This window comes from Maribacter litoralis (assembly GCF_902506355.1).
In the GTDB taxonomy this organism is placed as follows: Bacteria; Bacteroidota; Bacteroidia; order Flavobacteriales; family Flavobacteriaceae; genus Maribacter; species Maribacter litoralis.
In genome coordinates this window covers 1-461373 of the sequence record NZ_LR733271.1, presented here as the reverse complement: position 1 = coordinate 461373, position 461373 = coordinate 1, and the positions used below count along the sequence as shown (strand labels likewise).

The following is a 461373-nucleotide window of genomic DNA, read 5'->3' as shown; positions in this document are numbered from 1 at the left end:
GAAAGAATTGTGGCATTTTTTATTGATGCATTTATATTGTATCTCTATTTTATCTTGGTGAATTTCGTAGGCGATGCCATAGGATATATTTATACAGATGGTTGGACACAGAGAGGTCTAGTAGCCTTAATTTCTTTACCGGCAATGTTTTATACGCTTTTAATGCATATCATTTTTAATGGTAGAACCGTTGGTAAAATGCTTATGAAAATGCGAGTGGTAAAGGTTGATGGCTCACCAGTACATTGGAGCAATTATTTAATAAGATGGATGTTGAGATTGGTGGATATTTGGATTTTTTTAGGGTCGATAGGTATACTGACCATTTTGTTTTCCGAGAAAAAACAAAGACTGGGTGATGCAGCGGCAGGCACAGTAGTTATTAGTACCAAAAATAAAACAAAGGTTACCCATACTATTTTAGAAGATGTAGAAGATGCCTACGTGCCTCAATTTATGAATGTTACTTTGCTGACCGATAAAGATGTAAGACTCATTAAAGAAACTTTTGGTATTGCTAAAAAGAGTAATGACTTTAAAACTTTAAAGGCGCTTAGGGATAAAGTGGAAAGTATCTTGCAGACCAACTCAGAATTGTACGATATTGCGTACTTAGATACGGTTTTAAAAGACTATAATTACTTTACGCAAAAGATATAGCCAATGTTTTATTACATTATTGATATTTTAGGTACCATTGCCTTTGCCATTTCTGGGGTATTGGTAGCCATGGATAAAAGGTTGGATGTATTCGGTGTTCTGATCATTGCATTTGTAACCGCAGTAGGTGGGGGAACTTTGCGTGATTTGTTGATAGGGATTAAACCTGTAGGTTGGCTTAATGCACCCGTACATTTACTCGTTATTGTAGCTACGGTTTTGCTTGCGATAATTTTTGTGAAGCAGCTTAAATACGTTAGAAAATCACTTTTTTTATTCGATACCATAGGTATAGGCTTATACACCATGGTAGGTGTCGAAAAAGGTTTGGCAGCAGAATTATTACCTGTAATGTGTATTGCCCTAGGTACTATTACTGCCTGTTTTGGTGGTGTAATTAGAGATATACTCTGTAATGAGATACCGGTAATTTTTAGAAAGGAAATCTATGCCACCGTATGTATACTAGGTGGTTTGGTGTATTTTGTGTTGATCCAATTTCCTATTAATGATACCATAGCATACTCTATGGCCATTATCACCATAATAATTATGCGTGTTCTGGCGGTACGTTTTAAAATTTCACTCCCCAATATTTATAAAGGCAGAACTTAGAATTTAGACCGATAATAATTATTTTATTATTTCAGCTTTTTCAATGTAAACATTTCTCATTGGCCAATCTCCTTTTTCAACGGGTACATTATTGATTTTGTCAACCACATCCATACCTTCAATAACTCTACCAAAAGGAGTGTAATTATCGTCTAAATGGTAAGATCCAGGGTCTGTAACGACAATGAAAAATTCATATGGCGATGCCAGTTTATGGGGGTTGTCCATTTCACTACTGGGCATTGAAATGGTGCCTCTATGATGTTTATGGCCTTTTCTAGTATCTGGTGGTAATAAATATCGACCAATTTTTGATCTTTTTCTTGCGGTTTTCGCATCATCCGAATTTCCTCCTTGAATAATAAAGTTTTTAACTACTCTATGAAATTGGGTTTTATCAAAATAGCCCTGCTCGGTAAGGTATATGAAATTTGCTCTATGATAAGGTACATTTTCATAAAGCTCCACAGTAAAACTTCCTAAACCAGTTGTAATTTTAACCTTATTGGCGGTCAATGTTTTCTCGTAATTGAAAAAGAAATCGATAGCATTGTCTTCGCTAAGCTCAAAATTTTCCTCCTCTTCATTTTCAACAACTTTTTTTTCCTTAATTTTTGTGGAGTCTGGCTTCGACTCTTTTTCTGTAGTTGTACTATCAACTTTCTTAGAAGTATCTTTGCAACTTGCCAATGCAGAAATTGCTAAGAATAAAAAAGTATAGAATTTTAGTAAACGCATGAATTTTAAATTTTTTGAACAACGAATATCAAAAATAAAGGATCTACCGCTACCGGGAGAAGCTTCGCAGTATAAAATGGCACCAGAAAGCCGTTTAGACGAGTTACAGCGTATTAATGTGGCAAAGAAAAATCCTAGAAAGGCAGGGGTAATGGCATTGTTCTATCCAACACAGGGCATGGGTACAAACTTGCTGTTGATTTTGCGTAAGACATATAAAGGCGTACATTCAAATCAAGTTGCTTTTCCTGGCGGAAAAGCGGAACTGACCGATGACGGACTTTTAACAACGGCATTGCGTGAAACGTATGAAGAGGTTGGGGTAGCACCAAAAGACATTACTGTAGTCAAGGAAATATCAGAAATATTTATACCACCCAGTAATTTTATAGTGCAACCATTTATAGGGCTTTATAGAAACCCGAAGCCATTTGTAAAACAAGATTCTGAAGTTGAATTGATTCTAGAAGTGCCGGTGTCGGATTTCTTGGATGATGCATTGGTCGTTTCCAAAAAAATGACAACATCTTACGCTGTTGATATAGAAGTACCTGCCTTTGAATTAAACGGTTACATTGTATGGGGAGCTACGGCGATGATGTTGAATGAGATTAAAGAGTTATTAAAGCAGGTGTTGTAAGGCATATTTATTTATTTTAGCATTCTATGGGATTATTTGATAAAAACCCTTTTGGGCATAACTTATTCATTAAAAAATGGCTGATTCGTATTTTGGCCGTGCTATCGCATCAACGATATAAGCGCTTCAATACGTTAGAAATTGAGGGGTCTGATGTAATTAGAAGTTTACCCGATAAAAACGTATTGTTCGTTAGTAACCATCAAACATACTTTGCAGATGTAGTAGCAATGTTTCATGTTTTTAATGCAAGTTTAAGTGGTCGTGAAGATTCTATTAAAAACTTGGGGTATATATGGCAGCCAAAGTTGAATATGTATTATGTAGCCGCTGCCGAGACCATGAGAAAAAGTCTTTTGACCAAGATTATGGCCTATGCAGGATCGGTGAGCGTGGAGCGTACTTGGCGATCGGAAGGTAAAGATGTCAAGAGACAAGTTAAAATGAGCGATATCTCTAGTATTGGTAAAGCTCTCAACGACGGATGGGTTATTACTTTTCCCCAGGGAACTACCACGCCTTGGAAACCACTACGTAAAGGTACCGCCCATATCATTAAGAAATATAAACCGGTGGTAGTACCTGTTGTTATTGACGGATTTAGACGTTCTTTTGATAAAAAGGGACTTCGCGTTAAAAAGAAAGGCATATTACAATCAATGGTTATCAAAGAACCATTGGATATAGATTATGAAAATGAATCTACAGAATCTATTATAGAAAAGCTGGAATATGCTATTGAACAGCACCCATCGTTCTTAAAAGTTATCTCTAAGAAAGATTTGTTAGATATTGAAGAAGAGAACAAACAACGTAAATGGAAGCCTTCTTAAATAGTTAGATTACGTAGTTCACTGTAATTCTGTTTTAGTTTTCTAAGTAAGAGTCCGTAAAGCAGAAAATATATTCCGCCCATTATCAAGGTTAAAATAACTCCAAAAATACCTATGGACATCATAATGGTAATTTTCAACTTTTCAGGGGAAATGTTGGCAAGGCTATCTTTTAACTCTGGGAAAGCGTTAACAATGTTATCATTTAGATAGACACCTATTACCATTATAATTATGGTGACCATTATCATGGATAATGAAAAAATAACGTAATACTTAACCGTTTTTCTGGTCTTAATTATTTTCTTCATCAAGTTTTTAGAATTATCCAAAACGGAAATTTCCTTAAATCTTTTATAAAACTGAAAAATAAAATAGAAGGCTATTAAATAGGTGAAGCCAGAAAGTATCACCAAATATTTAGAGACCCCTATATTGTCATAAATTTCCATTCCCTCACGCATTGATGGTAAAAGATATAGTAGGTGCGGAACGGTAAATTCCAATATGCTGATAATAAGAATCCACCTAACAATAGAGGAAGATTTCTTCCAAATCATTTTATGTATCTCGTCATAGCTTAGTTTAGGAACATCAAATTCCTTCTTCTGCCAGTCTTTCTTTAATAATTCCAGTTCATCCGTCATACGTCTATGGATTCAAAATGGTTCTTAATTTTGTTTTGATACGGTTCATTTTAACCCGTGCATTTACTTCTGAAATACCCAATGTTTCAGAAATTTCGGTATAATTTTTATCTTCTAGGTATAAAAATACCAAAGCCTTGTCAACATCATTTAATTGCTTTACTGCTTTGTACATCAGTTTTAATTGCAATTCTTCGGTTTCGTCATATTCGTCGGCCTTAATTTTAAAAATTACAGACTCATAGTCGGCCGTATCAATTCTTCTTTTTTGTTTTCTGTATAACGTAATAGCAGTGTTCAATGCTACACGATACATCCAAGTACTAAATTTTGCATCGCCTCTAAACTTAGGGTATGCTTTCCATAATTGAATAGTAATTTCTTGAAACAAGTCGTTGTGAGAATCGCGGTCATTTGTATACAGGGTACACACTTTATGGACAATGTTTTGATTGTCCTGTAGCTCGGTCACAAATTTGTGTTCAAGTTCTTTATTCACTCTTGGTTGGCTGTTCTTACGATGTTAGTCTACAAAAAGTTCTATTTGTTACAATATATCTTATAAAGACATAAAAAAAAGTGCCATGTTATACCATGGCACTTTTAAATCTATGAAATAAAAAATTATTTTCTATAATCAAGAGCAGGAGCTCTATCGCCTAAAAGCGGAATATATTCAAAATTAGCACCTCTCTTTTCAATGAACTCTTCTTTTGCTGTTTCAACAAGTTTTTTATCCTTGAATAGGTCTATTGCGGTTTTCGTTAGGGTTTTTGCAGCGACCATCATCCCTTTTCTGCCAATGGAAGTTCCACCTGCGGCAACCGCTTGCCAGCTATGGGCGGGTGTGCCAGGAACCCACGTTGCTGTACCAAAACCTACTGTAGGTACCGTAAAGCTAACATCGCCAACATCCGTAGAACCGTAAGCTCTAGCTTCAGTTTTATAAGGCTGAATATCTTTTGCAGTTGCCAAGTCGGCTTTTTCTTGACCTAAAGTAACCGCAATTTTGTCTGCAAATGCTTTTTCTTCATCGGTATATTCAATACCGCCAACTTCAGAAAGGTTATCGTGCATTAATTTTTGTAATGTTAGGTTGGGTAACAATTCATGGGTGCCACCGATCATCTCATAATCCATGGTAGTGCCTGTACCCAAAGCTGCACCTTCTGCCGCTTTTACCATTCTGTCAAAAATATCGATAACAACATCACGTCGGTTATGACGTGCATAGTAGTATACCTCTGCAAAATCGGGAACTACGTTGGGTGCTTTTCCACCGGCAGTAATTACGTAGTGAATTCTTGCCTCTTGCGGTATGTGCTCGCGCATCATATTGATCATTAGATTCATAGCTTCTACTCCGTCTAAAGCTGAACGTCCTTTCTCGGGAGAACCTGCTGCATGGGCAGAAATGCCGTGGAATCTAAATTTTGCCGATTTGTTGGCCAAGGCAGCACCCGCGCTGGCCGCATTTTGAGACCCAGGGTGCCAGTGGATCGCTATATCAACATCATTGAACAGACCCTCGCGAACCATATACACTTTGCCTGATCCACCTTCTTCCGCCGGTGTGCCATAAAATCGAATGGTACCTTTTGACTTGTTGGCCTCTAACCATTCTTTTGTTGAAATTGCTGCCGCTGTAGAGGCAGTACCAAATAAGTGATGCCCACATGCATGACCAGCAGCTGCTCCGGCCGATTCTTTCTCGGCGACCGCTTTTTGAGATAACCCCGGTAAAGCATCATACTCGCCCAAAATGGCAATTACGGGGCTGCCGCTGCCGTATTCCGCTACAAAAGCAGTTGGTATACCTGCAACTCCGGTTTTAATTGTAAACCCGGCATCTTTTAAAGTTTGTTGTAACAGTGATGAGCTCTTTTCTTCTTGGTATCCCATTTCTGCGAATTCCCAAATATTTTGAGCTATATTTCCATATTCGTCACTTTTTTGCTCTAATTTTTTAAGAATATCTTTTTCGCTCTTTTGAGCATTCATCGTTAAAACTGAAGTACCTAGTACTGCCAGTAAAATAAGGGTTTTACGCATATTGGTGTTTGTTTGAGTTAGAGTTTAAAGATACTAAAAACACATTATTATTTTAAAGTAGAAATCCATTTGTTTAATTTTGTGATTAAGTAAAACACTATGAACATACCACTCTCGAGCTATCCTAGAATTGTAATTATAGGTGGTGGTTTTGGCGGAGTTTCTCTAGCTAAAAAACTAAGTAAACAAGAAGTGCAAGTTGTACTTATAGATAAGAACAATTACCATACCTTTCAACCTCTTTTATATCAGGTGTCTACAGGCGGTTTAGAGCCTGATTCTATTGCCTACCCATTGCGTAAAGTGTTAATCGGGTATGATAATTTTTATTTTCGCCTGGCGGAAGTAGAGCATATAGATGCTGCAAGTAAAAAGTTGAATACATCTATTGGTGATATTACTTACGATTATCTTGTGGTAGCAACGGGATCAGAAACTAACTTCTTTGGTAATGCAGAGATCGAGAAGCATGCCGTAGCAATGAAATCGATACCGCAATCATTGAATCTTCGTAGTCTAATCTTAGAAAATTTTGAACAAGCGTTGCTTACCGATGTTTATCATGAGCGAGATGCTTTAATGAATTTTGTAATTGTAGGTGGCGGACCAACAGGTGTGGAGCTTGCAGGTGCCTTGGCTGAAATTAAGAAAGGTATTTTACCAAAAGACTACCCAGATTTAGATACGAGGAGAGCCCAAATTAATTTGGTACAGGGTGGCGATTGTTTATTGCCTGGTTTTAGTCCGCAGGCATCAAAAAAAGCAGAAGACTTTTTAGAGAAGCTGGGAGTTCAGGTTTGGAAAGGCGTTCGTGTAACCGGGTATAATGGAAAAACGGTAAGTACTCTGACCGATTTAAAATTCGATTCTGCCGCAGTAGTTTGGGCTGCAGGTGTAAAAGGTGCAGGTATTAAAGGATTGGATGGTGAAGGTGTTATTGCTGGTGGTAACAGGGTTAATGTCAACGAGTTCAATCAAGTTATTGGGCATCCAGAGATATTTGCTATTGGCGATATAGCTTGCATGGCAACCGAAGATAATCCTCGTGGGCATCCTATGGTAGCGCAACCAGCTATTCAACAGGGGAAATTATTGGGCGAAAATTTAGTTAGGCTAATTGATAATAAGCCATTGAAACCTTTTGTGTATAATGATAAAGGCAGCATGGCCACTATAGGTCGTAATAAAGCAGTTTGCGATATAAAGAAATTTAGGTTTCAAGGTGTGTTTGCCTGGTTTGTTTGGATGTTCGTACACTTGTTTTTCCTTATAGGTTTTAGAAATAGAATGGTCGTTTTTATTAATTGGGTTTATAATTATATCAGGTTTGATCGTGAGGCACGATTGATTATTCGCCCGTATAATAGAGATTACAGTCAGTTTAAAGATTAGGGATACTTCAGTTTATGTATTTATAATTAATTAATGCGTTCTAAATACTTGGCAGTTAAATTTTTGCTAAGTATTTCGGTGATTCTTATTATTAGAATATCTTTTGTAGGAATTTATTGCAATTATTGATATTTGACCTATGAAAGTTCTGATAAGTTGTTTTTTATTCTTTTTCGTTATTACTTCTAGAGGGCAGACAATAGAAGAGCCGCCGGTTTCGGTTTTGCCTTCGTCTCAGAAAGGACTTTTGATTACAGATCACGCCTATCCAATTGGTGCTACGGGTGATATTCATAAATCTTTTATGATGCAGTATGGTGTTACAAACTCGTTAAAGCTAGAGTTACAGGGTTTTTATGATACGTATATATTAAGTGAAAGATTCAGGTCTAGTGTATTGGCAAAAGTGTACATAAATGAAAAATTGTATCTTCTTAGTGGTTTAGAGACGGAGGTTGCCACAGAAAAGACGGGAGTTGGACAAACACCTTATCGTCTTGGTTTTATAGCTGGTGTTGGTTATGATGTAAGTGAAAATTTAATGATAGAGTTGAAGAGTAATGTTCAGCTAAACAAGTCAAATGTTGGTGCTTTTGGCGAAACTCAGGTAACTATGCCTTCGGTATATACTATTGGTAGTAAGTGGAAATTTTAATGATTTGTTCTAGGGTGATACGTATTCATAACCTCTGATAAGTGCGAACGGTCTACATGCATATAAATTTCTGTAGTAGTGATACTCTCGTGACCCAGCATTTGCTGTATAGCTCTAAGATCGGCACCGTTTTCAAGTAAATGTGTAGCAAAGGAATGTCTAAAGGTATGCGGACTAATATTTTTTTGTAAACCGATGGCGACCGCTAAATTCTTTACAATAGTAAATATCATTGCTCTGGTAAGTTGTTTGCCACGTCGGTTAAGAAAAAGGATGTCTTGAAAACCTTCTTGAATATTTAAATGAACCCTAATTTCGTTTCTATAGATATCAATGTATTTTTTGTTTACCTCGCTTATGGGTACAAATCTTTGTTTATCTCCCTTACCGGTAACTTTAATAAAATCTTCCTCAAAAAATAGGTCAGATATTTTTAAGCCTATAAGTTCAGAAACTCTTAGGCCGCAGCCATATAATGTCTCTAGCATCGCTCTGTTTCTTTCTCCTTCAGGTGTGCTTAGGTCAATGGCATTAATTAAATTGTCTATTTCGGTTTCAGAAAGGGTATCGGGTAGTTTACGTCCTATTTTTGGCGATTCGATTAAATCTAACGGATTGTCTTTTCGGTAGTCCTCAAAAATTAAATAGCCAAAAAAACTTTTTAAACCAGATATGATTCGTGCCTGTGATCTGGGGTTGACCACTTTGGCAACCTCATAAATAAATTGTTGAACGGTAAGTTTATCTATTTTAATAGGGGAAGTGTTGATGTCGTTCGACTCTAGAAACGACATAAGTTTTTCAATATCCCTAGTATAACTTAAAATCGAATTTTTAGATAATCCACGTTCCAGTTTAAGGTAAGTCGTGTAATCTTTCAGGGCATGTTTCCAATTCATTGCTTAAAGATAAAGAATACATTAATTCTGTCGTGAATATTGTATAAATGGTAGAAATACTGGTTTTTTGGTAGATGAATTTATTTGTTAAATTTCTACTTTTACAGTGTTAAACTTAAACATGGGCGAATAGTCAAATGACCAATTAAAACAATCAATCTTTTATTAAATCAAGTACATTAAAAACAACAAAATGAAAAAACTATTATTTTTAGTAGCAGCGGTATTTTTAGGTTCAAACATTTCTAATGCGCAATCAGATTACACATTTGCAGCTGGTTTGGGCCTAGATTTATTTTCGGGGGCAACCTTGGTTGGTCCAAGTGCTAAGTACTTCTTTGCGGAAGAGCATGCAGGTCAGGCAGAAGTTATGTTTGAAACGGGGTTGACAACAATAACTGCGCTTTATGAGTATCATGGTGCTTTTTCTGGCGCAGATGGTTTGCAGTGGTTTGCCGGTGGGGGCCCGTCAATTTTATTCATTAGGGATTTTAGTACTGAAATAGCCTTAAGACCCGTAGTTGGTTTAGATTACAAAATTAATGATGTACCATTGGCGTTTTCTTTTGATTGGAGACCGTTCATAGGTCTTGGTGATATTCTTGGAAATGAAGTAGGTGCTTTTGGTATCGGTGTTAGGTATGTAATTGAGTAAAAACTTTAATGTTTGAATATTAAAAGGGAAGCTGTGCTTCCCTTTTTTTTGCGTTAGTAGATGGTTTCTGTTTATTTGAGATTTATGAAACCTTTCTAAAAGTACCATGTACAACTATTTTACGGGTATTCACAACAAAGATGCCTTTTAGCTTGGTCTTACCTTTATTTTTGGGATGAATAAACCAACCAACCTATGAACAAATTAGTTACATTTTTAATAGTGTCATTTTTTTCAATCGGAATTTTTGCTCAAGAAGGGTTCAAATTCGGTATACAGGCAGGCTTGCCAATAGATGATTATAATGAAGCGGTAAGTGTTGTGCTCGGTGCAGATTTCTCATATATGTATCCGTTAGGTGAAGTTGTAGATATAGGTCCTGCGGTAGGTTATATTCACGGTTTTGCCGAAACATTTCAAACTACGATTGTAAGGGAAGAACAACAAGCTGTACAATTTATGCCCTTATCGGCAGGTGTTCGTTTTTGGACATCAAATTATTTTTCTTTTGGCGGTAATGTTGGTTATGCCGTTGGTATTAATGATGGTAACGAAGGTGGATTATATTATAGACCTACACTTGCCTATTTAATGAGTTCTAGTGTTGAGGTAAATGTGTCTTACACAGGTATAGATATCGATGAAACTACTTGGTCTACTTTTACCTTGGGCATCGTTTTTAATTTTGAACCTAAATATAGAACGCGTCGTTAATCGCGCTATTGAATTAAGCATTTATACACTTATGTAATTTCTTATTAATTGTTAAGTAACATTCGTTATTTTTGATATATGAAGATTATCATAATTAACGGTCCTAACTTAAATCTTTTGGGTAAGAGAGAACCAGAGGTATACGGTTCTCAAACCTTTGAAGACTACTTTTCAAAACTACAGTTCAAGTTTAAAGATGTTGAATTGGAGTATTTTCAATCTAACATAGAAGGTGAGCTTATTTCTAAAATTCAGGAAACCGGTTTTAGTTATGATGGTATTGTGCTCAATGCTGCAGCATACACCCACACTTCGGTAGGTATTGGCGATGCGGTAAAAGCAGTAGAAACTCCCGTAATAGAGGTTCATATTTCTAATACCCATAAAAGGGAGGAGTTTAGGCATGTTTCTTATATATCTCCTGCAGCTAGTGGTGTAATTTTAGGCTTCGGTTTAAAAAGTTATGACTTGGCCATTGAAAGTTTTTTATTTTAACTCAATAAAATTTTTAACATCTAGTTTTTACCCATTTTCGTAAATAACAACAAAACACGTTGTTATGAAAAGAATTGCATTTTTAGTATTGGGTATTGCTTCGTTACTATATATTTCTTGTAGCGATGAAGATGATTTAGCACTGACTCCAAACCCAAATGCACCTATCGATTCTGTGGGTGTAGTGACGGTTACCAATGCTTTTCCGAATTTAGGTTTTTCCAACCCTTTAGATCTACAGTCTCCAAGTGATACTAGCAACAGACTTTTTGTAGTTGAAAAAGATGGTGTTATTAAAGTATTCAATAATGATGCTGATGTCGAAGAGGTAACAATTTTTTTGGATATTTCAAATAAAACTGCAACAGCAAGTGAATTAGGGTTGTTGGGTTTGGCCTTTCATCCTGATTATAACACCAACGGTTTTTTATATGTCACCTATACGCCAAGTGAACAATTGGCAGTGGTGTCTCGCTTTAAAGTTTCTGAAACCGATGTTAATATGGTCGATACATCTAGTGAAACTGTTTTATTGGAAATTCCGCAGCCTGCAACCAATCATAATGGTGGACAGTTGGCTTTTGGTCCGGATGGTTATTTATACATAGCATCTGGTGATGGAGGTGGCTCTGGTGACCCCGACGGTAATGCACAGAATTTAGAAAATCTTTTGGGTAAAATACTACGAATAGATGTAAATACGACCGATGCCGGATTGAACTATGCTATTCCTACAGATAATCCGTTTGTAGACGTTGATAATGCCAGAGGAGAAATTTATGCCTACGGATTAAGAAACCCATGGAGATTTAGTTTTGATACATCTACCAATACTATTTGGGCTGGAGACGTAGGTCAAGGAGAGAAAGAAGAAATTAATCTTATCGAAAAAGGAGGGAACTACGGTTGGAATATTCTTGAAGGTACATCATGCTACCTTGAAGAAGATTGTGATATCACGAATACAATTGCACCACTTTATGAATATGGGCATGAAGAAAATGATAGGTCTGTTACCGGCGGTTATGTGTATAGGGGAAACAACTTACCGTCGTTACAAGGCTTGTATGTGTATGGAGATTTTGTTTCAGGCAGAATCTGGGCTTTAGATGAAAGCGGAAACAATACATTGATTATAGATACCGATTTAGCCATTTCATCATTTGGTATCGATGCTGATAATGAGTTGTATATATGTTCTTTTGATGGTAATATTTATCAGCTAACAACTGAAATAGAAGAATAAACTTAAGCGTTATCTTCGGATCTTAAATATTTTTCTTCAACGTAGAATGTTGCAAAGGGTAGAAGTGAGGCTATACCGAAAATAAAAACTTTTTTAAACGACCATTTGTGGGTAAAGCCAACTATAAGCGTAAGTGCTATAAATGCGATAAAAAGTACTCCGTGTGCGTAGCCAACGTATTTATTGGGTTCCGGTATTTCTGCCCAATATTTTAATGGCATGGTTACCCCGAACAACGCCAAATAGGAGATTCCTTCTAAAATTGCCGTTGCTCGAAATAATTTTAACATGCTATATATTATTTAGTCTAAATTATAAATGAATAACCTCATCATAAGCTGCTGCTACTGCTTCCATAACAGCTTCACTCATGGTTGGGTGTGGGTGTATTGCTTTTAATACTTCATGACCTGTAGTTTCCAATTTACGACCAAGAACGGCTTCAGCGATCATATCTGTTACACCTGCACCGATCATATGGCAACCTAACCACTCACCGTACTTGGCATCAAATATTACCTTTACGAATCCGTCAGATGCACCCGATGCTTTTGCCTTACCACTTGCTGAGAAAGGAAATTTACCGACTTTAATGTCAAAACCTTGTTCTTTCGCTTGCTTTTCGGTCAAACCAACAGAGGCAACCTCAGGAGAGCAATATGTACAACCAGGTATATTTCCATAATCCAATGGCTCAACATGCATATCCGCTAATTTTTCAACACACAAAATACCTTCTGCAGATGCAACGTGTGCAAGTGCAGGTCCTGGTGTAACATCACCAATGGCATAGTATCCAGGTATATTGGTTTGGTAATAATCATTTACCAAAATTTTATCACGGTCAGTTGCGATACCAACATCTTCCAATCCTATATTTTCTATATTAGTTTTAATACCTACGGCAGAAAGAACGATATCGGCTTCAAGAACTTTTTCTCCTTTAGCCGTTTTAACGGTAGCCTTAACGCCATCTCCAGAAGTATCAACCGAAGTAACCTCTGCAGAGGTCATTACTTTAACACCTGCTTTTTTGAAACTTCTCTCCAATTGTTTAGAAACGTCTTCATCTTCAACAGGTACAATATTTGGTAGGTATTCAACAACGGTAACCTCGGTTCCCATTGAGTTGTAGAAATAAGCAAACTCAATACCGATAGCACCACTACCAACCACAATCATTTTCTTTGGTTGTTTGTCCAAGGTCATGGCCTCTCTATACCCGATAATTTTCTTGCCATCTTGTGGTAAACTAGGTAACTCACGACTTCTAGCACCTGTTGCAATGATAATATTGCTGGCGCTGTATTCAGTTGTAGAGCCATCTTCAGCTTTTACGGAAACTTTCTTTCCGGCCTTTAGAGTACCGTAACCTTTTATAACTTCAATTTTGTTCTTCTTCATTAAGAATTGAACACCTTTGCTCATTCCGTCGGCAACACCACGGCTTCTTTTTACCACAGCATCAAAATCCTTATCAGCACCTTTCACTTTTAAACCGTAATCTTCTGCATGTTGCAAGTATTGGAATACCTGTGCAGATTTCAATAAGGCTTTAGTAGGTATACAACCCCAATTTAAGCAAACGCCCCCTAGACTTTCTTTTTCTATAATGGCAGTCTTAAAACCTAATTGTGCAGCCCTAATAGCGGTAACATATCCACCAGGACCACTACCTAAAACGATAATATCGAAAGTGCTCATATTTTGATTTTTTGTAGTTTTAATTGAGGTGCAAAAATACAAAACCTTTATCAAATTATTTGTAGGTTTTTAAAATATGACCTTTAATCCGAAATTGTGATATTTTACTAAAGTTGCTTTAGTATTTAGTATAAGGGTTTTAGAAACAAAAAAGAGGTCTAAAAGACCTCTTGTATTTGTGAAACGTTACTTGGTAATAGTTATCCGGCAGGTACAAAATCTAAAGCAACACCATTTATACAATGACGTAAACCTGTAGGATCTGGTCCGTCCTCAAAAACATGACCTAAATGGCCGCCACAAGTAGCACAATGTTCTTCTGTTCTTTTGTATCCAATTTTGTAATCTACATCATAAGCAACATTGCCTTTGATCTCTTCGTAAAAACTTGGCCATCCCGTACCTGAATCAAACTTTGTATAACTTTTAAATAACGGGGTTGCGCAAGCGGCACAAACATACGTTCCTTCTTCTTTATTCTTTAAAAGGTCGCTGGTAAAAGGGTTTTCTGTGGCCGCTTCACGAAGCACGTAATATTCGGCATCGGTCAATTCTTTTTTCCATTCGCTGTTACTTTTTTGAACGGGAAATTCTTTTTTTTCTTTACTTATCTCGGTAGTGCTCATCTCTTTCTTTTGAGAATTACCCTTGCAGCTTACAAATAGTATAAAAAGTGCTAATGCAAAATTTAGTTTCATATTATTTTTTTTAGTTCTGTCGATGATTTTAAGTATTCCTTTCAAAGTATGCTATTTACGAGACTTTTTGGGTTAAGGTTTTAATAAAGTACAAAAAAAGCCTCTGATTTTAAAATCAAAGGCTTTTGCTTAAATAGGTCAATTCTTAAGGGTGTTATTCTATTGTGACTTTCTCAATATTTTCTTCGCTTACGCCTAAATGTGCCATTACGGAATTAATGTTAGAAGTATCTAATTTGCCAGTGGTAGATTCAGCTGGTAATACGGCAATTCTAAATACTTGGTCATCTGTATCTCCAGGCTGTAAGGTAGATAGGTCAAAATCTGACTCTAAAAATATACTTACGTCAAAAAATGTATAATCATAATTATATTGAAGTAGCCCTTGGTCTAAAATTCTGGTTTGAGGCATCAATCTCCAAATATCCACAGGTTCACCATTGCTATCTTCGGTTTCTTCCCAGAGCATATATACTAGTACCACATCGGTCTCAAAAACTTCTATAGTCTGAGGAAATTCATAAAAGATAGAGTAATCGTTATCTAAGTTGAAAGTTCCTTGTATATCAACTACTTGTCCTAATATATTAATTCCATCTTCTCCGTCTGCACCATCCGCCCCATCGAAACCGTCAAATCCTTGAGGTCCTTGTGGTCCTTCACAAGAGATAAAAAAAAGAGTTGCAAGTGCTCCTAGAAATAAATTTAATTTTTTCATAATGTTATAATTTTTGGTGTGAGTTTTTATTTTGAATTGTTATTTCAAAAAGCGTTCCATTTTTGGTATTTAAATATTTAAATCGGATATTAACTGCTATATTTTCAACAAAAAAGAAATGAAGTCGACCGTCTTTAAAAGATGATTAGCTTTACCCAAATAAACACGCTATATGCCAAACGTACAAGTTCACTCATTATTTACAGATTTTGATATCAATCTTTTTAAGGGAGGGAAGCATTATCGATTGTATGATAAGCTTGGTTCACATATTGTAGAAGTTGACGGTGTAAAAGGAACTTATTTTGCTGTTTGGGCACCTTCGGCAAAAGCAGTGTCGGTCGTTGGTAATTTTAATATGTGGAATGCAGAAGAGCATCGATTAAACGTGCGTTGGGATTCTAGCGGAATTTGGGAAGGTTTTATTCCCAATATTGGAAAAGGCGAAATTTACAAATACAAAATACAGTCTAGCAACAATGATATTTGGACAGAAAAAGCAGACCCTTTTGCTAGATTTTGTGAGCACCCACCAAATACGGCTTCTATTATTTGGACAGCTGAACATGTTTGGAAAGATGATGCTTGGATGGGCTACAGAAAGGATAAAAACGGTTTGGATAAACCCTATTCCGTATATGAAGTTCATTTAGGATCTTGGAAAAAAAGTGCCGATAATAAATTTTTGACCTATAAGGAATTTGCAAAAGACCTGGTGGAATATGTAAAGGAAATGGGGTTTACCCATGTGGAGTTCATGCCGGTTATGGAATACCCTTATGACCCATCTTGGGGCTATCAGCTAACAGGTTATTTTGCGCCAACATCTAGATTTGGCTCACCAGAAGAATTTAAAATGTTGATAGATACCTTTCATCAAAATGATATTGGTGTAATTTTAGATTGGGTGCCATCACATTTTCCCGAAGATGCACATGGTCTAGGTTTTTTTGATGGTTCTCACTTATATGAACATCCAGACAGAAGAAAAGGATATCATACCGATTGGAAAAGCTTGATCTTTAACTATGGTAGAAATGAGGTTAGGGCTTTTTTGATAAGTAATGCCTTGTTTTGGTTGGATCAATTTCATGTGGATGGTCTACGCGTAGATGCTGTTGCTTCTATGTTATATTTAGATTATTCGAGAGAAGAAGGCGAATGGGAGCCAAACATTTATGGCAACAACGAGAATTTAGAGGCGATGTCTTTTATTCGTGAGTTAAATGAAGCTGTTTATAACACTTTTGAAGGTGTGCAGACTATAGCTGAAGAATCTACGGCATTTACGGGAGTGTCAAAACCCGTTGCACATGGTGGTTTAGGTTTTGGTATGAAATGGATGATGGGCTGGATGCATGATACCTTGCAGTTTTTTAAAAAGGAGCCTATTTATAGAAAGCACCATCAAAATGATCTTACTTTTAGTATGACCTATGCTTTTACCGAAAATTTTATGCTTCCTTTTTCTCATGATGAGGTAGTTTATGGTAAGCAGTCTTTGGTCTATAGAATGCCGGGAGATGAGTGGCAGAAATTCGCTAATTTAAGATTGTTATTTGGTTATATGTTTACCCACCCAGGTACAAACTTAATGTTTATGGGAGGTGAATTTGGCCAGACCTCAGAATGGAATTTTCAGCAAAGTTTAGATTGGCATTTATTGCAGTACGATGTTCATAAAGGTGTACAAGATTTTGTGAAGGATTTAAATCATTTATATAAGAACTCACCAGGGTTGTACGAAAAGCAATTTAGTCCAGAAGGTTTTCAATGGATAGATTACGGTGATCATGAAAACTCTGTGTTAACCTATGTGCGTAAGGGGCATGATGAAGAGAACGATTTGGTAATTGCATGTAATTTTACCCCTGTGCCACGTGAAAATTATAGAATAGGAAATCCTAAAAAGGGGAAATTAAAAGAAATTTTAAACAGTGATCATACCAAGTATGGTGGCGGTGGTAATTTAAATGAGAAGATAGCTTCTTCTACCAAACCAGCGCACGGTCATAAAAAGTCTATCGTAATAACGATACCACCTTTAGGAATCGTCATTTTGAAATAAACATAGTAAGTTGTCGTTTATTTAAATCCAATTGTAAGAATTTCTGATTTACCGACTGTTTAGCTAATAATTTAGAATTCATGATAACAAATACAGAGCTTGAATATAAAGGCAATTTATATCCAAACCACATCGTTGAATTTGCACAGGATACTGATAAGTTCTACTTCACAACAGATAACGGCGTAGTATTACAAATAACAATTCTAAGAGGTAGTATCATACGTTTTAGGTATGCTACCAATTATAATTTTGAACCAGACTTTTCTTATGCCATAGACCCAGAAGCAACTATGGGCTACAGTAAATTAGAAGTTGTAGAGAATGATACGGAATATATTATTTCAACGGCACGGTTAAATGTATTGGTCGATAAGAAAACGCTTCGTACCCAAATTTCAGATTTAGACGGTACTATTATCAATGAAGATGAATTAGGGTTTCACTGGGAGGAAAACTATGAGTATGGTGGTAATACGGTAAAGATGAGTAAGATCACTCAATCCGGCGAAAGTTTTTACGGTATGGGCGATAAGGCCATGCATAGCAATTTAAAAGGCAAGAGAGTAGAAAATTGGGTAACAGATCAATTTGCCTATGCAAAAGAGCAGGATCCCTTGTATAAGGCCATTCCCTTTTATGTTGGGTTAAATAAAGGTATAGCCTACGGTATATATTTTGACAATAGTTTTAAAACAGGTTTCGATTTCTCTCAAGAACGTAGAAATATTACCAGTTTTTGGGCAGAGGGCGGCGAAATGAATTATTATTTCATTTTTGGTCCAGATATGCCCAAGGTTGTAAGTTCATATTCTAGCCTTACCGGTACGCCAGAATTGCCACCTATGTGGGCATTAGGCTTTCATCAATCTAAATGGAGTTATTATCCAGAAAGTAACGTAAAGGAAATTGCCAGCGAATTTAGAAAATTGCAAATTCCTTGTGATGCTATTTATTTGGATATAGATTACATGGATGGGTTTAGATGTTTTACCTGGGATAAAAATCATTTTCCCGATCCAAAACGAATGATTCAAGAGCTTGAGGAAGACGGTTTCAAGACCGTGGTAATGATCGATCCGGGTATTAAGGTTGATCGAGACTATTGGATATACAATGAAGCGCTTGAGAACGGTTATTTCTGTAAAAGAGGAGATGGTCCATTAATGCACGGTAAGGTATGGCCGGGAGAATGTAATTTTCCGGATTTTACAAATCCCAAAGTACGCGAATGGTGGGCGGAATTATATAAAGAATTCATGTCAGACTTAGGAGTGCACGCAGTTTGGAACGATATGAACGAACCTGCCGTTATGGAGGTACCATCAAAAACAGCTCCTTTAGATACTAGACATAATTATGATGGTCACCCATGTACCCACAGAAAGGCCCACAATGTGTATGGAATGCAAATGGTAAGGGCAACTTATGAAGGAGTTAAAAAGTATGTTTACCCCAAAAGACCATTTGTAATTACAAGAGCTGCGTTTTCAGGTACGCAGAGATATTCTTCAACATGGACGGGAGATAACGTTGCCACATGGGAGCATTTATGGATCGCCAATGTACAAGTGCAGCGTATGTGCTTAAGCGGTTATTCTTTTGTAGGCTCAGATATAGGTGGATTTGCCGAACAGCCCGATGGCGAATTATTTGCGAGATGGGTACAGTTGGGTATTTTTCATCCCTTTTGTAGAGTACATTCTAGTGGTGATCATGGAGATCAAGAACCTTGGTCGTTCGGTTCTGAAATTACGGATATCGTTCGAAAATTTGTAGAACTGCGTTATCAATTATTACCTTATCTATATACAATGTTCTACAAGTATACCAAAGAGAACATACCAATGGTACAGTCTTTGGTCTTTTTTGATCAAGAGGATAATCAAACCCATTTTAGAACCGACGAGTTTATTTTTGGCGATAAAATATTAGTCTGCCCAATACAAGAGCCTAATGCACAAGGACGTAGAATGTATGTGCCTAGAGGTGAATGGTACGATTTTTGGACTAATGAGTATGTGGAGGGTGGTAAAGAAAAATGGGTTGCGGCAGCATTGGATATGATTCCAATTTTTGTAAAGGCAGGCTCCATTATACCAAAATATCCTGTACAGCAATATGTAGGCGAGAAGAAAATTGAAGAACTTGTGTTAGAGGTTTATTATAAGGAAGGAACTGAAACTTCAGAGGTTTATGAAGATGCCAATAATGGTTATGATTATAAAAAGGGAAGATATTCGTTAAGTAATTATAAGCTGATCGGTAAAGATAATTCCTTGGTCATTCAGTTGTTCAAAGACGGTACTTTTAATACTGAGTATGAAAAAATGAGGCTAAATTTTCACGGTCTTCCGTTTGAGATTGATAGTGTTAAGATAGATAATGAAGAAATACCGCTACACACTGTTAGCAGTAATGAAAGTAATGATTTGCTAATAGACAAAAACTTTACCTTATTGCATTTATCAGGAAAAGAATAACTTTGTAATATTCAACCATTAACTAAAATGAATAAAAATGAAAAAACTAGTATTAATAATATTCGTCTTTTTAGGCGTATCTGCATGCAAGGTTAACCCCTTTACGGGGCAAAAAACTTTGAACTTTTATCCTAATAGTCAGGTGTTTCCATCTGCCTTTGCCCAGTACGATCAATTTTTAACGGAGAATAACGTAGTTACCGGTACGGAAGATGCCCAAATGATAACAAGGGTAGGACAAAGAATATCTTCTGCAGCTGAGCGTTGGTTGACCGCAAATGGTCACCCTGGGTACTTGCAAGATTATGCTTGGGAGTATAATTTGGTAAAAGATGAAACTGTAAATGCTTGGTGTATGCCAGGTGGTAAAATTGTTTTTTATACCGGTATATTGCCAATTACCCAAACAGAAACGGGTGTTGCCGTAGTAATGGGTCATGAGGTGGCACACGCTTTAGCTGATCACGGAGCTCAGCGTATGAGTGCTGGTACACTACAACAATTGGGTGCTGTAGCCGGTAATGTTGCTATTAAAAACGAACAGACTTTAGGTATTTTCAACCAAGCTTACGGTGTTGGTACGCAATATTTGGGTATGCTTCCATTTAGTAGAAGTCATGAGACAGAAGCAGATAGAATAGGTTTGCAGATTATGGCTATAGCGGGTTATGATCCTTATGAAGCTGCAGAATTATGGAAAAGAATGAAGGCAAATAGTGGTGGTGAGTCGCCACCGGAGTTTATGAGTACGCACCCATCTAATGACACGAGAATTAATAATCTTACGGCATGGGCGCCAGATGCAGCAGCCGAAGCCGCAAAATTTGGGGTAACCAGTTTTAAATAAAGATTTAAGAATATTGTATATTGAAGCCGTTCAGAAATGAACGGCTTTTATTTTTATATATGGGAAAGACACTAGTTTTAAAAGGGAGTAGAAAATTGTTGAATGCTTGGGCCTTTTACGACTGGGCAAATTCCGTTTATAGCTTGGTTATCTCATCTGCCATTTTTCCTATATTTTACGGAGCCCTCTTTAGAATTGCAGGTATTGAAAAAGTGACCATCTTTGGAGGGGAAATTGCAAGGGCTCCATTAATTAGTTACACTACTTCATTGGCTTTTGTATTTATCGCCATAATAACACCTTTAATTTCAGGAGTTGCAGATTACCTAGGTAATAAAAAGGTGTTCATGAAATTCTTCTGCTATTTAGGTGGTTTTTCTTGTATAGGGCTGTACTGGTTTTCTCTAGAGAATATATACATAGGCTTGGTGTGTTACTTTTTTGGCCTCGTGGGTTTTTGGGTAAGTTTTGCCATTAATAACTCATACTTGCCAGATGTTGCATTTCCAAAACAGCAAGATGCTATTAGCGCAAAAGGATTTACTCTTGGGTATATAGGTAGTGTTGTTCTTTTGGTGTTTAATTTGGCGATGGTAATGAAGCCCGATTTTTTTGGGATAACCACAGATGAAGCTGGTGCGGCAGAAATAAAAGCGATGAAATATTCATTTGTAACCGTAGGTATTTGGTGGATCGTTTTTGCACAATACAGTTTCTATTATTTGCCTCAGGGTTATAAAAAAGAAGGGGAGCGTACCAATATTGTTTTAAATGGTTTTAGGGAATTAAAACTGGTATGGCATCAGTTGGGCGAGCAAGTAAAACTGAAAAGATATTTAGGTGCATTTTTTGTATATAGCATGGCGGTACAGACCGTAATGTTGATAGCCACATATTTTGGAGAGGAAGAAATAGCTTGGGGTACCGATTCAGAAAGAACAACAGGGTTGATCATTAGTATTTTGGTTATTCAATTGGTAGCAATATTAGGTGCTACGGTTACGGCGAGTGCATCAGAAAAATTTGGGAACATTAAAACTTTGATCGTTGTAAACGCTCTTTGGGTAGCAATCTGTATTTATGCATATTTTGTAATTACACCAATCGATTTTTATATTGCGGCAGGCTGTGTAGGCTTGGTTATGGGCGGTATACAAGCATTGTCTAGGTCTACGTATTCTAAGTTTTTGCCGAATACTACAGATACCACATCGTTCTTTAGTTTTTATGATGTAGCTGAAAAAATAGGAATTATTATCGGAACCTTTTTATACGGGGCAATTGCTCAAAAAACAGGAAGTATGAGGAGTTCGATAATCTTTTTGGGTGTTTTTTTTCTAATAGGGATGATTTTACTTGTGCGCGTACGAGAATCAAAAAAGCCCCTTTAAAAGAGGCTTGTTTGAATTGATTGTTCGCTATTTTGATCTTATGTTTTTATCCTTTTGAAATGTCGCCGGAACCAGAGGTTTTTGTATTTACTTTTTCAGGATTACCTCTATAGGAAATATCGCCGGAACCAGAAACCCTTGCCTTTAAAGATTTATTGGCAGTAACCTGTATATCTGCAGATCCAGAAATAGTAGCATTTACATTATCTGCTTCTAGATCATAGGCTTCAATATCTCCACTGCCCGAAATGGTGGCTTCAAAATCTGTAGTGCTTCCGCTTAGTGAAATATCACCAGAACCGGACATTGTTGCTGAAATGGATCTGGTATCAATATCTAAAGTAATATCTCCTGATCCAGACATGGCAGTGCTGAATTTATCTGATTTAATTTTTGTTTTGCCTACGATATCTCCTGATCCGGACATTGCAACAGAACTAATAGATTCTACTGGTACGGTAATATGAATTCCAGATTTCCAGTTGCTTGATTTTAGGTTTACGCCTTTTTCTGTCTTAATTACTAGTTTTCCATCTTTTACCTCGGTGATGATATATTCTAGAAGATTTTCTTCGCCTTTTAAGGTGATCTCTCCTTCGCTGCCAGCAACCAGGTCAACATCAAACCAGCCCGAAACAGCTACTCCGTCATAATCACCTGTATTTCTTTCAATAGTAACATTGTTACCATTTCCTTTAATGGTCTTTCCCCACTGCGCTGAACAAGATAGGGAGATGAACCCTGCGAATAATAGTACACTTAATTTTTTCATGATTTTCATTTTTAATTGATTGATTATTTTTTACTAAAGCTTATGCCGCCATAGTCACTTGACAGCGTTATTTTATTGCCACTTCCTTTAGAGCCATAAAACCCTTCATAGTGCTTGTCGGAAGATTTTTCTGTGCTGATGTTAATGGTAAAATCGTCTTTTCCGCTTACGCCAGCGTAACTCGTAGAGATATCGAAATCGAAGTGATAGGCGCTATTGTATCCAATTTTAACTCCTGTATAGTCGGTTCTAATATCAACGTCTCCCGCATCTTCGGCAAGTTCGTCAATTCTAATGGATCCATAATCTGCAGTAATGGAAACGTCACCATGCACTTCACCTAGCTTAACCGTTATGTAATCGCCGGTGCCATCTATGCTCTGTAGTTCTTCAACATCCATATTACCATAATCACTCGTGTAATTCAAGTTGCCCATTTTATGAATACTGGCATTGGTATAATCTGCATTGATGTGGAGGTCGCCTGCTTTTTCAATGGTAAAGCCAGAGTAATCTGCTCTAATTTCTCCACTATTGATAAAACCAATGGTAGATTTTGAGGTATAATCAAAGTTTAAGCGGTTATTGCGCCCCCTAAGTTCTCCAAGTTCTAACCTACCATAATCGCAATTTATTTTTGCATGCCCATCTATTCTGTCCAATATAATATTTCCGTAATCATTACTTAGGTCCACATTATTCTTAACAGGAACTTTAATGGTATAATTGATCTGCATGTTCACATTATTGTTGTTTCCCCAGCTCCATCCCCAGCCATTATTGCTTTTGTTGAAAATAGTTTTTGCATAGACTTTTTCGTTGTTAGCTTCAAAATCAACAGAAATTTCATCTAATTTTTTTTGAACCTTGTCCTCGTTGTTGCCGTTGGTCTTTATGTGTACCTCAATGACCACTCTATTTTCGTTCCAAGAAGTAATATTCAGATTGCCGTAAGAGTTGTCTATTTTTAGTAGAGCGTTGGCACTTACGTTAAATTCTTTTTTAATGGTCTTTTCTCGGGTATGCTTGCCGTCAAAAGAGGTTTCGTTCGCGCTTGCTACAGTTGTAAAAGCTAAAAGTAGCAACCAAGTATATTTATATAGTAAAGTTTTCATCATTTGATTTTTTTATTGATTTAATATTCTCAATCTGTATCATTACCTCGTTTAAAAGGTCAATTCTTGTTTGGAAATTTGTGATCATAGCACTTAATATTAATTTGCTATTGCCACCATTTAATAGGTCTTGTTCCATTTTGGTATAGTTCAATTGAAGCTTTTTCAATTGCGCCATGGTATCGTTGATAATTTTTTCTGTTTCCGGTGATTTTTCTGAATTTAGTTCCTTTACCTGCTCTTCGATTAAGTTTGCGAAATAGAACTGTGTTTTAGAAGCTTCGGGAGAAATCTCGGCAACCTTTTCTTCAATACTTGTTGCTGTATTAAATTGCGATAGCCCTACCGATAATAAAATGGCAATCGATGCTGCGACCGAAAGAAAAAGCAACCAATTATTCTTTTTCTTCGGTGCAAGTGTTGCCACACCTTTAGACGCGTTCAATTTATCTAAAAACCGTTGTTCGTGCCCGCTAGTGGGTTCAGCATAATCCATTTTGTCCTGTAGCTTATTAAAAAGCTCGTCAATAGTATCTTTCTTCATTAGACTGCGAGTGTTAATTTCTTTCTTAAACTTTCTTTTGCTCGTGAAACGGTAGTTCTGCAATTGGCATAACTAATGTTCATTATTTCACTAATTTCATCATAATCGAACCCTTCAATTAGATGTAAGGTCAAAGAAATTCTGTAGTTGTCTTTTAAATCTTTCATGGTTTCCATCACTTTTTGAGCCTTTAGTTCTGTAAACACATGGTCAGATGCAATTCCGTCATTATCTTCGACCTTGTACAATACTTCATCTAAAGCAACTTCGTTTTTTTTCTGTTGCTTTCTATATTGATGTATACTGTTATTGATAACAATACGCTTTAACCAGGATCCAAAAGTTACTTCCCCTTTAAAAGTATGCAGTTTCGTAAATGCGCTTAGAAACGATTCTTGCATAATGTCTTCTGCTTGGGCAGTGTCTTTTACAATTCTGAGAGATGTATTGTACATGGCCTTGTAATACCTGTTGTACACTTCTAGCTGTGCACTCTGTACACCGGCTAAGCACAATTGCACTAGCTCATCAATATGTTCTCTTTGTTGGCTCAAAAAGTGATTGGTTTATTGAAAGATGAACCAAATTACAGTTTGTTACAGTTTGATGGAAATAATTTTTAATGAATCAATATGTTATAAAGGGAGTATTATTTAAAATGATTTTTTTCAGTTGGCACAAGAATTGAATTAGATAATAGCAAATGAAAGTGCAAAAAGCTGTATTTAACTGATTTTCATGGTTTTTATGGCAATTATGTATAATTTATAAAAACAAAATTCTGTTGTTTTAATGACAGAATGACCGATATATGAGTATGGGAGATTCTAAATTTTCAAATTTTGACAATATGTCCTTACAAGGAATAGACCAAGATTCTGAGCTAATACCATTGTTGACTCCTGAAGACGAGGAGCAAATGAACAGTGAGACCTTACCGGAAACCTTGCCGATATTGCCTTTAAGGAATACAGTACTTTTTCCTGGTGTAGTAATTCCTATTACAGCGGGTAGAGATAAAAGTATCCATTTAATTAAAGATGCGAACAATGGTTCTAAGGTCATAGGTGTTGTTTCCCAAAAAGATGAGGAAACGGAAAACCCCGATGTAAAGGATATCAATACCTTGGGTACCGTAGCCAAAATTTTACGAGTGCTTCAAATGCCAGATGGTAATACTACGGTAATCATACAGGGTAAAAAGCGTTTTGAAATTGCTGAGGTCTTAACTAAGAAACCTTACATAACGGCAACGGTAAGAGAAACGGAAGAGGTAAGACCAGAAAAGAACGATAAAGAGTTTTTGGCAATTATTGAGTCTATTAAAGAACTGGCCTTAAAAATAATTAGGGATAACCCTAATATACCAAGCGAAGCATCTTTTGCTATTAAGAATATTCAAAGCAATTCTTTTTTAATCAATTTTGTTTCATCTAATTTGAATCTAGATGTAAAGGCGAAGCAAGATTTATTAGAAATAGGAAGTCTTCAAGAAAGGGCATTGGCAACATTGAAATATATGAATGTTGAAATGCAAAAACTTGAGCTAAAGAACGATATACAATCTAAGGTTAGAAATGATCTTGATCAGCAACAGAGAGAGTATTTCTTGCATCAGCAGATGAAAACCATTCAAGAAGAATTGGGCGGGGTTTCTTATGATGAGGAACTTGAGGAGATGAAGGAAAAGTCCAAGAAAAAGAAATGGGGCAAGAAGGAAAAAGAGCACTTTGAAAAAGAGCTTTCCAAAATGAAAAGAATGAACCCGCAAGTAGCGGAATATTCCATTCAAAGGAATTACTTGGATTTATTGTTGGATTTACCTTGGAAAGAATATTCCAAAGATAAATTCGATTTAAAAAGGGCTGAAAGAATTTTAGACCGTGACCATTATGGTTTAGAAGATGTTAAAAAAAGGATCATAGAGTATTTGGCGGTGTTGAAACTTCGTAATGATATGAAGTCTCCAATACTTTGTCTGTACGGACCGCCAGGGGTAGGTAAAACTTCATTAGGTAAATCTATTGCTGAGGCTTTAGGTAGAGAGTACGTTAGAATGTCTTTAGGTGGTCTTAGGGATGAAGCAGAAATAAGAGGTCACCGTAAGACATATATTGGTGCCATGCCAGGTAGAATTATTCAAAGTCTTAAAAAAGCTGGTAAATCAAATCCTGTTTTTATTTTAGATGAGATAGATAAGTTATCTAACAGTAATCAAGGAGATCCTTCTTCTGCAATGCTTGAGGTGTTAGATCCAGAGCAGAATAGTGACTTCCATGATAACTTTTTGGAATTAGGATATGATTTATCTAAGGTTATGTTCGTGGCTACCGCGAACAACTTGGGTAGCATTCAGCCGGCACTTAGAGACCGTATGGAAATTATCCATGTAAGCGGTTACACTATTGAGGAAAAGGTAGAAATCGCTAAAAAGCACCTATTGCCAAAACAATTGACCGAACATGGTTTGGATGCTAGTCATCTAAAAATTGGCAAGCCACAATTAGAAAAGATTGTGGAAGGTTATACGAGGGAATCTGGAGTACGTTCCTTGGAAAAACAAATAGCCAAAATGGTACGTTATGCAGCTAAATCTATAGCTACTGAAGAAGAGTATGATGTTAAAGTAAGTAATGAAGATATCATAGAGGTATTGGGCTCGCCGAAACTACAGCGAGACAAATATGAAAATAATGAAGTAGCGGGTGTGGTTACAGGGTTGGCCTGGACGAGTGTTGGTGGAGATATATTATTTATTGAATCTATCCTGTCCAAAGGTAAAGGTACAATGAGCATTACCGGTAACCTTGGTAAGGTGATGAAAGAGTCTGCGACCATTGCAATGGAGTATATAAAATCTAATGCCGATCGTTTTGGAATAGATGCCTCTGTTTTTGAAAAATACAATGTGCATATTCACGTACCGGAAGGAGCTACACCTAAAGATGGTCCAAGTGCGGGTATTACCATGTTGACCTCTTTAGTGTCTTTGTTTACGCAAAAACGTATTAAAAAGAGCTTGGCAATGACCGGTGAGATTACATTGCGAGGTAAGGTGTTGCCAGTGGGTGGAATTAAAGAGAAAATTCTTGCTGCTAAAAGAGCGAAAATTAAAGAGATCATTCTTTGTGCCGATAATGAGCGTGATATTAAGGAGATTAAAGAGTCTTACTTAAAAGGATTGACTTTCCATTACGTAAAAGAAATGTCTGAGGTAATTGATATTGCCATAACTGATGTTAAAGTAAAGAACGCTAAGGAGCTATAACTTAGCTTTTCTTTATATTTTTGGGAAGATGAAAAAAATCACCATTGCAATCGACGGGTTTTCCTCAACAGGAAAGAGCACATTGGCAAAGCAATTAGCCAAAAAATTACATTATATATATGTAGATACAGGGGCAATGTATCGTGCGGTAACGTTGTTTGCCATGAGGTCTGGTTTTGTGGAGTCCGGTAAGGTAGATGAAGAGGCACTAGAGCAAAAACTAGATGCCATTGAATTGAAATTTGAGTTTAATTCAAGTCTTGGCTATGCCGAAATGTTTTTAAACGGTGAAAATGTTGAGAAGGAAATACGCACCATGCCAGTTTCAAAGAATGTAAGTCAAGTTGCGGTCTTGGAAGCTGTACGTAAAAAATTAGTGGCCATGCAGCAAGCTATGGGTATTGATAAAGGTATAGTTATGGACGGTAGGGATATTGGCACTGTAGTATTTCCAGATGCAGAACTTAAAATCTTTATGACCGCATCACCAGAGAAAAGAGCTGTTAGAAGATATAAGGAATTGTTAGATAGGGGAGAGAACGTTGTTTATGAAGATATCTTAGAAAATGTTCAGAAGCGAGATTATATAGATAGCAATCGTGCAATTTCGCCTTTGAAGAAAGCAGAAGATGCCATTGAATTTGACAATAGCGATTTAGGGTTAGAGGATCAGTTTCAAAGAATCTATGAACATTCGCTTCGGGTTATAGAAAAGCAAGGATAAAAGTAAAAGAGGTTAGCAATGCTAACCTCTTTTACTTTTATAGTATTTGGACTATTTGTTAGGAATAACCAATACTTGATCAGGATGAATGACATCAGGATTTTTTAAGATATTAGTGTTCGCCTCAAAAATAGCATTGTATTTCATTGGGTCACCGTAGTAGTGCTTAGCAATTTTACTTAAAGATTCACCACTTTTTACCACGTGTCTGTGATAAACAGAATCATCTCCTACAGTAATGTTCGCTTTTATATCAGAAGGGCTTTCACCGCCAATTGCCTTAATTTTGTCCCAAATTAGGTCTTTTTCATAAGGAGTCGCAGCTTGTCCTTTTACTTTAAGAACATCGCCTTCAACAGTAACGTTACCGTCTTTTATCCCTAATTGCTCACCAAGATCTAAAACGCCTTGGTATTTTGCTTTAACACTCATAATTATACTTTTTTAATGGTTATTATAATGCTTCTAAGATAAGCATATTTAAGGTATTCCATTCTAAAATCGTGCCATATTCTTTAGTTGGATGATATATAATTAGTTGTGTTGTCTAATTTAAATAAAATGCTTATTTTTGCACACCTTTTTGGCAAGGCAATCAAGAGAAAAAGGGATTAGATAAACAAAACGATATAACTACTTTCATAGTCGTTGCTTAAATCTTGATAAGATTATGGAATACAAATTATTGATCAGCAAATGGCTGAAGAAAAAACAAACGCAGAGGTAGAAACTACTACCGAAGCAACACAACAAGCTGTAGAGACTCCACAGCAAGATCCGCAAGAATTTTTAGAGAACTTTAACTGGGAAAAATACGAGCAAGGTATTGAGCGTGTAGACGATTCTAAGTTAAAGGAATTTGAAGATTTAGTAGCTGAAAATTTCGTTGATACTGCAGATGAGGAAGTAGTAGAGGGGAAAGTAGTTTATATTACTGATAGAGAAGCTATCATTGATATCAACGCAAAATCTGAAGGTGTTATTTCGTTGAACGAATTTCGTTACAACCCAGGTTTAAAAGTAGGTGACAAAGTAGAGGTATTGATCGATATCCGTGAAGATAAAAGTGGTCAATTAGTATTATCTCACAGAAAGGCGAGAACTATTATGGCTTGGGACCGTGTAAATGCGGCTCATGACAAAGAAGAAATCGTTAGCGGTTTTGTTAAATGCAGAACTAAAGGTGGTATGATCGTTGACGTATTTGGTATTGAAGCTTTCTTACCAGGTTCTCAAATTGACGTTAAGCCAATTCGTGACTACGATCAGTATGTTAACAAAACAATGGAATTCAAGGTTGTAAAAATCAATCACGAATTTAAAAACGTTGTTGTTTCTCATAAAGCGCTTATTGAAGCTGATATTGAAGAACAGAAGAAAGAAATCATTAGCCAGTTAGAAAAAGGACAAGTATTAGAAGGTGTTGTTAAAAACATTACTTCTTACGGTGTGTTTATTGATCTTGGTGGTGTTGATGGTTTAGTTCACATTACTGACCTTTCTTGGAGCAGAATCAACCACCCGAACGAGGTTGTTGAGCTTGACCAGAAATTAAATGTTGTAATTCTTGATTTTGATGAAAACAAATCTAGAATTCAATTAGGTCTTAAGCAATTAGAGAAGCACCCTTGGGAAGCTTTATCTGATGAAATTAAGATTGGTGATAAAGTAAAAGGTAAAGTAGTTGTTATAGCTGATTACGGCGCGTTCATCGAAGTTGTTGAAGGTGTTGAAGGTCTTATCCACGTATCTGAAATGTCTTGGTCTACGCACTTGCGTTCAGCACAAGATTTCGTAAATGTTGGTGATGAGGTTGAAGCAGTTGTATTGACATTAGATCGTGAAGATCGTAAAATGTCTCTTGGTATCAAGCAATTGACTCCAGACCCTTGGACTGATATTACTACCAAATACCCTGTAGGTTCTAAGCATAAAGGTATCGTAAGAAACTTTACGAACTTTGGTGTTTTTGTTGAGCTAGAAGAAGGTATCGACGGTTTAATTTACATCTCTGATCTTTCTTGGACTAAGAAAATCAAGCATCCATCTGAATTTACTAACGTAGGTGATACTTTAGAAGTTGAAGTATTGGAATTGGATGTTGAAGGTCGTAAGTTGAGCTTAGGTCATAAGCAGACTACTGAAAACCCATGGGATAAATATGAAACTGAATTTGCTTTAGGTACAGTTCATGCAGCAACCATTTCTGATGTAGTTGATAAAGGTGCAACAATTGAATTTAATGATGATATTACTGCATTTATTCCTCAACGTCATTTAGAAAAAGAAGATGGTAAGAAACTAGGTAAAGGCGATGAAGCTGAATTCAAGATTATTGAGTTCAATAAAGACTTCAAACGTGTAGTAGCTAGTCATACTGCAATCTTCCGTGAAGAAGAGCAACGTAATGTTAAAGCAGCTGTCAAAAGACAAGCAGCTAGCGCAGATGAAGCTAAGCCAACTTTAGGTGATGCTAACGATGCGTTACAAGCGTTGAAAGACAAAATGGAAGCTGATTCTAAGAAGAAGTAATTTCATTAACATACATCCTTGTAAAAGGATTATTGGTAAAAGCCCGGATTTTATATCCGGGCTTTTTGTTTGTTATTGGTTTACATTAAACATAACAAGCAAATTCACGTCAATATGGTATTATTAATCTTGGTTACAAACTTCTTTGATGATGGGTTTTAAAGGAAAATATTCGTCATAGAATCATTTGTTTTACTTTTATATATCTGAGGTCGAAACTTCTGAAAAGGCGAAGTAATCAAGGTATTAGAAAGTGATGAATTCATTAGTTTTCACCTTCTATCAAAAGAGATTAAAAGTAAAAGCCCAGATTATTCATCTGGGCTTTTTTAGTTTTTCATTCAGTCGGTTCCTATTAGGGTTCTAACATAAATGAATTACTAGTGGAGATTGTAATAGTAAAAGAGTAATAAATATGCTGTTTTACTTTATACTAACTTTAATACACCTTTTTCTTCACGAACCAAATATCTTCTAAGCTTAGATTTAAAGTGAGCAAGTGGTAGTTTTCTTTGACCAAAACGTTTTGCAAAAGCCCTTTAGAACCATAGCTATATGAAAGGTTGATCATAGAATGTGTTCCTCTACTTGTAGGTATACCAATACCGGCAGTAAAATTGTAACCTTCAACTTTCTCGTCACTTATGGCTAAATAACCGTTGTCATAGTTGTACCCTAATCTATAGGCTATTCTTTGACCGTATTTGTAACTAGTAGGGTCTTGAATATATTCTAGACCAAAAGCGTATATATCTTGGTCTTCATAACTTCCTATATTTTCAGACTGATCGGTGTCCGTCCAAAAGTTCTTTTTATAATCTGCACTAAAAGTTAATTCTTCAATAGGTTTAATGCTCATACCAAAACCGAACTCTAGAGGTAATTTAAAGTCTGAAACAGTGTCAGAAGTGTCGTCTTCTACAGAAATTTCAATTCCGGATAATGACTTATCTACCGATCGTTTTAAGTTACCACCTAAACTAGTGGGTAATTGCACCGTACTACCAAGGGTGATTTTGTCATTAACATCATATTGCAAACCAAAACCTAGTCTGGCACCACTATAATTCGTTTTTTCTACAGATTCGAAAGCAGAAGCGCTATAAATGAACGATTCTGTCTCTTCAATATTACCGAATAAGAACGAAGCACTTAATCCTAATCTAAGTTTTGGGGTAAGTGCATAACCTACATTAAGTCTAATATCATTTAGTCCGCCCAAGCCGGTTACATTACTTTCAAAAGTATCTGTTGATCCCTCTATGTTGCTACTTACTCCAAGTAGCGAATATCCAACATCACTATAAGGTACCATAGTGATACCTGCTCCCAAATTTTCTGCAATTCTAAATCCGAATGCGATATTGGAAAAATTGACGTTAGACTTTCCTTCTGTGTCCGATGTATTGCTATAGCTGTTGAATTCTCCTGTTACCCCAATATCATATAGAAAAGAGTTTTGTGGAATTAATGCGTAATTGGCTGGGTTTAAGTTGTTGAGTTCGTAAGGTGATTTTATACCAATGCCACTATAGCCCAAACTATTGAATTTTCCGATACTGGTTTGGTTGATCACCCCTAATCCGTATAGTGAATATGGAGAACTGGTAAGGGCTTCAGACTGTGCTGAAGTTTGCTGTATGGCAAATAATGTTCCTATGGTAAGATATATAATTTGGTTAATCTTCATCGTAAATACCGTATGTTAATTCTAAAATTGTTTCGTTTTCCCCATTTCCGTTTCCGCTCATAATAAATCGATCTACAGTAGAATTGTAATCTACGGGAAGTAAGATTAAAGCATCATCAAGATCTCTGTCTTTTAGATAAAGTTCTTCTAAATAATAAGACAAGGATATTTCGTAATAGATGTCATTGAATTCTTGATTGTCTCTGTTAAGTATTGCATATGAAGTAGAAGTCAATGTTTCGGTCAAATCATTGTTTTGGTCCACTACATATACTGCGAGTGTGTCTCTCAATTTAAGGTTGTCGTTATAAGATTGTGCAACCGGTTTAATTTTTAAAGTGCCGTCTAAAATGGTGCCGCTACCAGGTATGTCATATAGACTGGTTATGCTTGGAAATTGTACCCGCATGGCTATACCGACACCAGAATGAATATAACTTTGATTATTAGATTCAGAGCTTGCCAAGTTTACCTTACTATCGGTTAATGTTTGTAACGGTGTTATTGGGTTTTCTGCGGTAATGCTGTTAAAAAATGGAATTGGAGTGGTAGTTGCGTCTATTTGTATGTCTATATACTCTTGTTCTAATTCAAATTCAGTATCTGTACTATAATAAAGTCGCATGTACGTGTTTTCAGAAGATTTTGAAAAACCGATGATAGAACCGTTATCGGTTTCATCAGGTAAAAGTCCGATCCCTTTAAAATAGTCTCGGTATTCATCAGAGTTTACTATATCTTTTTCCTGTAGTTTAGAGAAAACATCTGAACCAAAATCATCGATCAATTTAATGGTTATAGAATCTCCTGCCAATGGTCTTGGGTTATACTCGTAAAAACCTAAGTCCTCTTCATCATAAGTTATACTACTGGTGTTGTAGAAGTAGTCATCACTATCCGGTCTTAAGTTCTCAGTGATTTTTTTAATGTGTATGGTGTTTTTCTGCAAGGTGTCATTGTAATAATATTGGTCATAACCCAACACCATAACAAGACTGTCGAACACCGCTTCAGAATCAATGGTATACGAATCTGGTAAAAATTGCATGTAGCTAGATGTTGTCACTGTGCCAAAAACATCATCAATATATCTTCCTGTAAGAATTCTAGTAGATTCGGATGTGACTAAACTATCAAATTTCATTGTAGAGGTACTGACTGTTAGTGTGTCAATCAGTATAAGTCTAATATTACTGTCTGTAAAAGTTTCACCTGCTACAAAATCAGAATCATTGTAAACTTCATCGCTGCAAGAAATAGCAACTATCGTCAATAAACCACCAATCATTATGATGTGTAGCGCACGTAGTTTGTTTAAGAACACCTTCATTTAAAATTTAATTTTCATCAAAACTAAATAGCAAGTACGGTTGTAAAAACCTGAATAGACGAATCGGTAATGTTAAGGGATGAATGCTGTTATTTGAACTATTAATGAAATGTTCGTGTTCGTAGATAAAAACTGGGTTTTGGTATGTTAAAAACCAATCTTAATCTATTGTGTTTTTTAGAACGTTAGGGTCTCTAGTAGATTTGATCTTTTAAAGAAAGAACCTTAAAACAAAAACGTAATGAATAAAAGAAAATCGTATATGTACAAAATTACTGGTATGGCACTGTTGGCTATGGTAATTACAAGTTGTTCAAGTGATGATGACGATGACGATTTAGGTAACTGGGTAGATAAATCTGTTTTTGATGGCAGCCCTAGAAGTAGTGTATCTGGTTTTACAATAGATAATGTTGGTTACATGGGTGTTGGTTATGATGGTGATGATTACCTAGCTTCGTTTTGGGCATATGATATAGAAGGAGATTATTGGTCTCAAAAAGCCGATTTTCCTGGGGCGGCAAGAAATGCGGCTGTAGGTTTTGAAATAGATGGTACGGGGTATATTGGTTCTGGTTATGATGGTGTTGATGAACTGACCGATTTTTATAGTTATGATGTAGCTTCAAATACATGGACGGAGATTGCTGCGTTGCCCACTGCAAGAAGAAGTGCTGTTGGGTTTGGTGTAAACGGATTTGGATATGTAGGTACTGGTTACGATGGTGAAAACGATAGAAAAGATTTCTATAAATATGATCCTACAACCGATACTTGGACAGAATTAGTTGGTTTTGGTGGAAACAAAAGAAGATCGGCAACTACATTTACCATTGATGGTTTGGTGTATTTAGGTACCGGAGTGTCAAATGGTGTCTACTTAGATGATTTTTGGGTATTTGACCCTACTACAGAAAGTTGGACTTCTAAATTGGATCTTGATGAAGAGGATGATTATTCAATTGCAAGAAGTAACGCTGTTGGATTTACGTTAAACGGTTACGGTTATATAGCGACCGGAGAGTTAGGTGGTGCTACCAATACAGTTTGGGAGTATGATCCAGCTTCAGATGAATGGGAACAAAAAACTTCTTTTGAAGGAGCAACAAGACAAGACGCCATTGCTTTTTCAAATGGTAGCCGAGTATTTATCGGTATGGGAAGAACAGGTACTTTATACTTAGATGATTTAGATGAATTCTTTCCTTTGGATGAGTATGATGATGAAGATTAATTTTCAATGTGAGTGTAATTGTTAATTTTTTTGGGTCAATCTGTAAAGGTTGACCCATTTTTAAACATATATTTATGAGTGCTACCGTAAAATATTCGCTTGTAATTGTGCTATTTTTGGTACTTGGGTTAGGCTATTCAATTTACAATCAACCTGTAGCCAATGAAAATAAATTATTTCATAGCCAGGTGGTAGATTTATATGATGGATATGGCTATCAAATAATAAAAGGAGAACGGATAATAATTTTACAAGAGTACATTCCCGGATTGCCAGGTAAACAAAAGTTTACGACTGAAAAGCAAGCTCAAAAAACAGCAAACTTGGTACTGTCGAAATTGGAAAATGGAAAATCACCAATTTTATTACCATCAGATTTGGCAGAATTGAATATTTCTGCCGTGGAAGGTCAATAGTTTCTTTATGCAATTGATTATTAAAAACAGGGTTCAAATTGTTGTTCATATTAGTATATGGATATTGTTGTACGGACTCACATTTTACCCTGTTTTAAACGATGCAAGACCAATACCGTCTGATGTATTCCCTAAGGTCATTGTAATCATTATTCTTTTTTATATCAATTACTTTTATTTGGTACCTGAGTATTTACTGAAAAAAAGTGTTCTTTTTTACATATTGGTCTCCTTGGGTTTATTGGCAATTTCAGTGTTGTTGATCAACCACTTTTATGAGCCAAAATTTCCTGATAATTTTTTCTTTAACCGAATACGACCAAGGGGCTTTATGATTATGCCTTATTATAAGTTGTTTTTAAATTTAGGAATACCATATGTAATAAGTGCTATTTTAAGAATGTATGTAGAGTGGAAACGTAATGAGAACTTGCGTTTATCGGTTGAAAAAGAGAATATTAAGTCTGAGTTGCAGTTCTTAAAAGCTCAATTGAATCCACATTTTTTATTCAATTCCCTAAATACTATTTATGCCTTATCTGTAAAAAAATCTCCAGATACTTCTGAAGCTATAGTCGACTTGTCTGAGCTAATGAGATATATGATTTATGAGGCAGATAAAGATTTGGTTCCCTTAAATAAAGAAATCGATTATATAAAAAGTTATATTCAATTACAGCGGTTACGATTATCTGATAGTGAAAACGTATCTTTAAAAATAACAGGGGAAGATAGAGGTAGGGCGGTACCTCCTTTAATGTTTATTTCGTTTATAGAAAATGCCTTTAAATATGGTACGGACTATAAAGGTAAAACCTATGTTAAAATAACTTTGACCATTACCGATACCTCTATTTATTTAAACGTAAAGAATAAGATTGGAATTTTTAGGGAGCCTACCAAAAACTCAGGTATAGGTCTTGAAAATATTAGAAATCAATTAAAATTGATATACCCTGGTCTTCATAAACTTGAAGTCGAAAATGACGGTAAAGATTACGAAGTATCATTAACCATTTACCAAAAACATTCTAGCCTATGAAATGTATAATTATAGATGACGAGCCATTAGCCATTGAAATTCTTTCTGGTTACTGTGAAAAGCTAGATTTTTTAGACTTGGTTAATACGTATACCAATCCGCTTGATGCGATTACAGAAATAAAAAAGAAGAAAATCGATTTAATTTTTTGTGATATCGAAATGCCCCAAATTAACGGAATTGATTTTATGGGAACTTTGGATAATAGACCATTGTTCATATTCACTACCGCTTATTCGCAATATGCAGTAGATGGTTTTGAGTTGAATGCGGTAGATTATTTGGTAAAGCCAATACCATATCACCGTTTTATAAAATCTGTGTCAAGAGTACAAGATCTAATATCTAAAAAGCAAAAACCTATTATGGAAGCAAATGTTTTCTCCTCTACCGGTGATAGTACAGTTGAAAAAAAGTTCATTTTTGTTAAGGCCGAGTACGAAAGTATTAAGATAGATTTAGACCAAATTGAATATGTACAAGGCTTAAAAGATTATTTGAAAATCCATATAGCCAATACAAATAAGACTATTTTGACCCTTATGAGCTTTAAGGAAATCATGAGTAAATTACCTTCTAACCAATTTCTTAGGGTTCATAAATCTTACGTGGTCAATGTAAATTATATTAAAACGGTACAACGTAATAGAATTGTTATCAACGATATGCGTATACCAATAGGTGAAAGCCATAAAGAAGCTTTCTTTTCTATTTTGGGCTTATAGATAATACATACAAAGAAGTAATTTTATTTTTTTGAACTTCCAACCTAATTTAAGCTATCAAAGTTTAGATAGAATTCTCTATTTTTGTTAAGCTAAAAGCACGGGTGCCCATTATGAGTCAAAAAGTTTTACTCTCTTCCAAAGAAATACATATCATCCTGCATAGATTGGCTTGTCAATTGCTTGAAAATCATTTAAGTTTTGAAAACACCGTTTTAATAGGTATACAGCCTAGGGGTAAATTCCTTGCCGAACGATTAAACAAAATATTAAAAGAGGAGTATAAAGTAAAGCAGATAGACCTCGGTTTTTTGGACATTACTTTTTATCGTGATGATTTTAGAAGGGGAGAAAAGACCTTGGAGGCTACCAAAACGAAAATTGATTTTTTAGTAGAAGATAAGAACGTCGTCTTAATAGATGATGTTTTGTATACAGGTAGAAGTATAAATGCCGCATTAACCGCCTTGCAATCTTTTGGAAGGCCTAAAGATGTAGAGCTTTTATGTTTAATAGACCGTAGGTTTAGTAGACATTTGCCAATACAGCCAAACTACAGAGGCCGTCAGGTCGATGCCATAAACGATGAGAAAGTAAAGGTGATGTGGGAAGAAAATGATGGGGAAGATATTATATATTTAGTAAATAGATAAGAAAATGAGCGAACTGAGTGTTAAACACTTACTGGGAATAAAATACCTAAAGGAAACCGATATTCAGCTTATTTTTGAAACTGCCGATCATTTTAAGGAAGTGATCAACCGATCAATTAAAAAGGTTCCTTCACTTAGAGATATTACGATTGCCAATATATTTTTCGAAAACAGTACAAGAACAAAATTGTCTTTTGAATTGGCAGAAAAACGTTTATCTGCAGATGTATTAAACTTTTCAGCCAGCCAATCATCGGTAAAGAAAGGGGAAACTTTAATTGATACCGTTAATAATATCTTATCTATGAAAGTGGATATGGTGGTTATGAGGCATCCTAACCCTGGAGCGGGTATATTTTTATCGAAGCATGTAAATGCATCTATTGTCAATGCTGGTGACGGTGCACATGAGCATCCTACACAGGCATTACTGGATTCTTATTCTATACGAGAAAAACTTGGTGATGTTGCTGGTAAAAATGTAGTTATTGTAGGTGATATTCTTCACTCAAGGGTGGCGCTCTCAAATATTTTTGCTCTCATATTACAAGGAGCAAATGTTAAGGTATGTGGGCCTAAAACTTTGTTACCTAAATATATAGAATCTTTAGGTGTAGGTGTAGAAACAGATTTGAGGAAAGCGCTGGAATGGTGCGATGTAGCAAACATGTTGCGTATACAAAACGAAAGGTTGGATATATCATATTTTCCGACCACCAGAGAATACACCCAACAATTTGGAGTGAATAAAAAACTACTTGATAGTTTGGATAAAGAAATTGTAATTATGCACCCCGGACCAATAAATAGGGGAGTTGAAATTACAAGTGATGTTGCCGATTCAAAACAATCAATTATTTTGAATCAGGTAGAAAATGGAGTTGCCATTCGTATGGCGGTAATTTATTTGTTAGCATCTAAAATTAAATGATATGATTTTTACAAAAGAAGAATCGTTGATTATTGTTTCTCAAGAAGAAATTTCTATTGAGCGTTTTTTGGAGAATTTGCAAAAGGAATATGCAAAATTAAAGAACGATAATTTGGTGTTAGACTTATTGAGTTTCACTAAGTTGACGCCTTATAACGTTATTTCGTTTTTAGAAATAGCTAGAATGCATAAAAAGAATGAACAGTCGTTCGTTTTAGTATCAGATAAGGTGTCTTATGATGATGTACCAGAAGAAATCAATTTAGTGCCCACGCTTCAAGAAGCTAGGGACATTGTTGAAATGGAAGAAATAGAACGTGATTTGGGTATTTAAATATATCCATTGAACGAATATGAATAATTAAGTATTTTTTATGCACCTCACTGTATTGGGTTGTTATGCGGCAACACCAAGAACCCTTACCAACCCAACTTCACAAGTTCTCGAGATAAATAATCATGTTGTTTTAATAGATTGTGGAGAAGGTACGCAAGTGGAACTTAGGCGGCATAAAATTAAATTTTCTAGAATTAATCATATTTTTATTTCCCATCTTCATGGAGACCATTTTTTTGGTCTACCGGGCTTTATTTCTACAATGCGTTTATTAGGTAGGGATAAAGAATTGCATGTATACGGACCAAAAGGTATTAAGGAGGCTATTACCTTACTTTTAAAGCTTGGAGATTCATGGACCAATTATCCTTTGCTGTTTCATGAGCTTACCAGCAAAGAAACAGAGCTTATTTTTGAGGATGATAAAATAAGCGTAAGCACAATTCCCTTAGATCATAGAGTATATACCAACGGTTATTTGTTTAAGGAAAAGCTTGGTAAACGAAAGCTGAATGTTGCTGCTGTTGAAAAGTATGGTATTGATAAGGCTTATTATAACAATTTAAAAAATGGAAGGGATATAACGTTAGACAATGGTAGTATAGTGCCTAATAAAGAACTTACGTATGACCCACCTAAACCAAAATCATATGCCTTTTGCAGTGATACCATTTACGATGAAAGCTTGGCAGATAAGGTTAAAGAAGTAGATGTTTTATATCATGAGTCTACTTTTTTAGATTCAGAAGCGCATTTAGCGGCAAAAACGAAGCATGCTACAGCAAAACAAGCGGCACAAGTAGCGAAGGATGCCAACGTAAAAACCTTAGTGTTAGGCCATTATTCTACCCGTTATAAATCTATAGTACTTTTTAAAGAAGAAGCGTCAACAGTTTTTCCAAATGTACTTCTTGCCGATGATGGCAAGACTTTCGATTTTTAAACCTTTTAATCCGTTTTTATACCATTTATTTTCCTTTCTTTTTAGAACTTTGTTTATCTTGTTTTTAACACGAAAATGATGCAAAAAGATTTAGGCGATTATAGAAAATCTTACGAGAAAAGTGCGTTGATGGAAGACAGTATATCTGACAATCCTATTCAGCTCTTTCAAACGTGGTTTTATGAGGTGGAAAACTCTGACGGAGTAGACGAGCCTAATGCTATGACAGTATCTACGGTAGGTTTAGATGGTTTTCCTAAGAGCAGGGTAGTACTGCTTAAGAAATATACGCATGAAGGTTTTATTTTTTACACTAACTATAATAGTGAAAAGGGTAAAGCTATCAGTGAAAACCCAAATCTATGTCTATCCTTTTTTTGGGCAAATTTAGAACGCCAGGTAATCATAAAAGGTGTAGCCGAAAAATTGCCCGAGAACCTTTCAGATGGTTATTTTGAGTCTAGACCAGAAGGTAGTAAATTAGGTGCTTTGGTGTCTGAACAAAGTACTGTAATTGATTCTAGAGCAGTTTTAGAAGATAACTTGGCAAGGTTGGAAAAGGAATATTCCGATAAAGAAATAGAAAGACCAAAGCATTGGGGAGGCTATTTGGTAAGACCGGTTTCTATGGAGTTTTGGCAAGGCAGACCTAATAGATTACATGATCGCATTAGGTATACCCTTACAGATGAATATGAATGGAAAATGGAACGATTGGCCCCTTAATACTATAAAATGAAAAATCTATTTTTAATGCGTCACGGAAAATCCTCTTGGGAGTTAAATGTTAGCGATCAAGATAGGGCATTGTTACAACGGGGTATTTCTGATGCACATTTGGTGGCTATGGAAATTGCCCGTCAAAACATTAAAATAGATAAGGTCTATACGAGTCCTGCTAACAGGGCCTTTCATACCTGTATGATTTGTGTAAGAACTATAGAATATCCTCTAGAAAATTGTAGTATAGATTCTAAGCTATATGATTTTTCAGGTGATCAGGTATTTGAGTTTATAAAGAATTTGGACGACACCTTTGAAAATGTGCTCATTTTTGGGCACAATCACACCTTTACCTATTTATCGAACTCCTTGGGTGATAAGCATATAGATAACGTGCCTACAAGCGGTTTTGTTCACTTACAGTTTAAAGAAAATACATGGGCTAACATTTCCCAAGGCTCAACAATACAAACCATATTTCCGAAGCAATTAAAAGCATGATAAAAAATAACAACCAGTACGTAAATAGAGAAATAAGTTGGTTATGGTTCAACGAACGTGTGCTTCAGGAAAGCGCCGATAAGAATGTGCCGTTAATTGAAAGACTTCGTTTTTTAGGTATTTTCTCCAATAATTTAGATGAATTTTTTAAAGTGCGTTATGCAACCGTTAAACGCATTGTAGAAGCTGGTAAAACAGGCAAAAGTGTACTGGGAGGTGAAAAAGCAAAGGATCTTTTAGAAGAGATTACCAACATTGTAATTGAACAGCAAACCAAAAGTTTAACTATTCTTAGAAGAATAGAACACGAGCTAGAAGGTGAAAATATATTCATAATTAAGGAAACGGAATTAAACGAAAACCAAAAGAATTTTGTAAAAGCCTACTTTTTAAAAGAGGTGAGTCCGCAATTAATGACCATTATTCTTAATGATCTTACTCGTTTTCCTACTCTAAAAGATACTGCAGCATATTTGGCAGTAAAAATGGTCATTAAGAGTGACGATAGTAGAAAAGAGAAAAGGTACGCCTTAATTGAAATTCCTAAAGGAATAGATAGGTTTATAGAACTACCAAAAGAAGGTGAAAAAAGTTACATCATTATACTCGATGATTTAATTAGATACTGCCTAGGGAATATCTTTACCATGTTCGAGTATGAATCTATTTCTGCTCACATGATAAAAATTACCAGAGATGCAGAGCTAGATATTGATAATGATCTAAGTAAAAGTTTTATCGAGAAAATATCTTCGAGTGTAGAACATAGAAAAATTAGTGATCCAGTTCGTTTCGTTTATGATAAAAGTATAGGTAGAGACACTTTGACCTTTCTAAAAGAGAAGATGAATATTGAAGATACCGATAGTGTAATACCTGGTGGTAGGTATCATAACCGAAGAGATTATATGGGCTTCCCTAGTTTAGGTAGAAATGATCTTTTATATGATAAGATTACCCCGTTGCCGGTGAAGGGACTTAGTGTAGAAGGCAGTATTTTAGAGAGTATAGCTAAGAAAGATTATTTGCAATATACACCATATCATACTTTTACCTATGTATTGAAGTTTTTGCGCGAAGCGGCGTTAGATCCTAAAGTTCGTACAATTAAGATTACCGTCTATAGGTTGGCAAGTAATTCTCAGATTGCAGCATCTTTAATCAATGCAGTAAAAAATGGAAAGCAAGTAACTGTTCAAATAGAGCTTCAGGCTCGTTTTGATGAGCAAGCGAATATTGAATATGCAGAGCAGTTGCAATCAGAAGGGGTTAAATTAATATTTGGTGTTCCTGGCTTAAAAGTACATAGTAAAATATGTTTGATAGAGCGCGAGGAAAACGGAGCACTAAAGCGCTATGGTTTTGTAAGTACGGGTAACTTTAATGAATCTACCGCAAGAATTTATACAGATTTTACCTTGTTTACGGCAGATGATTCAATACTGAAAGAATTGAACAAGGTTTTTGATTTCTTCGAGACAACATATAAGATAAATAAATATAAGCACCTTATAGTCTCTCCGCATTATACCAAAAATGCATTCATGAAATTAATTGATAATGAGATTGCAAATGCCAAATTGGGCAAAGAGGCATTTATTAAAATAAAGATGAACAGTTTTACCTCATATAAAATGGTAGATAAACTGTACGAGGCAAGTAGAGCAGGGGTAAAGATCCAGTTGATCATAAGAGGTATATGTTGCTTAATACCAGGAGTTGAGGGTATGAGTGAAAACATAGAAGCTATAAGTGTTATAGATAAGTTTTTAGAACATACACGTTTCTTCGCCTTTGCAAATGGAGGTGATACAAAAATGTATATTTCATCGGCAGATTGGATGACAAGGAACCTAGATTATAGGGTAGAAGTAGGTTGCCCCATTTATGATGAGGATATAAAAAAGGAATTAATGGATACTTTTGATATCTGTTGGAAAGACAATATGAAAGCTCGTGTTTTTAATGAAAGGCAAGATAATGCATACCGTAAATCATCTTTACCTAAGATAAGATCCCAGTTTGCTACTTATGACTACTATGCAAAAAAACAAGAATCATAAAAAGTATATTTTTTGAAAGTAAGAAAATTTGCGGCAATTGATATTGGCTCCAATGCCATTAGATTGCTTACACATAATGTTATTGAAGATAAGGGTAAAAAGACCCAATTTAGAAAAAGTGCTTTAGTAAGGGTTCCTGTTAGATTAGGCGAAGATGCATTTACGGTTGGTGAAATATCTGAAGTAAATGAAGCAAGGTTGATAAAAACAATGAAAGCCTTTAAGCTTTTAATCGATGTAGCGGGAGTTGAAAAGTACAGAGCCTGTGCCACTTCTGCCATGAGGGAAGCTAATAACGGAAATGAGATTATAGAAAAGATAGTTACGGAGTCTGGGGTTAAAATAGACTTAATAGATGGTAAACAAGAAGCTGCCATAATTGCCTCAACAGATTTAAAAAACTTGATTAAAGATGACCAATGCTATTTATATATAGATGTTGGTGGTGGTAGTACTGAGTTTACGTTATTTTCTAATGGTAAAATACAGGTATCCAAATCGTTTAAGCTAGGTACTGTAAGATTATTGAACGATATGGTAAAACCAGAAACTTGGAAAAAATTAGAAGAATGGATAAAGTTCAATTTAAAGGACAAGCCTAAATTGTCTATAATTGGATCTGGGGGTAATATCAATAAGCTACATAAACTTTCCGGAAGAAAAGAAGGTGAACCTTTATCTTATATTTGGCTGAACGCGCAGTATCATTTTTTAGATAGCTTAAGTTATGACGACAGAATATCTGAGCTAGGGCTAAATCCAGATAGGGCAGATGTTATTATTCCTGCAACTAAAATATTCTTATCCGCCGCAAAATGGAGCGGGGCTAAAAAAATTCATGTTCCTAAGATCGGGCTGTCAGATGGAATTATAAAAGATTTGTATTATTCAGAAGTCAAATAAACTCGGGCATTAACCGTGTATGCTTTCTTTTTTGCCTAAATCTTTCATGATTTGGGCTTCATATTCTAAAAGACTGTTCCATTTTTTGTTCACTTCGTCAACTTCACCGTACTTACGGGCAAACTTTAAGAACATAGTGTAGTGCCCAGCTTCACTGATCATTAATTTATGGTAAAAGTCGGCTAGTTTTTTGTCTTCCAATTCTTCAGATAATAATCTAAAACGCTCACAACTACGTGCTTCAATAAGTGCTGCATATAGTAATCTATGTACTAACTGGGTAGTTCTACTTCCTCCTTTTGGAAAAAATTTAATCAGTTCAATAACATAATCGTCTTTACGGTCTCTTCCTAAAGAATTCCCTCTTTTTTTAATAAGGTCATGAACCATTTTAAAATGCCCCATTTCTTCTCTAGATAAAGCTATCATTTCTTCTACGAGTTCAGTATACTCAGGGAAAGAAACAATGAGTGAAATAGCCGTGCTTGCCGCTTTTTGCTCACAATATGCATGATCGGTTAATATTTCGTCAATATTCTTTTCTACAATATTGACCCATCGTGGATCGGTAGGTAGTTTTAAGCCTAACATAGATAACTTTTTTTCAAAATTAGAAAGAATTTGTAGACCTAGCGAATTTTAATCAAAAACCTAGACCGCTTCCTGATGAATAATAATTATTTTTGATATAGAGACTATCCAAACAACAACAATGCACAATCAAAAAGATATTCAAGATATATTGATCAAGCATGGGGCACCTGAAAATGTCGCTTGGTTAAAAGGTAAAATTGAAAGCTTGAAGGAAAATAAATCTTCTAAAGATTTATTTATGACCTATAGCTTGTTAAATGCGAAGTTTGATGCGAGTAACGCGATATCATTTGATACGTTAGATACTGATAGTTCGCGCTATTTCAATGAGCATGGAGCAAATATGCTGCAAGTATCGCGTATTTACCTGCTAGCTGAGGTTCTTCGGCAAGATGTCGAATTTTATACGCCTAAGGTCGCCAATATCATACAAGTGGCAGATACTGGTGAATTAGAGACGTTTTTAAAATACTTGGTTTTACTTCCTAATCCTGAAGCTTACAAGCAAACAGCGGTAGAAGCGTTGAGAACCAACATAGCTACTATATTCGATGCTATAGCGATGAACAATCCATATCCTGCAAAATATTTCAATGACCAACAATGGAACCAGATGTTTTTGAAAGCTGCTTTTATGGAGCGAGATCTTTCGCAAATAGAAGCTATTGATGAAAGGGCAAATGAAGATTTGACCAGAATCATTTCAGACTACGCACATGAAAGGTGGGCTGCTGGAAGAAAAATAGACCCGTTGTTTTGGAGACCTGTTTCTAAGTTTTTAAACGAACAGCTTTTAGATGATATGAAGACTTTGCTTAACAGCGATGATGATGTGGAGAATAAAGCTGGGGCACTTTGCTGTTATAATTCAGAAAATGAAAAGGCATTAGCGCTTTTAAATGGAAAGCCAGAGCTAAAACATAAAATAGCCGACGAACAAATAACCTGGAATACGATTAAACAACAATAGAATGGAAGATAAAATGATGATTATTGACCCGCATGTTCACATGACGTCAAGAACAACAGATGATTATGAAGCAATGGCGGCAGCGGGAGTTGTGGCAATAATAGAGCCTTCATTTTGGTTGGGTCAACCAAGAACCCAAGTAGGTTCTTTTCAAGATTACTTTAGTAGCCTAGTAGGGTGGGAGCCTTTTAGGGCCAGTCAATTCGGTATTAAACATTATTGTACTATAGGCTTAAATTCTAAGGAAGCCAACAACGAAGCTTTAGCCGAACAGGTTATTGAGTTATTGCCTTTATACCTGCATAAAGAAAATGTGGTTGCCATTGGTGAAATAGGCTATGACGATCAAACTCCTGCAGAAGACAAGTTCTTTAGAATGCAGTTAGATATGGCTAAGGAATTAGATATGACCGTTCAGGTTCATACACCGCACAGGGATAAAAAGGCGGGTACCATAAAGAGTATGGAGGTATGCTTGGAGCACGGTTTGGACCCTGCCAATGTTATCATAGATCACAATAATGAGGAAACGGTAAAAGAGGTACTTGACCGTGGGTTCATTGCAGCTTTCACCATTTATCCAAAAACAAAAATGGGCAATGATCGTATGGTTGAGGTGGTAAGAAAATATGGTAGTGACAATATCATAGTAGATAGCTCAGCCGACTGGGGTGTTAGTGATCCATTAGCTGTGCCAAAGACAGCTAATTTAATGTTGAAGAAGGGTATTTCTATGGAAGATGTTAGAAAAACCTGTTACCAAAATGCCTTAGATGCTTTTAGCAAAAATGGTAAAATGAAAGAAGCGCATTGGTTACAACCCGATAGTATCAATCAAACACAACTATTTAACGATAATAGTGTTCTTAGAGGTCAAAAGCCGAGAATAGACGAGGACCAAATCATATAAAATGAAAGAGAAGTTATTGGGTTTTGCTCGTTTAGCAAGACCTGCAAATTTGCCAACTGCTGCTGCAGATATATTGGCGGGTATTGCTATTATGTTATACCTGCAAAATATTGATGTTCTTACATTTTTAGGTGAGCAAGTTGGTGATGTGCTTTCATTAGTGTTTTCATCGGTTGCGTTATATGCTGGTGGAGTGGTTTTTAACGATGTTTTCGATGCTGAATTAGATGCTGTTGAAAGACCTGAAAGAGCAATACCAAGCGGACTCATACCTAAACGAGAAGCTATTTATTTTGGAACCATTTTAATGTTGATCGGTATTACTTTGGCATTTAAATGCACATTGTTGTCCGGGCTAATATCAGTGGTATTGACCATTGCTATTTTAACATACGATGGGTATTTTAAGCAGTTCGGTTTTGCCGGTCCTTTAAATATGGGTATATGCCGTGGTTTGAATCTTTTATTGGGCATGTCTATTTTAGGAAGCCTCACTAATTGGTACATTTCATTGGTTCCGGTCGTATATATATTTGCCATCACTTTGATCAGTAGAGGTGAGGTACATGGCGATAATAAAAAACACATTGTTTGGGCAGGTATTCTCTATGCAATAGTTGTACTGTCTATTGCGTTAATTGTAATGCAACAGAAAGACAATCTCTTGGTGTTATTGCCGTTTTTACTTTTGTTCGGGTTTTTAATTTATTCGCCCTTAATTAAGGCATATAAAGAAAATTCACCAAAGAATATTAAAAAAGCGGTAATGGGGGGTGTGTTGTCCTTAGTTGTTATGAACGCTTGCTGGGTGGCCGGTTTTTCTAACTGGTATTTGGCTTTGGCAGTTCTGCTGTTATTACCATTATCCATGCTTTTGTCTAAATTATTTGCAGTAACATAAAATACGTATGCAATTACAACCTATAAAACAGTCTTTTCAAGTGCAATATGATTATCAGTTGTACTTCACATCAGGACTATTTGCTTTAGAGAACCCGTTGTTCGCAAATCTAATTGCGGATTATAAAGATTTTGAGCCCGTTAAACTTTTCTTTGTATTGGATGACGGAGTTAAAAATCATCATCCGGCATTAATCCATCAAATTGAAGAATATTGTGAAAAGAATCGGACGGTTATAAAATATACCGATACTTTGGTTCTACCAGGTGGCGAGCAGGTAAAGAACAGTGATGATGCTATTGAATCCGTGTTAAAAGGAGTCAACGAGAATAAAATTTGTCGCCATTCATTCGTTGTCGTTATCGGTGGTGGTGCGGTGATAGATATGGTCGGTTATGCTGCAGCTATTGCACATAGAGGAGTAAAGTTGATTAGAATACCAACTACGGTTTTATCTCAGAACGATTCAGCCGTTGGTGTAAAGAACAGTGTAAATGCCTTTAAGAAGAAAAATTTCTTAGGAACATTTGCTCCGCCATTTGCAATAATCAACGATAGTGATTTTCTTGAAACCTTAGAGCAACGCGATTGGATTTCCGGAATTTCAGAAGCCATTAAGGTGGCTTTGATTAAGGACAAGACGTTTTTTAAATATATAGCGGACAACGCTACAGGTTTAAAGAATAGGGAAATGGAACCTATGCAATATGTAATTTATAAGTGCGCAGAAATGCATATGCACCATATTGCACAAGGTGGTGACCCATTTGAATCGGGATCATCTAGACCGTTGGATTTTGGACATTGGGCTGCCCACAAGATGGAGTTCATTACCAATTATGAATTAAGACATGGTGAAGCAGTAGCAAAAGGCATCGCATTAGACGTCACCTACGCACAACTAATTGGCTTAATTTCCGAAGAAGATTTACAGCACATTTTAGATGTAATGATAGCAATAGGTTTTGATTTGTCATTACCGGTAGAAAGTAAGAAAGAAATAGAGGCGCTGTTAAATGGAATAGAGGAGTTTAGAGAGCATTTAGGGGGGCAATTGACAATTACCCTAATTTCTGATTTAGGAGTTAAACATGACGTGCATACCATTGATATGGGTCTAATGTCGCAGGCAATTAACAAGTTGAATCATCAATTCGCATTAAATTAAGTTCAATGCAACTACAGGATAAATTTCATCTAACTTATTGCACAAATATACACCCGGGACAAGATTGGAAAAGTACTTTTGAAAGTATTAAACAACATGTGCCAGGTATAAAAAGTAAGGTTTCAAAAGAACAACCTTTTGGTCTTGGGCTTCGATTATCCAATAAAGCAAGTGAAGAGCTTGAAATGGGTAATAACTTGTCCGATTTTAAACAATGGTTAGATACTAATCATCTATATGTGTTTACCATGAACGGATTTCCATATGGTAATTTTCATGATGAACGTGTAAAAGATATGGTGCATGCTCCTGACTGGACTACAAATGATCGTTTAACGTATACAAAAAGATTGTTTCGCCAATTATCTGAACTGCTTCCTGAAGGAATGAATGGTGGAATTTCAACATCGCCTATTACCTATAAATATTGGCACAAGTCGGATAGAGCAATTAAAAATGCATTTGAAACTGGAGCAAAGAATATGCTTGGAGTTGCTTTTCAATTGCATAATATAGAGAATACTACAGGAAAATATCTGCATTTGGATATTGAGCCTGAGCCAGACGGATTGTTGGAAAATAGTGAAGAGGTATTGGCATTTTATGCTGATTTTTTAGTGCCTATAGGAGTAACTTATTTTAAGCAAGAATTAGGTGTAGATGCAAACGAGGCCGAGGCTATAATTAAGAAATACATTACCGTTTGTTATGACGTTTGTCATTTTTCATTGGCTTATGAAGAGCCAATTGATACGTTTACAAAGTTTAAGGCCAATGATATAAAAGTTGGTAAAATTCAAGTAAGTGCAGCATTGAAAATTCTTTTTAACGGTAAAAATGACGAGAAAATTTGGGAACAGTTGTCTCAATTCAATGAGCCTACCTATTTACATCAAGTTACCGAAATAATTGATGGTAAGGTAAAGACCTACAGCGATCTTCCTTTGGTTTTAGAAGGGGAGAGAAATCACAAAGAACTTCGGGCTCATTACCATGTGCCGATTTTTCTAGAGAAATATGGAGAGCTGTTCTCTACCCAAGACCATATTTTGAAAACTATGCAGTACTTGAAATTAGATCCAATTTCAGAACACTTAGAAATTGAGACCTATACTTGGGATGTGCTTCCAGTAGCTCTAAAACAAGATTTATCAGTATCAATAATACGAGAAATAGAGTGGTTTAAATTACACATGTAATATGAAAAAAACGGTAGTCATAAATGTAGTTGGGTTAACGAAACGATTGATAGGTGAACATACGCCGTTTATAAAATCATTTTTAGAAAGAGGGCAGGCATCCTTTATAGAGCCTGTACTTCCTGCTGTAACGTGCTCTGTGCAATCTACCTATGTAACAGGTAAATGGCCAACAGATCATGGTATAGTTGGTAATGGATGGTATTTTAAAGATGAATGCGAGGTTAAGTTTTGGAGGCAGTCAAACAAACTTGTGCAGCAGCCAAAAATTTGGGATGACATAAAGAAGAAATATCCCGATTTTACCTGTGCTAACCATTTTTGGTGGTACAACATGTACAGTAATGTTGATTTTAGTCTTACTCCAAGACCTAATTATTTGGCAGACGGCAGAAAAATTCCAGATGTATATTCTTATCCGGCACAATTGCGAGATGAGATGCAAAGTACGTTAGGTACATTTCCATTATTTGAATTTTGGGGACCTAAAACAACCATAAATTCTTCTAAGTGGATTGCCGATGCAGCAGTATTAACGGATAAAAAGCATAATCCCGATTTAACCTTAATTTATTTACCTCATTTAGATTATAATCTGCAGCGATATGGACTCGATTTTGAGATAATTTCTAAAGATTTGAATGAAATAGATGCTGTAGTCAAAAATTTAGTAAATCACTATGAAGCATTAGAAACCAGGGTGATACTTCTTTCAGAATATGGAATTACAAATGTAAACAGACCAATTCATCTTAATCGTGTTTTAAGAGAAGAAGGGATGTTAGCTATACGCGAAGAACGGGGATTAGAGCTTTTAGATGCAGGTCAAAGTGATGCTTTTGCGGTAGCCGATCATCAAATTGCACATGTTTATGTTAAACGTGACAAGGATATAGAACGTATTGCTGGTTTGTTGAATTCTATAGAGGGCGTAGAGAAAGTACTGTATGGAGACGATTTAAAGACCTATAAGATAAATCATGAGCGTTGTGGTGATATTGTGGTAGTTGCAGATAAAGACTCTTGGTTTACCTACTATTTTTGGTTAGATGATGCCAAAGCACCAGACTATGCAAGAATGGTAGATATTCATAAAAAACCGGGCTATGATCCCGTTGAAATGATGACCGATCCAAAAGATAAATTGGTGATGGCAAAAGTGGTAGGGAAACTACTCAAGAAAAAAATAGGTTTTAGAACGGTAATGAATATTATACCTATTGATGCTACGTTGATTAAAGGTTCGCATGGTCGTTTAACCGAAGATGTAGATGACTTTCCTATCTTTATAAGTAATCATGTAACGGGTGATAATGATCAGACTATTAGTGCAATACAAGTACGTGATCTTATTGAAGATCACCTTTTAAACTAAAATTAAATGAATCTATTTTTTAAGATAATTGGATACGTATTTACTGTTTTGTTTGCTGTAGGTGCGGTGTTGCAATATAATGATCCTGATTCTCTACATTGGATTATAGTTTATGGAGTAGCTGCATTAATATCTTTATTGTTTACGTTGAATAAAATAAGATACATTATCCCCTTGGTACTAGGGATTTTGGCTTTTATTGGCTTTGTATATTTATACCCTGAAGATTTTCAGGGATTTGATTTAAATGATGGTGATATTAAAACGGTAGAGTTGGGTAGAGAGGCTTTCGGATTATTGATAATTTCAATAGTACTTTTAATATTCGCTTTCCGAATAAAAAGAAAATTATAGGTAAAGGTCGAATTCTGATCTTAGCAAATCAATAACCGGATTCTTTTCTCTTAGTTTTTCGTATTTCTCTTCAGGGGTAAATGCAAATTTAGTGGTAGTGGTTTCATTGACCGTAATATCTAATTGAACGAAGTGATTGTTCAATTTAGCACGCAAATATTCCATTAGTTCAAATTGCTCACGCTCAATTTCCTTTTTCATGGTGCCGTTAGGCAACTCAATATGAATCTTAAAATCATCCTTGAGTTTAGGTATATCCGTATGTAAGTTTGAGGCTAATATCTTTTGTCCTTTCTTATCTATTATCTCAATAAAATCTGCCCAATGTTTTCGAAGCTCTTCTTCGGTAAATTTCTCTCTTGGTAAGTTGTTTTCATCTATTACAACCTCAATTCTATTGAGTTCGTGCTGTTTTTTGGCGTTTAAACTAGAAATTGAAAGTCCTGATACCCTTTTTGTAGGGCGATTTATAATCGGTTTTTTAACATCGGTAGGAGACTCGGATACTGTGGTATCTACCGTTTTTTGTTTTACTTCTTTTTGCGCTACTGGGGCCTGCTCTTCCTGTTTTTCTTCAATATCAACAGGTTTTGGAGCGGGAGAATTTGTTGTTGCTTGTTCAGCTTTCGCACTGTTAGTTTCTTCAGTGGTTTTAACCTCAGTTGACGTAGTTGATTTAAGTTCCTCTTCTTTTGCTGATACGGGTGTCTTTGGTAATTGTTTGTAAAAAGCAGAAGGGGCAATGAAATCAATAGTCTTGTTATGAAGGGCTACTGATTCAGGATTTTTTTTTTCTCCATCAAAATTGATAGAGGCAAGTTTCATAAGGGTTAGTTCAACCAGTAAGCGCTGATTTTTACTTGTTTTGTACTTTAAATCACAGTCATTGGCAATATTTAATCCTTGCAACAAAAAGGACGAGGATGTCTTTTTGCTTTGGTCTCTATATAACTGTTGTGCAGCTTCACCAACTTCTAATAATGTAATTGTATCTGGGTGCTGACATACCATTAAATCTCTAAAATGAGATGCTAAACCAGATATAAAATGATGACCATCAAAACCTAGGGATAACGTTTTATTGAAAAGTAATAGCAGATTCGGAATTTTATGTTCTAAAATTAAATCTGTAGCTTCAAAATAAGTATCGTAATCTAAAACGTTAAGGTTTTCTGTAACCGCTTTGCGTGTTAGGTCAGATCCAGAAAAGCTAACAACTCTATCAAAGATCGATAAAGCATCGCGCATGGCACCATCGGCTTTTTGGGCTATGATATGTAATGCATCGTCCTCAGCAGTAATGCCTTGGTTTTCTGCAATGTATTTTAAATATTCAGCAGCATCTTTAACCGTAATTCTTTTAAAGTCAAAAATTTGACATCTAGAAAGAATAGTAGGTATAATTTTGTGTTTCTCTGTTGTAGCCAATATAAAAATGGCATGCTTTGGCGGTTCTTCTAGTGTTTTAAGAAAAGCGTTAAAAGCCGATTGAGATAGCATATGTACCTCATCAATAATATATACCTTGTACTTGCCGACTTGTGGTGGTATACGTACTTGGTCAATTAAATTTCTAATATCGTCCACAGAGTTGTTAGAAGCGGCATCCAACTCAAAAATATTGAATGCAAAATCTTCATTATCCTGTTCTGTACCATCAGAATTTATCTGTTTTGCCAAAATACGTGCGCAAGTAGTTTTACCTACACCTCTTGGTCCGCAGAATAAAAGAGCTTGAGCCAAATGATTTTGGTCTATAGCATTCTGTAAAGTATTGGTTATAGACTGTTGACCCACAACATCTTTAAATGTTTGAGGTCTATACTTGCGTGCCGATACGATAAAAGGTTCCAAAATGCTACTTTCGTTTATTCAAATACAAATATAATTATAGCTTGGAATACTAACGAGAATTAAGATTAGAGATCATCTTTAGTTATCAACAATTGCAGTACATTTGTGCCAAGCAGACCACCTTATCGCTGCCAAGTAATTGGGAGAGGAAAGTCCGGACACCATAGTGCAGTATAGCGGGTAACGCCCGTCCGCTGAAAAGTGAGGACAAGTGCAACAGAAAGCAAGTACAGTTCGGCTGTAGTGAAACCAGGTAAACTCTATACGGTGAAACGTCATGTAAATCGATGCTTAAGGGCTGCACGCCCAAGTCGAAGGGTAGGCGGTTAGAGTACTGGGGTAACCCTTTACCTAGATAAATGATAAGGAATTCTAAAGTTTTTAGAATACAGAATCCGGCTTATGGTCTGCTTTTTTTAACCATTCAGAGTTTTTTTTTGGCTACATTTCAAAGAAACTAAAAACACTACCACCATATTTTCTAGAGTTCTTATAATGTGGTAATTCTGCTAGGCTGGTATGGTTAGAATGTTCAATAATTAAGACCCCGTCTTCTAATAACAATTCATTCTCAAATACCATTTGTGGCAGTTTTTCGAAATCTGACAGGTCCATGTCGTAAAAAGGGTCGGCAAAAATAATATCGAACTTTTCCGTATTTCGCTGCAAAAAACTAAAAACATCGCTTTTTAATGTTCTAATGTTCATGTCCAAAAGAGTTACCGTTTTGTCTATGAAATCTATGCAACCTGCATGGGCATCAACTGCAAGAATATCTTCAACTCCTCTAGACGAAAATTCATAACTAATGTTTCCGGTACCGGTAAAAAGGTCTAGAACCTTTAAATCAGGAAAGTAATAGGAATTGTTCAAGATATTAAACAAGCTTTCCTTGGCCATATCCTTAGTAGGTCTTACAGGTAGTTTTTTAGGTGCGATTAAATTTCGACCTTTATGCTTTCCAGAAATAATTCGCATTATATAGTATTAATAAGGGTGAAGTCTATTGAACTTGTTGTTGACTCTCCAAGTTTTATAAGCTGTTGGGTAGATGGTGCAAATATGCTTATATGCTGTATATAATTGTAGCAGAGCTTATAAGTTTCATCATCTTCTTCGATATCTCCAAAGAGTTTTACAACTACTGTCTTTGGGTCTAATTCTAGTTGCTCTATTACAAAGAGAAGATAATAGGTAAAATCTTCTTTTGTTTCGTATGTAAAGCTATTGTATAATAGTAATTTACGCTGATTTAAAACCGTAATATCCAATTGGTCTTTACTAACGTGAACAAAACAAGTAGTTTCTTGATTTTGTGTTTGGTTGTTCATTAAAGATTGTAGCAAAACTGTGCCATTATGCATAAAATGGAACTCACCGAAAAGGTCGTAAAGGTAATTGTTGATATTTGTGTAAGGTACGTATACAACTACCAGATCATGATTTTCTACTTCATCGTAAGCCAAAATATCGTTTGCCAATATTTTAGTGTTGAATTTTAAGTATTCGTTGAGTTTATTGGCATTGAACAATGATTTTGGAACTAAACCGAACAGCGTGTTTTTATGAACGGTTACAACCTCATCGAACTGCATATTTTCTATATCATGTTTCAGAAATAGTTTTTGCAGTTCATCTTTTGCTTCCATCGGATTTTTTTCAAAAGCAAAATCCACTCGATCAGACAGCAATAGTTTTTGCGAAACAGTATCTGCTACACAAAAAGAAAGTCCATTCAAGCTAACCTGAATGGACAATTTCTTAAAATTTTTATCCGCTATATTTAAGCTATTATTTTTTCTCTTTTTTGTCATAAATAGCAGGCCAGTTACCAGTTGTGCTAACATCGTCAAGAGAACCTACTTTAATTGTTGGTCCATTTACCTCCTCTACGCTCATTGCAGCTTTTTCACGAGCCAATAAATCTTTCGGCTGGTCGTATAACACTACTTCTTTATCAACTTTTGCTTCAAAAACAGGAGCTTTATAGCCACTCTTTTCAACGAATGCAGATTTCATAGTGAATTTTTCTCCGTTTGGAGCTGTTGGTACGTCCATTAAACTTTTGTAACGGGTATCTGCTTTAAAAAGAGAATCTTTTACAGAAACAAAACCTAAAGTATCAATAATTTTAACTTCTCTCAACATGTCAATACCGTAAGCTTTATCGAACTCCATGAAAGAAGAATCTCTTTGTTGAGTAATTACATATTTACCAGTATCGATAAAACGAATAAGACTATTGAAGTCATTTGCGTATTTTCCATTAACTATTTTATAAGCTTCTTGAGAGTTTCTAATATCCTTAAGCTTAGAAATAACTTGGGCAAAACGCTCTTCTTTTACCTCTTTAAACTTGATTGGTCCAGTAATGGAGTTGTAAATAAAGTATCCCAAAGCGATACATCCAATCCAAAGTACAATTTGTATTACGGTCTTCATTTCGTATGTGTTATTTTTATTTAGTGGTCTTCACAAATCTACAATTTTTTTTTAATGGTAAAAGTTTTTAGCCTAAAAATCATCTTTATCTTTGGGGGCTCATGAAACCAACAACACCCGCTTCTTTCTATAGTATACTAGAATCTAAATTTCCTCATACACCAACTGCCACACAATCAGTGGCTTTGCAAAAATTGGCAGAATTTACCTTGTCAACTGTTAAAGATGAAGTTTTTTTGCTAAAAGGCTATGCCGGTACCGGAAAAACTACTTTAATAGGTACTTTGGTCAATAGTTTATGGAAAGTTCAGAAGAAAGCAGTACTAATGGCACCAACAGGTAGAGCCGCAAAAGTAATGTCAAATTACTCTAGTACGCAGGCATTTACTATCCATAGAAAAATTTACTTTCCCAAAAAGCAAAGTGGAGGCGGGGTACAGTTTGTATTGGCACCAAATAAACATAGGGATACTTTATTTATAGTAGATGAGGCTTCTATGATACCTGATACTGCTGCAGACTCCAAATTGTTCGAAAACGGTTCTTTGTTAGATGATTTAATGATGTTCGTGTATTCGGGCCATAAATGTAAGTTGTTATTAATTGGTGATACGGCACAGTTGCCGCCGGTACATTTAGTATTGAGTCCGGCTTTAGATGGCAATAAACTTTCTTTAAATTATAATAAGGAAGTTGTTAGGTTAGAGTTGAACGAAGTCGTAAGGCAAGCAGGCGATTCTGGTATATTGGCTAATGCTACCTTATTAAGAGAACAGTTACAAGGTGATTTTTTTGAAGACTTTAAATTCAATGTAGATCCTTTTACGGACATTGTTAGGCTTATTGACGGAAATGAAATACAGGAAGTCATCGATAGTTCGTATGCTGAAAATGGAAAAGAAGAAACAGCTTTCATAGTACGTTCCAATAAACGCGCTAACCTATACAATCAAAATATACGCGAGCGTATTTTATTTTTGGAAAATGATATTGCCGTTGGCGATTTTATGATGGTCGTAAAAAATAACTACTTCTGGTTAAAACCAAGTTCTGAAGCTGGTTTCATTGCGAACGGTGATATCATAGAAATTTTGGAAATTTTTGACATCAAAGAAATTTACACCTTTAAATTTGCAGAAGTAAAGGTGAAGATGGTAGATTACCCTAACATGGCACCATTTGAGACCGTTTTGTTATTGGATACGATAACGGCGGAATCACCGTCATTATCTTATGAAGACGGCAATAGGTTATATCAAGAAGTAATGAAAGATTTTGCCCACGAAAGTTCTAAGTACAAGAAGTTTTTAGGGGTTAAGAATAATAAATATTTCAACGGTTTACAGGTGAAATTTTCATATGCCATAACCTGTCATAAATCACAAGGTGGACAATGGAATACTGTCTTTGTGGAACAGCCATACTTGCCCAATGGTATAGATAAAGAATATTTAAGATGGTTATATACCGCAGTAACCAGAGCTAAGAATAAATTGTACCTTATCGGTTTTAAGGATGATTTTTTTCTTGATTGAGAAAAGATTATTTTAGTAAATATTGATGTGGAAAATATTGCTATTTCCAATAGATGAATTATCATGACAACAGATACGATTTTAAGTATTTTTTTAGGAGTAGGATTAGCCGCCTCAGTAGGATTTAGGGTGTTTTTGCCTTTATTCGCTCTAAGTTTAGCATCCTATTTTGGGTTGTGGGAACTAAATGACAATTGGGAATGGATAGGTAGTTTGGTTGCGGTACTAACCCTGGGTGTTGCCACCTTATTGGAAATTTTCGCATACTTTATACCTTGGTTCGATAATTTATTGGATAGTATAGCCGTGCCCTTGGCGGCTATTGCCGGTACAGCTGTAATGGTTTCGACCGTAGCAGACTTAGATCCCGTAATAACTTGGTCATTGGCTATAATAGCTGGTGGCGGTACAGCTACGGCAATTAAAGGAGCTGGTGCAACGGGCAGGTTGGCTTCTACCGCCACTACTGGTGGGCTGGCAAACCCGGTAATTACAACGGTAGAAACAGGAACAGCTGCAGTGGTATCCGTTGCTTCAATATTTGCACCTATCTTAGCAGCCGTTTTGGTCATTATTATTTTAGTGATCATCTTTAGAATTTACAGAAAATTACGACCAAAGAGGAATACTTAAAAGAGACTTAGTTGAAGAAAATAGCGATGATTCCTGCCCGATATGCGGCATCAAGATTTCCTGCAAAATTAATGCAGGATCTGGCTGGCAAACCGGTCATATTAAGAACATACCAAGCTGCTGTACATACCAAGCTTTTTGATGAAGTTTATGTGGTGACCGATAGCAATGTTATCTATGATACCATAGTAAAAGAAGGTGGTTTAGCTATAATGAGTCAGAAAGAACATGACTGTGGTAGCGATCGTATTGCCGAGGCGGTAATGCAAATGGATGTTGATATAATCGTCAATGTACAAGGTGATGAACCATTCACGGATCGCGAAAGCTTAGAAGGGGTGATGCAAGTATTTGAAGATGATACACATAAAGAAATTGACCTAGCTTCCTTAATGGTTAAAATTACCGATGAAGAAGAAATAAATAATCCTAATACAGTAAAGGTCATTGTTGATAATAGAGATTTTGCATTGTATTTTTCGAGGTCTCCAATACCATATCCAAGAGCAAAAAACGACGATACCGTATATTTTAAGCATAAGGGTATTTATGCCTTTAGAAAAAGTGCTTTAATGGATTTTCAACGCTTGCCTATGTTACAATTAGAGGCTACGGAGAAGATTGAAGCTATTCGTTACTTGGAATATGGAAAGAAGATTAAAATGGTAGAAACTACCGTTCAGGGCATAGAGATCGATACACCTGAGGATTTAAAGAAAGCACAGAAGGCATGGAAATAAATTTTGATGGCATTCAAGTAATTGGGTTTGATGCAGATGATACCCTTTGGGTAAATGAAACTTACTTTAGGGATACTGAAGATAAGTTTGCCGATCTTTTAGAAAAGTATGAAACAAAGAATAAAATTGATCAAGAGCTTTTTAGAACGGAGATTAAAAATTTAGACCTTTATGGCTATGGTATAAAAGGGTTTGTACTTTCTATGATAGAATGTGCCTTAGAACTTTCCAATAATCAGGTTTCAGCGAAAACGGTAAGTGCCCTTTTAGATTTAGGTAAAGATATGATTACACAGCCCGTTGAGTTGTTAGATGGGGTTGAAGAAGTACTTGAACAGTTAAAAAGTAAATATCGTTTAATTGTTTTGACAAAAGGAGATCTTTTGGATCAAGAACGTAAATTGGAGCGTTCAGGTTTGTCAGAATATTTTCACCACGTGGAAGTTTTAAGTGATAAAAAAGAAAAGAACTATAGTGATTTATTAGAGCATTTAGAAATTGATCCAAGTGAGTTTTTAATGATCGGTAATTCCTTAAAATCAGATGTTTTGCCACTGGTAAACATTGGGGCGAGAGCTGTGCACATACCTTTTCATACCACATGGCAGCATGAAGAAGTTACCGATGTGGTTGAGAATAATGGGTATATGACAATGTCTACCTTAACCGATGTACTGAAATATGTGTAATGAATATGCAGGCGAATAAAGAAATGGCAAAAAAGAATATACCGACCAAAGCTTCAGAGGAGTTCCGTAATTTTCCAATGGTACCTCGTGTAGTTTATGGTATTGGGAGTTTTAGTACCCTTGGGGATATTTTGATGCCAAAGCGAAAACATTCAGAAGCACCAATGATTTATTTGGTAGATGATGTTTTTGAGAATACAGAGATCATCAATAGAATTCCGAGTATTTTTTGTGATCAGATTATTTTAATATCTGCAGACGAAGAACCAAAAACGGAACAAGTAGATGCGCTTGTTAACATGATTCGGGAAACTTATACAGAGCTTCCTTCAGGCATTATTGGTATTGGCGGTGGTACGCTGTTAGATTTAGCAAAGGCAGTAGCAATTATGCTTACTAATAATGGAAGTGCTTCGGAATACCAAGGGTGGGATTTGGTGAATAAGAAATCAATTTATCATGTAGGTATTCCTACCATAAGTGGTACCGGTGCAGAGGTTTCAAGAACTACAGTGTTAATGGGTCCAGAAAAGAAACTAGGAATCAATTCGGACTACACTACTTTTGATCAGGTAATTTTAGATCCAGATTTAACCATTGGCGTTCCAAAAGAGCAATGGTTTTATACAGGTATGGACTGTTTTATTCATTGTGTGGAATCCTTAAATGGAACTTTTTTAAATGCATTCAGCAAAAGCTATGGAGAAAAGTCCTTAGAACTTTGCAAGGAAGTATTTTTAGAAGATATCGAAGAATCCGATAGCAGGGAAAAATTAATGATGGCATCATGGCATGGAGGTATGAGTATAGCCTATTCGCAAGTAGGTGTGGCACATGCAATGAGTTACGGTTTAGGATATGTTTTAGGAGTAAAGCATGGAATAGGCAATTGCTTGGTATTTCAATTTTTAGAAGAGTTTTATCCAGAAGGAGTGCAATTGTTCAATTTAATGCTAGAGAAGCATAATATCATTTTGCCAAAAGGTGTATGCTCAAATTTATCCGATAATGAAATGAATACAATGATTACTGTTGCCATGGGCATGGAACCGCTTTGGGAAAATGCATTGGGCGAGCAATGGAAATCTATTATTTCCCCAAAAAAGCTAAAGGCTATTTATCAAAAAATATAGTCGAACATAATTTTACCTTTTATTCATAAAAAGAAGGTTTGCCGGTAAGGCAAATCAATACCCTTATCGTATGCAGCAAATAGCAAAGTTTATTTATTTTAATTTATTGGGATGGAAGCTAAACGGAGCATTCCCATCGCATTTAGATAAGTTTGTAGCTATAGTGGTACCGCATACCAGTTGGTGGGATTTTCTTTTAGGGTTGTTAATACGAGCCGTTTGGCAAGAAGAAATAAACTATGTTGGAAAGAAAAGCTTGTTTAAAGCTCCTTTTGGTTGGTTTTTTAGGTGGACAGGTGGTGCTCCCATAGATAGAACAAAAAATAGCGATACGGTTAAAGCAACAGCAGCCATATTCAATGAACGAAAAAAATTCAGATTAGCATTGTCACCAGAAGGTACACGCAAAAAAGTGGCAAAGTGGAAAACCGGTTTCTACTATATTGCCAAAACTGCCAACGTGCCGATCATTTTAGTCGCTTTTGATTATGGAAAAAAAGAAATAAAGCTTTCAGGTCCAATGACTCCTACAGATGATAAAGAAGCTGATTTTAAACAATATCATGCCTGGTTTGATGGGGTGGAGGGGAAGTATGCTTAATACTTGTATTTATAGGTTGGTTCATAGTTGAATTGTATATTATATAAGTATTTACAAAATATATCAAGCCTAAGACAAATCTTAAGAACTTAGTTATCACTAAATATTTAAGCAATTTCAATTTACCTAATTAAGTCATTTAACGATCAAACGGTCCTTTAATCGTAAAATTATTTAATTTCATCTACTTTTTGAAATTAAATATATATCCTTGTTTCAAATATATTTTTTGAAATATTAAACGTTTTAGTTAATATTTCCCCCTTCAAAAAAGGTATTTATTACGTACCCCACTTACGCTAATAAATTGACCTAATAGTGCTTTGGTTGTTATTAACCAAACCTATATAAATGACCAAAAATTACTCCTTAGGATTCTCAATACTGTATTATAGTATTCTTGAAATTCTTACTCCTTTATTTATTAAGAACTTTTATATCAAGAGACTTTATTTGTCTGTTGTGTCTTCTTCATTTTATGATTTTTTTGGTTTTGGAAAATCTATAATTATCAATCAACCTATCAATAATCAATTTTAATACTCATAGTTATGCGTAGAATTTTACACAACCAACATGATGTACTTTCTGTGAAAAAGTTATTACAGATTTTTAATATCAGTAAGAAAATGTCGCTCTTAATCATGTCACTCTTTTGTTTTAGTTCATCACTTTTTGCACAAGTAAACATAACTACTAGTCCTGAATCGGTTTCGGTTTCTCAGGATGAAATTTTTGTAATTACAGTGGAGTTGAATACCGATCAAAATGTAGATGCTGCTGAAGTTCACATGAGTTTTGATCCTAATATACTTGAGGTTACAAATTTAAGCTTACCTGATCCAAATCCATTTCCTGTTCCGATAATTGGTGCAGGATTTGATAATTTACTTGGAGTTATTGATTATGCTGCGGGTACATTTAGTTCTTTTCCGAATACTAACATTGACCTAATTAATATTGAATTCGTTGCCTTGACGAATGGAGTCACAGAATTGGAGTTTTCTGGTCTTCCTTCAAAGGCAACATTTAGTGGTATTAATATTTTGTCGGAAGCTACTGGGTCAACAATAACGGTAGAAGTTATCGATAATACCGCTCCTGTAATTACTTTAATTGGTGAGGAAATAATTAATCTACTTGTCGGTGATATTTATATAGAACAAGGTGCCATTGCTAATGATAATTCAGACGGTGACATTAGTGAAAATATTGTTATCGATGGAGATATAGTTAATGTCAATGTTGAAGGTGAGTATGTTATAACATATAATGTTATTGATACATCTAATAACGCAGCGGAAGAAGTAAAGCGAACTGTTATAGTATCTCAAGAAATCATAAATACATATGCCATAACAACTAATTCAGGTGAAAACGGTACGATTTCTCCTTCAAGTACAAATATAAATCAAGGGGATAATATTGTATTTACAATATCTCCTAACCCGGGCTATGAAATAGAAGATGTAGTGGTTAATGGAATCTCTGTAGGTCCGGTAACTACATATGAATTTGTGGATGTTCAATCAAATTCTACAATCAATGCGACTTTTATTGAAACTACAGACTTTCAATTATGTATTGCTTGTGGTAATGAAAATTTAACCGCCTTTGGGCGTAATTTTATAGGTGATCCAACCGTTCAGGCTCCTTCTGGTAGTGGTTTTTTACGGTCTGGTGGAGCGCCATATAGTAGCAATGTTAATGAAATAATCGGTACAACTTCACCTGAAGAGATATTGTTGTTTAAAAATGAAATGTATGGAGGGAAAACAGGTACTAATAATCCAGTTGCTTACGAAATACCGGTGCCTGATGGATTCTATCAAGTAGATTTATATTTTGCTGAAGTATACCAAACAGCACCAGGTACAAGAGTCTTTGATGTAATACTTGAAGATAAGGTCATTTTAGATGAATATGATCTGTTAGATCCTATAAAAGATGGTATTTCAAATAATCATACAGCAATTGTAAGAACATATTTTGTTTTTGTAGAAGATGGAAGTTTGAATGTTCAGGTAGGTCCAGCTACAGTTGACAATGGTAAAATATCTGGTTTATGTGTCACAAAAACTTCAAATACAAATGTGCATCCGGTTGCTAATTTAACTAATCTTCAATTTGAAGTTGGTGAGAGTATTTCTGAGGAAGTTGATATTCAAGATGATGATGATTTGATGATTACTTTTAATAATTTACCGTCATCAATTAGTTTTGATGCTTCCAATAATCAATTAGTAGGAACGCCCTTGGTTGATGAATTGGGTGAGTATAAGGTAAACGTGATTATTTCAGATGAAAATAGTTCTCCTGTAACGGCAGAATTCATAATTACAATTTATCCGTCTGGTTCTGATTTACCTCCCGCTATTGCTTCGATAGATGATGTTGAAATAATGGAGGGTGCTTCAATTGAGACTAATATTGTAGTTAGCGATGATAATGATATTTTTAATACTAGTATTATAATATATGATAAGAGTAATGGTGGTACTAATAATCCTTTCTTACCTAATACCACTGTGCCAGAAAGTGCATATACGTTTACTGATAATGGTAATGGTAATTATTCTTTTGTTTGGAATACCTTGCCAGGAGATGGCAGGTCATATTTGGCAGAGGTGACTACTGATGACGGGGTTAATATACCGGTAATTCAAACATTTTCTATTGATATTGCCCAACCAATTCCTGCAGATATATTAGCAAGGACGTTTACCAATCCACTACCATGGTATAAGAGTACTTCAGATTCCGCACCGGTTGCACCGTTTACAGTTGCTATTGAAGATAATGTAGCACAAAATGTAGGTTATTTAGACGCTGGTGATTACGTAGAATATTTAATAAATGTGCCATCTGCCGGTGAATATGATATTGAATTCTTAGCGGCCAAAGGTAATAATGGAACTACTACAATTAGTATATCTGAAGAAAACAATGGTAGCTATTCTGTGTTAGGAAATGTGACTGTAGCAAAGTCGGCATGGCAAACCTATTTGTCATACTTTACATCTGTCAACTTTGAAAATAGCGGTTTACAGACTATACGTTTAGATTTTAGTGCAGGTGTAAATATTAAGAATTTTATTTTTTCTCAATCACCTATTGCTTCATGTAATGTTGCATATCGTATTAATGCTGGTGGTCCATTGAATGGAGTAGTTGGAGGTGATTTTGAAGCTGACCAGTCTTTAAACGAAGCAGGTGGCGCGGCGGAAACAGGAGTACCTTCTATATATTACAAAGGAGCTATAGATAAAACTTATGGTTCTAATGTAGCGCTGGTTTCTAATACTACAGGGTATCCCGATGCTATTTTTCAAACAGAAAGGCATATAGATGGTGGATCTTTAATGAATTGGGAATTTCCGGCAAATGGAGTTTATGAAGTTAACTTGCTATTTAATGAAAATTGGACAGGTGAAAGCGCTGATCCTAGGGTTTTTGATGTAGAGATTGAAGACGAAGTGGTATTGGATAATTATAGACCATCAGTTGCTGCAGGTGGATTTAATATAGCTAAAGTTGAAACCTTTACCGTAGAGGTTACAGATGGAACCTTGAATATTGATTTTAAAAAAGGTACACAGAATCCGTCTATTAAAGGATTTAGTATCTGTTTAATATCCGAACTTGAAAATACCCCTCCTTTAGTAAACATAGATTCGCCCGTAGAGAATATTACTGTTGTTCGTGGTATGGATGTTAATTTAATAGGAACGGCCGTTGATGCTCAAGACGGGGAGATTTCTGATTTAATTAACTGGAGTTCAGGTGATGCGAGATTTACAACTTCGCCTTTGAATGGAATAGGTTCAAATATTACAGGTCAATTCATTACACCAGGTACTCAAACCTTAACTGCTACTGTTGAGGATAGTGATTTTGAAACCGCTAATTCTGAAATAGAAATTGAAGTTTCTGGACCGGAAGTTTTGATTGATTTACCATTGGAGAACGCTGAATTAAACTCAACTAATGTTAGATTGGAATGGACCGGAAATGATGTCTTGTTCGAACTAACCGAGCATTATCATATTTTCGTAAATCCAGCTGATATTAATAATATAGATTCTTCTACCAGGATTTCAACTGCTTCACAAATTGGACAAGAATTTTGGGATTTAACTGCGTCTGATGGAATTATTGATGGGGAAAATATAATTGTTATTGTGGTAGCCGACCCAACTCATGCAGAATTTACAAACATAGAAGCTAAAGATATTGTCAATTTTACGGTCACTTTACCAGATGATGTGCCACCAGAAATTACCTTATTAGATGAAGACCCTTTAATTGTAGAACTTGGATCACCATATAGTAATTTAGGGGCGAGTGCTTTTGATGAAATTGATGGTGATTTAACTAATGAAATTGTAATTAGTGGAGATATTGTTGATGTTAACACCGTAGGAGATTATAGTATCATTTATAATGTCTCCGATGCGTCAGGAAATGCAGCAACGGAAGTAATCCAAACAGTATCGATAATTGATAGTGTTGCTCCGGTAATTACATGTCCTGCTGATATAATTACCTCTACAGATGTAGATATTTGTGGGGTTAATTTAGTTTTAACAAATGCTTCGGTCATTGATTTAAGTGATGATATCACATATGATGCTTTTCGAAGTGATGGTTTGTTAATGTCGGAACCATATGGCTTGGGTGAGACTATGGTTACTTGGACCGCAATTGATGGGTCGGGTAATATATCTGAACAATGTATTCAAAAAATAACAGTAATAGATGAAATTGCTCCTGACTTCGCTTGTCCTTCGAATATTAACATAAACAGTCTAAATGGAAACCCAATGATTGTTGAAATTATACAGCCTTTAGCAATCGATGCTTGTTCAGATCAAAATTTAACTGTTATTGGAACTCGAAATGACGGGCAAGATATTAACGATGCTTATCCTGTTGGAGTTACCCAAATTGAATGGAAAGTACTGGATGAAGCAAACAATTTTGCGTCGTGTATACAGACTGTAACTATTAATTTTACAGGTTCGTCAGAAAATAATATTGAGTTTTTTACTTTTCAAGAACAATCAGAGCCTGAAATTATTGATTATGTAGAAGGAACAGTAGACATTAAGGTAGCTCCCGGCACAGATATAACCGCTTTAGAAGCGAACTTTGGTATTTCCACAAACGCTAGCGTATCTCCAAATTTAGGGGAAGTTCTAGATTTTACGGATCTCGTTAATTATACGGTAACCGCTGAAGATGGAACGCAAAAAATATGGACGGTAAGGGTAACGGTCGAAGAGGATCCGGTAGAAACTCTAGTGGTTAATACTTTTACATTGGTAAATGCCGATACAGATCAAGATATAATGATATTGACTGAAGGGATATTGGTCAATTCGGAAATTTATGAAAATACAAATTTAGCAATACGTGCAGATACTTCTTCTGATGTGGCTAGTGTGCAGTTAATATTAAGTGGTGTAAAAAATAAAACTCAATCAGAAAGTGTCTCTCCTTTCTCTCTTTATGGAGATAATGCTCAAACTGGAAATTACGAAGGGGAACTATTTACGATTGGTAACTACACTATAACTGCTACCGCTTATTCGAATACAGGATTAACCGGTGTTCAAGGTGATGTAAAATCAATAAACTTCCAGTTTATTGATCAAGACCCATTATGTATTGATTTTGACGTTAGTGTTGGTAATAAGTTAAACCCAAGTGGTTGTAATATAAATGATGGCTCTATTACTTTAAATGCCACTGGCTTTAGTGGTTCTCTTTCATATGATTGGAGTCATGACAATAATTTAACCGGTTCTTCGGCTAATGGACTGGGAGCTGGTACGTATACTGTAATGGTTACTGATATTAACGGATGTTTTGAAAACTTGTCTATCACATTAAGTAACCCAGATCTTCCAGTTGTAACATTAGAGTCGTTTGATGATGTTCTTACTACAGATAGTCCAATTAGTTTAATTGGAGGAAGTCCCCTAGGTGGAGAATATTCTGGTATAGGAGTGAACAATAATACGTTTGACCCTTCCATAGGAGTTGGTGAGTATACTATTGTATATACTTTTACAGATAGTAATGGTTGTTCAGATAGTACTACACAATCTATCACGGTAAACGCACCTGTCGATAACACTACGCTTTTCATTTTGAACGCAGAGGACGACAGTGTACTTTATTCGTTGACCGATGGACTTGAGATAATGAAGTCGGATATCGGGGATACCCCTTTGGGCATAATCTACAATGCTGATCTGGAACCTGGCAGTGTTACCTTCAAGTTGAGCGGTCCATTGAGCCAGACCAAGACCGAGGGCCCTTCGGCACCTTATTCCCTTTTCGGAGATATCGGTGTCGACATCCAGGGCAAGTCTTTCCCGATAGGGGATTATACCTTGTCCACCACGACTTCCTCGGGGATGAGCCAAACGGTCGAGTTCTCGATAGTGAACGGACCTCCGGCGAACGTTGCACCTGTCGTTGTGCTTTCTGGCGACCCCGATGGTAGTGTACCCTTCAAGATGAACTTTACCGGTTCGGGATCATTTGACGGAGACGGTACGATAACGAACTATTCGTGGGACTTTGGCGACGGTAACACCTCGTCGGTTACGGATCCTTCGCATACATATGCCTTAGGTGGCGATTACACTGTAACGCTGACGTTGACGGATGACGATGGAGAAACGTCTAGCAACAGTATTGCTGTAACGGCAGTGGATCCAACGGTCAATAAGGTCCCTAATGCCGTTGCCAGCGCTCTGCCCCACAGTAGTGGTACGGTACCGTTGACCGTGAATTTCTCGAGCTCAGGTTCTGGCGATTCCGATGGAGACATAATTCTGTACGAATGGGATTTCGGAGATGGATCGACGTCTACCGAGGCTAATCCTACCCATACCTATACGGTCCAGGGAAATTTTGTTAGTGTACTTACGGTAACCGATGACGAAGGAGCAAAAGATACGGCAAGTGTCGGTATCACGGTAAATGCACCTGTCGATAACACTACGCTTTTCATTTTGAACGCAGAGGACGACAGTGTACTTTATTCGTTGACCGATGGACTTGAGATAATGAAGTCGGATATCGGGGATACCCCTTTGGGCATAATCTACAATGCTGATCTGGAACCTGGCAGTGTTACCTTCAAGTTGAGCGGTCCATTGAGCCAGACCAAGACCGAGGGTCCTTCGGCACCTTATTCCCTTTTCGGTGATATCGGTGTCGACATCCAGGGCAAGTCTTTCCCGATAGGGGATTATACCTTGTCCACCACGACTTCCTCGGGGATGAGCCAAACGGTAGAGTTCTCGATAGTGAACGGACCTCCGGCGAACGTTGCACCTGTCGTTGTGCTTTCTGGCGACCCCGATGGTAATGTACCCTTCAAGATGAACTTTACCGGTTCGGGATCATTTGACGGAGACGGTACGATAACGAATTATTCGTGGGACTTTGGCGACGGTAACACCTCGTCGGTTACGGATCCTTCGCATACATATGCCTTAGGTGGCGATTACACTGTAACGCTGACGTTGACGGATGACGATGGAGAAACGTCTAGCAACAGTATTGCTGTAACGGCAGTGGACCCTCATGATGTTGAAACAGTGATAAGCTTTACACTTATGGATGCTGTAAATCAACTTGAGTTATTCGATATACAAAACAATATGAGTATCAGCTCTGTGGAAATGGAAAATGTCAATATTAAGGCAAATACCAATCCTGGTATCGTAGGCAGTGTAAAATTCGTATTAACGGGTTCGGTAAATAGAACATGGATAGAGACAAATGCTCCATATGCATTATACGGAGATTTTGATGGTGTTTTCATACCCACAACAATTCCAATAGGATCGTATACATTAGAGGCAACACCATATTCAATGGGTGGTGCTGGCGGCGAAATAGGTCAATCACTAACTGTTAAGTTTAGTGTTGTACAACCCGCATCGACCTCTAAATCTGCTGAAGTTTCGATGAATATTTTTCCAAATCCTGCCTCTGAGAGCATTACTGTTTCCTTTGATGAGCCAACAACTTTAGTTAAGATATTTATATATGATATTACAGGAAGATTAGTACAATCTTTAAACATGGATGCTAGTCAAGATGTTGGTAGTTATCTTCTTGGAGTACAAGATTTACCTACAGGATCTTACTTTGTAAGAACTATAGATTCAGAAGGAAAACAGTCTCAACAGCAAATGGCTATTAAGCGATAATCAAGTCCCAAAAAAGAATTAAAAGATGGAAAATTTCAATTTTAAACAAAATGTTCTTCGAGAGAATACCAGATTAATAAAAGCATTTGGTGTTAATAATATGTCATTGACAGGTTTTATAGGTTTAGTGGTTACTCTTGCATTTTTACTATTTATAGGAATAAATGAACTAAGTGCCCAAAGTTTTGATCAGAGTAATCTTGATTTTAACGGTAATGGAGGGGTAAGCCAAGGAACATCGCTTATGTACGGTCCTGATGGTAGATTATACGTATTAAATTTAAATGGAACTATAGATATATTCACGATTCAAAAGAATGGGAGCAACGATTATGTGGTCACGGCATCTGAGCAACTTTTGGATGTAAAAAATATACCTAACCATAATGATGATGGGAGTTCAAATAGTGGTGATGATAGGGAGGCAACCGGATTAACGGTAGCTGGGACTGCAGCTAACCCTGTTATTTATGTGACCTCAAGTGATTCTAGGGTTGGTGGTCCAAGTGGTGACTTGGATTTAGATACTAATTCAGGGGTAATTACCCGATTTACATGGTCCGGGAGTTCGTGGAATGTAGTTGATATAGTTAGAGGATTGCCAAGGTCAGAAGAAAATCATGCTACAAACGGTTTAGAATTTGTGACAATTGGAGGAGTTGATTTTCTTATAGTTGCACAAGGTGGGCATACAAATGCCGGGTCTCCGTCCGATAATTTTGCATGGACGACTGAATATGCATTGTCTGCAGCAATACTATCTATCAACTTAGACCTAATAGAAGAAATGCCTATTAATAATGATGGTAGAGATTTTATTTATGATATTCCTACTTTAGATGATCCTACTCGAAGCAATGTAAATGGAATTGAAGATCCTGATGTTCCCGGATATAACGGTGTTGATGTTAATGACCCTTGGGGAGGAAATGACGGATTAAATCAAGCTAAAATAGTATTAGGCGGACCAGTTCAAATTTTTTCACCTGGTTATAGAAATGCCTATGATTTGGTAGTAACTCAATCTGGAGCTGTTTATGTTACCGATAATGGAGCTAACGGTGGCTGGGGTGGTTTTCCCGCTAATGAAGGTGGAGGAAGTGTAACTAACGAGTATAACTCAAGTGAACCAGGAAGTAGTTCAACAATTGGAGGTGAGAAAGTTGATAACAAGGATCACTTAACTTTGGTGACCACAGATATTCAAACGTATTCAAATGGGACATTTTATGGGGGACATCCAGCACCTATTAGGGCTAATCCTGCTTCTGCCGGTCTATATACTAATCCTTCAATTAATAATACGAACAATGCGGTTTATAGAACTTTAATTTACGACCCCACTGGCTTAAAAGGTTCAGGGTATACTACTGACCAAAGTATAGCTTTACCTGTAGATTGGCCTCCTGTACCAATAAGTTTGGCAGATACAGATCAAGGGGATTGGCGAGGTCCTACGGTTTCTAACCCTGACGGTCCGAATGATGCTATTGTAACTGTATGGGATAATAATACCAATGGAATAGATGAGTATACCTCAACAATATTCAGTGGTTCTGAAAGTATGGTAGGAGATTTAATCGCAGGAGAAAATAATGGCGGTATACTAAAAAGAGTTAAACTTAATTCAGATGGTAGTTTAAGTAATTTAACAGACCCCTTTGCATCAGGTCTTGGGGGTAATGCACTTGGTATTACTTGTAATTCAGACGAAGATCCTTTTCCAGGTACCATTTGGGTCGCTACTTTTAATGGTACTATAAAAATTTTAGAACCACAACCTTTAGTAGTTTGTTTGGATCCATCTGACCCTTCTTATTCTGGTTTGGCAGATACAGATCAAGATGGTTATACCAATCAAGATGAAGTTCAAAATAATGTCGATCATTGTAATGGAGGATCTCAGCCCGATGATTTTGATAAAGCAGCTGGTGGTGTATTGGTATCAGATATAAATGATAATGATGATGACAATGATGGTATATTGGATGCGAATGATCCATTTCAATTAGGAAATCCGTTAGATGACGGTACTGATGGGTTTGACCTTCCTGTAGAGAATGAGTTATTTTCCGATAACTTAGTATTAGGAGGTTATAGAGGTCTTGGTTTTACAGGATTAATGAATAATGGAGCGGCAAATCCCAATTGGTCCAATTGGTTAGACGTGGTAGATGAAGGTCCTAATCCTAATGATATTTTAGGAGGTGCAGTTGGAGCTATGACTATGCAGATGACTTCGGGAACTGCGTTAGGAACTGAAAATTCTCAAGAAAAAGGTTTTCAATATGGGGTTAATGTTGATCAGTCGGTAGGTTCATTTATCGTTTCTGGTAAAATATTTGGTTTTACAGATCCAACGCAACTTTATGGAGAACAATCTCCTGCAAATAGCGAATTGGGAATTTTTATTGGTGATGGAACACAAAGTAATTATTTAAAAGTAGTTCTTACGAAAAATGGAATAGTGGCTTTACAAGAAATTAATGATATAGCCCAGACTCCTTTAACAGTTACATTTACAATACCAAATAGACCATCTAATAATGTGATTTTTTCATTTAATATAAATGCAATCAATGCAGATGTAGAAATTTTATATAGCATAGATGGAAATTCTCCTATTTCTTTGGGAACGATTCAAGCATTAGGTTCAATAAAAACAGCCGTACAAGAATCTTCTGAAATATTAGCTGTAGGTTTAATAGGAACATCCAATGAGGCAGGTAAAGAGGTTCAGGGTACTTGGGATTTTCTAAATGTATCTGGAAGTAAACCAATTATATCTCAATCCTTAGTCGATATGGATATTTTGATAGATTCGCCCGATAAAGAATTTGATTTAACCGAATATTTTGACGATGATTTAGGTGTTGGAAATTTAAATTTTACTGTAGCAACCAATACTAATGATGCTGTAGAAGCTGTAATTACAGGTAACATATTAACTTTGAGCTTCCCAGATTCGGAAGCTAGTTCAACAATTACCATAAAAGCAACAGATTCCGATTTTTTATATATCGATCAAACTTTTACGGTAAATGTTATTGAGCAACCAGGGGTTTTATTTAGGGTTAATGCTGGTGGTTCTAGTATAGCCTCAACCGATTTTCCTAATCCAGATTGGACAGGTAATGATGTTGCAGGAGTTTCAAATGGAACCAATTTTAGTGTAAATACAGGTAATATTTCAAATTATACCGGCACTAGTTTGCATTCTTCGGTACCTGATTATGTTCCAGCAGAAATTTTTAATCAAGAAAGGTGGGATCCTGCCCCGTTACCAGAAATGGAATGGTCATTTGATACAGGAAATGGTACATTCACGGTAAATCTATTTATGGCAAATGGTTATGCAGGTACAGCTTCTTCGGGAGAACGTGTATTCGATATAAATATGGAGGGAGCTTTGGTCGTAAACGATAAAGATTTGTCTTCACAATATGGACATAAAATTGGTGTAATGGAAAGTTACCAAGTAACTGTTACTGATGGTGTATTAAACATAGAATTTATTCATGAAACAGAAAACCCCTTAATAAATGCAATTGAAATTTTGGGTGCTGGAGATATTGTCAATTCACCTATAATGATTGACCCTATTGGTAATCAAATAAGTAATTTAAGTGAAACTCCTGAACTAAACGTAACCGCTAGTGGAGGAGATCCTAACGAGAATTTCTCTTTTTCTGCTACTGGTTTACCACCTGGGCTAAGCATTGAGCCAACCCAAGGAGCGATTTTAGGAACTATATCATCGTACGCTACTGATGCAGGACAATATGATGTTACTATTACAGTTAGTAAACCATTATCGACATCTGCAATTTTGAACTTTGCCTGGACGGTAAATGATCCTAATACGACCAATGCGGTATTATATCGAATCAATGCAGGTGGCGGTGTTGTTGCGTCTACTGATGAAGGTATCAATTGGACAGAAGACCAGGCTTTAACTGGTGCCAATGGCAGTGCTCAAAACGGAACACCTTCTTCATTTGTTAATTCTTCAGATGATGATAAAACCTATGGAGCTACTTTACCAAGTACATTCGTTAATGGTACCTCATATCCTAATAGCTTATTTGCCACAGAAAGGTATAACACCTTAAGCGAACCTGAAAATATGCAATGGGACATACCTTTACCACATGGTAATTACACTGTTAATTTAATTTTTGCAGAAATATGGACAGGAGCTAATACGGTTGGGAAACGTGTATTTGATGTTGTATTAGAAGGGGAGATTGTTTTAACTGATTTCGATCAAACTGCAACTTATGGGTTTGCTACGGCCGGTGTTGAGAGTTTTAATGTGGAGGTAAATGATGGAAATTTAGATGTAGATTTTATCAAAGGAATAGAGAACCCTAACATAAAAGGTATAGAGATTATTTCGGGTAGCACTCCTATAAATAGTGATTGGACGAATATTGTTAATCTTACCGAACATACACCAAGGCATGAAAATTCATTTGTTCAATTAGGCGATAAGTTTTACTTGTTTGGTGGTAGGGAAAGTGCTGATAAAATGGATATTTATGACTACACAACAAATACATGGTCACAAGCAGCATCAACAGCTCCTTTTGAATTTAATCATTTTCAAGCTGTTGCTTATGAAGGGTTAATATGGGTTATAGGATCTTTTAAGGATAATAGCTATCCAAACGAAACACCAGCGGATAATATTTACATGTACGACCCCATTGAGGATTCTTGGATACAAGGTCCACCCATACCTAATAGCAGAAAAAGAGGTTCTTCTGGGTTGGTTATGTATAATAATAAATTCTATATAGTAGCCGGTAATACAATTGGTCATAATGGTGGTTATATACCTTGGTTTGATGAATTTGATCCAGCTACCGGAGAGTGGACTGTACTTGATGATGCACCTCATTCAAGAGATCATTTTCATGCTACTGTCGTAGATAATAAACTATTTGTAGTTGGCGGAAGGTTAACTGGGGGAGAAGGAGGAACATTTGCACCGGTAATATCTGAAGTAGATGTATACAATTTTACAACTGGTAATTGGTCAACTTTACCAGCTTCTGCAAATCTGCCTACTCCTCGTGCAGCATCTGCTACCGTTAATTTTAACGGGAAAGTAGTAGTAATTGGAGGTGAAGGAAATGGACAGGCGTATGTTAATACCGATGAATTGGATGTTAAAACCAATACATGGTCATCACTAAGTGACCTTAATAATCCTCGTCATGGTACTCAAGGTATAGTTTCTGGTGATGGTATTTGGATTTCTTCTGGATCTCCTAATCAGGGAGGTGGAAATCAGAATAATATGGAATTATACGGGACGGATAACCCGATAGGTACCTCCATTTTGCCCAGTGTTTTAACTGCACCTCCTACATTATCTTTGGAAGAAGGGGAATCGAAAGATTTATTAATTGAAGTATCTGGTGGAAATCAAGGTGTGTATATTCATTCAATGACTTTGACAGGATCAAATACAACAAATTTTAATATAGTTGGTCCAACAAGCTTTTTAATAGAGGCTGGGTCAACAGAAACAATTGAAATTGAACATGTTGGTACTGAATCGGGCGATGCTGCAACATTAATTTTAGGCTATGGAAATAATAATTCAATAACAATTAGTATTTCAAGTGGCGAAGGTAATCCAACTTCAGGATTACCTCCTGTAGTAACTAATCCCGGAGCTCAAATGAGTGTAGATGGAGAAAATGTTAGCTTGCAGGTTGTGGCTAATGATGAAAATACAGATTCATGTGGACCATTAAGCTATTCGGCCACTAATTTGCCGCCTAATTTAACTATTGATTCTGCTACTGGCTTAATTTCAGGAAGCATAATTGGTGGATCTGGTAGTGGCGTAGCTGGTGCTTTTAAAGAGAATAATGGTATAGTTATTTTTGAGGCTGAAACTGATTTTATAGATACTACAGGAGGATGGAATCTTGAAACGGAATCGGGAAACACTTATATGGCGGCAAGTACGGATCATTTTGGTAATCTAAACGGGCAAAGCGTAAATTACAATGTGGAAATAACTACTCCAGGAGTATATCGATTCCACATGAAATCCAAAATTTCGGGCTCATCATCTACAGACCAAAATGATACTTGGTTTAAAATAGAGAATACTTCTGATGTCCATTTCTTTACGGTTCAAGGAGGGTCTCTTACTGGAACTCAACAATTTTTAAATGAATTGAATGATTCGCAAAGTACCTCCAAAACGTTGTATTGGCCTAAAGGTAATGCTCAAGGAAGGTCAGATCACGGCAATGAAAACCCTGGAATCAATGGTTTTTTTAAAGTTTACACCAATACCATTTCTAATTCTTGGACTACAAATACCATAGATAACAATGGTTGGCCGATTTATGCCTATTTTGAAAACCCTGGCACATATGAGATAACCATGAGTGAGCGTTCAGAGGGGCATATGATTGACCGTCTAGCATTAACTTTAATAGATGGAATCGCGGGTACTGGTGTGAATAATTCAATATTGAATGGCTCACCATCTGAACAAAATGTAGGAGCTACTCTTGGGGCCTCGGAGAATAGTCCATATAACGTCGCCATAACTGTGACCGATGCTTGTGAGCCATCTTCCAGTACTATGGTAGAATTCAATTGGAATGTAACGGCACAACCGGTTGGAAATCCCGAAGCTATAGTACAAGTAACACCTGGCGATGAGTTAGAGGCGTCAACTTATGGAAATAACTCATTTGTTATTAGTAATACTGGTGATGATGATATAGTAAATATCACTATTAATACAGCTACGGGGTATATGATGGATGTTGTCTTTGATCCGGTAGGTACTGCAGGAGATAGTGTTGCAAAATGCTTGTCGGCGGGTGATGCCGGTAATACTTCTAGTACTGTTGGGTTGAGCGTGCCTGGCAATGGAGGGTCAGATACTGCTGATTGTATAAGTGTATTTGACCAACCTCATAATGGTATTAATAATGCAGAGGGATTTGATGTTTTAACTTTGAATTTTACAGATTTTAATCCAGGGGAATCATTTGCTTTTGGTGTTGATATTGATCCTACAACTATTAAAGGCGATTTGTCTTCTGGTGATGCTGGGTCTATATCAGGATTTGAATTAATTGGAGCTACGGTAAATGTAGAATTTGCTAGCGGGGTAATTTATTCAACTAGTTTGTATGACGAAGGTTCATTGGGTGGATCAGATGCAGTAGTAAACAGTACAAGTAATTCATTGGTTGCACCAAGTATTTTGGTTGATGGGTCAGCTGCTTCACGTATTGCAACGCAAGCAAACCAAGTAGTACAAGTTATGGGAGAACCAAACGCTATGGTTAGTTTATTACGTGTTGATGGAAGATTACATATTGATGCGGGCAATCCTACAATTGGCTATGATATTGATCCATTTGAAGCTAATGAAGCCTTGGTCAAAGAATTGTATACTGCACAGCTTGACGCTTCGGGATTAGCAAATATTCCGGTTGTATTAACTGAAACAATGGGAACTGCCGGAACACCTAATGGAGGTATTAACCATTTTATAGCCGTGGTTACTGGTGATAATGGCATAAACAGTGTAGCTTCTAATACCATAGTTTTAGATTATGACCCGTCTGCTGCGCAATCTGATTTAACCATTTCTTACAGTTTGCAAGGTCGTACAGATTATTCAATTGATTTATCTGTAGCTGTTTATGAAGTAGGTTCTTCAATTCCATTAATAGAATTTACACCAACAGGTAATACTGGTGGAGAAGCACAAATAATAGGTATTCCATTAGGTACTTATGAAGTAGCTGTTAAATCTGGGATGCATCTGCAAAAAGTTTCAACTCTAACTTTAGAAGCAGGGGATAACAGTTTGGATATTGGGGAACTTAGAGTAGGAGATGCTAATAATGATAATACAATAGGTTTAGAGGACTATTCGTTTCTAGTTACCACATTCAACTTGAATTCAAGTGATGATAATTATGATTCTCAAGCCGATTTTAATGGAGACGGTGCTGTAGGTTTAGAGGATTTTTCACTTTTGGTATCTAATTTTAATGTCGAGGGTGAATTGCCTAGTGGGTTCTAAATCTTAAAATATACATGTAAATAACAGAAAAGGAGACCAAAATGGTCTCCTTTTTTATATCAAATTGAAAAATTTTATTCTTCCATAGAATGGTATACATTCTGTACATCATCATCTTCTTCTAGTTTTTCTAGAAGTTTTTCAACATCTGCGGCTTCTTCTTCGTTTAGTTTTTTTGTGACTTGAGGTATGCGTTCAAATCCTGATGATAAAATTTCTATATCACGGTTTTCCAATTCTTTTTGTAAAGCTCCAAAACTTTCAAATGGCCCGTAGATTAATATTCCATCATCGTCTACAAAAACTTCTTCGGCACCAAAATCAATCAATTCTAATTCTAGCTCTTCTGGGTCAATACCATCTGCAGGTATTCTAAAATTACAGGTATGGTCAAACATAAACTCCACAGAGCCTGAAGTACCTAGGTTACCATTACATTTATTAAAATAACTTCTAACATTGGCAACCGTACGTGTGTTATTATCCGTAGCAGTTTCTACTAAAACAGCAATTCCGTGAGGTGCATATCCTTCAAATAATACTTCTTTGTAATCACCGAGACTTTTATCGCTTGCCCTTTTTATAGCACGTTCAACATTGTCTTTTGGCATGTTGACCGACTTGGCATTTTGTATAACGGCTCTTAATCTTGAATTAGAATCTGGATCCGGACCGCCTTCTTTTACAGCCATCACAATATCTTTGCCGATACGAGTAAAGGCTTTGGACATTGCAGACCATCTTTTCATTTTACGTGCTTTTCTAAATTCAAAAGCTCTTCCCATGGTAAATTATTTTAAACAAATGTACAAAAACGGTCAAAGTTCAGAAATCATTACATAAATTTCGTGACTACCATTTTTAACTATTAGTATTGGTTCTTAAAATTCACTTTCTATAATATCTTCTATTGTTCTAGCCAAAACAAAATCTTTTTCGGTAACACCATTGGCATCATGAGTGTTTAATCGAATATTCAAAGTATTGTAAACATTGCTCCAATCTGGGTGGTGACCTTGAGCTTCGCATTCAAAAGCAATACGTGTCATTACCGAGAAAGCCTCTTTAAAATTTTTAAATTCAAATGTGGTTTCTATTGCTCCGTCTACATACTCCCATCCGTCCAGTTGACCTAAATAGTCAGCAATTTGTTGATCCGTAAATTTTTCCATTTCTTTCATAATTGTTTTAATTTAAAACATGATGGTCAATAATATCTTGAAAAGTAAATTGTAAATTTTTGGGTAATTTATTGGTTTTGGGCAACACAGCTAAATACCTGTCTTCATTGGTGGTATACACTCTTTTTATTATAGGGTTAAAATTACCTACTCGTTCTAATATTTCTTTAATAAAATCTTCATGGTGTGTTAAGTCGTTACTTCCTAAATGATAAATACCCGATTTGTTTCTATTAATAAGATAATGAATTTGCTGGGTAAGCTTATCATCATTCGTAACATTTAATATCAAATTAGGAAAAACTTCTACAGGCTCATTTTCAATGATGGATTTTTTCATGGCCTTAATTCTTGGTGACCCGTTACCAAATACCATGGGTACGCGTAATATTGCCATTTTTTCTTTGGGTAAACGTAACAGCATATTTTCAATCTTTATTTTTAATCTACCATAAACACTCTCAGATAAGGTTTTGTCCATTTCGTAAGAGGGGTATTTGCTATACGCATCAAAAACATTGGCAGATGAAATAAAATAAAACTTGCATTTTTCTTGTGCTACATATTTGGTTAAATGGTCATGGGCTATAACCAAGGCAGCAAAGTTTCCTCGTAAGGCCGAAATTATAATTTGAGGTTTTATCTCTTCTAAAATTTCTACAATATCGTCTTCTTCAATATTATAGTGAACAAATTGTTTGTTGGATGAGAATGAATTGGCAGCATGGCAGTAGGTGCCATAGGTATCAAAATAATTACAAAGCTCTTTGTAAATCGCGTTACCTATAAAGCCGCTTGCTCCAAGAATCAGTATTTTTTTTGTGTCTATTTTCAAAAAATGGAAAGTTCTGTTTCGGTAGTCAATTTTTCCAAGGCAAGCATACCTATTTTTGAGTTTCCTTTTGGGTTAAGTCCAGGAGACCATGTGGCTACACAAAATTTATTTGGCAATAATGCTACAATTCCACCACCAACGCCACTTTTGCCGGGTAGTCCGACTTCAAATGCAAATTCACCTGCTTCGTCATAAAAACCGCATGTAAGCATTATAGCATTAATACGCTTAACTTGTGATAAGGTTAAATATGCTTTGTTCCTTCTACATTTACCATGATTCATGAACATGTAGAAAACATGCGTTAATTGTTCGCAGCTCATGGAAAGTGAACACTGATGGAAATAAAAATCTAGAACAACTTCTACATCATTATTTAAATTATCATATGATTTTAATAGATTGGCAGCCGCAAAATTTCTGAATCCTGTTTCTTTTTCAGAAATGGCTACAGATTCATCATAAGTGATGCTGTCATCATTTGCTATATTACGAACAAATGTCAAAAAATCATCTTTAGGGTGCTCTAGTTGGGATACCAAAATATCAGCAATAACAATAGCTCCAGGGTTTATTAAAGGGTTTCTTGGAATGCCATTTTCTAGCTCTAATAAAGAAAGGTGATTAAATGGATCACCAGAGGGCTCGACATCTACTCGTTTCCATACATCTTCACCAATAAGGTTCAAAGCCAATGATAACGTTAATACTTTAGAAATACTCTGAATTGAAAAAAGTTCATGAGAATCCCCAGCTGAAAAGTTTTTCTGTTGGCTGTCAATGAGATGGATGCCAAAATGTTTTACATCTATCTTTGCCAATTGCGGAATATAATCTGCAATTTCACCTCTTTCCTTTACGTTGGAAGCATCATCATTTATAGCATTTAAAACGCTTTGAAAGTCTATCATTTACTTTTGTAAAAAGGTAATTTAACTATAGTTGCAGGAATAGCTTTTTTTCTGATCTGAATATTGATTTTGCTACCTATATCTGTAAAAATAGTAGGTACGTATCCAAGACCAATTCCCGTTCCCATTGATGGTGACATTGTACCAGAGGTTACTTCACCAATAGTTTTACCGTTACCATCTACAATATCATAACCTTGTCTAGGTATGCCACGTTCATCTAATTCAAAAGCTACTAATTTACGTTCAGGTCCATGCTGCTTTTCTTTTTGTAAAGCTTCTGAGTTAACAAAATCCTTTGTGAATTTTGTAATCCAACCAAGTCCGGCTTCGATAGGAGAGGTCGAATCATTAATATCGTTTCCATATAGACAATAGCCCATTTCTAGTCTTAAAGTGTCTCTTGCCGCCAAACCTATTGGCTTGATGCCAAAATCAGCACCTGCTTCGAAGACCTTGTCCCAAATTTGCTTTACCTCTTCATTTTTGCAATAAATTTCAAATCCCCCAGAACCGGTATATCCGGTTGCGGAAATAATAACGTTTTCTATACCGGCAAAATCTGCAACTTCAAAATGATAGAACTTAATTTCGGCAAGATTCACAGAAGTTAGTGTCTGCATAGCTTCTACAGCTTTTGGCCCTTGTATGGCTAAAAGAGAATATCCTTCAGATATATTTCGCATATCTGCATTAAAATCTGTGTTGTATGATGAGATATGATTCCAATCTTTCTCAATGTTAGAGGCGTTTACTACCAATAAGTATTGCTCTTCTTTTATCTTATATACAATAAGGTCATCAACTATACCTCCATTTTCGTTGGGTAAACAGCTGTATTGAGCTCTGCCAATAGTTAATTTTGAGGCGTCGTTCGATGTAACTTTTTGTATTAAGTCTAAAGCATTCGCACCTGAGATTAAAAACTCGCCCATGTGCGATACGTCAAAAACCCCAACGCCATTACGTACGGTTTCATGCTCGGCATTGACACCTTCGTAAGAAACAGGCATGTTATAACCGGCAAAAGGAACCATTTTGGCACCTAGAGATTCATGTGTTGTAGTAAGCGCAGTATTTTTCATTTTATTTATTTTATTGGCGATACAAATTTATCGAAAATAAATAGAAGCAAATGTGGCTTAACCTTGAATTGAGAAAATATTATAAACTAAAAATAACTAGGAGTTTAAAAGATATTTTTTTAGATCATCATATGTTGAGATTTTAATAGATGACTTTGTTTTACCCATTACCTTTTCTATCTGAGCGGGAATTTCTAATTTTTCATCAAGGGTTTCTTCAACGATATCCAAGAACTTCACAGGGTGTGCAGTTTCTAAAAATATACCGTAAGTATCAGGATGTTGTTCTTGATATTTTTTGAGCCCTAAATAGCCCACTGCCCCATGTGGGTCTGCGATATATCCGTTGATATTATGAATTTCCTTTAAGGCTTTTTTGGTTTCGTCATCTGTAAATGGATAAGATGATAAATTTTCTTTTAAAGCATCAAAATTGTCTTGAAACAAATGTCTGATTCTAATAAAATTACTAGGGTCGCCAACATCCATAGCATTAGATATTGTTGCTGTTGATGGTTTGGGGTTGTACTCTTTTGTTTGCATGAATTGTGGCACGGTGTCATTTACATTTGTAGATGCTACAAAATGTTTTACGGGCATACCCAAACGCTGCGCCATTAAACCTGCACAAATATTACCGAAATTACCAGATGGCACAGAAAAAACTATCTCTTTTCCTTTTGATTTCGCCTGTTTGTATGCAAAAAGGAAATAAAACAACTGTGGTAACCAGCGAGCCACGTTAATGGAGTTGGCAGAGGTTAATTTCATATTGTCAAGTAGTTCCTTATCCAAGAATGCATTTTTAACCATAGCTTGGCAATCGTCGAACATGCCGTCAACTTCTAGAGCTGTAATATTTTTGCCTAAAGTAGTTAATTGCTTTTCTTGAATATCACTTACTTTACCGCTAGGATAGAGTATAACGACATTTACGCCTTCTACTCCTAAAAAACCATTGGCTACAGCACCACCAGTATCACCGGAGGTTGCCACAAGAACTGTGACCTCATTTTTTGTAGCTCTAGAAAAATAACCTAGGCACTGCGCCATAAAGCGAGCACCAACATCTTTAAAAGCCATCGTAGGACCGTGAAATAGCTCTAAAGTACCAATGTTCTCAGTAATATCGACTACCGGAAAATCAAAGTCTAGAACTTCCTTTAAAATGTCTTTCAATATATCATCGGGTACAACCTCAGTTACGAATTGATGAATTGCGGTAAATGCAATTTCTTCATTAGAAAGGTTTTCGATTTCTTCGAAAAAAGAACTAGGTAATGGAGAAATTTTTTCTGGAAAATATAAGCCTTTGTCTGGGGCAATACCATTGACGACGGCAGTGTCAAAGGAAACTTGCGGAGCTGTATTGTTTAAACTATAGAATTTCAAGATGTAATTTTTTAACTGTTAATATCAAGGTGTTTTAACTTATAATAGCTTAACGCCTTCCATATTTATTTTAGAGACATGAATTTCATAATCAATGCCGATTTTGTCGTACACCGTTTTCATGGCTTCACCTACCTTTACGGCAGTTTCTTCTCCTTTGCTAAATGCAAAAATAGAAGGTCCTGATCCAGATATGCCAGAACCTAAAGCACCGGCTTCTAAAGAAACTTTTTTAACTTCATCAAAACCGGGAATTAAGATAGAACGTATAGGTTCTACAATATGATCCTCTAATGAACGACCAATTAAGTCATAGTCTTTTTTGAATAATCCCGCTATTAATCCGCCAACATTTCCCCATTGCTTAATACCTGTTTCCATCGATATGGTGGTCTTTAAAACCTTTCTGGAATCCGAAGTTTTAATTTCTATCTGTGGGTGAATTATCGTAACGTATAATTCGCTTGGAGCAGGAATATCTATAACGTCTAACGGACTATAGCTTCTAACCAAGGTAAAACCACCAAATAGGGCAGGGGCAACATTATCTGCATGTGCAACATCGCTAGCCAAGCGTTCACCTTCCATAGCAAATTTAACTAATTCGGTTTTGCTGAACGGGTTGCCCAATAAATGGTTCATTGCCCATACGGCACCCGCAGAACTTGCGGCACTGCTACCAATACCGCTGCCAGGCTTAATTTTTTTATCGATTTCTATCTCAAATCCGCCATCATAATCAGAAGCCAATAAAAAAGCATTACCGGCAACACCGGCAACATTGTTTAATGTCTCTTTTGGTAAATCTTGTCCGGTAAGTTTTGTTATTTTAATGCCTTTTTGCGATACTTTTCTAACTACCATTTCATCACCCACCGAGTCTAGGGCAACGCCAAGAACATCAAATCCGCACGATACATTGGCAACCGTAGCAGGACAAAAGACTTTAATTTCATTTTTATTCATAATTGACACCGTTGTTATGAAATTTAGAAATTACCAATACGGATAATATCTGCAAAAATTCCAGAGGCTGTAACCGCAGCACCTGCACCAGCACCTTTAATAATCATTGGTTGGTTAGGATATCTTTCCGTATAGAAAAGTACAATATTATCGCTACCTTCCAGATTGTAGAAATCATGACCTTTTGGTATTTCCTGTATCCCTACACTAGCTTTTCCGTTGTCAAATTGAGCAACATACTTTAGTTTGCTATCTGCATTTTTAGCACTTGCGTATAAGGATTGAAAATGAGGTTCATGTTTAACTAAAGAAGCAAAGAAATCATCATTGTTATCAGTGTTCAAACTTTCTTCAGGTAAGAACGGGTTGTTGGTAATGTCACTGATTTCCAACTGATTTCCGCTCTCGCGTGCTAAGATTAAAATTTTACGCATTACATCAACACCACTTAAATCAATTTTTGGATCAGGTTCTGTATAACCCTCTTCCTGAGCCTGTTTCACCACATCATGAAAAGTAGTTTGATCATTGAAGTTATTAAAAACAAAGTTTAAACTACCGGATAAAACAGCTTGAATTTTCAAGATTTTATCACCCGATGCAATTAAGTGTTTTAATGTGTCAATAATAGGTAACCCTGCACCAACATTAGTTTCAAATAAGAAGGGTGCGTTATAAGTTCTCGCTAATGATTTTAAATGCGAATAGTTTTCAAATTCTGACGAACAAGCAATTTTATTACAGGTTACTACAGATATGCTATTGCCTAAATATTCACTGTACGTTTTAGAAACTTCTTCACTTGCTGTATTGTCTACAAAAATGCTGTTTCTGTAGTTTAGGCTATTCACTAACTCCAAAAATTTGACTTTATCAGCTTTTTCGCCATTGGCAAGTTTAGTAGACCAATCGTTTAAGTCTATTCCTTTTTCATTAAAGAGCATTGTTCTAGAGTTAGACATTCCTATTACTCTAATGTTCAATTTTAGATTTTCTTTTAAGAATTTACGTTGCTCTCTAATTTGCTCTAAAAACTTAGCACCAACATTACCGACACCCATTACAAAAAGGTTCAGTTGCTTAATATTCTCTTCGAAAAACTCTTCGTGCAAGGCGTTCAAAGCTTTTTTTACATCTTTTTCGTCAATTATGCATGAAATGTTACGTTCTGAAGCACCTTGAGCAATAACCCTAATATTTACATTGTTTTTGCCAAGAGTACTGAACATTTTACCACTTAGACCTTGGTGGCTTTTCATATTATCGCCAACCAAGGCAACGATGGCTAAATCTTTTTCAGGAATAACTGTTTTAATACGACCTCTTTCAATTTCGTATTCAAAAGCTTCATTAACGATACTTATAGCTTTTTCTACATCATCGGCAGAAATACCAACGCATATAGAATGCTCAGAAGAAGCTTGGGTAATTAAAACAACACTAATATCTGCTTGAGAAAGTACTTCAAAAAAGCGTTTAGAAATTCCTGGAATACCAACCATACCCGGACCTTCTAACGATAAAAGTGCAATATTGCCTATATGGCTGATACCACGTACCGTTTTACCTTTTTCATTTTTAGACTTGGTAATTAGAGTACCGTCTTTTTCAGGGCTAAAAGTGTTTTTAATTACTATGGATATTCCTTTGGCGAGAACAGGTTGAATAGTCGGTGGATAAAGTACTTTAGCTCCGAAATGCGATAATTCCATTGCCTCCTCATAGGAAATATGTGGAATGGCCTTCGCTTGTTTTACCATTTTTGGGTTGGCAGTATACATACCGCTCACATCTGTCCAGATTTCTAAAATATCTGCATCAACAGCTGCAGCATAAATTGCAGCGGTAAAATCTGATCCACCTCTACCTAAAGTCGTTGAAACCCCATCTTCTGATGTTGCAATAAAACCAGGACAAACAGTAATTTGTTTTGTTGAAGAATTAAAATAATCGGCACAATTGGCATTGGTTACTTTAAAGTTTACCACATTCTTGCCGTTTAGTTTATGCGTAATTATAAGTTCTCTACTGTCTTTAAAAGAGGCATTTAGCTGTTCGTTGATTAAATACTCGCTTATAATATATGAAGATAGCAACTCACCGTAGCTAACAATTTTGTCTGATAATTTTGGTGTTATTTCACCAATAAAAAAAGCACCTTCTAGTAAGGTTTCAAGTACGTTGAATTCACTTTTTACTTTGCTAAGTACTTTACTTTGAGTGGTTACGGGAATTAATTCTTTTACGGCAGATAAGTGCCTTTCTTCTAAAGTATTAAGTATTTCTTTATACTTTTTATCTTGTGCAGATGCCAAAGCACCGGCTTGTAACAATAAATCCGTTACTCCTCCAAAAGCAGAAACAACCAATATAATAGGGTCGTTGTACTTTGAGATTATATTTTTAATTTTAACTATATTTTCTGGTTTGGCTACAGATGAACCACCAAATTTTAGAACTTTCATGTTATTGAAATATTGACTTTGTAATTAAGATATGGTGTAATTAAACACGGGTACGGAGAAATATAGATTTTACCCCCAAGGGGTGAACCATGTAGTTGTAGAACCATAAATAATGGTAGCTGAAGTGAAATTGAATTTTATGTCTGTCTTATTGCAGTCCATAATACTAATGGTTGAGGGTCAAAAGTAGTACATTTGATAACTTAAACAAATCATTCCACAATTTTTTACGGAATAGTTATTTTTTAGATATAAATACAAGAAAGAATGAAATTATATAGTGCAAAACAGATTTATAAAGCAGATCAGATTTCTATTAAAAAAGAAGAAATTGAAAGTAACGAACTCATGGAACGTGCTGCTTTACAACTCTTCAATTGGATGCATTTACGCATGCAAGGAGCCCAAGTGAAAATTCATTTATTCTGTGGTATTGGTAATAATGGAGGCGACGGTATTGCCCTTGCAAGGCATCTTGTAGATCATGGCTATAATATAGAAGTGTATGTTGTAAATTATAGTGAAAAGAGGTCTAAAGACTTTTTGATCAATCTAGACCGATTAAAAGACCGTAAGGTTTGGCCAAGTTTTATGAATTCTGATGATCAGCTTCCAGAAATTGGAAGGGATGATATAATTGTTGACGGAATTTTTGGAATAGGATTAAATAGAACTCCAGATGCATGGGTAGCTAAAGTGATTCAGCATTTAAACAATTCCCAGGCATTCATTTTGTCTATTGATATTCCGTCAGGATTGTTTACAGATCAAGGTCCTGATGATTTTGATACCATTATACAATCTAACTACGTCTTAAGTTTTCAAACTCCTAAACTTGTTTTCTTTTTACCGGAAACAGGTGGTTTTATTGAGCAATGGGAGGTTTTGGATATAGGTTTAGACCCAGAGTATTTGATGCAAACCGAAACGGAATATGAATTGATAGGTAAAAATGAAGTGCTTACCTTATATAAACCGCGTGAAAAATACGGGCATAAAGGTACATATGGACATTCATTGATTGCTGGTGGAAGTTATGGTAAAATGGGGTCGGTTTGTCTTTCTTCTAAAGCCGCTCTTTATGCAGGTAGTGGTCTTGTAACCTCTTTTGTTCCTAAAATAGGGTATTCCATTTTACAGACGGCATTACCCGAAATAATGGTAATGACCGATGCAGGCGATAATGAACTTACCGATATAAAATTTGATATTGAACCAAGTGTGGTAGGTATCGGTATGGGGATGGGAACAAGTGATGCCACGGTAAAAACTTTTAGTGAATTTTTAAAGCATAATAAATTGCCATTGGTAATTGATGCGGATGGACTTAATATACTCTCTAAGAATAAAGAATTATTAAAGTACTTGCCTGATAATACGATTTTAACACCTCACCCAAAAGAATTGGAAAGATTGATTGGTAGTTGGAAAGATGACTTTGAAAAGCTTAAAATGGTTAAGGCGTTTTCAAAAAAGTATAATTGTTTGGTAGTAGTTAAGGGAGCGCACACTATTGTGGTTAACAAGGAAAAAGGCTACTTGAATACAACCGGAAACCCAGGTATGGCCACGGCAGGAACAGGAGATGTGTTAACGGGAATATTAACAGGGTTATTGGCGCAGGGTTACTCAGCATTAGATGCTGCAATTTTTGGTGTCTATTTGCATGGTAGATCAGGTGATATTGCAGTAGAGTCTACTGGTTTTCAGTCTTTAACAGCTTCTCATGTTATTGAGAATTTGGCAAACGCATATTTAGATTTGTTTAAAATGCCAGAGCAGCCGGTTACTGAAGAAGAAAATCAGTCAAATTAACTGTTCTTAAGAATTTACCCTTCTTTTTACCCATTTTAAAGCGTTATCAAATTCGATGAAGAATTTCATTGGCTTTTTGTAAAATAGTTTTTCAATCTTGAAGTTGTGCATATCAATTTCTTTGACAGATACAATGGCAAAAGCTTTAAGATTGTCTAATTGTTTTAAGTAGTTGTAGATGGTAGGATCTATGGCAAATGAGTGTTTACGAAGACTTATAAATCCAAAATTCTTTTCTCTAAAATGAATTTCTGCAATACCGATAATTTGATAAGCTCTTTCTAGCGTTAAAGTAGCTCCCTCGTCAAAAATCGATACCATATAATTGTCATAAACTTGAATTTTTCCTGTTTCTAATTCGTACTCCCGCACAATTACCTTTTTCTTGGTAGATCCTAACTTCATTCTTTTCGTATTTATATAGTGTGTCTAAGGCGAAAGTAGAATGAAGTTCATTCTTTGGGTAAATTTTTAGTTTAAACGCGAAAATATCGTTTATACTGCGTGTACCTATAATTGAGTGTATTTATATTCTCACAATCAATATTTTCTTGTACGAAAAAAGAGCCCTCAATAGGGCTCTTTTTTGTATACTGGAAAAGTAAGAAAATCTATGTTTTTGGAGATTCCTCTTCTGCTTTTTCAATTTTAATGGTCAATTCTTCACTCTTCTTGTCAAGGTCAATATAAATACTGTCACCTTCCTTAAGTTTAGAATTCACTATTTCTTCCGCTAATGCGTCCTCAATATATTTTTGAATTGCTCTTTTTAGCGGTCTTGCCCCGTATTGCTTATCAAAGCCTTTCTCTGCAATATAATCTTTAGCGGCATCCGTTAAGTTCAAATGATATCCAATGTCCTTAATTCTCTTGAATAATTTGGCTAATTCAATATCAATGATTTTGTGAATGTCTTCTCTTTCCAATGCATTGAAGACAATAACATCATCAATTCTATTTAAGAACTCTGGAGCAAACGCTTTTTTTAAGGCATTTTCTATTACTCCTTTTTGGTGGGCATCTTCTTGAGATTTTTTCGCAGCTGTACCAAAACCTACACCTTGTCCAAAATCTTTTAATTGTCTAGCACCAATATTAGAAGTCATTATTATAATGGTGTTTCTAAAATCGATTTTACGACCCAAACTATCGGTTAAGAAACCGTCATCCAATACTTGTAAAAGCATATTGAAAACATCTGGGTGTGCTTTTTCAACTTCATCCAATAGAATTACCGAGTAAGGCTTTCTTCTAACTTTTTCGGTCAATTGACCACCTTCTTCATATCCTACGTATCCTGGAGGTGCACCTACTAATCTAGAGATGGCGAACTTCTCCATGTACTCGCTCATATCTATACGTATAAGCGCATCTTCAGAGTCAAAAAGCTCTTTTGCCAACACTTTTGCAAGTTGGGTTTTGCCAACACCTGTTTGACCTAAGAATATAAACGAACCAATAGGCTTGTTGGGATCTTTAAGTCCCGCTCTATTACGTTGTATAGCTTTGGAAACCTTGGCAACAGCATCGTTCTGACCAATTACGTTAGATTTAATCAACTCAGGAAGTCCTGCTAATTTATTGCTTTCCGTTTGCGCTATTCTATTTACGGGTATACCGCTCATCATAGAAACAACATCGGCAACATTTTCTTCGCTAACTGTTTCCTTGTTCAGTTTACTGTCATCTTCCCATCGCTCTTGGGCTATGGCAAGTTCCTTTTCTAAACTCTTTTCGTCATCGCGCAATTTGGCAGCTTCTTCGTATTTCTGCTTTTTGACAACACTATTTTTTAGTTCACGAACATCTTCAAGTTTCTTCTCTAATTCAAGAATTTGCTTTGGTACATCCATATTCACAATATGTACTCTAGAACCAGCTTCGTCTAAAGCATCAATAGCCTTATCAGGTAAAAAACGATCGGTCATATACCTGTTTGTCAACTTTACACAAGCTTCGATAGCTTCGTCTGTATAAGTTACATTGTGGTGATCTTCGTATTTACCTTTAATATTATGTAAAATCTCAACTGTTTCTTCAACAGAAGTTGGCTCTACAATTACCTTTTGAAAACGTCTCTCTAAAGCACCGTCTTTTTCGATATATTGTCTGTACTCATCTAAAGTGGTAGCACCTATACATTGAATTTCACCTCTAGCCAATGCAGGTTTGAACATGTTTGAAGCATCTAAACTTCCTGTAGCTCCACCAGCACCAACAATAGTGTGTATTTCGTCAATAAACAAAATGACATCATCGTTCTTTTCAAGCTCGTTCATAACCGCTTTCATGCGTTCTTCAAACTGGCCACGATATTTTGTACCGGCAACTAAAGATGCAAGGTCAAGGGTTACAACTCTTTTATTGTAAAGAATTCTAGAAACCTTTTTATTGATTATACGTAGGGCAAGACCTTCTGCAATGGCACTTTTACCAACACCAGGTTCACCTATTAAAAGTGGGTTGTTCTTTTTTCTACGGCTAAGAATTTGCGAAACCCTCTCAATCTCTTTTTCTCTACCGACAACAGGGTCTAGTTTATTTTCCTCTGCCATTTGTGTAAGGTCTCTACCAAAATTATCCAGAACCGGAGTTTTTGATTTTTTGGCGCCTTTTTGATTAGAAGCAGATCCAAAGGTGCTCTCTTTTCCTTCATTGGCCTCTTCAGAGTCGCTAGGGAAAGATTCGGCCGTTGGGCCATCTACCATATCGTCGTCACTTGTAATCATAAATTTAAACTGTTCCTTAACACCGTCGTAGTCAACCTTAAGCTTATGTAAAAGTTTTGTAGTAGGGTCATTTTCATTTCTAAGGATACAAAGTAGAAGGTGCGCAGTATTTATAGAAGAACTTTGAAAAAGTTTAGCCTCTAAAAAAGTTGTTTTTAAAGCACGTTCGGCTTGTCTTGTTAAATGCAAGTTCTTTTTGTCTTTTTGCACGCCGCTAGCGTTAGGGTTAGAAGGACTTAGAATTTCTACTTTTCTACGTAGGTGTTCTAAATCAACTTCTAAAGCGTCTAAAATGCTAATGGCCTTCCCGTTTCCATCTCTAAGAAGCCCTAGCATGAGGTGCTCGGTACCGATAAAATCGTGACCAAGTCGCAATGCTTCCTCTTTGCTATAAGCAATAACATCCTTTACTCTTGGGGAAAAATTATCATCCATATACTATATTATCTTCTATAAAATTACTAAATCTCATCCAATCATTGGCAAATACCGTACCTATAATCGTTAAAGTTATTGTAAAAGCCATTAAAAGCAGCTTTTATAGGTACGAAATTAGCCTTTAAAGTAAAAATTAACATTACTGTGCCAAGTGTTAATAAAATTTCATATAATTAAATCCACTTATTCTTGAAACGCCTAGGATTTAAGTATATTGGCATGCTTTTTTACTAATTAAAAAACAGAAGATTTTAAAATGGCTGACGGTGAAAAATTGATTCCCATTAATATTGAAGAGGAAATGAAATCTGCCTACATTGATTACTCAATGTCGGTCATTGTGTCACGTGCCCTGCCAGATGTCAGGGACGGATTAAAACCCGTACACAGAAGAGTTCTTTTCGGAATGCATGAATTAGGAGTTAGAAGTAATAGCTCACATAAGAAATCTGCACGTATTGTTGGGGAGGTATTAGGTAAGTATCACCCACACGGTGATACTTCGGTATATGATGCTATGGTGCGTATGGCTCAAGAATGGAGTTTGCGTTATATGCTTGTAGATGGTCAAGGTAACTTTGGTTCTGTTGATGGTGATAGCCCTGCGGCAATGCGTTATACGGAGGCTCGTATGCGTAAGATTGCAGACGATATGCTTATTGACATAGAAAAGGAAACCGTAGATTATCAATTAAATTTTGATGACTCTTTAAAAGAACCGACTGTTCTACCGACTAGAGTTCCAAGTTTGTTGGTGAACGGTGCATCTGGTATTGCTGTAGGTATGGCGACCAATATGCCGCCACATAACTTATCTGAGGTTATAGATGGTACGGTTGCTTATATCGATAATAACGACATTGAGATAGATGAGCTTATAACACATATTAAAGCACCAGATTTTCCAACTGGTGGTACTATTTACGGTTATGATGGTGTAAAAGAAGCTTTTCATACAGGAAGAGGACGTATAAAAATGCGTGCAAAAGCAACATTTGAAGAAGTTCAAGGTCGCGAATGCATTGTGGTTACCGAAATTCCTTATCAGGTCAATAAGGCAGACATGATTAAGAAAACTGCCGATCTTGTCAATGATAAAAAATTGGAAGGTATAGCCAATATTAGAGATGAATCCGATCGAAACGGTATGCGTATCGTTTATATCTTAAAGAGGGATGCTATTCCTAATATTGTTTTGAATATGCTGTTTAAATATACGGCATTACAAACATCTTTTAGTGTCAATAATATTGCCTTGGTTAACGGTAGACCGCAATTGTTGAACGTGAAGGAAATGATTCATTACTTCGTTGAGCATAGACATGAAGTGGTCGTAAGGCGTACACAGTTCGAATTAAAGAAAGCTGAAGATCGTGCTCATATCTTAGAAGGGTTGATTATTGCATCTGATAATATCGATGAGGTAATTGCAATAATAAGAGCCTCTAAAAATGCTGATGAAGCAAGAACAAACTTAATTGAACGTTTCAAATTAAGTGAAATTCAAGCGAAGGCAATCGTAGAGATGAGACTTCGTCAACTTACCGGTCTTGAGCAAGATAAGCTTAGAAGCGAGTATGATGAAATCATGCTTCTAATTGCAGATTTAAAAGATATTCTTGATAAGAAGGAGCGTAGAATGGATATCATTAAAGATGAGCTTCTTGAGATTAAAGATAAATACGGAGATGAAAGAAGATCTGTAATCAACATGGCAGGTGGTGATCTTAGTATGGAAGATATGATACCAGATGAGCAGGTGGTAATTACCATTTCTCATGCAGGTTACATTAAGAGAACTCCGTTAAGTGAATATAAAACACAAAATAGAGGTGGTGTAGGTCAAAAGGCATCTTCTACAAGAAATGAAGATTTCTTAGAGCATTTGTTCGTTGGTACCAATCACCAATACATGTTGTTCTTTACGCAAAAAGGTAAATGTTTTTGGATGCGTGTTTTTGAAATACCTGAAGGTAGTAGAACATCAAAAGGTAGGGCAATACAGAACCTTATTAATATAGAACAAGATGATAGTGTAAAAGCGTTTATTTGTACTCAAGATTTAAAAGACGAAGAGTATATCAATGCGCACTACGTTATAATGGCCACTAAAAAAGGTGTAGTTAAGAAAACATCCTTAGAGCAATATTCAAGACCAAGACAAAACGGAATTAATGCAATTACCGTACGCGATGGCGATGAGTTGTTAGAAGCTAAATTAACTACAGGGTCAAGTGAAATTTTCCTAGGTCTTAAATCTGGTAAAGCAATTAGATTTGAGGAAAGTAAAACTAGACCAATGGGTAGAAATGCTTCAGGGGTTAGAGGTATTACTTTAGCGAATGAGGAAGATGAGGTGATCGGTATGGTATCGGTTCATAATTTTGAGGAAGAAATATTGGTAGTTTCAGAAAAAGGTTATGGTAAGCGATCAAGCATAGATGATTATAGAGTTACCAATAGAGGAGGTAAAGGGGTTAAGACCATAAGTGTTACCGATAAAACTGGTGGGCTTGTAGCTATAAAAAATGTTACCGATTCTGACGATTTAATGATTATCAACAAATCTGGAATTGCAATACGTATGAGCGTAGAGGATTTGCGTGTAATGGGTAGGGCAACACAAGGTGTTAGGTTGATCAATATAAAAGGTAATGATTCTATTGCCGCTGTTGCAAAGGTCATGAAAGATGAAGATGATCTTGAAGAAGCTGAACTGCTTGATATTGAGGTAAATACAGAAGGTTCAACTGAAGTTGATAATACGGAGGAAAAAGATGGCACAGAGATTGATAATTCTGATACCGAAGATTAAACTTAAATAATTTAAACACTAATAATTAATATATCAAAAATGAAAAATAGGTTATTACTTGTAGCGGCACTGACATTTACAATGGTCGGTTTTGCTCAAAAGAATGAAATAAAATCTGCGGAAAAGGCATTGAAATCTGGTGATGCAACAGCAGCTAAAACTGCTATTGAAGCTGCTTCAGGTACTATTGCCGCTGCTGACGAAAAGACTCAAGCGCAATATTATTTTACTAGAGGTAAAATCTATAGCGATTTAGCTAAAAAAGGAGATAATGATGCTTTTGAGAAATCAGCGAATTCTTTCAAGAAAGTTATTGAAATAGAAGAAGCTTCCGGTAAAAAGAAATTTACTGCGGAAACTAACCAATATATGACGGCATTGACTGCTGATCTTGTGAACTCTGCGGTTAGCGATAATAGCAACAGTAAGTTTAAAGAAGCTGCTGAGAAGTTGTATATGAGTTATACGTTAAGTCCTAAAGATACGTCTTACTTGTATTATGCTGCCGGTAGTGCGGTAAATGGTGGTCATTATGAAATGGCATTGGACTATTATAATAAATTACAAGAAGTTGGTTATGATGGTAGTGGTGTTGTGTATAAGGCGACCAATGCAGCATCAGGCGAAGTTGAGGAAATGGATAAAGTGCAGAGAGACCTTATGGTAAAGTCTGGTACGTATACTAATCCTGTAGATGAGAAAACTCCTTCTAAGAAAGCTGAAATTGTTAAGAATACAGCGCTGATTTATACGCAATTAGGTCAAGATGAAAAAGCTTTAGAGGCTTATCAAGCAGCAAGAAAGAATGATCCAGAAGATGTTAATCTTATTTTGAACGAAGCAAATCTATATTTTAACCAAGGAAATAAAGATAAGTTCAAAGAATTAATGGCTCAGGCTATAGCTCTAGCACCAGATAATCCAGACTTGCATTATAATGTTGGTGTTATTAACATGGAGCAAGATAATTATGAGGAAGCACGTGTATCATACAAAAAGGCAATAGAACTTGATCCTAATTATACAAATGCATATTTAAATCTTTCTACAACTTACGTTAACGAAGGTAACAACCTAATTGACGAAATGAATTCATTAGGAAACAGTAGAGCAGATATTGCTAAATATGATGAGTTAAAGGAGAAAAAAGATAGCTTGTTCAAGCAAGGTGCAGATGTATTGGAAGATGCATTGAAAAATAACCCTGAGAATGAGAATATCATGACCCAGCTTAAGAATATCTACGGAGCAATGGGTGATACAGAAAACTTCACGAAAATGAAGAAGATGTTAGGAGAGTAATTTTATGCTCACCTTTAAATAAATTGAAAGGCCCTATTATGGGCCTTTTTTTATACTATTTTTTTAATGACCCTTAATTGATGTGTATATGTTCTAAGGTCATTATTGAAAATACCGGTATGATCTATGCGGTCAATTCTTACTTTGCCGTTTACGTGTATTACATAATTATTGTCCATAATAATGCCTACGTGGTTGATTTCACCATTGGTGTTATCAAAAAATGCTAGGTCTCCGGCTTCGCTCTCTTCTACAAAACTTAATGCCGTACCTTGTTTAGATTGACTTTCTGCGGTTCGTAAAAGGTGGTATCCGTTAATTTTGTAAACCATTTGTGCGAATCCTGCACTGTCAATACCAAAAGGAGATTTCCCACCTTTAAGTTCGGGCGAATTAAGATATAAAAGCGCCGTTTTTACTAACTTTTCCTTTAATTGTTCTCCTTGAACCGTTTTACCGTCAAAAGTAACAGGTAAAGAGGAAGTGTCCGGTATGCTTGAGCCAATTAAAATAGGGGTTACCATTATATTTGAATCTTCAACGAACGATATTAATTCAGTAACATATTTAGGACTTGAACTGGACTCTAAAGCAAGGTATTCATCTTCCGGGATAAAGGTAAGCTGGTTGTTCATGATCCAACCTTCGCACTTGTCAAATACAGTTTTTACCCTAGACCAGTTTTTTCTAGATTCCAAAACTTTGTAATGTTCTCCAAATAGAAGCTGGGTCACCAGCTCAGCTGCCTGATCGGGCATACTGCGCATGGGCATAACACTTAAATGGCAAATTCCGTATTGCATGAATATTTTTTAAGCGCTTAAGCTTTTTCAACAATAATAGCAGAGGCTCCACCACCACCATTACAAATAGCTGCGGCTCCTAGTTTTGCGTTGTTTTGTTCTAGAACATTTAGCAATGTAATAAGAATACGGGCACCAGAGCATCCTAACGGGTGTCCTAAAGAAACGGCACCGCCATTTACATTGACATTGGTATCGTTTAGACCCAATATTTTCATATTTGCTAAGCCCACCACAGAAAATGCTTCGTTAAACTCAAAAAAATCTATTTCTTCTAATTTTAAATTCGATTTTGCAAGAGCCTTGGGTAGTGCTTTTGCAGGAGCTGTGGTAAACCATTCAGGTTCATGGGCAGCATCTGCATAGCTTTTTATAGTTGCCAAAGGAGTTAGGTTTAATTCAATGGCCTTTTCTTTGCTCATTAAAACTAAGGCGGCAGCACCATCATTAATTGTAGAGGCATTTGCAGCAGTCACTGTTCCGTCCTTAGAAAATGCAGGTCTAAGGTTTGGTATTTTTTCTATAAATACATTGCTGAATTCCTCATCTTTGGTTACCATTTTAGGTTCGCCACGTCTCTGTGGTACAGCTACTGGTACAACCTCATTGTCGAATTTACCATTTTCCCATGCCTCAGAAGACCTTTTGTACGATTGAATGGCATATGCATCTTGCTCTTCTCTGCTGAATTCATATTTTGTAGCGCAAGCATCTGCGCAAACACCCATCGCATTTTGGTCATAAGCATCTACTAAACCGTCTTTCTGCATACCGTCAACTAACGTAGCAGGACCGAACTTTGTTCCGGTTCTCATATGGACATAATGAGGTATAAGGCTCATATTTTCCATTCCTCCGGCAACCACAATATCGGCATCGCCCAGAGAAATTGCTTGTGCGCCCTGCATAACGGCTTTCATGCCTGAAGCACACACTTTATTTATAGTTGTACAAGGTACTGTATTGGGTATCCCAGCGTATATTGCAGCCTGTCTGGCAGGCGCCTGTCCGGTTCCGGCCTGTACTACGTTGCCCATTAAAACCTCGTCAACCGATGTAGGGTCAAGGTTGATTTTTTTTAATGCACCTTCAATAGCTATAGCTCCTAACTTTGGAGCTGGTACTGTAGATAATCCGCCCATAAAACTACCAATTGGAGTTCTTACGGCCGATACTATAACTACCTCTTTCATGTTTTTATAATTTAAGTTAGACGAAATTACTAAATTCTATAGCAACCCAAGTGATATCATATCAATTACTAGTTATCAGTTTATTATTTTCTATTTTTGAAGAACCTAATACTATTTTCCTTGGATAATCTTTACAAACAACAGTCGCTCATTTTTAAATATATTCTATATGTAGTGGCCGTTGCATTCATAGTATTCTTCTTGCCCAAAGGAGGTAAATTCAAGTATGAGTTTCAAAAAGGAAAACCTTGGCAGTTTGAAAATTTGTATGCACCTTTTGATTTCTCCATACAAAAGACAGATGCCGAAATTGCGAAGGAAAAGCAAATAATTGAAAATAATCAACTACCATACTATAGCTATGATGAAGATGTGGTTGAAAAAGTTAGGGCATTATTTGATGAGAAATTTGAGTCACAGTGGAGTGATGCCGACCTAAGCGGTAATCAAAAAAATAGGTTGCGATATTTCGCCAAGGTCATATTAGATTCTGTTTATGCAAAGGGCATATTACAAAATAATGGTAAACAGGTACAGCGAAATTTCATTTTTTTGGTGAAAGGAAATGAAGCTAGTAAAGTTAGGGTTTCCGATTTTTTAAAGGTAAACGAGATTAATGAGTTGGTAAGTGATGTGCTAACAAAGAATAATTTGACCGTTTTTGAAGAGGAGATTCAAACATTGTTCTTTGATATTATAGAACCCAATGTAAGTTTCGATAATAATCTAACCCAAAAAGCACGGGCAGAAGCTTTGTCAAAACTGTCGTATACACGTGGTACCGTAGATCAAGGACGGTTGATCATAGCTAAAGGTGAGGTGGTAGAGGCTGAGAATTTAAAAATATTGGAGTCCCTAAAATCAGAATATGAGTCTGAATTATGGACCGCCACTAATTATTACTTTATTTTAATAGGATATACCGTTCTGGTGGCGTTGGTGTTGATTATGCTTTTCTTATTTCTTAAAAAGTATAGAAGAACCGTCTATGATAACAATGTAAAGGTCACCTTTATCTTTTTTAATATTCTATTAATGGTCTTTATAACCACAATGGTTATAAAATACAATGATCAATTGGTTTTTGTTGTGCCGTTATGTATTCTACCGTTGATTTTAAAAACGTTCTTTGACGCTAGGCTTGGATTGTTTGTACATGTGCTTACCATACTTATTCTAGGTTTTGTGGTTCCAAATAGTTTTGAATATATATTTCTACAAATCATTACAGGTATAGTAACCATTTTAACAGTGTCGGAATTATATAAAAGGGCAAACCTTTTTGTTAGTGTAGGTCAGATTACGCTGATTTATATTATAGGGTATTTGGCTTTTCATACTATTCATGAAGGAGATCTGAGTGATATTGAGTGGTATACTTTAGGACTGTTCTTTTTAAATGGAATGATTACCCTGTTTGTACAGCCATTGATATATATCTATGAAAAACTCTTCGGATTGGTTTCTGATGTTTCTTTATTGGAGCTTTCAGATACCAATTCTAAGCTTTTAAAAGAATTAAGTAATAAGGCGCCAGGTACTTTTCATCATTCGTTGCAAGTAGCCAATTTGGCTGAGGCTGCGGCTAATGAAATTGGTGCGAATGCTATGTTGGTTAGGGTAGGGGCATTGTACCACGATATTGGTAAAATGAACGATCCAACGTATTTTACCGAGAACCAGATTACCAATGTGAACCCTCATGATGAGTTAACCCCAAAGGATAGTGCTAGAATTATAATAGATCATGTTATAAAGGGAATTGAAATAGCCAGAAAAAACAATGTACCCGATCGCGTAATAGATTTTATTCGTTCTCACCATGGTACAACACTTGTGTTCTATTTCTACAAAAAACAGAAAGAATTAGATGGGCATGTAAATGAAGAAGATTTTAGGTATCCAGGTCCGTTACCATTTTCTAGGGAAACAGCAATTTTAATGATGGCCGATTCGGTCGAGGCGGCATCTAAAAGTTTAAAAAATCCAACATTTTTGATCATTGATGAATTTGTAGACAAGATAATTTCTGGTCAAATGAAGGCAAATCAGTTTTTAAACGCAGATATTACCTTTAAGGAAATAGAAACAATCAAGAAAATTTTCAAACAAAAGCTCATAAATATATATCATTTGCGAGTGGAATATCCTGAGTAACAGCGAGGTAATTTTATATTGAAAAAAAACTTAAAAAATAGTTGCGTAAGACCAGTTATACTTATACATTTGCATCCGCTATTTAGAGCAACAGTTCATTGAAGAATTACTGGAGAGGTGCCTGAGTGGCCGAAAGGAGCGGTTTGCTAAATCGTCGTAGGTGGAAACACTTACCCAGGGTTCGAATCCCTGTCTCTCCGCAACAGTATGTTGAGAGACATATTTTTTGATAACCATTTTCGGGGTGTAGCGTAGCCCGGTTATCGCGCCGCGTTTGGGACGCGGAGGTCGCAGGTTCGAATCCTGCCACCCCGACAAGAAGCCACTGAGAAATCAGTGGCTTTTTTTGTTTTTAGTCTTTTTGTCAAACACCATTGGCAGCTCATTTTTGATTTTATAAAGTGTATCGATTTAAAGTATTCATACGTCCAATTCGTGTGTCTAAATAGAGTTTTGACTATATAATCGGTATTATGAAAAATACTATTTCCTCTCTAATTTGTTAAATGCTAATAAACCCTTATTTTAATTCATAATTCGGCAATATTTAGCTAAAATTTTGCTATTTTGATTGTTAAATCTTTTTTGGGTAAAAGGGCGGTTTTTAACGTTTTTGGTCCAAGATAATAATCGAATGAAAATGAATTTAAGGATATTCTTTCTCGCCCTGTGTTGCTCAATGAGTTTATTGTGCCAAGCACAGTTTAATAATTTTAAGTTCGAGAATTTAGATACAGTTGACGGTTTATCTAGTAGCACCTGTTTAACCATTTTTCAAGACTCGGAAGGTTTTATGTGGTTTGGTACCATTGATGGTCTCAATAAGTATAATGGTTATGAGTTTGAAGTCTATAAATCCATACTAAATGATCAGAGTTCTATTAGTAATAATAGAATTAATGCTATTGTAGAAGGGGCAGATGGTAATTTATGGATAGGTACTAACAATGGTTTAAATTACTTCAACAAAAAAACGAACAGTTTTCTTAGAGTAGACCTGTACAAACAACTTTCTTTATCTAACAATCCACGAAAATTTATTAACGCCCTACTTTTTGATGAAGAAAGTAATGCCTTATGGGTAGCCACCAATAATGGAGTCATAAAAATTATGCTAGAAGATTTTAATTCAGACACGTCCGAATTAAAATTTTACTATTATTTAAATGATGATTCCAATATAAATTCATTGGATAATAATATTGTGAATGTAATTATCAAAGATCAGAACAATGAGATTTGGTTAGGTACCAATGGTGAATACCTAAATAAATATAATTCTGAACAAGATAATTTTGATCGCGTTTTAATCGAGAACACTTCTAATTACGAGTTAAACCATATACATAAGAACATATTTGTTGATGCGGATAATGATTTTTGGATAGGAAACAACCTTTCTAATCTAATTTATTGGGATAGGTCTGAAAATACCTTTTCCCACAAATCATTTACTGAAGAAACAGATATTGCTATTCGTGATATGCATTTAGATGAAGATGGCAATATTTGGGCGTCAACAGACGGCTATGGTTTGTTTATTTTAAATAAGACGGAAGAAAAAGTAATTCAGAATTTAGTCAATAATTTTTCAGATTCATTTTCATTGCCCAATAACAAGCCTTCTAAAATTTATGAAGATGTCAATGGCATTTATTGGATCGGTAGTTATGACAAGGGTATTAGTAAATTAGATCCTTCGCAGTATGCATTTGGTCATTACTATTATCAACCGGGAAACCCAAACGGACTTAACGAAAAAATTGTTCAATCGGTTCTACAAGATTCTAAAGAGCGCTTGTGGATTAGCGCTTACAATGGTGGGTTAAATCTTTTTGATCAAGAGAACAATTCATTTGAGCATTTTTCGCACGAACCTAACAATGCCAACAGTATAAGCTCCAACAGAATACTGTATACATTTGAATCTAATAATGGGCAAATTTGGGTGTGTACCTTAGATGGCGGTTTGAATAGATTTGATCCTGAAAATTACAACGTAAAAAGATTTTTACATAAAGAATCAAATGTTCATACCATCGGGCAGAACTCGGTATGGTCTGGTGTTGAAGATAATGACAATAGAATTTGGTTAGGTCTCCGAACGGAAGGATTAAGCTTGTTCGACCCTAAGGCAGAGAAGTTTTACAACTTTAAAAATGTAGCCGGGAAAGAAAATGGCTTGGCAAGTAATTTTATATTTTACTTGTTTGTTGATTCTAGAAATAGATTGTTAGTCGGTACCTCTTTGGGGTTAAATTATATAGACCTCAATCAGCTTGAAAACAGAATACCGGAAACATTAACTTTTAAGGAAATTAAAAAACCTGGTATTGAAGACAATCTTATTAACCATATATCAGAAGATCATTTGGGTAATATTTGGCTGGGTGCGGATACGGGAATATATAAGCTAGATCCCGATTTTAATGTATTGAAATCTTATTCCTCAAAAGAAGGTTTGCCTAATAACCTGGTTGTAGGTATTCAAGAAGATGATAATCATAACTTTTGGGTAACCACCAAGAGCGGTCTTTCATTTTTAAATACAAAAACCGATCAAATTAAAAATTTCAATATTCATGATGGGTTACAGGGTCCTGAGTATCAAAGTAAATCGATTGAGAAAACTAGTGATGGTAGAATAATTATAGGAGGTATTAATGGTTTCAATATTTTCCATCCAGATGACATTACACTTAAGCCTTCTTCACCGCTTAGACCAAAAATTACCCAGTTTACCTTGAATAACTCCCCCGTTGTGGTTGGTGATACAATTAATGACAGGGTTTTATTACAGGATAAGGTAGAAGATTTAGAAAGCTTAGAATTAAATTACGACGAAAACTATGTTGCGTTCGATTTTTTAGCCTTGCATTTTGAAAATCCTGAAAGGGTACAATATGCGTATAAATTACAGGGGCTAGACAATAATTTTGAAACCATTGGTTCTAAGAGAGAGGTTAGTTATGCCAACCTAAGCCCTGGTAAATATGGTTTTGAGGTAAAGGCATCTTTAGATGGTAATTGGGAGCAGGCAGAGGCGGCAGTTGTCAATTTTGAAGTGCTTTCACCACCCTGGAAAACCTGGTGGGCTTATCTTCTATATTCCTTGTTCGGGGTATTGTTATTTTATATGATCATGAGGTATTACACCCAAAAGGTTCAAGAAGCACAAGAGCATGAATTAGATCAAATGAAACTGCAGTTCTTTGTGAATGTTTCTCACGAATTTAGAACACCGCTTACATTGATCATGAATCCCGTTGATAAGATATTGTCTAGTTATACCCATAATCCAGAAGAGGTGAAGTCGTCTGCTATTTCTATTCAGCGAAGTGCCCGTAGGCTGTTGCATCTGGTAAATCAATTGTTGGATTATAGAAAAATGGACGTTGGTATGGCGCCGCTTCAGCTAGAAAAAGGAAACATCGTTAAATTTAGCGAAGATATTTTCTCTTTATTTGTAGGTCTTGCCAACAAGAAAGAAATAGAATATAGATTTATATCTGAAACTGATCAAATAGATTTATTATTTGATTTGGATAAGGTTGAAAAAATTATCACCAACCTTATTTCAAATGCCATAAAATTTACCAATGCCGGTGGCGAAATTACCTTTTCAATAAAAAAGGTGTCACAGAAAAAAAGCTCATCAAAATTGCTCTTTCTAAAAAAGGAAATGACTGGAGACTTCGTAGAGATAACTGTTACAGATTCTGGTATTGGGTTGGATAAAGAGCAAATTAAAAACATTTTTTCAAGATTTTATCATATAGATGTAACAAAGTCTGGTACTGGAATAGGACTAAACTTTACACAGGCTCTTGTGGAAAAACATGGAGGTGAAATATTTGTTGAAAGTGAATACGGTGTAGGGAGTAAGTTTGTAGTAAAACTGCCTTTGGATAATAAATCTACACCTGTTGAGGTGGAGAATGTAAAGAACGAATTCTTGATCAATTCTATGAAATCTGTAGAATATGAGATGTATATAGCAGATGATGAAAATTTAGTGCTACCTAATCCAAATTCGGAAAGTGAAATTGAAAAACCCACTATTTTATTGGTAGAGGATAATAAAGAACTTCGTCAACATTTAAAGAACGACTTGCAAGATAAATACAAAGTTTTGCAAGCTAAAAATGGAGAAGAAGGTCTAGAAATGGTAAAGAAACGTTACCCCGATTTGGTTATAAGTGATGTTATGATGCCAAAGATGGATGGTTTTGAGATGTGTAGACTAATGAAGACCGAGTTTGAAACTTGCCATATACCTGTAATACTACTTACCGCTAGAAGTTTAGAAGTAGATCGGGTAAGTGGTTATGATAATGGTGCAGATGCATATTTGTCCAAACCTTTTGTTACCAGTGTACTAAAGTCAAGAATTAGAAATCTAATTGAAGCTAAAAAAAGATTGAGAAAGCGTTTCTCTGAAATTGGTGGAATTTTTCCATCAAGTGAGGTTACCACGAATAATATGGATGAGGTATTTTTAGATAAAGCTACAAAAGTAGTTTTGGATAATGTTGATGATGAAGATTTCAAGCAAGATGATATTTTAAAGGAGCTTGGTATTGGTAGGTCTCAATTCTACCGTAAGATAAACACCTTAACAGGGAACAACCCCAGTCATTTTATAAGAACGATTAGATTAAGGTATGCTGCCGAATTATTAGAGAAAAACTGCTATTCCATCAAAGAAGTTACCCATATGTGCGGTTTTAATTCCACAGCTTATTTTAGTAAAACGTTTAGGGAGTTGTTCAATGTTACACCTACCGAGTATATGGAGGGTAATAAAAGTGAAACAATAAAAGAGAATGATTAAGTAGCATTTTTTATGTGTATTTATAATAAAAAAGAAGGCGGTTATACGAAACATATAACCGCCTTCTTTTTGAGCCCATTTACGACCAGCAGGTATTTTAATATGTATGTTTTTCATACAACCTGTTTAAGCTGTAAGGAAAGTCAGCATTGATATTGATATCTTGGCAGAAAATAGATATCACAAGGGTTTTCATGCAACTACTATCCTCCATTATCAATTGAAAGAGAAAATAAGCTATAAAAAAAGGCAGCTATACAAAATATATAACTGCCTTTAAACTAACTCAACACAATTATCTTAATAACCAGGATTCTGGTTTAGGTTTTCATTTAAACTTGTTTGCGATGTTGGTATTGGAAATAGGTAATTATCTCTTGTGAAATTACGTGTAGCTGATGGTTGAACAATCAATGCTCTTCTTTCACCAACTCCTGTTTCCGTAACACCTTCTCCAAAACCATATCCTTCTGGTGAGTACAATTCTGGGTTGTTTTCGTAAACAGTACCTTCTATAACCGCACCATAAATGGTTTCTCCTAATTCATCTTCTGCAATACCCCATCTTTTAAGGTCGTTGAATCTTGTAGCACCTTCGGCATAAAGCTCAATGGTACGTTCTCTTCTAATTTCGGTCTCGATATCCATATTGTTGGTAGCTAAGAAAGAATTCGATAGAGGAGGTAAACCGGCTCTGGCTTTAACTAGGTTAATAGATTCATCCATTTGAGCATCGGTTAAACTACCATTTAACTCGTATAAAGCTTCGGCATACATTAAATATACTTCTGCCAAGCGAATAAATGGCATATCATATGCTTCTGTCTTTGTAGCTCTATAAGCTTCATCGGTACCCCATTTCCAACTCATGAACTTAGAATTGAAGTAACCAAAGTTGTTGGTACCGTTTAATGTTACATCGCCATTTTGAGGAATTTCACCAAGCGTTTTATGGTAAGTGAAATAAGCTCTCATTCTGTAATCTCTGTTTTGAAATTCATCGGGCGTGTTTTCATAACCTTGAAATAATGGAGACTGATCAATAGGTAAACCATCGCTACTCAAGAACAAATCCATCATTTTTCTACTTGGTTTTACTCTGCCTTCGTAAACGTGACTTAAAAGATCGCCAGCTTGTCTAAAAGTGAAATCATATTTATTATAGAAAATGAATTCTTTGTTGGTAGCTTTATCCAATCCTGCAGGGTTAGAACCGCCATCTTCTAGGTTAAATAAGAAGTTAGAACTTAAATTGTCCAATTCATCATTATAGTCCCAAAGCTCAAAACCACCTTGGTCCATAATCGTTTTGGTAAGTGTTACCACTTCCTGTAAATAAATATCTATGTTAGAGGCATTAAAACCTTCACTACCGGCACCTGTGCTAGTACCATCACCATCGGTAGTGGTACCTACATATTTCATCCACGTAGCTTCATGTAATAAAACATCTGCTTTAAATGCCATTGCTGCCCATTTGCTGATCTTACCTTTATCTTCTGAGGCAATTTCTTGCTCTGTAGGTAAACCTGCAATGGCATCATCCAAGTCTGCCAAAATTTGAGCAACAACTTGATATCTACTACTACGAGGCGCACTTAGCTCTTCATCACCAACATCTAATGGTCTTGTAACTAAAGGAACACCGCCAAAACGCTGCACCAAATTAAAATATTGGTATGCTCTATGAAATTTTGTAGCGGCAACGTAAGGCACAATACTTTCTTCACCTTCGTAGGCTTCAGCTCTTTGCAGTAAAAGATTCATATCTCTAATTGCAGAATAGGGAGCTGAATAATATCCGTCTGATTCTGGTGCTCTGGTATCACCTCTGCTGTAAATTTGCATATCGCTATCTTCAGTGTAACCAACCAAGTCAGATCCATGATCGGCATAAATACCTTGGTCGTATCTCCAAGTCATTAAATCGGTATAAAACTGATTTGAACCCGTCAGAAAATGTTCTGCTTCGGTATAGTATACCTGATCTGTAATAGATGCAGGTGGGTCTAAGTCTATAAATTCGTCTTCACATGATGTAAAGAAGACCATTAAGCATGGTACTATTATATAAATTATTTTTTTCATCTGTATATGATTTTATGATGTATTATCTTCTTGTTAATTGTCTTAGAGCGATACTTTTAAACCTAATGCCCAAGTACGCATAAAAGGGTATGCACTGTTATTGGAGCTCGCTTGAAATTCAGGATCGTAACCATCTTTTACACTGGTGAATTCAAATAAATCATTTCCTGAAAAATAAATACGTAAGTTGTTTATGGGTGTATTACCGATACTTAAATCCCTGAAATTATACCCTATAATTAATGACTTCAACCTCATATATCTATTGTTCTGCAAAATATGATCTTTACTACGGTAGTTCCAGGCAGATAAACCACGTTGTGTAGTTAACCTTGGGAATTCAGCATCTCTATTATCTTCTGTCCATGTTCTGCCTAACCATGTGTTAGACTGATTTTGCCATTCAGCTTGAAAAGGCTGAGCAAAATATCCTGTTCTATAGATATTATGATCTAGAGCACCTTGAAAAAATGCGCTAAGGTCAAAATTCTTATACTTTAGGTCAAAATTAAACCCGTAAACATAGTGGGGTGCAGCATCACCATGATAAGTTAAATCTTCATTGTCCAATGTGCCATCTCCGTTAGAATCAACAACGCGCATATCACCAGGTCTTAAAGCATCGTTTGATGTCTGTAGCGGTAATATTCCACCTTCGTTTAAACTAGCGTAATAAGCATCAACTTCAGCTTGAGAATCAAAGTAGCCATCGGTTTCCCATAAAAAGAAAGAGTTTATAGGTCTGTTTAATATATTCTGTCCATCTTCGGCAGAGTTCAAGTTTTCGAAAATAGTTTGAGCACCATCATACTGGGTGATTTCATTTCTGGTATCACTCATGTTTGCGCTTACGGTGAATTCTAAATCACCTATATTTCCTTGGTATCCTAGCATAGCTTCCCAACCATCGGTTTCCAAAGTTCCAATATTTGTAAATGGGGTAGCGGTACCTAAAACAGCTGTTTCAATACCTCTAACCAACATACCTACATTTTCTTTTTGATAAAGATCAAAAGAACCGAAAACCTTGCTGTTGAACAGTCTAAAGTCAACACCTATTTCTTTGGTTACAATTCTTTCCCAAGTGGTGCTACTACTAAATAAGCTACTAGCTACAGAGGTTGCTTGTTGGCCTGCATTTGTTTCTCCAAATACGGTATTACCAAAACCTACGGAAGACAAATAACTAAAATTGCCAATACCCGAAGTACTACCAAGCTCACCATAACCACCTCTTAACTTTAAGAATGAAATTAAGTTACTATCTTGTAAGAACTCTTCTGAGCTAATTACCCAACCACCGGAAACACTACCGTAATTAGACCATTTTGCACCATCGGCAAATCTTGATGAACCATCTCGTCTACCTTGCACTTCCAATAAGTACTTGCTTTTGTAATCATAGTTAATACGGCCTATATAACCAAAGAATCCCCATGAAGTACCACCACCTGAAGTGGTTACCAATTGATCTGTAGCTCCTAAGTTAATATCGTAAACCCCATAATCGACAAACCCGTTTCTTTTGATATAATATTCGTTAACATCGTTCTTTTCTGCCTCTATAGCCACAAGTCCCGATAGGTTGTGATCACCGAACTGATTTGAATAATTTAAAGTTGCTTTGTAGTTTTTATAGGTGATATTACCATCATTGTTGTCGGGACCCGTACCTTCTTGAATAGAGGTAGTGTTATTTATATTGTTAGAAAATTTTCCTCCCCAACTGTAAAGAGGTACCGATACGAAGTACGATTGATATTCACTGTTTTGTCTGCTAATTGCATACGATCCTGTAATATCTAAATGATCTGTCAATTTATATTTGGCCAAGGCCGAAATTTTAAATTGTTCTACCGTTTTGTTCTCACGGCCACCATCAATAACTTGTGCAACACCATTTCTATCACCTGTAATTAAGTCACCACCAAAGTTTGCGTAGTACTGACCATCTGCATTATAGGTTGGGAAAAGTGGAGCATCCCAAGTAGCGGCCTCTCTACCCAAGCCACCTGATGGTCCAGAAAATTTGTTGTTGAAATAGGTAATATTCGTATTTACATTTAGCCTATCACTTATATCAACACCATAGTTCATTGAGAAGTTATATCTGTCAGAACTATCATCTGCTACTTTTAAACCACCAACGTTATTGTCATAACCGGCAGAAATACGAAAGTTACTTGTTTCGGTACCACCAGATATACTGATGTTGTGTTGGCTAGAATACGAGTTACCGAACATTTCATCAAATCTAGGAGCGTTACCCAACCAGATATTACCGTTTATTGGTAAATCATAATATCCTTCATAACCAGAAGCAATTCTATCAACTGTTTCAAGATCGTTCCAAAAGAAATATCTTGGCGGCTTACCAGAAGCAATATCTTCACGGGCAGCTGCTGCATATAATTGACCATATTGAGACATTGTTGGTGTTGGTGGGCGTATACCTATAGTACCAACTCTAGAAACGGTGCTAATATCAACAGATACTTTACCCTTACCTTTCTTTGTAGTTACCAATATAACACCACCAGCAGCACGAGAACCGTATACAGAAGCAGATCCACCTTTTAATACACTAATACTCTCAATATCATTTGGGTTCATATCATTAAACGATGAAGAGTTAATTGAAGGTATACCATCAATTACGATCAACGGTTCGATACCATTAATAGAAGAAGCACCTCTAATTAAAAAGTTTACACCTTCATCACCAGGTCTAGATGATGTACGTGTTACCACCAGACCAGGAGTTCTACCTTGTAGTGCAAGTGCTGGGCTACCAACTGCTAAATCTTCGAAAGCCTCTGCCTTAACCTGCTCAACAGAACCAGTTAAGGTTTCCTTTTTTGCAGTACCATAACCTACAACAACTACTTCATCTAAAGCAGTTGTATCTGGTTCTAGAGATACATTGATTACATTTTTAGAACCTACGGCAATTTCTTGCTTTACGAATCCTAAATAGGAAACAACAAGAACTGCATCTGAAGATGGAACGGTAATCGAGTAGTTTCCGTCAAAATCAGTAACTGTACCTGTTGTTGTTCCTTTAACGACTACGGCAACACCAGGAAGCCCCATTCCGTCATCACTACTTATTACCGTACCTGTAATAGTAAGTTGTTGTTCTGAGTTCAATAAGAGTACACCGCCATTAAGTGAATTACTTGCTGTAATCGCGAACGCATGGTTTGTACACAAAACTACAAACCCAACCAATAATGGTATCATGGTCTGTAATTTCCATTTAGAAAGTTTGATTAGTTTAATCATAAGATTGTTAATTTAATTAGTTAATTAATGTCGTTTCATCAGTTTCCCGATACAGTAATTATCATATTGATATTTGTTAAGCCAATGTTAATTATAATTGGAGTAAAGGATTATAAATTATTACTCAATGGTTATAAATTATATTCCTTTTTACTGAAACAGAGGGTAAATCCGTTTTTTGGGCAGGTACAAATTGTATGAAACGCATTTTTTTAACAGTTTTTTTGTCGGTTGTTGATTATGGGGCACAAGCTAAAATTTTTGAAGAATAATCTATACCTATTATATGGTTACATATATTAAATTATCAACAAGTTTGTTTAAGTAATTGATAATTAGTAGTTTATGTTGAAATGTTATGCTTTTAATTAATTTTATTTCGGTTTACTTTCATATATACATTTCTACACATTACCATCTGTGAATTCAATTTTAAGAGGAATAAGTTGATTTATAAGATTTACAGTAGGTTTTAAACGGGTAATACTTCGGATATCCATAAAATGCCAATTTTTCTATGATTTATGTATCATTTTGAACGCTATTTTATAGTGTTTGAATGATAGTTTATCTACTTCAAAAGACATTCTTAATAAACTTGTTTAACAGTAATTCATCAGCATTTTTATCGGTGGAATTTTCGATTTCCGAAGTATTTCTACTGAATTAAACATTTACAAACTAAGGCAACTTTTTGCCTCATTATTAAGAAAAATATGAATCGATTATTCCTATTACTTTTTGTATTAACCTTGACCAATTGTTCCAAACAAGAGAAGAATAGCGTTGTTGATACAGAAAAGATATTATCGCAGAATGTAGAAAAAACAAAAGAAACGCTTAAGGTGCTGACGCCAGACCAAGGGTTCGCCAGAAACATACCCAAAAACCAAAAGAACTGGGAGTTGGTAGGTGTTAAAGATTGGTGCAGCGGGTTTTGGCCAGGAGTATTATGGTATTCGTATGAAGCTTCGGGTGATGAAGAATTACGTGAACAAGCAGAAAAATTTACGGCACCACTTAAAAGTATAGCCTATAGTCCTGCAGAAAACCATGATATTGGTTTTATGTTGTATACCAGTTATGGTAATGGGTATAGGTTAACTAATAATGAAGAGTACAAAAATGTGTTGTTGGCTGCGGCAGATACTTTGGCTACACTTTACAATCCTAATGTAGGCTCTATTTTATCGTGGCCGTCTCAGACCCAGTTTAGACATAATACCATTATAGATAATATGATGAATCTTGAACTTTTGTTTTGGGCGGCAAAGAATGGTGGTACAAAAGAATTGTATAATGTAGCCGAAAGTCACGCTTTGGTGACCATGAAAAATTTGGTTAGAAAAGATAGCGCTATCTACCATGTAGGTTCTTTTGATGAAACAACCGGCGAATTTTTAAAAGGACAAACCCATCAAGGATATGCAGACGAGTCTATGTGGGCTAGAGGTCAAGCTTGGGGTATTTATGGTTTTAGTGTTGCCTATAGAGAGACACATAGAAAGGAATTTTTGGAAACAGCTATTAAAGTTTCAGAACACTTTTTAAACAGATTGCCAGAAGACGGTATACCGTATTGGGATTTTGATGATGTAAATATACCCGATGCACCTAAAGATGCTTCGGCAGCTGCTATTGCGGCATGCGGATTATTGGAGTTATCCAAATTTGTTCCTAGTAAAGCACAATCGGAGAAATATGTAAACGCTGCTAGAAAAATGATCAACTTGTTGTCTGAAGCGCCATATTATAGTGGTGATACCAATCAAGCGCTTTTATTACATTCAACGGGGCATTTACCACATGATTCTGAGATAGATGTGCCTATTATTTATGCAGATTACTATTATATGGAAGCATTGCTGAGAATCCAAAAAATGGATAGTGAGGTTACATCTGAATTGGCAAAATCATAAAAGCTTAATATTACTTAAACTTTATGAACTAAATATGGTTGTACTGCAATTTTTCGATTGCTGATATCTTAAATGTGCCAATAGTTCAAGCAATTCATTCTTTAATAAGAATTATATAATCATGAATAAAAAAATACTTTTATGGTCTATAACCGCTGCCTTAGCCGGATTTCTATTTGGCTTTGATGTGGTAGTTATTTCTGGCGCAGATAAAAAATTACAAGGTTTATGGCAATCGTCAGACTCATTTCATGGTTGGGTGGTAATGGGTATGGCTTTATGGGGAACTGTAATAGGTGCCATTTTTGGTGACAAACCAACCAATAGTTATGGTAGAAAAAATACCCTAATAGTTATTGGTGTATTATTTGCATTCTCTGCCATTGGTTCTGCTTTGGCAAACGACCCCTATATTTTTGCATTTTTTAGATTTATTGGTGGTATTGGGGTAGGTGCTTCTACCATAGCTGCACCTGCGTATATATCTGAAATTGCTCCGGCAAATGAACGGGGTAAATTAGTTGCAATGTACCAGTTCAATATTGTATTTGGAATACTGATTGCCTTTTTATCCAACTACCTGTTAAGTGGTAGTGGCGAAAATGACTGGCGATGGATGTTGGGTGTTGAAGCTATACCGGCTATTTTGTACATATTGTTCGCCATGAAATTGCCAAAGAGTCCAAGATGGTTATTGTCAAAATCTAGGTTAGAGGAAGCAAAAGAGGTGTTGGCAATAATTAATCCTACTATTGACGTCGATGAGCAGTTAAAAGCTATCGAAGGAGCCGATGAAAAGCCAGATGCTTCAGAAACCATTTTTATCAAAAAATACCGTTTTCCGCTCACTTTAGCATTTTTAATAGCCTTTTTCAATCAATTTTCGGGCATAAATGCCTTTTTATACTATGCACCAAGAATTTTTGAAGAAGCAGGTTTAGGTGAAAGTACTGCATTGTTGAGTAGCGTAGGTATCGGTATTACAAATTTGGTCTTTACGCTCTTGGGTGTATTTTTAATAGACAAATTAGGTAGAAAAACGCTAATGTATTTTGGTTCCGTAGGTTATATCGTTTCGTTGAGTTTGGTTGCCATGGCGTTTTTTCTCAACTGGACAGGTATGGCTGTACCTATATTTTTATTCCTTTTTATAGCGGCACATGCTGTTGGGCAAGGAGCCGTAATTTGGGTGTTTATTTCAGAGATTTTTCCCAATCATTTAAGGGCTTCGGGTCAGTCTTTCGGTAGTGCAACGCATTGGGTATTGGCGGCATTGATTCCTTCATTAATTCCGTATTTGTTCAGTCACCCTGCAATTGGTGCGGGAGTAGTGTTTTTATTCTTCGCTGCTATGATGGTTTTACAATTATTATTTGTTGCTTTCATGATGCCTGAAACTAAGGGTAAAGCGTTAGAGGAACTACAGAAAATACTATTAAAACAAAAACAATAATGGACATGGGAAAAAAAACTTGCTATTTGCTAGTGTTGATTTTTCATTTAAGCTTTGTGTTGTTAGCGTCAAATGTAGATACATTGATCGTTCATAGTAAGGCAATGAACAAGGACATTAAAAATGTAGTCATCACACCAGATGGTTACGAGAAAAATACTGAATCATTTAGTACGGTTTACTTATTACATGGTGCCGGTGGTGATCATAAGGCTTGGCTAAAAGTTGCTCCAAAATTAAAAGCATATGCAGACCAGTACAATATAATTATTGTTTGCCCAAATGGTCATGTTAAAAGTTGGTATTTAGATAGTCCTATAGACCCATCATTTAAATACGAGACTTATGTTTCAAAAGAATTGGTGTCGGCTGTTGATGATAAATATAGAACAATAAAAAATGCGAAAGCCAGGGCTATCACCGGATATAGTATGGGTGGACATGGTGCCCTTTATCTTGCTTTTAAAAACTTTGATGTTTGGGGTGTAGCAGCAAGTATGAGTGGTGGTGTTGATATTAGACCTTATGCCTTAAAATGGGGAATTCCAGATCGTTTGGGCAGTTTTGCCGAGTATCCGGAGCATTGGGAAAAGAATAGTGTGGTTAACCTCGTTCATTTAATAAGTAATAAAGAATTAACTTTTCAAGTTGATTGTGGTACAGGAGATTTCTTTTATGCAGATAATAAAAGATTACACGAAAAATTATTAGAGCGAAAGATTCCTCATGAGTATGTAGAACGTCCGGGAAAACATAATCCGGAGTATTGGCGAAATTCAATTAAATATCAATTATTGTTTTTTACTGATTTTTTCAAGAGCAATGAAACAAATAACTAATGCCGAGACACTCAACTTATAAAATATCTTTATGCACGCTTTTGCTATTTGTACTGACCCTGTCTTGCTCCAACGTGTCTGAATATTCCATTGCATCCCCAAATGGAAAAAATGTATTCACCGTGTTTCCAGATTATTCTAAAGATCATTCCAAAGGGTTAAGTTTTGATTTGAGGTATGAAGGTGAACCCGTTTTACTTCCTTCAACATTGGAATTAATTACCGATGAACTTGACTTCAAAGGAGATTGGTCGATATTACGGGTTGATGAGCAAAATGTTCAAAGTAGTTGGACCACAAAATTTGGCGAATTAAGCGAAGTACCGGATAACTATCAAGAAATAAAAATCCATTTACAAAAAGGGAATTCTCTTATAAATATCATCGCTAGGGCTTATGATGAAGGTGTCGCGTTTTCTTATGAAATTCCTGAACAGGCTAATATTGATATGTTAGAACTCGATGAGAAAATTCATTATAATTTTGATAAAGACCATATGCTATGGTCTACACCAAAGCGAGAGAAAGGAGTGCTAACGGCACAGGGCGAGTATAAAAAAATACCAATGTCACAATTAGAAACGGGAATAGAAAGACCCTTGCTAATTGAAATTAAAGAAAATTTGAAAATTGCCCTTGCAGAGGCAAATTTGGTAGATTATGCACGTTTAAGTTATTCTAAAAATACCAGTTCAGATAACAGTATTATGTCTTCTTTAGATGGTAAAATGGAAGAGGGAGTTCAAGATACCATTACAGGCGCATTAATTTCTGAACGTAAGAACGATGTTTTTAAGGTGAAACGAAAACTACCATTTCAATCGCCTTGGCGCGTAATAATGATGGCGGAAAATGAGGGTGAATTATTAGAGCATAATTACATCATTCAAAATTTAAATGAACCAAGCAAATTAAAGGATGATTCTTGGGTAACACCCGGTAAGGCACTACGCGAAGCAACCTTAACGACAGAAGGTGGCATGGTAGCCATTGATTTTGTTGTGGATCATAATATGCAATATGTACTGTTCGATGCTGGTTGGTACGGTAATGAAATGTATGAAGCTTCTGACGCCACTACCATTACTTTAGACCCTAAGCGATCAAAAGGTCCGTTTGATATTGAGGCGATTACGAGCTATGCAAAAGAAAAAGGGATCGGTATTATTTTATACGTCAATAGAAGGGCATTGGAGAAACAATTAGACGAAATTTTGCCACTTTATAAGAAGTGGGGAATTGCGGGTATAAAGTTTGGCTTTGTACGGGTCGGTGATCAAGAAGCTACTGCCTGGTTGCATAGTGCCATAAAAAAGGCCTCTGATTACGGATTTATTGTTGATGTTCATGATGAGTATAGACCTACCGGTTTTTCAAGAACATATCCTAATTTATTGACACAAGAAGGCATAGAAGGTGATGAGGAAAGTCCAACCAATGAACAGACACTGAACACCATGTTTACAAGAATGTTGGCAGGAGCAGCGGACAATACGGTTTGCTATTATAATAGCAGAGTTAATAAAATGGGCTCGCATGCATCTCAGTTGGCAAAAACAGTTTGTCTATTTAGTCCGCTGCAACTGCTTTATTGGTATGACAAGCCTGCTTCTTCTTTAGAGAAAAATGACGGACTTTGGGGAGATACCAAACACATTGGCAATGAACCCGAACTTGAGTTTTTTGATGCCGTACCTACTACTTGGGATGATACCAAGGTATTACATGCTAAAATAGGGGAAATAGGTGTTATCGCGCGAAGAAAAGGTTCGGAATGGTTTGTAGGTGGTATCAATGGCAATTCCGCGCAGCAATTACAATTAGATTTTAGTTTTCTAAATGAGGAAGAAACGTATACGGCAAAATTGTATACGGATGATGAAACGGTTGAAAGTCGTACCAAAGTGAAAATTGAGGCAATACAGATAACGAATAGTAATACTAGAGAAATTGCATTGAAACCCAATAACGGTTTTACCATGCATATAGTTCCGACAAGCGAAATTAAGAAATGAGATTCTGTGAAACGAACATTTTTAAATGCCTGATTATAACAATAACGTACATTGTTATCGCTGGTAATGCTATGGTTTTTGGTCAAGAAAACTTACACCCTAGAATATATGTAACAGATCAGGACAGAGCCGTTTTCTTAAAAACGATTGAGAATATTTCTTGGAAAAAGGAATTGATTACGAAGAAGAAAGAACGTTTACAAAAGTACATCGAGTTTTGGAAAAATGATAAGGAATGGCTGGTATCAAGGCTACAAATGAACTGGAAAACAAAGCATGACAAGGTCTATTTAAGTGGTGGTGAATTTTCTCATTCAGAAGGTAAAGCTCCTGTACCAACAGTCCGGTTTTCAGGTACAAGAGATTGGGCTACAGACTACAAAACGCCATCGTTAGAAAGTGTATCGCCCTATGCAGATGACAGTAGAGGACTATTTTTAGAACATAAAAAAACAGGTAAAAAGGAATGGGTGGCACCTAAAGAATCTGGTCATATTATAGAAGGTATTAACCGTAAGATCATGTCTTTAGTACAAGATGCAGCCTTTTTATATTGGGTAACAGGCGATAAGGTCTATGCAGATTTTGCTACTCCCGTTTTTACAACTTATATAGAAGGCATGTATTATAGAGATGCGCCTGTAGATTTGTTGAATTCTAATCAGCAGTTTCTTTCTGGTCTTGCCACTTTTGAGGTTATTCATGAAAAAGTATTGATCAATCTCATTACTACGTATGACTTTTTGTTTGATCATTTAAAGACTCAAAAAGTAAATTTATCTCATGTTGAGGCGGTTTTTCAAAAATGGGGAGATCAGATTATAAAAAATGGTGTGCCCAATAATAATTGGAATCTTTTTCAAGCAAGATTTTTAACTTATGTAGCCTTGATATTAGAGCCAAATAGAAATTATAAAAACGGGAAGGGTAGGGAGTACTATTTAGATCATACTTTCAATACATCTACCGATAGGCAAATTTCCATAAAAGAATCTTTGTTGGTCTATGATCAACAGAACGGTGTGTGGCCTGAGTCCGCCTCATACTCGGTTCACGTAATAACAACACTTCTAAATATTATCACACTACTTGATAATTTCACCGACGCAAATGAATTATCGAATTTTCCGATTGTGGAAAAAGCCGCTTTGGCATCCTTTCAATACTTGTTTCCTTCTGGGCATACCATTGGTTTTGGCGATTCGGCGCACAAAAAATTACCTGCTGAAAATTTTGAGCTATTGATTACAAATTATCAGAAGTACGGTCAAGCAGAGAAACTGAAAATGATATCTGGTTTACTTAATGATATGATTGTTGAGGGTGATTACAATAGAGAAGCAAAAGATTTGTTCCAATTGTTTTTTTATGTGGATGAAGTAGCGTTCAATACGGTAGACGACAATTCTGAAAATGAACTGGTCTCTCCGACATTTTATGCACCTAATGTTAGTTGGTTCAACCAAAGGTTGGGCAGTGATGCAAATGCCATGATGGTAGCGACAACGGGATCTTACGGCAATCATGCCCATACCAATGGCATAGCTATAGAATTGTTTGCCAAAGGTTATGTGCTTGCACCAGATATGGGTAAGGGGTCAAGTTATTGGCATAACGATCACACGGAATATTATTCTAGAATGCCAGCTCATAACACGGTGGTTGTAAATGGTATTTCAGATTACGAACCCATGCGTAGCCATCACCCGTTTAACTTGGTAAATAGCTTCCCGAAGTCTGGTGAAAATTCAATTTTTAATAAGGTTACTTTTTCTAATGTTTCTTTTGTGGAGCCAAAGACTAATGCTCAACAATTACGGTTTACATCCTTAATAAAAGGACCTACAGGAGCAGGTTATATGGTAGATATTTTTAGATCTAGAAAACAGGGCAATAGTACCCAAAGGCATGATTATTTTTATCATAACCTAGGATTTGAATTAAAGCTAAGCACTGCGGACGGACTCTTAAAATTGCAAGAGACCAATGATTTAGGAAGCCATCAAGGTGATTTAAAGGCTTATGACTATCTCACTAAAAAAAAGAAGGGAACTATAGCAGATGAGGTAAAAGCAAATTTCAGTTATCAATCGGAAGGAGTTTCATCAGATTTAATGGAAGTTTGGATTAAGGGTAGTGCCAATCAATCTCTTTATTCGGTATTGTCGCCAAAATCTAAAGCAACTACAAAAGGTACTTCACCAAAGGAATTATTGAATAAGCCTGTGCCCACTTTAATCGTACAGCGAAATGCTGAAGCATGGGAGAATCCGTTTGCCTTGGTTTTTAATCCGTTAGGTACAGATGAAAACAATCTTATATCAAATGTAGATTTTTCTCAGTTCGGCGATAAGAAGGCTACTCAGCTGATTGAAGTGAAATTTAAAGATGATGCTACACAAGATAATATTGTACTAAATGAGCATGAAAGTGCTATTGTAGATCAAGACGGCTTGTATCAAAAAGGTCTATTGTCAATAACAAGAAGCGAAAAGAACAACCCTAAGCCATCTTTTGTTTTTCTATCAGGAATGTACAAGTTTGAGCAAGACAACTGGGGCGTACAAGCTTCGGGTGAACCCGTAACTATATCTTTTGAGATAAATGAAGATGTAATTACTGTACAAAACGATCAACCAGTAGTATTAAATATTCCCAAACCGGAGGAAGGTAAAGAGGCTATATTACATATCTATGAGAATAATAAATTAATAGCTTCAAGAAAAGGACTTAGAAGTTGGACGAACGATCAGCAGTTGGAATTCAGATTGTCAAAAGGGTATTCGAAAGTGCTGATTAAAATTCAAATTAGTACAGATGAAGAATAGGCAACAATATTTAGGCATAAGAAAGGTGATGCTCATGTTCTGCGCATTATCTACTGTAATAGGTTTTGCTCAAAACAACTGGAGTACTTCAATACCTGGTAAAGAGCTCAAAGAATTGGTATATAAAGTGGTGGATGGAGATACCTTAAAGATGCAAATGTATTCTCCAGATAATTGGACGTCAGCCAAAAACTATCCAACAATCATTTTCTTTTTCGGCGGCGGATGGAACGGTGGAAGTTTAGATCAATTTAGAGACCAGGCAGGGTATTTTGCTTCGAGAGGAATGGTAACGGTATTGGCAGATTATAGAGTTAAAAGCAGACACGGTACCACACCGTACGAATCTGTTAAAGATGCAAAATCTGCCGTTCGGTTTTTAAAGGAAAATGCGAGTAAATTACAAATAGACTTCACTAAAATGGTAGTATCAGGGGGATCTGCAGGTGGTCATTTAGCCGCCGCAGTTGCTGTATTGCCAGGGGTTAATGAAACTACTGATAATTTAGATATAGATACTAAGGTAGGCGCAGTAATTTTATATAATGCCGTAGTGGATAATGGTCCCGGTACCGGTGGTTTTCAGCACGAAAGAATGGGAGATAACTGGTTAACTATTTCTCCCATACATCATATTGAAAAAGGCGCACCGCCAACATTGCTGTTTTTGGGTGATCAAGACAAGATAATTCCGGTTTCTGTGGCACATGAGTACAAATCGAAAATGGAAGCGGTAGGCAGTACATGTAATGTTTTTATATATGAAGGTCAAGGTCATGGTTTTTTTAATCGAAAAAAGAACACTGATGAATATTACAGAAAAACTACAATCGAAGCAGATAAGTTTTTGAATGCTTTAGGTTATATCACAGGATATCCAACAATTGAATAATATAGAATTTATGAGAAAATATGGTCTATTGGTTATGATTTTAAGTCTGATGTTTTCATGCACATCAGAACATAAAACGATGGATTTATATGTAGATGCAAACGCACAAATTGATGGTGACGGTGGCAAGGGAAGTCCCTTCACTACGATTTTAAATGCCATAGCAAAAGCAAAAGAATTAAGAAAAGAATCCGAAAATGCTCAAATAACGATCAACTTATTAGAAGGGGACTACTATTTAAAACAACCAATAGTTATAGATACCTCTTTGAACGGATTATCAATTGTTGGTTCAGACGCCTCAAAAGTAGTCGTTAAGGGGTCAAGACAGCTACAGCCAAATTGGCAAAAATTCGATGAGCATATTTACGTGACCACGGTACCCGATAATTTAAATTTTGATCAGTTGGTAATTAATGACACTCCCCAAATATTAGCCAGATATCCAAATTACGATGAGAAAGGAGGCTATTGGCAGGGGCACGCTTCAGATGCTATTAGTAAAGAAAGAGTAGCATCTTGGAAAAATCCCGTTGGAGCCTATTTTCATGTATTGCATGGTGGTCGCTGGGGCGGCTTCCATTATAAAATTACAGGGCTCAACGACGATGGTACTCCAAAATTAGAAGGTGGTCATCAAAATAATAGACCATCAAGACCACATGAAGAATATCGTATGGTTGAAAATGTTTTTGAAGAGTTAGATGCACCGGGCGAATGGTTTTTAGATCAAAAGACATCTAAGCTGTATTTTTATCCTACGGCAGATATGCAGTTAGAAAATGCAAAGGTTGAGGTTGCTGCCCTAAAGAGTCTGTTTCAAGTTGTTGGTACGTTAGAAAATCCTGTAAAAGATGTTATAATTTCGAACATCAGCTTAAAACATACCAAACGTACGTTCATGGAAGAATACGAGCCATTACTGCGAAGCGACTGGACCATCTATAGAGGCGGAGTAGTTTTCTTTGAAGGCACAGAAAACTGTAGCATACAAGAAAGCATAATTAAAGATTTGGGAGGCAACGCTATATTGGCAAGTAAGTACAATTACAATTTAAAAATAGCAGAAAACCATATTTATAATTGTGGTGCCAGTGCCGTTAGTTTCATAGGTGATCCATCTTCAGTACGGTCTCCTGCATTTCAATATGGAGAAATCGTTCCGTATTCAGAGATGGATACCTTACCTGGTCCAAAAAATGAACTATACCCAAGAAATAGCCTTGTAGCCAATAATTTAATTCACCATATTGGTAGAACGGAAAAGCAAACAGCGGGTGTGCAAATTGCCATGGCAATGGATATCACCATACGTTCCAACAGTATTTATGATGTTCCTAGAGCAGGTATTAACATTGGCGATGGTACTTGGGGCGGGCATTTAATAGAAAAAAACGATGTATTCAATACCGTATTGGAAACCAGTGATCATGGATCTTTCAATTCTTGGGGTCGTGATCGTTTTTGGCACCCCAATCGAAAAGTTATGGATAGTATGACCTTAGAGCACCCAAAAATGTATACTTGGGATGCTGTTAAAACCACTACCATACGCCAAAATAGATTTAGATGTGACCATGGTTGGGATATTGATTTGGACGATGGCTCTTCTAATTATCATATCTACGATAATCTTTGTTTAAATAACGGCATTAAATTACGAGAAGGCTTTGAGCGCGTTGTAGAGAATAATATTCTAGTAAATAACTCATTGCACCCACATGTATGGTTTGCCAATAGTTTAGATGTTTTCAAACATAATATCGTTGCCAAGGCCTACCAAGATGTGGGATTAAAAGGTTGGGGAGAAGATTTAGATTATAATCTTTTTTCAAATGAAGAAAGTATGATGAAATCTCAAATTTATAGTAGGGATATACATAGTGTTTATGGAGACCCCAAATTTAAAGATCCATCAAAATTGGATTTTACGGTCATGAACGATTCTTTAATTTCGGCAATAGATTTCAAAAACTTTCCTATGGATGAATTTGGTGTTCAGGTACCGGCATTAAAGCGAATAGCAGAAACTCCGGAAGTACCTGTTCTTAATGCCGAGAATGCATCAGAAGAAAAGAAGAGCCCTACTGTAGAATGGCTTCGCAATAGCTTAAAAAGTGTAGATTCTGAACAAGAGCAATCTGCCTACGGACTAAATTCCGCCGCAGGGGTAATTGTATTAGGGGTATGGAATAAGAGTCCCGCAGTACAGAATAACGGACTTAAAAAAGGGGATGTGATCATAGCCGTAGAGGGGCAACCGATCACAACGGTAAAAGACTTTTTTACCATGAACCAAAACCTTCAAAACAAAGGAAAATTAAATGTTGTGGTCATGCGCAATCAATCGGAGAAAAAACTAACAATTCAAACTAAATAATAATCAATACAGTAAACAATAACAACATGAAAAAATTCACAAAAATACTAACGGCATTTGTACTTGTAGCAAGTATGAATACAGGTTGTGCCCAAACTAAAAAAGTGGTGCAATTATCTGATGATGAGCGAATGGAGTGGTGGCGAGATGCCAAGTTCGGTATGTTTATTCACTGGGGAGCCTACTCTATAATTGGTGGAGAAAGAGGAGAAAAAATTGCAGGCGGTGGTGCTGAATGGGCAATGGATAAGTTGGATTATACTATTGAAGAGTATGAAAAGTTTCCGGCAATGTTCAATCCTGAGTTGTTCAATGCAGATGATTGGGTAAAAATGGCTAAAGATGCCGGTATGAAATATATCGTTATCACCTCTAAACACCATGACGGATTCGGTCTATGGGACTCCAAGGTATCGGATTATGATATTATGGATGCTTCCCCCTTTAAACGCGATATTATTAAGGAATTGGCAGAAGCCTCAAGAAAGCAGGGAATTAAGTTTGGAGTGTATCACTCCATCGTAGATTGGCACCATCCACAGGCGCAGGGAAATCTTTACCCTAATTACAATGCAGGTCAAAAAGACCAGACCGTTGTGAATCCTGAGTTTCCACAATACTATAAAAACTATCTCAAACCACAAGTGAAAGAATTGCTGACCAATTACGGAGATATTGATGTTGTTTGGTTCGATGGGGATTGGATTGCCGATTATACCACAGAAATGGGTAAGGAAATGTACGGTTTTATACGAGATATGCAGCCGAATACCATTATAAACAACAGGGTTGATAAAGGTAGAAAAGGCATGGAAGGCATGGATATGGAAGGAAATTTCGCAGGAGATTTTGGAACCCCAGAGCAAGAAATACCAGCAACGGGTATAGACGAAGATTGGGAAGCTTGTATGACCATGAACGGTACTTGGGGCTATAAGCCAGACGATACCAAATGGAAAAGTAGTGAAGATTTAATTCAAAAATTGGTCGATATCGTATCAAAAGGAGGAAATTTCTTGTTGAATATTGGTCCTGATGGTTATGGTAGATTTCCATCTCAAAGTATTAGACGATTAAAGGCTTTGGGCGATTGGACAGATGCAAACGGAGAAGCTGTATATGGAGCAAAAGCTAGTCCGTTCGATATGCCTGAGTGGGGAAGATATACCTCAAAAGAAGGTGTAATTTATGCCCATATCTTTAACTGGCCAGAAGATGGCAAGTTGAAATTGAACAAAGCTATTAAGCTGAAGAAAGCTTCCATGTTGACGAATGCAGCGACATTAAAGACTCAATCTACCGCAGATGGTATAGTTGTAGAATTACCAACAGAAAAACCTGATTCAGAGGTAATTGTTTTAAAACTAGAAATTTAGGTAATTTATTTAAGCGGATCATTGATCTAAATGGTGTTTCAAAAACTAGGATTGGGTGATATAAGGGTATTGTTAAAATGAAATCAAGAATTGTATTTGGGGTTAGTCTAATTTTCCTGTTTTTAGGTTGTACTAACCCTACAACCCCAGAATTTGACATAAAAGATGGGCTAATGTCCGTAGAAGCTTTTGTTTCAAATTTCCAAGGGTCTTCTTATGCCAAGATTTATAGGTTAAATGAGTTTAACGTTGGAGTAAATAGCTATGTGAATGTCTTTGAGAGTAATGCAGAGGTAACTTTTATAAATATTGACACCAATGAAACTATATCCCTCGAAGAAGATGAAGTAAATGAAAGGTATCTACCACCTTTTGATTTTGTAGCTGCAGAAGGAGATACTTGGCAATTAAATGTAAAATTGGAAGATGGTACGGAATATATATCCACACCTGAAACAATGGCTGAGTTGGTAGGTATTTCAGATGCCAAAGCTGTATATGAAAGTGAACTTGAGTATGTTGCCAGTAAAGACAAATTTGCGCCAGGTCATACAATTTTTGTAGATATAAATGACCCTCCAGAAAAAGGTAATTTTTATTATTGGAGTTATCGAACTTTTGAGAAAAAAGAGATCTGTGAAATGTGTTTTGAGGCCATGAATTTTAGAGATGGTAAATGTACCCTTTATACTGACCCTCAACGTGTAGACATACCACCCTATTTTACCTATTATTGTGAATCTGACTGTTGGCAAATACGTTATGATACTCGGGTTAACATTTTTGCGGATGACTTTGTAAACGGAAATTCCCTTCAATTGCCTGTTGCTACTTTATTATTATATAAAAAGAATAAAATTTTAGTGGAACTTCAGCAATACTCAATTTCACCAGCAGCATATAAGTACTTTGCTGTTTTAAAAGATATTGTTGACGACAACAATGGTCTAAATGCTCCTCCTCCAGCACCATTATTTGGAAATATCATTAATCCCAATGACGATCAGGAGGTAGTACTAGGTAGATTTACTGCTGCCGCCGGATCGGAAAAAAGGTTACTTATTGAACGTTCTGCCATAAAAGAAGACGCACTTGAGATAAGCCCTGTTCCTAGGAAAGAATCAAGCCCTATACCAGAAGATCAGAGGGTTTACGTGGCTCCATGTGGTTCGGAATCACGCTATCTAACCTATATCGAGCCAGAGGGATGGAACTAAGTCTGTTTATTAATCCAAAGACAAGGCGCAAATGAAAACATCATTTTTATATCTATTGTACACAGGTTTTTTATTGATGGGGTCTAGCGTTCTAGGGCAAGATTATAATTTAACAATTAAACTAAGAAATAGTTTAACCGATGAGCCTTTAGAGAATGCCAATATTTTAATTGTGCCTTGTTCATGTGGTGGAGTCTCGAACACGAATGGTGAATTCTCAATACAATTACAGCAAGATGATTATTCTATACGTGTTTCACATATAGGGTTTGATGAGAATAGACAAAACATAACTTTAGAAGAAGATACGGTACTAGAGTTATTTCTTACTGAAAATAATGAGCAGTTGTCCGAGGTTGTCGTTAGGGCAAAGAAAAGGAATGAATTGTTGGAATCACCTCAAATGGGTGTGCTGCAACTACAATCCCAAGAATTGAAAAAAATGCCTGCCGCCCTTGGTGAATTTGATGTCCTGAGAAGTGTTACGCTAATGCCTGGCGTAAATAATTCAGGGGAAATAAGTAATGGAATTTCGGTGAGAGGAGGTTCTTTAGATCAGAATTTATTGTTGTATGATTATGCACCGGTATTTAATCCTACTCATTTATTTGGATTGTTTTCGGTTTTTACCCCGGATGCCCTGGCTTCGATAGATATTTACAGAGCTAATATTCCTGCAAGATATGGCGGTAGGTCAACGTCCGTATTGGATATAAAAGTGAGAAATCCGTATGTAGATAAGTTTAAATTATCTGGAGGGGTAGGTTTGGTATCTAGCAGACTAACCGTTGAAACACCTCTAATTAAAGATAAATTAATGGTCATGGCAGGCATACGTGCCGGATTATCGGATTTTTTACTGCCCATATTTTCACAACGCTTAAAGAATACAAAAGCTAGGTTTTATGATAGTACCATAAAGCTTTTGTACCTACCTACAGAAAAAGATCAAATTTCATTCACGGGTTTCTATAGTAAAGATTTTTATCAACTTGATTTAATTACGAAGGTGGAAAACATCAATGCTGAAAATAATCAGTATGATTTTAAAACGTTGAACGGTACACTAAATTGGTCACATACCTTCAATGAAAAGGTAAGTTTAAAAACCATTTTTGTTGCAAGTAATTATTCACCAAAAAACACTTTTCCCGAATTGGAGAACGCCAATGAAATAGAATATAAATCTGGAATACATTATACAAGCCTAATTTCTGAAGTATCAAATAAGGTCTCCGAAAAACTAGATTATTATACGGGTGTACAACTAAATAATTATAAGATCAATCCAGGAGAATTGGATCCTGGTTTATCAAACGGCGTATTACCAGTAAATCTTCTTGAAGAAAACAGTTATGAACTATCGGGCTATGCTAATGTGAATTGGAAACCTAAACGTAATTTGACATTATCTGCAGGATTACGCTACAATTATTTTCAGTTTAATGGACCGTATGTTCTTAATAGTTACGATGAAGCAGGGGAAGTGGTCATAGAAAGTAATTTTATTGAGAAAGGTAAAAAAGTACAGTCATACAATAATCTAGAACCTAGGTTGGGTGTTAATTTTAAGGTTGGTGAAAGTACTTCTGTCAAAGCAAGCTTCGCAAATGCAAATCAATATTTACAGAATGTGTATAACAGTACAACGCCCTTACCAACTTCTAGATGGAAAACTTCAGATAGTTTTATAAAACCACAAAGTAGTTATGCCTATGGACTCGGCTTATATAAAAACCTAAAAAATAATGAAATTGAGGTGGGTGTAGAAGGTTATTTTCGTAGTTCTAAAAACAATTTGACCTATAGACCAGGAGCAGATTTCTTTTTGGCAGAATCTATAGAGCAAAGTGTAGCCCAAGTAGAAGGAAAAGCATATGGTGTAGAACTGAGTTTTAAAAAAAAGGTGGGCAATGTAAACGGATGGTTAAATTATGCTTGGTCTAGAAGTTTGCTGCGTTCAGATGAAGCCGTTTTAGCGAATAGGATCAACAATAATAATTGGTTTAGTTCAGATTTTGATAGACCTCATATAATTAATGCTTCGGTCAATATCATTGCCGACAAGTATAATACAGTTAGTTTTAATTTTACAGGACAAACCGGTAGACCGTATACCATTGCCAATGGTGTTTTTGAATTTGAAGATAAAAACGTTCCTATTTTTTTAGAACGAAATAATGATAGATTGCCAACATATCATCGGTTGGATTTTTCATGGAAGGTAGCTTACAGTAAAAAGAAAAATGCGCGTTGGTTGGGAGATTGGACGTTTACCGTTTATAATGTCTACGGACGAAAAAACGCGTATAGCAGATTCTACTCACAGCGAGATGGTAATATAGATAAGGATTTTTTCGGAGGATTTCCTTTAGGCTCTTACCAGTTAGAAGTATCCAACAGTCCAATTTTGGCACTTACCTATAACTTTACTTTTCAGTAGAAAAATAGCATGTAATTTGACGGTACTTTCATAAGGTACCCTATCAATTTGTTTAGAATTAAATATATCTCCGGTTTGCAATATTCCTTGAATTGCAATGAAATAAAGGTTGCGCATCATAATTTATATACATTGAACTATGATTTAAGCCATTTTTAAGTAAAAAAAGTAACATTGCTATAGCTATAAGAGATAGGCTTGTAGTTGATCATAAACAACAAGGTTATAAGAATTTTTTAATGCGAATATGGAAGAACGTAAACGACACATAGTATATGCACTTATTTTAGTTTTATCACTCATCATTTTAAATTCCTGTACGGGTCAAGAAAAGACAGAAGTTAAAAAGTTGGATATTAAAGCTTATTTGGATCTTGCCGATAAGGATACTATTTACCCTACTGACAAGCAATTGGCAATGCTTAAAGAAGTTATGCCAAAAGAAGCATTTCAGCCAGCCCCAAAAATATCGAACAGGGCGTATTGGAAAGGTATTGCGGAAACTACCTCGGGTAAAGAATACTTGACGAAGGCATTAGAGCTTTTAGATAGAAAACCCGAAGTGCCCATTACCGACAGTATTTATCGTCTTGCCAATAAAGATGGTAACCGAGGAATTTACAAACCAAGATACTACCGAACCATGGACCGTTTAGAACGTTTTATTCTTGCGGAGTGTATCGAGAATAAAGGGCGTTTTTTACCACAGATAGAAACGTATAGTAAAGCGATAATGAGCATGAAATCATGGTTGCACCCCAATCATGATGATGAGTATAATGGTGTTTTGGAAGGAAGAAGAATTTCCATTGATTTAGGCGCTCGAAAATTTGGCGGAGTTCTTGCATTGGCAGAAAACCTGTTGGAAGATAAATTACCAAAGTCGTTACGAGACGACATTCATGTACAGCTACAAAAGCGTATTACCGATTCATATTTAAAAAGTACAAAGTATTTGGACGAAAATAATAAGTGGATCAAGAGTACCAGTAATTGGAATTCGGTTTGTACAAGTGGCACGGTATTGACTACAATTACCAGTTCAGAAAGTTATGAAAAGCGTTTGGCGACAGTAGGTTCGGCGCTGAATAGCATGACGTATTATTTAAGCGGATTTGGTGATGACGGGTATTGTTCGGAAGGTTTGGGATATTGGGGCTACGGCTTTGGTCATTATTTGTATTTAGCTCAAATACTACATGATTATACAGATGGTAGAATCGATTTGTTTACATTCAATAATACCGAAAAAATGAAAAACGTAGGCAACTTTCCTGAAGGTTTTGAAATTCAGAAAATGGTCTGTTCTCCCTTTTCAGATGGGGTTTCCTCCATCTCCAGAAAGGGTAGCAATTTTGCCGATGTATTATCGGCTGAATATTACGGAGCTATTATGCCAACGGAAATAAGAATGGAAGAAGCAGCGGAACAATTAATTGCTTGGCAAAACCCAGAAATGTTTCAAGTTGCGGATACATCAAATACCTCGCAGTTACCTGATCACACTTATTTTAATGATTTCGGAATGGTCATTTCAAGGGGAAAGCAAGAAGTGCCCTTTTCAATAGCGGTAAAAGCGGGTCACAACGCAGAAAATCATAATCACAGTGATGTTGGTACCTATTCTTTGGTTTTAAACGATGAAATTATTGCTGGAGATATAGGAGCTCCATCGTATCGAGCAGGATCATTTTCGCCAGATAATAAAGCCAGAAGTTCTTGGGGACATCCTGTGCCAAGGATCAATAACACTTTACAGTCTAACGGAATAGAATTTAAAGGAATCATAACTGGCACCAACTTCAAGGATAAAATGGATGAAGTGGTTATAGATATTTTGCCTGCTTATGAGTTGTCCATGTTGCAAAGCCTAGAAAGGACCGTAACAAATGATAAGTTCGGAAAAGGAACCATAACCATAGAAGACCATTTTATAGCCACAGAACCGGTAAGTTTTGGTTCAGCAATAATGACTTTAAATGTGTATGAAATTATGGATGAAAATACGGTCATTCTAAAAACGGAATATCAGAAAGTAAAAGCTGAAATTAGGAGCGAAGGTTTTGAATTTAGAATTAAAGATGAACTAGTTCCTGTAAAGCATTTGAGAGAAGGCGGTCCTGCGTACAAAATAGGAATTGAAGCTAAAAATCTTACTGAAGAAGGGATTTTAAGAATTATATATACACCTTTTGAGAAATAGATGATTATAGAATAAAGAGCAAAGAATTTGAAAAAACTAATATTACTTTCTATTGCACTTATAATAATAGGTTGCTCTGATGATAAAATCATTGAATTGCCAATTACTATGCAAGATGGGTATGGTCCATTTTTGATCGGGTTGGGAGCAATTCATCCTTATTCAGAATTGGATGGTGGTATAGGAAAAGAAACTCAATTGAAAGTAGTAGGAATGCCTAAAGATTGGACTAATGTTCAAGTAGGGGATATTCTAACACATCAATCAGATAAATCTATAAAAAATAGAGTGGCATTAACTTACGGAAATGGAGTTAATGGTGAATTTAACATGATTGTTGATACAAATAATAACTACGATTTTAGTGATGATCCCGTTTTTAGACCCGTTGAAATAGCGGGTTCTTTATTTCATTTGAACAAAGATTCGCTAATGCAAAGTAGTGCTATTGATGTTAGTACCGAGCGTATAATTAATGGTGAAATCACTACCGAAAGTGTTCCACTTTTAATTATATACATGCCTGAATACAAGCAATTGTTATACAGTTTTGCACAATATGGTCAAGTAAATTTAGAAGGTAAGGAAATAGCTATAAAATCTAATAATTTTATGGATTTGTCATTTGAAAACATCCATCTTGCTATGAAGAATGTAGATATAAGTCAAAATCCTGCAACTTATATGGAAAATATTATTGCAAACAATGAGTACCTTCAAATTGGCAATAAAATCTATAAAAATTTAGGAGTTCGTAAAAATGAGAACAGCTTAGTATTGGAAATTATTGATAAGCCTAAAGGTCAAATATATTCTTCTCAGATAGGGTATAAAGCTTTAGAATTTAAAGGCAGGATACATCAAACTGAAAATAGGATATCACTAAGTAGTTTACATGGAAAATACGTGTTGTTAGATTTTTGGGCAACCTCATGTGCTCCATGTATTAAGGAATTTCCTCATCTTAAAGAATTGTACTCTGAAATAGATACCACCAAATTTGAGATTCTTGGTATTGCTGGTAATAGTTCTATTGATCAAATAAATTATATAATAAACAAGCATCAAATTTCTTGGCCTCAAATAGTATCTGACAATATTAATAAAATCAATGAAAAATATGGAATTATTAGCTATCCTAAAACTTTACTATTAAATCCTGAAGGTGTAATTATTGCTAAAGATTTAAGAGGGCAACAATTAGAGAATGAAATTAAAAGAATAATAAAATAATAACCAATTTTAGAATATTAAACATACCTATGGCCATAAAATTAAACATCAAACCATATCTGTTAACGAGTATTTTTTTCTCAATTACTTTTATCTTATCAGCACAAGACAATAGCAAAATCCCATTACCCACTAATTTAGAACAAGGCTACCCAAGACTGTACATTACCAATTCAGAAAAGAAAGACCTTCAAAAAACCATCAAAAAAGAAGCATGGGCAAAAGATGTTTTGTTAGGGTTACATGAAAAGGTAGATGAGCACGTAGAACGTCATGTTTCTGATCCGGAATGGATGGTGTCTCGTTTACAGATGTATTGGAAAACAAAGTCTACCAACGTATATGTCAACGGAGTAGATTATTCACATGCAGACGGTGAAGCTCCTGTGCCAACCGTTAGATTTACAGGGTCTAGAAATTCTGCCACTGCATATGGCAAGCCAAAACTAGAAGATATACAACCGTATATGGATGATCCCAGAGGTCTGTATTTACCGAATAAAACCAAAGAAGGACATCCTTTTGAATGGGCTGAACAGTCAGAAACCGGTAATATTATTGTTTCTATAAACGAGGATATTATTGGTTTGGCAAGAGATGCCGCTTTTTTGTATTGGTTAGAAAATGATGAGCGTTTTGCCAAGTTTTCCTATGATATTTTCCATACGTATATGGAGGGCATGTCTTACCGTAGCGAGCCTATAGATCTGTTGAATGGTCACATACAAACCCTTGTTGGTTTTACGCATTTTCAAGTAATACACGAACGGGCTTTGCGCGAAGTGTCCATTTTATATGATTTTTTACACGGATATATTGAAGCCAACCATCCAGAACATATAGCAATGTATGATAAGACCATTAAAAGATGGACAGACCAGGTCATTAAAAACGGCGTGCCACAGAACAATTGGAATCTTCACCAAGCAAATATCATTTTAAAAGCTGCAATGGTACTGCAAGACAACGAAAATTATGAGGATAAAAAAGGACGTGAATATTACATTGATTATATATTGAATGTTACTTCGGCAAGGCAATGGTCGTTATCAAAATTTATAGATTATGGCTACGACGAAAGCAATGGAGTGTGGAACGAATGTCCGAGTTATTCTTTAGGAGTAACCAGCAGTCTTACCCATTTCATAAGGGATTTTGACAATACTTTTGACCATAATATTCTGCCGTACACTCCGGTGATGGGCAAAGCGGTAAAAATGATGCCGCAATATTTATTCCCCAACAATCAGATCGTGGCATTTGGAGATTCGTACTACGGACCCATAAGTACCGAGGCAATTGGGGATATGATCAGAATTGCCCAGAAAAATGGCGATGATGCTTTAGAAGAAGATTTTACAGGAATGTATCGTTTGTTCGTAAAAGATACGGAAGCATCAGGTAAAAACAGAGGCAGAAGAAATAAGGGTATATCTTCTTTTTTTGCCACAAAACCTTTGGTGTTGAATCCGAAGTACAAGCAGCACGATATAAAAGATTACCTCACCCAGACATTTAATGCACCAAATGTAAGTTGGCATGTGCAGCGAATGGGAAGCGGAAAAAACGGAATGATGGTTTCTTTGAACGGCTCTTTAGGTAACCATATGCACGCTAATGGTATTAATATGGAATTGTATGGTAAAGGCTTTGTACAAGGTGCCGATCCAGGCAAAGGAGCAGGCTACTTAGAGCCAATTTATTTGGAGTATTACTCCCAATTTCCGGCACATAATACGGTTATGGTAGATGGGGCTTCCTCATATACCGAAATGTTGAGCTACCACGCTTTTGACCTTTTGGGCGAATACCCAAAATCAGAAGAAAAAGAAGGCTTCTATCAAAATATTACCTATTCAGATGTATACTTTTTAGAACCGGAAACCCAGAGTGATCAAAGCAGATTGGTTAGTATTGTTAAAACAGGCGAAACTACCGGATACTATATTGACATTTTTCGCTCAAGAAAACAACGCAAAGGCGATAAATTTCATGATTACTACTACCACAATTTAGGTCAGACCATGAGTGTGATGGATGCCGATGGAAATCCACTATCATTAACACCCAGTGAAGAAATGGCGTTCGCCGGCGGACACCTTTATGCATTGGATTATATGTGGGATAAAAAATCGGTAAAATTAGATAAAGATTACCAAGCCGAATGGAAAATAGACATGCCCGAAGGTGAAGAAGATGTTTTCATGAACCTATGGATGAAAGGCACAGAGGGTCGTGAAGTATTTTCCATAAAATCACCTCCAAATAAAGCATTTAGAGGCAATCATGGTATTCCCTACAAAGTTGATAAAGAACCGTATTTAACCTTTGCGGCACGTCAACATGGCGAGGCATGGGAGCATCCGTTTGTATCGGTATATGAACCCTTTACTTCATCCGAAGGAAAAAGCATTGGCAGTATATCCGGTTTTGAAGATGAAAATAATAGTAAAGGATTTGTAGGCTTGAGCATCACACATAAATCGGGTAGGGAAGATTTGGTTTTCTCTACAGTCGATAACCAAACAGCAACCTATGGAGAAACGAGTACGAATGCCACATATGCTTTAATTGGCAAAGAGAATAATAGAAATTTAGTCCTGTTTATGGGCAATGGCACACAATTGACAACAAAAGATGTAACGATTTCCGCTGCGGAAAAAGGCAATGTAGTGTTAGAGCGCAAAGATGGAAAATGGTATGTGCACAATGAAGTTCCAGTAAAGATAACCATCGATGGTGTTTCCAATGACTACCCAGCAGGTGAGTATCGATTTATAAAATAATAGATATGTGACTAGCATAAATAGTACAGATGCTTATGAAAAGTACACGATACATTATTTTTTGCCTAGGATTACTGGTGCTATCTAGTAGTTACGGTCAAAAAGAAGTAAAACCGCCCAATATAATTTTCTTGATGACGGATGATCAAAAATGGGATAATATGGGGTGTTATGGCAAGCCCGAATTTAATACTCCCAATATTGATAAGTTGGCAAGTTCTGCTGTAGTTTTTGATAGAGCGTACCAAGCAGTTGCAATTTGTATGCCCAGTAGGGTGACCATGATAACAGGTCGTTTTAACTCCAACCACAAAGTAGGTTTTGTTGCTCCCACCGACTATACTTTATCTCAAAGCGATTTTAATAACGGGTATCCTGCCATTCTAAAAAAAGCAGGATATCGTAACGGATTTATAGGGAAAGTTGGTTTTACGGTGACTAAAGAAGCACAGAGACCAAGTATGCCTAAAGAACATTTTTATCAACAGAATATGGCTGCAGTATTCGATTTTTTTGCCGGTAGTCAAGAACATGATAGAAATGGGGTGGTCATGTGGCCAGAAGATGATAAGGGTTTACAGGGAATATATAGAAAAGGAAGAGTCAATTCTGGGAGAACACTAAGAACAGGTGAGGCAATGTTACGCTTTTTAGATACCCAGCCCAAAAATCAGCCCTTTTGTTTATCAGTCAGTTTTTATGCGGTAAAACATGATAGGGATAAGGATATGTACATGCCTCATCATGATTTATTTAAGGATAAAGAATTGTCGGTACCAGAAAATTGGGTTGAGGGTGAGAATGATAAATTGCCAACGGTTGTGAAGGAAAATGCACGCGGAGTTCGTTTGCACAAACAAAGGTCGTCCACTCCAGAATTACAGCAAAAGTTGGTTCGTCGTTTTGCAACGCAAGGGTATAGTGTAGATGATCAAGTTGGTCTATTGGTGGCAAAATTAAAGGAAAAGGGACTGTTAGATAATACAATTATCATTTATACCAGTGATAATGGTCGTTTTCAAGGCACTCATGGTCTTTTTGATAAATGTTTGCTTTATGAAGAATCGGTGAAAGCACCATTAATTGTGTATGATGGTAGAGTACCGGAATCTGAACGTGGATTTAGGGAAAATGCCCTTATTTCATCCGTAGATATTGCACCCACTATTTTATCTCTGGCAGATATAACCGCTCCGAAAAGTATGCAGGGCAAAGACTTTAGTAAACTGTTGAATAAGACTCAAGATATGTCTCAATGGCGAAACGCCGTATTTATGGAAGACCTCTTTATTGAAGAAATGTTTCACCAACGTTACAAAGAAAATGTTGATGAAATTAACCAAGAATTGATAAACACCAACAGGTCTTACCGCAGTCGTGGAATAAGAACAGATCGTTATAAATATTTTGTTTACTACGAACACAACCCTAAAATAGAGGAATTGTACGATGTAGAGAATGACCCTCTTGAGCAAAATAATCTGGTGAATAATAAGGAGTATTTTGATGTATTAAAGCGCTTAAGAAAACAAACGGAAGAAATGTATTTAGAGGCACTGCGCTAGCTACAACTATGGAAGCGACATTTTCTATGACAATTAATCTATAAGAAATGATAAAGAAATATTCGGGAATTCTATTCTTACTGCTTTTAGTGGCTATGGGTTGTGGTCATGCACAACAGGATAATGCTTTAAAGTTATGGTATACCGAACCAGCGGCAGATTGGAACGAAGCTTTGCCTATTGGCAACGGTCGTTTGGGAGCGATGGTTTTCGGTAATCCAACAAGTGAAAATATACAGTTGAACGAAAGTACACTTTGGGCAGGTGGTCCGCACAGAAACGAAAATCCAAAAGCAAAAGAATCATTATCCGATATACGAGAATTGATTTTTGAAGAAAAATATGATGAAGCCCATAACTTAGCTAATCGAGATTTTATTTCAAAAACCTCTCATGGAATGCCCTATGAAACGGTTGGAAATTTGAGATTGAATTTTAAAGATCAAGAAAATTACACCAATTACTATAGAGAACTGGATATTGAAAATGCAGTGAATACCATCATGTACACGGTAGAAGGAGTGGAATATAAACGGGAGGTTTTCTCCTCCTTTACCGATGACGTTATTGTAATGAGACTTACCGCAAATAAAGAAGCTCAAATTAGTTTTACGGCAACAATGGATCGCCCCGCACCTGCCAAAGTTAGCTTGTTTAATGAAGGTGATGCTATTTTGGTCATGACAGGTTTTGGTAGTGATAATAAGAACAAACGCTTACCGGAAAATGCAGACTCAATTAAAGGGGAAGTAGAATTTGATGCCAGAATAAAAATAGTTCCGGCGGGGGGAGCGATAACGTCAACAGCAAAAGAATTAAAAGTAACGAAGGCAAATAGCGTGATGCTGTACATCTCAATAGCTACAAATTTTGTCGACTACAATAATGTAAGTGCAGATGCCCATAAAAGGGCGGCAGATTTTATGGTTAAGGCAACATCTAAAACCTTTGATGAATTGGTAAGCCGTCATTCAGATTTTTACCAAAAGTATTTTAACCGGGTCTCATTGAATTTAGGCAGTACAGATGCGGTAAAAAATCCCACCGATGTTAGAATAAAAGAATTTAGTACAGGTTTTGACCCATCGCTTGTTGCGTTGTATTTTCAATTTGGAAGGTATTTATTGATCTCCTCATCGCAACCTGGTGGTCAGCCAGCAAACTTACAGGGCTTATGGAATAATCTATTAGTCCCACCTTGGAAAAGTGCATATACCGTAAATATCAATACTGAAATGAATTACTGGCCTTCTGAGGTCACCAATTTATCGGAAATGCATAATCCATTAATTGAAATGGTAAAAGACCTTTCAATAACGGGTAAAGAAACCGCCAAGGTTATGTATGGTGCAGATGGGTGGGTAACCCATCATAATACCGATCTATGGAGAATTACAGGTCCCGTAGATGGTGCAACATGGGGAATGTGGCCAACTGGTGGTACATGGTTAAGCCAGCACTTATTCGATAAATTTGAATTTAATGGAGATTTAGATTATTTAAGTACGGTCTATCCCGCCATGAAAGGTGCTGCGCAATTCTGTTTAAGCATCTTGACCCCCGAACCTGAAAATGGTTTTCTGGTAGTTTCGCCATCTATCTCTCCAGAACATGGCCCCATGAACCGTTCTAAAAATGTGTTCATTTCGGCAGGGACTACCATGGATAATCAGTTGGTGTTCGATATATTGACAAAAACAATAAGAGCAGCAAAATTACTACGGGTAGATGATAAATTGGTAATTGAAATGCAGTCCGCTTTGGCGAAGCTACCACCAATGAAAATTGGTCAACATCAGCAGCTTCAAGAATGGATGCAAGATTTAGATGACCCAATAGATGATCACCGTCATGTATCTCATTTGTACGGTTTGTATCCTTCCAATCAAATTTCACCATATAGAAATCCGGAATTATTTCAAGGTGCTAAGAATACGCTTGTACAGCGGGGAGACCCTTCTACTGGGTGGTCAATGAACTGGAAAATTAATTTGTGGGCTAGAATGTTAGATGGTAACCACGCTTATAAATTAATGGGCGACCAGATTAAGTTGGTCGGTAGACCAGATTCGCCAAAAGGCGGTGGTACCTATGCCAATATGCTCGATGCTCACCCACCTTTTCAAATTGATGGAAATTTTGGGTTTACTTCGGGTGTTGCGGAAATGTTGGTGCAAAGTCACGACGGGGCAATTCATTTGTTACCTGCATTACCAGACGTATGGGGAAATGGTGAAGTATCGGGTTTACGAGCTAGGGGAGGATTCGAAATAACTTCCTTAGCATGGAAAGAAGGAAAAGTTGTAAAAGCAAAAATAAAGTCGAATTTAGGAGGGAATCTTAGAGTGCGTTCATACAGTAAATTAAAAAATCAGAATGCAAAGGAATTGGATGCTGCTTCCGGAGAAAATCAAAATCAATTTTATCAAGTGCCAAAAATAAAAACGCCGGTCGTTTCAGATCCGACAAAATCAGTTGGGCTAGATTTAAAACCAACATTCTTATATGATATACCTACAAAAGTTGGGCAAGAGATCATCTTGTTTGCTAACTAGTAGTATAAAAGTCAAACTTACTTTTTTGCTTTAGTGCTCCTAAAACCCCTTGTATTGGTATAATAGGTGATAATTTATAGAAGTTGAACAATAAGAGATACACGTTTTGTTCAATAAAGAATAAACTTGTATAAATCAATAATCAACAACTTATAACTCGTTCTTACCTATGTGGAATTTTTTATCGAACACCTCAATTTTCAAGTCCATAGTTTGTGCATTTTTGCTGATGCAAATAGCATGCGCTCCAAATAATGAAAAAAATATAGATGCAGAAGTGGTCATTTATGGTGGCACATCTGCCGCCATTGCTACAGCGGTGCAATTGGCAAGAATGGATAAATCGGTCATAATTGTTTGTCCGGAAACCCATATAGGCGGACTCTCATCTAGCGGATTGGGATTCACCGATTTGGGAAATAAAGAGGTCATTGGTGGTATTTCAAAAGAGTTTTATCAAGAAGTATACAAGCACTACCAAAATGAAGAAGCTTGGAACTGGCAACCAAGGGAGGAGTATGGTAACGAGGGGCAAGGTACTACTGCTATAGATGATGAACTCAAGACCATGTGGACATTTGAGCCCCATGTTGCTGAACAAATCTTTGAGCAATTTGTAAAAGAGCATAACATTACCATACATCGCGATAAATGGCTCGATAGGGAAAAAGGGGTAGAAGTAGAGAACGGCATTATCAAATCTATCAGCATGTTAGATGGGGAGAATTATAAAGCCAATATATTCGTTGATGCCACCTACGAAGGAGATTTAATGGCAGCCGCAGGTGTCAATTATCATGTGGGTAGGGAAGCTAATAGTGTATATGGTGAAGAATGGAACGGCGTACAAAAAGGCATTTATCACCATAGCCACAACTTTCAACAGTTGAATATTAGTCCGTATGTAATACCTGGCGATTCCACCAGCGGTGTGCTTCCAAGAATATCAACAGCGCCACCTGGTGAAAATGGTTCGGGTGATAAAGGTGTGCAGGCATATAACTATAGATTATGTACCACCAATGCAGAAGGTAACGTGGTACCTTTTGAGAAACCAGAAAATTATGACCCAGCACAATATGAGTTGTTAAGAAGGGTGTTTGAAGGTGGTAGATATTCCATGTTCGGTGGAGGAAAGATTCCCAATAAAAAGCGCGATGTCAATAACGTAGGACCGTTTAGCTCAGATAATATTGGAATGAATTACGATTACCCCGAAGCATCTTATGAAAAGAGAAAAGAAATTTTGAAAGAGCATATAGACTATCACAAAGGTTTGCTTTATTTCTGGGGTCATGATGAAAGCGTACCTGAGCGGTTTAGAACCAGCATTAAAAAATGGGGACTTGCCAAAGACGAGTTTGTGGATAACGGTCACTGGCCTTATCAAATTTACGTTCGCGAAGCTAGAAGAATGATCGGGGAATTTGTAATGACAGATAATGAGATCCTAGGAAAAAAGAAAGTGCTGAAACCAATAGGTATGGGTTCTTACGCAATGGATTCTCATAACGTTCAACGCTATATCACCAAAGAAGGTTATGTACAAAATGAAGGTGATTTAGGAATAGAACCAGACGCTCCATATCAAATACATTTAGGAACAATCTTACCAAAGCAAGATGAATGTAAAAATTTATTGGTTCCTGCTGCGGTCTCTAGTTCGCACATTGCTTTTGGTTCTATAAGAATGGAACCCGTATTTATGATTTTGGGTCAAAGTGCAGGTACACTTGCCGCGATGGCCATAGATGCGGATATAAATATTCATGATGTTGACTATACGGCTTTAAAGGAGCAGTTGCTTAAAGACGACCAAGTGTTAGAGTATAATAAACAATTAGTTGAAGCGTCTAAATGAGAATAACCAGAAATCATATCATTTTCATCGCATTGTTTTTTGCAACTTCATTATCAACCCATGCTCAAGTAATAAATGCCGGTGTGGGCGGTAATACGACGGTACATCTTTTAGAAAGATTGCATGATGATGTTTTGGAAAAAAAACCAGATCTAGTAATAGTAATGGTCGGTACCAATGATATGCTGAATTCTAGAAAGTTGGTTTCATATCGGGCATATGAAGATAATTTAGAGCATATCGTAAAAAGTATAAAGCAAACGCATAGTAAAGTAGTGCTTATGACTTCACCTCCGGCAGATTCCGTGTATTTGTTTAAAAGGCATGATAAAAAGTTGTTCAATGAAGCACCCAACGTAAAATTAGATAGAGCAAGAAATAGTGTGTCTCGTGTAGCAAAGAAATTGTCGGTGCATTATTTGGATCTATTTCAGATTTTTAAAGATATGGATTTGCCAAAGCACAATAGCGATTTATTTTTTAAGAATATAAGCAATAGTGGTGCCGCGGACGGGGTGCATCCTACGGCGTTGGGCTATCGGTTTATTGGTGAACTGGTATTCCACTATTTAAAGGAAAACCAGCTACTGGAAAAGTCTCAGAAAATCATTTGTCTAGGCGATTCTATAACCTATGGCAGTGGTATGCAAGGCAGGGGAACAGCTACGGGAGATACCTATCCCGCAATACTTCAAAATTTTATAAAAGAATACAACCGTGTAAATAGAACAACCAAGAACTGAAAAAACTAAACAATGAGAAATCACCGATTATTACTTATCTGCGTCACATTAATTGTAAATGTGGGTATCTCCAATGGACAAAATCAAAAGAAGTTAGAGAATGGTTTTGTACAATTGTTCAATGGTGAAAATTTTGATGGTTGGCATCTAAAACTGAGGAATGGAGATAGAGCCAAGGCGAAAGAAGTATATACTATTGAAGATGGTATGGTGCATGTTTTTAAGGATATGCCAGATAGTTTAAATTTAAATACTGGCGAAAATGGCACTCACGGCCTATTCTATACCAATAAGAAATATAGTAAGTACATACTTCGATTCGAATATAAATGGGGAGAGAAAATAACCAATAATTTTGATGAATGGCAGTATGATGCCGGCTGCTATTACCATGTTTTCGATGATAAAGTGTGGCCTAAGGGTCTAGAATATCAAGTACGTTACAATCACATTACCGATAGAAACCATACAGGCGATTTTTGGGGCGCAGGTGTAAGTTTAGATTGGACAGCTACAGCAGATGGCAAAACATTTTTATTACCTAAAGATGGAGGTAAAGAAATGCCTAACATGAAGAATGAAATTTATGGGTATGCATCTCCCAAATACAATGCCCTTAATGGAGAATGGAACCAGTGCGAAATTATTGTAATGGGCAATGCGTATACCATTCACAAGCTAAACGGTGAAATTGTAAATATGGGTACGAATCTGTCGGTGGGTGAAGGTATCATCGGTTTTCAATCGGAAACGGCAGAAATATATTATCGTAACATAGAAATTAAAGAATTTGATAAGGTTGTTCCCATGAAAAAGTTTCTAAATTAAGAGAATGCCCATAAAGCAAATAATTTATATAGAATGAACTATAAATTATAACGCATGTCTATAGTAAAAAATACTTTCGATATAAGATCGAAAATCTAGTAGTGCTAATAAAATCGGTGAGTTGAACTGGTTTGCAAGTCTGGATAAAATTAAATGAACTCAAAAAATGAATAAAGGCAGAATTTTTTGCAACGTTGTCGTAGTCTTTTTAGTTGCGATTGTTGGTTTTAGTTGTAAGGATAAAGAGAAGAATCAACCGTTTGAGGTAAAAAAGAAGCCGAACTTTTTATTCGTGTTGGTGGATGACCAGTCACCGTTCGATTTTAAATTTTACGATTCCACTTCTACTTTAGATGCACCAACAATAACCCAATTGGCAAAAGATGGTTTGGTAGTGGATGATGCAAGGCATATGGGGGCAATGGTTGGTGCGGTATGTACACCATCAAGACATATGATAATGAGCGGTAGAACGGTGTGGAGCCTCCCATCAATGCAAGGGTATATTAACCCAAACGAACCCAAAAATTTAGAAGAGAATACTATTGGCGCTATTTTCAATAGGGCAGGGTATAGCACCATGCGTACGTGTAAAGTAGGAAATTCATACCCAAAGGCGAACAAACAATTTACCGTGGTAAAAGATGCTACAAAACGAGGTGGCACTGACGAATCTGGAAGTGCTTGGCACGCTGATCAAGTATTGACCTATTTAGAAGATAGAGACTCAATAGCCGATGAAAATCCGTTTTTCATTTATTTTGGTCTATCGCATCCGCATGATGTAAGAGATGGCACTCCGGAATTGTTGGCGAAGTATGGAGCAACAAATCATACCGATAAAAATAGTCTTCCAGCTGCCAATGAAAAACAACCCCCTTTACCCGATAATTATTTGGACGGTCACCCTTTTCATCATGGTCATTTAGAATTGAGGGATGAAGAAAATGTAAGCGGTGTTTGGAAAAACAGGGATGAACAAACCGTTAGAAACGAAATAGGAAGAGAATATGCATGCTCAGAAAATATTGATATTCAACTAAATAAAGTCTTGAGAAAATTAGAGGCAATGGGCGAATTGGACAATACCTATATCATCTATACCTCTGATCATGGAATTGCGGTAGGCCGGCATGGTTTAATGGGGAAACAGAATTTATATGAACATACTTGGAGGGTGCCCTTAATTGTAAAAGGTCCTGGTATTAAGACGAACCAACGAGTAAAGGGCAATATTTATTTAACCGATATTTTACCCACATTATGTGATTTGGCTGACATAGATATCCCGGAAACAGTACAGGGCAAAAGCTTTAAACCTGTACTTATGGGTGAACAAGATAGTATTAGAGATGTAATGTATGGCGTTTATGCCGGTGGCTCAACACCCGGCATGCGCACCGTAAAAAAAGGAGATTGGAAATTGATTAAGTATGATGTTTTAGACGGTAAGGTTCGTGAGACACAATTGTTCAATCTGGCGGAAAATCCGAATGAATATATCGCACTACATGGTAAATCTTCTGAAATGCAGAACAACTTGGCAGAAAACTCTAAGTATGCGGCTAAGTTGGCAGAAATGGAGAATTTACTTTTAGAGGAAATGGAAACTTACGGAGACCCATTTAGGTTATGGGATCAAGAAACTAAATAAGAATACACGATGATTTTAAAGAACACACGTAATACCACAATATTAACGCTACTATTTTTTAGTGTAGTAATAAGTAGGGCACAACAAGATAAAAGGACAGAACAGCCTAATATTATTATTTTTTTGTGCGATGATCTAGGTTACGGAGATCTATCGTCCTATGGTCATCCATTTATAAAAACACCGAATATTGATAAGTTGGCGGCTACGGGAATTAAAATGACCAATTATTATGCTGCCGCACCGGTATGTTCTCCTTCACGTGTGGGGTTGTTAACAGGGCGTAGCCCCAATAGGGCAGGGGTGTACGACTTTATACCGGGGCCAAAGAAAAGTGAAGATTTACGCGATAAGGTTCACTTGCAAGAAGGGGAGGAAACCATACCGGCTATGCTTAAAACAGTGGGCTATGAAACCGCTTTGGTCGGTAAATGGCATTGTAGTTCTTTGTTCAATAACCCGGCACAACCCCAACCGGATTATTTTGGGTTTGACCATTGGTATGCAACACACAACAATGCATCGCCCAGTCATCAAAATCCAAAGAATTTTGTTCGTAATGGAGAGAAGGTAGGGCAACAAGAAGGGTTCAGTTGCCAACTGGTGGTAGACGAAGCTATGAGCTGGTTAGATGACAGAACGGGAGACAATCCATTCTATTTACAAGTCACATTTCATGAACCTCACGAACCGGTAGCTTCACCAGAAGATTTGGTGCAAGAGTATTTGCCATATTCCAATGGTCGTGCAGAAGCTGAGTTTTTTGCTAATGTAGCCAATGTAGATAAGGCAGTGGGTAGATTATTGGCATACTTGGAAGAAAAAGGAACAGATAACACCTTGGTAATTTTCACTTCGGATAACGGACCCGAAACTTTTACACGGTATTCTGGTGCAAAACGAACTTTTGGGCAGACAGGAGGATTAAAAGGAAGAAAATTATGGACAACCGAAGCAGGTATTCGTGTACCGGGAATTATAAATTGGATAGGGAAACCAATGTATACCGGTACTACAGATGCCGTTGTTTCCGCATTGGATTTTCTGCCGACGCTATCTGAGCTTACGGGTGCAAAACTACCTAACAAAGAGTTGGATGGGGAGTCGGTTCTATCCTTAATAAAAACAGGAGAATTTGAAAGAAATAAACCATTGGTTTGGGGCTTTTATAATGCTCTAAATCAACATAAAGTCGCTATGAGATATGGCGATTATAAAATACTGGCACGTTTAAAGAACAACGGGGAATATCTTCCACAGATAATGAATGTTTACGATGGTAATGAAGCGTTGATCAAAGAAAGTGAACTAACGGACTATGAATTGTATAATCTAATGAAAGATAAAATGGAATCCGTAAATCTGATAGAAACAGAGCCGGAGAAATTTACTGAAATGAAAAAATTACTTCATGTCGAGTATGGTAAATTATTGGATGGTAGTCACATATGGAAAAATGAAGCCAAGTAATTAATACGAATGAAGAATTGTATATGATGAAATATTGGAGGGCTAGTGGTATAATTTTTGGAGTAATAAATGTGGTTGTTTTTTTGATAGGCTGTGAAAATCAAGCCGAACCAATACTTGTTTCACCAGATCATAAGTTGACCGTACAGCTTTTCAACACCAAGTCTAATCTGCAGTTCTCATTTATGCATGATACAGATACAATTTTCTCTTCGTCATTTATTGGATTAGAGTTAGGGGAGATTGATTTAACGAAAAATGTGCATATTGGTGAAGTAGATTATAAAAGCTATGATAGTACCTGGTCTACCATAAATGGAAAGCAACCGACTGTAAAGAATAGCTATAATGAATACACATGTAAGGTAGCTTCAAACACCAATAACAATGTTGGTTATAACATTCAGTTTAGAATGTATAATGACGGATTCGCATTTAGATATCAATTTCCGAAAATCTTGGGTGATAGTGTAACCATTCAACAAGAATTGACCAAGTTGAATATTACACAAGACTATACCTATTGGGCATACAATGGCGAACGGCATAATTTGGGTCCTGTTAGTAGTACCGAAGGTTCTCATGAAAAAGTGAGAACACCTATGGTAATTAAAACCAATACGGGTAAATATATTGCGGCCTTAGAAGGTGCTATTGTCAACACGGCACCCATTTCTTTTAATGCATCAAACGATAATGGTGTATTATCGATAAATAACAAACCGGTACGCGTTACTTCTGGATTTGAAACTTCGTGGAGAACTTTTATTATTGGTGACAGGGCTGGGGATTTGGTCTCATCAGATCTTTTGGTAAATCTAAATGAACCCAACAAAATAGAAGACAGCTCATGGATCAAACCGGGTAAAACGCTGTGGGATTGGCGTGTGTGGGGTTATACCACAAAAGATGGTTTTGAATATGGTGGTAATACCGTATCGCATAAACGAATGATCGATTTTGCCAGTCAAAATAACATACAATATCTACTGGTCGATGCAGATTGGTATGGTTCTGAATTTAGCGAATCATCAGACCCAACAACCTCAAAAAGCGATATTGATATTGAAGAATGTATTGCCTATGGTAAAAAGAACAATGTGGGAATAATATTGTATTTGAACGACGTTGGAGCCAAAACCTACGGACTGGAAAATGTCATAAAGCAGTTTGCAGAATGGGGTGCTGTTGGTATCAAATATGGCTTTATGAAAGGAACGCCCAAACAGAAAGTTATAAATACCCAAAAGGTTGTTCAATTGTGTGCCAAGTATAAAATGATGGTTGATTTTCATGATAGTCCCGTAGCTCCAAGCGGCGATTATAGAACATGGCCTAATTTGATGTCTAAAGAATATGGCCATGCCCAGGCAGATGCTAAAAGGTCGTACTTTCCGGAAACTGCCGTAAATGCTACTCTAATAAATATGATTTCTGGACCGTTAGATTTAACCAATGGATATTTTGATTTAAATGAGGCACATAAGCGTGATAAGGTATTTCAAGAATTACCGGGAACTGTGGTTGCAGAAGTGGCAAAACTAATTACGGTACATACCGGCTGGATGGTGCTACCTGACAGTCCCGAAGCATATATGGCTAAAGAAGATCTATTCAATGCTATTAGACAAATGCCAGCACAATTCAATGGTTTTAAAGTCCTGGACGGTGAAATTGACGAATATGTGAGTATCGCTAGAAAAGCAGGTGAAAATTGGTTTGTAGGTTCCCTCACCAATCGGGAAAGTAGAGAGATAAATTTACAGTTAGACTTTCTTGAGGAAGGTGAAAAATACAAAGCTACATTGTATGAAGACACAAGTGATTCTCACTTTTTAGATAATAAGGAATCTTATACCATAAGTGTTACCGAGCTTACTAAGGAAAGTAATTTAAAAATTAGAATGGCGCCCGGAGGTGGACATGTAATACACCTTGAGAAAATCGATTAGTTTTTAAAAACGATTATGAAAAATATAATAACAGTGGTTTTTGTTTTGCTACTTTTTGGTGGTCAATTTCTCATGGCGCAACAAAAGAATGTGCTTATAATTTGTATAGATGACCTAAGACCAGAATTAAATTCATTTGGAGCCGACTATATCCATTCGCCCAACATAGATAGTTTAGCGAGAATGGGGCGTGCATTTACCAGACATTATGTAAACTCTCCTAGTTGCGGCCCATCACGTTATGCCTTTTTAACCGGACAATACGGATTGGAGTATAGGGGTGAATACAATCAGTCTTTATTTAAAAGATCGGAAAGCTTTAATGATAAAAATGCGAGTATAACACCTAGTATGCCAGAATGGTTTCGACATAATGGCTACACCACAGTTTCTGTGGGAAAAGTATCGCATCACCCTGGTGGTAGAGGTGGTGAGAATTGGGATGACAATAATATTCCAGAAATGCCAAACGCTTGGGACAAACATATCATGCCCGTAGCAGAATGGCAAAACCCAAAGGGAGCAATGCACGGCTTGGCATACGGTAAAGTACGTACGCCCAATTCCAGAGATGTTATAGAAACTGTAGACGGTAATGATAAAAGTTATCCTGATGGTCACATTGCCGAAGAAGGTCTTCGACAATTAGATCAGTTGGCAAAAGCTGATCAACCATTCTTTTTGGCGATAGGGCTTATCAAACCTCATTTGCCATTTGGAGTTCCTAAAAAGTATTTGGATCTCTATGAGAATGTAGAAATTCCGCCAGCATTACATTCAGAAAAACCTAAGGGAAAAACGACTTGGCACGGCTCCGGAGAATTCATGAATTATAATAGGTGGAATAAAGACCCACGAAAGGATAAAGACTTCGCACTAGAACTTAAAAAGTATTACGCGGCATGTGTAAGCTATGCAGATAAGCATGTAGGTGATATTATGCAAAAACTAAAGGAAACCGGGGCAGATAAAAATACCATTGTAGTATTATGGGGAGATCACGGCTGGCATTTAGGAGAACACGCTATTTGGGGCAAGCATAGCCTGTTCGAAGAATCGCTGAAATCACCATTGATTATTTACGATCCGGCGATGGTAGAAAAAGGAAAAATGAGCGATGCCATAGTAGAATCGGTCGACGTGTTTCCAACACTTTGCGATTTAACTGGCTTGTCCACACCAAAATTTGCAGAAGGCACTTCTTTGCAAACCTTGATAGATAATGTAAATGCCGAGGGGCATGAAGCTGTAGCTTTTAAATCGCACGCAACTACAATTAGAACAGAAGGGTATCGGTTTACGCAACATAAAAGCGGAGTGGTTGAATTGTACGACCATAAAAATACATTGGCAGAACAAGTGAATATTGCAAACGATAATCCAAAACTAGTGGAAGAACTTAGAAGAAAGATAATGGTTAAAATGGGGGCTAAAGCTTTTACATTTTCAGAATGATCTTGAAATTTTTAACGATTCTAATCCTTAACGGTCACTTATTAGGTATGCATAGCCCTTTTGCAATCTAATTTATATACATGGAGCATTAATTTATACGCTTTTACTATTAAAGAATTGATATTGGTGTATGAGACTAAATGAATCAACAAAATGCTAGATAAAGTAACTTTAAACGCTTTGTGTCAAAAATTAGAAGTGCTCTCCAATGTATATAAGGGGCTGGTATTTTTTGCTATAATTTTTTCCGGTCCCGAATTACTGGCGCAGCAATTTAAAGTGTATGATGCTCCCAAGGGTATAGTTTTAGCTGAATCTTATAATGTATACGTTGAGGGTAAAGAAGTCCCAGTTTACAGAACAAAAATACCTCCATCTAAACCAGTGCCAAGATTAAACCCAATTCAAGGTCAATATGGTCAAGCATCGGTAGCTTCTTTTGATATGAATGAAAGTGTTACGGTTTCCGTTACTTACTATGAAAAAGTAGAAACGGTTAAAATTTTGCCTACTTCATATGGAATTGAGCCAACTTTTAAGGGTAGTACTATAGTTTTTGAAATGAATGAACCAGGTCATGTAACGGTTGAAATTAATGGCGAGTGGCATGAATCTTTGCACATTTTGGCTAACCCTTTCGAAGAAAATATTCCTGATGTTAACGACCCAAATGTTATTTATTTTGGTCCTGGGGTGCACCATGTATCCCAGATAACGGTTAAAGATGGGCAGACCGTTTATATTGAAGGAGGAGCATATGTTTATTGTGTTCTGCCAACTAAAGAGGAAGAAATAGAAATTAGAGGGCATTTAAGAAAAAAACCAACATTTATTCTAGAAGGTAAAAATGTAAGCATTAGAGGACGCGGAATTATCGATCAAAGCAAAATTCCCAAAAAAGTAAGACGTTACACCATTTTGGCGCATAAAGCCGAAAAAGTAAAAATTGAGGGTGTAACCATTTTTGATCCTAGCCATTGGACAATTCCTATTCAAAGTAGTGACGATGTACATGTAGATAATATAAAAATTATTGGTTGGCGAGGTAATGCAGATGGTGTAGATATTACTAGCAGTAGGGATGTTTTGGTTGAAAATTGTTTTATGAGAACGTTTGATGATGCCGTTGTAATAAAGTCTTTTGGTGGATACGGCGAGGTCAACAATATTCACACACGAAAATGTGTGGTCTGGAACGAATTGGCTCACTCTTTTAGTATAGGCGCAGAGGTTCATGAGAATATCAGTAATGTACTTTTTGAAAATTGTGACGTAATTCACGATGTTGGCAGAGAAACAGCTTTACGGGTGTATCATTGTGATGATGCTGTAATAAGTGACATCACTTTTGATAATATTAGAATAGAGGAAGGCCGTAGATTAATATCTTGTTGGATAGGAAAAACAAGATGGACGGAAACCGAAGAACGCGGTCACATTAAAAATGTAACTTTTAAAAATATCACAGCAACTTCAGCTCCAATTGACACCACTCTAACCGGTTTTCAAGACGGACCCGATTGGAAGCCGTATATCATTAAAGACCATGCGAGTATAGAGCTTATTGGGTTCGATAATGAACATATTGTTGAACAGGTAATATTTGACAATGTAATGATCGATGGTAAAAAAGTAACAACTGACAATATCATTATAAATGATTTTGTCAAGGATGTTGAGGTTGAATAAAATTAGCATTCACAAGAAGGTTTATAAATAAACAACTAGTATGACTCATAAATTAAAATATTTTGCATTTATCCTTTTACTGCTTTTCAGTATGGCAATTTATGCACAAACAAAGGTGGAGACTTTAGCGGAATTAGTACCTTATTTAGGGCAGGACAATGTGAATGTGGTTTTAAAAGAAGGAACATACACCATTACGGTCAACAATATTAAAAACGGTACATTTAAATCTCACACTACAATCGATGATCATGAAGCTTTGGTGTTGTTGTTGTTTAGCGGTAACAATAGCGTATATGATTTTACCGGTGTCACTGTCAATGTAGAAACAGAGGTGTTGACAGCGTTTAAAGAATATAATGAGTTTTATGAACTTCAGGTAGTTGGTAATAACAATGTTATCAAAAATTTGACTTTGATAGATGTAGGTTCGGTACATGATCACCCCACAAGAAGAGCTTGTAATGTTGTTATGGATGGGGCAGGCAATAGAATTGAAGGGTTACATTTAAGTACCAAAGGATCTTACCCTTACGGATATGGAGAAACATTTGGTAAGGGAGGTAATAATGTGATAAATCATTTTAAACACTCCGCCTTTTTAATTCGTGGTTATAAAAATCATGCAAAAAACTGTACAATTATTCATAGGTCATATGGTCATGCAATGTTTATGCAAGCTGCAGATGAGCCTTTAATAGAAGGCTGTTATATAGAAGGTACTATGCGATCTACTGATGATATGCTAGCTGAAACCGGCACGGGTTCAGACGGTGACAAAGCAGGGTTTATGACGTATTTTGGGTACAAATTACCAGCAGGCTATATGATGAGTTTGGGCGAGGGTGGCATAAGAGCCTATAATGGTGGTGAAACTATTATTGACGGCGTAGTCTATAATCGCGGAACATCTAACCCTACCATCATCAATTGCACGGTAAAGAACATGAGAGCAGGGGTAACATTGACCCATGCCACGGGTAAAAAATATGTATCGGGGACGACTACTATTGGTTGTGAAAGAGGATTTTGTATCGGTACTGGCGATATTGTAGATAGTTATGCAGATACCCAATATGGACCAGCTCTTGGGGTAGATTATGTCACCGATAGCGGTACAAATGCAGATATTACGTTGCTACCTTATGAAGGTAAATCATATAACGGTAGTGGTCATGCCGCTATAATTATAGGAAGCGATCATAAAATTACTCTTAGAAGCGCTGTGCCAAATCCTGATCAAAATTTAAAAATTCAAGTAGGTGGAGATAATAGAACTATTGGTCTATTGAAGCGTGATGAAAACTATTCCGCTTCTCATATTAAGCTGAACAATTTAACGGAGTATCCGGTTTTTTTAGATGAAAATAGCAGTAATACTACGGGTTTATCAGCCGGAAAAGTTAGCGATGACGGTCAAAATAATCATCTGTTTTATAAAGCGATGCATTAAAATTGGTTTATCCATCCGAAAAATAAATTAAAGAATAGAAACACTTATTAATCTATGTTTTTACAATCAATACTTAAGCGTTCGAATAGAATATTTACATTTTTTATCGGATCCATAACAATATTATTTTTTTCATGTGAAGAAAAGAAGGAAATCACAACAGAGAAAGAAGCAAAGCCGAATGTTATTTTAATATTGGTAGATGATCAAGGGTATGGAGATATAGCGGCATTGGGTAATCCGTATATAAAAACGCCTAACATAGATAAGCTACATGCAACAAGTGCCCGGTTTACAGATTATCATGTAAACCCCACCTGTGCGCCAACAAGGGCAGCATTGCTAACGGGTCATAATGCAAATAGAACAGGGGTATGGCATACCATAAACGGTAGATCTTTATTGTTGGAACGTGAAACAACTATGGCTGAAATATTTAAGGAAAACGGCTATACCACCTCAATATTCGGAAAATGGCATTTAGGCGATAACTATCCGTTTAGACCACAAGATAATGGCTTTGATGAGGTGCTTTCTCACGGTGGTGGCGGTATGGAGCAAACCATGGATTATTGGGATAATGACTATTTTGATGATATGTATGTGCATAACGGTGAGCTAAAAAGATTTGAAGGTTATAGTACCGATATCTGGTTCAATAAAGCCATTAAGTATATTGAAAAAAATAAGGACAAACCGTTCTTTTGCTATCTGCCTACAAATACGGCACATTCTCCATACTTTGTAGCTGATAAATATATAGAACCCTATATGGATAATGAAGATATTCCCTTACCTGCTTTTTATGGCATGATCGCAAATATAGATGAGAATGTAGGGAAGCTTGTAGACTATTTGGAAACCTCAGAACTTATTAACAATACCATTCTGATCTTTACCACAGATAACGGTACGGCTCAAGGAGCAAGAACGGAAGGGCATCGATTGGATGGTTTTATTAAAAAAGGATATAATGCAGGTATGCGTGGTGTGAAGGCAAGTAAGTATGAAGGCGGACACCGAGTTCCTTTATTTATTCATTGGAAGAATGGTGGAATTACAGTTGGTAAAGATATTGATGAGCTAACGGCACATTTTGATGTATTGCCTACCTTGGTAGAAATGTGCGATCTAGAAGTAGATACAGCTATATCTTTTGATGGAAAAAGTTTGCTGCCTTTGATCAATGGCGAAAGTGAAGATTTTAAAGAGCGAATTGTTATTACTAATTCTCAACGTACCGAAAACCCAGAACCATGGCGAAGAACTTCTTTAATGCAAGGTAAATGGCGATTGGTAGATAGTACCGAGTTATATAATTTGGAAACAGATCCAGAACAACGTAAAAATATAGCCTCAAAACATCCTGAGAAAATGGCGGAGTTTAAGAAAGCTTATAATCAGTGGTGGCAAGATTTGCTACCTAGGTATGATGATTTACCAAGAATTTATGTGGGTAATGAAAATGAAAATCCAACGAAATTATATTGTCATGACTGGCATACGCAAGGCGATAGTCCGTGGCACCAAAGACATATTAGAACAGGTTATATGGATAATGGGTATTGGGCAATACATGTAGACCAACCAGGTACCTATGCTGTAAAATTACGTAGATGGCCCGAAGAAACGCATTTAGCTTTAAACGCTAAAGCAGCTATTAGACCTGCAAAAGAAGGAACCAGTGTTTCTGCCAGTAAACCCGGAAAATCTTTGCCCATCAAGAAAGCAAGATTAAAAGTACAGGGTACGGACAGTGAAATTGAGGTGGATCCTACAAAAGAATATGCTGAATTTAAGGTGGATTTAACCGAGGGGGAAGCCGATTTACAAACCTGGTTCACTTTAGAGAACGAAGAAACGTTGGGAGCATATTTTGTGAGCCTAGAGAAAATAGATTAGGTTAATACACTGGTTATAAGGGGTTAAATTTATCGTGATTCATAATTTATCAATTATGAACGATGAGTTATATTTATATGGCGGCTAAATTCCCATATTGCATTATATCGCTAAACCAAATTATAAGAGTTACATGAGTTTACGGAACAATAAATATTTTAATGGGGTATCAATAGTGTTATTGTCCCTTTTGTTCAATTACGGTTGTGCCCAAACATCGAAAGTAGTCTCATTAAATGATACCTTAAGTGTAAAATCAACTTTGCTCTATCAAGATGATTTTAATGATGATTTAAGCTCATGGAAAGTTGAGCAAATGCCAGGCGGTATTTCTGAAATCAGAAATAATAAGCTTGAAATTGATGATGTTTCAGGCTGTACGATTTGGTTTAAAAAAGAACTATCCGGACCCATAATGATAGAATACGATACTTATATTATATCTGACGGAGGTGAAAATGACCGGGTTTCTGATATGAACTGTTTTTGGATGGCTACGGATATGGAACATCCAAATGATTTGTTCAAAAATTCAACAGGCAGACATGGCAAGTTTACAAACTATGATGGTCTGCGTCTGTATTATATGGGTGTAGGTGGGCATGATAATAGTAAAACGAGATTTAGAAGATATGTAGGTAATGGAGAACGCCCACTGTTGGAAGAACATGATTTTACCAAATCTGAGTTTTTACTGGAACCGAATACAACCTATCATATTAGAATCATTGCCTTTGATAATGTGATTCAATATTACAGAAACGGAGTAAAAATGATCGATTTTTACGATGCCGACCCATACACGAAAGGTCATTTCGGGTTTAGAACGGTAAAAAATCACATGACAATAGATAATTTTAAAGTGTACAGATTAAAACAATAATTAAAATATAATTAAATGTCTACAACCTATAATACGAGATATGCTTCTAGTCCAGAGGCAGTTAAAAAATACGACACCACAGCTTTAAGAGATGAGTTTTTAATTGACGACCTTATGAAAGAGGGCGAAATCAATTTAACTTACACGCATTACGATCGCTATATAGCTGGTTCTGCTGTGCCTCAATCTAATTTAAAACTGGAAACCATTGATCCTTTAAAGGCTGAGTTTTTCTTGGAGAGAAGAGAAATGGGTATTATTAATGTAGGAGAATCGGGTGCAGTTGAGGTAGATGGTACCACGTATAGCTTAGGACATAAAGATGCTTTGTATATTGGTATGGGAGCAAAAGAAGTCGTTTTTAAAAGTGACGACACTAAAAATCCGGCTAAATTCTATATCAATTCGGCACCGGCACATACCAATTATCCAACGAAAAAAGTAAGCTTAGAAGAAGCTAATAAATTAGAGTTGGGTTCTTTGGAGACAGCAAATCATAGAACGGTAAGCCAAATGATCATTGGCGGGGTAGTTACTACATGTCAATTACAGATGGGAATGACCAAGTTGAAAACCGGAAGTGTTTGGAACACCATGCCGGCACACGTTCACGATCGTAGAATGGAAGTTTATTTTTATTTAGATGTACCAGAAGGGCAGGCAGTGTGTCATTTTATGGGGCAACCACAGGAAACCAGACATATATGGATGCACAATCACCAAGCGGTAATTTCACCACCATGGTCTATTCACTGTGGATCAGGAACGTCGAACTACACTTTTATATGGGGTATGGCAGGTGAAAATTTAGACTACAGTGATATGGATGTTGCTGCAATAACAGAATTAAAATAAAATTATGTCTACGGAACTATTTAATTTAAAAGGAAAAGTTGCTCTTGTAACTGGCAGTACCCATGGTTTAGGTATGGCAATGGCAAAAGGATTAGGTCTTGCTGGGGCAAAGTTAATTGTGAATGGAAATTCATCACAAGCTAAAATTGACGATGCCGTAGCATTTTACAAGTCCTTGGGCATTGATGCATACGGTTTCAAATTCAATGTTACAGATGAAGAAGCAGTTATAAAAGCCTTAAACGATATACAAGCTAAAGTAGGCGCAATAGATATTCTTGTTAATAATGCGGGCATTATTAAAAGAACGCCATTGGAAGATATGGAAGTGGAAGACTTTAAAGAAGTGGTCAATGTAGATTTAGTGAGTCCGTTTATTGTATCAAAACATGTGGTAAAAACCATGATTTCAAGAAAACAGGGAAAGATCATCAACATTTGCTCTATGATGAGTGAATTAGGTAGAAATACCGTGGGTGCCTATGCCGCTGCAAAAGGTGGATTAAAGATGTTGACACAGAATATGGCCACTGAATGGGCTAAACACAATATACAGGTCAATGGTATTGGTCCGGGTTATTTTGCCACAAGTCAAACCGCACCCATACGAGTAGAGGGGCACCCTTTTAATGAATTTATTGTGAACAGAACACCGGCGGCAAAATGGGGCGACCCAGATGATTTGGCAGGTGCGGCGGTATTTTTATCGTCTAAGGCAAGTGATTTCGTGAATGGACATATTTTGTATGTTGATGGTGGAATTTTAGCAACCATTGGTAAACCAAGTAATGAAAAATAATAGTATGATAAACCAGATTCATTTAAAGTATTGTGCGGCAATTGTTACCTTGTTCTTAGCAGGGTGTTCGGGTAATACATCGTTAGAAATAGAAGTTATCAATAGTTTGGATATTGACCGTTCTTTAGAGACCGTTGAAATTGATTTGGCGCTATTGCAGTCTAACGAATCTTTAAAGTTGATATCTGGAAAATCGTACAAGATTAGTGAAGCTGGTAGTACTAAAGAACTGTTATCACAATTAAGTGATATTGATGGAGATGGTACACATGATGTACTTTTATTTCAGCCAGAAATAGGAGCGAATTCAAGTAAAACCTTTACAATAACATTAAAGGATGCCGAAGCTCCATCTGAAGAAATACCAACGTGTTATTCAAGATTTGTACCAGAGCGTACAGATGATTATGCTTGGGAAAATGATAGGGTTGCATTTAGAACATATGGTCCTGTAGCACAAAAAATGATAGAGGATAGTATTCCTGGAGGTACACTTTCAAGCGGAATGGATGCATGGTTAAAAAGAGTGGATTACCCTATTATAAATAAATGGTATAAGAAGGAATTGGAAACAGATGGATCATATCATGAAGATGATGGCGAAGGGCTCGATAATTTTCATGTAGGTACCAGTAGAGGAGTAGGTGGAATTGCTGTTAAAGTAGATACCGCATATCAATTTTCTAGAAATTTTACCGATTACAAAACCATTGAAACCGGACCGTTAAGAACCAGTTTTTGGATTAGCTATGCACCTTGGAAAGCAGGAGATAAAACTATAACTGAAAAGAAATTTATTTCACTGGATCGAGGAAGCAACCTATCTAAATATAGGGTTGAGGTGGAAGGCTCAGAAACAATATCCGTTGGTCTTACACTGCATGAGAAAGATGGTGAAATATCTACCGAGGTAGAACATGGTTGGGTCAGTTATTGGGAGCCTTATTTTGGTTCTGAATTGGGAACAGGAATTGTAGTGCCTTCGAATGCTATGTTAGGGTATGATGAATATGTTACCGATGCCAAGGATCTAAGTAATTTGTATGCACAGGTAAAGGTAGCAAATGGTGAAGCTGTTTATTATACAGGGTTTGGCTGGAAAAAAAGCAAACAATTCAGCACCAAAGAAGAGTGGAACAACTACTTGAAACAATTCTCTAAAAAAGTAAATGCTCCTTTAGAAGTTAAAGTGAAGTAGTAAAAATAGAAGAGTAAATTTTGCGGATGATAATTTTACAGAATAAGTATTAGTGCTTATCAACGTAAAATAATCATCCGTTTTTTAATAAATTTTCTTGATGAGATGATTAGGGAAGTCCGTCGTGTTCTCACAGCATACTTGCTCCATAACCTGTTGTAGTTCAGTTTTCAATAATGATATAGTATGATTTCCACCAGTATTTCCCAATGCAGCCACTCCATACATAAAAGAACGTCCTAAGAAGGTGAATTCTGCTCCAGAAGCCATTGTTCTAGCAATATCAGGACCAGAGCGTAAACCACTGTCCATCATTACTTTTATTTGGTCGCCATACTTTTCGGCAATGCGCGTTAACGGTCTGATGGTAGACTCACCGGCATCTAACTGTCTTCCGCCATGATTAGAGACAATAATGCCATCCACACCTAAACGAATTGCTTTCTCTGCATCCATTTCAGAAGCAACACCTTTTAGCACCAATTTTCCTTTCCACATATCGCGAATAGGTTTTATTTTCTCCTCGTTCAATCTACCAGTAAAGGTCTGGTCCATGAACTTTCCTAGTTGTTTTAAATCTAGGTTTTTGGGCATGTATGGTTTTAGGGTTTCAAAGTTCGGTTGACCATGAATTAAGGTTTTCATTGCCCATTCTGGCTTTCCTAAAATTTGAAGAATATTCTTAACACTCATTTTTGGCGGCATGGCCAATCCGTTTCTAATATCCCTTGGTCTAAATCCAAATGTGGGAACGTCGGATAAAATAACCAGAACAGGGCACTCTGCTTGTGCAGCTCTTTGTATCATATCGTCACGTAACCTATTTTCGGTAGGGTGATATAATTGAAACCAAGCTTGCCCCTCTGTAATTTCAGCTATTCTTTCAATACTACTTGTAGATACCGTACTTAAAATAAAAGGAACTTTGTGTTCAAATGCCGCTTTTGCCAATATTTCTGGAGCATTGGGCCACATTAACCCTTGTAGACCAACGGGAGCTATACCAAAAGGGGCGTCGTACGTATGCCCAAAAAGCTCGGTTTTCATATCAGAACCGGTATGCTTACTTAAATAGCTGGGAGACAGTTCCACCTTTCTAATATCACTGGTATTTTTTATAAGGTTAACATCTTCGTTACAGCCACCATCCAAATATTCGAAAGCGAATTTTGGAATTTTTTTCTTGGCCTTATTTCTTAAATCGGTAACTGAAGGGTAATTGTTGTTGATGGCAATTTTGGCTTTACTCATAATTCAAATATTTTGTTCATTAATCGCCATTTTTCTCCTGGTTTTGAGTTTGGTATAGCTTGTTGATATTTCCACATTAAGGTTTCCCATTCCTGCACCTTGGCATTGTTTTCATCAGCTTGTTGCTTTTTGTCAAAAGAGAATAATGGGTTGGTTTCCATAATCATAAAAAGCCGGTTTTCTACGAGATAAATATCTAAATTTTCTATGTGAGAACCTTTTATACTTTCAATAATTTCTGGCCACACATTTTTATGATGCTCTATATATTCGTTGATCAGTGCCTTATCGTTCTTTAAATCTAAGGCAAAACAATGTTTTTGGTTTTCCATGTTAATTCTCGTAATGTTTATTGGTCATTAGACCATAAAAAGCAATGACTACAAAACAGATCAATGGTAATATAAAGGAAAAGTTGACTTCAGATAACCCTAATATTTGCGTGTCACTCACTCCAAATCCGCCTATATCAATAATTTTTCCTTGTAGTCCGGGCATTAAGGCGCCACCAACAATGGCCATAACCAGACCTGCTGCACCAATTTTAGATTCTTCTTCTTCCAAATTCTCCAATGCAATACCATAAATAGTCGGGAACATTACAGACATACATAATGACAGCGCAACAAGGCAATAAAGTCCTATTGGTCCTATTAAGAACATGGTGCCTAAAGAGGCGATAATGGCGGCACAGGCGTACAATAACAAAAGCTTTCCAGAAGATATAAATCTTAAAAGATACGTTCCAATAACCCTACCGACCAGAAACAATATGAAGGCTACAATTTGATAATTGGCAGCAGTTTCACTATCCATACCAATAGCCTCTGCGTATTGGTAAATATATGTCCAGCACATGATTTGCGCACCAACATAGAATATTTGTGATACCACACCAAAAACATATTTTCTGTTTTTTTTCAACGAATTAAAGGTATGGCTTAAGCTAGGTACAGTCCCATCAGCTTTAGATTGCGGCATTTTGCTAACGGCGATCAATACCAAAATAGCCAAAATAACCAATCCTAGAACAACATAGGGATCTCTGATCACCATTAAGTCTGATGTTCTGATCAGTGATTTTTTCGCTTCGGATAAAGCACTGTAATTTTCAATATCATCTGATTGTAAATTTTTAAGAACAAACTGCTGCGCAACCAAAAGTCCTAATAACAGACCGATAGGATTAAAGGCTTGTGCCAAATTCAATCGTTGCGTGGCCGTTTTAGGGTCGCCCATTGCCAGTATATACGGATTGGCAGTAGTTTCTAAAAAAGCGAGTCCGAAGGTTAAGATATAAAGCCCTAGGCAAAAGAACCAAAATTGCTCAGTGATAGCTGCCGGGTAAAATAATAACGCCCCCACTGCGTACAGTGCCAAGCCAATTAGCACACCTACCTTATAAGAATATTTTCTAACGAACAAAGCAGCCGGTAATGCCATACAAAAATAACCGCCATAAAAGGCCATTTGTACCCATGCCGCTTGAGAATTGGAGAGTTCCAATACTTTTTTAAAGGCTTGTACCATAGGGTCGGTAACCGCATTGGCAAAGCCCCAAAGCGCAAATAAAGAAGTAATTAAAATAAAAGGTAACAAGGTTTTTCTTGAGACTATAGGTGTTTTATCGGTCTTTGACATTGGTGGTGAGTTTTGTTGTTAGTTGATTTAAGAAGTCGTAATTGTGCTATAATGCACGATCTAAATGACTATAACCGCCGTCTACGAATATGAGCTGACCGGTAGTGTGGCTAGATTTTTCAGAAAATAAGAAAGCGACCATATCGGCAATTTCTTCTGCAGTGGTCATTCTATTTTCTAAAGGAATGTTTTTGGTAATTTTATCAAGTCGTTCCTCTGGGTTTGGGAATGATTTTATCCAACGGTCATATAATGGTGTATAGCACTCCGCTACAATAACTGCATTAACACGAATAGAATAGGGTAGTAGTTCAACCGCCCACTCTCTGGTAAGTGCATTTCTGCCACCATTGGCAGCAGCATAGCCAGAAGTTCCACCTTGACCGGTAACCGATGTTTTGGAACCGATATTTACAATGGCACCTTTATTTTTTTTGAGTTCAGGAAGCGCATAATGCGCCATCATGTAGTAATGCGTGAGGTTTCTAGAAATAGAACGCATAAAATCATCATGGTTTCCATCTTCCAAACCTACAGAATCGTTTACACCGGCATTATTTACCAAGCCGTCAATTCTTCCAAAGCGTGCTATACAACTGTCAACAGCCTCTTTGCATTTTTGTGGGTCCGTTAGTTCGGCAAAAGCGTAACCTGCTTGTCCGCCTTCTTTTTCTATTTCAGAAATTACAGAGACGATATTCGCTTTATTTCTACCTAGAATATAAGGTATTGCACCTTCTTTTGCCAGACTGATACTTATACCTCTACCAATTCCAGATGAACCTCCAGATACTATTATAATTTTATTTTTCAGTTTTAAATCCATCGTTGGTATGTTTTAATGTTGTTAATAAATTAAGCGCTTACTCCGTAAAAATCCATAGCATTCAACCCCATTACTTTTGCTTGTTCCGTATCGGATAATTGCTTGATATAAGATGTAACTATTTTCTTTGTTTTAGCATAGCTACCAGCCAATAAACAAACAGGCCAGTCTGATCCAAATAGAATACGGTCTGTGCCAAAAGCCTCAAAAACGATATCTATATACGGCGTAAGATCCTCTTGTTTCCAAGAGCTCCAATCAGCTTCTGTTACTAATCCGGAAAGTTTACAATATACATTGGGACATTTGGCAAGTTTTTCAATTCCCAATTTCCAATTTTTAATTCCTCCGGATTTAATAGGTGGTTTGGCAATATGATCTAAAACGAACTTTTGATTTGAAAATTTAGACACTAGTATCGTAGTATTTTCTAATTGATTCGGTAAAACCAAAAGATCATACGTTAGATTTAACGGAGCTAATTTTTGAATTCCGTTTGTAAATGCTCGGTCTAAAATAAAATCTTCTTTTTCTGTTTGTAGAATATGGCGTACACCTTTAAAAAGCTTGTTTTGGGCAAATTGTTCCAAGCGTTTTTGCACATTACTATCACATAAGTCTACCCAGCCAACTACACCTTTTATAAAATTGTTTTTTGCAGCCAAGTCTAATAAGAAGGTAGTCTCATTTTCAGACTGATAGGCTTGTACGGCAATACAACCATCAACATTGTTTTCAGTAAGTATTGGTTTTAAATCACCAGGTAAAAAATCACGTTGTATGATTTTCATAGTGCTATCGATCCAGCTATCTCTAACCGGATCGTACTTCCAAAAATGTTGATGGCTGTCAATGATCATTTTGTGTATGCCTTGGCAACTTGTTTAGAACTACCTAATTTTTCAATACCCAATTCAACCACATCGCCAGGGTTTAAATATCTAGGAGGATTAAACCCTAAACCTACTCCAAATGGTGTTCCTGTAGAGATAATATCACCTGGTAACAGCGTCATATATTGACTAATGTAACTTACTAGTTCCGGTATGTTGAATACCAAATCTTCGGTATTACTATTCTGTAAAAGTTCACCATTTACCTTTAACCATAGGTCTAGGTCATGCGGGTTGCTAACTTCTTCTTTGGTCGCTAAAAATGGACCTATAGGAGCAAAAGTGTCGCAACTTTTACCTTTTACCCATTGCCCCTGTTTTTCTAATTGAAACTCCCTTTCACTATAATCGTTATGTAGGGTATAGCCAGCAACATAGTCCATCGCATCGGCTTCTTCAACATAGCTAGCTTTTTTACCTATTATAACAGCCAACTCAACTTCCCAATCGGTCTTTTTACTGTTTTTTGGGATGATGACATCATCATTGGGTCCTACGATAGCAGAAGTCGCTTTAAAGAACAGAACAGGCTCTGTAGGTACTTGCATACCACTCTCCGCTGCATGTTTTGCATAGTTTAATCCAACACAAACAATTTTAGAAGGCTTTTTTATAGGAGGTCCTAATCTTGTATTCTTATCTATTTTAGGTAAATCATTAGCTTTTTCATCAACCCAAGATGTAAGTCGGGCTAAACCGTCGTTCTCAAAAAAAAGCTCATCATAATCTTCACCAAAACCTGAAGTATCTATCCAATCGCCATTTTCATGAATTACTCCTGGTTTCTCATTTTCGGGTGATCCAAATCGTATTAGTTTCATTTTTTTTATTTTATCCGTTAAGTTTTATGAATCCCCCGTCAATAGGGAAATCCGTTCCAGTAATAAAAGAAGCTTCGTCTGAACAAAGGTAAAGAGCTAGGTCAGCAACTTCTTGAGGTTTGCCCATTCTGCCAATTGGTTGTGTGGCAGACAGATTTTTGAACATTTCTTCTTCCTGTCCCGGGTAATTTGCTTTTATAAATCCGTCAACAAAAGGAGTATGAATTCTAGCCGGTGAAATACAATTGCAACGTATACCATCTTTAATATAATCTTTGGCAATGGAATACGTCATGGTAAGAATAGCACCCTTACTCATTGAATATGCAAAACGATCATTTATACCTACGTTTGAAGCTATCGATGCCATATTAATTATGACACCACCATTTTTTTTCATCTTGGGAATAAGCGCATACATGCAGTTATAAGGACCTTTAACATTGACATTATAAACACGGTCCAAATCATCTACGGCAGTCTTTTCAATATTACCTATGTGGGCAATGCCGGCATTATTAATGAGTATATGAATGTCCTTTTTAGCGGTGATTTCATCCAGAACACTAATAACCTGTTTTTGGTCTACAACATTACAATTGTATGCTGTAGCAACTCCGCCTTGTTCTTTGATAAGATTTACCGTGCTCTCTGCATGTTCTATGTTCAATTCTAAAATATGAACATTGGCACCTTGTGCAGCAAATGTGGTTGAGATAGCTTGACCAATACCGCTACCACCACCGGTTATAATTACGTTTTTACCTTTAAGGTTAAACTTCATGTTTTAGTAGTTTATTTGTTCATTAATTCTTCTTTCCAAAATGCCCCGTCAGGAAAAGTATAGGTGTCCAATGAGTCTTCTTTCATGGTAATGCTATATCCTGGTAATTTTGGAGGCATATACGCTCCATCTTTTATGACAACAGGCTCGTAAAAATGTTCATGTAAATGATCTACGAATTCTATGATCCTATTTTCCATTGATCCACTAATAGCTATATAATCTATCATAGAAAGATGCTGAACATATTCGCACAGCCCAACACCACCGGCATGCGGACATACGGGAATGTTGAATTTAGCTGCCATTAATAAAATAGCCAATATTTCATTTACGCCACCAACCCTACAGCTATCAATTTGGCAAATACCGATGGCACCGGCTTGCATTAGTTGTTTAAAGATAACCCTGTTTTGGCAATGTTCGCCAGTTGCAACCTCAATAGGTTTAACAGCTTTGGCAATTTTTGCATGCCCCAAAATATCATCGGGACTCGTTGGCTCTTCAATCCACCAAGGGTTGAATTTTTTAAGCGATTCCATATTGGTAATAGCTTCATCAACATCCCATTTTTGGTTGGCATCCATCATAAGTTTTAAATCGTCGCCAATTTCTTCACGAATAATCGCGGCACGTCTCATATCATCTTGTAGGTCAGAACCAACCTTTATTTTCATATGCTTAAAGCCACTTGCCTTGGCTTCTTTGCATAGACGTCGCATTTTATCATCAGAATATCCTAGCCAACCGGCAGACGTGGTGTAGGCAGGATACCCTTTATCCTTTAAATGATCTATTCTTTCCTGCTTGCTGGCCTCTTTTTGCTGCAAAAGCTCCAAGGCTTCGGTAGGCGTAATAGCGTCTGTAATATATGTGAAATCAATACATGAAATTAACTCGGCAGGTGACATGTCTGCCAATAATTTCCATAAAGGTTTCTTCTCTACTTTCGCATATAAATCCCAAACGGCATTAACCACGGCACCGGTAGCAAGGTGAATAACTCCTTTCTCAGGACCTAACCATCGCAACTGACTGTCGCCTGTAATCATTTTCCAAAAATCACCCATATTAGAAGTAAAGCTTTCTAAAGATTTACCTACTACCAAATGCGCGAGAGATTTTATGGCTTGGGTACAAAGTTCATTACCTCTACCTATAGTAAAAGTTAATCCGTGACCTTCATGACCTTCTGGTGAATTTGTTTTTAATATTACATAAGCGGCACTATAATCTGGATCAGGATTCATAGCATCGGAACCATCTAAAGACTTGCTGGTAGGGAAACGAATATCCCTTGAGATGACGTCAGTAATTATAATTGAATTTGACATTGATTTTGTTTTATTCAAAATTATGGGAACATTTTGCCTAAAACCACCTCATAAAATACCAAATCTGATACTTTTTTTGCATAAAGCCTATAAATGTTTTCGATGTTTGCTTAAAAAGGAAGAAGGAGATTGATCTTTAATGATTTTAAACTGACGATTAAAATTTGAAATATTTCCGAATCCGCATGCATATGCAATTGAAGTTATACTTTCCTTATTTTCTAGAAGCATTTTACAAGCAAAACCAATTCGTATTTCATTTAAAAATCTAGTAAAAGGTTTTCTGTGGATAGTTTTAAAAAATCTACTGAATGAAGATGCGTTCATGTTGACCAACTGAGCAACATCTTTAGAACTTATAGGAGTATGAAAATTTTGATATACATATTCATAAATAATATTCAATCTCTCGTTTTCTGTTTGATGAAACGTATTAATAAACCCATTGCTAGATAATAGTTTATAATTTTGTTGTTGCTCTAATTTGCTTAATAATTCAATTATTCGCGTTATTTTAATTGCAGGTTCAAGACTATGAAGGTTTTTTAATTCATTTTTTATGTTATTAGTAATGTTGTGGAACTTAATTCCTTGTGCTGCTTTTTTTAGAAGATGAGCTACGGGTTGCATTTCTGGTAGCGATAAAAATTCGTGTCCCACAAAATTATCTTTGAAGTGAACGGAAACTGCTTGTGCGGTAAGGGAAGAATTTTTTTCAAAATAGGCATCATCGTTTAACCACATATGAGGAACGTTTTTACCGATAAGAACCACCTCGCCCGATTGAAATTTCTCAATACTATCTCCAACAAATCGGGTACCCGAACTTTTTATAATATATACCAATTCTAGCTCTTCATGAAAATGCCAAACCTTTAAAAAGTTCTTATAATTATTTTGAGAAACGGTAATTGATGTGTTCGCAACACTAGATCTATCTAGTAAATGAAGCTTCATTTTATGAGTTTATCACAAAATACGAACTATTTTGTGATGTATAAAAAATATATGATTTATATTGATTACATTATACTGTCGAAAAAGGTTTTACTAGGTTTCATGGCGGAAAAGGACGAATAAAACCATATCTTCTACATATGAAATCATTTCATTCAGTGTATAGTAGTAAACTTTATCATTTTTAATGTTCATGAATATTCTCCCAATTTTAGCTCAAGGAATACAGATAAAAATGTATTCAAAAGAACAGGTTAAAGCACGTTTTGCATTAATAAATATGAAATGTTTTTTCATGTTTATGGTATTGCTATATAGTCTGATGGCACAAGGTCAAGAAAATTTTTATTTTGATCAAATTGGTACCGATGATGGTCTTTCTCAAAGTGATGTCAACTGTATTTATCAAGATTCATACGGTTATATGTGGTTTGGTACACATGACGGTTTAAATAGATACGATGGCTATTCGTTCACCGTTTTCAAACCTGATCAAAAAAGCACCAACATAAATAGTAATCTTATTTATGCCATGACGGGCGATGAAAAAGGTAATTTATGGGTAGGTAGTACCGGTGACGGACTTTTTTATTACAACAAAAAGAAAGAGACTTTTAAGCAGTTTAAGTTTGATAAAGCAAATGAGCATAGTCTATCAAATGATTACATAACCCGTTTATATCTAGATAGTAAAAATAGATTGTGGATCGCTACCAAAGAAGATATTAATATGCTTGACCTATCGGTGTCCATGGACAGTGTCAAGTTTCAAAAATTCAAGTTTGTACTTAAAGATCAAAACAAACAACAAGATGGTAGTGTTATTAATTCTATTTATGAAAATGCCGATGGTGAGTTGCTGCTAGGCGGGCATTTGGGAATTTACCAGTTAAAACTTGATGCCAAGGGTAATTCCTATTTTAAACTAATTAATGATGACATAGGCTTTAAGCATGAATCTGTGGGTGTTATTGCGCAAGACCGTTATAACAAACTTATAATTGGTACTGGGCAAGGTTTGTATGTTCAGGGTACCAAGGAAGACCCGGAATTTATAAAAATCAAAGGAGGCAACTATACTTCTTTGGCTTTTGATGATAAAAACCACATTTGGGCGGGTACCGATAATGGGTTGCTATACTTTGATAATTCTTCTAGTTTAAAACAGCCCAAGTTATTAAAATCGTTCACTTATAGACCAGAAGATAAAAACGGTATTAGTAAGAATATTATAACTTCTTTATACATTGATAGAACCGGTATTTTATGGGTGGGTACAAATGGTGGTGGGGTAAACAAGTTTGACCCGAACAGGAAAAACTTCAAACATGTTAAACGTGATTTGAGGGAGAACAGTCTTAGCTACGATAAAATAAGGTCAATTTTTGAGGATAGTAATGGCACACTTTGGGTAGGTACAGAAGGGGGAGGCTTAAATAAAAGCGTGGCAAGTAAAGAAAAATATTCTGTCTTTACCTCTACAAATCAGCTTAGAAAAGTATTTGCACTAGAGGAGATTAGTTTTAAAGGCAAAAAATATCTTTTGCAAGGCGGTCAAAACTATCCTTATTTATTTAGAATAGATATTACAAATCCTCAAAACGGTATTTCTAACGTAACCGGTTTAGAAGGTATAAAACGTAGCGTGTTTAGCTTATTGAACGATTCTCAAGATAATTTATGGATAGGCACATATTCTGGGGGTTTGTATCGATGGATAAAAGGCGATGACGGTAATTATATAAAGCAAAATTTTCAAGAAAATTCTAGTGATCCTAATTCCTTGTCCAATAATATAGTAAGGAATATCTATGAAGATAGTAAAGGAAATATATGGATCGCTACCGGAGATGGACTTAGTCAATTGACCATAACGGAAAAGTATAAAGAACAGCCAAAATTCAAGACCTATAAAACTGAAGAAGGAAATGCTTCTTCCTTGAGTCATAATTACATTTTGTCACTTTTTGAGAGTAGAAAGGGAGAGCTTTGGGTAGGTACTTTTGGCGGCGGATTAAATAAACTAATACCCGGTAAAGAAGGTGAAGCAGCTACTTTTAAAACTTATAGCATAGAAGAAGGTTTACCGAATAATGTAATTAAGGCGATTTTAGAAGATGAACAAGGTCAACTATGGGTTTCAACAAATAAGGGATTATCAAGATTCGATACCGAAAAAGAAATCTTTAAAAATTTTGATGTCGCAGACGGTCTGCAAGACAGTGAGTTTCAAGAGCTGGCTGCGGTAAAACGCAAGGACGGAGAATTGATTTTTGGTGGTATCAACGGCTTTAATGCATTTTATCCGAGGGAAATATATGATAATGAAACATCACCGGAAACGGTGGTTACCAAGCTTTCAATTTTTAATGAGGAGATTGCTGTAGGTGAAGAAGTAAATGGTAGGGTTTTATTGGATAAGAATATATCTGAAGTGGAAGATATTACACTGAATTATAGTGAAAATAGCTTTTCGTTCGAGTTTTCATCATTACACTTTTCTGCACCCAATAAAAATCAATTCGCATACAAATTAGAAGGTTTTGATAATGATTGGGTATACACCGGTTCTGACAAAAGATTTGCAACCTATACCAATATAGAACCTGGTAATTACACACTGCAAGTTAAGTCGTCCAATAATGATGGATTATGGGATACTACTCCGTACACCCTAAATTTAACCGTAAAACCTCCTATTTATAGAACTACCGTAGCTTATATTGTTTATGGCATACTGCTATTATTGCTTCTGGTTAGCTTGTGGAGGTTTACCATTATTAGTAACACCAAAAAGCATCAGTTGGAGCTAGAACATTTGGAAAAAGAGAAAAATGATGAGCTACAGACCTTAAAACTCGATTTCTTCACCAATATTTCTCACGAGTTTAAAACACCGCTTACCTTGATAAAAGCTCCGTTAGAGTATTTGTTAAGCGGTAAAGATGAGATGGAAGCATCTAGCTTAAAAGAGCAGTATCAACTAATGCATAAAAACACCAACTATCTTTTAAGATTGGTAAATCAATTGTTAGATTTTAGAAAGATCAATCAGGGTAAAATGTCTTTAGTAGTTAGGCATACCGATATTGTTTTCTTTATAAAAGAAGTGGCAGAGCCCTTTCAATTATTGGCGTTTAAAAAATCGGTAAAATTCAATATTGTTTCAAAAGAAGCACATTATAAGACTTACTTTGACCACAATGCATTAGAAAAGGTGATAAACAATCTATTGTCCAACGCCTTTAAATTTACACCTGAAGGAGGTGAAATTACAGTAGCGATCGATGTAGAAAAAGATGAAGTATCAGAAAAAGAGAACGTGATCATAAAAGTAAAAGATAACGGTTTAGGGATTTCAGATGTTAAAAAGAGCATCATTTTTGAAAAATACTATACCGAGAAAGAAAATGAAAAAGTAAACTCTAAAGGTGTAGGTATAGGTCTTGCATTTACCAAAAGTTTGGTGGAGTTACATTTGGGCAGTATTTCCGTTGAAAATAATGAAGGTGGAGGGTCTTGTTTTACGGTGACGTTACCAACCGATAAACAAGCATACGAAGATGCAGATGATATTAGCTGTAAGGAAATAACCGATAATGATTATTTGGTTCGATCTTCTGAGGCTGAGTCACTGGCAATAGATTTAAATGACGAGCTCGAAGATTACAATCTATCTAAGGTCAGGTCTAAAAACCCTGTGTTACTTATTGTAGATGACAATCCAGATATTATACAGTTCATTAAACAGGTTATGGGTAAAACCTACACGGTTTTTGAGGCCAATAATGGTGAACGGGGTATGGAGATTGCTAAAAAAGTGTTGCCAAATATTATTATTACAGATGTAGTAATGCCGGTAATGGGCGGTATTGAGTTCTGTGAAATGATAAAAACCACCAACATTACCAGTCATATTCCGGTAATTATGTTAACCGCTAAAACTTCGCAAGAAAGTGAGATTGAAGGTTTGTCGCATGGTGCAGATGCCTATTTAAAGAAGCCGTTCAACGTTCAGGTTTTAGAGCTTAAAGTAGCGAACATCCTTAAGGATCGGGAAGAACTTCGTAAACGATTTAAAAAAGAAATTACGCTACAACCAAAAGAAGTAACGGTTACTTCTTTAGACGAGAAGTTTTTACAGCAAGCAGTGGAAACGGTAGAAAAACACATGATGAATACCGATTTTAATGTAGAAATGTTAGTAAAGGAAATGGGGCATAGTCGAAGTAATCTATACTTAAAGTTTAAAGAGCTTACCGGTTTGTCATCAAGTGAATTTATAAGAAATATTCGTTTAAAAAGAGCCATTCAATTACTGGATAACAGCGATTTTTCGGTGAAGGAAATAATGTTCAGAACTGGGTTCAATACGGCATCCTATTTTTCTAAATGCTTTAAAAAAGAATTTGGAGTGGTACCAAGCGAATACATTAAAAAAACAAAGGTAGAACAAGATTAATAGGACTAAACCAATGAATAAAACCATTAATTACGTTGTTGCACTTATATGTGTTTTAGCATGTTCTCTAAGTTCTTGTAAAGATAATAGTACTAAAAATCAGCTTGCAGCACATTCATTTGAAAAACCGAATGTTCTTTTTATAATGAGTGATGATCAAGGTTATGGTGATGTCGGTTTTCATGGTAACCCCATCATTAAAACGCCACATATCGATGCTTTGGCAGCAAAGTCTACCGAGCTTACCAATTTTCATGTTGGTACAACCTGTACACCATCTAGAGCTGGTTTGCTCACAGGTCGCAATAGTAATAGGAACAATTCATGGCATACCATTGGTGGCTGCTCTATATTGAACAAAGAAGAACAAACCATTTCAGAAGTTTTTCAAGAGGATGGCTATAATACAGCCATGTTTGGTAAATGGCATTTAGGTGATAACTATCCGTATAGACCACAAGATAGGGGCTTTAAAGATGCTCTGTATCATGGCGGTGGCGGTATAGGGCAAACGCCCGATTATTGGAACAACGATTATTTTAATGACACCTATTTTAGAAATGGCAAACCTGAAAAGTTCGAGGGGTATTGTACAGATGTTTGGTTTAATGAAACTATAGAATATATTAAAGATCAGAAAGATACTCCTTTTTTTGCATATGTAGCTTTAAATGCACCTCATGGTCCGTTTAACGTTCCTCAAGAATATTTAGATATGTATGCAGATGCTGATCTAAATGATACCCAAAAACGTTTTTATGGAATGATCAGCAATATAGATGACAATATTGGTAAGCTGATGGAATATCTAGAATCTTCAGGGAAATTAGAAAATACGATTGTAATATTTACCACAGATAATGGTACGGCGGCCGGTATCGGTAAAAAGAATGGGGCGGTTACAGGTTATAATGCGAATTTAAAAGGAACAAAAAGTAGTCCTTATGATGGCGGTCATAGAGTGCCGTTTTTAATCCATTGGCCAAAAGGAAATATAACTGCCGATCATTTAGAACAGAGTAATGATCTAGTATCTCATGTAGATATATTACCTACGCTAGCCAAACTCTGCGGCATTGACTTTACTCCAAAAAATGAATTGGATGGTACCGATGTTTCTCAAGTGTTTTATCCAAATAAAAAACTAGAGGACCGAATGTTGGTTGTAGACACCCAACGTTTACAATGGCCGGTAAAATATAGAAATAGTTGTGTCATGCAAGGGGAGTGGCGATTGGTTAACGGCAACGAGCTTTACAACATGGATACCGATTTTGGTCAGGTAGAAGACTTGAGTTCCAAATTTCCAGAGCGAGTAAAGAATATGCAAGCGTTTTATGAAGATTGGTGGAAAAGTACTGAACAAGATATGCATTATTCAAGCATTCCTTTAAACACGCCAAACAACGAAAACGTGTTGCTTACCATTCATGATTTACATTCAGAGGATCCAATACCGTGGAATCAAGATTTGATACGGAAGGGTGAGCAACAGCCAGAGGGATATTATTTAATAGAAATTACAGAACCGGGAAACTATCAATTCGATTTGTACCGATATCCACCAGAATCTAACTTCGCTATAAACGACACTGTAGAAGAAATAGCCTCTAAACCCAATTGGAACGGACTAGCAAAAGGTAAAGGGATAAAGGTAGCGGGTGGTCAAATTCAATTAAATGACCTTGTTTTTAAGCAAGACGGAAAAGTATCGGAAAGTCATATCTCCGTTACCGGTAGCTTAGAGAACGGAACGTATAGGTTGGCTGCCAGTTTTATTACTCCAGATACATCAGAATTCCCAGCGTATTATGTAAATATTACCAAAATATGAAAAAGCGTTTACTTATCTTATTAGGGGTCATAAGTTGTTTTATTGCATGTAAAGAACAAGAGAAAACACAGAAGAAAGATAAACCAAATTTCATTTTCTTGTTTGCAGATGATTATACATATGATGCTATAAATGCTTTGGGCAATGCAGAAATAAAAACGCCGAATTTGGATCGTTTGGTCACAACGGGGACCACGTTTACAAACGCTTACAATATGGGCGCGTGGAATGGTGCTGTATGTGTAGCTTCAAGATCAATGATAATATCTGGCTTAAGTGTTTGGGATGCACAAAAGAAGTATGAAGCCTGGAAGAAAGACCAAGACTTGGAACATACTTGGGGGCAATATATGAAAGCTGCGGGTTACGAAACCTATATGGGAGGCAAGTGGCATGTTACCGCCAAGACTCAGAAAGTATTTGACTATGTAAAAAATGAAAGACCAGGTATGCCCAAAGATCGTTGGGACCATGCTGCTATGGTAAAAACTTTTGCAGAGTTGCCTAAAGATATCAATCCGGCAACGGTGATGCCTTTGGGATACAATAGACCAATAGATGAAAAGGATACCTTGTGGAATCCTGCAGACCCAAAACATGGTGGTTATTGGGAGGGCGGTACACATTGGAGCGAGGTCGTTAAAAACGATGCAGTTGCGTTTTTAGATGAGACCAAAGACCGAGTGAAGCCTGTTTTTATGTATTTGGCTTTTAATGCGCCACATGACCCTAGGCAAGCACCTCAAGAATTTTTGGACATGTATCCTTTAGAGCAAATTTCGATTCCAAAAAATTGGCAAGAAGTCTACCCAGATAGAGTAGGTATAGATAATGATTACCAATTGAGAGATGAGGCTTTGGCCCCATTTCCAAGAACAGCCTATGCCACCAAAAAACACATTCAAGAATATTATGCATTAATTACGCATTTAGACCAACAACTTGGGGAAATTTGGAAAAAAGTAGAAGAAACTTTAGAACCCAAGAATACGTATATAGTTTTTACTGCCGATCACGGTTTGGCAATAGGCAAACATGGGCTAATAGGCAAGCAAAGTTTGTTCGATCATAGTATACGTGCACCTTTTATTATTTACGGACCTGATATTCCTAAAGACAAAAAGGTAAATACTGACATCTATATTCAAGATGCTATGGCCACTGCGCTAGATTTAGCAGGGGCGCCAGCAAAAGAAAAGGTGTTCTTTAATAGCATATTACCACTGGTCAAGGGCACACAGAAAAGTAGTAATTACCCATCAATTTATGGGTCATATGTTAATTCGCAGCGAATGATCAGAAAAGATGGATTTAAATTGTTGGTATACCCAAAGTTGAACAAACTATTACTTTTTAACATGGAAGATGACCCAGATGAAATGAAGGATTTAGCAACCAAAGCAGAATATAAAGCAAAGGTGGAAGAGCTTTTTGGAGAATTGCAACAGTTACAAATGAAAATGAAAGATTCGTTAGATTTATCAGCCACTTACGCCAAGTTTAAATCAAAAATATAACGCTAGATGTTGAAGTTTAATTGGAGATATGGGTGCATAGTTCTACTGGCAGTATTATTATTATTGGCTTGTAAAGGAAAGGTAGAGGAGAAACGATTTACGTTGATATCTGAAAAGCAATCTAATATAGATTTCAATAATAAGATTTGGGAGACAGAAGAAATGCATTATTTCTCATTTCCTTATTTATACATTGGTGCAGGTGTTGGGGTAGGAGATTTTAATAATGATGGCTTGGAAGATATTTTCTTTTCGGGTAACCTGGTACCCTCCAAGCTCTATTTGAATAAAGGGGGTTTTGTTTTTGAAGATATTACAGAAGTGGCCGGTATTACTGGCGATTCGTGGGACAATGGAGTTTCTATTGTTGACATTAATCAAGATGGATGGTTAGATATTTATGTTTCCGTTGGTGGATTCACCACCGAAAACAAAAGAAAAAACAAGCTGTATGTTAACAATGGGGATGCTACCTTTACTGAGCAAGCAGCTGATTATGGCATTGCCGACAGTGGTTTTTCTACGCAAGCGGCCTTTTTAGATTATGATAAGGATGGTGACTTGGATCTATACTTGTTAACACATGCCAAGGAGAATACAGATCAAGTAGAAAAGCTTTATTCATTAAAAGATGGGTCGGGTCCAAGTACTGATAAATTATATAGAAATGAAGGTATTGGTCCAAACGGTCATCCCGTTTTTAAAAATATATCGGCAAGTGCAGGTATTTTAACAGAAGGATATGGCCTAGGAGTAGCCGTTGCCGACATAAATAAAGATGGATGGCCCGATATTTATGTAGCCAATGATTTTTTAGCTAGTGATTTATTGTACATCAACAATCAAGATGGTACGTTTTCAGATCAATTGTCATCTTATTTTAGTCATACCGCCCGTAATAGTATGGGAATAGAAATGGCTGATTTTACGAATAATGGACTGCTTGATATTTTTGTTTTGGATATGCTTCCCGAGTCAAATGAGCGCCAAAAAACCATGACGGCCAACATGAATCCACAACACTTTAAGGAAACTATAAAAAAAGGATTTCAGCCACAGTTTATTCGTAATGTGTTGCAATTGAACAGAGGTGAGGGTACTGATGGTAAGCCAATATATAGCGAAGTTGGTCGCTTGGCAGGTTTGCATGAAACCGATTGGAGTTGGGCTCCCTTAGCGGCGGATTTTGATAATGATGGATCTAAAGATTTATATATTACGAATGGTTTCAGAAGAAATATAACCGACCATGATTTTCAAGATTATTCTAGTCAGCAACATATTTTTCAAAAGGGAACGGGTAAAATGCGCGAAGCAAAGGTTGTGAAGCGAATTTTAGACTTAGATAGTATATACTTGCCCAACTACATGTTTAAAAATGAGGGCGAATTAAAGTTTGAAAATAAAGTGAAAGATTGGGGCTTTGACAAGGCTTCTTTAAGTAACGGTGCAGCCTATGCCGATTTTGACAATGATGGTGATTTGGATTTGGTGGTTAATAACATCAACGCCCCTGCATTTTTATATCGTAACAATTCAAATAAAAACCATTACCTACAATTAGACGTAATAGGTAAAGAAAATAATAAGAATGCATATGGTGCACAGGTAGGATTGCATTTTAAAGATGGTACAGTGGCGTATCAAGAAAAAAATCCGGTTAAGGGATACATGTCTAGTTCTCAGGAAAAATTACATTTTGGCTTGTCAAAGAATAAAGAGTTGCAAAAAGTATCTATTACATGGCCAGATGGAATTTCAGGTGAATTTTCTCCGGAACGTTTAGATACCATTTATCGCATTGATCCATCAACAATAGAATTGGTTAACGCGAAAGGAAAAAATAAGGGTTCTACCTTATTGACATCTTTCATGTTAAACCATACCCACGTAGAAAACAGGGGAAACGATTTTATCCATGAGCCCCTACTTTTACATCAGTTCGATTATAATGGCCCTTCAACTGCCGTTGCGGATTGTAACGGAGACGGTTTAGACGATATTTTTATTGGTGGTAGCCGGGGTAATTCAGGACAATTATTGTTTCAACAAAATGATGGTACTTTCATCGCTAAGCCATTAGCCGAACAGCCTATTTATGAAGATGGAGGAGCATTGTTCTTTGATGCCGATACAGATGGCGACTTGGATCTTTATATAGTAAGTGGAGGCAGTGCGGTAAAATACTTTGATAAAGGGCATTATCAAGACAGGTTGTACTTAAATGATGGAAAGGGCAATTTTAAATATCACCCCGATGCATTACCACCAATCTTGGCAAGTGGTTCTTGTGCAGTGGCCACTGATTTTGATGGGGATGGTGATTTGGATTTGTTTGTAGGTGGTAGGGTTACACCAGGGAGTTTTCCAATTGCCCCAAAAAGTTATTTATTACGTAATGATGCGGGTAAATTTACAGATGTAACCTTACAATGGGCGCCAGAACTATCGGAAATCGGTATGGTTACCTCAGCAATTTTTTCTGATGTAGATAATGATGCTGAAATGGATTTGTTAGTGGTAGGGGAGTTTATGTCGATTACGTTATTTAAAAAGAAAGATGGAGAATTAATTAAAACTGCAATTTCACCTTCCATTGATTCTGCAAAAGGTTGGTGGAATAGTATTGTTGGGGGCGATTTCGATAATGATGGCGATACCGACTATGTCGTAGGTAACCTAGGCAACAACCATGCTTACAAAGTCACCAAGGAAAAACCGCTACGTATTTATGCGAATGATTTTGATAGTAATGGCAGTGTTGATGCCATAGCTACAAGATTTATCCGTGATAAAGAAGTAAGTATAGCACCTAGAAATTTATTGGCTACCCAGTTAAATAGTGTAAAAGGGGTGTTTAGAAGTTATAAGGAATTTGCAGAATCTAGCACTCAAGATTTATTGCGGGTGTTAGACACTACTTCTATGCAAATTTTGGAAGCCAACGAATTTGCCTCAATGTATCTGGAAAATACAGGAGATGGTAAGTTAGAACCTATTCAACTGCCGTTGGTTGCTCAATTTTCTGTAGTACAGGGTATGCAAGTTGCCGATGTTAATTTTGATGGAAATTTAGATTTGTTAGCGGTAGGTAATTTATATCATACAGAGGTGATCTCTGGGTATATAGATGGTGGCAATGGATTGGTTCTGTTAGGTGATGGCAAAGGAGGTTTTAGGGAATTACCTTATAGGGAAAGTGGTTTTTACGTGCCCGGTGACACCAAAAGTTTAGTTCAGTATCAAAATAGTGATCAACAACCGCGATTTGTGGTTACGGTAAATAACGGAGGTACTAAAGGATTTAAATATCAGAATGCTAAGATAGATTCAATAATTTCTTGGCCAAAAGGCACTACTAAGGCTGCCCTAGAGTTGCAGAATGGAAAAATTAGGAAAGTAGAAAGATATTGGGGTAGTGGTTACCTGTCCCAACCAGCACAATATATTTTAAAACCAGATGCAATTCGCACTGTTGAATTTAAATAATAGTGCATACACTATAAGTAAAGGAAACAGCTACTAAATATTTAGAAATGTCACATAACCTCTTTTTAGGATGTATGGTTGACATGCTTGTAGACTCACATTGATAGATATTCAGAAAACGATTGGTCTTGCAAAGAAGAAGTATTTAATGATGAATGGTAATATTGTTATATAATGATTTATTAGAGAATAAAGTGCTACAAAACAATTAGAAAAGTAAGTATAAGGTAGTGGTCAATTGTAATACAATTGCCCTACCTTTTTTTATTTGGTCCCGTTGAATTATCATTTTTACAACCTCAAATAGATCGTAATTCCACTTAACATAAGATAGTTTTCAAAAGGTTACTGTATATCAGTCTTAAAACGAGTCGTTTAATCATTTGTTTCATTGATAAAAACAATTGTTGCATTATCCTTAAGCACTTGGGAATACATTTGATGATATAAAATAATAAAGAATACAAAATTATGGGATTAACAAAAGCAATGAAAATATTCGACAGTTGGGTGCCATTGATCTTAGTGGTCATTGGTTTTTTAATGTCGAGTAACCAATATGTTCTTGCTCAAGATGGAACAGTTTCAGGAACAGTAATCGATGGTTCGGGTATGCCACTTGCTGGAGCATCGGTTTTGGAAAAGGGCACTACAAATGGTACACAAACCGACTTTGATGGTAACTATTCCATTGGGAATGTAAGTGATGGAATTTTAGTTTTTAGTTACATTGGTTTTAAATCTAAAGAGGTCGCTATTTCTGGGCAATCCATTATTGATGTAGTGCTGGAGGAGGATGCAAGTCAATTAGATGAGGTGGTTGTAATTGGATACGGAACACAAAAGAAAAGTGATCTTACAGGAGCTGTTTCACAAGTGGCATCGAAAGATATTGATAAATACACCTATAGCGATGCCTCTCAGGCATTACAGGGTCGTATGGCGGGTGTCAGTGTTCAAACCCAAGGTGGTTCCCCTGGGGCAAGTGCAGTTATAGCCATTAGAGGTACGGGTACGATGTCAGATGCAGGACCGTTATATGTAATCGACGGTATGTTGACCGGAGGAATGGAGTCGCTTAACCCATCGGATATTGAATCGATATCGGTTCTTAAAGATGCTTCTGCAAGTGCCATTTACGGTTCAAGGGCCGCTAACGGTGTTGTAATCATCACAACTAAAAAAGGTAAACGAGGCGGACTTAGCGTAGATTTTGATACAAGTTATGGTTTTCAAAGTGTAATCAATACTCTTGATTGGGCCGATGCAAGTCAATATGCCGAAATATCAAATAGGGCAGACGACAATGACGGTTCAGCAAGAAAGCCTGCTAACGATACTGAATTTGATCCCTCATATTCAAGCGACCTGTATAAGGAATCGCTGAGATCCGCAGCCGTTCAAAATACCAATATAAGATTGGCAGGCGGTGGGGAGAATACGCTGTTCAGCTTTTCGATGAACTATTTTGACCAAGATGGTATAGTAAAATATTCCGATTTTAAAAGATATACGGCAAGGGCTAATGGAAGTTTTACCAAAAACAAGTTTAAATTGGAAACAACCTTGGGACTAACACGAACCGTAAACAATCCGAACCCTTATTTTAATAAAGAGCGAAATATTTTGCCCACTATAAGATTGAAGGATTCCAATGGTGACTGGAGCTCATCGGATCTGGAGGAAAGAGGAATTGATGCTTCTCCTGGTTCGTTCTATGGCCAATCGTCTATCTATAATGAATTAGGGATGGCTGCTTTGGAAGATCGTACGGTCACCAGAAATACTTTTTTAGGAAACCTGTCTCCTTCTTATGAGATTATCGATGGCCTTACTTACAAGTTAAATTTAGGTCTGGAATACTACAACAACAATAATTACACCTTTACCCCAAACCATCCCGTTTTTTTAGCAACAGGGGTGTCAAGTGGTATGGCTGAATTGAATGAAACCAACGTAACGTACCAATCATGGTTATTGGAAAATACCTTGAACTACCAAAAAGTATTTGGAAATCACTCTATCAATCTACTTGGTGGGTACACCGAGCAAGAGACCAATTCAAGGTCTTTAGGAGTAATTGCCAGAGGTTTTCCTTCCAATGATATTAGGGTGGCGTCCGCTGCTTTGGAAATTCAGAATGTACCTTCTGAGGATATCACTTCCACCATTCAATCATATTTTGCTAGGTTAAACTATGTGTTCGATGATCGTTACCTTCTTACGGCCACGGTTCGTAGAGATGGGTCCTCTTTGTTTACTGATGATTTGCGATGGGGAACTTTTCCTTCTATGGCCTTGGGCTGGAACGTAAGCAACGAGAAATTTATGGAAGACGATTCCTTGATCTCTGATTTAAAGTTACGGGTCAGTTATGGAGAAATAGGTTCAAACAATGTTTCTGCCTACGCGATCGATCCATCATTGAACTTATTTAGCGAGTACATTTTGGGTGAGGCACAGACCAGGGTTACGGGTTATTCCATCACGCAGGGTGTAAATCAAAACATTACCTGGGAAACCACAAAAACCACTGATATTGGTGCCGAACTGGGTATTTTGGACAATAGGTTGAGGTTTACAATGGACTATTTTATTAAAAAATCTGAAGATGTATTGGTGGGTCTTAGACTACCCTTGTACACCGGGTTTGGTAATGAGGTTCCCTTTAATACAGCCAGTGTAGAGAATAAGGGTTTTGAATTTTTAGCCGACTATAAAGAGCAGTTGTCCGACGATTTTGTATTAGGGGTTTCTGCCAATTTCTCATTGCTTGATAATGAGGTAACTGCGTTGGGCGATGCTTCCCCGATTATTCAAGGGTCGTTTACATCAAATACAATTAACAGTACCAGAACCGACGTTGGTCAACCTATATCTTCTTTTTATGGGTATATCGTGGACGGAATCTACCAAACGGATGCCGAGGCTACTGCTGCCAACGATCAAGTTGGTAATCCAAGCGCCGGAGATTTTAAGTTTAAAGATTTAGATGGCGATGGTGATATAGACGATGATGATCGTACCTATATAGGAAACCCTACGCCAGACCTTGAATATGGATTTAACCTAACGGCGGAATACAAAAAGTTTGACCTTAACCTCTTTTTCAACGGTGTTGCGGGCAATGAAATTCTAAACGGAACAAAGTATAGAGGCTATTTTGACTTGGAAGGTAACTATTTTGCAGACGCCTTAAATGCTTGGTCACCAACTAATACTTCTACTAATATCCCTAAGAATACCAGAGCAGATTTAGGGTTCAATAGAAGGATGTCTACTTTTTACCTAGAGCCTGGTGATTACTTCAGGCTTCGCAATGCCCAGTTGGGTTATTCGTTCAACGATGCACTACTTGAAAAAATGAAAATCAAAAAAATGAGATTGTATGTATCGGCAACTAATCTGTTTACCATTACCAATTATACTGGTTATTATCCAGAGGTAGGAAGAAACAGTAGGGGAGCTACAGGAAACAACAGTATTTTCAATTCAGGGGTAGACGAAGGTACATATCCAACACCGAGGGAGTTTAGACTAGGATTACAAGTATCATTTTAAACAAAAAAAAGTTAAGCTATGTACACAATAAAAATATCAAAAAGGGTATTGATCGTCTTTATCGGGATGTTGTTCTACACGATTAGCTGTAGTGATGACATTCTTGATCAGACCAACCCAAATGTAATTACCCCAAATTCATTTTGGAATACCGAGGAAGATGCAGAAAAGGGAATCATCGGTGCATATAGTCCATTTACCAATATTTGGTACTATACTAGATTTGAGATTTTCACATCAGATTATAGAGATGATGTCGTAAACGGGTTCAATACTTCAGAACGTACCGCTGTAGGTTATTTCAGTGGTACATCAGAAAGTAATGCCACATTTTGGGTGTGGAGTGCTATGTACCAATGCGTTACTAGGGCAAACGAGGTGTTGTTCAATGTTCCGAACATAGAAATGGATGCCGATTACAAAGACAATATTTTAGGTGAAGCCTATTTTATTAGGGCATTCAACTATTTCAATTTGGTCAATAACTGGTTAAATGTTCCATTGATTACAACGCCAATTTCTGAAATTGAGCAACCGAATCTTATAGAGCAGGCAGATCCTGCAGAAGTTTGGGCCTTAATTGAATCTGATTTGAAGAATGCGCAAGCGTTATTGCCAGATTCTTGGTCAGCTGACGATGTTGGAAGGGTAACGAGTGGTGCGGCAACAGGAATGTTGGGAAAAGTTTTCTTGTATCAAGAGAAATACGCCGAGGCAAAGGCAGAATTTGAAAAGGTTATGGATGGACGCTACCAATTGGCAGAGGATTATACCCATAACTTTACCGAGGCTTATGAGAATAATGTGGAATCCTTATTCGAAATTCAGTTGATTTCTGATGGAAATTCCGGGTGGGGCGCTGATGCTCCGGGAGTTGGGAAAGGAGCTGCTTTCCAACCCGATTTGGCTCCTAAAGGTTTTACCAATCAAGATGGAATGCGAATCAACGAATGGGTTTTAGATTTGTACAATGATGAAACTACGGTCAACGGAGAAATGGATCCTAGGGCTTTCGCGACCTTGTTTTTTAACTCAAATGATTCAACAGAATATAGAGGTAGGTATTTAAAATCAAGAACTTATGGTAATAAAACCTACGCCGAAGCCTTATCTGAAGATGGTACCGATATTTTTGCCAATAAATATTTGGATTGGGAATATAACGGTTTTACAGAATCTCAACAGCTAGGCTGGTACGGATCGGGAAACAATGTTAGAATTCTAAGATATGCAGATATTCTACTCATGTTCGCAGAGGCAGAGTTTATGCTCAACGGTTCTTCTCAAGCCGCGTTAGATGCCATAAACCAAGTTAGGGAAAGGGCTGATATGCCCCCGCATGCAAGTATTACCATGCAAGATATTGAAGATGAAAGGGTAAAAGAATTGTCTCTTGAACGTACTCGATATTTTGACCTTTTACGCTGGGACAGAGTTGTTGAACGAATCGTAAATAATCCCGAATTAAAATCGGAAAGTGCTGGTACTAGTGCCTATAAAGCAGGTAGAGAGTATATTGCAATCCCACAAAATGAGATTGATGGTAACCCCAATTTTAAACAAAATCCGGGGTATTAAAGAAAGTTTAGTTATGGCGGCCAAGGGTCGCCATTTCTATTATTAACCTTAAACTTCCCGTATATTATATATTTATCATTAAAAAATAAAAGCTCAATACATATCAAAATGAAAAAAGTCTTTAAAATTTTAATGTTTGCATTGGTGCTTTCATCTTTGGCCTGTAACGAAAAATCGACAGATGGTAAAGAAGAAAAAAAACAGCCAAATATCATCTTCATTATGGCAGATGACCATACTACCCAAGGTTTGGGCGTTTATGGAAGTAGACTGGCATCTTTGAATCCGACTCCGACATTAGATAAGTTGGCAAATGAGGGTATGTTGATGGAAAATGTTTTTGTAAACAATTCTATTTGTGTACCAAGTAGGGCAGCTATAATATCTGGGCAAAGAGCGCAAACAAACGGTGTGCTAGATTTGGAAGGTGCCTTACCGCCAGCTAAGCAATACTTGCCGAAAGAGATGAAAAAATTGGGCTACGAAACTGCAATTATCGGTAAGTGGCATTTACATGATGAACCTGCGGAATTTGACTACTACAAGGTGCTTCCGGTTCAAGGCAAATATTTTAATCCCGATTTTAGGGTTCGTGGAGAGCAAGAATGGCCTAACAATGTAGTGCAAACAGAAGGGCATTCAACTGATGTTATTACGGATAATACCATAGATTGGTTAGATAAGGGAAGGGACAAATCAAAGCCCTTCTTTTTAATGCATCATTATAAAGCACCTCATGATGATTTTGAAAATGCTCCGCGTTATGATGATTATTTGTCAGATACCTTTATTCCAGAACCTGAGAGTTTATATGATAATAAAAACAATGGCTCGGTAGCTACTAGAGGTATTAACGATTCGCTTACGCGTATTATTGGTTCATCGGTTTCTAGACGAAATTTAATTCGTAATCAAGCCATGAATATTTATACCGATAGCTCTATTTACAAGCAGTATAGAGATCAAAATACAATTGGGACAGATGAGCATAAAAAATGGCAGTTAACACCAGAGGAAAAAGAGATAACCTCAAAGGTATATCAAGATTATTTAAAACGCTATTTGCGTTGTGTTAAAGGGGTAGATGACAATGTAAAAAGGTTGATTACATATTTGGAGGAAAATGATTTGTTAGAGAACACGATTATTGTGTACACCGGTGATCAAGGTTTTATGTTGGGGGAACATGATTATATCGATAAAAGGTGGATGTACGATGAATCTATGCGTATGCCTTTCTTTGTTCGTTATCCTGAGAAAATTAAAGCAGGTACACGTTCAGATGCTATGATTAATAATACCGATTTTGCTCCTACACTTATTGAACTAGCAGGTGGTAGCGCACCAGATTATATGCAAGGCAATAGTTTTAAATCAATTTTGGAAACAGGTGAGGAACCAGAAGACTGGCCGCAATCTACCTATTATCGTTATTGGATGCATTTGGCGCACAGACATCAGAATCCGGCACATTTCGGACTAAGAACCAAAGATTATAAGTTGATATTCTTTTACGGTAGGTATTGGGTAGATACAGACGACGCCAACGCTGAATATAATAAAGCAAGCTGGGGTAATGATTTTACCAATAACACACCAGTTGCTTGGGAGTTCTATGATTTAAAGAACGATCCCAAAGAAATGAACAATGCTTACAATGACCCTAAGTATAAAGAGGTAATAGCTAATTTAAAAGAAGAATTGGTGAAGGTGCGAGAAGAATTGGACGAAACCGATAAAAATTATCCGCACATACAAAAGGTCATAGACAAGCATTGGAATGATTAAATAAATATTTCATCATCTTAAAAATACATTGCACTGGCTACTGAACCTTATAAAATGGTACAGTAGCTAGTTTTGTTTTTAGAGGTTTTGGGAAGAAAAAAATAAAATAATTTCAATAGAGTTGAACTAGTTCAACTTTTTTGTGCTATTGGTTTTTAATTTTTGTGAAATACTACTTATAAACACAAAACTATGTTGACCGAACAAATCAAAAAATATGGACTCATGCTGTTCATTGCAGTAATATCGATACAGTTAAATGCACAAAATCCGTTTGATATAAGTCACGACCAAGCTATGAAAGCCTTGGAAATAGCAAAGCAAAAAGCGGAGTCTATGAATGTTTTGGTAAATATTGCTGTGGTAGATGCCGGTGCAAATCTAAAATCATTTCTTAGAATGGACGACTCTTTTTTAGGTAGTATAGATGTAGCCATCAAGAAAGCCAAGACTGCACGTTATTTTGATATTGATACGGGCGAGTTGGGTGAATTAACACAGCCTGGCGGTATCATTTATAATATTGAACATAGTAATGGCGGACTTATGACTTTTCCGGGTGGAGTGCCCATAAAGAATAAGAACGGTAAGATAATTGGTGCCATTGGCGTTAGCGGCGGTACCATAGAAGAAGATAGAATTATTGCAAATGCTGGTGCAGCATCAATTTTAACCAAAAACTAGAACACAATGAAAATTCATATGAAAGCCGCATTGGTCACGGTAATACTGTTACTAAGTACATTGACCATAGCACAAGATTTAACTGATCCAATGTTATATCGAAAAGATTTTAAAGATATATCAGGGAAGAATACGGTGTCCATTACTAGCTACGAAAAAAACGGAAAGCATTTTGTGTATGCCGGTGGTGTAGGTAATGTAGATGTGTTTCAAATTGATGCAGAAGGTATTTTAACTCCGGTAAGCAATCACGAATTGTACAAACAAAAAGGTCCGGCAAGGGGTATGGTGGCCAATCATATTAACGGTACCGACTTTCTTTTTATTGCAAACAAATATGGTAACGTAATAGAGACCTTTAAAATTGAGGACAATGGTTCGCTTAAACAAGTTGCGTTGGTTGAAGATACATCAGAAACACATTTAGGGGTTGCCATTACTTTGCAGGTGGTTCACATGAAAAATGCATCCTACTTGTTCATAGGAGGTCTAGAAGAGACTCCGGGGTTGAGTAGTTTTAAAATTCACGACAATGGAGAACTGACCCATGTGCAATCTATAAAAGATACCGATGAGTTGCATACAGATGGTATTATTGGTATGTTCATTCATGAGGTAAAGGGTAAAACATATTTATATACCAGTGGTTTTCAAGATAATGGTGTAAGTAGCTTTAGAATTAATGAGGATGGTACATTTAAAAATGTGAACAACATTGATGATAATACCACAGATCGCTATCTAACAGGCGCTTACCCTGTTACCGGAGCTACTATTGGCGATAACCATTATGTAGTGGTAGGGCATAGGCATCATAAGTATTACGAACAAAACGGATTCATCAAGAATACGGATTTCTATTATCATGGTGATGGCGTAAGTGTATTTAAGGTGAATAGAAAAGGTGCGTTGGTTCCGCATTTTGTTTTAAAGGACGATGAAACTACCAAATTACAAGGGCAGACCCGTATAGAAGTAGTTTCGGTGACCGAAGATTCTGCCATATTTGCCGTAGGTACTCGAGACGACGCAAGCATTCAGTTATTAAGATTGGATGCTGAGGGACAATTGAGTCCGTTAAATTATTTGGAGACAGGCTTTCCTATCTATTACGGTTTACGCGCATTGGAAATAGACGGTAAAAATTTATTAGTGGCCGGTTCTATGAGTTTTGAATTAAACAAGGTGGCCAGTTATGAGATTGCGCCAAAAATAGAACGCGAAGGTAAAATGTTGCGACATATCGTAAACTTAAAATATACTGAAGATGCTACCGAAAAGCAGGTAGACGAGGCAGTACAGACTTTTTTGAATTTAAAGAATACCATACCGGAAATCGTGGATATAGAATGGGGAAAAAACGATAGCACCGAAGGTCATAGTGATGGATTTACGCATACTTTTGTCATAACTTTTAATGATGAACATGGCAGGGAAAAATACTTGTTCCATAAAACACATCTAAATCTGGTCAAGAAAGTCGGACCTATCATTGGCGGTGTTTTAGTAACGGACTTCTGGACGGATAAAGAGTAATAAAGAAACTGAACGAAAAAAGAAAATGGAAAATTTAAGAGATAAAACAGCGCTAATAACCGGGGGTGGAAGAGGTTTGGGTAAAGCATCAGCTGTTGCTTTGGCACAAGAAGGCGTTTCTATTGCTATAACAGGTAGAAATGAGGCAAACTTAATGACAACGGTAGCGGAATTGCAAGAATTGGGTATAAAAGCTATGTACGCTGTCTTTGATGTTGGCAATTACGATTCGGTAAAAGAAGGGATAAAAAGTATTATGGATACCATGGGTCATATAGATATTTTGGTCAATAATGCTGGTATTGCAGGTGTAGGCTCATTTTTAGAAATGCCGGTAAGCGAGTGGGAACAAATGATACAGACCAATCTTATGGGCATGTATTATGTGACCAAAGAAGTGTTGCCGCAAATGGTAGAACGTAGTAGCGGTGATATTGTCAATATCGCTTCTACGGCGGGTCTAAACGGAAACCCTAATGTGTCAGCTTATTCCGCCTCTAAGTTTGCGGTTGTAGGTATGTCAGAGTCCCTTATGAAAGAAGTGCGCAAACATAATATTAGGGTAATTACCATGACGCCAAGTACCATAGAATCAGACATGACCATTGGTCTAGGATTTGCTAAAAAAGGCAGTGAAGAAAATACATTACAGCCCAGTGATTTTGCCGAGCTTATTGTATCAGGATTAAAATTACCTCGAAGGGCAATGCTCAAATCAGCAGCATTGTGGTCCACCAATCCTTAAATTATAAAAAAAGCTACTCGAACGAGTAGCTTTTTTTAGATGGTTATAATTGAAATATCTGTTCTAATGCGATCCACTTTTCTCCTTTTTCAGCCCAAGGAAGTTCTTGTTGAAATTTCCACATTAGTTTTTCCCACTCTTGTACTTTAGGGTTTGTGGCATCCATTTTAGCTTTTTTAATAGGGTCAAATGTTACATCAACCTCCATAATCATGAACATTCTATTACCGGTCAGGTAAATCTGCATATCTATAATTCCGGCATCTTTAATACTCTTGGTAATCTCTGGCCAGGCATTTCCCTTTGCATGGTAATCTTTATACTCCGCTATTAAATCGGGATTATCTTTTAAATCGCATGAAAAACAAAGTCTCTTTGAACTACTCATAAATTAGCAAATTAGTTGGTGTGATATTTTTTATAAACCGTTCTACCGTAAAAGGCAACTACACCAAGGCAGATTAGCGATAGTATAAACGAAAAGCGCATTTCTGTTACGCCCAGTATAATTACATCTTCATAGCCCACACCACCTAAATCTAGCATATAGCCTTGTAAATAGGGTAGTAGTGCACCACCAACAATGGCCATTACCAAAAAGGCGGCGCCAAATTTTGCATCTTCTCCTTGTCCTTCTAAAGCAATACCATAGATAGTTGGAAACATGATGGACATAAATAATGAAGTAGCCACTAAGGAATAGATACCTAACATACCGGGCAAGAATATTGCTCCAAGTAAAGTCAGCATTCCGCCAAAACCAAAAAGCATTAATAATTTACCCGAATCTATTTTAGCCATTAGAGCCGTACCTATTGTTCTACCAACGAGAAAAACAACGTAACCTGCCAGTCCGTACCAAACGGCAGATTTTGCATCTATGCCCAAGGTTTCGGCATATTGGTATACATAGGTCCAACACATAATTTGGGCGCCTACATAAAATGCCTGCGTAACCACCCCAAAAGCAAATTTTGGTTGTTTCCATAAACGTTTAACCGAATCTTTAAAATCAACCTTGGCTTCTTGATGTTTGTTTTGTGGCATTTTAACCACACTGATTAACACGAAAAAAACAAGGACTACAATCCCTAAAAGCACATACGGATTTCTGATAATTTCTAGGTCAGATGTTCTAATGGCCGCCTTTGCACTTTCTGATAAGGTATCGTAAATAGGTGTCCCGTCTGCCGTAGTATCATCAGATTGTAAAGCGCCCAATACAAAATTCTGAGCCACCAATAAGCCTAAAATAGAACCCATTGGATTAAACATTTGTGCAAAGTTCAATCGTCTTGTTGCTGTTTCTTCGGCACCCATAGAAAGAATGTAGGGGTTAGAAGTTGTTTCTAAAAAAGCCAACCCGAAGGTAAGTACATATAATGCCGATAAGAAAAACGGATAGCTTTCATAAGCTGCTGCCGGGTAAAATAATAAGGCTCCCACGGCATAAAGAGCCAATCCCAAAAGCACCCCTTTTTTATAAGAGTATTTGTTTACAAATAAAGCTGCGGGTATGGCCATGGTAAAATAACCGCCATAAAATGCCAATTGTACCAAAGATGCTTGTGTATTGGTGAGTTCCAGTACTTTTTGAAAACCGCGTACCATCGGGTTGGTCATGTCATTTGCCAAGCCCCACAAAGCAAATAGCGAAGTAATCAAGATAAAAGGCACCAAAACAGATTTGGAAACTACGGGTATTTTTTCAGATGAATTCATATAGTGTGGTTGGTTAAGGTGAATTTATTTTTCGGACAATAAAGAACGATCCAGATGTACGTAACCGCCATCAACGGTTATAAATTGCCCAGTGGTGTGCGATGACCTTTCGGAAATTGCGAATAATACGGCGTCTGATATTTCAAGCGGAGAAGTCATTCTGTTTTCTAACGGTATATTCTTAACGATAGATTGTAATTTCTCATCTCCGTTATCTAAACTATTGATCCAATTTTCATAGGCGGGCGTCCAGCTTTCGGCAATGATCAATGCGTTGGATCGTATGCCAAACGGAATCAAATCTACCGCCCATTCACGCGTTAAACCTAATACACCACCTTTTGAGGCAGCATAGCCAGAAGTACTGCCCTGTCCTGTAAGTGCAACTTTCGAACCTACATTTAAAATGTTACCTTTTGCTTTTTTAAGATAGGGCAAACAAAATTTGGTCATGGCAAAAAAGCTCACCAAATTTAATTGTAACGAACGCATAAATTTTTCAATGCTATCGTCTAAACTCACTGTATCGTTTACGCCTACATTATTAATCAAGGCATCTATTTTACCATATTTATCACCAATGATTTTGGCAGCTTTTTCTATTTGGGCAACATCGGTCAAATCGGTCTTTACAAAAATGCTGTCCACACCTTTGTCCTGTAGTTCTTTTTCATATTCGAATCCTCGGTCATTTCTACATACTATTACCGGTATAGCGCCTTCTTTGGCTAATTCTTCTACAATGGTTTGCCCAATACTTCCTCTTAAGCCTGCAGCGCCTGTTATAACTACTATTTTATCTTTTAGTCTTAAATCCATACTTTATAAATTATAAAATTCCACCGCGTTGTTACCCATTATTTTAGCCTTTTCATCGGTGCTAAAATTTGTAATATAATCGGTGATCAGTTCTTTTACTTGAGCGTAACTACCAGCAACTAAACACACCGGCCAGTCCGAGCCAAATAAACATCTATCAGCTCCAAAAGAGGCTAAAACAAGATCTAGATATTTCTTAATATCTACAGGCTTCCAATTGTTATAGTCGGCTTCCGTTATCATGCCCGATAATTTGCAATACACATTTTCGTGTGATGCTATTTCTTTCATCAATGTTGCCCATCCATCATAAAAACCATCTTTTATATAGGGTTTTGCTATATGGTCAATCACAAATTTTTGATTTGGAAATTGCTTTACAAACTCTAAAGTTGCCCCAAGTTGATGCGGAAATATTAATATGTCGTAGGTGTAGCCATATTGCTCTAGCCGTTTAATTCCGTTTAAAAAAGGTTTTCTCAATAAGAAGTTTGTGTCGGGTTCGCCTTGTACCACATGCCTAAATCCTTTGACAATTGTATTGTTACTAAACTTTTCCAAATCCTTTTCAATGGTAGAAGCACGAAGATCTACCCAACCAACAACGCCTTTTATAAAGTCATTTTCTGATGCTAAATCAATTAAAAAATTGGTTTCTTCTATGGTTTGGTCCGCTTGTACGGCAACACATCCATCAATCTTATTTATCTTTAATTCGGTAATAAGATCTCTTGGCATAAAATCTCTTCTAATAACAGCCATGTCATCATCTATCCAAGCATGCTTTTTAGGTTCATACTGCCAAAAATGTTGATGTGCATCTATCGTCATAGTCAGTTTGTCTTTTGTTATTTTTGGTTTACTAGGCGCACGGCTTCTTCAAATCCGTACTGTTCTATATTGCGGAGGTTATTGGTAATGTTGCTCGTTAATCCTGATATTTGGTTGAGGTCTTCATTCCATATATCGGCATTGCCCAATATTTGGGAGGTCAATGTATTTAGATTAATATTATTTTCTCTGAATTGCAGCCAGGTGTTGGAGAAGAATTCAAGTATTGAAGACTTATCGTTTAGGTCTATCTTTTCATTATCAAAACTCCCTTCATAAAAGCGTAGCAAGGCACTTAATGCAAATGTGATGTTTGCAGGAAGACTTCCTTTTATTTCTAGGTAATCTTTTAATGTAGGAAGTAAACGTGTTACAAATTTTGAGGTACTGTTCAATGAAATACTAATCAATTTGTGTTCTAAAGCAGGGTTTTTAAACCTGGTAAGTACATCATTGGCAAATTGTTGTTTGTAATCTTGTGGAAAATCTAAAGTAGTAAGCACCTCGTTCATCAATACACCTTTAATGAAATTAACAACTAAAGCATTGTTCATGGCGTCTTTAACTAAGCGTTCCCCTAAAAGGTATGCAACGGGTACCATTGAGGTATGTGCACCATTTAGAATGCGAACCTTTAAGTTTCTGTACGAAGCTAGATCGGATACTAATTCAATATTTAAATCGGTATCCTGAAACGGAAATTCAGCTAAAATATCTTCTGGCCCTTCTAGTAACCAACTATGATATAATTCACCGGCAACAGCAAGTTTATCCGTATAGCCAACCTTGGCTTCTATCTCTTCAATTTTATCTTTAGGATACCCGGAAACTATACGGTCTACCAAGGTATTATAGAATATACATGACTTAGAAATCCAGTTTTTAAATGCATCGCCCAAAGACCAATGATCTGCATATTGTAGAATGCATTGTTTTAAGGTTTCCCCATTTTTTTCGATAAGCTCAACCGGTAAAAGCATACAACCTTTGTCCGTATCACCCTTAAAATGCTCAAATCGATGAAAAAGCCAAACCGTCAGCTTTGCAGGAAACTCTTTTGGCGGATGGTTATCAAAGCCATCATCGGTATTAAAAACAATTCCTGCTTCCGTAGTGTTCGAAATAATAAAACGAAGATCAGGAAGCTCGGCAAGTGCTAAATAGGCTTCCCATTCTGAATAGGGATTTACTACTTCTTGAATGCAGTCGACCACCGTTAAATCTTGTACAAAAGTATCGTTCGCATAACCTTCAAGGTTTACGGAAAACAATCCGTCTTGTGATTTAAGTTCTTGGTAGTCACCACGTTCTGTGGGTTTAATTACAGCAATACCTGCATAAAATTCTGTGGTGCTGTTTATTTTTTGAATACTGATATCTACAAAGGCTCTTAAAAAATTACCACCACCAAATTGCATTACTTTGATCGGTAGTGATTTACGGTTTTTAATTGCGTTGTTGTTTAATAAATTCATAAGTTTTTTATAGTGATATTCCTCTTTTCCAAGGTATAAAATCGTCTTGTCCTAATCGTACCGCATTGGGTACCTTCTCTCCGCTGGCCACTGCTATTATATACTCCAGTAACTCTTCTCCCTTACTTTCTATGGTAGCAGAAGCCTCAACAATACCACCGGTATTAAAGTCTATTATGTCTGCCATACGCTCACTTAATGTGGTATTGCTCGCTATTTTAATGGTAGGGGCAATAGGGTTTCCGGTGGGTGTACCCAAACCTGTAGTAAAGCAAATTATATTACAACCAGACCCTGCAAGTCCCGTTGTACTTTCAACATCATTACCTGGTGTACACAGTAAATTCAAGCCTTTTTTAGTTACCGGTTCTGTATAATCGAGAACATCGGTAATAATTGAGGTTCCTCCTTTTTTAGCAGCTCCGGCGGACTTCATTGCGTCAGTAATGAGTCCGTCTTTTATATTACCTGGAGACGGATTATTCTCAAATCCTGAACCCACTTCCTCAGCACGTTTGGCATAGGTTTGCATTAACCCTGCAAATTTCTCTGCATTTTCTTTGGTTTGGCACCTATTTAAAAGTTCTTGTTCTACACCGTTCAGTTCTGGAAATTCTGCAAGTACTGTTGATGCACCCAGAGCAACTAACATATCTGAAACATGCCCCAAGGCAGGGTTGGCAGATATACCTGAAAACCCGTCTGAACCACCACATTCCAAGCCGAGGGTTAGTTTGCTAAGTGGTGCTTTGCTACGTTTGGTGTTGTTGGCTTCTATTAAACCTAAAAAGGTTTGTTTAACGGCGTCTTCTATAAAATGTTTTTCACTTTTACTTTGCTGCTGCTCAAGAATTACCAAGGGTTTAGAAAACTGAGCATCCCTTTTTTTAATGGCATCTTCTAGTATAGGAATCTGAGCGTTTTGACAGCCAAGACTTAATACGGTAGCACCGGCTACATTTGGGTTGGTAATATAACCCGCTAACAGATTGCAAAGCGTATCGCTATCTTGCCTTATACCTCCACAACCGCCATCATGGGTTAAAAATTTAATACCATCTACATTTGGAAAAACCTGCTCATCGGCATTGGGTATTTCAGGTTTTATAATAGTACTCTGTAAAATAGTTTCTTTACTAGCTTGATTTTTATAATGTGCAACCAAGGTTTCCGTAGAAATAATATCGGCGGAAGAGGTTTTATAGCCCAATGGTTTTAATAGGGCGGTTTTTAATACTTCTACATTCCTATTCTCGCAAAAAACCAAAGGGATCACCAACCAATAATTAGAAGTACCTACACTGCCATCTTTTCTATGGTAGCCCATAAAGGTTCGGTCTTTAAAATTATCGATATCTGGCGGTGTAAAATTCCAATGTTGGTCTGCTACTTGATAGCTGGCCGCTGCATGAACCAAATTCTCAGTAGTAATAGCCTCCCCAATTTGAATGGGAACAAGAGCTTTACCAACAATAGAACCGTACATATATACCAAAGCATCTTTCTTAATAGAAGATAGGGCAAACTTATGTTTGGCCTTTACCTTTTTTGTAATAGGAATGGTAACATTATTATGAATTATTTGCGTGCCTTCTGGTATATCTTGTAAGGCAACAAGTATATTATCTTTTGGATGAATGTGTAAAAATCTGTTATCCATAAATTCGTTTACAAGCGTTTGTGAAATAATACCAAATTAGTTGCATTCTATTTCATATCAAATTTAGAAAGTGACCATCGCTTTAATCACCCCGGTTTCAGGTTTTAACCAAGAATCAAAATTGGCAATCATTTCTGTGTAAGGTACGGTATGCGTAACAAAAGAAGCTATGGGAAACTGGTCAATAACATGGATTATATATTCAAAATCTGCCAAGGTTGCATTTCTACTACACATAATGGTAGATTCTTTTGCGTGTATTGCCGGGTGGTTAAAGGTTAAATCTCCTTTTGACAATCCGACCAATACATATCGCCCCCCATGTGCCATATAATTTGGTCCGCTTTCCAAGGCAAATTTATTACCGGAGGCATCGAAAACAGCTGTGGCCAAATCGTTATTGGTGATTTTATTCACTTTTGCGACCGCATCTTCATCAGCTTTTACAATAAAGTCTACACCGATTTTTTCTTTGGCATAATCTAAACGTTGTTGATTGACATCAATGGCAATTACTTTGGCACCTTGTAATTGTGCCAATTTCATAATTCCGATCCCAATAGGACCACAACCAATAACCGCAACCGTTTCTCCTTTTGTAATTTGTGCTCTTCGTAATGCATGCGCACCAATTGCCAAGGGTTCTACAATTGCCATTTGTTCAAGGCTCAGGTTGTTTGCCGGTAACAATAAATCTATGGGTACCGTTATAATCTCTTGCATACCACCATCGGTATGCACACCTAAAACCTTAATATTGGTACAACAATTTGTCTTACCTGTTTTACAGGCAACACAGTTATTACAACTTACATAAGGCATAACAACTACCTTGTCACCCTTTTTAAGACCTTTTTCATTAGATCCTATTTCAATTATTTCAGCAGCCAATTCATGACCTAAAATACGGGGGTATTTAAAAAATGCTTGATTTCCGCCATACGCATGTAGATCGGTACCACAAATACCTACTCTCTTAATTTTGAGTGTAGCTTCATTTGGATTAGGTACTGGCGCTTCTTTATCTTTTAGTGTAAATGTTCCAGGCTTTTCGCAAGTAATATATTTCATTCTCGTAAATGTTCTAATTTAAATTGAGTTTAAAAACGCACCCCGTTAAGGGTGCGCCTTTTTGATGAAAACTAACTCAAACAATAAAATCTTAAATGTCATCTGCCATAGTAATCTCTAAACAGAAAGCATGGTTGCCTGCTTTTTTGCCAAGATCATCTATGATTAGACCTTTATTGGTCTGCTTATATTCAATAGGATGTTCACTACCCAACAATTTAATATTTTTTATTTCTAGGTCTTTTACATTTTCATTACCTAGGGCTAATGATTTAATGGTTACGGCGTTATTCTCGGGCCATGCTAAAAGAATGGCATATAGCTTGTTTCCTTTTTTAGTGAATCTAATATCTTGAGATGTAAATCCTTTATTATCGCCCTCAGAGTGGTGTCCTTTTTTTACTTCCGTCGGTCCTTCACCAAAAACGGTCCAATACTCCGTATTATAAATAGCATCACCATTTACTTTTAACCAATCGCCAATTTCAAAAAGTATTTTTTGTTGATCTTCTGGAATAGTACCATCAGCTTTTGGTCCTATATTTAAAAGAAGATTTCCATTTTTAGAAACAATGTCAACTAAATCATCGACCAATTCATTGGTATTTTTAGACTCCCAATTGGTAACATAACCCCAAGAGTTTTTACCGATAGAAGTATCTGTTTGCCAAGGTAGTTTTCTAATTCCCGGTAATTTTCCTCTTTCTAAATCGTAAATAACCGTTCCTTCAGGAAAAGCTTCATGATCAAAGTTTTTGTCATTGATAACCACTTCCTTGCCCCATTCTATTCCTTTATTATAGTAATATGCCGCTAGTTTTGGTCTGTATTCTTTAAAATCAGGAATGTCTAAATAGAAATCGAACCATAGAATATCTGGCTGATAATTGTCGATTAAATCCACCGTTCTGTCCCACCATAACTTTTTAAATTCTTCAGAAACAGGTTCGGTGAGGTCTTTTCCTTTTGCGGAATATAGGTCTGCAAAATCAGGGTCAGTAGTATCGAAATGGTCTTTTTTATTGTAGAAAGACCAGTTAAAAGCATAATGAGAAGAAGCTCCCATAATAAGTCCCTCTTTACGGCCTTCTTTAAATAGCTCTCCTAAAATATCTCTCTTCGGTCCCATATCTACAGCATTCCATCTTGTCGTATTAGAATTGTACATGGCAAAACCATCATGGTGGTCAGCTACTGGAATAACATATTTAGCACCAGATTTTTTGAAAATATCTATCCATTCAGCAGCATCGAATTTTTCGCCTTTAAATAGAGGTATAAAATCTTTGTATCCAAAATCCTTTTGGTCACCATACTTCTCTTTATGATATAGGTACACCTCATTTGGCCCCAGTTGTTGATGTTTTAATTGTGCCGAAAAGGTGGCAGAATCCATATACATTCTTCTAGGGTACCATTCAGAACTATACGCTGGCACGGCATATGCGCCCCAGTGAATAAAAATACCGAATTTTTGATCATTGAACCATTCCGGGTCTTTGTAGTTTTCTTTTATAGATTCCCAATTAGGCTCATAAATTTTCGTTGACTCAACGGTTTCTTTTTCCTTTTTTTCGGTTTGTGATTTACAGCCTACAACTAATGCTAACAATAGTAAAGGGTATACAAAGTACTTGTTCTTGTTCATGTAGTAATCGTTTATTAGAAGTGTTTCTAAGTAAGAGCTGCTAAATTCCGTTTTTTGTTTTATGGAATTCATAACAGATGATTTAATGATTACAACAAATGGTTATCCTTGTTTTTTATTTAGTTTTATATGTATTTCTTTGGGATATATTCAATGTTTAAATGAATAAGGTATATAAAATTCAATTTTTTAAATAAATGAAAAAGTCCCTTTTATACATTCTTTTGGTCGCTGTTCAGTTTTTAATGAGTCAAGAAAGTAGAAAAAACAGACCTAACATCATTTGGGTAATGGCAGAAGATATTAGTCTGGATCTGGCATGTTACGGCACTAAAGCAGTAAAAACTCCTTTTCTAGATCAAATGGCGGCAGATGGTATACTTTTTAATAATTGTTTTGTGACCAATCCCATTTGTTCACCAAGTAGGTCTGCTATGATTTTGGGTACACATCAGCAGAAAAGTAATACCCACAATCACCGCAGCAATAGAGATGTGGTGCTACCAAAACCATTTGTACCGTTTACACAATTATTAAGGGATGCGGGGTACACGACTATTTTAGGGCATAAAGATGTACGTGGAAAAGGAAGAAAAATCGATGTGAATTTTAAACATACACCTATTGGCACTTGGGATGGAGAATCAAATTTTGGTATTTACGATAAATACGATGAGTTTCTGCCTAAAGATGCTCCGTTTTTCTCGCAGATAACACTAAACGTAACCCACCGTGGAGATTGGTGGGATGATATTAGAGCACAATCAAAGCATCCAGTAAATCCTAATGATGTTGAACTTCCTCCATATCTAGCAGACGACCCGGTTATTCGATTAGACTGGGCTAAGTATCTGGATCAGATGGAATACATGGATGCCGAAGTGGGAATGCTTTTTAATGAATTGGAAAGAAAAGGTCTTGCAGATAATACGGTAGTAATCTTTATAGGAGATAATGGTAGATGCAATGTAAGAGGTAAAGGCTATTTACATGATTCAGGATTGCGAATTCCGCTATTGGTAAAGTGGCCAAAAGGAATTGATAAAGGACAAATAGATGACAGAATAATTAGCTCAACAGATATAACGGCAACGATTTTAGATTTGGCAGGTATTGAAAAACCTGATTTTATGACAGGTAAATCGTTCATGGATAAAAAGTTTGACCGATCAGAGGTATTTGCATCTCGCGATTTATGGGATGAAATTCCTGAAAAAAGCAAAGCGATAACGACCGATAAGTTTAAGTACATACGAAACTTTAAGCCAGAAATTCCTTGGGATGCCCATCAAGCATACTTAGAATTTTATAGACCTGCAATTCATGTAATGAGAAGGTTAAAAGAGGAGGGTAAATTGAATAAAAACGAATCGATTTTCTTTGGAGTAAAACCAACAGAAGAATTGTACGATTTGGAAAAGGATCCTTTTGAACTACATAATTTGGTTTTAGATCTCGAATATGCAGCGGTTTTGCAAAAAATGAGACAACAGACATTAGATTATAATAATGCCTTTACACCGGTAACGGAAATTTACAATCCCGTACACGCAGAATCGGTAGATGTGTTAGACTGGGTAAAAAAAGAAAAGCCGGAAGACTATAAAAGAATGTTGGCAGGGGAGGAAATAGGCTTTCATAAAATGTTAAACGAGTATAAAGCAACCAACTAATAATTATGATGAGTATGACAAACAGAACATTAAAACATCTAGTAGGTCTTTTAGCCATATTCCTTTTTGTAGCATGTGCGGATAAGAGCGAAAAAAAAGAGACAGAAGAAGCAGAAATTAAGCAGCCAAATATTGTTGTTATTTACTTAGATGATTTAGGTTATGGAGATGTAGGTGCTTACGGAGCTACCGAATTAAAAACACCTAATATGGATAAGCTAGTAAATGGTGGCGTTAAATTTACCTCGGGCTACGCAAGTTCTGCAACATGCACTCCAAGTAGATATGCCTTACTTACGGGCGAATATCCTTGGCGTGTTAATGCACAAATATTACCCGGTACGGCACCGTTAATAATAGATACAGAACAACCGACAGTGCCTAAAATGCTGAAATCGCAGGGCTATAAAACAGGTATAGTGGGCAAATGGCATTTAGGATTAGGAAATGGTAATGTAGATTGGAACCAGGAAATCACACCCGGTCCCAACCAACTAGGTTTCGACTATTCGTACATATTAGCTGCCACACAAGATAGGGTGCCAACGGTTTATATAGATAACGGCAAGGTTGATAATTTAGACCCTAACGACCCTATAGAAGTTAGCTACAAAACCAATTTTGAGGGTGAGCCAACAGGTAAGGATAATCCGGAATTGACTACTATGAAATGGCATCATGGCCACAACCAGAGTATTGTTAACGGCGTACCAAGAATTGGATTTATGAAAGGTGGCGAAGCAGCAAAATGGAGCGATGTAGACATGGCAGACCATTTTCTAGAAAAAGCTAAGGAATATGTTTCGAATCATAAAGACGCTCCGTTTTTCTTGTACTATGCGTTACAACAACCGCACGTGCCAAGAACCCCACATCCCAGATTTGTAGGTGCATCGGGTATGGGACCAAGGGGCGATGTAATCGTAGAAGCCGATTGGATGATCGGTGAGTTTTTAAAGGAGCTGGAAAAACAAGGTATATTGGAAAATACCTTAATAGTATTTACAAGCGATAACGGCCCCGTACTTAATGATGGATATTACGATGATGCCGTAGAAAAGTTAGGTGATCATAATCCAAGAGGGGGATTAAGAGGAGGAAAATACAGCCTGTTCGAAGCAGGAACAAGAGTGCCATTTTCGGTCTATTGGAAAGGAAAAATAGCACCGAAAACATCAGACGCGTTGGTGTGTCAAATAGATCTTTATGCATCTCTTGCAGCATTAACGGGAGCTGAATCTAAGCTTCCTGACAGTAAAAACTTGTTGGATGTTTTTATGGGTAAATCTGATGAGGGCAGAGAACATTTGATCATAGAGGCTGGTGGTAGAACGGCTTTAAGAAAAGGAGACTGGGCGTTTATACCCCCATATCCAGGCAGTACCATTAACACTCAGGTGAATATAGAATTAGGGAATGATGAGTCGTATCAGTTATATAATCTGAAAAACGACTTAGGTCAACAGCAAAATATAGCTGAAGAAAACCCAGAAAAACTAGAGGAACTCAAAACAGAATATGAAAACATTAGAGGAATAAGTAATGCAACTGTGCCAGAGTTGGAATTGCATTAAAAATAGTTGTTAGTTTAATTTTTTGAGAAGCACCCGAGAGGGTGCTTTTTTTTTGAAAAAGAAACTAATCTCTAGCATAAATTCTTTAGCAATAACAAATGTTCTAAACCATGCCACACATGTTTTAAAAGTTTTACCCATAAGAAACTAACACTTAGTTTTAATGAAATAGAGCTTTAGAACACATTTATGACCAAACATATTAAATCCTTGATTTTATTATGGTTAACTTGTTTTAGTTTAACCGTAAACGGACAACAGGCGAATACCAAATCGAAACCGAATATCATTGTCATCTTAACAGATGATCAAGGTTGGTTAGATGTCGGGTTTAATGGTGCTACAGATATTCCTACACCAAATTTAGATGCCTTGGCGAAAGATGGTGTCATTTTTAATAACGGCTATGTTTCGCATCCTTATTGTAGTCCGTCTAGAGCGGGACTCTTAACTGGCAGGTACCAAGCACGTTTCGGACATGATTGCAATATGCCATATGATGGCGAGAATGACGCATCCGTAGGTACTCCTCTTTCTGAAAAGATGATTTCAGAAGCTTTAAAAGAACAAGGTTACGCAACTAGTGCTATTGGAAAATGGCATGTAGGTGACCATCCAAGTCTACAACCGCCAAACCAAGGTTTTGATCATTGGTTCGGCTTTGCTGGTGGATCAATGAATTATTGGGGAAAATCTAACGGTCCGCTACGAACAATATTCCGAAATAATGTAGAAGTACCAGAAAAAGAATTATCGTATTTAACCGATGATTTTACCAAGGAAGCCATCACTTTTATGGAAGAAAATAAGGGCTCCCCATTTTTTATCTATTTGGCATACAATGCACCACATGCGCCAGACCATGCCACGAAGCAATACTTAGAAGAAACCAAACATATAGAGTATGGCGGTAGAAGCGTATATGCCGCCATGGTAAATGGGGTAGATGCCGGTGTTGGTAAAATAAATTCGTATTTGCAGGACAACGGACTCAAGGAAAATACCATTTTAGTTTTCTTGAGCGATAATGGGGGGCGTGCCAATCATGCATCAAACGGACCCAACAGAGGTCATAAAGGAATGCTGTTTGAAGGTGGTATAAAAGTACCCTTCTTCATGGTTTGGAAGAATCGGATAAAAGCCGATATAAAATATGATGAGGTAGTAAGTTCTTTGGATCTGTTTCCTACACTATTATCTGCAGCTGGAGGTAAAACTGAGAACGAAAAACAGTTAGATGGTGTAGACCTTCTTCCCTTTTTAGAGCATGTAAATGAACAACCGCATGAAACACTATTCTGGCGGTCAGTTGGCGGATTTGAATATGCAGTTAGGCACCATGAATATAAATTGTACAAAAGTGCCTATAAGAACAAAACCATGTTGTTCAATTTAAAAACAGATGCCTTGGAGCGGTATGATATAGCTACAAAGCATCCTGAGATTGTTTCAAAATTAGAAGCCCTTTATATGGAGTGGGATAGTAAAAATGTGGCACCAGGTTGGGTAGATCCACATCCAGAGAATGTTATTAAAGAAGAGAAAAAATACAAAGCTATTCGGCAGAAATCACTTAGACCAAAAAGTTAGGTATATGAATGTAAATACACAATTTCCCAGATCCTTAGTATTGTTATGTACTGTGCTGATCTTTAAAATAGTACAAGCTCAAGAACAGCCTAATATTATTTTCATTTTAACCGATGATCAGAGTTATGGTATGATGGGGTGTACCGGTAACAAAGTGGTACAAACACCAAACATAGACAAGTTGGCAAAAGACGGGGTGCTATTTACCAACGCGCACATTACTAGCGCCATTTGTACCCCAAGTAGGGCAAGTATTTTAACCAGTCAGTTTGAGCGTAAGCACGGGATTAATTTTAATTCGGGCACCAGCATGTCTGAAGAAGGATGGAGCAACACCTATCCTATGGTATTGCGTGATAATGGGTACTACACGGGTTGGATAGGTAAAAACCATTTGCCGGTGGGCGATGGTGGTTATGCCAGCGGATTAATGGATAAGAGTTTTGATTATTGGTATGCCGGTCATGGACATTTAAGCTTTTATCCAAAAGACAGACACGAAATTTTTAAAAATGCATCAGATGATACACAAGTAGAAATTATTAGCGAGGGAGTTTCAGATTTTTTATCCAACGAACAAAAATTGCAAGGCGCACAAAAGTTCTTAGATCAAAGACCAAAAGATAAGCCATTTGTACTTTCGGTGAACTTTAATTTACCGCATGATGCAAGTGCATCTACCATGGCGCAGCGCTATAGTGATGATGATATTTACAAAACCTTGTATAATGATGTAAAGCTGGATTTACCCAGAAACTACATTGCCAAAAAAGATATTGAACAGCCAAAACTACCACCGGAAATTCATAAAACAGGAGATAGACAAGAAGGTTATAATTATGTAGATACACCCGAAAGCTTGTTGGCCCGCTACCGATTAAAATTACAGGCGATGACGGGCATAGACTGTATGGTTGGAGAACTAAGAGAAACCCTAAAGAAACAAAAGTTAGACAAGAATACGATTATCGTTTTTACATCAGACCATGGCTTGTTTATGGGTGAATTTGGTATAGGTGGTAAAGCCTTATGCTATGAGATTACTACGCATGTACCGTTAATTATTTATGACCCTAGCGAGAAAAAACAGAACCGAGGTAGAACGTCCGACGCTCTTGTACAAAGCATAGATATTGCGCCAACTTTTCTTAAAAAAGCAGGTATTACAGTACCAGATACGTATCAAGGTAGAGATTTATCACCACTATTATCAGAAGAGGTAAACGACGTCAGAGACTATTTATACACAGAAAATTTATGGTCTACCCAGTTTGGGAATCCAAGATGTGAAGCAGTGAAGGATAAACGCTGGAAATATATTCGCTACTACAAAAACGAAAATTTTTCTGCACAAAAAAAGATTGAGACCGCAAAGAAAATGGGTATTAAGATGACGGCGATGCTGTACAAAGTTCATGATCCAGATATCGCCTTGTATCGTTCGTTTGTAGAAGGTCCTTTACAAGGCGAACAAGCAGTTTACGAAGAGTTGTTCGATTTGGAAAATGATCCAGACGAAACCACCAACTTGGCTCAGTTAGCCCAACATGCTCCGGTCTTGAAAAAATTAAGAGCTGTGTGGAAAGAGAAAATAACATTTGCCAGAGGAGATGAAGCACCAAAAGTATTGCGATATACATCGGACAGCGAAGCGGAACGTGGCGTAATTATAGAACCAAAATAATTCACAATTTATCAGAAATGACAAACCAAAACACCAACAAGGCACTATTAGGTCTTTTAATCATACTCTTGTTAACTACGAGGGCATTTTCACAAGAACTTCCATTCGGGTATCCAGATTCGAAACGCACCAAGGTAAGTATTAATCAGGGTTGGAAATTTCACTTGGGTAATCCAAATGCTTCCTACTACGAAACCAATACGGATGATACTTTTTGGGAAACCGTAAATGTTCCCCATACGCTGGCATTAACATCGTTGGCTTTAGATGGTTTGCAAGATGAAAAAACACAACTAGAATTTCATAGAAATGTTGGTTGGTACAGAAAAACCATCGCTGTACCGAAGAATAACAACAAGGTGTTTTTAGAATTTGAAGGCGTACACCAAGTAACCGATGTTTGGGTAAACGGTAAGCACGTTGGCAAACATGGTACAGGTGGTTACACACCGTTTCATTTTGATATTACGGGCTATGTAGATAAGGGAAAGGACAATCAAGTAACCGTTTTGGCAGATAATAGAAGAAGTATGGTGGTTCCGCCAGATCCAGGTCCTTTCGATTATGTAAAATTTAGTGGTCTGTATAGAGATGTGTATTTGGTTGAAAAACATCCGGTGCATATTGGTTTCAATTGGGAAGCCAAGCGTGCAGGGGTAACCATAACAACACCAACGGTAGATGTGGTGAATAAGACCGCGACGATAGATATTAAATCCGTAGTAAAAAATAAAAGCAATTCACCGGCAAAAGTAACCGTGGTAACAAGAATAATAAATGCAGAAGGGCTCGTGGTTCTCAAGCTGACTGATGATGCAACCATTGCGCAAAATAATGATTATGAGTTTGACCAAATTGGTAGTTTAGAAGATAATGTTCAGTTGTGGGATTTAGATAATCCTTACCTCTATCGTGTAAATACAGAGGTTTTGGTCGATGGTAAACCTGTAGATGTTGTCGAAAATAATCTGGGCATTAGAAAATTTGAATTGAATGCTGATCGTGGTTTTATGCTAAATGGAAAACCGATAGAACTAATGGGGTTCAACAGGCATCAGCATTATCCATATATAGGCGATGCTGTACCAGATGCACTACATTATAAAGATATGTTGCAGTTTAAGGAGTTCGGTTTTAATATCATGAGAACGGCACATTACCCGCAAGATAATGCCATTTTAGACGCCTGTGACAAGCTGGGTATTTTGGTGTATGAAGAAGCACCGTCGTGGATATCGATGAGCACGGATAAAGAATGGTGGAATAATTTTGAGCAATCGGAACGTGTTATGATTCGAAATCATAGAAATCATCCTTCCGTAATTATTTGGGGAGGAGGTATAAACCATAGAGGTTATGTGCCTCTAGCCCATAATACAGCTAAGCAAGAAGACCCGACAAGGCTTACCGCGTCGCAAGGTTCGCGATGGACGGGCTGGCAAACATCGGGTCTAACGGATATCAATGCCAATATGCTTTACGGACCTTTCATTTGGGATCGTTCAGAACCAATGTTCGCCATGGAAGGTCGCGTTGGTCCAGAAGCTTTGGCTCCTTTCAGAAAAGATTCGTTAATGACGGGTTTAATCTCTTGGACTGCCCATGCGTATTACACCTTTCATCCAACTCATGATAAAGCGTCCAATAAAATTGACAGAACTAGAAGTGGCGGAATGACCATTTTTAGAAACCCTAGACCAGAGTTACATTGGTACAAGGCAGAGCTTAGAAAAGAACCTTTTGTGTATCTATTGGAAGCGTGGAAAAAAGGTCAAGATTCCATCACGGTTTTTAGTAATGCACAAAGTGTGGAATTGAGTATAAATGGTAAAATTATTGAAACTAAGTTCCCATCAAAAGACACTATTTATGATGGGTTGCATCATGCTCCGTTCCTATTCAAAAATTTAAAATATGCAGATGGGGAAGTAAAAGCCAAAGCCATTTTTAAGGACGGAAAAACAAAAGAGGTAGTTCATAAAACTGCGGGTCAACCTTATGCCATAGAATTAATGCTAGATACCGTAGGTAGACAGTTTACCGCAGATGGTGCCGATATACTTATGGCATATGCCACAGTGGTAGATAAAAAGGGAACTCCAATTACAGATTATAAGGGTAAGGTGAGTTTTTCTGTCAACAAAAATGCAACGGTTGTTGGCGATGGAGCCGCTATTAATGCCAACCCTATGTTTACTGAATATGGTATTGCACCGGCATTGATAAAAGCAGGTACTACAGCTGGTGAGGTCAAAATTAAAGTTAGTGCCAAAGGCTTGAAATCTGCTAATGCAACTGTTCCATTAACGTCATATAATCCAAATGTATTGGCATCGGATGCAAAACCTATTTACGATTTTAAGAAAGTTAGAATAGACATAGGTGCCAATGACCAATTAGTACAATTTGGTTGGGATTTTTGGAACGGAAATGGCGAAGAAAAGAAGAGCCATAAGCTGCCTGAATTTAATAATGCGGAAGTAAGCTTAGCTACAAACAGTACAGATGGTGTATTGCGTTGTCTGGGTGAAATGAATGTTATTGGTAAGTATGGATTTGTATATGGAGATGGTGTGCTTTGTATTGACGAAAAAGGGCTAAGCATTAATTTTAAAGGCTTGCCAAAGGGTAGTTACAAGTTGACCACGTATCACCATGCACCACAAAGCAATTCTGATGAAATGGATCCAAATAAGGAGAAGCTCAAGGAAATTAAAATATTGAATATTCCCTACGAGCGAAAATTAACTGTAACTGCAGGGGACAATTCCAAAGAGGTTCTGGTAACCGAAGGAAAAATGATGCAATTCAATGAACCAGGGAAAAATACAATCTTATTTACTGTAAAGGATGAGGGAACAGCGGAAGTAAGTATTCAAGGCACCACGGGAAAAGGAATTTGGTTAAACGGAATAATATTACAGGAATGGAAGAAGTAAACAGTTCACTGGCGAAAAACAAATTACGTATAACTACAATAGTATGTTTGCTGTTCATATTGTTCGGTATGTTCACTGGTGAAGTAAAAGGACAAAATTATAGTCCCGAAAAGGAAGATGTACGTGTGGGTCCGCCAAAACCACCACTGGGAAAAAGATGGGTAATGAATCCGGATTTTTCAGATGAATTTAATGGTACAGAGTTGGATACTACCAAGTGGTTAGATCATCACCCTACATGGATAGGGCGTGAACCAGGTTTGTTTATGAAATCGCAAGTATCTGTAGCTGACGGTTATTTGCAATTGAAAGGGGAGAAAATGGCAAAAGACACCGTAATTAAAGCATATGGCAAAGAAATGACCTTTTCAATTGCAGGAGCTGCGGTAGTTTCAAAAAAGAAAACCCAATTTGGCTACTTTGAAACACGGGTAAAAGCGGCAGCTACGACTATGTCTACCACATTCTGGTTTTCTACCGTAGGTAGTTTTAAAGGACCTAATGACTGTGATGCGTATGGTCTGGAATGGGATATTCATGAATCGGTTGGTAGAACGGGTGATTTTAGCGGCGATTATTTTGCAAGTGGAATGCATTCCAACAGTCATTTTTGGTATACCGATTGTGGAGGGGAACGACATGATCGTAGAGCGGCGCAAGTAAGATTTGAAGATGATGAAGTAACTTCCGAAAATTTTCATGTTTATGGTGGCTGGTGGCGAAATGAAAGTACTGCAAGCTATTACTATGACCATCGCGAACCTAAGCATCAAAAATTTTATGATAAGGTAAAAGAAAAACCTTTTGATCAGCCCATGTATATGCGCTTGGTGTCTGAGACCTATCCTTTTCCTTGGATAGCGCTTCCCGATGAAGAAGAACTTTCTAATCCACGTAAAAATGTGGTGTATTATGATTGGGTACGAGCCTATACCTTAGAAGATATTTCAAAAGAAGTAGCATATCAACCTTTAGAAAAGCAACTGCAGTTATATGAAGAGAGCGTCATTTTTGATACCGTTGCGATAACTGTAAAAAATACATCGAACATAGAGATTCCTATTTCCTATAAGGCAAATAAATCACGACAACTAGTGCTAGAAATCTATGATAACGATGATAAAAAAATAGCGACAGATAAGGTGAAATTGCTACCAGGTTATGGTCATTTTCGTCATAATCTACAATTGGAAAATACTTTGCATATGGGCGGTGAATATAGGCTTCTAGCAAAGTTACAGCCCATAAATGAAGAAGATAAAACCATTTTGGATCGCAACAACCTAATTTTAAAATTCAAGTAGGTCAATAATCTACTTTCAAAACCATTTATAACCCTAAATGGGTCATTTGTAGTGTTGTTTTCGAGCAAATCGTACTATTCTTGTTAAGTACCTAATTGTTTATTATGGGTACTTAGGCTCCAAATAGTAAAGACTTGAAAACACGTTTAGATAAGATTTAAAATAGTACAAATGAAAAAATACATTGGTAAAAAAATAGGTGTGCTGGCTGTAATTGTTGGTGCAAGTATACAGTCAAACCTTCATGCACAAACTGAACAGTATGAAGAAAGTTGGGAATCTTTAGCCAACGTGAATGCTACGCCAGATTGGTTCTTAGATGCAAAATTGGGCATTTATGCACATTGGGGTCCGGTTTCAAGTGCATTTGAGGGTATTGAACCGAACAAACATTATGCAGGTTGGCATGGTATGATGATGTATCACGACGGAAAAATTATTGAAACAAAAAATGGTCAACCAAGTAACAATTACATCCATCATAAAAAGAAATACGGAAAGCCTTCTAAAAAGGGATATATAGAAATTATAGAAGATTTTTCTCCCACAGCCTTTGATGCCAAAGAATGGGCGGATTTATTTGAAAAATCGGGGGCACGATTTGCAGGCCCTGTAGCTATGCATCATGATAATTTTGCAATGTGGGACAGTAAAGCGACCCGTTGGAATTCTATGAATTATGGAGGTATTGATCCATCTGCAGCACTAAAAAAGGAGATAAATGATAAAGGAATGCGTTTTATTGGGTCATTTCACCATGCATTTACCTGGAAATATTTTGGTCCTGCACATGCTCACGGTAACATAAACCCGAAGGATTACGACTTGTATACCAATCCGCATAGTTTGGACAATGACACGCCAGATGAGGCTTTTATGACCGCATGGTGGGCAAGTTTAAAAGAATACATAGATAAGTACCAACCAGATATTATTTGGTTCGATTGGTGGTTGGAGAATTTACCGGAAGAAGACCGACTTAAATTTTTAGCCTATTACTATAACAAGGGCAAAGAATGGGGCAAAGAAGTAGCGGTTTGTTATAAAGAAGCAACCTTTAACGAAGATGTCGCTATTAAGGATTATGAGCGCGGTAGACCAAATCAACCAAAACAAAATGCTTGGTTAACCGATACGTCTCCCGGAGCTTGGTTCTATAGACCAAATGCAAAGTTTAAAACAGCTAATGAGCTCATAGATATACTTGCGGATATTGTAGCTAAAAACGGATTAATGTTATTGAACGTACCACCAAACCCAGATGGAAGTATTCCACCAGAAATGCAACAATTACTAACAGATATGGGATCTTGGTTAGCAATTAATGGCGAAGCTATTTATGACACGCGCCCATGGACGGTATTTGGCGAAGGACCAACAAGGTTGCCAGAAGGTGGGCACAAGATAGAGGAGAAATTAAAAATTGAATACGTAGAAAAAGATATTCGGTATACCAAAAAAGGCGATAAAGAAATTTTTGCCATTGTTTTAGATGAGCCTAAAGGCGAGATTATCATGAAAACCCTATCTACGGATATCGGAGCGTTAAATTCTGCCATACTGGATGTGCAACTAATTGGTAGTACCGAGAAACTAAAATGGGAACGCAACGAAAAAGGCTTAATAATTCAAAAACCAACATCATTTCCTTCGGAATATGCGCATGCCTTTAAAATTACTTTAGAAGGTTATAGGGAGAATGATATTGGAGGTGAAATCGAGGCGCATATAGATTAATTTCTGATGGTGAAATATACGGTCTTACTTTTTAAAAAGGTGTTAATAGGTTTATGTTACATAGGCATTGGCTGTATGTTTTCCTTGCAATCACAAGATAGACCCAATGTCATTTTAGTACTTACCGATGACCAAGGTATTGGAGATTTAGGGGCACATGGCAATCCGTGGTTAAAAACACCGGAAATAGATGCCTTTTATGATGATGCCGTACGAATGACCAATTTTCATGTATCGCCCCTTTGCACACCTACTAGAGCTGCAATAATGACCGGAAAGTATCCTATTAATAATGGAGCTTGGGCAACGTATAAGGGTAGGGATGCCCTTTCCAATTCGGTGACAATGGCAGATGTTTTTCAGCAAAACGGCTACAAAACCGCCTTATTCGGCAAATGGCACTTGGGGGATAATTATCCAAATCGACCAACCGATGCTGGTTTCGATACAGCCATACATCATTTAGCAGGAGGTATAGGAGAATTGTCCGATTATTGGGGTAATGACTATTTTGATGATGTATATTATGTAAACAACGAACCCAAACAATTTAAGGGTTACTGTACCGATGTTTGGTTCAATGAGACCATAAATTTTATTAAGCAAAACAAAGACAATCCTTTTTTCGTGTATTTGCCTTTAAATGCGCCTCATGACCCGCTATATGTCGATGAAAAATATGCTGCCCCGTATCGACATTTAGAAGGAAAACATATAGTTAGTGCCGATCTCTATGGCATGATAGCCAATATTGACGTGAATTTTGGTAAACTGAACCGGTTCTTAAAAGCGGAGAAATTAGAAAAGAATACCATTGTTATTTTCATGTCAGACAACGGTACACGCTTTGGGTATCGTGCAGCCGATAACTTGGGATATAATAAAGGATTTAAAGGAATAAAAGGTCAGAAGGAAGAAGGCGGTCATAGGGTTCCGTTTTTTATTCGATATCCTAAAGCCAAAATTAAAGGAGGAAAAGACAATAATGAACTGGCGGCTCACATAGACCTTATCCCAACCTTGGCAAATTTATGTGCATTGAATGTGCCAGATAGTTTGAGTTTAGACGGAATCGATTTTTCTCCTGTATTAAAGAATACGAATGCAAGTTTGAGAGAAAGAGCACTATTTCTGCACAACCGACAAGACTGGAGGCCACCCACACAAGAACATGACGGACTCGTTTTACAGAACGAATGGCGATTACTAGAGGGGAAAGAGCTTTATAATATCATTGATGACATAGGGCAAAAGCAAAATCTGGCAAAAGAACATCCGCAATTGGTTAAAGATTTAAAGAGTAAGAATACCACTTTTTATACGTCGGCTATGGCTAATGATGTATTTACCGAGTTACCGGTTACTATTATAGGTTCTGAACATCAAAAAGAAATAAAATTAACCATTCAACATGCCATCGGAGACGATAGCGGTATTTGGAAAACCGAACAGGTGGCTGCGGGCGTAAAAAATAAAAATAATAGGTATGCCATAGAAGTTGCTTCGGCGGGCACGTATAAAATCTCTTGTATGCGCTGGTCAAAAGAAGTCCCTGGTCCTGTTTTAGGAGTACCCAATAAACATCCTAAATCTAATTTTAAGTATGTCGCCATTTCTCCTGATAAGGTGAGGATACAGATAGCCAATCAAATATTGGAAAAAACCATAAATGCGAATGAAGCGTCAATAGATTTTGAAGTGTATTTAGAAAAAGGAAAAGCATTATTGGTAACTGACTTTGTATTTGGCACCGATACCTACGGAGTCTATTATACCTATATCAATAAAATATGATATGCTGCAATTTGGTAAGATAATAAGGGTAATAATTAGTGATTGCTAAGTACGTTTTAGTTAATTATACTTGGGCGTTGTATTGTATAACTATTTGTTGTTGAGCGTATTGATGGTTTGTACAGTTCATGTCTAGTTGTAAAATAAGGTACATTCAGAATGGTATTATAAATTCCCACTTTGAATTATGCATAATTATTTTGCTAAAAAAATTAATTAAATCTAAATTTTTATTTGATAAATGAGAATAATTAAAACATTACTAGGTATTTATGTTTTATCGGCATTCGTAAGTTGCCAAGAAAATACGGTAAAAACATCCGAAACTGATCAGAACAAAGAGGACAATATGTCTATTACCCAAGAGCAAATTGACCACTTGGGTATAACCGATGTCGACCATTTAAGTGCTGCGTCAAAAAGAGCATTGGCCTGGCCTACTGATTTGGGGGATGAGTGGTTTTTAGAATTTAATCAATTAGAACCATTAAAAGGCGATTTAGCATATGAAGAAGGTGTTATAAGAAGAGATCCAAGTGCCATGATCAAGGAAGATGGTAAATACTATGTGTGGTACTCAAAAGGGGTAGGACCTACTCAAGGTTTTGATGGTGATATAGAAAATGAAAAAGTATTTCCTTGGGATCGTTGCGATATCTGGTATGCTACATCAGAAGATGGTATTACATGGAAAGAGGAAGGTATAGCGGTAGCAAGGGGTAAAAAAGGTGAATATGATGATCGCTCGGTATTTACGGTAGAGATCATGAAGCATGAAGACATGTACTACCTAAGCTACCAGACCGTTAAATCACCTTATAATAAAAGAGTGAAAAATCAAATTGGTTTGGCATGGTCTACTTCACCTAACGGACCTTGGACTAAAAGTAAGGAACCTATTTTAAGTCCCGCAGACAATGGTGTTTGGGAAGGCGATGACCCTAATGATCGCTTCGCCGTTAAGAAAAAGGGTGATTTTGATAGTCATAAAGTACATGATCCATGTATTTTACCTTTCAATGGTAAATTCTATCTGTATTACAAAGGAGAGCAAATGGGAGAGGAAATTACTTTTGGGGGGCGCCAAATAAGACACGGTGTTGCAATAGCCGAAAATCCTAAAGGTCCTTATGTAAAATCACCTTACAATCCTATCAGTAACAGCGGTCATGAAATTTGCGTATGGCCGTACAACGGTGGTATAGCATCTTTAATAACCACCGACGGACCAGAGAAAAATACAATACAATGGGCAGAAGATGGCATAAACTTCAACATCATGTCGGTAATTCAAAGTCCGCCACATGCTATTGGTTTAAATAGGGCTGTAGATAGCGAAAAAGAACCTACCGCGGTATTGAAATGGGGGTTGACTCACGTGTATAACAGTAGAGATTACCAAAGTATTATGCGATTTACATCACGTAAAAAGAAGAAGTACTAACAGTGTATTTTCGATATGAAAACTAATGTTCATAGGGTAAACTATAATAAATGGTGTTCAAAATTGAGCACTGTCCTATTATTAGGTTTTCTTGTTATGGGAAAATGGCTGATTGCACAGAAAAAGCCGAATATTATTTTTATTCTTTCGGATGATGCCGGTTATGCCGATTTTGGTTTTCAAGGAAGTAAGGAGTTTAAAACACCAAGATTAGATGAATTTGCCAAGATAAGTATACGCTGTACCCAAGCTTATGTAAGTGCAGCTGTTTGCGGGCCTTCTAGAGCAGGTTTTCTTACTGGAATGTATCAGCAGTGTTTTGGTTTCGAGGAAAATAATGTGCCAGGATACATGAGTTTGAGTGGTCTTACTGATGATGATATGGGTTTACCGTTAGAACAAAAAACAATTGGTAATCAACTAAAAGAGCTGGGTTATACTACCGCTATTTTTGGAAAGTGGCATATGGGTAATGCAGATAGATTTCATCCGACCAAAAGAGGTTTTGACGAATTCTACGGATTTAGGGGCGGATCACGAAGTTTTATGCCTTATGATGAGACCAACCCAATTGATAAAGATGAAAATAGGCTAGAACAAGGTTTCGGTAATTTTTTGGAACATGACGGTTATTTAACCGATGATTTGGCAGATAAAACCAATCAATTTATAGCTCAACATAAAGACCGACCTTTCTTTGTTTATCTATCGTTTAACGCGGTGCATACACCAATGCAAGCCATGGAAGAAGATTTAAGGCAGTTTCCTAATTTAAAAGGCAAAAGAAAAACCTTGGCAGCCATGACATTGGCAATGGATAGAGCTTGTGGTAAGGTGTTAGACCAATTAAAAAAGTTGAACCTTTTGGATAACACCATCATAGTTTTTACAAATGATAACGGCGGACCAAGTGATACGAATTCATCAATAAACTCCCCTTTAAGCGGTACGAAAGCAAACCATTTAGAGGGTGGTGTAAGGGTTCCTTTTTTGATTTCTTGGAGAGGGCGCCTAAAAGAAAATACTGTCTACGATTACCCTATATTATTATTGGATATGTATCCAACCTTTAGCGCTATCGCTGGCGCAAAAGTAGATGATATGGCACACCTAGACGGTGTGAATTTATTACCGTTTTTGGAACGCAAAAATTTAGGTAGACCACATAACACGTTGTTTTGGAAAAAAGAAAATAGAGGGGCTATTAGAGAATTAGATTGGAAGTTAATACGATATCCAGATCGCCCTGCAGAATTGTATGATCTCTCTAATGATATCGCTGAAGCGCATGATTTGGCATCGGAATATCCAGATAAAGTACGAGTGTTGTACAAAAAACTATTTCAATGGGAGCTTGGCTTAGAGCGTCCTAAATGGCAACTGCTGCGCAAGTTTGAAGGTAAAACAGCGGAAAGAATGGATGCCTTTAGCGCTCCGAAAATTAGAAATTAGAAAGTTTAAGTTCATGAATACAACTATACAGAAATTTGGAACTATTGAAGCTAATGATATAGAGTTGGTTACACTTAATAATGATAACGGCGTAGAGGTTAAAATAGCTACCTATGGGGCAACCATTACATCTATAAGAATTCCTGATAAAAATGGAGAAAAAGGGGAAATTGTGTGTGGTTTTGACCAATTGGAAAGTTATTTTTCTGATGCCTATAAAAGCAATGCCCCATATTTTGGGGGTACGGTTGGTAGGTATTGTTCTCAAATAAAAGAGGCAAAGTTTACATTGGAAGGTGTTGATTATCAGCTTGATAAAATTGTTGGGGAGAATAATTTGCACGGCGGTAGAATAGGTTTTGATAAGAAATTATGGTCTGTAGAAGCCTTTGATGAAAATGCGGCATTGGTAACCATGAAGACTAGGAGTAATCACTTAGAGGAAGGCTTTCCTGGCAACGTTGATGTCTGGGTTATTTTTATCTTAACTGCCGATAATGAATTAAAAATAGAGTATAAGGCTACGACCGACCAAAAAACACCATTTACCATTACCAATCATACCTATTTTAACCTGACAGGTTTTAAGGATAATGTGCTACATCATTCCGTGAAAATAGCTGCGGATAAAAAGCAAGTTTGGGATGAAACCGGTGCGGCTACTGGAGAAAATATATCAGTTATTGATAAACCGGACGATTTAAGGTCTCCAAAGTTAATTGGTGATGTGCAGGAGGCAATGGGAGACGGCTTTGAGCATTATTATCTTTTTAATGACAAAGCTTTTAAGCTAGATAAAGTCGCTGAAATTGAAGAGGAAACCAGTGGAAGAAGCTTACAGGTTTATACCACCGAACCTGGTATGTTATTTTACACCGGTAAATATACTTCCGATGAATTAAAACGCGAATCAGGGCTTCAGTATGGAAAGTTTAGAGGCTTATGTTTAGAAACGCACCGCTATCCGAACGGACCTAATATTTCTAATGCTCCCAAGAGTATTTTAGATACTGATGAAACATATCAAAGCACCACCATTTTCAAATTTGGCTGGTAAGATTAACATGAACTAAACCAAAATAAAACAATATGATAGAAGGAGTCTTGCTGGCAATATTTGCCGGTTTAATGTTGGGTCTTTATGCCCTACCGGAAAAGTTTACCAAAGATTTTAAGTACGAAAACACATGGAGTTTGTTCTTTCTGCTCACTATGTTCGTGGTTCCTATAATAGCATCTTTGACCCTCATAAATGGGTTTGGGGAAATATTTGGAAACATGCCAATGGACATATGGGTAAAAATGGGACTTACCAGTTTTTTATGGGGAATTGGAGTAATGATGTGGAGTAAGGCCATTAACCACATTGGTCTGTCTTTAGGTTTTTCCATCTTTATTGGAACTATCATATTAGTAGGATCATTACTGCCATTTATTGAAGATGGATTACCAACGGCAAATGTGCTTACCTATATTTTAATAGGCATTCTAATAGTGTTAGTAGGTGTTATTCTAAACGGTAGAGCAGGTATTCTACGTGAAAAGGAAGATACTGGTACGAGTAATAAAAAGGGTTCTATGGTTACCGGTATTTTAATTGCCGTGGTAGGTGGTTTATTGGCAACGGGTTTTAGTTATGCCAATGCTGCAGGAAGACCATATTTGCATGAGGCAAGTATAGCGCAAGGAAATGCCGATTGGGTAACTGCGGTAGCGGTTATGTTTCCCATATTTTTAAGTGGCGGAATAGTTATGACGGCTTATTTTTTGTGGCAGTTGAGCAAAAATGATGCTTGGGGCAACTTTAAAACACCGGCTTTTGGTAAAAATGTAGTTTTAATATTGATTATGGCTGTTTTTCACTATGCAGCATCGGCGTTGTTTGCGTTTGCCGCTTTTAAATTAGGAAGCTCAGGAAATACGGTAGGCTATGCCATATTCAATACGTCATCGGTAGCAACGGCGATAATAAGTGGGTTGATTACAAAAGAATGGTTAAATGCCTCTTCAAAAGCTAAAGGTTTTTTATATGCAGGTTTGGCATTGATGATTGCCGGTATTGTGGTAGTTGCTTACTCCAACGGAATCTCATAAAAATAGTTTGTTTGATTTAGCGAATTGCTAATTGATTAGAAGCGGAAGGTTGTTGGTCTTCCGCTTTTTCTTGTGGTATGGTAAAGGGTAGCCAACTCTTTTATTTTTGGTTGATATTGTGCTTTTGTAATCAAATTTTGCGCTTCTAATTCACCTGGATTATCATTTAGATTGTACAATGCAATCGGTGTTTGGCTATGGTTGATTTTATCGGATTTGTTCACTTGTAAAATCAATTTAAAACCATCTTTGATCAACATAACTTCTTTGCCTGTACCGCTTTGAGTGTAAATAACCCTATCTAAAACTTGAGTTTCATATTCAAGTAATGGTAATAAACTAGATGAATCTAAAGCTTGGTCAGCAGAAATCTCAATATGATTTAGTTCAGCCAATGTTGCCATAATATCAAGACCAAGAACCGGACTTTCGTTTATCTGGTGTTTAAAATGATTGTTCCAAGATACTATGAATGGAACACGATTACCGCCTTCATAAGCTTGGTTTTTTCCACCTCTATAAATATCACTTGGTCGGTGCCCAGACTTTAAGGTGTTCTTTCTTAAAAGTCCGCCATTATCAGAAGTTAGCATAATGATGGTGTCATCATAAATACCTTGCTTTTTAAAGTATCGATCAGCATTTGTATTTGTACATCTAATTCTTTAACTAGGTCTAAATGTTTAGAAGGTGTGGTGCCGGCTATTTTAATTCCATTTAATTCATCGGTTGGGGTATGAGGTAAATGAACGGCTAAGGCGGAATAGTACATAAAGAACGGTTTGTCTTTATGTGTGTTCGCATCAATATAATCCATTGCCTTTTTTACCAATAATGGTCCCATGTCATGCGGATTCCAATTACTGTCCCCTAAACCTTCTGCTTTGTCCAATTTCACGCCAATCTTATCCATTTTTGCCTGGGAGATAAATGTGATTTTCGAGTCCTTTGCCAAAGGCATCATGTCATTATCTTCATAAACCGCATAAGGCACATCTTGTATACCGGCTTGGAAAGAAAGCGCATAATCAAACCTTTGATAGCGTGGTCCGCCACCCACAATTTTTCTGATATCTACATCTAATTCGGGTTTGTTTCTTGAACCTCGATAAATAGTACTTGGGTCATCTTTTCTTAGAAAATCACCGCCTATATGCCATTTACCGAAAAAGGCGGTTTGGTAACCCGATTGCTTCATAAGTTTGGCAAGTGTTAGCAGGTTTTTTTTGATAGGGCTTTTTTCATAACTACCCCAAACTCCCCATGGGGCATCACTTCTATAACAATGGTTTCCGGTCATTATCGCATATCGTGATGGTGCACAAAGTGCAGCGGGAGCATGTGCATTTGTAAAAACGGCTCCGTTTTCTGCTAAAGCATCTATGGCAGGAGTTTCAACAATAATAGTATCTGAATGAGCTTTTCTATAGTACGATACATCTCCAAGACCTAAATCGTCTACTAAAACAACAACTACGTTTGGCTTTTTCTGAGCACTGAGAACTACAGTGAAAAGAATGGAAAATAGGGTGATTGTACAATGTAATCGATGCATGTTGTTTTTATTTAATTGGCACTAAAGTATAGGCTCGTACCCAATCATAATAGGTGGTGTTTTTACTATCGTCTGCTAATTCTTCTGGTGTTGGGGGTGTTTCCCAATTGTACGTTTCAGTTACCAAATGCATGTACATCGGTTTATTGAACGGTGTTTCCCTAAAGAATGTACTAGGGTGCATGGTAGTTCTATATTCCCCATCCAAATAAATTTTTATGGTGTTGGCATCTACCCACCAACAACCGTACACATGATATGCTTCATTTGCAGGAGGATTAATTTCAGTGACAACTCCTTTTTGTGACTTCACTGTTTTCGCTCCATCGCAATCCGTATAAAAGGTATGTGTATTCGACCTTAATTTGGTTCTAAAGTCGCCACCCGTTTTTTGCTGACCAACAACTTCTACAATATCCAATTCTTGCACTTCAAACGGACATTCTTTGGTGTCTGGTTTATTCTTTAGCCAAAAGGTAGACGACATACTAATACTAGAAGCTTTCATTCTGGTTTCAAAATAGCCATAAAGTGCATCTTTTGCTACAGATGCTACGGCACCTCCCGCAATGTTATATTTCTTGTCGTCCTCTAAAACTGTATTTTTTATTTGGAGATTGCCATCTTTCACAGAAACGGAATAATCTCTAAAAGTAGCCGGAGGTCTACCATCTACCCAATAAGGTGATCTATCATACCATTTACTGGTATCTAATGAATTGCCTTCAAATTCATCGGTAAATTTATCATTTGTTACCCATTTATATCCTTTAGGAGGTTGGGGAGTTTGTGCCATTAAATTGAAACAACACATAAGTACTGTAAATAAGAATAGTGTCTTTATATATTTCATGATATATCAATTTTTGAATAGTTGTATCTCGTCATTATTATTGCCTATTAAAATTCCCATTTTTCCATTGGTCAGTTCAATTGATTTTAGAACTTTGACGTTTTTAGGAGCAAAGAATCCGCTAGACAAACGGTTTTGAGGTTTAAAATTTCCTTCTTTTGTGCCTAATAATACTAACCCGACAGAAGCATCTGCTCTTGTAGTCTCAATTTCAGATTCGAATTTATTTCCCGCCAAGGCAATATCCGTAAGTCCGTCCGCATTAAAATCACCGGTAACAAAACCATTTACACTTGAGAACTGTGCTGGGTAGGGAAGTGGGGCTAGTTTTGCATTTCCATCTTCAAAATTTACAAGAACACTTGCGAATTCATAGGCATTTAGTTGAAGTGCATTATCAATACCTTCCCCAATAATTTCCCTAAGGTTAGATTTTGAGAATTGAGTGAAGGTTTTAAATTTTCGGTCCAATCCTGGTAATTGCTCCGAGCTACATTGTAGACCCCTTATAGGTACTTGTCTACCTTTGTAGTCTTTCGCTAGAAAAATATCATTTGTACCGTTTTGGTCAAAATCACTAGCGTAGACCTTAAATGGTTTCTTTTCGCTTGCCGTAAACTTGTAGTTTAGTCCAAGATTACCGACTAAAAGTTCATTACTACCATCTTGGTCAATGTCTACGGCTGTAACTGTATTATACCAACCATTAGTTTTGTCTAAACCGTAGGAGTGCGTTTCATTTACAAGATTGCCATTATTGTTTTTAAATATGGTAATGGGCATCCATTCACCAACTACGATAAGTTCTTTGTTGGTGTCGCCATCAATATCCGAGTATGTGGCATCTGTTACCATACCAATAAACTCCAGTTCAGGAGCCAGCTCTGCTGTAGCATCGGTAAAGTTTCCGTTTTCGTTTTTTAGAATAATACTTCTTGGAGCTTTTGGATATTTTGCAGGAACCAGCCTACCGCCTATAAAAAGGTCTAGGTCACCATCATTGTCAATATCAAAAACCAGTACGCAACCACCACTTTCTGCACTTATAATCAGCTCTTTTTTCGTAATGAAATTACCCTTACCATCGTTGAGGTAGAGTCGATCTTGAAGTAAAGGGGAGTTTTCGGAAAATTCATTACCACCGCTTACCACATAAAGATCAAGATCTTGGTCGTTATCTACATCGAAAAATACGGCATCAACATCTTCAAATTTTGCGTCACCGGATAAAATGGCATTGTCTTTTTTTACAAAGGATTCTTTAGCAGTTTGATAATAAATAGCACCTGAACTGCCTGTTGCCCCACCAACATAAAAGTCCTCTAAACCATCATTGTTAATATCGCCAACGGCAATACAAGGTCCTTCGTTAGAAAGTTTGTGAGGCAGTAATACCTGAATTCTAAAATCGTCAAATTCATTTTCTTGGTGTTTGTAGACGGATGAGAAAGAAGAGCTGGTTGCATCTACAAATAGGGTTTCTTTGGTTGAAGACTTTTCTAAAGGCTGTAAGGCATTTTTATAATCGACAATGATTGTTCTATTGGCAGCAATATCATGAAGTTGATGCTCTTTGCCATCTGGCCAGCCAATGGTTAGGGAGTCTATTTTAGTTACATCTCCAAGACCAAAATGTGCAATTGGTTCTACCGAAGAAAGATAGCCACGAACAGTTTTAAATTCATGAAACTGTATGCTATCATTTATTTTTAGTGTGATTTTTGCTCCTAAACCATTCTTGTTTGTTGCGGGACCCTTGAGCTTTATTTTAAGATATCCGTTCTCTTTAGAATTGGTAAGGTTTTCATAAATAAAAGCTGGATCATCAACGTTATTTACGATAATATCCAAATCGCCGTCATTATCCAAATCTGCAGTTGCGGCTCCGTTAGAAAAGCATTGTTGGTCTAATCCCCAAGCCTTACTCATATTGGTGAATTTTAAATCACCGTCATTTTTATAGAGGTAGTTCGAAATTTTGTTCTGTTTAAATAGGGAAATAATATGCTGTGCATTCTCTTCATTTGTTCGTTGAGATGCTTCGGCACTTTGCATGTATTGCCTAAATTTTATAGTGGCATCTTTATCCCAAATATCTCTTTTAAATCCGTTTGTAATGAAAATATCCCGTAGACCGTCATTATCGAAATCACTTGCCAAGCATGCCCAGCTCCAATCTGTTTTGGCAATGCCCGAATACTGCGATACATCACTAAAAAACCCTTCGCCACGGTTTTTTTGAAGCATGTTGTGCATGTACTGATAATGAAAACCATTGTTTTTCATGTTGTTGAACAGCTGTGTGTTCATATCTGCCATCGTGGTTTTAGAGCGTTCATAGTCCTCTGGCATCATTTCTAATTGAATGATATCTTCCCAACCATCATTATCTAAATCTGCTATATCTACACCCATGGCGTAGAACGGAATATGATTAAATCTCGATTTCAATTGTTCATTGAAAATTCCATTACCCTGATTCATGTAGAGATAATCTCGTTCTAGATAATCATTGGCAACAAAAAGATCCACTTGGCCGTCTTTATCCACATCAGAAGTTACTAATCCTAGTCCGTAACCAAAATTGCTAGTAATTCCCTTTTGTTTGCCTATTTCTTCAAATTTTCCGCTGTTGTTGATATAGAGTTTGTCTCTATAGAAATCATTTTCATCGGTCTTACCCGCTAAAACCTGCTGGTAGTTGAGAAAAAAATGTTCAGGTCTATTCGTAAGGTAGAGGTCCAAGTCATTATCGTTGTCCATATCAAAAAAGGATGCCATTACCGAAAACCCTTCGTCTGCCAATCCGAAGTCCGCGGCAGATTCTTTAAAGGTATTATCCCCTTGATTTATGTATAGAAGATTGCTTCTTTCTTGTGGCGTATCTTGCCAACCGCCTCTACAGACATAAATATCTGTTAAGCCGTCTGCATTTACATCTGCCATGACCACACCGTTATGCCAACCGTCTTGCTTGCTTAAGTTTGCCGAATCTGTAATATCATCAAAGGTGAAGTTGCCTTTGTTTAAATATAATCTATCGGGCGCTTCATTAGCTGTAAAATAAATGTCAGATAAACCGTCATTGTTGATATCTGCTACGGCAACACCCGCACCATTGTAGACATAGTTGAAAATGGCAAAAAAATTATCAAAGTTTTCGGCAATCGTATTTTTAAATTTGACGCCTGAATCTTCGGGCTGTACTAATTTAAACAGTGGTGTTTCTTTAGTATTCTTTACTTTTTGAGCCACTTCTTTATTTGCACAACTATAAAATAGAAAGCTGCTCAATAAAACAATTATTACGGTTTTGGCGGCTAGAAAACGGTGAAGAAACATATACAGTGTTTTAGCATAAAAGCCTATTCAGAAATGGTGAATAGGCTTTTTGATTATTTGTTTAAGATATTAAAAATATATTACTAGTAACCAGGGTTTTGCACCAGATTAGGGTTAATGTCCAACTCGGATTGAGGTATTGGCCAACGTATTTCAAAATCTTGAAATTCAGGTCCTGGATCACCGGCATTTGGTCCGCCTTGTGTAATCCCCGAAATAGCTTCATGATAGACACCAAAACGAATAAGATCATTACGTCTCCATCCTTCAAAACAAAGTTCTTTTCTACGTTCTTCTAAAAGTTCGGTAGCATTATCGTCTTGTGAACCTACAACCATATCTGGAACGGCATCATCAGTCATTCTAGCTCTTGCTCTCAATCGGTTTATAGTAATGTCCAAATCTGCCTGAGTAAGCTTGCCTTGACCGTTAAGTGCCTCAGCGTACATTAATAGAACATCTGCGTACCTAATGTACGGGTTATCAAATGGCGTGTCGTTAGGATAGCTATTTGGTTTTTCTGCATGCCATTTCCAACCTCTCCAGTTATTCATGTTTACGGTATGTGTTTCTGGGTCCGAGAATCCTTCTTCTGGAGTTGCGTCATTGGCATTGTGCTTAGCGATATTATTAAACAACCTAACATCTTCTCTGTCGTAAGAAGCTTCAAATGAATGATTGATAAAACAAGTACCCCAGCCTCCGCCGTTATTTACGTTGCCGTTAGGACCGTAAAAAGTACTTAATAGTCCGCCTTCTCCACGTGCAGGACCATCCATACCAATAGAATACACCATTTCTACGCTTTGCTCATTATTAAGGTCAAAAACCTCTCTGTAGTTTGGTAAAAGATCATAAACACCGCTATCCATTACTTCTTTTAAAACAGTTTCGGCACTGGCCAATTTGTCTGTTTGATTAAGGGGAAAGCCACTCATTTGTAAATAGACTTTACCTAATAAAGCTTTAGCTGCGCCCTTTGTTGCACGACCACCACCTTGTTCTTCCGGTAGTACACTTGCGGCTTGTTGCAAGTCTTGTATGATGAAGTTATAGGTTTCTTCCGGTGTTGCCTGACTTACTTCCACTGACTCTAAATCTGTAGTTTCACTTGTTAACAATGGAATGTTTTCATACGTGGATACCAAAGAAAATAACACCATTGATCTTAAGAACTTTGCTTCGGCAACGAACTTACTTTTAGATTCATTATCGATTTCATCTTCGTTCATTGCTTCAATTCGGTCAATTGTACTGTTGATTCTGTTCAATGCAACGTATAAATTCTCCCAAATAGACCGCACCACACCATTAGATGGTGTTAATTGATGCTGATAGATAAATTTTCTATCACCTGCCCATGGTGGAAAAACAACTTCATCAGCGGCAACTGTACCCCAATGAATGCCCCAACCATCTTTACCATTTCCGCCAGATGAAACTATAGGCTGTACGGCATCGTACGCACCAATAAGATAGGTTTCTGCACCTTTGGTGTCTACCAAAAGAGCATCGGGAGTTAAGAAGTTACTGGGGTTTTCCGTTAAAATATCATCATCACAAGATGACACAAGCAACAGTCCTGCCGCTAGGGTCAATATTCCGTAAAATTTAGTTTTTTTCATCTTTTAAATTTTTTGTTCTTTAATTAGAATCCTACGCTTAAACCTAATCTTATAGTTCTTGATCTTGGGTAAGAGTCTGCATCTAGACCTGGAGTAAGTTGATTGTTACCAACACTTACGTCTGGATCGTAACCTGAGTATTTTGTAAAAACATGTAGGTTATCTACAGCAGCATATACTCTACAGCTTTTAAGACCAATGCTTTTCTTTACTCTGGTAGGTAATTCATAACCTAAGGTAACGTTGCTAATTCTAAAATAAGAGCCATCTTCAATAAATGACGAATAAGCAGTTCCATTAATACCAGCATCGCCATCTCCCCAAATAGAAGGGATATCTGTATCTGGTGTTTCAGGTGTCCAACGATCGGCAACTCTACCATATTTATTTAAAAACGGAATTGCTTGGGCGGTACCTTTACTAAGACTTTTTAAGTAAACATCGTTACCATAAGACCATTGGGTAATTACTGAAAGATCTAAGTTCTTGTATCTAAAGTTATTGGTAAAACCGCCAAAATGCTTTGGTAATGCATTACCTATTATTTTTCGATCATCAGAATTTACAACGCCGTCTGCAGCATCTGGTACACCGTCACCATCCGTATCAACAGTAAGTTGATCTACGAATTTTGGCATACCTGGTCTGTATTTCGTATTGTCTGGCTGACCGGAAGAAAGCACAGTACCCTCTTTAAGTTCATAAACTACATCATACCAGACCACGCCTTGATCTGCAGCATCTTGCCTAAGCTTTGCGGCAGCTTCTTCATTTGATAATCCGTCGAAAGCGGCAAAATCACTATAGTTGTAAATACCATCGACTTCTAAACCATACATGGAACCTAAAGATTCTCCAACCTTTACTATGTAATCATCTTGTATTTGATTGTCACCGATAGAGTTTACCAAAAATTGATCGGCATCACCAAGATCTAAAACTTGGTTGTCATTAAAACTGATGTTGAAATTCGATGTCCATCCAAAGTTTTCATTGTCAAAATTTACAGTGTTCAATGCAAATTCAAGTCCCTTATTCTCAACTTTTCCTAAGTTTTTAAATACGGTTTTAAATCCGGTTGTTGATGGTAATGGAACTTCTAATAAAAGATCAGAAGTTTCTTTACGGTAATAATCTGCTTCTAAAGAAATTCTATCATTGAACATTCCTATGGAAAGACCGGCATCAAACTGTTGGGTAGTTTCCCAAGTTAATTCTTCATTCGCAAGTTGCTGAATAGATGCTCCTGTAACCAATTGATTTCCGTTTAATATGGTACTTGCTACACCAGCTTGAGCAAAAGATCGGTATGAACCAATGGCGGTATTACCGGTTTCTCCAAAACTAGCCTTAATTCTAAAACGATTTAAGGTGTTGTTTTCTTTGAGAAAGTTTTCATTTGCAACGTTCCAGGCAACACCTACCGAAGGAAAGAAACCATACTTTTTACCCTCTGCAAATCTAGATGAACCATCATATCTGGCACTGGCATTTAATGTGTATTTACCTTTGTAATCATATTGAACCCTAGCAAGATACGATTGTAGAGCGGTTTTGGTAAATCCAGAAGAGTTAGGTAAGGTCTCCGTGGCAGAAGCCAAATTGTTTAGGTTTACGCCAGGGAGATCAAAACCTGTTGCTGCTGAATTGTTGAATTCAAATGTATTCTGTTGTTCTTCATAAACCGCTGTAGCATTCAAAGAGTGGTCTCCATACACCTTGCTGAAGTTTAAATTTTGCTCGGTTATAATACCAGTTCCCATATTGTTGTTTACGAATGCTCTACCATTCGCCGTTCTACCCCAACTGATTTTCTCTGAAAAGTAAGCAGTACCTTTAGTAGAGGATATATTACCCCTAACGGATGACTTAAAAGTAAGTCCGTCTGCCAAGGTATATTGAATATATACACTACCGAAAGATTGAAAAGCGGTTCTGTTATTACTGTTAAACTCTAGGGTAGCCAGAGGGTTGGTAATATCACCATCTCTTACCGAGATTATACGACCGTTTTCATCATATTCAGCATCATCATATCTATTGATACCTTGTACGGGTGTAAAAAGTATGGCACTGGTAATAATACCGTTTCTACCATTACCGTTTTCATTGGCTGCATTTACGATACCATTATTTTTGTTGATGCCTAAATTCAGGTTCATACCGGCTTTTAATTTGTCGCTTATATTTTGATTGATATTTAAGTTTCCATTATACCTTTCAAAATCAGATGTTTTTACGATGCCCTCTTGATTAAGGTATGAGAAAGAAGCTGAATATGTGTTCTTATCACCACCACCGCTCATAGATACCTTATAGCTCTTGGTGATCGCTGGTCTGGTGATTTCTTTTTGCCAGTCGGTAACCAATACTCGAGGATCGCTTAAATCTAATGGTGTACCATCATCATATCTATAAGCTCTGGTGTAAGTATCTTCGGCATCGGGGTTCCATGGGAAATAATCGTTCCAGAAATCTACATATTCTTGACCGGTCATTAGATCTAATGGTCTTGCTAAGGTAGATACACCGGTAAACGTTTCGAAATTAAGTGAAGCTCTACCTTTTTTTCCTTGTTTTGTCGTAATTATAATTACACCGTTCGCACCTCTAGAACCGTAAATGGCTGTTGCCGAAGCATCTTTCAAAACTTCAATAGATTCAATAGAGCTAGGGTCTATTGTAGATAGCGGACTTGTAGAAGAGTTACCGATACCAACGGCAGTACTGGCAGTATTACCTTGTAAGGCAAAGCCATCAATTACATAAAGGGGATCATTACTAGCGGTAATAGAACTACCACCTCTAATTCTAATGTTGAATCCAGATCCGGGCTCACCGCCAGATTGTACAACTTGTAGACCAGATGCTCTTGCAGCTAGTCCCCCTTCAAATGAAACAGGAGCCACTTTATCCAAATCTTCTCCTTTTACAGAAACAATGGAACCTGTTAAATCTTTTCTTTTTGAACTACCGTAACCTATAATGACCACTTCGTCCAATGCAGAAACATCGGTGTCTAAAACAACATTGAGATTAGTTCTGCCATTAATAGCTAATTCTTTTGTTTTATAACCTAAATAGGTAAAAACAAGCGTGTCGTCAGCACTAGCATTAATTTCATAATTACCATCAAAATCAGTAGCTACGCCAGTGGTAGTACCTTTGACAATAACGGATACTCCAGGTAAAGGACCTGATTCATCGCTTACGTTACCTTTGACATTAATGTCTTGGGCGTACATTAAATTGATGCTTACTAAAAAGTATAATAATAAGAACCAAAGTGTTTTTGAGTTAATTTGTTTTACTCGCATAGTTTGTTCATTTTCAGTTGGTGCAATATTTAAAAAAATGTTAAATTTTTACGACACAAATGATTTAGAGAGTGTTACATATGGTTTTTACTATTATTTTATGGGCTATTTTGAGCATTTGACAATATGCTGAGCGTGGTAGTAAAACCATTTGTGCTAATCCATAACCAATCAGCTCCATTTTTCAATATGACGAAAACTGGTTTTCAGCGACTAGTTCGATAAAAGATGTAGATATGGTGCGTCAATCATTAAAAAGACAAAAAAGCATGTGGTATTTTGTTCTTTGGATTTTTAATTTTGAAGGACGGTAGGTGTCAAATCGTTAAAATAATCGAATGAACGATTATTGTGCAAATGGTTTGTTTGGGTTGTATGATTATATTTTGGAAAGGAGAATGACCCAGTCTTTCTGTTCACCTTTTGGAGCTTTGCCTAAGTCCACTTTTTGACCACCCGATACCTTTTTGATTTTCGAAGTTTTTAGCTTTCCACCTGTTTTTGGGTTGTACCAATGCACCTTATAGGTGTTGCTTGTTTCACTTAAATCTAAAACTGAGGATTCTAAGCTATTCAAGTAAACGATATAAGTATCATTTAGTTTTGCTAGGCAGTAAACTGTGTTTTTGTTCTCTGAATTACCAACCAGCTCGTTATGGTTCTCCATTTCCCAATAAGAAAGATTGTTTTCTTCAAAAAACTGCAAGGCATTGTGGGCTTGATTCCAAAATAAATCTCGAGAACGGTAGTCTTCGCAGGTAAGGTCAGAATGTTCATGTTTATATCCAAAATACCATTCGTTGCCCCAGCCACCTGCCATAAGTGTTCCCCAAAGTCCGTTTCTTCTTGCCAAATCATGATCTGGATTTTCTTTATCAGGTAAGAGGGAGTGTTGTGCGTCACCCGGTTCATCTACCGCCACCGCCCATTGCTTGCCGGCTTTTTTTGAAGCAGCTAACCAGTGCAATACTTCTTTATGTATACTACCAAAATCGGCTCTATGGGTTTGCACGGATGGTCCTGTAATACCAGATTCGGCTCCTAGCAAATCGTCAAATTTTTTCCCATTGTGAATAACCAAGTGATGATGATAAGGGTCGTGAGTTTTAAAATAATGAGCCATTGCCAGGCGCTGCATAGTATCTTGTGGTGGGGTTGTAGGGTTTTTTACCCATTCACCGTTTTCTTCGCAAAGATTCCAGTTTAGTGCTAAGTGATGTCCAAAGCGTGCAATTAATTCTCGGTAGTATAACTTGCTATTGGCACCAACTCCGCCATTATCCAACAGACCTTGGTTTTCTACCTCTAAGGTTTTAAAATGTAAAAACAGTCCAATTTTTTGTGCATGACTAAATACAATTTCCCATTGGTCTAATTTTGAAATGTCCATACGGTCCCAAGTGTTGTAATCAACATATGGAAATACATTTTTATCATCACCCTTAATGTTATTGGTCAAAAAAGAAAAAGCATTAAGACCTTTGTTGGATAAATAATTAAGCGCCCCTATCATTCCTCTTCCCTTATTACCTTTCCAAACCGGGTCAGTAGTTTTCCAATCCTGAATATGTGGAGACCATGTCTTTACCAATTTGTCGCCATGACCATCGTTGTGGAAAGTACCATCGAAATCTGCATAGGCTAAAAAGTTTTCAGGAGCATCTGCTCCTTGTTTTAAGAAATATTCGTTGGTTTCAGCAAATTTCAAATAACGTTCACCAACATATTGCAATCTACCTTTTGATCTAAAGTCTATCCCTTTTTTATCGGTTGGGGCAATAGTGAAACTACCTGTATGACCATCCATAAATGCTGCACTTACTCCTGTATCTGCCTTATCACTAATAGCACTCCAATTTCCTTTTCTAAAATCTACTTTAAAACTCCATTCACCAATTTCATCGGGCGCAAAATGCACTTTCCATTTATTTCCCGCAGTGGCAGAAGTCTCACCGGCATTTCCATCAGCAGCAAAATATCCTGGTACTAGGTAAGTTTTATTGGTAGCCTTATGAGTAAAACGAACATTGAATCTATAATTGGTAAAAGGGTTGATTTCTGCCTGCTCAGATGAATGCGGACCGTCATATACTATGGTAACCTTATGCCACTTTTTAAGCTCTCCTTCAAGTTGATAGTTGATATCGTTTTTTGAATCTTGGGCGACTGAGTAGTTTATAAACAAACAGCCTAGAGATAATAATAAATACTTAAATATGATAGCGCATTTCATAATGGTAGGTTTTGATAGCATCTTATTTTTCCTTAACAGCTTTATTTTGAGCCTCAATACGCTGTTGCTGCTTTTTGCTTAATCCTAATTTATAATAATCACTTGGTTTGTAATGCCAAATGTTAGAATGGGTTTTCATTTCTTGATCATCGATTTCTAAACTTAGGTCGCAGTCAAAGCGCATTAAAATAGAATATTGTTTGCCTTTAGTGCCGGCTGTTATAGCATGAGATATTCCCCAAGTGATACCTTTGCCGTAATCAGTATTTGTAAAAGCATCTGGAATATATGGACCGCCAGCAATTGGCATTAATGAATTGGTAATGGCTGCAATAGAAAAGTTAACACCATCGGGCGCATATTGAATGGTAAAATGTTCGTTACCGTCTTTAATGACTAAAGCGGCAATACCTTCTTTAAATGGGAATAATGTGGTTTCGTGCCCAGAATTCAATACTGGGTTTAAGGGGCTTTTGGTAAACGGACCAAGCGGGTTGTCTGCGGTAGCTAGCCCTTGCATGCGCACTAGATTAGGGTCTCCATCAAAATCGGACTTATAGTATAAATATATTTTATCGTTATAAATCAGCGGGTAAGGATCGTGGATTGAGTATTGATCCCATTCACCTTTACCACCATTGGGTATAACAATTTCGTTATGGGCTGTCCAAGGACCATCAGGAGAATCTGCGTATGAAACGGCAACAGGGCAGTCGTCGCCTCTTTTTCCACTAGCCTCCATAAATCCTTGATAATAGAGGTAATATTTTCCTTTGAAAAACAAGATGTCAGTAGTGGAAACTGAGCGCCATCCTACTTGGGGTTTTTCAGGTCTCTTTATAGCTACGCCTTGTTCTTCCCATGTAATACCATCTTCACTGGTGGCATACCATATTTCGGCAAGATCCCAGTCGCTAGAAGGTATGGTGTCGTTACTTTTAGCAGCACCTTGAGGCGGAGTACTAGTATGTCTGTACGTGTACCAAACATAATATTTACCGTTGTGAAATATAACTTTTGATGGGTCTCTTCTAGAAATGGTACCGTCACCGTTGCTATAATCCAACCCCTTCAATTCAGTATATTTAAATTGAGAATACAGCTCGTTATGCTCTGGGCGTGGGGCTAAATATTGATCATAATTTCGTTGCATTGCCAAGCTCAAGGGCTGATCGGGTTTTTCTTTAGGTAGATGAAACGGAAAAGCCTTTTGAGCATTTAAAGTACATCCTAAAATAACAAAACTAAGCAGTAGTGCAACGCGCTTATAAGCAATCATAAATTAGTGTGTTTGATTATGTTTTCAAGATAATGCAAATACAAAGCACTTAGCTTAAGCGTAGTGATCATTATTGCAACAGGTGATCAAAACCATACCACAAATGATTATATATTGTTTGAAACGAGCTTATTATGGTGATATCGTTTGGTTTTTTCTATATTTTCCAGGAGTGGTGCCCGTGAGTTTTTTAAAGGTTCTTGAAAAGTATGAGAAGTTCTCCATGCCTATTTTATGGGCTATTTCTTCTAAGGAATGGTTTGTGGTCCATAACAACAATTGTGCTCGTTCAATTCTTTTTGTTTGAATGTATTTTAAGGGTCTCATATTAAACTGTTGAAGAAATAATCTAGAAAAATGATCCGTGCTCATATGATATTTCTTGGCTAAATCTTGCACTTCTAGTACCTGGTTTAAATGTTCGGCAATGTATATAAGTACATCATCTAACCTACCAGGAGTAATATTGGCATTCTGTGCAGGCTCATTTTCAATAAAACGAGATAGTAAAATGGTTAAAATACCATGCGTTTCTAAATAACGTTGCGTATTCATTTTAGCATTGTCTCTGTTATATTGCAATAATTCTTGTGGTCTGTGCAAGTATGCCGTAGGATCGTTATTTACAATCTTCCTTTTAGGATACATCTTTGTTAATCGCTCAAAAAGTAAATGATCACCATCTTTAATGGGAACTTCATAGTTAAATGACCGTAGATTATAAATGGAGAGTCCCGTTCTTATTTCTTCAAAAAAGCTGATGTAAAACTGTTCATGATAATGCTCACATCTGTAAGTGTTATATACATAGCTGGGAATAAGGTACATATAGCCTTGTTTTAAAGTGTAGGTTTTGTTGTTGTGATAAACGGTGGCAGAACCCTTGGTAACATAAAATAACCGTGTAAACGGACTAATAACATTATCAAAATTCCATTCGGGGCCTAGTTTGGCATACCCTGTATGAAGGAGACTTATTTTGAGGGATTGAAGCAGTTCTAGCATATTAAAAACATTTGTTGCACTTAAAAGAATATATGTATAAGTAGTGTAAAGGCAAGTCAATTAACTTTAGTTAAAACTAATTCAACATACACATGAAAAAAGATAGCGAGCACTCTAAGGTGGTGAAAAAGTCGGAATTGAACAAAAATAACTTACAAACGTCAAGAAGAAAATTTATTACGAGAACGGCTTTAGCTGCCGGGGCAGTTACCATTATTCCTAGACATGTATTGGGAAAAGGGTTTACTGCGCCAAGTGATAAAATTAACCTTGGCTTTATAGGTTTGGGAAAACAATGTAGGGGTTTGGCTAAAAATTTTATAAAGAACGATGCTGAGATAATTGCTTGCTCAGATGTGTGGACAACTAAAAATAAATGGTTTGTAGAACATGTGGCCAAAAGCCATTTGGAGATTAAAAAAGCGACCAGGAAAAATACTGTTACCTCATATTTAAATTATAACGAATTACTTGATGACTCAAAGATAGATGCAGTGGTAATTGCCTCGCCAGATCATTGGCATGCCATGCATGTAATGGATAGTTTAAAGGCGAATAAAGATGTTTATTGTGAAAAACCACTGTCTCATAATATTAAGGAAGGAAGAAATATGGTGAAAGCCGTAGAGCGTTCTGGTCGGGTATTACAAGTTGGTAGTATGCAGCGTTCTTGGGATAGTTTTAGAAAAGCCTGTGAACTTGTGAAAAACGGATATTTGGGTGAAATAAAACGCGTGGAGGTAAATGTAGGCGATCCTGCAAAGGCTTATGATTTAATGGAGGAAGCTATGCCTAGTGAAGTAAATTGGAATAATTGGTGTGGTCCGGCCCCGTTGCTAAAGTACAATCACAGATTGGCGCCATCAAGTAACGATGTTAAGTTTTGGCCAGACTGGCGCTTGTTCGAGGAAACCGGAGGCGGAATACTTTCTGACTGGGGCGCGCATATGTTCGACATCGTGCAATGGGCTTTAGGAATGGACCATACAGGACCGGTGAAATTAGTGCCTCCAACAGACCCAACTGCAGTGAGAGGTCTAACATTGTATTACGATAACGGTATTGAAGTAGAGCATAAAGATTTTGGTAGGGGATGGGGTGTTCGCTTCTTTGGCACTGAAGGTCAAATGGATATCAGTAGAGGGTATTTTGAAACAACACCAGTTAGCTTGTTAGATACCGATTATGCATCCTTGAATGTTAAATTAATTCGTTCTGAAAATCACTACAGTAACTGGTTAGATGCCATTAAAAATGGAGGCACGCCTATTTGCGATGTGGAAACAGGACATAGAAGTGCCAGTATTTGTCACCTGTCGAATATTGCATATAAATTGAATAGATCCTTGAATTGGAATCCAGAAAAGGAAAAATTCAGTAAAGATGCCGAAGCAAATAAACTAAGGTCAAGAAAAGAACGAAAGTTTTCAATGGTTTAGATGGTATGTCGTAAATGTGCATATAATACCCTTATTTGGACATGGCTTTTCTCTTTACATTAGAATAGATTTGAAAAACAGAAAACGAAATAGAGCAAATGCGTAGTTTAAAACATATTTTTTTAGGATTTTGGATATTGTTGGTAACGGCATGTGGGGGTCCGGATATGCCAGAACCCGTAGCAATGGAGTATGAGGGCTTGCCAGAGAAATTAGATTTTAATCAAGATATAAAACCTATTTTATCAGACAAGTGTTATTTATGTCACGGTCCAGATAAGGGCAAGATAGAAGCTGGTCTGCAATTGCACGAAGCTGAATTGGCATATTCAGAATTGCCGGAATCGCCGGGTAAATTTGCTATTGTACCTGGAAAACCTGAAAAAAGTGAACTTTTTCATCGTATAATGAGCGATGATCCAAATGTTGTTATGCCATCGCCAAACTCGCACTTAACTTTATCCGATAGAGAAAAGGCATTGCTTACAAAGTGGATTGAAGATGGTGCAGAATATAAAGATCATTGGGCATTTTTACCTCCTAAAAAAGCAAAATTGCCACAGCCTAAAAATGGTAAAGTGGTAAATGCCATAGATAATTTTGTTTTGGCAAAACTAGAAGCTCAAGACTTAGAGGCATCTGAGGAAGCCGATAAGGAGACATTGTTACGTAGGGTTTCTTTTGATTTAACAGGTTTGCCGCCAACCCCTGAGGCAATACATCGTTTTGTAAATAACACAGATGAAAATGCCTATGAACAAGAGGTAGATTCTTTATTGGCATCAAAGCATTACGGTGAACATATGGCTCTGGATTGGATGGATTTGGCGCGTTATGCAGACACCCATGGTTATACCGTTGATCGCTATAGAGATATTTCGGTTTGGAGAGATTGGGTCATAAAAGCTTTCAACGATAACATGCCGTACGACCAATTTATAGAGTGGCAATTGGCAGGAGATATGCTTGAAAATGCTACCAAAGAGCAAATTTTAGCTACCACATTCAATAGGCTTCACCCACAAAATTTAGAGGGTGGTATTGTAGATGAAGAATTTAGGTCAGAGTATGTATCCGATCGCGCAAATGTAACTGGGCAAGGGTTATTGGGGTTAACAGTGGCATGTGCTAAATGTCATGATCATAAGTATGACCCCATTTCACAAAAAAATTACTACGAATTATATAGCTTCTTTAATAATGTGAATGAGACAGGGCAAATTCCTTGGGATTTTTCAATGCCTGTACCTACCTTAATGCTTCCTACAGAAGAGGAAGAGCAATTTTTAAACTATGTCAATAATTTGGTAGAGGATAAGGAGGCGGTCGTAAAAAAGACGGAGGCAAAAGAAAAACCATCCGCAGAAAGATGGATAGCCTCAAAAGGATATAAAAACTTATCTGCCAGCAAGAAGCCAAGTGCGCTTTTAGTAGATTATGACTTTAATGACGGTCGCTTGTACAATAAAGTAAATCCTGCTAAAAAAGGGGAAATGCGTACCAACTTTACCAGAAATGAAAAACCGAATTATGTAGATGGCTTTACTGGTAAAGGACTTAAAATGGATGGTGATGTTTGGTTAGATCTTGATGATCAAGGCATCTTTCAACGCCATGAACCCTTTAGTATCGGTATTCGTGTGTTTGTTCCGTCCGATTTGAAGGAAGGCGTTATTTTTCATAAAATGTTGGGCACGCGCTTGCACAGTTACCGTGGTTATCATTTAAATATAAAGGATAATAAGGTTGAAATTTTAATGGCACACGTATGGCCGGATAATGCCATAGTTGAAGAAAGTATAGACGATATTCCTAAAAACAAATGGGTACAGTTGACCATGACTTACGATGGTTCTAGTAAAGCAAAAGGCTTTAAGGTGTTTTTAGATGGTGCTGAAATGAAGACTAAAATTGTACATGACAATCTGTACAAAGACATCATCTTTAATAATTATAGGGACATTATTTATAAAGGTCCGCAAGAACCAGGTTTAAAAGTGGGGGCACGTTGGCGCGGTAAAGGAATAGGTGGTGCCACGGTAGATGATTTGTTGGTATTTGGCAAAGAACTTTCTCCATTGGAAATAAAGCAAATAGCGAACCAAAAAGAATTTCAAGAAATTATTGATAAAGAGCCAGGTAGTTTAACAAGCAAAGAGATAGAAGCGTTAACCGCGTTTTACTTTAACAAAAACTCTAAGGAATATCAAGCTTCTTTAGCGGCTTTGAAAGAGGTGCGCTCGGTACAAAATGATAGTACTGAAAAGGTTAAGGAAATTATGGTGATGAAAGAAATGCCAGAACCACGTGAAACTTTTATTCTAGAAAGAGGGCAGTATGATGCTTATGGAGAAAGGGTATATCCGAACACTCCAGAAGCTGTATTGCCATTTGCAGATAGTTTGCCAAAGAATAGATTGGGTCTCGCCAAATGGATAACCCAAAAAGAGAATCCGTTAACGGCACGGGTAGCGGTAAATAGATATTGGGCAAAATTGTTTGGAGTAGGTATCGTAAAAACGGTTGAGGATTTTGGAAATCAAGGTGAATTGCCAAGTCACCCTAAACTATTGGACTGGCTGGCAGTGGATTTCATAGAAAGCGAATGGGATGTTCGTGCCCTTCACAAGAAAATGGTCATGTCGGCTACCTATAGACAATCTTCGTTAACATCAGATGAGTTGATGGAGCTTGATATCGAAAACAGGCTTTTGGCAAGAGGACCGGCAAAGAGGTTAACAGGTGAAATGTTACGTGATAATGCATTGGTAGCATCGGGCTTATTGAATGATACCGTGGGCGGACCAAGTGTAAACCCCTATCAACCGGCAGGATTATGGAAATTGAACGGATCGGAATATGTACCCGATACCGGTGAAAAATTGTACAGAAGAAGTATGTATACGGTGTGGAAACGCTCTGTACCTCATCCTACCATTGCTACGTTTGACGCCCCCGATAGATCTTTATGCGTTACGAGAAGACAAAAAACCAATACGCCTTTACAAGCATTGGTATTATTGAACGACCCAACTTATATAGAAGCATCACGGGTAATCGGTAAAAATATGATGGTCTATAAAGACCCAGAACAAGGGATTAAAGATGCTTTTCTTCGATTGACCGGAAGAAATGCCAAAAACGAAGAATTAGATCTCTTGGTAGAATTGAGACAGAACGAATATGAAAAATTCAAGACCAATGAAGCCAAAACATTGGGTTGGTTAAATACGGGCGAGTTTAGAGTGGAAAATAGTAGCGATAAGGCAATGGTAGCTGCAAATGCAGTAGTAGCAAGTACCATTATGAACCTAGACGCAACAATTACAAAAAGATAACAAAAAATATATTCCTATGTGTAGTGGACATGATACGTTAAGATCGGATAATAAAGATTTACAGGAAGTAGAGAAGCAGTGGGACAGAAGGAATTTTTTAACAAAAACGTCCTTAGGAATTGGAGCACTTGCTTTTGGGTCTTTGCTAAAAGCCGAAAAAGCATTTAGTAACCCTACGGGACCAGATGCTGTACAAAATTTTGTAAAGAACAAATTAGGACTTCCGCATCACCTACCTAAGGCTAAAAGAATAGTTTACCTATTTCAAAGTGGAGGACCTTCGCAATTGGATATGTTCGATTATAAGCCAAAACTTAAAGACATGTTTGGGCAAGATTTACCACCATCGGTAAGGCAAGGACAGCGATTAACAGGTATGAGTGCCCAGCAATCTTCATTTCCTATAGCACCGTCCATAATGGATTTTAAGCAATATGGAGAATCGGGTTCTTGGGTGAGTGAATTAATGCCGCATACATCAAAAGTTGTAGATGACATCTGTATCATTAAATCGATGCAGACCGATCAAATAAATCATGATCCGGCCATCACATTTATGCAAACCGGTAATCAATTGCCGGGTAGACCATCCATTGGTTCATGGTTAAGCTATGGTTTGGGTAGTGATAATGAAAACCTGCCAACCTTTATTACACTGGTTACCAAAGGTCAAGGAGGGCAACCTTTATACTCCCGTCTATGGGGTAACGGATTTTTACCAACAGAACACCAAGGCGTGCAATTTAGATCAGGTAAAGACCCGGTTTTGTATTTAAGTGACCCCGAGAATTACGATGGTAATGATCGTAGAACCATGTTAGATTATTTAAGTAAACTAAATGGCGTGCAGAACGATGCTTACGGAGACCCAGAAATTTTAGCACGTATGAAGCAGTACGAAATGGCTTTTAGAATGCAGACATCGGTACCGGAAGTAACCGACCTGTCAGATGAGCCAGATCATATTTTTGATATGTACGGTAAAGATAGCCGTGATCCGGGTACGTACGCAGCCAACTGTCTTATGGCGAGAAAACTATTGGAAAAAGGTGTGAAGTTTGTGCAATTGTACCACCAAGGATGGGATCAACATATTGCATGTCCCGGCGGAGTAAGAAATAAATGTAAGCAAACAGACCAAGGTACTGCAGCGTTGCTTCAAGATTTAAAACAAAGAGGTATGTTAGAAGATACCTTAGTTGTTTGGGGTGGAGAATTCGGTAGAACGGTATATTCTCAGGGGCAATTAACCGATACCAATTACGGTAGAGATCACCATCCAAAAGCATTTACCATGTGGATGGCGGGAGCCGGAGTAAAAAAGGGAATGACCTATGGAGAAACTGATGATTTTAGCTACAATGTAACCGAAAATCCGGTGCATGTGCACGATTTTCATGCTACTTTATTGCATTTGTTCGGTGTAGATCACGAACGTTTAACCTTTAAACATCAAGGAAGAAGATTTAGATTAACAGATGTGCACGGCCATGTGGTCAAAGATATTTTAACCTAACATATTAAAGATGTCCACAAGACGAAATTTTATAAAAACTACCGGATTGGCAACTACGGCGCTAGCAACCACTTCAACGGCATTTGGAGCAACGGTAATTGGTGGTAAAAAGAATTCAGATCGTTTACTGAACGAGACGGAAACCATTTTAGGTCATGGCGATTATAAGTATAAGCTCACTAAAAATTGGGCACAAATAAGTGCTACCAGGCTTCCCCTGTTGAACTGCCATGAAATGGTTATGGACAGCAAAGGAAGGTTGATCATGGTAGGCGATCATCCGCAGAACAACATTTTGATTTTTGATAAATCTGGGAAATTACTGGATTATTGGGGTACAGCCTACCAAGGAGGTCACGGATTGACTTTACATGATGAAGGAGGGGAAGATATGCTCTATATTACCGATTCTGGTTGGGCTTTGGGTAAGGGTAATCAAATGATAAAACATAATGGTCGCGTAGCCAAGACTACTGTAGATGGTAGGGTGTTGTTTGATATTGGTCACCCAATGACCATTGGCGTGTATAAACCAGAAGAGTCTTTTTGTCCAACGGAAACCGCCATTGGACCTAACGGAGATATATATGTAGCCGATGGTTATGGGGAAAGTAGAATTATTCAATATGATAGTAATGGAAGGTACATTCGCCATTGGGGCGGAACCGAGAACCCTGATCCTAACTACAAATTGGTGAGTGCCCATGGGGTAGCAATAGATTATAGGGAAAAGGGCAACCCAATGGTAGTGGTAACATCAAGATCACAAGAATGTTTTAAATACTACACCTTAGACGGCAAGTATGTTAAAACGGTAGAAATGCCTAACATGCAGGTATGTAGAGCGGTTTTTGATGACGATAATTTATATGCGGGTGTTTGTTGGTCTCAGCCTAAAGTTGGTAAAACAAATTGGAAAGATCATACTGGGTTTGTGACCGTAATGGAAGGGGATAAGGTAGTATCTAATCCTGGTGGTACAGAGCCAGCATATAAAAATGGAATATTACAAAAGAGCTATCAGTTAGATGAAAAACCTATTTTACATGGTCATGATGTATGTGTAGATGAAGATAAAAATTTATACATCTGCCAATGGAATGCAAACCATTCCGCTCCCTATAAATTAGAGCGTGTTTAATATCAAAAAGTAGTATGCAAGAAGTATCGGATTTTGTTTTGTTCTTAGGTAGGTTTCACCCATTAGTGGTGCATTTGCCTATAGGGTTTTTAATGTTTGCCTTAATTTTAGAATTGGCAGATAATTTTACTAAAATGAAGCATCTGAACGCTGCAGTACCTTTGGCGCTTTTATTCGGTGCTATTTCTGGTACGGTTGCTTGTATTTTGGGTTATATGTTATCGCAAAGTGGCGGTTATGACGAAGATATGCTGAACGGGCACTTTTGGTTTGGTATTGGCACAACACTTCTTGCGTTTTTTGCTTGGGCATTAAAATCGGGTGTACTTAAGATTGCCATCTTACAAAAAGCTAAACCAAATTTAGCCTTGTTGACCGTAATGGTGATTCTATTAAGTGTAACGGGACATTATGGAGGAAATTTAACCCACGGGGAAGATTATCTGGTAAAATATGCACCATTTAGGGAAAAAGAAGAGCCTTTGCCCCAATTGGCAAAATTAGATGATGCTACCGTTTACCCATATTTGGTAAAGCCGGTATTTGAGGCAAAATGCGTTAGCTGCCATAATGAATCTAAAAAGAAAGGCGGTTTGGCAATGCATACTTTTGAAGCCATGGCTTTAGGTGGAGACGGCGGTGCCATCTTCACGGCGGGCGATGTTGAAGGCTCAGAGTTGATTCGAAGAATTACCCTGCCGGAAAATCATGATGACGTAATGCCGCCTGAAGGTAAAACACCCCTTACGGAACAAGAAAGTGCCTTAATCAAATTTTGGATAGAACATGGGCAAGCAAATGAAGTAGCGACTTTAGGTGCAACAGAAGTTCCTGAAGATGTATTGGCATATGCAGCATCGACTTTAGGTTTTGCAGCTGCGGGTGTTGGGCAAGGTTCTTCGGAATTATTGCCAACGGCTAATCCTTTAAATATGGATGTTGTAAATACTATTACGGAAGCAGGTTTTAAGGTGAGAGAGCTTAAAGATGGCTCTGGTCTAGTAGAGATTACCTTAGATGATAATAAGATTAATGCATCGAATATGAGTGAATGGGAAGAACACTTTCAGTCATTAACTCCAATAAAAGACCAAATATTATGGGCGGATTTTGGAGGAAATGAATTGTCTGATGCCATAATGGTACAAATTTCAGGTTTTACAAATCTTAGAAAATTGGTTCTGGATAATACGAGTATTACAGATGCCGCCATACAACCTTTGGCGTCTTTAAATAGTTTAGAATCATTGAACGTTTATAAGACCAATGTAACTAACAATGTGTTGCCAGTACTAAAAGAAATGCCAAACTTAAAAAAGGTATATATCTGGCAAACACAAGTAAGTGCCGATGCGGTCGAACAATTATTGGAAAACTCCAAACTGGAAATTATTTCTGGGGTGTAAATTTTATACGCTTTTGACGGTGTGTTGTTTTCTATATAAATTGGGAGTAGTATCGTATTGTAGTTTAAATTTTTTGAAGAAAAACGGCAGGGTTTCAAATCCGCTTTTGTAGGCGATGTCCGCAACGGTCATGTCGGTATCAATCAGCATTTTTGCAGCTAAATTTATGCGGTATTCGTTGAGGTAAACGAAAAACGATCTGCCCATCATTTTTTTGAAAAACCGGGAGAATGCCTGCTGCGAAAGGTTGACCATAGCAGCAACCTGTTGTAAAGTTATAGCTGTGTGGTAATTAGCAGAGACAAAATCATGAATAATAGCCATTCTATTATTATGTTCCCACGGTAGTTCTTTGGTGAATTTTGCATTTGATAAAGTGGTGAAATCAGCCTTGGAGAGATCCAGTAAAATGGATAATAAAACTAAATACTGTTCTGCACTTTTGAGATTGGGCAATGATTTTAGGTTTGATAATATGGAAGCTGTAGCAACTTCATTAAATAAAATACCTCTACTTGCTTGTTGCATCATATGATGTAGGGCATCCAACTCTGAAATTGGAGTGAATATTTCCTTATTCCATTGAATTACTATGGATACGCTTTCAGCATCAGCAGAACTCTCATTTTTCCAACAATGGGGTAAGTTAGAATTTAAAAGTACCAATTCACCCGGTTCATAGCTACTTACATAATCACCAATAAATTTAGTGCCTTTACTCTTTTCGATATATGTTAATTCGCATTGTGGGTGTACATGCCAAGGTGCATCAAAATGGCTGTCCACATATTTGTATGCCAAAATATTGCTATTCTCTGAAAAAGGTATGGCTTCTAACTGTGGCTTCATAGGCGTTAATGTTCACTATTATATCAATATATGTCAATTTATTTTAAAATAATGATAATATAGATTAATTAATTGCAAATATAGACTATAGCAGAAGTCTAATTATTTAAGATTTTTGTAGTAAGACCAGTGTAATTTTAATGAATTAATAAAAGATGGTCTTTATTAGTTGTAAATATTTAAAATTTGAGACCTAAATGAGCGCAAGCAATTTTTCCGATGCATTTAAAGATACAAGGGAAGCTAAGGGAACATGTCCTTTTAATGACCAAAACGACCCGGTAACCATGTTGTTACGCTTTAAAGATGTTAGGAAAACGGCACATAATACCAAAGGTTTTAGTTCTGCTGCAAAGCCAGGCAGAATTGTAGTTCCATCAGAAGTAAATATTAGAGATACTAGGCAAATTCCGTTTGAAGTAGATCCGCCTGAGCATACAGAATATCGTGCCTTGGTAGAAGATTGGTTCAAACGCCCTCTAGATCCCGATTATGAAAATAAACTAACACAGATTGTTGAGGCAGAGATCGAACGTGTACTGCAAAAAGGAAGTATAGAAGCCATTTCAGAATTGTCGTTACCCATACAATCAAAAGCATTGACCTTATTGCTGAACATACCTTTAACAGAAGCGGAAACTTGGATTTCTTGGGGAACGCATGTGTTTAGAAGTGAAGATTCTGATTTAGATGCAGATAAAGCTTCTATTTTATATGATTATATAGATGCGGAAATAGATAAGGTCATTGCAGTACCTAATGATAGTTTGTATTCCGTTTTACTGAACTCAGAATATCAAGGTCGTAAAATGACCAAAGAGGAGGTGAAAGGGGTACTTATTTTAACTTTTGCTGGGGGCAGAGACACGGTTATTAATTATTTGACCAATACCATAGCCTATTTAGGAGAACATCCAGAAGCTATTGAGAAATTAAATGATAATCCCGCATTAGTGAATACGGCAATAGAAGAATTTGTACGCTATTTTTCTCCGTTGACGCATATGGGCAGAGTGGTAAAAGAAGAGAAAGAAATTAGCGGGCATGTTGCAAAAGAAGATACCCGTGTATCCTTATGTTGGGCATCTGCCAATAGAGATGAAAGTGTATTTGAAAATCCGAACGAGATTGTTTTAGATCGCAAAATGAATCCGCATGTAGCATTCGGTTTTGGTGCCCATAAATGCTTGGGGGCTACACATGCAAGGCAATTGATGAAGGTGTTTTTACGAGTATTTACTGAAAAGGTAAGTACTATTGAAATAATTAATGCCGCAGAAAATATTGAAGATTGGGGAGCTCATAAACGTAAGGTGGGCTTTAATGAACTAACTATAAAACTAAACGCAAAATAAAGATGGCAAAGATAACGTATATCACCAAAGCAGGAGAAGAGATTCAACTAGAAGCAAGTACCGGTAGTTTAATGGAGCTGGCGGTGAAGCATAAGGTAGCCGGAATTGATGGCGACTGTGGAGGCGTATGTTCCTGTGCTACCTGTCATGTACATGTAGCACCAGCATTTTATCAAAAATTAGAAACACCGACAGAAATAGAGTCGGACATGTTAGAGTATGATGACAACGTAACCGAATATAGCCGATTATGCTGCCAGATACCTATTTCTGAAGCCATTGATGGTATAACCGTAAATGTGGCTAACTAAATATACTTGTGGATACTACAAATTTAAATTGCGTAATTATTGGGGCAAGTCATGCTGGTGCCAATTGTGCTCTTGAACTTCGAAAACAAGGTTGGTTGGGTGCTATTTATTTAGTTGATGCCGATGAGTATTTGCCCTACCATAGACCACCACTGTCCAAAGACTATTTATCCATAGAAGATGTAGAAACTTCTAGCTTTAAACCGTTATTTGCTAAAGAGAGATATCTAGAAGAAAACATCACCTTAAAATTAGGTGTTGGAGTTATTAAGGTTGATGAGAAGCAGATGTCGGTAATCTTAAGTTCAGGAGAAATTTTAGACTACGATAAGCTTGTATTGGCTACAGGTGCCTCGGCTATAATTCCACCGATTGAAGGAATATCAGCCTGTGAAAAAGTAAGGGTATTACGAAATGCGGCTGATGCTTTGCAAATACGACAAGATTTTAAGACAAGTGCCAATAAAGAAGTTGTAATTATTGGTGGTGGTTATATTGGGCTGGAAACCGCAGCTTCTTTAAAGAAAATGGGTGGTGATATTATTGTTCTAGAACGTGAAGAACGTATTCTTGCACGCGTAGCTCCTTTGGAATTAGCCAATTATTTTCAAGAATTACATACGGATAATGGAGTGAAAATTTACACGGGTACATCTGTTGTTAAAATAGAGGAAAAGGAAACTTCAATAGAAATTAAATGTAGTAATGGCAAGATATATTCTGCAGATGTTTTAATTGTAGGTACTGGCGTAAAACCAAATACGCTTTTAGCGGAAGAAATAGGTGCTGAAATTGATAACGGCATTAAGGTAGATACAAATTTACAGACCTCAGTGAAAGATGTCTATGCCATAGGCGATGTTACACAATTTTATCATCCGAGATATGAAGCATGGATACGGTTGGAAAGTGTACAAAATGCCGTTGACCAAGCAAAAATAGTTGTGGCAAATGTGGTTGGAGAAGCGCAGCAGTATAGTGCTATACCTTGGTTTTGGTCAGATCAGTTTCACGTAAAATTACAGATGATAGGTTTATCAAAAGGATATACGAATTTGATTGTTCGTACAGAGGCTGATAAGGAAAATTGTTTTTCTATTTGGTATTTTAAGAATGATGACTTGATTGCGGTTGATGCCGTTAATAATGGGAAAGCTTTTGTATTAGGAGGTAAGTTTATAAAAAATAATACTCTGTTGGACCCAATTAAAATCGCTGATCATACAATTCCTTTCAAACCTAATAATCTAATAAAAACCGAAACAAATGCCCATTAATGTAAAAGCAGCTATTGCCACAGGTGATGGAAAGTTTAGTATAGATACCATAACCATTGATGAGCCTAAGAACGATGAGGTTATGGTAAAAATGAAAGCTGCCGGACTCTGTCATACGGACTACGATTCTCTTTCTTGGGGCAAGCCTATTGTTATGGGGCATGAAGGTGCAGGTATAGTAGAAAAAGTAGGCAATGGAAATTTAGAATTTAAAGCAGGAGATCAAGTCATATTGAATTGGGCGACACCGTGTATGCATTGTTTTCAATGTCAAGAAGGTAATCAGCATATTTGTGATAATAATTCTCCCGTTGTGGCCGGTGGTAACGGACATACTCCTGGGCATGCAAACCTAGAAAGTACCAAATGGAAAGGCAAGGCTATAGAGCGCTCATTTAATTTAGGTTGTTTAAGTGAATATGTTTTAGTGAAAGCCTCTGCCTTGGTAAAGGTGGAAGCTGCAGCATTGAATTTTTCAGCTGCCGCTATAGTTAGTTGTGGGGTCATGACGGGTTACGGCTCCGTGGTAAATGCTGCAAAATTAGATGCTGGTAGTACGGCCGTAATTTTGGGTTGTGGTGGTGTTGGCTTAAATGTGATCAATGCTTGTAAAATTTCAGGAGCCAATAGGATTATTGCGATAGACATCAATCCTAATAAACTGGAAATGGCTAAAAAGTTTGGAGCTACAGATATTATTCTAGTCCAAAAAGACGATGAAGGATTGCTAAATGCAGCATCCGAAGTAAAAAAACTACTTGGTAATAAATTGGCAGATTATGCCTTTGAGTGTACTGCTATTCCCGCACTTGGTGCAGCCCCTTTAGCCATGGTGCGCAATGCCGGTACGGCAGTTCAAGTAAGTGGTATTGAAGAAGAAATTACCATTGACATGCGTTTATTCGAGTGGGATAAGATTTATATGAATCCACTTTATGGCAAATGCCGACCACAGATAGATTTTCCTAAAATAATGGGCTTATATAAAAAGGGCGATTTATTGTTGGATGAAATGATTACCAAAGAATATGAAATGCACCAACTTGATGAAGCCTTTGATGATATGTTGAAAGGGAAAAACGCAAAAGGTGTAATTGTTTTTAAATAAACTATGCAAGGATCATTTAAAACCATAGAACTTTCGGATGCAAATTTTGAGTTCGACGGACTCAGATTTCTAACGGTAAAAACGCCAAACTTAAAGGGTAGGGGAGATATCTGCGTATTTGTTCCAAAAAGCGAAAAGCCACTCAAGAATTTACCTATTTATATTTTGTTACATGGTGTGTATGGTAGCGCATGGGCATGGGCCTTAAAAGGAGGTGCGCATAAATCGGCACACGAAATGATGCAAAATGGAGAAATAGCACCGGCAATTATAGCTATGCCTTCGGATGGATTATGGGGAGATGGTTCCGCTTATTTTCCACATCACAACAAGGATTTTGCAAAATGGATTGTTGAAGATGTACCATTGGCTATTCAAGAAAACATTCCGGAAGCTGGTGATAAAAGTAAACTTTGTATTGGTGGGTTATCCATGGGAGGGTACGGAGCCTTAAGTTTGGGCGTAAAATATGCTGATAAGTTTAGTGCTGTTTCTGCCCACAGTGCCATTACTAAATTAGAAGAAATGGAACTTTTTGTAGAAGAACCTTTAAGTGATTATACCGAAAATGCTAGTCAACCTAACGTAGTAGATATTATTACCGATAACAAGACTAAACTGCCACCATTACGGTTTGATTGTGGCAAAGCAGATCAATTAATCATTGGTAATAGAGATTTACATGCACAATTAACCGAATTGGGAATACCGCATGAATACACAGAGTTTAGTGGAGGGCATCAATGGGAGTATTGGCAGGAACATGTACGTAAAACCTACCTGTTTTTTAATGCCTCAATCGCCCATAAATAAGTCTGGTAAAAACAGTGTTATTTGTGGAAATAAGGTGATTAAAATCAGTACTAAAAAGCTGATTCCTAAATAAGGCAAATTCGCTTTGCTTACTTTTTCTAAAGGAACTTTTCCTATACCCGACGCTACAAATAAACATACCCCCAATGGAGGTGTGGTCAACCCGATAATTAAATTGAGTAATGCGATAATAGCAAAATGAATAGGGTCTATATCTACACTTAAAGCCACCTTTAATAAAATAGGGAATAGTATTAAAAGTGCCGCTATGGTTTCCATAAACGTACCCACTAAAATTAGGAGTAGGTTAATGAGTAGCAGTACAACATATTTGTTGTCTGAAAAGCCCAAAATCATATTTGAAATCTCATGAGGTACTTTTTCCGAAACTAGGATATACCCAAACAAGTTGGCAAAGCCAATAAGGACCATTAGGCTGGCGGACGTTTTCATGGCATCGATTAAAATAGCCATAGTCTTTTTAAAGTTAAGTCGCTTATACACAAAAGTACCGACTAAGAAGGCATAAAGTACTGCAATGATTGATGCTTCAGTAGGTGTAAATACCCCACCAATGATTCCGAAAAGGATGATAAACGTCATTAACAACGACCAAAACGTATCTATAAACCCTTTAAATATTTGCTTAAAAGAACTTCGTTTGTATTTGGGATAATTTCTTTTCTTGGCGATGTAGTAGGTAAGTACCAACATGGCAACACCCAATAATAAGCCTGGTAAGGCTCCCGCTAAAAATAACTTGCCAACCGAAAGCCCGCTTAGCGTAGCAGCAATTATCATGGGTACGCTTGGAGGAATTATTGGTCCTACAGTAGAAGAAGATGCGGTAACCGCACAAGCGAAATCGGCATCATAACCTTCTTTTTTCATGGCTGGTATCATTACGGAACCAATACTGGCAGTATCTGAAATTGCCGTACCGGAAATACCTGCAAACAGCATAGAAGAACCAATGTTTGCTAAAGCAAGTCCGCCAGGCACATGACCAATAAGGTGATTACAGAATTTTATGATTTTAGAGGTCAAGCCGCCTTGGTTCATAAGATTACCGGCAATAATGAAACCGGGTATGCTCAGTAAAACAAAAACATCTATACCAGAATACATCTTCATGGGCATAATGATGAGGTTTGTACCATTGCAGATTAAAAAAATCATACATGAAATTCCCAATGAAAAAGCGATAGGAAAACGCATTAACAGGCAAATAACAAATACAATAAGTAGTATAGCAATCATATTTTAGAGGGTTTATTGCTTTTAGGTTTCTCATAAATCAAATGCACCAGTATAGAAAGTCCCATAATGGCAATTCCTGAAAAGGATATTGCCATTCTATACTTTAAACTTGGAGATTTTTCTATGGTTCCCATCAATAGAAAATCAATGGCGTGGTAGGTAAATATTAAAACAAAGACTGTGGTCACAGCCCAGATAAAAAACTTGATCATATTTTGGGTTCTGGTACTGAACTTCTCGACCAAAAATCCAAAATCTACATAATACGTTCCCCTAACGGCTAATCCAGCAGCGAAGGCAATGGCATAAATAAACGCAACTCTTGCAGCTTCCTCTGTCCAAGATGGTGCTTTTGTCATAAAAAAGCGTCCGTAAATTTGAATTAGTGTAATAGCTATAAAAAGTAAGGTACTGATGATGGTTCCCCATTTCATTCCTTTTCTAAACAATTTAAAGAAAGTCATCATGGTAAATCTTTTTTAACGGTGTCATATATCTTTTGCATTTCAGGAGAAAGTGTTTCGTAAATGGCGGTTCCGCATTTTTCAATAAAAGCGGCATTATCGACATCTATAAAAATCATTCCTTTAGCTTCTAGTTCCGCTCTAATTTCTTTTTCATTTTCTAAAAACAGCTTTTGATGATAGACAATCATTTCCTCGGCAGCCTCTAAAAAGATAGCCTGCAAATCACTAGGTAGTTTTTCAAATGATTTTTCGCCAATAACCGGGTAGGTCCAACTAACTACGTGGTTGGTGAGGTTCACATATTTTTGAACCTCATAAAAGCCGGAAACCTTAATAAGTGCCAGGGGATTTTCTTGAGCATCTATGGTACCTTGTTGTAAAGAGGTAAAGACTTCGGAAAATGCCATTGGTGTGGTTTTGGCACCCAAAGCATCCCAAGCGGTCACAAAAGAAGGAACATTGGGTACTCGTAAGATCAAACCCTGTAAATCATCAGGATGACTTATCGGTTTGTTTGAAGTTAATTGCCGAACACCTGCTTGAAAATATCCTAATGGTTTTAAGCCGGTTTTTTCTTCCATTTCTTGTGAAATGCGCTTTCCTAAAGGTCCTTGCATCAAAATTTCAACATCATCAGGAGTTTTTAAAAGAAAAGGTAACTCGCAAAAGGTCATTATTTCTGTCCAATTACTAAGAAGGGAACTAGTGGTGGTCATATCTAATACACCGGCCTGTATCATACGTATTGCCTCAACTTCCTTGGCAAGTTGCTCAGAAGGAAAAGTTTCCAATACTAATCGTCCATTGGATTTTTCCTTTAATCGTTCACCAAAAAAAATAAAAGCTTTGTGCCAAGAGTGGTCTTCATTAACCAATAGGCTTGCTTTTAGTACATAGGGTTCTTGATCGTTATAATTACAGCTCGTTAAGCTGATTATCATGAACGACAGAAATAGGCGTGCTATTCTTTTTAAGAACATTTTATGGTCGATTTAGTTGGAGCAATTCACCTTTAAAATACATTTTTTTGATGGTTTTTACATTGTGGATTTTTACATTCATTTTATTGGTCTAGATATTTTTTCTTCAGGATTGCGCTGTTTTTAAGGGGTAAGTCCTGTAATTAGGTCTGTGTACATCTAATTCAATAATATAGGTATCAGTAAATGTTCAGGACTATGTCAGTTTTTGTCTAGTTGTTTAATTGAAGTTTTTATTCTTATAACTGTACCTTGAAATCGGTTTTCAACCAAGCTTAAATCAACTCACTCATGAAATTTAAATTTTTAATACTGTCTTCATTATTTCTTTTTTTGCTAACAGCATCTAATTGTAATTCTAGTTCGGATGTTAATGAAACTCCTGATGTAGAAGTGGACAATACAGATCCAAAAGAAGGCGAGGAGAAAGAGGAAGAGAAAGAAGAAGATTACAGTACAATGGCGGTTCCTGCGGATCCAGGTTCAGGATTGGAATGGAAATTTCAAGATTTTTCGGATGATTTTGAATATGAGGCACCAGCAGGAAATAAAGGCGATGCCTTTTTTAATAAATGGGATGACTTTTACCATAATAATTGGTCTGGACCGGGCTTGACCGAATGGAGTAGGGATATCCCATTTGTAGCCGATGGTTTATTACAAATACCGGCGAAAAGAAAAGCAGGTACAGATAAAATAAGTACAGGTTGCATTACGAATAAAACGAGGGTTCAGTATCCTGTTTATGTAGAGGCGAGAGCTAAAATCATGAACTCCGTTTTAGCCAACGGTATTTGGATGTTAAGTCCAGATGATACACAAGAAATAGATATAATGGAAGCTTATGGAGCAGCATATTCAGAAAGTGCCCAAGCGAGCCATTCATGGTATGAAGTTAGAATGCATATTAGTCACCATGTATTTATAAGGGACCCATTTCAAGATTATCAGCCTAAAGATGCAGGATCATGGTTTATGAAAGATAATATTAAATGGAGAGAGGACTACCATACTTATGGTGTATACTGGAGAGACCCATGGCATTTGGAGTACTATATAGACGGGGAGTTGATTAGGACCGTATCTGGTAAAGATCAAATTGATCCTTTGTTTTACACAAATGCAACGAACCCAGGCGATACCAGTGCTGATACACGTACAGGATTAAGTAAAGAAATGGATATTATTATAGATGTGGAAGATCAGGACTGGAGATCTAGTCCAGCATCTGGAAATCAATCGGATACATATACACCAACGGATAATGAGCTTTCAGATACTGAAGGCCATACGCTGAAGGTAGACTGGATAAGAATATACAAACCAGTGGAAAAATAGTTGTTAGTTTATTTAATTGAGTTAAGGGCATGGGGTTGTTACCATGCTCTTTTTTTGGTTTTTCTTTATTGTTGCAACTGAAGTCTAGTATATGATATTGTCCAATTAGGTAGTAAATGTATAGCTTATCATATTCCGTGAATTAATATGTTGAAAATCAAAATATTATGAAAAAAAGTATCTCCATTATTTACTTTTTATATGGTTTATTTTAAAAAATATTCTGTTTGTCTAGCATTTTTTATAAAAAAATATAATCAATAAGTTATTGTATATTTAAAGGTATAATAACTTCCTATTTGTACAGTTTTGAAACATCTTTTTTCTAGTTTATATTCAAATATTATTTCTTTTGTAATTGGAACATTCTGGTTATTTAGTAGTGTCGTACTTGCCCAAGGAGCCAACGATATTAATGAAAGCGGTAAGAATTTCTTTTTAGATTCAAAAGGGAAAAAATATGAGAATTCTGGAGAGTTAATTAAGGAACTTCGAAAAAGACATGAAACCTTGCTGCAAAAGGGAGATACTTTACAGGGAATTGATGTTTTAATGCAGTTGGCAGATGTTTACGGCCATAGAGCAGAGTATGCAAATTCCTATGATGTGTTCTGGCAATCCCTTTTTTTAGCGGATCGTGTAAAGAATGATTCTTTAGACGCCTTGATCGCATGGCGTTTAGGTAGGTTTTATAGCTTTTATAAAAGAGAAAAGGAATCTCTAAAGTATTTGAACAAGGCATTGAACATCAAAAAAAATATGGTTAAGAAAGGCAATGCAGATCCCGCTTATTTGGTCCTCAATTACTTTGCTTTTGTAAGTACCTATCGCGAGTTTGATATGCCAAAACTTGCAAGTAAATATTTAGATAGTTGTTTAATTTATTATAAAGATGTAAAGAATCAATTGCCTATGCCTCAATTGAACTTTGAAAAGGCATTTATTTTATCTAAAACAGGGCATAATGAAGAAGCATTGGAGTTATTTAAAAATTTGGAACCATATTTTCTAGAAAATAGACCATCATATATGGTTTTGTTCTATACTTATTGGGGTGATGTTTTACAGAATATAGGTGATTTGAATAACAGTGTAAAATATTATGAAAAAGCTATAAATGCATCAGAAAAGTATAAGCGGCATATTGATTTTACACCACTTATTTACGAACGCTTAACGGAACATTACGTAAAGCAAGGTAATTATCAAAAAGCATATGAGAATTTAAAAATAGCAAAGAATTTAGATGCACTATTTTTTGATGGTCGAAGTTCTAAGAATAAATCCATGTTAGAGATTCGGGATGAATTTAGAATTGAAAAACAACGGCAATTAGATTTAATACAACAACAGCGATTTGAAAAGCTAAAACAAGAAGAGAAAATTTCAATGTTGCAGCGTGTAATTTTGTTGGGCACTATAGTCTTTATTTTAATATTGGCATTTTTCTTTTTTAGGCACCTTCGTAATAAGCATAAGTTAGAAAAACAGCTGATTAGACGAAACAAAGAATTGGAAATACAAAAAGCTAACGAACTTTTAGAATTGAAGAATAAAGAACTAGCCGCTTCTGTGTTACAGCTTGTTGAGAAAGACGAGTTTTTAAAAGACTTAAAAGAAAAATTAAAATCCAATAAAGACAATCTACAGCAATCTGAGATAAATAAATTGTTACGGACCATATCTGTAAACAACAATAATAATTGGGAGGAGTTTAGACTCAGATTTACGGCAGTTAATGAGAAATTTTATAAGAAATTAACTAAAAAATACCCTAATCTTACTCAAAGTGACCATAAAGTTTGTGCTCTTATTAAATTGAATTTTTCCAGTAAAGATATGGCTAGGCTGTTAGGTATTTCAGTAGAATCTGTACATACTACCCGTTATAGATTGCGTAAAAAATTGAAACTGGAAAGAAAGGAAAATCTTGAAGATTTTATAGCACAGTTATAAATGAATTTAGAGATAATTTCTACATGTTAATTGTTGATGTTTTCGGTAGTCTATAATCATAGACCTTTAAGCGTTTTAAGGGGTTATTATATTTGTTTATCAAATTAGCCGACTTTGGTTGGGAATAAGTTCTCTCAAAATTATCTCATGGCATTAATTCAAATTATTGTCAGACTTTTTCTTATTGAAACTAATTATTAGTCTTGCTGTTAAGCATTACTTCAATGTAGTTTTGGTTGATCTTCTATTCTTATATAATTATAGTAGAACATGTTTTCAGGATCTTCAACTTGGTCATATTTAATATCCAATAATATTGGCAATTCATATTATGCTTGATTTTTGATAAAATGAATTAAAAGTCTCTGGGTAAATAGCGTCAATTAGGCTGTCATTGTCTAAACCATTTTGTCTCTGGAATATGGATATAAATCACGTTAATAAAACTCACCTGAACAAAAACTGGACTGTATGTTCTATCTAGTGGATATATTTAATAATTATGGATTGTATTGGTAGGAAAAAAATGAGTTGCTGATAGTAATATACCTTAAATATTAATTGAACAGATTTTTTAATAGGATTGATCATTTGTAGTATCTCTTAGCTGATATGGTGCTTGAAAAGGTGTGTGAAAGAGGTAGTTTACCGCTACGGAGTTAAAACGTAGAAGAATCGTTTTGTTGAATTAATTGTATGTCCAGTTTTTGTTGAGTGTCTATTTTAAAGTAGATGAACGGTTATTTCTAAATTGCTTCTCATTATCGAAATGATAATTGTCTATAGAAAAAAATATGAATATGAAATTGTTGCGAAGTAAAAAGTAAACAATTGATAAGCATAATAATTTTTGTTTTTGACAAAGACATAATTCATTTTCTATTTAAAATGATGATTGCAATAGACAATGTAGTAATAATCAATATGGAAAAAATCCATGCAAACCATAAATAAACCAACCATTAAAGAAGGTCAAATCCCAAAAATTAAGCTAGATAAATTGGGGATTACCAATGCACAATATTTAAGTGCGGCATCTAAACGGGCATTACAATGGCCCGAGGTTGGTAATGAATGGTTTATTGAATTTGAAGAACTTAAACCTTTATTGGGAGATTTGGCTTATGAAGAAGGTGTCTGTAGAAGAGATCCTAGTGCTGTAATTAAAGAGAATGGCATATACTACGTATGGTATAGCAAAAGTTTAGGTGCTACGCAGGGTTTTGCAGGCAATATTGAGAAGGATAAGGTTTTTCCATGGGACCGATGCGATATTTGGTATGCAACTTCTAAAGATGGCTGGACATGGAAGGAAGAAGGTATCGCCGTAAAAAGAGGAGATTCTGGCTCTTTTGATGACCGTTCTGTTTTTACGGTAGAGGTAATGAAGCATAATGATAAATTCTACCTGAGCTATCAAACGGTTAAAAGTCCATATACGGTTCGGGTGAAAAATCAAGTTGGTTTGGCTTGGTCAGATAGCCCTATTGGTCCTTGGCAAAAATTACCGGAACCTATTCTTTCACCAGCTGATAATGGAATTTGGTTGGGTGAAGAGGATAATAGGTTTAAGGTCGAAAAAAAAGGGGACTTTGATAGTCATAAAGTACATGATCCATGCATTTTACCGTATAAAGGCAAATTTTATTTGTATTACAAAGGCGAACAAATGGGTGAGGAAATAAACTTCGGCGGACGTCAAATTAGACATGGGGTTGCTATTGCGGATAATCCGTTAGGACCTTATGAAAAGTCGGTATATAATCCCATCAGCAATAGCGGTCATGAAATCTGTGTTTGGCCCTATGATGATGGAATAGCATCTTTGATCACTACGGACGGACCGGAGAAAAATACCATACAATGGTCTCCAGATGGTATCAATTTTGAAATTGTGGCGAGTATTCAAAATCCGCCACATGCAATAGGTTTAAATAGGACTGCGGATACCGGGGGTAATCCAACAGAAATATTAAGATGGGGTTTGACCCATATTTACAATAACGACGATTATCAAAGTATACAGCGGTTTTCGTCATATAATAAAACATCACATACAGCAATAGGAGAAAAAGCAATTTAAAATGATAGCAACACAGTACAAAGGCGATAAAACATTTTCTGTAATAGAAAAAGAAATAGAAGCTCCAGCAAAAGGAGAAGTTAGAATTAAAGTGGCATACGTAGGCGTTTGTGGTACAGATGTACATATTTATCATGGTATGATGGATAAACGTGTAAACATACCTGAGACCATTGGTCATGAAATGTCCGGAACCATAGACGCTATTGGTGAAGGTGTAAGCGGATTCAAAGTAGGCGATAAAATAGTGGTTAGACCGTTGGATGATAGAAAGGTGAAATCATCTGACAAGGGGTTCAACCATATTTGTGAAGAGCTTAAGTTTATTGGTATTGATAGTCCGGGTGCCATGCAACAGTACTGGAACGTACCTGCATTTACACTTCATAAATTAAAAGAAGAAACAGACTTAAAATTGGCAGCATTGATAGAACCTTTATCAGTAGCAGTGCATGATGTAAGAATGAGTGAATTAAAGGCAGGGGAGACCGCCGTGGTTTTGGGCGGTGGCCCAATAGGTCTTTTAGTTGCTTTGGTAGCCAAGGAAAAAGGGGCACAGGTAATTGTATCTGAAGTAAATGAAACAAGAATATCCAAGGCAAAAGAATTAGGACTTGATACTGTAAACCCTATAAAAACGGACTTAGTAGATTATGTAAAAAGCAAGACCGATGATAAAAGGGCAGATGTTGTATTCGAGGTTGCAGGAGTTCAACCTGCATTGGATATTATGACAGAGGTTGCCGGTATTAGAGGTAGAATTGTAATGGTAGCTATACATGGGCAAAAGAAAGAAGTAGACTTATTTAAATTCTTTTGGAAAGAACTTAAATTAATAGGGGCAAGAGTGTATGAAAAAGAGGATTATGAACAGGCTATACGTTTAATTACGGCGAATGAATTGCCATTCAATGAAATGATTACGGACGTGCAACCGCTAAAGAACATACAAACGGTATTTGAAAATATAGATAAAAACCCCGAGGGACTAAAAGTCTTGATGGATTGTCAATCATAACTAAGAACTAAAACTTTAAAAGAAAATGGGAGTACTGGATAAATTCAGTTTAAAAGGAAAAACGGCATTGGTTACGGGTTGTAAGCGAGGCATAGGTAAAGCCATGGCGATAGGTCTTGCGGAGGCTGGTGCAAATATCATAGGTGTAAGTGCTACTTTAGAGTCAAGCGGTAGCGATGTAGAAAAGGAAATAAAGGCACTGGGTAGAGATTTTAAAGCCTATGCGTGTGATTTTAGTGATAGAAAAGCACTATATAGTTTTATTGCAGCCGTTAAAGGCGATTTTCCTGTAATAGATATTTTGGTAAACAATGCCGGAACCATATTAAGGGCGCCAGCCGTTGAGCATTCAGACGAGTTATGGGATAAAGTGATAGAGGTAAACCAAAATGCACAATTCATTTTAACCAGGGAAATAGGAAAAGAAATGGTTGAGCGTGGTGCAGGAAAAGTAATATTTACGGCATCGTTGTTAACTTACCAAGGTGGAATAACCGTGCCGGGCTATGCAGCCAGTAAGGGAGCGATCGGTCAATTGACCATGGCCTTTGCCAACGAATGGGCCGGTAGCGGAGTAAATGTCAACGCCATTGCACCGGGGTATATAAGTACTGATAATACAGAAGCCTTACGTAATAACGAAGAACGGGCAAATTCTATTTTGGCTAGAATTCCGGCAGGAAGATGGGGCCAACCAGAAGATTTTGCAGGACCCGTAGTCTTTTTGGCTTCGGACGCGGCTGCATATATGAACGGAAGCATCACTCTGGTAGACGGAGGTTGGATGGGTAGATAATCACACTAAAAACAGAAAAATGGCATCAATAAAAGAATACGAAATGTTTATAGATGGATCTTGGGTTACTTCAACCTCTGGTGAAACCATCGATATTATAAATCCATCAACTGAGGAGGTTTACGCAAAGGTTCAAAATGGAACGGTTGCGGAAGCTGTACAAGCATTGGAAGCAGCCGATAGGGCACAGAAAGAGTGGAAAAAAGTCCCTGCCAGAAAGAGAGCTGAGTTGCTGTATAAATTTGCTGATGAAATAAAGGCGAATGCCGATAAATTGGCAGAACTTTTAGTAAAGGAACAAGGTAAGTTGCTTAAAGTAGCTAAAATGGAAGTTGCGGTAACCGCTTCTTTTATAGAATATGCTTGTGAGGGAGCACGAAGAATTGAAGGTGATATCATTCCTTCGGATAACCCAAATGAACAAATTTGGATTCAAAAAATACCACGTGGAGTCGTAGTTGCCATAACGGCATGGAATTTTCCTTTGGCTTTGGCCGGAAGAAAAATTGGTCCGGCATTGGTAGCAGGAAATGCTATCGTGGTAAAACCGACTTCAGAAACCCCGCTAGCAACATTAGAGTTAGGACACTTAGCTAAAAAAGTTGGTTTGCCAGATGGTTTGTTGAATATTATTACAGGACCGGGAAGAGCTATGGGTACTGCCTTGGTAGAAAACCCTTTAACCAAAATGGTGACCATGACAGGATCTACTCCTGTAGGTCAACAAATAGCAAAAATGGCAGCACAGAACCTAACGCACGTACAATTGGAATTGGGTGGAAAGGCTCCGTTTATAGTGTTTGAAGATGCTGATATTGATGCAGCCGTAGATTCAGCTTTGCATTCAAGATTCGATAATTGTGGTCAAGTATGTACCTGTAATGAACGTATGTATGTTCATGAAGATATTTACTATGCATTTATGAATAAGTTTATAGAAAAGACCAAAGCGCTGAAAGTAGGTGATCCAATGCTAGAAGATTCTGATATGGGACCTAAAGTAAATAAGAGCGAGTTGGAACATATGGAGCATTTGGTAAAGGTAAGTGTTGAAGAAGGAGCAACAATTGCCGCGGGTGGTACACGTTTAACCGGTGGTGAATTTGAAAAAGGCTATTGGTTTGAACCTACTGTATTGACCAATGTCACCCAAAATATGACCATTGTTCATGAAGAGTCTTTTGGACCAATTTTACCGGTTTTAAAATTTAAAGATTTTGATGAAGTTATGGGCTATGCAAATGACTGTGAATACGGTTTGGCTGCCATGGTATTTACCAATGATATGAATAAGATTATGCGTTGTAACGATGAACTAGAATATGGAGAAATTTATGTAAACCGTGGTCATGGAGAGCAGCATCAAGGATTCCATAACGGTTATAAGTTAAGTGGATCTGGTGGTGAAGACGGTAAGTACGGATTTGAGCAGTATATGGAAAAGAAAACGTTTTACGTAAGACATAAAGCATAATGAGTACAAGAATCGCAAAAGTAGATTGTCAATTATTTAAAGTTCCCTTACCTGAAGTTATGAATGATGCCAAGCATGGCGATCATACACATTTTGAGTTGGTTACGACTACAATTACCTTAGAAGATGGTTTTGAAGGTACTGGATATACGTATACCGGCGGTAAAGGAGGGCATGCTACGAGAGCCATGGTAGAACATGATTTGGCACCGTTCTTAATTGGGAAAGATGGTACTCAAATAGAGGAGATTTATGAGGAAATGGAATGGCATATACATTATGTTGGTAGGGGCGGTATTGCTTCGTTCGCTATTTCTACAGTTGATATCGCACTTTGGGATATTCGTTGTAAAAAGGCAAACAAACCTTTGCATATAATGGCAGGTGGTGCCGATAATACATGTAAGGCATATTGTGGCGGTATAGATTTGCAGTTTCCTATTCCTAAGCTTTTAAACAATATGAGAAGCTATTTGGATAACGGATTCAATGCTGTTAAAATCAAAATAGGGCGAGAAAATTTAGAGGATGATCTAGAGCGCATAAAAGCGGTACGTGAGTTTGTAGGTCCAGAAGTTACTTTTATGGTCGATGCCAATTATTCTATGACCGTTGACAAAGCAATAAAAGCTATAGAAGGCTTTAAAAAGTATAGCATCACTTGGTTCGAAGAACCTATTATACCAGATAATTATCAAGGTTATGCAGAAATCGTTGATAAGACGGATTTTCCTTTAGCTATGGGTGAAAACCTTCATACAATACACGAATTTGAATATGCCTTTGCGCAATCTAAATTATCATTTATTCAACCAGATGCCTCTAATTGTGGTGGTATTACTGGTTGGTTAAAGGTGGCTAAGTTAGCTAATGAACATAACATTCCTGTTTGTAGTCATGGTATGCAAGAACTTCATGTAAGTCTGGTGTCTTCACAACCGAATGCAGGCTGGTTAGAAGTGCATAGCTTTCCTATAGACCAGTATACACTACGTCCTTTAGTTGTGGAAAATCATAGAGCTGTAGCACCAGATACTCCGGGTACTGGCGTAGTGTTCAATTGGGAGAAATTAGCACGATATAAAAGCTAATAAAATATGTAATGACTTACCGAATAACTATCGTATCACACTTTATTGAATGAGACGGATTAATGAATAACCAATGGAAGAAAATAAACAGTATATAATACGAATCGCAGCAATAGTTGCTCTAGGTGGTTTTATACTTGGCTTTGATGCCTCAGTGATATCTGGCACCCTTAAATTCGTAGAAACCGAATTTTCTTTGAATGATATTCAATTAGGTTGGTTGGTAAGTTCCATAACATTAACAGCGGCCCTAGGTACTTTTATAGCAGGGCCATTAAGTGATAAAGTAGGAAGAAGAAGCGTACTTAAGTTTGCAGCTTTGTTATTTGCTGTTTCGGCACTTTTCTCTGCAATGTCAACCACATTTACCATGCTTATTATTGGCAGGCTTATAGGTGGTTTTGCGGTTGGTGCGGCGTTGATCATGGCCCCAATGTATATTGCAGAGGTGAGTCCGCCTGCGAAAAGAGGACAAATGGTTTCTTTTAATCAATTAAATATTGTTATAGGTATATCGGCTGCATTTTTTACAAATTACCTTATTCTCAAATTAGGAGAAAGCCCATATGAATGGGTGAATGCCATTAACCTTAAAACATGGAATTGGCGATGGATGCTTGGTTTGGAGGTTTTTCCTGCCTTGTTGTATTATATCGGTTTATATTTTGTTCCCCAAAGTCCTAGATGGCTGTCTATGCATGGTCATTTTGAAAAAGCCCAACTCACCTTGCAGAAATTTGTTGGTACGGAAGACGCAAGGCATCAAATGAAATCAATTGAGGAGAGTATTCTTCAAGAAGGTAAAAAAGAGAAAGTGCACTTTGGCGAGCTATTTAAAAAGAACATTCGCCTGGTAATTATAGTAGGTATTATCGTTGCGATTTTTCAGCAATTAGTGGGTATCAATTCCGTAATGTTTTATGCACCCTTAATTTTTGAACAAACGGGTATAGGTACAGATGCATCTTTCTTACAGGCAATCTTAGTTGGTTTGGTAAATCTTGTATTTACTCTAGTTGCTATGAAAATAATAGACAGATTGGGGCGTAAACCCATGCTGGTATATGGTATGGTAGGTATGGCGGTTTCTATGTTGATTCTTGCTTATGGGTTTAAAACTGCTACCTATACATTAGATAGTGAAGCTTTGGCAAGTTTACCTAATGAAATGGCTATTGAAAAACTAAGGGCAATAGAAAGTCAGACCTTTGCCTCAGATTTAGATTTCAAAGCTGCTGTTGCAAGCGCTATTGGTGTTACAGAAGCTAAACAGTTTGAAGCTGTGCTGGTTACCGCCGCTGCAAAAATGAATGCTGTTTTAATTTTAATAGGAATATTACTTTTCGTTTCTTTTTATGCCGTATCAATTGGTCCTGTAATGTGGGTGCTGTTTTCAGAGCTGTTTCCGAACCGTATCCGCGGACTCGCAATTTCTTTTGTGGGCTTGGTAAACCTAACCTTTGCCTTTTTGGTACAATTGGTTTTTCCTTGGCAGTTAACTAATTTAGGTAACGCCCTTACCTTTTTTCTTTATGCAATAATTGCTGTAATTGGTTTATTGTTTATAGTAGCCAAAGTACCGGAAACCAAGGGGAAATCATTAGAGGAATTGGAAGTGTTACTGGTAAAATCCCCTTGATACTTTATAAACCGAATATGTACTAATACTTGGTTTTATCTTGTTTAGAAGCCCAATTGTTAAAGACTTCAACAGCTTCGCCTTGTAACATTTGTTTAAAGTGAATTTGTCTGTCTTGCATTTCAACTTCTAGTTCATCATAAATAAATTGATCATCAAAATCTATGGCTTTTGCATCAGCTTTATCACAGCCGTAATACACAGCTTTAGGTCTAGCCCAATAAATGGCACCAAAACACATAGGGCAGGGTTCGCAAGAAGTATAAATTATACAATCGGTTAACTGAAAAGTATTTAGTTTGTTACAGGCATCTCTAATAACGACCATTTCTGCATGTGCTGTGGGGTCATTGGTAGAGGTTACTTTATTATGTCCTTCAGCTATAATTTCTCCATCTTTGACAACAACGGCACCAAATGGTCCGCCGGCGTTCGAGTTCATTCCCTTTGCTGCCATTTCAATGGCTCTTCTCATAAAAAACTCATGGTCTTTCGTCATACTAACTTTTTTAAAATTGTAGATACAAAATTACAGGAATAAAATGGTATTAACTTTAGTTTTCTACCGTATACGATTATTAGTTTAACGTAATGGATTTTGACTTTACCCTAAAGCAACGCTCTTCTCCTAAATAAAGCGGATTTCCATGTTTCTCGGACCAAAATCCGTCTAGAATATCTTTGCTAATACACTGGTAAACAGCAACACCTTTGTAAATGTTTTGGTCTTCACCTACATATTTAAAATTGATGACGAGTATATTGTTTTTAAAGAAACCCGTACCAGTTTGTTGCTGTGATTGGTTAATGGTCCAATGGGCTACAATTCTTTTGTTTGCGTTTAAATTTAGAGAGAGTGTGCCGATATAGTTATGCGATTCATCATCTTGGTTAGTGCCAATAATAGTATACTCACCAACTAAATCTTCAATTTTCATATAGGGTATTATTCAAAGCGAAAATATTCAAAATTTCAATTTCTGACTATTAATGAAGGTCTAAAAGTCCAGAAGTTACTCTGGTTGTTTAAAACTACAAGACATATTATGCAAACTTGGTTGTAGATGTAGTGGAAAAGAACAATCTTTAGCTTTTAAAATATGAAAACGATTATGAAGAAAGTGATTTTACTAAGCCTATTGGTCTTAAGTTATGTAGTAGAAAGCAATGCTCAAAAATCGGAATATGGAGATAACCAACCCTATTCTTCGTATTGGTTTGTAAATGAGCTTTTAACATGGTCACCCGAAAATGATAAAGAAGCCAAGTTTAATATAAGTCATGTTCCATTGGCAAGTCGGTTTTTAAACGATTCAATTAACTTGAATGATGATGCGCAGAAAATTCCTGGTATCATAGCATTGATGGCTCCACATACTACCAACTTTCATCCATCACAAGGGTTTTCAACGGTAAAACAATATGCTTTTCCTTTCTGGCAATATATAGATTATTTTGTGCAATGGGGTGGATCTGCTAATGAAGGTATTATTGTACCGCCCACGGCATTTTGGACAGACGCTGCCCATAAAAATGGAGTTAAGAGCATAGGTACCGTATTTTTTCCGCCTAATGTATATGGAGGTAAAGAAGAATGGGTATACGAATTTTTAGTTCAGAACGAAGATGGAAGCTTTCCCGTTGCCGATAAATTGATAGAAGTTGCTACAACTTATAATTTTGATGGATGGTTCATAAATCAAGAAACCTATGACTTGGTTGGTGAAATGGGGGCGTTAATGCAGCAATTTATATCCTATTATAGAGAAAAATCAGATTTAAAATTAGTGTGGTATGACGCTATGATCGATGATTCTAGAGTCATTTGGCAAGATGAATTGAATGAACATAATCAAATGTATTTCCAAGATGGAAATACCAATATGTCTGATGTCTTTTTTATCAACTTTAGATATCATGAAGTTAATCTGGAGGACAGTAAAACCATTGCCAACGAATTGGGTAGAAGCGAGTGGGACTTATATGCAGGTATAGATGTACAGTCAAAAAGTTATATGACACCTGTAAAATGGGATATGCTATATAAAAACGGGAAGCCAAATAACACATCCATTGGTATTTATTGGTCTAACGCTACTTTTGATATTTCGGAAACCAAAACCCCTGAAGATGTTTATAACAACGAACAAAAGTTCTGGAACGGTGGTCCGACTATAGAAACACGTTTTGGTAAAAGCGAATGGAAAGGATTTGCCAATTATTTTGAACCGCGTAGCGTAATAAATGAATTACCATTTAAGACTAGTTTTAATTATGGATTGGGTAAATTTTATAATGAAAAAGGGAAAACGGTTTCTAAGACTGAATGGCATAATTTAAGTATACAAGATGTATTACCAACATGGCAATGGCAAGTAGATAGTATTAAGGTAAAGGCAACCATTAGTTTTGACGAAAGTTATGAAGGTGGTAGTAGTTTGTTTTTTGAAGGATTTGAAAATGCCGAAATACCTTTATATAAAACTAAAATAGACTTAGATAACAAGGTAACACTTAATGTAGTTTCCAAGACCGCTGAAGACTTGAGTTTAGAAGTCTATTGCCAGTTATCTAGTGGGGAGTTGCTGATTTTTCCTTTAAAGAATTCCCTTTCTTGGAGCAATAATAGTATTACTATTCCATCTCGTAAAAATGTAATTTTATCAGAAATAGGTTTGTATTCAAAAGGAAAAGGTAATGCTTATGTAGGGCAAATATCTTTACACTCTAAAAATGAATCAAAACCAACCACATCAGAATTTAGGGTAGAAGGTTTTATAGATGAAAAAAACGCAGAATTGTATGTGAATTTTGATGCTGTTGAGGCTAATATTTATCATAATATTTACTACATAAATGAAAAAAACCAAAAGATTTGGTTGGCAAAAACCCCTTCTAAAAATTTTTATATTTCAAAAATTCCTACAAAAAAAGGAAAAATAAAGATTGAGATTCAATCGGAAAATGTTGGCGGCAAAAAAGGCAAAATAAGGCGAAAAATTTTCGATTTATCTAAATAATGTATGTCGGTTTTTTGGCAAGAAAAGTGAATCTTTACTACATAAAGGTTGGGCTATATAATTGAGCAAAAACTACTTAAGTTGGCAAGAAAAAATAGTAGAAAATTACATCAATGTTAATAGTATGTTATTAAAGAAAATTGTCTATGGACAACTTTAATAAAAATAATTTTAAAAAATATTAGCTGAAGTAATTCTTTAAGCAAATCTGAATTTTGCATTCAGATATATGATTGTAATAAATTGATTTTTAAATAGTTGTATCCTTTTTTAAAAGTATGTCAATCATTGTGAATTTTGACTAAAATTGCAATTGTTGATAACCCTGTTAAAAGCTTACGCAGTAAAACGTAAAAATAAGATGATTAATTTTGGACCTTTACACCTCGCTTAATTAGTTCATCATTAACATTCTTTTAACATGAAAATCACAGAAGTCATAAAACGGGATTTTTCAACAAAACCCTTCCATTTACACAAAATTACAAATGCCATTTTAAAGGCTATGACAGCTGTTGAACATGGGGGACCAGGAGAAGCTGAAATTATTTCCAATAATGTGCATTTGGCGTTGTTAGAAAGAAAGAAATTAGACGAAAGCTATATTCCTACAGTAGAGGAGGTTCAAGATTTTGTTGAGAACAAATTAATGGAAGGCGGTTACTTTGATGTTGCCAAAGGATACATCCTTTATAGAAATGAACAGGCACAGAAAAGAAAGTCTAACATTTTTGAAAAGCGAGTGAATCTTAAACCCTATGAATACCCTGCATTGTACGAATATGTTTCTGCAATTAGACATTCATATTGGATCCATACTGAATTTAATTTTACGAGCGACATTCAAGATTTTAAGACCGGTCTAACCGATATTGAAAGAAATGCCATAAAGAATGCAATGTTGGCCATTTCGCAGATAGAAGTTGCGGTTAAAAGTTTTTGGGGCGATATCTATCACAAAATGCCTAAGCCAGAAATTGGTTCTGTAGGAGCAACATTTGCAGAGAGTGAAGTAAGACACCATGATGCATATTCACATTTATTGGAAATTTTAGGTTTAAACGAAGAGTTTAAAAACTTAAAGAAGAAGCCCGTAATTATGAAAAGGGTGCATTATCTAGAAACAGCTCTTAAAAACTCTAAAAGTGAGGACAACCAAGAGTATGCAGAATCTATATTATTGTTCTCTTTATTTATTGAGCACGTATCGTTATTCTCTCAGTTCTTGATAATAATGGCGTTCAATAAGCATAAAAATATGTTTAAGGGAATTTCTAATGTTGTTGAGGCGACTTCAAAAGAGGAGCAGATCCATGGTGATTTTGGTATTGATATCATTAATATCATAAAAGATGAAAACCCTAAATGGTTCAATGCAGAATTCCACGGAGCGGTACAAAATATGTGTCAAGATGCATTTGTAGCCGAAAGTGATATTATCGATTGGATTTTTGAAGCGGGCGAAATAGATTTCCTTCCTAAGAACTTGATTAAGGAATTCATTAAAAAGAGATTTAACGATTCTATCGAGAGTATCGGTATCGAAAAAATATTCGAGGTAGACGAAGAATTATTATCACAAACGGAATGGTTTGATGATGAGATTATCGGAACCAAGCATGGCGATTTCTTCGTAAAGCGCTCTATCAACTATAGCAAAAGAACACAAAGTATAACCAGTGACGACTTATTTTAAATGAACGATTCAAAAATTAATTTAGAGACTAGCATACAAGAAGAAGTAAAACTGAATGGTTCTAATGAACTGGTACAAGCTAGAAAAGAGGCGCTTAAAAGCATAAAGCAAGACAAAGAAGAAGGATTTAAATGGTTAAATGAAGATAGCCGTAACTTCTTGGCTTCAGGGTATTTATCACCTGGGGTTTCTGCAGAAACACGTATTCGCGAAATTGCCGATAGAGCAGAACAAATACTAGGTATGCCTGGTTTTTCAGACAAGTTCTATGGTTATATGAGCGAAGGTTTTTACTCATTGGCATCGCCGGTTTGGTCTAATTTCGGAAAGGAAAGAGGATTGCCTATTAGCTGTTTTGGCTCTAATATAGCCGATGATATGGGTAACATTCTATATACCCAATCTGAAGTTGGTATGATGTCTAAATTAGGAGGTGGCACCTCTGGTTACTTTGGTAATATTAGACATAGAGGCGCAGAGGTTAAGAATAATGGTAAAGCTTCTGGTGCTGTACATATTATGCAACTCTTTGAATCTATGGTAGATGTAGTTAGCCAAGGTTCAGTTCGTCGTGGTCGTTTCTCTCCATATTTACCGGTAGAACATGCCGATATTGAAGAGTTTTTGGAAATTGGTACTGAAGGTAACCCTATACAAGAGCTTACCCATGGTGTAACCGTTACCAATAAATGGATGCAAGAAATGGTAGACGGTGATAATAAAAAACGTTCTATCTGGGCAAAAGTTTTACAGCGTAGAGGTGAAATGGGTTACCCTTATATCTTCTTTAAGGATAATGCAAACAACGGCGCTGCAGATGTATACAGAGAAAAGGGACATAAAATTTACGCAAGTAACTTATGTACTGAGATTATGTTGCCTTCTAGTGATGAGTGGTCTTTTGTATGCGTATTGTCTTCTGTAAACGTTCTTCATTATGACAAATGGAAAGATACCGATGCGGTAGAAACCATGGTATGCTTTTTAGATGCTGTAATTACTGAATTCTGTGAAAAATTAGAAGTATATCGTGATTCAGAAAGTCGTGAAGATCGCCAAACGTTCATGTTTATGGAACGTGCATATAACTTTGCCAAAGATAACCGTTCGTTAGGTTTAGGTGTTTTAGGTTGGCATTCATTATTGCAGTCTAAAATGTTGCCTTTCAACAGTCAAGAGGCATATAATTTAAATAGTGAAATATTTAAAACGATAAAAGAGAAATCTTACAGTGCATCAGAAGAGTTAGCTGTAAAATTTGGCGAGCCAGAAGTATTAAAAGGCTTTGGTAGAAGAAACGCTACGTTGAATGCAATTGCACCAACTACATCATCAGCTTTTATATTAGGTCAGGTTTCCCAAGGTATAGAGCCAATTTGGTCCAATACTTATGTAAAGGATATTGCCAAGGTGAAGACCACTATAAGAAACCCGTTCTTAGTTGATCTTTTAGAGGAGAAAGGAATGAATACTACCGAAGTATGGAGAAGTATACGTGATTTTGACGGATCTGTACAGCATTTGGATTTCCTTACCGATTTGGAAAAAGATGTGTTCAAAACATACTCTGAAATAGACCAGATGGATATTATCTATCAGGCAGCGAACAGACAAAATCATATTGATCAAGGTCAATCTGTTAATATTATTGTTCATCCAGATATGCCGGTTAAAGAAATCAATAAGATTCACGTTACCGCATGGAAATTAGGGTTGAAATCTTTGTATTACCAACATAGTATGAACGCCGCACAAAAATTCAAGCAAAAGAAAGATTGTGCTAGTTGTGAAGCATAAATTGTAATTCTAGAACTAGAATTTACTTTTTAAAGATCTGGTGTTTTAGAGAACCAAAAACGTTCTGCTAAGTCACCAGATTTTTTATTTCTTAGCGTTGATAGAGCAATTGTACCTGCATCAATAATTTTTTAGAGGATTTATAATTTTGTTTGATGAAGAAGTTATTATGTTAAAAATGCGGATGGATTAAACCATTTTATATTTTCAATGTCCTATAAAATTACCTTATTGACAGTCTTTAACACCTATTTTTATTTAGTTGAAAATATGGTGCTAAAACCTTGTTAAATATAGCTTAAGGTATCCCTAAAATTGGTGATTAGGTTTAGATTTGTTAGTAACCAAACTAACTAAATTCAATCTCACCACCTATGAAAACAAAATACATTGTTTACAGTATCTTGCTGATTGGGATTACCGCTTTGATCATTTATCGAATAAATGCCAATAATGAAATTGGGGCGACAAAGTCATCAGTAGAATCTTCTACCGCAACATCAGTAAAAGGACTTGTTTTACAACCACAGGAGTTTAATGACAATATTTCACTTTCCGGTACCATTGAGGCCAATGAACAAATAGAGATTAGAAGTGAAATTTCCGGTGTCGTTGAAAGCATCAATTTTGAGGAAGGTAGTAAAGTAGTGGAAGGTCAAGTACTTTTTACGGTAAATGATATTGAACTTCAGGCACAGCTTTCTAAAGTACAGACCGCACAAAAACTAGCTTCGGAAAATGAACGTAGGGCAAAATTACTATTAGAGAAGCAGGCAATAAGTCAAGAAGAATATGAAATTGCCAGTGCAGACTTTCAATCCGCCAGTGCAGAATCACAACTTATACAGGCACAACTATCAAAAACAATTGTTAGGGCACCTTTTTCAGGTACAATTGGGCTACGTTCCATATCAAAAGGAACGTATGTAACACCACTGACCCCTATTGCAAAGCTGGTGAATACCAGTAAACTCAAAATCACCTTTTCCATTCCTGAAAAATATGCGTCTCAGGTAGCGATAGGTACAGACCTCACTTTTACAACTTCAGATGCAAATACTGCGTATGAGGCTACCGTATATGCTATAGAGCCAGAAGTAGAAATAGCAACTAGAACATTGAAAATGAGGGCTATTGCAGAAAATAGTGAAGGTAAAATTTACCCAGGTACTTATGCAAATGTTTTGTTGCCTTTAGAAAGTGTGGACAATGCTTTGTTGGTTCCATCGGAATCATTGATTCCGGTACAGAACGGTAAACGCATTTTTATATCGGAAAAAGGAAGGGCAAAAGAGATAGATGTTGAGATCGGAACAAGAACTGGAAACGAAGTGAGAGTACTTACAGGATTAAAAGCAGGTGATACCATTTTAACGTATGGTGTTATGGCATTAAAAAATGGTACTCCGGTAGAAATAGATTTTAATCAATCAGAATCAAGAACAGGGGAATAATGAATCTATCTACTTTAAGTATTAAAAGACCGGTACTTGCCATAGTAATGAACATAACACTGGTCCTTTTTGGGATTATTGGCTTTACTTATTTAGGAATTAGGGAATTTCCGTCTATTGATCCGGCACAGGTATCGGTACGAACAACATACTCCGGTGCCAATGCAGATATTATAGAATCTCAAATTACAGAGCCCTTAGAGAAGGCGATTAACTCCATTGACGGTATTAGAAATATTACTTCATCGAGTGTACAAGGATCAAGTTCAATAAGTATTGAATTTAATTTGGATAAAGATCTTGAAGATGCTGCAAATGATGTAAGGGATAAGGTTTCGCAAGCGGTAAAAAGTTTGCCAGATGATCTTGATTCTGCCCCGGTTGTATCAAAATCCGATGCAGATGCACAAAGGATTCTGTCGATGACCGTGCAGAGCGATAATAAGAACATCTTGGAACTATCTGATTATGCGGAAAATGTTATCGCCCAAAGAATAGAGACCATTCCAGGAGTTAGTAGCGTGCAAATTTGGGGTCAGCGTAGATATGCCATGCGACTTTGGATAGATCCTCTGAAACTATCCTCATATGGTCTAACGGTTTCTGATGTACAAGATGCACTTTTGGCACAGAACATTGAATTGCCATCTGGAAAATTAACTGGGGATAATACCGAACTAACGGTAAAGACCATAGGAAACTTAAGTACCGAAGAGCAATTTAATAATATCATTATCCTGGCAGATAAAGATAAACTAGTTCGTTTAAGCGACATAGGCAAAGCTTCTTTAGAAGGGGAGAATATGGAGACCAAAATGAGCGATTCCGGTCAGCCTATGGTAGCAACCGCAGTAATACCGCAACCGGGTACAAACTATTTGGAAATCGCAGATGCTTTTTACGAAGAATACGAAAACCTTAAAAAGGACCTGCCCGAGGGTTTTAAATTAAACATTGTAATCGATGATACCGTTTTTGTTAGACGTGCAGTTACCGAAGTAGCCGAAACATTACTTATTTCGGTAATTCTGGTAATACTGGTCATCTTTGTTTTCTTTAGAAATTGGTCAATGGCCATGCGACCCTTAATAGATATTCCTGTGTCATTGATAGCCACTTTTTTTGTAATGTGGTTGTTTGGGTATTCAATAAATGTTTTGACTCTTTTGGCGATCGTATTGGCAACGGGTCTGGTGGTTGATGACGGTATTGTGGTAACAGAAAATATTTATAAAAAAGTAGAAGAGGGTATGAGCCCGATAGAGGCAGCCATAAAAGGATCTAATGAAATATTCTTTGCGGTAATATCCATCTCAATAACCTTAGCTGCCGTGTTTTTACCGGTAATATTTCTAGAAGGTTTTGTAGGTAGGCTTTTTAGGGAATTTGGTGTGGTATTGGGTGCTGCTGTATTGATTTCGGCATTTGTATCGCTATCGTTGACACCTATGTTAAATGCATATCTTATTAAACCCGGTAAGCAAAAGCAGTCTAAGTTTTACCATGTTACCGAAAAGTACTTTTTGCAAATGAATAAATCCTATTCAGAATCGCTACGGGTTTTCATGAAAAGAAAATGGCTGAGTTTTCCTATTCTGGCGGGATGCATAGCGTTAATTGCAGTGTTTTACATCATACTACCCAAAGAAACGGCGCCCTATGATGATCGTAGCTTTATCCGTTTGAGCGTAAATGCGCCAGAAGGTTCTTCATATGAATATATGGATCGCCTTATGACCGATATTACCGAGTTGATAAATGATTCCGTACCGGAGAAAAAGGTGAGTTTGGTATTAACGTCGCCCGGATTTGGATCTTCTTCAGTAAACAGTGGTAGGGCAAATATTGCTTTAGTAGAACCTAGTGAACGCGATCGATCTCAAAGAGAAATCGCTAACGATCTGGGCGAGTGGGCAAAAGCCTATGTGGGAGGAAAGTCAAATGTGTCTGAACGCCCTACAATTTCAGTCAACAGACGTGGTGGACCACCGATACAGTATATTATTCAGGCACAGAATTTTGATAAGTTGAAGGATTATATTCCAGCATTTATGGCAGAGGCAGAGAAGGATGAAACCTTTTCGTATGTAGATGTTAATTTAAAATTTGACAAGCCGGAGTTATATGTATCCATTGACCGGGAAAAAGCGGAGACCTTGGGCGTTTCTGTAATAGACGTAGCGGAAACTTTACAATTGTCACTGAGCGGTCAACGATTTGGGTATTTTCTAAAGAACGGTAAACAGTATCAGGTAATTGGTCAGTTTGACAAGGAAGATAGAAATGCGCCAATGGACCTTACATCCATTTTTGTAAAGAATAAGGACGGATTGCTTATTCAGCTAGATAATTTGGTTCACACCTCAGAACATAGTAGTCCGCCACAACTATATCACAATAACCGCTACATGGCCGCAACGGTTTCTGCGAATCTTGCCCCCGGAAAAACTATAAACGATGGTATAGCGGCAATGGAAAGAATTAAGGAAAATGTTCTAGATGAAACCTTTACCACAGATTTGGGTGGTGAGTCTCGTGATTTTGTTGAGAGCAGTTCAAATACATTGTTTGCATTTGGTCTAGCACTGCTATTGATATTTCTAATTTTGGCAGCCCAGTTTGAAAGTTTTATTGACCCCTTTATTATCATCTTAACGGTGCCAATGGCTGTGGCAGGTGCTCTTTTCTCGTTATGGTTGTTTGGGCAGTCTTGGAATATTTTCAGTCAGATCGGTACTATTATGTTAATTGGTCTTGTAACTAAAAATGGTATTCTAATTGTTGAATTTGCGAACCAACTAAGAGAACAGGGTATGGAAAAAAGTGAGGCGATATTACAAGCCTCAGAATCTAGATTAAGACCCATATTAATGACTAGTTTAACCATTGCGCTAGGTGCATTACCAATTGCTTTGTCTTTAGGTGCGGCATCTACAAGCAGAATAGGAATGGGTGTAGTAATTATTGGAGGCACTATGTTCTCGCTGCTTTTGACCCTATTTATTATACCTGCACTGTATTTATTATGGTCTAGGGAAAAAGTAGAAAGACCAGAGTTTAAAGTACTTGAAACAAACTAGAATGAATTTATCGAAGCTTACATTTTTATCAGTAATATTTTTATGTTTTAACGGTACTGCGCAAGAAATTCTAACGATTGAAGATGCTGTTAAAATTACGGTGAAGAATAACTATCAAATTATTACCGCCGCCAATAATTTAAAAATAGATTCTGTATCGGTTAGTCCGGGTTTTGCTGGTATGCTGCCCACTATCGAAGCAACCATTGAAGATGATAATAGTATACAGAATTTATCACAAACCAGATCAGATGGTTCTCAAGTAGAGCAAGACAATGCAAAAAATAATAGTTTAGATTATGGTGTATCTCTTGATTGGACCTTGTTTGATGGTCTAAGCATGTTTGCGGCATACGACCAGTTAAAACAGAATAGGGATTTAGGTGCGGAAGAGTTAAAGCAAGTAGTTTTGACCAAGGTAGGAGAGGTAATGATTACCTATTATGATTTAGTTCAACAACAACAGCAGTTAGCTGCGTTGGATAGTACCATTTTCATTTCCGAACAACGGGTAGAATTAGCAAAAAATAGATTTTCCATAGGTAAAGCTTCTAAGTTGGAAGTTCTTAATGCGCAAGTAGATTTAAATACCGATCAAACCTTAATGCAACGCCAAAAAGAATTGTATGCAAATACCAAAATTCAACTGAATGAGCAATTGGCGAGGGACTTAACAACCGACTTTAAGGCAATACCTGAAATTTTTGTTGATGAAAGTCTAATGCTGCCCGATTTGGAATCTAAGTTAATGGAAAATAATCCCGAATTAAATGCTGAACGAATCAGTAGAAGGATAAGTGAGCTAGAATTAAAACAGGTTAAAGCAGCAAGGTATCCTACGATTTATGCAACTACGGGCTATAATTTTGGAAAATCGGAATCTAGTCTTGGATTTACTACAAGCTCAGAGTCCAACGGTTTTAGTTATGGTTTTGGGGCAACATTAAACCTATTTGATGGATTCAATCAAAACAGGAATGAGAAAATAGGAAAAATGGAATTGGAAAATGCGGCCATTGCCATTAAAGAAAAAGAACAGGAATTGCTATCTACATTGAGCACTACCTATCAAACCTATCTTACCAATATAAGTTTAATAGAATTGGAAGGAAACAATGAAGCAATAGCTAAGGAAAACTTAGATATTACGGTAGAAAAGTATAGAATAGGTATCATTCCTACCATTGAGTTTCGAACGGCACAACTTAACTATATAAACGCAAGGGTTAGGTTTAGTAATGCAAAATTTCAAGCAAAACTATCCGAAATTATTCTTAGACAATTGTCTGGTGAATTAAATATTTGAGCTATGATCCTTTATGCAAATTTTCGCGCTAAGTTAGTAAGGTATATACTTGTTTGGCTATTTCTAATTCTTCATTGGTCGGTATGACCAAAATTTTAATTTCTGAATCTTTTTTATTGATTTCACGAAGGCTAGATGCTCTAAGGTCATTTTTTGCATCATCTAAGTGAATATTGAAATACTCCATATCCTTACATACCAATTGCCTAATCAGGCTTGAGTTTTCTCCTATGCCTGCGGTGAAGATGATTGCATCTAAGCCGTTCATGGTGGCAGTATAGGCTCCGATGTATTTTTTAATACGATAGGCGTTCATTTCTAAAGCAAGAATACAATCGGTATTTCCTTTACTCGCCTCTACTTCAATATCACGTAGGTCATTGTAACCTGTAAGGCCTAGCATTCCACTCTTTTTGTTTAAAAGTTCATTTACTTCATCTAGACTATACCCAAGCGTATTCACCATATAAAAAATAATGGAGTGGTCAATTTCGCCACTTCTAGTACCCATTATCAAACCGTTAGACGGGGCAAATCCCATACTGTGATCAATGCTCTTCCCATCTTTGATAGCGGTAATACTACAACCATTTCCCAAGTGAATGGAAATGAGCTTGGTATTTTTATTGCCTAGATATTCATTTGCTTTTTCAGAAACATATTTATGGCTAGTACCATGAAATCCATAAGCTTGCACTCTCTTTTCTTCGAACAAGATATTTGGAACGGCATATTTTTTGGCTTTTATTGGTAAGGTACCATGAAAGGCAGTATCGAAAACAACAATCTGCTTAGCTGATTCAAATATTTCTTCCGCCATTAGTATACCTTCTAGATTGGCAGGATTGTGTAAAGGGGCTAGGGGAGAAAGCGATTTTATTTTTTGCTTAACTTCTTCATTGATTAAAGTAGTGTCAACATAATCTTTACCACCATGTACCACACGATGACCAATGGCATCTATTTCTTCAGTACTATCGATAACGCCCATTTCAGTATCAAGTAAAAGAGAAGTAATTCGCTCTAAACCAGATTTGTGAGTTGCAATTTCATAGGTTTTTTCAACCTTATGTGTATCCGTTTTATATGTAGATATAGCTTGGGTACTGCCAATACGCTCAATAGTACCAAGGCAAATTATTTTTGCTGAAGGCATCTCTAAAAGTTGGTATTTTATTGACGAGCTACCAGAGTTTATGATTAAAACATTCATAGAAATAAATTAGAATCCTTGTGCTTGAATAGCGGTTATAATTACGGTGTTAAAAATATCGTCTACGGTACACCCACGGCTTAAATCGTTTACAGGTTTATTTAGACCTTGTAACATTGGGCCTATTGCCAATGCACCCGTTTCTCTTTGCACTGCCTTATAGGTGTTGTTACCTGTATTTAAATCCGGAAATATAAACACACTGGCTTGTCCTGCTACTTCAGAATCGGGAAGTTTGCTGAGTCCGACCTTAGCGTCAACCGCCGCATCGTATTGAATAGGACCTTCCACTTTTAGGTCTGGCTTTTTCTCTTTAATGATTTCGGTCGCTTTTCTAACCCTATCTACATCTTCACCTACACCAGAAGCTCCAGAAGAGTAAGAAAGCATGGCTACTTTTGGTTCAATACCAAAAGCGGCACTAGTGGCGGCAGAAGATATTGCAATTTCTGATAACTGTTCAGAATTCGGATTCGGATTAATAGCGCAATCCCCAAAAACTGTTACCCTGTTTGGAAGGCACATGAAAAATATAGAGGATACAATAGATACACCGGGTTTGGTTTTTATGAATTGCAAAGCAGGTCGAATAGTGTGCTGGGTGGTATGTATTGCACCTGAAACCATACCATCTGCATCGCCCTTGTGTACCATCATAGTACCGTAATAAGATACATCTTCCATTAAATCTTTAGCCATAGCCAAATTCACGTTTTTATGTTTACGCAATTCATATAAAGTAGTAGCGTAGTCTAAGAAATCAACTGAATTAGTTGGGTCTACTATATTAATGTCATTAATATCTAAATCGATATCTAGCTCGGTAATTTTTGAGATAATTTGTTCTTTGTTTCCTAAAAGTGTAATGCGTACGGCATCTACATCAATAAGTTTTTTGGTAGCCAAAAGAATTCGTTCGTCTAAACCTTCGGGGAGCACAATATGTTTTTTAGAAGATTTAGCTTTTTGAAGTAAGTTATACTGAAACATTCTTGGGGTAATGCCTTTTGCTTTAAAGGTGATCAAACGTTCCGCTAATTCTTTAGTGGGAATATGCTTCTCGAATTCTTGTATAGAAGTCTGTATTTTTTCTTTGTTTTCAGCGTAAATACGTGGTCTAATGGTGCCAATTTTGTTGGTAACGAAGAATGTACCTCTGGCAACGGATAAAATGGGAATAATATCTGACAACCCTTCTATTAGTTTAATAATCGAATCTTCGGGTAGTAGACCTCCGGTTAAAACAATACCTGATAAGCTAGGATAATTAGTAGAAATATTTGCTTGCAAGGCTCCAAGAATAATATCTGCGCGATCCCCAGGCGTAATGACCAAACTGTCATCTTTTAAATGCGTTATATAATTTCGCAATTGCATGGCACCAACGCTAAAACTACCAACTTGGTTGTTTATGTAATCCTCGCCAAAAAGAACATTTGCATCTAATTCTTGCGCAATTTCCTTTAGGGTAGGGCTGCCAAGTATATTGTTTACGGGTATAGTACCAACCAAAACATCTTTTGGTAATTTCTCTTTTAACTCGTTAGATACAATCATTACGTTCTCGGGTAGTACCTTATTGGCAACAATTAGTAGAACATCTACACCTTTTTCAACAAAAGAATCGTAGGCCATATGCAAATTGCCCACCAATTCGTCTAAGGTTTTGTTTTTTCCGCTTGCTAAAATTACTGCGGGTATACCTAAGTTTTTGGCAATAAGAACATTTATGTCCCATTCAATGATAGTGCCTTCTCCAGAAAAATCTGTTCCTTCCACTAAAACAAAATCGAATCGGTTTTCTATGGTTTTATATTTATGTATAATATGACCAACAATTTCATCGTCCTTGTCTTCATTTTTTAATTGTACTACTTGGCTACGGGTGTAGGCATAGGCATCAATTGGTTTCATATCCAAATTGAAATAGCTGAGTACGGTATCAATGTGATTATCTATTTTATCATTGGGAACATCATCAATTATAGGTCTGAAATAGCCTACTTTGGCGGTTTTTCCTAGTAAAAGTTGCATAAGACCAAGGGAAACAATCGATTTTCCACTATTGGGTTCTGTAGTTACAATATATATGGCTTTACTCACGTGTAAAAGGGATTAGTGTTTATCAAATTTATAGGATTCTTTAGGTATGCAGAATTTTTAAGTTAAAAACTGACAAATTCATTTAAAGATTCTATTTTTCTTTACCGAATTTATAATTTAATTTTTTCAGATTTTCATCTGAATTTTTTCGAGTCAAAAATATATCCAACAACAACTATTACATATGACTAAAGTCATTAATCGAAGTATTTTTCTTTTGGTGGTTGGGTTATTAACATTTACAAACTATTGTAATGCACAATTTTTGTCGAAAGGTGCGTTTAGCTAATAAGGGAAAGTTGTTTAAAACCTTTGTTTTAAAGAATGCATCACCGATTAATTTATGTGACTGTTCTAATAATAGATTTACTTATGAAGCCATTTGTATTCATCTTTTTTATGTTTGTTATTGCCCTAGGTTCTGCCCAAGAATGGCATACGGATTTCAGTGAAGCAAAAAATATCGCTAAAGCAAAAGATTTGCCCATCGTACTTGTTTTTCAAGGTTCAGATTGGTGTGCTCCCTGTATTAAATTAGATAGGGAAGTTTGGTCAACAGATGAATTTAAAGATTACGCCAAAGAACATTATGTAATGTTACAGGCAGATTTTCCCCGTAGAAAAAAGAATGCATTACCAAAAGAGCAATTGAATAAAAACAAGGCATTGGCAGAGGGCTATAACCAGCAGGGTATTTTTCCGTTCGTAGTTGTTTTGAATGCCGATGGCGAGGTGTATGGTGAAACCAGTTATAAAAAGCTTTCTCCCAAAGAATACATTAAAGAAATGAATTCATTTATAAAATAGATTGAAGAACGTAGTATTCATATTGACTGTACTTTCTGTTAGTATTCTTTTTGCTCAAGAGCCATATAAGCGCACCTTGAAATTAATGGGTAGCCGTTTTGAAATAACGGTTGTTGGTAAAGATCAAGTTGAAGCAAATGAATATATAGATTTGGCTATCAGTGAGATAAGTAGAATAGAGAAGTTGATTTCTTCGTGGGACCCAAATTCCCAAACCTCTTTGATAAATAAGAATGCAGGTATTCAACCTGTACAAGTCGATGCGGAATTGTTCGGTTTAATTCAACGTGGAATAGGTATTTCTAAGCTGACCGATGGGGCTTTTGATATTAGTTATGCCTCTATGGACAACATTTGGAAGTTTGATGGTAGCATGACTGATATGCCATCAGATGATTCGATTAAGGCATCTGTTGCTATAGTGGGTTATCATAATATTATTTTAGATAATGAGAACCATACCGTGTTTCTGAAGTTAGAGGGAATGAAAATTGGTTTCGGAGCCATTGGTAAAGGTTATGCTGCAGATAAGGCGAAAGAGCTCTTGATGTCTAAAGGCGTTGTTGCGGGTATTATAAATGCATCTGGCGACATGAATACATGGGGAAAGCAAGCCAATGGCAAAGATTGGCAAGTAGCCATTACCAATCCAATGGACAAAAACAAAGTATTTGCACTATTGCCAGTACATAATGGCGCAGTAGTTACCTCTGGTAATTACGAGAAATATGTAACCTTTAACAATACTAGATATACACATATAATTGATCCTCGAAGCGGATACCCTGCGACGGGTATTGTAAGTGTAACGGTATTTGCACCAAAGGCAGAGTTGGCAGATGCCTTGGCAACATCGGTATTTGTAATGGGTAAAGATGTAGGGTTAAATAGAATTGAACAGCTACCTAAGGTAGAATGTGTCATTATCGATGGTGAAGGAAATATAATTACATCCAAGAATATTCAAATAAATAAGGAAGAATGAAGAAGATTTCAATTATTCTAATGCTATTAGGTAGTCTTAGCAGTTGCACGGTGTTGAAAGAGTATGATAAAGTGAATATCAATGATCCCGATATGACCTTACAAGATAAAAAGTGCGATAGAAACGTTATTACCATGCATTCTTATAGAGAAGCTGCTGTTGGTGCTAACGGAGGTAAAACTGGTGGCGGATGCGGCTGTAATTAGTAAGTGATAATGCAACAACAAGTACAAAGATTCAGATTTTTAGGTTTACTGGTCGCATTTTTAATGTGGGGTTTTGGTCATGCCCAACAAAATATGAATACTGCAAATTCCTATAAAAAACGTGTATTAGAAACTACAGAAGTAGATTTCTTAAGTAGCTACTATAGTCAAGATGGTGATAATGCTGCCGTGACCGGCGGAAGGGGAACAGAAGAGCTTACCGATGTAACGGGAACAATCATAATATCGATACCTTTAAGTGATGATGATGTTTTAATTATTGATGCAGGGGTTTCTGCCTATACATCTGCATCTTCAAGTAATGTAGATCCATTTGATGGCAATGAGCGGGCAGATTCATTTGTGGCAAGCTCCGGAGCTTCCAGATCAGATGTATGGACCAACTTGTCGGGCACATATACGCATAGTACGGATGATAGAAATACTATGTACTCTGGAAATCTATCGGTATCATCGGAATATGATTATTTTTCATTCGGATTCGGAGGAGCATTTACAAAACTCTTCAATGAAAAAAATACCGAAGTAAGTATTAATGCCAATATTTTCTTGGATACCTGGACTCCAATTTACCCAACGGAACTAAGACCTTTTGCAAGTGGGGCAAATGGCTTGGATAACGGATTCTTTTCAAACAAAACAATTACCGGCAACACAGATTACAGTCCTACTTTTGAGAATTTTGAAGATGAAACAAGAAATTCTTATTCCGTAGGTTTGGGCTTTTCTCAAATTCTAGGTAAAAATCTTCAAGGTTCATTGGCTCTAGATTTTGTAAAGCAAGATGGTTTACTGAGTACACCTTTTCAACGTGTTTATTTTGCCGATGTAGCCGATTCATTTATTCAAGAATTTCAGCTCGCGGATGCTATTGAACAACTACCCGATAGCCGCTTTAAAGTTGCGGGTGGCGGTAGATTAAATTGGTATATAAATGAGAGTGTTGTTTTACGTTCTTATTATCGGTATTACTACGATGATTGGGGCATAAACTCCCATACCGCAAGTGTAGAGGTGCCTATTAAGCTTTCAGATAAGTTTACGGTATACCCATCCTATAGATATTACCAACAAACTGCCGCAGATTATTTCTTTGGATATGAAGAAGCACTTTCCACTAATACGTTTTATACCTCAGATTATGATTTGTCAAAATATTCTGCAAATCAATTTGGTATGGGCGTTTCCTACACAGATATTTTTACAAAAATGCATATCTGGAAACTCGGACTTAAAAGTATTGATCTTAAATTTTATAAATATGATAGGGACACTAGCTTTAGTTCTAGTATCGTCACCGCGGGATTTAAGTTTGTGATGGACTAGTTTAAGGTATCGGTATTTTCGTTTTAGATATTTGAACGCATATTTACTAAATAAAATTTTACTTGAATGCTAGACATTGGTTTTAAAACATCCTATTGTTAGGAATTGTTTTTGCCTTCTATAGTGGCAGGGCTGGTTTTAAAAATGTACAAGAAAAATAGCGCGAAAATTATATAAATTACAGTTAGAGGAATTATAATTTCTGAATAATTGGCACTGTTAGATGTAACTTTTACTAATGCAATTGCTCCAACTCCAAAATGCATTAAATTCCCCATAGTAATTGGTCTATTGTAAATTCCTCCAAATAATGTTCCTCTCGCCATCCAATTTAAAATTCCAAACGCCATATACAATGCACCTAAGATTTTTATGAAAAGTATTGTTATAATATTTGATTCAATGTCTAGATAGTTAATTAGTTCATTTGGCAAAAAAGAAATAGTTAGCCCCATTATCGCTAAAAATAAGGAGCTAAAAGTCATTAATATTTTTGTATTCAAGGATATTTATTTTAGGATTAATAACTAATTAGTAGCTTGAATAAAATTTTGTTACAAATTATTACCAACTTAGTAGTAAAAATGTAGAGATAATGGAACTGAGAGAAGAATACGACCTTATTTGTGTAGGCGCAGGTATCATGAGTGCTACCTTGGCTTTATTGGTAAAACAGTTGAAGCCAGATCTTAACGTGCTGATCGTTGAACGGTTAGATAAGGTTGCACAAGAAAGTTCAGCTGCTTGGAACAATGCCGGTACAGGACATTCTGCCCTTTGTGAATTGAATTATACTCCACAAACCGAAGATGGTACAATTGATATTAATAAGGCAATTAATATTTGTACGCAGTTTGAAACCTCAAAGCAATTCTGGTCCTTCCTTGTTGAACAAGGTCTGATCGATGATCCAAGATCATTTATTGCACCGGTGCCCCATCATAGTTGGGTAAGGGGTAAAGAGAATGCAGATTATCTAGAAGACCGTTACAAAGCCTTTAAAGAACATTTTATGTTCAACACTATTGAGTTTTCAAGGGATATAGTGAAAATGAAAGAGTGGTTCCCTTTAATGATGCATAAGCGTACAGAAGATGAGGTTATGGCAGCTTCAAGAATAGAAAGAGGAACAGAGATGAACTATGGTTCATTAACCGAAAAATTGTTTGCCATACTAAATGATGAATATGATACCAAAGTATTATTCAATACAGAGGTTGAAGATATCGACCCCGATCATGATGAAGATTGGTTGGTAAAGATGGAAAATTTAAAAACGGGTGATAAGAATACGGTAGATGCCAAGCATGTTTTTATCGGTGCCGGTGGTGGTAGCCTTTTGTTGCTACAGAAAGTTGAGATTGAGGAAAAAGACGGTTACGGTGGTTTTCCTGTAAGCGGCGAGTGGTTGGTCTGTAAAAACCAAGATATTATAAAGCAACACAATGCTAAAGTGTACAGTAAGGCGGGTATTGGAGATCCACCTATGTCAGTACCGCATTTAGATACCAGATATATTGACGGTAAAAGAGAGCTCTTGTTTGGTCCGTTTGCTGGGTTTAGTCCTAAGTTTTTAAAAGAAGGCTCGTATTTAGATTTATTCAAGTCTATCAATTTTGATAATATTCCTTCCATGTGGGGTGTATTTTGGCATAATCTTCCGTTGACCAAATATTTGGTAGAACAGGTTGCCATGAGTTTTGACGACCGCATGGAATCACTACGTGAGTTTGTTAAAGATGCAAAAAATGAAGATTGGGAAATTTTGGTTGCCGGTCAGCGTGTTCAAACCATTAAAAGAGATGAGTTTGAAGGAGGATCTTTAGAATTCGGAACTCAACTTGTAAGTAGTAAAGATGGCAGAATAACTTGTTTGTTAGGTGCATCACCAGGTGCTTCTACTTCTGTGAAAATTATGCTCGATGTCATTGAAAAAGCATTTCCAGAACTTATAAACTCGGTTCAAGGAAAAGAAAAGTTAAATGCAATGGTTCCTTTTTATACCCAAGAAGTTACTAAAGAACTATTCGATAAAGAATTGGCAAGGGTGACCAAGGTTTTAGAATTATAGACGGTTCGCTATCTTTTAAGATACTTTTATATGTATTAGCACTATTCAAGAACAATAAAAATGCGGTACTTGCATTATCCTTAATTAGATAGATGGTAAGTACAATTGCATGCAGCTGAGATTTCTAATCCTTTTTTTATTCTTGACAACCTTTACGCTACAAGCTCAATTGAGCGATTTGGCAAGAATAGACTTTACCTTTATCCCCAATAAAAATTCTGATGTTGAGTATACCCGTTCTAGGGTTATGATCAATGCACCCATTCCATTAAAAGGGGAGGGAAAGTATCTGTTTTTAGGTTTTGATTACAGTGATATTCATTTGCGGTTCAAAGATGAAGAATTGCCTTTTGATAGAAATCAATTAGACGATTTTAGATTACTTGATTTTACAATAGGCTACACACAACCATTAAAAAACGATTGGAGGTTAGGCTTTAGGTTTCAACCTGGTATAAGCACTAACCATACGGCAAGAAATCTTACGGTAGATGATATTGTCTTTTCGGGCGACTTGGTTTTTATTAAAAAATATGAAGATGAGTATAAACCTTCTCGTTTAATTATTGGACTATCGTATTCGCAAAATAGAGGCTATTTATTTCCCTTGCCATTCATAAGTTATTACAAGAAATTCAGTGCAGATTGGTCTTATAACCTAGGAATTCCTAAAACCAATTTACAATATCATATTTCAGATAGGCACAGACTTAAATTGTTTGCCCAGCTAGACGGTTTTACCTCAAATGTGCAAAACGGAGCTTTGGTTAATGAAACGGAAGTAGCGGAACTTATAAATATGTCGTTGATCAATGGAGGTCTTCAATATGAATATCATTTTACCGATCACCTTCAGTTAGATCTAAGGGCAGCTTATAATTTTAATCTTAGCAATAAGTTGAAAGATGGCGACAATAATACGATACTTACTATAGATAATGACTCAAGAAGCTATGTAAGGGCAGTATTGAAATTTAAAATATAGCTTTTTGAACTAAAAAAACGCCAGACAAAAAATCTGGCGTTTCAATATTACAATAGCATAAGGGCTTTAACCTATCACAGATTTCTCTGTAATAAAAGGTTGATTATAATGTCTTTGACCAGTAGCTTTATAAAGGGCATTTGCTAATGCGCCCACAATTGGCGGTAAAGAAGGCTCACCCAAGCCTGTTGGGTCTATACCGTTATCAACAAAGAAGGTTTCAATTTCTTTAGGTGCTTCTTTATGTCTTATTAAGCGATAGGTATCAAAATTTTTATGTTGTGGCTGACCATTTTCAAAGGTCATTTCACTATAAGTAGCATGACCAATACCGTCGATAATACCACCTTCTATTTGATTTTTTGCTGCCATTGGGTTAATAACAATTCCGCAATCAACCGCACACCAAACCTTATCTACCTTTGGCGAATCTGTATCATTATTTAAGTCCAATACTTGTGCCACGTAAGAATTATGACAGTAATATGCAGAAACTCCTCTAGATTTACCGTTGTTCTGTGAAGAGTTCCAATCAGATTTTTCTTTTACCAATTTTAATACTCCTGCATAGCGTTCTGGATCGTAATCATTTTTTTCAGGCTCACCAACAGGATCTTTAATAGCTCTATCGAATAGTTCTAATCTAAAATCTATAGGATCTTTACCAGCCGCTTCTGCAACTTCGTCAATAAAAGCTTGTTCTGCCCCGGCAACAAAATTAGAACGTGGCGCACGCCATGCTCCGGTAGTAACATTTGTTTCTAAACTGAATTTCTCGGCTAAGTAGTTATCTACCGCACCAGCAGGAAATCTGTTTTCAAAGAGAAGGTCATCATTTGATCCCGCTCCTTTAACATGCCACGCTATTAAATTACCTTCATTATCCAGACCAGCCTTATATTTTACTTTATAGGTTGGTCTGTAAGTACCTTGGGTCATATCATCTTCACGCGTGTACACCAGTTTAATTGGTGCTTGCATTTTTTGCGAAATTACCGCCGCCTCAACGCCAAATGTTCCGTATAGACGTCTACCGAATCCGCCACCCATACGGGTCATTTTTATATCAATTTTTTCAACAGGCAAATTTAATCTAGATGCCAAGGTTTTTTCTAAAAATTCGGGAGTCTGTATAGGTCCGTTCAATAACGCTCTTTCCCCATTTACATCGGCAAAGAAATTCATGGGTTCCATGGTATTATGCGCTAAAAATGGAGCACTATATGTTCGTTCTATTATTTGAGCCGCGTTTTTAAAAGCGCCGGCCACATCACCATCTTTACGTGCAGGAGCTTTAGCTGAGGTGTTCAATAATTTTGTTAAGGCTTCATCATGCCCTTCGGTACTTTCTAAAACAGAAGATTCTTCCCATTCTACTTTCAATGCTTTTTTTGCTTGCATACATTGCCATGTAGATTCTCCAACAATGGCTACTAACTTATTTATGGCACCACCGTCAGACCATTGTTTTTCTACATCATCTGGATAAACGTCGATAGGGAATACATCTTTAATACCGGGCATGGATTTTACGGTTTCGGCATCCATAGATTTGAATGTGAGCCCAAATGCCGGTGGATGCACGATCATAGCAATCATCATTCCCTCTTCTTGAATGTCAATACCGAACAACGGTTTACCGGTTACCAAATTTGGTCCGTCAACATTTCTTTTATCTGTACCTATAATATTAAAATCAGATGTTTCTTTTAGTTGAACCTCTTCGGGTACTGACATGGTTGCAGCTTTGGAAGCCATATCACCGAAACCTGCAGAATTGTTCGTTGCAGTGTGATTGATTACACCGTTATCCACCGTAATTTCAGAGGCATCAACTTGCCAGGTATCTGCAGCTGCAGCGACTAACATATGTCTTGCAGTAGCGCCAGCCATTCTTAATCCCGACCAACCAGCGCGTATAGATTGACTACCGCCCGCCAATTGTCGTTGGAAAATATCGGTATTTAAAGGAGCTTGTTCTACGATTACGTCTTTCCAATCTACGCCAAGTTCATCTGCAATGATCATTGGCATAGAAGTTTTTACGTTCTGACCGATTTCAGGGTTTGGCGACATGATCGTTACCATGCCATTATCGCCAATTTTAAGAAAGCCGTTAATATCGAACCATTCTTTTGGCATGTTGTTTACTTGTTCGGGCGTAGGTTTACAAGAAGCCAGCCAACTGAAGCCTAATATCATACCGCCACCTGCTAACGCACCACTTTTTAAGAAAGAACGTCTATTATATGAAGTTTTAATGAGTGTCATTTGTTTGTTTTTTTGAAGGTTAATATCCCAATATTGGGGCAATTTAACTACGCATTTGAAATAGAGGCAGCATTCTTAATTGCCTTCTTAATTCGCGTATAAGTGCCACAACGACAGATATTTCCGTTCATAGCATCCTCAATTTCAGTATCCGTAGGATTAGGGTTTCGTTTTAAAAATGCACTGGCATTCATAATTTGACCAGCTTGGCAATATCCACATTGGTAAACATCTTCCTCTAGCCATGCTTTTTGAACAGGATGGTCACCGTTTTCAGAAAGCCCTTCAATTGTAGTTATCGATTGTTCGCCAACAGCAGAAACCGGTAATTGACAAGATCTGACCGCATTGTCACCTAAGTGAACCGTACAAGCCCCACATTGAGCAATGCCACAACCAAATTTTGTACCTACCAATTTTAAATGATCTCGTAATACCCAAAGCATTGGTGTAGACGGATCTACATCTATTTCTTGGGTTTTTCCATTAACTTTTAAACTGAAATTTGCCATTCGTTTTTCCTATTTGTTTGAGTCCCTTGAAATTAGGGATTTTTTTAGATTTATTTGGTTGATTTAACAACAAATAATCTTAAACTTTTTGTTGTCAGATATTTGAGTCTAAATTAATACTATCTTATTGAATGTTTAAGAATATTTGGTAAGTGCCTACAAAGGTTTTTAATTCTTAAAATGAGAAAGCTTTTAGTCCTAATCCATGTTGTTTTTTAGCTGATAAACTGAAAGAGTTATTTAATTAATTTTTCGTGATATTGTAAGAGTTTACGTCAAGCTATTTTTATCCGTATGAAATTACCACTTGTAGTTCAACGCAATTGGATGAAAAAAGCAACCCATGATTATTCAAAATATAACCACATCAATTTCCAGATCAATTATAGACACCGTTGGTAAAACACCAATGGTAAAGCTTAACAATATTGAAAAAACCGATCATTTCAACCTCTTTGGAAAACTAGAGGTTGCCAACCCTGCCGGAAGTATAAAAGACAGAACTGCTCTTTTTATTATTCAAAAGGCAATGGAAGAAGGCAAGGTTAAAAAAGGAGATACCGTAATTGAATCTAGCTCTGGTAATATGGCGGTAGGTTTGGCTCAGGCTTGTTTACATTACGGACTTCATCTAATTGTTGTAGTAGACCCAAAATTGAATTCGCATACCGAAAAGATTCTTAAAACCTATGGTGTACGTATTGAAAAAGTAACCAAGCCAAAAGATAACGGAGGTTACTTAGGGGCGCGTTTAGAAAAAGTTCAACAATTACTGAATACTATTCCCAATAGTTTTTGGTCTAACCAATATGGTAATCAAAACAACCCGTTAACGCATCATCAAACAATGACCGAAATTATGGATGCCCTGCACGGTAAATTAGATTATTTGTTCGTGGCAACGAGTACCTGTGGAACCCTAATGGGTTGCGCAGATTTTATAGTGGAGAATAATCTTGATACTAAAATTATTGCGGTTGACGCAGTAGGCAGCGTTCTCTTTGGCGGTCCGCCTTTAAAGCGATTAATTCCTGGTCACGGAGCGGGCGTTCCTTCCCAATTTTTAGATACCGATAAGATTTATGACCAGATTTATGTTGATGATGTTGACTGTGCCCGCGGATGTTGGAATCTACTTGAAAAAGAAGCAATTCTCTGTGGAGGCTCATCTGGCGGAATGATCAGTGCCGTTCAAAAGTATAGTAAGAATATTGAAGCAGAAAGTAATTGTGCATTGTTCTTATGTGATAGGGGCGAGCGTTATTTGGATACCATTTATAATACTAAATGGTTAATGAAAGAACTACCGGAAAGTAAAAATGCCTTTACACCATTATGCGGTTGGTAAATATATAGACTTATGGAAAATACAGAAACATATGCTATTGGTATTGTAGGTTTTGGACCTAAAGGATTTTACGGATTTGAAAGGCTCATTGCCTATTTACGCGAACATAACAATGATCGATCAATTCAGATACATATTTTCAATAATACATCATTTTTGGCATCTGGTGATGTATACAGAACGGATCAACCTGAATATTTGATAATGAATTATGCCAACCGAAATATTAATGGTTGGATATTGCAAGAGCCTTATGCTCTAGCTACGTCAACTCCTGATTTTGTCTCATGGTTAACTGAGAATAGGTTTGCCAATGCAGCACCAAATGAATATGCACCCAGAGCAATTGTCGGTAAGTATTTAGAAGATTGTTATCAGTTGGTTTTAGATCAATTACCAATAAACGTTAGGGTAGTACCGCATATTGGTACGGTTAGCAATGTGTTTAAAAGAGGCGAAGAGTATCAAGTAAAGTATACGGAAGCAGAATCAGGTAAAGAAAATAGTATTCAGTGTAATTCACTGTTGTTTACTACAGGTCACCACACCTTTACATCGCAAAAAAATACGACATCAAAAGAAAATAGTGTAGATTTTATTTATCCGGTTGAAGAAAAATTAAAACCCATCAATAAAGATTCATTGGTGGCTATAAAGGGCTTTGGATTAACGGCCATAGATGCTATTTTGGCATTGACCGAAGGCAGACAGGGCATGTTTGAAAGGAAGGGAAATGGGGAATTTAAATATGAGCTATCAGGGAGAGAACCGCTTAAAATTTATCCTTTCTCAAGAACCGGATTGCCAATGGTTCCTAGAAATGGGGCACCTAATTCTAATGCAGAATTACACTTTTTTACAGACGATTTGGTAAGACATTTAAAGAAAAACAAACCTGTTAGCTTTAAGTGTACCATATTGCCGCTGATAAAAAAGGAATTTTATTTTGCATATTATAGGGTTCTGTTCAAAAACCATGGGCATCAATTCTATTTCGATGATGATTTTACGGTAATTGAGAATCAGGTACAATATTTCCACGAAGATTTTCCTGAATGCCCGGTTTTTAATTGGGAAGCTATTGTTGACCCATTTAGAGATGAACCAATTTTGTCATCGATCATGCTTCAATATTATTTGGAGTTCTTGATAGAAGAAGCAAAACGTGGCGAAGATGAAAGTCCGTTTATGGCAGCCGTTTCAGTTTGGAGAAAAATAAGTCCATTGTTCAATGAACTATACAGTTTTGGGGGCTTAGATGCTGCTTCACAGAAGGAGTTCGATACCTATTACTTCGGATTGTTCAATCGTTTATCGTACGGTCCACCGGTGAAGAACATGGAAAAAATGCTAGCATTGTATAAATCAGGTATTTTAGATTTTTCATTTGTAAAATCAGCAAATATTTCAGAAAATACTTTGAACAACAATTACACCTTGCAAATTAAAAATGCTCGGAAAACAGAAATAAACTATTATTTAAATGCCACAATTTCTAGAGCAAAAGAAGGTGAATTTAAAAACGAGCTTTATCAAAATTTATTAAAAAACGGACTTGTTCGCGAGTTTAAGAATAAACTCAATACGAGTTATAACCCCGGTTGCATAGAAATAAACAAAGATGGAAACGCGATAGACGCTAAGGGTAGGGTTGATAAAAACATTACATTTTATGGCACCCCAACAGAAGGTATAACATGTGATAACGATACGTTATCCAGAACAAAAAACAATTTTGCATCGGTCTGGGCGAAAGGAGTATGTACCTCTATTTTGAATAAAGCAGGCATTACAGAAAAATATGAAAGAGAAGAAAATGTATTGTAAAGGAAAACCAAAATTTCAACTGACACCTAAAACTTCCCAATGGATGCATGAATTGTTCAACGATCAGTCCGTCGTTAAAGGTTTGGTTGAACGATACGGTTCTCCCATAAACATTCATCACTTACCATCCTTTAACCATAATTGCGAGATATATAAAGAAGTTTTTGAAAGCTACAGCTTAAAGTATAGAATCTTTTATGCTAGAAAAGCAAACAAATCTAGAGGGTTGGTAAAGCAGGCATTTGCATCGGGCATAGGTGTAGATACCGCTAGCTTTAAAGAATTGGAACAGTCACTTTCATTGGGTGGTAATAGTGAAAATTTGGTGTTGACGGCGGCAATAAAAACAGAGCCACAAATAGAATTGGCCATAAGGAATGGAGTACCGATAATATTAGATAATGAAGATGAATGTGTTCTTACACAGGCGGTAGCTAAAAGAATTGGACACAAGGCGAATGTTGGTTTTCGAATAAGTGGCTTTGAGGTTGACGAAGAAAAATTATACAGTCGCTTTGGGTTCGATGTAGATGACGTGATCGATTTTATTTCATCATATGTAGGAGAAAACAAGACCTTTGACCAATTAGAGGTAACCGGGCTACATTTTCATTTGGATGGATATTCTACCCACCAAAGAAGTATTAGCTTAATTACAAGTGTAAACATAGTTTCAAAACTTAAAAATAAAGGTTATAATATTTCTTTCATAGATATTGGTGGCGGTATTTTAATGAACTATTTAGAAGACGAAAAAGAATGGTTTGCCTTTAATGAAAACCTGAAGAAAGCGGTTGTAGAAGAATATAACGACATTACCTTTAACGACAACGGTTTAGGATTTAGGCTAGAAGATGGAAAGCTACGTGGTAAACTGAACACTTATCCGTACTTCAATAAAGTAAATAAAGAAGGATTTATAAGAGAAGTACTTGATTTTGTTGATGATGAATCTGGTCTATCGGTAGCATCGTTGCTTGTAAACAATGGAATTGAATTACGTATAGAACCAGGTAGATCATTATTAGATCAAGTTGGTATTACGGTAGCAAAGGTCGTCCATCGAAAAAAAGATGCAAAAGGTCAATGGTTGGTCGGTTTGGAAATGAATATGAGCCAAATGATGAGTTCTAGTGCAGACTTTCTACTGGACCCTTATATGTTATACGATTCTGAAATTAAGGAGAATGAACAGGTAGATGTGTTTTTTACCGGTGCATATTGCTTAGAAAGAGATGTGTTGCTGAAAAGAAAAATTACACTACCCAAATTACCGGCAATTGGGGAGTATGTGGCTTTTGTAAATACGGCCGGCTATATGATGCATTTTTTTGAAACAGAAGCCCATTTGTTTGATCTTTCAACCAACTTAATGTTTACGGGCTCCAATGAAAAACTTTCATTTTTTCAATTTATTGATGACAGTAAAATTGTGCTAGAGTAGTTAAGAAATTTGGCTATAAGGTAATGCATTAATAACTGTAGTTTTTAAGGTAAGGCTACAGGTTGATATTGGGTAAATTGTATAAAAACAATATATCATGAAAATACAAGCATATTTAGCATTTAACGGTAATTGTCAAGAAGCTTTGAACTTCTACGCAAATCTGTTCAACGCAGAGATTAAAAACAAACAGAGTTACGAGGATAAGAAAATAGATGTACCATCTTCTTATAGAGAGAAGCTGCAACACGCTGAATTGAAAGGAAAGGGTGTACATTTTATGGCATATGATGCGTCACCAGATACACCGCTTAACAATGGTAATCAAATTAACATGAGTGTTGATTTAGATGATTTAGATGATGGTAAGCAGTTATTTAATGATTTATCAAGTGGCGGTCAAGTACATCACGAATTTAGAGAGCGCGAATGGGGACATTTTGGTAGATGTACCGATCGTTATGGTATAGGTTGGATGGTAAATGTAGATAAGTAAAACGTAGGTAAAAAAAAGTTAAGGGGGCATTTTCAAGTTGCAGTTGTTGTGGCTTGAAAAAGCCTCTTTTAAAATTCATATCGCATTGCGATTAAAAGAGAAAATTTATGGAAATTATATATGAGTATGATGGTGTAACAGCTAGTGAAAGATTGGAAAGTTATACCGAGGAGAAACTTAAAAAGTTACATACAAAATTTGACGACATTATAAGAGCGGATGTTTTTCTAAAGCAAGAGAATACTTCTTCTGATGAAACTGGAATGATCTGTAACATTCGTTTAAGTCTGCCTGGTCCCAGAATTTTTGCGGAAGCCAGCAATCAAAACTTTGAAGAGTCGGTCAACGAATCAATAAGTGAACTTCAAAGACAATTGAAGAAACGAAAGGAAAAAATGAAAACGTATTAATATCGAGTTATGAAAAAAGCATTGATACTATATTTCGGTAAAAAGTTCTATAAGAACTGGTTAAAGAAAAAAAGAGCTGAAAAATCTAGAAGAAAAAATAAATTAGTTAATTCTTAAGAATAAAAAAGCCCTTGCAATTGCAAGGGCTTTACTTTCTGTAAATATCTAATCTTATCTGTGATCTTCTAAAACTTCACTAGTTTCCAAAGCGTTTTGTAATTCATTTCTCTGTGCTCTAATGATTTCTTTTAGGCGATGTGGCATCATGGTTTCTGCCAATGCATTATCATAATCATTAATAGCGGCTTTGTCACCTCTAACAGCTTCTTCTAACATTGCTTCGTCATTGTCATCTGCAAAAAATGCTTTAATATCCATCCATGTTCTGTGTAAGGTTCCGGCTGCGCTACCTTCAATTTCAACACGGCCTAAATCCAATTCTGGTACAGCTGCTCTTAATTCTCTTAAGAACTGCATACGGTCTACTACTTTCTTCTCAAAGTAACTTTTAATACCAACATCCTTCGAATTTTCAGATGCTTTTTCAAAACCTTTGATTGCATCTTCGTTTTTACTTACCAAGTCTTTAAGACTATCTTCAATTTTCTTTATATCGTTATTCATAATATTAAATTTAGTAGGCATTACTGCCTATTGTTATACAATTTTACCATACTAAGATATGTGCAATTAGTGGTAGTTCTTAGCTATATACAATAGTACTTTAGCTGTATGCCATAAAACCCCAATGCTCTTATAAATGGTATTTGTTGAAGGCATTTAGTACACATTTTCAATGGATAGAGCTAAGTTAAATTCGGGCTTGTGGCTACATTGCTTTTAAACAAAAAAATAAAAGTTATGAGATTATCACCATTATTCGGAGTTGCAAAAATGTTAGTGAAAAGTAGAAAGTTGAAGATGGCGGCCGTTGGTCTACAATTGGCATATTTAGGTTATACTTATTACTCTGAAAAGAAAAAAAATAAACAGGTGTCTAAATAGTATCGATTTTAAATGTAAATATCTGATTTTAAATTAATTATGTAGACTAATTAAATTTATTGATTTACAAATGATATCAAAACCTATGAATTTTTATTAATAATCAATTGAATGAGTTGCTAGACCTTTGGAGTATGAAATCCCAAAATCTAGTATTATGAACAATTCAATTAAAATTAGCCTTTTGTTTGCCTGCATGGCGACCATGGGTTATGGCCAAGATTTGGCCTACAACGATTCTTCAACCAGTTTTCTTGAAAGAAAGGTTACAGAAGTTTCTAACCGAGCAGAGAACTACAACAAATTAAAATCACTTGGTTATTCAGATGAAGAAATCTTTGAAGACCTGGGCAATGCCAATTTCCTGACCAAAAAGTATGAGAACGCATTATATTGGTATGGTAGGCTTATGGAAATTTCTGAGGATGGTACTTTAAAGAAAAGTTACCAGAAGAGATTTGATCATGCTGTTTCGCAATTAGGCAAAGAAGTGCAAAATGAAATTGCCGATGAAAACTGGACAGAATTGGTTAAGGATGATTACAAGATGACCCGTAACGTAATTCCTTCACGTCTTACCTCTAACAACAGAAGAAATTTTTTACCGTGGGATGACGACCAAGTAAGTAGCGAGTTTGCATCTAACACTAAGGTACCGGCAAAAACATCTGGTGAATATGCCCCACCGGTGGCATTGACCAATGGTGGTAGAACGGCATACTATAGTAAAACCGTATACCGCAAGCCCGTAACCGGTATGTTTTCCAAGAAAAAGGAGATACATAAAATTTATAAAGCCGATAAAGTAGGTGGCGAATGGAAAAAAATTACGGAAGTAGCGGTTTGCCCGGCAGATTATTCCGCAATGCACCCTGCAGTGTCACCCGACGGAAGTCGTTTATTCTTTGCATCTAACATGCCAGGTACATTCGGGGAGTATGACATTTATGTCGCTACCATTCAAAAAAATGGAACATTAGGTCAGGCAAAGAATTTAGGTAAAAAAGTGAATACTGCTAAAAATGATATGCACCCAAACCCAATTTCAAATGGAAGTCTAGTATTTGCATCTGATGGAAGAGACGGTTATGGCGGCCTCGATGTTTACATGGTAGAAGTTGGTCAGCGCAGCGTCGGACTAGCCGTAAACATGGGAAATACAATCAACAGCTCTTATGATGAATACTCGGTAAACTTATTACAAGGTGATGGTTCCGGTTATGTGGTATCCAACAGAATAGCGAAAGGTAAACATGCACAAAATGTAGCTTTTAATTTAAACGATAAGCCAATTAACGAGAAAGATAGAGATGATCGCTTCTTAGAAGCCTTTAACTCAGAAAAGCAAATGCAGTATTCTAGTTCTGTATTTGAAGATGAATAACCACCCATTATTCATTTCCCCCAATTCATAGACAATTTCAATTCTAATCATTAAAATCAAACGTTATGGAAAGTCCGTATAAAATCAGTAGTTTTCTTATTGCTTTATTTTTATTGGCTCTTGTCCAAACAATAAAAGGTCAAGAAACCAATGCAAACTTAGGCTCCAGTAGTACCTACCACAACCAATTATTCTTCAATAGGTTTTTTATAAACCCAACATTCTCTTTGGTACGTGAGAACAAATCATATTTAAACATTCTACATAGAAACCAATATGCCACTTTTGATGATAATAGTCAAAACTATTTTCTAGGGTTCAGCAACAAATTAAATGACCATACGGCAGTTGGTATAGGTGTATACAGTCAGTGGTCTGGTGTAGTACAAGAATTTGGTTTCAATGCCAATTACGCTTCATCAGTTCGTTTAGGTGAAAAATCGGTATTGACATTTGGTACTAACGTTACCTACTTTAATCAAGGTTTAGATAAAAATAGGGTCGTAGTTAGTGAAGACGATCCAGAGATAGCAGATGCTAGAAAAGAAAGTAAAATTGCGGTGCAACCGGGTATCAACTTAACACTAGGTAGTTTTGATTTTGGTTTGTACGCAGAAGATTTAGTAAAATACAATCAAACAACGAACGAGTTTTTGACCGATTTATCTACAAAGAGTGTAAAGGCATCGGTACAGTATACCCATTCATTTGAGCATTCAAGAGGTCTTTTTGAAAATGCCCGTTTAATGCCAATGGCTCAAGTAGGGCAAAATTATGACGGAAGCCTTTATTATTTTGGTTCTTTGTTATTGGATATGCCTAAATACGGTTGGTTACAGACTACGGTAGATGAAGAATACGGAGTAGCCGCAGGAGTTGGTTTCAACCTAAGTGAAAAAATGTCTTTGGGATATTTAATGGAGAAGGATTTATCAAGTGATGATGCCAACCTGGGGTGGAACCACGAGATCACATTAGCGTACAAGTTTAAAGACGATGATTTGGCTATTTCGGTTGCAGACAACTCATCGGATAATCAAATAGATAATATCGTTAGAAATTATGAAGAGCAAATAGCCAACCTTATAGAAGAGCGAGATAGTGCCAGAAAGTCGAGTAGAAGAAAGCAAGAAAGTACAGCTAATACTTCGGTATCCGAAAGTAGTTTAGCATATGAAAACAAAATTATTTTAGATGAATTGATTCTTCGTCAAGATTCAATTGAAAGCGAAAGAATAGCCGCTTTTGAAGAACGATTTGAGTTAATTGTAAGAATGTTGCGTAATGATATTGATACGACCATTAAAAACTCTTTACAAGACTTTAGCGTAGAGGAAAACACCTCTTATGCAAACAATGATTTGGTAGATGATGCCATCGATTTTGTAACTGAACCTGCAGATGCTTTTGCAACAGGTGCTACGGCAACTTCTAAAGCGTCAACAACAACATCTTCAAGAAGGGCTAACTTTAAAGAACTGCCATCTACAAGAGATAATTTTAAAGAATTACCGGTAAAAATGTTAGTAGATTCAGATGTCATAGATATGAATTCTGGTTACTATGTTATTGCAAACGTATACAGCCAAACAAAGTATATGAATGCTTTTATGAAAGATTTACGTGAAAAAGGATTAGACCCTAAGCAATTTTATAACAAAGAAAATGGACTGTACTATGTATACTTGGCAGATTATGATTACAAGAATGAAGCACAAATGGCTGCAAGTACAGATTTAAACGGAAAATACAATCAAGAGAAATGGATTATGCAAGTGAACGAAGCAACGGCAACGGCATCCAATACTTTTGAAGATGATTATATAAGTATAGAATAATGAATTGAGTATCCATAATTTCCTAAGGTTTTATGGTTGATTTGAATTGTCAATAAAAGGAGGGGTGTTATCCGGGGGGATGACTGGGGCCCCTCCTTTATTATTTGGTTTACATTGGTGGTGATTCTCGGTTTTAACTATACGTTAACTATCGACGAATTACCTTATTTTTTAAGAAATTTTGGTAGTTGAACGAAAAATTTGATGTTTTCAACGGGTATATAGCTTTAATTTATATATTTCAATCACCAAAAAGATTCAAACCCAATTGTATAACCCCAAATCCCCCCACAACCATGAATGAGAATTACCTACACAATCCCCATTTTAAAACACATCTTTTTTTAAACAAGTTTTCTATTTTTTTAGAACTCAAAAATCTCATAGATCTACAGTTTGGCAAACGCCTCGGTTTTATGAATTAACTCGCTGGCGGTAATCCGTTTTTCGATTAGATTTTTTAACTGAACACAAACAAAGTTCAATCAATTTTTGATTGCTCTTTAAGGCGACGTTTGTCTAATGGTGTGTAAAATTGAACCTATGGTTTAGGCTATCTGTTCATCTACATATCTGTTGTTTAGTGGTTTTAACCTTTTGAAGGTTTTCGAAATTATTAAAAACTAACGCAGGTCATTGTTCTTTAAAAGGAATATTGGTTGCAAAAAACTATGGAGATTATGAAAAATTCAAGCATAAGAATAATCGTTTTAGAAAAAGACACCTCACTACATAGCGTATATAGAAATCATTTTGAAGAAATTGATGGTTATGAAGTAGTGGGTAGTTATGCATCGGCTAAAGATGCCATCAAAGATTTTAAGTTTACAAGACCCCAAATTGTACTTTCTGAAATAGAATTGAACGATATGAACGGCGTAGATGCCATCAAACTATTTAAAAAGAAAGACTGGGAGATTAAAATTGTTATGTTCAGTGAAATCAATGATTTTGATGTCATTAAAAACGCTTTTAAAAAAGGAGCGAATGGGTACTTGACAAAGCCTTTGACTTTAGATAAGTTAGAACATGCACTTAGAAGTATGGAAAAAGAAGGCGCGGCAATGAGCAATGATATCGTAAAAAAGATCATTAGCAATTTTCACAGAAAAACCTTTGCTTTTTTCTCTGAACGCGAGAACCAGATCGTAGATTTTCTATGTCAAGGTGCTACCTATAAAATGATCGCGCAAAAGTTGTTTGTAACGCCCAGTGCAGTTAATTTTCACATTCAGAATATTTATTTAAAGCTCGATGTTAATTCAAAATCAGAGGCGCTTTCAAAACTTGAGCAGCTTCAAAATCAATTAGAGGAATATTAAATTATTATTTCTTGTAGATTGATTTTAAGGCTAATACGAAAACCTTTTCGAAAATAAATTAATTTCAAAAACATTTTTAAGTGTCTGAATATCAATTTATTGTATTCAAATAGTTAATGATGACTTATACTGTTAATTTGCTTTACGATAATTTTTCGTAGCCTAAATATCTATTGCTAAGGATAGTACTTATTTTTGGTTTAACTTATTACAGCAAACCAATTTATAGTATTTATGTACCACTTAGGATTAGATATCGGAAGCTCTTCTATTAAGATTGCCCTGGTAAATGCATCAACGGGAAAAAGCATTGGTGTAGTTACGGAGCCAGAGACAGAAATGTCTATGGAAGCTATAAAAAATGGCTGGGCAGAACAAAGTCCGTTAGATTGGTGGCACTATGTTTGTAGTGGTATTGACAAGCTTTGTGTACAAGAAAAAATTAAAAAATCTGATATATCTGGTATAGGTATATCATATCAAATGCACGGTCTAGTGCTTATTGATAAGGAGGGAAATCCGCTAAGAAGATCTATAATCTGGTGCGATAGTAGGGCAGTTGACATTGGTCAACAAGCCTATGAGGAAATTGGATCCGATATTTGTGATACCCATTTGCTAAATAGCCCCTCTAATTTTACAGCTTCAAAATTAAAATGGGTCAAAGAAAATGAGCCCGAAATTTACGCGCAGATTTATAAAATGATGCTCCCGGGCGATTTCATCGCCTATAAATTATCGGGAGTGGTAAACACTACCGTTTCCGGTTTATCAGAAGGTATTTTCTGGGATTTTAAAAAAGATAGCATAGCCGATTTGATTTTGGAACATTACGGGTTGGAGAAAGACATGATTCCAGATATCGTAGATACTTTTTCAGTACAATCTAAAGTTAATGAAAAAGGTGCAAATGAAAGTGGTTTGTCTACAGGTACACCAATACTATATCGTGCCGGTGATCAGCCTAATAATGCTTTGACTCTTAATGTGTTTAACCCTGGTGAAGTAGCCGCAACCGGTGGTACATCGGGTGTGGTATATGCGGTTACCGATAACCTCTCGGTAAAAGAAAGCTCTAGGGTAAACAATTTTGCCCACGTTAATTATTCCCCAGGAAAACCTGCTAGAATTGGTAAACTACTCTGTATCAACGGGGCAGGTATTCAATACCGATGGCTATTGAATAACCTTGATGTTGACTCTTATGACGAGATGAATACCTTGGCGAATGAGGTGCCTATTGGATCAGATGGTGTAGCAATGATACCCTTTGGTAATGGTGCGGAAAGAATGCTGAAAAGTAAAGAGGTAGGAACCAGAATTGTAAATCTTAACCTTAATAATCATGGAAAGGGGCACCTGTGCCGTGCAGCATTGGAAGGTATCGCTTTTTCATTCGTATACGGAATGGAAATCATGGAGTCTGACGGTATAAAAGTAAACGTAATGCGTGCCGGCAATGACAACCTATTTCGTTCAGAGATTTTCTCTACTACGGTAGCCACTTTAATTGGCTATGACATAGAAATCTACAATACTACGGGAGCAATAGGTGCGGCAAGGGCGGCAAAATTGCATAACGGTGATTTTGAGGCATATGGTAAGGCCATTTTAGATAATGATTACGTAAAGACATTTAACCCTAAGAAAGACAATACGGCATATAAAGAAGCGTATGCCACATGGAAAAATGAACTTGAATTAATATTGAACAACTTATAAAATCAACATAATGGCAAACAAGGAATATTTTAAAGGAATAGATAAAATTAAGTTTGAAGGCAAGGAATCTGATAATCCGTTAGCCTTTAAATATTACAACCCCGATCAAGTAGTTGCAGGTAAAACCATGCGTGAGCATTTTAAGTTTGCTACTGCATACTGGCATACGTTCTGTGGTCAAGGGTCAGATCCATTTGGTCCTGGTACGCAAAGTTTTGAATGGGACAAATCATCTGATCCTGTGCAGGCTGCAAAAGACAAGGCAGATGCCGCCTTTGAATTTTTTGAAAAGATAGGATTTGACTACTACTGTTTTCATGATTTCGATTTAATTCAAGAAGCACCAACATTTGCTGAATCTGAAAAGAGGTTGGCAACGATTACAGATTATTTAAAAGAGAAGCAAAAGGAAACGGGTAAGAAATTATTGTGGGGTACTGCCAATTGTTTCTCAAACCCAAGATATATGAACGGTGCTGCTACCAATCCAGATTTCAACGTAGTGGCTAGAGCAGGTGGTCAAATAAAACTGGCATTAGATGCAACCATAGCCCTAGGTGGTGAAAATTATGTTTTCTGGGGAGGTAGAGAAGGGTATATGTCTTTGTTGAATACAGATTTAGGCCGCGAAGTAGATCACATGGGGCAGTTTCTTGCCATGGCCAGAGATTATGCACGTAGCCAAGGCTTTACAGGAAATTTCTTCATTGAGCCAAAACCAATGGAACCAATGAAGCATCAGTATGATTTTGATTGTGCCACTGCCATTGGATTCTTAAAAGAATATGGTTTAGAGAAAGATTTTAAAATGAATATAGAGGTGAACCACGCAACACTGGCACAACATACTTTTCAGCATGAAATTGCAGTAGCTGCAAAAGCGGGTATGCTAGGTAGTATGGATGCGAACCGAGGTGATTATCAAAATGGATGGGATACCGATCAATTCCCTAATAACATTCAAGAAACAACTGAGGCAATGTTGGTATTCTTGGCGGCCGGCGGTTTGCAAGGTGGCGGCATTAATTTTGATGCGAAGATTAGAAGAAATAGTACCGATTTGGAAGACGTGTTCCACGCACATATTGGTGGTGCCGATACTTTTGCGAGAGCACTGATTACTGCAGATAAAATTATAGCATCATCTTCTTATAATAAACTGCGCGAAGACAGATACAGCTCTTTCGATTCTGGTAAGGGAAAAGATTTTGAAAATGGCAAGCTAGAGTTGAAAGATCTTTACAATATCGCAAAAGAAAACGGAGAGTTGGAATTAAAGAGCGGTAAGCAAGAATTGTTTGAGAATATCATCAATCAATACATATAATTAATACTGCCATATGACTATGTTGATATAGTCTCCTTTAGGGGTATTGGTATTTACTGAAATTGAAGCAGTTTGTCCCTAGGTGAATAACTTAGGGACATTTTGCTTTTTACGAATAATTTAAATGTCAATTTAAATATGTTCTTTTGCAGTAATAATTATGAAAAAAGTCACCCTTAAGGATATAGCAGCTCATTTTGGCGTATCTATCTCAACCGTTTCTAAAGCGATAAATGATAGTTATGAAATCAGTAACGACCTGAAGTTAAAAATACAGGCTTACGCAAAAGAAAAGCATTATAAGCCTAATAGGTTGGCACTTAATTTATTGAACAAAAGTACGAAGACCATCGGTGTGGTTGTGCCTAATATTTTAAACTACTTCTTTGTTCAGGTGCTATATGGTATAGAAAAAGTAGCCAATGAGAGTGGTTATAATATTATTAGTTGCATTAGCAATGAATCTAGTGCCAAAGAAACCAAAACATTGGAGTTTTTTGATGCCGGTACGGTAGATGGAGTAATTATGTCTTTAGCGGAAGAAAGCCAGAATGAAGATAAGCATGAAGCCTTGTTAGATGTAATAAATAATGACATCCCCGTGGTGCTCTTTGATAGGGTATCTGATAATGTGCAATGCGATAAAGTAGTTGTAGATGATCTTGAAGCGGGTTATAAAATTACTAAGTATCTAATAAACATTGGTTGTAAGAATATAGCGGTAGTAAACCCTATTTCTAGTTCAAGTGTAGGTAAATTAAGGCTTTTGGGATATAAGAAGGCACTTGAGGAATTCGATATTCCCTTCGATCCCAAATTGATCATTAATTTAACTATTAAAGACGATTTGGATTTATTGATGTCTTTTTTATTGAACTACAAAACGATAGAAGGAATTATAGGAATTGATGAGCTTATTGCCGTACAGGTATTACAAGTGGTTAAGGCAAGAGGCTATAATGTGCCCAATGATATTTCGATCATTGGTTTTACAAACGGCCAGTTGTCTAAATATGTAACGCCTTCATTGACCATGGTAAGTCAACATGGTAAGTATATAGGTGAACAGACAGCCAAATTACTGATCAACAGAATTAAAAATCCGGGTTTGCCCTACGAGACCAAAACGGTAAAAACGAGTTTGTTGGTGCGAGATTCGACAAAAAAGGTTGAATAGTTTAAACCGTATCTGGGTGTGGATGTTTCCAATCTCCACGATATTCTCGCTGTAATAGGGCAGTGGCTTCTGGATCGTTCAATACCGTTCTAGTTTTTGGATCATAGGCTAAAGGTCTTTTCAAATCCATTGAAAGATTAGCTAAAATACAGCTGGCAGATGAAATATGACCTTGTTCTATGTCGGCAACAGGTTTGGTGTTGTTTTTTATCGCATTCAAGAAATCTATCATATGTCTACGTGTAGCCGGTGCAGCATGTAATTCTAAATCTTTTTCAGTGAGATCTTCAGGGTACTTTTCTTTTTCGTAAAGTACATCAAAACGAATAGTCTCACTACCATCTACAGGTATAAACTCCGCTTTCATTACATCACCTTTAAGAACACCTTTTTCTCCATATATTTTAAATGCCCAAGGATATTCAGGGTCATCAGGGTTACCCCAAGTTCTGTGTTCCCAGTTGCAATTGAGTCCGTCATACTCGAAAACAGCGGTCTGTGTATCCGAAATATTAGATTTTCCATCCTTCTGAACATAAATTCCTCCAACAGAACTAATGCTCTTTGCCCATCCTAAATCAAGCATCCAACGTACGGTATCGAGCATATGAACGCACATATCTCCCATAATTCCGTTTCCGTATTCCCTAAACGTACGCCACCATCTTCTATGAGGTAGACCGTCAAAGGGTCTCATGGGTGCAGGACCTGTCCACATTTCGTAATCAAAATAATCTGGGACCTTTTTTATCGGCGGATTTCCATTTGCGCGCATGTGATAAAAACAACATAAATCAACATGACCAATAGTACCTAGTAATCCCGCATCAATAATCTGTTTTTTGGCATCGATCAAATGCGGAGTGCTTTTTCGTTGTGTACCAACTTGAACCACTTTGTTGTACTTTCTTGCTGCGGCTACCATTGCTTCACCTTCTATTACATCTACGCTTATTGGCTTTTGCACATATACATGGGCACCAGATTTTAAAGCATCGATACAGGTTAAGGCATGCCAATGATCAGGAGTGCCAATGAGCACAATATCCAATTGGTCCTGTTTCAGCATTTTTCTATAATCACTGAACAATTTTGGTTTCTTGCCATTTTTCTGCCGTTCGGCAACCAAATTGGCAGCAATATTTAAATTGTGTTCATCTACATCGCATAACGATACAACTTCAACATTGGCAATTTGAATAAGCCGCAATAGATCGCCCGTACCATACCATCCTGTACCGATGAGTGCCACTTTTTTAGGTTTTTCATTGGCAAAAAATTCAAAGCCATATGAGCTAAAAGATGATAATAATAATGAAGCCGATGTTGCTCTAATAAAATTACGTCTGTTCATTGGGTTAGGTGTAGAAGGCATGTAGAATTGGTTATCAGGGTTTTATTGAATATGGTAAAAGAATACAGTCAAGATAACAAATTCAACAAAATTATTGATGATAGTTTATGAATTTGTCAATGTGATACATATTTAGGTATATTTAAATCAAAATTACCATCAAACAAATGAATGTACGTAGAAGCTTAATTATCATATGTTTTTTAGCAACAGCTTTAGTAAAAGCAGAAATAACATTACCCGGAATTTTCACCGATGCTATGGTCTTACAGCGACAGACCGATGTTTTATTGTATGGGTGGGCAGAACCAAATGAAGAATTCACGGTTTTTACCAGTTGGAATAATGTAACGATAAATGTTAAGACAGGAAATGATGCAAAGTGGGAAGTCACGGTTAAAACTCCCAAAGCTGGCGGACCTTATAAAATTACGTTTAAAGGTGGGGCTAATGAAATAACATTAAAAGATGTATTGATCGGTGAGGTATGGCTATGTTCCGGTCAAAGTAATATGGAATGGAGTGCCAACAGTAAAATAGCGAATAGAGATTTTGAAATAGAAAATGCCAACTACCCCAATATTCGATTGTTTTCCGTAACCAAGAGAACTTCAAAATATCCACAAGAAGATGTAAGTGGCACTTGGAGGGCTTGTACGCCTGAAAGCATGCAAGATTTTAGTGCTGTCGCTTATTTTTTTGCAAGAAAACTGCAAAAGGAATTGAATATGCCTATCGGGTTGATCGATAATGCGTGGGGCGCTACAAGTGCAGAAGTCTGGACTCCCGCTTCGGTTTTTGAAGCACACCCCCAATTGGCGGAAGCCCAAAAGAAAGTAAAACCGAACAAATGGGTTACCACCGAGAAATCTGTTCTATATAATGGTTTGGTTGCACCGTTGACCAAATTCAAAATAGGTGGTACTATTTGGTATCAAGGGGAATCCAATACTGCAAATGCAGAAAGCTACCAAAACCTTTTTATCAATATGATCACTTCTTGGCGCAATGAATGGAATAACGATTTCCCATTTTACTTTGTACAGATAGCACCTTATAAATATGATGACGAATTTGCCGGTGGTATAGTACGTGATCAGCAACGAAGGGCATTGTCCTTAAATAATACAGGAATGGCCATGACCAGTGATATCTGTACCATTGAAGATATTCACCCTTTAAATAAACAAGATGTTGGTTTGCGGTTAGCGAATATTGCACTTAAGAATCACTTTGGTGTATTACAAGGGCAAGAAGTATATGGTCCGCTTTACAAAAGCTCCGTAGTTAATGGCAATCAGGTAGAAGTCCATTTTAGTCATGCCGATGGCTTATATAATAAAGGAAATAAAATTGCGCTTTTTGAACTTTCAAATGAAAAGGGAGAGTGGTTTCCGGCAAAGGCTAAATTGAAGAATGGTACAGTAATAGTCAGGGCAAAAGAGGTACAAAAACCAACTGCAGTACGGTACGCTTGGAGAAGTACTGATATAGCCACATTGTTCAATAGTGTGGGCTTACCGGCTTCTACATTTAAGAGTGAGCGGTTAAATTAACAAAAATGAAGTATAGTGCTTAAAAATTATCCGTCCGTCCAATTACCAATGTTATTCAGCTAAAAACGGGGGTCGTTATTTTATTAAATAGTTAAATTGTAATCAATAACTAATTTCAAATTATGCAGATAAAAGAATCCTCAGAACTCTTTGACGTGATCATTGTAGGTTCAGGAGCAGGTGGTGGTATGGCTACCAAGCAGTTGGCAGATGCAGGTTTAAATGTAGCTGTTGTAGAAGCGGGACCATTTTTTGATCCAGCGGATCCAAAAACCATGACGCAATTAAAACAACCATATGATTCACCTAGAAGAGGAGCAGGAACAACTAGAGCCTTTGGCGAGTGGGATATGTCTTGGGGAGATTGGGAAGTAGAAGGAGAGCCATATACACATGCGGAAGGAACAGAATTTAAGTGGTGGCGTGCAAGAATGCTTGGTGGTAGAACCAATCACTGGGGGCGTATTTCATTACGTTTCGGACCTAAAGATTTTAAAGGAAAAACACGTGACGGTCATGGAGATGATTGGCCAATAGGATATGAAGATGTTAAGCCATATTATGATAAGTTAGACAAGCTAATAGGTGTATTTGGCACCAATGAAGGTAGAGAAAATGATCCTGACGGATTCTTTCTTCCTCCCCCGAAACCGAGATTACATGAGTTATTTTATATCAATGGGGCAAAGAAAGCTAACATACCTGTAATACCAGGTAGGCTTTCAATGTTGACCAAAAGGATCAATAATGACCGTGGAGTTTGTTTCTATTGCGGGCAATGTGGTAGATCTTGTCAAATATATGCCGATTTCTCTGCAGGTAGCTGTTTAATTTTCCCTGCACAGAAAAGTGGAGGTCAAGTGAAATTGTTCGTAAACTCCATGGTCCGTGAGGTTACAACAAATGAAGAAGGTAAGGCGACCGGTGTATCGTACATCAATAAAGAAGATAGAAAAGAATACAAGTTAAGGGGTAAGGTAGTAGTACTAGCTGCTTCGGCATGTAGTTCTGCACGTATATTGTTAAACTCAAAGAGCAAGCAACACCCTAATGGCTTGGGAAATAGCAGTAATTTGGTAGGTAGGTATCTACACGATTCGACCGGGGCAAGTGCTGCGGGCGTAATTCCTGGTTTAATGAATAGAAAAACCTCTTATAATGAAGACGGTGTAGGTGGTATGCATGTTTATTCACCATGGTGGGGCGATAATTCAAAATTAGATTTTCCAAGAGGATATCATATAGAAGTTTGGGGTGGTATGAGTCAGCCAAACTACGGTTTCGGTTTTGATCCAAATGCCATGAACAAGTACTTCGGATTAAAATCTGGAGGTTATGGAGAAAGCCTGCGTGACGATGTAAAGAAATATTACGGTTCGGTAATCGGTTTTGGAGGTCGAGGAGAAGGTTTGGCCAACATCGATAATTATTGTGAAATAGACCCGACTACGGTAGACGAATACGGTATTCCTGTTTTAAAGTTCAACTATAAATGGTCTCAGTATGAAAAGAATCAGGCAAAGCATATGCAAGATACTTTTGAAGAGATCATTCATAATATGGGCGGTCATTATTTAGGAGAAAAACCTGGTAAAGATCAAGATTACGGACTTCATAAGCCAGGAGAAATTATTCATGAGGTAGGTACAACTAGAATGGGCGATGATCCAAAAACATCGGTAACCAATAAGTTTCAGCAATTACATGATGCGGATAACGTATTTATCGTAGATGCAGGTGTATTTGTATCTCAGGCAGATAAAAACTGTACATGGACAATTATGGCGCTATCGTGGAGAGCATCAGATTATATCATAGAGCAACTAAAGGCACAAAATATTTAGTATGATGGATAGAAGAAAGAGTTTACAAACTATAATACTTGGAGGTGCCGCAGCCGGTACCGGTCTGGTTTTCAATTCATGCAAGACTGAAAGTGGAGAAACTATAGATGAAACTATTGCCACTACTAGTGAAAAGTACTTTGGTAGAACGCCGGCAGAATTGGAGCGTATAGAAAAGTTGAATGCCGAGCAATTATTCAACGAGCATGAAATGGAAACTATTGCTGCTTTAAGCGTGGTGATTTTGCCCCCGAAAGAGCCACATGGAGGACCAATAGAGGCAGAGGTGCCTGAGCTGGTAGAATTTATGGGAAAGGATATACCTGAAATGGGTCCTATCTTATTAGGTGGGCTAATGTGGTTAGACCATAAAAGTAATACCGAATTTGGAACGGAATTTAAGTCGGCCACCTTAGAACAAAAAAAACAGATCTGTGATGAAATCTGTTGGCATGATACCGAAAAGCCATTGAGCGAACAACCATTGGAAATTCAATTTTTCTATACAATGCGTGGTTTAACGGTAACCGGTTATTATACATCTAAAGTAGGAATTGCTGATTTAGGATATAAAGGTAATACACCAAATGTGTGGGACGGAGTACCGCAAGACGTTTTAGATCAACACGGTGTTGCCTATGATCCAGAGTGGATTGCAAAATGTGTGGACCAAAGTAAAAGAAACGTCATTGCCGAATGGGATGATGAAGGAAATTTACTTACTTAGAATTTAAAACGATGATTAAAAAATTAATGATTGCCACTATCCTATTGGGTAGTGGTTTTTTAGCACAGGCCCAAGAAGTAGGTTTACAACTGTATAGTCTTAGAAATCAATTTAAGATGGATGTATCCAATACATTAGGCTTGATCAATGAATGGGGCATCACCAAAATTGAAGGAGGCGGAACCTATGATATGTCATTAGAAGATTTTAAAGCTTTATTGTCCGAATATGATTTGGATATGGTAAGCGTTGGTGCCGAGTTTGGTGACTTGGAAAATGATGTTGAAAAAGTCATTAAAAATGCAAAAGACTTTGGTGCTAAATATGTAATGTGTGCCTGGGTACCTCATGAAGGCAATACTTGGGAGTTGCAAGAAACCAAGCATGCCACCGAGGTATTTAACAAAGCAGGGAAAATTTTAAAGAAACACGGCTTGGTATTGGCATATCATCCGCATGGTTACGAGTTTAGACCTTACAAGAAAGGTACTTTATTCGATTACATGGTACAGCACGCAACAGATTTTACATTTGAACTAGATGTTTTTTGGGCTCAACATGGAGGTGCCGATCCATTGGAATTGATGAAAAAATACCCGAAGAAATTTACATTGCTACATTTAAAGGATATGGAAAAAGGTATTGAAGGTAATAATACCGGTCACGAAGAAGATGATACAAATGTAGTTTTAGGCACTGGGCAAATTGATATTGCAGGTGTAGTTGCCGAAGCTAAAAAATTAGGTATTGAATATATGTTTATAGAAGATGAATCTTCTAACGTTGTTACTCAAGTACCAAAAAGTTTAGAGTATTTAAAAAGTTTAAAGTAAACCAACTACCAACTTGAATGCAAAACCTTCTATTTTTAATTAAATGGAAGGTTTTTTATTTCAAGATTTTTAAATGTTGGGGTTTCTCACGTAAATGTTTATTATAAATATTTAGAATGTTATTTTTACTTTAAAGAGCACCAAAGGTTTATATGAATCTTAGGTTCGTACACATAAATTATAACTAATGAAAAAGCTGTTTTTTACCATGAAAACTATTATAGTTTTATTTTTAAATATGATGATTTTTCTTAGCTGTAAAACTGAAGCCTCAAAAAAAGAGACTGCTAAAGAAGAAGAGCCCATAGAAAAAATAGTAGCTGATTCGGTTAGAATTGCAAAAGTGGTGAAACCTCAATTTAAAAGTCTGGGAGGTATTGCAGATACTACATTTGTTCGTTTAGCAGACTATAGTGATGGCTTTGCGTATGATTTGAGATACGCTACCGATAATAATTTTTTGAAAGAGCAAGTGTATGAATGTGGTGAATGTTATACAAGGGCAAAAACGGTCAAGGCATTATTAAAGGCAAACGAAGAATTTAAAAAACATGGTGTTAAAATAAAATTCTATGATTGCTATAGACCCAATTCTGTTCAGTATAAAATGTGGAAAATAGTCCCTAATCCGCAATACGTGGCAAACCCTGAAAAAGGTTCTATCCATAACAAAGGTGGTGCCGTAGATATAACTTTAGTAACATTAGAAGGAGAAGAGGTTAAAATGCCAACGGATTTTGATTTCTTTGGTAAGCGCGCATATCACGATAATTTTGACCTTCCTCAAGAAATTCTAGATAATAGAAAGCTATTAAAGGAAACTATGGAAAAGTTTGGTTTTTGGTCTACCCGAACGGAGTGGTGGCATTATAATTTACAAGGAGCTTCTAATGACCCTATAGCAAATTTTAAATGGAATTGTGAATAGGATAAAATAACTATTATGAAAACGAAACTATTGTTGTTATTGTTGCTAATGGTAAACGGTATTCTTGCTCAAGATACTATTTTACCGTTGTGGCCACCGGGTAATATTCCTAATCACGTTAAAAGTTCAGAAAAAGAAATACATGAACAAAAGGAAATTTTACGAATAAGTAAGGTACAAGTCCCCACTATAGAGGTATATCTTCCATCAAAACGAGACGCTACCGGTGAGGCTGTTTTAATTTTTCCGGGAGGAGGATACGGAATATTGGCATACGATTGGGAAGGTACGGATATTGCAAAATTCTTGAATGGTAAGGGCATTGCGGGTATAGTAGTAAAGTATCGCTTGCCATCAAACGTTTCTCAAACAGATAAGAAATATGTGCCGCTTATTGATGCTCAAAGGGCTATTCGTTTAGTTCGTAGTAAAGTAGAAGAGTTTAATATACAGTCTAATAAAATAGGAATTATCGGGTTTTCTGCTGGTGGGCATTTAGCATCTACATTGGGAACACATTTTATTGAAGAGGTTTATCAACCAATAGATAGTATAGACAAAGAAAGTGCACGCCCAGATTTTATGGCATTGGCGTATCCTGTCATCTCATTTGGTCCCAATACACATAGTGGCTCTAAAATTAATTTAATAGGAGAAGAAGAATCTAGTGAACTATCTGATTATTTTTCAAATGAAAAACACGTTACAGATCAAACTCCGCCAACCTTTTTGCTCCATGCAACCGATGATGCCGCGGTTCCTGTAGAAAATAGTTTGTTATTTTACAAAGCGGTTAAAGATAAAGGTGTTTCTGCAACAATGCATATATACCCTAAGGGAGGTCACGGATTCGGATTGGGTTTACATGATGAACATTTAAAAGATTGGGGAAAGCAAATGATCGATTGGATAGAATCGTTACGATAACTATTTTAAATTTTCAGAAAAGATAGATTCTAATCTATAGAACTTCTTTATTTTTGCAATCGAATTTTACGGGATGTAGCGCAGTCCGGTAGCGCACTCGGCTGGGGGTCGAGTGGTCGCAGGTTCAAATCCTGTCATCCCGACAAATTATAGTATCAATCTATAGCAAAAACCTGTTAATCGTATGATTATCAGGTTTTTTCGTTTTCAGGGATATCAAAACATATCATTTAATCCTAATAGAAATGTCAACAAATCGGTCAACAAATTTAAAACTGTAAAAGTGTTGACCTATTTGTTAAAAAGCCAAATGCGTTGACTAAATAAATGTATCTTTATAAGTGATTTGACTTTCGTCTGATAACAAAATAAATGTTAATTAAAAGACGAAATCATGAAGACATCTTCAACATTCAGTATTCTCTTCTGGACAGATTTTTCCAGAGTCAAAAACAATCAGGCCTCACTTTATGCTAGAATCACCGTAAATGGTAAACGGGCAGTCATTAGTTTAAAACGGAAAATTTTAATATCGGGCTGGGATGTGCATAAAAACCGAGCTAAAGGGACTAGCCAAAAATCGAGAATACTTAACAGCTATTTGGACGAGACCTATAATCACTTATTTCAGTGCTACCGAGATTTAAAGACTGAAAATAAGCTTATTACCGCACAGGCAGTTAAGGCAAGATTCCTTCGGGTAGATGATGCCCATCGTTCGGTTACGGATATTATTGCTTACCATAACGAGGACATGAGGGGCAAGTTAAAATGGGGAACCCAAAAAAATTATTTCACCACACAAAAATATTTTTCCAAATTCCTACTAAAAACTTATAAGTCCTCGGATATGTACTTGAGTGAACTCGACTATGACTTTATCATAAAATTTGAAAAATTTCTAAGGTCTTACGTACCTGTAGACCATCAACAGAGAATGGGTAACAATACTGTGATGAAACATATAGCACGTTTCAGAAAATTAATCAACCTTTCTCTAAAATTGGGATGGATACAACGTGATCCCTTTATCAACTTCGAATCAAAATATATTAAAACGGAAAGAGGCTTTTTAAGACTTGACGAACTTTAAGCAATAGAAGAAAAGTCCTTTGCCACAACTAGACTTCAGTTGGTAAAAGATTTAAAACTGATTGATATGGAAGCTATTGATCCTGAATCGATGTCGATGGTTTTTAAAAAATACAAGTTCTAGTTCGAAATGGGCGAATAACTTTGGATGCTGGAAACTATTATTTCAACATGCGATACTCCTGAGGGATATACCCCACCATTTTCTTAAAAAGTCTTTTGAAATGCTGTGGATATTTAAAACCAAGGTCGCATGCAATTTTATTTAACGATTTATCAGGGGTCGGATATTTTTTGTTTCGCTACATGAATAAGGTTGCACTGAATGTTTTTCTTTCATCTAATTTCTTTCAGTTAAATCAAGTTCACCATTCAGTGGGTACCCTGCATCTAAATTTAAATTCGGAACAATAATCATCGACCCATATCTAATCTTTTGTGTTGGACAGAGAAGAAATCTGTTTTTTGAATTTAGTTAATGCTTTGTGAACAAATGGTTTATACCCCTGTAATCCGTAATAATGGTAGGTGAATCCGTAATTGTGGTAAGCCTATCCTATGAATTATACCATAGCTTTGGAAAGGGTAATTTATATAATCTAAATCAATTAAATAAAACAAAATGAGAGCATTATTGACAGGCTTGTTTATAGGTATGTTAAGCATATCTTCCTTTGCGCAAGAAGCTATTTTTCCCATGGGGGCAAAAGCGAAAAACGTACACCATACCGGTGATATTTGGCTTACGCATGTTGTAGATGCTGATGAAATTTTTAAACATAACATAGCCCAAGCGGTTTCAGCACCTAGAGCATTTCTTAACTGGCATTTACATCCAGACGGGCAACAATTGTTGATCACTAATGGCGTTGGTTTTTATCAGGAAAAAGGAAAGGAAGTACAAGTAGTGCGCGCTGGTGACGTTATCAAATGCCTTCCCAATGTAGAACATTGGCATGGTGCCACTCCTAAAAGTGCAGTAACCTATTTGGCGATAGGCGGGCCTACACCTACCAAATGGACAGACGAACTTAGTGCTGAGGATTATAACAAAATACCGCTTCCTGAAATTAACAATTCAAGTCTTGAAAATGAGATCAAGGAACTTTCCAAAGCCAAATGGAAATGGATGGCCGAAAAGGATGTGGACAAGTTGGCCAATTTGTTTCATGACCAATCAAGGTTTGTACACATGAGCGGCTCCTGGAAAAAGGACCGGGAATTGGAAATCATCGAGACGGGAAGCATTTGGTATAAAAATGCCGATGTACACGATGTGGTCGTGGAAACTTTTGATGACAATACCGTGGTACTTTGGAACAGAATAACACTTACGGCCCATGTTCGTGGTAACGATGTATCCAATGAATTTACCGTGACCGAATTCTATAAAAAAGAAGGCGACGATTGGAAATTATTGGACCTTACCTTTAGCAGCGTTCGTGATACCCATGAAATTGCGCATTAATACTTCAGAACAAATAATTTATAAAAATGAACAGGAAAATAATACTAAGTCTATTGGTCATGCTCATCACAGGAAAAGTCGCCCTTGCCCAATCGACTGATTTAGAAAAGGAAATCAGAGAGCTGTCCATCCATAAATGGCAATGGATGGCCGATAAGGATGCCGATAAATTGGAAGGCCTTTTTCATGATAAAGCCAAGTTCGTCCACATGGGCGGCACATGGGGAAAGGACCACGAAGTAGAAATCATTAGAGGTGGGTTCATCCACTATAAAAAAGCTGATGTCCATGAAGTCATGGTCGAAGTCTTGAATGATAATACCGTTATACTTTGGAACCAAATTACACTCTTGGCCGTAGTAGGCAGCAATGAAGTGACCAATCCCTTTATGGTAACGGAGGTTTATGTAAAGGAGAATAACACTTGGAAATTGGCCGACCTGACCTTTAGCAAAACAATGACAAGGGAATAACTTGAACAACGGAACTTAATAAACACTCAAATGAAAAAATACATATTAGGATTGTTGGTACTCCTTGGAGTTACTATTTCCGCGCAAGAAAGTACACCCAAAGTAAAGACCGAATTAGGAGTAATTCGAGGCGTCCATGAAGATGGTGTAGCTAGTTTTAAGGGAATACCCTTTGCTGCTCCACCAGTTGGTGAGTTCCGTTGGAGGGCCCCTCAACCATTATCCCCCTGGGATGGTGAATTGGATGCCACGGAATATGGAGCCAATTGTGCACAGTCCGGATGGGGCGGTGCCCCGGGAACCATTAGTGAAGGTTCATCCGAAGATTGCCTGTACCTGAATGTGTGGAAACCCGCTTATGTAAATTCGGGTGCGAACTTGCCGGTCATGGTTTGGATTCATGGTGGAGGCTTTGTTGGAGGAAGTGGTTCCGGAGCTGGAATCGCGGGTGATGAATTTGCGAAGAAGGGAGTGGTTTTAATCACCATCAATTACCGTTTGGGGCGTTTGGGCCATTTTGCATTTCCAGCGTTGAGCGCCGAACATCCTGAAGAACATAAAGGCAGCTATGCTTATATGGACCAAATTGCAGCGTTGCAATGGGTGCAAAAGAACATTGCCGCTTTTGGAGGTAATCCTGATAACGTAACTATATTCGGCTTTTCCGCAGGTGGGGTATCCGTTCACTCTTTAATGACCATTCCGGGTGCAAAAGGACTTTTTCATAAAGCCATTAGCGAATCTGGTGGTGCCCGAGATGGTGTCCTTACCGGAAGGCCAATAAAGGAAGAAAATGCAAGTGCTTTTTACCCCTTATCGGCAGAAACCATTGGTATCAACTTTGCCAAAAAACACGGAATAGAAGGTACGGATGCCGATGCCTTGACCAACCTGCGCGCATTGCCAGTGGAAGAAATTGTGGATAGCGGTCAAGAAACGGATGGTGAAGGAGGCCCTAGAATCTATTCCGGGCCGATTTTGGACGGCAAATTGGTAACGGAAACTGCCGAAAGTGCCTACAACGCTGGTAGACAAATGCAAATACCGTTGATGATCGGTTCTAACAGCGCCGAAATCGGAGGTAGTTTTGTCAACAACAGTAAAACAAAAGAAGAATTATTTTCACTTTTTGGCGAGTTTAAGGAGGAAGCACAAGCTGCCTATGATCCTTATGGAAGTAAAGCATTCGAAGAGGTGATTACCAAGTTCAATACCGATTGGGTGTGGGGAGAACCAGGACGTTTTGCCGCAAGAGCTTTCGCGGAACAAGGTGAACCCACGTTTATTTACCATTTTGGGTTTGTACCCGAACCTATGAAGGAAAGAATGAAATATGGTGCCGGCCATGGTTCCGAAGTTGGCTATGTGTTTAATAATCTTGATGCACGTTGGGGCAATCCCGAGACCACTCCAGAGGACAAGAAGGTGGCGGAACTTATGAACGGATACTGGGTAAATTTCGCCAAGACCGGAAACCCGAATGGAGATGGATTACCAAACTGGCCAGTCTATACTAAAAATGAAGGTGAAATCATGGATATACAGTTAGATGGTGAAGCCGTTGGAAAACCAGACTCAAGAAAAGCCAGATTGGATGTCGTTGAAAAGGGTGTCAAACTTAGAAACGAACTACAATCACGAGGAATTTAGTCCATTTATTGGGTTTTAAAATATTACGATAACAGCATATTGGTATGGAAAAGAAAAGTAATTCAGTAAACAGAAGAAATTTTATTTCGAAATCCGCCCTTTTGGGAGCAGGTATAGTGGCAGGCCCAATGGCCTTTGCCAATGAGAAAAATTCACCTGGTACAATTGAGGGTTTAAAAGCAGCTTCCAACCCTGAAAAGCGAATGTTGGGCGCATTGGAAGTATCGCCAATTGGGTTGGGTTGTATGAGCATGAAAAGTGGCAGCTACAATCCACCAAGAGATACCAAGGATATGATTCCCGTAATTCGTGGGGCTTATGATTTGGGCGTTACCTTTTTTGATACTGCCGAAGTGTACGGCCCATTTACTGATGAGGAATTAGTAGCTGAGGCACTGCAACCTATTAGAGACAACGTGGTCATTGCCAGTAAATTTGGGTTTGACTTTTCAAATGGAAAAAGGGCAGGTAGAAATAGCAAGCCAGAACATATTAAAAGCGCTGTAGAGGGCATGTTGAAACGCCTTCGTACCGATCGTATCGATTTGTTGTATCTGCATCGTTTGGATCCAAACGTTCCGATTGAGGACGTTGCCGGAACGGTTAAGGATTTGATCAAGGAAGGGAAGGCGCTCCATTTTGGACTTTCCGAAGTTTCACCAACGACCATACGAAAGGCCCATGCAGAGCAGCCCGTTGCTGCCCTTCAGAGCGAATACTCTATTATTCAGCGTGCCCTTGAAAATGAAGTAATAGATACCTGTGGAGAATTGGACATAGGGTTCGTGCCATGGGGACCGGTATGTCGTGGATTTTTAGGCGATAAGTTCAACGAGCATAGCCGTTTTTCTAGTGACTCCCGCTTATCTCAAGTGCCCTATTTTACACCGGAAGCTATTGAAGCTCACATGGAGGTGCTCAGGCTGGTACACGAATGGGGTCGAAAAAAGGATGCCACTCCGGCCCAAATAGCATTGTCGTGGGTCATGGCACAAAAACCTTTTATTGTTCCTATTCCAGGAACTACGAAACTGCATCATGTGAAACAGAACCAAGGTGCACTGAACGTTACTTTTTCCGATACGGAATTAAAGGAATTCAGGAATGCTTTGGAGAAGATACAACTGGTAGGTGTCCGTGGGCCGGAAACTGCCTTGGTAGATCAATAGAAGAATACGTCAAAAAAAACTGTAGTTATCGATATTGAAAATATGGATTCGTCCCTCTCAACAAATCAAAAAACCTATATTAAAATAGCCCAAAATTTTTTGATGCAACTGAGCGGACAATTCCCCATTACAGAGGACACACAACCCATAAAGTTGCGCAAAGCCTCAGATTTTTCGGATATTTTAAATATTCATGTAAATCACTTGAATAGGTCCGTCAAGTTGTATACTGGAAAAACGACTACCCAAAATATAAATGAACGTTTTATTCAGGAAGCAAGGGCATTGCTCAAAAGAAATGACTGGTCAATTACTACCATAGCTACAGTCTTAGGATTTAGGGAAGTAAATCATTTTAGCACCTTTTTTAAAAAACATGTAGGACATACGCCAACAGATTTCAGAAAATTGAAAATTAAAAAATGATAATATCTCGTTTACTATTTATTATTTTCTTGGTATCCGGATGGTGTAGTGCCCAAGGGTACGAGAATAAAGCGGACAACATATTGATTGTCTATTTATCAAGAACAAACAATACTAAGGTTTTGGCCGAAATGATCCATGAAAATGTGGGCGGTAATCTGGTGGCACTGGAATTAAAAAATCCTTATCCGCAAAACTACAAGTCGATTGTGGCACAAGTGGCAGAAGAAAATCGTACCGGGTTTCTTCCGCCCCTAAAAACACAGATAAATATGGACAAGTATGATACCGTTTTTTTAGGCTTCCCCACATGGGGAATGCAACTGCCTCCACCAATTAAAAGCTTTTTGACCCGGCACGACCTTAAGGATAAAACGGTCATTCCTTTTAACACCAATGCTGGGTACGGTATTGGCAGTAGCTTTAGAACGGTGGAAAGCCTTTGCTCCGATTGCAACATTTTAGAAGGGTTTTCGGTAACCGGGGGTATTGAGAGAGATGGAATTTACTTGGCCATAAAAGGGAACCGTAAAGTAGAAGTGAAGGAATTACTTGTGGAATGGCTTGAAAAGCTTAAACCACTGACTATCAAAAACTAAAAACAATTAGGATTTTGACAAAGTAGGTTAAAACTGTTTGAATTTCGTAGGCAACACCTAATATATAATCTTTATTTTTAAGTAAATTTTTTAAAAATGGCAATATTCAACTTAAATATCAACGGATCGGAACACAGCGTAGATGTTGATTCAAATACTCCAATGCTATGGGTATTAAGAGACCATATTAAATTGGTAGGTACTAAATATGGTTGCGGTATCGCTCAATGTGGTGCCTGTACGGTGCATTTAGGTGACAATGCGGTACGTTCTTGCCAATTACCTGTTTCGGCTGTCGGCGAGCAAAAAATTACGACCATTGAAGGACTGTCGGAACATGGTGAACATCCTGTACAAAAAGCTTGGCTAGAAATTGATGTACCCCAATGCGGATATTGCCAGGCAGGGCAGATAATGTCGGCCTCGGCCTTGTTGAAAAGGAATCCCAATCCGTCGGACGAAGAAATTGAAAGCGCTATGAACGGGAATATCTGTAGGTGTGGTACATACACTCGTATCAAGAAAGCAATAAAAACAGCCGCTAGTTCGGAAAACGTTTAATCAAAAAAATTAGGAGATGACAAAGCTAAAGACGCATATGGGACGTAGGGCCTTTATCAAGAATACAAGTTTGGCAAGTGGCGGATTGGTACTTGGCTTTAGTATTTTAAACTCCTGCAAACCTGAGCAGGCAAAAGAGATGGTTGTCAGGGAAATGCCCAAAGAATGGTTCGAAATGAATTCGTATCTGAAAATAGGTGATAACGGGGTTGTAACCATTTATACGCCCAATCCGGAATTCGGTCAGAATATCAGGACATCTATGCCCATGTTGGTAGCAGAAGAGTTAGATGTAGATTGGAAAAATGTACTGGTTGAACAGGCGCCCTATCATGCAGACAAATATGGATTTCAATTTACGGGGGGCAGTAGGGGAATAAGTGCCCGATGGGAGCCGCTTAGAATGGCCGGAGCAACCGCAAGGCAGATGTTGATAGCGGCGGCGGCAGAAACTTGGCAGGTACCCAAGGAAGAGATTACCGCAGAAGCAGGAGTATTACAACATGCAGCCACCAAAAAATCGGCCGGTTACGGAGAAATGGCTTCAGTTGCAGCAACACTTACCGTACCCGAAGAAGTACAACTAAAAGAGGTAAAGGATTTTAAACTGATCAGCCGTTCGCAAAAAAATGTAGATGCAAAAAGCATTGTAACCGGTAGGCCTCTATTTGGCATGGATATTCAAGAGGAAGGAATGTTGATCGCCATGATCGAACATCCACCAGCTTTTGGTTTGACCTTAAAATCAGTGGATGGTGAAGCAGCCAAAGCCATGCCTGGAATCAAGGATGTGGTTACGATCAAGAGTTTTAAGGACGGATATGAAAAAGGCGGTTTCGACACCAACGCTTTTCCTGAATTGGTTGCGATAGTGGGCAACTCTACTTGGGAGGTGATGCAAGCTAAAAAGAAATTAAAAGTTGAATGGCAACCCATTACCGCCTATTCGGAAACAATCGCTGGGTTTGGTGGAAAACAAACGATTAACATACCCGCAGGACTGGAATCTACCACGACCCATAAATCACAAATGGAAGCACTTGCTGCAAAACCGGGAAAAGTTGTCCGAAAAGATGGAAATCCAGAAGTAGCCTTCGAAAATGCAACAACGATTTTGGAAAGAAGTTACTCGGCGCCTTTTCTTGCTCATAATAACATGGAGCCCTTGAATGCTTTTGCCCATCTAGCAGGCGATAAGGCGAAAATTGCAGCACCAATACAGATTCCGCCTTTGATCATCCCTACCATTGCTAGTAGTCTGGGAATACCGAAAGAGAATATTGAGATGGACCTTCCAAGGATGGGCGGTGGTTTTGGACGCAAGGCCTATGCCCACTTTGTAGTGGAAGCGGCCCTGATTTCACAAAAAGTCAATGCACCTATCAAGTTAGTATATAGCCGTGAAGACGATATGACCAATGGTATTTATCGCCCAACTTATCACGCAACCTATCGCGCGGCTTTTGATGAAAACAATAATTTAACGGCATTACATGTAAAGGCTGGAGGAGTGCCGGAGAGTCCATTGTTCGCCAATCGTTTTCCGGCAGGGGCCATTGATAATTATATGGCAGAAGAGTGGACCATTGATTCCAACATTTCCATAGGAGCCTTTAGAGCTCCACGATCTAATTTTATGGCCGGTGCCGAACAAGCGTTCTTGGATGAAGTTGCTGAAACTACGGGCAAGGACGCCATTCAATTTCGCTTGGACCTGCTAAAACGCGCCAAGGAAAATCCTGTAGGCGAACGGAATGATTATGATGCTGATAGGTACGCCGGAGTCTTGGAATTGGTTCGTGAAAAATCGGCTTGGAAAGAAAATGATGCAACGAAACATCGAGGAGTGTCGGCCTATTTTTGCCATAACTCCTATGCGGCGCATGTACTGGATTTAAAGATGGAGAACGGTAAACCTGTAGTTGAAAAAGTAGTTTGTGCCATTGATTGTGGAGTGGTGGTAAATCCTGATGCAGCAACAAACATGGCCGAGGGAGCCATTACCGATGGTGTAGGCAATGCCTTTTATGGGGAATTGACCTTTGAGGGTGGGGTGCCACAGAAAAACAATTTCCACCAATACCAAATGATCCGTATGAAAGAGGCACCGAAAGAAATCGATGTACATTTTGTGCAGAATGAAATCGACCCAACGGGTATGGGAGAACCTCCGTTTCCCCCTGTTTTTGGAGCGGTGGCCAATGCACTTTACAAAGCCACGGGGCAAAGGCATTATCAGCAACCTTTTAACAAGAGTCGGGAAATTGTTGGATAGATTTTATAAAAAAATATGCTCTTTTATTATTTTGAATTACTCAAATTATATCTTTACGCCATCAGAAAGTAAGTCAATTTACTTTAAGTTCATTTAAAACACCGTCAACAAATCGGTCAACAGTTTGTTTTTTAAAGATGTAACTAATTGATATAAGAACATTTATTGGGTAAGGTTCAAATCCTGTCATCCCGACTGAATAAGAAAATGAACTGTGAGAACAGTTCATTTTTTGTTTCCAAAAGCGTCATAAACATAGTTTATGAATGCGGTTGGGAACAAAAAATGAAAAGGCGATAGCCTTCATTTTGTTATTTGCAACGAGGGTTCATTAGGATTCTGTAAATCCTTTTTTGTTCTGCTTATGTAAGCGATTGGAATCAAAAAAGTGAGAAGGCGATAGCCTTCACTTTGTTGAATATTTGATGAAAGCTGTAGGAAGCAGAAAATGAGAAGACTACGCCCTAATATTTATCATATTTTTTATAGAAATAGACTATTATTTTGCACTTTGCAGAAAACCACCATTTATAAAGTGGTTTTTTAAATCAATATAAGCATGTGGACTTCAATATTTATTGGTATTTACGTAATTGTTGCTTTGTCGATTGTGCTGTCCATTTTACTTTACGGAGCTAAGCCATCTAAAAGTTTGGCATGGCTCTTAGCAATCTTTGCGTTACCCGTGGGAGGTATTTTTCTTTATCTACTATTGGGTAGAAATAGAAGAAAATACAAGCTTATTCAACAAGAGAAAGATTTGTTCAATAATCAACCTAAACCTAGTTTAGAACACATCGATGTGTTTGACGGTAAATATAAAAAGCTAATTACATTAAACTATGAAAACGCTCAATTTCCACCAACTACCGGTAACGAACTGCACATATTAAAAGATGGTAAAACAACCTTTGAAACCATTTTTAAAGCATTGGAAAGTGCAAAGCAACGTATTCATATTCAGTATTATATTTTTGAAGAAGGCGATTTGGCGAACAGGTTGTTAGATTTATTTGAGAAGAAAATTGCCCAAGGGGTAGTGGTTAGGTTAATATATGATGGTATTGGCAGTTTCTCTTTGAGCAAAAAATACCTAAAGAAACTTATAGAAATCGGTGTAGAAGTATATTCTTTTTTACCATTTAAATTCGGCAGGTATTTTTACTCATTGAATTTTAGAAATCACCGAAAAATAATCGTCGTAGATGGTGAAGTTGCATTTACCGGTGGTATCAACGTTTCCGATAAATATTTAAAAGGTCAAGTAGGTTTAGGTAAATGGCATGATATGCATTTAAGACTTGTTGGTCCAGCAGCAGCTCAATTAGATCAAGTATTTATGACAGATTGGTATTTGGTAAGTACAAAATTACTAGAAGCTATCGAACAACCCAAGAGTTACGCAAAACAACCTGTCTCCAATGAGCTGGTACAAATTGTAGCTGGTGGACCAGATGATGATTTCCCGGCATTGGAGCAAACCTATTTTACTATTATCAACACCGCAAAGAACTATATTTATATTACAAACCCTTATATTATTCCAGGGCAAGCGTTGATAAGGGCATTACAAACGGCTGCATTAAGTGGAGTAGATGTAAGGTTACTTGTTTCTGAAAAAGCTGATAACAAAGTGGTTAGTTGGTCGGTTCATTCTTATTTTGAAATGTTTTTGAAAGCGGGAATTAAAATATACTTATTTCCTGACGGATTTTTACATAGTAAAATTATGGTAAGTGACGATACCGTATCCTCAATTGGTACGGCAAATTTAGATGACCGAAGCTTTGAGCAAAATTATGAGGTAAATGCAATTATGTATCACAAACAAATTGCCAAACAATTGAAAGAAGATTTTCTAAACGACTGTAAAATAAGTAATGAATTGGTGTATAACGATTTTGTAAAAAGACCATGGAGCAAAAAGCTTAAAGAAGGCGTGGGCAGAGTGCTTAGTCCGTTGTTTTAATAATATCCTTTTATTCAATTTGAGAAGTAAACACCAGATCTTGATCCTCCATTGCCACAATAATTAATTGTACATAATCCTTAATCGCTTTTTCAATGTTATTCGGTTCGGTAATTTCAATAATACCTCGCCAGATCATAGCTCTTTCTTTACCCTCGCAAATACAGTATAGTGTAGTCTCTGCATGGTAAACGGTAAATTTTTCATAGTAATCATCATCATAATAGATACCTTGATGTTCTAAGTAATCATCATTGAACCTTGATTGGTGGTCATCCCACCGTGATATTGATTTCATAAAACTTTCACGATTTTCAGAACCGGTAATTTTTGTTAATAGAATAGCATCAAAATCTTTGTCCAGTAAACTTTGTTCAACTGCATCTAGTTCTTTTTCGGTCTTGCGAGAATCGGTTAGCGATAAATCAAAAATATCAATGCTTCTCCATGCTTCTACATTTCTATCGGTAAATTCTTTTTGCAATTTTGTTTCAAAACGCTCTCTATTATTTTCATCTTGTGCCATACCTACAAGTAGTACTTTATTGGCATTGAACAAAACGATATCGGGGTTTTTCCAATTTTCTACTAAGCTAATGGATGAACAACCCATCAATATCAATGAGAATAGCAGGATCAACTTTTTCATAGGGCAGGTATATTTATTTTCTTATATATGTCGAAGATACTACATTGGCAATGTCGTAAATATGACGATAGTCAGTTTAAGAAAAGTACAATCTGACAAAAAAAGCCGATTATAAATATAGATTTATAGTTTCTGCTAATTTTGGAATTATACAGTTCCACCCTTTGGTATCTCTTATTTTTACCTTAAAAGCATCTAAAGCACCCGGTTCACCATGAATTAGAAAAACATTTTCCGGGGTATTTTTAATACCATCTATAAAATGAAGAAGTTCTTCTTGGTCTGCATGTGCAGAAAGGCTTTCAATAAAATGAATACTAGCTTTTACAGGGTAGTATTTGCCGAAGAGCTTAAGTTCATGCGTACCCTCTAACAATTGCCGACCACGTGTACCTTCCGCTTGGTAACCGACTAATAGAACCTTTGTTTTAGGTTCATCTATCAACTGTTTTAAATAGGTGAGTACGCGGCCGCCAGTAACCATGCCGCTACCTGCAATTACAATTTTAGGTCTAGGGTCGTCTATAGTTTTCCAAGTATCTGCGTATGATGATGTAATGGTAAAGTGATTGCACATAGCTTTAAAATCATTTTGGTTAAGCTTATGCCAATCTGTAAATTGCCCAAATACATCTAGAACATTACTGCCCATTGGGCTATCTATAAAAATGGGTATGTTGGGTATTTTATTCTTTTTATATAAATCCCAAAACAAAAACATGAGTAGTTGTAATCTTTCAACGGCGAAAGAAGGTATAATCAACGTACCACGTTCATTAATGGTTTTTTGAACCAGATCACTTAAAATTTCAGTAATGTTTTCTTTAGGATGTAGTTTGTTGCCATATGTACTTTCTAAAAATAAATAGTCTGCCCATTCGGGTCTTTCTGGAGGCATTAATAACTCATCGTTCAATCTGCCTACATCGCCAGAGAAAACGAACATTTTTTCGAAAATCTCCAATTCAATAAAAGTGGAACCAATGATATGACCGTTATATCTATATTTAAAGCGAATGTTTTCTGATAGCTGAATCCATTCATCTCTTTTTCTTCCAGAGAATAATCTAATGGTTTTTTCAGCTTCTATGATATTATAAAAGGGAAGCGCTTTAGGGTGTTTAGAAAAGCCTTCTTCATTTGCCTTTTTAGCTTGTTCTTCTTGTATTTTGGCACTATCAAGCAAAATAACGCGAGCAACGGCTAAAGTAGGGAGGGTGCCTATGATATCTCCTTTAAAACCTTCTTTTACCAATCGTGGTAAGTACCCAGTATGGTCTAGGTGACCATGTGTTAGCAATACCACATCTATTTTACTAGCGTCTATAGATAAAGGCTCCCAATTTTTTTTACGTAACTCTTTAAGACCTTGAAACATGCCACAATCTATGATGATATTAAGTTCAGGAGTTTCTAGATAAAATTTAGAACCTGTAACCGTACCAGAAGCGCCTAAAAATTTTATACGTACTTTTTTCATGTTATTGAGTTTTGCAAAGTTGTGAGATTTCGTCTAAAATTTTGGATTTTCGTTCGGTAGAAATACCAAGGTGATCCAGGTAAAATTTGTCTTTTACAAGTTGTCTACACAGTACCACATTTCTGCTTAATAGAAATTGTTTTTCTCGTTTAGATAACAAGCTAGAAACCGTAATAGGGTAGAGTCCAAGCCTATCAATTCTGTCTTTTAGTCCGTCGTCTTTTGGAAAATCCCAACTTAAAAGATAGAGGTCTGCACATTTTCCGTAGGTTAAGGCATCCTCAGTGAATCTGGTATTTGTAACTACCCAACCTTCATTCAATGGTTTGTTATTTTTATTTGTTATCCAGTGTACTTTTACATCATTATATCTGGAGTGTATGTAAAGCGGAATTTTAACGTTGCAATTACGTCCTTCTTCATTATGAAATTTACATTCTATAAGAGTTGCCGAACCATTTTTTTCTGCAATAACATCAATTTCATGGGTAACGCAGGCACCGTTTAATATGATGTCTACGTCAACTTCATAACCTGAATATTGCAATATAGCGGCTATAAAACGTTCAAAAGGAAAACCAGTTGGTCCAAATTCATAGATTGCCTTTTTTAGTTTGTATTTAGAGGCGAATACCGACTTGTTTTGTTTAAGTAACGAATACGCTCTATTATAGATTTCATTAGACGTAATGCCTTCAAAAAGTTCATCATATACCTTGCTGACAATTTCTTCTATCAGTTCATGGTTTGCACCACTGTGCTTAAGAGAGTTACGAAGTTTGTCTAATGAGAACTTCATTTTCTGTCCTGAAGATTTGATAATGTCAATAGATTCTTTAGTATCCATATTACTTTTTTAAATTAACATTAAGCGGTGGTACCTCTAGTAATTGTAATGTAGTAGAAGCTAGAGTTACTTTACCATTTGTATTAGAAATCGCTTTTTCAAAATATTGAAATAGCGTGTGTTTTGTATTTCTTCTTCTTTTATAATCTGTTATATACCTTAAATTTAATTGTACCCAATTATCGGTAAGGTTCATGGCTATCGTTGGTTCGATCGTTGCATCTTCTATATAATAATGAGCGACCATTTGTTGCCATTTAGCTTTCGATTTTTCTGTATAATCAGATAAAAATTCATTGGCGGTATTCAGCATAATGGTTTTGGCAAGTTCAGTATCAGAACCATAAGTGATGAGAATGTTCAATTCGTCCCAAACGAAAGGAAAATCCATTGAATAATTCTTTATCGGACCTTTAAAAACAAATGCATTACTGATTTTTACAATTCTACCGGAATAGTTGTCACTGCTAACCCATTCTCCCATTTCCATAATAGTGGTGTAAATACTGTCTATGTCAATAACATCACCTTTTATATTATTGATTTCAATACGGTCGCCAGGTTTATACACGCGAACAAAAAATATATAGAAAGAGCCTGCAATACTAAGTATCAATTCTTGCAGGGTAAAAGTGATACCAGCGGTAAATAAGCCGATAATTATGGTGTAATCTTTAATGCTATCAACAGTAAATGCCATTAGAACTAAGAAAATAATAAGTACGTAACCTATAATTTCAACACCTTTTTGCGCCTTGTACCTTATAGAAATATCTTCTATTCTTTTTTTAAGAGATTTTCTGATAAAACCGATAATAAAAACTATAAAGAGAATCCACGCAATTAACTTGATTATTTTAATTAGGGTAGGGTTCTCTAATAAGCTAGAAATTGTATCCATATGAATTGTTTAAAAAAACCGCCAATGAAGCGAATTCTTTGACGGTTTAACCTTAGACATCAACCAACCAAGGATGTCTAAAATATGTTATGATAATTTTATGTGTAGGTACGTATCAATTCTAAAATATCTTAATGTAATGCTAGTATGGGAACATCACTATCATAACCAATCTCTTTAATTAATGGTCTAGAGAAAACATTTCCAAAAAAGAAGTGTTTACGGTTTATGAAAGACACCATATCGCTTTCTCTACTTTCAACAAAGCTCTGTATACCTTTACCTAGATTTTTTTCTGTAAGTGTGTGAAATTGGTGTGTGGTTTCACTTAATATTAAAGATAACAATTGCTTGTTGCTTTGTTGAGTTTTAGTAAGTTCTTTATTCTTTTCTAAATGTAAAATGGCAATTTCAGCATGATGCATATTAGCCAATTCTATAAGGTATCTAAATTCTGATCTTTTATATACATCTTTATAATCTGTAGGAAAAACAATTTCTTTAGGAGACATAAATGATACGTGCTCAGGTATTGCAAGCACAGGGCATTCCCTAATTTTTTCCATTGCCATTACAGTATTACTACCAAATAACACACCTTTAGATCCGGTAGCCCCTTTTGTTCCCATAGCCACCAAATCAATGTCTTTTTCACTTATAATTTTCTTTATTGCTTCTGATAGAAAATTAGATGTAGATTCGGTATAATAATTATGCTTTAGGTTTTCTGGGGGTAAGGACAAGGTATCTAATAGCTTCACAAAGTTTTTTTCAGAATCCTCTTTTGCTTGCTCATATACAGCGCTCCCTTCTTCTGGTATATTTAAGCTATTGGTAGTGTACTTTTCAAAACTGAAAACATTTAAAAAATAAAAGTCACAGTTTAATTTGGCGTACAAATCAACAGTATATCTAATTGCGTTTAAAGCATTTTTAGAAAAATCGGTAGGTATTAAAATACGCTTGTTCATTGTTAAATGATTTAGATTGTTCTATAAATATATTGTCCATTTAACTCAATCACTATGATAAATATCAGTCTTGTACAGGTAGAATCAGAAACGGAATAGTGGCATAGATACTTAAATCCATAATTACGGGCTCATGTAAAAAACGTTCAAAGAATTTTCTTCTATGATACGCCATTGCCAACATGTTGATTTCTCTTTCAGCTATAAAATCTTGAATGACATTCGCTTTATCGGCATAGTTCCAAATTTCATCATAACTATGCGGCGTTTGCCCTAAACATTTATCTAATAGTTTTTGATTGGATACCTGTTTAGAAGTCATTAATTCCTCTTCATTAATATGCAGAACTGCAACTGAAGCATCTGAAATTGACGCAATATTTAACAGCATAGAAATAGAATTTTTAGTACATCCTTTTTTATAATCGGTAACAAAAGCGATTTCTTCAATAGGTTTAAAGGCAATCTCTCTAGGTATGGCCAGAATGGGACATGTAGTAATAGTATTGGCAATTTGAATGGTATTGCTGCCCATAAATAATTCTTTGGCGCCCGTTTTACCTTTGTTACCCATAACTACCAAATCAATATCATGAGTATCTATCGTTTTGGATATTACACTGGCAAGACTACCATTACTAGAAATGGTATTGAATTTGTGTATTTCATTACCGGTGTCAAGTACAATTTTATGTGCTGTTTTCGTCAAGTTTTCTTGAGATTGGTTTTGTAAATGCTCCATCTCTTTCTTACCTGTAAATAGCGCGTTTTTTGCACTCAAAATTATATCATCATAGGCATGAACTATATGAAATGTGCATGCTGTTGACGCAAAAATCTGGGTAGCATAAAAAAGCGCGTTATAGGCTTCATTAGAAAAATCTGTTGCTACAAGTATGTTTTTGGTTTTCATAGTTATTATTGTGGAATTACTAAAAATGGCACTGTTACATGAAAGCCTATTTTCTTGATTACGGGCTCAATAAATAAACGTTCTAAAAAGGTATGCTTGTTTTGTACCATGACTAATAAGTTTATTTTTTGCTTTATCTGAAATTCATTTATAGCCGCAATAATCTCATTACATTTAACTTCATGGAAAAAACCGCTTTCAGATAATACTTTGCTCAATTGTTTTTTATTATTTTCCTGGGTAGGAGTAAGAACGTCGCCAGTATCTACATGCATTACATTTACCTGCGATACGTGAGAATTGGTGATCTTTAGTAATTGTGCCAAACTTTTTTTATTTAATGACACTTCAAAATCATTTGGGAAAAGTATTTGCGTAGGTGCTTCATATTCAAATTTTGAAGGAATGACCAAAACTGGACATTTAGAATTTTTGATGACATGAACCGTATTGGTGCCCAATAATATTTCTTTAGCACCAGTAGCGCCCTGGGTACCCATAACAACGATATCAATATCTTCAGCCTCTACCGTTCTGCTTACCTCGCTAGAAAGAACATTTAGTGCAGAATGGGTAATAAATGTATGTAAAGGATTATCAAATTCTTTTAATAATTTCTCTTTAAGGTTTTTAAGATTGTCTTGCGAATTCTGCTGTACAATATCTCCAAGACCAATTTGCGCCGGACTACCCATTAAATACTCCGTGTGGTATACCGGCGGCATGTAACTGTTCAATAGAAAAAATGTGCATTTAAGATCTTTGTATAGTGTAAGAGCATAGCGTATAGCGGTCAATGCGTTTTCAGAAAAATCTGTAGGTAGTAAAATACGTGTCATAATACTATAATTTAATATAATAAAGGTACCTTCATTAGGTAGATTATAGTATGATATTCGTCAGTATTGAAAAGTATTTAATTGGTTATTATATAGTATAAAACTAGTGTGTAATGAGAAAGCTTTTTAAAAAGACCATTGCCTCGGAAAATCCCACATTGGTGTATTTTTATGCATCTTGGTGTGTGCCCTGTAAACTTATGAGACCAACAGTGGAGAAAATAGTAGAAGAAGGGTCAACAGCGATCAATAGTCTTGAATTAGATGTAGAGGAAGAAAAGGCAATCGTAAAAAAATATAAAATTAAGGGCGTACCTACCTTGGTATTATTTAAGAACGGTTTACCCTTGTGGAGGCATACAGGTGTTATGCCCATTGAAGATATTAGATTGGCAATAAATGAACATCGTTAAAGTTTTTCTGCTATAAAACCTTCTCTGTTACTCATGTATAACCAGAAATGGCACTTTGGTATGGTAACTAATTTTTTCAACTGTTGGTCTAAATAGAATTCGTTCTAGAAAATTAATATTTTTGGCGACCATTATCAACATATCCAAATTTCTACTTTCTGTAAAACATTGAACGGACTCATCTATATGCTTGCCGGTAACTTCATGAAAAGTACATTCCGTTTCTTTATAATAGTCAAGTAATAAGTTTTTGATTTTTAGTTGATTGACATTTAGTTCTTCTCCTCTGCTAGACACATACAACAATCTTAATGCAGATTTTTTCAAGAGAATGATATCTTTAATGGTGTCTAGTATTCTTACATCATAGAATAAATTTAAATCAGACGGAAAGCCAATTTCTTCAATTTTCTCATAGGTAGCATCTTCTGGTACGGCCATTAGTGTACAGGGCACTTTGGTTATAACATTACCTGTATTACTACCTACAGAAACAGATTTTAGACCAGAAGCTCCTTTTGTACCCATTATGATAAGGTCAATATTCTTTTTTTTAACGAACTCTTTAAGCTGATCTGTGAAAAAGCCATAAATAGCTTTAAAGTGAAATTCGTGCTTAACGTTTAATGGTAGCAGTTCAATTTTTTTACTGAGAGCCTTAAGTTTTTCTTTACTTTCTGCCAGTATCGTTTTTTCTAAAATATCTGGAGATACGTACATAGCAGCTTCTCCGCTGGCATTGGTGTTAATAGAATTTATGTGTACAATATGAAATGTACAGTGTGTCTTTTTAAAGAAAGAAATTCCGTAAACTAATGCATTCCAGGCATTGTCAGAGAAATCTGTAGGTATTAAGATATTTTTCATTGTAATGGATTAGATATTAGAAAAGATGCGATACTATTGGGGTAGGAACAGGACGGGTATTTTTGAATGAAAAGCTATCTTTTTTACAACAGCCTCACCAATAACTTTCTCCCAAAAAGTATGCTGATGTCTTAGAATGCTTAAGAAGCTTGACTCTTTGTCTTTGGCATACAAGTCAATACTCTTAGAAGTATTGATTTCAAAAGGTATGTTCTTAAATTCAATATCAAACCCAGATAACCGTTCCTTTAAAACTTCTTTATGGGCATCTTGGTGGTCGTTCAAATAAAAATCTACGGCTACATAAACTACTTCAATACTGGCATTCCAAATTTTGCTAAGTTCAATAATGGGGTCAAATAGGTTTTTCTTGTAAGAATCACTAAAATCGGTGGCGAAAAGTATGGACTTCAAACTTTGAAAATTATACCCAGTAGGTACTGCAATAATGGGAATATTTTTTATTTGGTTCAATACTTTTACCGTATTACTGCCTAAGAATATTTCTTTGGCACCTGTAGCCCCTTGGGTACCCATAATCAATAAATCTATATCATTTTTGAAGATAACTGATGCTACGGAATCTTCAAGGTTTCCCGGTTTTGATATTGTGGTAAATTGATGCTTTGGATTATTATGATGTGCTTTAAGGTAAGTATTGGTTTCATTTAACTCTTGTGCTGAATATTTTGAAAGCGAATCATAGATTACACCAAGTCTTTGCTGGCTTTTAGAACCCATTAAATTTAGTGGAGTAGGCTCATAAGCATGTAGTAGGTAAAAATGACAATTTACTTCTGCATATATTTTTAATGCCGTAAAAACAGCGTTCCATGCATTATCCGAGAAATCTGTTGTAATCAATATCTTTTTCATAGCAATAGAAGTTTAGTTAACGAGAAAGGTTTTGCATGACCAAAAATGGTATGGTAGACGAAAGACCGATTTCATCAATAGTGGATTTATAAAGCATATCTTCAAGAAAGGAGTGTCTTGAATTTACCATAACCAAAAGGTCCATATTATAATCGGCAATGTATTTTGAGATGGCTTTAGCCCTATTTTCTACACCTATGGTTACAAATGATAACCTGGCGTGTGGTAGAGATTCTTCCAAGAACTTCTTATTGTCCAACTGCCTATGGCTCAAATCAACAAAATCAGAAATATACAGGCTATGAACTTCAGCCTTAAACTCTCCCGCTAAAATATCCAGCAACTTCAATTCTCTTCGTTTGTACGGTATCATGTAGTTACTGGGAAAAAGTATTTTCTTAGCTTGGCTATAATCATATTGGTCAGGGACTGCCAATACAGGGCATTTTACATATTTGAAAACTTGTACGGTGTTGCTGCCAAAAGTTATTTTAGAGCTGGCGGTGTTACCTTTGGTTCCCATTATTATAAGATCTATATTTTTTAGATCGGCAAAGTTGTTCAAGGCATCTACCAAAGATTCAAAAGCGGGTACTGCTTCATATTTATGTAAAGGGTTATGCGTTTTAGTTTGGGTTTCGGTCACAAGCTTGTTCAGTTTGTTCTCAGAATCATCAGCAATAATCTTCTTCTGCTCTTCAAAAGTTTCTGGATCTACTTTATGATATGGTCCGTAAACTTCATCGGCATATGCATGTAAAAAGTAAAAATTTGCGCGTTCGCATTTAAATATGTTCAACGCATACGAGATGGCGTGATCGGCATTGTTAGAGAAGTCAGTGGGTATGAGAATATTTTTCATGGCTTATCTTTTATTGATGATTTAAAAGTAAAGGAGTGCATAAAAAAATCCTATGATAAATATCATGAGCTAAACCTGAAATGCAAGTAATTTAATAGAAGAAAAACTAGATCCTGTCGATTGCTGATATTCGTCATAGAATATTATTGTTCAACAATTTACATTTATAAAAGAATGGTGATTCTACAATAAAAAAATATGTAAAGATGAACAGATTAAAAGGTAAAGTAGTAGTAATAACAGGAGGTACGGGTGGCATTGGTATGGCATCGGCAAATCTATTCTTGGCACAAGGTGCGAAAGTGGTTTTGGTAGATAATAATGAAGAGGCCATAATTGAAGCACGTACAAATCTCAACAATAATAATGTATCTTACTATAGAGCTGATGTTTCTAAGAAGGAAGATACTATACGGTTTTTAAACCATGCTTTAGAGACTTTTGGTAAAATCGATATTTTCTTTGCCAATGCAGGTATAGAAGGCACTTCAAGCCCAATTTCAGAATATCAGGAAGAAGTGTTTGACAAGGTAGTTGCGGTAAACTTTAAAGGTGTTTGGTTGGGCTGTCAATATATTGTCCCAAAAATGGAAGAGGGCGGTAGCGTTATAATTACATCATCTGTCGCAGGTTTAAAAGGATTTGCAGGTTTGGGCGCATATGTAGCTACGAAGCATGCCGTAGTAGGTATAATGCGAGTTGCGGCTGCAGAAAATGCATCTAGAAATATAAGGGTCAATACTATTCATCCAGGTCCTGTGGATAATGAAATGATGCGAAGAATTGAAAGTGATATGTCTCCTGATAGTCCCACTGCTGTTAAAGATGGTTTTACGGCTACAGTACCTTTTGGTCGATATGCCACCTCAATAGAAGTAGCTGAACTTGCTTTGTTTCTGGCATCAGATGAGAGTAAATATATTACGGGTTGCACACATCTTATTGATGGAGGAATGATACATGCCTAGGTTTTGGTAAATCTTAATTTTTTATAAACTTGATAGTATAAATGATCACATTTAAACTGTCAAGTTTTATTTTTGAAAGCAGTACCTTAGAATTAAAATATAGCATTTATGACCATTCATAATTTAGGAGACCAAAATTCAGTTCTCAATCAGTTTATTTCGGAAATACGCGATGTACAGATTCAAAAAGACCCTATGCGATTTCGTAGAAATATAGAGCGTATAGGAGAGGTACTCGGTTATGAGTTCAGTAAAGAGTTGCTATATAGTTCTAAAAATATAGAAACTCCGCTTGGAAATAAATCTATGTACTTAAGCCAAGATCAGGTAGTTATATGTTCTATTTTAAGAGCAGGTTTACCATTGCATCAAGGGCTTTTAAATTATTTTGATGCGGCTGAAAACGCGTTTATATCTGCCTACCGTAAACATGAAAACGACGAAAATGATTTTGAAGTCGTGGTCGACTATTTTGCGGCACCTTCTCTAGAAGGCAAAGTATTGGTGTTAACAGACCCTATGTTAGCTACAGGTAGAACTTTGGAAAATGTGTTAAAGGGTTTAAAAGACCATGGCACACCCAAACAAATTCATATTGTTTCTGTTATTGGCTCGCAACAGGGTATTGACTTTGTACAAAGCGTTTTCCCGGCTCAGACTCATTTATGGATTGCGGCAGTAGATCCAGAACTGAATGCTCGTGGTTATATTATACCAGGTATAGGCGATGCCGGTGATCTAGCATATGGCGAAAAACTATAATTATACTTTTTTCTTAGCGCGTTTTGCTGCTTTTACAAATTCGTACCAAAGAACGGAGATGGCACCTATTAGAATGGTCAAACCTAACTGAGATAGCGTTAGACTTTCAAATTCAAAAAAGTTGGCTAACACAGGTATATAAATTATCGCTAAGGAAAGAATAATCGTTAAACCTATAATTAGCGGAACCAAATTATTCTTGTATTTCAAGGTGGTGAAAATAGAATAATAGAAAGAACGATTGACCAAAGTCAAAAAGATATTGGCTACGATTAACACCATAAATACCATGGTACGTGTAGTGTTTTCAGAGAACCCAACAGCCACTGTATATTGATAAATTACTAATGCACCTATAGTTATTGCTAAACCCTGTATAACGCTAGTAGTTAGCTCTTTATAGTTGAAAAAAGTAGTTGAAAAAGGTCTGGGTTTCTTGATCATTAAATTCTTCTCCATAGGTTCGTTTTCAAAAATGATAGAACAGGTAGGTCCCATAATCAATTCTAAAATAATAACATGGGAGGGTGAGAATATATTCGGATAGATCCAACGTAACGCCAAGGGTATAAATACAGTAAGAATGATGGGTATGTGTATAGAGATGATATACTGAATTGCCTTTTTCAAGTTGGTGTATATTTTTCTACCCATGGCAACGGCATCTACCATTTTATATAGGTCATCATCAACCAAAATAAGGGATGCTGCTTGTTTGGCAATTTCGGTGCCTTTTTTACCCATTGCAATACCAATATGTGAAGCCTTTAAAGCCGGGCCATCATTTACGCCATCGCCCGTCATGGCAACCACCTCGTTGTTCTTTTTTAGTGCATTTACAATTCTCAATTTCGCATCGGGAAACATTCTAGAGAATACATTGATATCTTTTACTTTTTCTTGAAGTTCAGCATCGGTAAGTAGCATTAACTCATCACCAGAAATACATTTTTCATATCCTTTAAAATTAATCTGTTTGGCGATTGCCATAGCGGTATTAGCATTATCACCAGTAACCAGTTTCACTTGTATGCCAGCACTATCAAAGTCCTTCAGTACTTGTATAATATTGTCTTTTGGCGGATCGTAAAAAGCGATAATTCCCTTAAAGTCAAATTTAAAATCTTGTTGTTTTTTTGGGTAATTTTCTCCTTCAAATATTGCCATGCCCACGGCAAGCATTCTAAACCCATCTTTACCTAATTCGGTAAGTGTGTTTTGTATCATTTCAATTTCAGAAATAGTAAGATTGGCTACTGCTATAATAGCTTCAGGCGCACCTTTAGCGGCAATAATTTGGTTGCCCTCATCATCCTGGAAAACATGGGTCATCATTGGCGGTTTACCACCTAAGGGGTATTCATGAACCATTTTATAATTGGGGCGCTCATCGTTATCTGTTAAGGTACCATATGCATTATGTATGGCAATTTCCATAGGATCAAATGGTATTGGTTCACTTGCCCACATAGAAGTAGTTATAAGCTCTTTTTCATTATCGCCTAAAATATCTTTAGTGTTTACTATATTACCGGTTTTTAATGTGAACAGTTTGGCTAACGCCATTTTGTTTTGAGTGATAGTGCCGGTTTTATCAGTACATATAACAGTTGCACTACCTAAGGTTTCAACGGTCTTCATCTGTTTAACGACGATTCCCATTTTCATTAATCGCCACGCACCTAATGCCATGAAAGTGGTAAATGCTACAGGAATTTCTTCAGGTAAAATACTCATGGCTAAGGTCAATGCCTTTAGTAAACTGTCGAGTACAATACCAGAACGCAGGTAATTTATTCCCCAAACGAGTAAAAATACAACGCCGCCCAAGATGGACATTGATTTTACGAAGTTGAAAATCTTCAGTTCCAAAGGTGTTTTTTCTTGGTTGATGTTTTCAAGGCTTTTGCCTATTTCCCCCAGTTTAGTTAAGTTACCAATTGCTGTAATTTGAGCAATTGCCAATCCGCTAGCAACGGTACTTCCTGTAAAAATTAAATTATCTGTACTTGTGGCGTCCTTATAAACAGATAGTGATTCACCGGTTAATATGGATTCATTTACAGAAAAATCATTTGAGTGAACTATAACGCCATCCGCAGAAATGGTAGTACCTTCTTCAACCATAAGAAAATCACCAACCACAATATCTTGGCTATCAATTTCTACAACGGCACCATTACGTATGACCTTGCTTTTTGGGTGGGTAAGGTTTTCGAGATTTTCTAAAGCCTTTCTACTTCTAGAATCTTGATATAGCGATATGGAGCCAACAAGAATAATGGCAGAAGCCAAAAAAACGCCATCACCATAATTACCGGTTATGAAATATATAGATGAAGCTATGAGTAACAATATGACCATGGGCTCTTTAGCAATGCTTTTTAGGGCATTTAAAAAGCTATTTTCTTTCTTGTAATTAAAAGAATTTACGCCGTGTTTTTCTTTAGAAGCATCAACCTGTTGGTCTGTGAGTCCGGTAATTCCAAAGTCGGTAGGGTTGGTCATATTATTGTTTTTCGGTACTAATTTGTAAAAGGCAAATCAAGTACTAAGGTATCTGAAATCTTTAGGGAAGTCACTGATATTTATCATATGATTTACGCCTATAAGATTGCAATTTTATAGTGTAATAATCTTAAAAGTAAACTATTATGGAAGCTACCATGAATGATATAAGAATAATAATGAAAGAAACGTATTCTAAACTGGTCTCTTATAAACGAAAAGAGAATAGAGAATCTTTCAATACAGAACTATTAAAGGTACTCCCTCAAATTTACAGATATGTGTCTAAAAGGTTGAATAGTGCCATTGCAAATGGAAAGTTAAATAAAGGTATGTTTAATCCGAGCGATTTTACAGATCAACTTTTTATAGAAGTGTATGATCATATCGATGATATAAAAAGTGAAAATGAATTGCATGTTTTTCTATTCAAAAAAGTAGATGAGTTATTAGAAGATAGTTTGGTAGAGGAGGAGTTTGACCATGTGTTTTTTGATAATATAGATACCTATTCCAAACCAGAATGGGATGCTATGGAAGAAAACTATACACAAGACGCTGACGGTGATTTTTTACTTTTAGATGAGATGGATGATAAATCCCTAGATAAAAGCAATTATTCTCTTAACCACGTCTTTATAACGGAAGAAGAAAAGCAACTGGCGGATAAGCTAGATGCTACATTAGATAAAGAACGTAAATATAATCATGTTCAATTAATTTTGGATAAAATGAACCTGCCAATGAGAACGGTATTTGAACTCTTTACTAACGAGGGTTTAACTACAGAAGAAATAGCGTACATACGTAAAACAACCCAAGAACAGGTAGAAGAGTTATTAGCGTCTGCACGACAATTACTTAAGAATAGTTTTGAGAAGCGATTTCTTATAGATAGCAATTAATAATTAAAATACTCTCAACAATAGTTGAAAGTATTTTTTACTCGATAATCGAGATTTGAATGCTTCGTGGCTTGCCTCGAAATCAAACGTAAATTTCCTTTTAATGCAACGCGGGCTTGCACCTAGGTAATTTACTATGAAGGTATTCTAGTCGGTATTCCTTAATTTTCCAGCTAGTTCATTGATTTTTATACGGAAGACAATAGACGATTCTTCAGTGTCTATTTTTGCAGAAAACTCACTTATACATTTAGGGTTTTTACCGTAATTCTCTGATATTAATTCTTTAACGCCCTCAGAGAATTCATGTAGCATATGCTTGGCGTCAATACGCGAAAGTTCTTCAAAAGTGCCTTGAACCAACACAGATTTCCAATTAGAAATAGAGGTAATATTATCTATAGATAAACACACAGATGGGTTTTTTCTCATTTCTTGAATCTTATGACCTTCAGAAGAATAGCTTATTAGGGTGTTGGTATCTGCATCATAGAAATAGGTGATAGGTACAATATGTGGGCATCCACCAGAAATATAGGCCAGTCTACCAATGTAGTTTTGCTTTAGTAATGCTGCACATTCCTTTTCATCTAAATTTCTTCTCATGACCTTATTGTTGTTTGTTGATACGATAAAAGTATAAATCATTGAATTAGTGGTACATGATATTCGTCAGTTGTTGAAAAGCTATAGTGAACTACGAATTCTAGTTCATACCCAACGAATACTAAAAGGCACCCATTTTACGAGTAGTTCGCAGTTAGATTTGACTTTAAATAGTAATAATCTAAAACTACGATCATGAAACCACTTTACACCTTTTTACTTTGCATTACCTGTTTTATAGGTTTTTCCCAAGACGGGGATAGTCCTTATTTACTGGTCGCTTCCGAGAATGCCAATATACATTTAAAATCTTCAATTACAGAAGTCAACATAGCTGGCACCATTGCCCATGTGCGGGTTACACAAGTCTATCAAAATAAGGGTGCAGAGGCAATTGAAGCCAAATATGTGTTTCCGCTTTCTACACAAGCAGCGGTTCATAAAATGCATATGATTGTTGATGAGCGACTTGTTGTTGCTAAAATATTTGAAAAGCAAGAGGCACAAAAGGTGTATGATTCCGCATTGGAAGAAGGCAAACGTGCTGCGAAATTGGACCAGGACAGACCCAATGTGTTTCAAATGAACGTTGGTAATATTATGCCCGGCGATGAAATTACGTTGGATATCTATTATACTGAAATTCTGGTACCTGTAAATGGCGAATATCAGTTTGTAGCACCAGCGGTTGTGGGACCCAGGTTTACAGGTGAAAATACGGATAACGAAGAAAGTTTCAATATGCCGTATACCGCTAAAGGAATAGCAGATACGTTTAATTATGATATTTCGGTGAGGTTAAATGCGGGAATGATCATACAGAATGTCAATAGTGCATCACACCACATAGCCGTTGATTATCCTGATGCAAAAACGGCTGAGATTATATTATCCGAAGGGAATAAAAATCCGTCGAACAGAGATTTCATCTTAAAATACAATTTAAGGGGCAATCAAATACAAACCGGACTTTTAATGTACGAGGGTAATGATGAAAATTTCTTTGCATTTCAAATGGAACCAAATAGTAATGTGGTATTGGATGATATTCCGGCACGGGAGTATTTGTTCATCGTAGATGTATCGGGCTCTATGAACGGTTATCCATTAGAGGTGTCAAGAATATTGATGCGTAATCTTCTATGCGGATTGCGAATGAGCGATACATTTAACGTTCAGTTATTTGCATCGAGTTCAACCATTTTTAGTCCCACCCCTGTAGAAATTAACGAACAGAATATTGAAGCCGCTATACGGTTCTTATCCGAAGGTCAAGGCGGTGGAGGCACACAATTGTTAAGCGCCCTAAAAACAGCATATAAGTCACCTAGAAAAGACATGAGCGTAGCAAGGTCTATGGTGGTCATTACCGATGGTTATGTAAGTGTTGAAAAAGAAGCCTTTGAACTTATACGTAACAATCTAGACCAAGCCAGTGTCTTCACCTTCGGCATTGGTTCTAGTGTCAATAGGTATTTAATAGAAGGTATGGCAAAGGTTTCCAATAGCGAATCGTTCATTGCCACCACGTCTGAAGAAGCTGCAGAAGAGGCCAAAGACTTTGCAAATTATATAGCAACGCCATTATTGACACGAGTGAAGATTGAATCCAAAGGTTTTGATATGTATGACCTTGCCCAAAAGAGTATACCCGATGTTTTCGCGGCAAGATCAGTTGTTGTGCATGGAAAATATAGGGGCAAGGCAGAGGGTAAAATTATAATAACCGGTTACCAAGGCAAGAAACGATTTAGACAAGTGTACAATGTGTCTGACGGACAATTAAGTAAGCAAAACAAAGCCTTGGGCTACTTGTGGGCAAGAAAAAAAATAGCGGATTTAGACGATTACAACAACTTGTTCAACGAAGATGTAAAAGCTGAGGTGGTTGCACTAGGACTCAAATACAACCTGCTTACCAATTACACCTCATTTGTTGCCGTTGATGAAGCCATAGTCAATAAAGACGGTACGCTTAAGAAAGTGAAGCAACCATTGCCAATGCCAAATAATGTAAATAATTCAGCCGTAGGTGCAGAAGCAGAGGTAAAGGAAAGTAGCAAATTTAAACGCACGTTTACTATAGATTTTGATAATGAAATAGAGAAGAATGTAAAAAGACAATTGACAATGGAGTTCAAAGTGATGTATACCAAACTAATAACCAATTACTTAAAAAAGTATGAAAGCTTGCGCATAAAATTCAATGTAGATGGAAAAGTGGTTCGTGTAGAAAAACTAGAAAATGGTATCTGGACGATAGATGAAACCATACAATTGGAATTGGAGAAAATCAGTTTAAAATCCGTTAAAAAGGAAATTACATTAACGCTAAATAAGTAGGCAGTATCAGTTTTCAGTAAGCAGTTTTTTAAATTTTGTTGCGAGGCATGAAGTAATCCGTATCAAGTTGGTAGCGATTGCTTCGTGCCTATCTATATTATCTAATCTTTAATTTTTCCGAGGTCTGTTTTTCTTTATAAAAGTCCTAGTGAAAACTAGATATAAACTGATTACATACGCACTGTTCAACGAATTCTAGATGAGGTACTACGAATACTAGAAGACCACCAAAAACACGCGATATCTCTAGTAATTTAGAGGTATAGAAACAAAAACAACTAAAATAAAAATCATGAAAAAATTAATTCTATTAGCTTTCATTTGTAGCGTTGGTGTTGCTAAAGCACAAGAGTTTCAATTAACAGATAAATACAATGTTACCCATCAAAGAAGTATTGGTCAAGAAGAGGAAGATACTTGGGCTTTAGATGTTATAGCTTCAGAGAATCCCGGTAAAAGTTTAGCCACATTAGCTATTGCAGATTTTGGTTTATTAGATGAAATGCGCATCTCGGTTTTAGAGAAGTCAGGTCTTGAAGAGGTAACCGAAGTATTAAAGATTACTATTGAATACAATACCTGTTGTGCAAGCACAGAAGAGTTCTATTATTTGGTGACTAATGATGATTTTATCGGCTTGCCAAGTGTAAAAAACGAGTATGCCTACGAGCCTATTTCAGACATACACTACATATTTCCAAACCAGTCATTTGGTCAGGAAGGAACCATTTTAAGAGCAGCATTACAATACACAGAAACATATACGATCAAAGACATAAAAGTACTTAGAAGTATTGCTTGGAACGATGATGACTTTGATACAGAAGACGCTTTAACAGCAATTAATTATTAATAACCCTTAAAATTTAAAAACATGAAAAATGTAAAGAAAAGTGCCTTGTTCCTTTGCTTGTTTGCAATGGTGAACGTTTTCGCTCAAACAGAACAAGTTGAATTTGAAGTGATGGACAAAGAGATTCCCTCAGAAGAACTGACCTATGAGTATTTATTGGCTCACAAAGTATTTCTTCGCGAAAAGCCATCGGTACGCAGTAAAAAAGTAACGCTACTGGATATTGGAACCAAAATGGTACTGTGGGAAAAGAGCTTGTACGCCAAAGAAATAGATGGTATTAAAAGTCACTGGTACCGTGTAACAACGGGTGACCAAACTGGCTGGGTATGGGGCGGAATGATTGCTCAGAAATCCTTCGGGAGTATTGCAGACAACCAAGTGAAGTTTGTTTATGGTTATGAAAGTAGTGCCAAAAATGCATCTGGCGTTACGGAAACAACATACCAACTACGAGCCTTTAAAAACGGACAACAATTGGATAAAATGGTGTTAGATAGTTTGGCTGCGATTCCGGTTCATATTGAAAACCACGGTAGTTTAGGTCTGTTCAATGTAGAAGATGTGATTACAGTAGATTTAGCTGATAAAGACACAGGTTACCAAGTAGGTAAGAGCTACCTGTTTTGGAATAATGGTAGATTCAAGAAAGTGGCGGATTTAATAGATTATGCAGACACCAATTATTTAAAAACAGAGCATTTTGTTTTTCCGTCAGATATGCAAGGTGTTAAGAGTACTATTTTACTGAAAACGACCATAACAAAAAACATCAAAACACTTGATGATGCATTGGCTCAAAACAACGTAGAATTCATAACAACACCTTATGTGTGGAACGGTTCTAAACTGATTAAAAAGGAAGAAGCACGTGAAATTAGAGATGATGCAGTAGTGAGTACGAATTTTTAAAGAACAATTATGAGTAAGTATTTGATTTTAGTATTGGTTAGTGTGCTAATGCTTGGAAGTAAGAAGCCGTTTTCGCCACAGTCGGAAACGGCTCTTGCTTACCCTTTAGAAAAGGAAAGAATAGTGGAATCCATCGTTTTTATTGCTGGTTTTGATGAAGGTGATAACACCTATTATAGCAATGCAAAACGGTATTTTGAAAAACAAGGAATGCCAATTGTAGATAGCTTATATGCCATTGACGACATCATAGCCTATGTAAACAAAGCAGGAGAAAATCAAGTAAGTTATAAAGAAATACACATTGTAAGCCATAGTAATGCCTGGTTAGGTATGTCTTTGAAAACTACGGTAAATGGCGAGCGTATTACGGTAAAAAGTTTACAACGTGCAATGGCTACCAAAAACATTACATCTATTCGCGATGAATTTATGAGCGATACCAAGGTTATTTTTCACTCCTGTGGGTTAGGGGAAAACAAACAATTGTTAGAAGAATTGAAGACTGTCTTAGCGGCAGAACAAGTAATTGCTTCCCCTTATTTTAATGTGTTCGGCGGTAAGTATGCCGAACATTATTTGGCAAAACCCTACTACGGTTACTACCCAACGGCAGAGTCTAAAGGTCCGGCATACCTTGCTAAAGAGTTTGAGCAAACATATCCCAATGAAGCAATCGATTGGTTTACCGCTTTAAAGACCAGGCAAGAGACTTCTTTTGGAGAAGCGTATAGTTTTAAATTCAATATTCCGTTTGAATGGGAATTTACTTTTGATTCCGTTACCGATATACCTACATTAGAAGACAAAGAAGCTATTATGGATTGGATTTCGGAATCCCCTGAAATGGCAGAAATGATTTATAAATTAAAAATCCCGATAGAAAAATTCCGTTGGAGAAGTACTGTAAAAGGGAATAAATTGATAATAAAAGGAAAAACAACCGTACTGTGCGTATTGGCACCTATTTTGCAGTCCAACGATGTAAACGAGTACCAAAATGCCACGGTAGAAGACCCTTCACTTTATCAAATATTATAGAGATAAAGGCGTTAATCTAAAACTAAAAGAAATCCATTTTTTGAAGTTATCTGTAAAATATGTTTTGACTGTTTTTTGTTTCTTCGGAACAATACAGTTGTTCGCGCAAAACAGTCAGCTACGCGCATATACCATTGCAGATGGTTTGCCACAGTCTCAGGTATATGATATGGTACAAGATCATATGGGTTACTTGTGGTTGGGTACACAAGGTAGCGGATTGGCAAATTTTGATGGAAATGCATTTGAGGTGTGGAATGAAAGTGACGGATTACTCTCCAACTACATAGACGCCCTATACACCTCCAATGATTCGGTTTTTGTGGGTACAAAGAAAGGACTTTCTATAAAAGTCAAAAATCAATTCGTCAATTTTGATGCCCCCCAAATACTTCAAATATATCCCGAAAAGCAAGAGCTGTATATTGGTACGAAAAGAGGGGTGTATACCTATACTAAGCCCAAAAAACTCACTAAAAAATCCATCCATCCAGAGATAGATAAAAGTGAAATCAATTCAATATTTTTTGATGGAAATTATTACTGGCTAGCGACCAATAAGGCGCTATGGAAACTAAATGCCCTAAACGATGTTGCCGACGAAATAAAGAAAGTTGAGGTCAATAACTTTAAGTCCGTCATACAACATAACAACAAAATAATTGCGGCAACTTTTGATGATGGTGTATTTATCATCAATCAAGATAATAACGATGACAGGTTTTTAATGCCAGAACCATCGCGTATAAACTCCATGTCAATTCAAAATGAAGATGATTTGTGGATAATAACTGACAATGAGGGAATTACAATTGTAGAAACCAATAAATTTTCAGAGATAAAAAGGTTGAATACCGCTAGCGGTTTGGCTACTCCGCATATTAGAAAAGTCATTAACGACAATAATGGCAATATTTGGATTGCGACATCTGGTGGCGGTTTTTACAAATACTTTCAGAATAATTTTAAACATTACAATCAGCGAACGGGTTTAAGGGGTAATCGAATATATGCCGTACATAATGCTGCGGACGGATTATGGTTTTCAACATCGGAAGCTGGTTTGGCAAAAATTGATTCCGCAGGAATACATGCCATACCTAACGAAGGTTCATTTTTTGATGTAAAAATCAAAACTATTTCTAGCGATTCTAATGGCAATATTTGGGCAGGATCAGATAACCGAGGGGTGTTGTTTAGGGAGACTAAAATGGTAGATAGTCTGGTATTCTCATCAAGCGAGACCTATTTAATACAGATAGATACGGTTGCGGTTAAAAAGACCACCAATCATATTATTGATGAGAGCAAAGGCTTTCCTTCAGATTGGGTGCGTACCGTAATTGCCGATGATGATTATATCTGGGCAGCTACCTATGCCAATGGTATAGTGAAATTCAATTACTATTCAGATAATGATAGCCTTGTGGTTAGAAAAACCTTTTCTAAGCGAAATGGCATTACCGATATGCTGATAAAAAGCATGGTAAAAGCACCAGATGGTAAGCTGTGGTACTCCACGCAAAATGGTCATTTAGGCTATATAGAAAATAATAAGGTGACCAGTATTGAAATCGGTTTAGAACAACAAACTGCAGTTAATACTATTTTGTTTCATGATGATACTATTTTCTTAGGTACATCAGGTAAGGGTATTTGGTATGCGAACAGCACTAATCCTGTAAATTTTCAACAATTAAAAGGAGCTAAAAACGTATCGTCTAATAACATTTATCAGCTCATATTTGATGATCAAGGCTTTCTGTGGGCAGGTTCTGAAAGGGGAGTGGATAAAATAGAATTGAACACCGATAATGAAATTGTAGATGTTTATCATTTTGGTAGAAATGACGGATTTTTAGGAATAGAAACGTGTTTAAATGCCGTAGATAAAGATGAAGACGGCAATTTGTGGTTTGGGGCAATTTATGGGTTAACAAAACATATTCCCAGTGAAAGCAAGAAAACGGCAGCGCCACCAACAGTATATTTTACAGGAGTAGAAGAACGGTATAGGAATATTGACTCTTTAGTTTTAAAAGATTGGACAAATAGTAACAAGGTACTACAACTAACACCAGAGCAGACACAATTAGGTTTTTCGTTCAGAACGGTAGATGTGGATCACCCAAATGAAATTGAGTACAGAACACGATTAGATGAAACGGAGTGGAGTCCGTGGGTAAAAGAGAACAAGCAAAATTTTGCGGGTCTGGCTTATGGATCCCATAATTTTCAAGTACAATCTAGAAATTACAGATGGCAAGAAAGTGAACCTATAGAATTCGGTTTTTTTATTGATAGTCCGCTGTACAAAAAAGACTGGTTTCAGTGGTCCGTTTTAGCATTGGCAATTGTTGTATTGTTAGGTATTGGGTGGTTTTACATTCATAAGATAAAAGCAAAAAATAAAGCGGAACAAGAACGATTGAAAACACAAAATTATTTATTGACCTTAGAGCAGAAAGCACTGCAGTTACAAATGAACCCGCATTTTATATTCAATGTTTTAAATGGGATAAAAGCAATGGCAGGTAACAAACCAGAAAAGATGGATACCACCATTAATAGCTTTGCCATATTATTGAGAGAAACACTTCAGAATTCAAGAAAAGAGCACATAAGTTTAGACCAAGAGATAAAGGCGATACGGCATTACATAGAAGTGGAAAAGTTGATGGCGCAAAAGCCTTTTGAATATACCGTTAATGCTGCAACCACTCCCGATGCCGAAGAGATTCTGATTCCGCCAATGTTAATTCAGCCCTTTGTAGAAAATGCCATTAGACATGGTATTTTAAAAGGCGAAAGACCTGGTAAATTGGAGATTACTTTTTCCACTACAAAAACTCATTTGCAATGTAGTATTGTTGATAACGGATTAGGTATTTTTAAATCGCAAAGCGAAAAGCCAAAAACAGACCATCAATCTATGGCATTAACGGTGACCAAAGAAAGACTAGAATCAATTGCAGGTACCAATACCCTGCATATCAGTGAAATTAAAAATGAAGTCGGTAGTATTGATGGTACCAAGATTACCTTTAAAATACCTTTACTAACAGATTATTAGAGACCTATGCATACAGCGATAATAGTAGAAGACATGATCGATGCCATGACCCTTTTAAAAAAGGATATTGAGACCCAGCATCCAGATATTGAAATTATCGCCACGGCACAGAGTGTAGTGGAAGCCGCCAAGGTACTGCGTAAGAATCAGCCAGATATTCTGTTCTTGGATATAATGTTGGGTGATGGTACGGGCTTTGATATTTTAGAGATTTTTCCAGACCTTAAGTCAAAAATCATATTTGTAACTGCCAGTGATGAATTTGCAATTCGTGCTTTCAAGTTTGCCGCAATCGACTATGTATTAAAACCCTATTCAAATGCCGATTTAAGCCTAGCCATTTCACGAGCAAAAGAACAGTTACAACCAAATAAAGAACGACTACAGATTTTAAAGGAGACTATAGCAGCGCCAGAGAAAAAGCCGAACAAGATTTCATTACATACGCTAGATCAAATTATTATTGTCAGTTTAGATGATATTATTCGGTGCGAATCTGATAGTAACAACACCATTTTTCACCTCCAAGACAAACGTAAGATTTTCGTAACAAAGACCTTAAAATACTTTGCAGACCTTTTAAGCAGTCACGATTTTGTTCGTGTGCACCAAAGTCATCTGGTCAACCTGCAATGCATCAGTGCCTATATCAAAACCGATGGCGGTTATTTAATGCTAAAGAATGGAGAGAATGTACCGGTTTCAGTGCGTAAGAAAACCGAGATTATTGAGATTTTAGATAAGATGCATAGGTAAGGGAATAAAATATGATGATTAATTTAAAACGCATAAACATTTAAACTAATTTTTAGAATTGATAGAAACTCTACATTTAATTTCCGAGATACTAAGAGTTGATATAATCATTGCATTCGGGTTTTACACTATAGTATTCTTTTTGGTCCGATACTTTTCGAAGTATAAAGAATTCTTGAATGACTTTGATAGAATCGCAATTAATTTGGTCATTTTTTCAGGGATAGTTTTCGGGATGTTATGGATAATTAGAATTTTTATTTCTTATACTGAAATAGAAAACGAGATGGACAAAATAGCTTTTGCTCAACGGTTAACTGGTAAATACTCGTATGGAATTTGGCTGCAGCCATTATTCTGGGTATTATTAAGTCAGTTATTATGGTGTAAAAAAATAACCAAAAATATTTTTTATAGATTGCTACTTAGTTTAATGTTTTTGGTATCCTTTGAAAGAATGGTGGTTATAGCAACTTCATTACATCGAGATTATTTGCCAAGTGACTGGAGCTTAGGATTAAAACCAATACAGATATTATTTGGAATATTATTTAAAGTATTAATATTTGTGACAATTACCGGATCGATATATCTGCTACTGCATTGGAAAAAATCATTTCGTAATTATGCTTAAATTATGTTTTTGAAAAAACTCTAAACAATTTTTCAAATAGCCTTCCGAAGATCAAAATATCATCCCCATATTTTTACATAATTCTCAAAAGCACCAAATAAAGTTATATTTTATGTTAAGGTTAACATAATTGTTTCAAAAGCCTCTCTATTTTTAGAGGGCTAGAATATGTAGATAATAATCTCTCGGTATTCTAGTACTTTGATTTTGAAATTTTATACAGAATTAAAAATCATACTTAAGAACTCACTATATATGTAATTCTTTAGAGTTTCATATGCTATTATAAAGAACCAATTTAAAACTAACACATGAAAAGAAGAGATTTTGTACAGTACGCCGGGTTGGGTGCCGGAGCATTGATGATGCCGTCATTATTGCTAGGTAACGACATCCCTACAGAGGCACTACTGGAACCGGGTATGGATGCCTTGGTGAAAAAGAGAATGGCAGATGTTGCCTTGAATACCGCTAAATCATTGGGCGCTACGTATGCAGATGCCCGTATAGGCAGGTATTTAAATCAGTATGTATTCACCAGGGAAGACAAAGTGCAGAACGTGGTCAATACAGAGTCTTTTGGTATTGGTATTCGTGTAATCGCCAATGGTACATGGGGATTTGCCTCTACCAATAGCGTAACTGAAGACGGTATTAAAAAAGCTACCGAGCAGGCAGTTGCAATCGCCAAAGCAAACTCTAAAATTCAAAAAGAACCGGTGAAGTTGGCTCCCGTAAACGCATACGGAGAGGTGTCTTGGAAAACCCCTATAAAGAAAGATTTTAAAGAAGTGCCTGTTTCGGAAAAGGTGGATCTTTTGTTAAGTGCAAATGCCGCTGCTTTGGATAATGGAGCAAACTTTGTGAACTCCGCCTTATTTATGGTTAACGAGCAAAAATACTTTGCATCGACCGATGGTTCTTATATTGATCAAGACATTCACCGTTTATGGCCTACTTTGAGAGTTACCGCAGTTGATAAATCTGCAGGTACTTTTAAAACTAGAGAAAATATGAGTGCGCCCGTAGGTATGGGTTATGAGTATTTAGACGGATTGGAATCTGAGAAAATAGATGGTCCGGCAGGATTACGATTATACAGAAACAGCTACGATATGGTAGAAGATGCCACTATCGCGGCTAAACAGGCAAAGGAAAAACTGACCGCAAAATCTGTTGATGCCGGTAAGTACGATTTGGTATTAGAACCGAATCACCTTGGATTGACTATTCACGAATCTGTGGGTCACCCATTGGAATTGGATCGTGTATTGGGTTATGAAGCCAACTATGCAGGTACAAGTTTTGCCTCATTGGATAAATTAAAATCGGGTAACTTTAAATATGGTAGTGATATTGTAAACCTTGTTGCGGACAAGACTCAAGTCGGTTCCTTAGGCGCTGTTGGTTATGATGATGAAGGTGTGAAAGCCAAGAAGTGGGATTTGGTACGAAACGGCGTATTGACAAATTTCCAAGCCATACGTGATCAAGCACATATGATCGGAGAAGAGGAATCTCATGGTTGTTGCTACGCACAAAGTTGGGACGATGTTCAATTTCAACGTATGCCCAATGTTTCTTTAGAACCGGGGAAAGAAAAGTATTCTATTGCAGAAATGATAAAGGATGTAGAAAAAGGTATTTACATAGCAGGTCGCGGATCATATTCCATAGATCAGCAACGTTACAATTTCCAATTTGGTGGTACTGTTTTTTATGAAATTAAAAATGGTGAAATCGTGGGCATGTTAGAAGATGTAGCATACCAATCAAATACCCAAGAGTTTTGGAATTCATGTGTTAAGATTTGCGATAAAGATGATTACCGTTTGTTCGGTACATTCTTCGATGGCAAAGGGCAGCCTTCTCAGGTAAGCGCTGTATCCCATGGTAGTTCTACTGCCAGGTTCAATGATGTAAACGTAATTAACACTGGCAGAAACATTTAATTGGTTCACCTTAAAAAGGACAACAATGGCAATTTATACAAAAGAAGAAGCAAAAAAAATATTGGAGAAGGCGTTGAGCTTTTCCAAAGCCGATACCTGCGAGATAAATCTAAACGGTTATAACAGTGGAAATATCAGGTATGCACGTAATACAGTATCTACGGCAGGATTCAGTTCTAACCAAAGTTTGGCGGTACAGTCTAGTTTTGGTAAAAAATCTGGTACGGCAACTATAGATGAGTTTGATGACGCATCATTGGAAAAAGTGGTGAGAAGAGCAGAGGAATTGGCACAACTTTCACCTGAGAACCCTGAGTTTATGGAACCTCTAGGTCCGCAAGAGTATGATGAGGCAATAACGTTTAGTGAATCTACCGCCAATATAACTCCAGAATACAGAGCTGAGGTAGCGAGCAGCAGTATTGTGCCTGCAGATGCTAAAGATGTTACTGCAGCAGGATTTTTAAATGACTCGGCAGGGTTTAGGGCGATGATTAATTCTAAGGGTTTGTTCGCTTACAATAAATCTACGGATGTTGATTTTACCGTTACCATGCGTACCAATGACGGTACCGGTTCTGGTTGGGTCAAAAGAGATTTTAACGATGTTGATAAGTTTGATGCTGATGAAGCTGCAAAAACCGCAATCGACAAGGCAGTACTTTCAAGAGAAGCGAAAGCTATTGAGCCTGGTAAGTATACGGTAATATTAGAGCCAGCTGCATCGGCAGATTTGTTACGTAATATGTTTCGTTCTTTGAATGCCCGTTCGGCTGATGAAGGTAGAAGCTTTATGTCTGCTGCAGATGGTAAAAATAAAATAGGTCAAAAAATAGTGGACGAACGCGTTAATATTTATTCTGACCCGTTGAATCCAGAAGTACCTACAGCAACTTGGAACGGCGAAGGGCAACCTTTAAAAAAGACAAGTTGGATTGAAAACGGAGTCGTTAAAAACTTGGCGTATGATCGTTTTTGGGCAAAGGAGAAAGGTGTTGAGCCGGTTCCTTTTCCATCGAATGCGATTATGACCGGTGGCGATGCCAGCTTAGAAGATTTAATCAAGAGTACTAAGAAAGGAATTCTAGTAACACGTTTGTGGTACATACGTAGTGTGGATCCACAGACCTTACTATATACGGGACTAACAAGGGACGGAACGTTTTACATCGAGAACGGAGAAATTAAATATCCTGTAAAAAACTTCAGGTTTAATGAGAGTCCGATCATCATGTTGAACAATCTAGAAACCCTTGGAAAACAAGTACGTATCAATGGTAATTTAATACCATATATGAAGGTTCGTGACTTTACGTTTACCAGTCTTTCAGATGCGGTATAATCTATAGTAATACATTATAAACTGGTTGTTTGTGACACTTCACAACAACCAGTTTTCTTTTTCACGCGGAATAAAAACACTAATTACTTGCCCTTGAGCAACGAATTTTTCTTTACGAGATTACAGTATGAATCCGGCGATTGGGATGTGGATCAGCGTATGCCATCCAACTTGTTAAATTCATTGGTGGAGTATACAACCTTGAAAGTTGACACCCAAGAAAAGATAATCACCCTCGCCAGCGATGATATTTTTAAGAGTCCGTTTTGCTATATCTCAGGACATAAATTGGTGGAGTTTACCAAAAAGGAACAAGAGAATTTTGAGAAATATGTCCGCAACGGAGGTTTTGTTTTTGCAGATGATTGCAATCACGATATAGACGGATTGTTCGCTAAATCCTTCGAGCGGCAAATGGAAGAAATATTTGGTCCATCCGCATTAAAAAAAATACCCAACGACCACGAAATCTATACCATATTCTTTGATTTTGAAGACGGTCCGCCAACTACATCACAAGAGCTGAACGGCTGGGGAGATGATTTGGTGCATGATTATTTAAAGGCAATTGTTATCAATGGAAGAATAGGGGTATTGTACAGTAATAAAGATTACGGCTGCGAGTGGGATTATGATTTTAGAAATAAACGTTGGTACAAAATAGACAATACACGGTTTGGGGTAAACATCGTCATGTATGCCCTAACCTCATAAACACATTTGAATGGATAAAGAATTACAACGCGTTGCAGATGAAGTAGAAATGCTTTCCGGTAAGTTGAGTGCCCTAAAGCAGGAGATCGGAAAGGTGATTATTGGACAAGAAGAAACCGTATCGCAATTATTGATTACGTTTTTAGCCGGTGGTCATGCTTTATTAGAAGGAGTACCCGGTTTGGCAAAAACTTTAATGATCAGAACTCTGGCAAATGCCATCGATTTAAAGTTTAAACGTATTCAGTTTACACCCGATTTAATGCCCTCGGATATTATTGGGACCGAGATTTTAGAAGAAGATCATACCACAGGTAAAAAGTTCTTTAAGTTCAATAAAGGACCCATTTTTTCTAATATTATACTAGCGGATGAAATAAACCGTACACCACCAAAAACACAGGCAGCATTGTTGGAAGCGATGCAAGAATTTGAGGTTACCTACGGAGATAAAACATATCCTTTAGATAAACCATTCTTCATTCTAGCAACACAAAACCCAATTGAACAGTCTGGTACATTTGTACTGCCGGAAGCTCAGCAAGATAGATTCTTATTGTACATCAAAATTGGATATCCTACGCAGAAGGACGAAGAAGCAATTCTAAAAGCTACTACGGGAACATTTAAAAAGAAGCTAAATAGAGTTATTTCAGGCGAAGATATCGTACGCTTGCAAGCATTGGTACGTGAAGTATCAATCAGTGATGCCCTTATTAGTTTTGTTAGTGATATTATACGGGCAACACGACCAGAAACCACTACGGATTCTTATGTAAAAGACTGGGTAGATTGGGGCGCAGGACCGCGAGCAGGTCAAGCAATGATCTTAACCGCAAAGGCTAATGCATTGTTAGAAGGTCGGTTAGCGGTAACCTTAAATGATATTAAAGCAGTTGCATTGCCAGTACTTCGCCATAGGGTTTTGGTCAATTTTAGAGCAGAAGCAGAAGGCATAACTTCAGATAAAGTGGCTACGCATTTATTAAATGCTATTAATATAAAAGGCAAGTAAACAACGCTCCATTATCGAGTATATGGCAAAACAGGACTATCAAGATTTATTAAAACCAGAGGTAATCAATACGGTTGAGGGACTTTCCTTAATATCACGAATTGTGGTCGAGGGGTTTACGGCTGGTTTAAATAGAAGTGCTAGTGTAGGTCCAGGAATGGAGTTTAGCCAGTATAGAGGCTATGAACCCGGTGACGATTTACGTTTGTTAGACTGGAAAATGTTAGCGCGTTCTGGCAGGTACTATATTAAACAATCGGAAATTGAAAGTCAGGTAACCATTAAGTTCATTGTAGATGCCAGTGCTTCAATGCTGCATAAAGAAAAGGACTTGTCGAAAGTTGATTTTGTACGTGTCTTGGTGGCTACACTAACATATATGGCTCATATGCAAGGTGATGCTGTTGGTCTTTTCGCACTTAATGAAATTGATGTGGTCAGTATTTACCCCAAGGCAGATAAAAAGCATTATAACAGATTGCTGCTAGAACTCATCAATCTCTCAAATACCGGCAAGTGGCCCGAAACCCATATTTCAAATAAGCGCATACCCAACAGAGGAGGGAAAGAGTTGATTTTTTTCCTGACGGATATGTATGAAACAGGAGAGGAGATTTCAAAGTTTATAAAAGGATTGAAATCTGCCAAGAACGAGGTGGTGGTTTTGCAAATTATGGGTGCCGCGGAGATGGATTTTAGCTATGGTTCTAATATCACATTTGAAGATTGGGAAACAGGAGCTCGAATAAAGGTGGATACCCAACAAGCGAAAACTGATTATCTGAACGCTCTTGAAAGTAGGCTAAAAAAAATCAAGGAAGACTTGCTTTCTAACGGAATAGACCATCATGTATTTAGAATGGATGCACCATTGGGCGAAGCGCTTCAATTATTTTTAAAACAACGAAAAAGATTCAGCTAATATGTCATTTGCACATCCTTCATATTTATGGGCTTTATTGGGACTTTTGGTTCCAATAGCAATTCATTTATGGAGTAAGAAAGAGGCAAAGACCATAAAAATTGGTAGTGTTCAATTGTTATCAGAATCAAAATCGAAGCAATCTAGCAGCATTCAATTGAATGAGTGGTGGTTGTTGTTATTACGTATAGGTATTATTTCGCTGTTGGTTGTATTGATGGCAAAGCCACAATGGTATTCAAAAGTGAGTAACAAAACCCTCACCTATGTAGTAGAACCCGAACTTGCGCAGCACTTGTCTTTTATGTCCCGTTTTAATGAATTAGGTGAAAGTCAGGAAATAAGACTTTTTAAAAATGGTTTGCCACCCATAGAAATAGAAGTGCACACAATAAAAGAATATGAAGTACAAGATTATTGGGCTTTGGCATCTGAAATGGATGGTTTACATACCGATAGCATTGTTGTTTTTACAACCGGATTGGCAAGCGGATTAAAAGGAGCAAGACCAGAAACCAAACATCATATTAATTGGATAGTAATCGACTCCGCCTTATCAAAAGAACATCCATTATTAGCTTATAAAAAAGAAAACCAATTACAATTGTATACGGCAAGGAGCGCTTCTGATGAAATGAAAATCAGCAGTAAGCTAATAACGTTAGGAAATGAATATGCGCTTAACGGGCAAGGCGATAGTCTTGTGGTCTCTAAGAATGGAGTTAGTAAATCCATACCAGTGTTTACGCAAGACCCACTCGAAGTATCTATAGTATATTCCGATAGTCTAACAGCCGATAAAACATATTTAGAAGCAGCCTTAAAAGCACTTTCTGTTTACTTGGATAGGGAAATTAAGGTAGAAACGAAATCAGATATTGACGATTTTACAAACAAAGAAGCCGATGTAGTTATTTGGTTGAGTAATAAGCAATATCCAAAAACTGATCAGAAGCTTTTAGTTTGGAAAGAAGATACAATGGCGCAATCCATCATAACTGTTGGGGAAGATGATAACACATTTTATTTGACCAAGCATATCAACTCAGAAAATGCAGTATCAGAACGGTTAACAGAGAAGTTGCTGGGCGTTTTAGATGTAAACAGCGAGGTAGAACGGCTATTGGCAAAAGTAGATCATAGATCTGTAACGGCATCAGAATTGGAAACCACTTATACACCCGGTAAAGAGAAGCAAAAACAATTGGCAAGCTGGAATGTGAATCCGTATTTATGGTTGGTCTTATTTGCATTGTTATTGGTAGAACGCTTAGTGGCACATAAACGCAAACAGTAATGGAATCGGGCAAAATACACTTGATGAAATTTCAGAAGCGATGGCAGTTATTGTCATATGCTGAGGTTGTATTGTATGCCTTAGGCTTTGCGGTGCTTTGTTATTTTATTACTAAAAATGTAGTGATTAGCTTGGTGACGCTCCTCATTGGTTTGTTACTTTTTATACTGATAAAAAAGCCTTGGCAACATAACTTATTTTCCACAAGCACATATGTTGATGCACATGTTTCAGAAGCGTCTTTCAGTAGCGGACTCCTATTGCAACCAGAAGATTCCTTATCCAATCTAGCCAAATTACAACGTTATAAAGTTGCTCAAGAGCTTTCGGTTAAGTTAGGCTCGTTGACTCCGCCAATCGCCATAAAACAAGCGCTATTAGTTTTGTTAGGCTGCGTAATACTTGGAATTGTAATTGATAAGTTACAAGTATTCAGTGGGGTTGACCAAATATTGAATAATCCCAATAATTCAGAACAAATTCAATTTATAGCGACAGATAGTTTAAAAAGTAAAAGCATAGTTCCAAAAATAGAAACACAAGAAATTAATGTGCTGTATCCATCTTATACCAAACTGGGTAGTACTTCTTCGACAAATCCTAATATTAAGGCGGTAAAAGGATCAACAGTACAATGGAAACTTCAATTTGATCATACGGTCATTGATCCGGTATTGGATATGATGGGAGAATTAAAGCCTTTACGGAAAGTAAGTTTAGGGTACCAAATTCAATTACCATTAACAACTTCTGGTTTTTACAGCTTTAAATTCAAGAATGAAGACGGTATTGAATTTACTTCGGATTTATTCTCATTGGAAGCAATACCTGATAATCCGCCAGAAATAGAGATTCTTGGGTTGGAGCAATACACCTATTTTGATTTTTCAGACAAAAAGGTTGTCGAACTACAAAGTGCAATTACCGATGATTTTGGAATTGATGAAGGCTACATTATTGCAACGGTGAGTAAAGGAACGGGGGAATCGGTGAAGTTTAGGGAGGAGAAATTGAATTTTAAGAAAACCATTTCAAAAGGAACGAAATCAATACGAGCAACAAAAACATTGGATTTAAATGCCTTAAAAATGGAAATGGGCGACGAGCTGTATTTTTATATAGAAGCGTTTGATGAAAAACAGCCCAAACGAAATGTAGCACGTAGCGAAACCTATTTTGCGGTAATAAAAGACACTGTTAGCGAACAATACGGTGTAGAAGGAACTTTAGGCGTAGACCAAATGCCAGATTATTTTAGAAGTCAGCGACAACTGATTATAGATACCGAGAAGCTGATAAAAGATAAACCGAACATTTTAATTCAAGATTTTAAGTCGAGAAGTAATGAATTGGGATTTGACCAAAAAGCATTGCGTTTAAAGTACGGACAGTTTATGGGCGATGAATCTGAGATGGAAGAAGCTCCTGCCGAGATCGAAAGTCATGAAGAAGGTGAAGACCATGATCATGCTGAAGATCAAGAAAATGTAATAAAAGAATTCATGCATGACCATGATGGCGATAACGAGCATAACTTGGTAAAACAGCAGGAGCACGATCATGATGATACCGAAGAACCTGAAGATCCATTGCACGACTATCTTCATAATCATGATGATCCTGAGGAGTCTACTCTGTTTGAAGAATCGTTGAAAACAAAATTAAGAAAGGCATTAAGTATTATGTGGGATGCCGAACTGTATTTAAGGTTATATGAGCCCGAAAAGTCCTTGCCATTTCAGTATGATGCTTTAAAACTAATACAAGAAATAAAAAACAGTGCCCGTATTTATGTACATCGCATAGGTTTTGATCCACCACCTATAAAAGAAGATAGTAGGTTAACCGGTGAAATAAAGGATATTGAAAATTACAGTAAGAACGAGTCTAAAGAGGCTGAACAACCTTTTAAAGTCATTAAAGAAGCAGTTAGCCGTTTAGAACTATTGGTGCAAAAAGAAGGGGTTTACAAAGAATATGATACCGCACTTTTCACCGCTGCAGGCAATGAGCTGGCACAATTGGCAATAGACAATCCTGGTAAGCATTTACAGGTGTTACAAGGGTTAAAAAGTATTGAGAACAATACAGGGAGAACTCTCGAGAATTATCGGTTTGTGCAAAAAGGCTTGTTATTGGCTTTACCGGATACACCACAAAAGCCCGGTGCGAAAAAAATGTATATAGATGAAATCAATTCACTATTTCTAAAACAATTGGAAGTGTATGATTAATGGTTTCTTATTTGCTCAGAAAGAATTGTTGATACCCGTTATTTTGGGTAGTCTGTTGGTATTTGTAGCTTTCCTTGTTAAGGAATGGAATACAAGAAGCAGTGGCAGATTTGCATTAAATAGTGTCGTTGCATTCGTAATTGTGCTTGCTTTAATGTGTATTGTTTTAGAGCCTACGAAACAGGTGGAAATGCAGCACCAACAAGGGCTTCTTTTGACTAGTGGATTTGTTAAAGATGAACAGGACAGCTTAGAGCGAGTTTATAAAGGCTTGGAAATACTGGAATATAATCCTAAGAAATCGATTCGTGCGAGTTTAGATTCCTTAACCAGTGTATTGGTTATTGGAAATGGTCTGGAAGAATTTGATTTTTATAAATTGAAAAGTATCCCAACAACCTATTTGCCTAATGAAGTACCATCGGGAATTACAAGGTTAAAATTCACCCAGCGGTTGAATTTAGGTGAAGACCTAATTGTGGATGGCATATACGACCAACCCAAAAAAAATTCTTTCTTGGTACTGCAAGACTCGAGAGGAAATGGGCTGGATTCTCTTCAGTTTAGAGATGCTTCTATACTTGATTTTTCCTTGACAGCCGTGCCCAAGGTCAGTGGTGATTTTGTATATCAATTAGCGGAAAAAGATAGTTTAGGAAATAGGATTGAGACCAACCCAATACCCATAACTATTCAAGAAAAGGAACCGGTGCGTATCTTGATTTTAAACACTTTTCCTACGTTTGAAACGAAATATCTAAAGAACTTTTTGGCTGATGAGAGCTACGAAGTAACTGTTCGTAGTCAGCTCACCAAAGGCAAGTATAAATTTGAATATTTTAACACGAAGGCATCACCGATATATCAATTTTCATTGGAATCTTTAAAGCAATATGATGCGGTAATAGTAGATGCGGAAACCTATTTTAATTTTGGAAAATCCGTCAAGAGCAACTTTGAAAATAGCATTCGTGAAAACGGATTGGCTTTGTTTATACAGCCAAGTGAGAAGCTTTTTAGTTTAGGGGCTAAAACTTCTTATTTTAGTTTTAAAAGAGATGGTAGAAATGAATTTCAATTACCGATTAGTAATATTACGGTGGAAAAATATCCATTCCGGTTCAATGATGCATTTGCTTTAAATCCTATCAATGCTCATGAATTAGGAAATTTATCCTATTACAAACAGTTGGGCTTGGGTAGAGTTGCAACTACAACATTGTTAAATAGTTATCAGTTGCTTTTAAAAGGAGTAGAGCAAGCATATGCGAAAATATGGACACATATTTTAGATAAAATTGTAAAGCGAAAAGAACAAGCGGTCGATTGGGAATCGCAAACTGCATTTCCCAAAGTAGGAGAACCTTTTAATTTTGAATTGCGAACAAATTTAGAAGAAATTTCGGTGTTAAATAATGGAGTTAATCGTGTTCCATTGCTTCAGAATTCAGCAGTTCCTTTTAAATTTTCGGCAACGACATATCCGAAGAAAAAAGGTTGGAATACCTTAGATGTGGAGGGTGATAGCATTACATCATTTTCTTATTATGTGTATGATACCAACGATTGGGAATCTTTAAGAGCTTCCAAAAAGATAGCTGCGAACAAAGCACAATTTAGTAATGATTCTAAAGAAAATAGGACGGTTATGGTAAACCGTCCTATTTCTCCTATGCTGTTCTATATACTATTTTTACTTGGGGTAGGGTGGTTATGGCTGTCACCAAAATTATCTACCGAAAACTAAATCTGTATTTTTAATGTGGTAGTTTATCTCTCAAAACGCCATAAACGAAGGTGCCTAAAATAGCACTGGCAATAACGATTAAAATGGAAAGATAACCAGCTCCGGCAAGTACATACATAGGTCCTGGGCAAGCACCTGCCAAAGCCCATCCTAAACCAAAAATGATTCCGCCTACCAAATAATTGGTAACACCTTTTCTTTTTGGGTGCAAGTTCATTTCTCTTCCACCAATGGACTTAATGTTATATTTTTTTATAACCTGAACACCAATTACCCCTAAAACAAGGGCAGAGCCGATGATTCCGTACATGTGAAAAGATCCAAATTGGAACATTTCATAAATTCGAAACCATGATGCAGCTTCAGATTTATACATGATGATACCAAAAAATATACCTATGGTCAAATAACTTAAATGTTTCATGCTAACTAAAAATTAGGGGGAATAAAAGGTGAATCATAACCAAACCACCAATAAAGAAACCGATAACGGCAATTAAAGAAGGCAACTGCAAATTACTTAGTCCAGATATCGCATGTCCGCTTGTACAGCCACCTGCATAACGGGCACCAAAGCCAACCATGAATCCACCTAAGATTAAGACTCCAAGGACAAATGGATCAGAAAGGTTTTCAGTTGCAAAAAGTTCTGGAGGTAAATAAGCCTTGCCGGCACTTTCAATTCCGTAGTCCGTTGAAAGCTGTTGGGCAACTTCGGGATTTATCTCAACGGTATTGTTAGACATAAATTCAGAAGCGATGAATCCGCCTATAACAGCACCGAGTACAACAATAAGGTTCCAACGTTGGGCTTTCCAATCGAATTTAAAGAAATCGGAATATTTACCTGCTCCACCAATGGAACACATCGTTCTCAGGTTAGAAGACATGCCAAACTGTTTACCAATGTAGAGCAGCACAAACATGGTACCTGCAATTAAAGGTCCGGCCACATACCATGGCCAGGGATCGTAAATCAAATTCATAGTATTATTTTGAAACGCAAAGAAATGGAATTTTAGACACTTGCTCGGTAACCAAAGTTACACAAGCTAACGTTCTAAAAGTTTAATGAGTTTAAAGGACTTAAGTAAGTGAAACAGACCTGGTATAATTAGTACACCACCGATAATCAAAGAAACGCCGAGAACATCCATAACACTCTCAGGAACAGGTTGATCGTAAATGCTTATACTTCCGGTCGTTGTAAAAAGCACGTTTGGAAAATGTGTAATTGTGGCCGCAAAAAGAATAAAGAATATTTGTAGTCCCGCAAGTGCCCTTGAGATTATTCTTCTTCCAGATTTAATACTTTTCCAAAGGGGAAACAATAAAATACCCGAAATGATTATCGCGGAGATAGACCAAATGTTACCTATAAAATCTACCACAAAAGCAATATTTGAGAAATAGCCATAAAGTAGGGTAATAAAACCTAAAGAAACGACTACGATGGTTGCAATAGAGGCTTTTCGCATGTACATAAATTTACTAGTGTTGTCTACTTCGCCAATTAAAAATACAGAAGCCAAAAAGGCACAGAGTGCCGCATAAAAGCAACCAGTAAGTATAGAAAAAACATTGAACCATGAAAAAACATAAACCTCTAAAAAGTTGTGATTCTCCATTTCAGACGGATTTATAATGTCACCACCGACCACGCCACCCATGGTAAGACCTAAGAAAATAGGCGTAATGAGGCTTGAGATTTTAAACATCCAATCGTACAAAATCTGAGAATTATCCTTGTAAGCATCATAGTATCTAAATACAAAGGCAACACCCCTAAGTGTTATACCAAGTAATACCAGGGTCAACGGAATATGCAAGGCAAGTACTAGAATGTTATAGTAATTAGGAAAAGCAATCCATAAAATGACTATTAAAATAATAATCCAAATATGGTTTGCTTCCCAAACGGGACCCATTACCTGATATACTGTTTTCTTGTTAATAGCTTGATTTTCTTTGGAAGAGAACAACTCAATGATTCCCGCTCCAAAATCGGCACCTGCCAACAAAACATAGAGCAATAATGACAAGGCAAGAAAGGCTAGTACAACGTAAATCATGCTTCATAGGTTTTAACATTGTTCAAAAACTTAATTTGCCTTGCCATTAACCAAGTAACCGCAATGGTCAAAATGGTGTAAATGGCAATATAGGTGTACAAGCTGAATACGATACCCGGCATTGGGGTAACCGCATCTTTGGTTTTCATAATGTTATGTATGATCCAAGGTTGCCTGCCAACTTCAGTAACGATCCACCCAGCTTCTAATGCTATAAAGCCCAGAGGAGCCAAAAATGAAAATAACAACCAAAACTTTGATGTGTTGAACCAAGATTTCTTTTTGAATTTGGCCACAAAAAATAGAATACCCGCAAACATTAAAAGGGTACCTAAGCCAACCATGGTCTGAAAAGCGTAGTGGACCATGGCAACATTGGGTTGTTCATCTTTGGGAAAATCGTTCAGGCCTTTAACTTCTGCATTAAAATCGCCAAAAGCAAGGAAAGATAAAGCCTTCGGTATTTCTAGTTTGTACTTGACCTCTTGGGTATCGTTATCTACGATACCACCAATATAAAGAGGTGCGCCTTTTTGTGTTTCGTAGTGAGCTTCCATGGCGGCCAACTTAACAGGTTGCCGCTCCGCAATATCCTTTGCAGAAAGATCTCCGCTTAGCGGTTGCAAAATGGCAGCAATTGCAGCGAAGGTTACCGCTATTTTAAAAGCTTTCTTATGAAGTTCAACATTGCGTTTTTTATAGACTTGGTAGGCATGAATACCTGCTACGGCAAATCCTGTGGCCGTAAAGGCGGCAAGTGTCATATGTAGTGCCTGTGTAAACCATGCAGGGTTCAGCAGCGCTTTAACGGGGTCTATATTTAAAAATTCCCCATTTATATAATCAAAACCCGATGGTGCGTTCATCCAACCATTAGCGGAAACTACTAAAATACCGGACATTACTCCAGATATACCAACAATGATTCCGGTAAACCAATGAAATTTTTCGGGTATTTTTTTCCATCCATAGAGATAAAAGCCTAAAGCGACCGCTTCTACAAAAAAGGCAGCACCTTCGAGAGAAAATGGCATGCCAATTATAGGTCCCGCATGTTTCATGAACTCAGGCCATAAAAGTCCAAGTTCAAAAGAAAGAGCAGTGCCAGATACTGCACCGGTTACAAAGAAAATGGCTACACCTTTTTGCCAAGATTTAGTAAGGGTAAGGTAAATAGGGTTACGTGTATTCAACCATTTTTTATGGGAAACCACCATAAAAAACGGCATAACCATACCAATACAGGCGAAAACAATATGAAAAATAAGGGTAAACGCCATTTGTAATCTTGCAGCATCCAAATTTTCCATAATCACCTTTTTTAAGAATGATTACAAAGATACGAAACGGTGTATTTTTCTTGTGTTACAATGGTTACCTAAAACGGCATAATAATGTTAAAACTTTACTTTAAAATGAAGATATAAAGTAACAGCTAGGGCATTAAAATATATCCGTCCAATTGGTAATTGGCAAGTACCATCATGGCAGATAGCCCCAGTTCTGTATTTGCATTTAAATCTTCTGCAGTAATACCTCGTGCTGCGGTTGCCTGTGCACAAACATAAAATTGTACACCATATTCTTTTAAAAGCTTTATAACTTCTGCATTGGGGTTTTCCTTTTCGTATTTGGCAGTATACTTTTCTTCGTTTAACGCGGTAAAAGTAGCACCACCATGTATGGCGGCAACAATGTTTATGTTATCGGCAGAAACACCACCGGCACCTAACATATTTATTAAGCGGGCAATTTTAAAATAACCAATGTTGGTTCCGTGCATTTCACGGTCGTCTTTAAGGTCAAAAACGATATTGTATGTTTTAGAAGCATCGGGTTGCACTGCAACATCTTTGAATTCCTTTATTTTTCCATATCCATCTATAATTGGAGTGGTCCATTCTTGGGCAATAGTAAGTTGTATAGTCATAAGAGTTAAGAATAGTAGAAGTGTTTTTTTCATGTGTTCGTGGTATTTTAAATGAGTATAAAATTGGTTTGATCTTTACTAATGTCAGCATTTTTAAAAAGTAATGAAAGTAAGTTAAAGCATTTAACGCAAGTGTAACAAAGGTTACTGTCATAATGATGCAATAATTATAGATTCGTTATTTAAATTAGTGTTAGATTATATTTCTATGGGTGATTTACAAAATCTGGCAAAACAACTTTTTAGGCTATTTAGTGTAGTGATAGTATTGATCGGGCTAATATTTATATGGCTACTAACGTACCGTTCATCTAAAAAAGCTAAGGAAGTTTTGGTAATTGATGAACAAAAAGAAGAGAATGTTTGGAAAACTAAAGATGCTTTATCAGAAATTGATAATATGCCCGATGTAGTCAAAAAAGGTTATTATTTAATAGCTGAAACTTCAAAGTATATGGGTCCTAATGCTGAAAATTTTGAAGATAGATACAGTGGTAACAATCTGGCTTGTTCCAATTGTCATTTACAAAAAGGAGCTCAGGCCGGTTCTGGGTCTTGGGTAGGCATTTTAGAACGATTTCCGCAATTTGGAGGGCGAGGCAATAAAATAGGCACTATTGAAGATCGTATTAATGGTTGCATGGAACGCAGTATGAACGGCAAAATGCTTCCGGTAGATTCTGACCAAATGAAAGCGATTGTGGCATATATGAATTGGTTGAGCGAAGATGTACCCGACAATAGAAAGGCAGAGTTTAAAGGATATCCAAAAATAAAGATACCTGCTGTAGCGGTAGATCTAGAGAAGGGAAGTCAGGTGTATCAAAAAGAGTGTATCATCTGTCATGGTGAAAATGGAGCGGGAGTTCTAAATGCGGTCGATGGTAAAAGCTACACGTATCCACCACTTTGGGGTCCGGATAGTTATAATGATGGCGCAGGAATGAATAGGGTGATAACATCGGCAGAGTTTATAAAAAGTAATATGCCTTACTTGCAGGCCACTTGGGATAACCCAAAACTTACTGATGAAGAAGCGTATCATGTAGCAGGATATATTAATAGTTTTTCTAGACCGCATAAATTAAATACCGAAAACGATTATCCCGATAAAAAGTTAAAACCAGTGTCTACGCCGTACGGACCTTGGGTAGATGATTTTTCTCCAGAGCAGCATAAATACGGACCTTTTCCTCCTATAATGGATTTCTATAAAGAGGAATACGGAATTACCAAAACGAAATAATCTACATGCGATTACTATATCTTTTCATTTGTTGTTTGCCTATTTTTTCGATCGCTCAAGACGCTGTATCTGTTGAGAAAAGAGGAGAGCCTTCTGGTCAATGGCGAACATATTATATGATGACCGCAAATAAAGGAGATCTTAAAGATTTCAATGCTTTAGCAACAGGAGGTAAACTTAAATATCAATATAAATTATTTAAGGGTTTGGAAATAGGGGCTGCTCTATATAATTCAACAAATTTGGGTCTGCAAGATTTAACTATTGCAGATGCTACTACAGGTAGATTAAGTAGATATGAAGAAGGATTGTTTGATAGGTTAGATCTAGAAAATGATGCTGTCTTTTTATTAGGTGAATTGTATGCGAAATTTAATTTAAAACGGCATTCCTTTACTATGGGTAGAATGAAGATCAATACACCACTGATCAATCCTGAAGATGGTAGAATGATACCTACTTTGGTTCAGGGGTTTTGGTATAAATACAATAAACAAAAGACATCGCTTCAGTTTGGAGTATTAAATGAAATTGCGCCCAGATCAACAGGTGAGTTCTATGGTATTGGGGAGAGTATAGGAACGTATCCTGTTGGCAGAAATAAAAATGGTGATGCTTCTCAATATAACAACAGTACATCGTCTGATTATGTAATAATGGGAAATGCCAATCTTGAAATAACAGAAGATTTAAAATTGAATATATGGAATCAATTTGTAGACAATATTTACAATTCGTTCTATATAAGACCCTCTTATAAGTTATCTGAATCTGTACAAATAGAAGGGGAGTGGCTACATCAAAATAAAGTGGGCAATGGCGGTAATAGTATTGATTCCCTTCGTTATTTTAATCAAAACACTGCAGATGTTTTAGGATTGAAAATTGCCTATATAAATAAAGCAGGAGCAGTTTCTTTGGCATATAACAGAATTTTGCCAAACGGTCAATTTCTATCGCCAAGAGAATGGGGTAGAGAAGACCTGTTCAGTTTTCAAAAGCGTGAACGCAGTGAAGGATCGGCAGATAATCACGCTTTGGTATTGAATTACAAAACCGACTTTTCAGCAGCAAAAAATCTAAACTTAACTTCTATATTAAGTGTTGGAAAGCATTGGAAACCAGATGTGACCAATGCTATTTTAAATAAATATGCAATGCCTGATTATACCCATATTAATTTAGATATTTTCTTTAAGCTGAAGAAACTTAAAAACCTACGACCAGAGTTATTGCTTACATCTAAAATTGGTAATTGTGATATACCTGATAATCCTAATTTCTTCTTTAATAAGGTAGATATGTTTCACTTAGATTTAATGGTTAACTACAATTTTTAGATTGTCTTTGAACACATACAGAGTAATAAATAATGAAAGTGCTCTACTTTTTAACTTTACAAGAATTTATGCCTAACAAAGAATAAATAGGGCAAAAGCTAATGAAAGTAGTAAAGATTAAAACACCTGCGACAGCCGCCAAAATATAACCTAGCGTTCCTGTAACGGTTTCGGTATAAAATGTAGTTAAAAGAGCAACAGCGATAAAAAGTCTAATAAAACGGTCTGTACTTCCTAAATTCTTTCTCATAATACTAATTTTAATAGTTTAGGTATTGTAAAATATAATGTTGGTCAAATTTGATAGACCTATGTTATGGGTAATTAATATTTAAAAATATTACTAAGGCAAAATAGTATTAATCGACCACCTGAAAAATGATATTGGTCATATTCAAAATTGCCGTTAATCAATCAAGTGAATTGTAACTTTGGTTACAATACCATCAATACTAATATGGTATTTTTGCATAAAGTGTTAATGTCATGGAAGCATATGTAGAGGCGTTTTTAAATGCGATAACAGGAACATTAAGTTGGACATGGAAATCTATCCTATTCGATGTTCCATGGTATCTAAACTATTTTTGGGGACTCATTTTAATTTCACTTGTTGTTTGGTTTTTGGAGATTACTTTTCCGTGGAGAAAAGAACAAGGTGTGTTTAGAAAAGACTTTTGGTTAGATGGTTTTTATATGTTTTTCAACTTCTTTTTATTTGCTATTGCCATTAGTGGAATTTACAAAATACTAGGGGTGTTCTTTGAAGATATTGGCATTAAGGCTAATAGTTTGGCTCTAATTGATACTTCCCACTGGCCTATGTGGGCTCAATTGTTATTATTTTTTATCGTCTTGGATTTTGTACAGTGGTTTACCCATGTTTTACTACATAAGTATGCTTTTCTATGGAATTTTCACCAAGTGCACCATAGTGTAAAGGAAATGGGTTTTGCGGCACATCTTCGTTACCATTGGATGGAGAATATTTTTTATAAGCCTTTAAAAACATTCGGTGTTATGATCCTTGGTGGGTTTGAGCCAGAGCAAGCCTATATTGTGCATTTTGCTGCCATAACCATTGGGCATTTTAACCATTCAAATATAAAGATAACTTGGGGACCTCTTAAGTATGTATTGAACAACCCTGTGATGCATTTGTACCATCATGCCTATGATTTACCACCTGGTACATATGGTGTTAATTTTGGCATTAGTTTAAGTTTATGGGATTATATTTTTAAGACCAATTACATTCCGGAAGACAGCGGTAATGTAAAGTTGGGGTATCCAGGAGATGAGAATTTACCACAAGATTTTATAGGGCAAGTGTCACATGGATTTCGTTTTAAAAAGAAAAAGTCGGTCAACTAAGACCGACTTTATTATCATTTAATTATTATAAAGTTGACGGACAAACAAATTCAGTCACTGGTATACCAGCTTCCTTAATAACTTTAAATCCGCCTTTTACATCTATTAGATTATGAATTCCTCTGCTTTTTAAGATAGATGATGCGATCATACTTCTGTAACCACCTGCGCAATGCACATAGAAGGCTTTTTTATTAGGGAACTCTGCTAAATGATCATTTAAAAAATCCAATGGTGTGTTTTTGGCATCTATAATGTGTTCAGAAAGGTATTCAGATTCTTTACGAACATCGAATACTGGTACGTGATCGGTTTCAATAAATTTTTTAAGTTCACCTGCATCTACCTGACTAACGGTATCATATTCCATTGCGGCTTTTTTCCAAGCATCGAAGCCACCTTCCAAAAACCCTAAAGTTCCATCAAAACCTACTCGTGATAATCTAGTAACCGCTTCTTCTTCCATTCCTATAGGGGTAACCAATAAAATGGGTTGTTGTACATCTGCAATTAATGCGCCTACCCATGGGGCAAAACTGCCATCCAATCCTATAAAAATAGAGCGTGGAATATGTCCTTTGGCAAAATCATCTTGGTGACGAACATCTAAGACTATGGCACCTGTTTCATTTGCTGCAGCTTCAAAAGCTTTTGGGGAAAGAGCTCTTGTACCACGTTCTAAGACTTCCTTTATATCTTCATACCCTTCTTTATTGAGTTTTACATTTAGGGGAAAATATTGAGGTGGAGGCAGTAAGCCATCAATAACTTCATCAATGAATTCTTCTTTCGTCATATCTGCACGTAGGGCATAATTCATTTTCTTTTGGTTGCCCAAAGTATCTACCGTTTCTTTCATCATATTCTTGCCACAGGCAGAACCGGCACCATGAGCAGGATAAACGATTACCTCATCTGCTAAAGGCATAATTTTTTCGCGTAGACTGTCAAATAAAAATCCGGCAAGGTCACGCTCCGTCAGTTCACCCATTTTCTGGGCAAGGTCTGGTCTGCCAACATCACCTAGAAATAATGTATCGCCACTAAAAATAGCATGGTCTTTACCCTTTTCATCACGTAATAAGTAGGTGGTACTTTCCATGGTATGACCAGGAGTATGTAAAGTAATTATAGATATATTGCCTAATTTAAACTCTTGATTATCAGCTGCTATTATAGCATCAAAAGACGGATTTGCATTTGGTCCATATATTATTTTCGCACCGGTTTCTTTTGCCAGGGTTACATGACCGCTAACAAAATCGGCGTGAAAATGTGTTTCAAATATATATTTGATCTTGGCATTATCTGCAGCAGCTTTTTTAATATAAGGTTGTACTTCTCGTAGTGGGTCAATAATGGCTACCTCTCCATTGCTTTCAATGTAATACGCACCTTGTGCTAGACAGCCAGTATATATTTGCTCTACTTTCATAGTTTCATATTTATTATTAATTCAAAATTACATCTGTAAAATACATTGCACAGTAACCTAGGTTACATTTGCTTGATAATCGAGATTTAAATGCGCTGACACTTGCTCTGAAAATTATTTGTCGTTAGAAATGAAAAAAGCCTTGTGGTCTACAAGGCTTTTATTTTTTAGAACTATTTAAATTTTATAATAAGGTAGAAGGGCAAACATATTCCGTTTTAGGAAGATATGTTTTTGAAATAGCTTCAAATCCGCCTCTGACATCGGTAAATTCCTTCCATCCTCTTTGTTTTAAAATTGAAGCGGCGATCATACTTCTGTAACCACCTGCACAATGTAAAACAAACGGCTTGTCTTTTGGAAATTGAGCTAAATGCTGATTAATTTCATTTAAAGGAACGTTTATGGCGTCTATTACATGTTCAGAATCGAACTCGCTCTTTTTTCTAACATCGATGATCAAGGAGTTATCTTTAGTGTATGAAGCTTCTAAATTGGAAGCATCTATTCTTTTTATGGTTACAAAATCCTTTCCCGAGTTTTTCCATGAATCAAAGCCACCATCTAAAAAACCTACGGTATGATCATACCCAACTCTTGCCAAGCGGGTAATGGCTTCCTCTTTTTTGTCTTTATATGTTACCAACAAAATTTCTTGTTTAATATCCGGTATCATTTCACCTACCCATTGCGCAAAGCTGCCTTCAAGACCAATATTGATACTATTGGGTATAAATCCTCTTGCAAAATCTTCTGCATCTCTAGTATCTAGAACCAAAGCTCCCGTTTCATTCGCAATGGCTTCAAAAGCCTCAGGGGAAAATGGCGTAGTGGCTCTGTCCATAATGTTGTCTAAACTTTCATAACCCTTAATATTCATTAAAACATTTTTAGGGAAATACCCTGGGGGAGTGGTAAGACCGGTCAATAGTTCTTTGATAAACTCCTCTTTGGTCATATCTGGTCTTAAGGCATAGTTTACTTTCTTTTGATGCCCTAAGGTATCTGTAGTTTCTTTGCTCATCATTTTACCGCAAGCGGAACCTGCGCCATGATTTGGATAAACGATTAGTTCATCGCTTAAGGGCATAATTTTATTGCGAAGAGAATCGAACAAATGTCCGGCTAGTTTTTCTTCGGTCAAATCTGCAACTACATGTTGAGCAAGATCAGGTCTACCTACATCGCCAATAAATAGTGTGTCTCCGGTAATAATGCCATGTTCCTTGCCTTTTTCGTCCATTAAAAGGTAGGTGGTACTCTCCATTGTATGTCCTGGGGTATGAATTACCTTTACTTTATAATCTCCTACCTCAAAAATCTGATTGTCTTCTGCAGTTGTAGCTTTATAGCCAGGTTTTGCACCGGGACCAAATACTATTTCTGCTCCTGCTTTTTTCTGTAAGTCTAAATGGCCGCTTACAAAATCGGCATGAAAATGGGTTTCAAAAACGTATTTGATTTTTGCGTTATCTTTTTCAGCTCTATCTAAATAAGGCTGTACTTCGCGTAACGGATCAAATACTGCCGCTACTCCGTTACTTTCTATATAATAGGCTGCATGAGCCAAACATCCTGTATAAATTTGTTCTACTTTCATGTTGTTTTATATTTTGATTACTATGATAAATTTACTGTATGAAAAATCGCTGTACAGTGACATTAGTCACATAAGCGAAATTTTATGTAAAGAATTCCATGTAGAAAATAAAGCCTGCCATAAGAAGAATAAAATAGCCAAAACCTTTCTTGAGTTTTTTACCGTCTATAAAATTACCAAGGTAACCACCAATAAAAATACCAATAAATGAGAGTGATGTGAAAATGGCAAGAAACTTCCAATCTATGAGCATGGTCATGGCATCGCCAAGAAAGAAGCCCATTAAAGATTTAATGGCAATTATGATTAATGAAGTGCCAACGGCTACTTTCATTTCAACATTTGCCAAAATGACCAAAGCAGGAATAATCAAAAATCCGCCACCGGCACCAATTAATCCGGTAATACCGCCTACCAATAATCCTTCCAGTAAAATCAGTGGATAATTATAAGAGACCTCTCCTGTCTTTACGATGTTCTTTTCTTTTTTGAGCATGGAGTAGGCAGCCGGTATCATTAGTATGGCAAAAAGCCCGAACATTGCCATTCTACGTGTAAACTCAAATTCTTCAATTTGAAAAAGCACATCTGGCATTGCAGGTACTACGTAATGTCTAACTATGGTAACCCCTACAATAGCGGGAATACCGAAAACAATAGCTGTATGCCAATCTACATAACCTTTAAGATGTTGTTGCCAACCACCTAACAATGCACTTGCCCCAACTATAAAAAGAGAATAGGCTGTTGCTGCTTTTTCATCAATTGAAAAAAGATAGGCTAAAACGGGTACTGCCAATATAGAACCACCGCCACCAATAAGACCTAATGATACCCCTATAATCAAGGCGCTGAAGTAGCCAAAAAACTGTATTATTTCCATGTGATATGTTTAGTATCACAAAAGTAGAACGGCTAATATGCCTGTGCAGTAACAATGGTTACAGAGGAAATTATAAATCTAAAATTTCTAGGTAATTTCGGTGTAATTTTATTTTACCCATTTCTTCTAACTTTTTCAATAGTCTAGATATTACCACTCTAGAACTATGAAGGTCATAGGCAATATCTTGATGGGTACTATGAATAATGTGGTCATTTGTAACCCTGGCTTTTTCTTTCAAATAACTGATCAAACGCTCATCCATTTTTTGAAATGCAATGTTATCTAATGTATTTAAAAGTTCATTTAGGCGTTCGTGATAGCTGTTGAAAACAAAGTTGCGCCAAGACTTATATTTTATGGTCCACTCTTCCATTTTTTGAATGGGAACCATAATAAGTTTGGTATCGGTTTCGGCAATGGCCCTGATCTCACTTTGATTATCTCCCATACAGCAAGCCATGGTCATAGAACAGGTGTCGCCCTGTTCTAAATAGTATAGCAATAGTTCATCGCCATCTTCATCTTCTCTCAGTATTTTTATGGCACCTGTAATCAATAAGGGCATACCTCTAATGTAGTCGCCTATTTCCATCAGTTTATATCCTTCGGGTACCTCTTTAAAGGTGCCAACTTGAACTATTTCGTTGATTAGCTCTTTTTCAAAGGTTTTTCCATATGCTACGGTCAGGTCTTGAATCATTCTTATGAGTTAATTTTCTGTGCTATTTCTTTATCGAATTTAAAAAAAATATTTGCCCAAATAGATTTTGATACGGCAGCGATCCATGGCATTGTCAGTATTAATACAACAACAATGGCTATGAACAGGCCGGCTATTGAAAGCTGTAAGTTGAAAATCAACGACAGTACATAAGTTGCTACCGCCACGGCAATACCAACAGCGTATGAAACATACATAGAACCCGTGTAAAAACTAGGTTCAATACTATATTTTAAATTACATTTTGGGCACTGTTCTTTTACCTTATTGAAGTTACTTAATTTATAGGGATTAGCTTCAAAGAATTCACCTTTATGGCATCTTGGGCATTTTAAAAATAGAATACTATATAATTTAGAACCTTGTAGTAACATAAAAGAAAGCATTTTAAATCAAAATTATAGTATCACAATATTCTTTTCGGTAACATTGGTTACATAGCAAAAGGCGCATTTAAAGTTTATGAAAAGTAAACGTATTCATTATATATTGAACTGATATAAATCATATTTTTTGGTATTTAAGACATGTATGTTTGTTATTAAATAAGATAAATATGTGTTCGCTTGTTCAAAAATATAATGTGCCTGGACCAAGATATACCAGCTATCCAACTGTTCCTTTTTGGGATATAAATACCTTTTCTGGGAAAAAATGGGAGGAGACGGTCAAAAAAAGTTTTCATGCCAGTAATTCCGTAACAGGTATTAGCCTCTACATACATTTACCTTTTTGCGAAAGCATGTGTACGTTCTGCGGATGTCATAAGCGTATTACCAAAAGACATGATGTAGAAATGCCCTATATAAAATCGGTATTAAAAGAATGGCGATTATATAGTGAAATGTTCGATGAAAGACCCATAATTAAAGAGTTACATTTAGGCGGAGGTACACCAACTTTTTTTAAACCAGAGCATTTAAAATTTCTTATAGACGGCATATTAAGATTTGCCAACAAGGCAGATGGAGCCGAATTCAGTTTTGAAGGCCATCCTAACAACACCACTAAAGAGCACTTACAGGCATTATATGAAGTAGGGTTTCGAAGAGTAAGTTTTGGAGTGCAAGATTACAATGAAACCGTTCAAAAAGCAATACACAGAATTCAACCATTTATTAATGTAAAAAATGTTACCGAGTGGTCTAGGGAAATAGGGTACACCTCTATAAGCCATGATATTATTTTTGGACTTCCACATCAAGAGTTAGAGCACGTAATCAATACAATAGAAAAGACTAAAGAACTGAAACCAGACCGTATTGCTTTTTACAGCTATGCACATGTGCCATGGCTGGCAGGCAACGGTCAAAGAGGTTATAATGATGCCGATTTACCGGCAGGAGAAGAGAAAAGGAAGCAGTATGAAGTGGGTAAAGAACTTTTATTGAAATTCGGTTACCATGAAATTGGTATGGATCATTTTGCTTTAAAAACGGACAGTTTGTTCCAAGCACTGGAAAAAGGAAACCTACACAGAAATTTTATGGGTTACACAAGTTCAAATACACATTTAATGATTGGTTTAGGGGCATCTAGTATAAGCGATAGCTGGTATGGCTTTGCACAGAATGTAAAGAATGTAGAAGAATATCAAAACCTTGTAGAAAATGATATTATACCGTTGTATAGAGGACATATTTTAACGGAAGAAGATCAAATAATTAGAAGGCATATCTTAAATTTAATGTGCCAGTTTAAAACAACTTGGAGTGCTTATAAACTACATCTACCACAAATGGATGCCATTCTTGAACGACTGAAAGAATTGGAAGATGACGGTATAGTTACCATTGCCGAAGGTAGTTTAACAATAACAGAAAAGGGTAGACCCTTTGTACGTAATGTATGTATGGCATTCGATTTGCCTTTACAAGAGAAAAAACCAAATACACGGTTGTTTTCTATGACCGTTTAAGAATATTGCCGTCTCTATTTAATATGAATTGCTAAATAAAAAAATCATGAAGAAAATAATAGTACTTACAGATTTTTCAGAACCCTCGGAAAATGCCTTAAAAGCTGCGGCAGACTTGGCTAAAAAACATGATGTTGAGCTTTTTGTGGTGCATATGCTAGAGCTCAATCAGGCTATGTTGTCTACGCCCGATGGTATGTATATGGAGCAGACGGTCTTTTTGGTGAAACTAGCGGAGAAAAATTTAGCCGAGTTTTTACAAAAACCTTATCTAGAAGGTGTAAAGGTAACACCTGTGATCAAGCATTATAAAGTGTATAGCGAGCTAGATGCAATAGCAGAAGAACATGATGCAGATTTGATTGTAATGGGTTCTAATGGCTCTAGCGGATTTGAGGAAATATTCATTGGTTCCAATGCCGAGAAGGTAGTTAGAAATGCAAGCGTACCGGTATTGGTCATTAAAGGTGAGATTAATAGTTTAAGCATTGATAGATTCGTATTTGCTTGCGATTTCGATGATGATAATTTACCTGCCTTTCAAAAAGCAAGGGAGTTTGCAGATATGATCGATGCCAAAATGGAAGTTGTGTTCATTAACACTCCTAATGATGCTTTTATGAGCAATAGAGATGCTTATCAGAAAATTAATAAATTTTTAACCAAGGCCAATGCGGCAGTACAGGTTGAAATCTATAATGATTACAGTGTAGAACAAGGTATATTGAATTATGGCAATACCATTTTAGCAGATGCAATTGCTATGCCTACACATGGTCGTAAAGGTATATCTCATTTATTCAATGGAAGTATAGGTGAAGATGTAGTCAACCACGCCAGAATACCTGTTATAACTTTTAAAATATAGTTACTAGACAAAATCTATAAACAAATGTACCCCCAAGGTAATTATCTTGGGGGTTCTTATTGTTATAATAAGTAATCTGTTATTGGCCTAAATGTTTATTGTAAAATTTCCAAGCTTGGTGGGCTACATCTCTGCCTAATTTTAAACCGGCTACATTATCTGCCTGTATATGGTAACCGCCCATAACTCTAGATATGCCTGCCATGTTAGCGGCTTCAGTAAATGTAGGGAAGGTTATGGTAACCGGTTCGCCGTAATGTTCGGTATCTATTTCGGTTAAACTTCCTGGTATCAGTTCTACGGATTCACCAAAATAATCGTCTCCGGTAAATAGGCGTAAAACCTCTGCACAACCACCACTTATAGTGCTGTGGCCCGAAGTATAGCTAGGAAATGGCGGACATAGAAAAATATCTGGAGAATAAGGCCTCCATTCCTGTCCTTTCATTTCAATAACCCCTTTGCCCGGTCCGCCCCATGCCTTTATCGTTTTATCTTTATAATATTCGTGTACCAATGCATAAGGTCTCGCATAGTCATAGAACATTTTAGAATCCCATGAGGCTATAAAAGCATCCATAGCGGTGATTTCCGTTAAGAAATACATTTTTACGTCTTGGTCTAGGGTGTGGTTATCACGGCGAGATACGTCTTGTGCAAATTTTAACCAGTGTCCCGCTTGCTGAACAGATTGCGGTCCGTCTCGCATAAATTCTACCAATGCCTTATCTTCATCAGAAAGGTTGGCTTGCAAATCGACCACTTCTTTTTTTAATTGCTCTGAGCCTACCATGGGTGGCGGCCCAGGTCTAAACTGATCGGCAGAAGTCATGGTCATTGTGGTTACCTTTTGCCAATAAGGAGTAAGACATCCTGGGGCATATTGACCGCCTTTGCCATCGGAGAAATATTTTGGTTGCCACCGGTTAATATCGGTGCTTTCATCTGGGGAGTTTACGGGACTGTAATTGGTATAATCAAAATAAGGAACTCCGTTAGAACCTTCAACTTCACCATATTGGTTACTACCGTCATTCTTTCTAGCTTCAATGGTAGCTTTGGCGGCTAAGTTGCCAATACCTTCTGGGGTAGTGGGGTCTGTAGAATCATTGTCTGGGTCAAGTCCTAATTCGATCATAAAAGCCCTGAACATTTCTGTATCTGAAAAGTAATATTCTTTCATGGTGCCATAAGCCGCATAACTAATTACAATTTCCTTGTTCTTAAGGGTTTGCTCGGCACTAGGTCTTCGTTCTATATTAGAAAGGTATACCGGTATGGCGTTTTCATCGTATCTAGACCATGCATCAAAAATGGAGGTGAAAATCAATCCTAAATAACGAGAGGTAATTGTAGGTCTTGGTTTAAACTTTTCGGTGTCAGAAGCTGTGGCGTCCAATGCCATTTTTCCCCATTTATAGGCGACATTATCTACTCCTTTTAGTTCTTGGCTTTGTTGTTGGGCAACTGTTGTTTTAATACCAAACGTGGCTAGTATCAAAGCTAAAAGTAAAATACGTTTCATGTGGTTGTCTGTTGGTTATTTTGGTGTCTTAAATATAATAATGAGTTCTAAACAATTAAAATTTAAGCTGTAAGAACATTCTGCATATAGTCGAATAATTGCTGCATTTGCGGCTTTCCTTTCTTTTTACCACTGCGACCGGCAAAATATAGTATAAACCAGATGAGAACTAACAGCACTAAAAGACCAACTTGTATACGATAGGTTTTACCTAATGATGCGCTGGAATATGCCCAAATGCCAATAATTATAAATAAAGTAGCGACTATAAAGTGTATGAACATAAAGAAGGTCCATAGGGTAGGGTTAGGGCCAAATACGCCATATAGTTTACAACTGATATCATCTATTTCTTCAAATTCCAAATGTAATTGTGGAGACCAAAAGTGATGGCGTTTTTGATTGAACTTTATAAAAATGTGCTCATCTAGGCGTTTTATTAAAAAAGGATCAACCTTTGACTGCTCAAATTTGTTGAGAATAATTTTCTTGTTTTTGGGAATATGTAACTGAAACCTTGGGCGAAGAGCAATTTCGTTCGGTATTGGTTTCATATAATAGTAATTTTTGGCGGTTGCCGTTAGTTATGGCATTCTATAGCACTCGATGCCAGTTGCGTTACTGGAGCTGGTGATACGTAAGGTATTCCCAGACCTAGCCCTCTGAGTATAAAAAGAGCACCTATAACTATTACAAAAACGGGAATGGCTCTTTGTACCTTTTGACGAATGCCTCCTTTTAATAGATTGCTGAAATATATTGCAGCCGTCATAAGCGGTAAGGTGCCAACGCCAAAAAGCATCATGTATAAACTTCCTTGCAAAGCATCACCCATTGCAATAGATCCAAAAAGTGCCATATAAACCAATCCGCAGGGTAAGAATCCGTTTAAAAAACCTATGGTTAAGAATGTATCTGGAGATTTTTTCTTTAGTTCTTTACCCAGTTGGTTCTTAACTTTTGATATGATTTTATAGATAGGTTTTGAAAGGTTGTATTTATTGAATGTTTTATACGGAATCAAAACAACTAGAATCATTATTATACCAATAACGATAGAAAGTTTCTGTTGTATTCCGAAGATGGATAGTCCTTTTCCTAACAGTCCAAATACAAGACCAATAATGCCGTAAGCAAGTAAACGCCCAAAGTGATATATAAATATTTGACCGAATTTCTTGTAGTTATTTGTTCTATCCACCGGAAGCATAAAAGCAATGGGTCCGCACATACCTACGCAGTGCAAACTTCCCATAAGACCTAAAATGAGGGCAGATACCAACATAACTTAAAAAGTTATACTTTCTTTATATAAATATTCTTTTCCGGCGTATTCCCAGAAAATTTTTATATCCCAGCGACCATCCAACAATTGATTGTCTGGTATGAGCAATTCTGAATTGGATAAACTAATGGGCAAATTAAAATCCAAATTCTTATTGGATGGTCTATATAGGGATACGATACCTTTTACATTGGTATCTTCATAACCATCGGGAAAAATAACGAGTAAACCCTCTGGAAATTTTTTGAGTTCTATTTGTGAAGACGCGGTATTTGCGTTAGTCTCCGCATCTATTTCTTTTTGGTACCCAAGTTCGGCCTTATAATATTCTTCGGTGACCAGATCATGGTTCGCATCATGACTGGTGGTCATTTTGACCACAAAAAACATGATAAAACTGATAAAACCTATAATGGCTATGACGATACCGGTACCCCAATTAATTTTCATGGTGCTTAAATTTTTATTTATAACTACGTGGTGCTAAAAAGCGAGCCGTAGTGGTCTCAATTAATTTATCATTACTGTACACCCCAATTTTGAGGTTGTTCTTATCGCCACTTAAGGCAGATGCATTAATTTCTATGAACAAAGTACCTTCTGCCAGCGCTTCTGGTTGAACATCAAAATTTTCATGTCTAACCAGTTTAATTTCCCCTTTAGGAGATATTAATTCAAAATGGACATCTTCAACGGTCTTCGTAGTTTTATTTAAAAGTTTGTACGTGTAAACATTGCTAATGATGTTTCCGTCCTTGTGCTCGTAAAGTTGCCCTGGAAGTCTTAGAATATTGGCTTCAAGGTCGTTTCTCAAAAACATCATACCAACAAGCACACCCGTTAAAATGACAAGCACTGCGGTATACCCTTTTAAACGCGGTGTAAACTTGAATTTTTCCTTTTTGGTAATTTCATCTTCGCTAGCGTAACGGATCAAACCTTTTGGCAGGTTTACTTTTTCCATTATGGTATCGCACTCATCAATACAAGCGGTACAGTTAACACATTCTAACTGTGTTCCATTTCTAATATCTATACCTGTTGGGCAAACGTTTACACATTGAAAACAATCAATACAATCTCCATGACCCAATGCTTCACGGTCTTCATTTTTACGCCATTTTTTTCTGCCGTTTTCAGCTTCACCACGTTTATGGTCATAAGCAACCACTATTGATTTGTTATCCAGTAAAACCCCTTGCATACGACCATAAGGGCAGGCAATAATACATACCTGTTCTCTAAACCATGCAAAAACAAAATAGAATACCGCAGTAAATATAAGCAGCGATACCATGGTGCTAATATGTTGTAACGGACCATCGGTGATGTACTGTATCAAACGGTCACTACCAATTAAATAGGCTAAAAATACGTTTGCAATAATGAATGAAATGATAAAAAAGATGAACCATTTTAAAGCCCGTTTTCTAATCTTTTCGGCATTCCATTCTTGTCTATCCAATCGCATTTGAGCTCCTCGATCTCCATCTATCCAATATTCTATCCTACGAAAAACCATTTCCATAAAAATGGTCTGCGGACACATCCATCCGCAGAAAATACGACCAAATGCAACGGTAAATAATGCTATGAAAACCACCCCAATGATCATAGAGATAACAAAGAGGTGAAAATCTTGTGGGTAGAATGGAAAACCAAAGATGTTAAAGCGCCTTTCGAGCACATTGAACATTAAGAATTGATTACCGTTAATTTTTATAAAAGGAGATGCGATCAAGAAAACAAGTAGGGCGTAGCTCACATATTTACGATACTCGTAAAGTTTACCACTTGGTTTTTTAGGAAATACCCAAGCCCGTTTTCCATCTTCCTTTATGGTGCCGATAGAATCCCTGAAGTGATCTTGATCTTGTGACATTTTATCTCTCTTTAATCATTTAGTAGGTATGGCCAACAATAAATTTAGTTCATGGTAACCGAAGCCGAATCAATTTCAACTTCAGGAGCCGCTGTATCTACAGGATTTTCTACTGCAGGTGCGTTGGGATCTATCCAAATATCGCCCTCTGGAGCTTTAGGATTGGCAGGGGTTGTACCTTGAAAACTTAAAACATAACTAGCTACCTGAGCGATTTCCGCTGGTTTTAAGTTTTGTTTCCAGGCAATCATACCTTTACCGTCACGACCACCTTCAGATATGGTGTTAAAGACATTTTTTATGCCCCCACCAAGAATCCAGTTTTGATCGGTAAGGTTTGGACCAATACCGCCACCACCATCGGCCATATGGCAAGCGACACAGTTGCCTTCGAAAATACCTTTACCGGCACTTAGGTCGGTCGCATCGGTTAATAGCTCCACCGTATTGGCATCTACCAAACCTTTAGCTGTTTTTTTATATGCTTCAATTTCTAATTGTGCAGCAGCAACCTCTTGCTCGTATTCAAGATCTTGGTCATAACCGTTAAAGACATGAAAACGTGCCAAGTAAACTACACCGAATACGATAGAGGCGTAGAACAGGTATACCCACCAAGGTGGTAGATTATTGTCTAGCTCACGTATACCGTCGTAGTTATGGTCAAGTATAATCTCTTCTTCCGATTCTATAGGCTTACTGCCCAACATTTTGGAGTACATTTTTTTACCCCAAGTCCATTCCCACTTTTTTTCCTTTTCTGCCAAGTATCTCACTTTGGCCTCATCATCCAAGGTGTTGTAAAGTACATTTTCAATAGCTTGAACAATAAATGCAATTGCGATCAATAGCAATAGTATAAGTGCCATAAAACCGAACATTAATGTAGGGTACGCTATGAAAGCCGGTTTATCACCGCTATCAATATAAACTTCCATGAGTACGATGACCAAGAAAAAGGCCACGGTTATTCTAAACCACCAGGCTGTATTGTTTTTCATAATTCGTTATTTAGTTGGTTATCTTCTTCTAAAGGCAATTCGCTAACTTCTTTTATGTACGATTTTGATGCGGTAATGACCCACCAGAATAGTAATGTGAAAAACACAAAGAATATTAGTAATGATATCATGGGGTAGGTTGCTACACCATCTATTGTTTCCATGTAACCTTTTACAAATTTGAACATGTTTTTTAGTTTTAATTGTCAGATAATAATTCACCGGTTTCCTTCACCTTAATGTCCGTACCTAAACGTTGTAGGTATGCAATTAAGGAAACAATTTCACGATCTCTCATTTCTATAAATTCCTCTCCATTTTCAGCAGCATATTGTTTGTCGGCTTCATAGGTCTTTGCAAAATCGGGATCACTGTAAAGATTCTTTTCGATCTGTTCGGCTTGTGCATCCATTGAGGCTTCGGCATTTGCAATATCCTCATCGGTATACGGTACGCCAAGGGTAACCATTGCTTCCATTTTTGCCTGAATATCGCTTCTGTCGTGCTCATCTCTTATTAACCAAGCATAGGCTGGCATTATGGACCCTGAAGAAGTACTCTGTGGATCGTACATATGGTTCAAATGCCAGTTATCGGAATATTTACCACCAACCCTCAATAAATCTGGACCGGTACGTTTACTACCCCAAAGGAACGGGTGGTCGTAAACAAATTCACCAGCTTTGGCATATTCTCCATAGCGCTCCACCTCACTTCTAAACGGACGAACCATTTGTGAGTGACAGCTTACACAACCTTCACGAATGTAAAGATCCCGACCTTCTAATTCTAAAGGAGTATATGGCTTAACACTAGTGATTGTAGGTATGTTGGATTTCACCAAAATGGTGGGCACAATCTGTATAATACCACCGATAAGGATAGCGATGGTAGCCAATATAGTCAATTGAATAGGCTTACGCTCTAACCAAGTATGAAAGGTTTCTCCAGCAGTTCTTTTCTTTGAAACACGAGTAAGTGCTGCAGCCTCTGCCAATTCATCTTCTATAACGCTGCCAGCTTTTATAGTTCGTACAACGTTGTATATCATTACAATAGCACCAACAATGTAAAGACTACCACCAATGGCACGCATCCAGTACATAGGCATTATCTCGTTTACGGTTTCAAGGAAGTTACCGTATACCAAGGTTCCATCAGGATTAAAATCTTTCCACATTAAAGCCTGGGTAAAACCGGCAACGTACATGGGTAAGGCATAAAGAATTATGCCTAAGGTTCCGATCCAGAAATGGAAGTTCGCCAATGGTGTTGAAAATAGTTTTTTCTTGGTCATTTTAGGTACCAACCAATAGATCATACCAAAGGTTAAGAATCCGTTCCATGCTAAGGCGCCTACATGAACGTGAGCAATGATCCAGTCACTAAAGTGCGCAATGGCATTTACGTTTTTAAGCGAAAGCATTGGACCTTCAAAAGTTGCCATACCATAACCGGTGATAGCGACGACCATGAATTTTAAAACAGGATCGGTACGTACTTTATCCCAAGCACCACGTAAAGTTAAGAGTCCGTTGATCATACCACCCCATGACGGAGCTAAAAGCATGATAGAGAATGCGACCCCTAAGTTCTGTGCCCAATCAGGCAAAGCAGAGTACAAAAGGTGGTGTGGACCGGCCCAGATATAGATGAAGATCAGTGACCAGAAGTGGACAATAGACAGTCTATAGGAGTAAACTGGTCTGTTGGCCGCTTTGGGTACAAAATAATACATAAGCCCCAAGAAAGGAGTGGTCAAGAAAAATGCTACCGCATTATGACCGTACCACCATTGCACCAATGCATCTTGTACACCTGCATACACAGAATAACTTTTTAAACCAGTTACAGGTAATTCCAGACTATTAAAAATATGAAGTACCGCTACCGTTACAAATGTTGCCAAATAGAACCAGATAGCCACGTAAAGATGGCGTTGTCTTCTTTTGATCATGGTACCGATTAGGTTAACGCCAAAAGCGACCCATACTAACGCAATGGCGATATCTATAGGCCATTCAAGCTCAGCGTACTCCTTAGAACTGGTATACCCTAACGGTAAGGTAATTGCAGCTGCAACGATGATCAATTGCCAGCCCCAAAAATTGAATTTGCTTAGAAAATCGCTATACATACGCGCTTTCAACAAACGTTGGGTAGAGTAGTAGACCCCGGCATAGATAGCATTACCTACAAATGCAAAGATTACCGCATTGGTGTGCAAAGGGCGTAAACGACCAAAGCTTAACCATGATATGCCGTCGGTCAAGTTTGGGAACATGAACATAAAGGCTAACAATAAGCCCACGGACATACCCACTATGCCCCAGAACATGGTTGCATAAAGGAAATTTTTCACGATTTTGTTATCGTAATAAAACTGCTGTACTTCCATAATTATACTTGTTTATTTAATTGGATTTTATTTTCTAAAATGAAGAACAGAGAGAAAAGAAAATAGAGATGAGACTCCTATTAATTTGCAAATGTCCTTTACTTTCAATTTTTTTCTTCACTCTTCACTCTTCACTCTTCACTCTTCACTCATCACTCTTCACTCTTCACTCTTCACTCATCACTCTTCACTCTTCACTCATCACTCTTCACTCTCCACTTTTTTGTTCTTTGGCTTTACCAATTCATCTTCAAAAAGCATTCTTACGGAAGGTGTGTAAGCATCATCATATTGCCCTTGCCTTACCGAAAAAATAAAGGCGGCAAAAAAGATGATTGCAACCACTAGGCTAATCGCTAGTAAAACATAAATAACACTCATACCAATCGTAATTATTCGGTAAATTTAGGTGGGTATGGAACCTTAGAAAATGACAATTGTCATACTTTGAATTTTTTCTTAAAATTGATGGTTGAACTATGATTGACGGAGATTTAATAAATTTTGTATAATATTGATTAATAGTTATTTGAGGTTGTATTTCACTACAAATGATAGATAGCTTTATCTTAATATGAATAGAAATTTTAAGGGAGATAAAGCCCATTAGTTAGTATCTCTATACTTAATATTTACTAGCGTAATATGTTCAGTATTTCTGATACGTAGATTAAGATAGCTTTCTGCCGATAAAATTGGTCATGACCGTAGTGAATACGACTATACTAATAGAACTTAATGGCATAAGAATAGCGGCAATAACAGGTTCTAATTGCCCTGTTACAGCAAAGTATAAACCCACGCAATTGTATAGTAAAGAGAGTATAAAGCTCATTTTAATTACTCGCATGGCCTTTTTAGATGCAAGTATGTAACTATAAAGCTGTTGAAATTTTGATGCATCTAAAATAGCATCACAGGCAGGGGAGAAGACATTTATATTTTCAGATATGGCAATGCCCACATTACTTTGAGCCAAAGCACCGGCATCATTTAGTCCATCACCCACCATAAGCACTTTTTTGCCCTGTTCCTGTAAGGTTTTAATAAAGGCTAATTTATGCTCTGGTTTTTGGTTAAAGAACAACGGGGTGAGTTTGGGTAAAATAGCTTCTAACCGTGATTTTTCGCCCTCGTTGTCTCCCGATAAAATTGCCAAGCTCAAGGTCCGCGACATATTTTTAAAAGTAGTAGAGAGTCCTTCCCTATACTGATTTTGAAAAATATATCTGCCTTTATACGTATTGTTGGCACTTATGTGCATTGATGTGTCCAATACATTTTCAGATAAGGCTTTACCCACAAAATTTGCTGAGCCAATTTTCATTTTAATAGCTCCTTTACTGCTTTCCAACCCCTTGCCTACGTGTTCTTCGTATTCATCTAAAGTTATGATATTCTGTTCTTTAAGTAGATCATATAAAGATCTGCTTAAAGGGTGGTTAGATGCCCTAATGGTATTCTTTAAAATAGATTCTTCTTCTGGGGTCAATGGCATTCCCTCATAATAAGCGGTACTTTTTTGGCTAGTGGTTATGGTACCGGTCTTATCAAAAATGGCAGTATCTATTTTGGCTAGTTGCTCAATGGTCTGCGTATTTTTAATGTAGAATTTTTTCTTGCCAAAAATGCGTAACATATTTCCTAGGGTAAAAGGCGATGCCAAAGCAATGGCGCAAGGGCAGGCAATAATCAATACTGCCGTGAATACGTTCATTGCCTTTGATGGGTCAACATATAACCAAAAAGCGGTCGAAATAAAGGCAATGGAAAGTACTGCAATGGTAAAACGTTTACCTATACTATCTGTAAGATTTTGAAATGTGGTGGTTTTATCGGTTTTGAATACGGCATTGCTCCATAATTGTGTAAGATAACTTTGTGAGACAGATTTTGAGGCTATCATTTCAATAACACCGTTAAGTTGTTTGCCACCTGCATAGATCTGTTCACCAATTTCCTTTTTTACAGGTTCTGATTCACCCGATACAAAACTGTAGTCAATTTGTGCGTTTCCATAAATCAATGTGCCGTCAACGGGAATCATTTCTTCATTTCTGATCAATATTCTATTTCCCTTTTCTATATGTTGAACAGGTACGGTCTCTTCTTTTCCATCAGTTTTTAATCGGGTAATCGCAATAGGAAAATAAGACTTGTAATCACGCTCAAAAGATAAAAAGCTATAGGTTCTTTGCTGAAAGAATTTACCGAGTAATAGAAAGAATACCAACCCTGTTAGGGAGTCAAAAAATCCGCTACCAAAATTAAACGCAATATCAAAAGTACTTCTTAGAAAAAGAACCAGAATACCAAGAGCAATAGGTACATCTATATTTAAGAGTTTGGCACGTAGCCCTTTAAATGCCGATACAAAATAGTCCCACCCAGCATAAAAAACAACAGGCAATGAGAAAATGAACATGAGCCAGCGAAAAAGGTTTTGGTATTTGTTCAACCAATATTCTCCACCCGAAGCAGCACTTGAACCCAAATCAAAATACTCGGGAAAAGAAAGAAACATTACATTACCAAAGGCAAAGCCGGCAACGCCAAGTTTGTATATAAGGCTTCTATCGGTCGCTTTTTTCCTTCCTTCAAAATCCTCCAAAGATATATAGGGTTCATACCCAATTTTAGCTAAGAGCAGTACTAGGTTCTTTAAGCTGAACTCTTTTTGATAGGTAACGCGTATGGTTTTCTTTGGAAAATCTACCTGAGAACTTGTAACCTGCTTGTTGAGTTTATTCAAATTTTCCAATATCCAGATGCATGAACTGCAATGAATAGTTGGTATGTAAAGATTAATGATCTGTACGTTACTATCATTAAATTCTAATAGTTTGGAAATGATGTCCTCATTATCAAGAAAATCATACTTTCCTTCAATGGCGTTTGGGGTAGTGCCGGCAGCTTCCTGCAAATCATAATAATGAGAAAGGTCGTTGGTAGAAAATATTTCGTAAACGGTTTTGCAACCAGAGCAACAAAACGACTTTTCTTCAAAAGTGATTAGTTGCCTATCACAAGGGTCTCCGCAATGAAAACATGTATCAGCCTGCATAATTATAAACCAATTAGAAGTACAAAGGTGAAATTGAATCACTTTTTAAAACATGATAATTGTCAGTTCTTAGCATAATTGCCTTGTTTAGTTTTGTGCTATATTTAATAGTATAGCCATGGAAAGTAGATGTGAGAATTGTATCATTAGACAATTTAATTCGCTCCGTGCCTTGAGCAAAGAAGAGCTGATAAAAGTCTCTAATGCCAAAACCTCTAAAAAGGTTAAAAAAGGAGATGCGCTGTTTTTGGAAGGGCAGAAGTTAGATGGTGTTTACTGTGTACGCAATGGAGTTTCTAAATTATCTAAACTGAGTAGCAACGGTAAAGAGCAAATTGTAAAATTGACCAGTATAGGCGAAATTATGGGACAACGTTCTGTAATTGCCGAAGACTATACCAATTTGAGTGCAACAGCGATCAACGATATGGAGGTTTGTTTTATTCCCAAAGAAATAATTACGAACACCTTAAATACCAATCCGTACTTTTCTTTAGAGGTTTTGCGCCATATGGCACACGATTTAAAAGAAGCGGATGATGTTATTGTGAACATGTCTCAGAAAACGGTAAAGCAACGTCTGGCTGAAGCTTTATTGTATCTAAAGAAAAACTATGGCGAAGATGATAACGGTTTTTTACAATTGTCTTTAAGTAGAGATGATTACGCCAATATTGTGGGCGCCGCTACCGAGTCTTTAATTAGAATGATTTCCGAATTTAAAAAGAAAGGACTTCTTAAAACCGAAGGCAAGAAAATAGGCATTGTAAACGAATGTGCATTGAAAGAGCTGGTAGACGGATTTTAATTTTTCTGTTCTGATAAATGTCATAGTTTCTACAGGCTACGGCAGCTACATTTATCGAAATATAGATACGCCTTATTCATGAAAAATATTCTAATACCTACAGATTTTTCTTTGGCGGCATGGAATGCCACCGAGTTTGCGCTACGTCTTTTTGCCGATACAAAATGTACATTTTACTTTTTAAACGCTTATACCCCAGAAATTTATAGCAATCGCTTAATGGCGGGAAATACGTTGACCGCAACTAAATCTTGTTCAGCAAAAAAAGCCTCGGAAAAAGGACTTGCGATGTTGATAGACCGCATTCATAAGAACTACGATAATGATCTTCACAACTTTAAAAAAATACCTACATTTTCTTTGCTCATAGAAGAAGTAAAGGAAGCGGTGGGTAAATACTCGTTAGATTTAATTGTGATGGGGTCAAAAGGAACGGGGGAAGATGAAACCAGGGTAATGGGCAGAAACACATTTCGGGTTTTAGAGCATGTACATAGCTGCCCTGTATTGGTCATACCCAAAGATTTTAAGTTTAAACGACTTACAAATGTGGCATTGGTTTCGGGAGAAAACTATTTTTATAAGGAAGCTGAACTATATCCGCTAGTAGAAATCAGTAAAATTTTCAAGAGCAATGTTCATATTATAAATATTCAGAAATCAGCAGATCGTTTACATTCCCTTCAAAAGCTGAATCTGAATACCATTGGTAAAGCTTTAGATCAAATACCTCATTATTCTCATCACATTATACAGCAAGATTCTTTGCCCTGTAGATTAGGTGAATTCGTTGATCAATATGATTGTCAAATAGTTGTGGTATTCAGTAGTAATAATGAATTCATGAAGAATCTTAGACTTAACACTGTTGTAGATCAGTCGGTTTTTTGTGTTGATGTGCCTATTTTATCGTTGACCTCCAACGAAAATTAATGCGTACTTTCTTTCTATGATAAAGATGTAGATTGACTTTTAATGTGCGAAATTTTCACAACGAAAGGTGGTGCACCAATGTTTTTTTTAGAACAAGTTAACAATGAAGGTAACATAGGTCAATTATAAATATCTTTAGCCCAAAATAACAGACCAAATAAACCTTAATTCAACTAAAGTGAGCGCCGTAAACGAGAAAAAAGTAGCAGCATTAGAAGCAGTAAAATATATTAAATCTGGAATGACAGTGGGCCTGGGGACAGGTTCTACGGCATTTTTTATGATTGAGGCCATTGGTGAAATGGTGAAAAATGGGTTACAGATTAAAGCAGTTGCAACTTCAAATGAAACAGAGAAGCTGGCAACTAAGTTGGGTATTAACGTGATAACCCTAGCAGAAGCTAAAAGATTGGATGTAACGATTGATGGCGCAGACGAGGTAGATGAGGATTTTCAATTGATCAAAGGCGGTGGCGGGGCATTATTACGTGAGAAAATTGTAGCACATAATTCTGACCTAAACGTCATAATTGCCGACTCATCCAAAAGTGTTGCCAAACTTGGCAAATTTAAATTGCCAATAGAAACGATACCTTTTGCCACGCAATTGATTTTAAAAGAGTTAGATGATATGGGGTTGAGTCCCGTACAGCGCATGAAGGGCGATAAAGCATATAAAACCGACGAGAATAACGATATTCTGGATATTGATATTTGGGACACCGAAATAGAACTGAACGATTTAGAACAACAACTAAAGAGCATACCAGGTGTAGTGGAAACAGGGTTATTTTTGACCAGTACCAATGTAGTAATTATAGGTATAGGCGAAGAAGCGGTTATTAAAAAGAAGTGACCCGGTGTTACTAAGAGAGAGCCATAATTAAAGACAACGAAATCCGTTACAGAACAAGAAGCAATTGGCTGGTCGTAAATTGGTTTGGGGTCAGTGCTGTCTAATATCCCGATAATTTAGAGTACAGTAAATGGTAAAAGTGTTATAAAATGCTTTGTAGTTGAAAAGTACATTGCAATACTGAGGTCATAGTTAAGGTTTTGTTACTATTCATATCATTTTAAGAAAAAAATAACTTTTTTTATAACTTCCTTGTTTTTAGCGGATAAAGGAGTTTTTAGTGTGCCTTTCAATAGTTGATTTTCATCGAAAACCCTTTCGAAAGTGCTAATATGCTATTCCATAGGTCATCAAGGCTTTACTATAGAATTATGTTGGTCGAATAATTTTAATTAAAGCCCTATATAAAGTATCTTTGAAGATATTTAAGTAGTTTAAAAAATTAACACGAATCTGAATAATAATCTAATAATATAATGAACAAGGAACTAGATCAATTAGCGGCCGATAATATAAGGGCATTAGCTGTAGCGATGGTAGAAAAGGCAAACTCTGGACACCCAGGTGGGCCAATGGGAGGCGCAGACTATATGCACATTTTGTATACTGAATTTTTCAATTACGATCCTTCTGATATGAAATGGCCATTTAGAGATCGTTTCTTTATGGATGCTGGTCACCTTTCCACATTAATGTACGCCCAGTATTATCTATTGGGTAATTATTCTAAGGATGATGTTTCCAATTTTAGACAATGGGGATCTGTAACTCCGGGTCACCCAGAGGTAGATGTTGCAAGAGGTATAGAGAATACATCAGGTCCTTTAGGTCAAGGTCATACTATGGGAGTCGGTGCAGCGGTAGCGGCCAACTTTTTGAAAGCGCGTTTTGGAGATTGGATGAACCATAAGATCTATGGTTTTATTTCAGATGGTGGTGTACAAGAAGAAATCTCTCAAGGTGCAGGTAGAATTGCAGGTCACTTAGGCTTAAGTAATTTTATCATGTTCTACGATTCTAACGATGTTCAATTATCGTCTAAAACGGATGAGGTAACTTCAGAAGATACGGCTAAGAAATATGAAGCATGGGGATGGAACGTAGTTACTATCGACGGGCATGACCATGATCAAATAAGAAAAGCATTAACAGATGCCAATGCAGAGACAGAAAAACCAACCTTGATTATCGGTGAAACGATAATGGGTAAAGGCTGTGTAACTGCAGATGGTTCTCCGTACGAGGGATATACAGAACTGCACGGTAAGCCAATTGGTAATACAGGTGCAGATTATGAAAAGACTTTAGTGAATTTAGGTGCAGATGTAGATAACCCTTTTGATATTTACGATAAAGTTGAAGAGTATTACGAAGGTATCATCAATAGAAAGAAAGATGAGGCACAGGCAAAGAAAAGGGAGATTGACGCATGGCGTTCAGAAAACCCCGAGCTTTCTGCTAAATTAGATGGTTTCCTTGAAGGAAAATTACCAAATCTAGATTTTGGAAGTATAGCACAAAAAGAAGGTCAGGCTACAAGAGCGGCTTCATCTAATGTATTGGCTTACTTGGCACAGAACGTAGAGAATATGATCGTATCGTCTGCAGATTTATCTAACAGTGATAAAACTGACGGTTTCTTGAAAGAAACTAGCATCTTAAAGAAAGGAGATTTCTCTGGCGCTTTCTTACAGGCAGGTGTAGCAGAATTGACTATGGCAACTATGGCGAACGGTATTGCACTGCATGGCGGTGTAATGGCAGTTGTGGCCACATTCTTTGTATTCTCTGATTATATGAAGCCAGCTATTCGTTTAAGCTGTATTCAAGAATTACCGGTGAAGTTTGTTTGGACGCATGATGCCTTTAGAGTAGGTGAGGACGGACCAACACACCAACCGATCGAGCAAGAAGCTCAAATTCGTTTATTGGAGAAATTAAAGAACCACAGTCACGAGCAAAGTTTTGTAGCGTTGCGCCCTGCTGATTCTCAAGAAACGAACGTAGCTTGGAAAATGGCCATTGAAAACCAAAAGACACCAACAGGTCTTATCTTATCTAGGCAAGGTATTGGCGATGTACCTGCCAAGAGTGGTAACCGTTATGAAGAAGCTTTAAAAGCTGAAAAAGGAGGTTACTTGGTACAAGAAGTAGCTGATCCAGATGTAATTTTGATCGCTAATGGTTCTGAGGTTTCTACCTTGGTTGCGGCAACCAAACTATTGGAAGAGAAAGAAGGGTTAAAAATCAATATCGCTTCAATACCATCGGAAGGATTATTTAGACAACAGTCTGAAGCATACCAAGAAAAAGTGATTCCGCCGAACAAACCGGTATTCGGACTTACGGCAGGTTTACCTGTAAACTTGGAAGGATTAGCAGGACCAAACGGAAAAGTATTCGGTTTAGAGCATTTCGGATATTCTGCACCGGCAACTGTACTTGATGAAAAATTCGGATTCACCGGAGAACAAGTATACCAACAAGTAGTAGATTTTTTAAAGTAAAAAAACTTTAGGCCTTGCCTAGAGAACATTATAATAATTTAAAAGTAGAAAAAGATGAAATTTTTTATAGATACAGCAAATTTAGACGAGATCAAAGAAGCTCAAGACATGGGTATTTTAGATGGTGTTACCACAAACCCATCTTTAATGGCTAAAGAAGGCATTACCGGTGCAGAAAACATTTTGGAGCATTACAAGAAAATATGCGACTTAGTTGACGGTGACGTAAGTGCCGAGGTAATTTCTACCGATTTTGACGGTATGGTCGAAGAAGGGGAGAAGTTGGTTAAAATTAGCCCACAGATCGTAATTAAGGTACCTATGATCAAAGAAGGAGTAAAAGCGATCAAGTATTTCTCTGATAAAGGTTATAGAACTAACTGTACCTTGGTATTCTCTTCAGGTCAGGCATTATTGGCTGCTAAGGCAGGTGCAACATACGTATCTCCTTTCATAGGTCGTTTAGATGATATCTCTACGGATGGTTTAGGTTTAATTGCTGACATTCGTTTAATTTATGATAACTACGGATTTGAAACTCAAATTCTTGCGGCATCTGTTCGTCACGTAATGCATATTATTGACTGTGCTAAAATAGGTGCAGATGTTATGACAGGTGGTTTAGGTGCAATTACTGGACTTTTAAAGCACCCATTAACTGACAGTGGTTTAGAGAAATTCTTGGCAGATTACCAAAAAGGAAACTAAATCGTAAGATTTAATCAATTTAATATTAAAAACCATCACTGAAAAGTGATGGTTTTTTTGTTTTATCTTAGTTGGGATATAAAAGATATATGTGCAATTGTGTACATATACTATTGTTGTACTTAATTTAATCTACCCTTCAAATCAAATGTCAAATTAAAAAATGTTAGTAAAAGAGAATTCAATTTTAAGACATGTTCCTAATCTGCAAGAAAAACAATTACTCACTTTAGATTCTCTACGTTTTACTTTAGAAATGGTTGACTATTCTTATCAAAATATCTTGAAACAAATTACAAGTATTTCTAAAGACTCAAGTCAAAAAAATTATCCGCAGCTTTTTCATTACACTTGGACATTTTTAGATAGTATTAGAAGATTTGTAAGGCTGTACAAACTTTTACCAACAAATGATGGACACTTGATTGTAAAATCAATTGAAAATATAAATTCCCCAAGAAATACTTACCAACATTTAGATGAAAGAATTGATGAATCTCTAATCAGTTCACGAAGACCCTTTTATGGCGCTTTAAAATGGACTTATCATGATTCTGATGCCAATGAAGCTTTTACTTATGTGGCGATAAGTGGACTCCTTTATGGAGACCCTGGCGAAGTGAAATTTGAAGACTTCGATAAATCAAAACCAATAGACCCGATAATCTTGGAAACTGTTGATAGAAATAAAAAAATGGATATAAATCTATCTGAAGTTTATAAAGACATTATTGAGGTCGTTAAAAATTTGGAAGAAGAAATTGCAGAAAAAGTAGAAAAAAATAATCATCAATTAGTTGACTGGAAATCTAGGCAAGACGTTCTACTTAGAATAAAAAGAACAATACCGGAATAAAAACTAAGTACAACAATGGTAACCGTTGCACAAGCCAATAATTAGAGATAATTGCTATCGATATAAGCCTCTTTAAGGGGCTTTTTTTATGCCATGTCAGAAGATGAACCTAAATTTTAGATGCACTGGAGAAAGGCCCTAAACGTAATGCGGACTTTAGGGCAAAACCGAAAGGTCTGTGTATATTTATAAAGTCGCTAAATCTTATGGATTTAGCTTTGGACAACAAAAAATAAAACTAAACAATAAGCTTTAGCTTCGTGCGCAGACGGAAACGAAAAGTTTCCTTTTGACCGCACTACGCTTAGCCTAAACGTTGCCAGTAATACGAAAAAAAATGTCCGCCACTAATTGGAAATATTGTCAAGAAAATTCTGATTTGATTTTATCTGCTGGATTACAAATGCTGATTAAAGACAAAAAGAAAAATTTCGGAACGATTTGCGAAGATTGTTATGGGAATTATCTCATAACGGACAAAAATGAAAATTGGAGTTATACTGGAGAAGGCAAAAACCTATCGAATAGGATGAAACAACACTCGAAAGAAAGGAGTTCGACTTTTTTTAAGAATTACCTCAAATCTAATACTTTAGCGAAAAGCCTAAAATTAGAGGATTTTGAATTTAGAACTATAAATAACTCTATCGGACGGAAAGAATTAGAGGAATTTACAATAGTTAATTATCCAACGAATCTGAATAAATTTCAAAAAGCAAAAAGAGATTTTTTTAAGGCAAAGGCAAATAAAAAATTGTGGACACAAGTTCAAGAAAATTATTTACAGATAATTAAAGACGGAGAAAAGCAGTTCAAGAAATCTAAACATTTCGAATGGTTTTCGGCTGAAATAAATTACGGAGCTGGAATATATTGGATTGAGCACAAAAAAGATGGACATATTTATATAGGAGAAAGTTCAGATGTTTTAAAAAGACACGCAACTCATTCTGGCAGAACATACTTTTCTGCTGTAAGAAGAAATTTAGGAGAAACAATTTTAGGTTATAAATTACAAACAATAAAAGGCAAGAAAAGGTACTTTAGCGAAAAAGAAGACTTGAATTTGACTAAATATTTAAATTCTTGTTCCATAAAAACTATGCCGATTTCATTTGGACGTTTTGAACTCGAAGAGTACTTAATTAGAAAACATAAACCAGTACTAAATCGGAAGGAGAACGCATAAAGTACTACTGGCAACAATGTATATAAAACATAGCTATTACAAGCTTAACGAGAGGTTTGTGTGTATTTGCAAAGACCGCCAAATTTTTAAATTTGGCTTTTAGTAAAATAAAGATAAAAAGAAAAATTTAAAAATTCGGCTCGTATATAATCCGAAACGATAGCGTCTTTTTACACGCTACGTTTCATATACGGAGACGTTGTGCAACATTTTACAAAAATCAAACCTTGAATGAAAAAGAACCCTTTAGATGATATTTTAAGGACAATTGAAATTCATGATAAAATAGTTGCTGCATCATCAGAGTTAGATGACAAGTCAAAAAGGGCGATGTTAAACTTTTCTTCATACACAAAACGACTTTTAACTACTCAAGAAGTAGGTAGAAAATTAAATGCTTATCAACGAAAATCTGCAACAAGTGAATTCTTAAACTATTGGAATTATAGCATCAGTCCTGATACTGAAAAATTTTGGGACAAAATAAAAGCGAATGGAATAACAATCGAAAGAAAAGACCCCTTCAGATTTGCATTAGAGAAGAATAGATTCATTCGCGTGGAGTTAGGAATTGGAGCTCGAAAATATTGGACGGAATTGAAAACTTTAAAAGCGATAACAAATAGATTTTCTGAAACTGAAATCTCCAAAATTGGCGAAATAATTGCAGAGGATGAAAATAAGCGGATTGGGATTCTAAAAAAATGCTTGGCTAAAAAAAACATTCCTAAAAGTCAATATTTAAAATTTGGAGAATGTTGGGCATATTTTACAAATACTGGACTTTTCCCAAAGTACATGAATGAAAAGGAAGTGAATGAACTGTATGTAATATGGAAAAACTTCAAATCATAACGCAAAAAAAACGTTTTACAACAATGGTAACCGTTGCACAAGCCATTGATCAGAAATAATTACTATCGATATAAGCCTCTTTCAGGGGCTTTTTTTTATAACCCCGTTAGTAGTTGAACGTCAATTTTTGGAACGCAAGAGAAGGGCTTTTCAGGTAATTACGACAAATGTGGCATTCCTTTTCCAGTTTCGACAAAACTTTTGAGACTTTGCGTAACAAACCTTTCCCAAGCAGGATAACATATTTCGTAACAATTTAATTCTGGAACAAGTCCATTATGGGTGAAATTTAGAATGGTTTCATTATGACTTTTCTCTTCCAAATTCCATTCAACGTTGGTTCCAATCCATTCCTTTTCAATTCCATCGAAACCTGTATGAATATGCTTTGCATCAATACATTGCCAAACAATTTTAGAATTCGGTTTAAATTCTAAAATTTTAAATTTCCAGAATGTTTTATCAAAACTTGTCGTAAACTCATCATCTAATTTTGACACGGCAGTATTGGTGTTACCCCACCATTCTTGAACTGATTGGGTTATTGCGTTAAATATAATTTTTGAATTTGCTTCAATTGAAACACTTGTGGTATAAGACATAGTTTTAGTTTTAATTAGCACTTGCATTTTGCAAGTACAAACATACAAAAGAACTTTTATTATGCAAGTACTTATCGTAACTTAGTAAAATGGAAGAACAAAAAAGAAGGTCAGATTGCCCGATAACATTATCTCTCGACATTTTTGGAGATAAGTGGACGCTCTTAATTCTTCGTGATTTCATTTTTTTTGACAATCGCCATTTCAACCAATTAGTGAATATTGAGCGTATATCAACAAATATTCTAACAGATAGGCTTAATAGACTTTTGGCAAACGGAATTATTAAGAAGGAAGTAGATTCAAATAATAGGTCTGCCTATTTATATTCCTTGACAAAAAAAGGTCTTGACCTTGTTCCAATCGTTATGGACATATATCGATGGGGCGCTAATTATATCGAAAAGAATAATGCGGAAATGGACTTCAAAGAGAAGATAGATTCTGATTATGATAAAACGGTTGAAGAAATAAAAAGTAGATTAATAAATACCCACAACATTGTATAGGTAATAGCGGTTTCGGTGCTTAATCGAAATCGCTTTTTTATATTTATGGTTTGGCTTAATCCGAAAAGGTAGCATTTCAAAACCCGCTACTATTCTGATACTAGACCGTTGTAAGCAATTTTGAAAAAAATGAACAAATACCTTCTATTTTTTATAGCATCCATAGCTATTTCCTGCGCTGATAAATCAACACCTAAACAAACTGTTGAACAGAAAGAAAGTAGTGCTGTGGAAAATACCTCCATTGTAATTTTAGGTAACGTTCAAGATGCTGGGTCGCCGCAAATTGGATGTAAAAAAGAGTGTTGTGCAGCGCTTTTTGAAAATCCTGATACCGAGAGACGAGTAGTTTCATTAGGTGTTATAGATACCGACAATCAAAAAACCTATCTATTTGATGCTACTCCCGATATTGCCCAGCAAATGAAAATGCTTACACAATATGGACCCAAAAGCGATAATGAAGTAGTAGATGGTATTTTTCTAACTCATGCACATATTGGTCACTATACAGGATTAATGTACTTGGGCAAAGAGGCTATGGACGCTAACGCGACTCCGATTTATGTAATGCCAAAAATGGAGGAATTTCTTCTAAATAATGGACCATGGGATCAGCTTATACAAAGAGAAAATGTGGTTCTTAATGCGATGGCTGATCAAAATGCTGTTGAGCTGTCACAAGAAATTATAGTAATACCATTTTTAGTGCCACACAGAGATGAATATTCAGAAACGGTAGGGTATCGTATTCAAGGTCCGAATAAAAGTGCCCTGTTTATTCCTGATATTGATAAATGGGAAAAGTGGGAAAAAGATATCGTTGAAGAAATACAAAAAGTAGATTATGCATTTTTGGATGCTACTTTTTATAGCGGTAAGGAAATAAATAATAGGGATATCAGTGAAATTCCGCATCCCTTTGTTGTTGAAAGTTTAGAGAAGTTTAAAGACTTGAACGCAAAAGAAAAAGCCAAGATTATTTTCATCCATTTTAATCATACAAATCCGTTATTGGACCCTAATAGTGAAGAAAGCCAAATTGTTCTTGATAAAGGTTTTAAAATAGGGCGAATTAATGATGTGTTTGCGCTGTAATTAATACCGGTTATTGGTAATGTAATGGATTTTCAGAACAAGTTTTGTATGTTGAAAATGATGAATAGGGTTGGTCACTGAAGTATTCGATAATTCGGTATCTTTAGGTAAGCCAAAACCAACCTATCCATCATGAAAAATTTATTTCTAGGTCTTTTTATTGTCCTATCTTTTTTGTCCTGTACTGGCGAAAAGAAGTTCGAAGCACCCACAGAACAAAAACCGAATATCATTTACATTTTGGCAGATGATTTGGGGTATGCTGAAATAGGTGTCTTTGGTCAAGAAAAGATAGAAACACCAAATATAGATGCACTGGCAAAACAGGGTATGGTTTTTACCCAGCATTATTCAAGTGCACCCGTATGCGCACCTGCCAGGTATATGTTTCTTACGGGTAAACATTCGGGCAAAGCGTTTATTCGTGGTAATGATGAATGGAACGATCGTGGTGATGTTTGGAATTATAAAGCCATGGCAAAAGATTCTACCTTAGAGGGTCAGCGCCCTGTTCCGGCAGGTACAAAGACCATTGCTACTTACTTAAAAGCCGAAGGCTATAAAACGGCTTTGGTGGGTAAATGGGGTTTAGGTGCACCTCATACACATTCCATACCTAACGAAATGGGATTCGATTTTTTCTACGGCTTCAATTGTCAACGTCAGGCACATACCTATTATCCGTTGCATTTGTACAAGAACAGAAACCGCGTGCATTTGGCAAATGATACCGTTGCACCAAGTTCACCTTTTCCAAAAGGTTTAGACCCTACTAATTCTGAAAGTTATAAAGACTACACGCTTACAGATTACGCTCCAGACTTAATGTTTAAAGAGCTTACGGGCTTTGTAGCAGATAGTAAAGAGAATCCGTTTTTCTTGTATTGGGCAACACCCATACCGCATGTAGCATTACAAGCACCACAACGCTGGGTAGATTATTACAAAGAAAAATTTGGACCAGAAGAGCCCTATTTATCAGGAAATGGAAATGGCTATTTTTCGCATCAGAATCCGCATGCGGCTTATGCTGCCATGGTGTCTTATTTTGATGAGAATGTGGGTAAGTTGGTAAAACAGCTAAAGGACGAAGGTATCTATGAGAACACCTTAATTGTTTTTACTTCCGATAACGGACCAAGTTATGCCGGTGGTGCAGATCCAGCATTTTTTGAAAGCGCCCAACCATTTAAGGGTGAGTATGGAAAAGGCAAAGGATTTGTATATGAGGGCGGAATTAGAGTTCCTACTTTTTTTACATGGCCAGGTAAAATAAAACCAGGTAGTACAAGCGACCACGCCTCTGCACATTATGATATGCTGGCGACTTTTGCGGATCTATTGGAAATTGCACCACCTACAACTGACGGTGTTAGTATGTTGCCCACCTTGTTGGGGGAAGGAGAACAAGTTGCACATGAATTTATGTATTGGGAGTTTCCAGAATATGGTGGACAGGTTGCCATTAGAATGGGCGATTGGAAAGTGGTTCGTCAACATTTAAAAGATGACGAGCAGCCTACATTAGAGTTGTATAATTTAAAGGATGACCCTACTGAAGAGAATAATATTGCAGCGGAACACCCAGATATTTTAGAAAAGGCAGCCGCAATATTCAAGAAAGAACACACAAAACCAGAGACCGAACGTTTTCAAATTCCACTGTTGGAAAACGGATTATTGAGTGATTAGGTGGCTTCAATAAGAATTAGAACCATTAAAACATTCATCAACTTATTTTCACTTCCAAAATCATAAGTTTAATTGTATTTTGCAAGGATGTAATTATAGGTAGTACTCATTATTTTGGGTGCTTTTCTGTGAATTTCTATAATTATATAGGTTGAAAATGAATAAAAACGAATTTAAGGACGGATTTTTCATTTTTAGCAACTCAACATAAATAACAATTAGAACATGAAAACCAGTATTAAAATATGCCTACTCAGCATCTTTTTATCTACAGCATTTGTGAATGCCCAAACCCAAAAATGGGAGAATCCGGAGTGGGAGAACCCAGAAATTTTTCAAATCAATAGAGAAGCGCCAACCGCATCTTTATATCGTTATGAGAATGCGAAATCAGCTTTAGCAAATGAAAGTTGGGAGAATTCATCATTCTATCAATCTTTGAACGGGGAGTGGTCTTTTCATTATGCGGCAAGTGTACCAGAAAGACCGACTACTTTTTACCAGTCCGATTTCGATTCCTCCGGTTGGGATAAAATTAAAGTGCCCTCCAATTGGGAGTTAGAGGGATATGGTACGCCAATTTATACCAACGTGGTGTATCCATTCCCTAAAAATCCGCCATTTATTCCTCATGACATCAACTCCGTGGGAAGCTATAAGCGTCATTTTGAAATTCCCGAAAATTGGGAAAATAAAGAGGTATACCTTCATTTCGGAGCCGTTAGTGGCGCTATGTATGTATATATAAACGGACATAAGGTAGGCTATAGTGAGGGCAGTAAAACTCCTGCAGAATTTAATATTGGCAAGTATATAAAAGAAGGCAAGAACGATTTGTCAGTACAGGTTTTACGTTGGTCTGACGCTAGCTATTTAGAAGATCAAGATTTTTGGCGTTTAAGCGGTATTGATAGGGATGTGTATTTATATGCGACCAATAAAGCCACAATCAAAGACTACACTGTTGTAGCAGATTTAGATGAAACCTATACGAACGGTAAATTTAGTTTAGATTTAGAATTGGCAAATACGGGCAAAAAGCAAAAAAGTGCTCAAGTAGAAGTTACGTTATTTGATGGCGACTATGAGGTTTTTAAATTAAATGAGAAGGTAGACGTGGTTGAGGGAGTTACTTCGGTCAAATTTGCTCAAGAAGTTACCGATGTAAAAACATGGAATGCAGAAAAACCGAATTTGTATACCTTACTATTTACGCTAAGGGATAAAAAAGGGAATACTACCGAAGCTATTAGTTCTAAAATCGGATTCAGAAAAATTGAAATAAAAAACAATCAATTTTTGGTTAACGGTATGCCTGTGTTAATAAAGGGTGTAAACTTGCACGACCATGATGAGGTTACCGGTCATGTTATTAGCGAAGAAGTTACCTTGAAAGATATGCAGGTAATGAAGCAAAGTAATATTAATGCTATTCGCTGTAGCCATTATCCTAAAAATGAGTTTTTCTATAGAATGGCAGATAAATACGGGTTTTATGTCGTTGATGAAGCCAATATTGAAATTCACGGCATGGGAGCTACCAACCAAGGTTTAGACGGTGATGAAGCCGCAATTGCCATTCACCCGGCATACCGACCAGAGTGGAGAGAAATGCATTTAGACAGAACCATTAGAATGTTCGAGCGTGATAAAAATTACACGTCGATCGTTACGTGGTCTTTAGGAAATGAAGCGGGTAATGGTCAGAATCTTTTTGATACTTATGATTGGCTGAAAGCGAACGATAGCACTAGACCCGTGCAGTATGAAGGAGCAACAAATTTCTCCAATACAGATATACAAGCACCAATGTACGCAAAGGTAGACCAAACAATTGCTTATGCGGAAAATAACCCAAAGCGGCCTTTGATTCAATGCGAATATGCCCATGCGATGGGTAATAGTGTCGGTAACTTACAAGAGTATTGGGATGCTATTGAAAAATATGATGTATTGCAAGGCGGATTCATTTGGGATTGGGTAGATCAAGCTTTAAAAGCTACCAATGATGAAGGCGTAGAATTTTATGCTTTTGGAGGAGATTTAGGCGGAGCGGAACTGCAGAATGACAATAATTTTTGCTTGAACGGTTTGGTAGATCCTGATCGCTCTGCGCATCCGGCTCTGTATGAGGTAAAGAAAGTATATCAATATGTGAAATTTACATCGGAGGATGTGAAATCTGGAAAAATCAGTCTGAAAAATATGTATGATTTTACGAACCTTTCGGAATATAATTTTTCGTGGAGATTATTGGAGAATGGCGTAGAAGTAGGTAAGGGAAATATTGCTGATGTCGATATTGCTCCCTATGAAACTAAAGCAGTTCAAATAGACTTACCAGAATTAGCAAATGCCACGTCTGAGTATCATTTGAATGTATACATGACCACAAAGAAGGAAAGCGCATTAATTCCTGAGCACTACTTATTGGCGTATGAGCAATTTCAATTGACGGATTTTAAACCATCTGTTTTTGAAGAAAATATTGACGGATTAAAAGTGACTAAAAAGCAAGATATCATTATTGTTACCGGTGACGGATTCGAAATAGGTTTTAACAGTAAAGACGGTTCATTGTCTTCCATAGATTACGGACAAGGAAATCTTTTGCAAAAGGGACCTACTGTTAATTTCTGGCGTGCACCAAATGATAATGATTACGGTTACAACATGCCAAAATTGCTAAAACCTTGGAAAGATGCTACCCTAAATCAAGAATTGACCAAATTAGAAATCAATTCCAATGAAGGCAAGAAGATTTTAGATGCCATGAAGCTTACCGCTAATCCGTTCAAAATCAGAAAAGATTTACAGCTAAACGCCACATATAATTTGCCTGCGGTAAATGGAGAGGTAAATGTTACATATACGATCAATTCAAAAGGTGAAATTTTGGTAAGTACTAAGTTAGAAGGTATTAAAAGCGATTTGCCAATTTTGCCAAGATTCGGTAATAACTTAATAATTGATAGCAGTTATGATCAAGTAGAATGGTATGGCAGGGGAGAACATGAAAATTATCAAGATCGTAATACTTCTGCTCTAGTTGGTGTGTATAACGCTAGTGTATCGGATTTATATTTCAAATATATCCGTCCGCAAGAAAATGGTAACAGAACGGATATTAGAACCTTGTCATTTGAAAATAAGGAAGGGAAAGGTATAAAAATCACTGCTCCAGAATTGTTTTCTTTCAGTGCCCACCATCAATTAAATTCAGATTTTGATGAAGGAATGCAAAAAAGGCAGCGGCATACATTTGATATACCGACTAGAGATTTGATCAATATAAATATAGATCATAGTCAAATGGGCGTTGGTGGAGATAACAGTTGGGGATATCTTCCGCTAGAAGAATATCAAATTAAACCAGAAAACCTTTCTTTCGATTACATAATTAGTCCCATACGTTAAAATTATGGTCTTGAAGTAGAAATTAAATAAGAGAAAGTATATTTAGCGTATGAATAAAAACATACATGTTTTAGGCTTGGCTTTACTATTGGTCACAATGATAAACTGTAAATCTGAAACAAAAAAGACTACGGTTCAAGATACAGTTACGGAGAAAGAAGAAGCAAAAACTCCAGCCATTGCACATACCATTATGATAGAAAAGCCGGAAGGAGTAACTGCTCCAGAAGGCATGGTATGGGTATCGGGAGCCACATTTAAGCAAGGTGCGGTCAGCAATGATAAAATAGCAATGAATCATGAAAAACCTGCAATCGATGTTATGGTCGACGGCTTTTTTATGGATGCCACTGAAGTTACCAATGCCCAATTTGCTGCATTTGTGAAAGCTACAGGCTATGTAACCGTTGCAGAAAGAGGAATTGATTGGGAAGAGTTGAAGAAACAAGTACCTGCAGGTACAGAAAAGCCACATGATTCCATTTTACAGCCTGGATCATTGACCTTCAAAAAATCAAAATCATCGGTACCTAATTTATACGATTTCTCACAATGGTGGAACTGGACCATTGGTGCGGATTGGAGACACCCTAACGGTCCGGAAAGTAGTATAAAAGGTAAAGATAATTACCCGGTGGTTCAAGTGTCATATGAAGATGCATTAGCCTACTGCGAATGGGCAAATAGACGCTTGCCGACAGAGGCGGAGTGGGAGCTTGCTTCTAGGGCAGGTTCTTATGGTACCATTTATAACTGGGGCGATGATGTTTCCGTTTTGGCGAAAAGAGCAAATACATGGGAAGGTGAATTCCCCGTAGAGAATACCAAGGCAGACGGATTTGAATTTAGGGCTCCCGTCAAATCTTATCCACCTAATGCATACGGACTTTATGATATGGCCGGTAATGTTTGGGAATGGACTAGTGATTGGTACAACACCAATTATTACAAAGAGACGAAAGCAAAAAATACGGTATTGGTGAACCCTACGGGAGCTGATAGTCCGTTCACACCTAACAATCCTCTGGCAAAAGAACGAGTCATAAAAGGCGGTTCGTTTTTGTGTAGTGAATCTTATTGCGCAAGTTACCGGGTATCTGCAAGAATGGGGTCAAGTATGGATTCCTCATTAGAGCATACCGGCTTTAGAACGGTAGCAACTGTAGCTATGCTGAAAGAATAAAGAACTTGTTAGTCCAGGCAATTTAGTAACTGATCCAGTTCGGCAATTTTTGCGCGGCTAATAGGTATCTTTTTATTCTGAATTTCAATGAATTCATGATTATAACGTTCTACCATTTTCAGGTTTACGATATATGATTTGTGGATTCTAATGAATTTATCAGCTTCGAGTCTATCTTTAAAAGCGCTCATAGTAGATAGAATTACATAATTGCGTTCATCGGTCACCACCTTTACATAGTCGCCCAATGCTTCCACGTAAAGTATGCTGTGTACGTTGAGCTCTACTTGTTTAAGGTTATGTTTTACCACCAATTTACTTTCGGGTTGCTTCTTTTTGGCAGCTTTTACTTTATCGATTGCCTTTGCAATAGCGGCTTCAAACCGAGCAGTGCTGTAGGGTTTTAAAAGAAAATCAGTTACGTTGAAGTCAAATGCTTCAAGCGCATACTTTTGATGCGTACTGGTAATAATTACCTGAGGCTCAATAGTAAGACCCGATAAAAACTCGAATCCGCTCATATCGGGCATTTCTATATCTAGAAATAGCAAATCGATATTTGAAGTATTTAAGTCTTCTAAAACATCTGCATTGGCACTAGCGGAATGCATTAATTTTAAATTCTTATGTTTTGCAATATATTCTTCTAGAAGTCTCCTTTGGGTAATGGAGTCCTCTATAATAGCACAGTTAAAGGTTTTCATTCAAAAATCATAAAAGTTCTACGATACTTACGTTAAGAATGGGGGATGGTTCATTTTTTTCTATAATTAATATTAATTTAATTTAAGAAAAACAGCCGAAAAATAGTGAATACTTATCTTCATAACTAATAATCGTATAAAAAGTTTTGATAACTATATTGTAAGTTTCTAGCTCAAAAACCTACTTTTGTTATAGATAAATTAATAGAACCACTTGATATTATGTCTGATAAAATAGAACGTGTAAAAACATTGATTATAGGATCCGGACCTGCAGGTTATACGGCGGCAATATATGCTGCCCGTGCAGATTTAAAACCTGTTATGTATACAGGAATGGAGCCAGGAGGTCAATTGACCACCACGACTGAAGTTGATAATTTTCCAGGATATCCAGAGGGTATAGACGGTCCTACTATGATGGTGCAATTGCAACAACAAGCAGAACGTTTTGGTACCGAAGTTAGAATTGGTATGATTACTTCAGTTGAATTTTCAAAAGAAAAAGGAGGGATTCATAAAGTAGTTGCGGATAACGATAAGGAAATAGAAGCGGAAACTGTAATTATTTCTACAGGCGCTTCTGCTAAATATTTAAACTTGCCAAGTGAGCAACGCTTACGTGGTGGTGGAGTTTCGGCATGTGCCGTATGTGACGGATTCTTTTATAAAGGACAAGACGTTGCTATTGTTGGTGCAGGAGATACAGCGGCAGAAGAAGCTTCATATTTGGCGAATATCTGTAACAAGGTAACCATGTTGGTGCGTAGAGATGAAATGAGAGCATCAAAAGCTATGCAACATAGAGTAAATAGCATTAAAAATATTGAAGTACGCTACAACACTGAAGTTGATGAGGTGCTTGGTGAGCAGGTTGTAGAAGGCTTGCGTATGGTAAATAACCAAACAGGTGAAAAGGAAGATATCGCAATTACCGGTCTGTTCATTGCTATTGGCCATAAACCAAATACAGATATATTCAAAGGTCAATTAGATATGGATGAAACAGGTTACCTTATCACCAAAGGTAAATCTACCATGACCAATTTACCAGGAGTATTTGCTAGTGGAGATGCTCAAGATAAAGAATACAGACAAGCCGTTACCGCAGCAGGTACTGGTTGTATGGCAGCGCTTGATGCCGAAAGATATTTAGCATCAATAGGTTCTGTTGAAGAAGCAGTTGCCGATAAGTATTAGAACTTAAATTAAGGTATATAAAAAAGAGCCCATTCCTAAGAATGGGCTCTTTTTTTGTTCATTACATTGAGTTAATCTATTCTTACATAATTTTCAGAGAAGGTTCTATTTCCTTCTTCATCTAAACTAATTTGACTGAACCTATCATCGCTGAGCTTTAGTTCAAAAGTAAAAATGCGCAACGTGTCCATGGCTTGTATCATTTCGTTGTCACCATACTCCAATGTTTCCATCAAACGGTCATCGGTAATTTTATAGGTGCCATAACCAAACCGTCCTATTTTATCTACGGGTACATATCTTGTCCACATAATTTTACCGTTATAATACATTTTAACCTGCCTGTATCCGTCGGCTGTAGGTACGGTATCGATAATATCTTGTCCGTCGTAATTATAAAAACTTTCCAGTTCCCATGTACCTTGAATGGTATGCATGTAGTTGTCGTTAATGGAATTTGTAGAGGCAGCTGAAACCAATAGCAGCATCAACAATACCAATCCTAATAATTTTTTCATAGTGGTAGCGTGTTAGTTAATAAAAGAGTTGAATGTGTATTAAAAAGATACGAATAATTATCAGAATTTGATAAAAATAAAGTCGAATAATTAAGAATAATATATTAAAAGTGAGATAATTGTAGTAAATACTACGATTAAGCGGCGAATGCGTTAAGAATAGCACAAAGATTTAAAATGTCGTTTTGGGTATGGGAAGCACTTAAAACGATACGGCTCATTAACGAATCATTTTCTGTAGGATATCTGATATTGGTAACTATAATGGCATTTTCTTCCAAGTATTTGGAGAGCATTTCATTCTGAAAATTAAAGGTAGGATGCCCTTTGGCAAACACAAATAGAGAAGTATTCGATAATGTTGATAAGAAGAAGTCTGTATTTTTATGAAGTTGAATTCTTTTGGCAATGATAATTTCTTGAGCATCTTTTAAAGTTGCCAATGCAGCTGGTGTAGCTGGGCTGGCACCACCAAAAAACGAAGTGTTTTTTAGAAGATTCATTAATTTTTTGCTACCGAATATTGCTCCGGCTTGAATTCCGAAGCCCTTTCCCAATGAGCAGGATACCAGAAGTTCTTTTGGTTGTAGTGATTGTAGAAAAGCATAACTGCCGCCGCCATTTTCACCGGTAATACCGATACCGTGAGAATCATCTATAACAAGAATGATATTCGATAATGGAAGTTTTTCAAGGAATGTATAATCTGGATAATTATCACCATGAAAATCTATACTGTCTAAAAAAAGCACAGGAGTTGTGTTGGTGTTATCATTAATGGCTTTCTCAAGTTCTTGCCAGTTTGGGTATACTATCTGTTGATTTCTAAATAGGGCGGAATGGGTGTTTGGGGCATAGAACAAACTGTAGTCGCCGTTACTGAAATAATCACATACCAGCTGCCCCGCCAAATAGCCTGATGACATTGAGATACAGGCTTCACTGCCAACCATTTCCGCTAGGTATTGATCTACCTCATCGAAAATGGAAATCTTAATATTTGATTTACGAGAAGCACTATAAGCCGTACCGTATTTCTTGATATTCTCAATGAATATGGACTGAAAATCGGCATCGGTTTGGAGTCCTAAATAAGATGTGCCGCCAAAATATAACAGTTCTTTACCGTCTTTTATAATTGTTCTTCCCGGAAACCCATCAATAGTATACATTAATCTAAAAGTTGAACACCGCTACCGGCTAGATTAGGAAAAATGACTTTACCGTCTGAAGCTATTTGTACGCCGGTGGCGATATCACTTTTTAACAACAGGGCACCATCCATATCTACATAGTCCAGTTGAGGAATTAATTGTGCAATGGCAGAAATACCCACAGTAGATTCTGTCATACAGCCTACCATAACTTTAATTCCCAATTCCTTACCTCGTTTTATCATGCGTAGGGCAGGGGTGAGTCCGCCACATTTGGTCAATTTAATGTTGATACCACTAAAATGCAGTGCGCATTTTTCAACATCACGTTCAACAATACAACTTTCATCTGCAATTACGGGTAATACACTATGGTGCATAACTTCTTCCATACCAGACCAATCATCGGCCTTTAGGGGCTGTTCTAAAAATTCTACACCCAACTCCTTTAACAATGGGGCGTTATGTATGGTTTCTTCCGCTGTCCATGCGCAATTAGCATCTATTCTAAAAATGGCATCGGTATGTTTGCGTAATTCGCGTACAATGGCAACGTCATCACTAGTACCTAATTTAATTTTATAAATCGGCCATGGCATTTCCTTCATTTTTGTCAGCATTACATCTATAGGGGCAATACCAATGGTATAGTTTGTAGTTGGGTAATTTTCAATATTAGTATCCCAAATTTTATATAATGGCTTGCCCTGTAATTTCCCATATAGGTCATGGGCGGCAAGATCTAATGTACAAATGGCAAAATTGGATAAGCCTTTTTTTACCAAAAAAGAATGAAATATTTCTGGGGAGGTAAAATCAAACCCTTTAATTTCGGTAGAAATGGCATTTATTTCATCCATCATACTCTCAACCGTTATTTTGTAATACGGATTAGAGGTGGCCTCGCCATAACCAGTTTTGCCATTTAAGGTTAAAGAAGCTATTATAGTATCTTGAAAATCATGAGATTCGCGTGAAATGCTAAAGGTGTGCTTTAACGGTAAAGTATATTTTTTTAAGTGTACTTGCATAGTACTAATATACAGATAAGGATAGGACTAAAAAACGAAAACCCACTGATATTTCAGTGGGTTCGGTTGTTGATTTGATTGATGAATATTTTAGTATTTATGAACGCTACCGGAAACAGATTTGTTCTTTTGTACCGTTGGATCTCCTTTATAAGAAATATTACCTCCACTAGAAGCTTCTGCCGTTAAATTATCTTTGACATCAATACTTATATTGGCACCACTACTGGCATCGGCATTAGCTTCTGAAGTCGCAAGATCATTTGCCCTAACATTAGAACCACTGCTGGCATCAACATAAACTTCATTTGCGGTTCCCTCTAGTGAAATGTTGGCGCCACTGCTGGCATCAATATCCATATTGGTAGCTTGTACAATAGCATTTAAAATGGCACCGCTACTAGCGTCTATCTCCAATTTGTCCGATTGAATTTTGTTTTCAGTGGTTAGGTGAGCGCCACTAGAAGCATATAACCCGGTTACGTTGGGCATGGTTACAAATATCTTCTTTGTAGCACGACCGATATTCTCTACACAGTGAATTTTTAATTTACCGTTTTTGATATCGGTACCTATGAAATCTATAATATTTTCATCTGCTTCAACTGCAATATCAAAATCAGTACCTTGAGAGACAAATACTTCTAAACCTTCAGAAGCGGATACTTCTGTGAATTCTTCGGTTATTTCCCTGGTTTCTTCTACCACTACACCGTTACCGGCTTGTCCTGATCCAAAATTAATATCAAAGCCGCAAGAGGAAAGTAATAGGGCTAAAATAAGAGCTACTGTTATTCTTACTAATGTTGTCATGATTGTTTGTTTTTATGATTGTTATTTGATGATGTAAAAATGATTGTTTTTTAATTCTTCTGCGATTAATAAATACCGAATTGTCGTTTTAGTCGAATGAACTGTAATTATTGGATGCTATCGTTGGCATCAATTTTTACCCCATTCTCATCTAATTTCATTTTAAACGATTCTCCGTGATCATTTACGTCAATGTCAATGCCATTTTCGTTGATGATGATCTTGCCTTTTTCGCCGTTGTCGTTAATATTGATGTCGATACCGTTCTCATTGATTTTTATGCGATTAGAACCATTATCGTCCACGTCATTCATTTCAATGTATTCAGGGCAATCTAAGCATTCTAATTCCCCATTGTTGGTCATTTTCCACAGGTAGCCTTCTAAACCATCTGTGTCTCGATCTGTATTTACCGTGGTGATCCAATTTCTAGAATTGGTCTGTTCATAAGTTAAGATGGTACCTACGGGCAAAAATATACTTACACGTACTTCTTGGTCTTTGAACTTAGGGCCTTGTGTGGTCAAGTAATCATTAAAAGAGATGGTATTACCGCTGACTTCATAGTCATAAACGATCTGACTGGCGATATCCTTTGCCTCTCTATTAGATGGGCCGTCCGCTTCTTTTCTAACTTGAACACGAACCAAGGTGTCTTTAGATTTACGAATACGAAATCTTACATCATCTGAAACCAAAATTTTATTTCCCGCTTCATCGTAAGACAGAAAAGTATCTCCCAAGTTCATATCATTTTCATGGTCATACTCGTCTGTAGAGACCAGTCTAATGTTCAAAGTATCAGTTGGCATTACTGTGGTGATCTCATCTTCCACAGACATACTACCTGTATACGCGTGTGCGGCAGCTTCTCTAATACCAAATATGATCAATAGAATAATCGATATTAACCACAGCCCAAGCAGTGAGAATTTTGCGACGGTACCAATAGACTTTAAGTTATTTACTAATATTTTTAATCCTAAGTACATTAAGAAGAAAAACGGAATACCGATGGCAAAAAATGCAAGTAATGAAACTACCCAAATAGGCATGTTGGTAGAGTTTACCACGTTATAAAAATCTATGCCCGGTACATGAATGATATCTAATATACCAACGGTGAACATGCCTACAAAAAGACCGATCAATGTTGCGGCACCGATGATAACTAAAAGTATACCAATGAATTTGCCAAAAATCTTGAATAGAAACATGACAATATCACCAAAGGTGTCAAAGATTGTTTTACCTCCTTTTTTGACGGTGTCGCCTACTTTTTCGTAGTCCACACTTTTTACACGATCCGCAACGTCATCAAAACCCTCCTTTACTTTACGCTCAATATTGCTGATATTCACGGTTTCTCCGCTCATATCCAATTTTTGGGCAGTAGTTCTGGCTTCTGGTATTAAAATCCATAATAATCCGTAAATAAAGATAAATCCGCCCCAAGTAAAAATGGTCAAGAAAATCCAAAGTAAACGAATCCATAAAGGGTCAATACCAAAGTAATGTGCCAACCCGGCAGAAACACCTGCTACATATTTTTTATCGGTATCTCTATAAAGTTTTTTAACCCTATTCTGTGTTGTAGCCGATTTTGCTCTAGGTTCATCTTCAAAGATTTCCTCATCTACCATGTAGTCTTCTGGTTGCCCCATTATGGCAATAACCTCGTCAACCTCTTTTTGGGTAATAACCTGTCTTTCGTTTTCAAGTTTGTCATGAAAAAGTTCTGCGATCCTTGCTTCGATATCTGCAATGATCTCATCGCTACCAGGTGTATTGGCAAAAGATCTTTTAACAGATTCTAAATACCTACGCATTATATTATATGCCTCTTCATCTATATGGAAGAGCATGTTCGCTAAATTTATATTTACTGTTTTGTTCATGATTAGCTGTTTTTTGAGTTGGTTACTATGTTGGTGGCTTTTCTTAGTTCGTCCCAGGTAGTATCCAGTTCCTTTAGGAAAAGTTTACCGGTTTCGGTAAGTGTATAATATTTTCTTGGTGGTCCAGATGTGGATTCTTCCCAACGGTAGTTTAGAAGTCCCGCATTCTTTAACCTGGTCAGTAGCGGATATATAGTTCCTTCCACTACTAGCATTTTAGCATCTTTTAGCGTTTTTAAGATTTCAGATGCATATTTGTCTTCTCCGTTCAAGATAGACAAGATGCAATACTCTAAAACCCCTTTACGCATTTGCGCTTTTGTATTTTCTACGTTCATAATATCTTTTTGCTTTTTATGCAGTCCCGCTTTCGGAGGGGATTGCTCCATCTTCTCTGTTGTCTGCATAGGTTAACTGTTCGTTTTTTGATTGATGAATAAACATTTTGATTGATTTGTCTGTTGTTAAACAGGTTTTAATTGATTGATAAATAAACTCCAATGGGTGTGATGAATACCCAGATATGTATTGACTGATTCTGTTATTTTATAAATTTTATGGTTAATGGATATTCAAAAACTTCACCTTCGTTTGTTTTGATCGTTGCTAATATGGTATATACAATATTGATGACAAATATGGCAGATTGTGCCAGTCCAAGCAAACCTGCAGGAATCATCCATGGACCAAAAAAATCATCAGAATCAAAATGAAAATTAATGGTGTTGAAACTGTGGATGTTTGATAACCCAAAGTGATCAAAATCAAAAATATTAGGTAGAATGCCACCTAAGAAAAATGGGATACTAACCATGCCTACTAGAATGGAGTAGAGTAGTATACTAATTTGAAAATTTAGTGCTTGTTTTCCATTATGGTCTACAAATTCATATTCCTTTTTATTTGCCGTCCATAAAACAAGTGGAATGATGAAGTTCCCGAACGGAATAAAGAATTTAGAAAACGTACTCGCATGTATGAGTGCAGAGAGGTTTCTTTCGTGCTTTGTAACTGATTCTGTCATGATTGATGCGTTGATGATGATGATTGATTTTAATACTGTGTAAAAGCTAATTACTTTGATTACCTATTAACTTCCTATGCAAATATATGGCTAAAAAAAGGTACTATGTAACGCATAGTACTAATATTTAACAATAATTTAACATTTTAGAATCGTGTAAATAAACCCTATTTTTAGCGAAATAATTAAATGATATGGCGGTAACAGCTAGTAAATTCAACATGTTTTCCTTTTTTAAACTACCTGCAGCTTGGTGGTGCGGTGTACGTTTAAAAGAAATAGATAAAAATATGTCTGTGGTAACCGTAACGCATAGATGGATCAATCAGAATCCGTTCAATTCTATGTTTTGGGCGGTACAAGGTATGGCGGCAGAATTAACAACCGGGGCAATGATGATCGATCAAATTGAAGCTACCGGAAAGAAAATTTCTATGTTGGTCGCTAATAACAAAGCTAACTTTTCTAAAAAAGCTACGGGAAAAATAACCTTTACCTGTGAGGACGGTCATTTGATCAAAGAAGCTCTAGATAAAACCATTGCCACAGGTGAAGGGCAAACCATTTGGATGAAATCTGTTGGTGTCAATGAAGATGGGATAGTGGTGAGTACTTTTGATTTTGAGTGGACTGTAAGGTTGAAACAAAAAAAGTAGTTTCAATGAAAAGGGAAATAAGGTTCAAAGAAAGCCAGAAATTTACACAATGGTGGTTGTGGCTCATTATACTTGCACCAATGCTATTGTTTGTAATAAGTACGGTAATTACATATGTACGCTTATTTACTGCCCAAATTCCAAATGATTCTGGTAATGTGAGCATGATGTGGATTTCGAATAAAATTTCATTTGCTGGACTATTACCCTATTTTTTATATGTACTAACCGTATTGTTCTTTGCTTTCACAAAACTAAAGGTGGTGGTAACCAATAATGAAATATGCATTCGTCATCTAATATTTTTCAAAAAGAAGATTTCTTTAACAGAAATTGAAGAAAGCCGAATTACCGATTATGGTTTTGTGGGCTATGGCATCAGAATAGCTAGAAAATACGGTACGGTCTACAATGTAAAGGGCAATCAAGGAGTTGCCCTCACACTTAAAAATGGTAAGCGATACCTAATAGGCAGTCAAAAAGCGAAAGAATTATTGCAGGCTATCTCAAAAAAGTAGCATTTTCCTGTAACCAATGTGTTGCTTCGTAACCATTTCATAAGATTTACTAAATGAAAAGCGTTTGGTAGATAAAATTCTCCTTTTCCTCTATATGCAACTTATCCAAATCTATTAAGATTGTTCTTGCTTAATATTTTGAACACTTTTATGCTTCTAAGAATGGATCGAACCATTCTGATAACCATATTAAAGTAGTGTTGTTTTATGAAGAAAGTGTCAATTTTATTGTTATTTATGGTAAGCTGGTCTTACGCCCAAGAAACAGATAATATTTATATACAATCAGAATTTTTTCCAAGTTATGATGTAGCTAATATTTATAGATTAAAAGCAGGATTGGATATACCCGTTATTAATAATTTAACCGAAAAATTTACGGTCGGCGGAAAATTGCAGAATACATCTTTCAGTTTTGTTGATGAGGATGTACCTTTTGAAACCGATGAAATTGAAACTTTTAATTCGTTTAGTTTACGTTTTACATATGAAAGAAATTTAAGAAACGACTGGCGCATATTTGCTATGCAAGAATCCGAAGTATCTTCTAATTTTAGGGATGATAACATAGCATCAGATGATTTGTTTTTTAATGCGATGCTAACGCTAAGTAAGTATAATGGTAGGGATAATAGCGTTCTAACCTTTGGTGCTGCATATGATATTAAATACGGACTGTATTACCCAATACCCATCATTTCTTATGCCAGAAGAATTAATGACAACTGGGCATATAAAATTGGTGTGCCCAATAGTAGGGTAAAGTACTCTTTAGGTAAAAGCCATCATTTCGAAGGCTTTGCCACGCTAACTGGCTTTACCGGTAATATTAATGATGAGATAGAGGTCTACAAAGAAGACTATAGCGGTACGCTAAGACAAACTAGTGTTTTACTTGGTCTTGGGTATAACGTTGACTTTTGGGAAAAGCTCACTGCAACGGTACAGGGCGGGTACACTGCATATAATCGTATGCAGATACAAGATTATAGCGACGATGAAATATATGACTTTGATATGTCAAACAGTTTTTACTTTAACGTAGGGCTAAAATATAATTTTGCGAATATGACAAACGATAAAAAGGTATACTAGTATTTTTTTACTCTAGAAAGGGTGCGATGGTATTGTTTTATTTGATAAATTGTTGAGTACGGTAATTTTTGAAAAAGTAAGTTGGTAACTTGTAACAAAGTGACCAACTTGCCTACATATTAAATATAAACATCAATCAAATACAATATAAAAATGAATGCACACGAAATAGATTACGAGATTTTTGGGGAAGAAATGCAATATGTTGAAATAGAGCTAGACCCGCAAGAGGCTGTAGTGGCAGAAGCTGGTAGCTTTATGATGATGGATACCGATATTAAAATGAACACCATTTTTGGTGATGGTAGTAATCAAGACAACAGTGTACTTGGTAAGATTTTCTCTGCTGGTAAACGTATGCTTACAGGGGAAAGCCTATTCATGACCGCATTTTTAAATATAGGTCAGGGTAAAAAGCAGGTAAGTTTTGCTTCTCCATATCCGGGTAAAATATTGCCTATTGATCTTTCTGAAATGGGCGGACGCTTTATCTGTCAGAAAGATGCATTCTTATGTGCAGCCAAAGGAGTTTCCGTAGGTATTGAATTTTCAAAGAGATTAGGCCGCGGACTTTTCGGTGGGGAAGGTTTTATCATGCAAAAGCTAGAGGGCGATGGTATGTCGTTTATACATGCTGGTGGAACTTTAGCTAAAAAGACCTTAGGTCCCGGTGAAGTTTTAAAAGTGGATACAGGCTGTATTGTAGGTTTTACCAAAGAAGTAGACTACGATATTGAATTTGTTGGCGGAATTAGAAATACTGTTTTCGGTGGAGAAGGATTGTTCTTCGCAACCCTAAGAGGACCAGGCACAGTATACATTCAATCATTACCATTTAGTCGTTTGGCAGGTAGAGTATTAGCTTCTATACCACGGGGAGGAAAAGACAAAGGAGAGGGAAGTATTCTAGGAACTTTAGGAGATATTGTTGGTGGGGATAATAGGTTTTAAATAAACATAGTGCCAACAAAGTGCAAAGTATTAAGTAGATAGTACTAAGTATTAAGAAGAAGAGTATAGACTAATTTTTGAGGTTTTTGTAAAGTTCTATGCATTAAGTTTAAATAGGAAGTATGAAGTACTAATTAGGATATAAATATGAATTTGAATTTGAGTTTGATTTTTGAGCTTGAGTTTGTATTTTAATTTTCCAACAACTAACAACCGCGAACCAACGAATGAGTTTTAAAAATCAAATTGAATTTCTTAAAGAATTGCAGAAGAATAATTCTAAGGAATGGATGGATGCCAATCGTAAATGGTACAAGCAAGTTCGTGATGAGTATATAGAATGGTTAAATAGTATGAATAGTAGATTAGCTGCTATTGATGATGAATATTATGATACGCCCGGTAAAAAAGGGATTAATAGAATCAATAATAATTTAATGTTTCATCCGAATAAGCCCGTATACAAAGACCATTTTGGAGCGGGATTCGACAAGAAGCCAAAAACGGCGGATTTCTATTTTGAACTGGGCATAGACCGATGCATTTTTGCCGGCGGATTATGGAGGCCAGAGCCAAAAGTATTACGAAGTGTTCGCGATGCCATTGATTATGACGGAGAAGAATTAGTGAAAATCTTAAATAAAAAGTCCTTCAAAACTTGTTTTGGAGGACTATATGAAGATGTTAAGCTTACCAACGCACCAAAAGGATTTACCAAAAATCATAAGCATATAGAATTACTAAAAAACAAGACCTTTGCTGTAGCCAGAGAGTTTTCAACCAATGACACCCACAAGAGTGATTTTGATGATCAATTGGTTGAGTACTATTTAGAAATGTTACCCTTTAGGCGCTATTTAAACAAAGCTATTTCAGTTTGATCATTCAGCGTTCGCAGCAGGGATCCATCTAGGTTTTAAATTTGGCTGACTCATGGTACTGTCTAATGGAAACATAGGTCGTTTAATCCTTTTATAGCCTAATCTGTTTAAATCTTGATCAACTCCGCCAGGGGTTAGAGCCATAGTCCAATCTCCACGCATATCATATAATTCAGGAACTAAATATCCAATTTTAACCACCACAATGTCTGTGTTTTTAGGGTCTAAGCCTAAATTGGTAAAATCGCTAAGGTGGTGGTAGGGCTTTCGTTTTTTGGTAACTATAACATCAATATTGCCCACTTTCACCACTACTTCAATCTCGGCATTTACATCGCCCTCTTTTATGGCGGTAATAGTCCCTTCTAAGGTTAAAGGACCGGCAAATCTATCATCTACTGCAGCACCGGCTTCTGCTTTAATTTTTCCTCCAACACCGATTTCTTTGGCTTTTTCTACAAATTCAGGTCCGGGTATAGAGGCGTAAATAAGAGATTTACCATTTTTAGATGCAAATTCAGGTCTATTCAATAATTGCTCAAGTGTCCACGTTACATCGCCAGCACCTCCAGCAGTTGGGTTATCGCCCATATCGCTTATCATATAGGGTTTTTTATCACTTGCCAAAGCAAGTTTTAAGCTTTCCTCCAGAGTCGTAGTAGGCGCTACAAATTCGAACTCATTACGTACATCCCAAAAGCTTTGCGCTAATCTCTCGGCACCTTGTGCAACTTTATCTTTGTCATCACCAGTAACCATTACTACGGCATGGTTACGTGGTTCATCCGCCCAGGCATAACCGATCCATATGGCAGCATCGATTACCCCTTCTTGGTCTGCCACGGTAGGTACTTTTGCATAAAGACTTTTGCCGGGTTCAATACGGGTACTCGTTTTTTCACCGGGTAGTAAAATCGGTACAGGAACCCATGCTTTAAATGCAGGTTTTCCTTTACCGCTTTCAAGACGATCTATCAAATTGGTGACCGCTCTCTTTTTAGATTCAATGGCATCTTCATGGGGAGCCATACGGTAAGCCGTAATCAAATCGGTGTGTTTTGCCAATCGTTCAGATACATTGCCATGTAAATCCATCGATGTTGAAATTAGCACGTCATCTCCTATTACCTCACGAATACGCATTATTAGATCACCTTCTGGGTCATCTAAGCCAACAACGCTCATTGCGCCATGAATATCAAAAAAAAGTCCGTCATACGGTTTGTTCTCTTCCAAGAGCTTCAAACTTTTAGTCACCAATGACTCATAGGCTTCAAGCGTTACCGTGCCACCAGGTAAAGATTTACCAACTAGTGTTGGCACCCATTCTGCTCTCTTTCTGTTTAGCGAATCTGGCTGTAAAAATGGATATCTCGTAAACACCGAGTCGCCTACTTTGGCGTGAAACGACTCTTCTGTAGAAAGGGCAGGGGAGAACGTACTACTTTCAATACCCAAACCGGCGATGGCTATTTTGGGCAAATCTTTGGTACTATTAGTGTTTTGGTCCTCTTTACAAGATGTAATTAGTGCTAGAAGTAATATGAAGTAAATGTAAAATGGTTTCAAGGTAGTCGGTTATTTAGAGTTCGTATCGAAAAGATAAATAAAAAGAATTTTAGATAGCAAGAGTTTTTGCTAGATGACCATTTTGAAGCTATTAATGTTAGCATATTAAAGACGTAGTTTATTTCTATTTGTTTTAGGTTCTTCTGTTTTATCTTTATGATGAAATTATAAATCATTATCATTGAAAAACGGAAGTATAAAAGACGTTGAGAAGAAGTTGTTATCAGATAACTGGTATACACTCAATAAATACACCTATAAATATCAAAAACCAGATGGTAGCTGGGAAACACAAGAGCGTGAAGCCTATGATAGGGGTAACGGAGCAGCTATTTTGTTATATAACTCTAAAAAGAAGACCGTTGTGCTTACGAGACAATTTCGAATGCCAACATACGTGAATGGTAATGATGATGGCATGATGATTGAGGTTTGTGCGGGACTTTTAGATGGTGATAATCCTGCCGATTGCGTGCGTAAAGAAACGGAAGAGGAAACAGGTTATAAAATCAGTAACGTACAGAAGGTGTTTCAAACTTATATGTCTCCAGGTTCGGTGACCGAAATTCTATATCTATTTGTTGGTGAATATGATGAAAGTATGAAGATTGGAGAAGGTGGTGGAGCCGAAGATGAAACCGAAAATATTGAAGTGTTGGAGTTAGATTTCGATGACGCAATGAAGATGGTAGCGAGCGGAGAAATTAAAGATGCAAAAACCATTATGTTGCTGCAATACGCAAAAATGAATGCGTTAGTTTAAAGGCTTAAAACCGACTCTTAGAATATGAAAAATGTACATAAAGTCGGCTTTGGTGGTGGTTGTCATTGGTGTACGGAAGCTGTTTTTATGTCACTAAAGGGAGTTGTAAAAGTTGAACAGGGTTTCATTGCGCCAAAAGAACATCTTACAGCTTTTTCCGAAGCTGTAATTGTACATTATGATGCTAATGTTATTGAATTGAAAGATTTAGTTGCGATTCACTTAGACACCCATAAAAGCACAGAAAATCATTCTATGCGTAACAAATATAGATCTGGTGTCTATTACTTTGAACAAGGCATTAAACCTATGTTAGATGAGATTATGAGCCAAGTACAGAAGGAGTTTGCCGCACCACTAATTACGGCAATCCTTCCTTTTGGGACATTTACATCATCTGAAGAACGATATCATAATTACTATTTTAATGATACCGAGAAACCTTTTTGTAAAACACATATTACACCTAAAATTAAGATGTTGAAAGAGAAATATGACAAACATTTATCAGCAAAGCTTCGCTAATTAATAATGGTCTCTAAGGGTTTGTAACATACGCTCTAGCTGTGTTCTTTCATCACGAGTAGCCTTCTTAAAATGATTGTTCATAAAGCTGAAAATCAAGGTTTTGCCAGATTTGGTCAAAAGGTAGCCGCTTAAACAATAGTTGTTGCTTAAACTACCCGATTTAGCATAAACATAAGGTTTGTCATCACCTTTAAATTTATTTTTCAGCGTACCTGAAACCCCACCGGCAGGAAAAATTGTAAAAAGTCGTTCTTGAGGTACTAGGGTATACAATTCACTTAAAACATGCACCATATTTTGCGGGGTAAATAGGTTGTACCTCGATAAACCGGAGCCATCTACCCATCTTGGCTCTTGTTTTAAATCGCTCAGTTCATTTTCTAAGATGTGGTTTCTAGCAAAAGAGCTGTTTAGCGTATCTTTTAATTCAGATGTAGCCAAAATCAATAATTGCTCGGCTATAAAATTGTCGCTTTCGTGCATCATTCTAATGTAGAGTGAATCTGCTTGTATGCCGTATAAAGTTTTTTTAACACCTGTTGGCATGCTGGCTCTTGTGCTAATATTTTTATTTAGTACTTGTTCTAATACTGCTTTAGTGGTTGCTATGCTGGTTATAAAAGGTGTTTCTAAAGTGTCTTGTTTCTGGGGAGGATAAAAAAATATGTTAGAAGTCTCTTTCCGGTTTTCAGTAGTGCTAATTAGCAGAACACTATCTTTAAAGTATGAAGGTGACACCATTAGTTCTGGATTTTTCTTGATCATTACCACATTTCCATATAACGGTAAGGCGTTACGTTCTGGCGAATAATACCATTGGTAATCGTCCCACGCCCAACCGGGTCCGTATTTTGTATCCATAAAATTATCCGTCGTAAAGACTACATTACTTTTGCTCTTTAGAAAATTAAATGCGGTAGAATCTTTTACATATGGATGCAGAAACGAAGGATCGCCCGTACCTTGAAAATACAGGGTGTCGTTTTGTTCAATGTATTGCAAAGCAGGTATTTGGTTTGGGAGTGTTTTTAATGCGGCAAAAAGTGTGAAAATTTTGGTGTTACTAGCTGGTATAAAATACTTTTGAGCACTACGGTTATACAAGGTGTCTTTTGATGCTGCATCGACTACCAAAACTCCAGTAAATTGGTTCTCATAAAAAGAGGTCGCTAAATGTTTGTCCAAGCTTTTTGATATGAAACTTTTATTTGAACCACACGAAATTAGTAGTAAAACCAAGGCAATAATGAGTATAAAATTTTTCATCTATTCGAAAGTACAAAATAGAATAATTATGAAACCCGTAAAAATTTAACATGAAGAATATTACTTTAACTTTTAATAAACAATATTAATTCTGAATTTCTGTTTATCTTTATGCAACAACGAACATATTAATCTAACAACAAAATGTCTAAGTCTATGCTAGAGTATAGTAAAACAGTACTTAAGAAGGTTAGTTTTGATACCTTACTATTTTGTAAAGAATTAAAGAAAGCCTTACAGACGTTACTACCTGAAGAGGTAGAAGAATTAAAAGTCTGGTTAGAAAGTTTTATAACGGACAAGCCAGAGTTAAAACAAAGTTTAGTTTATTTAAAAGTATAAGTTAGAGCCACGTAAAGTGGCTCTTTTTTTTGAGCAACCTTTTTTAATTTCCACATCTAGTTTAAAAAGAACTATGCGTTTTAAACTTACCCTTATAATTTTTATTTCTTTACTTTTTGCCTGCGAGAACGATGATTCTAATGGTATTCCCATAGATGAAACCGGTTTGGTAGGAGAGTGGTTGTTGACGGCATCTTATGTAAGCCCAGGTGGTACTACCGAATGGAAAGATGTAGACGAAGGTTACCGCTATATTTTCGATGAATTCGGTAATTATGAAAGAACAACCTTCAATAAAGAAACCATCAATTCAGGTTCGTATGAAATTATTGAGCGAGAGCTTTATTTGTATAGTATTATAGAAGAAGAAAGAGATACCTTGGGCTTTACCGCAGACTTTAATGAAAGCAAAACCAGATTAACGCTATCACCATCTTACCCTGGTATTTGTATTGAGGGGTGTTTGTATAGATTTGATAAGGAGTAATTTTACTTGTTCAGCGGACTAATTATTTTTACATCTTGAAATGCGATGGCACCGCGAACAATACCGGTAATTACATCTCGTAAAGCTTCGGTAATCTGTACTTTCAATTCTTTTTTATGATAAATAAGACTTACCTCTCGTGCTGGTGAGGGGTCTTTAAAATACTTAAGATGCCTTTTCTTTTGTTCGTCAAGTTCTAGAGTGTTCAAGAAAGGTAAAAGTGTCATACCTAAACCTTCATTGGATAAATTGATAAGTGTTTCAAAACTACCACTTTGAAGGCTAAAATGTTCTCCGCCTATTTTAGGCGTTTTACAAAGATTTAAAACACCTTCTCTAAAACAATGACCGTCTTGCAACAGTAGAATATCTTCAATATCTAAATCTTCGGGTGTAATTTGGCTATTGTTGCCTAAACGATGCTCTTTTGGAACATAACCTACAAATGGTTCATAATACAAAGGTCTTTCCGTAATGAAATCTACTTCTAACGGTGTTGCTGCAATAGCGGCATCTATATGTCCGTCTTCAATATTTTGAATTAGACTTTCCGTATTTTGTTCTTTTATGATCAGATTTACCTTTGGGTATTTCTGTATAAAGTTTTTAAGAAACATAGGTAACAATGTGGGCATAATTGTTGGTATGATTCCCAATACATAATCCCCGCCAATATATCCTTTTTCTTGCTCAACAATATCTTTTATACGCGCAGCCTCATTTACAATGTTCTTTGCTTGATCAACAATTTTTTTACCAACTTCAGTAATGGTGATAGGTTTTTTACTACGATCAAAAAGAAGTATATCAAGCTCATCTTCAAGCTTTTGTACCTGCATACTTAAAGTAGGCTGGGTAACAAAACTTTTTTCTGCCGCCAAAGTAAAATTCTTGTATTCGGCAACAGCTAGAACATATTGTAATTGCGTAATGGTCATGTAAATGATTTAGAGCTATAAAATTACTAAAAACCATTATCATGACCTATTACAACTGTTATATGTGATTGTTTTTATCTTAGAAACGTAGTCTTAATTCCATGTCTTCTGAGGTAACTGTGAACTTGGCGTCAATAAATGTCGGAGGACCCATAGGCATTGAATTACCGCTCATAGCATAATCCTCTGTAGGCATGCCATTGGTGGCAAAATCCATGCGGTTGTTATCGTTAGTATCGTGCAATACAGCAAAAGCATAGTCGCCTGGTTGAATATTTTCAAACGTTAACACCAACTCGCCAGCTTCGGCTTTGTTCTTGCTTGTTTTTATTCCTTCTGCTCTCATAAAAGTATCAGTAGTGTGAAGTCCACTTAAAATATGTCCGTCGTCGTTCAGTACATTTTCAATAATAACGGTTAATGTAATGCCTTCGTTTTCTTGTGCATTCATTGTTAATGCCATTGCTAATACGGTAATGGTAAATAATAACTTTTTCATTTTTAAAGGTTTTAAGATTAATTGAATGGTTCAAAGATGTCTTATAACCATATCTTTTAAAAAAGCTAATCACTGAACTGTTGAATGCAGATGCTGAATTGTGATAATCATGTAAAAACTCGGGTTAATAGAGATTGAATTCTCCATTAACCCGAATCAAATTTTATACTTGTGCTATTTTTGAGACTAGGAAATCAATAATTTAATGTAGCTCCAAATCCAAACCCCATGTCACTATCGTAATGGGTGGATATTCCAATATTTCTAGTAGCAATGTATTTAAAACCAGTCATATATTCTGTGTCGGTATTTACCATAAACGCCCATCTTAATCTTGGGGAAATAGGAATGTCTTCTCGCATTAATTGAAATCGCACATTTCCATCGGAGAATACTTCCCCTTGTAATGTAACCAGCATTGGCAAGGTATATTCGGCACCCAAACTCAAAACTGCTCTTTGATCTTTTGTATTGGTTTGTCCAAAGATATTTTTTTCAACTTCTCCGTTTTGTTTTCGGTATCGCCAATCAAAGCCTACGAAAGGCATAAACCATTGGTTTTTTCCAATATATCTTCCAATATGTGTTTCCGTTTCGTAACCATGTTCATCGTGATATCCTAAACGCCATTCTGTCCCAATGCTCCAACGTGTGTTTTGTAACATGACCATTCCATCATTACCGTTAGTGGCAAAGTCATTTTCTGCCATAAAATGATACTTATTGCTTTCGGATTGTAATTTGTTGTATGACCATTTTTTATCTGGTAAATATGGATTTACATAATCGCCTGTTGAAAATACTCTGTTCATTCCGGACATCATATGATATAGTATGTGGCAATGAAAAAACCAATCACCATCCATATTTGCCGCAAATTCAATGGTGTCGGTTTCCATTGGCATTATGTCCAATACATTCATTAAAGGTGCGTTTTCTCCTTGTCCGTTCAAGATTCTAAAATCATGTCCGTGAAGGTGCATTGGGTGTCGCATCATTGAGTTATTATAAAGCGTAATACGTACGTTCTCGCCTTTTTTAATGAGGATTTTATCCACTTCTGAAAGCACTTTATTGTCCATACTCCAAACATAGCGGTTCATATTTCCAGTAAGTTCAAAGCGTAATTCTCTTACAGGTGCATCTTTTGGTAATGTTGTTGGCTGTGGAGCTCTCAGCATGCCGTAGTTCAATGTAATAATATCTGGTTTTGCATTCATGGAATGTTTGGAATGGTCCATGTTATCGCCCATTTCCATTTTATTTTCCATTTTGATATCCGTATTACCAGAGATTTCGGGATACATTACCGTATTCATATCCATTTGCTGGTAAGACATATCCATTCCCATATCGTCCATACTCCCGTCCATATTCATCATATTGTTCATCATTTTCATTCCCTCAAAATAGTTCAATTTTGGCATTCTGCTTTTTAGCTGAATTTTGCCTTTTCCTAAATACATTGATGCCGAACCTGTACGGTCTTCTGGTGTTGCCAAAAATTCGTAAGCAATATTTTCGTTCGGAATGGTTACAACAACGTCATACGTTTCTGAAACGCCAATAATCAATCTATCTACTTCTACGGGTTCCACATCATTACCATCGTTGGCTACGACAGTCATTTTTCCACCGGCATAATTCAACCAAAAATAGGATGAAGCCCCTCCGTTTGAAATTCTTAAACGCACTTTGTCGCCGGCTTTAAATTGAGAGAGCTGATTAACATTTTTACCGTTGATTAAAAACTTGTCGTAATAGACATCACTTACATCCATTGCCAACATACGTTTCCATTCATTGTTAAATTTGGTTTTAAAATGCCCCACTTTTATAGCTTCGGAATAGCTTTGGGTCGTTCCTTTTTTAATAGCGGCCCAATCGTTTGCGTTAGCCAACATTCGGTGAACGTTTTCAGGTTTTAAATCTGTCCATTCACTCAAAATAATTGGCACTGCTGATAAATCGTCAATTCCTTTTCTAAAAGTTGGATCATTATTTTTCTTTAATAAGATCAAAGAACCGTACATACCTATTTGCTCTTGCAACCCGCTATGGCTATGATACCAGTGTGTACCGCTTTGAATAATTGGAAAACGATATGTAAATGTTTCATTAGGTTGTATGGGCATTTGGGTTAAGTATGGTACACCATCTTCCTTGTTGGGAAGAAATAGTCCGTGCCAATGTAAAGATGTACTTTCTTTTAATTTGTTATGAACTACAATTTCTGCAATATCACCCTCTGTAAATGTCAAAGTAGGCATTGGTATTTGTCCATTAACCGCAATTGCCCTTTTCTCTTTACCAGAATAGTTGACAATAGTATCCGTTACCGTTAATTCATATTTCACGACATTTTGAGCTGAAATTTCATTTATAAAGAAAGATAGTAAGAGGATTAAGGTTGTTTTGCTATTCTTCATTTTTCAAACGTTTTATCATTGCTTTCATTTCTTTAATTTCCCTTTTTTGAGCTTCAATGATATCTTCAGAAAGTTTCTTTACCTCCGGATCTTTAATATCTGCTCGTTCACTCGTTAAAATGGCAATAGAATGATGGGGAATCATTGCCTCCATCCATAAAACGTCACCTATAATAGGTTTTTGAGTACGCACTAGAAATAGGGCAGTGCTAAAAAGAATTAGACTGCCGAGTAATATTGCGATATTCTTTTTCTTGTTTTTATACATTTTTCGCATAAAAAACCACATAATAACTGCCATTGTAGATATGCCCAGGCACGTCATGTAAAATCGTGTTAGGCTAAAGTAAACATGGTCTATGGTATAAGTGTTCAAATACATTGTTATGTACATTGCTACAAATGAGCAGCCTAGCATAAGAAAAAAGGTTGTGTATTTATTTTTATTGTTTGAATTTTTCATGATCAATTTTTTTATTTGTTTAATATTTCTACCGTTTTACCACAACTCAACATTTGTGAACCGTAGTAAGGATTTTCAATAGTTTGTTCTTTACTCAACCAATTTGCACCTTCGCCCTTATTTGCCATAGGGCAAAATTGATAGTAGGTAGGCGTTTCTTGCTTTGAAATTTTTATTACTTCGTATAAGTTTTTTGAAAGCGAAGAAAGGTATTGTCTTTGCTGATTTGGATCAGTTGTATCTGCAATATTTTGAGTATCCATTTTGAGGTTATCCAAGTTTTTCATCCAAGCCATATGCACGTCCATTGAAAGCTTATTCATTTCTACTTGGTCAATAGCAGTTGAAAGTGCTGTTGCGTATTTTGAAGCAGCTATGCTGTCTGTTTTTACCAATGCATTTTTAAGGGCACAGTAGTTATTGAACACTACAGAAAGTGGTGAAATTACCTGTTCATCAATAATTTTTTTGGAATGCATAGTATGGTCTTTAGTTGCCACTTCACTAGTGGTTACGGCTCTATCATATTGGCAACAACTTGGTAGACTTGCATATGTGTCTTGTGGGGCTAAAAATATGTCACTGTCATAACCGGCAAGAGCAATTCGTTTTACGATTTGCTCTTTTGAGGTTTTTAAACTGTCATATGAAATGGTTGCCATTTTGGTTGTTTTGTCCCAATCTACAATGGCTATGTTTTTCATATTACCGGCTGTTTCGATGGTGCTTTTGCACATGTCGCAGTTTCCATAAATTTTTACGGTCTCGGTTTTTTGATTTTTAGTTTGGGCATTGGACAATGTATATGATAACAATACAATGATTGCCACCATTAAATGTTTTAATGATTTCATTTTATAAATTTTAGTTTAATTTAAAAGCTAAAGAATACAAGCGGTATGCTTGAATTCAAAAAGACAGACTTATGGCTGTCAAAAAAGGTGTTAGCTTATTTTTGGCGGTTGCCAAATAGAAAGGTAAACTGCTTTAGGAAAATGTTGAACGTAGGTCCAATCAATGTTTAAAGGCTTATAATTATTATTCAATTGAACTTTTAAACTTTTATAAAACACAGTAGTATTTACTGAAGTAGGGCAGTGACAAGCTGGGTGGTCGCACGCTCCATCGCAACCATTATCATTATTTTCCTTATCACAACACGATTTATTTTTAGTTTCCCTATGTTCCTTTGAGCATGAAGATTTTTCGGTTTTCTCCTTTTCAGTAGATTTTCCACACGCAAATGCTGCATTGGTGGGGATGACCAACAGCATAATAGATAAGACTAATATGTGCGTTATGTTTTTCATAAACCTAAGTGACAAAGGTATATATTACTTTATTACTACAAACTAGATTTTTAATGCATAGTTGCTATAATTAGGTTCTAAAATAGTTTTATTGGACTATAAATTTTAACTTAAAGGATACATTCTTTAATGCAATACCAACTTTGTTTTTTATACTAATCTCTTGGTTATCAAATAATCCAGTCCAAATTTGCCAGAACCAAATCCCATAAAAAATAGCCCTAAGCAGAAAAACATAAAAGTGGGAATTATATTCCATGATTGGTCCCAAGGTCTAAATGCAATGGTAATGAACATTGTGGTAGTGATAAAGAATGCCGTAATTCTGGTATTGAGACCAATTAGTAATAATAGACCGCCTAATGCTTCAGTCAGCCCTGCAGACCAAGCAAAAATTTCGGGCATCAAGGTAAAGGGTAGTCCAAATTCCTTGGTAAGGTCTACGAACCAATCCGCCACTTCAAACAAATGAAGATTCATTGATTTAGGTGTCCAAGGTGTCCCAAATTTGTTAATGGCAAAAACGAAGGCAAGAAGATATCCGGTAAACACCCTTGGTATTAATATCAAGATATTAGGTAAGAGAGCATCTACTTTAAAAGGGACTATCAATCTCTTTAAAGATGTAATTTGATAAATCATAGTTTTGGCGGTTGATTACCTAAACTTAATTAATTTCTTGCAGATTAAAAATGATTATTATCACTAGCGGTTTTATTGGTATTTGCTATCTTCAAGTTTGGCTTACACGATTTTGATGCTATCGATTTTTAACTTAAAATCTTCCGCAACTCCATTTTTAATTATAAAGGCAATTTGAGTAAGAAAATCGCCATGATAATTCGGTAGTTTTAAGTCCTCACCCCTAAAAACAGCTTCCATTTGATTGAAAGGTATCTCAATAGTTTGCCAGTCTTCGGTGGTTTTAAAACTATAACTATAGGTATGTCGTTGATGTTCACCTGATCTGCAACGAAAAGCATATTTTTTGCCATCACCTTTTACTTTAATAATGAATTTTGAATAGTTTTCTACAGAAATACGTTCAATGTCGTGCCTGATCAGGCAGAAACCTCCGTTGTTTTCTAATGATACATGTCCGCTGAAAATACCCTTGCCATCACTATCTATTTGTAGTAGCCCCATTGAAAGACCACCCATGACTTCATCATTGACCAATTCCCATTCTTTTCGGTTACTGGTTTTATTGAACTCAAAAATCGTTACTTCTTCATGCATAATTACAGGATATTTAGGGGTAAAATGTTCAAGTTAAAATTACCTGAAAAGAATGGGAGACAGCAACTCAATAGGATTAAATATTAGCTTGATCACTAGTTTGTTCAGGTAATCTCTTTTTCATTTCCTGCGCAATTGCTTTTTCAGATGCACCTTGTTTTTCTAGTTCAGATATAATTTTTGGGTGGTCATGTTCTCTACCTTGTGATAATTTGTTTACCGCTTGAATATCAGTTATTTCAATTTCAAAACCAATAATTCCGCTCACTTGCCGCATGGTTTTCTTAGACATGTCATTTAAGGAAATAGGGTGCTCAGATTGTTGTTCGTACTTATCTACCAGCTCATGTAAGGATTGTAGCAATTCTTCTGATGTCTGAATTTTTACGGTACCGTGGACATGAACGGCTATGTAGTTCCACGTAGGTACTTCTTCCGCTTTATACCATGAAGAAGAAATATAACTGTGCGGACCATTAAAAATGCATAGTACTTCATCGCCGTTAGTAAGATTTTTACTCTGTAAGTTCGCCTTGGCAATATGCCCAACAAGTACATCTTTGTTATGGCCATTTTTGCTCAATTCTAAAGGAATATGCGTACCCCAAGGCTTGCCATTAAACGTATTTATTAGGATACCGAAACTATTTTCTTTTAGAAAGCTATGTATCTCTTTAGTGTTATGGTTTTGATAATGTTCAGGGATAAACATGGACTATGGTTTTAGGTAAGTATAAAGGTATTAAGTAATTGCTTTTAGAACCAATTATTTAATGTTTAGTGCTACATAAATTATAAGATCCTTGTTATCTTGAAATGGAATTTTAAAATAAGAATATGCCATTTATAACAAATACAAAAGCAAAAGAACAAGTAGATATATTTTACGAAGATTACGGTAACGGTCAACCCGTTATTTTAATACATGGTTGGCCTTTAAGTAGAAAATCTTGGGAGCAACAAGTATGGAAGATAGTAGAGGAAGGTTATCGCTGTATATCTTATGATCGTAGAGGTTTTGGCACATCATCTTCACCGTGGGATGATTATGATTATTCTGCATTGGCAAGTGATCTAAATGCAATTATTGAAGAATTGGAATTGAAAGATGCAATCATAGTAGGTTTTTCAATGGGAGGCGGAGAAGTAGTTCGTTATTTAACCGAATACGGACCTAGTAGAATTGCCAAGGCTGCATTGATAAGTTCAATAATACCATTGGTTAAAAAGAAATCTGATAATCCGGATGGGGTGCCAGAAGATGCTTTGGAGGGAATTATAGATGCGCTGCAAAAAGATAGAGTTGGGTTTTTAAAAGAATTCAGTAAAGGTTTTTACAATTTTGATGAAAATGAAGGGGAGAGAATAAGTCAGGCACAATTGGATTATGACTTTACCATTGCTTCATTCGCATCGCCAAGAGCAACCATACAAACAGCTTTAGCTTGGATGCATACCGATTTTAGACCAGAGTTGGAAAATGTTACGGTACCGACATTGATTGTACACGGTGATGCCGACGCAACCGTACCAATTGAAACGTCTGCAAAACAAGCACATGATGGTATTAAGTACAGTACATTAGAAGTTATTAAGGGAGCTCCTCATGGTCTTAATGTAACCCACCCCGATGAATTAAATGAGATATTAATTTCCTTTTTAAAGAAATAATTTAATACGAATAAAATGTAAATCGGACCCGAACAAGGTCCGATTTTTCGTTTCTAAAAATGGTTTTTAAAAATAAATGAGTTCAAGTACAAAAATTAAAGCTTGTGTTTTTCTATTTCTTATGGTAATGGTGTTTAGCTGTAAGCAAATTAGAAAAGTTGCCGATGTAATTGTACAGCCTACGGCAAGAGAACTCTATGCGCGAGAATTTGAAAACTTAGACTCATTACGTTATAGCAGTTGGAAACTGGCGTTTAAAAATGCAAAGGGCGATAGCTTGCAAATACGTCTACCATATTCTGAACACGGGGAATATTATAAAGAACGTATTACGGTGTACAGCTATACCGTTTTTTTAAATGAGGGAGAAATATTCAATGTTGCCATAGAAAATAAGGTTTTGGGAATTCGAAATTTTATTAACCTGATTAAAGTAAACCCAGATAGTAGTTTTACAGATATATTTCAGAATGAATTGGGTGAAAATGAAGTCAAAATACCAATTGATGAAACTGGAATTTATAAAATTACCATACAACCGGAATTAGATTCTCAAGGGGCGTTCACCTTTCAAATGTATACGTCACCCAGTTTTGGTTTTCCTGTGCTTGGCAAAGATAATAATGCCATACACAGCTATTGGGGAGCCGTAAGAGATGGCGGTGCACGTAGTCATGAGGGTATAGATATATTTGCACCAAGAGGTACACCCGTAGTAGCTGCAGTTGATGGTATGGTAAGTTCTACAGGAGAAAGGGGCTTAGGCGGAAAACAAGTTTGGTTAAGAGCCGGACTCTTTGGTAAATCGCTTTATTACGCGCATTTAGATAGTATATTGGTGTCAACGGGCAATAAAGTAACTATCGGTGATACTTTGGGGCTGGTAGGAAATACGGGCAATGCCCGTACCACGGCACCACATTTACATTTCGGAATTTATAAGTCTGGTCAAGGCGCAATTAATCCACTTCCATTTGTGAAGCTAACAGAAAAACCAGATGTTCAAAGGTTAATCAGTATATCAAAATTTTTGAAAGTATCGTCAGCGGTTGCCAATATTAGAAATGCACCTGAGGTTGCAGGTATTAAATTGGGTGAAGTTAAACGTAACGATACATTATCGCTATTAGGATATACCGAAAATTGGGCACATATAAAATTACCAAGCGGTAACAAAGCTTTTATATACAAAAGTCTGGTATCTGAACTTTAATTGATTTTAGTATTTATAAAGAAAAAGCCTCTTGATTTTTAAAATTAAGAGGCTTTTTAAGTGATTCTATTTTTGGTTGATTATTTATCTATTAAAAGCTTTGCAAATACCGGCAAATGATCAGAAATATGTTTGTTATTTTCCATTCTATCATCAATATGAATATATTCTAAAACTTCAAAATTCTCCACAAAAATGTAGTCTATTCGGTTAGACAATACTCGGTTTTGGTCAAATCCGCTAAATGTTCCTGACGGTCCGTAGAACGGTTTTTTTGTACTACGTTGACCATCCGTTAGGGCATTCTGTAAGAATTGAATAGGTTTTGTCGAGGGATTTAAATTTAAATCTCCCATTAATACCACCGGAAGCTTATCGCTATTGACCTCCTTTATTTTTGAAACAATAAGTTCGGCAGATTTCTCACGAGCTACGGTACCTATATGATCAAAATGCGTATTGAAGACCAAGAATTGTTTTTTAGTGGCAACATCTTCAAATAATCCGTACGTACAAATACGCTCCATAGAAGCATCCCAACCGACCGATATTTCGTTAGGGGTTTCAGATAGCCAAAATGTTTCACTCTGTAAGAGCTTAAATTTTTTAGCATTAAATAGAATAGGGGAGTACTCTCCTTTTTCTTTCCCATCATCACGCCCAACACCAATATAGTTATAGTCAGAAAGTTGTTCGTCTAAATACGTCAATTGATGGTGTAGCACCTCTTGCATGCCAATAATACCTGGTTTGTAATGCTTTAAGAGTTTAACCATGTCAACTTTACGATCATTCCAATTATTCACCGTGTCATTAACATTGTCATATTTAATATTATAGGTCAAAACAGCTATTTCTTGACTATAAAGTATAGCTGTTGAGATGAGGAATGTTAGAACAAAAACCACTTTTTTCATGCTACTCTGCATCTTTATATTTTTCAAACCAAGCGAGAACACTTGCAATTTTAGCGACCAAATTACTAGGTCGGTTCGCAATACCATGCCCTGCACCAGGTATACGAACCATAGCGGTTTCAACACCTTCTAACTTTAATGCGGTATAGAATTGTTCAGATTCCGCTATAGGTGTTCTGTAATCTTCTTCACCCGTTAACAGCATTGTTGGTGTGGTAACATTGGCAACATACATTAACGGAGAACGTCTAAAATAGTTTTCTGGGTCTTCCCAAGGTTTTTTACCGAACCAGTATTTTGAGAAAAATGCGGCACCATCCGCATAAAGTACAAAACTTGTCCAGTTGATAACAGGTTTTGCAACTACGGCAGCTTTAAATCGGTCTGTTTTACCAACGATCCAAGCAGTTAATACTCCGCCGCCACTACCACCGGTGACATATAAATTATCGGTATCTACATACCCTTTTTCAATAACGGCATCTACACCGCTCATAAGATCTTCATAATCATGATTAGGGTAGTCGTGGTGAATAAGATTACCAAATTCCGCTCCGTAGCTGGTACTACCACGTGGGTTACTATAAAGAACTACATAGCCTGCCGCAGCGTATGCCTGTATTTCTGCACTATACACAGAACCGTAGCTAGTAAATGGTCCGCCATGAATTTCAAGAATAAATGGATATTTTTTATTTGGGTCAAAGTTTGGCGGAGTCACCACCCAACCTTGAATTTTCTTCTGGTCAAAAGAAGATTCCCACCAAATTTCTTCGGTTTTGCCTAAATCTCTAAATGAGAAAAGATCATCGTTTACGAAAGTCAGTCTTTTAGACCCTTTTTTATCAGCAGCTCCAAGGTCAGATGGGTGTTCAGTATTACCTAAAGTATAAGCAAATTTTGAATTGTTAGAAACCGTGAAATCTCCAGCGTTATATGGTCTGCCTAATGATAATCCGCCAAGTCCTTCAACAAGGGTAGTTACTTTACCGTCTAATGTAATATGCCCTATTTTGGTAGCCCCTTCCGTATCATACTGAAAATAAAGACCTTTACCATCATTTGCCCATTGTACATTGGCAATATCTCGATCAAAATCTCCTGAAATTAATTTTGAGTTGCTACCATCGGTATTCATTACATAAAGGTTTGTAATCTGGTACCCTTGCAACTTATCATCGGTACCTGTGTATGCAATCATTTTTCCATCAGGAGATACTTTTGGGGAATTATCAGGTCCATATCTAGATGTTAAAGCCGAAACTTTGGCAGATGCTATATCTAAGGTATAAACCTCACTATTTGCAGGCTCAAAAGCCTCATCGGGGTTAAAGTTTGCCGAGAAATAAAGCGATTTATCATCTTTGCTCCAAACAGGGGCACCATGGTCAAACGATGTTGTCGTTAATTGTTTTGGAGTACCACCATCAATAGATAAGGTGAAAATTTGATCGTGTCCGCCTTTAATGTAACCTTGTCCGTCACCTCTATAATTTAGTTTGTCTATATAGGTTGGCGGTTTATTCCACTTTGCGCCTTCTGGTTTTGCCGGTAGTTTTACAATAGACTGTTCTGCCTCTGGTACAAACATGGTAAAAGCTAAGTAACGGTCATCATTAGACCAACTTACAGCACCAGGTGCTTTTGGAGTGTTGGTCAACGGGGCAATCTCTTTAGTGTCCATCCACATGAGATACAATTTCATTTTTTCATCTTCTTTGTTCGATTTAAAGATGATTTTTTTACCGTCATGCGACCATCGTGGGTAGTAGTCGTTCTGGTTACCGGTAGTTAAAGGTCTGTTTTGCGTACCGTCGAAATTTATGATCCAAAGATTCGATAAATTTCTATCGGTCATAATATCCTTAAAATTTCTAACGTAGATAATTTTACTACCATCAGGAGAAATCTGAGGGTCAGAAACATATTCCATATTAAAAATATCGGTAAGCTCAAGGTTAGAAGATACTTGAGCAGTGCCCACTGTTGTAAACAGCAGAAAAATAAGCGTTTTCAAGAGAATTTTCATGGTGTTGTTTTTGGTTTGAAATGTAGGTATGAAGATAATGATAATAGTAGAAATTTAATAGCTTGATCAGCTAATTTGAACTCGTAGGAAATAACAATTTCTTAGAAGTATTGCCTTAGACTTTTTGTATTTTCACAATATGGAAGTAAAAGGCTTTTTACATCAAATTCACCCTGTACTGCCGGTATGGGATGTTGTTGAGGCACTAGACTTTTATGTGAATAGATTGGGCTTTAGAATTGCTTTTGCCGATGATGCTAAAAACCCTAAATACGCAGGTATTTTAAGGGATGATATAGAAATTCATTTTCAATGGCATGATAAAAAAATGTGGGATGTAGAAATGGACAGACCTTTGTTACGTATTGTTGCGCAAAATATAGAAGCCTTATACAATGAATTTTCTAGGGTAGACGTTTTTCATGCCCATACGTTATTACGGGAAACAGCTTGGGGTACTCGCGAGTTTGCTTTTTACGACCCATTCAAAAACGGATTAACATTTTACAGAGATGTGTAGCTTGTTATTTAATTGATTATCAGAACTAAAATATAAAAATGAAGGTATTATTTATAGGAGGAACAGGAAATATCAGTACACCAAGTAGTAGATTGGCTGTAGCCAAGGGAATGGATCTGTACCTATTGAATAGGGGAAAGGCCAAAGTTGAAATTGAAGGAGCACACAGTATAATTGGAGATATCAATAAGCCTAATGAGCTAACGGAATTGAAAAAGCACGAGTGGGATGTGGTGGTGAACTGGATAGCTTTTACTCCCGATGATATAGAACGCGATATTGAACTGTTTAAGGGTAAAACCAAGCAATACATCTTTATAAGTTCGGCATCGTGCTACCAAACGCCATTAAGTTATCCGGTGATTACCGAATCTACTCCGTTGCACAATAATCTTTGGGATTATTCACAAGGTAAAATTCAGTGTGAAGATCGTTTACAGAAGGCGTATAGAGAAGAAGGATTCCCGACTACCATTGTGCGACCTTCCTTGACCTATGACACCGTAATACCGATTGCTATTGGCGGATTCAATAAGTTCAATACCGCACAGCGAATCTTGGATGGTAAGGAAATTATAATACATGGCGACGGAACTTCATTATGGACAGTGACACATTCAGATGATTTTGCAAAAGGATTTGTGGGATTGTTAGGATTACAAACTGCTATAGGACACGCTTTTCATATCACATCAGATGAGGTGTTGACCTGGAATATGATTTATAAGATTTTAGCTGATGCTTTAGGGAAAGAAGCAAAAGTAGTGCATATAGCGTCGGACTTTATTTGTAAAGTAGAGCCGTCATTTACGGGTACACTTTTAGCGGACAAGGCAGAAAGTGTTTTATTTGATAATACGAAAATAAAAACTTTTGTACCTGGTTTCAAGGCCACTATTCCCTTTTCTGAAGGGATTAAAAGGACAATAAAGTGGTTATTGGAAAACCCCGAACATCAAAATATAGATGAAGAGACCGAAGCTAAAATAGAGAATGTGTTGAAGGCTTATAAGGGTTTGTAGGTTTTCGAGAGCTCTAGCAGGTTGATTCACCATACGTACTACCCACCCCTTAATCCCCTCCCGGGAGGGGAGATTCACGTTTTTCATTGAGGTATTTATTTAAAATGTAATTTGAAATCGTCTTGTGAAATTTATCGATAAGGATAAATACATGCTTCAACTGTTCCCCTCCTTGGAGGGGCTAGGGGTGGGTTTTTGAGTCTGCTTAGAAATTATTTATTTAAGATTCGACAGAAGTATATTATATGCACATTCAATTTCCTCACCTTAAAGAGGCTGGTGATGGGTAAGTATAAACTAGCTTCAGTCTACTCTATATGAAACTCTAAATAACTTTCTATTCTTTGATAAAGAAGTGATGCATCTCTTTTAGTATACTCAAGCCTACTTAAAATAGAATACGCATACGTTAATTCTGAATTAGTGAGTTGGTAAAATTTATCCTTACGCATCATTTTTAAAAGAATGGGGATTTCGGCGGGACTTACTGAATCTGGAAATTTAGGGTTAAATACTTTATATGAGTTCATAAAATGAGGATAATCACTACGTGAATCTGCCCCATATTCATATAAGAATTCTAAATTTAAATAGTACGCAACAATCTCATCACGAATGTCTTGGTCTGAGATTAGGCTAATATTACCTGTACTTGACAATTCATTATAAGTTCTGTTATTAGGGGTAAGCCTGCCGATGCCATAAATACCACCATAAGCTACATCATTTATAAATGTGATGGTATCGGTTGGTATAATACCGTTCAGGTAATAATTTTTAGTTTTATTTAAGCCTTGTATTTTTTTATCACCTCTTTTAAACCAACTCCTTTCAAAATATAAAGAATCCGATAGTATATCTTCTTGAATATTCTTGAGGTAATTCAGTTCTACTTCTCTGCTTTTTCGAGACTCATTCCAATTATTAATCTGTAATGCAATCAATATTCCAACAACAACGAGAATAATTTCACCGATGGCGTATTTTAAGTACTTAGAGACTTTGCCTTCTTCGAGCAGGTTTCTGCGAATTTTTCTAAAGAAATTAATCATTGGTCAATTGTTCTGATTTCTTGGCGTCAAATTGATTTGTTTTAAAGGGGGTTCAATTTTTAATAGGAGCTTCAGGAACTTTACCATACAGCACTTTACCATACAGCACTTTGCCTGCAGCTTCATATTTATCATCTTTCACCCAAAAAGGTGTTTCGGGGTCGTTTGCTATTAATCTTCCAGAGAGCACATACCCTTGATAAAATTTCAATAGATAGTCATAATCCAAACCACCTGCCTCATCACCGGGCTGGTGGTAATATTTGTTAATTTCATCATCAAAGGCATCAAAACCAGTTGAATAAGTAGGAGCTGGAACTCCCTTACTTGCAAAGCTTACATTATCGCTACGATCAAATAGTCCTTGTTCAGGAGCAGGGTCATCAATGGCTTCTAGTCCAAAAGTAGCGGCACCTGTAACAATATGTTTTTGTGCTGTTGTTCTATTTAATCCAATTACGGTAGCCAATTTTGTATTGTTATACCCTCCACCATCGGTATTGAAGCCATATACTATTTGCTGTAGTGGAAATATTGGATGCTCAACATAATATTGACTACCTAATAAACCTTTTTCCTCGCCCGTGAAAAAAATGAATATAGCTGACCGTTTTGTTGGAAACTTTCCAATATTCTCTGCCATATTTAAAACAGCGGTAGTGCCTATGGCATTATCCCGTGCACCATTATAAATACTATCACCCATAGCATCAGGTTTACCAATACCCACGTGGTCATAATGTGCAGAATACATAATGAATTCTTCTTTTAGTTTTGGGTCGGTACCTTCTAGAACACCGATTACATTTTGCGTTTCTAGGGTTTCTTCTTTTATTCCATCAGTTTCTATTTCATATGCTAGCTTAGCATTATTGAATGTAGCAAGTTTATCGGCTGAGGAATTTACCCAAAGATGAATAAAATCCGGTTTTGGCATTTGTTCATCTTTAGTATCCGGTATCTTAACACTTTCTTCCATGAAATGAGAAACCCTGGCCCACCAATCTTCTTCTAATAAAGTCATCTCTATTAACCCTATTGCCCCGTTTTTGATTGCTAATTCCTGTTTTTCTTTATGGGCATTATAAACTGCTCTAGCATCTGAAGCTTCTGAAGTTCCACCTTTTACTATAATAAGTTTTCCGTTGACATCTTCTCCTTTGTAATCTTCTTCAATTCCAAAATTAAGATAGATTGCTTCTCCGGAAAGATTATTCGCTTTTGCTTTCACTGCAATGGTGTGTGGATAGTTTTCTCCATTTATAGAAACCTTAAGTATTTTGGGGGCAGTGGTTTGTATTAAATTAAATTTCTGATAGTAAGAATTAATTGCAGAATGCGGTTTTATACCATACCCGCGTAAGGTATTAGCTAAATAGGATGCAGCTATTTTTAATTCTGGAGATCCAGTAGCACGACCTTTTAGGGCATCATCGGCCAAAAAATAAATATGCCCCTCAATTTCATCTTTATTAACGGTCATCTCAGCTTTTTCTGAATCTGTCTGAGCAAAAATCAGAGTGGTCAAGCATAAAGTTGTAAGAAGTAGTAAAGGTTTCATAGTATTCATTATATGGGATATTTGATGTTAGTTTTAAATAATACACTTAAGTGTTATTGTGGTGTATTCCTATAGTTACATAATTCTTAACACTCCATAATAAACTGCTGTTAATAGCAGTAATACAAGGCTAATAGCTAAAAAAAATATGGATCGTTGAACGTTTCTAAATTTCCATGCGGATATTTTTGAATTGATATAAATCTGTTCTCCCAGTTGCTCAAAAACTTCTTTTTCATTGATACTTACATCATAAAACTTCTGTGAAAACTCTTTAATAGTGCCAAACTTGGTAATGACATCTCCAAAATAAAATACGTTATCACTGTAGTTTCCTTCAAGTTTTGGAATAAAGCAGCGTACACTGTAAAAGATAGAAACCACAGTAGCTATAAACCATAGCCCAATTAGTATATAGAACAAAATGGCATTTGAAACAGAATGCATTACAGGAACAGCACTTTGGTAGATGAAGTTTAAAATAATACCGTAGAAAGAGAGTATAAGTCCCGCCTTCAATTCCGAAGCTTTAATGAGTCCCGATACATAATTAATAGTGCCCCAATAATGATCTACTAATTCTTCTGCATGTCCCTTGGTTTGTAGTTCATCTAACAGCCCTTTCTCAAAAGCAGATAATGGATTCTGATTATTAGTATTTTTTTCCTTTTTATTGTTTGTTGGTTTGGTCATGGCTTTTCGTTTAATATCACAAGCTATTCTATCACATTGTACACGGTAAGCGGTTGCGATTTATTTTTCATATTAATACTTCCTAAGTTTTCACATTTAAAGGCCTCTTTCACTTGCTCATAACAACTTTCACAGATAATAATTTGATTTTCTTTTGCTGCATCTTGCAACCTGGCGGCAGTATTTACCGAATCTCCTATAACGGTGTAATCTAGACGCTTAAGAGTAGCGGAACCAATATTTCCCGAAATCATTTCACCACTTTTAATACCGATAGAAACTTTTGGTTGGTATGTTTCTTTGCCTTCTTCTTTAGGTAGGCTATTGACTTGATTTCTAATGGTCAATGCGGCATCAATGGCACGGTCTAAATGGTATTCTCCCCTAAAAACGGCCATAACGGCATCACCAATAAATTTATCTATGATACCATCTTGCTCCATTATTTCTTTTACCATGGCATCGAAATAGGTATTGAGCATTGAAACAACAATGTCAGGACTCGTGGTTTCGCTAATTTTTGTGAATCCGCAAACGTCTACGAACATTATGGTGCCTTCAATATTTTCATTTGCCATAATTTTTGACTCATATTCTTGACCACCCATAAAATTGAGCACATTTTCATCAACATACATTTTAAGAATATTGTTTTCTTTAATGGCTTGCAGCGTTTTTCTAATTTCCATGGCATGCTTTAAAGTCTTTTCCATGGTAATGGTAAGATCTTCAAAATTTATGGGTTTGGTAATAAAATCGAAGGCACCTCTGTTCATGGCAACACGAATATTTTCCATATCCCCATAAGCGGAAACAATGACCGCTTTAATCAACGGACTAGATTCATGTAACTCTGAGAGTAGGGTAAGACCGTCCATCTCTGGCATGTTGATATCGCTCAAAACAATGTCAATACCGGGATTCTCACCAAGCTTTTCTAGCGCATCTCTACCATTTATAGCAAATACAAACTCGTATTCGTTCTGCCGTATTTGTTTTCTAAATTTTTGCTTGATGAGTATTTCTAAATCTGTCTCATCATCTACTACCATTATTTTTGCCATAGTCTTAGGTTAAGGTTATCAGCTTATTTTTTAACAGTGAAAAATCTAAAGGCTTGGTAAGAAAATCATCGGCACCCAAGTTTTTAGCCATTGTTCTATTCTCATCATCACCGTAGGCAGTAATCATCATGACCATTGGTGGCGGCTTTACGTAATTCTTTTTGATATTTTCCAACAATTCCAATCCGCTCATACCAGGCATGTTGATATCTGATAATATCAACACGGCTTCATGTTCCATGGTTTTCATGACTTTTAATGCATCTTCCCCAGAGAAGGCAAAAACAAATTCAAGTTCTTCTTTACGTATCTCTTTTCGAAAACGTTGTTGAAATAGCACTTTTACATCTTGTTCGTCATCTACAACTAATATTTTCATAATGTCTTTTTTTTATTAATTACTTATAATGAGGGAACATTATTTCATTGGTAATGCGATAGTGAAGGTGGTACCCTCTCCTTGTATTGTGTCAACTGTTAATTCACCGCCGTGAACTTTTACAATATCATAACTTAATGATAGTCCAAGTCCGGTTCCTTCCCCAGATGGTTTTGTGGTGAAAAAGGGCTGAAATATTTTATCTAGTACTTCTTTGGGTACACCGTTGCCGTTATCGGACACTTTAATCAAAACCAAATTACCCTGCTTCTTTGTACTTACAGTTACCGTTGGTTCATACCCTTTAGAATTTTGTTCTTTCTTCTTTTTTACCACATAAAAAGCATTGGTTATAAGATTTAAAATTACCCTGCCCATATCTTGAGCGACGATATTTAATTTACCGATGGAGTCATCAAAATCGGTAATCAACGTAGCATTGAAAGATTTGTCTTTTGCGCGTAGGCCATGATAAGCTAGGCGTAGGTATTCATCTGATAAGGTACTGATGTCGGTCATTTCTTTTTGACCGGTGCTGCTACGGCTATGTTGCAGCATTCCTTTTACGATACCATCGGCCCGTTTGCCATGAAAGATAATTTTATCTTCGTTGGCAGATACATCTTTTGCCAGTGCCTTTACTTCATCATAATTACCATTATCAATTTCTTCTTCCAGTTCATCAAGAAGTTCTTTATTTACTTCAGAGAAGTTGTTTACGAAATTTAGCGGATTTTGAATTTCGTGTGCAATACCAGCGGTGAGTTCACCCAAACTTGCCATTTTTTCAGATTGGATAAGCTTTGATTGGGTGGACTTTAATTCGTCTATTTTAGTCTTAAGCTGAACCGTTCTATGAGAAACACGTTCTTCTAAAATTCTATTCTCTTTAGTTAATTTTCTGGCTCTAAAAACAATGTACGCTCTTAGAATGCTGGCCGCTATTAAACCGAAGAGCAAATATGCCCACCAAGTTTGCCACCATGGCGGCTTTATTTTAAATGAAAGTGTATCTGGAGAAGACCAACCACTATTTCCACTTCTTAATGCCACTTTAAAGGTATAATCTCCAGGTTTTAGATTGTAATAGTTTTTTGTTTTAGTAGCATAAGAGGCAAAGTTCCAATCTTCATCTTCACCATCTAAAATAAATCGATAGTTCAACTTATCTCTATTATATATAGCATCACTTCCATAACTAAAACTAATACTGTTCTGGTCATAGGGTAGGATAAGGCCTTGAGGTAGGTTGTAAGGATGTTTTACCGACTCCCATGTTATACCATTGGTATTGGCATATGTTGAAGTTTGCACATTTGTAGAATCTTTCTTTAGGTTGAACCCGAACCCCGGGTTTTCATCCATGATGAACATGTTGTTAATTTTCACTGTTCCAGTAGTACTATCTTGTTGTGGTTCTGAATTAAGAACAAGTAGTTTCCATTCATTGGAGGTACTAGTAACACCTGACCAAAACTGGCCGTTTTTTAAAAATTTAGGGGAATCTTGTAAATAATCGTTCGATTTAAAACCGAGTCCGTCATTAAAATTGTAGAAGCCTTTATCTGTTGTTTTTGCAGTGGCTTTTTCCATGGCAATTAAGCCATTACCACTAGCAGCGTACATGATACCTCCTTTTTCTGTCAGATCATAAAAATCAGTAGGGTATAGTCCGTTTTCTTTCTTTATTGGGGTTAGCGTATTTTGTTCTAAGTTAAGTATGTTAACACCATTTTCGGTAGCTAACCATAGCTCTCTTTCATTTGAAATTTTGGCTGTGGATACATTTTCATGGCTAAGACCTTGTTCTTCTCTAAGGTAACTTACGGTGTTCGTTTTTAAATTTACTTTGGCTAATCCGTTCGTAGTAGGGGTCCAAAGAATTTCTTTGTCATAAACCATTATTGATCCGCTTCCCGCTATTAAAATATCAGGGTCACTTTTGGATACTACTTTTTTAAAGCTATTGGTTTTAATATTATAGACATACAGACCCGATCTAGAATATATGGCAAAAGTATGCTCATTGAGAATTGCAATACCTGCTCCGAAAAGATCAGAACCATTGGCGTATGAGGTGAGTTTATTTTTTTGCCGATCAAGAATAGAAAAGCCATCTCTAGTATTTATAAAATAAATATTAGGTGTAATCTCTTTAATAAAACTCAAAGTGGTTGGATTGCAATGTAATTGCTCAAAACTTAGGGTTTTTATAGAATTTTTATTCTGGTTGATAATATTGATTCCCGCAGCCGTTCCTAACCATATGTCACCATTTGAGTCTTCTTCTATTTCCCATATTTCATTATTTACTAAGCCTCTTGTGTCATCAAAATATTCTGTTTGTAAAGTGTAATTTGTGGTTATTAATATTCCATTATCTGTAGTGGCAATCCATAACGAGCCATCATTTCTTCTTAAGGGTCTAGGAATCTTTAGAGAGCCTTGTAGTGTGCTATTTAAAGCTATTGTTTTATGGTTTTCCAGATTATCACTTAAGATAAACGCCTCTTTGGCTCCCAAAATCCAGAAATTACCATCGCTATCTTCTTCCATTTCGGTACCTACTATATTGTAGCCATTTTCTGGGTCTAATACTTTTACTGTATTTTCTTTTAAGGAGAGTCTTAAAACCCTAGGATAGTTGGTGTTATTGGTAGCAAAAGGATACGGATAATTAAGCCAAAGGTTACCCGTATGATCTTCTGTAACATCCCAAATTATGGAGTTTATTTCAATATCTGCTATCTTTGAAAGTGTTTTAAGTTCCTTTCTATCTTTGTCTAAAACCAACAGATGATTAGTAAAACCTAACCATAGGTTATTATTGCTGTCTTCAAAAAGTCTCCAGGGTTTATTACTATTTGCATTTGTTATTTTTTGCAAATTTTTTAATTCTGAATCTATTTTATAGAATCCTTCATCAAGTGAAGCTATATATAAAGAGCCCGTATGGTCGCAGAGAATGTCAAAAGGGGTAAAATTTTCTGTTTTGGTGATCGTAAATTCAATATTTTTGTTAAAATCTAATATGGTAATTAAACGGTCTGCTGGTCTAACCAACCAAAGCTTCCCTTGTTTGTCAAATCCCATTTTGTAGACTGTATTGTAGTCATAGATAAAAGCATTTTCACCATCATAAAACGTTAATGGTGATGCAGAAGAAGATGAACCTATCCAAATACCACCATCCTCAGTTTCTAAAAAGGAGGTAATATCATTAGAGGGCAATCCCTCATTTGTAGAAAGTTGTAGAAGATTTACGTTTGTACCGGCCATATTCGCTGGGGGTTTCATTTTGGTAATGATCGGTTTTTTTATGGTAGATTTTGTGATAGTAAAGGATACAGAATCAAACGTTATATTTTCTGTCGGAAAACTGTCCCAGTCCAAATCGTACTCCTTCATTGGTGACTTTAGCGGTTTAAACGTATTTAGTTCAAAAGGTTTGCTGGGCAAGGCATCTACGTTTAAATCATAAGTAACGGGAGTTGTCAGGGAATCATTGGTTATAGTTTCCCATTCAAAAGGCTCTGGTTCCGTAAATTGTAGAGGAATGGTTTCTGGAACCTTAAAATCACCCACCGTAGTTTCCGTTTCGGACTTGCTTTGTTTGTGGCAAGAAACCAAGAACAAGCAGCAGAAAAAGCCGATTATAAGTACAAATTTACTTTGTTGTGTATTTTTCATACTGGTTTGGTTATTGGTTTAGTTTGGTAATTCTATAATGAATGTGGTTCCCTTGTCTGCTTCTGTTTTTACCAGCAATTCACCACCATGCCCCTTAGTAATAATATCGTAGCTCATGCTTAAGCCCAAGCCGGTACCTTGCCCAGTAGGTTTGGTGGTGAAAAAGGGTTGGAATATTTTCTCTTTGACTTTTTCAGGAATGCCATCACCATTATCAGAAACACTAATAATGATATGTTTATCCGTTTTTTTGGTATTGACAGTAACTATGGGTTTAAAACTATCATCTCTTTGTTTTTTCTCGTTTACCGCATAAAAGGCATTGGTAATTAAATTTAGAATTACCCGCCCCATATCTTGTGGTACAATATTTACTTTTCCAATGCTCTCGTCAAAATCGGTAATGAGTTCGGCATTAAATGATTTATCCTTTGCCCGTAATCCGTGGTAGGCCAGTCGTAGGTATTCGTCAGCCAAGGAATTGATGTCCGTAGGTTCTTTTGTGCCGCTGCTGATTCTAGAATGTTGTAACATACCTTTTACAATATTTTCCGCACGTTTGCCGTGATGGTTTATTTTTTCAAGATTTTGTTTGATATCCAATGAAATAGCCTTCACTTCTTCAAGATCTCCTTTATCCAATTCCTCGTTCATTTCATCAACAAGTTCGTTGCTTACCTCAGAGAAATTATTGACGAAGTTTAACGGATTCTGAATTTCATGGGCAATGCCGGCAGTGAGTTCACCAAGGCTCGCCATTTTTTCAGATTGGATGAGTTGAGATTGGGTGGCTTTTAATTCATCTAAAGATTGATTTAATTCTGATGTTCTTTCTTTTACTTTTAATTCTAACTTTTCATTTTGAGAAGTAATAAGCGCACTCTTTTCAGCTTCAACCTTTACAAGTTCCATTGCATTTTGCCGCATATTCTCATTTTTCTCTCTCATGCGATAGGCTACATATGCTAACATTCCTAAATATAAAATTGCCTTACCTATTAAGTCACTATTTACAGAAACTAATCTTAAACTAAGATGATCGCCAGAAGAGAACCATCTTATCATAAGACCAAGAAAAGATATAGTATACGATAAAAATAAACTAAACATGACTACCCGGACAGACACTACTTCTTTTCTGGATTTTAATGCGAAAATGAGTAAGAAAATGGCAATCCCAACTACAGTAATTAGGTGAAATTGAAAACTGTAATACATGCCTAAAGGTGCAACTAAACAAAATAGAATCAGCCATTTTTGAAGTTTTCCATATAGCATCCTATAGCCGAATAAAAGACATAATATAGGGAAGAATAAAAATAAAATATCACGGACATAATATAATGGAATCATGATGTTAGAAGGTAGGGTAAAGAATAAATTATCTCCACCATAGAATGCTGAACTAAAAAACTCTAGGAACATCACAGTAGTAAAAAGAGCAATTATGAGTAACTCCTTTTCATCTCTAATTAGAATATAGAGAAGCCAGAAAAGAATAGAGAAAATTAAAGAACTATAAATGTCAAATAAAGCTTTAAAGCTTAACAAACTCATATAGTCAAAATACTCGTTGGATACAATTCTGGTTGAACCCACTGGAACTACTTTGGAAATGTTTCCATAAGTACTATAGTCAACATAATGTATGGCTAATGTATGTATGGTGTCAGGTTCTAAAAATATTGGGGTTCTAATTTCAAAATCTTGAATATGTTCTTTAAATGAGGCTCTATCGTTCCCTTTTTCGCCAAATTGGCGGAACAACTTTCCATTTAAATAAATATCCTCTGCAGCATGATCTTCTTTATCTAAATAGAGAGGAAGCTTTGCTATAGCACTATCAATAGTAAACTGCAATCTGAACCATCCTTCAAATTTTCCAGAACTATCTACCATATCATTAGTTATCTCAGAAGGACTTAATCGTTCCCAACCCCCTAAATCAATCTCTACAGGATATGAATCTTGCTCATTGCCCGATTTAAAAATCCAACCTTCTCTATTTCTCAAAGTTAAACCAAAAAGAGGATCAACATCTGCTTCGGTAAAATGTATAATCGTATCAAGAGCCAATCCATTTTTCTCTACAGGATTTTCTTGTCCTCTGACTGTAAATAGCATACAGAAAAATAGCGTGATGAATAGTAGGGATTTTTTAATCATTGATTCTTAAGTTATAGGTTGAACCTGATTCAAAAATGTTGGTAAAGAAATTGGAAGATGAAGAAAGAATTAAAAATACCTTATTGACTAAAGTTCTGTTAAAACAAGTGTCATTATTTAAAATGTAAGTATTGGTTGTTACGTAGACATTTAAATAATCAAGTAGCCATTTGGTATAGATTTCAATGACGTGTTTTTCCCTTTTTACAGCTAATTTCATGCACAATTGGTGGTTGGTTTAAAAAAAATAGCACTGATTACAACTTCATCCTCGTATTTAATTTTTTGAATTAAACACAACACAAATAAGGCTACACATCAGGGGGTGATGAGCAACATATTGTGAATCAGAAAAATAAAGGGGAATTTTACACCCTTAAAGTACATAATAACTTTTACTTAAAGAGTGTTTTCTTAAGAATTTAGATGCAAGAAATGAACTAGAATCCTTAAGAAGGATATAGCACAAAAAATATAGTATTAGATTGAAGTTAGGTAATAATGGTACTCGGTATCAATTCTTCCACAATTTCACCATCTTTCAAATACACGTAATAAGAATGATTTTCATCGTTTAAGGAAACTGAAGTATGAACTTCACCATCAATGAAATGTATAGCAGAACGGTCGTCGCAGGCATAACCATCTGAAAGTTTGCCTGTTTTAATATTCTCGAAATATAAGGGTCTTCGTGAAGCTTCTGAGTTGTAATGCGGGCAGTGGCTTTTGTCAATAAACGCCATACCACCAACAATACTTAATTCTTTAGGTCTAGAATCTGTGGTTCCGCCATTAAACCAACATAAAGAACCAGCGCTACCGCCACCCATAACTACGCCGTTATCATAAGCTTTTTTAAGAGCAACGTCTATACCTTGCGCTTTCCAAATAGCAAGCATATTTAAGGTGTTACCACCACCAACTATAATAGCATCCATACGAGAAATGATTTCCTCGAACGATTCTTTTTGATCGTAAGAGTTGATCCAAACTGATAATACATGCGGAGTAACATCTATTTGCGAACACACTTCATGAAAAGAAGCAATATACTGCTTGTCTTCTCCACTAGCTGTAGGAATAAAACACATATTCGGTTTTTCCTTGCCAGTAGCTTTAGCAATATAATTTAAGAAAGGTACGGTATGGCGACCACTACCATAAACAACCATTTGCTTTTTCATTGTGATAAAATGTTTTGCTAAAGATAAAAATTCTAACAGAAGCTACTCGCTTCTATTAGAATCAGTACGTTTTTTAGGTCTGCTCGAATTCCTATTATTCTTACCTCTAAAGTTGTTACCACCAGGTCTGTTTCGGTTTCTATTTTTGTTACGCGAATTTCCCTGTTTTCTTTGTGGTTGAGAAGGTTGACTACCGGTGTCTTTCGGAGTATCTTCATCTACGAATTGATGCTCTGGCATACGTGGAACCGACTGCTTTATCAGTTTCTCGATATCGCGTAGGTAAGGTCGTTCATCTTTATCACAAAAAGAAAGTGCCGTACCACTAGCATTTGCACGCCCTGTTCTACCAATACGGTGAACGTAGGTTTCAGATACATTTGGTAAATCGTAATTTACAACTAATGACAAGTCTTCAACATCGATACCCCTTGCGGCAATATCGGTAGCTACCAACACTTTAAGATTACCATCTTTAAAAGCGCTTAATGCTTTCTGTCTTGCAGCTTGCGATTTATTACCATGTATGGCTGCAGAACGAATACCGGCTTGGTCAAGTTTCTTTACGATCTTATTGGCGCCATGCTTTGTTCTTGAGAATACAATTAAGGTATTTTCAGGATTCTCCTTAATAAGGTGAATTAAAAGTTTAGGCTTGTTTGCTTTGCTAACAAAATAAACTCCCTGTTCCACTTTTTCTGCTGTAGCTTGTTCTGGCTTAATGGTAACACGTTCAAAATCGCCTAACATTTTTCTAGAAAGCTCCACAATATCTTTTGGCATAGTAGCCGAAAAGAACAATGATTGTCTCTTGGGAGGTAATTTTGCAATGATTTTTTTGATGTCATGTATAAAGCCCATGTCCAACATCTGGTCAGCTTCATCAAGTACTACGTGCTCTAAATCTCTAAAAGAAATAAAACCTTGATTCATTAAATCTAATAAACGACCCGGAGTAGCCACTAAAATATCTACACCACCTCTAAGTGCGTTTACTTGTTTCCCTTGCTTTACTCCGCCAAAAATAACGGTATTTCGTAGCCCTGTATACTTACCATATGCGGTAAGACTTTCGCTAATTTGAATAGCTAGTTCACGGGTAGGCGTAACAATAAGAGCTTTTACTTTTCTTTTCGTCTGTCTTAAACTAATACCCTCGTATAACTGATGTAAGATCGGAATACCAAAGGCAGCTGTTTTTCCAGTACCTGTTTGTGCCACTCCCAGAAGGTCTTTGCCTTGAAGTAAAATAGGAATGGATTGTTCTTGAATAGGAGTAGGGTGAGTATATCCTTCAGCTTCTAATGCTTTAAGGATGGGTTCGGCTAGGCCGAGTTCTTTAAATGTCATAAAATATTAATAAGATGCAAAGGTACGCTTTAATGTGGAAGGAAATGTAAAGTGAGGTTAAAGTACGAAGTGCAAAGTACAAAGTACAAAGTATTAAGTAAGAAGTACTAGGTAGTTCAAAGTAAGAAGTATTAAGAAGTTAGAAAATAGAATATAGAGAATAGACTTTTTTCATTAGTTCTTGATCAAGCGTATTTAGCGTAGCTAAATTTTATAGTTTCCAACAACCAACAACCAACAACCAACAACCAACAACCAACAACCAACAACCAACAACTCATTCTGAACTTGACTTTTGAGTTTATGCTTGTATTTGAACTTGTGTTTAAAACATCGATTGTCGATTAACGACATCAAAAATCGGTAAGGTGTTTTTGGGGGTAATGTCGTTTATCGATGCGATTTTACACTTAGTCCGAATCTTTGTCAAGTAACGATAATGCAGTGTTTTTCAGCGATTCATCACCTAGCAAAACAAGGTCTCCAGCGTTTTAATATTGTAACAAAACGCAAGTCATGAAAACATTAGCAACTATCATCTTCATTATCTTTTTAAGCTTCACTGCTCAAGCTCAAAACACAACTTCAGAGGTTAAAGTTGAAACGATTGAAATGAGTATCGTTACTGAAACTACAAATGAAGTAAAAGCAGAATCAAATACAGAGGTTGCTCGTTTATACAAATTCAAAAACTCTAGAATTAAAAGAGATTTAAACTTCATTACAAAAGCTAACAAGCCTAAGATGGCGTAATTGCAGTAGTTAGTATTAAGTACAAAGTAAGAAGTATTAAGAAGTTAGAAAATAGAATAAAGAGAATAGATTTTATAGTTTCCAACAACCAACGACCAACAACCAACAAACAACAACTCATTTTTGAACTTGAACTTGCACTTTGAACTTACAACCCTGCCATAGCGGCTTCGGCGCAGCGTTCTCCGTCCATTGCGGCAGAAACGATTCCGCCAGCATAACCACCACCTTCACCACAAGGAAAAAGACCTTTGATTACAGGGTGTTCTAATTTTTCGTTTCGTGGAATACTTACGGGAGATGAGGTTCTAGATTCTACACCCACGATATTTGCTTCGGCAGTATAGTATCCATGCATTTTATCGCCGAAAGCTTTAAAGCCTTGGCGTAATCTGCTTCCTATCAATTTTGGCAGCAATGAATGCAAAGGTGCGGAATTAAGACCTGGTTGATAAGAGGTCGGATTTAAATCTGCAGAAAGATTTCCTTCTACAAAATCCGTCAATCGTTGGGCGGGAGCGGTTTGTGTTCTTCCGCCAGAGGTAAAAGCCAATCGTTCCAAATTCTTCTGATATTCCAGTCCTTTCAATGCACCAAATTTCTCGTATTTAGGAATATCTTTATCTACGTTAATTTCAACCACGATACCCGAATTGGCAAACAGGTTATTTCGTTTGGATGGAGACATTCCGTTCACCACGACCTCGCCAGGTGATGTTGCAGCAGGAACAATGAATCCGCCAGGGCACATGCAGAATGAATATACGCCACGGTCTTTTACTTGTTCTACCAAACTATAAGAAGCCGCCGGTAGCAATTCGCTACGGTCACCAGAACAGTGATATTGTATGTTATCAATAATATGTTGCGGATGTTCTACACGAACTCCCATAGCAAATGACTTTGCTTCAAGTGCTATATCTTTTTTATGCAGTAAATCGAAAATATCACGAGCTGAATGTCCCGTTGCCAATATCACACGTTCAACAGCTATTTCATCGGTTTTGTTTAAAACAATGGCTTTTAGCCTATTTTCCTTGATAACGAAATCGGTCACCTTGGTATTAAAATGAATTTCACCACCGTGATGCTGAATTACTTCACGAATATTCTGTACAATTTTAGGAAGTTTATTGGTGCCAATATGCGGATGCGCATCTATCAAAATTTGGTCTGTAGCACCGTGAAATACCAAGCTTTCAAAAATGCGACGAACATCACCACGTTTAAGGCTACGGGTATATAACTTTCCGTCAGAATACGTACCGGCACCACCTTCACCAAAGCAATAGTTACTTTCTGGGTTTACTTGATGGTCTTGGTTTATGGCTTTTAAATCTCTTCTACGGGCTTTAACATTACTACCGCGTTCTAAAACAATGGGTTTATATCCCATTTCTAAACAGCGTAGCGCAGCCCACATGCCTGCAGGTCCGAACCCTACAATATGAATCGGTTTAGCTTTTGATACATCTTTATATTCAAAATGTAGTGTATCGTTAGGGGCGGGTTCATTAATGTATACGGCTAATTTGTAATTGAATACAATTTTTGGCTTTCGTGCATCTATAGATTTGCGCAGTACCTTAATTTTAAAGGAGTTTTCTTCTAGTCCTAGATATTTTGCCGTACGAATTTGTAATCCGTTTAGGGCTGCTTCTTCCTTTAAAGTTAATCGTAACTGTACATTTCTGACCATGCGGCAAAATTAAATGAAATTATATTACTGATTTAATTATCCAGACATTCCTTTCAAGGTAATTTGAATCATAGATTTATTAAGATATTTCATTTAATGCATGTTTAAAGGAGTTTACAGAGCGTGTAATATCAGATGCAGTTGTTGCCCATGAACAAACACTGATTCTGATTACTTTCTTGCCATTCCAGACAGAACCGCCTGCCCAACATTCTCGTAACTCTTGAACCCTTTTCATGACTTTATCCGTTAAGTCATCATCAGCGCATGAAACTAGTACTTGATTAAAAACCACATCGTTCAAAACCGAAAATCCTTCTACTTCCATAATCTCCGTTGAAAATTGAACGGCTCTTTTATGCATTTCCAAAATCATTTCGTCAATACCTTTTTTACCCAAATATTTCATTGTTGCCCATAGCTCAATAACTCTGGCTCTGCGTGACATCTCGGGCGTGTAGAACATTCCATCTCTTTTATCACTTGTAACAATATAACTTCCCGCCATATGTAGCGCAGATTTAATGGCGTCTTCATCTTTGCACAGCACAATACCACAGTCATAAGGTGTATTTAATGTTTTATGTCCGTCAACGGCCCAAGAGTTGGCTCCTTCAATACCCTTTGTTAAATGCTTTAATTTATCTACGGCACCGGCCCACAGACCAAAAGCACCATCAATATGTACCCATGACCCTGCCTTTTTTGCTATAGTACATAGCTCGGAGAAATTATCAAAAGAACCGCTATTAACATTCCCAGCTTGTAGAATTAAAATAGTTCTATCATCTAATTGGGGTAAATTATTCAGCTCTAATTTACCTTGAGCATCCACATCTACCCATTCAATATTTTCTTTGCCAAAACCCAGCAGTCCTATAGCCTTAAGAATAGTAGAATGTGCATGTTTACCAGTAACAATTCGTAGTTGAGGTGCATTGAACAAACCTTTATCGTTAATATTCCAATTTAGGTTGGATAGTAATCTAAAGCGCGCAGCTGCCAGTCCGCAGAAATTAGCCGTAGATGTTCCGCTAACAAAACCAGCAACAGTACTTGCAGGAAGATTAAAAATCTCTTTTAACCATTTCTCAACAACAGTTTCTAGTACTGATCCAATAGGGGAGAGCACGTGCATGGCCGGAGCTTGATCCCAAAATGTTGAAATTACTTTTGCAGCTAAACTTACAGGTATGGCGCCACCAGAAACAAAGCCGAAGTATCTAGCACCTGTTGTAGCAACTGTTGCTGGAGAACCGATTTGATTTAAAAAATCTAAAACATCATTGGCTTTACTAGAATTCTGCGGCATAGATTCATCAAATTTACCTAAGTCAAATAATGCCTCTTCGGTTGGATATACATTTCGTTCAAAAACACTTTCTAGGTATTCTTTTGCAAATTGTGACGCTTTTTCAAAAATTATTTTCTCATCCACTTCTTTATACATTTGGTTCTGTACTAAACTTGTGCTGCTCATTTTTATATGTTTTTAGAATTGTTATTAATTATCACATTCAAAATTGAACAATTTATAGATACCATAACAGATTCAGTTTTTGTAAATTTGACCAGTACAGATTTAATTTATTCAGTTGAAGAACCTTGATAATAAAGATTTTTTATACCTAAAAATAGGTCATAAAATTGAAAGGCAAATTCAGAGTGGTGTTTTAAAATTGGGAGACAAATTACCGTCTACCAGGATAATGGGACAGCAATATGGCGTAAGTATTAGTACTGTACTACAGGCTTATTACTATCTAGAATCTAAAAGTTTAATAGCATCGAAACCTAGATCGGGTTATTATGTGACTTTTAGTGCCCATACTTTACCTGATAGTCCGGCTATGAGTAATCCAGATCCCAATTCTATATTAGGTAAGAATACGGAATTGATAATAGATTTTTTTCAAAATATAAGTACTGAAACTGTTGTTAATTTATCATTGGGCGTTCCGTCAGAAAAGCTATTACCGATAGCTAAATTAAATAAGGTACTGCATGAGGCAATAGGTTCTTTAACACATGGAGGAACGATACAAGGTGATATTTTAGGTAAAAAAAAATTAAGACGACAAATAGCTCAAAGATCGGCACTTTGGGGTGGTGTCCTTACCGAAGACGATGTGATCATTACCTCTGGCTGTACCAGCGCATTATCACTGGCTTTAATGGCAGTTACCGAGCCTGGAGATACGATTGCTGTTGAAAGTCCTGTGTATTTCGGATTGATACAATTGGCAAATACGCTTGGTTTACGTGTAATTGAACTACCTACGCATCCGCTGTATGGAATGGATACGGAAGCATTACAAACGGCAATCGATACTAACGAAATTAAAGCTGTAGCGGTAATTTCCAATTTTAGTAATCCGATGGGAAATACAATGTCTGATAATTCAAAAAAAGCATTGGTAGAAATCATTGAAAAGCACAATATACCGTTAATTGAAGATGATATTTATGGTGAGATTTATTACGGAGATCATAGACCTACCACTTGTAAAACGTACGATACAAAAGGGTTGGTATTATTATGTAGTTCGTTTTCAAAAACACTATCTAGTGGATATAGAATAGGCTGGATTTCACCAGGAAAGTTCAAAGCTGAGGTAATCAGGTTGAAGCTATACGTCTCTTCTACCACAACTACTGTCACGGAAGAAGCGGTATCGTTATTTTTAGAAAAGGGTAGGTATGATCATCACCTTAGGAAACTAAGACAAAGATTACATGCAAATAGTTTACAGTTTTTGGTAGCAATTGGTAAATATTTTCCAGAGGAAACCAAAGTAAGTAGGCCCCAAGGCAGTTTTTTATTGTGGGTCCAATTACCAGCTCATATAGATACTAGAGTTTTATATAAGTCTGCCGTAGCAAACGGGGTACGTTTTTCACCTGGTAGAATATTCACTTTACAAGAACAATATTGTAATTGTATGCGACTAAGCTATGCTTTGGAATGGAACAATAAAGTGGATGATGCACTGAAATGTCTCGGTCAGCTCATTAAAGATTATAAATAGTTTTCTAAAAAGGTCATACTAGAGAAAATCATTTTTCCACAATAGTTCTAAAAGTCAAATTCACTCTAGGGTGTTTGGTTTTAGTTGTTGGTGGTAACCTGTGCAGCCAATGGGTTTGTGTTTCATCTTTCATTACCAATAGGCTACCGTGTTCTAAAATGAGTTCAACCTTTTCTTTAGTTTCTTTATGTTTAAAAGCGAATTTACGTTCAGCACCAAAACTTAAAGAAGCAATGGCTCCGTTCTTTTTTAAGTCCTTTTCTCCGTCGCTATGCCACGCCATACCTTCGCTACCATCATGGTATAAATTTAATAGACAAGAGTTAAATGTTTCTCCGGTTGCTTGCTCTGTTTTGGTCTTTAACTCAAGTAATTCCGGCGTCCAGGGTAGGGCTTGTTTGGTGGTTTTAGAATAGGTGTATTCAAAAGGCTTTTCACCGTACCAGGCTACCTTTCTTTTGGTAATGATTTTCTTCCCGAAAATGATGGCCTCATCGTTTTTCCATGCAATTTGGTTCAATAATGTAGTAAGGTACGCTGTTGCTTTCGCATCATTAAAAAGTATGCCATGGTAATTCACCGTTCCTCCATAGGGGAGTAGGTTTTTAGATGCATCTATGGTAATATCGAATAATTTCATAGTTTCTTTTTCACGCTAACCTTTGAACTAAAGTAATTGGTAATCCTATTAAAAACAAAAGCGAATGGTAATTCTTATCTCGGTCGACAAGAAAACCATTCGCTTAAGGAATAAATTGATGCTTGTTATGAGCTTTTAAGCATATTTTTAATCAGTTTGTTCCATTTTTCTATGGACTGAAATTCTCCACTCAATTGAAAATTTACCGCTGCGTTATAAAACTCAAAGACAACATCTTCGTTATTGGTGTTTTTAGGGAAAAGCTTTAAAAGCAAACGCTCTGTAATTTTCTCTTTTCTTGCATAAGATTTACCAATATTGGCAATTTCAGAGCTTTTAATAGTAGATAGATCAGCATACTGTTGCTTCAACTCCTCTTCGTTTTTTGACACAAAGAATACATATTTCTTTTCAGTATCTACACCGATAGCGTAATGACCGAATATTTCATGTTGCGTTAATTGACAATTATATTTGCTTGCGATATCACTTAAAGATGACATCATTTTTTTTTCTTTTATTTTTCTACTTCTGCTCGTTAGAACAAAAGGCATTGCACATAGTGCAACAGATGCTAAACCAATAGCAGTTACTCCCAATTCCATTTTATAAATTTTTAAATATGATATATTGATTTCTATATGATGTTAAGGGCATCATATCAACGTATTAACTGAGGTTTTCAAAATGAAAACCTTTATTAAAATGGATTACCAGAAACTATGAAAAGGGAAGATAAGGTCAGACTTTCTATGCCTGATCAATAAAGTATTGGCATACCGTGTATACTGCTTATACTTAGAAGTAAATAAGTGCTCACCGCTAATTATTTGTGAGCTGAAACTTGTAAAAGGAAGTTTGTAATTGGGCGATGAAACCTCGGCAACGTCAGAAACAGAAATCTCCGTTTGTTGAGCATGAGGAGATAATATTTTAGAAGATGCTGAAAAATAGGTTTTCTGATCACTATTTTCATGTAGAACAACCTCGTTATAAAGGGGTAAAGTGTTGGCAGAACTATATATACCGAAACAATAAATTGTAACGAGTAAAAGCACTTTAAATATGTTGTTCTGTCTTGCCATTTTAACTTAAAACACTTTGGTCGAGAATTACCTTTACTTCTTTCAAACTTTCGTCATTATCCAATAGTAGAACTAAAGTGTCATGAGCCTCAATAACGGTTGAACCTCCCGGACGTACAAATTTACCATTTCTCTTTATCATGACAATAAATGCCGACTTAGGAAAATGCAGGTCGATAATACGTTTTTCTACTGCAAAACTATCGGGAAGAACGGTTACTTCTTCCATGGAAGATTTGGGCAGATTAAGAATATACCTATCATTTTCGGCGATAGGTTTTACTTCATCTGGCAACGCAACGTTTAGCCATTTTGCAAATATTGACAATGTGGTGCCTTGTATCAATACCGAAGAAACCGATATAAAGAATACGATACTAAAAATAATGTTCGCCTTATCAATGCCTGCCAAAAGGGGATAGGTAGCAAATACAATAGGTACCGCACCTCGTAGACCAACCCATGAAATATAGAACCTTCGACCTAATTTCATTTTAAAAAACATAAGGCTAAGAAAAACACTTATAGGTCTTGCTACAAGAATAAGGAAAACAGAAATAAGTAATCCGATGCCCAAATAAGGTGTAATTTGAGAAGGAAATACTAATAACCCTAATGTTAAGAATAGTACGATCTGCATTAGCCAAGCCATACCATCGAACATTTTTAATATGGTAGACTTATGAATTAAATCTTGATTGCCCAAATACACTGCACAAATGTAAATGGCTAGGAAACCATTGCCACCAACGGCATCGGTTGCCGAAAAGGTAATGAACATTAAAGCGATTACCAATACAGGATAAAGACCTTCAAAACCTAGTTTAATTTTATTGATTATGATTTCGCTGAGTTTCCCGAATAAGAATCCGCCAATTCCGCCTAAAATCATTTGTTGCAAAAACAAGGGGATAATGGACAGTATACTTAAATCTTGGTTGATGACCAAGGTTAAAAAAGCTAGGGTAAGCACATATGCCATAGGGTCGTTACTACCACTTTCCAATTCTAATGTAGGTCTCAAATTGCTTTTTAAAGCTAAATTTTTAGAACGAAGTATTGAGAATACGGCTGCGGCATCTGTTGAAGATACTATTGAACCAAGCAGCATACTTTCGTAAATGGTAAAGTCAGTAATATAATAAACGAATGTACCCAAGGTAACGGCAGTAAGTAAAACGCCTAGTGTAGATAGTACAAGACCTTCTTTAAGAATGGGTTTTACAGTTTTCCAATTGGTATCCAATCCACCGGAAAATAATATGAAATTTAGAGAGACAATACCAATAAACTGTGCAAGTTTAGGGTCATCGAACTGAATGCCTATAATACCATCGGATCCCGCAAGCATGCCAATCGCCAGGAAAAGAATTAAGGTAGGTACCCCAAACTTATACGAAGTCTTACCCACTATAATACTTATAAACAGTAGAATAGAACCTACGAGAAGTATGTTTTCTATGGTGAGATTCATTGGTGGTTATTGACATTTATTTTAAGCTGACAAAGGTATATCATTTATCAAAAAACCAATACAAATGTTAAGGTTTGGCAGAATGTTAACATGTTGCATTTCTTCCTATTATTTATCCAAAATTTAATTTGTTTTTCTAAATAGGGCAGTTATAATATTTATGGGGTATAATAACTGTACACAGACTGCCGCAAGTGCGGATAAAGTTATAGTTACTTGTGCATCAAAATATAAAGAGGTAATACCTTGATTGGATTCCGGTAAGAAAAATGGGATGAGTAAAATCAAGCAGAAACCAATAACGGTAATGATTAAATGAATTACGGTAAGCCAATTTACCAACCTTCTGTTTAATTTAATTACTATCCAATAGCCTAATCCTAGAATTCCGAAAATAATAGAAATCAAAACAGCTAAATGCAATAATGCAATTACAATATATGTATCATGAATATTTATGTCAAGTGTTTTATCAGGTTTTAGCAATCCAATAAGTAGTATTATTGGAATAAGAATCCAGAACAAAAAATGTGGTGCTTCAGTAATTTTCTTCATCTATAGCTGTAGTATTATTCTTAAGGTCAAGTTAATCATTATTAAGAGAATCACAATTCATTTTTAATCCAATATTTTATAAATACATTTGTATGTATCAATATATTAAATCATCATGGAGCTAAAACAAGTAGAGAAAATTTCTAAGGCATTAAGTGATGTAAATCGTTTAAAGATATTGCAGTATATGCAAAAAAATCAAGGTAAGGTAGAATGTACCAAAGCGTGTAACCTACTCGATTTAAGTCAGCCTTCCATTAGTCATCATATTAAAAGGTTGGTTGAGGCAGAATTAATCAACCAACATAAAATAGGACGTAATTACCACTATTCATTAAATCATGAAGTGTGGGACAATTATTTGCTGAGGTTACGGAACCTGTAGTTTTTTTATTAGATATATAGATAATTTTAAATGTATTAATGAAATTATTAAAATGAAAAATATTAAATATTCTATATTAGATTTAGCCATTGTATCTGAGGGTACTACATTAAAAGACACCTTTGATCATTCATTGGCACTGGCACAAGCTGCCGAAGAAGTGGGTTATACCCGTTTTTGGTTGGCAGAGCATCATAATTCTGTAGCTATAGGAAGTAGTGCTACCTCTGTTTTAATAGGTAACATTGCAGAAGGAACTGAAAAAATTAGAGTGGGGTCAGGTGGAATCATGTTGCCCAATCATTCTCCATTAATCATAGCGGAACAATTTGGGACACTTGGTATTTTATATCCTAACAGAATAGATTTGGGTCTAGGTCGCGCACCAGGAACAGATCAGTTAACGGCACAAGCTATACGTTCAGATTTTTTTCAGGCAGCGCAGTCGTTTCCTTTAGAGGTTGAAAAAATACAACGTTACTTTTCTACTGAAAATGCAGATGCAAAAGTACGGGCTACCTTGGCAGAAGGGGTAGAGGTGCCTTTGTATATTTTAGGATCAAGTACCGATAGTGCCCATTTAGCGGCTAAAAAGGGATTGCCATACGCCTTTGCCAGTCATTTTGCTACGACACATTTAATGAATGCATTGCAAATTTATCATCAGGAGTTTCAGCCTTCAAAAGAATTGGAAAAACCATATACCATGGCTGGCGTAAATATTATCATTGCCGATACCGATGAAGAAGCAGATCGTATTTCTACATCGCTTTATAAAATGATCGTTGGTTTGTTGACAGGAAATAGAGGCTTTATGCAGCCTCCGGTTGATATGACGGCCGAACTGAGAGAGTTAAGCAAGAACCCATCTGTTCAGCAAATGTTGAAATATTCCTTTATTGGAAGCAAAGAGACGGTTAAGAAGCAAGTGCAACAATTTATAGCCGATACACAGGTAGATGAACTCATTGCGGTTACCAATATTTATGACGGTAAAGACCGTATAAAATCATACCAATTGTTTGCCGAAATCATGAAAGAATTGAATGGGGAGAAGAAATAATTTCTCTCCATTTTATTCTTTTATGTCCAATATAGATTGCCTTTCCCTGTTAACGGTAAGCTTGGTGACATCTGGTCTAGAATAGTGCCCTACGGGATCAAAATTTTGACGCTCTTCGAGCACTCTATTAAAATTTATTGTTGTTGTAATGAGTCCCTCTTTATCGATCACTGGAGGCAAAATCCATTCCCCGTCAGGTCCTGCAATACAAGAACCACCATTTGCTAAAGTATCTGGACAGTTTTCAAGTATAGCATTTAAGTGCGGAGTATCTTCAGGGAAATCGGTTTTGCTCATTAGGCTTGAAACTGAAACAACGAACGATCTAGATTCCCTGGCAATAAACCTTGTAATAACGGCAGTATTGTAATCAGAGCCCGGCCACACGGCAACATGCAGATTTTCGCCTAAACCATATAGGGTGGTTCTGGCCAAAGGCATCCAGTTCTCCCAACAGTTTAACCCGCCAACACTAAAGTTCTTAAGATCATGAACTTGTAGGCCATTACCATCACCTGGTGACCATGTTAATCGTTCTTCATAAGTAGGTTGTAGTTTTCTGTGTACCGATTTAATTTGCCCTTCACTATTTATGTACGCCAGCGAACAATATAGACTATGACCACCTCTGTTCTGGGCGCGTTCCATTAATCCTAAGTAAATGGCAATTTTATGTTGCTTCGCTAAAGCGCAAATATCATCTAATTCTCCCGCTTCAATTTGAATGGAATTCTTGATATAATGAGCGTGAATTTCTTTCTGTACCGAAGAATTGAATTGAGCACCATCGGTCATGGAAACCCAAAAAGGGTAACCTGGTAATAATGCCTCACCAAAAACCACCAATTCACAATCCTCATCACTAGCTTTTACAATATATTCCTTGATTTTAGCAATTGTAGCTTCTTTGTTCAACCAAACCGGTGAGATTTGAGCCATACCTATTTTAAGGTTGTTTTGATTCGGAGTGTCTATTATTTTGGGCATTGATCGGTGGTATTTACAATTCGTTGTAGCAAATTACTATTCAGGTACTCGTAAATTCAAATTTATTGACCGTTATATTAAGAAATACTTTTTAAAGCCTCAATAATTTCATCGGGTTCTGAGCGCGTTCTGTAATCTACATTCACATAGTTCCATTGAACTAAACCGTTAGTGCCAATGATAAATGTCGCAGGAATAGGTAATACACTACCGTTTCCATTATTTATTTCCTTAAGGTCAAGTTCGCGGTCTATACGCATATGATCTAATAAAAACTCCGGTACTTCCCATGCAACACCGTATTGCGAAGCTACTTTTGCGTCTTGGTCCGATAATACGGTAAAATCCATATTACTGATCTCGTTTTTTGTCAAACTGGCGTCTGGCACTTCAGGACTAATGGCTACCAATGTAGCACCTAAGGATTCAATTTCCTTTAATTTAGCCTGTAAAGCTCTTAGCTGCAAATTGCAATACGGGCACCAACTACCACGATAAAAAGTAACCACAACGGGACCTTTGCTTAAAAGGTCGTATAGTTGAACATCTTTACCTAAAGGATTGGGTAATTTAAAATCTGGAGCTTTTTCTCCTATTTTAATGGCGTTTTTCCCCTTTTCAAAAGCTTTTGCCTCATTGATGATATCATCAACCCATTTCATAAATTCGGGGTTCTTTTTGCGTCCGAATGCAATTTTAGCATCGGTTTGTTCTCTTAGTTTCTGCATTTTTCTTTTTCATTATCTACGTTATAATTTTTTGCGGATAGATATAACGTATGTATTTATTGTTCGTAATCTGTTAGCACAATTTCAAGACGCTCCACTTCCTTCTTAAAAAGAAACAAATAAGCTTCTAAAGTATGATTTTCTAGTAGTCGGTTAAATAAAAATTCCGGTTTTATTGTCAGGATTTTTGCGTACGCTGTTTGAGTCGAGTACATTACCAATAACTTTCAATGCCTGTTTTTTCTTGATGTCTTTATTTTTAAGCCGTTGAAAGGGTTGATGATATTGCGGATTTTAATTGTGGAAAATACTTTTGTAAATTCAGATAATGTAAAAAAACGAGGTAGTTTTAGCCAAAAAGAATATATTAATTTACTATAGAGAGAACTGGACTAGGGCTTTTCATAGAAGCCATTGTTGTAGCACGTTTTATTTAGTATCAATATCACCTTCACCCGGTGGTACTATCACAAATCCGTATTCCACATCATTAGGAACGTTGTACTTTTCCCAATACTCTCCTCCGATTCCGGCTATTTGGCTTTTTTTGTCGCTGATTTCAAGTCCATATTCTCCGAAATAAATTTTTGGTCCTATATCAAATGAAATAGAGTCGGTATCTATAAACAGGAATATTTTATCTTCATTTGGCTTCAAGGTAAATTTATCTTTGATAGTTATAATTTTGTCAGTGTTATTCCATAGAAATATTTTATATGAAGCTCCAGTTTTCAAATATTCGGCATGAATCATATAAGATTCATGACCTTTTTCAATAATTTCATTTCCATGTTTATTTTTATACTTTTTTGGGGCTTTCTTTTCTTTGATTAAGAAAAAACTCAGAATTACGATTATGGATATTCCGACTGTTAATAATCCGTATTGGAATAACCCTGTAAGAAGAAGTACTACAAATCCATCTTGAGGAATTCTATTCGTTTTTTGAAAGAGTACATTTATTATGTAGTAATTGTCCATCAGGTAATAGCAGAAAATACAGATTAAACTAACTACATAAAGTCCAACAATTTTAAAAGCTCTTTTATTCATCCCATATATTTGAACACGCTAAAAATGTTATTGTTGCAAGGTTTTTAACTTCCAGCGATTTCAGCCAAGACTGAGCCGCCCTCAACTTTCTGTCCAACTTGTTTAAAATAATTTAATTTTCCGCCAATAAAAGATTCAAATTCAAACCTCTGTTTTTCATCCTCAACAGCTCCGATAATATCACCTGGATTCACTATTTGTCCTTTTTCGAAAAACCATTCTTTAATCCTCCATTCACTATTTATGTCCAGTTCCATCGGGAATATAATTTTTTCCGATTCCCCAGCTTCATGAAAACGACCTTTGAGTTCTGCATCCGTTTTTAAATTCGAACTGTCAAGTCCAATTTTATTTATTTGCTTAATTAGCCATTTCCTCATTCTTTTAATTTGCTACAACGGTCAAGGCTATGGTAAGTAGGGCAGGCAAGGAAACTTTTCGTTTCTGTCTGGTCTGCTAGCCAAATCTTTTTGTTTTTTATTTATTTTTTCTTTTTTAATTGCCAAATCCAAAAGATTTGGCGGACTAAGCAAATATGCCCAAACCATTAAATATAACACTTTATACCCTATTTGCTACAGGTATTGTTTCCATCTGTAGTGAAGCCCAAGAGTAAGCACAGGTTCTTTACGTAGAATGAAAAATATTGACAACGATTCGAGTTCGATTTCGAACCGATTGCGCAAATCGGAACTTTCTGTAATAGGTTTGAGTAGGTGCGGAGTCAATTTGCGAAAACAAGCTAAAAAGTCCATTCGTGCAAACTTATTTTCAATATCTCATTTAAATGGAAAGTTAATATCGATTCAATTTAGTTTTTTGTCATTGTTTCTTTTAATAAAAAATCCCGTGAGCCAAACTACCGCACCTAAAAGGGTTAAATAATGAGAGTAGGATAGAATTTCAGCAAGTTCTCCATCAACAAACCTTCGACCTATTCTGATTAATAATGCAACTATTATTATAGCAATACCAATTTTTTGTAATAGATTATTATTGTTCATATTATTTTTTTCTACTTGATAAGTGTAAAAAATCAAAATATTGTTACATAAATATCCGTATAAAATATTTTTCGAGCTATTAATGTTAACGGTTTTAGCTCGTATGTTTGGTTCTTAGTTTGAAGATACTATAATTATATAAATAAGGAGATTGATTAAGCGGTTGAGCTCGTATTGTTTATAGGTTTCCTAAGTTAGTATTCTGTTATCTTTTATGGTTTAACAAAAGAACAAAAGAGCAGAGTAAGGTTATTATAGGTTTAGAACTGGCGTTCGCAATTCCGAGTGGATTCGGATGTAGTTGAATCCGCCGTAATTACAGGTTTTACATTGTTGCCATTAGTACTTTATTCATTTTTCGGCCATATTTTTTCAAATTCAACAGTGACAACCAGCATTTCTTCGGTCGGTTTCTTTCCACTTTCTTTTAGAAAACTTTCGAAAAAGTCCCAATGTGCTTTTTTCCATTTTTTGAGAGGCTCAATATCTGTTCCCATATCCATCGCAGCGTATTCTTTGGATATTTTATTGAATGGGATTGTGTCGACACTTACATTTTCTATAATCGCTTTTGCATTTCCATTAAAGTCCGTTACGATTTGTTTAATTCCGACAGTTGGTAAATCAGCATTATATTGTTCGTACAAGCTGTAAAGTCCAGATGAAGCTCTCTTTTTTCCATTCAAAGTTAATTTAGCCAAACGATTTGCGTCTTTTTCATTATTGTGGAAAAAATCTGATTCAGGAATTTCGTCATTTTTAAATTCAGGGTTCGATTGGACAAAGTCGTTCCACATTTCAGAAACTGATTGGTCAATTCCGTTCTCGATTACAGTAGTTATTTCAGACTGGTTTTCAGTTCCGATTTCAGTTTTGTTTTTAGTCTCGTTTTTACAACCAACTAAAATCAAAAAAAGGAAGATTGAAATGTGTCTCATAGTTTTTTAATTATTAATGGCAACGTGTTAGTGTATGATTTTTTTGCGTGAATAAGCACTAAAGTTAGTAAACAATCACGAATAGAAAATTCCAGCGGAATTTTTGTAAGTAAGCCTTTACTTGCAATGAATCATACACATTGTTGGCATTTCGTTATTTTTTCTCAATTTCAAATGCATTTATCCATTTGGCTTTGTTAATTCCAAAAAAAAATCCTCCAACTAACATTATTATTCCTGTTGCTATTCCAACCATTCCAAAGAATGGGGTTTCAGGTATTCTTACTAAAATTTCTGCTGCAAACGCTGCATAAAGTCCAATAACAGACCAATACATAAATGAAAAATGAAGATATTTCCATTTATTTACTGGCTTTTTAGTCCAAATAGGAATCATTCCAAGAACAATTGAAATTAAACTCAAAAGAGTCGTGTAATGAAATATTCCCCAACTATTGAATAACCTATAAATCATTAAAGCAGTCAGTATTAGAATTCCCATACTAATCACATATAAATATCCAATTTGAATATGTTGCTTTGTTCCTTTTTTCGCAAGAAGTACATATGTTCCAAATATTAGAGCAAAACAAGATGAAATCAGATGAACTAAACCTATTCCATCTCCAACTATATTTTCCATTAATCAAATAATTTAGAGTGCATATAATTCAAATTTAACAGTATCATTGTTGTTCATATATTTTTTATTTCTCAAATGTAGAATTTTAAGGATGAGTTGTTTTTAATGAAGCACAACGGATTTAGCTAAGCGTAGTACGGAGGCAAGGAAACTTTTCGATTCCGTCTGCGCACAAAGCTAAAGCTTATTGTTTTGTTTTTCCTTATTTTCCGTCCGATTAAAGTCCATCTGCCCAATATATGCGGGTGTGTAAAGTCCACTTGTTAAAAGTTGCTTAAGTTTTTTCTTAGGTATTATTTTAAGGTTTATTCATAATTTTACACCAGTCCAACTTCCGCTATCATCTTCAGTATCGCTTGTCCATAACCCAGAAGCGTAGTTGTCTATAAAACTTCCGTTAAATCCACCATCTATTTCAGATGTTCCAATAGTTGCATTTAAAATTCCTTTTTCGGAAATATTTCCTATTATTTGATATGAATTTGAGGATTGAATAGAGGTAAATGTTCCTATTACAGATTTATTTATGTCAATCCTTATGGACCAATTACCGCTATCCGTATTTCCAACATATTGTCCGCTCCACATTCCTTCGTAAACAAATATTTCATTTTCATCACTTGAACATGAGTTCAATAGAAAAACACTTAAAATTAGAAATGCGAAATACGTTGCTTTCATAGATTATCTTTAATTTACTGTTTCTAATCTCGATTTTATTTTTTTTGAGCTATTAATGGTGACGGTTTGGTTAAGCTTATTGTTTAGTTTTATTTTTTCTTGTCAAAGCTAAATCCATAAGATTTAACGACTTTATAAATATACACAGACCTTTCGGTTTTGCCCTAAAGTCCGCATTACGTTTGGCATTGTTGTACGCTGTAATTATTTCGCAGAGTATTTAACTAGAATACTTTTTTCCAAAACTCCAGCATTAAATTGAAATGATGTGGAAGAACCTCCATTTGAACGGGAATATGCAAAGTTTTCAATAAAACTAGTAATAACACCAAATTCAGATTTTGACTCTGAAATTTCAAGAACCTCTCCTAATTTCTTTCCACTTAAGTCGGCAATTAGTTGAGCTCTTTCTTTAGCTTTTATTAATAATCGAGTATAAATTTCTTTAATCTTGGTTTCTTTATTCTCATATTTAATTTCAGTTATGTAAAAATTTATTCCTTCCTGTTTCATTCTTTTCTTAAATTCTTCTTTTTGAACAGAATCTTTGATTTTTACCATATAGTTAGTTTTGTCCGTCAATTCTCTTGTGAAACTAGCCTCAGGGTTTCCACTCAATCTGTAATCATATTTCCACTTTTTAAGAAGTGATACAATTTTTTCTTCTGAATGTTTAAGCTTTTCAGAAAACTCGATCTTGGAATTTGGATTTTCATAATCATACTCAAATTTAAGTCCACTAGAGATTTGATATTCATATGATATTGGTTTTAAACTTACTGTGTCTTTTACCATTACTTCAATGAATTTCTCTTGAGCAAAAGAAGTTCCAAATCCAAATATGACAAATGTTAATAATAGAATTAGGTTGTTTTTCATGGTAGTTCTGTATTATAGCGTACAACGGTCGAGTATATGAAAAGTAGCGCTGAAAATGGGCGCAAACCATTCGGTTGAACTCAAGCCGAATTTTTAAATTTATCTTTCTTTTCCCAAATAGCTAAATTTAAAAATTTGGCGACCTCGAAAAAGTACCCGAACCTTTGTGTTTGCAACTGCTCGCGCTATTTTTTATATA

General features: G+C 36.6%; 364 protein-coding genes, 3 tRNA genes, 1 other RNA gene and 1 pseudogene (1 of these 369 only partly in view). 216 read left to right on the top strand and 153 right to left on the bottom strand.

The window, feature by feature from the left end:
- On the top strand, positions 1 to 660 hold the 3' portion of the coding sequence (locus EXIGUO8A_RS01845) for an RDD family protein (protein ID WP_116769844.1). 66 nt of this gene lie to the left of the window's left edge; the window shows 660 of its 726 coding nt (coding positions 67-726); its start codon lies beyond the left edge, outside the window; it ends in the stop codon at positions 658 to 660.
- 3 nt (positions 661 to 663) lie between these two features.
- Positions 664 to 1275, top strand: coding sequence for a trimeric intracellular cation channel family protein (locus EXIGUO8A_RS01840; RefSeq protein ID WP_159301723.1), 612 nt, complete (start codon positions 664 to 666; stop codon positions 1273 to 1275).
- Between the two features lie 18 nt (positions 1276 to 1293).
- On the opposite strand, the gene EXIGUO8A_RS01835 is transcribed toward EXIGUO8A_RS01840, so the two are convergent.
- Positions 1294 to 2013 (bottom strand): peptidylprolyl isomerase, encoded by a 720-nt coding sequence (locus tag EXIGUO8A_RS01835; protein WP_159301722.1) that lies wholly within the window; start codon positions 2011 to 2013, stop codon positions 1294 to 1296.
- On the opposite strand from EXIGUO8A_RS01835, the gene EXIGUO8A_RS01830 reads away from it, so the two are divergent.
- Together EXIGUO8A_RS01830 and EXIGUO8A_RS01825 are read left to right on the top strand one after the other, a co-directional pair.
- Entirely contained in the window at positions 2012 to 2653 is a 642-nt protein-coding gene (locus tag EXIGUO8A_RS01830; RefSeq protein ID WP_116769841.1) for an NUDIX hydrolase, read from the top strand. The genes EXIGUO8A_RS01835 and EXIGUO8A_RS01830 overlap by 2 nt on opposite strands.
- A 26-nt stretch (positions 2654 to 2679) precedes the next feature.
- On the top strand, positions 2680 to 3486 hold the full coding sequence (locus EXIGUO8A_RS01825) for a lysophospholipid acyltransferase family protein (protein ID WP_116769840.1): 807 nt from the start codon (positions 2680 to 2682) through the stop codon (positions 3484 to 3486).
- Here EXIGUO8A_RS01825 and EXIGUO8A_RS01820 read toward each other — a convergent pair.
- From EXIGUO8A_RS01820 to EXIGUO8A_RS01810, 3 genes are all read right to left on the bottom strand, one after another.
- Positions 3483 to 4133, bottom strand: coding sequence for a hypothetical protein (locus tag EXIGUO8A_RS01820; protein WP_116769839.1), 651 nt, complete (start codon positions 4131 to 4133; stop codon positions 3483 to 3485). The two genes, EXIGUO8A_RS01825 and EXIGUO8A_RS01820, sit on opposite strands and share 4 nt — an antisense overlap.
- Positions 4134 to 4137: 4 nt before the next feature.
- The gene (locus EXIGUO8A_RS01815; protein ID WP_058105740.1) at positions 4138 to 4632 is read right to left on the bottom strand and encodes an RNA polymerase sigma factor; all 495 of its coding nucleotides are present in this window, start codon (positions 4630 to 4632) and stop codon (positions 4138 to 4140) included.
- Between the two features lie 125 nt (positions 4633 to 4757).
- A complete protein-coding gene (locus tag EXIGUO8A_RS01810; RefSeq protein WP_407658226.1) occupies positions 4758 to 6134 on the bottom strand; it encodes an amidohydrolase in 1377 nt (458 codons plus the stop codon).
- A 150-nt stretch (positions 6135 to 6284) separates the two neighbouring features.
- Here EXIGUO8A_RS01810 and EXIGUO8A_RS01805 point away from each other — a divergent pair, with 150 nt between their 5' ends.
- Entirely contained in the window at positions 6285 to 7577 is a 1293-nt protein-coding gene (locus EXIGUO8A_RS01805) for an NAD(P)/FAD-dependent oxidoreductase (RefSeq protein WP_159301720.1), read from the top strand.
- Positions 7578 to 7716: 139 nt separating this feature from the next.
- The gene (locus EXIGUO8A_RS01800) at positions 7717 to 8232 is read left to right on the top strand and encodes a hypothetical protein (protein ID WP_159301719.1); all 516 of its coding nucleotides are present in this window, start codon (positions 7717 to 7719) and stop codon (positions 8230 to 8232) included.
- Here EXIGUO8A_RS01800 and xerD read toward each other — a convergent pair.
- Positions 8229 to 9131, bottom strand: coding sequence for a site-specific tyrosine recombinase XerD (xerD, locus tag EXIGUO8A_RS01795; protein WP_159301718.1), 903 nt, complete (start codon positions 9129 to 9131; stop codon positions 8229 to 8231). The genes EXIGUO8A_RS01800 and xerD overlap by 4 nt on opposite strands.
- 193 nt (positions 9132 to 9324) lie before the next feature.
- Here xerD and EXIGUO8A_RS01790 point away from each other — a divergent pair, with 193 nt between their 5' ends.
- The 4 genes from EXIGUO8A_RS01790 (at position 9325) to EXIGUO8A_RS01775 (ending at position 12241) form a co-directional block, all read left to right on the top strand.
- Positions 9325 to 9786, top strand: a complete 462-nt coding sequence (locus EXIGUO8A_RS01790) for a hypothetical protein (protein WP_116769835.1) — start codon at positions 9325 to 9327, stop codon at positions 9784 to 9786.
- 195 nt (positions 9787 to 9981) lie between these two features.
- Entirely contained in the window at positions 9982 to 10500 is a 519-nt protein-coding gene (locus EXIGUO8A_RS01785; RefSeq protein ID WP_116769834.1) for an outer membrane beta-barrel protein, read from the top strand.
- A 78-nt stretch (positions 10501 to 10578) separates the two neighbouring features.
- Complete coding sequence (aroQ, locus tag EXIGUO8A_RS01780) at positions 10579 to 10995, top strand: type II 3-dehydroquinate dehydratase (RefSeq protein WP_159301717.1); 417 nt, start codon at positions 10579 to 10581, stop codon at positions 10993 to 10995.
- 64 nt (positions 10996 to 11059) lie between these two features.
- Entirely contained in the window at positions 11060 to 12241 is a 1182-nt protein-coding gene (locus tag EXIGUO8A_RS01775; protein ID WP_159301716.1) for a PQQ-dependent sugar dehydrogenase, read from the top strand.
- A gap of 2 nt (positions 12242 to 12243) precedes the next feature.
- Here the strand turns inward: EXIGUO8A_RS01775 and EXIGUO8A_RS01770 are convergent, their stop codons facing one another.
- The 4 genes from EXIGUO8A_RS01770 to EXIGUO8A_RS01755 form a co-directional block, all read right to left on the bottom strand.
- Positions 12244 to 12531, bottom strand: a complete 288-nt coding sequence (locus EXIGUO8A_RS01770; RefSeq protein WP_159301715.1) for a DUF3817 domain-containing protein — start codon at positions 12529 to 12531, stop codon at positions 12244 to 12246.
- A gap of 22 nt (positions 12532 to 12553) precedes the next feature.
- A complete protein-coding gene (gene lpdA, locus EXIGUO8A_RS01765; RefSeq protein WP_116769830.1) occupies positions 12554 to 13945 on the bottom strand; it encodes a dihydrolipoyl dehydrogenase in 1392 nt (463 codons plus the stop codon).
- A gap of 200 nt (positions 13946 to 14145) precedes the next feature.
- Entirely contained in the window at positions 14146 to 14643 is a 498-nt protein-coding gene (msrB, locus tag EXIGUO8A_RS01760; protein ID WP_159301714.1) for a peptide-methionine (R)-S-oxide reductase MsrB, read from the bottom strand.
- Positions 14644 to 14797: 154 nt separating this feature from the next.
- Complete coding sequence (locus EXIGUO8A_RS01755; protein ID WP_116769828.1) at positions 14798 to 15361, bottom strand: collagen-like triple helix repeat-containing protein; 564 nt, start codon at positions 15359 to 15361, stop codon at positions 14798 to 14800.
- A gap of 172 nt (positions 15362 to 15533) precedes the next feature.
- Here EXIGUO8A_RS01755 and glgB point away from each other — a divergent pair, with 172 nt between their 5' ends.
- The 4 genes from glgB (at position 15534) to EXIGUO8A_RS01735 (ending at position 22150) form a co-directional block, all read left to right on the top strand.
- Complete coding sequence (glgB, locus tag EXIGUO8A_RS01750; RefSeq protein WP_159301713.1) at positions 15534 to 17429, top strand: 1,4-alpha-glucan branching protein GlgB; 1896 nt, start codon at positions 15534 to 15536, stop codon at positions 17427 to 17429.
- Between the two features lie 80 nt (positions 17430 to 17509).
- Positions 17510 to 19912: a glycoside hydrolase family 31 protein gene (locus EXIGUO8A_RS01745; RefSeq protein WP_159301712.1), complete on the top strand. Its 2403-nt coding sequence runs from the start codon at positions 17510 to 17512 to the stop codon at positions 19910 to 19912.
- Between the two features lie 37 nt (positions 19913 to 19949).
- Positions 19950 to 20759: a M48 family metallopeptidase gene (locus EXIGUO8A_RS01740; RefSeq protein WP_116769825.1), complete on the top strand. Its 810-nt coding sequence runs from the start codon at positions 19950 to 19952 to the stop codon at positions 20757 to 20759.
- A gap of 59 nt (positions 20760 to 20818) precedes the next feature.
- A complete protein-coding gene (locus EXIGUO8A_RS01735) occupies positions 20819 to 22150 on the top strand; it encodes an MFS transporter (RefSeq protein ID WP_159301711.1) in 1332 nt (443 codons plus the stop codon).
- A 46-nt stretch (positions 22151 to 22196) separates the two neighbouring features.
- On the opposite strand, the gene EXIGUO8A_RS01730 is transcribed toward EXIGUO8A_RS01735, so the two are convergent.
- Genes EXIGUO8A_RS01730 through EXIGUO8A_RS01715 form a run of 4 tightly spaced genes read right to left on the bottom strand, consistent with a single transcriptional unit; the run spans position 22197 to position 25135 of the window.
- The gene (locus tag EXIGUO8A_RS01730) at positions 22197 to 22922 is read right to left on the bottom strand and encodes a head GIN domain-containing protein (protein WP_159301710.1); all 726 of its coding nucleotides are present in this window, start codon (positions 22920 to 22922) and stop codon (positions 22197 to 22199) included.
- 23 nt (positions 22923 to 22945) lie between these two features.
- Positions 22946 to 24037 carry a DUF4097 family beta strand repeat-containing protein gene (locus EXIGUO8A_RS01725; protein WP_159301709.1) on the bottom strand — a complete coding sequence of 364 codons (1092 nt, stop codon included), beginning with the start codon at positions 24035 to 24037 and terminating at the stop codon, positions 22946 to 22948.
- Positions 24018 to 24581 (bottom strand): hypothetical protein, encoded by a 564-nt coding sequence (locus tag EXIGUO8A_RS01720; RefSeq protein WP_116769822.1) that lies wholly within the window; start codon positions 24579 to 24581, stop codon positions 24018 to 24020. The genes EXIGUO8A_RS01725 and EXIGUO8A_RS01720 overlap by 20 nt, the downstream gene beginning before the upstream one ends.
- A complete protein-coding gene (locus EXIGUO8A_RS01715) occupies positions 24581 to 25135 on the bottom strand; it encodes an RNA polymerase sigma factor (RefSeq protein WP_159301708.1) in 555 nt (184 codons plus the stop codon). Before EXIGUO8A_RS01715 ends, EXIGUO8A_RS01720 begins: the two co-directional genes overlap by 1 nt.
- A 263-nt stretch (positions 25136 to 25398) precedes the next feature.
- Between EXIGUO8A_RS01715 and lon the strand changes: the two genes are divergently transcribed.
- Complete coding sequence (gene lon, locus EXIGUO8A_RS01710; protein WP_159301707.1) at positions 25399 to 27849, top strand: endopeptidase La; 2451 nt, start codon at positions 25399 to 25401, stop codon at positions 27847 to 27849.
- A 28-nt stretch (positions 27850 to 27877) separates the two neighbouring features.
- On the top strand, positions 27878 to 28573 hold the full coding sequence (gene cmk, locus EXIGUO8A_RS01705; RefSeq protein ID WP_159301706.1) for a (d)CMP kinase: 696 nt from the start codon (positions 27878 to 27880) through the stop codon (positions 28571 to 28573).
- A gap of 51 nt (positions 28574 to 28624) precedes the next feature.
- Here cmk and EXIGUO8A_RS01700 read toward each other — a convergent pair whose 3' ends face one another.
- A complete protein-coding gene (locus EXIGUO8A_RS01700) occupies positions 28625 to 29005 on the bottom strand; it encodes a LysM peptidoglycan-binding domain-containing protein (protein ID WP_116769819.1) in 381 nt (126 codons plus the stop codon).
- A 264-nt stretch (positions 29006 to 29269) separates the two neighbouring features.
- Between EXIGUO8A_RS01700 and rpsA the strand changes: the two genes are divergently transcribed.
- Positions 29270 to 31105 carry a 30S ribosomal protein S1 gene (gene rpsA / locus EXIGUO8A_RS01695; protein WP_159301705.1) on the top strand — a complete coding sequence of 612 codons (1836 nt, stop codon included), beginning with the start codon at positions 29270 to 29272 and terminating at the stop codon, positions 31103 to 31105.
- Positions 31106 to 31544: 439 nt separating this feature from the next.
- Here the strand turns inward: rpsA and EXIGUO8A_RS01690 are convergent, their stop codons facing one another.
- Both EXIGUO8A_RS01690 and EXIGUO8A_RS01685 read right to left on the bottom strand, forming a co-directional pair.
- Positions 31545 to 32795 (bottom strand): OmpP1/FadL family transporter, encoded by a 1251-nt coding sequence (locus tag EXIGUO8A_RS01690; protein WP_159301704.1) that lies wholly within the window; start codon positions 32793 to 32795, stop codon positions 31545 to 31547.
- The gene (locus EXIGUO8A_RS01685) at positions 32785 to 34125 is read right to left on the bottom strand and encodes a DUF4270 family protein (protein ID WP_236564412.1); all 1341 of its coding nucleotides are present in this window, start codon (positions 34123 to 34125) and stop codon (positions 32785 to 32787) included. The genes EXIGUO8A_RS01690 and EXIGUO8A_RS01685 overlap by 11 nt, the downstream gene beginning before the upstream one ends.
- 241 nt (positions 34126 to 34366) lie before the next feature.
- Here EXIGUO8A_RS01685 and EXIGUO8A_RS01680 point away from each other — a divergent pair, with 241 nt between their 5' ends.
- The 12 genes from EXIGUO8A_RS01680 to EXIGUO8A_RS01625 all read left to right on the top strand — a co-directional run bounded on the left by EXIGUO8A_RS01680 (position 34367) and on the right by EXIGUO8A_RS01625 (position 44596).
- Positions 34367 to 35359, top strand: coding sequence for a Kelch repeat-containing protein (locus EXIGUO8A_RS01680; protein WP_159301703.1), 993 nt, complete (start codon positions 34367 to 34369; stop codon positions 35357 to 35359).
- Positions 35360 to 35433: 74 nt separating this feature from the next.
- Positions 35434 to 35775, top strand: coding sequence for a DUF4907 domain-containing protein (locus EXIGUO8A_RS01675; RefSeq protein WP_159301702.1), 342 nt, complete (start codon positions 35434 to 35436; stop codon positions 35773 to 35775).
- Positions 35776 to 35782: 7 nt separating this feature from the next.
- Entirely contained in the window at positions 35783 to 36817 is a 1035-nt protein-coding gene (locus tag EXIGUO8A_RS01670; protein WP_159301701.1) for a sensor histidine kinase, read from the top strand.
- Complete coding sequence (locus tag EXIGUO8A_RS01665; protein WP_159301700.1) at positions 36814 to 37542, top strand: LytR/AlgR family response regulator transcription factor; 729 nt, start codon at positions 36814 to 36816, stop codon at positions 37540 to 37542. The genes EXIGUO8A_RS01670 and EXIGUO8A_RS01665 overlap by 4 nt, the downstream gene beginning before the upstream one ends.
- A gap of 113 nt (positions 37543 to 37655) precedes the next feature.
- A complete protein-coding gene (pyrR, locus tag EXIGUO8A_RS01660) occupies positions 37656 to 38195 on the top strand; it encodes a bifunctional pyr operon transcriptional regulator/uracil phosphoribosyltransferase PyrR (protein ID WP_116769813.1) in 540 nt (179 codons plus the stop codon).
- A 4-nt stretch (positions 38196 to 38199) separates the two neighbouring features.
- Positions 38200 to 39126, top strand: a complete 927-nt coding sequence (locus tag EXIGUO8A_RS01655; protein ID WP_159301699.1) for an aspartate carbamoyltransferase catalytic subunit — start codon at positions 38200 to 38202, stop codon at positions 39124 to 39126.
- 1 nt (position 39127) lies between these two features.
- Positions 39128 to 39460 (top strand): ribonuclease Z, encoded by a 333-nt coding sequence (locus EXIGUO8A_RS01650; RefSeq protein WP_116769811.1) that lies wholly within the window; start codon positions 39128 to 39130, stop codon positions 39458 to 39460.
- 40 nt (positions 39461 to 39500) lie between these two features.
- Positions 39501 to 40406, top strand: a complete 906-nt coding sequence (locus EXIGUO8A_RS01645; RefSeq protein ID WP_159301698.1) for a ribonuclease Z — start codon at positions 39501 to 39503, stop codon at positions 40404 to 40406.
- 78 nt (positions 40407 to 40484) lie between these two features.
- Positions 40485 to 41132 carry a pyridoxamine 5'-phosphate oxidase gene (gene pdxH / locus EXIGUO8A_RS01640; RefSeq protein WP_159301697.1) on the top strand — a complete coding sequence of 216 codons (648 nt, stop codon included), beginning with the start codon at positions 40485 to 40487 and terminating at the stop codon, positions 41130 to 41132.
- 9 nt (positions 41133 to 41141) lie between these two features.
- A complete protein-coding gene (locus tag EXIGUO8A_RS01635) occupies positions 41142 to 41630 on the top strand; it encodes a SixA phosphatase family protein (protein WP_116769809.1) in 489 nt (162 codons plus the stop codon).
- Positions 41627 to 43693, top strand: a complete 2067-nt coding sequence (ppk1, locus tag EXIGUO8A_RS01630) for a polyphosphate kinase 1 (RefSeq protein WP_116769808.1) — start codon at positions 41627 to 41629, stop codon at positions 43691 to 43693. Before EXIGUO8A_RS01635 ends, ppk1 begins: the two co-directional genes overlap by 4 nt.
- A gap of 12 nt (positions 43694 to 43705) precedes the next feature.
- Positions 43706 to 44596: a Ppx/GppA phosphatase family protein gene (locus tag EXIGUO8A_RS01625; protein ID WP_159301696.1), complete on the top strand. Its 891-nt coding sequence runs from the start codon at positions 43706 to 43708 to the stop codon at positions 44594 to 44596.
- A gap of 9 nt (positions 44597 to 44605) precedes the next feature.
- On the opposite strand, the gene miaE is transcribed toward EXIGUO8A_RS01625, so the two are convergent.
- Positions 44606 to 45187 carry a tRNA-(ms[2]io[6]A)-hydroxylase gene (gene miaE / locus EXIGUO8A_RS01620; protein WP_159301695.1) on the bottom strand — a complete coding sequence of 194 codons (582 nt, stop codon included), beginning with the start codon at positions 45185 to 45187 and terminating at the stop codon, positions 44606 to 44608.
- A 121-nt stretch (positions 45188 to 45308) separates the two neighbouring features.
- On the opposite strand from miaE, the gene EXIGUO8A_RS01615 reads away from it, so the two are divergent.
- The 7 genes from EXIGUO8A_RS01615 to EXIGUO8A_RS01585 are packed head-to-tail and all read left to right on the top strand — an operon-like array spanning position 45309 to position 52067.
- On the top strand, positions 45309 to 46160 hold the full coding sequence (locus EXIGUO8A_RS01615; RefSeq protein ID WP_159301694.1) for an EboA domain-containing protein: 852 nt from the start codon (positions 45309 to 45311) through the stop codon (positions 46158 to 46160).
- A 1-nt stretch (position 46161) separates the two neighbouring features.
- Positions 46162 to 47070, top strand: coding sequence for a TatD family hydrolase (locus EXIGUO8A_RS01610; protein ID WP_116769804.1), 909 nt, complete (start codon positions 46162 to 46164; stop codon positions 47068 to 47070).
- A 1-nt stretch (position 47071) separates the two neighbouring features.
- Entirely contained in the window at positions 47072 to 47971 is a 900-nt protein-coding gene (gene eboC, locus EXIGUO8A_RS01605) for a UbiA-like protein EboC (protein WP_159301693.1), read from the top strand.
- 7 nt (positions 47972 to 47978) lie between these two features.
- Entirely contained in the window at positions 47979 to 49139 is a 1161-nt protein-coding gene (locus EXIGUO8A_RS01600; RefSeq protein ID WP_159301692.1) for a 3-dehydroquinate synthase, read from the top strand.
- A gap of 5 nt (positions 49140 to 49144) precedes the next feature.
- Positions 49145 to 50338 carry a metabolite traffic protein EboE gene (eboE, locus tag EXIGUO8A_RS01595; protein WP_159301691.1) on the top strand — a complete coding sequence of 398 codons (1194 nt, stop codon included), beginning with the start codon at positions 49145 to 49147 and terminating at the stop codon, positions 50336 to 50338.
- 1 nt (position 50339) lies between these two features.
- Positions 50340 to 51713 carry an alkaline phosphatase family protein gene (locus EXIGUO8A_RS01590; RefSeq protein ID WP_159301690.1) on the top strand — a complete coding sequence of 458 codons (1374 nt, stop codon included), beginning with the start codon at positions 50340 to 50342 and terminating at the stop codon, positions 51711 to 51713.
- A 6-nt stretch (positions 51714 to 51719) separates the two neighbouring features.
- A complete protein-coding gene (locus EXIGUO8A_RS01585) occupies positions 51720 to 52067 on the top strand; it encodes a transmembrane 220 family protein (RefSeq protein WP_159301689.1) in 348 nt (115 codons plus the stop codon).
- Here EXIGUO8A_RS01585 and EXIGUO8A_RS01580 read toward each other — a convergent pair.
- Complete coding sequence (locus EXIGUO8A_RS01580; protein ID WP_159301688.1) at positions 52062 to 53921, bottom strand: DNA polymerase III subunit gamma/tau; 1860 nt, start codon at positions 53919 to 53921, stop codon at positions 52062 to 52064. The two genes, EXIGUO8A_RS01585 and EXIGUO8A_RS01580, sit on opposite strands and share 6 nt — an antisense overlap.
- Before the next feature lie 109 nt (positions 53922 to 54030).
- On the opposite strand from EXIGUO8A_RS01580, the gene rnpB reads away from it, so the two are divergent.
- Positions 54031 to 54339: RNase P RNA component class A (gene rnpB / locus EXIGUO8A_RS01575), an RNA gene on the top strand.
- A gap of 23 nt (positions 54340 to 54362) precedes the next feature.
- Here the strand turns inward: rnpB and EXIGUO8A_RS01570 are convergent.
- From EXIGUO8A_RS01570 to EXIGUO8A_RS01560, 3 genes are read right to left on the bottom strand one after another with little or no spacing between them, the layout of a single operon-like run.
- A complete protein-coding gene (locus EXIGUO8A_RS01570) occupies positions 54363 to 54899 on the bottom strand; it encodes an RsmD family RNA methyltransferase (protein ID WP_159301687.1) in 537 nt (178 codons plus the stop codon).
- Entirely contained in the window at positions 54899 to 55735 is an 837-nt protein-coding gene (locus tag EXIGUO8A_RS01565) for a DUF3822 family protein (RefSeq protein ID WP_201304098.1), read from the bottom strand. Before EXIGUO8A_RS01565 ends, EXIGUO8A_RS01570 begins: the two co-directional genes overlap by 1 nt.
- A complete protein-coding gene (locus EXIGUO8A_RS01560; protein WP_116769796.1) occupies positions 55713 to 56363 on the bottom strand; it encodes a hypothetical protein in 651 nt (216 codons plus the stop codon). Before EXIGUO8A_RS01560 ends, EXIGUO8A_RS01565 begins: the two co-directional genes overlap by 23 nt.
- Positions 56364 to 56464: 101 nt before the next feature.
- On the opposite strand from EXIGUO8A_RS01560, the gene EXIGUO8A_RS01555 reads away from it, so the two are divergent.
- From EXIGUO8A_RS01555 to EXIGUO8A_RS01520, 8 genes are all read left to right on the top strand, one after another.
- On the top strand, positions 56465 to 57898 hold the full coding sequence (locus EXIGUO8A_RS01555; protein WP_159301686.1) for an ATP-dependent DNA helicase: 1434 nt from the start codon (positions 56465 to 56467) through the stop codon (positions 57896 to 57898).
- A 63-nt stretch (positions 57899 to 57961) separates the two neighbouring features.
- A complete protein-coding gene (locus EXIGUO8A_RS01550; protein ID WP_159301685.1) occupies positions 57962 to 58531 on the top strand; it encodes a DUF4126 domain-containing protein in 570 nt (189 codons plus the stop codon).
- A gap of 26 nt (positions 58532 to 58557) precedes the next feature.
- Entirely contained in the window at positions 58558 to 59271 is a 714-nt protein-coding gene (gene kdsB / locus EXIGUO8A_RS01545; RefSeq protein ID WP_201304143.1) for a 3-deoxy-manno-octulosonate cytidylyltransferase, read from the top strand.
- Positions 59262 to 59960, top strand: coding sequence for an HAD family hydrolase (locus EXIGUO8A_RS01540; protein WP_159301683.1), 699 nt, complete (start codon positions 59262 to 59264; stop codon positions 59958 to 59960). Before kdsB ends, EXIGUO8A_RS01540 begins: the two co-directional genes overlap by 10 nt.
- Before the next feature lie 5 nt (positions 59961 to 59965).
- Positions 59966 to 61093, top strand: coding sequence for an iron-containing alcohol dehydrogenase family protein (locus tag EXIGUO8A_RS01535; protein WP_236564526.1), 1128 nt, complete (start codon positions 59966 to 59968; stop codon positions 61091 to 61093).
- 70 nt (positions 61094 to 61163) lie between these two features.
- Positions 61164 to 61694 carry a 1-acyl-sn-glycerol-3-phosphate acyltransferase gene (locus tag EXIGUO8A_RS01530; protein WP_159301682.1) on the top strand — a complete coding sequence of 177 codons (531 nt, stop codon included), beginning with the start codon at positions 61164 to 61166 and terminating at the stop codon, positions 61692 to 61694.
- Positions 61695 to 62245: 551 nt separating this feature from the next.
- A complete protein-coding gene (locus EXIGUO8A_RS01525) occupies positions 62246 to 69931 on the top strand; it encodes a PKD domain-containing protein (RefSeq protein WP_159301681.1) in 7686 nt (2561 codons plus the stop codon).
- Between the two features lie 25 nt (positions 69932 to 69956).
- Complete coding sequence (locus EXIGUO8A_RS01520) at positions 69957 to 78011, top strand: malectin domain-containing carbohydrate-binding protein (protein ID WP_236564411.1); 8055 nt, start codon at positions 69957 to 69959, stop codon at positions 78009 to 78011.
- 74 nt (positions 78012 to 78085) lie between these two features.
- Here the strand turns inward: EXIGUO8A_RS01520 and EXIGUO8A_RS01515 are convergent, their stop codons facing one another.
- The 8 genes from EXIGUO8A_RS01515 to thrA form a co-directional block, all read right to left on the bottom strand.
- A complete protein-coding gene (locus EXIGUO8A_RS01515) occupies positions 78086 to 78796 on the bottom strand; it encodes a YebC/PmpR family DNA-binding transcriptional regulator (RefSeq protein WP_116769790.1) in 711 nt (236 codons plus the stop codon).
- Between the two features lie 96 nt (positions 78797 to 78892).
- Complete coding sequence (locus EXIGUO8A_RS01510) at positions 78893 to 79183, bottom strand: 4a-hydroxytetrahydrobiopterin dehydratase (protein WP_058105510.1); 291 nt, start codon at positions 79181 to 79183, stop codon at positions 78893 to 78895.
- 16 nt (positions 79184 to 79199) lie between these two features.
- A complete protein-coding gene (locus EXIGUO8A_RS01505) occupies positions 79200 to 80027 on the bottom strand; it encodes a sugar nucleotide-binding protein (protein WP_159301680.1) in 828 nt (275 codons plus the stop codon).
- The gene (locus tag EXIGUO8A_RS01500; RefSeq protein WP_159301679.1) at positions 80024 to 80938 is read right to left on the bottom strand and encodes a glutaminase; all 915 of its coding nucleotides are present in this window, start codon (positions 80936 to 80938) and stop codon (positions 80024 to 80026) included. The genes EXIGUO8A_RS01505 and EXIGUO8A_RS01500 overlap by 4 nt, the downstream gene beginning before the upstream one ends.
- Positions 80935 to 82023 (bottom strand): glycine cleavage system aminomethyltransferase GcvT, encoded by a 1089-nt coding sequence (gene gcvT / locus EXIGUO8A_RS01495; RefSeq protein ID WP_159301678.1) that lies wholly within the window; start codon positions 82021 to 82023, stop codon positions 80935 to 80937. The genes EXIGUO8A_RS01500 and gcvT overlap by 4 nt, the downstream gene beginning before the upstream one ends.
- 96 nt (positions 82024 to 82119) lie before the next feature.
- On the bottom strand, positions 82120 to 83415 hold the full coding sequence (gene thrC / locus EXIGUO8A_RS01490) for a threonine synthase (protein WP_159301677.1): 1296 nt from the start codon (positions 83413 to 83415) through the stop codon (positions 82120 to 82122).
- Between the two features lie 39 nt (positions 83416 to 83454).
- Positions 83455 to 84381 carry a homoserine kinase gene (locus EXIGUO8A_RS01485; protein WP_159301676.1) on the bottom strand — a complete coding sequence of 309 codons (927 nt, stop codon included), beginning with the start codon at positions 84379 to 84381 and terminating at the stop codon, positions 83455 to 83457.
- A 23-nt stretch (positions 84382 to 84404) separates the two neighbouring features.
- Positions 84405 to 86846, bottom strand: coding sequence for a bifunctional aspartate kinase/homoserine dehydrogenase I (thrA, locus tag EXIGUO8A_RS01480; protein WP_159301675.1), 2442 nt, complete (start codon positions 86844 to 86846; stop codon positions 84405 to 84407).
- 267 nt (positions 86847 to 87113) lie between these two features.
- Here thrA and EXIGUO8A_RS01475 point away from each other — a divergent pair, with 267 nt between their 5' ends.
- Entirely contained in the window at positions 87114 to 88661 is a 1548-nt protein-coding gene (locus EXIGUO8A_RS01475) for an NAD(P)H-hydrate dehydratase (protein ID WP_159301674.1), read from the top strand.
- 6 nt (positions 88662 to 88667) lie between these two features.
- Here EXIGUO8A_RS01475 and EXIGUO8A_RS01470 read toward each other — a convergent pair whose 3' ends face one another.
- Positions 88668 to 89066 carry an STAS/SEC14 domain-containing protein gene (locus tag EXIGUO8A_RS01470; protein WP_116769782.1) on the bottom strand — a complete coding sequence of 133 codons (399 nt, stop codon included), beginning with the start codon at positions 89064 to 89066 and terminating at the stop codon, positions 88668 to 88670.
- A gap of 206 nt (positions 89067 to 89272) precedes the next feature.
- A complete protein-coding gene (locus EXIGUO8A_RS01465; RefSeq protein WP_116769781.1) occupies positions 89273 to 91825 on the bottom strand; it encodes an ATP-dependent Clp protease ATP-binding subunit in 2553 nt (850 codons plus the stop codon).
- A gap of 259 nt (positions 91826 to 92084) precedes the next feature.
- Here EXIGUO8A_RS01465 and gyrA point away from each other — a divergent pair, with 259 nt between their 5' ends.
- Both gyrA and EXIGUO8A_RS01455 read left to right on the top strand, forming a co-directional pair.
- Positions 92085 to 94643 (top strand): DNA gyrase subunit A, encoded by a 2559-nt coding sequence (gene gyrA, locus EXIGUO8A_RS01460; protein ID WP_159301673.1) that lies wholly within the window; start codon positions 92085 to 92087, stop codon positions 94641 to 94643.
- Positions 94644 to 94682: 39 nt separating this feature from the next.
- Positions 94683 to 95945 carry a tetratricopeptide repeat protein gene (locus tag EXIGUO8A_RS01455; protein ID WP_159301672.1) on the top strand — a complete coding sequence of 421 codons (1263 nt, stop codon included), beginning with the start codon at positions 94683 to 94685 and terminating at the stop codon, positions 95943 to 95945.
- 50 nt (positions 95946 to 95995) lie between these two features.
- On the opposite strand, the gene EXIGUO8A_RS01450 is transcribed toward EXIGUO8A_RS01455, so the two are convergent.
- Both EXIGUO8A_RS01450 and EXIGUO8A_RS01445 read right to left on the bottom strand, forming a co-directional pair.
- A complete protein-coding gene (locus tag EXIGUO8A_RS01450; protein WP_159301671.1) occupies positions 95996 to 96748 on the bottom strand; it encodes a C40 family peptidase in 753 nt (250 codons plus the stop codon).
- Positions 96749 to 96765: 17 nt separating this feature from the next.
- A complete protein-coding gene (locus EXIGUO8A_RS01445) occupies positions 96766 to 97941 on the bottom strand; it encodes an acetyl-CoA C-acyltransferase (protein WP_159301670.1) in 1176 nt (391 codons plus the stop codon).
- A 120-nt stretch (positions 97942 to 98061) separates the two neighbouring features.
- Here EXIGUO8A_RS01445 and EXIGUO8A_RS01440 point away from each other — a divergent pair, with 120 nt between their 5' ends.
- From EXIGUO8A_RS01440 to EXIGUO8A_RS01425, 4 genes are all read left to right on the top strand, one after another.
- A complete protein-coding gene (locus EXIGUO8A_RS01440) occupies positions 98062 to 100098 on the top strand; it encodes an HD family phosphohydrolase (protein ID WP_407658161.1) in 2037 nt (678 codons plus the stop codon).
- Positions 100099 to 100209: 111 nt separating this feature from the next.
- A tRNA-Ser gene (locus EXIGUO8A_RS01435) sits at positions 100210 to 100298 on the top strand.
- Between the two features lie 40 nt (positions 100299 to 100338).
- Positions 100339 to 100413, top strand: a tRNA-Pro gene (locus tag EXIGUO8A_RS01430).
- Positions 100414 to 100738: 325 nt separating this feature from the next.
- Positions 100739 to 104932 (top strand): hybrid sensor histidine kinase/response regulator transcription factor, encoded by a 4194-nt coding sequence (locus EXIGUO8A_RS01425; RefSeq protein WP_236564410.1) that lies wholly within the window; start codon positions 100739 to 100741, stop codon positions 104930 to 104932.
- A 300-nt stretch (positions 104933 to 105232) separates the two neighbouring features.
- Here the strand turns inward: EXIGUO8A_RS01425 and EXIGUO8A_RS01420 are convergent, their stop codons facing one another.
- Both EXIGUO8A_RS01420 and EXIGUO8A_RS01415 read right to left on the bottom strand, forming a co-directional pair.
- The gene (locus tag EXIGUO8A_RS01420) at positions 105233 to 107020 is read right to left on the bottom strand and encodes a RagB/SusD family nutrient uptake outer membrane protein (protein ID WP_116769678.1); all 1788 of its coding nucleotides are present in this window, start codon (positions 107018 to 107020) and stop codon (positions 105233 to 105235) included.
- A 42-nt stretch (positions 107021 to 107062) separates the two neighbouring features.
- Positions 107063 to 110305, bottom strand: a complete 3243-nt coding sequence (locus EXIGUO8A_RS01415; RefSeq protein ID WP_159301668.1) for a SusC/RagA family TonB-linked outer membrane protein — start codon at positions 110303 to 110305, stop codon at positions 107063 to 107065.
- A gap of 716 nt (positions 110306 to 111021) precedes the next feature.
- Here EXIGUO8A_RS01415 and EXIGUO8A_RS01410 point away from each other — a divergent pair.
- The 29 genes from EXIGUO8A_RS01410 (at position 111022) to EXIGUO8A_RS01270 (ending at position 156751) form a co-directional block, all read left to right on the top strand.
- The gene (locus EXIGUO8A_RS01410) at positions 111022 to 112224 is read left to right on the top strand and encodes a glycoside hydrolase family 88 protein (RefSeq protein WP_159301667.1); all 1203 of its coding nucleotides are present in this window, start codon (positions 111022 to 111024) and stop codon (positions 112222 to 112224) included.
- A 121-nt stretch (positions 112225 to 112345) separates the two neighbouring features.
- A complete protein-coding gene (locus EXIGUO8A_RS01405) occupies positions 112346 to 113677 on the top strand; it encodes a sugar porter family MFS transporter (protein WP_159301666.1) in 1332 nt (443 codons plus the stop codon).
- A 5-nt stretch (positions 113678 to 113682) separates the two neighbouring features.
- Complete coding sequence (locus tag EXIGUO8A_RS01400; protein ID WP_159301665.1) at positions 113683 to 114516, top strand: alpha/beta hydrolase; 834 nt, start codon at positions 113683 to 113685, stop codon at positions 114514 to 114516.
- Positions 114516 to 116531, top strand: coding sequence for a glycoside hydrolase family 97 protein (locus EXIGUO8A_RS01395; RefSeq protein ID WP_159301664.1), 2016 nt, complete (start codon positions 114516 to 114518; stop codon positions 116529 to 116531). Before EXIGUO8A_RS01400 ends, EXIGUO8A_RS01395 begins: the two co-directional genes overlap by 1 nt.
- A complete protein-coding gene (locus EXIGUO8A_RS01390) occupies positions 116528 to 119359 on the top strand; it encodes a heparinase II/III domain-containing protein (protein WP_201304097.1) in 2832 nt (943 codons plus the stop codon). The genes EXIGUO8A_RS01395 and EXIGUO8A_RS01390 overlap by 4 nt, the downstream gene beginning before the upstream one ends.
- Complete coding sequence (locus tag EXIGUO8A_RS01385) at positions 119349 to 120251, top strand: alpha/beta hydrolase (protein WP_236564409.1); 903 nt, start codon at positions 119349 to 119351, stop codon at positions 120249 to 120251. The genes EXIGUO8A_RS01390 and EXIGUO8A_RS01385 overlap by 11 nt, the downstream gene beginning before the upstream one ends.
- 79 nt (positions 120252 to 120330) lie before the next feature.
- Complete coding sequence (locus EXIGUO8A_RS01380) at positions 120331 to 122631, top strand: PDZ domain-containing protein (protein ID WP_201304096.1); 2301 nt, start codon at positions 120331 to 120333, stop codon at positions 122629 to 122631.
- 26 nt (positions 122632 to 122657) lie between these two features.
- Positions 122658 to 124007 (top strand): alpha-L-fucosidase, encoded by a 1350-nt coding sequence (locus EXIGUO8A_RS01375; protein ID WP_159301662.1) that lies wholly within the window; start codon positions 122658 to 122660, stop codon positions 124005 to 124007.
- Between the two features lie 77 nt (positions 124008 to 124084).
- Positions 124085 to 125224, top strand: a complete 1140-nt coding sequence (locus EXIGUO8A_RS01370; protein WP_116769672.1) for a DUF4249 domain-containing protein — start codon at positions 124085 to 124087, stop codon at positions 125222 to 125224.
- Positions 125225 to 125255: 31 nt separating this feature from the next.
- Positions 125256 to 127667: a TonB-dependent receptor gene (locus tag EXIGUO8A_RS01365; protein ID WP_159301661.1), complete on the top strand. Its 2412-nt coding sequence runs from the start codon at positions 125256 to 125258 to the stop codon at positions 127665 to 127667.
- 247 nt (positions 127668 to 127914) lie between these two features.
- Entirely contained in the window at positions 127915 to 129870 is a 1956-nt protein-coding gene (locus tag EXIGUO8A_RS01360) for a hypothetical protein (protein ID WP_159301660.1), read from the top strand.
- Between the two features lie 27 nt (positions 129871 to 129897).
- Complete coding sequence (locus tag EXIGUO8A_RS01355) at positions 129898 to 131103, top strand: TlpA family protein disulfide reductase (protein ID WP_159301659.1); 1206 nt, start codon at positions 129898 to 129900, stop codon at positions 131101 to 131103.
- Positions 131104 to 131132: 29 nt separating this feature from the next.
- Positions 131133 to 133889 carry a heparinase II/III family protein gene (locus EXIGUO8A_RS01350; protein ID WP_159301658.1) on the top strand — a complete coding sequence of 919 codons (2757 nt, stop codon included), beginning with the start codon at positions 131133 to 131135 and terminating at the stop codon, positions 133887 to 133889.
- 35 nt (positions 133890 to 133924) lie between these two features.
- Positions 133925 to 135454, top strand: coding sequence for a sulfatase-like hydrolase/transferase (locus EXIGUO8A_RS01345; RefSeq protein WP_159301657.1), 1530 nt, complete (start codon positions 133925 to 133927; stop codon positions 135452 to 135454).
- A gap of 47 nt (positions 135455 to 135501) precedes the next feature.
- The gene (locus EXIGUO8A_RS01340; RefSeq protein ID WP_159301656.1) at positions 135502 to 138009 is read left to right on the top strand and encodes a glycoside hydrolase family 95 protein; all 2508 of its coding nucleotides are present in this window, start codon (positions 135502 to 135504) and stop codon (positions 138007 to 138009) included.
- Between the two features lie 229 nt (positions 138010 to 138238).
- A complete protein-coding gene (locus EXIGUO8A_RS01335) occupies positions 138239 to 139870 on the top strand; it encodes an FAD-dependent oxidoreductase (protein ID WP_201304095.1) in 1632 nt (543 codons plus the stop codon).
- Entirely contained in the window at positions 139867 to 140613 is a 747-nt protein-coding gene (locus tag EXIGUO8A_RS01330; protein ID WP_159301654.1) for an SGNH/GDSL hydrolase family protein, read from the top strand. The genes EXIGUO8A_RS01335 and EXIGUO8A_RS01330 overlap by 4 nt, the downstream gene beginning before the upstream one ends.
- Before the next feature lie 12 nt (positions 140614 to 140625).
- Positions 140626 to 141441 carry a 3-keto-disaccharide hydrolase gene (locus tag EXIGUO8A_RS01325; RefSeq protein ID WP_159301653.1) on the top strand — a complete coding sequence of 272 codons (816 nt, stop codon included), beginning with the start codon at positions 140626 to 140628 and terminating at the stop codon, positions 141439 to 141441.
- A gap of 166 nt (positions 141442 to 141607) precedes the next feature.
- Complete coding sequence (locus EXIGUO8A_RS01320) at positions 141608 to 143095, top strand: sulfatase-like hydrolase/transferase (RefSeq protein ID WP_159301652.1); 1488 nt, start codon at positions 141608 to 141610, stop codon at positions 143093 to 143095.
- A 9-nt stretch (positions 143096 to 143104) separates the two neighbouring features.
- Complete coding sequence (locus tag EXIGUO8A_RS01315; RefSeq protein WP_159301651.1) at positions 143105 to 144565, top strand: sulfatase-like hydrolase/transferase; 1461 nt, start codon at positions 143105 to 143107, stop codon at positions 144563 to 144565.
- Positions 144566 to 144588: 23 nt separating this feature from the next.
- On the top strand, positions 144589 to 146517 hold the full coding sequence (locus tag EXIGUO8A_RS01310) for a glycoside hydrolase family 97 protein (protein WP_159301650.1): 1929 nt from the start codon (positions 144589 to 144591) through the stop codon (positions 146515 to 146517).
- A 15-nt stretch (positions 146518 to 146532) separates the two neighbouring features.
- Positions 146533 to 147972, top strand: a complete 1440-nt coding sequence (locus EXIGUO8A_RS01305; protein ID WP_201304094.1) for a sulfatase — start codon at positions 146533 to 146535, stop codon at positions 147970 to 147972.
- A 153-nt stretch (positions 147973 to 148125) separates the two neighbouring features.
- A complete protein-coding gene (locus EXIGUO8A_RS01300; RefSeq protein WP_159301649.1) occupies positions 148126 to 149661 on the top strand; it encodes a glycosyl hydrolase family 28 protein in 1536 nt (511 codons plus the stop codon).
- 40 nt (positions 149662 to 149701) lie between these two features.
- Positions 149702 to 151114 carry a hypothetical protein gene (locus EXIGUO8A_RS01295; protein WP_159301648.1) on the top strand — a complete coding sequence of 471 codons (1413 nt, stop codon included), beginning with the start codon at positions 149702 to 149704 and terminating at the stop codon, positions 151112 to 151114.
- A 54-nt stretch (positions 151115 to 151168) separates the two neighbouring features.
- The gene (locus EXIGUO8A_RS01290) at positions 151169 to 153016 is read left to right on the top strand and encodes an arylsulfatase (protein ID WP_159301647.1); all 1848 of its coding nucleotides are present in this window, start codon (positions 151169 to 151171) and stop codon (positions 153014 to 153016) included.
- 133 nt (positions 153017 to 153149) lie between these two features.
- Positions 153150 to 153899, top strand: a complete 750-nt coding sequence (locus tag EXIGUO8A_RS01285; RefSeq protein ID WP_159301646.1) for a DUF6250 domain-containing protein — start codon at positions 153150 to 153152, stop codon at positions 153897 to 153899.
- A gap of 15 nt (positions 153900 to 153914) precedes the next feature.
- Positions 153915 to 154754 (top strand): 5-dehydro-4-deoxy-D-glucuronate isomerase, encoded by an 840-nt coding sequence (gene kduI, locus EXIGUO8A_RS01280; protein WP_159301645.1) that lies wholly within the window; start codon positions 153915 to 153917, stop codon positions 154752 to 154754.
- Between the two features lie 4 nt (positions 154755 to 154758).
- Positions 154759 to 155553: a gluconate 5-dehydrogenase gene (locus EXIGUO8A_RS01275; protein ID WP_159301644.1), complete on the top strand. Its 795-nt coding sequence runs from the start codon at positions 154759 to 154761 to the stop codon at positions 155551 to 155553.
- Positions 155554 to 155557: 4 nt separating this feature from the next.
- The gene (locus EXIGUO8A_RS01270; RefSeq protein ID WP_159301643.1) at positions 155558 to 156751 is read left to right on the top strand and encodes a DUF4861 domain-containing protein; all 1194 of its coding nucleotides are present in this window, start codon (positions 155558 to 155560) and stop codon (positions 156749 to 156751) included.
- 84 nt (positions 156752 to 156835) lie between these two features.
- On the opposite strand, the gene EXIGUO8A_RS01265 is transcribed toward EXIGUO8A_RS01270, so the two are convergent.
- The 9 genes from EXIGUO8A_RS01265 to EXIGUO8A_RS01225 form a co-directional block, all read right to left on the bottom strand.
- Positions 156836 to 158002 (bottom strand): alpha-hydroxy acid oxidase, encoded by a 1167-nt coding sequence (locus EXIGUO8A_RS01265; protein WP_159301642.1) that lies wholly within the window; start codon positions 158000 to 158002, stop codon positions 156836 to 156838.
- Entirely contained in the window at positions 157999 to 158334 is a 336-nt protein-coding gene (locus EXIGUO8A_RS01260) for an L-rhamnose mutarotase (protein ID WP_116769651.1), read from the bottom strand. The genes EXIGUO8A_RS01265 and EXIGUO8A_RS01260 overlap by 4 nt, the downstream gene beginning before the upstream one ends.
- A 1-nt stretch (position 158335) precedes the next feature.
- Positions 158336 to 159643: an L-fucose:H+ symporter permease gene (gene fucP / locus EXIGUO8A_RS01255; protein WP_159301641.1), complete on the bottom strand. Its 1308-nt coding sequence runs from the start codon at positions 159641 to 159643 to the stop codon at positions 158336 to 158338.
- Positions 159644 to 159689: 46 nt separating this feature from the next.
- Positions 159690 to 160469, bottom strand: a complete 780-nt coding sequence (locus EXIGUO8A_RS01250; protein WP_159301640.1) for an L-fucose dehydrogenase — start codon at positions 160467 to 160469, stop codon at positions 159690 to 159692.
- A gap of 29 nt (positions 160470 to 160498) precedes the next feature.
- Positions 160499 to 161329 (bottom strand): amidohydrolase family protein, encoded by an 831-nt coding sequence (locus EXIGUO8A_RS01245; protein WP_159301639.1) that lies wholly within the window; start codon positions 161327 to 161329, stop codon positions 160499 to 160501.
- Positions 161326 to 162183 carry a fumarylacetoacetate hydrolase family protein gene (locus tag EXIGUO8A_RS01240; protein WP_159301638.1) on the bottom strand — a complete coding sequence of 286 codons (858 nt, stop codon included), beginning with the start codon at positions 162181 to 162183 and terminating at the stop codon, positions 161326 to 161328. The genes EXIGUO8A_RS01245 and EXIGUO8A_RS01240 overlap by 4 nt, the downstream gene beginning before the upstream one ends.
- A gap of 10 nt (positions 162184 to 162193) precedes the next feature.
- Positions 162194 to 162967, bottom strand: coding sequence for an SDR family NAD(P)-dependent oxidoreductase (locus EXIGUO8A_RS01235; RefSeq protein WP_159301637.1), 774 nt, complete (start codon positions 162965 to 162967; stop codon positions 162194 to 162196).
- Positions 162968 to 162978: 11 nt separating this feature from the next.
- Positions 162979 to 164301 carry an L-fuconate dehydratase gene (locus EXIGUO8A_RS01230; protein ID WP_159301636.1) on the bottom strand — a complete coding sequence of 441 codons (1323 nt, stop codon included), beginning with the start codon at positions 164299 to 164301 and terminating at the stop codon, positions 162979 to 162981.
- Between the two features lie 87 nt (positions 164302 to 164388).
- Positions 164389 to 165258, bottom strand: coding sequence for an AraC family transcriptional regulator (locus EXIGUO8A_RS01225; RefSeq protein WP_159301635.1), 870 nt, complete (start codon positions 165256 to 165258; stop codon positions 164389 to 164391).
- A 295-nt stretch (positions 165259 to 165553) separates the two neighbouring features.
- On the opposite strand from EXIGUO8A_RS01225, the gene EXIGUO8A_RS01220 reads away from it, so the two are divergent.
- The 10 genes from EXIGUO8A_RS01220 (at position 165554) to EXIGUO8A_RS01175 (ending at position 186452) form a co-directional block, all read left to right on the top strand.
- A complete protein-coding gene (locus EXIGUO8A_RS01220; RefSeq protein ID WP_159301634.1) occupies positions 165554 to 169720 on the top strand; it encodes a hybrid sensor histidine kinase/response regulator transcription factor in 4167 nt (1388 codons plus the stop codon).
- Positions 169721 to 169733: 13 nt separating this feature from the next.
- Positions 169734 to 171554: an arylsulfatase gene (locus EXIGUO8A_RS01215; protein WP_159301633.1), complete on the top strand. Its 1821-nt coding sequence runs from the start codon at positions 169734 to 169736 to the stop codon at positions 171552 to 171554.
- Positions 171551 to 173071, top strand: a complete 1521-nt coding sequence (locus tag EXIGUO8A_RS01210) for a sulfatase-like hydrolase/transferase (RefSeq protein ID WP_159301632.1) — start codon at positions 171551 to 171553, stop codon at positions 173069 to 173071. Before EXIGUO8A_RS01215 ends, EXIGUO8A_RS01210 begins: the two co-directional genes overlap by 4 nt.
- A 6-nt stretch (positions 173072 to 173077) precedes the next feature.
- Positions 173078 to 176560, top strand: a complete 3483-nt coding sequence (locus EXIGUO8A_RS01205) for a VCBS repeat-containing protein (RefSeq protein ID WP_159301631.1) — start codon at positions 173078 to 173080, stop codon at positions 176558 to 176560.
- A 471-nt stretch (positions 176561 to 177031) separates the two neighbouring features.
- Positions 177032 to 180121, top strand: coding sequence for a SusC/RagA family TonB-linked outer membrane protein (locus tag EXIGUO8A_RS01200; RefSeq protein ID WP_236564408.1), 3090 nt, complete (start codon positions 177032 to 177034; stop codon positions 180119 to 180121).
- An 18-nt stretch (positions 180122 to 180139) separates the two neighbouring features.
- Positions 180140 to 181699: a RagB/SusD family nutrient uptake outer membrane protein gene (locus tag EXIGUO8A_RS01195; protein WP_159301630.1), complete on the top strand. Its 1560-nt coding sequence runs from the start codon at positions 180140 to 180142 to the stop codon at positions 181697 to 181699.
- A 108-nt stretch (positions 181700 to 181807) separates the two neighbouring features.
- A complete protein-coding gene (locus EXIGUO8A_RS01190) occupies positions 181808 to 183487 on the top strand; it encodes a sulfatase family protein (RefSeq protein WP_159301629.1) in 1680 nt (559 codons plus the stop codon).
- A gap of 225 nt (positions 183488 to 183712) precedes the next feature.
- Positions 183713 to 184171 (top strand): GlcG/HbpS family heme-binding protein, encoded by a 459-nt coding sequence (locus EXIGUO8A_RS01185; RefSeq protein ID WP_236564525.1) that lies wholly within the window; start codon positions 183713 to 183715, stop codon positions 184169 to 184171.
- 6 nt (positions 184172 to 184177) lie between these two features.
- Positions 184178 to 185707 carry a Dabb family protein gene (locus EXIGUO8A_RS01180; RefSeq protein ID WP_159301627.1) on the top strand — a complete coding sequence of 510 codons (1530 nt, stop codon included), beginning with the start codon at positions 184178 to 184180 and terminating at the stop codon, positions 185705 to 185707.
- Between the two features lie 25 nt (positions 185708 to 185732).
- Positions 185733 to 186452 (top strand): 3-ketoacyl-ACP reductase, encoded by a 720-nt coding sequence (locus tag EXIGUO8A_RS01175; protein WP_116769635.1) that lies wholly within the window; start codon positions 185733 to 185735, stop codon positions 186450 to 186452.
- Between the two features lie 43 nt (positions 186453 to 186495).
- On the opposite strand, the gene EXIGUO8A_RS01170 is transcribed toward EXIGUO8A_RS01175, so the two are convergent.
- From EXIGUO8A_RS01170 to EXIGUO8A_RS01135, 8 genes are all read right to left on the bottom strand, one after another.
- Positions 186496 to 186840 (bottom strand): L-rhamnose mutarotase, encoded by a 345-nt coding sequence (locus tag EXIGUO8A_RS01170; protein ID WP_159301626.1) that lies wholly within the window; start codon positions 186838 to 186840, stop codon positions 186496 to 186498.
- A gap of 11 nt (positions 186841 to 186851) precedes the next feature.
- Entirely contained in the window at positions 186852 to 188174 is a 1323-nt protein-coding gene (gene fucP, locus EXIGUO8A_RS01165) for an L-fucose:H+ symporter permease (RefSeq protein ID WP_159301625.1), read from the bottom strand.
- A gap of 24 nt (positions 188175 to 188198) precedes the next feature.
- Entirely contained in the window at positions 188199 to 188993 is a 795-nt protein-coding gene (locus tag EXIGUO8A_RS01160; RefSeq protein WP_159301624.1) for an SDR family oxidoreductase, read from the bottom strand.
- Positions 188994 to 188996: 3 nt separating this feature from the next.
- On the bottom strand, positions 188997 to 189824 hold the full coding sequence (locus EXIGUO8A_RS01155) for an amidohydrolase family protein (protein WP_159301623.1): 828 nt from the start codon (positions 189822 to 189824) through the stop codon (positions 188997 to 188999).
- Between the two features lie 17 nt (positions 189825 to 189841).
- A complete protein-coding gene (locus tag EXIGUO8A_RS01150; RefSeq protein WP_159301622.1) occupies positions 189842 to 191299 on the bottom strand; it encodes a tagaturonate reductase in 1458 nt (485 codons plus the stop codon).
- 7 nt (positions 191300 to 191306) lie between these two features.
- A complete protein-coding gene (locus tag EXIGUO8A_RS01145; protein WP_159301621.1) occupies positions 191307 to 192959 on the bottom strand; it encodes a UxaA family hydrolase in 1653 nt (550 codons plus the stop codon).
- A 63-nt stretch (positions 192960 to 193022) separates the two neighbouring features.
- Positions 193023 to 194030, bottom strand: a complete 1008-nt coding sequence (locus EXIGUO8A_RS01140) for a zinc-binding alcohol dehydrogenase family protein (RefSeq protein WP_159301620.1) — start codon at positions 194028 to 194030, stop codon at positions 193023 to 193025.
- Between the two features lie 91 nt (positions 194031 to 194121).
- Positions 194122 to 195678 carry an alpha-L-fucosidase gene (locus EXIGUO8A_RS01135; protein ID WP_159304370.1) on the bottom strand — a complete coding sequence of 519 codons (1557 nt, stop codon included), beginning with the start codon at positions 195676 to 195678 and terminating at the stop codon, positions 194122 to 194124.
- A gap of 197 nt (positions 195679 to 195875) precedes the next feature.
- Here EXIGUO8A_RS01135 and EXIGUO8A_RS01130 point away from each other — a divergent pair, with 197 nt between their 5' ends.
- The 12 genes from EXIGUO8A_RS01130 to EXIGUO8A_RS01075 all read left to right on the top strand — a co-directional run bounded on the left by EXIGUO8A_RS01130 (position 195876) and on the right by EXIGUO8A_RS01075 (position 214963).
- Positions 195876 to 197351, top strand: a complete 1476-nt coding sequence (locus EXIGUO8A_RS01130) for a sulfatase-like hydrolase/transferase (RefSeq protein WP_159301619.1) — start codon at positions 195876 to 195878, stop codon at positions 197349 to 197351.
- A 14-nt stretch (positions 197352 to 197365) separates the two neighbouring features.
- Positions 197366 to 198925 carry a sulfatase family protein gene (locus tag EXIGUO8A_RS01125; RefSeq protein ID WP_159301618.1) on the top strand — a complete coding sequence of 520 codons (1560 nt, stop codon included), beginning with the start codon at positions 197366 to 197368 and terminating at the stop codon, positions 198923 to 198925.
- A 189-nt stretch (positions 198926 to 199114) separates the two neighbouring features.
- Complete coding sequence (locus EXIGUO8A_RS01120; RefSeq protein WP_159301617.1) at positions 199115 to 200515, top strand: sulfatase-like hydrolase/transferase; 1401 nt, start codon at positions 199115 to 199117, stop codon at positions 200513 to 200515.
- 4 nt (positions 200516 to 200519) lie between these two features.
- A complete protein-coding gene (locus tag EXIGUO8A_RS01115; RefSeq protein ID WP_159301616.1) occupies positions 200520 to 202199 on the top strand; it encodes a sulfatase-like hydrolase/transferase in 1680 nt (559 codons plus the stop codon).
- A gap of 17 nt (positions 202200 to 202216) precedes the next feature.
- Positions 202217 to 205138 (top strand): glycoside hydrolase family 2 TIM barrel-domain containing protein, encoded by a 2922-nt coding sequence (locus EXIGUO8A_RS01110; protein WP_159301615.1) that lies wholly within the window; start codon positions 202217 to 202219, stop codon positions 205136 to 205138.
- Positions 205126 to 206442: a family 16 glycosylhydrolase gene (locus tag EXIGUO8A_RS01105; RefSeq protein ID WP_236564407.1), complete on the top strand. Its 1317-nt coding sequence runs from the start codon at positions 205126 to 205128 to the stop codon at positions 206440 to 206442. The genes EXIGUO8A_RS01110 and EXIGUO8A_RS01105 overlap by 13 nt, the downstream gene beginning before the upstream one ends.
- 171 nt (positions 206443 to 206613) lie before the next feature.
- Positions 206614 to 208179, top strand: a complete 1566-nt coding sequence (locus EXIGUO8A_RS01100; RefSeq protein ID WP_159301614.1) for an alpha-L-fucosidase — start codon at positions 206614 to 206616, stop codon at positions 208177 to 208179.
- Positions 208180 to 208254: 75 nt separating this feature from the next.
- Entirely contained in the window at positions 208255 to 209973 is a 1719-nt protein-coding gene (locus EXIGUO8A_RS01095; RefSeq protein WP_159301613.1) for an arylsulfatase, read from the top strand.
- A 349-nt stretch (positions 209974 to 210322) separates the two neighbouring features.
- The gene (locus EXIGUO8A_RS01090; protein WP_407658225.1) at positions 210323 to 211417 is read left to right on the top strand and encodes a glycoside hydrolase family 117 protein; all 1095 of its coding nucleotides are present in this window, start codon (positions 210323 to 210325) and stop codon (positions 211415 to 211417) included.
- 96 nt (positions 211418 to 211513) lie between these two features.
- Positions 211514 to 212869 carry a sulfatase-like hydrolase/transferase gene (locus EXIGUO8A_RS01085; protein ID WP_201304093.1) on the top strand — a complete coding sequence of 452 codons (1356 nt, stop codon included), beginning with the start codon at positions 211514 to 211516 and terminating at the stop codon, positions 212867 to 212869.
- A 13-nt stretch (positions 212870 to 212882) separates the two neighbouring features.
- Positions 212883 to 213926 (top strand): aldose epimerase family protein, encoded by a 1044-nt coding sequence (locus tag EXIGUO8A_RS01080; protein WP_159301610.1) that lies wholly within the window; start codon positions 212883 to 212885, stop codon positions 213924 to 213926.
- Positions 213927 to 213958: 32 nt separating this feature from the next.
- Positions 213959 to 214963 (top strand): L-rhamnose/proton symporter RhaT, encoded by a 1005-nt coding sequence (locus EXIGUO8A_RS01075; protein ID WP_159301609.1) that lies wholly within the window; start codon positions 213959 to 213961, stop codon positions 214961 to 214963.
- A 35-nt stretch (positions 214964 to 214998) separates the two neighbouring features.
- Here the strand turns inward: EXIGUO8A_RS01075 and EXIGUO8A_RS01070 are convergent.
- From EXIGUO8A_RS01070 to EXIGUO8A_RS01035, 8 genes and pseudogenes are all read right to left on the bottom strand, one after another.
- A pseudogene (locus EXIGUO8A_RS01070) lies at positions 214999 to 216518 on the bottom strand (sulfatase-like hydrolase/transferase).
- 7 nt (positions 216519 to 216525) lie between these two features.
- Positions 216526 to 217371 carry a family 16 glycosylhydrolase gene (locus EXIGUO8A_RS01065; RefSeq protein ID WP_236564406.1) on the bottom strand — a complete coding sequence of 282 codons (846 nt, stop codon included), beginning with the start codon at positions 217369 to 217371 and terminating at the stop codon, positions 216526 to 216528.
- A gap of 6 nt (positions 217372 to 217377) precedes the next feature.
- Positions 217378 to 220713 carry a VCBS repeat-containing protein gene (locus EXIGUO8A_RS01060; protein WP_159301608.1) on the bottom strand — a complete coding sequence of 1112 codons (3336 nt, stop codon included), beginning with the start codon at positions 220711 to 220713 and terminating at the stop codon, positions 217378 to 217380.
- Between the two features lie 83 nt (positions 220714 to 220796).
- Positions 220797 to 222338, bottom strand: a complete 1542-nt coding sequence (locus tag EXIGUO8A_RS01055; RefSeq protein WP_159301607.1) for a RagB/SusD family nutrient uptake outer membrane protein — start codon at positions 222336 to 222338, stop codon at positions 220797 to 220799.
- Positions 222339 to 222361: 23 nt separating this feature from the next.
- On the bottom strand, positions 222362 to 225655 hold the full coding sequence (locus EXIGUO8A_RS01050; protein ID WP_236564405.1) for a SusC/RagA family TonB-linked outer membrane protein: 3294 nt from the start codon (positions 225653 to 225655) through the stop codon (positions 222362 to 222364).
- A 379-nt stretch (positions 225656 to 226034) separates the two neighbouring features.
- Positions 226035 to 227888, bottom strand: a complete 1854-nt coding sequence (locus EXIGUO8A_RS01045) for a DUF5060 domain-containing protein (RefSeq protein ID WP_159301606.1) — start codon at positions 227886 to 227888, stop codon at positions 226035 to 226037.
- A 22-nt stretch (positions 227889 to 227910) separates the two neighbouring features.
- Positions 227911 to 229167, bottom strand: a complete 1257-nt coding sequence (locus EXIGUO8A_RS01040; protein WP_159301605.1) for a glycoside hydrolase family 117 protein — start codon at positions 229165 to 229167, stop codon at positions 227911 to 227913.
- Between the two features lie 132 nt (positions 229168 to 229299).
- Positions 229300 to 230172: an AraC family transcriptional regulator gene (locus tag EXIGUO8A_RS01035; protein ID WP_159301604.1), complete on the bottom strand. Its 873-nt coding sequence runs from the start codon at positions 230170 to 230172 to the stop codon at positions 229300 to 229302.
- A 92-nt stretch (positions 230173 to 230264) separates the two neighbouring features.
- Between EXIGUO8A_RS01035 and EXIGUO8A_RS01030 the strand changes: the two genes are divergently transcribed.
- From EXIGUO8A_RS01030 to EXIGUO8A_RS01010, 5 genes are all read left to right on the top strand, one after another.
- On the top strand, positions 230265 to 231611 hold the full coding sequence (locus EXIGUO8A_RS01030) for a Gfo/Idh/MocA family protein (protein ID WP_159301603.1): 1347 nt from the start codon (positions 230265 to 230267) through the stop codon (positions 231609 to 231611).
- 98 nt (positions 231612 to 231709) lie between these two features.
- The gene (locus EXIGUO8A_RS01025) at positions 231710 to 234949 is read left to right on the top strand and encodes a DUF1553 domain-containing protein (protein ID WP_159301602.1); all 3240 of its coding nucleotides are present in this window, start codon (positions 231710 to 231712) and stop codon (positions 234947 to 234949) included.
- Positions 234950 to 234965: 16 nt separating this feature from the next.
- Positions 234966 to 236465: a DUF1501 domain-containing protein gene (locus tag EXIGUO8A_RS01020; protein WP_159301601.1), complete on the top strand. Its 1500-nt coding sequence runs from the start codon at positions 234966 to 234968 to the stop codon at positions 236463 to 236465.
- Positions 236466 to 236475: 10 nt separating this feature from the next.
- Positions 236476 to 237606, top strand: a complete 1131-nt coding sequence (locus EXIGUO8A_RS01015) for a twin-arginine translocation signal domain-containing protein (RefSeq protein WP_159301600.1) — start codon at positions 236476 to 236478, stop codon at positions 237604 to 237606.
- A gap of 14 nt (positions 237607 to 237620) precedes the next feature.
- Positions 237621 to 239012, top strand: a complete 1392-nt coding sequence (locus EXIGUO8A_RS01010) for a c-type cytochrome domain-containing protein (protein WP_159301599.1) — start codon at positions 237621 to 237623, stop codon at positions 239010 to 239012.
- Positions 239013 to 239015: 3 nt separating this feature from the next.
- On the opposite strand, the gene EXIGUO8A_RS01005 is transcribed toward EXIGUO8A_RS01010, so the two are convergent.
- Positions 239016 to 239861 (bottom strand): AraC family transcriptional regulator, encoded by an 846-nt coding sequence (locus EXIGUO8A_RS01005; protein WP_159301598.1) that lies wholly within the window; start codon positions 239859 to 239861, stop codon positions 239016 to 239018.
- A 197-nt stretch (positions 239862 to 240058) separates the two neighbouring features.
- On the opposite strand from EXIGUO8A_RS01005, the gene EXIGUO8A_RS01000 reads away from it, so the two are divergent.
- The 5 genes from EXIGUO8A_RS01000 to EXIGUO8A_RS00980 are packed head-to-tail and all read left to right on the top strand — an operon-like array spanning position 240059 to position 244725.
- Entirely contained in the window at positions 240059 to 241216 is a 1158-nt protein-coding gene (locus EXIGUO8A_RS01000; protein ID WP_159301597.1) for a cytochrome P450, read from the top strand.
- A gap of 2 nt (positions 241217 to 241218) precedes the next feature.
- A complete protein-coding gene (locus EXIGUO8A_RS00995; RefSeq protein ID WP_159301596.1) occupies positions 241219 to 241527 on the top strand; it encodes a 2Fe-2S iron-sulfur cluster-binding protein in 309 nt (102 codons plus the stop codon).
- Positions 241528 to 241535: 8 nt separating this feature from the next.
- Complete coding sequence (locus EXIGUO8A_RS00990) at positions 241536 to 242804, top strand: NAD(P)/FAD-dependent oxidoreductase (RefSeq protein WP_236564404.1); 1269 nt, start codon at positions 241536 to 241538, stop codon at positions 242802 to 242804.
- Complete coding sequence (locus EXIGUO8A_RS00985; RefSeq protein WP_159301595.1) at positions 242794 to 243912, top strand: Zn-dependent alcohol dehydrogenase; 1119 nt, start codon at positions 242794 to 242796, stop codon at positions 243910 to 243912. Before EXIGUO8A_RS00990 ends, EXIGUO8A_RS00985 begins: the two co-directional genes overlap by 11 nt.
- A 3-nt stretch (positions 243913 to 243915) precedes the next feature.
- On the top strand, positions 243916 to 244725 hold the full coding sequence (locus EXIGUO8A_RS00980) for an alpha/beta hydrolase (RefSeq protein WP_159301594.1): 810 nt from the start codon (positions 243916 to 243918) through the stop codon (positions 244723 to 244725).
- Here the strand turns inward: EXIGUO8A_RS00980 and EXIGUO8A_RS00975 are convergent.
- From EXIGUO8A_RS00975 to EXIGUO8A_RS00965, 3 genes are read right to left on the bottom strand one after another with little or no spacing between them, the layout of a single operon-like run.
- Entirely contained in the window at positions 244708 to 245985 is a 1278-nt protein-coding gene (locus tag EXIGUO8A_RS00975) for a TRAP transporter large permease (RefSeq protein ID WP_159301593.1), read from the bottom strand. The genes EXIGUO8A_RS00980 and EXIGUO8A_RS00975 overlap by 18 nt on opposite strands.
- The gene (locus EXIGUO8A_RS00970; protein ID WP_159301592.1) at positions 245982 to 246452 is read right to left on the bottom strand and encodes a TRAP transporter small permease; all 471 of its coding nucleotides are present in this window, start codon (positions 246450 to 246452) and stop codon (positions 245982 to 245984) included. Before EXIGUO8A_RS00970 ends, EXIGUO8A_RS00975 begins: the two co-directional genes overlap by 4 nt.
- The gene (locus tag EXIGUO8A_RS00965; RefSeq protein ID WP_159301591.1) at positions 246449 to 247432 is read right to left on the bottom strand and encodes a TRAP transporter substrate-binding protein; all 984 of its coding nucleotides are present in this window, start codon (positions 247430 to 247432) and stop codon (positions 246449 to 246451) included. Before EXIGUO8A_RS00965 ends, EXIGUO8A_RS00970 begins: the two co-directional genes overlap by 4 nt.
- 291 nt (positions 247433 to 247723) lie before the next feature.
- On the opposite strand from EXIGUO8A_RS00965, the gene EXIGUO8A_RS00960 reads away from it, so the two are divergent.
- The 8 genes from EXIGUO8A_RS00960 (at position 247724) to EXIGUO8A_RS00925 (ending at position 258827) form a co-directional block, all read left to right on the top strand.
- Entirely contained in the window at positions 247724 to 248770 is a 1047-nt protein-coding gene (locus tag EXIGUO8A_RS00960; RefSeq protein ID WP_159301590.1) for a family 16 glycosylhydrolase, read from the top strand.
- Between the two features lie 309 nt (positions 248771 to 249079).
- Positions 249080 to 250726 (top strand): hypothetical protein, encoded by a 1647-nt coding sequence (locus EXIGUO8A_RS00955; protein ID WP_159301589.1) that lies wholly within the window; start codon positions 249080 to 249082, stop codon positions 250724 to 250726.
- Between the two features lie 937 nt (positions 250727 to 251663).
- The gene (locus EXIGUO8A_RS00950; protein ID WP_159301588.1) at positions 251664 to 252809 is read left to right on the top strand and encodes a glycoside hydrolase family 117 protein; all 1146 of its coding nucleotides are present in this window, start codon (positions 251664 to 251666) and stop codon (positions 252807 to 252809) included.
- 1 nt (position 252810) lies between these two features.
- On the top strand, positions 252811 to 253827 hold the full coding sequence (locus tag EXIGUO8A_RS00945; protein WP_159301587.1) for a zinc-dependent alcohol dehydrogenase: 1017 nt from the start codon (positions 252811 to 252813) through the stop codon (positions 253825 to 253827).
- 25 nt (positions 253828 to 253852) lie between these two features.
- Positions 253853 to 254623: an SDR family oxidoreductase gene (locus EXIGUO8A_RS00940; protein ID WP_159301586.1), complete on the top strand. Its 771-nt coding sequence runs from the start codon at positions 253853 to 253855 to the stop codon at positions 254621 to 254623.
- Between the two features lie 19 nt (positions 254624 to 254642).
- Positions 254643 to 256097, top strand: a complete 1455-nt coding sequence (gene aldA, locus EXIGUO8A_RS00935; RefSeq protein WP_159301585.1) for an aldehyde dehydrogenase — start codon at positions 254643 to 254645, stop codon at positions 256095 to 256097.
- Positions 256097 to 257188 (top strand): mandelate racemase/muconate lactonizing enzyme family protein, encoded by a 1092-nt coding sequence (locus tag EXIGUO8A_RS00930; RefSeq protein WP_159301584.1) that lies wholly within the window; start codon positions 256097 to 256099, stop codon positions 257186 to 257188. Before aldA ends, EXIGUO8A_RS00930 begins: the two co-directional genes overlap by 1 nt.
- Before the next feature lie 73 nt (positions 257189 to 257261).
- Positions 257262 to 258827, top strand: a complete 1566-nt coding sequence (locus tag EXIGUO8A_RS00925) for a sugar porter family MFS transporter (RefSeq protein WP_159301583.1) — start codon at positions 257262 to 257264, stop codon at positions 258825 to 258827.
- A 22-nt stretch (positions 258828 to 258849) separates the two neighbouring features.
- On the opposite strand, the gene EXIGUO8A_RS00920 is transcribed toward EXIGUO8A_RS00925, so the two are convergent.
- Both EXIGUO8A_RS00920 and EXIGUO8A_RS00915 read right to left on the bottom strand, forming a co-directional pair.
- Positions 258850 to 259326 carry a nucleoside deaminase gene (locus EXIGUO8A_RS00920; RefSeq protein ID WP_159301582.1) on the bottom strand — a complete coding sequence of 159 codons (477 nt, stop codon included), beginning with the start codon at positions 259324 to 259326 and terminating at the stop codon, positions 258850 to 258852.
- A 79-nt stretch (positions 259327 to 259405) separates the two neighbouring features.
- Positions 259406 to 259765 (bottom strand): hypothetical protein, encoded by a 360-nt coding sequence (locus EXIGUO8A_RS00915; RefSeq protein ID WP_159301581.1) that lies wholly within the window; start codon positions 259763 to 259765, stop codon positions 259406 to 259408.
- A 174-nt stretch (positions 259766 to 259939) separates the two neighbouring features.
- Between EXIGUO8A_RS00915 and EXIGUO8A_RS00910 the strand changes: the two genes are divergently transcribed.
- From EXIGUO8A_RS00910 to EXIGUO8A_RS00885, 6 genes are all read left to right on the top strand, one after another.
- A complete protein-coding gene (locus EXIGUO8A_RS00910) occupies positions 259940 to 261847 on the top strand; it encodes an endo-beta-N-acetylglucosaminidase (RefSeq protein WP_159301580.1) in 1908 nt (635 codons plus the stop codon).
- Between the two features lie 421 nt (positions 261848 to 262268).
- Entirely contained in the window at positions 262269 to 263543 is a 1275-nt protein-coding gene (locus tag EXIGUO8A_RS00905) for a ribonucleotide-diphosphate reductase subunit beta (RefSeq protein WP_159301579.1), read from the top strand.
- The gene (locus EXIGUO8A_RS00900; RefSeq protein ID WP_159301578.1) at positions 263544 to 265340 is read left to right on the top strand and encodes a ribonucleoside-diphosphate reductase subunit alpha; all 1797 of its coding nucleotides are present in this window, start codon (positions 263544 to 263546) and stop codon (positions 265338 to 265340) included.
- A 374-nt stretch (positions 265341 to 265714) separates the two neighbouring features.
- Positions 265715 to 266794 carry an efflux RND transporter periplasmic adaptor subunit gene (locus EXIGUO8A_RS00895; protein WP_159301577.1) on the top strand — a complete coding sequence of 360 codons (1080 nt, stop codon included), beginning with the start codon at positions 265715 to 265717 and terminating at the stop codon, positions 266792 to 266794.
- Positions 266794 to 269874: an efflux RND transporter permease subunit gene (locus EXIGUO8A_RS00890; RefSeq protein ID WP_159301576.1), complete on the top strand. Its 3081-nt coding sequence runs from the start codon at positions 266794 to 266796 to the stop codon at positions 269872 to 269874. Before EXIGUO8A_RS00895 ends, EXIGUO8A_RS00890 begins: the two co-directional genes overlap by 1 nt.
- Before the next feature lies 1 nt (position 269875).
- Positions 269876 to 271180 carry a TolC family protein gene (locus EXIGUO8A_RS00885; RefSeq protein ID WP_116769581.1) on the top strand — a complete coding sequence of 435 codons (1305 nt, stop codon included), beginning with the start codon at positions 269876 to 269878 and terminating at the stop codon, positions 271178 to 271180.
- A 28-nt stretch (positions 271181 to 271208) separates the two neighbouring features.
- Here the strand turns inward: EXIGUO8A_RS00885 and EXIGUO8A_RS00880 are convergent, their stop codons facing one another.
- Both EXIGUO8A_RS00880 and pta read right to left on the bottom strand, forming a co-directional pair.
- Positions 271209 to 272393, bottom strand: a complete 1185-nt coding sequence (locus tag EXIGUO8A_RS00880) for an acetate/propionate family kinase (protein WP_159301575.1) — start codon at positions 272391 to 272393, stop codon at positions 271209 to 271211.
- Positions 272394 to 272402: 9 nt separating this feature from the next.
- A complete protein-coding gene (gene pta / locus EXIGUO8A_RS00875; protein ID WP_159301574.1) occupies positions 272403 to 274496 on the bottom strand; it encodes a phosphate acetyltransferase in 2094 nt (697 codons plus the stop codon).
- A 372-nt stretch (positions 274497 to 274868) separates the two neighbouring features.
- Here pta and EXIGUO8A_RS00870 point away from each other — a divergent pair, with 372 nt between their 5' ends.
- The 4 genes from EXIGUO8A_RS00870 to EXIGUO8A_RS00855 are packed head-to-tail and all read left to right on the top strand — an operon-like array spanning position 274869 to position 277841.
- Positions 274869 to 275303 carry a thioredoxin family protein gene (locus EXIGUO8A_RS00870; protein ID WP_159301573.1) on the top strand — a complete coding sequence of 145 codons (435 nt, stop codon included), beginning with the start codon at positions 274869 to 274871 and terminating at the stop codon, positions 275301 to 275303.
- Between the two features lies 1 nt (position 275304).
- Complete coding sequence (locus tag EXIGUO8A_RS00865) at positions 275305 to 276288, top strand: FAD:protein FMN transferase (protein WP_159301572.1); 984 nt, start codon at positions 275305 to 275307, stop codon at positions 276286 to 276288.
- Positions 276285 to 276494, top strand: coding sequence for a DUF4266 domain-containing protein (locus tag EXIGUO8A_RS00860; RefSeq protein WP_116769576.1), 210 nt, complete (start codon positions 276285 to 276287; stop codon positions 276492 to 276494). Before EXIGUO8A_RS00865 ends, EXIGUO8A_RS00860 begins: the two co-directional genes overlap by 4 nt.
- A gap of 9 nt (positions 276495 to 276503) precedes the next feature.
- On the top strand, positions 276504 to 277841 hold the full coding sequence (locus tag EXIGUO8A_RS00855; protein ID WP_159301571.1) for a DUF3570 domain-containing protein: 1338 nt from the start codon (positions 276504 to 276506) through the stop codon (positions 277839 to 277841).
- Positions 277842 to 277939: 98 nt separating this feature from the next.
- Here the strand turns inward: EXIGUO8A_RS00855 and EXIGUO8A_RS00850 are convergent, their stop codons facing one another.
- Positions 277940 to 278344 carry a hypothetical protein gene (locus EXIGUO8A_RS00850; protein ID WP_159301570.1) on the bottom strand — a complete coding sequence of 135 codons (405 nt, stop codon included), beginning with the start codon at positions 278342 to 278344 and terminating at the stop codon, positions 277940 to 277942.
- A gap of 92 nt (positions 278345 to 278436) precedes the next feature.
- Between EXIGUO8A_RS00850 and mqo the strand changes: the two genes are divergently transcribed.
- The gene (mqo, locus tag EXIGUO8A_RS00845) at positions 278437 to 279912 is read left to right on the top strand and encodes a malate dehydrogenase (quinone) (RefSeq protein ID WP_159301569.1); all 1476 of its coding nucleotides are present in this window, start codon (positions 278437 to 278439) and stop codon (positions 279910 to 279912) included.
- A gap of 109 nt (positions 279913 to 280021) precedes the next feature.
- Positions 280022 to 280897 (top strand): DUF6268 family outer membrane beta-barrel protein, encoded by an 876-nt coding sequence (locus EXIGUO8A_RS00840; protein WP_159301568.1) that lies wholly within the window; start codon positions 280022 to 280024, stop codon positions 280895 to 280897.
- A gap of 66 nt (positions 280898 to 280963) precedes the next feature.
- Here the strand turns inward: EXIGUO8A_RS00840 and EXIGUO8A_RS00835 are convergent, their stop codons facing one another.
- Together EXIGUO8A_RS00835 and EXIGUO8A_RS00830 are read right to left on the bottom strand one after the other, a co-directional pair.
- Positions 280964 to 283168, bottom strand: coding sequence for a xanthine dehydrogenase family protein molybdopterin-binding subunit (locus EXIGUO8A_RS00835; RefSeq protein WP_159301567.1), 2205 nt, complete (start codon positions 283166 to 283168; stop codon positions 280964 to 280966).
- A gap of 47 nt (positions 283169 to 283215) precedes the next feature.
- On the bottom strand, positions 283216 to 283680 hold the full coding sequence (locus tag EXIGUO8A_RS00830) for a (2Fe-2S)-binding protein (protein ID WP_116769570.1): 465 nt from the start codon (positions 283678 to 283680) through the stop codon (positions 283216 to 283218).
- A gap of 343 nt (positions 283681 to 284023) precedes the next feature.
- Between EXIGUO8A_RS00830 and sbnA the strand changes: the two genes are divergently transcribed.
- The 5 genes from sbnA (at position 284024) to hpf (ending at position 289205) form a co-directional block, all read left to right on the top strand.
- Positions 284024 to 285028 carry a 2,3-diaminopropionate biosynthesis protein SbnA gene (gene sbnA, locus EXIGUO8A_RS00825; protein WP_159301566.1) on the top strand — a complete coding sequence of 335 codons (1005 nt, stop codon included), beginning with the start codon at positions 284024 to 284026 and terminating at the stop codon, positions 285026 to 285028.
- Positions 285029 to 285040: 12 nt separating this feature from the next.
- Positions 285041 to 286855 (top strand): FAD/NAD(P)-binding protein, encoded by a 1815-nt coding sequence (locus tag EXIGUO8A_RS00820; protein ID WP_159301565.1) that lies wholly within the window; start codon positions 285041 to 285043, stop codon positions 286853 to 286855.
- Positions 286830 to 288299, top strand: a complete 1470-nt coding sequence (locus EXIGUO8A_RS00815; RefSeq protein WP_236564403.1) for a type III PLP-dependent enzyme domain-containing protein — start codon at positions 286830 to 286832, stop codon at positions 288297 to 288299. Before EXIGUO8A_RS00820 ends, EXIGUO8A_RS00815 begins: the two co-directional genes overlap by 26 nt.
- A 97-nt stretch (positions 288300 to 288396) precedes the next feature.
- On the top strand, positions 288397 to 288795 hold the full coding sequence (locus EXIGUO8A_RS00810) for a VOC family protein (protein ID WP_159301564.1): 399 nt from the start codon (positions 288397 to 288399) through the stop codon (positions 288793 to 288795).
- Positions 288796 to 288902: 107 nt separating this feature from the next.
- The gene (hpf, locus tag EXIGUO8A_RS00805) at positions 288903 to 289205 is read left to right on the top strand and encodes a ribosome hibernation-promoting factor, HPF/YfiA family (protein ID WP_159301563.1); all 303 of its coding nucleotides are present in this window, start codon (positions 288903 to 288905) and stop codon (positions 289203 to 289205) included.
- A gap of 171 nt (positions 289206 to 289376) precedes the next feature.
- On the opposite strand, the gene EXIGUO8A_RS00800 is transcribed toward hpf, so the two are convergent.
- Positions 289377 to 289829 (bottom strand): ferritin-like domain-containing protein, encoded by a 453-nt coding sequence (locus tag EXIGUO8A_RS00800; RefSeq protein WP_159301562.1) that lies wholly within the window; start codon positions 289827 to 289829, stop codon positions 289377 to 289379.
- Positions 289830 to 290066: 237 nt separating this feature from the next.
- On the opposite strand from EXIGUO8A_RS00800, the gene EXIGUO8A_RS00795 reads away from it, so the two are divergent.
- From EXIGUO8A_RS00795 to EXIGUO8A_RS00765, 7 genes are all read left to right on the top strand, one after another.
- The gene (locus EXIGUO8A_RS00795) at positions 290067 to 290210 is read left to right on the top strand and encodes a hypothetical protein (protein WP_159301561.1); all 144 of its coding nucleotides are present in this window, start codon (positions 290067 to 290069) and stop codon (positions 290208 to 290210) included.
- Positions 290211 to 290367: 157 nt separating this feature from the next.
- On the top strand, positions 290368 to 291594 hold the full coding sequence (locus EXIGUO8A_RS00790) for a TolB family protein (protein ID WP_159301560.1): 1227 nt from the start codon (positions 290368 to 290370) through the stop codon (positions 291592 to 291594).
- 65 nt (positions 291595 to 291659) lie between these two features.
- Complete coding sequence (locus tag EXIGUO8A_RS00785) at positions 291660 to 293432, top strand: PorP/SprF family type IX secretion system membrane protein (protein ID WP_159301559.1); 1773 nt, start codon at positions 291660 to 291662, stop codon at positions 293430 to 293432.
- Between the two features lie 680 nt (positions 293433 to 294112).
- Positions 294113 to 294754 carry a response regulator transcription factor gene (locus EXIGUO8A_RS00780; RefSeq protein ID WP_116770144.1) on the top strand — a complete coding sequence of 214 codons (642 nt, stop codon included), beginning with the start codon at positions 294113 to 294115 and terminating at the stop codon, positions 294752 to 294754.
- Between the two features lie 234 nt (positions 294755 to 294988).
- Positions 294989 to 296476 (top strand): xylulokinase, encoded by a 1488-nt coding sequence (locus EXIGUO8A_RS00775; RefSeq protein ID WP_159301558.1) that lies wholly within the window; start codon positions 294989 to 294991, stop codon positions 296474 to 296476.
- A gap of 10 nt (positions 296477 to 296486) precedes the next feature.
- Positions 296487 to 297803 (top strand): xylose isomerase, encoded by a 1317-nt coding sequence (xylA, locus tag EXIGUO8A_RS00770; protein WP_407658159.1) that lies wholly within the window; start codon positions 296487 to 296489, stop codon positions 297801 to 297803.
- Between the two features lie 160 nt (positions 297804 to 297963).
- Entirely contained in the window at positions 297964 to 298980 is a 1017-nt protein-coding gene (locus tag EXIGUO8A_RS00765) for a LacI family DNA-binding transcriptional regulator (protein WP_236564402.1), read from the top strand.
- 1 nt (position 298981) lies between these two features.
- On the opposite strand, the gene EXIGUO8A_RS00760 is transcribed toward EXIGUO8A_RS00765, so the two are convergent.
- Positions 298982 to 300334 carry a Gfo/Idh/MocA family protein gene (locus EXIGUO8A_RS00760; protein WP_236564401.1) on the bottom strand — a complete coding sequence of 451 codons (1353 nt, stop codon included), beginning with the start codon at positions 300332 to 300334 and terminating at the stop codon, positions 298982 to 298984.
- 167 nt (positions 300335 to 300501) lie between these two features.
- On the opposite strand from EXIGUO8A_RS00760, the gene EXIGUO8A_RS00755 reads away from it, so the two are divergent.
- The 8 genes from EXIGUO8A_RS00755 to EXIGUO8A_RS00720 all read left to right on the top strand — a co-directional run bounded on the left by EXIGUO8A_RS00755 (position 300502) and on the right by EXIGUO8A_RS00720 (position 308242).
- The gene (locus EXIGUO8A_RS00755; RefSeq protein WP_159301556.1) at positions 300502 to 301890 is read left to right on the top strand and encodes a sialate O-acetylesterase; all 1389 of its coding nucleotides are present in this window, start codon (positions 300502 to 300504) and stop codon (positions 301888 to 301890) included.
- A 122-nt stretch (positions 301891 to 302012) separates the two neighbouring features.
- Positions 302013 to 303734 carry a GMC family oxidoreductase gene (locus tag EXIGUO8A_RS00750; RefSeq protein WP_116769557.1) on the top strand — a complete coding sequence of 574 codons (1722 nt, stop codon included), beginning with the start codon at positions 302013 to 302015 and terminating at the stop codon, positions 303732 to 303734.
- Positions 303735 to 303738: 4 nt separating this feature from the next.
- Complete coding sequence (locus tag EXIGUO8A_RS00745) at positions 303739 to 304461, top strand: gluconate 2-dehydrogenase subunit 3 family protein (RefSeq protein WP_116770143.1); 723 nt, start codon at positions 303739 to 303741, stop codon at positions 304459 to 304461.
- An 11-nt stretch (positions 304462 to 304472) separates the two neighbouring features.
- Positions 304473 to 305294, top strand: coding sequence for a sugar phosphate isomerase/epimerase family protein (locus EXIGUO8A_RS00740; RefSeq protein ID WP_159301555.1), 822 nt, complete (start codon positions 304473 to 304475; stop codon positions 305292 to 305294).
- 187 nt (positions 305295 to 305481) lie between these two features.
- Positions 305482 to 306222: a M15 family metallopeptidase gene (locus EXIGUO8A_RS00735; RefSeq protein WP_407658158.1), complete on the top strand. Its 741-nt coding sequence runs from the start codon at positions 305482 to 305484 to the stop codon at positions 306220 to 306222.
- A 15-nt stretch (positions 306223 to 306237) separates the two neighbouring features.
- The gene (locus tag EXIGUO8A_RS00730) at positions 306238 to 307149 is read left to right on the top strand and encodes an alpha/beta hydrolase (protein ID WP_159301554.1); all 912 of its coding nucleotides are present in this window, start codon (positions 306238 to 306240) and stop codon (positions 307147 to 307149) included.
- 69 nt (positions 307150 to 307218) lie between these two features.
- Positions 307219 to 307292, top strand: a tRNA-Pro gene (locus tag EXIGUO8A_RS00725).
- Between the two features lie 251 nt (positions 307293 to 307543).
- A complete protein-coding gene (locus EXIGUO8A_RS00720; RefSeq protein ID WP_159301553.1) occupies positions 307544 to 308242 on the top strand; it encodes a phage integrase SAM-like domain and Arm DNA-binding domain-containing protein in 699 nt (232 codons plus the stop codon).
- Between the two features lie 160 nt (positions 308243 to 308402).
- On the opposite strand, the gene EXIGUO8A_RS18745 is transcribed toward EXIGUO8A_RS00720, so the two are convergent.
- A complete protein-coding gene (locus EXIGUO8A_RS18745; protein ID WP_159304361.1) occupies positions 308403 to 308501 on the bottom strand; it encodes a hypothetical protein in 99 nt (32 codons plus the stop codon).
- Positions 308502 to 308863: 362 nt separating this feature from the next.
- On the opposite strand from EXIGUO8A_RS18745, the gene EXIGUO8A_RS18740 reads away from it, so the two are divergent.
- The 9 genes from EXIGUO8A_RS18740 (at position 308864) to cls (ending at position 318831) form a co-directional block, all read left to right on the top strand.
- Complete coding sequence (locus EXIGUO8A_RS18740; protein WP_159301552.1) at positions 308864 to 309709, top strand: DUF4440 domain-containing protein; 846 nt, start codon at positions 308864 to 308866, stop codon at positions 309707 to 309709.
- 26 nt (positions 309710 to 309735) lie between these two features.
- Positions 309736 to 310182, top strand: a complete 447-nt coding sequence (locus EXIGUO8A_RS00705) for a nuclear transport factor 2 family protein (protein WP_159301551.1) — start codon at positions 309736 to 309738, stop codon at positions 310180 to 310182.
- 30 nt (positions 310183 to 310212) lie between these two features.
- Positions 310213 to 311832 carry a carboxylesterase/lipase family protein gene (locus tag EXIGUO8A_RS00700; protein WP_159301550.1) on the top strand — a complete coding sequence of 540 codons (1620 nt, stop codon included), beginning with the start codon at positions 310213 to 310215 and terminating at the stop codon, positions 311830 to 311832.
- Positions 311833 to 311933: 101 nt separating this feature from the next.
- Entirely contained in the window at positions 311934 to 313001 is a 1068-nt protein-coding gene (locus tag EXIGUO8A_RS00695; RefSeq protein ID WP_317164559.1) for an aldo/keto reductase, read from the top strand.
- 42 nt (positions 313002 to 313043) lie between these two features.
- Complete coding sequence (locus tag EXIGUO8A_RS00690) at positions 313044 to 313427, top strand: helix-turn-helix domain-containing protein (RefSeq protein WP_159301548.1); 384 nt, start codon at positions 313044 to 313046, stop codon at positions 313425 to 313427.
- Positions 313424 to 314026: a flavodoxin family protein gene (locus EXIGUO8A_RS00685; protein WP_159301547.1), complete on the top strand. Its 603-nt coding sequence runs from the start codon at positions 313424 to 313426 to the stop codon at positions 314024 to 314026. The genes EXIGUO8A_RS00690 and EXIGUO8A_RS00685 overlap by 4 nt, the downstream gene beginning before the upstream one ends.
- Positions 314027 to 314122: 96 nt before the next feature.
- Entirely contained in the window at positions 314123 to 314587 is a 465-nt protein-coding gene (locus tag EXIGUO8A_RS00680) for a (2Fe-2S)-binding protein (RefSeq protein ID WP_109655046.1), read from the top strand.
- A 16-nt stretch (positions 314588 to 314603) separates the two neighbouring features.
- Positions 314604 to 316862: a xanthine dehydrogenase family protein molybdopterin-binding subunit gene (locus tag EXIGUO8A_RS00675; protein WP_159301546.1), complete on the top strand. Its 2259-nt coding sequence runs from the start codon at positions 314604 to 314606 to the stop codon at positions 316860 to 316862.
- Positions 316863 to 317421: 559 nt separating this feature from the next.
- Positions 317422 to 318831, top strand: a complete 1410-nt coding sequence (gene cls, locus EXIGUO8A_RS00670; protein ID WP_159301545.1) for a cardiolipin synthase — start codon at positions 317422 to 317424, stop codon at positions 318829 to 318831.
- Positions 318832 to 318841: 10 nt separating this feature from the next.
- Here the strand turns inward: cls and EXIGUO8A_RS00665 are convergent, their stop codons facing one another.
- From EXIGUO8A_RS00665 to EXIGUO8A_RS00635, 7 genes are all read right to left on the bottom strand, one after another.
- Positions 318842 to 319480, bottom strand: coding sequence for a hypothetical protein (locus tag EXIGUO8A_RS00665; protein ID WP_159301544.1), 639 nt, complete (start codon positions 319478 to 319480; stop codon positions 318842 to 318844).
- A 109-nt stretch (positions 319481 to 319589) separates the two neighbouring features.
- Positions 319590 to 320960, bottom strand: coding sequence for an MBL fold metallo-hydrolase RNA specificity domain-containing protein (locus EXIGUO8A_RS00660; protein WP_159301543.1), 1371 nt, complete (start codon positions 320958 to 320960; stop codon positions 319590 to 319592).
- A 1-nt stretch (position 320961) separates the two neighbouring features.
- Positions 320962 to 321807 (bottom strand): ATP cone domain-containing protein, encoded by an 846-nt coding sequence (locus tag EXIGUO8A_RS00655; protein WP_159301542.1) that lies wholly within the window; start codon positions 321805 to 321807, stop codon positions 320962 to 320964.
- 1 nt (position 321808) lies between these two features.
- On the bottom strand, positions 321809 to 322708 hold the full coding sequence (locus EXIGUO8A_RS00650; RefSeq protein WP_159301541.1) for a mechanosensitive ion channel family protein: 900 nt from the start codon (positions 322706 to 322708) through the stop codon (positions 321809 to 321811).
- A 131-nt stretch (positions 322709 to 322839) separates the two neighbouring features.
- The gene (locus tag EXIGUO8A_RS00645; protein WP_159301540.1) at positions 322840 to 323679 is read right to left on the bottom strand and encodes a universal stress protein; all 840 of its coding nucleotides are present in this window, start codon (positions 323677 to 323679) and stop codon (positions 322840 to 322842) included.
- Positions 323680 to 323743: 64 nt separating this feature from the next.
- Complete coding sequence (locus EXIGUO8A_RS00640) at positions 323744 to 324592, bottom strand: universal stress protein (protein ID WP_159301539.1); 849 nt, start codon at positions 324590 to 324592, stop codon at positions 323744 to 323746.
- Positions 324593 to 324597: 5 nt separating this feature from the next.
- Positions 324598 to 325431, bottom strand: coding sequence for a universal stress protein (locus tag EXIGUO8A_RS00635; RefSeq protein WP_159301538.1), 834 nt, complete (start codon positions 325429 to 325431; stop codon positions 324598 to 324600).
- A gap of 113 nt (positions 325432 to 325544) precedes the next feature.
- Here EXIGUO8A_RS00635 and EXIGUO8A_RS00630 point away from each other — a divergent pair, with 113 nt between their 5' ends.
- The gene (locus EXIGUO8A_RS00630) at positions 325545 to 325844 is read left to right on the top strand and encodes a thioredoxin family protein (RefSeq protein WP_159301537.1); all 300 of its coding nucleotides are present in this window, start codon (positions 325545 to 325547) and stop codon (positions 325842 to 325844) included.
- 27 nt (positions 325845 to 325871) lie between these two features.
- On the opposite strand, the gene EXIGUO8A_RS00625 is transcribed toward EXIGUO8A_RS00630, so the two are convergent.
- Genes EXIGUO8A_RS00625 through EXIGUO8A_RS00615 form a run of 3 tightly spaced genes read right to left on the bottom strand, consistent with a single transcriptional unit; the run spans position 325872 to position 328449 of the window.
- The gene (locus EXIGUO8A_RS00625) at positions 325872 to 326711 is read right to left on the bottom strand and encodes a universal stress protein (RefSeq protein WP_159301536.1); all 840 of its coding nucleotides are present in this window, start codon (positions 326709 to 326711) and stop codon (positions 325872 to 325874) included.
- A gap of 33 nt (positions 326712 to 326744) precedes the next feature.
- A complete protein-coding gene (locus tag EXIGUO8A_RS00620; RefSeq protein WP_159301535.1) occupies positions 326745 to 327587 on the bottom strand; it encodes a universal stress protein in 843 nt (280 codons plus the stop codon).
- 16 nt (positions 327588 to 327603) lie between these two features.
- Positions 327604 to 328449, bottom strand: a complete 846-nt coding sequence (locus tag EXIGUO8A_RS00615; RefSeq protein ID WP_159301534.1) for a universal stress protein — start codon at positions 328447 to 328449, stop codon at positions 327604 to 327606.
- Between the two features lie 206 nt (positions 328450 to 328655).
- Between EXIGUO8A_RS00615 and EXIGUO8A_RS00610 the strand changes: the two genes are divergently transcribed.
- Together EXIGUO8A_RS00610 and upp are read left to right on the top strand one after the other, a co-directional pair.
- Positions 328656 to 329417: an SDR family NAD(P)-dependent oxidoreductase gene (locus tag EXIGUO8A_RS00610; RefSeq protein ID WP_159301533.1), complete on the top strand. Its 762-nt coding sequence runs from the start codon at positions 328656 to 328658 to the stop codon at positions 329415 to 329417.
- Positions 329418 to 329525: 108 nt separating this feature from the next.
- Positions 329526 to 330179, top strand: coding sequence for a uracil phosphoribosyltransferase (upp, locus tag EXIGUO8A_RS00605; protein ID WP_159301532.1), 654 nt, complete (start codon positions 329526 to 329528; stop codon positions 330177 to 330179).
- Here the strand turns inward: upp and EXIGUO8A_RS00600 are convergent, their stop codons facing one another.
- Positions 330180 to 332687, bottom strand: a complete 2508-nt coding sequence (locus tag EXIGUO8A_RS00600; RefSeq protein ID WP_159301531.1) for a cation-translocating P-type ATPase — start codon at positions 332685 to 332687, stop codon at positions 330180 to 330182.
- Positions 332688 to 332833: 146 nt separating this feature from the next.
- Between EXIGUO8A_RS00600 and EXIGUO8A_RS00595 the strand changes: the two genes are divergently transcribed.
- Entirely contained in the window at positions 332834 to 333592 is a 759-nt protein-coding gene (locus EXIGUO8A_RS00595) for a sigma-70 RNA polymerase sigma factor region 4 domain-containing protein (RefSeq protein ID WP_159301530.1), read from the top strand.
- A 147-nt stretch (positions 333593 to 333739) separates the two neighbouring features.
- Here EXIGUO8A_RS00595 and EXIGUO8A_RS00590 read toward each other — a convergent pair whose 3' ends face one another.
- Positions 333740 to 334198 (bottom strand): pyridoxamine 5'-phosphate oxidase family protein, encoded by a 459-nt coding sequence (locus tag EXIGUO8A_RS00590; protein WP_159301529.1) that lies wholly within the window; start codon positions 334196 to 334198, stop codon positions 333740 to 333742.
- A 195-nt stretch (positions 334199 to 334393) separates the two neighbouring features.
- Between EXIGUO8A_RS00590 and EXIGUO8A_RS00585 the strand changes: the two genes are divergently transcribed.
- From EXIGUO8A_RS00585 to EXIGUO8A_RS00520, 14 genes are all read left to right on the top strand, one after another.
- Entirely contained in the window at positions 334394 to 336541 is a 2148-nt protein-coding gene (locus EXIGUO8A_RS00585) for a VIT and vWA domain-containing protein (protein ID WP_159301528.1), read from the top strand.
- A 292-nt stretch (positions 336542 to 336833) separates the two neighbouring features.
- Entirely contained in the window at positions 336834 to 337394 is a 561-nt protein-coding gene (locus EXIGUO8A_RS00580; RefSeq protein ID WP_159301527.1) for a hypothetical protein, read from the top strand.
- A gap of 21 nt (positions 337395 to 337415) precedes the next feature.
- Positions 337416 to 338306: an SH3 domain-containing protein gene (locus EXIGUO8A_RS00575; RefSeq protein WP_159301526.1), complete on the top strand. Its 891-nt coding sequence runs from the start codon at positions 337416 to 337418 to the stop codon at positions 338304 to 338306.
- A gap of 9 nt (positions 338307 to 338315) precedes the next feature.
- Positions 338316 to 339347, top strand: coding sequence for a hypothetical protein (locus EXIGUO8A_RS00570; protein WP_159301525.1), 1032 nt, complete (start codon positions 338316 to 338318; stop codon positions 339345 to 339347).
- A gap of 40 nt (positions 339348 to 339387) precedes the next feature.
- Positions 339388 to 342420, top strand: a complete 3033-nt coding sequence (locus EXIGUO8A_RS00565; protein WP_159301524.1) for a sensor histidine kinase — start codon at positions 339388 to 339390, stop codon at positions 342418 to 342420.
- Between the two features lie 6 nt (positions 342421 to 342426).
- Positions 342427 to 343176, top strand: coding sequence for a LytR/AlgR family response regulator transcription factor (locus tag EXIGUO8A_RS00560; protein ID WP_159301523.1), 750 nt, complete (start codon positions 342427 to 342429; stop codon positions 343174 to 343176).
- A gap of 945 nt (positions 343177 to 344121) precedes the next feature.
- Complete coding sequence (locus EXIGUO8A_RS00555) at positions 344122 to 345762, top strand: TldD/PmbA family protein (protein ID WP_089259949.1); 1641 nt, start codon at positions 344122 to 344124, stop codon at positions 345760 to 345762.
- Between the two features lie 25 nt (positions 345763 to 345787).
- A complete protein-coding gene (locus EXIGUO8A_RS00550) occupies positions 345788 to 347104 on the top strand; it encodes a TldD/PmbA family protein (RefSeq protein ID WP_159301522.1) in 1317 nt (438 codons plus the stop codon).
- A 93-nt stretch (positions 347105 to 347197) separates the two neighbouring features.
- Positions 347198 to 347818: a DUF4159 domain-containing protein gene (locus tag EXIGUO8A_RS00545; RefSeq protein ID WP_159301521.1), complete on the top strand. Its 621-nt coding sequence runs from the start codon at positions 347198 to 347200 to the stop codon at positions 347816 to 347818.
- Between the two features lie 10 nt (positions 347819 to 347828).
- Positions 347829 to 348833 (top strand): AAA family ATPase, encoded by a 1005-nt coding sequence (locus EXIGUO8A_RS00540; RefSeq protein WP_159301520.1) that lies wholly within the window; start codon positions 347829 to 347831, stop codon positions 348831 to 348833.
- Between the two features lie 22 nt (positions 348834 to 348855).
- Positions 348856 to 349755 (top strand): DUF58 domain-containing protein, encoded by a 900-nt coding sequence (locus EXIGUO8A_RS00535; RefSeq protein ID WP_159301519.1) that lies wholly within the window; start codon positions 348856 to 348858, stop codon positions 349753 to 349755.
- 1 nt (position 349756) lies between these two features.
- Entirely contained in the window at positions 349757 to 351052 is a 1296-nt protein-coding gene (locus EXIGUO8A_RS00530) for a BatA domain-containing protein (protein ID WP_159301518.1), read from the top strand.
- A gap of 23 nt (positions 351053 to 351075) precedes the next feature.
- Positions 351076 to 353286, top strand: coding sequence for a tryptophan-rich sensory protein (locus tag EXIGUO8A_RS00525; RefSeq protein ID WP_236564400.1), 2211 nt, complete (start codon positions 351076 to 351078; stop codon positions 353284 to 353286).
- The gene (locus EXIGUO8A_RS00520) at positions 353279 to 355033 is read left to right on the top strand and encodes a hypothetical protein (protein WP_159301516.1); all 1755 of its coding nucleotides are present in this window, start codon (positions 353279 to 353281) and stop codon (positions 355031 to 355033) included. Before EXIGUO8A_RS00525 ends, EXIGUO8A_RS00520 begins: the two co-directional genes overlap by 8 nt.
- 10 nt (positions 355034 to 355043) lie before the next feature.
- Here the strand turns inward: EXIGUO8A_RS00520 and EXIGUO8A_RS00515 are convergent, their stop codons facing one another.
- The 5 genes from EXIGUO8A_RS00515 to EXIGUO8A_RS00495 form a co-directional block, all read right to left on the bottom strand.
- Entirely contained in the window at positions 355044 to 355457 is a 414-nt protein-coding gene (locus tag EXIGUO8A_RS00515; RefSeq protein ID WP_159301515.1) for a DUF6691 family protein, read from the bottom strand.
- Between the two features lies 1 nt (position 355458).
- Entirely contained in the window at positions 355459 to 356019 is a 561-nt protein-coding gene (locus tag EXIGUO8A_RS00510) for a YeeE/YedE family protein (protein ID WP_116769502.1), read from the bottom strand.
- A gap of 66 nt (positions 356020 to 356085) precedes the next feature.
- Positions 356086 to 357105, bottom strand: coding sequence for a cytochrome d ubiquinol oxidase subunit II (locus EXIGUO8A_RS00505; RefSeq protein ID WP_159301514.1), 1020 nt, complete (start codon positions 357103 to 357105; stop codon positions 356086 to 356088).
- A complete protein-coding gene (locus EXIGUO8A_RS00500; protein WP_116769500.1) occupies positions 357102 to 358415 on the bottom strand; it encodes a cytochrome ubiquinol oxidase subunit I in 1314 nt (437 codons plus the stop codon). The genes EXIGUO8A_RS00505 and EXIGUO8A_RS00500 overlap by 4 nt, the downstream gene beginning before the upstream one ends.
- Before the next feature lie 125 nt (positions 358416 to 358540).
- Positions 358541 to 359068, bottom strand: a complete 528-nt coding sequence (locus EXIGUO8A_RS00495; RefSeq protein ID WP_159301513.1) for a DsrE family protein — start codon at positions 359066 to 359068, stop codon at positions 358541 to 358543.
- Positions 359069 to 359243: 175 nt separating this feature from the next.
- On the opposite strand from EXIGUO8A_RS00495, the gene EXIGUO8A_RS00490 reads away from it, so the two are divergent.
- Both EXIGUO8A_RS00490 and EXIGUO8A_RS00485 read left to right on the top strand, forming a co-directional pair.
- Complete coding sequence (locus EXIGUO8A_RS00490; RefSeq protein WP_159301512.1) at positions 359244 to 360281, top strand: c-type cytochrome; 1038 nt, start codon at positions 359244 to 359246, stop codon at positions 360279 to 360281.
- A 5-nt stretch (positions 360282 to 360286) separates the two neighbouring features.
- Complete coding sequence (locus EXIGUO8A_RS00485) at positions 360287 to 361621, top strand: OprD family outer membrane porin (protein WP_159301511.1); 1335 nt, start codon at positions 360287 to 360289, stop codon at positions 361619 to 361621.
- Positions 361622 to 361664: 43 nt separating this feature from the next.
- On the opposite strand, the gene EXIGUO8A_RS00480 is transcribed toward EXIGUO8A_RS00485, so the two are convergent.
- Positions 361665 to 361871: a YgaP family membrane protein gene (locus tag EXIGUO8A_RS00480; RefSeq protein ID WP_159301510.1), complete on the bottom strand. Its 207-nt coding sequence runs from the start codon at positions 361869 to 361871 to the stop codon at positions 361665 to 361667.
- 236 nt (positions 361872 to 362107) lie between these two features.
- Here EXIGUO8A_RS00480 and EXIGUO8A_RS00475 point away from each other — a divergent pair, with 236 nt between their 5' ends.
- On the top strand, positions 362108 to 362995 hold the full coding sequence (locus tag EXIGUO8A_RS00475) for a sterol desaturase family protein (RefSeq protein WP_159301509.1): 888 nt from the start codon (positions 362108 to 362110) through the stop codon (positions 362993 to 362995).
- A gap of 25 nt (positions 362996 to 363020) precedes the next feature.
- On the opposite strand, the gene EXIGUO8A_RS00470 is transcribed toward EXIGUO8A_RS00475, so the two are convergent.
- From EXIGUO8A_RS00470 to EXIGUO8A_RS00450, 5 genes are all read right to left on the bottom strand, one after another.
- Positions 363021 to 364430, bottom strand: coding sequence for an MBL fold metallo-hydrolase (locus EXIGUO8A_RS00470; protein ID WP_159301508.1), 1410 nt, complete (start codon positions 364428 to 364430; stop codon positions 363021 to 363023).
- Between the two features lie 184 nt (positions 364431 to 364614).
- Positions 364615 to 366030, bottom strand: coding sequence for an MBL fold metallo-hydrolase (locus tag EXIGUO8A_RS00465; protein WP_159301507.1), 1416 nt, complete (start codon positions 366028 to 366030; stop codon positions 364615 to 364617).
- An 82-nt stretch (positions 366031 to 366112) separates the two neighbouring features.
- Positions 366113 to 366913, bottom strand: coding sequence for a sulfite exporter TauE/SafE family protein (locus EXIGUO8A_RS00460; protein ID WP_159301506.1), 801 nt, complete (start codon positions 366911 to 366913; stop codon positions 366113 to 366115).
- A gap of 70 nt (positions 366914 to 366983) precedes the next feature.
- Positions 366984 to 367616 carry a Crp/Fnr family transcriptional regulator gene (locus EXIGUO8A_RS00455; protein ID WP_159301505.1) on the bottom strand — a complete coding sequence of 211 codons (633 nt, stop codon included), beginning with the start codon at positions 367614 to 367616 and terminating at the stop codon, positions 366984 to 366986.
- A gap of 2 nt (positions 367617 to 367618) precedes the next feature.
- Positions 367619 to 368011, bottom strand: a complete 393-nt coding sequence (locus EXIGUO8A_RS00450; RefSeq protein WP_159301504.1) for a DUF983 domain-containing protein — start codon at positions 368009 to 368011, stop codon at positions 367619 to 367621.
- Between the two features lie 182 nt (positions 368012 to 368193).
- On the opposite strand from EXIGUO8A_RS00450, the gene hemN reads away from it, so the two are divergent.
- Positions 368194 to 369555, top strand: a complete 1362-nt coding sequence (hemN, locus tag EXIGUO8A_RS00445) for an oxygen-independent coproporphyrinogen III oxidase (protein WP_159301503.1) — start codon at positions 368194 to 368196, stop codon at positions 369553 to 369555.
- Positions 369556 to 369601: 46 nt separating this feature from the next.
- A complete protein-coding gene (locus tag EXIGUO8A_RS00440) occupies positions 369602 to 370423 on the top strand; it encodes a universal stress protein (protein WP_159301502.1) in 822 nt (273 codons plus the stop codon).
- Between the two features lie 79 nt (positions 370424 to 370502).
- Here the strand turns inward: EXIGUO8A_RS00440 and EXIGUO8A_RS00435 are convergent, their stop codons facing one another.
- From EXIGUO8A_RS00435 to EXIGUO8A_RS00390, 10 genes are all read right to left on the bottom strand, one after another.
- A complete protein-coding gene (locus EXIGUO8A_RS00435; RefSeq protein WP_159301501.1) occupies positions 370503 to 371948 on the bottom strand; it encodes a vanadium-dependent haloperoxidase in 1446 nt (481 codons plus the stop codon).
- Positions 371949 to 372010: 62 nt separating this feature from the next.
- Positions 372011 to 372502, bottom strand: a complete 492-nt coding sequence (locus EXIGUO8A_RS00430) for a GTP-binding protein (protein WP_159301500.1) — start codon at positions 372500 to 372502, stop codon at positions 372011 to 372013.
- A 26-nt stretch (positions 372503 to 372528) separates the two neighbouring features.
- On the bottom strand, positions 372529 to 373233 hold the full coding sequence (locus EXIGUO8A_RS00425) for a sulfite exporter TauE/SafE family protein (RefSeq protein ID WP_159301499.1): 705 nt from the start codon (positions 373231 to 373233) through the stop codon (positions 372529 to 372531).
- A 3-nt stretch (positions 373234 to 373236) separates the two neighbouring features.
- Complete coding sequence (locus EXIGUO8A_RS00420) at positions 373237 to 373683, bottom strand: FixH family protein (protein ID WP_159301498.1); 447 nt, start codon at positions 373681 to 373683, stop codon at positions 373237 to 373239.
- A 13-nt stretch (positions 373684 to 373696) separates the two neighbouring features.
- Positions 373697 to 375115: a cytochrome c oxidase accessory protein CcoG gene (ccoG, locus tag EXIGUO8A_RS00415; RefSeq protein WP_159301497.1), complete on the bottom strand. Its 1419-nt coding sequence runs from the start codon at positions 375113 to 375115 to the stop codon at positions 373697 to 373699.
- 44 nt (positions 375116 to 375159) lie between these two features.
- Positions 375160 to 376116, bottom strand: coding sequence for a cbb3-type cytochrome c oxidase N-terminal domain-containing protein (locus tag EXIGUO8A_RS00410; protein WP_159301496.1), 957 nt, complete (start codon positions 376114 to 376116; stop codon positions 375160 to 375162).
- Positions 376113 to 376304, bottom strand: coding sequence for a cytochrome c oxidase subunit IV (locus EXIGUO8A_RS00405; protein WP_027067528.1), 192 nt, complete (start codon positions 376302 to 376304; stop codon positions 376113 to 376115). The genes EXIGUO8A_RS00410 and EXIGUO8A_RS00405 overlap by 4 nt, the downstream gene beginning before the upstream one ends.
- Before the next feature lie 11 nt (positions 376305 to 376315).
- Positions 376316 to 378514, bottom strand: a complete 2199-nt coding sequence (ccoN, locus tag EXIGUO8A_RS00400) for a cytochrome-c oxidase, cbb3-type subunit I (protein WP_116769476.1) — start codon at positions 378512 to 378514, stop codon at positions 376316 to 376318.
- Between the two features lie 201 nt (positions 378515 to 378715).
- A complete protein-coding gene (ccoS, locus tag EXIGUO8A_RS00395; protein ID WP_159301495.1) occupies positions 378716 to 378895 on the bottom strand; it encodes a cbb3-type cytochrome oxidase assembly protein CcoS in 180 nt (59 codons plus the stop codon).
- A gap of 289 nt (positions 378896 to 379184) precedes the next feature.
- A complete protein-coding gene (locus EXIGUO8A_RS00390) occupies positions 379185 to 381578 on the bottom strand; it encodes a heavy metal translocating P-type ATPase (protein ID WP_159301494.1) in 2394 nt (797 codons plus the stop codon).
- A 118-nt stretch (positions 381579 to 381696) separates the two neighbouring features.
- Between EXIGUO8A_RS00390 and EXIGUO8A_RS00385 the strand changes: the two genes are divergently transcribed.
- The 8 genes from EXIGUO8A_RS00385 to EXIGUO8A_RS00350 all read left to right on the top strand — a co-directional run bounded on the left by EXIGUO8A_RS00385 (position 381697) and on the right by EXIGUO8A_RS00350 (position 390290).
- Positions 381697 to 382386: a Crp/Fnr family transcriptional regulator gene (locus tag EXIGUO8A_RS00385; RefSeq protein WP_159301493.1), complete on the top strand. Its 690-nt coding sequence runs from the start codon at positions 381697 to 381699 to the stop codon at positions 382384 to 382386.
- A 78-nt stretch (positions 382387 to 382464) separates the two neighbouring features.
- Complete coding sequence (locus EXIGUO8A_RS00380) at positions 382465 to 383319, top strand: universal stress protein (RefSeq protein ID WP_159301492.1); 855 nt, start codon at positions 382465 to 382467, stop codon at positions 383317 to 383319.
- 178 nt (positions 383320 to 383497) lie between these two features.
- The gene (gene rpiA, locus EXIGUO8A_RS00375) at positions 383498 to 384175 is read left to right on the top strand and encodes a ribose-5-phosphate isomerase RpiA (protein ID WP_159301491.1); all 678 of its coding nucleotides are present in this window, start codon (positions 383498 to 383500) and stop codon (positions 384173 to 384175) included.
- Positions 384176 to 384651: 476 nt separating this feature from the next.
- Positions 384652 to 386682 carry a transketolase family protein gene (locus EXIGUO8A_RS00370; RefSeq protein ID WP_116769470.1) on the top strand — a complete coding sequence of 677 codons (2031 nt, stop codon included), beginning with the start codon at positions 384652 to 384654 and terminating at the stop codon, positions 386680 to 386682.
- Positions 386683 to 386736: 54 nt separating this feature from the next.
- A complete protein-coding gene (gene fsa, locus EXIGUO8A_RS00365; RefSeq protein WP_116769469.1) occupies positions 386737 to 387390 on the top strand; it encodes a fructose-6-phosphate aldolase in 654 nt (217 codons plus the stop codon).
- A 163-nt stretch (positions 387391 to 387553) separates the two neighbouring features.
- Positions 387554 to 388246 (top strand): hypothetical protein, encoded by a 693-nt coding sequence (locus EXIGUO8A_RS00360; RefSeq protein WP_159301490.1) that lies wholly within the window; start codon positions 387554 to 387556, stop codon positions 388244 to 388246.
- A gap of 337 nt (positions 388247 to 388583) precedes the next feature.
- Positions 388584 to 389435 carry a GIY-YIG nuclease family protein gene (locus EXIGUO8A_RS00355; RefSeq protein WP_159301489.1) on the top strand — a complete coding sequence of 284 codons (852 nt, stop codon included), beginning with the start codon at positions 388584 to 388586 and terminating at the stop codon, positions 389433 to 389435.
- Between the two features lie 231 nt (positions 389436 to 389666).
- Entirely contained in the window at positions 389667 to 390290 is a 624-nt protein-coding gene (locus EXIGUO8A_RS00350; RefSeq protein WP_159301488.1) for a hypothetical protein, read from the top strand.
- 158 nt (positions 390291 to 390448) lie between these two features.
- Here the strand turns inward: EXIGUO8A_RS00350 and EXIGUO8A_RS00345 are convergent, their stop codons facing one another.
- Positions 390449 to 390892: an SRPBCC family protein gene (locus tag EXIGUO8A_RS00345; RefSeq protein ID WP_159301487.1), complete on the bottom strand. Its 444-nt coding sequence runs from the start codon at positions 390890 to 390892 to the stop codon at positions 390449 to 390451.
- Between the two features lie 89 nt (positions 390893 to 390981).
- Between EXIGUO8A_RS00345 and EXIGUO8A_RS00340 the strand changes: the two genes are divergently transcribed.
- The 5 genes from EXIGUO8A_RS00340 (at position 390982) to EXIGUO8A_RS00320 (ending at position 398791) form a co-directional block, all read left to right on the top strand.
- Positions 390982 to 391401, top strand: coding sequence for a winged helix-turn-helix transcriptional regulator (locus EXIGUO8A_RS00340; protein ID WP_159301486.1), 420 nt, complete (start codon positions 390982 to 390984; stop codon positions 391399 to 391401).
- Between the two features lie 129 nt (positions 391402 to 391530).
- Positions 391531 to 392499 (top strand): MBL fold metallo-hydrolase, encoded by a 969-nt coding sequence (locus EXIGUO8A_RS00335; RefSeq protein WP_159301485.1) that lies wholly within the window; start codon positions 391531 to 391533, stop codon positions 392497 to 392499.
- Positions 392500 to 392631: 132 nt separating this feature from the next.
- On the top strand, positions 392632 to 394191 hold the full coding sequence (locus tag EXIGUO8A_RS00330) for an arylsulfatase (RefSeq protein WP_159301484.1): 1560 nt from the start codon (positions 392632 to 392634) through the stop codon (positions 394189 to 394191).
- Between the two features lie 225 nt (positions 394192 to 394416).
- Positions 394417 to 397608, top strand: a complete 3192-nt coding sequence (locus EXIGUO8A_RS00325; RefSeq protein ID WP_159301483.1) for a glycoside hydrolase family 2 TIM barrel-domain containing protein — start codon at positions 394417 to 394419, stop codon at positions 397606 to 397608.
- Between the two features lie 49 nt (positions 397609 to 397657).
- Positions 397658 to 398791, top strand: a complete 1134-nt coding sequence (locus tag EXIGUO8A_RS00320) for a formylglycine-generating enzyme family protein (RefSeq protein ID WP_236564399.1) — start codon at positions 397658 to 397660, stop codon at positions 398789 to 398791.
- A gap of 8 nt (positions 398792 to 398799) precedes the next feature.
- On the opposite strand, the gene EXIGUO8A_RS00315 is transcribed toward EXIGUO8A_RS00320, so the two are convergent.
- The gene (locus tag EXIGUO8A_RS00315; protein ID WP_116769459.1) at positions 398800 to 399495 is read right to left on the bottom strand and encodes a LytR/AlgR family response regulator transcription factor; all 696 of its coding nucleotides are present in this window, start codon (positions 399493 to 399495) and stop codon (positions 398800 to 398802) included.
- A gap of 222 nt (positions 399496 to 399717) precedes the next feature.
- Here EXIGUO8A_RS00315 and trxB point away from each other — a divergent pair, with 222 nt between their 5' ends.
- The gene (gene trxB / locus EXIGUO8A_RS00310; RefSeq protein ID WP_116769458.1) at positions 399718 to 400695 is read left to right on the top strand and encodes a thioredoxin-disulfide reductase; all 978 of its coding nucleotides are present in this window, start codon (positions 399718 to 399720) and stop codon (positions 400693 to 400695) included.
- A gap of 71 nt (positions 400696 to 400766) precedes the next feature.
- Here trxB and EXIGUO8A_RS00305 read toward each other — a convergent pair whose 3' ends face one another.
- From EXIGUO8A_RS00305 to EXIGUO8A_RS00275, 7 genes are all read right to left on the bottom strand, one after another.
- Positions 400767 to 401213, bottom strand: coding sequence for a hypothetical protein (locus EXIGUO8A_RS00305; RefSeq protein WP_159301482.1), 447 nt, complete (start codon positions 401211 to 401213; stop codon positions 400767 to 400769).
- 137 nt (positions 401214 to 401350) lie between these two features.
- Entirely contained in the window at positions 401351 to 402385 is a 1035-nt protein-coding gene (locus EXIGUO8A_RS00300) for an aminotransferase class I/II-fold pyridoxal phosphate-dependent enzyme (protein WP_159301481.1), read from the bottom strand.
- Positions 402385 to 403398, bottom strand: coding sequence for a dipeptide epimerase (locus tag EXIGUO8A_RS00295; RefSeq protein ID WP_159301480.1), 1014 nt, complete (start codon positions 403396 to 403398; stop codon positions 402385 to 402387). The genes EXIGUO8A_RS00300 and EXIGUO8A_RS00295 overlap by 1 nt, the downstream gene beginning before the upstream one ends.
- Positions 403399 to 403488: 90 nt before the next feature.
- Entirely contained in the window at positions 403489 to 404211 is a 723-nt protein-coding gene (locus EXIGUO8A_RS00290) for a head GIN domain-containing protein (RefSeq protein ID WP_116769454.1), read from the bottom strand.
- 107 nt (positions 404212 to 404318) lie between these two features.
- On the bottom strand, positions 404319 to 406109 hold the full coding sequence (locus EXIGUO8A_RS00285) for a PspC domain-containing protein (protein ID WP_159301479.1): 1791 nt from the start codon (positions 406107 to 406109) through the stop codon (positions 404319 to 404321).
- A 2-nt stretch (positions 406110 to 406111) separates the two neighbouring features.
- The gene (locus tag EXIGUO8A_RS00280) at positions 406112 to 406447 is read right to left on the bottom strand and encodes a PadR family transcriptional regulator (protein WP_116770139.1); all 336 of its coding nucleotides are present in this window, start codon (positions 406445 to 406447) and stop codon (positions 406112 to 406114) included.
- 203 nt (positions 406448 to 406650) lie between these two features.
- A complete protein-coding gene (locus EXIGUO8A_RS00275; RefSeq protein ID WP_116769452.1) occupies positions 406651 to 407133 on the bottom strand; it encodes a DUF4870 domain-containing protein in 483 nt (160 codons plus the stop codon).
- 194 nt (positions 407134 to 407327) lie between these two features.
- On the opposite strand from EXIGUO8A_RS00275, the gene EXIGUO8A_RS00270 reads away from it, so the two are divergent.
- The 5 genes from EXIGUO8A_RS00270 (at position 407328) to EXIGUO8A_RS00250 (ending at position 411234) form a co-directional block, all read left to right on the top strand.
- Positions 407328 to 407789, top strand: coding sequence for a DUF4442 domain-containing protein (locus EXIGUO8A_RS00270; RefSeq protein ID WP_159301478.1), 462 nt, complete (start codon positions 407328 to 407330; stop codon positions 407787 to 407789).
- Positions 407790 to 407794: 5 nt separating this feature from the next.
- Positions 407795 to 408307: a hypothetical protein gene (locus EXIGUO8A_RS00265; protein ID WP_159301477.1), complete on the top strand. Its 513-nt coding sequence runs from the start codon at positions 407795 to 407797 to the stop codon at positions 408305 to 408307.
- 207 nt (positions 408308 to 408514) lie between these two features.
- Positions 408515 to 409402 carry a DUF6268 family outer membrane beta-barrel protein gene (locus tag EXIGUO8A_RS00260; RefSeq protein ID WP_159301476.1) on the top strand — a complete coding sequence of 296 codons (888 nt, stop codon included), beginning with the start codon at positions 408515 to 408517 and terminating at the stop codon, positions 409400 to 409402.
- 153 nt (positions 409403 to 409555) lie between these two features.
- Positions 409556 to 410353 carry a TIGR00266 family protein gene (locus tag EXIGUO8A_RS00255; RefSeq protein WP_116769448.1) on the top strand — a complete coding sequence of 266 codons (798 nt, stop codon included), beginning with the start codon at positions 409556 to 409558 and terminating at the stop codon, positions 410351 to 410353.
- A 227-nt stretch (positions 410354 to 410580) separates the two neighbouring features.
- Entirely contained in the window at positions 410581 to 411234 is a 654-nt protein-coding gene (locus EXIGUO8A_RS00250) for a DUF2461 domain-containing protein (protein WP_159301475.1), read from the top strand.
- On the opposite strand, the gene EXIGUO8A_RS00245 is transcribed toward EXIGUO8A_RS00250, so the two are convergent.
- Positions 411235 to 412803 carry a M81 family metallopeptidase gene (locus EXIGUO8A_RS00245; RefSeq protein ID WP_159301474.1) on the bottom strand — a complete coding sequence of 523 codons (1569 nt, stop codon included), beginning with the start codon at positions 412801 to 412803 and terminating at the stop codon, positions 411235 to 411237. It abuts the gene before it with no gap.
- A gap of 181 nt (positions 412804 to 412984) precedes the next feature.
- On the opposite strand from EXIGUO8A_RS00245, the gene nudK reads away from it, so the two are divergent.
- On the top strand, positions 412985 to 413566 hold the full coding sequence (gene nudK / locus EXIGUO8A_RS00240) for a GDP-mannose pyrophosphatase NudK (RefSeq protein WP_159301473.1): 582 nt from the start codon (positions 412985 to 412987) through the stop codon (positions 413564 to 413566).
- Positions 413567 to 413590: 24 nt separating this feature from the next.
- The gene (locus EXIGUO8A_RS00235; protein WP_159301472.1) at positions 413591 to 414091 is read left to right on the top strand and encodes a peptide-methionine (S)-S-oxide reductase; all 501 of its coding nucleotides are present in this window, start codon (positions 413591 to 413593) and stop codon (positions 414089 to 414091) included.
- Here the strand turns inward: EXIGUO8A_RS00235 and EXIGUO8A_RS00230 are convergent, their stop codons facing one another.
- On the bottom strand, positions 414092 to 415279 hold the full coding sequence (locus tag EXIGUO8A_RS00230; protein WP_236564398.1) for a D-alanyl-D-alanine carboxypeptidase/D-alanyl-D-alanine-endopeptidase: 1188 nt from the start codon (positions 415277 to 415279) through the stop codon (positions 414092 to 414094).
- 225 nt (positions 415280 to 415504) lie between these two features.
- Here EXIGUO8A_RS00230 and EXIGUO8A_RS00225 point away from each other — a divergent pair, with 225 nt between their 5' ends.
- Both EXIGUO8A_RS00225 and EXIGUO8A_RS00220 read left to right on the top strand, forming a co-directional pair.
- Positions 415505 to 415702: a hypothetical protein gene (locus EXIGUO8A_RS00225; protein ID WP_159301470.1), complete on the top strand. Its 198-nt coding sequence runs from the start codon at positions 415505 to 415507 to the stop codon at positions 415700 to 415702.
- A 73-nt stretch (positions 415703 to 415775) separates the two neighbouring features.
- A complete protein-coding gene (locus EXIGUO8A_RS00220) occupies positions 415776 to 416189 on the top strand; it encodes a hypothetical protein (RefSeq protein WP_159301469.1) in 414 nt (137 codons plus the stop codon).
- Positions 416190 to 416191: 2 nt separating this feature from the next.
- Here EXIGUO8A_RS00220 and EXIGUO8A_RS00215 read toward each other — a convergent pair whose 3' ends face one another.
- The 9 genes from EXIGUO8A_RS00215 to EXIGUO8A_RS00175 all read right to left on the bottom strand — a co-directional run bounded on the left by EXIGUO8A_RS00215 (position 416192) and on the right by EXIGUO8A_RS00175 (position 423779).
- Positions 416192 to 417127 (bottom strand): LysR substrate-binding domain-containing protein, encoded by a 936-nt coding sequence (locus EXIGUO8A_RS00215; protein ID WP_116769440.1) that lies wholly within the window; start codon positions 417125 to 417127, stop codon positions 416192 to 416194.
- Positions 417128 to 417206: 79 nt separating this feature from the next.
- Positions 417207 to 417626: a DUF2141 domain-containing protein gene (locus EXIGUO8A_RS00210; protein ID WP_159301468.1), complete on the bottom strand. Its 420-nt coding sequence runs from the start codon at positions 417624 to 417626 to the stop codon at positions 417207 to 417209.
- 194 nt (positions 417627 to 417820) lie between these two features.
- A complete protein-coding gene (locus EXIGUO8A_RS00205; protein ID WP_159301467.1) occupies positions 417821 to 420055 on the bottom strand; it encodes a multicopper oxidase domain-containing protein in 2235 nt (744 codons plus the stop codon).
- Positions 420045 to 420518, bottom strand: a complete 474-nt coding sequence (locus tag EXIGUO8A_RS00200; protein WP_159301466.1) for a DUF305 domain-containing protein — start codon at positions 420516 to 420518, stop codon at positions 420045 to 420047. The genes EXIGUO8A_RS00205 and EXIGUO8A_RS00200 overlap by 11 nt, the downstream gene beginning before the upstream one ends.
- An 11-nt stretch (positions 420519 to 420529) precedes the next feature.
- A complete protein-coding gene (locus EXIGUO8A_RS00195; protein ID WP_159301465.1) occupies positions 420530 to 421372 on the bottom strand; it encodes a DUF3347 domain-containing protein in 843 nt (280 codons plus the stop codon).
- A 90-nt stretch (positions 421373 to 421462) separates the two neighbouring features.
- Positions 421463 to 421828: a hypothetical protein gene (locus EXIGUO8A_RS00190; protein ID WP_159301464.1), complete on the bottom strand. Its 366-nt coding sequence runs from the start codon at positions 421826 to 421828 to the stop codon at positions 421463 to 421465.
- 150 nt (positions 421829 to 421978) lie between these two features.
- Complete coding sequence (locus EXIGUO8A_RS00185) at positions 421979 to 422470, bottom strand: DoxX family membrane protein (RefSeq protein WP_159301463.1); 492 nt, start codon at positions 422468 to 422470, stop codon at positions 421979 to 421981.
- A gap of 102 nt (positions 422471 to 422572) precedes the next feature.
- On the bottom strand, positions 422573 to 423067 hold the full coding sequence (locus EXIGUO8A_RS00180) for a CIA30 family protein (protein ID WP_159301462.1): 495 nt from the start codon (positions 423065 to 423067) through the stop codon (positions 422573 to 422575).
- A gap of 76 nt (positions 423068 to 423143) precedes the next feature.
- Positions 423144 to 423779 (bottom strand): FMN-binding negative transcriptional regulator, encoded by a 636-nt coding sequence (locus EXIGUO8A_RS00175; RefSeq protein WP_159301461.1) that lies wholly within the window; start codon positions 423777 to 423779, stop codon positions 423144 to 423146.
- A gap of 125 nt (positions 423780 to 423904) precedes the next feature.
- On the opposite strand from EXIGUO8A_RS00175, the gene EXIGUO8A_RS00170 reads away from it, so the two are divergent.
- Together EXIGUO8A_RS00170 and EXIGUO8A_RS00165 are read left to right on the top strand one after the other, a co-directional pair.
- Positions 423905 to 424738 (top strand): alpha/beta fold hydrolase, encoded by an 834-nt coding sequence (locus EXIGUO8A_RS00170; RefSeq protein ID WP_159301460.1) that lies wholly within the window; start codon positions 423905 to 423907, stop codon positions 424736 to 424738.
- Between the two features lie 76 nt (positions 424739 to 424814).
- On the top strand, positions 424815 to 425951 hold the full coding sequence (locus EXIGUO8A_RS00165; RefSeq protein ID WP_159301459.1) for a M23 family metallopeptidase: 1137 nt from the start codon (positions 424815 to 424817) through the stop codon (positions 425949 to 425951).
- Positions 425952 to 426031: 80 nt separating this feature from the next.
- Here EXIGUO8A_RS00165 and EXIGUO8A_RS00160 read toward each other — a convergent pair whose 3' ends face one another.
- Both EXIGUO8A_RS00160 and EXIGUO8A_RS00155 read right to left on the bottom strand, forming a co-directional pair.
- Positions 426032 to 426880, bottom strand: a complete 849-nt coding sequence (locus tag EXIGUO8A_RS00160; protein ID WP_236564397.1) for an endonuclease/exonuclease/phosphatase family protein — start codon at positions 426878 to 426880, stop codon at positions 426032 to 426034.
- On the bottom strand, positions 426870 to 428897 hold the full coding sequence (locus tag EXIGUO8A_RS00155) for a S9 family peptidase (RefSeq protein WP_159301458.1): 2028 nt from the start codon (positions 428895 to 428897) through the stop codon (positions 426870 to 426872). The genes EXIGUO8A_RS00160 and EXIGUO8A_RS00155 overlap by 11 nt, the downstream gene beginning before the upstream one ends.
- Before the next feature lie 139 nt (positions 428898 to 429036).
- On the opposite strand from EXIGUO8A_RS00155, the gene EXIGUO8A_RS00150 reads away from it, so the two are divergent.
- Positions 429037 to 429417, top strand: a complete 381-nt coding sequence (locus EXIGUO8A_RS00150) for a glyoxalase superfamily protein (RefSeq protein WP_159301457.1) — start codon at positions 429037 to 429039, stop codon at positions 429415 to 429417.
- 38 nt (positions 429418 to 429455) lie between these two features.
- The gene (locus EXIGUO8A_RS00145; protein WP_159301456.1) at positions 429456 to 430439 is read left to right on the top strand and encodes an SDR family oxidoreductase; all 984 of its coding nucleotides are present in this window, start codon (positions 429456 to 429458) and stop codon (positions 430437 to 430439) included.
- A 308-nt stretch (positions 430440 to 430747) separates the two neighbouring features.
- On the opposite strand, the gene EXIGUO8A_RS00140 is transcribed toward EXIGUO8A_RS00145, so the two are convergent.
- The 9 genes from EXIGUO8A_RS00140 to EXIGUO8A_RS00100 all read right to left on the bottom strand — a co-directional run bounded on the left by EXIGUO8A_RS00140 (position 430748) and on the right by EXIGUO8A_RS00100 (position 443578).
- Positions 430748 to 431491: a DUF6090 family protein gene (locus EXIGUO8A_RS00140; protein WP_159301455.1), complete on the bottom strand. Its 744-nt coding sequence runs from the start codon at positions 431489 to 431491 to the stop codon at positions 430748 to 430750.
- A gap of 52 nt (positions 431492 to 431543) precedes the next feature.
- Positions 431544 to 433061 carry a M28 family peptidase gene (locus EXIGUO8A_RS00135; RefSeq protein ID WP_236564396.1) on the bottom strand — a complete coding sequence of 506 codons (1518 nt, stop codon included), beginning with the start codon at positions 433059 to 433061 and terminating at the stop codon, positions 431544 to 431546.
- A 66-nt stretch (positions 433062 to 433127) separates the two neighbouring features.
- Positions 433128 to 433745, bottom strand: a complete 618-nt coding sequence (locus EXIGUO8A_RS00130) for a Pycsar system effector family protein (RefSeq protein WP_236564395.1) — start codon at positions 433743 to 433745, stop codon at positions 433128 to 433130.
- Between the two features lie 23 nt (positions 433746 to 433768).
- Positions 433769 to 434809 (bottom strand): adenylate/guanylate cyclase domain-containing response regulator, encoded by a 1041-nt coding sequence (locus tag EXIGUO8A_RS00125; protein ID WP_159301454.1) that lies wholly within the window; start codon positions 434807 to 434809, stop codon positions 433769 to 433771.
- Positions 434810 to 434813: 4 nt separating this feature from the next.
- A complete protein-coding gene (locus EXIGUO8A_RS00120) occupies positions 434814 to 435188 on the bottom strand; it encodes a response regulator (RefSeq protein ID WP_133673080.1) in 375 nt (124 codons plus the stop codon).
- A 39-nt stretch (positions 435189 to 435227) separates the two neighbouring features.
- Positions 435228 to 438878 (bottom strand): sensor histidine kinase, encoded by a 3651-nt coding sequence (locus EXIGUO8A_RS00115; protein ID WP_159301453.1) that lies wholly within the window; start codon positions 438876 to 438878, stop codon positions 435228 to 435230.
- A gap of 18 nt (positions 438879 to 438896) precedes the next feature.
- A complete protein-coding gene (locus tag EXIGUO8A_RS18735) occupies positions 438897 to 441002 on the bottom strand; it encodes an ATP-binding protein (protein WP_236564394.1) in 2106 nt (701 codons plus the stop codon).
- 533 nt (positions 441003 to 441535) lie between these two features.
- Complete coding sequence (locus tag EXIGUO8A_RS00105) at positions 441536 to 442228, bottom strand: Type 1 glutamine amidotransferase-like domain-containing protein (protein WP_159301452.1); 693 nt, start codon at positions 442226 to 442228, stop codon at positions 441536 to 441538.
- A gap of 42 nt (positions 442229 to 442270) precedes the next feature.
- Positions 442271 to 443578: a DEAD/DEAH box helicase gene (locus EXIGUO8A_RS00100; protein WP_159301451.1), complete on the bottom strand. Its 1308-nt coding sequence runs from the start codon at positions 443576 to 443578 to the stop codon at positions 442271 to 442273.
- 516 nt (positions 443579 to 444094) lie between these two features.
- On the opposite strand from EXIGUO8A_RS00100, the gene EXIGUO8A_RS00095 reads away from it, so the two are divergent.
- Positions 444095 to 444331, top strand: a complete 237-nt coding sequence (locus EXIGUO8A_RS00095; protein WP_071339696.1) for a hypothetical protein — start codon at positions 444095 to 444097, stop codon at positions 444329 to 444331.
- Positions 444332 to 444479: 148 nt separating this feature from the next.
- On the opposite strand, the gene EXIGUO8A_RS00090 is transcribed toward EXIGUO8A_RS00095, so the two are convergent.
- Positions 444480 to 446030, bottom strand: a complete 1551-nt coding sequence (locus EXIGUO8A_RS00090) for an NAD(P)/FAD-dependent oxidoreductase (RefSeq protein WP_159301450.1) — start codon at positions 446028 to 446030, stop codon at positions 444480 to 444482.
- Between the two features lie 79 nt (positions 446031 to 446109).
- Complete coding sequence (locus EXIGUO8A_RS00085; protein ID WP_159301449.1) at positions 446110 to 447510, bottom strand: pyridoxal phosphate-dependent decarboxylase family protein; 1401 nt, start codon at positions 447508 to 447510, stop codon at positions 446110 to 446112.
- 115 nt (positions 447511 to 447625) lie between these two features.
- Between EXIGUO8A_RS00085 and EXIGUO8A_RS00080 the strand changes: the two genes are divergently transcribed.
- A complete protein-coding gene (locus tag EXIGUO8A_RS00080; RefSeq protein ID WP_159301448.1) occupies positions 447626 to 449059 on the top strand; it encodes an aminotransferase-like domain-containing protein in 1434 nt (477 codons plus the stop codon).
- 28 nt (positions 449060 to 449087) lie between these two features.
- Here EXIGUO8A_RS00080 and EXIGUO8A_RS00075 read toward each other — a convergent pair whose 3' ends face one another.
- From EXIGUO8A_RS00075 to EXIGUO8A_RS00055, 5 genes are all read right to left on the bottom strand, one after another.
- A complete protein-coding gene (locus tag EXIGUO8A_RS00075) occupies positions 449088 to 449699 on the bottom strand; it encodes an alpha-ketoglutarate-dependent dioxygenase AlkB family protein (RefSeq protein WP_159301447.1) in 612 nt (203 codons plus the stop codon).
- A 125-nt stretch (positions 449700 to 449824) separates the two neighbouring features.
- The gene (locus EXIGUO8A_RS00070; protein ID WP_159301446.1) at positions 449825 to 450304 is read right to left on the bottom strand and encodes a hypothetical protein; all 480 of its coding nucleotides are present in this window, start codon (positions 450302 to 450304) and stop codon (positions 449825 to 449827) included.
- Between the two features lie 105 nt (positions 450305 to 450409).
- The gene (locus EXIGUO8A_RS00065) at positions 450410 to 450784 is read right to left on the bottom strand and encodes a hypothetical protein (RefSeq protein WP_159301445.1); all 375 of its coding nucleotides are present in this window, start codon (positions 450782 to 450784) and stop codon (positions 450410 to 450412) included.
- A 1-nt stretch (position 450785) separates the two neighbouring features.
- Complete coding sequence (locus EXIGUO8A_RS00060; RefSeq protein ID WP_159301444.1) at positions 450786 to 452258, bottom strand: potassium/proton antiporter; 1473 nt, start codon at positions 452256 to 452258, stop codon at positions 450786 to 450788.
- A 123-nt stretch (positions 452259 to 452381) separates the two neighbouring features.
- Complete coding sequence (locus tag EXIGUO8A_RS00055) at positions 452382 to 452813, bottom strand: cbb3-type cytochrome c oxidase subunit I (protein WP_159301443.1); 432 nt, start codon at positions 452811 to 452813, stop codon at positions 452382 to 452384.
- A gap of 115 nt (positions 452814 to 452928) precedes the next feature.
- On the opposite strand from EXIGUO8A_RS00055, the gene EXIGUO8A_RS00050 reads away from it, so the two are divergent.
- Positions 452929 to 453198 carry an ArsR/SmtB family transcription factor gene (locus tag EXIGUO8A_RS00050; RefSeq protein ID WP_116769419.1) on the top strand — a complete coding sequence of 90 codons (270 nt, stop codon included), beginning with the start codon at positions 452929 to 452931 and terminating at the stop codon, positions 453196 to 453198.
- A gap of 52 nt (positions 453199 to 453250) precedes the next feature.
- The gene (locus EXIGUO8A_RS00045) at positions 453251 to 454261 is read left to right on the top strand and encodes an LLM class flavin-dependent oxidoreductase (RefSeq protein WP_407658156.1); all 1011 of its coding nucleotides are present in this window, start codon (positions 453251 to 453253) and stop codon (positions 454259 to 454261) included.
- A gap of 12 nt (positions 454262 to 454273) precedes the next feature.
- Here the strand turns inward: EXIGUO8A_RS00045 and EXIGUO8A_RS00040 are convergent, their stop codons facing one another.
- The 8 genes from EXIGUO8A_RS00040 to EXIGUO8A_RS00005 form a co-directional block, all read right to left on the bottom strand.
- Positions 454274 to 455248, bottom strand: a complete 975-nt coding sequence (locus EXIGUO8A_RS00040; protein WP_159301442.1) for a carbon-nitrogen hydrolase family protein — start codon at positions 455246 to 455248, stop codon at positions 454274 to 454276.
- Between the two features lie 77 nt (positions 455249 to 455325).
- Positions 455326 to 455976 (bottom strand): peroxiredoxin-like family protein, encoded by a 651-nt coding sequence (locus EXIGUO8A_RS00035; RefSeq protein ID WP_159301441.1) that lies wholly within the window; start codon positions 455974 to 455976, stop codon positions 455326 to 455328.
- Positions 455977 to 456405: 429 nt separating this feature from the next.
- Positions 456406 to 457029, bottom strand: coding sequence for a hypothetical protein (locus EXIGUO8A_RS00030; RefSeq protein WP_201304092.1), 624 nt, complete (start codon positions 457027 to 457029; stop codon positions 456406 to 456408).
- Between the two features lie 44 nt (positions 457030 to 457073).
- On the bottom strand, positions 457074 to 457409 hold the full coding sequence (locus tag EXIGUO8A_RS00025) for a biotin/lipoyl-containing protein (protein ID WP_159301440.1): 336 nt from the start codon (positions 457407 to 457409) through the stop codon (positions 457074 to 457076).
- A gap of 971 nt (positions 457410 to 458380) precedes the next feature.
- On the bottom strand, positions 458381 to 458971 hold the full coding sequence (locus EXIGUO8A_RS00020) for an ASCH domain-containing protein (RefSeq protein WP_159301439.1): 591 nt from the start codon (positions 458969 to 458971) through the stop codon (positions 458381 to 458383).
- 154 nt (positions 458972 to 459125) lie between these two features.
- Entirely contained in the window at positions 459126 to 459614 is a 489-nt protein-coding gene (locus tag EXIGUO8A_RS00015; protein ID WP_159301438.1) for a DUF2306 domain-containing protein, read from the bottom strand.
- A 309-nt stretch (positions 459615 to 459923) separates the two neighbouring features.
- Entirely contained in the window at positions 459924 to 460295 is a 372-nt protein-coding gene (locus EXIGUO8A_RS00010) for a hypothetical protein (RefSeq protein WP_159301437.1), read from the bottom strand.
- A 204-nt stretch (positions 460296 to 460499) separates the two neighbouring features.
- Positions 460500 to 461174 (bottom strand): hypothetical protein, encoded by a 675-nt coding sequence (locus EXIGUO8A_RS00005; RefSeq protein ID WP_159301436.1) that lies wholly within the window; start codon positions 461172 to 461174, stop codon positions 460500 to 460502.
- Positions 461175 to 461373: the final 199 nt, after the last annotated feature.

Coding starts and splice junctions, on each gene's coding strand:
- upp (WP_159301532.1), top strand. CDS start 329,526: ATGACCATTCATAATTTAGGAGACCAAAATTCAGTTCTCAATCAGTTT.
- EXIGUO8A_RS01790 (WP_116769835.1), top strand. CDS start 9,325: ATGAAAAAACTATTATTTTTAGTAGCAGCGGTATTTTTAGGTTCAAAC.
- EXIGUO8A_RS00480 (WP_159301510.1), bottom strand. CDS start 361,871: ATGAGAAAGAATTTAGGAAGTACAGACCGTTTTATTAGACTTTTTATC.
- EXIGUO8A_RS01245 (WP_159301639.1), bottom strand. CDS start 161,329: ATGATCATTGACAGCCATCAACATTTTTGGAAGTACGATCCGGTTAGA.
- fsa (WP_116769469.1), top strand. CDS start 386,737: ATGAAATTTTTTATAGATACAGCAAATTTAGACGAGATCAAAGAAGCT.
- EXIGUO8A_RS01365 (WP_159301661.1), top strand. CDS start 125,256: ATGAAAACATCATTTTTATATCTATTGTACACAGGTTTTTTATTGATG.
- EXIGUO8A_RS00810 (WP_159301564.1), top strand. CDS start 288,397: ATGAAAATACAAGCATATTTAGCATTTAACGGTAATTGTCAAGAAGCT.
- EXIGUO8A_RS01145 (WP_159301621.1), bottom strand. CDS start 192,959: ATGGATAACAGATTTTTACACATTCATCCAAAAGATAATATACTTGTT.
- EXIGUO8A_RS00035 (WP_159301441.1), bottom strand. CDS start 455,976: ATGCAGAAACTAAGAGAACAAACCGATGCTAAAATTGCATTCGGACGC.
- EXIGUO8A_RS00210 (WP_159301468.1), bottom strand. CDS start 417,626: ATGAAAAAGTTATTATTTACCATTACCGTATTAGCAATGGCATTAACA.
- EXIGUO8A_RS00045 (WP_407658156.1), top strand. CDS start 453,251: ATGAAAAATATTAAATATTCTATATTAGATTTAGCCATTGTATCTGAG.
- EXIGUO8A_RS00285 (WP_159301479.1), bottom strand. CDS start 406,109: ATGAACAAAACAGTAAATATAAATTTAGCGAACATGCTCTTCCATATA.
- EXIGUO8A_RS01585 (WP_159301689.1), top strand. CDS start 51,720: ATGAATCTATTTTTTAAGATAATTGGATACGTATTTACTGTTTTGTTT.
- EXIGUO8A_RS01030 (WP_159301603.1), top strand. CDS start 230,265: ATGAAAAAAGATAGCGAGCACTCTAAGGTGGTGAAAAAGTCGGAATTG.
- EXIGUO8A_RS00005 (WP_159301436.1), bottom strand. CDS start 461,174: ATGAAAAACAACCTAATTCTATTATTAACATTTGTCATATTTGGATTT.
- lpdA (WP_116769830.1), bottom strand. CDS start 13,945: ATGAGCACTTTCGATATTATCGTTTTAGGTAGTGGTCCTGGTGGATAT.
- msrB (WP_159301714.1), bottom strand. CDS start 14,643: ATGAAACTAAATTTTGCATTAGCACTTTTTATACTATTTGTAAGCTGC.
- EXIGUO8A_RS01240 (WP_159301638.1), bottom strand. CDS start 162,183: ATGAAACTAATACGATTTGGATCACCCGAAAATGAGAAACCAGGAGTA.
- fucP (WP_159301641.1), bottom strand. CDS start 159,643: ATGTCAAAGACCGATAAAACACCTATAGTCTCAAGAAAAACCTTGTTA.
- EXIGUO8A_RS00495 (WP_159301513.1), bottom strand. CDS start 359,068: ATGAAAAAAACACTTCTACTATTCTTAACTCTTATGACTATACAACTT.
- EXIGUO8A_RS18740 (WP_159301552.1), top strand. CDS start 308,864: ATGAGAGCATTATTGACAGGCTTGTTTATAGGTATGTTAAGCATATCT.
- EXIGUO8A_RS00145 (WP_159301456.1), top strand. CDS start 429,456: ATGAAGGTATTATTTATAGGAGGAACAGGAAATATCAGTACACCAAGT.
- EXIGUO8A_RS01010 (WP_159301599.1), top strand. CDS start 237,621: ATGCAAGAAGTATCGGATTTTGTTTTGTTCTTAGGTAGGTTTCACCCA.
- EXIGUO8A_RS01110 (WP_159301615.1), top strand. CDS start 202,217: ATGACAAACCAAAACACCAACAAGGCACTATTAGGTCTTTTAATCATA.
- EXIGUO8A_RS00840 (WP_159301568.1), top strand. CDS start 280,022: ATGCAGCTGAGATTTCTAATCCTTTTTTTATTCTTGACAACCTTTACG.
- EXIGUO8A_RS01360 (WP_159301660.1), top strand. CDS start 127,915: ATGGAAGAACGTAAACGACACATAGTATATGCACTTATTTTAGTTTTA.
- EXIGUO8A_RS00060 (WP_159301444.1), bottom strand. CDS start 452,258: ATGAATCTCACCATAGAAAACATACTTCTCGTAGGTTCTATTCTACTG.
- EXIGUO8A_RS01310 (WP_159301650.1), top strand. CDS start 144,589: ATGATGAAATATTGGAGGGCTAGTGGTATAATTTTTGGAGTAATAAAT.
- EXIGUO8A_RS01415 (WP_159301668.1), bottom strand. CDS start 110,305: ATGATTAAACTAATCAAACTTTCTAAATGGAAATTACAGACCATGATA.
- EXIGUO8A_RS01830 (WP_116769841.1), top strand. CDS start 2,012: ATGAATTTTAAATTTTTTGAACAACGAATATCAAAAATAAAGGATCTA.
- aldA (WP_159301585.1), top strand. CDS start 254,643: ATGGCATCAATAAAAGAATACGAAATGTTTATAGATGGATCTTGGGTT.
- EXIGUO8A_RS00905 (WP_159301579.1), top strand. CDS start 262,269: ATGAAAATCACAGAAGTCATAAAACGGGATTTTTCAACAAAACCCTTC.
- EXIGUO8A_RS01155 (WP_159301623.1), bottom strand. CDS start 189,824: ATGACGATAGATGCACATCAACATTTTTGGCAGTATGAACCTAAAAAG.
- EXIGUO8A_RS00620 (WP_159301535.1), bottom strand. CDS start 327,587: ATGAAAAAGATATTGATTACAACAGATTTCTCGGATAATGCATGGAAC.
- EXIGUO8A_RS01565 (WP_201304098.1), bottom strand. CDS start 55,735: ATGACAAAAAAGAGAAAAAATAATAGCTTAAATATAGCGGATAAAAAT.
- eboE (WP_159301691.1), top strand. CDS start 49,145: ATGCAACTACAGGATAAATTTCATCTAACTTATTGCACAAATATACAC.
- EXIGUO8A_RS01745 (WP_159301712.1), top strand. CDS start 17,510: ATGATAACAAATACAGAGCTTGAATATAAAGGCAATTTATATCCAAAC.
- EXIGUO8A_RS00200 (WP_159301466.1), bottom strand. CDS start 420,518: ATGAAAAATTCAAACAATAAAAATAAATACACAACCTTTTTTCTTATG.
- EXIGUO8A_RS00290 (WP_116769454.1), bottom strand. CDS start 404,211: ATGACAACATTAGTAAGAATAACAGTAGCTCTTATTTTAGCCCTATTA.
- EXIGUO8A_RS01665 (WP_159301700.1), top strand. CDS start 36,814: ATGAAATGTATAATTATAGATGACGAGCCATTAGCCATTGAAATTCTT.
- EXIGUO8A_RS00160 (WP_236564397.1), bottom strand. CDS start 426,880: ATGCAGAGTAGCATGAAAAAAGTGGTTTTTGTTCTAACATTCCTCATC.
- EXIGUO8A_RS01290 (WP_159301647.1), top strand. CDS start 151,169: ATGTTTTTACAATCAATACTTAAGCGTTCGAATAGAATATTTACATTT.
- EXIGUO8A_RS01185 (WP_236564525.1), top strand. CDS start 183,713: ATGCTGTTCATTGCAGTAATATCGATACAGTTAAATGCACAAAATCCG.
- EXIGUO8A_RS01005 (WP_159301598.1), bottom strand. CDS start 239,861: ATGAAGCCACAGTTAGAAGCCATACCTTTTTCAGAGAATAGCAATATT.
- sbnA (WP_159301566.1), top strand. CDS start 284,024: ATGATTATTCAAAATATAACCACATCAATTTCCAGATCAATTATAGAC.
- ccoN (WP_116769476.1), bottom strand. CDS start 378,514: ATGGAAGTACAGCAGTTTTATTACGATAACAAAATCGTGAAAAATTTC.
- EXIGUO8A_RS00490 (WP_159301512.1), top strand. CDS start 359,244: ATGGGTGATTTACAAAATCTGGCAAAACAACTTTTTAGGCTATTTAGT.
- EXIGUO8A_RS00505 (WP_159301514.1), bottom strand. CDS start 357,105: ATGATTTACGTTGTACTAGCCTTTCTTGCCTTGTCATTATTGCTCTAT.
- EXIGUO8A_RS00320 (WP_236564399.1), top strand. CDS start 397,658: ATGAATAAAAACATACATGTTTTAGGCTTGGCTTTACTATTGGTCACA.
- EXIGUO8A_RS00970 (WP_159301592.1), bottom strand. CDS start 246,452: ATGATGACTTTCTTTAAATTGTTTAGAAAAGGAATGAAATGGGGAACC.
- EXIGUO8A_RS01140 (WP_159301620.1), bottom strand. CDS start 194,030: ATGAAATATATTACTTGCGAAAAGCCTGGAACATTTACACTAAAAGAT.
- EXIGUO8A_RS00740 (WP_159301555.1), top strand. CDS start 304,473: ATGATTAAAAAATTAATGATTGCCACTATCCTATTGGGTAGTGGTTTT.
- EXIGUO8A_RS00535 (WP_159301519.1), top strand. CDS start 348,856: ATGGCAAAACAGGACTATCAAGATTTATTAAAACCAGAGGTAATCAAT.
- EXIGUO8A_RS00685 (WP_159301547.1), top strand. CDS start 313,424: ATGATAATATCTCGTTTACTATTTATTATTTTCTTGGTATCCGGATGG.
- rpsA (WP_159301705.1), top strand. CDS start 29,270: ATGGCTGAAGAAAAAACAAACGCAGAGGTAGAAACTACTACCGAAGCA.
- EXIGUO8A_RS00700 (WP_159301550.1), top strand. CDS start 310,213: ATGAAAAAATACATATTAGGATTGTTGGTACTCCTTGGAGTTACTATT.
- EXIGUO8A_RS00720 (WP_159301553.1), top strand. CDS start 307,544: ATGAAGACATCTTCAACATTCAGTATTCTCTTCTGGACAGATTTTTCC.
- EXIGUO8A_RS00555 (WP_089259949.1), top strand. CDS start 344,122: ATGAAAAGAAGAGATTTTGTACAGTACGCCGGGTTGGGTGCCGGAGCA.
- EXIGUO8A_RS00940 (WP_159301586.1), top strand. CDS start 253,853: ATGGGAGTACTGGATAAATTCAGTTTAAAAGGAAAAACGGCATTGGTT.
- EXIGUO8A_RS00500 (WP_116769500.1), bottom strand. CDS start 358,415: ATGGAAAATTTGGATGCTGCAAGATTACAAATGGCGTTTACCCTTATT.
- EXIGUO8A_RS00645 (WP_159301540.1), bottom strand. CDS start 323,679: ATGAACAAGCGTATTTTAATACCTACCGATTTTTCTAAAAATGCTTTA.
- EXIGUO8A_RS01475 (WP_159301674.1), top strand. CDS start 87,114: ATGAAATTATATAGTGCAAAACAGATTTATAAAGCAGATCAGATTTCT.
- EXIGUO8A_RS01350 (WP_159301658.1), top strand. CDS start 131,133: ATGGCCATAAAATTAAACATCAAACCATATCTGTTAACGAGTATTTTT.
- EXIGUO8A_RS00870 (WP_159301573.1), top strand. CDS start 274,869: ATGAAGCCATTTGTATTCATCTTTTTTATGTTTGTTATTGCCCTAGGT.
- EXIGUO8A_RS00385 (WP_159301493.1), top strand. CDS start 381,697: ATGGAAAGTAGATGTGAGAATTGTATCATTAGACAATTTAATTCGCTC.
- EXIGUO8A_RS01205 (WP_159301631.1), top strand. CDS start 173,078: ATGTTGAAGTTTAATTGGAGATATGGGTGCATAGTTCTACTGGCAGTA.
- EXIGUO8A_RS01125 (WP_159301618.1), top strand. CDS start 197,366: ATGACAAACAGAACATTAAAACATCTAGTAGGTCTTTTAGCCATATTC.
- EXIGUO8A_RS01300 (WP_159301649.1), top strand. CDS start 148,126: ATGCTAGATAAAGTAACTTTAAACGCTTTGTGTCAAAAATTAGAAGTG.
- EXIGUO8A_RS00570 (WP_159301525.1), top strand. CDS start 338,316: ATGAGTAAGTATTTGATTTTAGTATTGGTTAGTGTGCTAATGCTTGGA.
- EXIGUO8A_RS01510 (WP_058105510.1), bottom strand. CDS start 79,183: ATGGAAAAATTTACGGATCAACAAATTGCTGACTATTTAGGTCAACTG.
- EXIGUO8A_RS01345 (WP_159301657.1), top strand. CDS start 133,925: ATGAAAAGTACACGATACATTATTTTTTGCCTAGGATTACTGGTGCTA.
- trxB (WP_116769458.1), top strand. CDS start 399,718: ATGTCTGATAAAATAGAACGTGTAAAAACATTGATTATAGGATCCGGA.
- EXIGUO8A_RS00405 (WP_027067528.1), bottom strand. CDS start 376,304: ATGTTCAAATTTGTAAAAGGTTACATGGAAACAATAGATGGTGTAGCA.
- EXIGUO8A_RS00420 (WP_159301498.1), bottom strand. CDS start 373,683: ATGAAAATTAATTGGGGTACCGGTATCGTCATAGCCATTATAGGTTTT.
- EXIGUO8A_RS00065 (WP_159301445.1), bottom strand. CDS start 450,784: ATGGCAAGACAGAACAACATATTTAAAGTGCTTTTACTCGTTACAATT.
- EXIGUO8A_RS00155 (WP_159301458.1), bottom strand. CDS start 428,897: ATGAAAATTCTCTTGAAAACGCTTATTTTTCTGCTGTTTACAACAGTG.
- EXIGUO8A_RS01445 (WP_159301670.1), bottom strand. CDS start 97,941: ATGAAAGAGGTAGTTATAGTATCGGCCGTAAGAACTCCAATTGGTAGT.
- EXIGUO8A_RS00795 (WP_159301561.1), top strand. CDS start 290,067: ATGAGATTATCACCATTATTCGGAGTTGCAAAAATGTTAGTGAAAAGT.
- EXIGUO8A_RS01675 (WP_159301702.1), top strand. CDS start 35,434: ATGAGTGCTACCGTAAAATATTCGCTTGTAATTGTGCTATTTTTGGTA.
- EXIGUO8A_RS01525 (WP_159301681.1), top strand. CDS start 62,246: ATGCGTAGAATTTTACACAACCAACATGATGTACTTTCTGTGAAAAAG.
- EXIGUO8A_RS00335 (WP_159301485.1), top strand. CDS start 391,531: ATGAACAAATACCTTCTATTTTTTATAGCATCCATAGCTATTTCCTGC.
- EXIGUO8A_RS00350 (WP_159301488.1), top strand. CDS start 389,667: ATGAAAAAGAACCCTTTAGATGATATTTTAAGGACAATTGAAATTCAT.
- EXIGUO8A_RS00265 (WP_159301477.1), top strand. CDS start 407,795: ATGAAAAGGGAAATAAGGTTCAAAGAAAGCCAGAAATTTACACAATGG.
- EXIGUO8A_RS00610 (WP_159301533.1), top strand. CDS start 328,656: ATGAACAGATTAAAAGGTAAAGTAGTAGTAATAACAGGAGGTACGGGT.
- cmk (WP_159301706.1), top strand. CDS start 27,878: ATGAAAAAAATCACCATTGCAATCGACGGGTTTTCCTCAACAGGAAAG.
- EXIGUO8A_RS00930 (WP_159301584.1), top strand. CDS start 256,097: ATGAGTACAAGAATCGCAAAAGTAGATTGTCAATTATTTAAAGTTCCC.
- aroQ (WP_159301717.1), top strand. CDS start 10,579: ATGAAGATTATCATAATTAACGGTCCTAACTTAAATCTTTTGGGTAAG.
- EXIGUO8A_RS00205 (WP_159301467.1), bottom strand. CDS start 420,055: ATGAAGAATAGCAAAACAACCTTAATCCTCTTACTATCTTTCTTTATA.
- EXIGUO8A_RS00140 (WP_159301455.1), bottom strand. CDS start 431,491: ATGATTAATTTCTTTAGAAAAATTCGCAGAAACCTGCTCGAAGAAGGC.
- EXIGUO8A_RS01800 (WP_159301719.1), top strand. CDS start 7,717: ATGAAAGTTCTGATAAGTTGTTTTTTATTCTTTTTCGTTATTACTTCT.
- EXIGUO8A_RS00315 (WP_116769459.1), bottom strand. CDS start 399,495: ATGAAAACCTTTAACTGTGCTATTATAGAGGACTCCATTACCCAAAGG.
- EXIGUO8A_RS00465 (WP_159301507.1), bottom strand. CDS start 366,030: ATGAAAGTAGAACAAATTTATACAGGATGTTTGGCTCATGCAGCCTAT.
- EXIGUO8A_RS00225 (WP_159301470.1), top strand. CDS start 415,505: ATGTCTAAGTCTATGCTAGAGTATAGTAAAACAGTACTTAAGAAGGTT.
- glgB (WP_159301713.1), top strand. CDS start 15,534: ATGCCAAACGTACAAGTTCACTCATTATTTACAGATTTTGATATCAAT.
- EXIGUO8A_RS00340 (WP_159301486.1), top strand. CDS start 390,982: ATGGAAGAACAAAAAAGAAGGTCAGATTGCCCGATAACATTATCTCTC.
- EXIGUO8A_RS01040 (WP_159301605.1), bottom strand. CDS start 229,167: ATGATTGCTTATAAGCGCGTTGCACTACTGCTTAGTTTTGTTATTTTA.
- EXIGUO8A_RS00920 (WP_159301582.1), bottom strand. CDS start 259,326: ATGACGAAAGACCATGAGTTTTTTATGAGAAGAGCCATTGAAATGGCA.
- EXIGUO8A_RS01105 (WP_236564407.1), top strand. CDS start 205,126: ATGGAAGAAGTAAACAGTTCACTGGCGAAAAACAAATTACGTATAACT.
- EXIGUO8A_RS00665 (WP_159301544.1), bottom strand. CDS start 319,480: ATGAAAAAGTTGATCCTGCTATTCTCATTGATATTGATGGGTTGTTCA.
- EXIGUO8A_RS01065 (WP_236564406.1), bottom strand. CDS start 217,371: ATGAAATATATAAAGACACTATTCTTATTTACAGTACTTATGTGTTGT.
- EXIGUO8A_RS01540 (WP_159301683.1), top strand. CDS start 59,262: ATGGAAATAAATTTTGATGGCATTCAAGTAATTGGGTTTGATGCAGAT.
- EXIGUO8A_RS00380 (WP_159301492.1), top strand. CDS start 382,465: ATGAAAAATATTCTAATACCTACAGATTTTTCTTTGGCGGCATGGAAT.
- EXIGUO8A_RS01555 (WP_159301686.1), top strand. CDS start 56,465: ATGAAACCAACAACACCCGCTTCTTTCTATAGTATACTAGAATCTAAA.
- EXIGUO8A_RS01690 (WP_159301704.1), bottom strand. CDS start 32,795: ATGAAGATTAACCAAATTATATATCTTACCATAGGAACATTATTTGCC.
- EXIGUO8A_RS01320 (WP_159301652.1), top strand. CDS start 141,608: ATGAATAAAGGCAGAATTTTTTGCAACGTTGTCGTAGTCTTTTTAGTT.
- EXIGUO8A_RS01275 (WP_159301644.1), top strand. CDS start 154,759: ATGTCTACGGAACTATTTAATTTAAAAGGAAAAGTTGCTCTTGTAACT.
- EXIGUO8A_RS01330 (WP_159301654.1), top strand. CDS start 139,867: ATGAGAATAACCAGAAATCATATCATTTTCATCGCATTGTTTTTTGCA.
- EXIGUO8A_RS00250 (WP_159301475.1), top strand. CDS start 410,581: ATGAGTTTTAAAAATCAAATTGAATTTCTTAAAGAATTGCAGAAGAAT.
- EXIGUO8A_RS00575 (WP_159301526.1), top strand. CDS start 337,416: ATGAAAAATGTAAAGAAAAGTGCCTTGTTCCTTTGCTTGTTTGCAATG.
- hpf (WP_159301563.1), top strand. CDS start 288,903: ATGGAAATTATATATGAGTATGATGGTGTAACAGCTAGTGAAAGATTG.
- EXIGUO8A_RS00965 (WP_159301591.1), bottom strand. CDS start 247,432: ATGTTCTTAAAAAGAATAGCACGCCTATTTCTGTCGTTCATGATAATC.
- EXIGUO8A_RS01295 (WP_159301648.1), top strand. CDS start 149,702: ATGACTCATAAATTAAAATATTTTGCATTTATCCTTTTACTGCTTTTC.
- EXIGUO8A_RS00750 (WP_116769557.1), top strand. CDS start 302,013: ATGCAGATAAAAGAATCCTCAGAACTCTTTGACGTGATCATTGTAGGT.
- EXIGUO8A_RS00135 (WP_236564396.1), bottom strand. CDS start 433,061: ATGAATACTATGAAACCTTTACTACTTCTTACAACTTTATGCTTGACC.
- EXIGUO8A_RS01550 (WP_159301685.1), top strand. CDS start 57,962: ATGACAACAGATACGATTTTAAGTATTTTTTTAGGAGTAGGATTAGCC.
- eboC (WP_159301693.1), top strand. CDS start 47,072: ATGAAAGAGAAGTTATTGGGTTTTGCTCGTTTAGCAAGACCTGCAAAT.
- EXIGUO8A_RS00960 (WP_159301590.1), top strand. CDS start 247,724: ATGAAATTTAAATTTTTAATACTGTCTTCATTATTTCTTTTTTTGCTA.
- EXIGUO8A_RS01420 (WP_116769678.1), bottom strand. CDS start 107,020: ATGAAAAAAATAATTTATATAATAGTACCATGCTTAATGGTCTTCTTT.
- EXIGUO8A_RS01515 (WP_116769790.1), bottom strand. CDS start 78,796: ATGGGAAGAGCTTTTGAATTTAGAAAAGCACGTAAAATGAAAAGATGG.
- EXIGUO8A_RS01250 (WP_159301640.1), bottom strand. CDS start 160,469: ATGGATTTAAAACTGAAAAATAAAATTATAATAGTATCTGGAGGTTCA.
- EXIGUO8A_RS00455 (WP_159301505.1), bottom strand. CDS start 367,616: ATGATTCAAGACCTGACCGTAGCATATGGAAAAACCTTTGAAAAAGAG.
- EXIGUO8A_RS01340 (WP_159301656.1), top strand. CDS start 135,502: ATGATAAAGAAATATTCGGGAATTCTATTCTTACTGCTTTTAGTGGCT.
- EXIGUO8A_RS00435 (WP_159301501.1), bottom strand. CDS start 371,948: ATGAAACGTATTTTACTTTTAGCTTTGATACTAGCCACGTTTGGTATT.
- miaE (WP_159301695.1), bottom strand. CDS start 45,187: ATGTTAGGCTTAAAACTACCTACCGATCCACGATGGGTCAATATTGTA.
- EXIGUO8A_RS01020 (WP_159301601.1), top strand. CDS start 234,966: ATGTGTAGTGGACATGATACGTTAAGATCGGATAATAAAGATTTACAG.
- EXIGUO8A_RS00860 (WP_116769576.1), top strand. CDS start 276,285: ATGAAGAAGATTTCAATTATTCTAATGCTATTAGGTAGTCTTAGCAGT.
- EXIGUO8A_RS00975 (WP_159301593.1), bottom strand. CDS start 245,985: ATGATTGCTATACTACTTATTGTATTTGTTATTTGCCTGTTAATGCGT.
- EXIGUO8A_RS01730 (WP_159301710.1), bottom strand. CDS start 22,922: ATGAAAAAATTAAGTGTACTATTATTCGCAGGGTTCATCTCCCTATCT.
- EXIGUO8A_RS01385 (WP_236564409.1), top strand. CDS start 119,349: ATGAAGAATAGGCAACAATATTTAGGCATAAGAAAGGTGATGCTCATG.
- EXIGUO8A_RS00755 (WP_159301556.1), top strand. CDS start 300,502: ATGAATGTACGTAGAAGCTTAATTATCATATGTTTTTTAGCAACAGCT.
- gcvT (WP_159301678.1), bottom strand. CDS start 82,023: ATGAAAAATACTGCGCTTACTACAACACATGAATCTCTAGGTGCCAAA.
- EXIGUO8A_RS00985 (WP_159301595.1), top strand. CDS start 242,794: ATGCCCATTAATGTAAAAGCAGCTATTGCCACAGGTGATGGAAAGTTT.
- EXIGUO8A_RS00165 (WP_159301459.1), top strand. CDS start 424,815: ATGAGTTCAAGTACAAAAATTAAAGCTTGTGTTTTTCTATTTCTTATG.
- EXIGUO8A_RS00295 (WP_159301480.1), bottom strand. CDS start 403,398: ATGCAAGTACACTTAAAAAAATATACTTTACCGTTAAAGCACACCTTT.
- EXIGUO8A_RS00615 (WP_159301534.1), bottom strand. CDS start 328,449: ATGAAAAATATTCTCATACCCACTGACTTCTCTAACAATGCCGATCAC.
- EXIGUO8A_RS00305 (WP_159301482.1), bottom strand. CDS start 401,213: ATGAAAAAATTATTAGGATTGGTATTGTTGATGCTGCTATTGGTTTCA.
- xylA (WP_407658159.1), top strand. CDS start 296,487: ATGGCAAACAAGGAATATTTTAAAGGAATAGATAAAATTAAGTTTGAA.
- EXIGUO8A_RS01785 (WP_116769834.1), top strand. CDS start 9,982: ATGAACAAATTAGTTACATTTTTAATAGTGTCATTTTTTTCAATCGGA.
- EXIGUO8A_RS01195 (WP_159301630.1), top strand. CDS start 180,140: ATGTACACAATAAAAATATCAAAAAGGGTATTGATCGTCTTTATCGGG.
- EXIGUO8A_RS00540 (WP_159301520.1), top strand. CDS start 347,829: ATGGATAAAGAATTACAACGCGTTGCAGATGAAGTAGAAATGCTTTCC.
- EXIGUO8A_RS00925 (WP_159301583.1), top strand. CDS start 257,262: ATGGAAGAAAATAAACAGTATATAATACGAATCGCAGCAATAGTTGCT.
- EXIGUO8A_RS00515 (WP_159301515.1), bottom strand. CDS start 355,457: ATGAAACATTTAAGTTATTTGACCATAGGTATATTTTTTGGTATCATC.
- EXIGUO8A_RS00880 (WP_159301575.1), bottom strand. CDS start 272,393: ATGAATGTTTTAATCATAAACTCTGGTAGCTCGTCAATAAAATACCAA.
- EXIGUO8A_RS00345 (WP_159301487.1), bottom strand. CDS start 390,892: ATGTCTTATACCACAAGTGTTTCAATTGAAGCAAATTCAAAAATTATA.
- EXIGUO8A_RS01380 (WP_201304096.1), top strand. CDS start 120,331: ATGGATTTATATGTAGATGCAAACGCACAAATTGATGGTGACGGTGGC.
- EXIGUO8A_RS00040 (WP_159301442.1), bottom strand. CDS start 455,248: ATGCCCAAAATAATAGACACTCCGAATCAAAACAACCTTAAAATAGGT.
- EXIGUO8A_RS00625 (WP_159301536.1), bottom strand. CDS start 326,711: ATGAAAAATATCTTAATACCTACAGATTTCTCTGACAATGCCTGGAAT.
- EXIGUO8A_RS00705 (WP_159301551.1), top strand. CDS start 309,736: ATGAACAGGAAAATAATACTAAGTCTATTGGTCATGCTCATCACAGGA.
- EXIGUO8A_RS00470 (WP_159301508.1), bottom strand. CDS start 364,430: ATGAAAGTAGAGCAAATATATACTGGCTGTCTAGCACAAGGTGCGTAT.
- EXIGUO8A_RS01220 (WP_159301634.1), top strand. CDS start 165,554: ATGTTTATGGTATTGCTATATAGTCTGATGGCACAAGGTCAAGAAAAT.
- EXIGUO8A_RS01260 (WP_116769651.1), bottom strand. CDS start 158,334: ATGGAAAACCAAAAACATTGTTTTGCCTTAGATTTAAAGAACGATAAG.
- EXIGUO8A_RS01725 (WP_159301709.1), bottom strand. CDS start 24,037: ATGAAAACTTTACTATATAAATATACTTGGTTGCTACTTTTAGCTTTT.
- EXIGUO8A_RS01770 (WP_159301715.1), bottom strand. CDS start 12,531: ATGTTAAAATTATTTCGAGCAACGGCAATTTTAGAAGGAATCTCCTAT.
- EXIGUO8A_RS01500 (WP_159301679.1), bottom strand. CDS start 80,938: ATGATAGACTTTCAAAGCGTTTTAAATGCTATAAATGATGATGCTTCC.
- EXIGUO8A_RS00525 (WP_236564400.1), top strand. CDS start 351,076: ATGAAATTTCAGAAGCGATGGCAGTTATTGTCATATGCTGAGGTTGTA.
- EXIGUO8A_RS01095 (WP_159301613.1), top strand. CDS start 208,255: ATGTTTTCCTTGCAATCACAAGATAGACCCAATGTCATTTTAGTACTT.
- EXIGUO8A_RS00355 (WP_159301489.1), top strand. CDS start 388,584: ATGTCCGCCACTAATTGGAAATATTGTCAAGAAAATTCTGATTTGATT.
- EXIGUO8A_RS01215 (WP_159301633.1), top strand. CDS start 169,734: ATGAATAAAACCATTAATTACGTTGTTGCACTTATATGTGTTTTAGCA.
- EXIGUO8A_RS00425 (WP_159301499.1), bottom strand. CDS start 373,233: ATGTTGGTATCTGCCCTCATTTTAGGTCTTATGGGAAGTTTGCACTGC.
- EXIGUO8A_RS00655 (WP_159301542.1), bottom strand. CDS start 321,807: ATGGATACTAAAGAATCTATTGACATTATCAAATCTTCAGGACAGAAA.
- EXIGUO8A_RS00950 (WP_159301588.1), top strand. CDS start 251,664: ATGCAAACCATAAATAAACCAACCATTAAAGAAGGTCAAATCCCAAAA.
- EXIGUO8A_RS01600 (WP_159301692.1), top strand. CDS start 47,979: ATGCAATTACAACCTATAAAACAGTCTTTTCAAGTGCAATATGATTAT.
- EXIGUO8A_RS01560 (WP_116769796.1), bottom strand. CDS start 56,363: ATGAAGACCGTAATACAAATTGTACTTTGGATTGGATGTATCGCTTTG.
- EXIGUO8A_RS01080 (WP_159301610.1), top strand. CDS start 212,883: ATGAATACAACTATACAGAAATTTGGAACTATTGAAGCTAATGATATA.
- EXIGUO8A_RS01175 (WP_116769635.1), top strand. CDS start 185,733: ATGGAAAATTTAAGAGATAAAACAGCGCTAATAACCGGGGGTGGAAGA.
- EXIGUO8A_RS00185 (WP_159301463.1), bottom strand. CDS start 422,470: ATGATTTATCAAATTACATCTTTAAAGAGATTGATAGTCCCTTTTAAA.
- EXIGUO8A_RS00630 (WP_159301537.1), top strand. CDS start 325,545: ATGAGAAAGCTTTTTAAAAAGACCATTGCCTCGGAAAATCCCACATTG.
- EXIGUO8A_RS00430 (WP_159301500.1), bottom strand. CDS start 372,502: ATGAAACCAATACCGAACGAAATTGCTCTTCGCCCAAGGTTTCAGTTA.
- EXIGUO8A_RS01060 (WP_159301608.1), bottom strand. CDS start 220,713: ATGTTTCTTCACCGTTTTCTAGCCGCCAAAACCGTAATAATTGTTTTA.
- EXIGUO8A_RS01455 (WP_159301672.1), top strand. CDS start 94,683: ATGAAAAATAGGTTATTACTTGTAGCGGCACTGACATTTACAATGGTC.
- EXIGUO8A_RS00450 (WP_159301504.1), bottom strand. CDS start 368,011: ATGTTACTACAAGGTTCTAAATTATATAGTATTCTATTTTTAAAATGC.
- EXIGUO8A_RS00075 (WP_159301447.1), bottom strand. CDS start 449,699: ATGAAATTATTCGATATTACCATAGATGCATCTAAAAACCTACTCCCC.
- EXIGUO8A_RS00790 (WP_159301560.1), top strand. CDS start 290,368: ATGAACAATTCAATTAAAATTAGCCTTTTGTTTGCCTGCATGGCGACC.
- EXIGUO8A_RS01395 (WP_159301664.1), top strand. CDS start 114,516: ATGCCGAGACACTCAACTTATAAAATATCTTTATGCACGCTTTTGCTA.
- lon (WP_159301707.1), top strand. CDS start 25,399: ATGGGAGATTCTAAATTTTCAAATTTTGACAATATGTCCTTACAAGGA.
- EXIGUO8A_RS01085 (WP_201304093.1), top strand. CDS start 211,514: ATGGGAAAATGGCTGATTGCACAGAAAAAGCCGAATATTATTTTTATT.
- EXIGUO8A_RS00995 (WP_159301596.1), top strand. CDS start 241,219: ATGGCAAAGATAACGTATATCACCAAAGCAGGAGAAGAGATTCAACTA.
- EXIGUO8A_RS00900 (WP_159301578.1), top strand. CDS start 263,544: ATGAACGATTCAAAAATTAATTTAGAGACTAGCATACAAGAAGAAGTA.
- EXIGUO8A_RS00590 (WP_159301529.1), bottom strand. CDS start 334,198: ATGAGAAGAAATTTAGATGAAAAGGAATGTGCAGCATTACTAAAGCAA.
- EXIGUO8A_RS00760 (WP_236564401.1), bottom strand. CDS start 300,334: ATGAACAGACGTAATTTTATTAGAGCAACATCGGCTTCATTATTATTA.
- EXIGUO8A_RS01115 (WP_159301616.1), top strand. CDS start 200,520: ATGAATGTAAATACACAATTTCCCAGATCCTTAGTATTGTTATGTACT.
- thrA (WP_159301675.1), bottom strand. CDS start 86,846: ATGAAAGTTCTAAAATTTGGTGGTTCATCTGTAGCCAAACCAGAAAAT.
- EXIGUO8A_RS00025 (WP_159301440.1), bottom strand. CDS start 457,409: ATGAGGAAATGGCTAATTAAGCAAATAAATAAAATTGGACTTGACAGT.
- EXIGUO8A_RS01050 (WP_236564405.1), bottom strand. CDS start 225,655: ATGCGAGTAAAACAAATTAACTCAAAAACACTTTGGTTCTTATTATTA.
- EXIGUO8A_RS01100 (WP_159301614.1), top strand. CDS start 206,614: ATGAAAAAATACATTGGTAAAAAAATAGGTGTGCTGGCTGTAATTGTT.
- EXIGUO8A_RS00730 (WP_159301554.1), top strand. CDS start 306,238: ATGAAAACGAAACTATTGTTGTTATTGTTGCTAATGGTAAACGGTATT.
- ppk1 (WP_116769808.1), top strand. CDS start 41,627: ATGATAAAAAATAACAACCAGTACGTAAATAGAGAAATAAGTTGGTTA.
- EXIGUO8A_RS00070 (WP_159301446.1), bottom strand. CDS start 450,304: ATGGAATTGGGAGTAACTGCTATTGGTTTAGCATCTGTTGCACTATGT.
- EXIGUO8A_RS00090 (WP_159301450.1), bottom strand. CDS start 446,030: ATGGTCAGAAATGTACAGTTACGATTAACTTTAAAGGAAGAAGCAGCC.
- EXIGUO8A_RS00680 (WP_109655046.1), top strand. CDS start 314,123: ATGGCAATATTCAACTTAAATATCAACGGATCGGAACACAGCGTAGAT.
- EXIGUO8A_RS00235 (WP_159301472.1), top strand. CDS start 413,591: ATGAAAAATGTACATAAAGTCGGCTTTGGTGGTGGTTGTCATTGGTGT.
- EXIGUO8A_RS00830 (WP_116769570.1), bottom strand. CDS start 283,680: ATGGCAAATTTCAGTTTAAAAGTTAATGGAAAAACCCAAGAAATAGAT.
- EXIGUO8A_RS00195 (WP_159301465.1), bottom strand. CDS start 421,372: ATGAAATCATTAAAACATTTAATGGTGGCAATCATTGTATTGTTATCA.
- EXIGUO8A_RS00050 (WP_116769419.1), top strand. CDS start 452,929: ATGGAGCTAAAACAAGTAGAGAAAATTTCTAAGGCATTAAGTGATGTA.
- EXIGUO8A_RS01170 (WP_159301626.1), bottom strand. CDS start 186,840: ATGAGTAGTTCAAAGAGACTTTGTTTTTCATGCGATTTAAAAGATAAT.
- EXIGUO8A_RS00580 (WP_159301527.1), top strand. CDS start 336,834: ATGAAAAAATTAATTCTATTAGCTTTCATTTGTAGCGTTGGTGTTGCT.
- EXIGUO8A_RS01590 (WP_159301690.1), top strand. CDS start 50,340: ATGAAAAAAACGGTAGTCATAAATGTAGTTGGGTTAACGAAACGATTG.
- EXIGUO8A_RS00020 (WP_159301439.1), bottom strand. CDS start 458,971: ATGAGACACATTTCAATCTTCCTTTTTTTGATTTTAGTTGGTTGTAAA.
- EXIGUO8A_RS01535 (WP_236564526.1), top strand. CDS start 59,966: ATGCAGGCGAATAAAGAAATGGCAAAAAAGAATATACCGACCAAAGCT.
- EXIGUO8A_RS00390 (WP_159301494.1), bottom strand. CDS start 381,578: ATGCAGGCTGATACATGTTTTCATTGCGGAGACCCTTGTGATAGGCAA.
- EXIGUO8A_RS01285 (WP_159301646.1), top strand. CDS start 153,150: ATGAGTTTACGGAACAATAAATATTTTAATGGGGTATCAATAGTGTTA.
- EXIGUO8A_RS01160 (WP_159301624.1), bottom strand. CDS start 188,993: ATGGATTTAAGACTAAAAGATAAAATAGTAGTTATAACAGGCGCTGCA.
- EXIGUO8A_RS01470 (WP_116769782.1), bottom strand. CDS start 89,066: ATGAAGTTAGGATCTACCAAGAAAAAGGTAATTGTGCGGGAGTACGAA.
- EXIGUO8A_RS00180 (WP_159301462.1), bottom strand. CDS start 423,067: ATGCATGAAGAAGTAACGATTTTTGAGTTCAATAAAACCAGTAACCGA.
- EXIGUO8A_RS00370 (WP_116769470.1), top strand. CDS start 384,652: ATGAACAAGGAACTAGATCAATTAGCGGCCGATAATATAAGGGCATTA.
- EXIGUO8A_RS00815 (WP_236564403.1), top strand. CDS start 286,830: ATGAAAGAGAAGAAAATGTATTGTAAAGGAAAACCAAAATTTCAACTG.
- EXIGUO8A_RS01650 (WP_116769811.1), top strand. CDS start 39,128: ATGATTTTTACAAAAGAAGAATCGTTGATTATTGTTTCTCAAGAAGAA.
- EXIGUO8A_RS01530 (WP_159301682.1), top strand. CDS start 61,164: ATGCAGCAAATAGCAAAGTTTATTTATTTTAATTTATTGGGATGGAAG.
- EXIGUO8A_RS00360 (WP_159301490.1), top strand. CDS start 387,554: ATGTTAGTAAAAGAGAATTCAATTTTAAGACATGTTCCTAATCTGCAA.
- EXIGUO8A_RS01825 (WP_116769840.1), top strand. CDS start 2,680: ATGGGATTATTTGATAAAAACCCTTTTGGGCATAACTTATTCATTAAA.
- EXIGUO8A_RS00125 (WP_159301454.1), bottom strand. CDS start 434,809: ATGGCAAAAATAATGGTAGTAGATGATGAGACAGATTTAGAAATACTC.
- EXIGUO8A_RS00660 (WP_159301543.1), bottom strand. CDS start 320,960: ATGAAAAAAGTACGTATAAAATTTTTAGGCGCTTCTGGTACGGTTACA.
- EXIGUO8A_RS00635 (WP_159301538.1), bottom strand. CDS start 325,431: ATGACACGTATTTTACTACCTACAGATTTTTCTGAAAACGCATTGACC.
- EXIGUO8A_RS00170 (WP_159301460.1), top strand. CDS start 423,905: ATGCCATTTATAACAAATACAAAAGCAAAAGAACAAGTAGATATATTT.
- xerD (WP_159301718.1), bottom strand. CDS start 9,131: ATGAATTGGAAACATGCCCTGAAAGATTACACGACTTACCTTAAACTG.
- EXIGUO8A_RS00120 (WP_133673080.1), bottom strand. CDS start 435,188: ATGAAAATATTAGTTGTAGATGACGAACAAGATGTAAAAGTGCTATTT.
- EXIGUO8A_RS01400 (WP_159301665.1), top strand. CDS start 113,683: ATGGGAAAAAAAACTTGCTATTTGCTAGTGTTGATTTTTCATTTAAGC.
- EXIGUO8A_RS01120 (WP_159301617.1), top strand. CDS start 199,115: ATGACCAAACATATTAAATCCTTGATTTTATTATGGTTAACTTGTTTT.
- EXIGUO8A_RS01305 (WP_201304094.1), top strand. CDS start 146,533: ATGAAAAATATAATAACAGTGGTTTTTGTTTTGCTACTTTTTGGTGGT.
- pyrR (WP_116769813.1), top strand. CDS start 37,656: ATGAGTCAAAAAGTTTTACTCTCTTCCAAAGAAATACATATCATCCTG.
- ccoS (WP_159301495.1), bottom strand. CDS start 378,895: ATGAGTGTTATTTATGTTTTACTAGCGATTAGCCTAGTGGTTGCAATC.
- EXIGUO8A_RS01230 (WP_159301636.1), bottom strand. CDS start 164,301: ATGTCAAATTCAATTATAATTACTGACGTCATCTCAAGGGATATTCGT.
- EXIGUO8A_RS00560 (WP_159301523.1), top strand. CDS start 342,427: ATGCATACAGCGATAATAGTAGAAGACATGATCGATGCCATGACCCTT.
- EXIGUO8A_RS01410 (WP_159301667.1), top strand. CDS start 111,022: ATGAATCGATTATTCCTATTACTTTTTGTATTAACCTTGACCAATTGT.
- EXIGUO8A_RS00510 (WP_116769502.1), bottom strand. CDS start 356,019: ATGAATTTGATTTACGATCCCTGGCCATGGTATGTGGCCGGACCTTTA.
- EXIGUO8A_RS01680 (WP_159301703.1), top strand. CDS start 34,367: ATGAATAAAAGAAAATCGTATATGTACAAAATTACTGGTATGGCACTG.
- mqo (WP_159301569.1), top strand. CDS start 278,437: ATGGAACTGAGAGAAGAATACGACCTTATTTGTGTAGGCGCAGGTATC.
- EXIGUO8A_RS00785 (WP_159301559.1), top strand. CDS start 291,660: ATGGAAAGTCCGTATAAAATCAGTAGTTTTCTTATTGCTTTATTTTTA.
- EXIGUO8A_RS00095 (WP_071339696.1), top strand. CDS start 444,095: ATGAAAACATTAGCAACTATCATCTTCATTATCTTTTTAAGCTTCACT.
- pdxH (WP_159301697.1), top strand. CDS start 40,485: ATGCAAAAAGATTTAGGCGATTATAGAAAATCTTACGAGAAAAGTGCG.
- EXIGUO8A_RS00485 (WP_159301511.1), top strand. CDS start 360,287: ATGCGATTACTATATCTTTTCATTTGTTGTTTGCCTATTTTTTCGATC.
- EXIGUO8A_RS00775 (WP_159301558.1), top strand. CDS start 294,989: ATGTACCACTTAGGATTAGATATCGGAAGCTCTTCTATTAAGATTGCC.
- EXIGUO8A_RS00410 (WP_159301496.1), bottom strand. CDS start 376,116: ATGAAAAACAATACAGCCTGGTGGTTTAGAATAACCGTGGCCTTTTTC.
- EXIGUO8A_RS00280 (WP_116770139.1), bottom strand. CDS start 406,447: ATGAACGTAGAAAATACAAAAGCGCAAATGCGTAAAGGGGTTTTAGAG.
- EXIGUO8A_RS00520 (WP_159301516.1), top strand. CDS start 353,279: ATGATTAATGGTTTCTTATTTGCTCAGAAAGAATTGTTGATACCCGTT.
- EXIGUO8A_RS01670 (WP_159301701.1), top strand. CDS start 35,783: ATGCAATTGATTATTAAAAACAGGGTTCAAATTGTTGTTCATATTAGT.
- EXIGUO8A_RS01000 (WP_159301597.1), top strand. CDS start 240,059: ATGAGCGCAAGCAATTTTTCCGATGCATTTAAAGATACAAGGGAAGCT.
- EXIGUO8A_RS01645 (WP_159301698.1), top strand. CDS start 39,501: ATGCACCTCACTGTATTGGGTTGTTATGCGGCAACACCAAGAACCCTT.
- EXIGUO8A_RS00945 (WP_159301587.1), top strand. CDS start 252,811: ATGATAGCAACACAGTACAAAGGCGATAAAACATTTTCTGTAATAGAA.
- cls (WP_159301545.1), top strand. CDS start 317,422: ATGTGGACTTCAATATTTATTGGTATTTACGTAATTGTTGCTTTGTCG.
- EXIGUO8A_RS00115 (WP_159301453.1), bottom strand. CDS start 438,878: ATGAAAAATACACAACAAAGTAAATTTGTACTTATAATCGGCTTTTTC.
- EXIGUO8A_RS01390 (WP_201304097.1), top strand. CDS start 116,528: ATGAGATTCTGTGAAACGAACATTTTTAAATGCCTGATTATAACAATA.
- EXIGUO8A_RS01450 (WP_159301671.1), bottom strand. CDS start 96,748: ATGCAATACGGAATTTGCCATTTAAGTGTTATGCCCATGCGCAGTATG.
- EXIGUO8A_RS01740 (WP_116769825.1), top strand. CDS start 19,950: ATGAAAAAACTAGTATTAATAATATTCGTCTTTTTAGGCGTATCTGCA.
- EXIGUO8A_RS01270 (WP_159301643.1), top strand. CDS start 155,558: ATGATAAACCAGATTCATTTAAAGTATTGTGCGGCAATTGTTACCTTG.
- EXIGUO8A_RS01375 (WP_159301662.1), top strand. CDS start 122,658: ATGAAAAAATTCACAAAAATACTAACGGCATTTGTACTTGTAGCAAGT.
- EXIGUO8A_RS01130 (WP_159301619.1), top strand. CDS start 195,876: ATGAAAAAGTCCCTTTTATACATTCTTTTGGTCGCTGTTCAGTTTTTA.
- EXIGUO8A_RS01610 (WP_116769804.1), top strand. CDS start 46,162: ATGGAAGATAAAATGATGATTATTGACCCGCATGTTCACATGACGTCA.
- EXIGUO8A_RS00650 (WP_159301541.1), bottom strand. CDS start 322,708: ATGGATACAATTTCTAGCTTATTAGAGAACCCTACCCTAATTAAAATA.
- EXIGUO8A_RS00015 (WP_159301438.1), bottom strand. CDS start 459,614: ATGGAAAATATAGTTGGAGATGGAATAGGTTTAGTTCATCTGATTTCA.
- EXIGUO8A_RS00325 (WP_159301483.1), top strand. CDS start 394,417: ATGAAAACCAGTATTAAAATATGCCTACTCAGCATCTTTTTATCTACA.
- EXIGUO8A_RS01090 (WP_407658225.1), top strand. CDS start 210,323: ATGTCTATTACCCAAGAGCAAATTGACCACTTGGGTATAACCGATGTC.
- EXIGUO8A_RS01035 (WP_159301604.1), bottom strand. CDS start 230,172: ATGCTAGAACTGCTTCAATCCCTCAAAATAAGTCTCCTTCATACAGGG.
- EXIGUO8A_RS01485 (WP_159301676.1), bottom strand. CDS start 84,381: ATGAATAAAAATGAAATTAAAGTCTTTTGTCCTGCTACGGTTGCCAAT.
- EXIGUO8A_RS00800 (WP_159301562.1), bottom strand. CDS start 289,829: ATGAATAACGATATAAAGAAAATTGAAGATAGTCTTAAAGACTTGGTA.
- EXIGUO8A_RS01805 (WP_159301720.1), top strand. CDS start 6,285: ATGAACATACCACTCTCGAGCTATCCTAGAATTGTAATTATAGGTGGT.
- EXIGUO8A_RS00130 (WP_236564395.1), bottom strand. CDS start 433,745: ATGACCAAACCAACAAACAATAAAAAGGAAAAAAATACTAATAATCAG.
- EXIGUO8A_RS01685 (WP_236564412.1), bottom strand. CDS start 34,125: ATGAAGGTGTTCTTAAACAAACTACGTGCGCTACACATCATAATGATT.
- EXIGUO8A_RS00220 (WP_159301469.1), top strand. CDS start 415,776: ATGCGTTTTAAACTTACCCTTATAATTTTTATTTCTTTACTTTTTGCC.
- EXIGUO8A_RS01025 (WP_159301602.1), top strand. CDS start 231,710: ATGCGTAGTTTAAAACATATTTTTTTAGGATTTTGGATATTGTTGGTA.
- EXIGUO8A_RS00820 (WP_159301565.1), top strand. CDS start 285,041: ATGGAAAATACAGAAACATATGCTATTGGTATTGTAGGTTTTGGACCT.
- EXIGUO8A_RS01635 (WP_116769809.1), top strand. CDS start 41,142: ATGAAAAATCTATTTTTAATGCGTCACGGAAAATCCTCTTGGGAGTTA.
- EXIGUO8A_RS01135 (WP_159304370.1), bottom strand. CDS start 195,678: ATGAACAAGAACAAGTACTTTGTATACCCTTTACTATTGTTAGCATTA.
- EXIGUO8A_RS00105 (WP_159301452.1), bottom strand. CDS start 442,228: ATGAAAAAGCAAATGGTTGTTTATGGTAGTGGTCGCCATACCGTACCT.
- hemN (WP_159301503.1), top strand. CDS start 368,194: ATGTGTTCGCTTGTTCAAAAATATAATGTGCCTGGACCAAGATATACC.
- EXIGUO8A_RS01225 (WP_159301635.1), bottom strand. CDS start 165,258: ATGAAGCTTCATTTACTAGATAGATCTAGTGTTGCGAACACATCAATT.
- EXIGUO8A_RS00640 (WP_159301539.1), bottom strand. CDS start 324,592: ATGAAAACCAAAAACATACTTGTAGCAACAGATTTTTCTAATGAAGCC.
- EXIGUO8A_RS01820 (WP_116769839.1), bottom strand. CDS start 4,133: ATGACGGATGAACTGGAATTATTAAAGAAAGACTGGCAGAAGAAGGAA.
- EXIGUO8A_RS01315 (WP_159301651.1), top strand. CDS start 143,105: ATGATTTTAAAGAACACACGTAATACCACAATATTAACGCTACTATTT.
- EXIGUO8A_RS00765 (WP_236564402.1), top strand. CDS start 297,964: ATGAAAAAAGTCACCCTTAAGGATATAGCAGCTCATTTTGGCGTATCT.
- EXIGUO8A_RS01775 (WP_159301716.1), top strand. CDS start 11,060: ATGAAAAGAATTGCATTTTTAGTATTGGGTATTGCTTCGTTACTATAT.
- EXIGUO8A_RS00675 (WP_159301546.1), top strand. CDS start 314,604: ATGACAAAGCTAAAGACGCATATGGGACGTAGGGCCTTTATCAAGAAT.
- EXIGUO8A_RS00175 (WP_159301461.1), bottom strand. CDS start 423,779: ATGTTTATCCCTGAACATTATCAAAACCATAACACTAAAGAGATACAT.
- EXIGUO8A_RS01015 (WP_159301600.1), top strand. CDS start 236,476: ATGTCCACAAGACGAAATTTTATAAAAACTACCGGATTGGCAACTACG.
- EXIGUO8A_RS00255 (WP_116769448.1), top strand. CDS start 409,556: ATGAATGCACACGAAATAGATTACGAGATTTTTGGGGAAGAAATGCAA.
- EXIGUO8A_RS00260 (WP_159301476.1), top strand. CDS start 408,515: ATGAAGAAAGTGTCAATTTTATTGTTATTTATGGTAAGCTGGTCTTAC.
- EXIGUO8A_RS01700 (WP_116769819.1), bottom strand. CDS start 29,005: ATGAGTGTTAAAGCAAAATACCAAGGCGTTTTAGATCTTGGTGAGCAA.
- EXIGUO8A_RS00855 (WP_159301571.1), top strand. CDS start 276,504: ATGCAACAACAAGTACAAAGATTCAGATTTTTAGGTTTACTGGTCGCA.
- EXIGUO8A_RS01810 (WP_407658226.1), bottom strand. CDS start 6,134: ATGAATGCTCAAAAGAGCGAAAAAGATATTCTTAAAAAATTAGAGCAA.
- EXIGUO8A_RS01425 (WP_236564410.1), top strand. CDS start 100,739: ATGAATTTAAGGATATTCTTTCTCGCCCTGTGTTGCTCAATGAGTTTA.
- EXIGUO8A_RS00915 (WP_159301581.1), bottom strand. CDS start 259,765: ATGAAAATTGAAGATTTAGTTGGTGAGTATACTATTATTGGCACTAAC.
- EXIGUO8A_RS01835 (WP_159301722.1), bottom strand. CDS start 2,013: ATGCGTTTACTAAAATTCTATACTTTTTTATTCTTAGCAATTTCTGCA.
- EXIGUO8A_RS01075 (WP_159301609.1), top strand. CDS start 213,959: ATGATAGAAGGAGTCTTGCTGGCAATATTTGCCGGTTTAATGTTGGGT.
- EXIGUO8A_RS00440 (WP_159301502.1), top strand. CDS start 369,602: ATGAAGAAAATAATAGTACTTACAGATTTTTCAGAACCCTCGGAAAAT.
- EXIGUO8A_RS00275 (WP_116769452.1), bottom strand. CDS start 407,133: ATGACAGAATCAGTTACAAAGCACGAAAGAAACCTCTCTGCACTCATA.
- EXIGUO8A_RS00215 (WP_116769440.1), bottom strand. CDS start 417,127: ATGACCATTACGCAATTACAATATGTTCTAGCTGTTGCCGAATACAAG.
- fucP (WP_159301625.1), bottom strand. CDS start 188,174: ATGAATTCATCTGAAAAAATACCCGTAGTTTCCAAATCTGTTTTGGTG.
- ccoG (WP_159301497.1), bottom strand. CDS start 375,115: ATGTCACAAGATCAAGATCACTTCAGGGATTCTATCGGCACCATAAAG.
- EXIGUO8A_RS00530 (WP_159301518.1), top strand. CDS start 349,757: ATGTCATTTGCACATCCTTCATATTTATGGGCTTTATTGGGACTTTTG.
- EXIGUO8A_RS00270 (WP_159301478.1), top strand. CDS start 407,328: ATGGCGGTAACAGCTAGTAAATTCAACATGTTTTCCTTTTTTAAACTA.
- EXIGUO8A_RS00980 (WP_159301594.1), top strand. CDS start 243,916: ATGCAAGGATCATTTAAAACCATAGAACTTTCGGATGCAAATTTTGAG.
- EXIGUO8A_RS00895 (WP_159301577.1), top strand. CDS start 265,715: ATGAAAACAAAATACATTGTTTACAGTATCTTGCTGATTGGGATTACC.
- EXIGUO8A_RS01335 (WP_201304095.1), top strand. CDS start 138,239: ATGCAAATAGCATGCGCTCCAAATAATGAAAAAAATATAGATGCAGAA.
- EXIGUO8A_RS01465 (WP_116769781.1), bottom strand. CDS start 91,825: ATGGATGATAATTTTTCCCCAAGAGTAAAGGATGTTATTGCTTATAGC.
- EXIGUO8A_RS00910 (WP_159301580.1), top strand. CDS start 259,940: ATGAAGAAAGTGATTTTACTAAGCCTATTGGTCTTAAGTTATGTAGTA.
- EXIGUO8A_RS01325 (WP_159301653.1), top strand. CDS start 140,626: ATGAGAAATCACCGATTATTACTTATCTGCGTCACATTAATTGTAAAT.
- EXIGUO8A_RS01055 (WP_159301607.1), bottom strand. CDS start 222,338: ATGAAAAAAACTAAATTTTACGGAATATTGACCCTAGCGGCAGGACTG.
- EXIGUO8A_RS01720 (WP_116769822.1), bottom strand. CDS start 24,581: ATGAAGAAAGATACTATTGACGAGCTTTTTAATAAGCTACAGGACAAA.
- EXIGUO8A_RS01045 (WP_159301606.1), bottom strand. CDS start 227,888: ATGAAATGCGCTATCATATTTAAGTATTTATTATTATCTCTAGGCTGT.
- EXIGUO8A_RS00150 (WP_159301457.1), top strand. CDS start 429,037: ATGGAAGTAAAAGGCTTTTTACATCAAATTCACCCTGTACTGCCGGTA.
- EXIGUO8A_RS01755 (WP_116769828.1), bottom strand. CDS start 15,361: ATGAAAAAATTAAATTTATTTCTAGGAGCACTTGCAACTCTTTTTTTT.
- EXIGUO8A_RS01520 (WP_236564411.1), top strand. CDS start 69,957: ATGGAAAATTTCAATTTTAAACAAAATGTTCTTCGAGAGAATACCAGA.
- EXIGUO8A_RS01150 (WP_159301622.1), bottom strand. CDS start 191,299: ATGAATTTATTAAACAACAACGCAATTAAAAACCGTAAATCACTACCG.
- kduI (WP_159301645.1), top strand. CDS start 153,915: ATGTCTACAACCTATAATACGAGATATGCTTCTAGTCCAGAGGCAGTT.
- EXIGUO8A_RS00835 (WP_159301567.1), bottom strand. CDS start 283,168: ATGACACTCATTAAAACTTCATATAATAGACGTTCTTTCTTAAAAAGT.
- EXIGUO8A_RS01190 (WP_159301629.1), top strand. CDS start 181,808: ATGAAAAAAGTCTTTAAAATTTTAATGTTTGCATTGGTGCTTTCATCT.
- EXIGUO8A_RS01370 (WP_116769672.1), top strand. CDS start 124,085: ATGAAATCAAGAATTGTATTTGGGGTTAGTCTAATTTTCCTGTTTTTA.
- EXIGUO8A_RS01735 (WP_159301711.1), top strand. CDS start 20,819: ATGGGAAAGACACTAGTTTTAAAAGGGAGTAGAAAATTGTTGAATGCT.
- EXIGUO8A_RS00460 (WP_159301506.1), bottom strand. CDS start 366,913: ATGGAAATAATACAGTTTTTTGGCTACTTCAGCGCCTTGATTATAGGG.
- EXIGUO8A_RS01210 (WP_159301632.1), top strand. CDS start 171,551: ATGAAAAAGCGTTTACTTATCTTATTAGGGGTCATAAGTTGTTTTATT.
- EXIGUO8A_RS00585 (WP_159301528.1), top strand. CDS start 334,394: ATGAAACCACTTTACACCTTTTTACTTTGCATTACCTGTTTTATAGGT.
- EXIGUO8A_RS01840 (WP_159301723.1), top strand. CDS start 664: ATGTTTTATTACATTATTGATATTTTAGGTACCATTGCCTTTGCCATT.
- EXIGUO8A_RS01235 (WP_159301637.1), bottom strand. CDS start 162,967: ATGAAGTTTAACCTTAAAGGTAAAAACGTAATTATAACCGGTGGTGGT.
- EXIGUO8A_RS01200 (WP_236564408.1), top strand. CDS start 177,032: ATGGGATTAACAAAAGCAATGAAAATATTCGACAGTTGGGTGCCATTG.
- EXIGUO8A_RS01615 (WP_159301694.1), top strand. CDS start 45,309: ATGCACAATCAAAAAGATATTCAAGATATATTGATCAAGCATGGGGCA.
- EXIGUO8A_RS01570 (WP_159301687.1), bottom strand. CDS start 54,899: ATGCGAATTATTTCTGGAAAGCATAAAGGTCGAAATTTAATCGCACCT.
- EXIGUO8A_RS00475 (WP_159301509.1), top strand. CDS start 362,108: ATGGAAGCATATGTAGAGGCGTTTTTAAATGCGATAACAGGAACATTA.
- EXIGUO8A_RS18735 (WP_236564394.1), bottom strand. CDS start 441,002: ATGCTATTTACAGTCAGAGGACAAGAAAATCCTGTAGAGAAAAATGGA.
- EXIGUO8A_RS00085 (WP_159301449.1), bottom strand. CDS start 447,510: ATGAGCAGCACAAGTTTAGTACAGAACCAAATGTATAAAGAAGTGGAT.
- EXIGUO8A_RS00690 (WP_159301548.1), top strand. CDS start 313,044: ATGGATTCGTCCCTCTCAACAAATCAAAAAACCTATATTAAAATAGCC.
- gyrA (WP_159301673.1), top strand. CDS start 92,085: ATGGCTGACGGTGAAAAATTGATTCCCATTAATATTGAAGAGGAAATG.
- EXIGUO8A_RS00745 (WP_116770143.1), top strand. CDS start 303,739: ATGGATAGAAGAAAGAGTTTACAAACTATAATACTTGGAGGTGCCGCA.
- EXIGUO8A_RS01655 (WP_159301699.1), top strand. CDS start 38,200: ATGAGCGAACTGAGTGTTAAACACTTACTGGGAATAAAATACCTAAAG.
- EXIGUO8A_RS00600 (WP_159301531.1), bottom strand. CDS start 332,687: ATGACCAACCCTACCGACTTTGGAATTACCGGACTCACAGACCAACAG.
- EXIGUO8A_RS00780 (WP_116770144.1), top strand. CDS start 294,113: ATGAAAAATTCAAGCATAAGAATAATCGTTTTAGAAAAAGACACCTCA.
- EXIGUO8A_RS00190 (WP_159301464.1), bottom strand. CDS start 421,828: ATGAAAAACATAACGCACATATTAGTCTTATCTATTATGCTGTTGGTC.
- EXIGUO8A_RS00890 (WP_159301576.1), top strand. CDS start 266,794: ATGAATCTATCTACTTTAAGTATTAAAAGACCGGTACTTGCCATAGTA.
- EXIGUO8A_RS00735 (WP_407658158.1), top strand. CDS start 305,482: ATGAAAAAGCTGTTTTTTACCATGAAAACTATTATAGTTTTATTTTTA.
- EXIGUO8A_RS00010 (WP_159301437.1), bottom strand. CDS start 460,295: ATGAAAGCAACGTATTTCGCATTTCTAATTTTAAGTGTTTTTCTATTG.
- EXIGUO8A_RS00550 (WP_159301522.1), top strand. CDS start 345,788: ATGGCAATTTATACAAAAGAAGAAGCAAAAAAAATATTGGAGAAGGCG.
- EXIGUO8A_RS01405 (WP_159301666.1), top strand. CDS start 112,346: ATGAATAAAAAAATACTTTTATGGTCTATAACCGCTGCCTTAGCCGGA.
- EXIGUO8A_RS01180 (WP_159301627.1), top strand. CDS start 184,178: ATGAAAATTCATATGAAAGCCGCATTGGTCACGGTAATACTGTTACTA.
- EXIGUO8A_RS00300 (WP_159301481.1), bottom strand. CDS start 402,385: ATGTATACTATTGATGGGTTTCCGGGAAGAACAATTATAAAAGACGGT.
- EXIGUO8A_RS00595 (WP_159301530.1), top strand. CDS start 332,834: ATGGAAGCTACCATGAATGATATAAGAATAATAATGAAAGAAACGTAT.
- EXIGUO8A_RS00885 (WP_116769581.1), top strand. CDS start 269,876: ATGAATTTATCGAAGCTTACATTTTTATCAGTAATATTTTTATGTTTT.
- EXIGUO8A_RS00100 (WP_159301451.1), bottom strand. CDS start 443,578: ATGACATTTAAAGAACTCGGCCTAGCCGAACCCATCCTTAAAGCATTA.
- EXIGUO8A_RS00055 (WP_159301443.1), bottom strand. CDS start 452,813: ATGAAGAAAATTACTGAAGCACCACATTTTTTGTTCTGGATTCTTATT.
- kdsB (WP_201304143.1), top strand. CDS start 58,558: ATGATTCCTGCCCGATATGCGGCATCAAGATTTCCTGCAAAATTAATG.
- EXIGUO8A_RS01265 (WP_159301642.1), bottom strand. CDS start 158,002: ATGAGTAAAGCCAAAATTGCCATCAACAACAATTACCCTTCAGTTACC.
- EXIGUO8A_RS00330 (WP_159301484.1), top strand. CDS start 392,632: ATGAAAAATTTATTTCTAGGTCTTTTTATTGTCCTATCTTTTTTGTCC.
- EXIGUO8A_RS00030 (WP_201304092.1), bottom strand. CDS start 457,029: ATGAATAAAAGAGCTTTTAAAATTGTTGGACTTTATGTAGTTAGTTTA.